Annotated in this window: 444 protein-coding genes, 1 tRNA gene and 3 other annotated features (2 of these 448 only partly in view); of the genes, 120 read left to right on the top strand and 325 right to left on the bottom strand. The window is 41.9% G+C overall.

Annotated elements, in window-relative coordinates; all coding sequences use genetic code 11:
• The 18 genes from IGI72_RS09145 to IGI72_RS09060 form a co-directional block, all read left to right on the top strand.
• On the top strand, positions 1–260 hold the end of the coding sequence (locus tag IGI72_RS09145) for a formate--tetrahydrofolate ligase (protein WP_438753906.1). Its footprint begins 1411 nt before the window's first position; the window shows 260 of its 1671 coding nt (coding positions 1412–1671); the start codon falls outside the window, past its left edge; its stop codon occupies positions 258–260.
• Between the two features lie 228 nt (positions 261–488).
• Positions 489–896 carry a hypothetical protein gene (locus IGI72_RS09140; RefSeq protein ID WP_074933801.1) on the top strand — a complete coding sequence of 136 codons (408 nt, stop codon included), beginning with the start codon at positions 489–491 and terminating at the stop codon, positions 894–896.
• Complete coding sequence (locus tag IGI72_RS09135; protein WP_438753904.1) at positions 889–1596, top strand: CBS domain-containing protein; 708 nt, start codon at positions 889–891, stop codon at positions 1594–1596. Before IGI72_RS09140 ends, IGI72_RS09135 begins: the two co-directional genes overlap by 8 nt.
• Positions 1593–2078: a signal peptidase II gene (gene lspA, locus IGI72_RS09130; RefSeq protein WP_005226122.1), complete on the top strand. Its 486-nt coding sequence runs from the start codon at positions 1593–1595 to the stop codon at positions 2076–2078. The genes IGI72_RS09135 and lspA overlap by 4 nt, the downstream gene beginning before the upstream one ends.
• Positions 2062–2970, top strand: coding sequence for an RluA family pseudouridine synthase (locus tag IGI72_RS09125; RefSeq protein WP_005226121.1), 909 nt, complete (start codon positions 2062–2064; stop codon positions 2968–2970). The genes lspA and IGI72_RS09125 overlap by 17 nt, the downstream gene beginning before the upstream one ends.
• A gap of 243 nt (positions 2971–3213) precedes the next feature.
• Positions 3214–3750, top strand: a complete 537-nt coding sequence (pyrR, locus tag IGI72_RS09120; protein ID WP_005231374.1) for a bifunctional pyr operon transcriptional regulator/uracil phosphoribosyltransferase PyrR — start codon at positions 3214–3216, stop codon at positions 3748–3750.
• A 19-nt stretch (positions 3751–3769) separates the two neighbouring features.
• The gene (locus IGI72_RS09115; protein ID WP_005226119.1) at positions 3770–5050 is read left to right on the top strand and encodes a solute carrier family 23 protein; all 1281 of its coding nucleotides are present in this window, start codon (positions 3770–3772) and stop codon (positions 5048–5050) included.
• A 47-nt stretch (positions 5051–5097) separates the two neighbouring features.
• Positions 5098–6024 (top strand): aspartate carbamoyltransferase catalytic subunit, encoded by a 927-nt coding sequence (locus IGI72_RS09110; protein ID WP_015509726.1) that lies wholly within the window; start codon positions 5098–5100, stop codon positions 6022–6024.
• Between the two features lie 36 nt (positions 6025–6060).
• Positions 6061–7344 (top strand): dihydroorotase, encoded by a 1284-nt coding sequence (locus IGI72_RS09105; protein WP_015509725.1) that lies wholly within the window; start codon positions 6061–6063, stop codon positions 7342–7344.
• A 1-nt stretch (position 7345) separates the two neighbouring features.
• Positions 7346–8425, top strand: a complete 1080-nt coding sequence (locus IGI72_RS09100) for a carbamoyl phosphate synthase small subunit (RefSeq protein WP_010748372.1) — start codon at positions 7346–7348, stop codon at positions 8423–8425.
• Position 8426: 1 nt separating this feature from the next.
• On the top strand, positions 8427–11612 hold the full coding sequence (gene carB / locus IGI72_RS09095) for a carbamoyl-phosphate synthase large subunit (protein WP_034868615.1): 3186 nt from the start codon (positions 8427–8429) through the stop codon (positions 11610–11612).
• A gap of 21 nt (positions 11613–11633) precedes the next feature.
• Positions 11634–12410 (top strand): dihydroorotate dehydrogenase electron transfer subunit, encoded by a 777-nt coding sequence (locus IGI72_RS09090; RefSeq protein WP_438753901.1) that lies wholly within the window; start codon positions 11634–11636, stop codon positions 12408–12410.
• Positions 12410–13333 (top strand): dihydroorotate dehydrogenase, encoded by a 924-nt coding sequence (locus tag IGI72_RS09085; RefSeq protein WP_005226113.1) that lies wholly within the window; start codon positions 12410–12412, stop codon positions 13331–13333. Before IGI72_RS09090 ends, IGI72_RS09085 begins: the two co-directional genes overlap by 1 nt.
• Positions 13333–14052, top strand: a complete 720-nt coding sequence (gene pyrF / locus IGI72_RS09080; RefSeq protein WP_005226112.1) for an orotidine-5'-phosphate decarboxylase — start codon at positions 13333–13335, stop codon at positions 14050–14052. Before IGI72_RS09085 ends, pyrF begins: the two co-directional genes overlap by 1 nt.
• A complete protein-coding gene (pyrE, locus tag IGI72_RS09075; protein WP_005226111.1) occupies positions 14049–14684 on the top strand; it encodes an orotate phosphoribosyltransferase in 636 nt (211 codons plus the stop codon). The genes pyrF and pyrE overlap by 4 nt, the downstream gene beginning before the upstream one ends.
• A 157-nt stretch (positions 14685–14841) precedes the next feature.
• The gene (locus tag IGI72_RS09070) at positions 14842–15519 is read left to right on the top strand and encodes a carbonic anhydrase family protein (protein ID WP_017144366.1); all 678 of its coding nucleotides are present in this window, start codon (positions 14842–14844) and stop codon (positions 15517–15519) included.
• Positions 15520–15827: 308 nt separating this feature from the next.
• Complete coding sequence (locus IGI72_RS09065) at positions 15828–16730, top strand: AraC family transcriptional regulator (RefSeq protein ID WP_005226109.1); 903 nt, start codon at positions 15828–15830, stop codon at positions 16728–16730.
• Between the two features lie 14 nt (positions 16731–16744).
• Complete coding sequence (locus IGI72_RS09060; protein ID WP_060791939.1) at positions 16745–17233, top strand: pyridoxamine 5'-phosphate oxidase family protein; 489 nt, start codon at positions 16745–16747, stop codon at positions 17231–17233.
• A gap of 251 nt (positions 17234–17484) precedes the next feature.
• Here IGI72_RS09060 and efbA read toward each other — a convergent pair whose 3' ends face one another.
• Together efbA and IGI72_RS09050 are read right to left on the bottom strand one after the other, a co-directional pair.
• A complete protein-coding gene (efbA, locus tag IGI72_RS09055; protein ID WP_438753898.1) occupies positions 17485–19185 on the bottom strand; it encodes a fibronectin-binding protein EfbA in 1701 nt (566 codons plus the stop codon).
• Positions 19186–19293: 108 nt separating this feature from the next.
• The gene (locus IGI72_RS09050; protein WP_016609320.1) at positions 19294–19692 is read right to left on the bottom strand and encodes a DUF1622 domain-containing protein; all 399 of its coding nucleotides are present in this window, start codon (positions 19690–19692) and stop codon (positions 19294–19296) included.
• A gap of 126 nt (positions 19693–19818) precedes the next feature.
• On the opposite strand from IGI72_RS09050, the gene IGI72_RS09045 reads away from it, so the two are divergent.
• The 24 genes from IGI72_RS09045 (at position 19819) to IGI72_RS08930 (ending at position 43331) form a co-directional block, all read left to right on the top strand.
• Entirely contained in the window at positions 19819–20397 is a 579-nt protein-coding gene (locus IGI72_RS09045) for a hypothetical protein (RefSeq protein ID WP_438753896.1), read from the top strand.
• A 374-nt stretch (positions 20398–20771) separates the two neighbouring features.
• Positions 20772–21824, top strand: a complete 1053-nt coding sequence (gene trpX / locus IGI72_RS09040) for a tryptophan ABC transporter substrate-binding protein (RefSeq protein WP_010748363.1) — start codon at positions 20772–20774, stop codon at positions 21822–21824.
• Between the two features lie 78 nt (positions 21825–21902).
• Complete coding sequence (locus IGI72_RS09035; protein WP_010748362.1) at positions 21903–22787, top strand: ABC transporter permease; 885 nt, start codon at positions 21903–21905, stop codon at positions 22785–22787.
• The gene (locus IGI72_RS09030; RefSeq protein ID WP_005226102.1) at positions 22787–23545 is read left to right on the top strand and encodes an ABC transporter ATP-binding protein; all 759 of its coding nucleotides are present in this window, start codon (positions 22787–22789) and stop codon (positions 23543–23545) included. The genes IGI72_RS09035 and IGI72_RS09030 overlap by 1 nt, the downstream gene beginning before the upstream one ends.
• A 413-nt stretch (positions 23546–23958) precedes the next feature.
• Entirely contained in the window at positions 23959–24828 is an 870-nt protein-coding gene (locus IGI72_RS09025; protein ID WP_438753894.1) for a shikimate dehydrogenase, read from the top strand.
• A 39-nt stretch (positions 24829–24867) separates the two neighbouring features.
• Positions 24868–25893, top strand: a complete 1026-nt coding sequence (aroF, locus tag IGI72_RS09020) for a 3-deoxy-7-phosphoheptulonate synthase (RefSeq protein WP_005226100.1) — start codon at positions 24868–24870, stop codon at positions 25891–25893.
• A gap of 36 nt (positions 25894–25929) precedes the next feature.
• Entirely contained in the window at positions 25930–26985 is a 1056-nt protein-coding gene (gene aroB / locus IGI72_RS09015; RefSeq protein WP_015509713.1) for a 3-dehydroquinate synthase, read from the top strand.
• Positions 26986–27004: 19 nt separating this feature from the next.
• Positions 27005–28171 carry a chorismate synthase gene (aroC, locus tag IGI72_RS09010; protein WP_005226098.1) on the top strand — a complete coding sequence of 389 codons (1167 nt, stop codon included), beginning with the start codon at positions 27005–27007 and terminating at the stop codon, positions 28169–28171.
• 44 nt (positions 28172–28215) lie between these two features.
• Entirely contained in the window at positions 28216–29298 is a 1083-nt protein-coding gene (locus tag IGI72_RS09005; RefSeq protein WP_368742216.1) for a prephenate dehydrogenase, read from the top strand.
• 9 nt (positions 29299–29307) lie between these two features.
• Complete coding sequence (gene aroA / locus IGI72_RS09000) at positions 29308–30597, top strand: 3-phosphoshikimate 1-carboxyvinyltransferase (RefSeq protein WP_213357113.1); 1290 nt, start codon at positions 29308–29310, stop codon at positions 30595–30597.
• Positions 30594–31100, top strand: coding sequence for a shikimate kinase (locus IGI72_RS08995; protein ID WP_005226095.1), 507 nt, complete (start codon positions 30594–30596; stop codon positions 31098–31100). Before aroA ends, IGI72_RS08995 begins: the two co-directional genes overlap by 4 nt.
• 1 nt (position 31101) lies before the next feature.
• Entirely contained in the window at positions 31102–31983 is an 882-nt protein-coding gene (gene pheA / locus IGI72_RS08990; protein ID WP_128431975.1) for a prephenate dehydratase, read from the top strand.
• Positions 31958–32428, top strand: a complete 471-nt coding sequence (locus tag IGI72_RS08985; protein WP_005226093.1) for a GNAT family N-acetyltransferase — start codon at positions 31958–31960, stop codon at positions 32426–32428. Before pheA ends, IGI72_RS08985 begins: the two co-directional genes overlap by 26 nt.
• A 117-nt stretch (positions 32429–32545) precedes the next feature.
• On the top strand, positions 32546–33820 hold the full coding sequence (locus tag IGI72_RS08980; protein ID WP_438753890.1) for an LCP family protein: 1275 nt from the start codon (positions 32546–32548) through the stop codon (positions 33818–33820).
• Positions 33821–33913: 93 nt separating this feature from the next.
• Positions 33914–34762 carry a DegV family protein gene (locus tag IGI72_RS08975; protein WP_005235946.1) on the top strand — a complete coding sequence of 283 codons (849 nt, stop codon included), beginning with the start codon at positions 33914–33916 and terminating at the stop codon, positions 34760–34762.
• A 176-nt stretch (positions 34763–34938) separates the two neighbouring features.
• Positions 34939–35490, top strand: coding sequence for a GNAT family N-acetyltransferase (locus IGI72_RS08970; protein WP_438753888.1), 552 nt, complete (start codon positions 34939–34941; stop codon positions 35488–35490).
• Complete coding sequence (locus tag IGI72_RS08965) at positions 35483–35740, top strand: TfoX/Sxy family DNA transformation protein (protein ID WP_074933839.1); 258 nt, start codon at positions 35483–35485, stop codon at positions 35738–35740. The genes IGI72_RS08970 and IGI72_RS08965 overlap by 8 nt, the downstream gene beginning before the upstream one ends.
• Positions 35741–36029: 289 nt before the next feature.
• Positions 36030–36509, top strand: a complete 480-nt coding sequence (locus IGI72_RS08960; RefSeq protein ID WP_005235941.1) for a DUF6530 family protein — start codon at positions 36030–36032, stop codon at positions 36507–36509.
• A gap of 18 nt (positions 36510–36527) precedes the next feature.
• The gene (locus tag IGI72_RS08955; protein ID WP_142964921.1) at positions 36528–38795 is read left to right on the top strand and encodes an AAA family ATPase; all 2268 of its coding nucleotides are present in this window, start codon (positions 36528–36530) and stop codon (positions 38793–38795) included.
• 137 nt (positions 38796–38932) lie between these two features.
• A complete protein-coding gene (locus IGI72_RS08950) occupies positions 38933–39571 on the top strand; it encodes a hypothetical protein (RefSeq protein ID WP_142964920.1) in 639 nt (212 codons plus the stop codon).
• Positions 39572–39658: 87 nt separating this feature from the next.
• Positions 39659–40327, top strand: coding sequence for a hypothetical protein (locus IGI72_RS08945; RefSeq protein ID WP_015509702.1), 669 nt, complete (start codon positions 39659–39661; stop codon positions 40325–40327).
• Between the two features lie 15 nt (positions 40328–40342).
• Entirely contained in the window at positions 40343–41191 is an 849-nt protein-coding gene (locus tag IGI72_RS08940; protein ID WP_142964919.1) for a sce7725 family protein, read from the top strand.
• A 120-nt stretch (positions 41192–41311) separates the two neighbouring features.
• Positions 41312–41464, top strand: coding sequence for a hypothetical protein (locus tag IGI72_RS08935; RefSeq protein ID WP_010748347.1), 153 nt, complete (start codon positions 41312–41314; stop codon positions 41462–41464).
• Positions 41465–42920: 1456 nt separating this feature from the next.
• Positions 42921–43331 carry a hypothetical protein gene (locus IGI72_RS08930; protein ID WP_438753884.1) on the top strand — a complete coding sequence of 137 codons (411 nt, stop codon included), beginning with the start codon at positions 42921–42923 and terminating at the stop codon, positions 43329–43331.
• Between the two features lie 159 nt (positions 43332–43490).
• Here the strand turns inward: IGI72_RS08930 and IGI72_RS08925 are convergent, their stop codons facing one another.
• Positions 43491–43877, bottom strand: a complete 387-nt coding sequence (locus IGI72_RS08925) for a hypothetical protein (RefSeq protein WP_005226080.1) — start codon at positions 43875–43877, stop codon at positions 43491–43493.
• A 213-nt stretch (positions 43878–44090) separates the two neighbouring features.
• Between IGI72_RS08925 and IGI72_RS08920 the strand changes: the two genes are divergently transcribed.
• From IGI72_RS08920 to IGI72_RS08905, 4 genes are all read left to right on the top strand, one after another.
• A complete protein-coding gene (locus IGI72_RS08920; protein WP_438753882.1) occupies positions 44091–44459 on the top strand; it encodes a hypothetical protein in 369 nt (122 codons plus the stop codon).
• 36 nt (positions 44460–44495) lie between these two features.
• The gene (locus IGI72_RS08915; protein ID WP_010748343.1) at positions 44496–44774 is read left to right on the top strand and encodes a hypothetical protein; all 279 of its coding nucleotides are present in this window, start codon (positions 44496–44498) and stop codon (positions 44772–44774) included.
• On the top strand, positions 44771–45058 hold the full coding sequence (locus tag IGI72_RS08910; protein ID WP_218213409.1) for a hypothetical protein: 288 nt from the start codon (positions 44771–44773) through the stop codon (positions 45056–45058). The genes IGI72_RS08915 and IGI72_RS08910 overlap by 4 nt, the downstream gene beginning before the upstream one ends.
• A gap of 95 nt (positions 45059–45153) precedes the next feature.
• Positions 45154–45507 (top strand): DUF2200 domain-containing protein, encoded by a 354-nt coding sequence (locus tag IGI72_RS08905; protein WP_015509694.1) that lies wholly within the window; start codon positions 45154–45156, stop codon positions 45505–45507.
• A gap of 314 nt (positions 45508–45821) precedes the next feature.
• Here IGI72_RS08905 and rsgA read toward each other — a convergent pair whose 3' ends face one another.
• Both rsgA and mgtE read right to left on the bottom strand, forming a co-directional pair.
• Positions 45822–46763 (bottom strand): ribosome small subunit-dependent GTPase A, encoded by a 942-nt coding sequence (gene rsgA, locus IGI72_RS08900; RefSeq protein WP_015509693.1) that lies wholly within the window; start codon positions 46761–46763, stop codon positions 45822–45824.
• Positions 46764–46915: 152 nt separating this feature from the next.
• The gene (gene mgtE, locus IGI72_RS08895) at positions 46916–48280 is read right to left on the bottom strand and encodes a magnesium transporter (protein WP_015509692.1); all 1365 of its coding nucleotides are present in this window, start codon (positions 48278–48280) and stop codon (positions 46916–46918) included.
• A 408-nt stretch (positions 48281–48688) separates the two neighbouring features.
• Here mgtE and IGI72_RS08890 point away from each other — a divergent pair, with 408 nt between their 5' ends.
• Complete coding sequence (locus IGI72_RS08890; protein WP_438753879.1) at positions 48689–49675, top strand: DNA/RNA non-specific endonuclease; 987 nt, start codon at positions 48689–48691, stop codon at positions 49673–49675.
• A gap of 34 nt (positions 49676–49709) precedes the next feature.
• On the opposite strand, the gene IGI72_RS08885 is transcribed toward IGI72_RS08890, so the two are convergent.
• Positions 49710–49988, bottom strand: a complete 279-nt coding sequence (locus tag IGI72_RS08885) for a LexA family protein (RefSeq protein ID WP_005226072.1) — start codon at positions 49986–49988, stop codon at positions 49710–49712.
• 340 nt (positions 49989–50328) lie between these two features.
• Here IGI72_RS08885 and IGI72_RS08880 point away from each other — a divergent pair, with 340 nt between their 5' ends.
• Positions 50329–50814 carry an AmiS/UreI family transporter gene (locus tag IGI72_RS08880; RefSeq protein ID WP_438753877.1) on the top strand — a complete coding sequence of 162 codons (486 nt, stop codon included), beginning with the start codon at positions 50329–50331 and terminating at the stop codon, positions 50812–50814.
• Between the two features lie 48 nt (positions 50815–50862).
• Here the strand turns inward: IGI72_RS08880 and IGI72_RS08875 are convergent, their stop codons facing one another.
• On the bottom strand, positions 50863–52101 hold the full coding sequence (locus IGI72_RS08875) for a glycosyltransferase (protein ID WP_438753875.1): 1239 nt from the start codon (positions 52099–52101) through the stop codon (positions 50863–50865).
• 162 nt (positions 52102–52263) lie between these two features.
• Here IGI72_RS08875 and IGI72_RS08870 point away from each other — a divergent pair, with 162 nt between their 5' ends.
• The 4 genes from IGI72_RS08870 (at position 52264) to IGI72_RS08855 (ending at position 54516) form a co-directional block, all read left to right on the top strand.
• The gene (locus IGI72_RS08870; RefSeq protein WP_016609349.1) at positions 52264–52656 is read left to right on the top strand and encodes a hypothetical protein; all 393 of its coding nucleotides are present in this window, start codon (positions 52264–52266) and stop codon (positions 52654–52656) included.
• 61 nt (positions 52657–52717) lie between these two features.
• The gene (locus IGI72_RS08865) at positions 52718–53257 is read left to right on the top strand and encodes a sigma-70 family RNA polymerase sigma factor (RefSeq protein ID WP_051095336.1); all 540 of its coding nucleotides are present in this window, start codon (positions 52718–52720) and stop codon (positions 53255–53257) included.
• On the top strand, positions 53247–54041 hold the full coding sequence (locus IGI72_RS08860; RefSeq protein WP_010748334.1) for a hypothetical protein: 795 nt from the start codon (positions 53247–53249) through the stop codon (positions 54039–54041). The genes IGI72_RS08865 and IGI72_RS08860 overlap by 11 nt, the downstream gene beginning before the upstream one ends.
• A gap of 307 nt (positions 54042–54348) precedes the next feature.
• Entirely contained in the window at positions 54349–54516 is a 168-nt protein-coding gene (locus IGI72_RS08855; protein WP_005235914.1) for a hypothetical protein, read from the top strand.
• 242 nt (positions 54517–54758) lie between these two features.
• Here the strand turns inward: IGI72_RS08855 and IGI72_RS08850 are convergent, their stop codons facing one another.
• Positions 54759–56084 (bottom strand): dihydrolipoyl dehydrogenase family protein, encoded by a 1326-nt coding sequence (locus IGI72_RS08850; RefSeq protein WP_438753872.1) that lies wholly within the window; start codon positions 56082–56084, stop codon positions 54759–54761.
• Between the two features lie 183 nt (positions 56085–56267).
• Here IGI72_RS08850 and IGI72_RS08845 point away from each other — a divergent pair, with 183 nt between their 5' ends.
• On the top strand, positions 56268–56456 hold the full coding sequence (locus IGI72_RS08845) for a hypothetical protein (protein WP_005226063.1): 189 nt from the start codon (positions 56268–56270) through the stop codon (positions 56454–56456).
• A gap of 62 nt (positions 56457–56518) precedes the next feature.
• On the opposite strand, the gene IGI72_RS08840 is transcribed toward IGI72_RS08845, so the two are convergent.
• The 3 genes from IGI72_RS08840 to IGI72_RS08830 all read right to left on the bottom strand — a co-directional run bounded on the left by IGI72_RS08840 (position 56519) and on the right by IGI72_RS08830 (position 59058).
• Positions 56519–57496 carry a Gfo/Idh/MocA family protein gene (locus IGI72_RS08840; RefSeq protein WP_438753870.1) on the bottom strand — a complete coding sequence of 326 codons (978 nt, stop codon included), beginning with the start codon at positions 57494–57496 and terminating at the stop codon, positions 56519–56521.
• 23 nt (positions 57497–57519) lie between these two features.
• A complete protein-coding gene (locus IGI72_RS08835; RefSeq protein WP_080542651.1) occupies positions 57520–57918 on the bottom strand; it encodes a heme-binding protein in 399 nt (132 codons plus the stop codon).
• Positions 57919–58032: 114 nt separating this feature from the next.
• Positions 58033–59058 carry a Gfo/Idh/MocA family oxidoreductase gene (locus IGI72_RS08830; protein ID WP_438753868.1) on the bottom strand — a complete coding sequence of 342 codons (1026 nt, stop codon included), beginning with the start codon at positions 59056–59058 and terminating at the stop codon, positions 58033–58035.
• A gap of 204 nt (positions 59059–59262) precedes the next feature.
• Between IGI72_RS08830 and IGI72_RS08825 the strand changes: the two genes are divergently transcribed.
• The 4 genes from IGI72_RS08825 (at position 59263) to IGI72_RS08810 (ending at position 62156) form a co-directional block, all read left to right on the top strand.
• Positions 59263–60156 carry a MurR/RpiR family transcriptional regulator gene (locus IGI72_RS08825; RefSeq protein ID WP_438753866.1) on the top strand — a complete coding sequence of 298 codons (894 nt, stop codon included), beginning with the start codon at positions 59263–59265 and terminating at the stop codon, positions 60154–60156.
• A complete protein-coding gene (locus IGI72_RS08820; RefSeq protein ID WP_438753864.1) occupies positions 60153–61106 on the top strand; it encodes a Gfo/Idh/MocA family protein in 954 nt (317 codons plus the stop codon). Before IGI72_RS08825 ends, IGI72_RS08820 begins: the two co-directional genes overlap by 4 nt.
• 171 nt (positions 61107–61277) lie before the next feature.
• A complete protein-coding gene (locus tag IGI72_RS08815; protein WP_005226057.1) occupies positions 61278–61502 on the top strand; it encodes a hypothetical protein in 225 nt (74 codons plus the stop codon).
• A gap of 177 nt (positions 61503–61679) precedes the next feature.
• Positions 61680–62156 carry a GNAT family N-acetyltransferase gene (locus IGI72_RS08810; protein ID WP_428215393.1) on the top strand — a complete coding sequence of 159 codons (477 nt, stop codon included), beginning with the start codon at positions 61680–61682 and terminating at the stop codon, positions 62154–62156.
• 71 nt (positions 62157–62227) lie between these two features.
• On the opposite strand, the gene IGI72_RS08805 is transcribed toward IGI72_RS08810, so the two are convergent.
• The 8 genes from IGI72_RS08805 to IGI72_RS08770 all read right to left on the bottom strand — a co-directional run bounded on the left by IGI72_RS08805 (position 62228) and on the right by IGI72_RS08770 (position 70584).
• Positions 62228–63271: an AI-2E family transporter gene (locus tag IGI72_RS08805; protein ID WP_428215394.1), complete on the bottom strand. Its 1044-nt coding sequence runs from the start codon at positions 63269–63271 to the stop codon at positions 62228–62230.
• A 172-nt stretch (positions 63272–63443) separates the two neighbouring features.
• Positions 63444–64301: a triphosphoribosyl-dephospho-CoA synthase gene (locus tag IGI72_RS08800; protein ID WP_005231353.1), complete on the bottom strand. Its 858-nt coding sequence runs from the start codon at positions 64299–64301 to the stop codon at positions 63444–63446.
• A 12-nt stretch (positions 64302–64313) separates the two neighbouring features.
• The gene (locus IGI72_RS08795) at positions 64314–65399 is read right to left on the bottom strand and encodes an acyltransferase family protein (protein ID WP_428215395.1); all 1086 of its coding nucleotides are present in this window, start codon (positions 65397–65399) and stop codon (positions 64314–64316) included.
• 24 nt (positions 65400–65423) lie between these two features.
• Positions 65424–66017, bottom strand: coding sequence for a malonate decarboxylase holo-ACP synthase (locus IGI72_RS08790; protein ID WP_016620112.1), 594 nt, complete (start codon positions 66015–66017; stop codon positions 65424–65426).
• Positions 66018–66020: 3 nt separating this feature from the next.
• The gene (gene mdcD / locus IGI72_RS08785) at positions 66021–67703 is read right to left on the bottom strand and encodes a biotin-independent malonate decarboxylase subunit beta (RefSeq protein WP_428215396.1); all 1683 of its coding nucleotides are present in this window, start codon (positions 67701–67703) and stop codon (positions 66021–66023) included.
• Positions 67693–67992: a malonate decarboxylase subunit delta gene (locus IGI72_RS08780; protein ID WP_005226050.1), complete on the bottom strand. Its 300-nt coding sequence runs from the start codon at positions 67990–67992 to the stop codon at positions 67693–67695. Before IGI72_RS08780 ends, mdcD begins: the two co-directional genes overlap by 11 nt.
• 25 nt (positions 67993–68017) lie before the next feature.
• The gene (mdcA, locus tag IGI72_RS08775) at positions 68018–69664 is read right to left on the bottom strand and encodes a malonate decarboxylase subunit alpha (protein ID WP_086295359.1); all 1647 of its coding nucleotides are present in this window, start codon (positions 69662–69664) and stop codon (positions 68018–68020) included.
• Positions 69665–69669: 5 nt separating this feature from the next.
• The gene (locus tag IGI72_RS08770) at positions 69670–70584 is read right to left on the bottom strand and encodes an ACP S-malonyltransferase (protein ID WP_005226048.1); all 915 of its coding nucleotides are present in this window, start codon (positions 70582–70584) and stop codon (positions 69670–69672) included.
• A 117-nt stretch (positions 70585–70701) separates the two neighbouring features.
• Between IGI72_RS08770 and IGI72_RS08765 the strand changes: the two genes are divergently transcribed.
• Complete coding sequence (locus IGI72_RS08765) at positions 70702–71556, top strand: LysR family transcriptional regulator (protein WP_010748320.1); 855 nt, start codon at positions 70702–70704, stop codon at positions 71554–71556.
• Positions 71557–71769: 213 nt separating this feature from the next.
• Here IGI72_RS08765 and IGI72_RS08760 read toward each other — a convergent pair whose 3' ends face one another.
• The 4 genes from IGI72_RS08760 to IGI72_RS08745 form a co-directional block, all read right to left on the bottom strand.
• A complete protein-coding gene (locus IGI72_RS08760) occupies positions 71770–72189 on the bottom strand; it encodes a cupin domain-containing protein (RefSeq protein WP_086338231.1) in 420 nt (139 codons plus the stop codon).
• Entirely contained in the window at positions 72190–72534 is a 345-nt protein-coding gene (locus IGI72_RS08755) for a carboxymuconolactone decarboxylase family protein (protein ID WP_005226045.1), read from the bottom strand.
• Entirely contained in the window at positions 72503–73069 is a 567-nt protein-coding gene (locus IGI72_RS08750; protein ID WP_005226044.1) for a flavodoxin, read from the bottom strand. Before IGI72_RS08750 ends, IGI72_RS08755 begins: the two co-directional genes overlap by 32 nt.
• 166 nt (positions 73070–73235) lie before the next feature.
• Positions 73236–74117: a LysR family transcriptional regulator gene (locus IGI72_RS08745; RefSeq protein WP_005226043.1), complete on the bottom strand. Its 882-nt coding sequence runs from the start codon at positions 74115–74117 to the stop codon at positions 73236–73238.
• A gap of 289 nt (positions 74118–74406) precedes the next feature.
• Here IGI72_RS08745 and IGI72_RS08740 point away from each other — a divergent pair, with 289 nt between their 5' ends.
• Positions 74407–74595, top strand: a complete 189-nt coding sequence (locus tag IGI72_RS08740; protein ID WP_428214396.1) for a hypothetical protein — start codon at positions 74407–74409, stop codon at positions 74593–74595.
• Positions 74596–74807: 212 nt separating this feature from the next.
• Here IGI72_RS08740 and IGI72_RS08735 read toward each other — a convergent pair whose 3' ends face one another.
• The 6 genes from IGI72_RS08735 to IGI72_RS08710 form a co-directional block, all read right to left on the bottom strand.
• Complete coding sequence (locus IGI72_RS08735) at positions 74808–75512, bottom strand: flavodoxin (RefSeq protein WP_428214397.1); 705 nt, start codon at positions 75510–75512, stop codon at positions 74808–74810.
• A 191-nt stretch (positions 75513–75703) separates the two neighbouring features.
• On the bottom strand, positions 75704–76645 hold the full coding sequence (locus IGI72_RS08730; protein ID WP_438753858.1) for an ABC transporter ATP-binding protein: 942 nt from the start codon (positions 76643–76645) through the stop codon (positions 75704–75706).
• Positions 76646–76747: 102 nt separating this feature from the next.
• On the bottom strand, positions 76748–78178 hold the full coding sequence (locus IGI72_RS08725) for an ATP-binding cassette domain-containing protein (protein ID WP_428214398.1): 1431 nt from the start codon (positions 78176–78178) through the stop codon (positions 76748–76750).
• Positions 78179–78184: 6 nt separating this feature from the next.
• Positions 78185–79081 carry an ABC transporter permease gene (locus tag IGI72_RS08720; RefSeq protein ID WP_060791898.1) on the bottom strand — a complete coding sequence of 299 codons (897 nt, stop codon included), beginning with the start codon at positions 79079–79081 and terminating at the stop codon, positions 78185–78187.
• 11 nt (positions 79082–79092) lie between these two features.
• Positions 79093–80022 (bottom strand): ABC transporter permease, encoded by a 930-nt coding sequence (locus IGI72_RS08715; RefSeq protein ID WP_015509667.1) that lies wholly within the window; start codon positions 80020–80022, stop codon positions 79093–79095.
• Positions 80023–80083: 61 nt separating this feature from the next.
• Positions 80084–81661: an ABC transporter substrate-binding protein gene (locus IGI72_RS08710; RefSeq protein WP_015509666.1), complete on the bottom strand. Its 1578-nt coding sequence runs from the start codon at positions 81659–81661 to the stop codon at positions 80084–80086.
• Between the two features lie 491 nt (positions 81662–82152).
• Between IGI72_RS08710 and IGI72_RS08705 the strand changes: the two genes are divergently transcribed.
• A complete protein-coding gene (locus tag IGI72_RS08705; RefSeq protein ID WP_428214399.1) occupies positions 82153–82665 on the top strand; it encodes a GNAT family N-acetyltransferase in 513 nt (170 codons plus the stop codon).
• An 84-nt stretch (positions 82666–82749) separates the two neighbouring features.
• Here the strand turns inward: IGI72_RS08705 and IGI72_RS08700 are convergent, their stop codons facing one another.
• The 3 genes from IGI72_RS08700 to IGI72_RS08690 all read right to left on the bottom strand — a co-directional run bounded on the left by IGI72_RS08700 (position 82750) and on the right by IGI72_RS08690 (position 86764).
• Entirely contained in the window at positions 82750–84792 is a 2043-nt protein-coding gene (locus IGI72_RS08700) for a glycosyl hydrolase 115 family protein (protein ID WP_428214622.1), read from the bottom strand.
• Between the two features lie 497 nt (positions 84793–85289).
• Entirely contained in the window at positions 85290–85541 is a 252-nt protein-coding gene (locus IGI72_RS08695) for a hypothetical protein (RefSeq protein ID WP_015509648.1), read from the bottom strand.
• Positions 85542–85813: 272 nt separating this feature from the next.
• Positions 85814–86764, bottom strand: coding sequence for a zinc-binding dehydrogenase (locus IGI72_RS08690; protein WP_428214400.1), 951 nt, complete (start codon positions 86762–86764; stop codon positions 85814–85816).
• A 484-nt stretch (positions 86765–87248) separates the two neighbouring features.
• Here IGI72_RS08690 and IGI72_RS08685 point away from each other — a divergent pair, with 484 nt between their 5' ends.
• Together IGI72_RS08685 and IGI72_RS08680 are read left to right on the top strand one after the other, a co-directional pair.
• Positions 87249–87590, top strand: a complete 342-nt coding sequence (locus tag IGI72_RS08685; RefSeq protein ID WP_438753854.1) for a helix-turn-helix domain-containing protein — start codon at positions 87249–87251, stop codon at positions 87588–87590.
• 427 nt (positions 87591–88017) lie between these two features.
• A complete protein-coding gene (locus tag IGI72_RS08680; protein ID WP_428214401.1) occupies positions 88018–89085 on the top strand; it encodes a type I restriction endonuclease in 1068 nt (355 codons plus the stop codon).
• A gap of 71 nt (positions 89086–89156) precedes the next feature.
• Here the strand turns inward: IGI72_RS08680 and lepA are convergent, their stop codons facing one another.
• Entirely contained in the window at positions 89157–90992 is a 1836-nt protein-coding gene (lepA, locus tag IGI72_RS08675) for a translation elongation factor 4 (RefSeq protein WP_428214402.1), read from the bottom strand.
• Between the two features lie 145 nt (positions 90993–91137).
• Here lepA and IGI72_RS08670 point away from each other — a divergent pair, with 145 nt between their 5' ends.
• The 4 genes from IGI72_RS08670 to IGI72_RS08655 all read left to right on the top strand — a co-directional run bounded on the left by IGI72_RS08670 (position 91138) and on the right by IGI72_RS08655 (position 94017).
• Positions 91138–92352 (top strand): GNAT family N-acetyltransferase, encoded by a 1215-nt coding sequence (locus IGI72_RS08670; protein WP_005226022.1) that lies wholly within the window; start codon positions 91138–91140, stop codon positions 92350–92352.
• A 51-nt stretch (positions 92353–92403) separates the two neighbouring features.
• Entirely contained in the window at positions 92404–92889 is a 486-nt protein-coding gene (locus tag IGI72_RS08665; RefSeq protein ID WP_010748216.1) for a nucleoside 2-deoxyribosyltransferase, read from the top strand.
• Positions 92890–93555, top strand: a complete 666-nt coding sequence (locus IGI72_RS08660) for a hypothetical protein (RefSeq protein WP_005226020.1) — start codon at positions 92890–92892, stop codon at positions 93553–93555.
• Positions 93556–93831: 276 nt separating this feature from the next.
• A complete protein-coding gene (locus tag IGI72_RS08655; protein ID WP_005226019.1) occupies positions 93832–94017 on the top strand; it encodes a hypothetical protein in 186 nt (61 codons plus the stop codon).
• Between the two features lie 61 nt (positions 94018–94078).
• Here the strand turns inward: IGI72_RS08655 and lepB are convergent, their stop codons facing one another.
• The 4 genes from lepB to clpB all read right to left on the bottom strand — a co-directional run bounded on the left by lepB (position 94079) and on the right by clpB (position 100076).
• Positions 94079–94648: a signal peptidase I gene (gene lepB, locus IGI72_RS08650; RefSeq protein ID WP_081117043.1), complete on the bottom strand. Its 570-nt coding sequence runs from the start codon at positions 94646–94648 to the stop codon at positions 94079–94081.
• 166 nt (positions 94649–94814) lie between these two features.
• Positions 94815–95768 (bottom strand): ABC transporter ATP-binding protein, encoded by a 954-nt coding sequence (locus IGI72_RS08645; RefSeq protein WP_005226017.1) that lies wholly within the window; start codon positions 95766–95768, stop codon positions 94815–94817.
• Complete coding sequence (locus tag IGI72_RS08640) at positions 95765–97306, bottom strand: ABC transporter permease/substrate-binding protein (protein WP_005226016.1); 1542 nt, start codon at positions 97304–97306, stop codon at positions 95765–95767. Before IGI72_RS08640 ends, IGI72_RS08645 begins: the two co-directional genes overlap by 4 nt.
• 166 nt (positions 97307–97472) lie before the next feature.
• On the bottom strand, positions 97473–100076 hold the full coding sequence (clpB, locus tag IGI72_RS08635) for an ATP-dependent chaperone ClpB (RefSeq protein WP_005226015.1): 2604 nt from the start codon (positions 100074–100076) through the stop codon (positions 97473–97475).
• Between the two features lie 309 nt (positions 100077–100385).
• On the opposite strand from clpB, the gene IGI72_RS08630 reads away from it, so the two are divergent.
• On the top strand, positions 100386–101912 hold the full coding sequence (locus IGI72_RS08630) for an ABC-F family ATP-binding cassette domain-containing protein (protein WP_010748209.1): 1527 nt from the start codon (positions 100386–100388) through the stop codon (positions 101910–101912).
• Between the two features lie 38 nt (positions 101913–101950).
• Here the strand turns inward: IGI72_RS08630 and IGI72_RS08625 are convergent, their stop codons facing one another.
• From IGI72_RS08625 to IGI72_RS08570, 12 genes are all read right to left on the bottom strand, one after another.
• The gene (locus IGI72_RS08625) at positions 101951–102982 is read right to left on the bottom strand and encodes a lysylphosphatidylglycerol synthase transmembrane domain-containing protein (RefSeq protein ID WP_074535939.1); all 1032 of its coding nucleotides are present in this window, start codon (positions 102980–102982) and stop codon (positions 101951–101953) included.
• A 27-nt stretch (positions 102983–103009) separates the two neighbouring features.
• On the bottom strand, positions 103010–103282 hold the full coding sequence (locus IGI72_RS08620; protein WP_010748207.1) for a DUF1294 domain-containing protein: 273 nt from the start codon (positions 103280–103282) through the stop codon (positions 103010–103012).
• Positions 103283–103315: 33 nt separating this feature from the next.
• The gene (locus IGI72_RS08615; protein WP_087627431.1) at positions 103316–104224 is read right to left on the bottom strand and encodes a diacylglycerol/lipid kinase family protein; all 909 of its coding nucleotides are present in this window, start codon (positions 104222–104224) and stop codon (positions 103316–103318) included.
• A gap of 99 nt (positions 104225–104323) precedes the next feature.
• Positions 104324–105556, bottom strand: a complete 1233-nt coding sequence (gene pepT, locus IGI72_RS08610) for a peptidase T (RefSeq protein WP_005226010.1) — start codon at positions 105554–105556, stop codon at positions 104324–104326.
• A gap of 11 nt (positions 105557–105567) precedes the next feature.
• Positions 105568–106686 carry a Nif3-like dinuclear metal center hexameric protein gene (locus IGI72_RS08605; RefSeq protein ID WP_428214403.1) on the bottom strand — a complete coding sequence of 373 codons (1119 nt, stop codon included), beginning with the start codon at positions 106684–106686 and terminating at the stop codon, positions 105568–105570.
• Complete coding sequence (locus IGI72_RS08600) at positions 106683–107378, bottom strand: tRNA (adenine(22)-N(1))-methyltransferase (protein WP_086295301.1); 696 nt, start codon at positions 107376–107378, stop codon at positions 106683–106685. Before IGI72_RS08600 ends, IGI72_RS08605 begins: the two co-directional genes overlap by 4 nt.
• A 95-nt stretch (positions 107379–107473) precedes the next feature.
• Positions 107474–107935, bottom strand: a complete 462-nt coding sequence (locus IGI72_RS08595) for a hypothetical protein (protein WP_010748202.1) — start codon at positions 107933–107935, stop codon at positions 107474–107476.
• 23 nt (positions 107936–107958) lie between these two features.
• Positions 107959–108888 carry a primosomal protein DnaI gene (gene dnaI, locus IGI72_RS08590; protein ID WP_005226006.1) on the bottom strand — a complete coding sequence of 310 codons (930 nt, stop codon included), beginning with the start codon at positions 108886–108888 and terminating at the stop codon, positions 107959–107961.
• Positions 108888–110264 carry a replication initiation and membrane attachment family protein gene (locus tag IGI72_RS08585; RefSeq protein WP_010748201.1) on the bottom strand — a complete coding sequence of 459 codons (1377 nt, stop codon included), beginning with the start codon at positions 110262–110264 and terminating at the stop codon, positions 108888–108890. The genes dnaI and IGI72_RS08585 overlap by 1 nt, the downstream gene beginning before the upstream one ends.
• Positions 110265–110277: 13 nt before the next feature.
• Positions 110278–110748, bottom strand: coding sequence for a transcriptional regulator NrdR (gene nrdR / locus IGI72_RS08580; RefSeq protein ID WP_005226004.1), 471 nt, complete (start codon positions 110746–110748; stop codon positions 110278–110280).
• A 203-nt stretch (positions 110749–110951) separates the two neighbouring features.
• A complete protein-coding gene (locus IGI72_RS08575) occupies positions 110952–111593 on the bottom strand; it encodes a FusB/FusC family EF-G-binding protein (protein WP_438753849.1) in 642 nt (213 codons plus the stop codon).
• 247 nt (positions 111594–111840) lie between these two features.
• Complete coding sequence (locus IGI72_RS08570; RefSeq protein ID WP_016609515.1) at positions 111841–112179, bottom strand: hypothetical protein; 339 nt, start codon at positions 112177–112179, stop codon at positions 111841–111843.
• 168 nt (positions 112180–112347) lie between these two features.
• Between IGI72_RS08570 and IGI72_RS08565 the strand changes: the two genes are divergently transcribed.
• Entirely contained in the window at positions 112348–113127 is a 780-nt protein-coding gene (locus tag IGI72_RS08565; RefSeq protein ID WP_428214405.1) for an ABC transporter ATP-binding protein, read from the top strand.
• 173 nt (positions 113128–113300) lie between these two features.
• Here the strand turns inward: IGI72_RS08565 and coaE are convergent, their stop codons facing one another.
• From coaE to IGI72_RS08430, 27 genes are all read right to left on the bottom strand, one after another.
• Complete coding sequence (coaE, locus tag IGI72_RS08560) at positions 113301–113894, bottom strand: dephospho-CoA kinase (protein ID WP_428214406.1); 594 nt, start codon at positions 113892–113894, stop codon at positions 113301–113303.
• The gene (mutM, locus tag IGI72_RS08555; RefSeq protein WP_225000800.1) at positions 113891–114733 is read right to left on the bottom strand and encodes a DNA-formamidopyrimidine glycosylase; all 843 of its coding nucleotides are present in this window, start codon (positions 114731–114733) and stop codon (positions 113891–113893) included. Before mutM ends, coaE begins: the two co-directional genes overlap by 4 nt.
• Before the next feature lie 15 nt (positions 114734–114748).
• Positions 114749–117394 carry a DNA polymerase I gene (gene polA, locus IGI72_RS08550; protein ID WP_438753846.1) on the bottom strand — a complete coding sequence of 882 codons (2646 nt, stop codon included), beginning with the start codon at positions 117392–117394 and terminating at the stop codon, positions 114749–114751.
• Positions 117395–117519: 125 nt separating this feature from the next.
• Positions 117520–118212, bottom strand: coding sequence for a Bax inhibitor-1/YccA family protein (locus tag IGI72_RS08545; RefSeq protein WP_005231333.1), 693 nt, complete (start codon positions 118210–118212; stop codon positions 117520–117522).
• The gene (locus IGI72_RS08540) at positions 118205–118678 is read right to left on the bottom strand and encodes a MaoC family dehydratase (protein ID WP_005225996.1); all 474 of its coding nucleotides are present in this window, start codon (positions 118676–118678) and stop codon (positions 118205–118207) included. Before IGI72_RS08540 ends, IGI72_RS08545 begins: the two co-directional genes overlap by 8 nt.
• Positions 118679–118819: 141 nt before the next feature.
• Positions 118820–120154, bottom strand: a complete 1335-nt coding sequence (gene murC / locus IGI72_RS08535) for a UDP-N-acetylmuramate--L-alanine ligase (RefSeq protein WP_005225995.1) — start codon at positions 120152–120154, stop codon at positions 118820–118822.
• Between the two features lie 114 nt (positions 120155–120268).
• Positions 120269–120733 (bottom strand): SprT family protein, encoded by a 465-nt coding sequence (locus IGI72_RS08530; protein WP_428214408.1) that lies wholly within the window; start codon positions 120731–120733, stop codon positions 120269–120271.
• The gene (locus tag IGI72_RS08525; protein WP_016609520.1) at positions 120730–122916 is read right to left on the bottom strand and encodes a Tex family protein; all 2187 of its coding nucleotides are present in this window, start codon (positions 122914–122916) and stop codon (positions 120730–120732) included. The genes IGI72_RS08530 and IGI72_RS08525 overlap by 4 nt, the downstream gene beginning before the upstream one ends.
• Positions 122917–123053: 137 nt before the next feature.
• Complete coding sequence (locus IGI72_RS08520; protein ID WP_438753844.1) at positions 123054–123788, bottom strand: metallophosphoesterase family protein; 735 nt, start codon at positions 123786–123788, stop codon at positions 123054–123056.
• Between the two features lie 165 nt (positions 123789–123953).
• Positions 123954–124325 carry a VOC family protein gene (locus IGI72_RS08515; RefSeq protein ID WP_428214410.1) on the bottom strand — a complete coding sequence of 124 codons (372 nt, stop codon included), beginning with the start codon at positions 124323–124325 and terminating at the stop codon, positions 123954–123956.
• 22 nt (positions 124326–124347) lie between these two features.
• Positions 124348–124761 (bottom strand): DUF1149 family protein, encoded by a 414-nt coding sequence (locus IGI72_RS08510; RefSeq protein WP_005225990.1) that lies wholly within the window; start codon positions 124759–124761, stop codon positions 124348–124350.
• A gap of 92 nt (positions 124762–124853) precedes the next feature.
• Entirely contained in the window at positions 124854–125906 is a 1053-nt protein-coding gene (locus tag IGI72_RS08505) for a SepM family pheromone-processing serine protease (protein WP_428214411.1), read from the bottom strand.
• Positions 125896–126390 (bottom strand): pantetheine-phosphate adenylyltransferase, encoded by a 495-nt coding sequence (coaD, locus tag IGI72_RS08500; RefSeq protein WP_005231326.1) that lies wholly within the window; start codon positions 126388–126390, stop codon positions 125896–125898. The genes IGI72_RS08505 and coaD overlap by 11 nt, the downstream gene beginning before the upstream one ends.
• Before the next feature lies 1 nt (position 126391).
• Positions 126392–126946 (bottom strand): 16S rRNA (guanine(966)-N(2))-methyltransferase RsmD, encoded by a 555-nt coding sequence (gene rsmD / locus IGI72_RS08495; protein WP_005225987.1) that lies wholly within the window; start codon positions 126944–126946, stop codon positions 126392–126394.
• A 100-nt stretch (positions 126947–127046) separates the two neighbouring features.
• On the bottom strand, positions 127047–127391 hold the full coding sequence (locus tag IGI72_RS08490; RefSeq protein ID WP_005225986.1) for a YlbG family protein: 345 nt from the start codon (positions 127389–127391) through the stop codon (positions 127047–127049).
• Positions 127378–127806: a YlbF family regulator gene (locus IGI72_RS08485; protein ID WP_438753841.1), complete on the bottom strand. Its 429-nt coding sequence runs from the start codon at positions 127804–127806 to the stop codon at positions 127378–127380. Before IGI72_RS08485 ends, IGI72_RS08490 begins: the two co-directional genes overlap by 14 nt.
• Entirely contained in the window at positions 127793–128923 is a 1131-nt protein-coding gene (locus IGI72_RS08480) for a CAP-associated domain-containing protein (RefSeq protein ID WP_015509623.1), read from the bottom strand. The genes IGI72_RS08485 and IGI72_RS08480 overlap by 14 nt, the downstream gene beginning before the upstream one ends.
• Positions 128924–128938: 15 nt before the next feature.
• Entirely contained in the window at positions 128939–132367 is a 3429-nt protein-coding gene (locus tag IGI72_RS08475) for a pyruvate carboxylase (protein WP_428214413.1), read from the bottom strand.
• 22 nt (positions 132368–132389) lie between these two features.
• Positions 132390–133553: an FtsW/RodA/SpoVE family cell cycle protein gene (locus tag IGI72_RS08470; protein WP_005225982.1), complete on the bottom strand. Its 1164-nt coding sequence runs from the start codon at positions 133551–133553 to the stop codon at positions 132390–132392.
• Positions 133554–133555: 2 nt separating this feature from the next.
• Positions 133556–133855 carry a YlaN family protein gene (locus tag IGI72_RS08465; RefSeq protein ID WP_010748186.1) on the bottom strand — a complete coding sequence of 100 codons (300 nt, stop codon included), beginning with the start codon at positions 133853–133855 and terminating at the stop codon, positions 133556–133558.
• 370 nt (positions 133856–134225) lie between these two features.
• On the bottom strand, positions 134226–135260 hold the full coding sequence (locus tag IGI72_RS08460) for a diacylglycerol kinase (RefSeq protein WP_010748185.1): 1035 nt from the start codon (positions 135258–135260) through the stop codon (positions 134226–134228).
• 10 nt (positions 135261–135270) lie between these two features.
• Positions 135271–136701, bottom strand: a complete 1431-nt coding sequence (gene gatB, locus IGI72_RS08455; RefSeq protein WP_438753839.1) for an Asp-tRNA(Asn)/Glu-tRNA(Gln) amidotransferase subunit GatB — start codon at positions 136699–136701, stop codon at positions 135271–135273.
• Positions 136698–138170 (bottom strand): Asp-tRNA(Asn)/Glu-tRNA(Gln) amidotransferase subunit GatA, encoded by a 1473-nt coding sequence (gene gatA, locus IGI72_RS08450; RefSeq protein WP_428214414.1) that lies wholly within the window; start codon positions 138168–138170, stop codon positions 136698–136700. Before gatA ends, gatB begins: the two co-directional genes overlap by 4 nt.
• Positions 138170–138475 (bottom strand): Asp-tRNA(Asn)/Glu-tRNA(Gln) amidotransferase subunit GatC, encoded by a 306-nt coding sequence (gatC, locus tag IGI72_RS08445; RefSeq protein WP_005225977.1) that lies wholly within the window; start codon positions 138473–138475, stop codon positions 138170–138172. Before gatC ends, gatA begins: the two co-directional genes overlap by 1 nt.
• Before the next feature lie 215 nt (positions 138476–138690).
• Positions 138691–140721 carry an NAD-dependent DNA ligase LigA gene (gene ligA, locus IGI72_RS08440; protein WP_438753837.1) on the bottom strand — a complete coding sequence of 677 codons (2031 nt, stop codon included), beginning with the start codon at positions 140719–140721 and terminating at the stop codon, positions 138691–138693.
• A gap of 13 nt (positions 140722–140734) precedes the next feature.
• Positions 140735–142978 (bottom strand): DNA helicase PcrA, encoded by a 2244-nt coding sequence (gene pcrA / locus IGI72_RS08435; protein WP_005225975.1) that lies wholly within the window; start codon positions 142976–142978, stop codon positions 140735–140737.
• A 211-nt stretch (positions 142979–143189) separates the two neighbouring features.
• A complete protein-coding gene (locus IGI72_RS08430) occupies positions 143190–144656 on the bottom strand; it encodes an alpha-amylase (protein ID WP_015509620.1) in 1467 nt (488 codons plus the stop codon).
• 205 nt (positions 144657–144861) lie between these two features.
• Between IGI72_RS08430 and IGI72_RS08425 the strand changes: the two genes are divergently transcribed.
• The 3 genes from IGI72_RS08425 to IGI72_RS08415 are packed head-to-tail and all read left to right on the top strand — an operon-like array spanning position 144862 to position 148470.
• Complete coding sequence (locus IGI72_RS08425) at positions 144862–145617, top strand: DeoR/GlpR family DNA-binding transcription regulator (RefSeq protein ID WP_005225973.1); 756 nt, start codon at positions 144862–144864, stop codon at positions 145615–145617.
• A complete protein-coding gene (gene pfkB, locus IGI72_RS08420) occupies positions 145614–146531 on the top strand; it encodes a 1-phosphofructokinase (RefSeq protein ID WP_428214417.1) in 918 nt (305 codons plus the stop codon). Before IGI72_RS08425 ends, pfkB begins: the two co-directional genes overlap by 4 nt.
• Positions 146532–146544: 13 nt before the next feature.
• On the top strand, positions 146545–148470 hold the full coding sequence (locus IGI72_RS08415; protein WP_010748178.1) for a PTS fructose transporter subunit IIABC: 1926 nt from the start codon (positions 146545–146547) through the stop codon (positions 148468–148470).
• A 42-nt stretch (positions 148471–148512) separates the two neighbouring features.
• Here IGI72_RS08415 and IGI72_RS08410 read toward each other — a convergent pair whose 3' ends face one another.
• Positions 148513–149844 (bottom strand): hypothetical protein, encoded by a 1332-nt coding sequence (locus tag IGI72_RS08410; RefSeq protein ID WP_438753834.1) that lies wholly within the window; start codon positions 149842–149844, stop codon positions 148513–148515.
• Positions 149845–149973: 129 nt separating this feature from the next.
• Between IGI72_RS08410 and IGI72_RS08405 the strand changes: the two genes are divergently transcribed.
• Complete coding sequence (locus IGI72_RS08405; protein WP_010748176.1) at positions 149974–150150, top strand: SPJ_0845 family protein; 177 nt, start codon at positions 149974–149976, stop codon at positions 150148–150150.
• A gap of 113 nt (positions 150151–150263) precedes the next feature.
• Here the strand turns inward: IGI72_RS08405 and IGI72_RS08400 are convergent, their stop codons facing one another.
• From IGI72_RS08400 to IGI72_RS08365, 8 genes are all read right to left on the bottom strand, one after another.
• Positions 150264–151145, bottom strand: coding sequence for a helix-turn-helix transcriptional regulator (locus IGI72_RS08400; protein WP_428214419.1), 882 nt, complete (start codon positions 151143–151145; stop codon positions 150264–150266).
• A gap of 171 nt (positions 151146–151316) precedes the next feature.
• A complete protein-coding gene (yihA, locus tag IGI72_RS08395) occupies positions 151317–151901 on the bottom strand; it encodes a ribosome biogenesis GTP-binding protein YihA/YsxC (protein WP_005225967.1) in 585 nt (194 codons plus the stop codon).
• Positions 151902–151971: 70 nt separating this feature from the next.
• Positions 151972–153216 (bottom strand): ATP-dependent Clp protease ATP-binding subunit ClpX, encoded by a 1245-nt coding sequence (clpX, locus tag IGI72_RS08390; protein ID WP_010748174.1) that lies wholly within the window; start codon positions 153214–153216, stop codon positions 151972–151974.
• A 226-nt stretch (positions 153217–153442) separates the two neighbouring features.
• Complete coding sequence (gene tig / locus IGI72_RS08385) at positions 153443–154726, bottom strand: trigger factor (protein ID WP_005225965.1); 1284 nt, start codon at positions 154724–154726, stop codon at positions 153443–153445.
• A 119-nt stretch (positions 154727–154845) separates the two neighbouring features.
• A complete protein-coding gene (locus IGI72_RS08380; protein WP_015509612.1) occupies positions 154846–155793 on the bottom strand; it encodes a hypothetical protein in 948 nt (315 codons plus the stop codon).
• 37 nt (positions 155794–155830) lie between these two features.
• Positions 155831–156661, bottom strand: coding sequence for an RDD family protein (locus IGI72_RS08375; protein WP_428214420.1), 831 nt, complete (start codon positions 156659–156661; stop codon positions 155831–155833).
• A gap of 2 nt (positions 156662–156663) precedes the next feature.
• Entirely contained in the window at positions 156664–157695 is a 1032-nt protein-coding gene (gene sppA / locus IGI72_RS08370; protein ID WP_005225962.1) for a signal peptide peptidase SppA, read from the bottom strand.
• 31 nt (positions 157696–157726) lie between these two features.
• Positions 157727–158017 (bottom strand): hypothetical protein, encoded by a 291-nt coding sequence (locus IGI72_RS08365; RefSeq protein ID WP_005225961.1) that lies wholly within the window; start codon positions 158015–158017, stop codon positions 157727–157729.
• Positions 158018–158462: 445 nt separating this feature from the next.
• Between IGI72_RS08365 and glmS the strand changes: the two genes are divergently transcribed.
• The gene (gene glmS, locus IGI72_RS08360) at positions 158463–160274 is read left to right on the top strand and encodes a glutamine--fructose-6-phosphate transaminase (isomerizing) (RefSeq protein WP_159160578.1); all 1812 of its coding nucleotides are present in this window, start codon (positions 158463–158465) and stop codon (positions 160272–160274) included.
• 291 nt (positions 160275–160565) lie between these two features.
• On the opposite strand, the gene glmM is transcribed toward glmS, so the two are convergent.
• From glmM to nifJ, 4 genes are all read right to left on the bottom strand, one after another.
• The gene (gene glmM, locus IGI72_RS08355) at positions 160566–161921 is read right to left on the bottom strand and encodes a phosphoglucosamine mutase (protein ID WP_005225959.1); all 1356 of its coding nucleotides are present in this window, start codon (positions 161919–161921) and stop codon (positions 160566–160568) included.
• Between the two features lie 39 nt (positions 161922–161960).
• Entirely contained in the window at positions 161961–163052 is a 1092-nt protein-coding gene (locus IGI72_RS08350; protein ID WP_005225958.1) for a CdaR family protein, read from the bottom strand.
• Positions 163049–163930, bottom strand: a complete 882-nt coding sequence (gene cdaA / locus IGI72_RS08345) for a diadenylate cyclase CdaA (protein ID WP_005235688.1) — start codon at positions 163928–163930, stop codon at positions 163049–163051. The genes IGI72_RS08350 and cdaA overlap by 4 nt, the downstream gene beginning before the upstream one ends.
• A gap of 268 nt (positions 163931–164198) precedes the next feature.
• Entirely contained in the window at positions 164199–167882 is a 3684-nt protein-coding gene (nifJ, locus tag IGI72_RS08340; RefSeq protein WP_428214422.1) for a pyruvate:ferredoxin (flavodoxin) oxidoreductase, read from the bottom strand.
• Positions 167883–168109: 227 nt separating this feature from the next.
• Between nifJ and IGI72_RS08335 the strand changes: the two genes are divergently transcribed.
• On the top strand, positions 168110–168625 hold the full coding sequence (locus tag IGI72_RS08335; protein ID WP_005225955.1) for a DsbA family protein: 516 nt from the start codon (positions 168110–168112) through the stop codon (positions 168623–168625).
• A gap of 87 nt (positions 168626–168712) precedes the next feature.
• Here the strand turns inward: IGI72_RS08335 and whiA are convergent, their stop codons facing one another.
• The 7 genes from whiA to uvrB form a co-directional block, all read right to left on the bottom strand.
• The gene (gene whiA / locus IGI72_RS08330) at positions 168713–169648 is read right to left on the bottom strand and encodes a DNA-binding protein WhiA (protein ID WP_005225954.1); all 936 of its coding nucleotides are present in this window, start codon (positions 169646–169648) and stop codon (positions 168713–168715) included.
• A gap of 18 nt (positions 169649–169666) precedes the next feature.
• Positions 169667–170668, bottom strand: coding sequence for a gluconeogenesis factor YvcK family protein (locus tag IGI72_RS08325; protein ID WP_010748165.1), 1002 nt, complete (start codon positions 170666–170668; stop codon positions 169667–169669).
• The gene (rapZ, locus tag IGI72_RS08320) at positions 170665–171555 is read right to left on the bottom strand and encodes an RNase adapter RapZ (RefSeq protein WP_005225952.1); all 891 of its coding nucleotides are present in this window, start codon (positions 171553–171555) and stop codon (positions 170665–170667) included. Before rapZ ends, IGI72_RS08325 begins: the two co-directional genes overlap by 4 nt.
• Positions 171556–171668: 113 nt before the next feature.
• Positions 171669–172379, bottom strand: a complete 711-nt coding sequence (locus tag IGI72_RS08315; RefSeq protein ID WP_005225951.1) for an amino acid racemase — start codon at positions 172377–172379, stop codon at positions 171669–171671.
• 3 nt (positions 172380–172382) lie between these two features.
• The gene (locus IGI72_RS08310; protein WP_016610145.1) at positions 172383–173636 is read right to left on the bottom strand and encodes a carboxylate--amine ligase; all 1254 of its coding nucleotides are present in this window, start codon (positions 173634–173636) and stop codon (positions 172383–172385) included.
• A gap of 308 nt (positions 173637–173944) precedes the next feature.
• Positions 173945–176761, bottom strand: a complete 2817-nt coding sequence (uvrA, locus tag IGI72_RS08305; RefSeq protein WP_428214423.1) for an excinuclease ABC subunit UvrA — start codon at positions 176759–176761, stop codon at positions 173945–173947.
• Positions 176762–176774: 13 nt separating this feature from the next.
• Positions 176775–178766: an excinuclease ABC subunit UvrB gene (gene uvrB / locus IGI72_RS08300; protein ID WP_010748162.1), complete on the bottom strand. Its 1992-nt coding sequence runs from the start codon at positions 178764–178766 to the stop codon at positions 176775–176777.
• Positions 178767–179036: 270 nt separating this feature from the next.
• On the opposite strand from uvrB, the gene IGI72_RS08295 reads away from it, so the two are divergent.
• On the top strand, positions 179037–181190 hold the full coding sequence (locus tag IGI72_RS08295; protein ID WP_010748161.1) for an amino acid ABC transporter substrate-binding protein/permease: 2154 nt from the start codon (positions 179037–179039) through the stop codon (positions 181188–181190).
• Between the two features lies 1 nt (position 181191).
• Positions 181192–181929, top strand: coding sequence for an amino acid ABC transporter ATP-binding protein (locus tag IGI72_RS08290; protein WP_005225946.1), 738 nt, complete (start codon positions 181192–181194; stop codon positions 181927–181929).
• Between the two features lie 48 nt (positions 181930–181977).
• Here the strand turns inward: IGI72_RS08290 and IGI72_RS08285 are convergent, their stop codons facing one another.
• Positions 181978–182217 (bottom strand): hypothetical protein, encoded by a 240-nt coding sequence (locus tag IGI72_RS08285; protein WP_428214425.1) that lies wholly within the window; start codon positions 182215–182217, stop codon positions 181978–181980.
• 388 nt (positions 182218–182605) lie between these two features.
• Here IGI72_RS08285 and IGI72_RS08280 point away from each other — a divergent pair, with 388 nt between their 5' ends.
• Together IGI72_RS08280 and IGI72_RS08275 are read left to right on the top strand one after the other, a co-directional pair.
• The gene (locus IGI72_RS08280; protein WP_347482757.1) at positions 182606–183145 is read left to right on the top strand and encodes a hypothetical protein; all 540 of its coding nucleotides are present in this window, start codon (positions 182606–182608) and stop codon (positions 183143–183145) included.
• A 105-nt stretch (positions 183146–183250) separates the two neighbouring features.
• Entirely contained in the window at positions 183251–184006 is a 756-nt protein-coding gene (locus tag IGI72_RS08275) for a Tat pathway signal sequence domain protein (protein ID WP_074934012.1), read from the top strand.
• 95 nt (positions 184007–184101) lie between these two features.
• Here IGI72_RS08275 and IGI72_RS08270 read toward each other — a convergent pair whose 3' ends face one another.
• From IGI72_RS08270 to IGI72_RS08220, 11 genes are all read right to left on the bottom strand, one after another.
• The gene (locus IGI72_RS08270; RefSeq protein WP_008382180.1) at positions 184102–184557 is read right to left on the bottom strand and encodes an S-ribosylhomocysteine lyase; all 456 of its coding nucleotides are present in this window, start codon (positions 184555–184557) and stop codon (positions 184102–184104) included.
• 12 nt (positions 184558–184569) lie between these two features.
• Entirely contained in the window at positions 184570–185214 is a 645-nt protein-coding gene (locus tag IGI72_RS08265; protein ID WP_074934014.1) for a class I SAM-dependent methyltransferase, read from the bottom strand.
• A gap of 2 nt (positions 185215–185216) precedes the next feature.
• The gene (locus IGI72_RS08260) at positions 185217–186362 is read right to left on the bottom strand and encodes a cystathionine gamma-synthase (protein ID WP_074934015.1); all 1146 of its coding nucleotides are present in this window, start codon (positions 186360–186362) and stop codon (positions 185217–185219) included.
• Entirely contained in the window at positions 186352–187317 is a 966-nt protein-coding gene (locus IGI72_RS08255) for a PLP-dependent cysteine synthase family protein (RefSeq protein WP_074536418.1), read from the bottom strand. The genes IGI72_RS08260 and IGI72_RS08255 overlap by 11 nt, the downstream gene beginning before the upstream one ends.
• A 409-nt stretch (positions 187318–187726) precedes the next feature.
• Positions 187727–188827: a glycerol dehydrogenase gene (locus IGI72_RS08250; protein WP_428214426.1), complete on the bottom strand. Its 1101-nt coding sequence runs from the start codon at positions 188825–188827 to the stop codon at positions 187727–187729.
• A gap of 187 nt (positions 188828–189014) precedes the next feature.
• A complete protein-coding gene (dnaJ, locus tag IGI72_RS08245) occupies positions 189015–190184 on the bottom strand; it encodes a molecular chaperone DnaJ (protein ID WP_005225937.1) in 1170 nt (389 codons plus the stop codon).
• Positions 190185–190310: 126 nt separating this feature from the next.
• Positions 190311–192140: a molecular chaperone DnaK gene (gene dnaK / locus IGI72_RS08240; RefSeq protein WP_142965225.1), complete on the bottom strand. Its 1830-nt coding sequence runs from the start codon at positions 192138–192140 to the stop codon at positions 190311–190313.
• 52 nt (positions 192141–192192) lie between these two features.
• Positions 192193–192780, bottom strand: a complete 588-nt coding sequence (grpE, locus tag IGI72_RS08235; RefSeq protein ID WP_005225935.1) for a nucleotide exchange factor GrpE — start codon at positions 192778–192780, stop codon at positions 192193–192195.
• Positions 192781–192818: 38 nt separating this feature from the next.
• Positions 192819–193862: a heat-inducible transcriptional repressor HrcA gene (hrcA, locus tag IGI72_RS08230; protein WP_087627396.1), complete on the bottom strand. Its 1044-nt coding sequence runs from the start codon at positions 193860–193862 to the stop codon at positions 192819–192821.
• A gap of 182 nt (positions 193863–194044) precedes the next feature.
• On the bottom strand, positions 194045–195235 hold the full coding sequence (gene hemW, locus IGI72_RS08225) for a radical SAM family heme chaperone HemW (protein WP_074536421.1): 1191 nt from the start codon (positions 195233–195235) through the stop codon (positions 194045–194047).
• A gap of 441 nt (positions 195236–195676) precedes the next feature.
• Positions 195677–196324: a hypothetical protein gene (locus tag IGI72_RS08220; protein ID WP_015509594.1), complete on the bottom strand. Its 648-nt coding sequence runs from the start codon at positions 196322–196324 to the stop codon at positions 195677–195679.
• A 117-nt stretch (positions 196325–196441) separates the two neighbouring features.
• Here IGI72_RS08220 and IGI72_RS08215 point away from each other — a divergent pair, with 117 nt between their 5' ends.
• Entirely contained in the window at positions 196442–197308 is an 867-nt protein-coding gene (locus IGI72_RS08215; RefSeq protein WP_050759602.1) for an aldo/keto reductase, read from the top strand.
• 136 nt (positions 197309–197444) lie between these two features.
• Here the strand turns inward: IGI72_RS08215 and iadA are convergent, their stop codons facing one another.
• The 4 genes from iadA to truB form a co-directional block, all read right to left on the bottom strand.
• Positions 197445–198629 (bottom strand): beta-aspartyl-peptidase, encoded by a 1185-nt coding sequence (gene iadA, locus IGI72_RS08210; protein ID WP_438753818.1) that lies wholly within the window; start codon positions 198627–198629, stop codon positions 197445–197447.
• A 30-nt stretch (positions 198630–198659) separates the two neighbouring features.
• Positions 198660–200351, bottom strand: a complete 1692-nt coding sequence (gene yfcC, locus IGI72_RS08205; protein ID WP_438755076.1) for a putative basic amino acid antiporter YfcC — start codon at positions 200349–200351, stop codon at positions 198660–198662.
• A 239-nt stretch (positions 200352–200590) separates the two neighbouring features.
• Entirely contained in the window at positions 200591–201544 is a 954-nt protein-coding gene (gene ribF, locus IGI72_RS08200) for a riboflavin biosynthesis protein RibF (RefSeq protein ID WP_428214431.1), read from the bottom strand.
• Positions 201545–201546: 2 nt separating this feature from the next.
• A complete protein-coding gene (truB, locus tag IGI72_RS08195; RefSeq protein WP_428214432.1) occupies positions 201547–202473 on the bottom strand; it encodes a tRNA pseudouridine(55) synthase TruB in 927 nt (308 codons plus the stop codon).
• A 122-nt stretch (positions 202474–202595) separates the two neighbouring features.
• Here truB and IGI72_RS08190 point away from each other — a divergent pair, with 122 nt between their 5' ends.
• Positions 202596–203174, top strand: coding sequence for a phosphatase PAP2 family protein (locus IGI72_RS08190; protein ID WP_428214433.1), 579 nt, complete (start codon positions 202596–202598; stop codon positions 203172–203174).
• Between the two features lie 51 nt (positions 203175–203225).
• Here the strand turns inward: IGI72_RS08190 and rbfA are convergent, their stop codons facing one another.
• The 12 genes from rbfA to IGI72_RS08130 form a co-directional block, all read right to left on the bottom strand.
• Positions 203226–203576: a 30S ribosome-binding factor RbfA gene (rbfA, locus tag IGI72_RS08185; RefSeq protein WP_005225925.1), complete on the bottom strand. Its 351-nt coding sequence runs from the start codon at positions 203574–203576 to the stop codon at positions 203226–203228.
• A 33-nt stretch (positions 203577–203609) separates the two neighbouring features.
• Complete coding sequence (gene infB, locus IGI72_RS08180) at positions 203610–206342, bottom strand: translation initiation factor IF-2 (RefSeq protein ID WP_005225924.1); 2733 nt, start codon at positions 206340–206342, stop codon at positions 203610–203612.
• A 12-nt stretch (positions 206343–206354) separates the two neighbouring features.
• Positions 206355–206657: a YlxQ-related RNA-binding protein gene (locus IGI72_RS08175; protein WP_015509584.1), complete on the bottom strand. Its 303-nt coding sequence runs from the start codon at positions 206655–206657 to the stop codon at positions 206355–206357.
• On the bottom strand, positions 206650–206946 hold the full coding sequence (gene rnpM / locus IGI72_RS08170) for an RNase P modulator RnpM (protein WP_005225922.1): 297 nt from the start codon (positions 206944–206946) through the stop codon (positions 206650–206652). Before rnpM ends, IGI72_RS08175 begins: the two co-directional genes overlap by 8 nt.
• Positions 206947–206962: 16 nt before the next feature.
• On the bottom strand, positions 206963–208177 hold the full coding sequence (gene nusA / locus IGI72_RS08165; protein WP_005225921.1) for a transcription termination factor NusA: 1215 nt from the start codon (positions 208175–208177) through the stop codon (positions 206963–206965).
• A 21-nt stretch (positions 208178–208198) separates the two neighbouring features.
• Positions 208199–208672, bottom strand: a complete 474-nt coding sequence (rimP, locus tag IGI72_RS08160; protein ID WP_005225920.1) for a ribosome maturation factor RimP — start codon at positions 208670–208672, stop codon at positions 208199–208201.
• Positions 208673–208879: 207 nt separating this feature from the next.
• On the bottom strand, positions 208880–209221 hold the full coding sequence (locus tag IGI72_RS08155; protein WP_225582180.1) for a DUF2752 domain-containing protein: 342 nt from the start codon (positions 209219–209221) through the stop codon (positions 208880–208882).
• Entirely contained in the window at positions 209218–209652 is a 435-nt protein-coding gene (locus tag IGI72_RS08150) for a DUF4234 domain-containing protein (protein ID WP_428214434.1), read from the bottom strand. Before IGI72_RS08150 ends, IGI72_RS08155 begins: the two co-directional genes overlap by 4 nt.
• Before the next feature lie 151 nt (positions 209653–209803).
• Positions 209804–211744 (bottom strand): threonine--tRNA ligase, encoded by a 1941-nt coding sequence (gene thrS, locus IGI72_RS08145; protein WP_438753812.1) that lies wholly within the window; start codon positions 211742–211744, stop codon positions 209804–209806.
• A 311-nt stretch (positions 211745–212055) separates the two neighbouring features.
• Complete coding sequence (locus IGI72_RS08140) at positions 212056–212232, bottom strand: 2-hydroxymuconate tautomerase (RefSeq protein ID WP_005225916.1); 177 nt, start codon at positions 212230–212232, stop codon at positions 212056–212058.
• Between the two features lie 88 nt (positions 212233–212320).
• Positions 212321–212818, bottom strand: coding sequence for an ASCH domain-containing protein (locus IGI72_RS08135; RefSeq protein ID WP_428214436.1), 498 nt, complete (start codon positions 212816–212818; stop codon positions 212321–212323).
• On the bottom strand, positions 212788–213660 hold the full coding sequence (locus tag IGI72_RS08130; RefSeq protein ID WP_428214437.1) for an aminoglycoside 6-adenylyltransferase: 873 nt from the start codon (positions 213658–213660) through the stop codon (positions 212788–212790). Before IGI72_RS08130 ends, IGI72_RS08135 begins: the two co-directional genes overlap by 31 nt.
• 140 nt (positions 213661–213800) lie before the next feature.
• Here IGI72_RS08130 and helD point away from each other — a divergent pair, with 140 nt between their 5' ends.
• On the top strand, positions 213801–216080 hold the full coding sequence (helD, locus tag IGI72_RS08125) for an RNA polymerase recycling motor HelD (RefSeq protein ID WP_438753810.1): 2280 nt from the start codon (positions 213801–213803) through the stop codon (positions 216078–216080).
• Between the two features lie 57 nt (positions 216081–216137).
• On the opposite strand, the gene IGI72_RS08120 is transcribed toward helD, so the two are convergent.
• The 24 genes from IGI72_RS08120 to fabT all read right to left on the bottom strand — a co-directional run bounded on the left by IGI72_RS08120 (position 216138) and on the right by fabT (position 234836).
• The gene (locus IGI72_RS08120) at positions 216138–216797 is read right to left on the bottom strand and encodes a hypothetical protein (protein ID WP_034857991.1); all 660 of its coding nucleotides are present in this window, start codon (positions 216795–216797) and stop codon (positions 216138–216140) included.
• A gap of 215 nt (positions 216798–217012) precedes the next feature.
• Positions 217013–217735 (bottom strand): YebC/PmpR family DNA-binding transcriptional regulator, encoded by a 723-nt coding sequence (locus IGI72_RS08115; RefSeq protein WP_005225911.1) that lies wholly within the window; start codon positions 217733–217735, stop codon positions 217013–217015.
• 79 nt (positions 217736–217814) lie between these two features.
• On the bottom strand, positions 217815–218981 hold the full coding sequence (locus tag IGI72_RS08110) for a nucleotidyltransferase (protein ID WP_074934715.1): 1167 nt from the start codon (positions 218979–218981) through the stop codon (positions 217815–217817).
• A 27-nt stretch (positions 218982–219008) separates the two neighbouring features.
• On the bottom strand, positions 219009–219737 hold the full coding sequence (locus tag IGI72_RS08105; RefSeq protein ID WP_195960741.1) for a class I SAM-dependent DNA methyltransferase: 729 nt from the start codon (positions 219735–219737) through the stop codon (positions 219009–219011).
• The gene (rsfS, locus tag IGI72_RS08100; RefSeq protein ID WP_034695537.1) at positions 219737–220078 is read right to left on the bottom strand and encodes a ribosome silencing factor; all 342 of its coding nucleotides are present in this window, start codon (positions 220076–220078) and stop codon (positions 219737–219739) included. The genes IGI72_RS08105 and rsfS overlap by 1 nt, the downstream gene beginning before the upstream one ends.
• Before the next feature lie 11 nt (positions 220079–220089).
• Positions 220090–220689 carry a bis(5'-nucleosyl)-tetraphosphatase (symmetrical) YqeK gene (gene yqeK / locus IGI72_RS08095; RefSeq protein WP_428214440.1) on the bottom strand — a complete coding sequence of 200 codons (600 nt, stop codon included), beginning with the start codon at positions 220687–220689 and terminating at the stop codon, positions 220090–220092.
• Complete coding sequence (locus tag IGI72_RS08090; protein ID WP_005225906.1) at positions 220679–221320, bottom strand: nicotinate-nucleotide adenylyltransferase; 642 nt, start codon at positions 221318–221320, stop codon at positions 220679–220681. Before IGI72_RS08090 ends, yqeK begins: the two co-directional genes overlap by 11 nt.
• Before the next feature lie 12 nt (positions 221321–221332).
• Positions 221333–221644: a ribosome assembly RNA-binding protein YhbY gene (gene yhbY / locus IGI72_RS08085; RefSeq protein WP_005225905.1), complete on the bottom strand. Its 312-nt coding sequence runs from the start codon at positions 221642–221644 to the stop codon at positions 221333–221335.
• Between the two features lie 15 nt (positions 221645–221659).
• Positions 221660–222778 carry a ribosome biogenesis GTPase YqeH gene (gene yqeH, locus IGI72_RS08080; RefSeq protein WP_428214441.1) on the bottom strand — a complete coding sequence of 373 codons (1119 nt, stop codon included), beginning with the start codon at positions 222776–222778 and terminating at the stop codon, positions 221660–221662.
• A 1-nt stretch (position 222779) separates the two neighbouring features.
• Complete coding sequence (locus tag IGI72_RS08075) at positions 222780–223304, bottom strand: YqeG family HAD IIIA-type phosphatase (protein ID WP_428214442.1); 525 nt, start codon at positions 223302–223304, stop codon at positions 222780–222782.
• A 359-nt stretch (positions 223305–223663) separates the two neighbouring features.
• Complete coding sequence (locus tag IGI72_RS08070) at positions 223664–224389, bottom strand: amino acid ABC transporter ATP-binding protein (RefSeq protein WP_005225901.1); 726 nt, start codon at positions 224387–224389, stop codon at positions 223664–223666.
• Between the two features lie 16 nt (positions 224390–224405).
• Positions 224406–225095 (bottom strand): amino acid ABC transporter permease, encoded by a 690-nt coding sequence (locus tag IGI72_RS08065; RefSeq protein WP_005225900.1) that lies wholly within the window; start codon positions 225093–225095, stop codon positions 224406–224408.
• A gap of 22 nt (positions 225096–225117) precedes the next feature.
• On the bottom strand, positions 225118–225963 hold the full coding sequence (locus IGI72_RS08060) for a transporter substrate-binding domain-containing protein (RefSeq protein ID WP_005225899.1): 846 nt from the start codon (positions 225961–225963) through the stop codon (positions 225118–225120).
• Positions 225964–226153: 190 nt separating this feature from the next.
• Positions 226154–226939, bottom strand: coding sequence for an acetyl-CoA carboxylase carboxyl transferase subunit alpha (locus IGI72_RS08055; protein WP_015509573.1), 786 nt, complete (start codon positions 226937–226939; stop codon positions 226154–226156).
• Entirely contained in the window at positions 226932–227801 is an 870-nt protein-coding gene (accD, locus tag IGI72_RS08050) for an acetyl-CoA carboxylase, carboxyltransferase subunit beta (RefSeq protein WP_005225897.1), read from the bottom strand. The genes IGI72_RS08055 and accD overlap by 8 nt, the downstream gene beginning before the upstream one ends.
• A gap of 12 nt (positions 227802–227813) precedes the next feature.
• Positions 227814–229178 (bottom strand): acetyl-CoA carboxylase biotin carboxylase subunit, encoded by a 1365-nt coding sequence (locus IGI72_RS08045; RefSeq protein ID WP_005225896.1) that lies wholly within the window; start codon positions 229176–229178, stop codon positions 227814–227816.
• Between the two features lie 7 nt (positions 229179–229185).
• On the bottom strand, positions 229186–229614 hold the full coding sequence (gene fabZ / locus IGI72_RS08040) for a 3-hydroxyacyl-ACP dehydratase FabZ (protein WP_005225895.1): 429 nt from the start codon (positions 229612–229614) through the stop codon (positions 229186–229188).
• Positions 229615–229618: 4 nt separating this feature from the next.
• Positions 229619–230101 carry an acetyl-CoA carboxylase biotin carboxyl carrier protein gene (gene accB, locus IGI72_RS08035; RefSeq protein WP_016610184.1) on the bottom strand — a complete coding sequence of 161 codons (483 nt, stop codon included), beginning with the start codon at positions 230099–230101 and terminating at the stop codon, positions 229619–229621.
• Complete coding sequence (fabF, locus tag IGI72_RS08030; RefSeq protein ID WP_016610185.1) at positions 230102–231340, bottom strand: beta-ketoacyl-ACP synthase II; 1239 nt, start codon at positions 231338–231340, stop codon at positions 230102–230104.
• 12 nt (positions 231341–231352) lie between these two features.
• The gene (gene fabG, locus IGI72_RS08025) at positions 231353–232090 is read right to left on the bottom strand and encodes a 3-oxoacyl-[acyl-carrier-protein] reductase (RefSeq protein ID WP_438753807.1); all 738 of its coding nucleotides are present in this window, start codon (positions 232088–232090) and stop codon (positions 231353–231355) included.
• 9 nt (positions 232091–232099) lie between these two features.
• Entirely contained in the window at positions 232100–233023 is a 924-nt protein-coding gene (gene fabD, locus IGI72_RS08020; RefSeq protein WP_005225891.1) for an ACP S-malonyltransferase, read from the bottom strand.
• A 123-nt stretch (positions 233024–233146) separates the two neighbouring features.
• On the bottom strand, positions 233147–233371 hold the full coding sequence (locus IGI72_RS08015; RefSeq protein WP_005225890.1) for an acyl carrier protein: 225 nt from the start codon (positions 233369–233371) through the stop codon (positions 233147–233149).
• A 52-nt stretch (positions 233372–233423) separates the two neighbouring features.
• Positions 233424–234386 (bottom strand): beta-ketoacyl-ACP synthase III, encoded by a 963-nt coding sequence (locus IGI72_RS08010; protein WP_005225889.1) that lies wholly within the window; start codon positions 234384–234386, stop codon positions 233424–233426.
• Positions 234387–234395: 9 nt separating this feature from the next.
• Positions 234396–234836: a fatty acid biosynthesis transcriptional regulator FabT gene (gene fabT / locus IGI72_RS08005; protein WP_008378199.1), complete on the bottom strand. Its 441-nt coding sequence runs from the start codon at positions 234834–234836 to the stop codon at positions 234396–234398.
• Positions 234837–235156: 320 nt separating this feature from the next.
• Between fabT and IGI72_RS08000 the strand changes: the two genes are divergently transcribed.
• A complete protein-coding gene (locus IGI72_RS08000) occupies positions 235157–236098 on the top strand; it encodes a GIY-YIG nuclease family protein (protein WP_438753806.1) in 942 nt (313 codons plus the stop codon).
• A gap of 68 nt (positions 236099–236166) precedes the next feature.
• On the opposite strand, the gene IGI72_RS07995 is transcribed toward IGI72_RS08000, so the two are convergent.
• The 26 genes from IGI72_RS07995 to IGI72_RS07870 all read right to left on the bottom strand — a co-directional run bounded on the left by IGI72_RS07995 (position 236167) and on the right by IGI72_RS07870 (position 258831).
• On the bottom strand, positions 236167–236397 hold the full coding sequence (locus IGI72_RS07995) for a YkuJ family protein (RefSeq protein ID WP_005225886.1): 231 nt from the start codon (positions 236395–236397) through the stop codon (positions 236167–236169).
• A gap of 83 nt (positions 236398–236480) precedes the next feature.
• Entirely contained in the window at positions 236481–237356 is an 876-nt protein-coding gene (locus IGI72_RS07990) for an NAD(P)-dependent oxidoreductase (protein ID WP_140964863.1), read from the bottom strand.
• A 159-nt stretch (positions 237357–237515) separates the two neighbouring features.
• Positions 237516–238700, bottom strand: a complete 1185-nt coding sequence (locus IGI72_RS07985) for a tyrosine-type recombinase/integrase (RefSeq protein ID WP_438753805.1) — start codon at positions 238698–238700, stop codon at positions 237516–237518.
• Positions 238693–238899, bottom strand: a complete 207-nt coding sequence (locus IGI72_RS07980; RefSeq protein WP_016620367.1) for a DUF3173 family protein — start codon at positions 238897–238899, stop codon at positions 238693–238695. The genes IGI72_RS07985 and IGI72_RS07980 overlap by 8 nt, the downstream gene beginning before the upstream one ends.
• Before the next feature lie 70 nt (positions 238900–238969).
• On the bottom strand, positions 238970–239338 hold the full coding sequence (locus IGI72_RS07975; RefSeq protein ID WP_016620368.1) for a hypothetical protein: 369 nt from the start codon (positions 239336–239338) through the stop codon (positions 238970–238972).
• A 43-nt stretch (positions 239339–239381) separates the two neighbouring features.
• Positions 239382–239963, bottom strand: a complete 582-nt coding sequence (locus IGI72_RS07970; RefSeq protein ID WP_438753803.1) for a hypothetical protein — start codon at positions 239961–239963, stop codon at positions 239382–239384.
• Between the two features lie 11 nt (positions 239964–239974).
• Complete coding sequence (locus IGI72_RS07965; protein WP_016620370.1) at positions 239975–241027, bottom strand: lysozyme family protein; 1053 nt, start codon at positions 241025–241027, stop codon at positions 239975–239977.
• Complete coding sequence (locus tag IGI72_RS07960) at positions 241028–243391, bottom strand: CD3337/EF1877 family mobilome membrane protein (protein ID WP_438753801.1); 2364 nt, start codon at positions 243389–243391, stop codon at positions 241028–241030.
• A gap of 11 nt (positions 243392–243402) precedes the next feature.
• Positions 243403–245925: an ATP-binding protein gene (locus IGI72_RS07955; RefSeq protein ID WP_438753799.1), complete on the bottom strand. Its 2523-nt coding sequence runs from the start codon at positions 245923–245925 to the stop codon at positions 243403–243405.
• 42 nt (positions 245926–245967) lie between these two features.
• Positions 245968–246366 (bottom strand): TcpE family conjugal transfer membrane protein, encoded by a 399-nt coding sequence (locus IGI72_RS07950; RefSeq protein WP_042890934.1) that lies wholly within the window; start codon positions 246364–246366, stop codon positions 245968–245970.
• Positions 246367–246379: 13 nt separating this feature from the next.
• On the bottom strand, positions 246380–246598 hold the full coding sequence (locus IGI72_RS07945) for a TcpD family membrane protein (RefSeq protein WP_016620374.1): 219 nt from the start codon (positions 246596–246598) through the stop codon (positions 246380–246382).
• Entirely contained in the window at positions 246598–247608 is a 1011-nt protein-coding gene (locus IGI72_RS07940) for a conjugal transfer protein (protein ID WP_438753794.1), read from the bottom strand. The genes IGI72_RS07945 and IGI72_RS07940 overlap by 1 nt, the downstream gene beginning before the upstream one ends.
• A gap of 10 nt (positions 247609–247618) precedes the next feature.
• Complete coding sequence (locus IGI72_RS07935) at positions 247619–248395, bottom strand: hypothetical protein (RefSeq protein WP_438753792.1); 777 nt, start codon at positions 248393–248395, stop codon at positions 247619–247621.
• Positions 248396–248563: 168 nt separating this feature from the next.
• On the bottom strand, positions 248564–248926 hold the full coding sequence (locus IGI72_RS07930) for a hypothetical protein (protein WP_016620378.1): 363 nt from the start codon (positions 248924–248926) through the stop codon (positions 248564–248566).
• Positions 248927–249108: 182 nt separating this feature from the next.
• On the bottom strand, positions 249109–249870 hold the full coding sequence (locus IGI72_RS07925) for a hypothetical protein (RefSeq protein WP_438753790.1): 762 nt from the start codon (positions 249868–249870) through the stop codon (positions 249109–249111).
• Entirely contained in the window at positions 249867–250721 is an 855-nt protein-coding gene (locus tag IGI72_RS07920; protein WP_438753788.1) for a hypothetical protein, read from the bottom strand. The genes IGI72_RS07925 and IGI72_RS07920 overlap by 4 nt, the downstream gene beginning before the upstream one ends.
• Complete coding sequence (locus IGI72_RS07915; RefSeq protein ID WP_438753785.1) at positions 250711–252183, bottom strand: ATPase, T2SS/T4P/T4SS family; 1473 nt, start codon at positions 252181–252183, stop codon at positions 250711–250713. Before IGI72_RS07915 ends, IGI72_RS07920 begins: the two co-directional genes overlap by 11 nt.
• Positions 252184–252187: 4 nt before the next feature.
• Positions 252188–252589 (bottom strand): hypothetical protein, encoded by a 402-nt coding sequence (locus IGI72_RS07910; protein ID WP_016620383.1) that lies wholly within the window; start codon positions 252587–252589, stop codon positions 252188–252190.
• Between the two features lie 64 nt (positions 252590–252653).
• Positions 252654–252815 carry a hypothetical protein gene (locus IGI72_RS07905; RefSeq protein WP_016620384.1) on the bottom strand — a complete coding sequence of 54 codons (162 nt, stop codon included), beginning with the start codon at positions 252813–252815 and terminating at the stop codon, positions 252654–252656.
• A gap of 27 nt (positions 252816–252842) precedes the next feature.
• Positions 252843–253151, bottom strand: coding sequence for a hypothetical protein (locus tag IGI72_RS07900; protein ID WP_016620385.1), 309 nt, complete (start codon positions 253149–253151; stop codon positions 252843–252845).
• A 57-nt stretch (positions 253152–253208) separates the two neighbouring features.
• A complete protein-coding gene (locus IGI72_RS07895) occupies positions 253209–253370 on the bottom strand; it encodes a hypothetical protein (RefSeq protein WP_438753781.1) in 162 nt (53 codons plus the stop codon).
• A 32-nt stretch (positions 253371–253402) separates the two neighbouring features.
• Positions 253403–253717, bottom strand: coding sequence for a hypothetical protein (locus tag IGI72_RS07890; protein ID WP_016620387.1), 315 nt, complete (start codon positions 253715–253717; stop codon positions 253403–253405).
• 4 nt (positions 253718–253721) lie between these two features.
• On the bottom strand, positions 253722–256316 hold the full coding sequence (locus tag IGI72_RS07885; RefSeq protein WP_438753779.1) for a hypothetical protein: 2595 nt from the start codon (positions 256314–256316) through the stop codon (positions 253722–253724).
• Positions 256317–256743: 427 nt separating this feature from the next.
• Positions 256744–257214, bottom strand: coding sequence for a hypothetical protein (locus IGI72_RS07880; RefSeq protein WP_438753776.1), 471 nt, complete (start codon positions 257212–257214; stop codon positions 256744–256746).
• Between the two features lie 147 nt (positions 257215–257361).
• Complete coding sequence (locus IGI72_RS07875) at positions 257362–257574, bottom strand: hypothetical protein (RefSeq protein WP_438753774.1); 213 nt, start codon at positions 257572–257574, stop codon at positions 257362–257364.
• 75 nt (positions 257575–257649) lie between these two features.
• Positions 257650–258831, bottom strand: coding sequence for a replication initiation factor domain-containing protein (locus IGI72_RS07870; protein WP_438753771.1), 1182 nt, complete (start codon positions 258829–258831; stop codon positions 257650–257652).
• Positions 258832–259338: 507 nt separating this feature from the next.
• Here IGI72_RS07870 and IGI72_RS07865 point away from each other — a divergent pair.
• Positions 259339–260238, top strand: coding sequence for a toll/interleukin-1 receptor domain-containing protein (locus IGI72_RS07865; RefSeq protein WP_270288204.1), 900 nt, complete (start codon positions 259339–259341; stop codon positions 260236–260238).
• A 77-nt stretch (positions 260239–260315) separates the two neighbouring features.
• Here IGI72_RS07865 and IGI72_RS07860 read toward each other — a convergent pair whose 3' ends face one another.
• The 10 genes from IGI72_RS07860 to IGI72_RS07815 all read right to left on the bottom strand — a co-directional run bounded on the left by IGI72_RS07860 (position 260316) and on the right by IGI72_RS07815 (position 265258).
• A complete protein-coding gene (locus IGI72_RS07860; RefSeq protein WP_438753768.1) occupies positions 260316–261665 on the bottom strand; it encodes an FtsK/SpoIIIE domain-containing protein in 1350 nt (449 codons plus the stop codon).
• Entirely contained in the window at positions 261646–262014 is a 369-nt protein-coding gene (locus tag IGI72_RS07855) for a hypothetical protein (protein WP_270288202.1), read from the bottom strand. The genes IGI72_RS07860 and IGI72_RS07855 overlap by 20 nt, the downstream gene beginning before the upstream one ends.
• Before the next feature lie 181 nt (positions 262015–262195).
• Positions 262196–262531 carry an antirestriction protein ArdA gene (locus IGI72_RS07850; RefSeq protein WP_270288201.1) on the bottom strand — a complete coding sequence of 112 codons (336 nt, stop codon included), beginning with the start codon at positions 262529–262531 and terminating at the stop codon, positions 262196–262198.
• Between the two features lie 113 nt (positions 262532–262644).
• On the bottom strand, positions 262645–263028 hold the full coding sequence (locus IGI72_RS07845) for a DUF961 family protein (RefSeq protein ID WP_438753766.1): 384 nt from the start codon (positions 263026–263028) through the stop codon (positions 262645–262647).
• A gap of 14 nt (positions 263029–263042) precedes the next feature.
• A complete protein-coding gene (locus IGI72_RS07840) occupies positions 263043–263354 on the bottom strand; it encodes a DUF961 family protein (RefSeq protein ID WP_270288199.1) in 312 nt (103 codons plus the stop codon).
• Between the two features lie 30 nt (positions 263355–263384).
• Positions 263385–263741, bottom strand: coding sequence for a HepT-like ribonuclease domain-containing protein (locus IGI72_RS07835; protein WP_438753762.1), 357 nt, complete (start codon positions 263739–263741; stop codon positions 263385–263387).
• On the bottom strand, positions 263710–264054 hold the full coding sequence (locus IGI72_RS07830) for a nucleotidyltransferase family protein (protein WP_270288198.1): 345 nt from the start codon (positions 264052–264054) through the stop codon (positions 263710–263712). The genes IGI72_RS07835 and IGI72_RS07830 overlap by 32 nt, the downstream gene beginning before the upstream one ends.
• Positions 264055–264072: 18 nt before the next feature.
• Entirely contained in the window at positions 264073–264243 is a 171-nt protein-coding gene (locus IGI72_RS07825; RefSeq protein WP_438753760.1) for a hypothetical protein, read from the bottom strand.
• Between the two features lies 1 nt (position 264244).
• Complete coding sequence (locus IGI72_RS07820; RefSeq protein WP_438753758.1) at positions 264245–264469, bottom strand: hypothetical protein; 225 nt, start codon at positions 264467–264469, stop codon at positions 264245–264247.
• Positions 264470–265042: 573 nt separating this feature from the next.
• Entirely contained in the window at positions 265043–265258 is a 216-nt protein-coding gene (locus IGI72_RS07815) for an XRE family transcriptional regulator (protein WP_438753756.1), read from the bottom strand.
• Positions 265259–265414: 156 nt separating this feature from the next.
• On the opposite strand from IGI72_RS07815, the gene IGI72_RS07810 reads away from it, so the two are divergent.
• On the top strand, positions 265415–265627 hold the full coding sequence (locus tag IGI72_RS07810; RefSeq protein ID WP_438753754.1) for a helix-turn-helix domain-containing protein: 213 nt from the start codon (positions 265415–265417) through the stop codon (positions 265625–265627).
• 211 nt (positions 265628–265838) lie between these two features.
• Here IGI72_RS07810 and IGI72_RS07805 read toward each other — a convergent pair whose 3' ends face one another.
• Together IGI72_RS07805 and IGI72_RS07800 are read right to left on the bottom strand one after the other, a co-directional pair.
• Positions 265839–268433, bottom strand: coding sequence for a DEAD/DEAH box helicase (locus IGI72_RS07805; RefSeq protein WP_438753751.1), 2595 nt, complete (start codon positions 268431–268433; stop codon positions 265839–265841).
• A gap of 1 nt (position 268434) precedes the next feature.
• Entirely contained in the window at positions 268435–269340 is a 906-nt protein-coding gene (locus tag IGI72_RS07800; protein ID WP_438753748.1) for a HamA C-terminal domain-containing protein, read from the bottom strand.
• A gap of 538 nt (positions 269341–269878) precedes the next feature.
• On the opposite strand from IGI72_RS07800, the gene IGI72_RS07795 reads away from it, so the two are divergent.
• A complete protein-coding gene (locus IGI72_RS07795; protein WP_438753746.1) occupies positions 269879–272617 on the top strand; it encodes an SIR2 family protein in 2739 nt (912 codons plus the stop codon).
• A gap of 337 nt (positions 272618–272954) precedes the next feature.
• On the opposite strand, the gene IGI72_RS07790 is transcribed toward IGI72_RS07795, so the two are convergent.
• The 5 genes from IGI72_RS07790 to IGI72_RS07770 all read right to left on the bottom strand — a co-directional run bounded on the left by IGI72_RS07790 (position 272955) and on the right by IGI72_RS07770 (position 277841).
• Positions 272955–274187 (bottom strand): glycosyltransferase family 4 protein, encoded by a 1233-nt coding sequence (locus IGI72_RS07790; protein ID WP_081116859.1) that lies wholly within the window; start codon positions 274185–274187, stop codon positions 272955–272957.
• Between the two features lie 31 nt (positions 274188–274218).
• Positions 274219–275229 (bottom strand): glycosyltransferase, encoded by a 1011-nt coding sequence (locus tag IGI72_RS07785; protein ID WP_015509568.1) that lies wholly within the window; start codon positions 275227–275229, stop codon positions 274219–274221.
• Positions 275230–275495: 266 nt separating this feature from the next.
• Positions 275496–277223, bottom strand: coding sequence for a phosphoenolpyruvate--protein phosphotransferase (ptsP, locus tag IGI72_RS07780; protein WP_005225882.1), 1728 nt, complete (start codon positions 277221–277223; stop codon positions 275496–275498).
• On the bottom strand, positions 277223–277489 hold the full coding sequence (locus tag IGI72_RS07775) for a phosphocarrier protein HPr (protein WP_003126335.1): 267 nt from the start codon (positions 277487–277489) through the stop codon (positions 277223–277225). Before IGI72_RS07775 ends, ptsP begins: the two co-directional genes overlap by 1 nt.
• A gap of 160 nt (positions 277490–277649) precedes the next feature.
• On the bottom strand, positions 277650–277841 hold the full coding sequence (locus IGI72_RS07770; protein ID WP_005225880.1) for a hypothetical protein: 192 nt from the start codon (positions 277839–277841) through the stop codon (positions 277650–277652).
• 270 nt (positions 277842–278111) lie between these two features.
• Between IGI72_RS07770 and IGI72_RS07765 the strand changes: the two genes are divergently transcribed.
• Both IGI72_RS07765 and IGI72_RS07760 read left to right on the top strand, forming a co-directional pair.
• Positions 278112–280376: an AAA family ATPase gene (locus IGI72_RS07765; protein ID WP_428214623.1), complete on the top strand. Its 2265-nt coding sequence runs from the start codon at positions 278112–278114 to the stop codon at positions 280374–280376.
• Between the two features lie 148 nt (positions 280377–280524).
• Positions 280525–280836, top strand: coding sequence for a DUF1827 family protein (locus tag IGI72_RS07760; protein ID WP_005225878.1), 312 nt, complete (start codon positions 280525–280527; stop codon positions 280834–280836).
• A 162-nt stretch (positions 280837–280998) separates the two neighbouring features.
• Here IGI72_RS07760 and IGI72_RS07755 read toward each other — a convergent pair whose 3' ends face one another.
• Complete coding sequence (locus IGI72_RS07755; RefSeq protein ID WP_438753743.1) at positions 280999–282441, bottom strand: helix-turn-helix domain-containing protein; 1443 nt, start codon at positions 282439–282441, stop codon at positions 280999–281001.
• A gap of 350 nt (positions 282442–282791) precedes the next feature.
• A complete protein-coding gene (locus IGI72_RS07750; protein WP_016610197.1) occupies positions 282792–283259 on the bottom strand; it encodes a hypothetical protein in 468 nt (155 codons plus the stop codon).
• A gap of 1026 nt (positions 283260–284285) precedes the next feature.
• On the opposite strand from IGI72_RS07750, the gene IGI72_RS07745 reads away from it, so the two are divergent.
• Positions 284286–284801 (top strand): hypothetical protein, encoded by a 516-nt coding sequence (locus IGI72_RS07745; RefSeq protein WP_428214447.1) that lies wholly within the window; start codon positions 284286–284288, stop codon positions 284799–284801.
• A gap of 20 nt (positions 284802–284821) precedes the next feature.
• Entirely contained in the window at positions 284822–285880 is a 1059-nt protein-coding gene (locus tag IGI72_RS07740) for a hypothetical protein (protein ID WP_428214448.1), read from the top strand.
• A gap of 112 nt (positions 285881–285992) precedes the next feature.
• Here IGI72_RS07740 and IGI72_RS07735 read toward each other — a convergent pair whose 3' ends face one another.
• From IGI72_RS07735 to IGI72_RS07700, 8 genes are all read right to left on the bottom strand, one after another.
• A complete protein-coding gene (locus IGI72_RS07735) occupies positions 285993–286763 on the bottom strand; it encodes a hypothetical protein (protein WP_428214449.1) in 771 nt (256 codons plus the stop codon).
• A 654-nt stretch (positions 286764–287417) separates the two neighbouring features.
• Positions 287418–288998: a peptide chain release factor 3 gene (locus IGI72_RS07730; protein WP_005225872.1), complete on the bottom strand. Its 1581-nt coding sequence runs from the start codon at positions 288996–288998 to the stop codon at positions 287418–287420.
• 191 nt (positions 288999–289189) lie between these two features.
• Positions 289190–290005: a MetQ/NlpA family ABC transporter substrate-binding protein gene (locus IGI72_RS07725; RefSeq protein ID WP_428214450.1), complete on the bottom strand. Its 816-nt coding sequence runs from the start codon at positions 290003–290005 to the stop codon at positions 289190–289192.
• A 5-nt stretch (positions 290006–290010) separates the two neighbouring features.
• Positions 290011–290679 (bottom strand): methionine ABC transporter permease, encoded by a 669-nt coding sequence (locus tag IGI72_RS07720; RefSeq protein WP_010748069.1) that lies wholly within the window; start codon positions 290677–290679, stop codon positions 290011–290013.
• Entirely contained in the window at positions 290666–291391 is a 726-nt protein-coding gene (locus tag IGI72_RS07715) for a methionine ABC transporter ATP-binding protein (protein WP_121261588.1), read from the bottom strand. The genes IGI72_RS07720 and IGI72_RS07715 overlap by 14 nt, the downstream gene beginning before the upstream one ends.
• An 11-nt stretch (positions 291392–291402) precedes the next feature.
• Entirely contained in the window at positions 291403–292419 is a 1017-nt protein-coding gene (locus IGI72_RS07710; protein WP_074934723.1) for a lipoate--protein ligase, read from the bottom strand.
• Between the two features lie 239 nt (positions 292420–292658).
• The gene (locus IGI72_RS07705; protein WP_005225867.1) at positions 292659–294035 is read right to left on the bottom strand and encodes a hemolysin family protein; all 1377 of its coding nucleotides are present in this window, start codon (positions 294033–294035) and stop codon (positions 292659–292661) included.
• A gap of 112 nt (positions 294036–294147) precedes the next feature.
• Positions 294148–295263: an AI-2E family transporter gene (locus tag IGI72_RS07700; protein WP_010748066.1), complete on the bottom strand. Its 1116-nt coding sequence runs from the start codon at positions 295261–295263 to the stop codon at positions 294148–294150.
• Between the two features lie 143 nt (positions 295264–295406).
• Here IGI72_RS07700 and IGI72_RS07695 point away from each other — a divergent pair, with 143 nt between their 5' ends.
• The gene (locus IGI72_RS07695; protein WP_016610225.1) at positions 295407–295841 is read left to right on the top strand and encodes a GNAT family N-acetyltransferase; all 435 of its coding nucleotides are present in this window, start codon (positions 295407–295409) and stop codon (positions 295839–295841) included.
• 67 nt (positions 295842–295908) lie between these two features.
• On the opposite strand, the gene IGI72_RS07690 is transcribed toward IGI72_RS07695, so the two are convergent.
• The 4 genes from IGI72_RS07690 to recX all read right to left on the bottom strand — a co-directional run bounded on the left by IGI72_RS07690 (position 295909) and on the right by recX (position 299597).
• Positions 295909–296871 (bottom strand): N-acetylmuramoyl-L-alanine amidase, encoded by a 963-nt coding sequence (locus IGI72_RS07690; RefSeq protein WP_142968362.1) that lies wholly within the window; start codon positions 296869–296871, stop codon positions 295909–295911.
• Between the two features lie 160 nt (positions 296872–297031).
• Positions 297032–297565 (bottom strand): nucleoside tri-diphosphate phosphatase, encoded by a 534-nt coding sequence (gene ntdP, locus IGI72_RS07685; protein WP_005225863.1) that lies wholly within the window; start codon positions 297563–297565, stop codon positions 297032–297034.
• Positions 297566–297658: 93 nt separating this feature from the next.
• Positions 297659–298810, bottom strand: a complete 1152-nt coding sequence (gene mutY / locus IGI72_RS07680) for an A/G-specific adenine glycosylase (RefSeq protein WP_428214453.1) — start codon at positions 298808–298810, stop codon at positions 297659–297661.
• A complete protein-coding gene (gene recX / locus IGI72_RS07675; protein ID WP_213357066.1) occupies positions 298803–299597 on the bottom strand; it encodes a recombination regulator RecX in 795 nt (264 codons plus the stop codon). Before recX ends, mutY begins: the two co-directional genes overlap by 8 nt.
• A 114-nt stretch (positions 299598–299711) precedes the next feature.
• On the opposite strand from recX, the gene rlmD reads away from it, so the two are divergent.
• On the top strand, positions 299712–301088 hold the full coding sequence (gene rlmD / locus IGI72_RS07670; RefSeq protein WP_081117300.1) for a 23S rRNA (uracil(1939)-C(5))-methyltransferase RlmD: 1377 nt from the start codon (positions 299712–299714) through the stop codon (positions 301086–301088).
• Between the two features lie 71 nt (positions 301089–301159).
• On the opposite strand, the gene IGI72_RS07665 is transcribed toward rlmD, so the two are convergent.
• The 4 genes from IGI72_RS07665 to IGI72_RS07650 are packed head-to-tail and all read right to left on the bottom strand — an operon-like array spanning position 301160 to position 304820.
• The gene (locus IGI72_RS07665) at positions 301160–301714 is read right to left on the bottom strand and encodes a hypothetical protein (RefSeq protein ID WP_428214455.1); all 555 of its coding nucleotides are present in this window, start codon (positions 301712–301714) and stop codon (positions 301160–301162) included.
• 16 nt (positions 301715–301730) lie between these two features.
• On the bottom strand, positions 301731–302936 hold the full coding sequence (locus IGI72_RS07660) for an ABC transporter permease (RefSeq protein WP_428214456.1): 1206 nt from the start codon (positions 302934–302936) through the stop codon (positions 301731–301733).
• On the bottom strand, positions 302933–303607 hold the full coding sequence (locus IGI72_RS07655; protein WP_086292217.1) for an ABC transporter ATP-binding protein: 675 nt from the start codon (positions 303605–303607) through the stop codon (positions 302933–302935). The genes IGI72_RS07660 and IGI72_RS07655 overlap by 4 nt, the downstream gene beginning before the upstream one ends.
• Positions 303591–304820 carry an efflux RND transporter periplasmic adaptor subunit gene (locus IGI72_RS07650; protein WP_428214457.1) on the bottom strand — a complete coding sequence of 410 codons (1230 nt, stop codon included), beginning with the start codon at positions 304818–304820 and terminating at the stop codon, positions 303591–303593. Before IGI72_RS07650 ends, IGI72_RS07655 begins: the two co-directional genes overlap by 17 nt.
• Before the next feature lie 244 nt (positions 304821–305064).
• On the opposite strand from IGI72_RS07650, the gene IGI72_RS07645 reads away from it, so the two are divergent.
• Both IGI72_RS07645 and IGI72_RS07640 read left to right on the top strand, forming a co-directional pair.
• A complete protein-coding gene (locus IGI72_RS07645; protein ID WP_428214458.1) occupies positions 305065–306210 on the top strand; it encodes a sensor histidine kinase in 1146 nt (381 codons plus the stop codon).
• An 18-nt stretch (positions 306211–306228) separates the two neighbouring features.
• The gene (locus tag IGI72_RS07640) at positions 306229–306906 is read left to right on the top strand and encodes a response regulator transcription factor (RefSeq protein WP_016610236.1); all 678 of its coding nucleotides are present in this window, start codon (positions 306229–306231) and stop codon (positions 306904–306906) included.
• Between the two features lie 274 nt (positions 306907–307180).
• On the opposite strand, the gene IGI72_RS07635 is transcribed toward IGI72_RS07640, so the two are convergent.
• The 7 genes from IGI72_RS07635 to IGI72_RS07605 all read right to left on the bottom strand — a co-directional run bounded on the left by IGI72_RS07635 (position 307181) and on the right by IGI72_RS07605 (position 316188).
• Positions 307181–308038 carry an IS3 family transposase gene (locus IGI72_RS07635; RefSeq protein ID WP_240457400.1) on the bottom strand — a complete coding sequence of 286 codons (858 nt, stop codon included), beginning with the start codon at positions 308036–308038 and terminating at the stop codon, positions 307181–307183.
• A 35-nt stretch (positions 308039–308073) separates the two neighbouring features.
• Positions 308074–308766: a transposase gene (locus IGI72_RS07630; protein ID WP_438753124.1), complete on the bottom strand. Its 693-nt coding sequence runs from the start codon at positions 308764–308766 to the stop codon at positions 308074–308076.
• Positions 308767–308879: 113 nt separating this feature from the next.
• Positions 308880–310952 (bottom strand): glycine--tRNA ligase subunit beta, encoded by a 2073-nt coding sequence (gene glyS, locus IGI72_RS07625; protein WP_428214460.1) that lies wholly within the window; start codon positions 310950–310952, stop codon positions 308880–308882.
• Between the two features lies 1 nt (position 310953).
• Positions 310954–311865 carry a glycine--tRNA ligase subunit alpha gene (gene glyQ, locus IGI72_RS07620; protein WP_005225852.1) on the bottom strand — a complete coding sequence of 304 codons (912 nt, stop codon included), beginning with the start codon at positions 311863–311865 and terminating at the stop codon, positions 310954–310956.
• A gap of 15 nt (positions 311866–311880) precedes the next feature.
• Positions 311881–312120 (bottom strand): hypothetical protein, encoded by a 240-nt coding sequence (locus tag IGI72_RS07615; protein ID WP_015509542.1) that lies wholly within the window; start codon positions 312118–312120, stop codon positions 311881–311883.
• A gap of 298 nt (positions 312121–312418) precedes the next feature.
• Entirely contained in the window at positions 312419–314176 is a 1758-nt protein-coding gene (locus IGI72_RS07610) for a glycoside hydrolase family 35 protein (protein ID WP_428214461.1), read from the bottom strand.
• Positions 314176–316188, bottom strand: coding sequence for a beta-galactosidase (locus IGI72_RS07605; RefSeq protein ID WP_438753731.1), 2013 nt, complete (start codon positions 316186–316188; stop codon positions 314176–314178). The genes IGI72_RS07610 and IGI72_RS07605 overlap by 1 nt, the downstream gene beginning before the upstream one ends.
• A gap of 121 nt (positions 316189–316309) precedes the next feature.
• On the opposite strand from IGI72_RS07605, the gene IGI72_RS07600 reads away from it, so the two are divergent.
• On the top strand, positions 316310–317116 hold the full coding sequence (locus IGI72_RS07600; protein WP_438753728.1) for an AraC family transcriptional regulator: 807 nt from the start codon (positions 316310–316312) through the stop codon (positions 317114–317116).
• Here IGI72_RS07600 and recO read toward each other — a convergent pair.
• The 9 genes from recO to IGI72_RS07555 form a co-directional block, all read right to left on the bottom strand.
• Positions 317110–317883, bottom strand: a complete 774-nt coding sequence (gene recO / locus IGI72_RS07595) for a DNA repair protein RecO (RefSeq protein ID WP_005225847.1) — start codon at positions 317881–317883, stop codon at positions 317110–317112. The two genes, IGI72_RS07600 and recO, sit on opposite strands and share 7 nt — an antisense overlap.
• A 93-nt stretch (positions 317884–317976) precedes the next feature.
• A complete protein-coding gene (era, locus tag IGI72_RS07590) occupies positions 317977–318876 on the bottom strand; it encodes a GTPase Era (RefSeq protein ID WP_005225846.1) in 900 nt (299 codons plus the stop codon).
• 34 nt (positions 318877–318910) lie between these two features.
• Positions 318911–319300 carry a diacylglycerol kinase family protein gene (locus IGI72_RS07585; protein ID WP_016610244.1) on the bottom strand — a complete coding sequence of 130 codons (390 nt, stop codon included), beginning with the start codon at positions 319298–319300 and terminating at the stop codon, positions 318911–318913.
• On the bottom strand, positions 319284–319760 hold the full coding sequence (gene ybeY / locus IGI72_RS07580; protein ID WP_005225844.1) for an rRNA maturation RNase YbeY: 477 nt from the start codon (positions 319758–319760) through the stop codon (positions 319284–319286). The genes IGI72_RS07585 and ybeY overlap by 17 nt, the downstream gene beginning before the upstream one ends.
• Positions 319760–321961: an HD family phosphohydrolase gene (locus IGI72_RS07575; RefSeq protein WP_438753725.1), complete on the bottom strand. Its 2202-nt coding sequence runs from the start codon at positions 321959–321961 to the stop codon at positions 319760–319762. The genes ybeY and IGI72_RS07575 overlap by 1 nt, the downstream gene beginning before the upstream one ends.
• A gap of 21 nt (positions 321962–321982) precedes the next feature.
• Entirely contained in the window at positions 321983–322957 is a 975-nt protein-coding gene (locus IGI72_RS07570) for a PhoH family protein (protein WP_005225842.1), read from the bottom strand.
• Between the two features lie 170 nt (positions 322958–323127).
• Positions 323128–323577 carry a GatB/YqeY domain-containing protein gene (locus IGI72_RS07565; protein WP_005225841.1) on the bottom strand — a complete coding sequence of 150 codons (450 nt, stop codon included), beginning with the start codon at positions 323575–323577 and terminating at the stop codon, positions 323128–323130.
• 33 nt (positions 323578–323610) lie between these two features.
• Positions 323611–323787, bottom strand: a complete 177-nt coding sequence (gene rpsU, locus IGI72_RS07560) for a 30S ribosomal protein S21 (RefSeq protein WP_002356740.1) — start codon at positions 323785–323787, stop codon at positions 323611–323613.
• 160 nt (positions 323788–323947) lie between these two features.
• Positions 323948–324379: a Fur family transcriptional regulator gene (locus IGI72_RS07555; RefSeq protein ID WP_005225833.1), complete on the bottom strand. Its 432-nt coding sequence runs from the start codon at positions 324377–324379 to the stop codon at positions 323948–323950.
• A 95-nt stretch (positions 324380–324474) separates the two neighbouring features.
• Between IGI72_RS07555 and IGI72_RS07550 the strand changes: the two genes are divergently transcribed.
• The gene (locus IGI72_RS07550) at positions 324475–325362 is read left to right on the top strand and encodes a pyruvate, water dikinase regulatory protein (protein ID WP_010748043.1); all 888 of its coding nucleotides are present in this window, start codon (positions 324475–324477) and stop codon (positions 325360–325362) included.
• A gap of 81 nt (positions 325363–325443) precedes the next feature.
• On the opposite strand, the gene thrB is transcribed toward IGI72_RS07550, so the two are convergent.
• The 6 genes from thrB to trxB all read right to left on the bottom strand — a co-directional run bounded on the left by thrB (position 325444) and on the right by trxB (position 332086).
• Positions 325444–326313, bottom strand: a complete 870-nt coding sequence (thrB, locus tag IGI72_RS07545) for a homoserine kinase (RefSeq protein ID WP_005225831.1) — start codon at positions 326311–326313, stop codon at positions 325444–325446.
• Positions 326310–327368 carry a threonine synthase gene (thrC, locus tag IGI72_RS07540; RefSeq protein ID WP_005225830.1) on the bottom strand — a complete coding sequence of 353 codons (1059 nt, stop codon included), beginning with the start codon at positions 327366–327368 and terminating at the stop codon, positions 326310–326312. The genes thrB and thrC overlap by 4 nt, the downstream gene beginning before the upstream one ends.
• A 2-nt stretch (positions 327369–327370) precedes the next feature.
• Positions 327371–328621 (bottom strand): homoserine dehydrogenase, encoded by a 1251-nt coding sequence (locus IGI72_RS07535; protein ID WP_438753723.1) that lies wholly within the window; start codon positions 328619–328621, stop codon positions 327371–327373.
• Between the two features lie 116 nt (positions 328622–328737).
• Positions 328738–329031 (bottom strand): ArsR/SmtB family transcription factor, encoded by a 294-nt coding sequence (locus tag IGI72_RS07530; protein ID WP_005225828.1) that lies wholly within the window; start codon positions 329029–329031, stop codon positions 328738–328740.
• Between the two features lie 247 nt (positions 329032–329278).
• On the bottom strand, positions 329279–331006 hold the full coding sequence (locus IGI72_RS07525; RefSeq protein WP_121261626.1) for a phospho-sugar mutase: 1728 nt from the start codon (positions 331004–331006) through the stop codon (positions 329279–329281).
• A 147-nt stretch (positions 331007–331153) separates the two neighbouring features.
• Entirely contained in the window at positions 331154–332086 is a 933-nt protein-coding gene (gene trxB, locus IGI72_RS07520) for a thioredoxin-disulfide reductase (RefSeq protein ID WP_015509534.1), read from the bottom strand.
• A gap of 185 nt (positions 332087–332271) precedes the next feature.
• On the opposite strand from trxB, the gene IGI72_RS07515 reads away from it, so the two are divergent.
• Both IGI72_RS07515 and IGI72_RS07510 read left to right on the top strand, forming a co-directional pair.
• The gene (locus IGI72_RS07515) at positions 332272–333657 is read left to right on the top strand and encodes an MATE family efflux transporter (RefSeq protein ID WP_010748039.1); all 1386 of its coding nucleotides are present in this window, start codon (positions 332272–332274) and stop codon (positions 333655–333657) included.
• Positions 333658–333809: 152 nt separating this feature from the next.
• The gene (locus IGI72_RS07510; RefSeq protein ID WP_438753719.1) at positions 333810–334280 is read left to right on the top strand and encodes a glutathione peroxidase; all 471 of its coding nucleotides are present in this window, start codon (positions 333810–333812) and stop codon (positions 334278–334280) included.
• Between the two features lie 236 nt (positions 334281–334516).
• On the opposite strand, the gene IGI72_RS07505 is transcribed toward IGI72_RS07510, so the two are convergent.
• Both IGI72_RS07505 and IGI72_RS07500 read right to left on the bottom strand, forming a co-directional pair.
• Positions 334517–335950 carry a 6-phospho-beta-glucosidase gene (locus IGI72_RS07505; RefSeq protein WP_008378424.1) on the bottom strand — a complete coding sequence of 478 codons (1434 nt, stop codon included), beginning with the start codon at positions 335948–335950 and terminating at the stop codon, positions 334517–334519.
• Positions 335951–335970: 20 nt separating this feature from the next.
• Positions 335971–337362, bottom strand: coding sequence for a 6-phospho-beta-glucosidase (locus tag IGI72_RS07500; protein ID WP_005225822.1), 1392 nt, complete (start codon positions 337360–337362; stop codon positions 335971–335973).
• Between the two features lie 260 nt (positions 337363–337622).
• Here IGI72_RS07500 and IGI72_RS07495 point away from each other — a divergent pair, with 260 nt between their 5' ends.
• Positions 337623–338543: a MurR/RpiR family transcriptional regulator gene (locus IGI72_RS07495; protein WP_194194622.1), complete on the top strand. Its 921-nt coding sequence runs from the start codon at positions 337623–337625 to the stop codon at positions 338541–338543.
• Positions 338544–338621: 78 nt separating this feature from the next.
• Here IGI72_RS07495 and IGI72_RS07490 read toward each other — a convergent pair whose 3' ends face one another.
• The 13 genes from IGI72_RS07490 to IGI72_RS07430 all read right to left on the bottom strand — a co-directional run bounded on the left by IGI72_RS07490 (position 338622) and on the right by IGI72_RS07430 (position 357085).
• The gene (locus IGI72_RS07490; RefSeq protein ID WP_081116556.1) at positions 338622–340541 is read right to left on the bottom strand and encodes a beta-glucoside-specific PTS transporter subunit IIABC; all 1920 of its coding nucleotides are present in this window, start codon (positions 340539–340541) and stop codon (positions 338622–338624) included.
• A gap of 200 nt (positions 340542–340741) precedes the next feature.
• Positions 340742–341584: a BglG family transcription antiterminator LicT gene (licT, locus tag IGI72_RS07485; RefSeq protein WP_005225819.1), complete on the bottom strand. Its 843-nt coding sequence runs from the start codon at positions 341582–341584 to the stop codon at positions 340742–340744.
• Positions 341585–342000: 416 nt separating this feature from the next.
• Positions 342001–343110: a LacI family DNA-binding transcriptional regulator gene (locus IGI72_RS07480; RefSeq protein ID WP_438753715.1), complete on the bottom strand. Its 1110-nt coding sequence runs from the start codon at positions 343108–343110 to the stop codon at positions 342001–342003.
• Between the two features lie 148 nt (positions 343111–343258).
• Entirely contained in the window at positions 343259–343993 is a 735-nt protein-coding gene (locus tag IGI72_RS07475) for a hypothetical protein (RefSeq protein WP_438753713.1), read from the bottom strand.
• Complete coding sequence (locus IGI72_RS07470) at positions 343990–346119, bottom strand: hydantoinase/oxoprolinase family protein (protein ID WP_074931560.1); 2130 nt, start codon at positions 346117–346119, stop codon at positions 343990–343992. Before IGI72_RS07470 ends, IGI72_RS07475 begins: the two co-directional genes overlap by 4 nt.
• A gap of 62 nt (positions 346120–346181) precedes the next feature.
• Positions 346182–347534 carry an SLC13 family permease gene (locus tag IGI72_RS07465; RefSeq protein WP_167822444.1) on the bottom strand — a complete coding sequence of 451 codons (1353 nt, stop codon included), beginning with the start codon at positions 347532–347534 and terminating at the stop codon, positions 346182–346184.
• Positions 347535–348207: 673 nt separating this feature from the next.
• On the bottom strand, positions 348208–349983 hold the full coding sequence (locus IGI72_RS07460; RefSeq protein ID WP_438753711.1) for an ABC transporter ATP-binding protein: 1776 nt from the start codon (positions 349981–349983) through the stop codon (positions 348208–348210).
• Entirely contained in the window at positions 349983–351731 is a 1749-nt protein-coding gene (locus tag IGI72_RS07455) for an ABC transporter ATP-binding protein (protein ID WP_438753709.1), read from the bottom strand. Before IGI72_RS07455 ends, IGI72_RS07460 begins: the two co-directional genes overlap by 1 nt.
• A 199-nt stretch (positions 351732–351930) precedes the next feature.
• A complete protein-coding gene (locus IGI72_RS07450; RefSeq protein ID WP_005235432.1) occupies positions 351931–352149 on the bottom strand; it encodes a YneF family protein in 219 nt (72 codons plus the stop codon).
• Positions 352150–352256: 107 nt separating this feature from the next.
• Positions 352257–353060 carry an ABC transporter permease gene (locus IGI72_RS07445; protein WP_438753707.1) on the bottom strand — a complete coding sequence of 268 codons (804 nt, stop codon included), beginning with the start codon at positions 353058–353060 and terminating at the stop codon, positions 352257–352259.
• A 2-nt stretch (positions 353061–353062) separates the two neighbouring features.
• Positions 353063–353971: an ABC transporter ATP-binding protein gene (locus tag IGI72_RS07440; protein WP_284591254.1), complete on the bottom strand. Its 909-nt coding sequence runs from the start codon at positions 353969–353971 to the stop codon at positions 353063–353065.
• Positions 353972–354211: 240 nt separating this feature from the next.
• On the bottom strand, positions 354212–355735 hold the full coding sequence (locus tag IGI72_RS07435; protein WP_438753704.1) for a helix-turn-helix domain-containing protein: 1524 nt from the start codon (positions 355733–355735) through the stop codon (positions 354212–354214).
• 297 nt (positions 355736–356032) lie between these two features.
• Positions 356033–357085: an LPXTG cell wall anchor domain-containing protein gene (locus tag IGI72_RS07430; RefSeq protein ID WP_438753702.1), complete on the bottom strand. Its 1053-nt coding sequence runs from the start codon at positions 357083–357085 to the stop codon at positions 356033–356035.
• 301 nt (positions 357086–357386) lie between these two features.
• Here IGI72_RS07430 and IGI72_RS07425 point away from each other — a divergent pair, with 301 nt between their 5' ends.
• Positions 357387–358514: a CdaR family transcriptional regulator gene (locus IGI72_RS07425; protein WP_087627343.1), complete on the top strand. Its 1128-nt coding sequence runs from the start codon at positions 357387–357389 to the stop codon at positions 358512–358514.
• Between the two features lie 319 nt (positions 358515–358833).
• Here IGI72_RS07425 and garR read toward each other — a convergent pair whose 3' ends face one another.
• The 11 genes from garR to IGI72_RS07370 form a co-directional block, all read right to left on the bottom strand.
• The gene (garR, locus tag IGI72_RS07420) at positions 358834–359718 is read right to left on the bottom strand and encodes a 2-hydroxy-3-oxopropionate reductase (RefSeq protein ID WP_438753699.1); all 885 of its coding nucleotides are present in this window, start codon (positions 359716–359718) and stop codon (positions 358834–358836) included.
• Positions 359719–359730: 12 nt separating this feature from the next.
• Positions 359731–360876 (bottom strand): glycerate kinase, encoded by a 1146-nt coding sequence (locus tag IGI72_RS07415; RefSeq protein WP_438753696.1) that lies wholly within the window; start codon positions 360874–360876, stop codon positions 359731–359733.
• A 32-nt stretch (positions 360877–360908) separates the two neighbouring features.
• On the bottom strand, positions 360909–361805 hold the full coding sequence (locus tag IGI72_RS07410; protein WP_086338337.1) for a dihydrodipicolinate synthase family protein: 897 nt from the start codon (positions 361803–361805) through the stop codon (positions 360909–360911).
• Positions 361806–361854: 49 nt separating this feature from the next.
• On the bottom strand, positions 361855–363183 hold the full coding sequence (locus IGI72_RS07405; RefSeq protein WP_175445283.1) for an enolase C-terminal domain-like protein: 1329 nt from the start codon (positions 363181–363183) through the stop codon (positions 361855–361857).
• Between the two features lie 120 nt (positions 363184–363303).
• The gene (locus tag IGI72_RS07400) at positions 363304–364614 is read right to left on the bottom strand and encodes an SLC13 family permease (protein WP_159160471.1); all 1311 of its coding nucleotides are present in this window, start codon (positions 364612–364614) and stop codon (positions 363304–363306) included.
• A gap of 109 nt (positions 364615–364723) precedes the next feature.
• Positions 364724–366076: an enolase C-terminal domain-like protein gene (locus tag IGI72_RS07395; protein ID WP_438753692.1), complete on the bottom strand. Its 1353-nt coding sequence runs from the start codon at positions 366074–366076 to the stop codon at positions 364724–364726.
• Between the two features lie 688 nt (positions 366077–366764).
• Positions 366765–368333 carry an Ig-like domain-containing protein gene (locus IGI72_RS07390; RefSeq protein WP_438753690.1) on the bottom strand — a complete coding sequence of 523 codons (1569 nt, stop codon included), beginning with the start codon at positions 368331–368333 and terminating at the stop codon, positions 366765–366767.
• A gap of 305 nt (positions 368334–368638) precedes the next feature.
• The gene (locus tag IGI72_RS07385) at positions 368639–370729 is read right to left on the bottom strand and encodes an ABC transporter permease (RefSeq protein ID WP_438753687.1); all 2091 of its coding nucleotides are present in this window, start codon (positions 370727–370729) and stop codon (positions 368639–368641) included.
• Entirely contained in the window at positions 370701–371477 is a 777-nt protein-coding gene (locus IGI72_RS07380; RefSeq protein ID WP_016610278.1) for an ABC transporter ATP-binding protein, read from the bottom strand. The genes IGI72_RS07385 and IGI72_RS07380 overlap by 29 nt, the downstream gene beginning before the upstream one ends.
• Before the next feature lie 89 nt (positions 371478–371566).
• On the bottom strand, positions 371567–372514 hold the full coding sequence (locus IGI72_RS07375; RefSeq protein WP_422700524.1) for a sensor histidine kinase: 948 nt from the start codon (positions 372512–372514) through the stop codon (positions 371567–371569).
• Complete coding sequence (locus IGI72_RS07370; RefSeq protein WP_005225805.1) at positions 372511–373206, bottom strand: response regulator transcription factor; 696 nt, start codon at positions 373204–373206, stop codon at positions 372511–372513. Before IGI72_RS07370 ends, IGI72_RS07375 begins: the two co-directional genes overlap by 4 nt.
• 162 nt (positions 373207–373368) lie before the next feature.
• On the opposite strand from IGI72_RS07370, the gene IGI72_RS07365 reads away from it, so the two are divergent.
• The gene (locus tag IGI72_RS07365; RefSeq protein ID WP_005225804.1) at positions 373369–373986 is read left to right on the top strand and encodes an FMN-dependent NADH-azoreductase; all 618 of its coding nucleotides are present in this window, start codon (positions 373369–373371) and stop codon (positions 373984–373986) included.
• 135 nt (positions 373987–374121) lie between these two features.
• Here IGI72_RS07365 and IGI72_RS07360 read toward each other — a convergent pair whose 3' ends face one another.
• The 4 genes from IGI72_RS07360 to tyrS form a co-directional block, all read right to left on the bottom strand.
• Positions 374122–374508, bottom strand: coding sequence for a cytidine deaminase family protein (locus IGI72_RS07360; protein WP_438753683.1), 387 nt, complete (start codon positions 374506–374508; stop codon positions 374122–374124).
• Between the two features lie 44 nt (positions 374509–374552).
• Positions 374553–375446, bottom strand: a complete 894-nt coding sequence (locus IGI72_RS07355) for a deoxyribonuclease IV (protein ID WP_005225802.1) — start codon at positions 375444–375446, stop codon at positions 374553–374555.
• Between the two features lie 88 nt (positions 375447–375534).
• The gene (locus tag IGI72_RS07350) at positions 375535–376446 is read right to left on the bottom strand and encodes an AEC family transporter (RefSeq protein WP_438753681.1); all 912 of its coding nucleotides are present in this window, start codon (positions 376444–376446) and stop codon (positions 375535–375537) included.
• Positions 376447–376515: 69 nt separating this feature from the next.
• The gene (gene tyrS / locus IGI72_RS07345; RefSeq protein WP_005225800.1) at positions 376516–377778 is read right to left on the bottom strand and encodes a tyrosine--tRNA ligase; all 1263 of its coding nucleotides are present in this window, start codon (positions 377776–377778) and stop codon (positions 376516–376518) included.
• 262 nt (positions 377779–378040) lie between these two features.
• Here tyrS and IGI72_RS07340 point away from each other — a divergent pair, with 262 nt between their 5' ends.
• The gene (locus tag IGI72_RS07340) at positions 378041–380485 is read left to right on the top strand and encodes a transglycosylase domain-containing protein (protein WP_034868505.1); all 2445 of its coding nucleotides are present in this window, start codon (positions 378041–378043) and stop codon (positions 380483–380485) included.
• 142 nt (positions 380486–380627) lie between these two features.
• On the opposite strand, the gene ccpA is transcribed toward IGI72_RS07340, so the two are convergent.
• A complete protein-coding gene (ccpA, locus tag IGI72_RS07335; protein WP_005225798.1) occupies positions 380628–381626 on the bottom strand; it encodes a catabolite control protein A in 999 nt (332 codons plus the stop codon).
• Positions 381627–381820: 194 nt separating this feature from the next.
• Between ccpA and IGI72_RS07330 the strand changes: the two genes are divergently transcribed.
• On the top strand, positions 381821–382921 hold the full coding sequence (locus IGI72_RS07330; protein ID WP_438753679.1) for a M24 family metallopeptidase: 1101 nt from the start codon (positions 381821–381823) through the stop codon (positions 382919–382921).
• A 54-nt stretch (positions 382922–382975) separates the two neighbouring features.
• On the top strand, positions 382976–383854 hold the full coding sequence (locus tag IGI72_RS07325; RefSeq protein WP_438753676.1) for an NAD-dependent epimerase/dehydratase family protein: 879 nt from the start codon (positions 382976–382978) through the stop codon (positions 383852–383854).
• Between the two features lie 83 nt (positions 383855–383937).
• Here the strand turns inward: IGI72_RS07325 and IGI72_RS07320 are convergent, their stop codons facing one another.
• The 6 genes from IGI72_RS07320 to hprK all read right to left on the bottom strand — a co-directional run bounded on the left by IGI72_RS07320 (position 383938) and on the right by hprK (position 389038).
• Positions 383938–384618: a YtxH domain-containing protein gene (locus IGI72_RS07320; RefSeq protein ID WP_087627328.1), complete on the bottom strand. Its 681-nt coding sequence runs from the start codon at positions 384616–384618 to the stop codon at positions 383938–383940.
• A gap of 14 nt (positions 384619–384632) precedes the next feature.
• On the bottom strand, positions 384633–385058 hold the full coding sequence (locus IGI72_RS07315) for a DUF948 domain-containing protein (protein ID WP_438753673.1): 426 nt from the start codon (positions 385056–385058) through the stop codon (positions 384633–384635).
• 160 nt (positions 385059–385218) lie between these two features.
• Positions 385219–386136: a UTP--glucose-1-phosphate uridylyltransferase GalU gene (gene galU / locus IGI72_RS07310; protein WP_005225793.1), complete on the bottom strand. Its 918-nt coding sequence runs from the start codon at positions 386134–386136 to the stop codon at positions 385219–385221.
• Positions 386137–386153: 17 nt separating this feature from the next.
• Complete coding sequence (locus IGI72_RS07305; protein ID WP_074931607.1) at positions 386154–387182, bottom strand: NAD(P)H-dependent glycerol-3-phosphate dehydrogenase; 1029 nt, start codon at positions 387180–387182, stop codon at positions 386154–386156.
• 75 nt (positions 387183–387257) lie between these two features.
• Entirely contained in the window at positions 387258–388088 is an 831-nt protein-coding gene (gene lgt / locus IGI72_RS07300; RefSeq protein WP_005225791.1) for a prolipoprotein diacylglyceryl transferase, read from the bottom strand.
• Positions 388089–388102: 14 nt separating this feature from the next.
• Positions 388103–389038 carry an HPr(Ser) kinase/phosphatase gene (gene hprK, locus IGI72_RS07295; RefSeq protein ID WP_005225790.1) on the bottom strand — a complete coding sequence of 312 codons (936 nt, stop codon included), beginning with the start codon at positions 389036–389038 and terminating at the stop codon, positions 388103–388105.
• Between the two features lie 157 nt (positions 389039–389195).
• On the opposite strand from hprK, the gene IGI72_RS07290 reads away from it, so the two are divergent.
• The gene (locus IGI72_RS07290) at positions 389196–390896 is read left to right on the top strand and encodes a M3 family oligoendopeptidase (RefSeq protein WP_438753670.1); all 1701 of its coding nucleotides are present in this window, start codon (positions 389196–389198) and stop codon (positions 390894–390896) included.
• 63 nt (positions 390897–390959) lie between these two features.
• Here IGI72_RS07290 and IGI72_RS07285 read toward each other — a convergent pair whose 3' ends face one another.
• The 37 genes from IGI72_RS07285 to rplU all read right to left on the bottom strand — a co-directional run bounded on the left by IGI72_RS07285 (position 390960) and on the right by rplU (position 423518).
• A complete protein-coding gene (locus tag IGI72_RS07285; RefSeq protein WP_005225788.1) occupies positions 390960–391319 on the bottom strand; it encodes a phage holin family protein in 360 nt (119 codons plus the stop codon).
• On the bottom strand, positions 391319–391627 hold the full coding sequence (locus tag IGI72_RS07280; protein ID WP_010748006.1) for a PspC domain-containing protein: 309 nt from the start codon (positions 391625–391627) through the stop codon (positions 391319–391321). The genes IGI72_RS07285 and IGI72_RS07280 overlap by 1 nt, the downstream gene beginning before the upstream one ends.
• Positions 391628–391676: 49 nt before the next feature.
• Positions 391677–393239, bottom strand: a complete 1563-nt coding sequence (gene liaX / locus IGI72_RS07275) for a daptomycin-sensing surface protein LiaX (protein ID WP_074931614.1) — start codon at positions 393237–393239, stop codon at positions 391677–391679.
• A 528-nt stretch (positions 393240–393767) separates the two neighbouring features.
• Positions 393768–394445 carry a phosphate signaling complex protein PhoU gene (gene phoU / locus IGI72_RS07270; protein ID WP_005225785.1) on the bottom strand — a complete coding sequence of 226 codons (678 nt, stop codon included), beginning with the start codon at positions 394443–394445 and terminating at the stop codon, positions 393768–393770.
• A gap of 11 nt (positions 394446–394456) precedes the next feature.
• Complete coding sequence (gene pstB / locus IGI72_RS07265; RefSeq protein ID WP_005235379.1) at positions 394457–395215, bottom strand: phosphate ABC transporter ATP-binding protein PstB; 759 nt, start codon at positions 395213–395215, stop codon at positions 394457–394459.
• A gap of 31 nt (positions 395216–395246) precedes the next feature.
• On the bottom strand, positions 395247–396053 hold the full coding sequence (pstB, locus tag IGI72_RS07260; protein WP_005225783.1) for a phosphate ABC transporter ATP-binding protein PstB: 807 nt from the start codon (positions 396051–396053) through the stop codon (positions 395247–395249).
• 13 nt (positions 396054–396066) lie between these two features.
• The gene (pstA, locus tag IGI72_RS07255) at positions 396067–396951 is read right to left on the bottom strand and encodes a phosphate ABC transporter permease PstA (protein WP_005225782.1); all 885 of its coding nucleotides are present in this window, start codon (positions 396949–396951) and stop codon (positions 396067–396069) included.
• Complete coding sequence (gene pstC / locus IGI72_RS07250; RefSeq protein ID WP_005225781.1) at positions 396951–397871, bottom strand: phosphate ABC transporter permease subunit PstC; 921 nt, start codon at positions 397869–397871, stop codon at positions 396951–396953. Before pstC ends, pstA begins: the two co-directional genes overlap by 1 nt.
• Before the next feature lie 97 nt (positions 397872–397968).
• Entirely contained in the window at positions 397969–398823 is an 855-nt protein-coding gene (locus tag IGI72_RS07245; RefSeq protein ID WP_034868500.1) for a phosphate ABC transporter substrate-binding protein PstS, read from the bottom strand.
• Between the two features lie 401 nt (positions 398824–399224).
• A complete protein-coding gene (locus IGI72_RS07240) occupies positions 399225–399956 on the bottom strand; it encodes an alpha/beta hydrolase (protein ID WP_205905082.1) in 732 nt (243 codons plus the stop codon).
• A 95-nt stretch (positions 399957–400051) separates the two neighbouring features.
• The gene (gene recN, locus IGI72_RS07235; protein ID WP_438753666.1) at positions 400052–401725 is read right to left on the bottom strand and encodes a DNA repair protein RecN; all 1674 of its coding nucleotides are present in this window, start codon (positions 401723–401725) and stop codon (positions 400052–400054) included.
• Between the two features lie 15 nt (positions 401726–401740).
• Entirely contained in the window at positions 401741–402190 is a 450-nt protein-coding gene (argR, locus tag IGI72_RS07230) for an arginine repressor (RefSeq protein WP_438753663.1), read from the bottom strand.
• A gap of 97 nt (positions 402191–402287) precedes the next feature.
• The gene (locus IGI72_RS07225) at positions 402288–403109 is read right to left on the bottom strand and encodes a TlyA family RNA methyltransferase (RefSeq protein ID WP_005225776.1); all 822 of its coding nucleotides are present in this window, start codon (positions 403107–403109) and stop codon (positions 402288–402290) included.
• Positions 403106–404002 (bottom strand): polyprenyl synthetase family protein, encoded by an 897-nt coding sequence (locus IGI72_RS07220; protein ID WP_159160461.1) that lies wholly within the window; start codon positions 404000–404002, stop codon positions 403106–403108. The genes IGI72_RS07225 and IGI72_RS07220 overlap by 4 nt, the downstream gene beginning before the upstream one ends.
• Positions 403999–404220, bottom strand: a complete 222-nt coding sequence (locus tag IGI72_RS07215; RefSeq protein WP_005225774.1) for an exodeoxyribonuclease VII small subunit — start codon at positions 404218–404220, stop codon at positions 403999–404001. The genes IGI72_RS07220 and IGI72_RS07215 overlap by 4 nt, the downstream gene beginning before the upstream one ends.
• Positions 404201–405553 (bottom strand): exodeoxyribonuclease VII large subunit, encoded by a 1353-nt coding sequence (xseA, locus tag IGI72_RS07210; protein WP_010747995.1) that lies wholly within the window; start codon positions 405551–405553, stop codon positions 404201–404203. The genes IGI72_RS07215 and xseA overlap by 20 nt, the downstream gene beginning before the upstream one ends.
• A complete protein-coding gene (locus tag IGI72_RS07205) occupies positions 405554–406405 on the bottom strand; it encodes a bifunctional methylenetetrahydrofolate dehydrogenase/methenyltetrahydrofolate cyclohydrolase (protein WP_438753659.1) in 852 nt (283 codons plus the stop codon).
• 293 nt (positions 406406–406698) lie between these two features.
• Positions 406699–407163, bottom strand: coding sequence for a transcription antitermination factor NusB (gene nusB / locus IGI72_RS07200; protein ID WP_438753656.1), 465 nt, complete (start codon positions 407161–407163; stop codon positions 406699–406701).
• On the bottom strand, positions 407156–407581 hold the full coding sequence (locus IGI72_RS07195; RefSeq protein ID WP_005225770.1) for an Asp23/Gls24 family envelope stress response protein: 426 nt from the start codon (positions 407579–407581) through the stop codon (positions 407156–407158). Before IGI72_RS07195 ends, nusB begins: the two co-directional genes overlap by 8 nt.
• Before the next feature lie 209 nt (positions 407582–407790).
• Positions 407791–408855, bottom strand: coding sequence for a M24 family metallopeptidase (locus tag IGI72_RS07190; RefSeq protein WP_005225769.1), 1065 nt, complete (start codon positions 408853–408855; stop codon positions 407791–407793).
• A 218-nt stretch (positions 408856–409073) separates the two neighbouring features.
• The gene (locus IGI72_RS07185; protein ID WP_438753654.1) at positions 409074–409313 is read right to left on the bottom strand and encodes a GlsB/YeaQ/YmgE family stress response membrane protein; all 240 of its coding nucleotides are present in this window, start codon (positions 409311–409313) and stop codon (positions 409074–409076) included.
• A 74-nt stretch (positions 409314–409387) separates the two neighbouring features.
• On the bottom strand, positions 409388–409753 hold the full coding sequence (locus IGI72_RS07180; protein ID WP_005225766.1) for a DUF956 family protein: 366 nt from the start codon (positions 409751–409753) through the stop codon (positions 409388–409390).
• A gap of 114 nt (positions 409754–409867) precedes the next feature.
• A complete protein-coding gene (locus IGI72_RS07175; RefSeq protein WP_005225765.1) occupies positions 409868–410779 on the bottom strand; it encodes a PTS system mannose/fructose/sorbose family transporter subunit IID in 912 nt (303 codons plus the stop codon).
• Positions 410780–410799: 20 nt separating this feature from the next.
• Entirely contained in the window at positions 410800–411603 is an 804-nt protein-coding gene (locus IGI72_RS07170) for a PTS mannose/fructose/sorbose transporter subunit IIC (protein WP_005225764.1), read from the bottom strand.
• Positions 411604–411633: 30 nt separating this feature from the next.
• Complete coding sequence (locus IGI72_RS07165) at positions 411634–412626, bottom strand: mannose/fructose/sorbose PTS transporter subunit IIA (RefSeq protein WP_005225763.1); 993 nt, start codon at positions 412624–412626, stop codon at positions 411634–411636.
• A 69-nt stretch (positions 412627–412695) separates the two neighbouring features.
• The gene (locus tag IGI72_RS07160) at positions 412696–413190 is read right to left on the bottom strand and encodes a PTS system mannose/fructose/N-acetylgalactosamine-transporter subunit IIB (protein ID WP_026008065.1); all 495 of its coding nucleotides are present in this window, start codon (positions 413188–413190) and stop codon (positions 412696–412698) included.
• A 229-nt stretch (positions 413191–413419) separates the two neighbouring features.
• The gene (locus tag IGI72_RS07155; protein ID WP_416136082.1) at positions 413420–416194 is read right to left on the bottom strand and encodes a sigma-54-dependent transcriptional regulator; all 2775 of its coding nucleotides are present in this window, start codon (positions 416192–416194) and stop codon (positions 413420–413422) included.
• Positions 416195–416424: 230 nt separating this feature from the next.
• The gene (locus tag IGI72_RS07150; protein ID WP_284591237.1) at positions 416425–416958 is read right to left on the bottom strand and encodes a GNAT family N-acetyltransferase; all 534 of its coding nucleotides are present in this window, start codon (positions 416956–416958) and stop codon (positions 416425–416427) included.
• A 96-nt stretch (positions 416959–417054) separates the two neighbouring features.
• Positions 417055–417963 carry a diacylglycerol/lipid kinase family protein gene (locus IGI72_RS07145; RefSeq protein WP_347482818.1) on the bottom strand — a complete coding sequence of 303 codons (909 nt, stop codon included), beginning with the start codon at positions 417961–417963 and terminating at the stop codon, positions 417055–417057.
• Between the two features lie 147 nt (positions 417964–418110).
• Positions 418111–418902 (bottom strand): phosphonate ABC transporter, permease protein PhnE, encoded by a 792-nt coding sequence (gene phnE / locus IGI72_RS07140; protein WP_010747988.1) that lies wholly within the window; start codon positions 418900–418902, stop codon positions 418111–418113.
• Positions 418899–419681, bottom strand: coding sequence for a phosphonate ABC transporter, permease protein PhnE (gene phnE, locus IGI72_RS07135; protein WP_005235330.1), 783 nt, complete (start codon positions 419679–419681; stop codon positions 418899–418901). The genes phnE (IGI72_RS07140) and phnE (IGI72_RS07135) overlap by 4 nt, the downstream gene beginning before the upstream one ends.
• Positions 419678–420466 carry a phosphonate ABC transporter ATP-binding protein gene (gene phnC / locus IGI72_RS07130; protein WP_016610305.1) on the bottom strand — a complete coding sequence of 263 codons (789 nt, stop codon included), beginning with the start codon at positions 420464–420466 and terminating at the stop codon, positions 419678–419680. The genes phnE (IGI72_RS07135) and phnC overlap by 4 nt, the downstream gene beginning before the upstream one ends.
• 95 nt (positions 420467–420561) lie before the next feature.
• A complete protein-coding gene (phnD, locus tag IGI72_RS07125; RefSeq protein WP_015509497.1) occupies positions 420562–421497 on the bottom strand; it encodes a phosphate/phosphite/phosphonate ABC transporter substrate-binding protein in 936 nt (311 codons plus the stop codon).
• 461 nt (positions 421498–421958) lie between these two features.
• Positions 421959–422423 carry a GNAT family N-acetyltransferase gene (locus IGI72_RS07120; RefSeq protein ID WP_081118057.1) on the bottom strand — a complete coding sequence of 155 codons (465 nt, stop codon included), beginning with the start codon at positions 422421–422423 and terminating at the stop codon, positions 421959–421961.
• A 109-nt stretch (positions 422424–422532) separates the two neighbouring features.
• Positions 422533–422826, bottom strand: a complete 294-nt coding sequence (rpmA, locus tag IGI72_RS07115; RefSeq protein WP_003126181.1) for a 50S ribosomal protein L27 — start codon at positions 422824–422826, stop codon at positions 422533–422535.
• A 12-nt stretch (positions 422827–422838) separates the two neighbouring features.
• Complete coding sequence (locus IGI72_RS07110) at positions 422839–423183, bottom strand: ribosomal-processing cysteine protease Prp (RefSeq protein ID WP_438753651.1); 345 nt, start codon at positions 423181–423183, stop codon at positions 422839–422841.
• A 26-nt stretch (positions 423184–423209) separates the two neighbouring features.
• Positions 423210–423518, bottom strand: coding sequence for a 50S ribosomal protein L21 (rplU, locus tag IGI72_RS07105; RefSeq protein WP_005225751.1), 309 nt, complete (start codon positions 423516–423518; stop codon positions 423210–423212).
• 19 nt (positions 423519–423537) lie between these two features.
• Positions 423538–423608: a sequence feature (ribosomal protein L21 leader region), on the bottom strand.
• Positions 423609–423777: 169 nt separating this feature from the next.
• Here rplU and IGI72_RS07100 point away from each other — a divergent pair.
• Positions 423778–424431, top strand: coding sequence for a uracil-DNA glycosylase (locus IGI72_RS07100; RefSeq protein WP_438753649.1), 654 nt, complete (start codon positions 423778–423780; stop codon positions 424429–424431).
• A 17-nt stretch (positions 424432–424448) separates the two neighbouring features.
• On the opposite strand, the gene leuD is transcribed toward IGI72_RS07100, so the two are convergent.
• The 4 genes from leuD to IGI72_RS07080 are packed head-to-tail and all read right to left on the bottom strand — an operon-like array spanning position 424449 to position 428980.
• Complete coding sequence (gene leuD, locus IGI72_RS07095; RefSeq protein ID WP_016612252.1) at positions 424449–425036, bottom strand: 3-isopropylmalate dehydratase small subunit; 588 nt, start codon at positions 425034–425036, stop codon at positions 424449–424451.
• The gene (gene leuC / locus IGI72_RS07090) at positions 425036–426418 is read right to left on the bottom strand and encodes a 3-isopropylmalate dehydratase large subunit (protein ID WP_128488992.1); all 1383 of its coding nucleotides are present in this window, start codon (positions 426416–426418) and stop codon (positions 425036–425038) included. Before leuC ends, leuD begins: the two co-directional genes overlap by 1 nt.
• Complete coding sequence (leuB, locus tag IGI72_RS07085) at positions 426399–427463, bottom strand: 3-isopropylmalate dehydrogenase (RefSeq protein ID WP_010747980.1); 1065 nt, start codon at positions 427461–427463, stop codon at positions 426399–426401. Before leuB ends, leuC begins: the two co-directional genes overlap by 20 nt.
• Positions 427460–428980 (bottom strand): 2-isopropylmalate synthase, encoded by a 1521-nt coding sequence (locus tag IGI72_RS07080; protein ID WP_142964446.1) that lies wholly within the window; start codon positions 428978–428980, stop codon positions 427460–427462. The genes leuB and IGI72_RS07080 overlap by 4 nt, the downstream gene beginning before the upstream one ends.
• Before the next feature lie 574 nt (positions 428981–429554).
• Here IGI72_RS07080 and IGI72_RS07075 point away from each other — a divergent pair.
• From IGI72_RS07075 to IGI72_RS07065, 3 genes are all read left to right on the top strand, one after another.
• Entirely contained in the window at positions 429555–430253 is a 699-nt protein-coding gene (locus IGI72_RS07075; protein ID WP_438753645.1) for an O-methyltransferase, read from the top strand.
• Between the two features lie 145 nt (positions 430254–430398).
• A tRNA-Arg gene (locus tag IGI72_RS07070) sits at positions 430399–430472 on the top strand.
• A gap of 127 nt (positions 430473–430599) precedes the next feature.
• On the top strand, positions 430600–430941 hold the full coding sequence (locus tag IGI72_RS07065) for a PhzF family phenazine biosynthesis protein (protein ID WP_438755071.1): 342 nt from the start codon (positions 430600–430602) through the stop codon (positions 430939–430941).
• Positions 430942–431089: 148 nt separating this feature from the next.
• On the opposite strand, the gene trpA is transcribed toward IGI72_RS07065, so the two are convergent.
• Genes trpA through trpE form a run of 7 tightly spaced genes read right to left on the bottom strand, consistent with a single transcriptional unit; the run spans position 431090 to position 437498 of the window.
• Positions 431090–431866, bottom strand: coding sequence for a tryptophan synthase subunit alpha (trpA, locus tag IGI72_RS07060; protein ID WP_438753643.1), 777 nt, complete (start codon positions 431864–431866; stop codon positions 431090–431092).
• Positions 431863–433056, bottom strand: a complete 1194-nt coding sequence (trpB, locus tag IGI72_RS07055) for a tryptophan synthase subunit beta (RefSeq protein ID WP_438753640.1) — start codon at positions 433054–433056, stop codon at positions 431863–431865. The genes trpA and trpB overlap by 4 nt, the downstream gene beginning before the upstream one ends.
• Positions 433053–433700, bottom strand: a complete 648-nt coding sequence (locus tag IGI72_RS07050; protein WP_354018405.1) for a phosphoribosylanthranilate isomerase — start codon at positions 433698–433700, stop codon at positions 433053–433055. Before IGI72_RS07050 ends, trpB begins: the two co-directional genes overlap by 4 nt.
• A complete protein-coding gene (gene trpC, locus IGI72_RS07045) occupies positions 433697–434455 on the bottom strand; it encodes an indole-3-glycerol phosphate synthase TrpC (RefSeq protein ID WP_438753638.1) in 759 nt (252 codons plus the stop codon). The genes IGI72_RS07050 and trpC overlap by 4 nt, the downstream gene beginning before the upstream one ends.
• Positions 434456–434481: 26 nt before the next feature.
• Positions 434482–435516 (bottom strand): anthranilate phosphoribosyltransferase, encoded by a 1035-nt coding sequence (gene trpD / locus IGI72_RS07040; protein WP_438753635.1) that lies wholly within the window; start codon positions 435514–435516, stop codon positions 434482–434484.
• Between the two features lie 16 nt (positions 435517–435532).
• Positions 435533–436111, bottom strand: coding sequence for an aminodeoxychorismate/anthranilate synthase component II (locus IGI72_RS07035; RefSeq protein ID WP_121261692.1), 579 nt, complete (start codon positions 436109–436111; stop codon positions 435533–435535).
• Positions 436092–437498 carry an anthranilate synthase component I gene (gene trpE / locus IGI72_RS07030; protein WP_438753632.1) on the bottom strand — a complete coding sequence of 469 codons (1407 nt, stop codon included), beginning with the start codon at positions 437496–437498 and terminating at the stop codon, positions 436092–436094. Before trpE ends, IGI72_RS07035 begins: the two co-directional genes overlap by 20 nt.
• A 58-nt stretch (positions 437499–437556) precedes the next feature.
• Positions 437557–437803: a binding site (T-box leader), on the bottom strand.
• Between the two features lie 66 nt (positions 437804–437869).
• Positions 437870–438082: a binding site (T-box leader), on the bottom strand.
• A gap of 863 nt (positions 438083–438945) precedes the next feature.
• On the opposite strand from trpE, the gene IGI72_RS07025 reads away from it, so the two are divergent.
• On the top strand, positions 438946–440397 hold the full coding sequence (locus IGI72_RS07025; protein WP_438753629.1) for a helix-turn-helix domain-containing protein: 1452 nt from the start codon (positions 438946–438948) through the stop codon (positions 440395–440397).
• Between the two features lie 16 nt (positions 440398–440413).
• Here IGI72_RS07025 and IGI72_RS07020 read toward each other — a convergent pair whose 3' ends face one another.
• The gene (locus IGI72_RS07020; RefSeq protein WP_438753627.1) at positions 440414–442978 is read right to left on the bottom strand and encodes an HAD-IC family P-type ATPase; all 2565 of its coding nucleotides are present in this window, start codon (positions 442976–442978) and stop codon (positions 440414–440416) included.
• A gap of 268 nt (positions 442979–443246) precedes the next feature.
• Between IGI72_RS07020 and IGI72_RS07015 the strand changes: the two genes are divergently transcribed.
• Positions 443247–443585, top strand: a complete 339-nt coding sequence (locus IGI72_RS07015) for a RidA family protein (protein ID WP_438753624.1) — start codon at positions 443247–443249, stop codon at positions 443583–443585.
• A gap of 74 nt (positions 443586–443659) precedes the next feature.
• On the opposite strand, the gene IGI72_RS07010 is transcribed toward IGI72_RS07015, so the two are convergent.
• Positions 443660–444811, bottom strand: coding sequence for a glycerate kinase family protein (locus IGI72_RS07010; RefSeq protein WP_218213058.1), 1152 nt, complete (start codon positions 444809–444811; stop codon positions 443660–443662).
• Positions 444812–444981: 170 nt separating this feature from the next.
• Here IGI72_RS07010 and IGI72_RS07005 point away from each other — a divergent pair, with 170 nt between their 5' ends.
• Genes IGI72_RS07005 through IGI72_RS06990 form a run of 4 tightly spaced genes read left to right on the top strand, consistent with a single transcriptional unit; the run spans position 444982 to position 448061 of the window.
• Positions 444982–446172, top strand: coding sequence for a helix-turn-helix domain-containing protein (locus IGI72_RS07005; RefSeq protein WP_438753622.1), 1191 nt, complete (start codon positions 444982–444984; stop codon positions 446170–446172).
• On the top strand, positions 446165–446392 hold the full coding sequence (locus IGI72_RS07000) for a PLDc N-terminal domain-containing protein (protein WP_087627297.1): 228 nt from the start codon (positions 446165–446167) through the stop codon (positions 446390–446392). The genes IGI72_RS07005 and IGI72_RS07000 overlap by 8 nt, the downstream gene beginning before the upstream one ends.
• Positions 446389–447300 carry an ABC transporter ATP-binding protein gene (locus IGI72_RS06995; protein WP_395997199.1) on the top strand — a complete coding sequence of 304 codons (912 nt, stop codon included), beginning with the start codon at positions 446389–446391 and terminating at the stop codon, positions 447298–447300. Before IGI72_RS07000 ends, IGI72_RS06995 begins: the two co-directional genes overlap by 4 nt.
• Positions 447297–448061: an ABC transporter permease subunit gene (locus tag IGI72_RS06990; RefSeq protein WP_438753618.1), complete on the top strand. Its 765-nt coding sequence runs from the start codon at positions 447297–447299 to the stop codon at positions 448059–448061. Before IGI72_RS06995 ends, IGI72_RS06990 begins: the two co-directional genes overlap by 4 nt.
• Before the next feature lie 101 nt (positions 448062–448162).
• On the opposite strand, the gene IGI72_RS06985 is transcribed toward IGI72_RS06990, so the two are convergent.
• The 4 genes from IGI72_RS06985 to IGI72_RS06970 form a co-directional block, all read right to left on the bottom strand.
• Positions 448163–448786 (bottom strand): YitT family protein, encoded by a 624-nt coding sequence (locus tag IGI72_RS06985; protein ID WP_005225724.1) that lies wholly within the window; start codon positions 448784–448786, stop codon positions 448163–448165.
• 164 nt (positions 448787–448950) lie between these two features.
• Positions 448951–449511, bottom strand: coding sequence for an NAD(P)H-binding protein (locus IGI72_RS06980; RefSeq protein ID WP_086295033.1), 561 nt, complete (start codon positions 449509–449511; stop codon positions 448951–448953).
• A 60-nt stretch (positions 449512–449571) separates the two neighbouring features.
• Entirely contained in the window at positions 449572–449979 is a 408-nt protein-coding gene (locus tag IGI72_RS06975) for a MerR family transcriptional regulator (protein WP_016610339.1), read from the bottom strand.
• Between the two features lie 75 nt (positions 449980–450054).
• A complete protein-coding gene (locus IGI72_RS06970; protein WP_395997197.1) occupies positions 450055–451035 on the bottom strand; it encodes an aldo/keto reductase in 981 nt (326 codons plus the stop codon).
• Between the two features lie 210 nt (positions 451036–451245).
• Here IGI72_RS06970 and IGI72_RS06965 point away from each other — a divergent pair, with 210 nt between their 5' ends.
• On the top strand, positions 451246–451611 hold the full coding sequence (locus tag IGI72_RS06965; RefSeq protein WP_438753614.1) for an HIT family protein: 366 nt from the start codon (positions 451246–451248) through the stop codon (positions 451609–451611).
• 65 nt (positions 451612–451676) lie between these two features.
• Here IGI72_RS06965 and IGI72_RS06960 read toward each other — a convergent pair whose 3' ends face one another.
• Genes IGI72_RS06960 through IGI72_RS06950 form a run of 3 tightly spaced genes read right to left on the bottom strand, consistent with a single transcriptional unit; the run spans position 451677 to position 455889 of the window.
• The gene (locus IGI72_RS06960) at positions 451677–452525 is read right to left on the bottom strand and encodes a PRD domain-containing protein (RefSeq protein WP_010747958.1); all 849 of its coding nucleotides are present in this window, start codon (positions 452523–452525) and stop codon (positions 451677–451679) included.
• 20 nt (positions 452526–452545) lie between these two features.
• On the bottom strand, positions 452546–454009 hold the full coding sequence (locus tag IGI72_RS06955; protein ID WP_015509472.1) for a glycoside hydrolase family 1 protein: 1464 nt from the start codon (positions 454007–454009) through the stop codon (positions 452546–452548).
• Positions 454010–454056: 47 nt separating this feature from the next.
• On the bottom strand, positions 454057–455889 hold the full coding sequence (locus IGI72_RS06950; protein ID WP_332282584.1) for a beta-glucoside-specific PTS transporter subunit IIABC: 1833 nt from the start codon (positions 455887–455889) through the stop codon (positions 454057–454059).
• 345 nt (positions 455890–456234) lie between these two features.
• Here IGI72_RS06950 and IGI72_RS06945 point away from each other — a divergent pair, with 345 nt between their 5' ends.
• From IGI72_RS06945 to IGI72_RS06925, 5 genes are all read left to right on the top strand, one after another.
• Positions 456235–457158 (top strand): dihydrodipicolinate synthase family protein, encoded by a 924-nt coding sequence (locus IGI72_RS06945; protein ID WP_438755069.1) that lies wholly within the window; start codon positions 456235–456237, stop codon positions 457156–457158.
• Positions 457148–457807, top strand: a complete 660-nt coding sequence (locus IGI72_RS06940) for an HD domain-containing protein (protein WP_194185273.1) — start codon at positions 457148–457150, stop codon at positions 457805–457807. Before IGI72_RS06945 ends, IGI72_RS06940 begins: the two co-directional genes overlap by 11 nt.
• A gap of 314 nt (positions 457808–458121) precedes the next feature.
• Entirely contained in the window at positions 458122–459186 is a 1065-nt protein-coding gene (locus IGI72_RS06935; protein WP_438753610.1) for an ABC transporter permease, read from the top strand.
• A gap of 11 nt (positions 459187–459197) precedes the next feature.
• Positions 459198–459914 carry an ABC transporter ATP-binding protein gene (locus IGI72_RS06930; protein ID WP_005225713.1) on the top strand — a complete coding sequence of 239 codons (717 nt, stop codon included), beginning with the start codon at positions 459198–459200 and terminating at the stop codon, positions 459912–459914.
• Positions 459911–461373, top strand: partial view of a phytoene desaturase family protein gene (locus IGI72_RS06925; protein ID WP_005235239.1) — the 5' portion only. The gene runs 25 nt beyond the window's last position; the window shows 1463 of its 1488 coding nt (coding positions 1–1463); the start codon lies at positions 459911–459913; its stop codon lies off the right edge, out of view. Before IGI72_RS06930 ends, IGI72_RS06925 begins: the two co-directional genes overlap by 4 nt.

Genomic DNA, 461373 nt, shown 5'->3' with positions numbered 1-461373 from the left:
TGCAAAGCTTCAAAGAACAAGGCTGGGATCAGCTGCCGATCTGTATGGCAAAAACCCAGTATTCCTTCAGTGATGATCCAAAGCGATTGGGCGCACCAGATGACTTTACAGTAACGATTCGCGAATTCGTGCCAAAAATAGGGGCTGGCTTTATCGTAGCCTTGACAGGTGCCGTGATGACGATGCCAGGATTACCGAAGAAACCTGCCGCCATCAATATGGACGTGACTTCTGATGGCCAAGCGATCGGTCTTTTCTAAAAGAGCTATCACAAACAAAGAAGGCATTCGCGGCATTTGAAACGGAAAAACGGAAAGAGATGATTTGAAAGGACGGGTGCAAGCGGCATTCGTCTTTTTCTCGTTCATTAGACGTGATGGAAGATAAAAGTAGGGTTTCTTGTTATAATAATCAAGGAAGCAAGCAAATGTCTATTTTCTTTCTTTTGATAATCAAGTATACTTAACCAATTGAGGTGATCTTTGTCAATGGAGCTACAACTAACTAGGAGGACTGGTTTTTATGGAATGGGCAGTCCCTTGGAGGTCATGCAAGGAAAAAAAAGAATCGCTGCCATCAATCATCAGCAAACGATTTTTTTGGGGCTAGCTGAGCAGACGCCGATTCGTGTGCGCATGTTTTTTTTAGAAAGTCAGCCTTTTCAGTTACCAAAAGGCCAATCAGCGCTCAAGCTGGAGGTCGTGATGAATCCTGCGCTTAAAAGAATATATATCGGCTTTTATTTAAGCCTTTTTCTCATGATGGGGGTATTGGGCTTATTATCCATCTCCCTTTACTCGTTGCTTTTTGTCGGTGTGTATTTAGTGGCATATTTTGTCTTTATTTTGATTTATTTAAAAAAAGCGTATCTTATCAAGGAGGTTCCTCATGGCTAGTGGTGCAGATCAATTTTTGAGCAGTTTCAATCGAATTGAAAAGCGGCTTCGTGACGAATTGGATAATCCGCGGAATATGGGTTTTTCTGAAATGGTTCGTCGCTTGTCAAAAAGCAAAAATATCAATGTCAGAAGAGCAGAAGATGATCTATTACAAATGGCTCAGCTGCGCAATGCCATCGTACATGAAAAAATCGGAGAAAACTTTGTCATTGCGGAACCGAATGAATGGGTTGTCAATCGCATCCAAGAAATTGAACGCTCCTTACTGGCACCTGAAAAAGTCATGCCGCGTTTTGCGAAACGAGTGACTGGTTTTGAAAAGCACCTGCCATTACCAGAGTTATTGAAAATCGTTGCCCAAAAGCGCTATTCACAATTTCCGATCTATGATAATGGTCGATTTTTGGGCTTGATCACCTTGCGGATGCTGGGATACTGGTTAGCGAAAGAAAGCCTCCATGGTGAAATTAAGTTGGCAGGCAGAACGGCAGATGAATTATTAGCAGGAGATGGGAAACGATCGAATTATTGTTTCGTGTCGGCTGAAACGACCATCGTAGAAGTGGAAGAATTGTATCAAAAAAATGCCCTGCTTGAGGCGGTTTTGATCACCAAGGATAAAAATCCGAATGGAAATCTCTTGGGCATCATCCGTCCACGAGATATTTTTAAAGAAGAAAGAGTGGAAAATTTATGATCGCGTTGTTTTTTTTGTTAAGTGCTGTTGTCATTGGCTTGGATCAATGGCTGAAAATTTGGATCGTTGCCAATTATCAACTGGGTGAAACACATTCTCTGATCGACAATGTGTTGTCCCTGACCTATCTTCAGAATACGGGCGCAGCTTGGAGTATTCTAGAAGGAAAAATCACCTTTTTTGCGATCATCACCGTTATCGCGGTTGCTGTTGTTGTTTACCTATTGTTTCGCTACCAAAAAAGCAGTCTATGGTTTCGTTTCGGACTGGCGTTTGTTCTAGGTGGGGCGATCGGTAATTTTATCGATCGGTTGCAGCATGGCTTTGTGGTCGATATGTTCCAGCTTGATTTTATCAATTTCCCAATTTTCAATATCGCTGATATGTCATTAGTGTTCGGGGTGATCTTGATTTTTATTTATGCACTGGTAGATGACGAAGCAAAAGGGAAACAAGGAGAATCAAATGGAAAAGCAAATTGAAGTAATCATTAAAGAAGAAAAAGGGCGGGTCGACAAAGTGTTGGCTGAACGCTTGCCAAATCATAGTCGGTCACAAATCCAGCAGTGGCTAAAAGAAGATGCGGTCACATTGAAGGGCGAAACGGTTCGGGCAAATTATAAGGTAAAAGCAGGTGATCACTTGATCATCCAAGTACCAGAACCTGAAGTTGTAGACTTACAACCAGAAAATATTCCTTTGACGATCGTCTATCAAGATGCTGATGTGGCAGTCATCAACAAACCGCAAGGGATGGTGGTTCATCCATCCGCTGGGCATCCAAATGGCACCTTGGTTAATGCGTTATTGTACCATATGGATGATTTATCCACGATCAATGATGTTGTTCGGCCAGGAATCGTTCATCGAATCGACAAAGATACGTCGGGTCTGTTAATGATCGCCAAAAATGATCAGGCACATGAGTCGTTAGCGAAACAATTGAAAGACAAAACATCGTTACGCAAGTACGTAGCATTGGTTCATGGTACGATCAGCCACGAAAAAGGCACCATCAATGCACCAATCGGTCGATCAAAAGTCAATCGCAAAATGCAAGCCGTGATCGAAAATGGCAAACCCGCTGTCACTCACTTCACCGTGTTGGAGCGCTTCGAGCAGTTCACCTTAGTAGAACTACAGCTGGAAACAGGAAGAACCCATCAAATAAGAGTCCACATGCAGTACATCGGTTTTCCGCTAGCTGGCGATCCGCTATATGGACCTAAACGCACGCTAAAAGGCAATGGGCAGTTTTTACATGCCAAGCTTCTAGGCTTCACCCACCCAACAACAGGCGAGTCGCTGGTCTTTGAAGCGCCATTACCAGAGCTGTTCGCCGACACGTTAAAAAAATTGCGAAAAAATGATTGATTTTTTTGTGTGAGAACTGTATAGTAATTGTAACAACTAAATAGCTCCTTTAAATGTAGTCCCGTGAGGCTAAGAAGGAATGAGTAAGCAGACGACTCCCGCGTTGGAGATTCGAACCCTTACTAGATGATAACGTGTACCCAAAATCCACAGAATGGGATTTTAGGCAACGATCGGAAAACATGACTCCTACCTCAAGCAGGTAGGAGTTTTTTTATGTTCAAAATTAGGAGGGAATAACATATGGCAGCGAAAGAAGTAGTAGATGCAGTAACAATGAAACGAGCGTTAACGCGGATCACCTATGAAATTATTGAAAGAAATCGCGGCATTGATAACTTGGTGCTGGTAGGGATCAAAACCCGCGGCATCTATATCGCGCAACGAATAGCAGAACGTTTAAAACAACTAGAAGGCGTAGAAGTACCTGTCGGTGAATTGGACATCACCTTGTACCGAGATGACAAAAAGACAGAAGATGATCCAGAGATCCATTCATCAGACATCCCGACTGCCATTGATGGCAAAGAAGTCATCTTGATCGATGATGTCTTGTTTACAGGACGAACGATTCGGGCAGCTTTGGATGCAATCATGGATATTGGTCGACCAAAAAGAATCTCACTCGCCGTTTTAGTTGACCGCGGTCATCGTGAACTGCCGATTCGGGCAGATTTTGTTGGAAAAAATATTCCAACTGCTTTAAGTGAAGAAATTATCGTGGAGATGGAAGAATCAGATGGTTCTGACCGGATCATGATCAATAAAGAAAACGACTAGGAAGAAGAGTGACAGCAACATGCAGAAGCAAGAATTTCGTAATCCAGACGCAGTTTTAGACATCAAAGATCGGCCCAAAGCACTGCCTTGGTTAGGCCTAAGCTTACAACATCTTTTCACGATGTTTGGGGCAACCGTTTTAGTTCCGATCCTCGTTGGGATCAACCCCAGCATCGCATTAGTTAGTTCAGGTATTGGAACATTGGTTTACTTGGTTACGACGAAAGGGAAGATTCCAGCGTATCTAGGCAGCAGCTTTGCGTTTATCGCAGCGATGCAGATGCTGATGAAATCTGACGGCTACCCAGCTATCGCACAAGGCGCCATCACGACTGGGTTGGTCTACGTGATCGTTTCGATGATCATTAAACGTGCAGGTGCTGCTTGGTTGGATAAGATCTTACCACCGATCATTGTCGGTCCTGTGATTATGGTGATTGGATTAGGGTTAGCCGCTAACGCAGCTCAGAATGCGATGTACAATGACTCAGTCTACGATTTCAAGTACATTCTGGTAGCGTTGGCTACCTTAGGATTAACGATTTTCTTCAATATGTTTCTGCGAGGGTTCTTAGGACTGATTCCGATCCTTCTGGGGATCGTGGGCGGATACTTGATCGCCTTAGCAGCGGGAATCGTCGATGTACAGCCCATCATTGACGCCAACTGGTTTGGCATGCCGAGCTTCGAGATTCCCTTCATTAACTATGAACCAAAACTGTATCTGAATGCGATCACGACGATGGCGCCGATCGCTTTTGTTACCATGACCGAACACATCGGTCATCTGATGGTCTTGAACAAATTAACCAAGCGGAACTTTTTTGAAGAGCCAGGCTTGAACCGAACACTTTTGGGCGATGGTTTTGCTCAAATCGCAGCCGGTCTCGTTGGGGGACCCCCAGTGACAAGTTACGGAGAAAACATCGGGGTTTTAGCCATTACACGCGTCCACAGCGTGTTCGTCATCGGTGGTGCGGCAATTCTAGCCATCGTACTAGGCTTCGTTGGAAAACTAAGCGCATTGATCTTAAGTATTCCTGGTCCAGTCATCTCAGGGATCAGCTTCCTGCTCTTTGGCGTCATCGCTGCCAGCGGGTTAAAAATTTTGATCGACAATAAAATCGATTTTGATCGTAAAAAGAATTTGATCATTGCGTCAGTGATCCTTGTGGTAGGAATCGGCGGGCTTGTCTTCACGGTCGGGACCTTCACCTTATCCGCAATGGCGTTAGCAACTGTCCTAGGAATCTTCTTGAATCTTATTTTACCTGACAGCTCTCGCAGCGAAGAAAAATAACTTGTGCCAACTCATCGTTTAAACAGAATCAAAGGAGGAATTCATTCATGATTATTCAATCCGAAAGAATCAGCTTAAAGCATCTTTTGACGGTCGAAGCATTGACAGACCGTGAAGTGATGGGACTCATCCGCAGAGGACAAGAATTCAAAAGAGGGGCGAAATGGATGCCCCAAAAAGAACAATATTTCGCAACAAATCTCTTTTTTGAGAACAGTACCAGAACCCACAAAAGCTTCGATGTTGCTGAGAAAAAACTAGGGATCGAAGTCATCGAATTTGAAGCCTCCACCAGCTCTGTTCAAAAAGGCGAGACCTTGTATGACACGGTCTTGACGATGTCGGCTTTAGGTGTAGACGTTGCGGTCATTCGCCATGGCGATGAAAACTACTACGACTCTTTGATCCAAAGCAAAACGATCCAGTGCAGTATCATCAATGGCGGGGACGGCAGCGGCCAACACCCAACGCAATGTTTGCTAGATCTGATGACAATCTATGAAGAGTTCGGGCACTTTGACGACTTGAAAGTCGCAATCGTAGGCGACATCACCCACTCACGGGTCGCAAAATCAAACATGCAAATGTTGAAGCGTCTCGGCGCGAAAGTCTTCTTCTCAGGTCCAAAGGAATGGTATGACGAAGAATTTGAAGTATACGGTCACTGGATGCCACTCGACGAATTGGTCGAAGAAGTCGATGTCATGATGATGCTTCGTGTCCAGCACGAGCGCCATGATGGAACGGAAAGCTTTTCAAAAGAAGAATACTTAAAAAATCACGGGTTGACCGTCGAACGCGCCGCAAGAATGAAAGAGCATGCGATCATTATGCACCCAGCACCAGTCAATCGCGATGTGGAGTTAGCTGATGCCTTAGTTGAAAGCTTACGCTCGCGAATCATCACCCAGATGTCCAATGGCGTCTTTGTTCGAATGGCAATTCTTGAAGCGGTGTTGAACGGTAAGGCCTAACAGGCAAAAAGGAATGAATTAGAGGAGGAAGTTTACATGAAAACGCTCATTAAAAACGGTAAAATCATCAAAAAAGACAATCACTGTGTTCCTGCAGCAATTTGGATCGAAGACGGAATCATTCGCGGGATCGGTACAGAATTTCCCGAAACAGATTTTGACGAAGTCATCGATGCCAAAGAGCAATTGATCACACCAGGTTTAGTGGATGTTCATGTACACTTCAGAGAACCGGGCTTTGAATACAAAGAAACAATCGAAACGGGCAGCATGGCAGCCGCTCGTGGCGGGTTTACGACAGTTTGCGCAATGCCAAACCTTGACCCAGTTCCTGATACACCAGAAAAATTAGCAGCTGTTTACGAAAAAATCAACGCAGATGCATCAATCAATGTCTTACAATACGCCCCGATCACCGAAAACTTGCGCAGCGAAACGTTGACGGATGCAGCTGGAATGAAAGCCGCGGGGGCATTTGCCTTAACAAATGACGGTGTCGGGGTTCAGACTGCTGGCACAATGTATTTGGCAATGAAGCAAGCCGCCGAAAATGACTTGGCATTGGTTGCCCATACAGAAGATGATTCCTTACTCTTTGGCGGCGTGATGCATGCTGGTAAAAAAGCGGAAGAACTTGGATTGCCAGGGATCTTGAGTGTAACAGAAGCATCTCAAATCGCTCGGGATGTGCTTTTAGCGGAAGCAACAGGAGCCCATTACCATGTCTGCCATGTCTCTACGAAAGAAAGTGTTCGAGTGATTCGAGATGCCAAAAAAGCTGGGATCCATGTGACAGCCGAAGTTTCTCCCCACCATTTGCTTCTCATCGATGAAGATATTCCTGCCGATGAAGGCTTTTGGAAAATGAACCCACCGTTACGTGGGCAAGAAGACCGTGAAGCGTTGATCGAAGGTCTGTTGGATGGCACGATCGATTGTATCGCAACGGATCATGCCCCACATGGCTATGAAGAAAAAATGCAAAGCTTTTTAAAAGCACCCTTTGGCATCGTCGGATCAGAATATGCCTTCCAATTGTTGTACACTCATTTTGTGAAAACAGGACGCTTTACCTTGCAGCAGCTAGTGGATTGGATGACCGTGAAACCAGCGTCGCTCTTTGGTCTAAGTGCTGGAACGATGATGGTCGGAGACAAAGCCGACCTGGCAATTTTTGACTTAGAATCAGCTTATAACGTGGATCCTAAGCAATTCCTATCAAAAGGAGTCAATACGCCTTTCGGTGGATGGACGTTATATGGGGATACGAGTTATACATTTGTAAATGGTAAAACAGTATGGCAAAAAGGTGGGCAATAATATGAAGCGTTGGCTTATTTTAGAAGATGGAACATACTTTGAAGGCGAAGGGTTTGGTGCCAGTGTCAATGTTTTTGGTGAGATCGTTTTTACCACAAGCATGACAGGGTATCAAGAAGCCATTACGGATCAAAGCTTTAACGGACAAATCATTACGTTTACGTATCCGATGGTTGGCAATTACGGCGTCAACCGAGACGATTACGAATCAATTTCACCGACTTGTAAAGGGGTTGTTGTGAAAGAACACGCGCGTCTAGCAAGCAATTGGCGGAAGCAGCTGACGTTAGACGAATTTTTAAAACGCAAAAATATTCCAGGGATCGCAGGAATCGATACACGAGCGCTGACGAGAAAGATTCGTCAACACGGGACCATGAAAGCGAGTATCGTTGATGCAGGCGATGTCTTTGATCATGCCTTTGATCAATTAAAAGCGGCGGTTTTACCAACCAATCAAGTGGCACAAGTTTCTACCTCAAAACCTTATCCAAGTCCTGGAACGGGTCGCAATATCGTAGTCATCGACTTCGGCTTAAAGCACAGTATTTTACGGGAGTTGTCACGCCGCAACTGCAATTTAACGATTTTGCCATACAATACGACAGCCCAAGAAATTTTAGACCTCGCACCAGATGGTGTAATGCTGACGAATGGACCAGGCGATCCCAAAAGCTTGCCAGAAGCAATTAAAATGATACAAGGGATTCAAGGCAAGGTACCAATCTTCGGGATTTGTTTAGGCCATCAGCTCTTCTCATTAGCGAATGGGGCAGATACCTATAAAATGAAATTCGGTCACCGCGGATTAAACCATCCGGTAAGAGAGATCGCCACTGGTCGGATCGATTTTACCTCACAAAACCATGGCTTTGCTGTGGATGAAGCATCCATCGATCCAGAAAAACTAATGGTGACCCACGTCGAAGTGAACGATGGCACGATCGAAGGGGTTCGTCATCGCCGTTACCCAGCATTCAGTGTCCAATACCACCCAGATGCGGCACCGGGCCCGCATGATGCAGTCCACTTATTTGACGAATTTTTAGAGATGATCGATGCATGGAAGGAGCAGAACTAATATGCCAAAACGTACAGATATCAAGAAAATCATGGTTATCGGTTCTGGACCGATTATTATAGGACAAGCGGCAGAGTTTGATTATGCCGGTACACAAGCTTGTTTAGCTTTACGAGAAGAAGGCTACGAAGTGGTGTTAGTCAATTCGAATCCCGCAACGATCATGACGGACAAAGAAATTGCTGACAAAGTCTACATTGAACCAATCACATTTGAGTTTGTCTCACGGATTTTACGTAAAGAACAGCCTGATGCAATTTTACCGACATTAGGCGGACAAACGGGCTTGAATATGGCGATGGAATTAGCCAACTCAGGTATTTTGGATGAATTAGGAATTGAGTTGCTAGGAACTAAATTAGCAGCAATCGACCAGGCAGAAGACAGAGATCTATTCAAACAATTAATGGAAGAATTGGATCAACCGATCCCAGAATCAGAAATCGTGTCAACGGTGGAAGCAGCAGTTGAATTTGCAAAAAAAATCGGCTTTCCAATCATTGTTCGTCCAGCATTTACGCTAGGAGGAACGGGCGGCGGCATGTGTAACAATGAAGAAGAACTTCGCCAAATCGCTGAAAACGGCTTGAAGCTCTCGCCAGTGACCCAATGCTTGATTGAACGGAGTATTGCTGGATATAAAGAGATTGAATATGAAGTGATGCGAGATTCTGCTGACAACGCGATCGTCGTTTGTAATATGGAAAACTTCGATCCAGTCGGTATCCACACCGGCGATTCCATCGTCTTTGCGCCGAGCCAAACTTTGTCAGACCATGAATACCAAATGTTACGGGATGCCTCATTAAAAATCATCCGCGCGTTAAAAATCGAAGGTGGCTGTAACGTTCAATTGGCGCTTGATCCTCATAGCTTCAACTACTATGTCATTGAAGTAAATCCACGGGTCTCACGTTCCTCTGCGTTAGCAAGTAAAGCTACAGGGTACCCGATTGCCAAACTGGCAGCGAAAATTGCCGTCGGTTTAACATTGGATGAAATGAAAAATCCAGTCACAGAAACGACGTATGCAGAATTTGAACCCGCCCTTGACTATGTCGTCGCAAAAATTCCTCGCTGGCCGTTTGACAAGTTTGAAACTGGGGAACGTCGATTAGGAACACAAATGAAAGCGACTGGTGAAGTGATGGCGATCGGTCGTAATATTGAAGAGTCATTATTAAAAGCCGTTCGTTCATTGGAGATCGGCACACACCATATCGAAATGAAAGAATTAGAAGCTCTTTCTGACAATGATCTGATGGAAAAAGTCATCAAGGCGCAAGATGATCGCCTATTCTACGTCATGGAAGCCATCCGAAGAGGGTACACCATCGAAGATTTGAACGAAATGACGAAAATCGACTTGTTCTTCTTGGATAAGATGCTTCACATCTTTGAGATCGAACAAGCATTAGCAAACGAACCACATTCCCTTGATGTGTTGAAAAAAGCCAAGCAAAACGGCTTTACGGATAAAAAGATTGCTGAGCTGTGGGAAACCACGGAAGCTGAGATCCGCACGCTGCGTCATGAGCAAAAGATTTTGCCCGTCTACAAAATGGTAGATACATGTGCCGCAGAATTTGAATCAGCAACACCTTATTTCTACAGTACCTATGAGTTTGAGAATGAAAGCAAGCGCAGTGAAAAAGAATCTGTTCTTGTCCTAGGTTCTGGACCGATCCGAATCGGACAAGGGGTGGAGTTCGACTATGCAACAGTGCACTCGGTGAAAGCGATCCAAGCTGCTGGCTATGAAGCGATCATCATGAACAGTAATCCTGAAACGGTTTCGACTGACTTTTCTATCTCCGACAAGCTGTACTTTGAACCATTGACCTTAGAGGATGTCTTACACGTCATCGATTTGGAACAACCCATTGGGGTCATCGTCCAATTTGGCGGGCAAACGGCGATCAACTTAGCAGAGCCTTTAGTAAAAGCTGGGGTCAAAATCTTAGGCACCAGCATTGAAGATCTTGATCGTGCTGAAAATCGTGATCTCTTTGAGCAAGCATTACAAGCGCTAGATATTCCGCAACCACCAGGGGATACAGCGACGAACGAACAAGAAGCGATCGCCATCGCTCAAGAAATCGGCTATCCTGTTTTAGTCCGCCCAAGTTATGTCTTAGGGGGACGTGCGATGGAAATCGTGGAAAACCAAGCCGATTTAGAAGATTATATGCGTCATGCAGTGAAAGCATCACCAGAACATCCTGTTTTGGTCGATCGTTACTTGGTCGGTAAAGAATGTGAAGTCGATGCTATCTGTGACGGCAAAACTGTTTTGATTCCTGGAATCATGGAACATATCGAGCGTGCAGGGGTCCATTCAGGAGATTCAATGGCGGTCTATCCACCGCAAAATCTTTCGGATGAACTAATTGCTACGATCGAAGAATATACCAAACGCTTGGCATTAGGTTTAAATTGTATCGGTATGATGAATATCCAATTTGTCATCCATGAGAACAAAGTGTATGTCATTGAAGTAAATCCTCGTGCTAGCCGAACCGTGCCATTTTTAAGCAAGGTAACAGAGATCCCAATGGCCCAAATTGCCACGAAGGCGATTCTCGGGGAAGAGATCACAGCATTAGGTTATCAAGACGGACTTGCGCCAACACCAAATGAAGTACACATCAAAGCACCTGTCTTCTCCTTTACAAAACTTTTAAAAGTCGATACTTACTTAGGCCCTGAAATGAAATCAACGGGTGAAGTAATGGGATCAGACAAAGATTTGGCAAAAGCACTTTATAAAGCTTTTGAGGCATCAGGTCTGCATATTCCTGAATTTGGAAAAGCACTTTTCACCGTTGCAGACGAAAGCAAAGAAGAGGCAGCAGCACTGGCAGCGCGTTTCGTAGAGGTCGGCTTCACCTTATTGGCTACCAATGGAACCGCCGATTACTTTGAAGAAAAAGGACTACAAGTGACTCGGGTTGCCAAGATTTCCGAACAGCAAGCAGAAGAAACGGTTGTTGATTTGATCCGTAAAGGAACGACCCAAGTAGTAGTCAATACCATGGACAAAGATCGCCAAAATGCAACGGAAGACGGATTTATCATCCGCCGTGAAGCGGTGGAACATGGTGTACCGACCTTTACTTCTCTTGATACAGCGGATGCGATTCTAAAAGTGATGGAATCCCGCAGTTTTTCAACGAAAGCAATTTAACGCAGATAAAGGAGTTTTTTGATGAAGCAAGAAATCATGACCATCAGCAAACAGCGTCAACTGGCACCGCGGATTTTTGAAATGACATTGACGGGTGAATTAGTCAATGAGATGAGGACCCCAGGGCAATTTCTACACCTGCGGGTTCTTCAAAATGCCTTTCTTCTTCGCCGACCGATCAGTATCAATCATATCGATGCTGAGAAAAAAGAATGCCGAATCATTTATCGGGTCGAAGGAGATGGCACAAGAATTTTTTCAGAAATGACTGTTGGTGATCCAATCGATGTGATGGGGCCGTTAGGAAATGGGTTTCGCTATCATCATTTAAACCAAGGGGACACTGCATTTATCGTAGGGGGCGGTATCGGTGTACCGCCGCTCTATGAATTATCGAAACGCCTGACGCAACAAGGCGTCCACGTCATTCACTTTTTGGGCTTTGCCAGCAAAGAAGTTATGTATTATGAAGAGGAATTTCGCGCACTGGGAGATACGAGGATCGCTACCGATGATGGCAGCGCGGGTTTACAAGGAAATGTTGGCAACCTGTTATTAGCTGCAGAGCAAACACCTGCGGCGGTCTTTGCTTGCGGAAATAACGGTCTTTTAAAAACCACCGCCCAGCTTTTCGAAGACCTTCCAGATGTTCAATTATCCATGGAGGCGCGAATGGCTTGCGGGATGGGTGCCTGTTATGCCTGTGTTTGCCATACGAAAGATGATGAACAAGGCACAAAAAGTGTCAAAGTTTGTGACGAAGGGCCTGTATTTCAGGCGAGAAAGGTGGTCATTTAATGTCGATCAATGTCGAGCTACCCGGATTGAGTCTAAAAAATCCGATCATGCCTGCCAGCGGCTGTTTTGGGTTTGGTGCAGAATATGATAAATATTATGACATCAGTCAATTAGGTGCGGTGATGATCAAAGCGACCACACCTGAACCACGTTTTGGCAATCCGACCCCAAGGGTAGCAGAAACGCCTAGCGGTATGTTAAATGCCATCGGGTTGCAAAATCCTGGGTTAGAAGCGGTCATGAATCAAATTTTACCCGACTTAGCTCAAAAACACCCCGATTTGCCAATCATCGCGAATGTTGCCGGTTCGACCGTCGAAGATTATGTTCTTGTGTGTCAGGAAATCAGTCAGGCAGAAAATGTCAAAGCGATCGAATTGAATATCTCTTGCCCGAACGTCAAGCATGGCGGCATCACGTTCGGAACCGATCCTGCGGTTGCTGGTGCATTGACTGAAGCGGTCAAAAAAGTCTCGCAAGTGCCGATCTATGTCAAACTTTCGCCGAATGTGACGGATATCGTCCCAATTGCACAAGCGATCGAAGCAGGCGGCGCCGACGGGTTTACGATGATCAATACACTTTTAGGCATGCGGATCGATCTAAAAACACGGAAACCAATTTTAGCTAACCAAACAGGGGGCTTGTCTGGTCCGTCAATCAAACCAGTGGCGATTCGCCTGATCAAACAAGTGGCGCAAGTTTCTCAATTACCAATTATTGGCATGGGGGGCGTGATGTCAGTGGATGATGTCCTTGAAATGTATCTGGCAGGTGCTAGTGCTGTTGCAGTCGGAACCGCAAACTTTACCGATCCTTACATTTGCCCAAAGTTGATTGAAGAATTGCCTATACGAATGGCAGAATTAGGAATCCCTTCTTTGGAACAGCTGATAAAAGAAGTGAGAGAGGAGCACATGTGATGAGTGAACGGCCAATTATTGCCTTAGATTTTCCTAACAAACAGGCTATTGAAACTTTTTTAGCGCAATTTCCTATAGAGGAAAAGTTGTTTGTGAAAGTGGGAATGGAGATTTTCTACCAAGAAGGACCAGCGATCGTTACTTGGTTAAAAGACTGTGGTCATGATATTTTTTTAGATTTAAAACTACATGATATTCCCAATACAGTAGGACGAGCAATGGAACGCTTAGCTTCTTTAGGTGTGGCTTTGACGAATGTTCATGCAGCCGGTGGGATCGAAATGATGACTGCTGCTAAAAAAGGCCTGCAGCAAGGAACCCCCGCAGGGCACAAAGTTCCTGATTTGATTGCAGTTACCCAATTGACCTCCACTAGTGAGGCACAAATGCATCATGATCAGCAGATCATGACGTCACTGCAAGAAAGTGTCATGCATTACGCCACTTGTGCCCAAAAAGCTGGGTTAGACGGTGTTGTTTGCTCCGCTCACGAAGCAAAGCAGATCAAACAAAGGACAACGGATGCCTTCATACGCTTGACGCCTGGTATCCGACCAGCTGGCAGTGAAGTTGGTGATCAAAAACGGATCATGACACCTGCACAAGCTCGTAAAGCAGGGGCTACCATGATCGTTGTGGGACGTCCAATCACCCAATCTAAGGCACCGTATGAAAGTTATCTGCAAATAAAACAAGAATGGAAGGAAGCTAGCCAATGAAAGAACAATCCAATCAAATCGCCAAAGATCTTTTAGACATCGAGGCGATTTTCTTACGACCGAATGAACCATTTACTTGGGCAAGCGGCATCAAAAGCCCTATTTACTGCGACAATCGAATTACTATGAGTTATCCACATGTACGTCGCGCCATTGCGAAAGGCTTAGCTGCAGTCATCAAAACGACTTACCCAGAAGCAGAAGTGATTGCAGGGACCGCAACAGCTGGGATTCCCCATGCTGCATGGGTCGCTGAATTGTTAGATTTGCCAATGGTTTATATTCGCAGCAAAGCAAAAGAACACGGTAAAGGCAATCAAATTGAAGGGCGTATTCAACCAAATCAAAAAATGGTCGTCATTGAAGATTTATTGTCAACAGGTGGCAGTGTCTTAGAGGCTTGTGAAGCAGCCAAAAGAGAAGGAGCCGATGTATTAGGCGTCGCTGCGATCTTTACTTACGAGCTGCCTCAAGTCCAAGAAAATTTTGATCAAGCAGGTTTATCCTATGTGACTTTGACAAACTATACAGCGTTGATCGAGTCGGCTTTAGAAACGGGTGCTATTCAAGAATCTGATGTTGCCCTGTTACAAGAGTGGCGTAAAGATCCTGCTGCTTGGTTGAGTGAATAAGGAATTGAAATAAGAAACGGATATGTGAGGGAATGACCAAGCATATTCGTTTTATTTTTACCTATTTTCTGATAGCATTGGGAGAAAGTTTTTTGATAGGAAGGGCTATACCTTGCTGTCAACTTGAATTAGGAGGCTGTTTTTTTTGAAAAGAAATATGGACGTTCCCTGGAGTTATTCCGGAGACAATGGACCTGAACATTGGCACACTTTGTGCGACTGGTATGCACAAGGTGCCGAATTTCCTTACCAATCCCCAATCGCTTTAGTCCACGATGAGACCGAAGAACCCATCGATCAGGACTTGGCTTTTCACTATAAACGAGAGCGGTTCACGGAAAAAGAATTCAAAAATACGATTCACTTCGTTCCTTATAACAAAGAAAGCTATGTCACATTTAAAGGGATCAACTACTATTTGACGGATATTCATTTTCACATGCCGTCTGAACACATTATCGATGACGAGCAGCAAGAGTTAGAGTTTCACCTCGTTCATATGAATGATGACGGTGAAAACTTGGTGGTGGGTATCTTATTCAAACTGACGGATAAACTCAACTGGATCTGCAATCAGCAAGACGACAGCATCTGGGACTTTGAGAACCACACCCAATGGTTTGATCCGAGCATGTTCTTGCCAGAACGCACCCACCATTTTCATTATGTTGGTTCCTTGACGACCCCACCAACGAAAGGGCCAATCAACTGGTTTGTCTTTGACTGGATTGGGGAGATGAGCCGTCGCTTCATTTTAGAATTCCGCGAAGAAGTATTAGAAAATAATAATCGCCCATTACAAGACCGCAAAGATCGGCCTATTTATTTCTATTGATTTATAAAAATGGTTCCTTTTACGTATTTTTTTTCGGACTTCTCTTCTGATTATCCTATAAAACCCGACGTAGTGGGAACCTTCTAGCAATACAATAGCTTAAAAACGAACGGAAAAAAAGACGAAAATTCTCGTCTTTTTTTATTTTCATAGCCATCGAGCACAAAGGCTATGCTAAACTAATTAATAAGCAGGTTCTAAGCATTCGTTTCATTGTGAAATAAAACACAATTAAATCAATTGAAAAAGAGCAGACACGGTAAAGCTTTTTTAGCGAATTATTTTATAGTAAAAGAAAGGAAATTCATATGCATGCATGGGAGGCAATCCAAAAATCAATCGATTATATTGAAGACAATCTTACCGAGCCATTAGAGATCGAAACGTTGGCGCAAGTTGCATCATTGTCCGTTTTTTATTATCAGCGCTTATTCACTCGTTTGGTTAAAATTTCTGTTAGGGAATATATAAAACTGCGTCGTTTGGCAAGAGGTGCGCTTTTATTGAAAAACCAAAAGAAGCGAGTCATTGATGTCGCTTTTGAAGTCGGCTTTAGCAGTCATGCCGTTTTTTCAAGAACGTTTAAAACGGTCTATAGAATTTCACCCTCGCTTTATCAGAAAAAGCCCATTGGCTTACAAAACTTTGATAAGCCAGATCTTTCATTAGGCTATATTGTGACGGAAGAGGGTATCCCATTGATCAGTGAAGGGGTTGTTTTAGAAATCCAGAAAAAAAGCAATCCGCATCCGCTGGTCTTCTATGGTGTCCTCGGTTACTACCCATTCAACTATGGGAAAATGCTAGGGCAACGAACAGGGATCGACCCGATTGAAGAAATTTGGCATGAATTTCTTCAAAAGATTGCCAATCAACCGGGAAAAGCCAACTACCAGATCGGTGTTTCGTTTCCAGGAGATGCGCCAGAAGGCTATTCGAGTTACTTTGTTGGCCAAGTAGGTGATGACTCACAGGGATCGACCTTCAGTGAATGGACGCTACCGGCTCGGGATTACGTTGTTTGCAGTTTTGATACGATTTCAGAGCAACTGATCATCAATATGGGGAAGGCGATGCGCTATACCCGTTTCTGGTTAAAGAAGAAGGGGTGGATTGCTGAGGATTTTTTCCCTGAGCTTTATCAAGAAAGAGAAAATCATGTCGTTCATGTTGAATTATGGATTCCTTTTAAAAAAAGAAGTGAGATGTAAGGAGGAACAGTACAATGACTCAGTTTGAAGAAGGAGTAAAACTACTTGAAGAAAAATTCGGACATTTTAAAGACAATGTAATCGCCCTTGCCACGACTGCTTGTAACGAGAATGACAAGGGAGAAACACAGCCAGTCGTCCGAGAAGTAGATGCTTTTTATGAAGACGGCGTTTTTTACGTGTCAACTCATGAGCAATCAAACAAAATGAAGCAAATCAGTAAGAATTCAGCAGTTGCGATTGCTGTCAGTGGTGAATGGTTTACTGCGATCGGTCAAGGAGAGAATTTAGGGTGGGTGCTAGACCCTAAAAATGCAGAATTAAGAAGCAAAATTCGCAAAGCCTTTGTCTGGTACGACGAAGTTAACAATGAGGATGATAAAGGCTGTTGTTTTCTAGCGATCCGTTTGACCAAAGGAACGTTGAATATCAATCACTGGGAAAAGCTGTATCATTTTGATTTTGAGAAGAAAGTCACTATGGAGGATGGCGGGATTTATTAGCCAGCAGAGCCTATTAGCCGCAGGTGATGTTCAATTGCCATTCTAGCGGATCTAGCAGATATGTTGATGGCTGAATTCTGAGAAGGCTTGCCTTTTGTGATACAAGCTAAGCAAAATTGTTGCTGAAAGAGCAGTAGATAGAACGAAAAAGCATAAAAACCGATGACAAGCACTGCGAAGAGGCACGCGCTTGTGATCGGTTTTTTGATTGATTACTTTATGATTTTTGATCCGAATAAACTTAGAAACAGCTAGGACTGTTTTAATCTCAAAATTCCCTCATCAGGTGTCACAAAAAGTGTTTTTTGATTCTCATAAATGACGAATCCAGGCTTGGCACCATTCGGTTTCCGAATATGTTTGACTTGCACGTAGTCCACTGGTACTTGGGCAGATTGACGATATTTTGAGAAATATGCGGCAAGCTCTGCAGCTTCCATTAAGGTTGTCTCACTAGGATCATCCGAACGAATGATGACATGAGAGCCAGGAATATTTTTGGTATGCAGCCAGATATCACTCTTACGAGCTGTTTTTAAGGTCAGTTGGTCATTTTGTAAATTGTTTTTTCCGACGAAAATTTCAGTTCCGTCTGAAGAAAGAAATCGTTCTGGTTGCGAAGGAGCAGCTTTTTTACGCTGTTTCGCCCGATTTTTGACATAGCCTTGTGCGATCAGTTCTTCCCGAATAACCGCCAGATCCATGGGAGAGGCGATTTCTAATTGGGCTAACACGGATTCGAGATACGCGATTTCTTCTTTCGTTTCGGCAATCTGCTGATGGATCAGTTTGACTGCATTTTTTAATTTCTGGTAACGTTGAAAATATTTCTGAGCATTTTGATTGGGAGAAAGAGCAGGATCGAGTTTGATCGTCAAAAGCCGATTCTCATCATAATAATTTTCCAAATCAACTGAAGCAGCACCACGGGGGACTTGATTCATAAAGGTCGTCAAAAGCTCACCTTTTTGACGGAATTCTTCGGCGTTTTCTGAATCGATCAACGTTTGTTGGCGTTTCTTTAACTTCAACTGGTTCCGTTTCAGTTCATTCTCAATTTTTTTCAGTAATTCGCCACCTTGTTGTTTGACCCGATCTCTTTCCGCCTTGTCGTGATAAAACGCATCTAAAAGCTCACTCAGACTCTGATAATGGGTGACAGTGGTGGTCGCATCGATCAATGATGGATAGGGAATTGGTGTAAAATATTCCTTTTTCTCTGACTGGAGATAACTTGGTACTAGCTCCTTGGTAAGCTCTGTAAAGAAAGCTTCCCACTGACGCAGTTTTTCATTGGGATTGGCATTGATTCGAGCGATCAATTCTTCTGCTGTATCGCGGCCTAAGCCTTGGAATCGTTGTTGAAGTTCTTTTGCCGTCAATGGATCAAGAGTAGATAATTCTTCAAAAATTTTGGTGCGAGAGGCTGTGAAAGGATTAAGCGTCGATTGCTTTGGTGGTGCAACATAGACAGCACCTGGCAATAAGGTACGATACGTATTTTGGGAATGACCAATGTGTTTGATCGTATCGACGATTTTTCCGCTCGTCTTATTCATTAATAAAATCGTACTGTGACGGCCCATTAGTTCGACGATCAAGACAAGGGCTTGCAAATCACCTAATTCATCTCGTCGCGTGAAATGAAAATGGATCACACGGTCATTGTCGATTTGTTCGATTGATTCTAAGATCGCCCCTTCTAAATATTTCCGTAGCATCATCAAGAAATTCGGTGGGGTTTCTGGATTGCTATAGGCGATCGTTGTGCATTGTACACGAGCATAGGTGGGGTGTGCGGATAGCAAAAGTTTGTGATTTTTCCCTTGGGAACGAATCACAAATACGACCTCATTTTCATAAGGTTGATGAATTTTGTTTACACGTCCACTGGCTAATTGATTTTGTAATTCTTTGACCATTAAATGGGTAAAGACACCATCAAAAGACATATTGTTTCCCTCTTTTCTTTTAAGGATAGTTTGACTGAGGGATTGATCCTTCCAATGTCAAATATTCCTATCTATTATACCGAAGAATCCAAAGAAAAGCCATGTCAGCTAGCTTTCCTTTTTCTTGGTAGGTTGGTGATCGGTGGTTTGCAGTGCACGCTCGATTTCCTTGTTCAAGAAATAAGAGATGACTGTTCGAATAATAACGACGGCAGCTAGACGCACGATGTCTTCGAAAGTAGGATGGATGATCGTCTCGATAATATCTGCTGCAATCAAGATCTCTAGACCTAATAAAACATAACTCCCTAAATAATTGCGGATAAAATTATTCTCTCTGGCTGCCACTAATCGATCCTTTTCTGTTAATTCGTAGCGCACAAAGTCAATGCCTGCGATCAATACACCCCAAACGATGACAAAAATGGAGAGAAAGTTCAAACAGACAACGATGAAATCGAAGATTGGATTGGCTCCAGTCATCAATGAATCAGCTAGATTATGCATAATGACTCCTTTACCGTTTTCTTTTATCTTACCGAATTATCGAAGAAATGTGAAGTTTCTTGACGTTCTAGGAGGGAATTGATAGTATGAATTAATAGTAGGATTTTTAAAAAAGGTGGGCAAATTATGGAACAAGTTAGGAACTTTGTTCATTACACGAAAGAAAAAATAATTGAAAGCTGGCAAGCTTTTTTAGATGATCTTTATCGAGATCAGAAAAAAACGATTTTCACGCTGATCGGGGGAATTCTTTTCGCACTGGTCTTCGCAGGTTTGATCGTCTTTTCTCAAAATCGTATCAATGCTTCTTTAGTGGATCGGATCGCTTTTGACAAGCTGCCGTCAGAAAAAGTACAGCCATTGCCTTATCTGACTGCAGACAAGACGATTCGTGAAACACGAGCGATCTCGGTGATGTTTAGTAAGCCCAACGGACCTCAACTCGATCAAGTATTTGATCTGATCCAAGCGCAAGAAGATGAGCTGAATCGGACATTTTTTTATTATCCAATCGTCTATGATGCGGCTTTTTTCTCCAATGAATACAGCGTTGATCCTGATAAAGTGACGTTTGTTTTTTATGAAGAAGGGGTTGAGAAAAATCGCTTTACCTTTGATTCATTTGAGCAGCCAACGACGGAATTCATCCCAGAATTGAATCGTTTACCGATGTGGACGATTCGTTCTTCTGCCAATGATCGATAAAAAAATCTGACAATTTGACAGAAAATTGTTGACGTTTTTTTATCAATAAGCTAAACTGAATTCAATCAAGAAAGAAAACAAGTTGAGAAGGAGGAACAATCATGAAACTATTTATTCCATTGCAAGTGAAATCATGGCAAAACTGGCATAGATAGTTGTATTGATGGGACCTCATTCCATAGATACAACTTTTTAGAGAACCTTCTAAAGTGCTGTATCTATGCTGGTAGTTGAATTTATCGCCGCATAGGACAAGCTTCTATGCGGCTTTTGCTTACTTGCAATTGCCGTCACATAGGCAGTTGCTTTTTTTGTTCTCAAAAACCATAAAATGAAAAACACGAAAAACGTAAGCAGAAAAAGGAGAATGAAAAATGAAAAACAAGGGATTAATTGCATCGGTTGCCGTTATTTTATTATTTTTAGGAGCGACATTTGTCTATCAGTTAGGAATGAGAAGTGGGACCAATCAAGCTAGTGAGACTTCGGAACCAGTAGAAAAAGCTGAAAAAACAGTCGGGATCCTACAATTTGTCAGTCATGAAGCACTGGATGCGATCACCGAGGGGATCAAAGAAGGCCTTAAAGAATCAGGCTATACCGAAGGGGACAACTTGACGATCGAATTCCAGAACGGTCAAGCGGATCAAAGCAAATTGGCAACGATGAGTCAGCAGCTGCTAAATAAAGATGCCGACGTTTTGGTTGGGGTAGCAACACCCGCAGCACAAGCGTTGGCGAATGTCACTCAGGATGTACCGATCGTTTTAGGAGCGGTCACTGATCCAGTTGGGGCAAATCTGGTGGCAGATATGGATCAACCCGGCGGTAATATCACTGGTGTTTCCGATAAAGCACCAGTTGCTGCACAAATCAAACTAGCAAAAGATTTGCTGCCAGAGGCAAAAACAGTCGGTATTTTGTATTCTTCGACCGAAGACAATTCGAAATACCAAGTGGCAGAAGCAGAAGCTGCTGCCGAAGAAAATGGCTTGACCAGCAAATCGTATGCCGTTCCTTCAAGTAATGAAATTGCGCAAATGGTGCAAGTGATGGCACGGGAAGTCGATTTTATCTATATTCCGTTAGACAATACGATCGCAAATGCTATGCAGACCGTAGTTCAAGAAGCCAATAAATCAAAAACACCAATCATTACTTCCGTAGACACGATGGTGGAACAAGGCGGTTTGGCAACGGTCGGACAAGATCAATTTACGATAGGCGTGGAAACTGGGAAGATGGTGGCAGCAATTCTTGATGGGACAGCAGAACCTGCGACAACACCGATCTATACATTCAGCGATGGCGAAACGATCATCAATGAAACTCAGGCGCAGTTATTGGGCATCACTATCCCAGAAAACCTCAAAGACGAGGCGAAACTGATTACAACGACGCCAGAAAGCGAAGCAAGTGACGAGTAACAACCAAGAACAGCGACCACCTGCGATCATCGAGAGGGTCTTGAAAGAGAAAACTTGTAAGAATATGGAGGAAGAATGATGATTGTTTCAGCAATAGGGCAAGGACTACTTTGGGGAATCCTGGGATTAGGGATTTTTATGACCTATCGAATTTTAAATTTCCCGGATATGACGACGGAAGGGTCCTTTCCGTTAGGCGGTGCTGTCTGTGTGACAGCGATCACCCATGGGGTGTCGCCCGTCTTAGCGACTTGTTTAGGAGTATTGGCTGGGATGTGTGCGGGCTGTGTGACAGGACTTCTTTATACAAAAGGCAAAATTCCCGTGATTTTAGCTGGAATCTTGGTGATGTCTTCATTGAACTCGGTCATGCTGTTTGTGATGCGCTCACCCAACCTCTCTTTATTAAACCAACCGAAAATTCAAGATTTTTTTACTAGAATGAATTTACCGAATTATTATGATACGGTGATCATTGGATTGATCATGGTCTTGTTGATCGGGGGCGTCTTGGTTTACTTTTTCCATACAAATTTGGGTCAAGCTTACATCGCTACAGGTGATAATGAGCATATGGCAAAATCGATGGGGATCAATACCGATCGAATGAAAATCATTGGATTGATCGTCTCCAATGGCGTGATCGCACTCTCAGGCGCATTGATTGCGCAAAATGACGGCTATGCCGACATAAGCAAAGGTATCGGTGTGATCGTTATCGGACTGGCATCAATCATCATTGGTGAAGTGTTATACGGGGAACTGACCTTGCTGGAACGTTTGATCGCTATTGTGATCGGCAGCATTATTTACCAATTATTGATCCTATTTGTGATCAAAGCTGGATTTGATACGACCTACTTGAAGATCTTCTCTGCAATCGTCTTGACGATCTGCTTGTTGATCCCTCAATTTAAACAAGCCTTGCATCTACGCACTGGTTTTGAAACGGAGGACGAATAATGTTAGCCTTAAAAAAAGCCTTTAAAGTTGTCGGCAACGGACCAAATGAGAAAAAAGTACTCTTGAATAAAATCGATCTTTCTTTAAAGCCAGGAGAATTTGTCACGGTCGTTGGAGGAAACGGCGCCGGCAAAAGCACGTTATTCAACTGCATCTCAGGCACCATGCCCTTGACGAGTGGGCAGGTGATGATCGATGATCAAAATGTGACTACACTTTCGGAAGAAAAACGCGCACGCTTTTTGGCGCGGGTTTTCCAAGATCCGAAAATGGGCACTGCTCCCCGTATGACAGTGGCAGAAAATCTGCTGTTAGCCCAAAAAAGAGGGCAAAAACGGTCACTTGGTCTTCGACAACTCCAAGGACAAAGGGAAATGTTCTTTGCACTTTGTAAAGAAATCGGCAACGGGTTGGAAAATCATTTGGATACGCCAACGGGCAGTTTATCTGGTGGTCAACGACAGGCACTAAGTTTATTGATGGCAACGATCCAAACTCCAAAACTGTTGTTGCTAGATGAACATACGGCTGCGTTAGATCCAAAGACCTCCAAACAGCTGATGCAAATCACTGCAAAACGCGTGGAAGAACAAAACCTGACCTGTCTAATGATCACCCATCGGATGGAAGATGCATTAAAATACGGAGACCGCTTGATCCTGCTCAGAAAAGGGGAGATCGTCAAAGATCTTTCAGCAGAGGAAAAAGCGCAATTAAGCTTACCTGAACTATTATTGTTCTTTGAGGATGACTTATAAACCCTTGATAGAACAGTGTTTTCAAAAAAAACAATCAAATAAATGAAAAAAATAAGAAAAAATCATTGACATCTTTCAAAGTTAAACCTATACTTAGGTCAATCTTACATCAGTTTGGAGCGAACGACTATGCAAAAATTATTGCTAACGAACCCCACACAACTGAATAAATATTACTTTAGCTATTTTAGATAGGTTTGTATTCATGAAGGCATGGGTACAAACGCTAAGTTTGTATCTATGATGGCTAGAGCATTTCGTAATGAATTCGCAGCCACGTAGATCGTAAAATCTATAGTGGCTATTTTTTATATTCACATATCGGCTCTGTCGTTATGTAATGTTTGAAGGTGTTCACTGTAGATTCTTAAATTTACGGTGGACATCTTTTTTTGTTGAAAGGAATGAACCAGATGAAACAAATGATAACCGGACACACACGGTTGGCGGCACTATTTGCCAAACCAGCCAAACACAGCATCTCTCCAGCGATGCACAATCTTTCTTTTGAAGAACAAGGGATCGACGCCGTGTATCTGGCCTTTGATGTTGAGCCGGATGATTTAGCCGCTAGTATCCAAACCATCCGTCAGTTGGACCTCTTAGGTGTCAATTTATCGATGCCTCATAAAATGGCGGCTGTAGCGCTGATGGATGAATGTTCACCAGCAGCCGAGTTGATCGGCGCAATCAATACGATCGTCAATCAAGAAGGTCGCTTGATTGGGCACAATACAGACGGCATCGGCTTTATGCGAGCTCTTGAGGACATTCAAGTATCCATCATTGGCGACACCATGACGATGATTGGAGCTGGTGGAGCGGCGACAGCGATCATTAGCCAAGCCGCACTAGACGGCGTCAAAACGATCCATGTCTTTAACCGCAAGGATGAGTTTTATCCAATCATCCAAGAAAAATTAACACAGATTGCACAAAAAACAGCTTGTGAAATTACCTTAACCGACTTAGAAGATCAGATGGCTTTAAAAACAGCCATCGATCAAAGCAGCTTATTGGTAAATGCCACGGGCGTGGGAATGAAACCAAATGATACCGTAAGTCCTCTGAAAGATAAAACACTCCTGCGGGAATCATTAGCTGTCTATGATGTCATCTATAATCCAAGAGAAACGCAGCTTTTGAAAGATGCGAAAGCAGTCGGCGCCAAAACTGCAAACGGCTTAAGCATGCTACTCTATCAAGGTGCAGCCGCATTTGAACTTTGGACTGGCAAAGCGATGCCTGTTGAAAAAGTCAAAGCACTCATCGAATCCATGTAAAAAATAAAAAACAGAAAAAAACGAAAGTAGGAAGAAAAAATGATCGTAATTATGAAACCAGGCGCTACGCCAGAACAAGTTGAAGTTGTTGTAACAAGAATCAAAAAAGAAGGCTTAGATGTTCAAGTCAACCAAGGAAAAGAACAGGTCGTTATCGGATTAAAAGGGGATACCCGCCGCATCCAAGATGTTGCTTTTCGCAGCTACGAGGGTGTCGAAGATGCCATTCGGATCTCAAACACCTACAAATTGACCTCTCGTGAGTTCCATCCGCAAGATACGGTTGTGGATGTAGATGGCGTGAAAATCGGTGACGGCAACTTTGTTACGATGGCTGGTCCATGTTCGATTGAAGGCTTAGACCAAATTCGTGAATGTGCCCGAATCGCTAAAGCTGGTGGTGCACAAATCTTACGTGGTGGTGCCTTCAAACCACGCACGTCGCCATACGCATTCCAAGGGCTGGAAGAAGAAGGGCTAAAATACATTCGTCAAGCAGCGGATGAAACGGGCATGAAAGTCATCACAGAAGTCATGGACGAAGGACATATCGATATGGTTGCGGAATACAGTGATATTTTGCAGATTGGTGCTCGGAACATGCAAAACTTCAAATTGCTAGCTGCCGTTGGGAAAACTGGGAAACCAATCGGCCTTAAACGAGGCATCTCTGGCACGATCGACGAATGGTTGAATGCAGCGGAATACATCGCCGTTCAAGATAAAAGTGAAGTGATTTTCATTGAACGTGGGATCCGAACTTACGAAACAGCAACCCGTAATACCTTTGATCTAAGTGCGGTACCAATCATCAAAAAACTGAGCCACTTCCCAATCATCGTTGATCCTAGTCATGGAACAGGTATCTGGGATCTCGTACCGCCTATGGCTAGAGCGGGTGTTGCTGCTGGCGCCGATGGGATGATCGTTGAGATCCATCCAGATCCAGCCAATGCTTGGTCTGATGGTCCTCAATCACTTAATGAAAAAACGTACATGAACATGATGAAAGAAGTCCATATCATGGAAAAAGCGATGAAAGAAATCAAAGCGTTGCAAGACTAAGCGTCAAGACAACCAATAAAAGAGGTGCAAAAATCAATGTTACACATTCATTTAGAAGAACATTCCTATGATATCCTCATCAAACGAGGGGCGTTTCAAAAAGTCGGAACCTGGGTGCAACAGTTGTGGGACAAACAGCGTATTGCCGTCATTACAGACAGCAACGTCGCACCCCTGTATGGCGGACAAATCGTCGATTCCTTAACCGCTGCAGGGTTTGAGGCAACACTGTTAGTCGTACCAGCTGGCGAAAAAAGCAAATCACTAGAGCAAGCAGCTAATTTATATGATGGTCTTGCCCAACTCGGAATGACCAGAAGCGATGGGATCATTGCCCTTGGTGGCGGTGTGATTGGTGATCTTGGAGGATTTGTTGCTTCTACTTATATGCGCGGTATTGATTTCTTGCAGATTCCAACGACGTTATTGGCACAGGTCGATTCAAGTATCGGCGGAAAAACAGCTGTAAATACTGGCAGTGCCAAGAATCTCGTCGGGACATTTGCACAACCAGCCGGTGTGATGATCGATCCAGATTTACTTACAAGTTTGCCCCTCAAACGCGTCCAAGAAGGCATTGCTGAAATCATCAAGTCAGCCGCTATTGCAGATCCTGAGCTTTGGCAAACGTTAGCAGGTTTGAAAGATGAAGTCGATCTTTTGGCACATGCTGAGAAAGTAATCACTGCTTCTTTAAAGGTAAAACAAAAAGTAGTAGAAGAAGATCCTTTTGATCATGGCAGTCGTCTGACACTGAACTTCGGTCATACGATCGGGCATGGCTTAGAAAGAACAGCCGCGTTTGACACCAGTCATGGCGAAGGGGTTGCAATGGGGATGATCATGATCACCCGTCATGCAGAAGCCATCGGATTAACACCAAAAGGTACGACCCAGCAGCTTACAGAAATGGTTGAGAAGTTTCATTTGCCGATCACACCAAGTGAAATAGATAAAGAGCAATTATACCAAGCAATTACTCATGATAAAAAAGCCCGCGGGCAACAATTGAAGATTATTCTATTAGAAGCGATCGGACAGGCGAAAATCGTGACGATCCCGACTGAAAAAATCAAAGACTACCTATTATAAGAAAGGAAGGTAACGGATCATGCGTTATATTACAGCAGGCGAATCACATGGACCAGAGTTGACCGCCATTATCGAAGGTTTACCGGCAGGATTGCCATTAACAGCAGAAGACATTAATTTTGAATTAGCGAGACGACAAACCGGCTATGGTCGCGGGGGACGGATGCTGATTGAAAAAGACCAAGTCCGTATCACTTCGGGTATCCGTCATGGAAAAACACTAGGCTCTCCTGTAACTTTAGTGGTTGAGAACAAAGATTGGAAAAACTGGACCAAGGTCATGGCGATCGAAGAGGTACCAGAAAAAGACCGCAAACTACGACGAGTGGCACGACCAAGACCTGGTCATGCTGACTTAGTCGGCGGCATGAAATACCATCATCAAGATTTACGAAACGTTTTGGAACGCTCATCTGCTCGTGAAACGACCATGCGGGTAGCCATCGGAGCAATTGCGAAGAAAATTTTAAAGGAGCTTGGCATCGATGTGGCAGGTCATGTAACAATGTTAGGCGGCATCAAAGCGGAAATTCCTGAAGGGTTGACCGTTAAAGAAATCGCAGAACGCTCTGAAGCTTCAGAAGTAAGGGTGTTAGATCCGTCAGTCGAAGAAGAAATCAAGCAGCTGATCGATCAAACGAAGAAAAATGGCGATACGATCGGCGGTGTAGTGGAAGTACTTGTTGGCGGCGTTCCTGCTGGTTTAGGCAGTTACGTGCAATGGGACAAAAAACTTGATGCGAAAATCGCCCAAGCCGTGGTCAGCATCAATGCCTTTAAAGGTGCTGAGTTCGGCGTTGGCTTTGAGGCTGGTGTTTTGCCAGGTTCCAAAGTCATGGATGAGATTTTATGGGACGAACAACGAGGCTATACCCGTCGCAGCAACAACCTTGGCGGGTTTGAAGGCGGCATGACGAACGGTGAACCAATCGTGGTTCGTGGTGTTATGAAGCCGATCCCGACCTTGTACAAGCCGTTGCAAAGTGTGGATATCGACAGCAAAGAACCGTATAAAGCAAGCGTCGAACGCTCAGATAGCACCGCTGTACCAGCAGCCAGTGTTGTTTGTGAGAGTGTGGTGGCGACAGTGGTGGCCAATGAACTATTAGAAAAGTTCCCAAGTGATTCATTCGCAGAATTGACTGCATCTGTTCAAGCGTATCGAGAATACTTGTTAACCTACTGATTAAAGAACCAGCAAAAATTCCAGTAGAAATGAGGATTCTTTTCATGAACCAAAATATCTTTGTCGCCGGTCTAGGATTGATCGGCGCTTCCTTAGCAAAATGTATCAAAAAGGCACATCCGCAAGTGCATTTGATGGGCTGGGATTGTCAGGAAACCAATGAGATCGCATTAGCAACAAGTTTAGTAGACGAAGTGCCCCCTTCATTTTCAGAAGGTGCTGTCCGTGCCGACGTGATTTTGTTGGCATTGCCGGTAGAGATCACCAAAAAATATCTTTCCGAACTGGGGACACTTTCATTAAAGCCTTCGGTGCTGGTAACAGACACCGGCAGTACCAAAGCGGAAATCACCCAATTCGCCGAGTCCTTTTCCTTTGATTTTATTGGGGGCCATCCGATGGCTGGCTCTCATAAATCAGGGATCACAGCAGCCGATGAGAACCTTTTCGAGAATGCTTACTATATCTTCACACCGACGAAAAGTCAGCGGATGGAAGAGCTGCAAGAGCTTTTTCGCGGCACCAGAGCCAAATATGTGGCGCTTGCGCCAAAAGAGCATGATCAAATCACAGGGATGTTGAGCCATTTGCCCCATATTATTGCTTCTGGATTAGTCAATCAGGCAGACGCTTTCAACCAAGCCCACCCCAGAGCGCAACAACTTGCAGCAGGCGGTTTTCGCGATATCACTCGCATCGCTTCTTCAGATCCTCGCATGTGGACCGATATCTTATTGAGTAATCGACAGGAACTACTGCAGCTGATCGATGAGTGGCAAAAACAAATGACGACCATGGCTCACTGGTTGCAGGAAAAAGACGAACGGGCGATCTTTCGGTTCTTTGAATCCGCGAAGGAAACACGGGATCAATTGCCGGTTCATCAAAATGGCGCGATTCCGGCATTCTATGATCTATTCATCGATGTACCGGATCATCCCGGTGTTGTCGCTGAAGTGACGGGGCTATTGAGCGAACATCAGCTCTCTTTGATCAACTTAAAAATTCTTGAAACTCGAGAAGACATCATTGGTGTTTTACAGATTTCATTCAAAACGCAAAATGATTTGCTGCAAGCAGAGCAGCTGATCCAAAACAAGACGACCTATTCGTGTCGAAAAAAATAGGAGGCTGGGATGAAACTAAAAAAAGCAACACATTTAAAAGGGACGATAGCGGTCCCTGCTGACAAATCGATCTCGCATCGCAGTATCATGTTCGGGGCGTTAGCTGAAGGAACAACGACTGTCCGAAATTTCTTACGTGGAGAAGACTGCTATAGCACCCTTCATGCATTTCAATCATTAGGGGTTCCGATCCATGATGACGGTCAGACGATCACGATTGAAGGACAGGGCTTCAATAGCCTTAAGCCTGCCCACGAACCAATCGATATCGGTAATTCTGGTACAACGATTCGTCTAATGATGGGGATTTTGGCTGGACAGCCATTTACAACTACCTTATTCGGTGATGACTCATTGAATAGACGACCAATGAATCGCGTGATGCTGCCATTAAGAGAAATGGGTGCCAATGTGAGAGGGCATGAACAGACGGAGTTCCCACCGATCACCATCAATGGCACGGCTTCATTACATCCCATCAATTATCAGATGCCCGTAGCAAGTGCTCAAGTAAAATCAGCGCTGATTTTTGCGGCACTACAAGCACAAGGTACATCTACGATCATTGAAAAAGAAACAAGCCGCAACCACACCGAAGAAATGATCCGTCAATTCGGTGGTGTCATCACAACACAAGGCAAAACGATCACTGTGACGGGACCTCAAACACTCCAAGGACAAGAAGTAGTTGTTCCCGGTGATATTTCCTCCGCTGCCTTTTTCTTAACAGCCGGCGCGATTATGCCAGAAAGTGAGATCGTTTTAAGAAATGTCGGGATCAACCCCACTCGTACAGGAATTCTTGACGTGCTAGAGGAGATGGGTGCTTCGATTGCTTTTTCTAATCAAGACGATCAGAATCAATCAGCTGACCTTACCGTTCAAAGTTCTACCTTGCAGGCAGTAACCATCGCTGGCGATATTATCCCACGCTTGATCGATGAATTGCCGATCATTGCGTTGTTAGCCACGCAGGCGCATGGCAAAACGGTGATCAAAGATGCGGAAGAACTAAAAGTAAAAGAAACCAACCGAATTGATGCAACTGCCGAAGAGTTGACAAAACTAGGAGCGGACATCACTCCCACCGAGGACGGGTTGATCATCAACGGTCCAACCCCTTTGCATGGCGGTCGAGTGTCAAGTCGGGGGGACCATCGCATCGGCATGATGCTGCAAATTGCCGCCTTATTGACAGATGAAGAGGTAGAATTAGAAAAAGCCGAAGCCGTAGCAGTTTCTTATCCTGATTTTTTTGAGGATGTCGCACGTTTGGCTAAAGGAGGAAACAGCGAGTGAAAAAAGTGATATTAATTGGCTTTATGGGTGCTGGAAAAACCACGATTGGTCGTCTTTTGGCTGAAGAAACGAAACAGTCTCATGTGGATTTTGATGACTTGATCGTTGCTGAGATCGGCATGACCATTCAAGACTTTTTCGATCAACACGGTGAGGAAGCCTTTCGCAAAATCGAAACGGATATTTTAGCTAAAACTTTGGCAAAGGAACAAATTATTTCCACTGGTGGGGGCATCGTATTAAAAGAAGAAAATCGTCAGCTTTTAAAAGAGATGCCGCTCGTCGTGTATTTAAAAACAGATCCCGAGGAACTGATCCATCGCTTAAAGGCGGATACTGGCAGCATTCGCCCCTTAGTCGTCTCAAAATCACCAGAAGAAATATTGGCTGTTTACCGTCCTCGGATCCCTCTTTATGAAGAAACTGCTTCATTGATCGTTGAAACGACGAACAAAACACCAGAAGAAATCGTACAGGAAATTTTGATCAAAGCAGGTGCATAAAATGAAGATTGGTTATTTAGGACCGAAAAGTTCCTTTACGCATTTAGCTGCGCAAGAAGCGTATCCAGAAAATGCCTGTATCCCTTATGGATCGATTCCACTTTGTATTCAAGCGCTAGCTAATGGCGTGATCGATCGTGCGGTCGTTCCGAACGAGAACTCATTAGAAGGGTCCGTTCATGCCACTATTGATACACTGTTTCGTCAAAATCAATTGAGCATCGAACAGGAAATTATTTTACCGATCAATCATCAATTGTTAGTTTCTCAGCAAACAGCAAAAGACTACCGTCCCATCACTAAGATAATTTCTCATCCGCAAGCCTTGGCTCAATGTGCCGACTTCATCGAAGCCCGATTTGCTGGAGCTACTGTTGAGGCGGTTGCTTCCACAACGACTGCAGCAGCGTACGTAGCAAAACATCCAGAAGAAGCAGTTGCGGCGATTGCTTCCAAAGAAGCCGCTTTGGCTTATCAGTTAACGATCAAAGAAACCAATATTCAAGATGTTGCCTTTAATCAAACCCGGTTTTGGGTTTTGACGAAGAAAGCAGCAAACACCCAATTACCAGAGCAGACCGTCGAGAAAGCAACGATTTTTGTGACGCTGCCAGCAAATCGCCCGGGAATCTTGCACAAAATCTTAGCAACCTTTGGCTGGCGAGAAATTGATTTAAGCAAAATTGAATCGCGACCGTCAAAAACCACCTTAGGGGAATACTTTTTCGTGATCGATCTAGTGATGGACAAACCGTGGCAACTGATTGTAAATGCCTTTGAAGAGATTCAGTTGTTGGGTGGACACGTCCATCTTCTCGGCGTGTACTCGGTAAATGTTGTTGAGGAAGTGACAAAAAATGACTCAAGTCAAAATAAAAATTAGCCAAGATGAAACACTTTTAGCAACGTTTCATAAAGAGATCCAAACGCAGCACCATCAATGGTACCCAACGATTTTTAAGCCCTTTGATCAGTCAAGATTTGAACAAGCAATCACACAGCAGCTGCAAGAGCCAAGCCACCACTTTTTTATCGCTTGGTTGGCGGAACAGCCTTGTGGCTTTGTGCATCTTCAAGAGGTCCGTTTGCCACAAAATGCGATGATGCATGAACGAAAGTGGCTGGAAATTGCAGCGATCGCTGTTGACCCTCGGTACCAAGGGATGCATATTGGAAAACAATTGTTGGCATTTGCTGAAAACGTTGCGCTGGAAAAAGGCTTCGATGATCTCTCACTAAACTTTTGGTCGGCAAATCAAGTGAAATCATTTTATGAGCAAGCAGGATTTGTGAGCACACGACAAGGAGCATCAAAGCATCTAAGGTAGAAAAATGAAGAAATTTCCTAGAAAAAGGTTAAAATTTCAGAAAATAGCTTTCTTTCTATAAGGTCTAGGGTATCCTTATAGACAGAGAGCTATTTTTTAGTTGGAGGATCAGAAGCAATGAGCAGGATGGAAAAAAATAAAAAACTGCATGAACGGCTAGAAAAGGAATCCAGTCAGGCAGCCAAAGAAAGTATCTTTGCCCGCCGAGAAGCCAAAAGAAGAAACCAGCGCGTCAGACCGAGTGATTCTACTTCGTCTGCTGATGAGCCAGTAAGAGACATTTTGTCTCAAAATACCGAGCATCCTAGGGCAAGCGACCCTCGTGCGGCTCAAAATTCCCGAAAACAGTCACAAGTAGGAATAAAAAAATCTGAGGGGCGAAAAAGCGCAATCCCCCCGCTATCTGCTCAGGGACCTGCGATGCATCAAGGCCAGGAACAAAGCAAACAAAAACCGCAAAAGCTTAAGAAGAGCAAGCAACCCAAACAAAAGAAAAAGCGGAAGCACCCAGTTCTACGTATTGTGGTCCGGGTACTATTGGTGCTTTTTGCCTATTCATTAATTGCGTTTCTTGTCGGTCAGCAAGTCGCAAGAAGTGACGCTGCTTTTGCTACGACTGATGAAGAGACCTTTAATGGTACGGCCGCTGCTAATGGTGCTCGTAATATATTGCTCATTGGTAGTGATAGTCGTGAAGGAGAAGCTGGGCGCGCAGACACTATTATGGTTTTGCAATTAGATGGTCCCAGTAAGCAACCGAAGCTGCTTTCTTTTATGCGGGATACTTTAGTTACGATTCCCGGTTATGGCGAAAACAAGATCAATGCGGCGTATGCCTTTGGTGGTGCTGATTTAGTCAGACAAACATTAGCTGAGAATTTCGGGCTAGAAACCAACTATTATGCAAAAGTTGACTTTCGTTCCTTCGAAAAAGTGATCGACACACTGTTTCCCTCAGGTGTTGCTATCAACGCGGAAAAAGATATGAGTAAAAATCTTGAAGTTGCCATCAAACAAGGGCAACAACAAATGAATGGGCTTGAGCTGTTGCAATACGCACGCTTTCGGATGGACGAAGAAGGTGACTTCGGTCGTGTAAGACGACAGCAGCAAGTAATGGATGCGATCTTTAGCGAAATGAAAAATCCTTTAGCTATTTTAAAATTGCCTTATGCAGCAGGAAAAGTCTTAGGCTATGCTTCCACCAACCTGCCAATGTCTTTCCTATTAAAAAATACCTTCTCGATTGCTCGAGGGGCGGGAGGAGTCGACAGCTTGACTGTCCCAGTCGCTGACTCTTGGCAATACGGTTCAAGTGCGAGTGCTGGAAGTGTGTTAGTCGTCAATCTTGAAACCAATCAACAAGCGATCAGGAATTTTCTTAATGAGTAAGCAGAATGAAAAGTTCTGAAAACCATTTGAAAGTAAGTAAATTTATGCTATATTATTAATGACGTTTGAAATTTGTTGAAACGAGGAAAAAGAATGAAATTAGCCGTTGTTACTGACAGTACAGCTTATCTGCCGGAACGGATCAAAAACCATGAAGATTTGTTTATCATACCGATTCCTGTTATTTTAGATGGAAAAGTCTACAATGAGGGTATCGACATTGAAGCTGATGAGTATTACGCTTTGCTGAAAAACAGCAAAGAATTCCCAACCACTTCTCAACCGGTATTAGGAGAAGTGTTAGCCTTATATGAGTCATTGAAAGATCGCGGTTACGACACGATCATTAGTATCCACTTATCAAGCGGGATCTCTGGATTTATCGGAACGCTGTATGGAATCACCGATGAAATCGAAGGTGTTCAAATCATTCCTTACGATTCGAAAATCACAAGTATGCCGATGGGTCACATGGTAGAAACCGCTCTTGATCTATCAAGTCAAGGCAAAACCGTCGAAGAGATCATTTCCCATCTGGACACTATCAGAGACAATACCTATGCCTATCTAATCGTGGACGACTTGAATAACTTGGTTCGCGGCGGTCGCTTAACCAATGGGGCAGCCTTGATTGGCGGATTATTAAAAATCAAACCGATCTTGACCTTTGATCAAGGAAAAATTGTGCTTTACGAGCGCATTCGTTCCAGTAAAAAAGCATTCAATCGCGCAGAAGATATCATTGGTCAACGTGAGCAAGAAATCGCATTGCCTGTTAAATTTTATGTAATCCACGCCAACAATTTAGAAGTAGCGAAAGAAGAAAAAGCGAAGCTACAAGCGAAATACCCAAATGCAGAAATTGAGATTGGTCACTTCGGACCAGTTATCGGCACGCATTTAGGAGAAAAAGCCATTGGGATCGCTATTTCAGCGCAATAATTTTTATTTTTTCTATGTTTATCACGCCATTATCTTTTCAAGACGGTGTATGTAAGAACCAGTTAGACGTTTGTCTAGCTGGTTCTTTTTTCTGCTTTTTTGAGATTCGCTTGTAAAAAATCACACAAACTCGTACAATAGGATCAAAATGAAGGACTGACAAAGGAGGAATTGCTATGAAGTGTTCCTTAAGAAGGTGGCAAATGAGCGATGCGCAAGATTTAGCCCATGCGTTAAATAATCAAACCATCCACGCCATCCACGATTATTTACGAGATGGGTTGCCATTCCCCTATACGGTCGCAGATGCACAAGCCTATATTCGATCTGTGGAGGAAGCAGAATTTGCCTTTGCGATCACTGTGGATGACCGAGCAGTCGGCAGTATCCGTGCTGTTCGCAAAGAAAATATCCATTATAGAACGGCTGAGATTGGCTACTCTATTGCACAAGAGTATTGGGGAAAAGGCTTGATGACGCAAGCCGTTCAGCAACTATGTGACTATGTATTTACTACATCAACTATCGTTCGTATTTCTGCTGAATCTTTTGCGAAGAATCATTCCTCTTGTCGTGTGTTGGAAAAGGCAGGTTTTACGTTAGAAGGCGTTTTGCGAAAGCATGCGGAGAAAAACCAACAGCTGTTCGACATGAAGCTCTATGCGTTGGTTCGTCAAGAGAAAGAGGGGCAAGATGACCACAATCAAAAAGGAGAAACCTATGAATGAACTGCAAAAATTACCAAATGTAGGTCAGGTTTTAGCGGATCACCTGGTTCGTATCGGCATCAATACTCCTGAACAACTACGCACAAAAACGGCCGAAGAGGTTTTTCTAGCTATCCGCCACCAATGTGATGCGGGCGCTTGCTTGCATATGCTCTACGGCATTGAAGGGGCGATCCAAGGCATTCCTAAAGCGCAGCTTACATATCAGAGAAAACAAGCGTTACGCCTTTTTTTCAATCAATTGAGTTAGTGAAGTAATGCGTCATAAAAAAGCACTTTTTAAGAGCGTTTGTTTTTAGATGCTTCTTATCAAGTGCTTTTTTACGGCTTGTTTCCTCATTCAGCGAAGACACATTGGTCACATTGGTATTGGTTCCTGAAATCGCCGCAGTCATGGACAGAATCGTTTGCCACTGAAAATCAACTAGACACCTGTCCCTAGCTACTAGAAAAGACCTTTTGCTTGTTCCAAACCAGCTTCCTCATTATACTTACTCTATCTAGTAAATTACTGATTTACTAAACAAGGAGTGAGAATAATGAAAATACCAGAAAACTTGAAACATAAGCCCGTCATTAAAGTGGAAGACTATGATACTGTTGACGGAAAAAATGCGTTACACACAGATGCAAAAGGACTTTCCCTCGGATTAGCACAATGGAATGATCGCGGAAAAGTCGATATCTCAGGCAAGGTTTGGCGCCATACAGGTGAAAAATGGTCTCGTCAGTCAGAAGAACTACCCCTCACTAGAATCTTAGATCTAGCAATCTTAGTGGCGCAATCTAGTTTGTATTTTCAAGAGGCCTATCGCCATGAAAAGTTTTACGATCCTGAAAATCCGTTGATCGAGATCATTGGCCTGCAAGGAAATCGTATGACCGTTGAAGTAGACACCGAAAATCCTAAAATCGATGAAGACATTCTGCTTTTTTATGATTCCTTGCAAAAAGATGGCGAGCTATACGGCGAACGCTTCAAAATCCTAAAGCGGCTTTTAGATGAGCTAGGTTATTAAGAAAAGGAGCAGATTGCCATGACACGAAATCAACCGTCTTTTGTCGTAACGAAAGGACGCGCTTTTAGCAAATTAGAACAAACCATGATTTGGAAAAAACCACAAAGTCATCAGACCAGTGCTGAAGAACTACGAATTGCTTCAGAGATCGCGTTGAATTGGGCGGATCCAGAGATGAAGATCTTCAATGTGTTGCTGGAAGGCGATGCTGGGTCGGGTAAGACCCAGTTGGCAAAGGCACTTTCTGCCGACCTGCAACTGCCCTACACCAAAATCACCTGCTTTGCGGATATGGATAAGTCAGATGTATTTGGTGCTTTATTACCAGTGATCAACACCGACCAAGAAGAGGACAAGGACTTGCTGGATGCGATTTATCAAAGTGATTGTTTTGAAGATGTCTTGGCATTGATCCAGCGGCATTTTTCCTTGACTCGTGAGCGGGCACGGGCGAAATTTGCGGAACTGATCGAACGGATTGAAACCAGTGATCAGCAACCGACGATTCAATACAAATTTTATCCCTCCGAAATCGTACGGGCGCTGGAAAAAGGCTATTTGCTTGAGATTCAAGAACCAACGGTCATTCGTGATGCTTCGGTACTAGTGGCACTAAACTCGGCCCTTGAACAAAACGGGATGCTAAATATCCCGACTGGCTTTGTTCGACGACACCCTGACTGTGTGGTGATCATCACAACGAATCGGAATTACCAAGGTAACCGCCCCTTGAACGAATCCTTGCGAGATCGGATGCAGCACGCTGAAAAAATGGATTTACCTGAGCTAACAGTTATGGTGCAGCGAGGCATTGCCAAAACCAATTATCCGGACAAAACGACTGCAGAGAAAATGGCTGAAATCATCCGCTTACTAGACGTGACCGCCAAAGCCAACGCTATCAAAGGGGTGGCGGGCATGCGTTCCTATTTTTATTGGTTAAATGCAGTCAAACAAGGACAAGATCCCTTTACAGCAATTGATAGCAAAGTGCTCTACAAAATCACTACCGATCCAAATGAGCTTTCTCTTTTACAACAGGCGCTAGAAGCTTCAGGGTTATTGGCGCAATTGCGGCTTTTGTTTTCTGGACAACCGCTAAATGCCTTTAAAGAACAAATCAAAGGACGCAGAATCAGCAGCGAAGAGGCTGACCAACGCAATGTAGTGGGAGAAGGCACACCCGTCTTAAAAAATGAGCAAGTCCTTGAGACCGCCAATCAAGAAACTGAGGCGGAAACGATGGAAACCAGTGATTCTGACAAACAAGAAGCGAAAAGCGCAGCAACTGAGGCGACGTTTTCAGAAGAACTAGAACGCAATAGTCATGATGGCCAAGCAAAAGCTGGGAGTGAGACACAAGAGGCAGCTCCTGCTTCTCATTCTTTGTCGATCGAAGCGTATGAAGCCCAGGAGAAAGAAAAGAAAACCACGGCATCAAAGGCAGCACGACAAGCATTGAAAGAATCGATCCATGCCAAAGAAGGGCTGATCGTTCATCGACCACCCGTCGATTTAGAAAAAGCGACTGAGGCCCAACAGCGTTTGCAGCCGTTGCTGCCGATCGTAGAGTCATTGATCAAGCAAACCCAAGAAGTATTGGAAAACGAACAAGCTTCGGCATACAGTAAAGGTAAGTACAGTGGTACACGCTTTGATGCCAGCAAGGTTGCGTATCAGGATTTCCGGACCTTTGACAAGAAGAATCCACCTCACGAACAGCCTTCCTTAGCTCTTGCTTTGCGCATCGATGAATCAGGTTCGATGATTCGAGAAGATCGGATATTGTATGCCCAACAGGCGGTCTTAGCGGTGAATGCTTTTGCCGAACGTTTATCTTTGCCATTGATGATCTATGGCGATACAGCGGACGTGACCGCTCGTGAAAAAACCTCGCTTTTTGCATACAAAGAATTTAATGAAGGCTTTGAATTTGTGCCAGAGAAACTCATGACAATGAAGCCTCGGCAAAATAACCGTGATGGAGCTGTCTTGCGCGTGCTAGCTGAAAAGCTCGCTCATCAGCCGGCAACCACTAAATTACTCTTGAATATCAGTGATGGCCAGCCAAAAGCTCTTCCTGATTATACAGGGGGAAAAGCCAAAGAAGATATTCAGCAGGTGATCGCTGACTATGAACGACAAGGGGTACTGTTTCTTGCAGCTGCTATTGGGCAAGACAAAGAGGTGATCAAAGCGATTTATGGGGAAGAACGCTTTATTGATCTTTCCAATCTAACAGAATTTCCGCAGCGTTTGTTGCAGCTACTAACAAGGTATCTGTAAACGTCGATAGCGAAAGGGAAAAGAGTGTGGACTGCATGCCGCACTCTTTTTTTGATCATAATTATATTATGTAAACAAGATGATATTTGTCTAAATTTGGAAAGTTCTGTAAAATAGACGCCAAAAGGAGAGATATCATGAACAAATGGCGGTACTTCTACTATCCTTGCCAATTCGGCTGGCACGCGGCTCTTCGTAGGCGCAGTTTGCTGATGAGTGGTGTATTGGCGATTCTTCTACTGATCATCGCCATCTTTGCAGAGCATTGGTTAGTGTTTTTTCATCAATGGCTACAATATGAAACAAATAGCAGTGAGAATCAGATGGATCTCACGTATGCCAGTTGGCTTTTCTTTTTGCAGTTGCTACGCTTCATACTAGGCGTTCTAACTATAGGCTTGATCGCCGCCTTTTTATGGCACTGCAATCACATGTATCGTTTTCATTTGATGGGGGAGGAGCAGCAATCTCTGAGTATTCGGTTGTTGTTAGGACAGTCTCCGTTGTTGATCACCTTTGAAGAACTTTTCTTTGTAGGCATTCAAAGCATTATTATTAGTTTGGTAGGGCTTGTCAGCGGTCTGTGGCTTAGTCAAAAAGCACTGCAGGATTTTTTCCATTTCTTTCATCTTCCCGCAGGCTTTACTTTTGAATTTCCCTTTAAAGGTCTATTAATCGCTCAACTTGGTGTGCTCTTGCTGCTTTTTTTGTTACGATTCCGCGGTACAAAGAGGACGGTTGAAGAGATTCTCGTTAACGGATGCCCGAATGGGTGAGGGGATGATAGGCTGCTTTTATTTCCCTCTTCCAAAATGCGAACATATGTTTTATAATAGGTGAAACAAGACAAAGGTCGTGAATTTGTGAAGACATCCTTAACTTTAGAAATGGAAGAGGCACTTTATTATTATTGTCGGGAAAACAGTGATATTGTGGTAGAAGAGGTAGTCATGCCAGATGATCACGGCATCGTGGATACTTTGAGTTGTCGCTTGACGACTGAAAATACCTTTGAATGGCGTTGCTACGAACTCAAAGTTAGTTTGGCAGATTTTCGCTCAAAAGCAAAACTATCCTTTATTGGGAATTATAATTATTTTGTCTTACCCAAGGCATTGTACGAGAAAGTCAAAGATCAGATTGGACCTACAATTGGTGTTCTGGTCTATCATGCATTTCTTGAAAAAGAAACGGGCAGCAAAGGGTATTTCAGTGTCGAAAAGAAGCCCCAACGGCAAGAGCTGCAGGTTCCAGAAAATGCCTTATTGTTTCGGTTGATTTCGGCACAAGCGCGAGAAGTCGGCAAAGCAAAACAGACTGCTCGAGGATTGCGGGTATTTTCAACAGAACGTTTGTACCAAGAACTGAAGAAACGTCAGCCTGAGTATGACTTGTTCGGTGGTGGAGTCAATTACTATGATCGATTTATTGAAGATACTCAGCTGCAAGCGATCGAAGCCTTGAAAGAAGAATTGGCCGCTACGAGAGCAGCCTATGAAGCACTGGAAAAACGTTTTTTATCAGGCGAGTAAGAAGGAGAGAAGAAGATGTACTTCCCGTATATTCGTGGAAAACAATTTGATTTATTGGCGTTGAAAGCACTGTTGGAACAAGATTGTTTGTCAGACGCGATCCAGCCGATCATTGAACCAGTCAAGCAATCAAAAACGTTTTGGACGACCATTGACCTGTTTCAAAGGAAGCAGCATCCTTTTTATCTGGTTCGCAATCCCCAGGCGGGGGCTTTTCTGACGGCAGAGGGATTAGCTGAGTTGCAAAATGTTGCTGCCCCTAAAGCAATGATCGTAGATCGGCCCATTGAAACAGTGGAAGAAAAGCCTGATCTTTGGATCATCCATCAAGCAGACCAAGCACTCGCTAGTGATTGGCGGGAAAATACACTGCCGGTACTGGTAAGCAAAGAGTTTCGTTTGTTAAATAAAATCAACGGCCCGAAACTACTGATGGAAGATCCGTTTACCCGTTTACCTAAAAATAGTTTTTATACAGAATGTCCAGACGAAGGATTTTCAAAAACCCATCATCTTTATCATAAATTGGGCTATGCGGGATTTAGTGATTTTTCTGTCGATAGCAAAATTTATTATGAGCACAGTTATCCCTCAAAACGGTTGGTTTTGCATTGGATCTATCCGACAGCAGAGCAAGACTTTCGAATCGTTCACTTATTTTCTGAGGAAGAATTACCAAGTCAGAAAGAAAAGTTTTTCGAAGTCATGGAAGCTTTGTTACAGCATGAGGAACAGTATCCTACGCAAACAGCTGGGCTGCAGCTATTAGTTGCTGCCTATCAGCAAAGGTCGTTTCCTGGTATGGGTGTTATTCGGAAAGCTGCCGTTATGAATCACTTGGAACTCGTCAGTCGTCTTATTTAGTCGCTATACGCATACGATTGTAGGCTCTAACAAAATACTGCCATTTATTGTACAAAACACCTTGATTGCACCCATTGTTTTCAGGATAGTGATAAAATCAGGGAAAAGGAGTTGGCGCTCGTGGGAACAAAAGATAGAGAATATTATCGAAATGAAGGAAAAGAATTTGAAAAAAACAAGAAAAACCTGCTTATTCGACGTTTAAATCAACTAATCGTTGTCTTGGTCATTTTGATCATTGTCTTTTCGGCGATCCTGTATTACATAGTTTGAAACTTTCCGTAGCTGTCATTGCTTTATTGGCAGCAACAAAACGAAACTTGTACTTAGATGACTGTGCACCCTTGATTAGGACTCGCTATGGGAATCTGATCCGTTTAGGTGAAAACTGAACGCAACGAAACGTTTCTTGTTTATCGTTGCTGGTTTGCCTGTGATCAAGATTCCCATTAGGCTATTAGTTAGCACAAATTTGCTGGGTTAAGTGCGAATCATTACTGATAAGATCGTGAACAACGATACTTGACTGATTCATTGAGTTTGGCCAGCAGCTTCAAACCAAAGCTTGAATTCAAAGATTCAAGAATCAACAAGATCAAATGCAGACAAAGGTACAGATATAATTTGTCAGTTGATTCTCTTATCAATTGTAGAACAAACAAAAACAAAAACTATCGCTCAAATGACCATTTTTTTGGATTATGCTGCCAATTAGGTGAATTTGAAGGAAATAATCCTAAATAAGAGGGAGGAGAGCCGTAAAATTATCCGCTAAATACGGTGTTCGAAAAATTTTATATTTTAGTTTACATAATATATATTATACAAAGTTGTATTCGAAAACGAGTTCGTGATATTTTAGACAGTTCAAGTCAATTTTGCATCATTTTACCTCCCTCCGAATGACTTTTATCAGGAAATTGTCACTAATTCATCTAAAATTCAACTAAAGCTAAGAACTTCTTATTTTACAAGTTTCTTCAGATTCTTTTTTATGATTTACTGATCAACAGATTGTTAACGGTCTTGTAGCAAGTTACTTGCGGATTCGTCTTTTTTATCTCAGCAAATACAGATTCAAACTATCAGCCTTGATTCACGAACCAATCGGTTTGATTGTATGCTATAATCATTTTGAAAATCTTTGAGCTTTTACCTAGAACTTTATTCATATAGCCAATCCGTTTCAAAATTCTGACACAAGTAGTTAGACGTTGCAAATACCAACAAATATCTACTACATGATTCGATAAAAAAGAACCCTAAAATCATGTAGATAACTTAGGGTATTTCGTTATTTAATATAATTGTAATGTTCATAGGTCACCATAAACGTCCATATTTTGCTAAAAAAGTCTGAATAAAGCGCCGTTGATCATTCCTTGGAATACTAGAACCATGGCAAGTAAAATCAAACCAGCAGCTATCCACAAGCTTATTTTTCCTTTTCGTCGACTGCTGAACGGGTTTTGCTTCAAATTGCCACTCGTCAGGATGAAATACATAATCATGCTGAATGATATGAGCAAAATAATTTCTATCCCTATACCTAACCATAATCGCTGATTGTTTATTATTGTCATTTTATCACCTCAACTCATTTTACCATTAATGAGGTGCAGACTACTGATTTGCCTGGTTTGCAGCTTTTTTTTTCCATTTGTGTAATTAACACCCGATAAAAGCAATTCCATCCGTATAAGCTGACAATTCTAAAAGGAGAATAAAAATGAAAATGAAGAAGCAATTAAAGCTAGTCTTTTTACCAAAAATCTGGGCGTCACTCCTCTACTTGCTTTTCGTGTTCACAGCCCTCTTCCTCTACTTATCAAAGTACTTGGACATTTCTTTCTTTACTTCGATGTATCCTGACTTTTATCTTCATATCTCCAATTTTTCGATTAGTTTGATTATTGGCTTACTGGGGTACTTTTGGCTTCTCGTAGGTGCGCCATTTAAAGCCGTCACACTATTGACCCTGCTCTTACTCATTGCCAATCTATTGAGCGAGACTATCTTTGGCTTCATGAACACCCCTGATCGAATCGATTTACTTTTTGGGATTGCAGGAACACTCGTCGCATATTTTACTTTGGCAATAATCAAAAGACACGGTTTAGTCAAGAATCAATCGGGTTGATTCAAACAGTCGTGACTTCTCCTTATATGATCCTTTTGCTACTTAGGTCCAACCCATTTTTTGGGAAAAGAAACATCTTGCTGCAGTGATTTAGTCGAAAAAAAGCACTCAATAAAGGGAGTGCTTTTTTTCGTTTCCATTGGCGATACTTTCGTATGGCTAGTCACTTGGTAGCCAATACAATGGACTTAGCTGTAGATTTTCCCAATACGGGTTGTGAAACCCTATCAAATAGTGCATAGCTAAATACCCGAAAATCATAAAGCCAAATGACAAAGTCACGATCCGTCCCCACCGTGGTATTTCTTTGATAAATAGACCTAGCATACCTATCAATAAGGGGAACGAATAATTAAACAGTAAATCACTTCTAATATTTTGGTTCCGAGGATCCTTCATTATTTTGTCATTTAAGCCCCAACTTATGCCGATGATCACAAACATAAGCGCCAGAATAGTCAATCGTTTGCGATCAAAAAGCCACTGTTCTTTATCTTTCCTACTTGCAAAGTAGATCGTAAGCAGGACCACAATTAATCCAGACATACTATTCTCCTTTTTCGCCAGCTATTTTCTAAAACGTTCATGATTCCTTCAGGATAAATTATAACATATATAGTATAAAAAAACGATACCCGCCACTATCCCCTTGTTTGATGCACTTTTTAGATGTTTCATAGAAGAATCAGAAATTTAAAAATCTGTTCGCTTTACAAAAGAGAACGTATGTTTGTATTATATAGATAAGAGGTGATTGCTATGGGTATGCTGCAACCATATGAAGATCGGAAAAAGCTAAAGTGGCAAGGATTCTTTTTATCTGAGCATACAACTGAAATTGAAGAAGAGCCGACACGCACGTTTGATTGTCCGCCTAAGCCGTCACTCACAACGGAAGAAATCAATCAATGCTTATTCGAAGCGATGAAAAAGAACGTAACTGTGGCGATCCAACGAGAAGAAATCAATGAAGAAGGCGGCTATCCCCCAGATATTGTCGGAAAAATCAGCGGATACGACACATTGGGCATTTATTTGACGGGAGAAACCATAGAAAAAATCCATTATGATGAGATTCGTCATGTTGCTTTTTATGAAGAGAAAAAATGGTTTGATCTCAACGAATGATCCGCTTTTTACTACTTACTAAAGGAGGAATACCTGATGCAAACACAAAAAGGCGCTGTCTCAAAAATAAGGATCGTCTCCTTTGCCCCCTCCCCTTTGGTCCGCTTTACACTCGGCACCACCAACTGTTTGATTGCGAAGCACAGTTTGAATTTTTTAGGGGATGTTGATGAGGGCATGTTTCTAACTGTGGGTGGCTATTGGAATAAGCGCCACCAATTCGTGGTGCAAAAGTATACGGTGTACGGCAAAACAAAAATCATGTTGGATATCGATGCCTATCGACAAAAAACAGTAAAGGCGGGTTCACTATGAGAGCAAGAGACCTCTTGACAGCACTGACAACGTCGTCGAGTGCTACAGATTACCAAGGAATTTATTTAACTTACAAAGAAAACCTGATTCCTTTTACGACGATCGCACAAGATAGTCATAACCAATTGATTTTATTTTTCGAACCCAAAAAGCCTGCTCTGACTCTGAAAGAATTATATACACAGCTAATGCTGCATAAGAATTTGGACTTGCTCTATTGGGATGGCGAGTCACGACAAAAGGTATTGGGGTTTCGTGAACAAGAAGAAAAAATCATCCTTTAGTCCCCTCGCCTATTTTGGCACACAACAAACGTTGAAAATCTCGGCAAAAAGAAAAAAATGAAGTATACTTTGTGTAAAGACTAAAGGAGTTTATCATGAAAAATCAAAAGATTACCCAAATGAGTTTTGCGAAAGTCTATCCTCTGTATATTGCCAAAGCAGAACGGAAAAATCGGACAAAAGAAGAAGTAGATCAGATTATTACCTGGCTGACTGGGTATGACCAAGAAACACTCCAACAGATGGCTGATGATGTTTCTTTTGAACGCTTTTTTAAGCAAGCCCCTCAGCTCAATCCTGCACGAAAACAGATTACTGGTGTGATTTGCGGGATTCGGGTAGAAGAGATCGAAGAGCCAATAGTTCAAGAAATTCGTTACCTAGATAAACTGATCGATGAATTGGCGAAAGGAAAAGCCATGACGAAAATTCTACGCTCTGCTGAATGAGGCGTTTTTTCGAGTTGCTATTTAAGAATCAACGCTTTATACTAGAAATACCTTGGCAGGGGCAAATCATTGCTCAAAACACAGTGGGACAACACCCCACTGTGTTTTTTTATCCTGCTTTTCTTGACGACAGCTTGTAACCAGGCAGGCGATCTTAGTTTAGTTCAACCACTTAGCATGTAGTGCCCTTTGAAATTGGCCGCCTTTTCATGAAAACACAAGAACATTGGCTGCGGCTCTCCTCTTCTTTACTCAACAAGGCGCTCTTGACACGTACAAAAAAGCACTCCTCTTATAGAAAGGAGTGCTAACTATTACTTTTTCATTTCTTTGATCTGTTCTTTTCGTTTCAAATACGCCAGCTCTTTTTCCATTTTGCGATAGCGAGCGAAGGCTGCTTCTGAAAGCTCACCGGCAGCAATAGCTGCTTTTACCGCACATTTCGGTTCTGTTTCATGCTGACAGTCTCTGAAGAAACAACCTTCAGCATATTGACTGATCGCTTCAAAGGATTGCTCGATCGAAGCTGACCGAACGGTACTGATGCCAACTTCCCGCATGCCAGGAGTATCGATGATCATTGCGCCAGAGGGCAGTGTGAACAACTGGCGACTCGTCGTCGTGTGTCGTCCTCGACTATCCTCTCGTATGTCATTGGTTTTTTGAACGGCTTGTTCCATGAGCTGATTTAATAAGCTGGACTTCCCGACGCCTGACGAACCGATAAATGCACTGATTTTTCCGTCTGAAAAGTAGGCTTCTGTCAGCAATTCGTTCGGTTCATAAATAGAAGTAGCGAATGCTTTCACACCAAAAGCATCGTTTAATGCTTGCAGCAGCTCTGCTTTTTCATCAGCTGTGACTTGATCGGCTTTGGTCAAGAGAATCACTGGGTTAGCGCCACTGTCCCAAGCGATCGTGACAAAGCGCTCTAACCGAGCGAAATTAAATTCTTCATTGGCACTAGTAGCAATAAAAACCGTGTCGATGTTCGCAGCGATCCCTTGTTCATCCGTCCGATTTCCGGCTACTTTTCGTTGTAAAAAACTCTTTCGTGGGAGCAAAGCATCAATCAAGAAATGATCTTGATCATACACCTGCCCTTGGACAAAATCACCAACAATAGGATAATCCTTTGGCGCTCGTGCCTGTTGACGAAATTTTCCTGAAACGGTTGCTAAACATTCTTCTCCTGTGGTCAGGCGGACTTTTGCGATATCCTTAGCCTGAAAGACCACGATTCCTTGTTTTTCCATGATTTCCCTCCAGTTAATTAGGAGGCCGCACTTAAAAAGAGAAACCTCCGAGTTGATGTTGCTTCATTTGATTTGTCATAGGACATTTCCCCTTTCTATGTTGTGCTCATCATGTGATGTCGCTTTATTATACCACTGGAACGGACAGTATGCTAAAGCAAATGACCCAAAAGAACATTTACTGAAACGAAGTAGATAAACAAGCCAGCAATATCTTTGATCGAGGTGATGATCGGTGCCGAACCGGCTGCTTGGTCGATGTTTAGTTTAATAAGTACAAACGGGACTAAAAAGCCAAGTGCTGCCGCTAAGGTCATAGCAAAAACTAATGAAATCCCAACAGCGACCCCTAACATCGGGATCCCTTGCCAAAGTGAAGCAGCGGTTCCAGAGATGATCCCGACGATCAATCCTAGACTCAAACCGATCCAAACTTCTTTAAAGAAATGTCTGGTGAAGGTTGAAAGATCAATATGCCCTAACGACATCCCCCGAACAAATACAGTAGAGGATTGTGTACCAACGTTTCCACCCATATCCATGATCAAAGGAATAAAAATCGCAACGGCTGCCACCGACTCTAACGTTTGTTCAAATTCATCAATGACGACCCCAGCTAAAAGTCCAGCCACTAAAGTGATCACTAAGAATGGCAAGCGGACTTTCCAGATTTGCCACAGGCTGCCATTGATCAAAACATTACTACGGTCTGCTTCGTTGGAGGCGACATCGACCAAACCAGCGGCATTAAACATGTCTTCCGTTGTTTCCAACTCGATGACATCGATCGCGTCATCGACGGTAATGATCCCAACGATTCTTGATTCCTTGTCTACGACTGGCAGCGCAATGATATCTAGTTCATTTAGCAAACGGGCTGCTTCTTCTTGGTCGGTGTCAGTGGTCACATAAATAACTTTTTGGGACATGATCTCACTGATGCGTTGATCCCCTTGTGCCATTAAGAGATCTTTCAGCGACAAAACACCTTCTAACGTTTTCGTTTGATCAGTAACATAAAGCGTATAGATTGTTTCTTTTTCTTTGGCTTGCATTCGCACTTTTTCCAATGCTTGATTGACTGTCATATCTTTTTTCAATGTAATGAATTCCGGTGTCATCAAGCGACCCGCAGTTTCAGCTTCATACCCTAGTAAGAGGTTTGTTGCAGCTCGTTCATCAGGCGCCAACGATTGTAAAAGTTTTTGTGTTACGGTCGCTGGCAACTCATCTAAAAGCCGTACACGAACATCTGGCGCCATCTCATTCACAAATTCGGTTGCTCGTTCATCGGTGAAAGAGCGTAATAAGTGTTGTTGGGTAGCTGGTGTCAAATCTTCAAACAGGATAAGGGCTTTGTCTTTCGGTAACAGTCGGAAAACGATCACTTTTTCATCCGCGGATAAGTTGCTGAATAATTGTAATAGCGGCAGCTCTTCCATTCCTGATACGAGTTCTTTTAACTTTTCAGAGTCTTTCTTATTTAAATAATGTAAGATGGTTTCTTGCTGGTTCATGGGATACACTCCTTCTCCTATAATTTTGGTCAAAGAAAGAAAGGCAATCGTTCAGAAAATTGTCCAGTTTTCTTTCGTTTGAACGTTGTCTGCTAGACAGCTGAAAGTTTGTTCCGCAGCTGGAGATGACTGTTATTAAAACAAGCATCAAAGGGATAGAGCAGCAACTTTATTCATTATATCACATAGTTTTTTTAAAATATGAAAAATATCACTCGCAGACGAAAAATTCTTTTAAAGGACGTCGCTTGTAAAGAAAATTGACTGAAGTTTGTCAAGAACAAAAGGCAAAAGAAGCTAGCAGACGCTGTAAAACATCCCCCGCAAATGGTATGATAAACTAGTTGTGATTTTTTTACTCACCGTTTATTCTAAACCTATATCAATGAAAAGAGAGGCAATAAAGAGATGGCAAAGAAAAAAACATTGATTGGATCGGTCACTGCGCTTCTCGCACTCGCAGCAGTTGGCTTTGGTTTCCTACAAAGCAATGACCTATTTCCAAAGCAGGAAACGCAACAATCAGAGGTAAGCACCCCTTCTGCTAAAGATATTCGCGCAGACGAATTGGCACAGCTAACCTACCAAGGCACCCAAACAATTGAAGTCAATCAAAACATCCCTGAGTTTTCAGAAGACGACCTTTCACTTGAAAATGGTGCCTGGGAAGCATACGGCGACCTTGACCACCTCAATCGAGCGACTTCGGCTGAAGCAATGTTGAATCAATCCTTAATGCCTACGGAAAAACGTGGCGATATCTCCAGCGTGAAACCGACAGGCTGGCGTAATAAACAGCTCCCCAATGGGAAATATTTATATAATCGGACGCATTTGATTGGGTTTGCTTTAGCTGGCGAAAATGCAAACTGGAAGAATTTGATCACGGGAACTAGTCAATTGAACAATCCAGAGATGTTGCGCTTAGAAATGGATATCAACTACTATCTCAAGCAAGACAAAAACCATTATGTTCGATATTCTGTCACTCCAATCTATCGTGATGACGAGCTGGTTGCCCGTGGGGTACAGATGCAAGCCCAATCTATTGGCGACGATACGATCCAATTCAACTATTATATCTTCAACATCCAAGATGGTGTCACGATCAACTATGCGGATGGCAGCAGCGAGATTTCAAACGAAGATATGACGCAACAGGAGAATGCGACAAGTAGTGAGAACAACACGACAACAGCCACTTCTCAAAACAGTGAAACAAAGGAGAAACAGAAAGAATATGTCGATCAACAAGGAAATGGTTTGATCAAAGGATCAAGAAGCGGCATCTATCATTTGCCAGGATCTAAATACTATGATGATACGACGAATCCGAAAGAATGGTTCAAAACGATCGCTGAAGCGGAAGCTGCTGGCTACCGTGCACCAAAATAAAAAAGCCTCTAGGCTTTTTTATTTTGGTGTTAAGCTATTCTTCATTGCCATGCGTTTGTTTTTCGTCTGCTAAAAGTGCTTGTCGCAACGCTTTGACATAGGCCTTCCCTTCGTCTGTAAAACGAACCGAACGTGACTTAAAGCGATAAGCTCGGTAAATTAGGCCTCTTTTTTCGAGACGCAACAAATGACGATAAACCAAAGAGGTCGTTTTTATTTCTTCATTGGCACAGATTTCTCGTATGGTAGGTGCGCAACCTTGAGCTTGCATATATTCATCAATGAAAAGTAAGATTCGATCTTTTCTAGGCATAAGTCCTCCTTTCCGCAAAACAGTCTTCACTGCTGCAAATTCGTAAAAACCGATAAACTGCTACCTGGTCTGCTTTTTGTCCGATCAATACACTGAAAATCTATTGATCTGTCTCTTTTCCCCTTCTTCCAACGAGTAAAAGTTCTTTTTATACGCTGAAATTTTCCCCTTAACGAGAAAAGCATCGGCTAGCAGCGCTCTTTGGTATTGATTTTATCAAATTTAGCAGCAAAAAATAGCAAATTTCAAAATTATTTTCCTTTTTATTGACATAAAAATAAATAGAGCTATTATTTTTTCTTAGAATTTGTTATTCTAAATTTAAGTAAAGGAGGATTTTATGTTAGGGATCGGTTTATTTTTTGTAGGAATTACTTTGATAATCAACGGCTGGGGCAGCTTACTTCACATTGACTACCGCTCACTTGCTTTGATCAATCTTTTTACAGGTACGTTATCTTTTATTATCAATCTAATCTATATGCTTCAAGGCGCTTATTATGAAGTAGGCACTGGCTTTCTCTTTGCCTTCACGTATTTGTTGGTAGGGATCATTTACCTTTTTGATTTAGATCTACGTATTTATGGGATTTTCGCACTATTCGTAGCCATCAATACCTTACCTTTTGCTTGGGTCTCTTGGCAATGGGAGCAAGATCCCCTCTTTGCATTGATTTGGTTAACATGGGGAGCGTTATGGTTTTGCGGCTTTTTGGATACGATCGTGAAGGTAAACTTTGGTCGTAAGATTCATTATTTTGCGATCGCTTGTGGTATCTTCACTACGTGGGTCCCAGGCTTGCTGATGCTAGTAGATCTCTATTAAAAAAGAGTGATTATCTCAATGATAATCGCTCTTTTTTAATAGGAAAATTTAGAAAAATTGTTTTTTTTCTAAAAAGTGTTCAATCTCCTGCATCGCTTTCTGAGGACCATTTGTCGGGAAATCCTTCTTAAACTGATAGGCTTGTTGGCAAATCTTCGGAGCTCCAACCTCAGTCAGGGCAGCTTCCAGCTTTTTCTCAGTTAATGGTTTTGTCAGTGCGATTGCATTGCCATACGCCACGCAGTACTGAATATTGCAGCATTGCTCATAGTGCATCCCAATTCCGATAAACGGCTTCCCAGATGCACAAGCTGTTTGAACAGTCCCTTCCCCACCATGGATAAAAGAAAAATCGATATGCTCATGCAATAAATGACTTGGTAGATATTCGGTCAAGAACAGATTCTCTGAGTCGTTGTGTTTCCCCTTGAGTAGATGTGTAACCGGAGCAATGATCGCTAGTTCCGAACGGTTTCGCAAGAAAGCTAAGATTTTTCGCACCATGCGCGGATTCCCCGAACTGCCCATCGCAAAATAAACGATTCGTTTTCTTTCCCGCCGCTTTTGTTGAATAAAAGTCAACACTTCGTCTGGTAAAGAAGACCCGAGCTTCGCAAAAATCGGCCCAACGATTTGATAATTTTCTGGCAGCTGCTCTTTCGTTAAAAATAAATCAGGAGTGGTGATGAGATTTAAATCAGCGTCCATCATTCGTAAGCTCGTTTCAGGCATAAAAAGTTTTTCTGTTTGAGCAGCGTGTTTGAATGCTCGGGGCATCCAGCGGGATTTTACCAATTGTTTTCTTATCCAATACCAAAGTGGTTTCCTTAGCGGTCCGAAGAAACGCAAACTAGAAGGGATAAATGCGCTATCTGATCGAAAAAAGGGATCGCTCATCGCATAGGGTTTTACGTAGACTAAGGGAATCTGTTTGCTGCGAGCAGATAGAAAGATCGTGACATTCGATCCAGTTACAATGACCTGAGGAGCAAGTTTATCGATCAGCTTTTGTTCGCTCAGAATACGCGCGGCAACCATCTCTTTGGTGAAGGGATTTTTGATTGAGCGTAGTTGATCTAATTTTATGATCTGTTCCTCTTGTTTTTCTGTCAGAGTCGGCGTCAGCAAATGGTACGTAAAGCCACTTTCAGTGATAAGTGAAGCAAAGGTTTTTGAAAAACCAAAGAACTCGCAGTGGTGATTTCCTTGCATTTGTTTAGCGACTTCGATCATCCTTGTCGTTTCAGCCAAGTTGAATACCGCAGGCGCAAAAAGAATCGTTGGCATGAAATCCTCCTTATGTATCGAGTCCATCCACTCGTTTCTTTCAAGTATACTAAAAGTAGGCACATGTAGGAGAAGTTTTTTTGCAGATCTTCTCGTTCATCTTTTTACATTATTTAATTAAAAATTTGCTATAATAAAGAAAACCTTTCAAGGAGTAAACCAATGCGAAAAAAAATATCTTCCTTGCGGCTTAGTACATTATCAAGCGGGCTCATTCTCTTTGCTTTCTTTTTCTTGATTCAACAATTTTGGGAAATGGTTGTTTCTGACTTTGCACTTTTGCCTTCGCTGGCATTCATCCAAATTCTCTTGATGATCCTTTCAACCTTTCTCATTAGCAAGCTTGTTAAAAAACGCTCGTGGCGGCAAGTGCTTTTTGGCAGCTACCTATTCATCATCGGCTCGCTATTTTCTTTCTGGCTAGCAAATAATCCATTGGAGCTGCAAGCAGTCATTCTTTATATGATAGGCGCTTTTTTTGGCGGCATTCTTTGGGAATATTTGGCCCAGCGCTTGGCAACAGATCTTCTGGCCAAAGAACATGAACCTCGTTAACAGAGGTTTTTTTCTTTTTCTGATAGAAAAGGCAAACATTCTTCGTATATAGTGTGAAGGGGTGAAAAAGGTGCAGGATGAAGAAATCATTGAACGAATCAAAAAGAAAGACTATGCCGGCTTAGAAGAACTGTTAGCTGTTTATGGTGATAGCATGCTGAGGACGATTCATAGTGTCCTCTCCCAACCGCATGAAGTGAGCGAGCGCCAAGATGTAGCGAACGAAGTTTTTTACGAGGTTTGGCAAAAGATTGCTGCGTACCAACCAGAAAGAAGCCGCTTGATTACTTGGCTGCTTTTGATCAGTCGTAGTCGTGCGATTGACCACAAGCGGAAATTGAACAAGCGCTCACTGGAAGAAAAACCTGTTGATGAGCAGGAACTAGCTATTGAAGAATCACCTTTGACAAAGGAAACCTTTTTGGGCTTTATTGAAGACCTTGAAGCCCTCGATCAAAGGATTTTTCTGCTCTACTATTTTTACCAAGAGTCACCCGAAACCATCGCAGAGCAGACGGACTTAAATGTCTCAGCGATCTACAATCGTCTTTCCCGTGGCCGCAAACGCTTAAAAGAAAGGATGACTATCGATGGATTTTAAACAGTTAGTCTTAAATGAAAACAATTCACTGACAAAAATATCTGAACAAGTAAAAGCAACAACTTTCGAGCTGTCCAAACAATATGTTTTCTTGCAAGATCTATTAGAGGAGCTTCAGACGCTTTTAGCAAAAGACGAAACGATTCTTGGCTATCTGCCTTTGACGCCAGATGGAAACCTCGCCTTCGCCAATCAAGGGCTTGGCGCCTATGCCTATGCAACAACCGAGAAAGCAAAAGCATACCGTGACATCTTTCATGATACCCGCGGCAATCGTTTGTTAGTTTTCACAGAAACCCGAATGCTTTTTCTGGTCATCATCGACTATTTAGAAAGTAACACCTATTTCAGTTACCCCTATGAGACCATCAAGGCGTTCACGATCAAGCCAAGAAAGCTGATGAAGCACGAATCACCAGAGGATAAAGAACAATTCCATTGGGGCTATTTCGACTTTCAGGCAGGGACGCACATTTTCTCAGAAGTACTGACGAAAAAAGACTACGAATTATTTACGTCCTATCACGAATCGATCCCTGCACTCAAGAAAATTCCGATTCAAAACAAAGTTTACCGAGCAGCGAAATATCAGTATTTCCTGAGTAATTGGCATTTCAGTTTTCGCTTGATGACCGCTTTCAACCTGCTTTTCCTGCTGCTGTTTGTATTAATGATTCTCGGATTTTTCTTACACATTGGTCCACTAAAAGGATTTTATTATAAGGATCTGTTGGACATTGGTATAGTCATTTCCCTTTTTTATAGTAAGAACATCTTGCCATAAAAAAGGATTGCTGCTCCTTCCTAGGCATTTCTTTTATATCAATTGAATAAAGCACCAGATTTTCTACAAAAGAGTACCCCTTGCAGGATTCAAGTCAAAATGAATGCTGCAAGAGGTATTTTTTGTCTCGGACTATTGGGATATTCCTAACCGTTCGTTTTTTCATTTCCTTTTGAAATTCTCAGATTTCTTGTGAACTTTTCAGAAGACTCCACTCATAATTTCATACATGCCTAATGGGATTATTTTTTCCTTCACGCTTGCTTTTTAGGAAGAAACGTTATGATGATTTTACTTGCTAGGAGGTGTGAAAAATCGAACTTATCGGACATTTGGTCTTTTGGATCCCGTTTTGTCTTTTTCTAGTGATTGGATCGTTTTTCATACAATGGCGGAAACGTTTCGTTTCAACCCTTATTGCAGCGATCCCGTTTCTCTTTTTTATGGTAAAAATATTCAATTATCGGCACTATGAGCCAGATTCTATTTTCATCATCTATTTGGTCGGGCTCTTCTTGTCGGCGATCTTACTGATTGCTGCTGTCCGCCGGCTGTCAAAAAAAGCCTAAACCTAGGGTTACTAGAAAACAAAGACATGGCTTAAATGAAACCCAGCCTAACTTTAAGGTTCATTTAAGGTTCACGGACTATAGTCAATACGGACATAATAATTTAGAGCCTGTGCTAGCGGAAACTAGTGCAGGCTTGTTTGATTATTTATAGAAAATAGGACAAATCGCTAGCAGGTGTTGGGTAGGCAAAAATCATTTGGGCCAGCGCTTCTTTCGATAGCTGATTCTCCAACACAAAAACGAAGTGGTTGATCAACTCATCGGCCAATGCAGAAACGATCGTGACCGCAACGATGGTATCAGATGTGTTATAAACCAATTTGATTTTTGCATCTTGATCATTGATTCGTCGATAGGTATACCAAGAAGAAAGATCCATCACCTCGCTATGATACTCTGAGGCATTATCGGCAATCTCTTGCTCACTGATCCCGATTCTTGCTAGTTTTTCCGCACCAAAAACCAGCGTAGGGATCAGCGGATAGCGGATGGGTGTTTTCTGGTCATCTATATGCTCGACAAGATAGGCGGCTTCAAAGCTGGCAACAGGCGTCAGTTTGGGCTGCTTTTTCGCTAGCACATCCCCAATTGCATAGATGTGTCTTTGACTAGTCTGCAAAAACTCATTTACTACGATCCCTTGTTTTGACGTTTCTACCCCTGCCTTTTCCAGTTGCAGCTGATCGCTATTGGGTCTGCGTCCCGTGGCACCAATCACTGCTTCTACGGTGAGAGACAATGCTTGTGTCTGGATCGTATAGTGGTTTTGTTCTTTCGTGATTCGCTGCGTGTTCTGATTAAAGTGGAACGAAACGCCTTGGTCCTGCATTGAACGAACCATTTCTGCGGTCAATTCAGCATCAAATCCTTTTAGCGGCTGGTCATTATGATGGATCACATGAACTTCAGCACCTGCTGCTTGAGCGATCATCGCCAATTCGAAGGTAATATACCCAGCACCTATGAAAGCAATCGTTGCTGGCATCTTTTCAAAGGAAAGAAAATCAGTACTGCTTTGTAAATGCTCCTTGCCGACGATGGGCAGTACGGCTGGACGCTGTCCTGTCGCAATAATTATTTTTTCTGCTTGAATCTCTTCTGCGTCCACGACGACCGTATGGGCATCACGAAAAGCGGCTTGTCCGTAGTAAGTAGTGATCCCTTCTGCTAGTAACCCTTGTTTGGTTGACTCTGGCACCCGATCGGTATACGAGCGCTTAAACGCCATCAGTGCCGGCCAATCAATGGCTACCTGTCCTTGAACACCATTGCCTTGCATACGTTTCGCCTCTGTTTTGACTTCCACGCCTCGCATCAGTAGTTTTTTCGGATCGCACCCGCGATTGGGGCAAGTGCCACCCCATAAATCGGCTTCAACGATCGCGACTGTCTTACCTTTGGCTTTTAACCCGTAGGCAGCAGCCGTTCCAGCTGGACCCGCTCCGATAATCAGTATATCCACCTTTTTCATCTGTCTCCTCCTTCTCCTAAAAAAATATTCCTGCGCTTGCTCTTCCCTTCAAGTATAGCGAATCACGGTCAGCCAACAAAATAATTCGCCTTTTGCGGCTCCTGCGAATGATCACAATCAGACCTTGAAGTTGCGTTTGATGTGGTATACTTTTCTTGTCAGTTTAACGACAAAGGAGAATGAATGACTGTGAGTTTTAAACGTTTTTTTCAGCTCTTTCTTTTTTATTTTCTCTCGATTCTGGTGGCATATGGCCTGATTGCATTTCTAGCAGTAGATAACTTTTGGCTGGTGGTCTGTTTGATGACGATTGTCGGCTACCTCACCTTGGGTATCCCACTAACCTTATTGAGTTTAAAGAAGAAAAAATAAGACAACAGACAAAGACACCAGCAACTTTTCTAAGAAGCTGGTGTCTTTCCTCATTGATGCGATTATCCTAATACGATCTGGGCATCTGCCAATGCTTTTTCCACGACTTCCGTCACCAGCTTGCTATGGGCAAGGCGTTCCTTGACAAAGGCGTGATCATTTTCGTGAATGGCTTGTGCAAAGCGGACAAATTCTTCAAACATACGATGTCCGTGAACGCTGCGATCCTGATGGCTTTTTGCCCCATGAACCGGTTCAACGTCATAACTGGCAAGCATATTCGTCGGCCCATTGACGATGATCGATCCTTTCGTCCCTTGGATCGTTGAACGAATCGTCGCTGTCGAATCTTTGGCGCCGATACAAACGACTTTTGTTTGTTCATAGTCTAAAAACAGCATGCCAGAAGTATCGATCCCCTGTTCGACATTAGCAAAATAGCGGACACTTTTTGGTTTTCCTAAAAGCCCGACGACAAAATGAATATTATAGATATTGATATCCATCAATGCCCCACCACCCATTTTCGGGTTAAATGCAGGTAAAACGGTTCCCTCTTTGAATAAATCATAACGAGAAGAATACTGCGAATAGTTGCATTCAATCACTTTCAGCTCTCCCAATGTTTCAAGCTGCGCTTTTATTCCTTGATAGTTGGCTAAGTACTGATTTGTGATGGCTTCGATCAAAAGCACCTTGTGGGCAGCAGCCAATTCTGCTAATTCTACTAATTCTCGTGTCTGCAACGTAAATGGCTTTTCACAAATGACGTGTTTGCCAGCGAGGATTGCTTCTTTGGCAAAGGAATAATGCAAATGATTGGGCAGTGCGACATACACGGTGTCAACGGATGGATCCGCCAAACATGCCCCTAACTCTGTGTAGACGGTTTGAATCTTGTATTGCTGTTTTAAGTGATTCATTTTTTCTAAATCATTTTCTGTCCCAAAAATAGCGGACAGTTCAAGTTGTGGGACATCCCCTGCCACCGTTAAAAAATCATGGACGATCATGCCTGCCCCTAAAATCGCTAAGTTCATCTTGCTTCCCCTTTTCTATCTTCTTAAATCATTTGTTTCAATACTTCGGTGATCACTTTATGATCCTCTAAATGAGCCAAACCAGACACACAGATAGCACCCGTGACTTTTCTGTCTTCGATAATTGGAAAACCACCACCACAAATTGCATAATGTTCGTCTTGTGCCCATTTAGCAAATTGTATATCTCTATCTTTTTGCGCATAGACGTACAGTGAACTATGCCCGCTTTCTAGTACCGTTCGTTCTTTTCTTTCAAGCCAAGGGCTCTCTTTTCGCCCTGCCATTAAAAATCGAATGATCGGCAAGCCCTGATGAACAACTTTGATCCCTACCGGCTTCGGGTAGTTCCTTTTAACGTACTGATCAATGGCAATAACCAACCGCAATGCGAGGTCATTGTCAAAATGAGCAAACTGCAGCTGCTGTTCTTCTTGCAGGATTTCTGAAGGTTCGATTCGGATCTACTCCTTTACGTTGAGTCAGTTGATGCCTTCAGGCGCTTTGCTTGTCAAAAGCCCCATAATCACCCTGCCTTATGACTCAGTAATCACTTGATTGATGCCTGTTTCTAGCATTTCGATTTGTAAAATCGTTTCTTCGTCTTTCACGATTTTCTCTTTGCCATGGATGATCGTTTCATAGACGCCCTCATACACACGGCTATAATCACCAATTTCAGAGTTGACTTTTTCTTCATGGTAGTTCCCGTTAGCATCCATATAAGTTAGTGTGCCATAGTGCTCTGGCAAATCGATCCCAAAATCGGCATGATCTGGGAGATAAAACTGTTTTAGATGCTCTTCTTGTCGATCCTTGGTTTGTTTCACAAAAACGCCGTTTTCGCCATAAACGACAAAACTAGGCCGCTCTTTTAATCGGAAGTAACTAGATTTGACTGAGACTTTCATTCGACCATAAAACAGATCCAAATCGAAGTAATCATTCATGCGATTTTTTCCAAGCAATTGCCGAACCTCATAATGGACATCGTCTGGTTGCCCAAAATAGGAGATCACTTGGTCCAGTGTATGACAAGCGTGTCCGTACAAGTAGCTAGTATTCAATGAAAATTCGGTCACTGACCGTGGAATCTCTGGACGAAAATAATCATAATGCATCTCTACTTCTAAGAGATCTCCGAGCACGCCGCTTTCGATCACTTTTTGCGTGGTCAAAAAATCGGAATCAAAGCGGCGATTTTGATAGCATTGCACAAACAAGCCTTTCTCCTGCGCCAGTGCGAACAATTCCTTTGCTTGTGCCGAAGTTTCCGTAAAAGGTTTTTCGATCAAGACATTTTTCCCATGGAGCAAGACATCCTTGCCTAATTCATAATGCAAATGACTGGGGGTCGTGACCACAACTAATTGAATTTCAGGATCACGGTAGATATCCTCTAAGTCAGAGGTGTAATGAACACCTTCTAGTGTTGGCCAGGTCAGCTTTCCGCTTGGTGAATAGATCGTCTTTACTTTGATCTTATCCTGCAGCTTGGTTGAAAAAGGCAGATGGTAGCGATTGGTGCTTTTTCCGTTTCCGAGATATGCGATAGTTAACATTGTGACGCCTCCTATGAATTGATAGCTTGATTATTGCTGATATCCTTCGAAATGAGAAGCCTTTTGCCAAAAACAGGTTCTTTTGACCAGACTTTTTCGCAAACTGCTGAGTGGTTCTGAACATTTTTACCAAATTGCCAAAAAGGTACAGTTTTTGCTTTTGGTTTTCTTTGTCCTGGGCTATGATTAGAAAGAAGTGGTTTGATGTTATTAGGAGATAAATTACGGCTTCAAGAAGGATTGACCAATACGGAGAAACGGATTGCCGATTATATTTTGCAAAATATCAATGATGTGCCTTCGTTGACGATTGAAGTCATCGCTAAGCATACATACACATCCCACTCTTCCGTCATTCGTCTAGCCAAAAAGATGGGGTATGAAGGATTTAAAAGTTTTCGCTTAGGTCTGGCTGAAATTGCCCATAATCAGATGTTCAACCCAACCTTTGTTGACGCGAATTTTCCCTTTTCGCCTAAGGATCAAACACCTGACATTTTGAAAAAAATGGCCGATCTAACGATCAACTCGATCCACAAAACCCATGCTCAGGTTGCCCCAGAAACGATGGAAGCAGTCGTGCAATCGTTGGAAGCTGCGCAACGGATTTTCTTATTTGCTCGCGGCGATTCTCAGATCCGGGCAAGAAGTTTTCAAAATAAGTTGGTCAAAATCAATAAGTATCTGATTCTAGCTGATGAATATGGGGATGATGCGTGGAATGCATCGAACGTCACGCAAAATGATTGTGCCGTGTTTATTACCTATCGGGGGAAAAATACGCAATACGAAAAAATCATGCAGCACTTTCGTGAAGTCGGCGTACCAGTGATCGTGATCTCTGGCAACGCCTATGCGAAAATCATCCCATTAGCGACCCATGCGATCATCGCTTCTCATGATGAACGTGATTTTCTCAAAGTCGGCACCTTTTCTTCACAGGTCGCCTTTGAGTATATTTTAGATTCACTGTTTGCATTGCTGTATGTCAAAGAATACCAAAAAAATATAGTCGAGTTAAGAAAAAAACAAACTGTTTTGGAATCAGGGATTCTCTCAGAATACCCGTCAACTGAAGAAAAGAGGGAAATGAAATGATCAATTGGGGAATTATTGGTGCCGGAAATATCGCCAATCGCTTTGCTGCAAGTTTAGAAAATTTTCAAGACGCCCAGCTTTATGGGGTTGCTTGTCGTACGATGGAAAAAGCGCAAGCGTTTCAAGCAAAATTTCCGTGTGATGCCGTCTTTGATGACTACCAAAACCTATTAGATGATCCAACTATCGATGTCGTTTATATTGCTTTGCCACATTTGTATCATTATGAATGGATCATCAAAGCCTTTCAAGCGAAAAAAGCTGTTTTATGTGAAAAACCAGCAACCTTGACTGCACAAGAAATGCGCGATGTACAAAAACAAGCTCAAGCACACGAAGTCTTCTTTATGGAAGCCATGAAGCCACGCTTCACCCCAGCGTATCGCAAACTAAAAGAACTTGTGGATGGTGGTCATATCGGTGAGCTAACAAGTGTCACCACTACTTTTCGCCGCCATTTACCAGTCGAAGGCAGTTCTTACCATTATCTGCCAAAACAAGGGGGTGCTTTACTGGATATGGGGATCTATAACTTAGCCTTTATCCAAGATTTTTCACCAGAAAATTTAACTGCCGAATTGATCGATTACAGCCTGTATGAAACTGGGGTTGATACTTACGTTGAAGCACGCTTTGTCAGTGAAGACTTTGTTGCAGTGATTGAGACTGGATTTGACCAAACAAAAGAGACGGTGGCGGAATTACAAGGAACAAAAGGGAAAATCACGATCCCCAACTTCCATCGCCCCGCTTCTTTTACCGTGACGATTGACCAAGAAGACACGGTCTATGATATTGGGTACGAGATCGATGATTTCCATTCGGAGATTCAAGCAGTTCATACCGCTCTTGCACAAGGACAACTCGAGAATCCCCTGATGTCCTTAACGGATAGTATTGCCTGTATCGCTTTAGCAGATGAACTAAGAAGCTTGCTAGATGCGGAATAAAAAGACAATTAAGATCATGCCCCATCGTTTTTGAATAGAACTGACCAGTGGCTACCACTCGGTCAGTTTTTTGTATCAAAAATTGAGCGCTTTCTTTGACGGTAGCGAAATGGTTATATTATATTTATTGAGTATATTTTTATACAAATAAAAAAAGAAAGGAAAACGCTTATGACTCCAGAAATTATAACGTATCTTATTTGTTTATTGACCTTCGCTTATCTAGCTGTGACGGTTTTTACTTTTGTAAAAAATCGTCGGACAGGTGACGGCTATCGCCTCCGTATTTTTTACGTGTTGGCAGCAGCACTCGTCTTTTTGCTTTCCGTTTATGCAATCGCTACCGGTCAAACCTATGACGACTTAGTGACATCGATAAATGATCTTTTTCAATAAAACAACGACGGCACGAACCCCTGCGGATCTCTTCGTTGGTGAACCTGTGGTTGAGGGAAGGATCAAAACAGAAACGAGCCAATGAAAGACTGCTAATCGATGGCTTTTCCATCAGGATCTGCTAAGCCGAATCAATGTCTTTCAATAAATGATGTCTGATTTTTTATGGAGGTGTGCATGCTCATTCAGCTTAAAGAAGCGAAGCTTTCCGATCTGCTTTCAATCTACTTGATACAAAAAGCGGCCTTCAAATCCCTCTTTCTCCGTTATCAAGACAAAGAAACTTCTCCCTATTTACAAAGTTTCGAGAAGCTAAACGCAAAGTTTTCTGCGTCGAATACCACTTATTATTTAATCATGACCGCTCAGAAAACCGTAGGCTTCCTAAAACTGACGGTTGAGCAGGAACATACGACGAAGCTATCTTCCATCGCCCTTCTTCCCTCCTACGAGAACCGCGGGATTGGTAGACAAGCAATGATCTTGATTGAAAGGAACGTACAAACAGATACGATTCGTTTGAATACGATCCTGCAAGAACCCAAACTGGTTCACTTTTATCACTCGTTAGGGTATTCCCCAACAGGCAGGTTTCAAAGCCCCTCTTCAGCAATCTGCTTTGTCTCCTTTACGAAAAAAATTGCTGCGAAATAAAAAAGCCATCTCGCCTTTCATCGGCAGAGATGGTTTTTTCTATCAATTGCCATCCTTTACAGCAATCATTTTTATTGGTCCTGCAAGGTGTCATCGGTTTTTTTACGCAATCGCGGAATCTCTTTCACATTCATTAAATCTAAAAAGAAAGTGAACAATGGGATCCCGATGATCAAGCCCCACAAGCCAAAGAGATGTTCGCTAAGATACAGGAGAATAAACGTGTAAAACATCGGGATCTCTGTTTTATTAGCCATCAAGCGGGGATTTAAGATATAGGATTCCAACGCATGAACAAACACTATGATTAATAAAATGTAGATCACGTCATTAAATCCGCCGATAGAATAGGCAATAAACGTCAATGGAATACACGAGATGATCACACCAGCTACAGGAATCAAGCTGAGAAAGAAAATCATCAACGCCAAACTCAACAGCTGCGGAAAGCCCATCACCGCTAAGGCGAAAACAGTGATCGCTGTATTGACTAAGGCGATCACCAACTGCGTCTCGATCACATTTCCGAAAGCCCGCGTAAACTTAGCTCCTAAATAGTAAACATCTTCAAAGAACCACGCCCCTCGCCCTTGCAAAAACAGCCGAGAAAACGCAACGGTCTTTTTGTTATCGATCATAAAGAAGAAGCTAAGCAGAAAGGAGATCAGCACAGTCAACGCCAACTCACCGAAATTATACAGATAATTGATCACGACTAGAACGCCGCTTTGTAATTTCTGGATGTATTCGCTGGTCTGCAATAAATTCAAGACATATTCGATCAATTCATTTTTGGAGTCTGTCCGTTGGTAGAAATCAGCAACGGAATTGACTAATTGGACGGATTGTTTGATGATGATGGGTACATAATTTGTTGCTACTAAATAAAGAATAAAAACAATCAAGCTGTAAGTCAGGATGCTCGTAAGCTTGATGGGCAGATGGCTTTTTCGATGGAGCAAAAGAACCAGCCGATAAATCAGATACGTAAAGATAAAGGTCAGCAAAAGAATGGTCATCAGACTGCGAAACAAAAAAAGAATGCCCGCAAGCATAAACAGGACAGTCCAGCGCCGCAACACAAGATTTTGAAGAAAAGCATTATAGTATTTCATCTGTAACTCCTTTATTCGTTGCAATGGAGCAACGAAGCATTTCAGTAGTGCCTAAGAATTATCTAATCATTAAACTATGCAAATAGCAAGAGATTTTATTTTTCTTAATCGAGCGAAAAAATGAAACAAAAAATCCTTAGAAGAATCGTTGCCTTTCTTCTAAGGAAAAGAGTTATTGGTAAACGGTCTTTCCTTCGTTTACGGGTAAAACCGAGTTGATGGACAATAAAAAGAAGCTGGCAGCCAACAGATCAGCACTGCCGCCTGGAGACACATTTTCTGACTGGCAGAAGGCTGCTAGTGCATGAAATGCTGGGTTCGGCAACGCTTGCTGATTGGCTTTTTGTGCGAGTTGCTGAACCAGTGCCAGTACCTCTTGATTGCTGCGGTATAAAATACACGTATCGTCCAGCGTAGCGATGATCGCCAACAGCATGTGGAGCCTTTTTTTGGTCTCATTGGAACAATCCCGAGAAAAATAATCTGCTAGAGCGATTTGAACATGAGGGAACCCAGCAGCAGCTTCCCCATACGCACCGAGATGTCCATATTTGGCTTGAACCGTTTTGCCATGACTTTCTGTTTGTTGAATCAGCGCGCGATCAGGAAATGCAGTGAGAAGCTGGATGTCAGAAAAGACTTCTGGTAAAAAAATCCGCTGTTTGCGACTAAGTTGGCTACTGACGGCGCTGATGAGCAAGCCTAATGCCCAGATGGCTCCTTTATGAGTGTTGATGCCACCAGTGGCTGCCAACATCGCCTGTTCTGCCTTCCGACCGATTGCAGCGATTGCTTCCCGCAACTCTTGAGACATGCTGCTTCCCCAAGACACCAAGGCCATTTCTTCAAAGTATGGCGTCAATGCTCGAGCTGATCGTAGAAAGAGTGCTTGATCCATATCGTGATGGGCACCTGAATCAATGGCATCCACTAACCCAGGTTTTGGGGACAATGTCACTTCTGCAATCAAGGCTTCTTCTACCAATTGGGCGAGTCGTCGACAATTTTCTTCTACAGCTAATGCAAACATCCAACTCCTCCTCTAGTTTTTGATTTGACCTTTGATCGTTACCCATAAAACATGCAAAACATAGCTTGTTAAAAAACCACAGCTGGCAGTTGCCAAATAAGCGACGATGATCATGATGCCCATTGGCAGTTGCAGCAACAAATCTTTGAAGCCTAGCAACAAGACTTGAAAGACAAAAACATTGGCAAGATAGGTTCGATACGCATAAGTAGACAGCCACTTAAACGTCCCTAACTGTGGGGCATTGTTTTTGATCATGGTTGATCCAAACATAAAGACTGCAAAAATCAATACTAAGCTATATAAGCTTTGCAATGTATTTAAATACGGTGCATGAGCGAAACTTAGATCACCTGCATAATGTAGCAGATGATTGGCAGATAATAGCCCTAATGCTAAGCCCACTGGCAAGAAAGCGTAGCGAATCTTGTATAGGAAGCGATAGACGGTTTCGTGATAAATCAAAGCGGCCTCGCCATAGATCCCGTAGATCACAAAGCTAAAGACAAACCGATCCAATAAATACCAGCTTTCATGATGCGGTCCTTCAAAAACTTGGCGATCATAAAACACATACCAAACGACATACAAAGCAGTTGCGACGATCAATACTGGCCAAACAGCTTTTTTCTTCGTCAACACTTTGTAGCCTAACCAGACAAAAAACGGCATCAACAATTGGATCTGCAGCATCATGATCGTATACCATAAGTGTGGCGCCGCATCCCCCGTCGCATATTTCAGTAAAAACGTTGCTGTGTCAGTATAAGGTTTTCCTTGTTGGACAGCGGGAAACAGCCATAAATAAGCCGTCGTCCAAAGCACATATGGCACGACAAGTTCAAAAAACTTTTCTTTCAAAAATTCTAGATAAGACAGATGTTGACTAGTCTTAACCATGTTATAAACAATAGCAAAAATAAACAGGGGTGCGGTAAATTTCACCAAGACATAAAAGGTACCGATGAATGCTGCAGTCTTTTCATCTTGGGTATTGGATAAGGCAAAAGTCAAAATCGTTTGCATCATTACTGCTGTCACGGCAAATACTTTTTGGAAATCACTGATGTTGATTTTTAAATCGTTGTTCTCAAACATGTTTTTCGCTCACTTTTCTAATAATTACCAAATCTCAGTGGTGAGTTTTGGCCCTTCGTCTGTTTTTACTAAGATTTTTTTTGATGGATGTTCCAAATACTCCTTTAAGGCAAACCCGCCTTGTTTTGTGATAACTTGAACATCGATCTGTTGAAAAAAGGCTGCCTGCTTTTCCAATAGTTCCAGTGGCAGCTTTTCTTTCGTGTCGGCATAAAGCAACAGATCTAAATCACTGGTCGGCTTGATTGCTGCCTGTTTTGCAGCCAATTCAAAACCCAAGCTGCCACCGATTCCCCAAGAATAGTGCTTCAATAAAAGCCGTGCTTGTTGATAGCTGCGGTAAACTGGATAATTGGCTACTTCATTGAATCGAAAGCTCTCACGAGTGATCAATTCCCAAGGATGGATCGTTCGTTTGATCATGTTGCAGGGTGCCTCAAAGGCAAACCGTTCTTGCCGCTTTTCCCCGCGCAACCCCACTGGTAAATAGCTGGGGTTACGGGGTTTCCCACGACGGACGGTCGCAAAAAGCTGTTCTTTTTCAGAAAACCATTTGGGAATATCAATCATATCAAGAACTTCTTTATCTAATTGAACGATATCGTGGGCACGGTTCATTCGTTACTCATTCCATTCTGCATTCATTTTTTCAAATACGTTATTCGTTTCCAGCCGGCCGCTCTTTTTAGCGATCGGATTGGTGTAGCGACTGGTCAACATCGTGTCATTCGTTTTACGCACATCATCAATCGCCTCATTGATCGCTTCAATTACAGTCGCTTTGCTTTCAGAGGTGACAGACTGATCCGTAATGGAGGATAAGAAAGTGAAGATTGCCCCAAGTTTCGTATAATTTTTGATATCATAAGCAATACTTGGTACTTTTTCCGCCGCGGCTTCAATCGCTGCAATCGACCGTTTGGTGACTCGACTTGCACTTTCTTTTGACATTGCTTGAACAGTGATCTTTTCACTATTTAATGCGATCAGACGACTTGATTGCAAGCCATGCGCTAAGAAAGCCCCAGAGATCGCATTACCAGCGATAAAACCGATCACTGGATGACCCGCTTGGCGTAGTTTGGCATAAGCTGCCGCACTATTTGCTAAAGCTGCATGAATACCAATCAATTCTTCATTATAGCCATACGCTTGGCTAGGGACATCGATGACCGCAACGATTGGCCGTTTGATTGCTTTCTCTTTGTCTTCGTGATAAACAGTTTCTAACAGATGGCCCATCTCGTACCCTTCGACTAAACCAACTTCTCCATTGCGTACCCGATACATCGGATTATTTGGGTTTGGCACGATCGCTGTAACAACGACTTCTTCAGTAAAAAGGTCAGATGCAGCTGCATAGACTGTTGCACTAGTTGAGGTTGGGAACTGCAGATTCGTCAATGCTGAAAACCAATGATAACCGATACTGTCAGCAGCAGCTTCTTGGCCTTCTGTTACAGTAATAGGTGCCACTTCAGTTGCTTTATGCGTTGCAAGAGCCTTATTGTATGCCTCGATAGTCAGCGGCTTTGATAGATCAAGTTCGTTTAAAAGAGAAAGATAAAAACCACTTTTTTCGCTGCGATGACTGTCTTTCTTTTCAACCATCGCCGCAATCACAGCTTCTTGGATCGATTCGACACTGTCAGCCACTAGTTCATCGATCATTTGTGCTTCCAAACGTTGTTTGGCGCCAATGGTATTCCAAATCAAATCTTTATCACTGGAATCAAATTCTCTCACGCCAGCTTCTTGTTCGATGACTTCAGGACCGTTCAAACCGATACGGGCTTTCTTCGTCGCTATCAAGTAGCTCATAAGTGCTGAGGTAATCGACATACCGCCAAAAGAACCCACCCGACCTGGCACTAAGCCAATCACTGGCACATACGATTTTATTGCAACGATCAAATTGCCGATTTCTGCGATCGACAATAAGCCGTAATTCGCTTCTTGGAGGCGTACCCCACCAGTATCAAGGATGATGATCGGTGTGATCGGATTGCCCTTTTGGTTTTCTTCCAACACATGCGTCAATGCAGCGATGATTTTAGCACCAGAAACTTCACCGATACCGCCACCTTGGAATTTTCCTTCCATAGCGATCACGACCACGTTTTCTCCAGAAATCGTTCCACGACACACAACGATCCCATCATCGCTTTGTGGCACGATGTCTTGAGCCACCAGATTGGGTGCGATCATTTGGTCGAATGGATCGATCAATTCACGACCGCTCTTGGCATCCAATAAGGCGTGCACCCGTTCTCGAGCATTTAATTCTACAAAACTATTCTTCATCTGCTAGTTCCTCCATTGCTTGGGTTAATCGTAGGTAAACCACACCGGGAGTGGCGCCAAAGTCGTTGATCACTATTTGTGCACTGATTGGATAGCGCTCAAAAAAACGCGTCAAGACATTTTGCCACACATCGCCAAAGCCGTCACTTCCTGTACAAACTGAAACGGTGGTTTCTTGTTTGTCTGTTGGAAAAAGCAGAATTTCCAAGTCACCAGAACCCACCACGCCAACATGGACTTTTTTGGTGACTGGTTTCGTTGTTTGATACGTATAAGCTAATTTTTCCATCTCTTCTTCTCTCCTCTTGCTCTTATTAAGACCACGTTCTGAATTTCATTGGCGGTTCGTACAACCCATCGGACCATTCGATCAAATCATCAACGGTTTGAGCTGCTAGCAATGATCGTTTGGCATCACTGCGTTTGATCCCTAAGTCTTCTGGTAATTTCACGATCCCCGCTTTGCGCAAGGCATCCAGAGAAGCTTTTGTGCTGGTCATTCCTAGTGGAGTTACACCGCCGATGGCTGCGATGGCTGCTTGTTTTTCCTCTTTTGAGTTTGCTTTATAAAGATAAGCGATGCCTTCTTCTGTCACGATATGCGTCGTATCTTCGCTATAGATCATAATTGGGGCATTGGCTAAACCAGCTTGCTTTTGGACAGCCAACGCATCTAACGTTTCTACAAAAACAGGTTTTTTATTGGACCCATACGTTTCAACCATTTGAACGACTAATTTTTGTCCTTTTGCTAAAGGATCTGTTTCATCCCGCAAGGATTGCCAAGCTGGAGTCGAATGCCGACGGCCCCCCGGATTATGCCCCATATTTGGTGCACCACCAAACCCAGATAAGCGGCCTTTCGTCACTGTAGAAGAATTTCCATGATAATCTAGTTGTAAGGTCGAACCGATAAACATATCGATGGCATATTGACCTGCAGTTTGTGATAATGCTCGATTGCTGCGCATCGTGCCGTCTTTTCCGACAAAGAATACATCGGGTCGAGCGGCAATATATTTTTCCATACCAACTTCCCCACCAAAACTGTGGATGCTTTCGACCCAACCAGATTCGATAGCTGGAATCATCGTTGGATGAGGATTCAAGACCCAGTTTTTCGCTACTTTTCCTTTGATTCCAAGCGTTTCTCCATAGGTTGGTAAAAGTAACTCGATCGCAGCGGTATTAAAACCGATCCCATGATTCAACGATTGTACTTCATGTTCTGCATAGATTCCTTTTAATGCCATCATCGCCATCAAAATTTGTAATTCCGTAATGTTCTGTGGATCTCTCGTAAAGAGGGCTTCTAATTGATACGGTTGGTCTGCTACCACGACGACATCGATCCAATCGCTGGGAATGTCGACCCGCGGCAAACGATCGACCACTTCATTAACTTGGACGATCACAATCCCATCTTTAAAGGCTGCTGCTTCGACGATCGTTGGCGTTTCTTCCGTATTGTAACCTGTATAAAGATTTCCTTGGCGATCGGCTTTGTCCGCCGCCACAAGGACCACATTCGGAATCAAGTCGATAAATAAGCGACCATATAATTCCAAATACGTATGAATGTCCCCTAATTTCATAGTTTTGTCTTCAATCATTTGGGCAACGCGCGTACTTTGTGCGCCTGCATAAGAAAAATCGATTTTCGCTGCAATGCCTTTTTCAAATATCGTCAAATGTTCTGGACGGGAGATACTCGACATGATCATATGCAAATTATTGACTTTTTGAGCATCGACTTGTTCTAAGCTTTTTGATAGGAAGCTTGCTTGTTTTTGATTGTCGCCTTCAAGGACCACTTTGTCTCCCGGACGGATCAACTGTTCTAAGACTTCAATGATCGCTTCCGTTGGGACATATTTTCCATCGAGAAGATGCTCGATTTTTTTCATGGTTTGGGCCTTCTTTTCACGTTTACTTGCCCAGTTTCTTGCAGGTTTTTCCATTCTATTCATCTCCATTTTTGATATAGGAATAAAGCATCATCCAAGCCATGTTGATCCAAATTGATCACACGGATCGCATTGTTTTCACCAAATTTTGCTTGGATCAGTTTTGTTAGGGTATTGCCAGGAGGAAATTCAAGAGCCAAATCAAGTCCTGCTTCGTAGGCAACATCCATGATCTTGTTCCACTGCACCGGATAAGCAATATTTTGCAGCAAATCTCGACGGATCTCTTCAGGGTTCATGGTCATCCGACCATCCGTATTTTTGAGGTAGGGACAGATAGGCACATCAAGGAATACCGTGTTCATAAATGGCGCAAACCGTTTCACGGGTTCTGCCATCAACACACAATGGGACGGGACAGGCACTGCTAAAAGTTTGGCGGTTTGCGCATGATAATCTTTCGCTTGAGCTAGCGTCTTGCGCAAGCCTTTGATATGACCAGAGATCGTATGCTGCATGGGGCAATTTTCATTTGATAAATAGACGGGAGCAGCAGGATCAAATGTTTTTGCCACGAGCGCTTCTGCTTCACTTCTCGTTACACCAACCAGTACCCCCATGGCATAATCAGTCGGATAGGCTTCTTTCATCAATGTCGCCCGATGATAGACCAAGCTAGCGGCATTTTCGAAACTCAAGCTTTCACAAGCTAACGCAGCGGAAAAAGCGCCAATCGAATGCCCCGCCACAAGCTGAGGTTGCACACCAGATGCTTTCATCTGGTCCGTGTAAAAAGCCGCTTTTACTAAAAGCGCCAACTGAATAGAGACGGTATCTTGTTTGAGATCCCCCGATACAGGGTGTAAATCAAAGCCTGTCGCCTGTTCTAGCCGATGGAAATAACTGGCAGGCACGTCCTCAAGCATCTTGCTGGTCTGACTGCCTTGTCCTGGGTATAAGAAACCTGTACTCATGAAACACCTCCTAAACAATTTCTCTTTCCTGTGTCATAATAACGGAAGTTTGTTATAATAAAAAATACCAGTTTCGTGAATATCCATAACCAAAAGGTATGGAAAGAGGAGTATCTGATGAACCTTGATCATTTACGCTACTTTAAAAAAGTAGCCGAATCGAAAAATATTACCCAATCTGCACAAGAATTATACATCTCACAACCTGCCTTGAGCCGTGCCATGAAACACCTAGAAAGTGAACTAGGCGTTCCTTTGTTCTATCATGCCGGTCGGCATATCGAGTTGACGATGTATGCTGAAGAATTTTATCCCTATGTCGTTGAGACGTTAGCACGTTTCGACGAAGGAATGAGTGCGATCCAAGCCTTAAATGGAGAAATGGTCCCTGCAGTGACGATTTACTCTGAAGTCGCTTCTGTTTCCTTGCCCAACTTGGTGGCGACATTCGTTGAAAAGCACCCTGAGATCCAACTTTCGATCAAGCAGCACGGCAGTAAGGAGACCAACAAAGAACAAGCATTCTACATTACCTCTGAGCCAAAGAACGGCTTGACCAATCTGCCAATATTCACGGAACCCATCTTACTGGCGATCCCCAAAAAGCATCCCTTGGCAGAAAAAAAAGACTTGCAAGTTGCCGATATCCAACACGTGCCTTTGCTGATGCTGGTTGAAAACAGCCCGCTGCGTAGAACCATCGACGAAGCTTTTGAAGCAAAAAAAATCAGTTTGGCTATCGGTTCAACGACGGACGATCCGGCGACGTTGCGCTCCCTCATCAATCAAGGACTAGGAATCACGTTCTTTCCTAAAATTACTTGGGGCTATGAAGATGAGGCACCTTTCGTTTTACGTGAACTAGCAGATTTCCCCTTATCAAGGACGATCTATTTAGCATCAAGCTTTACTAAAGGTCATCCCATGACAAAACTAATTGCAAAAACGTTGATTGAATTTTATCTTGGCTAAACAAAAAGAAGCGTCCATTCGCACGTTAGCTGTGCAAGTGGACGCTTCTTTTTTCTCTCCTATTTACAAAGGTTGAATCATCGGCTCGACCGTACATTCATTCACATTGATCACTTCGATCTCTTTTGACTCGCCACACTATTGGCTGCCCCAGTCAGGTGAGACCCCATAAGATTTGTTACATGCCTTCCAGTACGGCTGCCTTATCATCGCTTATGCATCAGGCAATTGATCGTATTCTTCATCACTAACTGCTTCTAACCATTCTGAAGCACCAGCAGTAATCGCGACATGGGCAAACCAACTATTTTTTGATGCACCATGCCAATGTTTGACCCCTTCCTTGATGACTACGACATCACCAACAGTAAGTTTTTGCGGTTTCTTGCCTGCTTCTTGGTACCAGCCTTCTCCTGAAGTCACCAACAACAATTGATACCCACCATCAATATGCCGATGCCAATTGTTGCGGCAACCTGGTTCAAAAGTCACATTGCCAACGTTGACTGGAATCGCTGGATCAGCTACTAAAGGATTCAAGTAACTCTGACCGCTAAAATATTGTGCATAGGCGTCATTTGTGTTCCCTAATGAAAAGATTCCAGCTTCTTTTGCTGCATCGAGTTCTGACATTTATTTTTCCTCCAATTCAGCTAGCTCTTCTTGATAAACCGTTTTGGCGATGTTAAAAGCAGACCAAGCTTTGGGCCAGCCAACATAGAAAGCCAGATGAGTGATTACTTCTGCAATTTCCTCTACAGTGATCCCGTTTTCCTTGCCAATCGTCAGATGGGCAGTCAATTGTTCAAAATTGCCACCCGAAATCAAGGCAGATATCGTTAATAAACTTCTTGTATGAGGAGCCAATTCTTCCTCACGTGACCAAACTTCACCAAATAACACATCATCATTTAATTGCGCAAATTTCGGCGCAAATGTCCCTAGATTATCTCTTCCTGCAGTTTGTTTCTTTACCATATCGATCGACTCCTTCTTCTATTGTGATAAAATGCTGGCTCACCCAATTTTGAATGGCAGTATCCGCCTTATTCACTCGTGACCCACGGATGGCTAATCCAGGATAAATGAGGGCTTCAGGACAAGTTTTTTTAAAGTCTTCTAGGCTATTGCCGAATCCTGAGCCTTCATGAGTACAAAAGGGAAAAATAATCTTCCCATCGAAATGATGGTCTTTTAAAAAACTCGCCACGATCATCGGATAGGTCCCCCACCAGTTGGGAAATCCAACAAATAGTATCCGTTCTTTAAAAAACGCAGACGGTACTGTTTGATAGCGGGGAAAATCATTAGCAGCTTTTTCTTTTTTTGCATGTTCGACCATCGCCCGATAACTTTCAGGATAAGGTTCCACAGGGTCAAGAGTATAAAGGGGGCATTGCAGCTGCTCTGACAGCTTCTCTGCTAGAATCTGCGTATTTCCTATGCCCAGTTTTTTGAGCTGTCCCTCAATCAGATTTTCACCAGCTCGTGAACAAACAAGTATTGCCGCCATTGTGTCACCTCCTACTCTTTGTTTCCTGATAGATTTAATGGTAAGCCAATCGAGTTGGATTGGCTAATGCTTTTTCACACAAGACCTTATGCTTACAAAGCATAGCTGGTTTCGATATACAAAAAAGAAGAGGATATCACCGCTTCTTTTGATGTTTACACTGAGATTATTGAAAGGAATCGCGAAATCGTCGAATAAACTCGATAACGACCGGCGACAGTACACGATTCTTTTTCCAAACCAATACACAGCTGGTCTCGATTTGTGGTACTAAAGGCAGAAACTTGATTGCCTCATTCCTTCGCTGACCAACAGCGCCACTAACAGTCAGTGCCGAACCAACATGGTTTTCTACTAAGGAAAAGACATTGAATATTAAATTGTAGGTACCCACGATCGGCAACTCTTCCACTGGTGTCTTCGACCATTGGCTGAACATTTGCTGTACTTCTGGACGCTTGGAGATCAATAAAGGCACACCTTTGATGTCTTCGGGTGTAATTTCTTCTTTATGCGCAAGAAAAGAATCAGCCGAAGTCAAAAAGCCCCATGTTTCTTTTCGTGGAAGAACGATTTTTTCATACTTCTCGATTTCAATCGGTTCGATCAAGATCGCTAGATCCAACAAGCCTTTCTCTAGACGATCGCTGATATCATCTCCGGTACCACTATGAATATGAAAGCGAACATCCGGATAATCATTGATAAATTCTTCCAACATCAAGGAAAGCGTATCGGAATTATCTGCTTCCACACAACCAATCGTGAAGTGACCGCTAAATAAATGTTTTTTACGATCTTCAAACGCTTGCATTGTCTGGTCTGTCAAACTCAAAATCTCTTCCGCACGGCTTTTAAAAAAACGCCCCGCTTCCGTTAAAACCATTTTACGATTATCACGAGTGAATAGTGCCGTCCCTAACTCGTCTTCTAATTCTTTTAATTGTCGACTCAATGTCGGTTGTGTGATGTGGAGCACTTCTGCAGCTTGAGAAATCGTCCCTTCCTCCGCAATCGTGTAGAAATATTTTAATAACCGAATTTCCACAAAATCTCCTCCTCATTTTTTTCTTTTGCATTCAAGGTGTTCGAAACAAAAGAGAACCTCCCTCTCTAGTCTCCTTTTCAAGTCTTATGATAACAAAGAATCACTGTTCCAGCGAATCTAGCTAAAAAAGCGTAGGAAATTGCAGAATTGTAAAAAGATTCGTCAACAACATGTAAAAACTGTTCGCTTAAACGAACAGTTTTGTCAGCTGCTTGCTTTTTACGGCTTTTGGCGTAGGATGTATGAGTATCTTGGTATGAGTCCTCATACAATGATTTGGAGGAATATGATGTTAAATTTATCAATTCTTTTATTTTGTGTAGCGATCGCTTTACTCGGACTTGGAGGATTCATCTTTAGAGTGCGTGCGTTGCTGAACAAACGTCCGTGGAATGGTCCTGTATTGCCATTGTCGGTTATTGGTGTGATTCTTTCCATCGTCTCTTTGGTCATGATCTACCTTTCTTATCCGAAATAACAGAATTGTAGTCAACCTAGAACGAATAAATCGGAAAAACTGACTATTCTCGGGAATAAGTAGGAGCTTTTGCTTCTAATCCATCAGCGCATCCCCAAATGATTCATAAATCAACTGCATTAGTTTACCATAATTATATTATGATTATTTCGGTTTGTGGTACATCATGAACATGTAGCCAATTGAGAAACGGCTACTAAACTTGAATTTTGCTAATATCCTAGTTCATCGAGCCAATTCAACAGATTCGGTTCAGCCTCTTCAACACTTCCCGCTCTTGCTGCAAAGCCTTCAAGAAAGTCATACGCTGGATACAACGTTTGAAGTTCGTTTTGACTATTGGTCAGTCCACTTCCCCCATGGGTTGCAAAAGGAATGATTTGTTTATCCGTAAGATCATAGGTTTCAAGAAATGTTAAAACGGCTCTTGGGGCACGGTTCCACCAAACGGGAAAGCCGATAAAGAGAACATCCACTTCAGTCATTTCGGCAACGTCAGTCATCAACGTTGGTCGGGCATCTTCTTCCACCTCTCTAGTCGCAAAAGCTGTATGTTCATCGTAAACGTTAGGGTAACCTACTTCTGTTTGAATCGAGAACAACGCACCGCCGGTCTGTTCAGCAATCATTTCTGCTATCACCTGGACATCTCCTACTAAGGTGTCATCGATTACATTAAAACTACTTCCAGAAACTGCTTCGACTGCTGGTTCATGCTCTAAATTTTCTGGTCTTGTGAAGTAGGCGATCAAAATATCGGCATCCCCATCAATCCCTGTTTCTCTCATTTGTTGCGTAATGGTGTCACTAGTACTTGTTTCTGTTGTACCAATGTCTGGCTCGTCATTCATTGAATCACTGCTGCATCCTGCTAGAAAAAGCATTGTCAGAAAAAGTCCTTTTGTCCATTTGTTCATTGAATTGCTCCTTTCTTTTCCCATCAAAATGGTAGTTCCAGTATAATTCTTGAAGTGGACTTTAAGGCAAGGCTCTTGAGCAAACCTTCCTCTATTTTTTACATCTTTCTCACAACTTCCTCACAAAAAAATTTCCTTCCCAGCATACTGAAAAAAGCCGTAAACAAAGCTTTGTTTTACGACTTTTTCATTTAGTTATCGATTTTTCTCAAATTAGCAGCGACAAAATGATTTGTTCCTACCTGAACCCAATCCGGGTCCGCTGTTTCTTCTGTTTTAAATGTGGTGAAATCAAAGACATTGTTTTCCTTACTGTAAAAGTCATCAGGCGCTGTTTTCTTGTTTCGAATGTCGGTTCTTAAAAATGCAGCAAGTAAGCGCCTTGTGTACGGATGGTAAGCATTTTTAAATATCTCATTGATTGGGGCACTCTCGACGATTTTTCCCCCATGCATCACGATCACATCATCGGCCATTTTACTAATGACACCCAAATCATGGGTAATAAATAAAATACTTGTATCCAGCTTGTCTTTTAACTCATTCATTAACTTAAGGATTTCTGCTTGGATGATCACATCGAGTGCGGTAGTCGGTTCATCGGCAATCAATAGCTTCGGATTGCAGGCTAATGCCATTGCGATCATTACCCGCTGACTCATTCCTCCAGATAACTGATGAGGATATTGCTTGGCTACTCGTTTAGGATCTGTGATCTTGACAGCTTCTAACAGCTCATATGCCCGTAAAGTCGCCGTCTTATTGTCGACGTGCTGATGAAGTTTCAAGGCTTCTGTCAGTTGTGCTTTGATTGGAAATACTGGATTCAAACTTGTCATAGGCTCTTGAAAGATCATTGAAATATCATTTCCACGAATTTTTAAAAGCTCTTTTTTGCTTAATTCGAGGATATTTTTTCCATCAAAACGGATCTGGCCTTCCGCTATATACTGATTTCGCTGAAAAAGTTGAAGGATCGACATGGCTGTTTGACTTTTGCCACTCCCACTTTCTCCAACGATTCCTAATGTTTTCCCTCTTTTTAATGAAAAAGTAACGCCTTTGACAGCTTTGACAGTGCCCCGTTTCGTATCAAAATACGTATGCAGATTATCAACTTCTAGTAAATCCATCTGGACCTCCTTTTGATTTTTCCCATTAAATCAATCGTATCATGCTTATGGTTCGATTGATTGACTCATCAACCATGTTTCAATTTCTATGTTCTAAAAAAACTATTTTCGCGTACACTTCACAAAATGATTCGGCTCGACTTCTACCCAATCTGGATCAGCATCCGTTTCTTTTGAATAGTTGAATGCCAAATCAGGATGGGTTTCATCAAGAGCCCATGGGCGATACTCTTCGTCTAGCGTTGGAATGGCATTTAATAATTGCCGTGTGTACGGATGGATCGGGTTAGAAAAAATCGTCTCAGCTGAAGCTAATTCTACAAGATGCCCAAAATACATCACACCGATCCGATCAGAAATAAATTTTACGACTCCAAGATCATGGGTGATAAACAAGTAAGTCAAATTGAGTTCTTCCCGCAAATCATGAAGCAAATTGATGATCTGTGACTGAATCGAAACATCTAACGCTGAAACAGCTTCATCGCAAACAATGAATTTGGGCTTTAAAGCTAAGGCACGAGCAATCCCGATTCGTTGTCGTTGTCCGCCAGAAAATTGATGCGGATAGCGATGAATAAATTCTTTCTTTAACCCGCATTTTTCCATGATATCAAGAATATAGGTTTCATAGTATGGGTCCTTTTTACTAGCAAAAAATTTGTGTATCAACAAACCTTCTCCAATAATATCACCCACTGTTAACCGTGGATCTAGTGAGGAGTAAGGGTCCTGAAAGATAATTTGCAGGTCTTTTCGTAAAACTCTTGATTCCTTTTGAGTCAAAGCAGCTAGATCGATGCCAGAATCAAGCTGCTCTTCATAGTATGAAAATTCTTTTTTGTTCATGACATCTTTTTTTAGTTGTGCGACTTGCTTATCAATAGCTGCTAAGTCATTTTGTTGTTCAGCGATCGTTTTTTCCAAATTTATGAGCTCTGATTGATCCACTGCCCCATTCATTGCTTGTTTTTGCTGATTAAATGTTAACGCTCGCTTACTAGCGGCGACTTTTGCTGCAGCTTCGTAACGAGACGAAAGAAGCTTACTGACCTTTTGTAGATCATCATGCAAAATCAAGCCTCCGACTAATCGTAGGGTATTGCCATATTCATTTTCAAAAGCGATTTTCTTTAGACGCAACCGTTCCGTTGTTACTTCTACATCAGCAGCTGAATCGGTAGCGAGTTTTGATTCGATCGACTGGAGCTCATTGACAGAATCAGTAAACTGTTTCATCTGTTGTGGCAGTTGTTGATAGACTTTTTTTACGTAACGAGGCATGAAATCTTCGATCGTCTCTCCATAGTAAAGGGTCGAGCCTCCGGTTTGTCGTTGGAGCTGAATAATCGTGCGTCCAAAGGTCGATTTTCCACAGCCACTTTCACCGACGATGCCTAATGTTTCTCCTTCATATATATCGATCGTAAGATCTTTATTTGCTTTCACATAGTCTTTTCCCACCCCAAAAAAGTTTTTCTTCTTCACAGGAAAATACTTTTGTAGATTCTTGACGCGCATGATCGTGTCCATAACTGCTTACCTCTCTCTCATCTTCGGATCGATGGCATCTCGGATTCCGTCACCGATCAAATTGAAGGATAAAATGGTCAACATGATCGCGATCCCTGGATAAATCGTCAGGTAGGGATGTGTTCGGATATAGCCTCGTCCAAAATTTAACATCGTTCCCCATTCCGCAACGGAAGCCTCCATACCTAAGCCAATAAATCCTAAGCCAACAGCAGATAAAATTGCTGTGGCAACGCCCATTGATGAATGCACAATGACTGGTGAAAGGATATTTGGCAAGATGTGTTTAAAAATCAGCAATCCATTATTTGCGCCCAGCGCTTTTCCAGCTTCAATAAATTGCTTCTCTTTGACCGCCATCACACTTGCCCGAATAATACGAGCAAAAATGGGGATATTCGCCAACCCGATCGCCAAGATCATGTTCGGCAGACTGGATCCCAAAGAAGCCACGATGGCGATTGCCAACAAAATGGAAGGGATGGATAGTAAAATGTCACAAAAACGCATAATCAGCGTATCGATCCACCCTCTGAAATAACCGGATAAGACACCTAAGATGCCACCAAAAAAGAGTGCCAGTAACACCGCACAAACGCCTACAGTCAGCGATATTCTCGTGCCGTAAATCAAACGAGACAATACGTCACGTCCCAAGTCATCTGTCCCAAACCAATGAGAACGACTTGGAAATTGCAATGCATTGGCTAGATTTTGCTCCCTCATACCATAGGGAGCTATAAAGTCTGCAAAAATCGCAGTAATCGTCAGTAACGTGATAAATAGTAACCCAAACATTGCTCGGCGATTTGCTTTTAAGGAAAGCCAAATCTCTTGTTTCGATCCTTCTGGTACGCCTGCAAGTGCTTGCGTTTTCGCTATGGCCTTTTTTCTAGAAAACATGAGTTCCTCCCTTAATCATATGAGGTTTTAATTCGCGGATCGATATATGCATAGAGAATATCGACACATAGATTAACCATCGTAAAAATAAATGCAATAAATAAAACGCCGCCTTGGACGATCATTGTGTCTCTTGTACGGATCGCATTCACCATCAATGTCCCGATCCCATTGATACTAAAAACAGTCTCGGTCAATACAGCCCCACCTAATAAAGCTCCAAACTGCAAACCAATGACTGTCACTACGGGAATCAAGGCATTTCTTAAGGCATGATGGAACGTCACCTTTGAACCATTTACTCCTTTGGCTTTTGCCGTACGAATATAATCTTGGTCTAAAACGTCCATCATACTCGACCTTGTGATCCGGGCGATCGTGCCAATTGATGAGGAAGCCAATGCAAATACTGGCATGATCATTTGCTGCCAAGTATCAAAACCAGATGCTGGCAACCAGCCCAGGGTAGAAGTAAAAAGAATAATTAAAAGGAGTGCCTGCCAAAAGGTTGGCATAGAAACCCCAACTAGTGAAAGAAACATCACGAAATTATCAACCTTGGAATAAGGTCTCGAAGCAGAGATCACTCCCAGTGGAATACCAATCAGCGAGGCAAATAACACACTCCATACTGATAATTTGATTGTGTTGGGCAAACGGACTAGGATTTCATCCATGACCACCCGGCCAGAAACATACGATCTCCCAAGATCAAATTCGACAACAACATTTTTTATATAATGAAAAAATTGTTCGATAAAACTACGGTCAAGCCCCATTTGCACACGCATGGCCTCATATTGTTCAGGAGTCGCTCCTTCCCCCAACACCATCGTTACAGGGTCTCCGGGTGATAGATACATAATCGTAAATACAATAAAAGAGACGCCTAGCAGGATAGGAAACAACCACAGAATTCGTTTTACAATATATTGGAACATCTATTCATCTCCTCAAAATAAAGAGCCATTGCGGCTCTTTATTTTATACTCTCAATCCAATTTAGTTTTTTGACACCGTATCTAAGAAGTAACTTCCAGTTGGATGATGTTCGAACCCTTGCACCCAGTTGCGGATACCTGAAACATTTTCTCTGGTTTGTAAGTAAACCCATGGCATCTCATCATTGATAATCTCTTGCGCCTCGTGATAATAGGCCAAGCGTTCCTCTTGGTCAGAAGTGCTACGAGCTGCATCAAGTAATTCATCTACCCGTTCATTATGATAGAACGTACGATTTCCAGCTTCGCCAAAGCTACTTGAATGGAACAGTGGATACAATCCATAGTCAGCATCTGTTGTGATCGTTGTCCAACCTAGTAAGAACATATCTGGTTCACCAGCTGCTGCAGCATCTAAAAATGCTCCCCACTCCATTTGGTTGACCTCAACAGTGATACCTAATTCTTCTAAAGCAGCGGAAACAACCTGCGAGACACGGATTCGTTCTTGATTGTTATCACCGACATACAACGAAAGGGAGAACCCGCCATCTGGATAACCAGCTTCTGCTAATAGTTCTTTTGCTAATTCAACGTCATAAGGAGTAGCTTCCAAGTTTTCATTATATCCAAAAACCAATTCATTGATCGGTCCACTCATTTGAGTCCCGATCCCCATATGAACCGTTTGGATAATCGATTCGACATCGATAGCATGGGCAATCGCGCGACGTACCCCTACTTCTTGCAATGGTGTATCATTTCGAACGTTGAAACCTAAGTATTCCGTTCCTAAATTTTCTGTCGCTAATAAAGTCAATTCATCGTTTTCTTCAACCTTTTCATTATCAGAAGGAGCGATGTCATAAACAATATCGACGGTTCCTGACTCTAGTTCAATCAAACGAACACTTGAATCTGTAATTGTCCGAAACTCAATTCTTTCCATTCCCGCTGGCTCATCCCAGTGATCGTCAAATCGATCTAACGTCACGTGACTACCAGTTGCCCATTCAACAAATTCAAAGGGACCCGTTCCCACAACGCTGCTGATACCATAATCTTCACCAGCTTCTTCCACAGCTTTCTCACTCAAAATTCCAACCGCAGGATGTGCTAAATGAGTCAAGAAAGGCCCGAAGGCACCATTTGTCCCGATATGGATCGTATGATCATCGATCACTTCGATCGTATCAGGATCGATCGAACCAATGATATGACTGATCGAAGGTGAGTCAACCGCCCGTCGAAGGGTGTAGGCAACATCAGAAGCTGTCATCGCTTCCCCATTATGAAAGACAACATCTTCTCGCAACTTGAATTCATAAAGGTTCTCTTCAATTTCTTCCCACTCTGTTGCTAACCCTGGCACTAACTCAAGATCGTTCGTCTGTTTGATCAGTGTTTCGTAAATCTGTCTTGCTACCCTGGTAGTTGCTTGGTCGTTCGTTTGATGGATATCTAATGTCACTGGATCCGCACCTGATGCGACCACTAATACATTAGGATCAGAACTAGCTCCCCCTGACACATTCCCTCCCGAACTATCTGTTGGGTCTTGGCCTCCACTACCACAAGCACCTAATACCATCAGACTTGTTAACAATACGAGAGCCCAGCTTGTTTTCCTTTTTTTCATGTTATCCTCCATTTCGTCCCCTGTAACTTAAGGATTTTTTTTTGCGCTCTTCTTCATACCAGCAAATATAGAAATTAGACGCATTGGTGTGTAACTTGGATCGAAAACACATACGCTCGTCCTGTTTTCTATCAACTAACTATAAAAAATTTGCTCATAATGAAGAAGCTTTTATCTGAATGATGAAAATTTTCAGATAATAACAAACTTTAGCTTGAAAATGTGATAGATTTGTGATGAACACCTAAGAAAATTGTCATTTTTTTAGAATAAAATGAAGAATTGCGATTTATTATCATTAATTTGACTTTTTCTTATAAGAACCCATTCAGTTAACAACTACTAATTCTTCTTTTTGTTTCATTTGATTGAAAGTGTGACAACGATTCTGTACTAGGAATTTTGAGTCTCTAAATTTTATTGTTCTCAAATATAAACGTCATATGTCATTATGTGATAAACTATTTTTGAATAAAGATGGGAGTGATTGAATGAACATTTTCTTCAGACCACCAAAAGAAGATGATATCGATCAAATCATGCAGATTGAAAATGCAGGATTTACAGCTGATGAAACAGCATCCAAAACATCGATGATGGATCGAATACATACAATAAGTGACAGTTTTATTGTTGCTATAAATGAAAAGGATTGTCCGATTGGCTACGTTGTAGGGCCCATTATTTCTAAACGTTATCTCTCTGACGATCTCTTTGAAAGTACTTGTCCTAATCAGCCTTTTGGTGGCTACCAAAGTATTCTGAGCTTAGCTGTCGCTCCTGATTATAGAAACTGTCAGATTGGTAGTAAACTACTGTCAGCCCTCGAAGAACAATGTCGTCTTCAAAACAGAAAAGGAATCACCTTAACTTGTTTAAAATCATTGATTCCATATTACAAAAAGCATGGCTATCAACTAGAAGGGCTGTCAGATTCCCAACATGCAAATGTTGCTTGGTATAATATGGTGCTGGAATTGGACGATTCGCCTAGTGAATTCTAATAAAAACTGCATACTAAATGAAACGCCATTCAAAAGTAAGATATTTAGTCTAACTTTTGAATGGCGTTTCATCTCAAATTAATATTATTTAGGAATTTTTCTAAAACTTACTCTGATTTTTCTTGCTAACTTTTCATCCGTCAACGCTTTTTTAGTATTTGAAAGCAACATAACTCTTGATTCAGTGGGATCCATAATATATTTTCTCTCCCACTGATCTTGATCTGGACCATCGCCAATGATGCGAATGTAAGACAACAGACTTTTGATCATCTCTTTTGTCAATGTTAGGTTGGTATAGCCATCATTTTCATAAAAATCATACCATGTATCACTAGGATTTTCCTTCAGTATTTGAATTAGTTGATGGATTTCTTCTAATGCATCGAAAACTTTTACAAATACAAAGACCATTTCTTCCCGATCAATCATCTGATAAGCGTCTAACAAATGGAGCAGTGCTTTTAATGTTTTACATTGAACGGCTACTGAGAGGTAAATATCATTAAAAAAGCGAGCATTTTGTGCATGTTTATCCTGAAGGGATAATGTAATCTGCTGGCATCTCAGCAATAGATTCTCCCAGGCTGCTATCTTTTCTCCTACCATAGAGAAAATTTCTGTGACTTGCTCCTTGTTTTTCCGATCACCCGTCAACCATTCTATCCTCGGAATTTTTGTTTCTTGCTTGAGCCAGGATTGAATAATTTTTCGAATCAAATAACAGGCAAACTCGTCCCCAGCGGTTTGATCCTCATGTGTTCCATAGCGAATAATCGCTTCAAAGTAAGCTTCATAGACAGCTTGGATCTCTTCTTGCTGATTTTGATAATATTGTGTTACATGCTCTGAAATTATCTCTTGATTGGTTCGTAACTGATAATCTGCTCGCCAGAAATTCGCTATTTCTTGTAAGAACAAAATATGCGGTTTTATGTTGCCTGTATTGACTAAGACAAACTTATCCATCTTGACTTCTCTAACCGCCATTAACTCTCTAGAAACAAATTCTGGGCTATTAGGCAAGATCGTCAAAAAATTAGATGCTTGTAAATCATGAAAGGCAACGTGATAATAGATTCCTCTTGATTGATTTGGTTTTGATGTGTTTGTTAACACTTCATCTCGTGGATCGTGATTTTCTTGTCTACGAGAAACCATTTTGCCATAACCATTATCCGCCCAAATCTCAATCACATCATCTGGAAGCTCAAGTAAGCCAAGATTAAATAATTCCGTCATCTCCCCATAAATGTTCATTGAGCATACTGCATGAGGATCGACTTCTTTAACCATATGATATTGCAGATGAACGATTTCGTTGATCACTGCTGCTTTTTCCGCTGCTGACCACTGTCGATCAAGATCTTCTACCCAAAAAGGACAATCCCCTTGTCCGCGAAAACCAAGTGTGTAGATAACCTTGGTACCTTTTTGCTCGTGTAGGGCTTTTTTCCATAATTCCTGAAACAATGCAAAATGTTCCTCGTATGAAGCCTTCAAACCAGGATACCTTCTAGCAAACATCTCAGCGCCTAGTGGCTCGGCATGATGATGTGTATAGATCAACCCCATCGCTTGCGCACTTTCTCGATGTCTATCACTGTTCTTATCTGTTCCAGGGATGATGACATTTCCGCCTAAACGTAACAATGTTTCATAAATACGTTCCCATACATATTCATTTGAACCATTATCTTCCCATTGATCCAGCAGCAACTCATCATTGACGAACCAGCCCCGATAGTCCGTTGCAAAATCAGGCAATGTTAAGTCAAAACCTGTCCATTCAATAAATGGCTTTTTTATTGGGGGAATCTCCATGAAATACCAAAAGGGTTGAACACCTAAAATTTTATGAGAGATTTCAAGAACCCCATACATTAATCCTAACTGTGTTTCAGCACACACTTTTACTTTATCAGGCGATACGAAAAGTATATGAAAAGCATCCGTTTCATTTTTTCCATCAAGTAAAACCAATTCAATTTCATTTGCCTTCCTCGTGTCTGTCACAACGGTTAAAATGTCACGCTGCAAGATCTTGCAAGCATGTCCAATCACTTCATTTTCCAGCTGTTTTGACGTGACAGAAGTATTTTTCGAAATGAAAAATGTTGTTTCCATGTAATCACCCGTTTCATCTGTATAGTTTATCATTTTATCTTCAATAAAGAACTTTCTACTATGTTGTAATAGACAATCGAATTGCTTATCAGCCATAAACCTCTCGTCACTATTTTCTGCAAAGATGTTTTTCAGATGGTCTAAACGTTTTGTTAACTGTTTACTATGGTACCGCTCATAAATTTAGAATAAGCGAAAAGCTTGTCTAAAAAAATAGAGAAAGTCGATGAAAAATACGAAAAAACAGACTTTCTTTGTTTTTGGATTTTTCCCCGTCCCCCTTTAACTAATGTTTTATCTTGTCGTTGTAGAACATGATCTTCCATGCCTATTCAGCTTGGGGTGGTTAATCATATGTACAGGAAATAAGCCCACACTCATCAGAGCATGGGCTTAGTGAGATCATTGTCAATTCTAAATCTTCAATTGAAATCTGGCTTTTATCAATTCAGATTTCAATTGCTGAATAATGGTGACAATTTCTTATTATTCTTCAATTACATATACTTCTCAACTTCATCAATTTCTTTTTGTAGTGCTTTTTCATCGTACTTTTCATACTTACCGGCTTCGTGTGCGATCTTTTTGATTTCATGAATCGCTTTTTTCTCAACGATCCATTTCTTCATACTATGTTTTTTGGCGTCTGCATCTAGTGTGTCTAATTCCGCTAAATTCTCATCTAACTTATCAAGAACCTCTGCAATCTTTACCAATGCTTTTGCTTCCTTTTCTTCATAGTTTGTCATAGATATCACTCCTTAAGTATTTGATATATTTATCTTACTGCTGTAATTAAATATTTTCAAATTAAATGTACTGTTTATCACAAAGTTTTATCTTATTCTCACTGAAGAAATAGAAAACATTAGATTCTTGCAATATCCTATTCATTTTACATTTATTTTTATCCTTAAAGATGTATCAAAAGAGAAATATCGATTATATAAAAAATGAATTAGTGAAACATCGAACATTCGGTGTATCGTTTGCAATAAAATCATTTAGTTTTGTTACTTTCTTATGGTTGCAGCAAGATTTTCCCGACACTTTTTCCAGATTCTAGATAATCATGGGCAGCTTTTCCGTCAGCTAATGAAAAAATGGTTGGTTGACTGATTTTCATTTGATCCTTGCTAAAGTAGCCAAACAATCGGGTGCTTCTTCTCTCCCGCTCTTGAAAACTTGTCAAGTAATCCCACAGATCTCCTGTCAAAATACTTTTTGATTTAGACAGCAAGGGAATAAAGTCGATCGCTGGCGGATTTCCGCCGGCCATGCCAAAAAAGACAACCTTCCCTCTATTTTTGAGCAAGTCGACACTTTCGGCTAATGTATGCCCAATGCCATCATAAACGGTATCAAAGAAAGAAGTGTAGGTATCTTGCCATTTTGTATTTCTTAAAAAGACTTGTTTTGCGCCTTGGTCTAAAGCCAGTTGTCGCTTTTCTTCCGTAGAAGTGACGCCATACACTTCTAGACCATCTGCGGTTAATAATTGCGATAAAATTTGTCCGACACCACCACTTATCCCATGGACGAAGACCTTACTACGATTCACATTATTGCCAAGATCATGAGCTAAAAAATCAGCTGTCAACCCTTGCAGACCAATACTGGCTGCTAATTTAGGTGGTATACCTGATGGAATACGGATGGCATTTTCCTCAGGAACAGCCACCAATTCTGCATTAGCAAAAGGAACATCCACAAAAAGAATCGTTTCCCCTAGCTGAAACTTGGAGACAGATGTTCCTTTTTGAATAATCCTCCCTACCCCTTCATAGCCATTAATAAGAGGGTCTCGGGATTCAATATGATAGCTACCCTTTCTCCGATAAATATCTGCATAATTCAACCCAATATACATCATCTCTACCAATAGCTCATTTTCATGAATGATGGGATCAGGCAGATCCCCATATGTTAAAACAGTTGAATCACCGAATTCATTAAAATGCAACGCCTTCATGCGCAAATCATCTCCGATCTTCAATCTATCAAAAGCCACGCATCAATCGATTGAAACTATCTACTAAACAACCAGTGTATGTCCCTTCGGTCATTTTAGATTTTCCTTTTATTCAAAAAAATCACCTTCTCTCGAAGGTACTTTCATTTTATTCCTCCTGTTGATATCCGTCAAAACAGATTATTTCTTCGGTTCGTCTAATACATTTAAAAATGAATAATGGTTATTTATATTATACGAATAAAAAATTTTAGATTTCCTCTCTCGAATAATCACTCTAAGATAATATTATGATAAACGAATTTATTTCGATAGATTTTTAACTTTATTAAATACATAAACCTATTTTTCACTTCACTTTATGTATTGGAGCCATATTTAAAGATATAATATAATTCATTTTATCACGTTTTGTGATTTTTTTGTTTTTATCTATGCAATCACATTTAGTGATAGTAATATAATATTTAAAGGAGTTATTTTTATGCAGACTGTAGGTGAGCGATTAGCTATTTTAAGAGAAAAAAGAAATCTTTCCCAGCCACAATTAGCAAAAGAGCTTAATGTAGCAACTAGCACTATAGGAATGTGGGAGATAGGAAAACGTGGACTTAAAGACGATGTAATACGACAATTGTCAAATTATTTTAATGTTTCTACTGATTATATTTTAAATGGGCACCAATCTAATTTTTCTGAACCAGACAATCAAGTGTCTTTTTTAACCAATAATATTACATCATCTATTGATGATCTGTCACAAGCCCAATTGATAGAAATATTAAATTATATTGAATTTGTTAAAAGGCGAGATTCAAGAAAATAAATTCTTATTAATACCTGGTACATGAAACGGGAAGAGAAAGTATCGAATTTCTGCGTTATTTATCTTCATTTGCATACCTAAATTAAAGTGAATAAATGTTTTTCTTTTTGATATGAATTGTACGTTTTTAAACAAACCGATCATCACTTTTTTACATTATTCAATATGTTCAAATAAGACAATGATCAACTAGTAGTTAATAAAGACTTCTTTCGAGTACTTTTCGTTATTGAATGATCGAATGATTTAAAATTGCTGATAATTTCTTTGTAATCTGTATATTTATAAACTAATGAAGATGCCCGGGTACTTGCTCTTCAATTAGTTAGAAACGTTTTCGAGCAGTAAAATGAAAACAACTACACTCTCCTATTAAATCTTATAGGATTGTAGCAGTTTTGAATTATTATTTTTTGGAGGGTTTAATTTGGAAATCGAAAAATTTAGAGATGATTTAAAAAATCTAGGTAAAAGAGTAACAAGTTTGAAAGACAATATTGCTACGGAAGAAGCTACAAAAACATCTCTTATTATGCCATTTTTTGCCGGTTTAGGTTATGATTTGTTCAACCCTACTGAGTTTGTTCCTGAATTCACAGCAGATGTCGGTATAAAAAAAGGAGAGAAAGTTGACTATGCAATAGTTCTAGATGGCAAACCAATGATTCTTGTTGAAGCTAAGTCTATTAATGAGCCACTAACTAAGCATGATTCACAACTTTTTAGATATTTTGGTACTACTGAATCAAAATTTGGCATTCTCACAAATGGAAAAGAGTATAAATTTTTTACAGACTTAGATGAGCCTAATAAAATGGACTTAACTCCTTTTTTAACAGTAGATATTACAAAAATTAAAGATTCCCAGTTCCCTGAATTAGCTAAATTCCATAAAGATAATTTTGATGTTGATAAAATTATCAGTAGTGCTTCTGAACTAAAATATTTGAACAACTTAAAAAGCTATTTAAACAAAGAATGGGAAAGTCCGAGTGATGGCTTCGTCAAATACCTTTTAGGAGAAATATATGATGGAATGAAAACCAAGCAAACAATTGACAAATTTCAACCTGTTATAAAAAAAGGGCTTAATCAATATATACAAGAAAAAGTGAACGATAAGTTAAATGCAGCATTAAAAACTTCTGCTTCTCCAGATGAGGTAATAGTTGAAGAAAATGATGAAGAAGTGATAATAAAAGATGGTGGAGATATTGTTACTACACCTGAAGAATTAGAATCTTACACAATAGTGAAAATTGTTTTAAAAGATCTTATCTCTTTGGATAGGCTTTTTTATAGAGATAACAAAAGTTACTTTAATATACTGCTGGATGATAACATCAGAAAATGGATTTTACGTGTGAGAATCGGTCAAAATTCGAGTAAAATCGAACTTAATAATGAAGAAAAAACCATTCATGATATAAAGTCACCCATTGATATATATAACTTTTCTAACGAGATTATTGAGGTTACAAAAAAATTTTTATAGAAGACTGTCATCGTTCCTGTAAAAAAAATTTAAAGAAAATGTCTAGCCAATTTTCGGCTAGACATTTTTCTTTATTTCTTCGGTTCGTCCTCATCCATCTTCAGAACTGCCATGAAGGCTTCTTGCGGTACTTCGACGGAGCCGATTTGTTTCATCCGCTTCTTCCCTTCTTTTTGTTTCTCTAGGAGTTTGCGTTTTCGAGAAACGTCACCGCCGTAACATTTCGCCAATACGTTTTTACGCAAGGCTTTGATGTCGGAACGCGCAACGATTTTTTGTCCGATGGCTGCTTGGATCGGTACTTCAAATTGTTGTCGTGGGATCAGTTTTTTCAGTTTTTCAACGATGGCTTTACCGCGTTCATAAGCAAAGTCACGGTGAACGATAAAGCTTAACGCATCGACTTTTTCAGTATTCAGCAAGATGTCCATCTTCACTAGCTTGCTAGTTCGGTAACCAGACATTTCATAATCCAGTGATGCGTACCCTTTGGTGCTGGATTTCAATTTATCAAAGAAATCAAAGACGATTTCCGATAGTGGGATCTCATAAACGACGTTCACTCGATAATCATCCAAGTAATCCATCGTGACAAAGTCTCCCCGTTTGCGCTGGGACAATTCCATTACAGCACCGACGTAATCATTAGGCACCATGATTTGTGCTTTGACGTAAGGCTCTTGCACGTTGTCGATCGTGACTGGTTCAGGAAATTCTGCTGGGTTATCAACGACGACCATTGAGCCATCTGTCTTGTTGACGTGATAGATTACGGAGGGTGCAGTCGTAATCAACTCAAGGTTAAATTCACGTTCTAGCCGTTCTTGCACGACATCCATGTGTAATAGGCCTAAGAAGCCGCAACGGAAACCAAATCCTAATGCTTGAGAGGTTTCTGGTTCAAATTGCAATGCTGCATCATTCAATTGTAATTTTTCCAATGCTTCTCGGAGGTCGTTGTAGCGTGAAGTATCGATTGGGTACAATCCGCAATAAACCATCGGATTCATTTGACGATAACCGGCTAAGGCTTCTTCTGCTGGATTGTTGGCTAACGTCACCGTATCCCCGACTTGCGTATCTTTAACGGTCTTGATGGCAGCAGTGATATACCCAACATCGCCCACCATCAACGCATCTCGTTGAATGGCTTTTGGTGAAAAGACACCAACTTCCGTAACATCAAAGGTCTTGCCATTGCTCATCATTTTGATTTTATCTCCAGGTTTGACCATCCCGTCCATGATGCGGACGTTTAAGACCACCCCACGATAGGAATCGTACACGGAGTCAAAGATCAACGCTTTTAGCGGTGATTCAATATCACCTGCGGGAGCTGGGACATACTCAACGATTTGTTCCAAAATGTCTTCGATCCCAATACCTGCTTTGGCACTTGCTAAAACAGCTTCACTGGCATCGATACCGATCACATCTTCGATCTCTGTTCGTACTCGCTCAGGATCGGCAGCTGGCAAGTCTATTTTATTAATGACTGGTAGGATCTCTAAATCATTGTCTAACGCCAAGTAGACGTTTGCCAATGTCTGTGCTTCGATCCCTTGAGCTGCATCAACGACGAGCACGGCGCCTTCACAAGCAGCCAAACTGCGGGAAACTTCATAGGTGAAATCGACGTGCCCTGGGGTGTCGATCAAATGGAAGATGTAGGTTTCGCCGTCTTTGGCAGTATAGTTAAGTTCCACGGCATTTAATTTGATTGTGATTCCTCGTTCACGTTCAAGATCCATGGAGTCTAATAGTTGGTTTTGCATTTCTCGTGACGTCACCGTATGGGTTTGTTCCAAAATACGGTCCGCCAGTGTTGATTTCCCATGGTCGATATGGGCGATAATGGAGAAATTACGAATCTTCTCCTGTCGTTTTTTCATTTCTTCTATGTTCATGGATACGTTCCTCATTTCTTTTAGTCAGCTTTTCTATTATACCAACGAAACGCCAATAGATAAAGTATTTTTCTTAACCGTTATTTAGACATATTCATTCAGGTTTTGCTATACTAGAGCTAGCAAATAAATTGGAGTTGAAAGAATGGACAATAATTTTCATCAAAATCTACATATTCGAGCGGTGGAAGAAAAAGACGTTGATCAGTTCAACGAACTGTTAAGCTATGTTTTTCAGATCACTGAATCGGATATTGAAGAAAGCGGCTATGAGAGCAAACGGGAAATGATCAAATCTAAGCGCCCGATCTTAGAGCTTTCCAAGGTCTTTGGCTGGTTCAATGAAGACAAGTTGATCTCGCAAATCGCCGTTTATCCTTGTGAAGTCAATATACACGGCAAATTGATCAAAATGGGCGGAGTGACCGGTGTTGGGACCTACCCTGAGTATGCCGGGCATGGCCTGATGAAAGACTTGATCAAGCTTGCCTTAGAAACGATGCGGGAAGATCAGCAATGGATCTCCTACCTTTACCCTTATAATGTGCCCTACTATCGTCGCAAAGGCTGGGAGATTATGTCCGACAAGCTGACCTTTAAAATTCGTGATACCCAGCTTCCGAAAACCAAAGAAGTCCCTGGGATCGTAGAGCGCAAAGAAGTGGATGACCCTGATGTCTTTACTGTCTACAACCAATTCTCCCGCGACAATCATGGTGCCTTGCAGCGGACCTCTTTTCACTGGGAAGAGTATTGGCGCTATGAAAATGAAGAAGAGCGCACCGCGGCTGTTTATTACAATGCCAGTGGTCATCCGACTGGTGTACTTTTTTATTGGGTAGCCGAAGAAGTCTTCCATGTAAAGGAAATGTTCTACTTGAATCAAGAAGCCCGCAATGGTCTTTGGAATTTTATCTCTGCTCATTTCTCAATGGTTTATTGGGTCAAAGGAGACATTTATTCAAATGAACCCCTGTCCTTCTACTTGGATGACAGCCAAATCAAAGAAACCATCGAGCCTTATTACATGGCGCGGATCGTCGATGTTGAACAGTTTTTGAAAAACTTCCCATTTGAAGCCTTCCAAACACCCTTTCACTTTGTTGTTTCCGACCCAGTTGCCGATTGGAACAACGGGATCTTCGGTGTCCAATACAATCACGGGGAAATCGTGGTTTCAAGAGAAGCCATCGGAAAAGCGGTCCAGCTGGATATTCAGACATTGTCTTGTCTATTGATGAATTACCGCCGCCCAGCTTACTTAGAGCGTGTGGAGCGGCTAAATACCGATTCAGAAACACTGGCATTACTGGAATCGATCATCCCTGATATGGAAGCCTATTTCAGCGATTATTTCTAAACAACGAATCAACAAAATGTACAACTATGAATGATTAAGGAGTGTTTTTGAATGAAACTATATTTTGCTGCTCCCCTGTTTGCTGCTAGTGACCTGCGCTACAACGCCGAACTTGTTGCGTCGATTCGTCAGCAGTATCCGCAGCTGGAGATTTATTTACCTCAAGAAAATGCCGCGATCAATGATAAATCCGCCTATGCGGATAGCAAAATGATCGCTTTGGCAGATACCGAAAAAGTGCTGGAAAGTGATTTAATGATCGCATTGCTGGATGGTTTGACCATCGATGCTGGGGTTGCCTCTGAGATCGGTGTCGCTTATGCTAAAGGCATTCCTGTTTTAGGGCTTTATACGGATAGTCGCCAACAAGGTGCCGACAATCAGCAAAAGCTGGCAGCATTACAAACCGTTGCGGAAAATCAGTTCCACTATGTCAATCTTTATACGGTGGGTTTGATCAAGCTAAACGGGGAAATTTACTCCTCTGAAGCAGCCCTTTTAGCTGGCTTAGCCGACTATCTTTCGGAGGACAACTAAATGGGGCAAAATTATCAGCGACTGCAAAAGGTATTCACTATTTTTGGTATTCTCGTGTTTTGTTTTTCTTTGTGGGAATTTTTCCGTGGGGTCTATCCGCAAACACAAGGATTGATTTTCCTCGCCCAAGCCTTGCTTGGGATTTTATTGATCTTCGTCCCAGAAATGAGTAAAAAGTTCTTGAAAATCCAGCTACCAAACGCCACCGTCTACTTTTATTGGTTTTTCTTGCTGATCTCTGTATTTATGGGGACGATCTTACATTTGATCGAAACCATTGCTTTCTGGGATAAAATTCTGCATGCGGTAAGTCCAATGGTCTTGACGGCTGTCGGCTATGGATTGATCTGTCTACTACTGAAAGAAGTCAAAGTTTCAAACGTCTCTCCCTGGTTATTCTTATTGATGGGCTTTGCTTTTGCTGGCTTGTGTGGTATCTTCTGGGAGTTTTGGGAGTTTATCTGCGATTCTGTTGGTGGAATGAACCTCCAACGTTATGCAACCTTAGATGGCACCCCGTTTATCGGTCGCGAAGCATTGATGGATACGATGGGTGATTTACTGACCAACACGATTGGTGCTGCCTTAATGGGCGTGATCGCGTATGTGCAAGGTCGAGGCAAACCTGATTACTTTGAAAGTTATCGGATTAAAAAATTATCATAAACGACCTTTAAAAGCTTGTTGAAACCAGCGTTTTTCAACAAGCTTTTTTCTTTTGTTCTTTTATTCATAAAGAAAAATTTATAAAAATACTTAAATAACACATCTTATTTTTATAGATTCGCTGTCTATCAAGGTTTGACCTTTCTTACACTTCCCTATAAAACGATTACAACCACAAAAAAATTCCCTCGTTTAATCATTTTTATTTCCCCAAAAAACCATGGTCTGTTATAATTACATTATTCATTTGACGTTGCGTCAGTAAAGGAGAGGCTTATGGTTCTAACAGTGTTTTTTATTTTATGCTGCTTGATTTTTTCATCGATCACCTATGCGTTCTCTAAAGATGCTCGAAAATTTGTCCAACCTTTATCAATCAAAATTATTTTTATTGCATCAGCTATTATTGCGGTTTGGACAATGTTCTTTTCAATGGTTGCATTTGTCGCTTGGGTCATCTAAAAAACATTCTTGTCAGTTGCGATCGTTTTCGCTGCACTGGCAAGAATGTTTTTTCTTTTGATTAAAATAGTTTGATTTGATTCAATGGCCAAAAGCGCAGCAGCACTTTCCCTTCCATTTGATCTTCCGTTACAACCCCGAAACTGCGACTGTCTCTAGAGATCAAACGATTGTCTCCCATCACAAAATAGCTGCCTTCAGGCACCGTTACTGAGAAATCTTCCGTAAACTGTTCCGCACCAGCGGCGATTTGCTGAAACATTTCGCGATAAGAATATTCGTCTTGTAATTGATCGTCTGCAAATTTCTCTTTAAACTCATCTAAATAGGGTTCTTCGTATACTTCTCCATTGATCGTTAGGACATCATCTTTCATCTCGATGGTATCACCGGGTAAACCAATCAACCGCTTGACAGCGATTTTACTTGGATCATCTGGTTCAACACATATCACGATGTCTTGTCGGTCATAGGAGGAGATTTTTGATGCAATCAAACGCTGTTTATCTGCCAACGTTGGGTCCATAGAATGGCCACTGACTTGAACTGGGGTCAGGACAAACAGACGGATGAGAACCACGGCGACGATAAAGAAAAGCAGTAACCAATTTTCTTTGAGGATTTTTACCATAGCTGCTCTTTCGCTCCTTTACTGCATCTTTTGTCATCGGCGAAAGCTTGTTCTGCCATTTTGACAAAAGATATCTTCCTCAATCTTACGTGGAATTTTTGCTTTGAGCAAGAGAAATCATCGATTTTAAAAAATTTATGATATTTCTCGTTGAGAAAAGAATCGTTTATGTTCGATCACGACTCAAGAAAGCAAACACATCTTTTCGACGTAGACTCCCTATCAGTTGGTGATTTTCTTCGATCACCAACGTCTCATGACTCGCAAATAAAGTATACAACTCATTTAATGGCGTAGATGCTGCAATTTTCGGGTCAGCTTGATTGATGTCATTGCTGAAAAAGTTCATCCGTATCAAATCTCCTGCTGTGACCAGTTTCGCTTCATCTTCCCCGGTTTCTTCAAAGAAGCTTTTCACAAAAGCGGTTTTTGGTTGTGAAACAATGACTTCTGGTGTATCGCATTGAACGATCTTCCCTTGATTCATCACAGCGATGCGCGTCCCTAATTTTACCGCTTCTTTCATGTTATGCGTGACAAAAATAATCGTTGTCCCAAGCTCTTGGTGCAGATCGAGGACTAGCTCCTGTAAGGAATTACGAGAAATTGGATCAAGGGCACTAAAGGGTTCGTCCATCAGAATGATTTCGGGATTGGCAGCTAATGCGCGCAAGATCCCGATCCGTTGCTGTTCTCCACCAGACAATTCTTTCGGCATTCGATGACGGTACTGCTCTGGGTCAAGTTTGACCTGTGTCAGCAAACGATCCACGGCTTCTGAGCGATCTTTTTTTGACCACCCTAACATCTCTGGGATCACTTCGATATTTTGTTTGACATCCATCGTCGGAAACAGAGCGATCTGTTGGAGAACATACCCCATTTGCCAACGCATCTTTTGAATATTGTATTCTTTGATGCGTTTTTCTTTGAAGTAAATATCACCATCTGTCGGTTCTGACAACGCGTTGATCATCTTCAAAGTCGTCGTTTTCCCACTCCCAGAAGGACCGACCAAAACAAAGATTTCTCCTTTATTGATACTCAGATCTAATTGATCGATCACTAGTTTTTGATCAAACTTTTTACTGACGTTTTTAAATTCAATAATTGGTGTCATTCTTGTCCCTCCTTAATTAATCCTTCGTCTATCAGGAAGGTACGTGCGACTTCTGCTGGATTTTTTCCTTCGACATTGACCTGATAATTCATTTCACTCATTTGTTCTTCGGTGATTTTCCCTGCCAACTTTTCCAATGCACGGACGACTTCTGGATGTTCCTCGGCAAAGGCTTCTTTCATCAAAGGCGCTCCTTGATAAGGTGGAAATAGTTCCTGATCGTCTTCTAGAATAACTAAGCCATATTGACGCAATTCACTGTCCGTGGAATAGGCATCCAGTAGATTGATATCACCATTATTGATGGCTTGGTAACGCAATGCTGGTTCCATACTTTGGACACTTGGAAAATCTAGCCCATAAAGTTCTTGGATCCCCGCATATCCGTCCGTCCGATCAATGAATTCGAGAGTGAAGCCAGCTTTGATTTGATTTTCGATTTTCTTCAAATCAGAGATCGTGGTTAGTCCATTTTCCTCAGCAAATTCTTTTTTGACAGCCAACGCATAGGTATTTTGATACGCCATCGGCTGAAGCAAGGTCATCTCAAACTGATCCTTCAATAGATTGACTGCTTCGGTATAGGTTTCGTCGGAGTCAAGGTTTTGACTCGCAAGCTCTTCTGGTACCTCAACTAAGCTCTCCAACACGGTACCAGTAAACTCTGGATATATATCAACTTGACCATTGTCCAATGCGCTGAATAAGAAAGAGGTTTTTCCAAAATTTGGCTCTAGTTCAACTTGGGCATCAGGGTCTTCTTGTTCAATCAATTCTTTGTACATGTTGATCAAGATATCAGGTTCAGACCCTAGTTTCCCTGCGATCGTAATGGTTTTGGGAGCAAAAAATCCGCTTTGTGAGAAGGAAACCCCACCAATCAGCAAGATGATTGCTGCCAACGTGATCAAGGTATAGCGCGGTTTTAAATGTTGCAGGTAACGGATCAGGGTACTGAAAACAATCGCCAACAAGGCAGACCCGATCGCACCAATCAACGTTAACTCAGGCGCATTTCGATCGATCCCTAACAAAATAAAGGAACCTAACCCGCCAGCGCCAATCAAAGCGGCTAAGGTCGCTGTTCCGATGATCAAGACCAGCGCCGTGCGAATCCCAGAAATTATGACAGGCAAAGCAATCGGCAACTCGACTTTGATCAATCGGCGCATCCGAGACATACCAAATGCCGCAGCAGCTTCTTCGATTGATGGATCGATCTCCGAAAGGCCAATATAGGTATTTTGAAAGATCGGCAATAACGCATAAATAACTAATGCGATCAATGCAGGTGGCGTTCCGATCCCCACGAATGGGATCAATAAACCTAACAGTGCCAGTGATGGAATCGTCTGTAACACACTCGTTATTTGTAGGCCGACTTCCGCTGCTCGTTTATGATTAACCAGCCAAATAGCTAAAGGAACAGCAATAACGATCGCCACGAGCAGCGCAATGATCGACAATGACAAATGTTCAAAGACAGCTGTCAGCAATTCCCCTTTTCGCTCATTCAACGTTTCAAAAAAAGTATTCATCTTTTCATTCCTCTCCTACTCCATAAGAACAGTATAATCGAAGTGCGAATTTCCTCCAAACAACAAGCAAGGGGAACTTTTTTGTCATATGTTGAGAGACAAAAAAAGATGGCTGCCAATGAAATGGCAACCATCTTTTTGCATTTATCCATTTGTTCTCTTTTTATTATTCGGTCATTGGCGTATTTTCAAAAACCAGCTGATCGTTCAATAGTTCGATCGTGACTTGGGTCTTTGGTAAGACTCTGCCAGCAACAATTTCTTTTGCCAATGGGGTTTCGACTTCTCTTGTGATAAACCGACGGAGAGGTCGCGCACCATACGCTGGCTCATAAGCATTTTCAGCGATCCAGCGTTTGGCTTCTTCAGTGATCGTCAACAGTATATCTTGGACTTCCAGTCGTTGTGAAAGCTGTGCGATGATCTTGTCGACGATGCCTGTCACATCGCTTAGACTAAGCGGTGTGAATAAAATCGTATCGTCGATTCGATTTAAGAATTCTGGTTTGAAATGGCCTCTCAAGAGATTACGGACAGTTTCTGCGACAGTTTCTGGGATCGTCCCTTCTGCGGTCACGCCATCTAGCAAGACTTGAGAGCCGATGTTGCTAGTCATGATCAAGACGGTATTTTTGAAATCAACGACGCGTCCTTTTGAGTCTGTCAAACGGCCATCATCAAGCACTTGCAATAAGATATTGAAGACATCTGGATGGGCTTTTTCGATCTCATCCAATAAGACGATCGTGTATGGATTGCGTCGAACGGCTTCGGTCAATTGTCCGCCTTCTTCAAATCCAACATAGCCTGGAGGGGCACCGACCAAACGAGACACCGAATGTTTTTCCATGTATTCGCTCATATCGATCCGAACCATATGCTCTTCAGAGTCAAAGAGGTTGACCGCTAGCGCTTTCGCTAATTCGGTCTTACCAACACCGGTCGGTCCTAAGAACAAGAAGGAACCTAATGGTCGATTTGGATCTTGCAGACCAGCTCGGGAACGAATGACTGCGTCACTGACGGCATCGACTGCCTCGTCTTGTCCAATCACTCGTTGATGCAAGGTCTCATTTAATTTCAACAGTTTTTCTCGTTCGCCCTCCACTAATTTCGCAACAGGGATTCCTGTCAAGCGGCCCACGACTAAGGCGATCTCATTTTCTGTCACTGACTCTTGAACCATCCGAATGCCTTCGTCTTGGTTTTTTTCTTCCAATTCAGCGAGTTCTTTTTCCAGTTGGGGAATCGTCCCATGACGAAGAACAGCTGCCCGTTCCAAATCATAGTTATTTTCAGCATCTTCCAACTCATGCTTGGCTTTATCGATCTCTGCCCGTTTATTGGAAACTGCATTGACTTCTTCTTTTTCCGTTTCCCACTGCATTTTCATGGTATTGACTTCTTCACGCAATTCCGCCAATTCTTCTTGTAAAATGCCTAAACGTTTTTTCGATGCATCATCAGATTCTTTTTTCAGTGCGGCTTCCTCGATCTCCAGTTGCATCAAACGTCGAGTGACCTGATCGAGCTCGGTAGGCATCGAATTCATTTCCACCCGAATCGTGGCACTTGCTTCGTCGATCAAATCGATGGCTTTGTCTGGTAAAAAGCGGTCCGTGATATACCGATCAGATAAGGTTGCAGCAGCAACAAGCGCATTGTCATGGATATTGACGCCATGATGGATCTCGAACCGTTCTTTCAAGCCACGTAAAATCGAAATCGTATCTTGAACGGTTGGTTCCTGTACCAGCACTTTTTGGAAACGACGTTCCAAGGCTTTGTCCTTTTCCATGTATTGACGGTATTCATCAAGGGTGGTTGCGCCAATCGTATGCAATTCTCCCCGTGCCAGCATTGGTTTTAGTAAGTTTCCAGCATCCATGCTGCCTTCCGTCTTACCAGCACCTACAATATTGTGGATCTCATCAATAAAGAGAATGATCCGTCCATCGGCTTTTTTCACTTCTTGTAAGACGGCTTTCAAACGCTCTTCAAATTCACCTCGGAACTTGGCACCTGCGATCAAGGCACCCATATCCAGAGAAAAGATCGTTTTGTCTTTTAGGTTTTCTGGGACGTCTTTTCGCACGATCCGTTGAGCCAATCCTTCAACAATGGCTGTTTTACCAACCCCCGGTTCACCAATCAAAACGGGATTGTTTTTTGTTTTCCGAGAAAGGATGCGAATCACGTCGCGAATTTCTTCGTCTCGTCCAATAATGGGGTCCATTTTTCCGCTGCGGACTTGTTGGACCAAGTCAACGCCGTATTTTTCTAATGCTTTATATTGTTCTTCTTGATTTTGTGAGGTCACACGATCCCCTCCTCTTAATGTTTCGATCGTTTGCTTGATTTCTTTCGCGGTGATTCCTTGTTTCTTTAAATACACCGTCAATGGATGATTTTTCAATTTCATCAACGCATAAAGGACGATTTCTGTGGAAAGATACTCGTCTTGAAATTCATTTTTTAATTGATCTGCCTCAGACAAAAGATGAAACAGATTTTGACTCATGGATTGACCATAACGAACATTTCCTCCTTCAACCGAAGGCAGTTCATCTAGTAGCTGGTCGACTTCCTTTTCAAATGCATCGACATCAAGGCCTGTATCCGTATAAAAATTGCGGCCGAATTGATTGGCTTGCAATAAAATCTTCCATAAATGCGGAATATCGATTTCTTGGTGGTGACGCGTCATGGCAATCTGCTGTGCTTCCGCGATGGCACTCTGTAATGTAGTCGTCATTTTTTCTGGGTTCATACTTTTCCCTCCCAAAATGGTAGTCAGAAAAATTAGTACACTGCAAGCAGCATCCTTTTTTCTACTCTTCTATTATACAATATTGGTCAGTAATGGTCAAAAGATTTCCCTCGAAGATCAAGATTTTTTTCAGTATTCTTTCATGAAAATTGACAGATAGGAAGCCGCAATGGTATGCTAGGTCCTGATTGGTCAGGAACAATCGATTTTCCTGATCCTTTTGATCGCTCTTTGGCGATAGTTATTCAGTAAGATTATCTACTTAGCTGTAACGTCTACTGTTTACAGCTTTTTTATATGGAGGAAACGATGTTAACATTAACGAATATTAGCCAACAATTTGGCGACAAATTGCTTTACGAAGATGTTTCCGTTCAAATCAACCGTGGGGAAAAAGTCGGGTTGATTGGACGGAACGGCGCTGGCAAAAGTACTTTAATCAAAATCATTACAGGAGAAATTCTCCCAGACGATGGCTTTGTTCAATTTCCGAAAAATTTGAAAATGGGCTATTTGGATCAATACGTCAATGTTGATGAAACGCAATCGATCCGTGATTTTTTGCGCTCTGCCTTTGCAGAAGACTTCGAAAAAGAACAACAGATCGCAGATCTTTATACTGCTTATGGCGAAAGTCTTGACGATAAGCTTTTAGAAAAAGCCGGCGAATTGCAAAATCAATTGGATCAAGGAAATTTCTACCAAATGGATACATTGATCGATGATTTAGCAGAAGGATTAGGTATTTCGGTTCTCGGCATGGATACCCCCCTTGCTTCCTTAAGTGGTGGTCAACGCTCAAAATTGATCTTAGCAAAAATGCTGCTAGAAAAACCCGACATGCTGATTTTAGATGAACCGACCAACCACTTAGATGATGAGCATATCAAATGGCTGGTTGAGTTTTTACAGGACTTTACTGGTACCTACTTAGTCGTTTCTCATGATCGTCAATTTTTGAATGAAATCACGACCCATATCATTGATATCGAATTTGGCAAGCTTTCTAAGTATACGGGGAATTTAGACAAAGCATTAAAGCTAAAAACGCTGCAAAATGAAAGTTATATGAAGCAATACGAAGCACAACAAGAGCATATCAAGAAAACCGAAAGCTATATCCGTAAATACAAAGCTGGTTCTCGTTCAACAATGGCAAAGAGTCGTGAAAAACAATTGGCAAAAATAGAACGTTTGACCCCACCCCAAGATGTCCCTAAACCGCATCTAGGATTTGATTTGGCACCGATCGTTACGACCTTGGCATTAGAGACGACCAATCTAGTGATCGGTTATGACCAAAAGCCTTTACTATCGCCAATCAACCTAACGATCCGCTATGGCGAAAAAATTGCGATTCGGGGATTTAATGGGATCGGTAAATCGACGTTGATCAAAACAATACTTGGTGTGATCCCTGCAATTGAAGGAACCGTTTCTTACCCACAGCATACAAAGTTTAATTACTTTTCTCAAGATCTTGACTGGGAGTATCCATTACAGACGCCTCTGCAATACCTCGAGGATCTTTTCCCAAAGGCAACCAACAAAGAATTGCGACGACAACTTTCTCGTGCGGGATTACCTAGCCAGCTTGCTCAAGAGGAATTGAAATTATTAAGTGGTGGCGAGCAGACAAAAGTGAAGTTAGCTGAAATGATGTTGATCAAAAGCAACTTTTTGATTCTTGATGAACCGACCAACCATATCGATCAAGACACGAAAAACAATTTGGAAGAAACCCTGGCAGCTTTTCCCGGAACCGTTCTAATCGTTTCCCATGAAGCTGAATTCTATGAATCCTTTGTTGATCGGATCATTGATTTGAAAGACTAAAAAAAACGCTTATCCTCTACTCGAAGATAAGCGTTTTTTTAACTTTCCACTTTTTCTTTTCTAAGCTCTGTCAGCTCTTGGCTAATGTCTTTGCGCTTTTCTTTCATTACATATGCAAAGCCAATAATGAAGGGCCAAATGAATGTCGCTAAGCGATACAGCAGCATAGAAGATGCTGCATCGACTGTGCCGACTAATGGACCAAAAAGCAGCATATAAATAAATTCAAAGGAACCGATCCCTGCCGGTGTTGGAATCACCCCGGACAAGACGACGGCAAAGCTGATGAAGGATAACGTCAACAAGAAATCGATCTCTGGGTGCTGCACGACAAGAATCACATAAGGGATCACGTACCAAGGCAGCATCTTCAAAAGATTCCAAAGGTAGATGCGTAAGAAAGCGGTCCGGTCGGTAATGATTGCATTGACCGTTTCTCGCAAAGAATAGATCTGGGTGTTACATTTGTCAACGATCCCTCTTAACGCTGCACTTTTGAATAGCTTATTGCTGACGATCACAAAAAAGACTTGAATGTTGATACTGACAGAAAGTGCCAATAAAGCGGCAATGATCAAAAAGACGAGTACGATCCCCGCCAATATCACCCAAATCATATTCGGCGCATTGTCATAGAATAACGAGAATTGAATGATCAACCCAGCGATCGCATAAGTCAATATGGCAAACTTATACATCACCATGTGTAAGGTGGTGACCCCAACCCCTTGTGACAACTGCAAACCATTTTTACGATAAAAATTCACCTCTGAGATCAAGGTGCCCGCGCCAAACGTCACGATCCGATAAAACCCACTGTAACAGACGGTTAGAAACCCCGCCTTGGTGGTGAATTCCGGTTGAAAAGTCACTGCGATCTCTTTAACTGTTCGTCCTTCAATCACTAGGTACAATGTGCCAAGCCCCATAACCAGTAAGACGACGAGAAAGCTGGTCTCTCTTAGCCCCGCTAAAATTTCCATCATCGAGTTACGGACAAAAAAATACATCACACCCAGAATGCCTACTAGTAAAAGTAAATTAAGGGCGAACTTCACTTTAGTTTTCATATTAACTCCTTGCTTGTTAAACCGAATTTATGCAAAAAAGACCATCAGCAGGATAGCAAAAACGGTGCCGAAAGCAAAAAAGAAATAAAACTTCTTCTTTCTTGTTTTGTGGCGAAACACGCGTTGCGCGATCAAACCGCCTAATCCGCCGCCAATCGCCCCCATAAAAAGGAGATTTGCTTCGGGAACCCGCCAACCTTGTTTTACTGCCTGATATTTATCATAACCCATCAGACAGAAAAGATAAAGATTGACTGCAATTAAATAAAACCACAATGGATTGTAAATCAGTGCATCCATCCATTTCCTCCATATGATTGATCGTAGGGACCATTATTTTGATTCTTGTGCTTCCTCAGGTACCAACATCGTCAACCCGTGCTTGATGACTTTCATCTCGATTGGCAGATCATCCGTTGGATCGCCGTCGGTCCGAGTATGAACCGTTTTTTCTTTCGCTTTGATCGAGACCTTTGCGGCAGTGAAGTATTCAACACTTGGTACTTTGGCAATTCTACCCCGAATAATTCTTGGCAAATACAAAATAAACCGTAAAATATTCAATTTTGGCAAAAGAATAACATGGAACAAGCCATCGTCAGGTTTTGCTTCTTCATCAAAGTTCTTAAACCCACCTGCTGAATTCGACATAACGATCGTCAGTAATTGACTTTTCCCCTGCCATTTCCGTTCGTCAGCAATGATTTCCAATTTGTATTGTTTCTTTTTGATCAACAGATGAATGAACCGTTTCATAAACGCCAACGGACCGTACTGTTGTTTTTCTTCTTGGGAAGTTGCGGCGGCGGTATCTGCTAAAAGACCAATGGTCATCGTCGAGATCATTACTTGATCATTGACCATCCCATAATCGATCGGACGTTCAACCCCTGTTAAAATATTCTCAAACGCTTCTTCTGGCTTGACTGGTATACCCAACATTCGAGCGAAGTTATTTACCGTTCCTCCAGGAATGATCCCGATCTTCAGTTCATCCAGCTTTTCTTTGAAGGTTTGCAGCCCATGATGGATCGTGCCATCTCCACCAATAATAACAATCGTATCGACCGCATGTTTCTTGGCTGCCTCTTTAACATCCTCAGGGTCAACATCGGGATTTGATGCTTGTAAAAACACTTGATGCTCATCGCCTTGTTCGTTCACATAGGCTTGGAATTTTTCTGCTGTTTCTTTTGCTTCACTTTTCCCCGCTGTATCGTTGTATAATACGAGAATTTTCATCCTATTCACATCCTAATAAAAGGCCGGGCCTTACGCAAGACCTGCGTGAAGAGTTCCCAGCCCTAAAGTTATTCTTTTCTTTCAATGAAGAAGCTGCTGCTATGCTTGCGCATTCAGTTCGGCGATTTTCACGATCACATCGGTCGCTTTCATCATTGATTGTAGTGAGACGAACTCATAACGTCCATGCATATTTTCTCCACCAGCAAAGATATTCGGGGTTGGAATCCCTAGATAGGAGATTTTCGAGCCATCCGTACCACCACGGACAGGTTCTGTCATCGGTGTGATTCCAACTGCTTTCATCGCATCTTTCGCTAAATCAATGATGCTCATATCTTTTTCGATGATTTCTTTCATGTTGTAGTATTGATCGTATAGATGAACGTGCACTCGTGGTTCATCAAAGCGGGCATTTAAGCTTTCTTGAACCGCTAATAATTGTGCTTTTCTTTCTTCGAAACGACTCCGGTCATGATCTCGAATAATGTATGCCATTTTCGCTTCTTCTACTGAACCACTAAGGCTCATCAAATGGAAGAACCCTTCTGTCCCTTCGGTTTTCTCAGGAACTTCATCAGCAGGTAGCGCATTTTGAAAATCGACTGCTAGTTGCAAGGCGTTGATCATGGTGTCTTTAGCTGTTCCAGGGTGGACATTTTTTCCTTGAATCGTAATTTCAGCTTGCGCCGCATTGAAGGTTTCGTATTGCAATTCTCCTACTGGACCGCCATCCATTGTATAGGCAAAATCAACATTGAAATCTTCAACATCGAATTTATCGGCACCAACACCAATTTCTTCATCAGGGCCAAAAGCGACTTTGATTTCCCCATGCTTGATCGTTGGGTTTTTCAGTAAAATTTCCATGGCTGTCATGATTTCTGCAATACCTGACTTATCATCAGAACCTAATAAAGTGGTACCATCGGTAGTGATCAAGGTTTCGCCAGCATAATTTTTTAAATTCGGAAAATCTTTTGTGTTTAATGTGTATTTTCCTTCTTTATCTAATTTAATGGTCGATTCGCCATCGTAATTTTCGATGATCTGTGGATCAACATTTTCTGCATTAAAATCGGCGGTATCCATATGGGCGATAAAACCGATGGAGCGCACGTCATGATCGACGTTACTTGGTAATGTTGCGATCACGAAACCATTGGATTCATTGTAATGAACATCGCTTAATCCTAATTCTTCAAGTTCTTTTTGCAGTTCTTTAGCAAACGCGACCTGTGTTTGGGTGGAAGGGGTTGTCGTGCTTGTTGCATCCGAGCGAGTTTCTGTTTTGACATATTTTAAAAAGCGAGGCAATAAATTTTCGTACATAAAAGATTCTCCTATCTATAGTCAAATGGATTTGTTGAAGTGGTGGAAGGAACAAAGGTCACAGCCCAGTTCTCTTCTGCTTTCCACTGATTGAATTTCTCAATAAACCGAGGAATACATTCCTTTTCGATGTTGTGCCCTGGATCGATCCCGATCAACCCATTGGCTTGCATGTCATGGGCGAAATGGTAACTGATATCGCCAGTGATGTACACATCCGCTTGATGGCGTAAGGCATCGGAATAAAACGATTGACCACTGCCGCCACAAATGGCGATTCGCTGAATTTTTTCAGGTGCATTAGGAAAACTGACAATACGTAAAGCAGTCAAACCAAACCGCTCTTTGACACGTGCGACAAACTGATCAATGGAAAGAGGCTCAGCGAGGTTGCCAACCCGTCCGATTCCATAGGTCTTCGGCAAATTGTCTAAGGCATACAGATCATAAGCTGGCTCTTCGTAAGGATGAGCAGCGATCATTGCCGAAAGGACCTTTTTCTCGATCGTTTCTGGAAAAATGACTTCGATTTTCGCTTCTTGCACCTGTTCTTCTTTTCCGATCTCACCGATGGCAGGATGCGCCGCTTGCTGTGGTGTAAAGCGACCGGTGCCAATCAATGAATAGCTGGTGTTTTGGTAATTGCCTTGCTGACCAGCACCAGCTTTTCCTAATGCCTTTCGCAATGCTGGTGCCGATTCAACAGGTGTAAATACAGCTAGTTTCTTCATTTTTACTTGATGGGTTTGCTTCAAGTACGTATCTGGTTCAACTTCTAGCAGTTCACAAAACCAATCGTTCAAACCGTCTTCAATAATATCCATATTGGTGTGGGCGGCGTAAACGGCGATATCATGCTTGACGAGATCCATCAACATCTTTTGTTGCGGATCATCGGTCAGCAAGCGGTTCAAAGGGCGAAAGATCGGTGGATGTTTCGCGATGATCAAGTCGATCTTTTTCTCGATGGCTTCGGTTACCACTTCTGGACGTACATCAAGGGTCATCATGACTCGCTCGAGGGGTTTGTTTAATGTACCAACATGCAGACCAACAGGATCGCCTTCTTCTGCCAACCATAACGGGCAGTATGCTTCAAAGCGTTTGATAAATTCTTGACCAGAAATCATGCCAGTACCTCCTTGATCCATTCGATTTGTTCTTTCAATTCATTCATTTTCTCAGCAGGTGGTTCTTTGGCTTTCTCTAACTCTTTGACCACTCGTTGACGCTGCTTCAATTCATGCTGCCATTTTTTATAAAAAACTGGATTTTTTTCTTTTAATAAAAAGGGACCAAAAAATAATTGCTGGGTCGTGTACGTCGCTTTTCCAGTTTCCGCAACGATGATTTCATAATTTTTGTCATTTTCTTCTAACAGCACTTCATGAGTGATCGTAAAATTGTGATCAACGAGCCATTCCCGCAAGGTCCTTTCGCCAACATTCGGTTGTAAGACCAAACGTTTGACCCCCGCTAAGCGATTTTTTCTGCTGCCTTCTTCTAAAATAGAGCGAATCAAAGTTCCCCCCATTCCAGCAACAACAACCGTGTCGATCTTATCTGCTGGCTGAATAGCGTCCAATCCGTCTGCTAAGCGCACCACGATCTTCTCTGTTAGCCCGTTTTTACGTACTTGTTTACTGGCAGAATCATAAGGTCCTTGAACGACTTCTCCAGCTACAGCATAAGTGATTTTGTTCTGCAGCATCAATGCCACAGGTAAATAAGCATGGTCGGAGCCGATGTCGGCGATACGTGCTTGGTCGGGAATTTGTTCGCCCACGCAAGCCAAACGATCCGATAATGCATGTTCGTTCATATTGTCACTCCTTCTTTCGTAGTATAACACGCTTTCCATAAATAGAAAAAAATGTGCGTCTTGACTGTGGTGCCATTGCCAAGGCGCACATTGCATTAATCGTTCACTAATTCAACCTTTTGAATCGAGTTACCGGGAATTTGCGGTGGGATCGACATCGTCATGATCGGGACGCCTTGCAGCGACACTTGGACTTTGTCTCCTTCAACTAACTCCTCGATCTCTCCTGAATAGGCCTCGATAGGGACATGGAGAATGACCCCATCATTTTGAAAACTTTGGACGACTTGATCCTCATCTTCAACTGCCGCTACGTCTTTCAAAAATAATTGAAAGGTATCATCTGAACCTGCTCGGGCATCTTCTTGAATAATACCAGTAAAAACCGTCGCTGTTTCGCTCTCTGAAGAACTATTGGCAACGGAACTAGCATTCTCACTTGATTCAGAAGGCGTGTTATCGCCACTTGATGCATTGTTGTTTTCGGGACTGCCACAAGCCGTTAACAGCAGCACTGCTGCTAAGGACAAGCCTAGAATCACTTGTTTTTTCATCATCTTCTTCCTCCAATAATGGTTTTTTAGGCATCATTTCGTCGATTTTTGCCCGTCATTTGGATCTCTTGTGTCAAGTAACGAATACGTTCCATAATACGTTTGGCTTTCAATGGTTCCGATTCGCCGCGTTGCGTTACTGAAAGATGCTGCTCCAACTCATGCATAGTAAAATTCGAGGTAAAGAACGTCGGGAGTTGCTCTTGCATTCGGTATTGTAGAATCACACCGAAGACTTCGTCACGAATCCAACTGCTCATCGCATCCGCACCGATATCGTCCATCATTAAGATTGGGGCTTTTTTCACTGCATTCAGCTTATCCCCCACCTGATCTTTGCCGATTGCTTGTTTCATCTCTACTGCAAATGTCGGGAAGTGAACCAATGTCGTCGTGTAGCCTGCCTCCGCTAAATCTCTGGCGATCGCGCCAAGCAGATAGGTTTTTCCGATCCCAAAACTCCCCACAAAGTAAAGTCCTTTATGAAACTCCTGTGGATTGGCTGTCAACTCACTAATAAAATCAACGGCAGCTGCGATGGCCTCCATTCGGCCAGGCGTTTGCTGATAATCTGCAAAACTTGCTTCTTGTATATCTTTAGGCATATCCATCGCTTTGATGCGGCTGCGGATCTCTTCTTGTTTCTGATATGCCAGTAGTTCTTTCGTTGGTACATAGGTGACGTCAATAAAATGAAAATTTAACGCTAAGCGCGGCTCATAGCCCGGTGCGATCATGGATGGATCATTGATGCGGAATTTCCGCTTTTCTTGGACGAACTCATATAGTTTCGCATAGCTTTTTTGAATATCTGCTTCGGTCAATACCTCTTCATTTTCGGCAATAAACGCTTTGACATCAGGATCTTGTAAAACCTCTGCCATCATTGCTGAAAACTGATCACGGTAATTGCGTTTATCCAATAGTTTTCCTAAGTTTTTCCCTACATCTTCCATTACTTGTCACCAGCTTTCTTATGCAAGTAGTTTTGCAGTTTTTTATCTAATTCTGCTTGTCGCTCTGGCGTTAAGGCTGTCTCTTCCACTGGTTTTTCAGCCCAAGAAGGCAGCTTTTCTTCGCGAATGATTTTTTTGCCGCTGGTTTGTGGTCGGCTGCGTTTTTCCTTGGCACTTCGAACAAGGCTCCGAACATGTTTGATGGCATCTTCTGCCGTACCAATTTTTAATTCTGACCACTGGGCGGCGATATTGTTCACATAATTCCCTGACAAAGCGGCATTGTTTTGGACCACCAAGACATAATGAACCAGAACATTGATCACACTATTTGGCAATGGTGACCGTTCGACAAGGCTCTTGATCAGCCATTGTTCTGAATCCGTCATGAAACTGTTTTTCTCCGCTTTGATCGCCTTGAGAAAAGCGATCGGTGCATTGTTCTCACTTTCTTGAATCAATAAGACATCATTTTCTGAAAAACCATTCTGTTTTAAGGTATTGAAGCGACGCAACTGACTTTCCGCTTGGGGATCTTCTCTTTTTGATGTTTTCGTGAATGTTTGTCGTGATTTCTTCATGATGGCTTGTTCCAGCTTCTTCTGGTCGACCTCGCCTGTTGTCAAAGAAACATTGTCCGCCATCAAATCCAACAATTCCAACACATCATAGCCATATAAAGAATGGTATAGAACTAACTTTTGTCGAAAACTTGGTGTGAAATTAGCGGCACGGATATACCGACGCTGCGCTTCATATAAAAGAAAGTCCCAATCCAACTGCTTTTCATCAAGCACCAAGTTCGCATTGGTTTCTTGAAAGGAATCACTGACTGCCTGTAACGTTTCTTCATGTGAAGCAAAACGTGCGGTATTTAACCCATAGGCGGCTGAGAAGGATTGGGTCACTTCCTGATAATCGGTCAAGGAACACTGCTTTGGTTGATACAGCTTGACCAGCTGATCAAATTTACGCTCCCCGACTCTTTCCAACAACAGATAGGCATACAATTCATCTTGAAAAAACGCTGCTGGATGGACCGGTTCTTGCAACCAATACAGATACGAGCTCCCGTTTTGAGCATCTGCTTTCTCATAAGACTTTAGCAAGCCGATGCCCTCTAAGTTTTGCTTGGCTTTTATGAAGCGAGGCATTCCCGCATTCATGGCATTCAAGATATCTAGATGCACGGTCGTCATCGACTCCTCGCCAGAAAAGCTTTGGGCTTGGACATCACTTGCGAGTGTCAAATACAACGCTAAAGCATCACTTTCAATAATTGGTTGATACAAATAAATGAGGGCGTCTTTCCCTTCCGTTGTAAGTGGACGGCTTTTGAACACTTTGTACGATTGATTCGGTAAACTATTGCCCACTTGTTGTCCCCCTCTATTCTTGTGGTTCTTTCGCTTTTTCGACGATGTCTTGTAGTTCTTTCAAGAAAACTGACATGTCTTTAAACTGGCGATAGACACTGGCAAAACGGATATAAGCGATCTCGTCTAAATCAACTAAATCCTCCATCACATACTCACCAATCTGTGTTGTAGAAATTTCATTTTCACCAAGAGCACGAACACGACTTTCCACATGATCGACGATCGTTTCCATTTGATCCATTGTCACTGGTCGTTTTTCAGCAGAACGAATCAAACCCCGTAGGATTTTTTCGCGATTGAATTCTTCACGGGCACCATTCTTCTTAATGACAAGTAGGGGTGCCTCTTCGATACGTTCAAATGTTGTAAAGCGATAGCCGCAATTTTCGCATTCACGACGGCGGCGAATCACACGTCCATCATCGGCTTGTCGACTATCAACTACCCTAGAATTGTTATGATGACATTTTGGACATTGCATAGTTCCACCTCATTTTCTCTCTTATGCGCTTACGTATTTACGTAAAGTCATCGGTTTCTATGATTAATTATAACATGAAATCCGTTGGTACAATAGCCAAAGTGGTTTATTCTGTTCATTTATTACAAAATTTAAATAATGTTATAACTACTGTTTTTTTGAATTTGAAAAAACGGCAGAAATCTTTCTGCCGTTTCATTTCGTTATTTATCTTTCATTTGCAGCAAAGAAACAAAGTCATGCAAATTTGCTGGCTGTTCCATCTGCTGATTGCACCGTTGGCTATCACGACAAATATAGTTCCCCCGTTTGGTATACGTTCCATCGCCATTGATTTTCGTCAGAGAAAGAAACATCGAGACATTCCCTTCATGCTGACACAAGGGACAGATTCCTTTCTTGACCTCGGTTGAGACATGACCGTGAAGTCCTGTAAACCCTTGTTCAGTGGCAATGATCATAAACTTGCTTTGACTACCGATATCATCCCAAGAAAGATAGGTGGTCTCTTTTAAATCAACGGAAGCAAAATCAGGTATTTTCAGTTTTTTTACTTTCCGAAACATTTTTTCAATTTGTTTTGTTGTCGGTACCTGAAAGGGTCGGACGTACTCTTTGAGCTCTGTTAATAGCTCATTGCTGCGACTGATCGTCATCCCCGGTTGAAAGAAAGCAGCTAAAATTTCTCGTGGTGCTGTTTCTTCTTCAGGAAAAAATTGTTCTATGGCGTCTTTTGTCATCGTTTCAACCGTTTTGATCGTTCGAGGATCATTGACCGATTGATACGTTCGTACTAATTGGTATACTTGATGTTTAATTGAATGAAATTGGTAAGGTTCGATCATAAAAAAGCCTTCTTTCTAATTTTCCGTTTCCTATTGCGGCTGTTCTACTTTCTTGACAGTCGTACACAATGCATAAATAAGCATTTGATGACCACCTCCCAATATCTTTGCTGCTTTCCATGCGATCTTAATGGATTATAATGAGAGGTTGAGAAATTGTCAACTGTGTAGGTGGTTGTCTTTCAACCTCTCTTGTCTCATTAACCCAAAAATGCCTCGTCTAGAAGACGAAGGCATCCATGTTTGTTTATAATTTATCTTCAATTCCTGTGTAATGCTTCAGCTGGTCTGCATCCCGTCGATCATTCGAAGAAATTTTATTTGCATCGGGATTTTCAGCTCGCAATAGTTCTTCGCTGCTGACATTTTCAGGGGTGGTTCGATCATTGCGGGCATCACGCTCATCATTTTGATCATCTAGTTCATTGACTCGTTTTTGATCGTGCTCTTTCTTGATTTGACCTTCTTGTGCTTGTTCTTTTCCAGAGTGGGCAAGTTCTTCATTGTTGGTCCACTCACCGATTTTTTCTTTGGCTTTGCCAACGATCACATCTTTTTCATCTTTAAAAGTACCCATAGTTATCATCCCTCCTGTATAGTTTCATCATAACAAGCATTCTGTTTTCTGACAAAAGATATGAATGCGATACCAAACAGTCAGCAAAATGTTTTTCTTTATGCTATAATATGAGCGATTATTTTCTGAATATTCATACAACTGGAGGTGAAGAACCTGTCTAAGGTTCGACAATAGATGACAATCCTCGATTTCCAACAGGTTTCTTTCGTTCGCGACAAGAACTATTTATTAAAAGCAATCAATTGGCAAGTGAAAAAAAATGAGCATTGGGCGATTTTAGGTCTGAATGGTGCTGGCAAAAGTTTATTACTCCAAATGATCACGGGAAGTTTATGGCCTTCTTCTGGTCAACGAACGGTCTTAGGTGAGCGTTACGGAAAAACGTCTGTGCCCGATCTTCAACGGCGCATTGGTTGGGTCAGTTCAGCGCTGCAAAGCAAGTTTTATGGTCGCGATCTTGCCGAAGAAATCGTTCTTTCGGGGCTTTATTCCAGTATTGGTCTTTATGAGTCCTACGAAGAAGAGCAGCTGATCCAAGCAGAAGAGCTTTTGGCTGACTTAGGTTTGTCGCATCTGATCCATCGTTCCTATCACGTCCTTTCTCAAGGGGAAAAACAATTTGTCATGATCGCACGTGCCATGATGGCACAACCAGAGATCCTCATTTTGGACGAACCTTGTACGGGCCTTGATTTATTTGCGCGAGAAGAACTGCTAAGCCGTCTGGAGGCTTTTTCACAGCTGCCGAATACGCCGACTCTTCTTTACGTTACCCATCATACAGAAGAGCTACTACCGATTTTCACTCATTTGCTGATGTTAAAAAACGGCGAAGTCCACGCCGCTGGTCAACGAGAGACGATTTTTACTGAGGAGGTTCTCACCTCTTTTTATGATCAGCCGATCGTTCTTCACCCCTTTTCCAGCAATCGCGTGATCGTGACCCCAAAATAAATCAGGGCTGGTACTTTGATATTTAACCATTCATACACGATCGTCTTACTTTCCAAACCAAACAGTTTCCGACGTGTTTCAGCGCCAGTTGTTTTTGGAAATGATAGGGCTAGGTTTGCTATTGAAAGACAAATAGCAGGTTCCCTTTTGCTGAAGGGAACCTGCTGTCTTATCTATTTGTTTAAGGATGCTAACCAATCATCGATCTGCTGATTGAGTTGGGCGATCGTTCCTTGATTATCAAAGACAATATCGGCCCGTTGTTTCTTTTTCTCAATGGAAAGCTGACTGTCGATTCGTTGTTGCGCGTCTTGCTCACTCAATTGATTACGTGCCATCAACCGCTCTTTTTGAAGCGCTTCTGGCACATAAATGACTGCGGTTTGATCCATGTATTGGTCGTAGTCGGCTTCATAAAGCAAAGGAATGTCAACGATCAACAAGGGCACCTGCTGCCTTTTTTCTTCGATCTGAGACAAAATCTCTTGTCGAATAAATGGCGACAGCGTCTGATTCAGCAAGCGACGTTTTTCTGGGTCATTAAATATCAGGGCACCGAGGGTTTGCCGATCCAGGTGTCCGTCATCGGTCAAAATTTGTGGACCAAAGGCTTGCGTCACCGCCTGCAAGCCCTCCGTATTCGGTTCAACGACTTCTCTGGCGATGATATCGGCATCAATAATCGGTAAGCCCATTGAGCGAAAATGCGCGACTGCGGTACTTTTCCCAGTAGCGATCCCGCCAGTGACCCCTAAGACAAAGCTCATTTGCTGGACCTCACATGCAATTTTTGGCACTGAGGACAAAAGTGCGTCCCCCGTTGGGCAACTTTGGTCTTGACGATTGGTGTCCCGCATCGCCCGCAAGGATTGCCCGTCTGGCCATAGACATTTAATGACATTTGGAATTTTCCTGCTTCGCCCAATGCATTGAGATAGGTCCGAATGGTGGTCCCCCCTGCTTCAACGGCGCGTTCCAAGACATCGATGATCGCTTGATGCAACACGTTGGCTTCTGCTGGGGTGAGCGAATCTGCTGGTTGTTCAGGATGGATCTTCGCTTGCCATAGCGCCTCATCTACATAAATATTGCCCAAACCAGTCACAAGTTTTTGATCTAACAAAAGGGGTTTGATGGCTTTTTTAGACCGCTTCAATCCTTGCTCAAATGCTTCTAATAAAAACAATTCAGGCTTAGGCTCAGGACCTAATTGCATGATGCCTTTATAGGCTGCGCTTTGGTCTTTATCCACTAAAGTCATACGACCAAATTTTCTTACATCATGGTAATTTAACTGACTGCCATCCGTAAAATGGAAAATGACATGTGTATGTTTATCGACAACCGGGTCTGACTCAAAATACTCGTACTTGCCTTCCATTCGTAGATGAGAGATCAGATCATAATCTGTCAATTTAAAAATCAAAAATTTTCCACGTCGTTCAAATTTTTCAAAACGTTGCCCTTTCAACAGTGCCGAAAAGATCGGCACTTCAGGACTTTCGATGATTCGCGGCCAAAGGATCTCGACCGATTCGATCGTTTTATTTAAAACAAGTTTTTCAAGTCCTTTGCGGACCGTTTCAACTTCTGGTAATTCAGGCACCTCTGTTCACCTCATTTATTTTGCATCGTACCATGTTTTGCCCCAATTGCTGTCTGTCAGTAAAGGGACATGCAATGCAACGGCTTGCTCCATCACTTCTTTCACTAAAGCGTCAAGACGAGGCAATTCAGATTCAGGTACTTCAAAGACTAGTTCATCGTGTACTTGCAGCAGCATCGTTGCTGCTAATTTTTCTTCTTTCAAACGTTTCGCCAAATCGATCATGGCAATCTTTAAGATATCCGCCGCACTGCCTTGGATCGGTGTATTGATGGCGGTTCTTTCCGCAAAAGTCCGAATATTGAAATTGCGCGAATTGATATCAGGTAGGTAACGACGGCGATGATACAAGGTTTCAACGTACCCTTTGTCCTTCGCCTCACGAACCACTTCCTCCATATACGTTTTCACACCAGGATATTTTTCAAAATACGTATCAATGTATTGTTGGGCGGCTTTTCTGGTGATTCCTAGATTCTGGGATAAGCCATAATCGGAAATACCATAAACGATACCGAAGTTGACCGCTTTGGCTTGACGACGCATATTTGGTGTCACATCTTCTGCTTTTTCGATACCAAAGACTCGCATCGCTGTGCTTGAGTGGATATCTTGACCTTCGATAAAGGCTTCTTTCAAATGGGTATCATCTGAAATATGTGCCAACACTCGTAATTCGATTTGAGAGTAGTCAGAAGAATAGATCACCCAATCAGCTTCTCGTGGCACAAAGGCTTCACGGATTTTTCGACCTTCTTCTAAACGAATCGGAATGTTTTGTAGGTTCGGATCGACAGAACTTAATCGACCAGTTTGGGTCAAGGTTTGTACATATCGTGTATGGACTTTGCCATCCCCTTGGATCACTTTTAATAAGCCTTCTACATAGGTTGATTGGATCTTAGCGATTTGACGATAAGTCAAAATGTCTTCAACGATCGGTGCTTGCTCTTTTAGTTGTTCTAACACATCGACGGCTGTCGAATAGCCAGTCTTGGTTTTTTTGATGACTGGTAAGCCCATTTTTTCAAATAAGATCACACCCAGTTGTTTCGGTGAGTTTAAGTTGAAGGTTTCACCAGCTTCGGCGTAGATTTTTTCTTCAATTTCATGCAACCGTTGCGCAAATTCGCCCTTCATCTGATGCAAGCGAGACGCATCAACTTTGATTCCAGTAATCTCCATATCAGCTAAAATCATTGATAAAGGCAATTCCATTTCTTCAAATAGCGCTGTTTGATTCTTCGCTGCCAATTCTTCCGTAAGCTTTGGTGTTAGGTTCGTAATCGCTGCTACTTTACGGGCTAAATGAGCAAAGAAGTCTTCCTCATCCGCTGGCAGACCTTTTTTCGCACCTTTTCCATAAATCGCTTCATCCGATTGGATCGCATCATAGCCATAGTGAGCGGCAACACCTGCGATGTCATTATTCGTATCATTCGTGTCTAAAAGATAAGCTGCCAATAAAACATCAAAAGCGATTCCTTTTGGTGCGGTCGTGTATCGGTTTAATGCCACGTACGTGCGTTTGGCATCATAGACGAACTTTCTACGCTCCTCGTCTTTTAACCAATTGGTAAAGACTGGACTTTCAAACAATTCTTCACGATTGCTGACATAAATTTTTTCTTGATTGCCCCAAGCAACACCGACGATGTCTTCCAAATGATAGTTATCCCCCATCATCTCGACATACAATGCTGTGTCTCCTTGGAACATATCTTCTGTTACTTCTTCAACGACCGAAAACAAAATGTCTTCCATCTCAACTGGTTCAGCTGTAATCTGCAACTTCTCTAAGAAGCTATTAAAATTCATTTCTTGGTAGAATGGCACCAATTTCTCTAAATCTTTGCCTTCATATTTCAGTTTGTCGACATCGACCTCAATAGGCGCATCCACATCGATGGTTGCTAATTGTTTTGAAAGAAAGGCGATCTCACGGTCATTGATCAGGTTTTCTTTCATCTTGCTTTTTTTCATTTCATCGATGTGTTCATAGATCCCCTCAACGGAGCCATATTCCTTCAATAGCTTGATGGCTGTCTTCTCACCAATTTTGGTGACACCAGGAATATTATCGGAAGCATCACCAGCTAGTCCTTTCATGTCGATGATTTGTAAGGGCGTTAGGCCGTCATATTTTTCAGCCACATGAGCGGGCGTATAACTTTCAATTTCGCTAACTCCTTTGACCGTAATGTCAACTTTCACGTGCTCCGTTGCCAGCTGGGTCAAATCGCGATCGCCAGATAAAACGACAACGTCAAATAGCTCCTTGTCGACTTTATTCGCCAATGTACCAATAATATCATCGGCTTCGTAATTATCTAATTCGTAATATTGAACACCTAACGCGTTGATCAATTCGCGAATGTAAGGCATTTGTTCTTTAAATTCCCCAGGGGTTTTTGAACGTCCGCCTTTATAGTCTTCATACATCGCTGTCCTGAAGGTGGTTTTTCCAGCATCAAAAGCCACTAAAACATGTGTTGGCTGTTCTTTTGCCATCACATTTTCAAACATAGTATGAAACGCATAGATGGCATTTGTGTGCAGCCCATTGGCATTTTTAAACCGTTCTAATGAATTATGCAACGCAAAAAACGCGCGAAAAGCCACACTATTTCCATCAACGAGTAGTAATTTATTTTTTGGCATTTGATTACTCCTTTTCTCAAAAAGTTCCTCTTTATTCTATCAAAGAACGGGCACAAAAGCGATGAATTGCTTTGTTTTCTCTCTCATTTTATACAAAAAAAAAGGCGAGTTTCCTCGCACTTTTTTTAGTTGTTTTTTCCAAAGATTCGCAATAACGCAAGGAATAAGTTGATAAAGTCCAAATACAGTTGTAATGCCATGAAAACGGCCACTCCTGTATTTGCGCCACCATTCGTTGCGAAGTATACATTGCGGATTTGCTGATTGTCATAGGCGGTGATCCCCATAAAGACAAAGACGGTCACGATCGATAAGAAAAAGTCAACCGGTTGACTGCGTAAAATAAATACATTCAAGAGCGTCGAGATGATGATCCCGAGCAACAGACCATAGCCGATACGACCAACCACACTTAGATCACGTTTAGTCATGATCCCAAATGCTGACATGACACCAAAAGTGACAGCTGCTGAAACAAATGCTCCCACGATCGATCCAAAGTCATAGATCATCAGTGTCACAGACAAGGTCAATCCATTCAAGAGCGAATAGACTAAAAAGCCAGCAACGGTCAAGGACGGATTTTTCTGCGCCTTCACCCCTAATACAATAACTAGAATGATCTGTAAGATCCAAAGACCAGTAAATCCTAGCGGAAAGTTGCTGATAAATTGTAGGGTTTGCGCTTGAAAGACTTCCCCAAATATATAGGCTGAGATCGCACTGATCGCAAGCCCAACGCCGAAGAATAAATACACTTTTGAATAAAAGCGATTTAAGCCTTGGGCTTGGACAGTTTCATTATTTAAATTATTCATCTTGTTGTTCCTCCTCATTTTCTGCTACTGCTTTTGGTGGCTGGACCATGACCACAGCATCTAAAATACGATGATCTTCTGTGTTGATCGCTTCAACCGAAATAGTTACCACGTCTTTCATTTTATCCACTTTGATCACTTCGAATTCAAAGGTCAACGTTTCATAATGATATACAGGTTCAATAAAGTTTACCGAAAAATTGACTACATGAGAGCCAGGACCAGGCAAATGTTTCGATACGGCACTGGTGATGATCCCCATCAACATAATGGATGGTACGATGGGACGCTGGTACTCAGTTTTTTGCGTGTAGTCATGTTGTATATACAAAGGATTGGCATCATTAGTCAGCCCTAAATATAACAACAGTTGATTGTCTTCGATCGATTCTGTTAAGGATAACGAATCGCCTTCCTCGATATCTTCAATACTTTTTCCTATTTTTCGCGGTTTCCCTATATTCAAAATTTAATTCCTCCAAAAAGAATAGTTTCATCTGAGTATATTCTATCAGATGCCGACAAAAGTGCAAGTTCGCGGTGCTGCTTTTGCAAAAACTTCAGATGTAAAAAACTCTTGCAGCAAACACGCCACAAGAGTCTTTGATTACAATACGTTACGAGTTGTATTGCTTAATAGTTTTTCATAGGCTGTTTCAAATTTTTGCACATCGCCTGCTCCCATGAAAATCACGACAGCATTTTGATGATCCAATAGCGGAGATACGTTCTCTTCTTTGATCACAGTTCCGCCTTTTTGGATTTTCTTGCCTAGATCTTCAATTTTAACATCTCCTCGTGATTCACGAGCAGATCCAAAAATGTCACATAGATAGACATGGTCTGCAAGATCCAATGCTTCCGCAAATTCATCCATCAAAGCGATCGTGCGGGTAAAGGTATGTGGCTGGAAGACAGCAATAATTTCTTTCTCTGGATATTTTTGACGAGCGCCATCGATCGTTGCTTTGATTTCTGCAGGATGGTGGGCGTAGTCGTCCACGATCGTCATATCCGCCACGATTTTTTCGCTAAAGCGGCGTTTCACTCCAGGAAATGAAATCATCTCAGCGGCAACTTCTTTCATATCCAATCCTTCTTTGTAAGCCACAGCGATCACACTTAATGCGTTGTTGATGTTGTGCTGACCAAACGCTGGCAAGACAAAATGGCCAATATTTTCACCATGGATAAAGACGTCGAACTCTGAACCTTGGGTGGTGCGTTCAATATTTTTTGCTTGGACATCGTCGTTATCGTTGACGCCGTAATAGTAGATTGGGACATCGGCTTCAAGTTTACGCAAGTATTCATCATCACCAAAAGCAAAGATGCCTTTTTTCACTTGACTTGCCATCGATTGAAAGGCTGAGAAGACATCCTCGATCGAGTGGAAGTAGTCTGGGTGATCAAAATCGATGTTGGTCATGATTGCATAATCCGGTGAATACGCTAAGAAATGACGACGGTATTCACAGGCTTCAAATGAAAAGAATTCCGCATCAGGTTCCCCATGACCAGTCCCATCGCCAATCAAGAAACTTGTTGGACGGATGCCGCTTAAGACATGAGAAAGCAATCCTGTCGTACTGGTTTTCCCGTGAGAACCGGTCACCGCAATACTCGTATAGGGCTGAATGAATTGGCCAATAAAGTCATGATAACGAGTAACTTCTAAACCAAGTTCTTTTGCCCGTACGATTTCTTCGTGGGTGTCAGGGAAAGCATTCCCTTGGATAATGACCATTTCTGGTTGAATGTTTGCTTTATCGAAAGGCAACAATTTGATCGCTGCTTTTTCTAGATCACGTTGAGTGAAGAAATATTCTTCCACATCAGAGCCTTGTACTTGGTAGCCTTTTTCGTGCAGAATCAAAGCCAATGAACTCATACCGGAACCTTTGATTCCAACAAAATGATGTATTTTGTTTTGATTTTCCATTATTATAATCCTCTTTTCTCAAATCCGCGTCGTAAAAAAACGCGTGTATTGACAAATATCAGGTTGTCACACGACCTACATTATCATACAAAATGAAAAAAATAGCAACGAGTTTTATTTTTCGACTTGACTTTTCTCATCATTTCCTATTTCTAGCAAACGTCCACGACATTTTCCACAAACATATTTTTTGATATCCACACGTCGCTGCCGCCGAATCTCGCAGCCGCAATTTTGGCATCGATAGCGATGTTTGGCTGTCCTTTTGGCAGGAGGTGCATAACGCAAGCCTCCCGTTCTTGCCAGCAATGCTTTAAAGGCAGGATCTTGGTGACGGTGACCAAGACCTGCTAAGTGCAAATGATAATGACACAATTCATGCTTGATAATGCCGATAAAAACCTCCATCCCGTGTTCTGTGAGCATGGTTGGATTGAAATCCAAGTGGTGATCACTTAGATGGTAGCGGCCACCGGTTGTTTTTAAGCGAGAATTAAACACCGCTCGATGCGTGAATGGTTTGTTGAAAACAGACAGCGACAGCTCTTCCACCAAATGATGCAGTTCTTGTTGGGTCATTTTGCATTTCCCGGATCGACCATCGTTAAACTGATACGGCCTTTTTTGACATCTACTTGCTCGATCCAAACGGTTACGACATCACCGACGGAAACAACGTCTTTCGGATGCTTTACAAACGAACGGCTCAGCTTCGACAAATGCACCAGTCCATCTTGTTTGACACCGATATCGACGAAAGCACCAAAGTCGATCACATTTCGAACCGTTCCCTTCAGTTCCATTCCCGGTTTTAGGTCCTCCATACTCAGCACATCTTTGCGCAATAATGGGGCTGGCATTTCATCACGCATATCGCGTCCAGGCTGCATTAACGCCTTTAGGATATCCGTGATGGTTTCTTTGCCGACTGACAATTTTGCGGAAAGCTCCGCTGGGCGTAGTTGGGCAAGTTTCGCTTTATTTTCTTCCATTTGCTCTTTCCCTAGCTCCGCTAAAGAAATACCTGCGATCGCCAAAATTTCTTTGGCAGTGTCATAACTTTCTGGATGGATCCCGGTATTGTCCAAAATGACTTTTCCGCCAGGTATCCGCATAAAGCCGATCGCCTGTTCATAAGCTTTTGGTCCTAAGCGAGGGACTTTTTTCAGTTGATTCCGCTGCGTAAATACACCATTTTCTTCTCGATAAGTCACGATATTTTGAGCAGTGGTTTTATTTAAACCAGCTACATGCTGCAAGAGTGCCGCACTTGCGGTATTGACGTCAACGCCAACTTGGTTGACAACAGTCTCAACAACAAAATCCAATTGTTCAGCGAGGCGTTTTTGCGAAACGTCATGCTGGTATTGTCCGACGCCCACGGATTGTGGATCAATTTTGACTAATTCTGCCAAGGGATCTTGCAGACGGCGACCAATACTGATGGCGCTGCGTTCTTCCACTTGCAGATCAGGGAATTCTTGACGAGCGATCGGACTGGCAGAATAAACAGAAGCGCCTGCCTCATTCACGATCACATAATATACTTCTTGATCGATCAATTTTAATTGTTCAGCGACGAATTGCTCTGATTCCCGACTCGCAGTCCCATTACCGATTGCGACCATCTCGACTTTATAGGTTTGTAATAAGCGACGAAACGCTGGTCCGGCAGCTTCTCGCTTATTCATAGGCGCTGGTTTATGAGGATAGATCACTTCGATCGCTAGTACTTTTCCAGTCTCATCAATGACAGCTAGTTTACAGCCTGTACGATACGCTGGATCAAAACCTAAAACGACTTTGCCCTTCAATGGCGGCTGCAGCAACAGATTGCGAAGATTTTCTCCAAAAATCGCAATTGCTTGTTCGTCAGCTTTTTCTGTCAATTCATTGCGGATCTCTCGTTCGATGGCTGGTGAAATAAACCGTTTCAGCGCATCAGCAGCTGCAGCTTCAACAAAACCGGCTGCGGGTGAATCCCTATTCGTGATCAATTTGCGACGTAGGTAATCCATGATTTTTTCTTCATCTGCCACAAGGGCGACCTTCAAGATGTCTTCTTGTTCCCCACGATTAGTGGCTAAAATTCGGTGGGATACCATCTTATTGATAGGATGCTGGAAATCGTAATACATTTCATAAACGCCTTTTTCATCTTTTTCAGCATTTTTGACTGTGCTTTGATACAGTCCTTTGTTTGTGTAATAGCTGCGGATCCAACTACGAAACTCTGCAGTATCACCAACGCCTTCTGCAATGATCTCGTGCGCGCCTGCTAAGGCATCTTCTACAGTAGGAACAGCATCACTGATAAATTCGGCCGCTTTTTCTTGAACGTCACCTGCTTTTGGGAAGCTTAACAGCCATTGAGCAAATGGTTCCAAGCCGTTCTCTTTGGCGATCGTCGCTTTGGTGCGTCGTTTTTGTTTATAAGGACGATACAGGTCTTCGACGGCCTGCATTTTTGTCGCAGCTAAAATCGCCTGTGATAGTTCAGGCGTTAGCTTTTCTTGTTCTTCTATCAAACGCAAAACCTCTTGCTTGCGTTTCTCTAAGTTTTCTAAGTACTGGTATCGCTCTTCAATTTCTCGAATCTGAACTTCGTCAAGTCCATTCGTCATTTCTTTACGGTAGCGGGCAATAAAGGGGACGGTATTTCCTTCTTGCAATAACTGCAACACCGTACTGATTTGTTTTTGGGTAAAAGCGGTTAATTCTTGTTTTACTAAATCAAGTACCTCTTGATTCATTTCTGCCATTTGTTCTCACCTTTCCTTTGTTGCTTTTGCTATTTTAACATAAAAAAGACAGCCATTGAGCGAACAAGATTGCACGAAAACAATGTTGCTTTCGCGACTCTTGTTATGGCTGCTTTTGTCTTTTATCAAAAAGACTTTTAAAAGTCTGGTTGCCAAGGAACTGCTAAATTTTGGTATTCGATGTCCTGAACGATCCCTTTATCATCAAAAATCACGCCATGCACCGATCCACCAAATACTGCCCCGCCATCGATGCCGATTTTGTCGTCTTGTTGCCATAGATCCGTCGTCTGCATATCTCCATGCAGCATGGGCGTGATGGTATGGCCAAAAACGATCGTTTTTCCTGTACGGTTTTTTCCTTTATGAAACGGCTCGCGAATCCAGATAAAATCATGGTCTGCGGTCTTACGCCAATCTTTTTTACTTAAATCCACGCCCGCATGAACAAAGAGATACTTTCCCCATTCGTAATAAAGCGGTCGCTCCATCAAAAACTCTATTAAGTCTCGATAGCTACTGCGGATCATTAAGGCGATTTCCGTCGGCGAATACTCCTCAGTAGCGCCTGTATGCAAAAGACTTTCAATCGTTTCTTTGCCGCCGTTGCGTACGTAAGCGGCAAACCAATCCTCAGGGGCATTTAGAAATTGCAGAAAATACTCCTCGTGATTGCCGCGTAAATAAATCGCTTGGTATTCTTCGACTAACTTTTTTCCCAGAAAAAAACACTCTTTTGACTTCGGCCCCCGATCATTTAAGTCACCAATCAAAAGCAGCTGATGGAGCTTAGGGTCATAATCGGTAAGAAGTTTTTTAAACAGATCGGCCATTCCATGAATATCACTGATTGCATATAGATAGTTTTGCATAGTCATTTCCTCCTTAAAGGCAATTGATTCTCTTGTTATCAATTTTAGACCTTTGCCTGTAAAATGTCTTGCAATAAAACGAAAAAACCAACCATTTGTCCTGAACAGTACGACAACATAAAGTCGGGTTCAAAAGGACGAATGATTGGTTACGATCGACAAAAGCTATTTTCCTGATACAGCAAAATAATTGCCATCCGGATCGGCAAAATTGAAAACCAGTTGTTCTTCCATCTGAATCAATTCACCCACTTCTGCTTCCATCTCTAAAAGCTTCTTATAAAGTATCGTAATATCTTCTGCAAAAAACATGATCGATGGGGAATTCAAAGCGACTTCAGGTGAATGTGTTTCGATAAACTCACGGTCATATAAGACAAAATGTGCCTCCGCCTCTTTTGATGGCGCGATTTCAACGACGGATGTTCCATCAACGGTTTGTTGTTCAATGATCACAAACCCTACTTCTTGCCAAAACTCAACTGCTTTGGTCACATCGTCGACGTATAGCATCACTTGCATTTGATTGGAAAACAATGGGCATCCCTCCTATTTCTCGTTATTCGTCTGCTTCCTTCGCTTCTTGCGCAGCGTTCGAATTGGTATTAAAGTTCAATTGTAAACCTGGTTTGTCGGTCACGATCTCTGTCACTTCATAAGTCAAGCGTTTGACGATATCAAACAAGGGCTCAACCAAGCGATCAGTTTCGGCTTTCGTCAAATCCTCTCCAGAATTGACTTTGCGATTCAAAATATGATTGACTTGTCCGACACGTCCTGACAAAACGTAATCAGGGAACACCAATTGGAATTCTAAGCGGGCACCAATAATACTGTTTTTTTCCATATATTCTTCATCTTTGACTTTTAACGGCGCAAAGCCGACATTCAATTTTGTTTCCATTTCTTTGTCTTTCGGTTTCATATCAAAATGATATGCTTCAACGATCGGTTGTTGTCTTTTTAATTCCACTAGATTCACACTCCTTACCTAAAAGTATAGCATAACCTTTTCTTTGAGCCTACTGTATTCTTTAGACAATAAAAAAAACGGCAAGTGCCGTTTTAATTTGCTTCTTTTAGTGTTGCTAGGTAGTCCAATGCATCTTGAACATTGGTGATCGGAACGATTTTCATGTCTGTGTCTAACTTCTTCGCTGCTGCCACTGCCTCTTCGTAATTCGTTTTAATGGAAGGATCTATTTCACGCTCTTCGTCAGTGATTTCATCGTCCGGAGCAAAAAAGATTTCTGCTCCACTTTCGCTGGCACTCGCTACTTTTTTGTCAATCCCACCGATTCGACCAACCGTCCCATCAGCTGAGATCGTTCCGGTTCCAGCAATATTATGGCCTTTACGCAAGTTATCTCCAGTTAGCTGTTCATAGATTTCAAGGGTGAACATCAACCCAGCTGAAGGCCCACCGATATTGCCAGAATCGATCACGATCTCTTCATCAGAAGTGATCTCTGTATGATCGACGAGTGAGATACCGATACCTGCTTTTTGATTGCTTTCCAGTTCAATTAATTTGCCTGTTGCTTCTTTTTCTTCACCATCTTGCAAGTAAGTTACGGTGATCTCATCACCAATGGTTTGACTTTGTACATAGTCGATAAAGTCTTGGCTACTTTTAAATTCTTTGCCATTGACAGCGGTGACGGTATCTCCAACGGATATTTTCCCCGCAAAACTGGAATTTGGATCGATCCCCATGACATAGACCCCTTTATAGGTCATTTCATAAGGCAAGTCTGCCAGCTTTAATGCTTGCTCAATCGCACTATTTTGCGAGGATTCCATATAATAGCGCTGGATGCGATTGTACTCCTCATCTGTCGCACCGCCTAAAAGTTCTTCCTCACTGATCAAGTCTTGAAATTCATTGAATTTTGTTCCAATCGCCGTAAACACGGTAGCCTGTCGAATCCCGACACTGGTTAAAGAAAAGGAGCCAGCTGAGGTGTCTTCTTTTTGATTGACGGTAATCAATTCTTTTAAATCGATCGTTGCACCAGGTTGCTCGATATAATAAGGAATCGGCAAAAAGGCACAGGCTGCGATGATCAGTGCTAAAACAAACAAGAGAACATATTTGATCGTTGATTTAAGATTCATTGGTATCACGCTTCTTTACTATAGCATCGTAGATATTTTGTGGTAAATATTCCGCAACATCGCCGTTAAAGGTTAAGATTTCTTTCAACAAACTGGAGCTGATGAAACTATGCTTTGCATCTGCTAAAAGAAAGACGGTCTCCAGGGAAGGTTCTAAGTGATGATTCATTTCCATGATGTCCCGCTCATACTCATAATCTTTCACACTGCGAATGCCTCTAAGCAGAAACTGTGCGCCTAGTTTTTTCGCGATCGTGACCGTCAGCTCCGTTTCTTGCGCCAGAATCTTGACGTTTGGAATATGAGCGAGGGCTTCTTCAATTAGATGAACTTTTTCTTCACTTGTAAAAAAACTTTTTTTATTGGTATTTGTAAAAACACCCACGATCAGTTCATCAAAAAGCGTTGCGCCTCGCTCAATCAGATCCACATGACCTGACGTCAGCGGATCAAAACTTCCTGGAAATAAAGCAATCTTTTTCATGTTATCCCTCATTTCTATAGATCGTCACCGCAGATATGCCATAGGTTTGGGCGCGCATCAAATGCAAAGAACCAATCTTTTCTGGCAAGACGATGGACTTATCTGTTTCGCAAACCACATAAGCAAACGGACGAATCAATTCATCCTTCAGCATAGCTTCTAGCTGTTGCAGGATCTCTTGCTTTGCGTAAGGTGGATCTAAAAATAGATAGTCAAAGCTTTGTCCCTCAGCTGCAAACTGGCGTAAGGCTTGATTGGCATCCATTTTTAGTACCGTGAACTTTTCTGGTTCTTTGGTTATTGCAATATTTTCACGGATCACTTTGATAGCTGGAAAACTACGGTCGACACAAACGGCATGCTCCGCACCACGAGAGACCGCTTCGATCGCTAAGCCCCCGCTCCCACTAAACAGATCCAGTACAACTCCTCCATCTAAATATTGCCCTAACATGTTAAAGATCGCCCCTTTTACTTTGTCTGTGGTGGGGCGAGTGTTATCTCCAGCAAGACTTTTTAATCTGCGGCCACCATATTCTCCGGCTACTACACGCATGCGTTTTTCCCTCCAAGATCTTCGTAAATACAAATATAGCACTGTTTCTATAAATAGCAATAAAAAAATGGCGGTGACTCAAGGCACCCCCACTTTTCTATTACACGTTTTCTGCCAATCGAATCATCGTATTTTTTTCTTCGATATCAAACCCTTCATCTTTCACTGGATAGGCTGCTGATGTACCAATTTTTTCAGCAAAATCCATTTCGACATCTGGTCGATAGGAAGCTTCAACTTGTCGAACAAAGTGAAACTGCTCGATTTTTGTTTTTTTGCTTTCGTATTCTTCTTCGTTCAAATACATGACCACGTATTTCATTTTGCGTGACACATAATGAACGAAGCCAAAACGACGCAAATTTTTTAGTTGACGTAGGCTGTAGACCCATACGATCAATCCTCGACGCTTCTGCATCGTAAAAGGCGTTTTATCCTCGTGCATGACAATTTCCTCCACAACTTGATTTTGATTGAAAAAAAGGACTTCCAGCATCCACTTTGACAGTTGGTGAAAAACACGTAGAAATCGCTACGGTCAGTTCATCCAGCAAACGCTGCAGCTGCGTTTCACTCCAGCGGTACTCGCTCACTTGCTCATTGAGATCCAGCTGTCGCTTAGCTGTGCGCATCGCACGCTTTTTCTCTTTGAAATCAGGGGCATATGCGCCGTACGCTTCAATTCTTTCAAAATCCAGCTTTTTTTCTAAAAACGTTCGCATCAATTCCTGAGCAACAGGATCTTGATGCATGGTTTGTTTCGCTATTTGATAGTTTCTACACGTTTCACTCGCTTTGATTGCCGTTACAAGTGAATCGATTTGATCTTCAATCTCAAAAAAGGATTCATCGTAAATCATCTGATGTACTATCCTCGGTCCCTTCTACATCTTCTTGCACTAAGACTACCATATTTGCTTCAGAAAAAGCAATTCCTATCTTTTCTGATTGTTCATGGGTCAAACGTTCAGTAAATCTTGGGTTACTGAACCAAGATAAAATAGTAAAGGTTGGATCATAGACAGGCGCTTCAAAAATCGAAGCAGAAGCCTCTAACTCCTTCGCTGCTAATAACTCCTGCCACTCATCGTTCGTCAAAACAAAATTACTCGTTTTTTCCGAAGAAAGAGCACGTTGATAGGAATGGATGCGTTGAGAGGTCAAATGATCCGATAGATTATTCGTCAAATCCGCTAAAAGTCCGACAGCATCTTGATGCGTCTGGGTATCTTGTACAAAGCTTTCCAAACCGATTTGATTACGAAGCTTATCAATAATGACAAAGGCTAACGTCTCTTTTTCAAGATCAGCTTGTGCTTGGTCAATCGTTTGCGAAACTTGAAACAGCGGTCGTTCTCCTTCTGTCAAGGGATAGGGCGCTAACTTAAGCAGGGTCGTCTGATCCAAATAAGTGATCGCCTGCAGTTGAGCCGTCTCTTGATCAAAGAATAAAACAGCAAATGTCCCATTATCAAACGCTACTAAGGGTCGGTAGTTCATATCTTCTTCCATCAATTCAAAACTGATGGTGCGATCATTTTGTGTCAAGGTAAAATTTGGATAAATCATGGTCAGCTCAGTCAAGTCAGTCAAGGTCATGCCCATTGCAAAGGGCGCTAGGGAAGATCCCCCGGCGCCGATCACTTTGATTGCCTGCACACTCTCACCATCAGTATTGATCTCAACATATTGCTGATCGTCTAATTGATTGTAGACCCGAATTTCAAACTCGTAGCCCGAGCGATACGTTTGAACTGGAAGCCCGTAGATTTCTTCAAAATCAGAAACAGGCTCCCCAATCAATTCAGCTAATCCTTGGGCTGCGATTGGTTCATAATTCATGGTCGTTGGTGCTTTGATTGGGTTCTCGATCGTCATTCTTGAATCTGAAGCGTTTTGCATGAATACTGGCTGCAAATACACGATTATCAGGGCTAGGACAAATAAGCCGCAAAATAATAATCCCCTTCGCTTCATCTGCTGATCGACTCCTTATTTTTCTTTGACTTCAATCAGAAGGTCTCCTGACTGGATTGGTTCCCCATCGGTTACGTAAACATGCTCAACTACACCAGAAAAGCGAGCTTCGACGGAAGTTTCCATCTTCATCGCTTCAGTGACCATCAGCGTCTGTCCACGTGCTACTCGGTCACCTTTTTTGACTAATACTTCTAAAACTGAACCACTCATGGAGGCACCGATTTGTTCTTTGTTCGTTGGCTCTGCTTTGCGTTTTGTTTGAACAGAACTGATGATCGAACTATCTTTCACAACGATTTCTCGTCGTTGACCGTTCAAGTTAAAGAAGAGGGTCCGATTGCCTTCGATATCTGGTTCACCGATTTCATCGAGACGAATGATCAAAATTTTGCCTTTTTCTAATTCGACATTGATCGTTTCGCCTAAACGCATACCATTAAAGAAGGTTGGTGTATCAAGGACTTTTACATCGGCAAACTGCTCATACGCTTTTCGATAATCAAGGAAGACTTGCGGATACATCAAGTAGCTCAAGACTTCTTCGTGTTTTGGTTCATAGCCGATTTTTTCAGCTAGTTCTTGTTTCACTTCAGCAAAATCAACTGGTTTGGCAAAGGCTCCTGGACGTTCCGTAAAGGCTGGGCGTCCTTTTAAGATAATGCGTTGCAATTCTTTCGGGAAACCACCGACTGGCTGACCTAACTCGCCTTGGAAGAAGGTGATCACTGATTCTGGGAAACTCAATGTATCGCCTTTTTCAAAAATATCTTTTTCTGACAAGCCATTTTGTACCATGAAGAGCGCCATATCGCCCACGACTTTCGAAGAAGGTGTCACTTTCACGATGTCTCCAAACATCATATTGACTTCATGATACATTTCTTTGATTTCATCCCATTTTTCGCCTAAACCAACGGCTTTGGCTTGTTGCTGGAGATTGGTATATTGTCCTCCTGGCATCTCATGCTTGTACACTTCCGTTTGAGGGGCGTTCAAGCCATTTTCAAAGGAATGATAGTACATGCGGACATCTTCCCAATAGTGATTCAATTGTTGGATATTATCCACATTGATCTCTGGGCAACGCTCGCCGTTTAAAAGAGCATAATACAAACTACTCATACTTGGCTGACTCGTTGCGCCACTGATAGCTGACATAGCGACATCCACGATATCAACGCCAGCTTTGGTAGCTGCTGAGTAAGTGATAATCCCATTCCCGCTGGTATCATGCGTGTGCAGATGGATCGGTACATCGATCGTATCTTTTAACTCACTGATCAAACGATAAGCCGCTTGCGGTTTTAATAATCCAGCCATATCCTTGATCGCAATAATATGGGCACCAAGATTTTGCAATTCTTTTGCCATATCTTTGTAATATTGTACCGAATATTTTTGGCGGGATGGATCATTGATATCCCCTGTATAACAAATCGTCGCTTCTGCAATTTTCCCCGTATCACGAACAGCTTGGATACTTTTCTCCATTTGTGGGACCCAGTTCAAACTATCAAAGATTCGGAATACATCGATTCCTTGTGCCGCAGATTCTTTGATGAATTCTTCCAAAACATTGTCTGGATAATTGGAATACCCGACAGCGTTGGAGCCTCTAAACAACATTTGTAAGAGTGTATTCGGCATTTTTTTCCTGAACATCCGCAATCTTTCCCATGGATCTTCTGTTAAGAAACGGTACGCAACGTCAAAGGTTGCCCCACCCCACATTTCACTTGAGAACAATTGTGATAGGCCAGCTTCCGTCATCGCGGCAATTTTCTTAAAGTCATGGGTTCTTACACGAGTTGCCAACAAACTTTGATGGGCATCTCGGAAGGTTGTATCCGTCAGTAAGACATTCTTTTGTTGACCGATCCATTCAACGACACCCTCGGCACCTTTCGTATCTAAAATATTTTTGGCGCTGACAAAATCAGGCGTTGCTTGGATGTGTTGTGGCATCCGTGGTTCATTGTAGAAAGGTTTCTTTTGTTTTTCGATTCCCGGGAATCCATTGATCGTGATTTCACCGATATACTTCATGGTTTTGTTTCCACGGTCACGAATCCGAGGGAAATTGAATAATTCCGGCGTATTGTCGATAAAGGTGGTTTTGGCTTCCCCTGAACGAAAGGCTGGATGAGAAACAACATTACGCATAAAGAGAATGTTTGTTTTTACACCACGTACTCGGAATTCTTTCAGACAGCGCATCATTTTTTGAATTGCTTGGTCGAACGAAGCAGCATGCGTACAGACTTTTACTAGTAGCGAGTCGAAATAAGGGGTTACCACTGCACCAGCATAAGCATTTCCGACATCTAAACGAACCCCAAACCCACCCGGAGAGCGGTAGGTATCGATCTTACCAGTATCTGGCATAAAATTATTCGCTGGATCTTCTGTCGTCACGCGACATTGGATCGCAACACCCTCAAAGCGAATGTCTTTTTGTTCAGGAATTCCGATTTCTTTATGCAAGTCTTTGCCTTGTGCAATCAAAATTTGTGTCGTCACGATGTCTAAATTAGTGATCATTTCAGTGATCGTATGTTCCACTTGGACCCGTGGGTTTACTTCGATAAAGTAGAATTTGTCGCCCTCTACTAAAAATTCCACGGTTCCAGCATTGATATACCCGACATGCTTCATTAGTTGAACGGCTGCTTGGCATATTTTTTCCCGTTGTTCATCAGTCATTGACACACAAGGTGCCACCTCGACTACTTTTTGGTGGCGGCGCTGAACCGAGCAATCACGTTCAAATAAGTGAACGACGTTTCCGTGCGTATCTCCTAAAATTTGGACTTCAATATGTTTTGGATTACTAATGTATTTTTCAACGTAGACTTCATCGCTACCAAATGCCGCTTTGGCTTCACTTTTGGCACGTTCGTAGCCGTCTCTTGCTTCTTTTTCATCATGAGCGACACGCATGCCTCGCCCACCGCCCCCAAGGGCTGCTTTGATCATGATTGGATAATCATGTTCGTTTGCAAAAGCTAAAACGTCATCGATCGATGCAACTGGACCGTCAGAGCCAGGAATTGATTGAATTCCGGCCTCGATCGCTGCTGCTTTTGCTTTGATCTTGTCGCCAAAAATATCTAAATGATGGGTGGATGGTCCGATGAAAATCAAACCTTCTTCTTCACAGCGTTGAGCAAATCCCAGATTTTCTGATAAAAAGCCGTATCCAGGATGGATTCCTTCGGCACCGGCTTTTTTCGCCGTGCGAATGATATCTTCAATGTCTAAATACGCATCGATCGGACGTTTGCCTTTCCCCACTAAATACGCTTCGTCTGCTTTAAAGCGATGGACGGAGTATTCATCCTCCGCAGCATAAATTCCGACAGTTTTGATCCCAAGTTCCGCACATGCGCGGAAGACACGGATCGCGATTTCTCCACGATTGGCAACAAGAATTTTCTTCATCTAATCCACTCCATTCAATTGATCAATAATTCAAATAAACCTGTTTCCTCTTTTCTTCGGCACTGATATTTAACACAAAACCGATACAAATCGATAGCATCAGCAAGCTTGATCCACCTTGACTTAGAAATGGGAAAGTGATTCCCGTCAATGGGATCAAACCAGTGATTCCACCTAAATTGATAAAAATCTGAGACATAAATAATGTCCCTATACCTATACACATCATGGAATTAAAGGGATCTCTTGAACGAATACCGACAAGAAAGATCCGTCCCACCATATAGAACAAAACACCTAAAATGATGATCGATGGAATCAGCCCTAATTCTTCCATAACGATCGAAAATATATAATCGGTGTGCGCTTCGTTTAAGAAGCCACGTTTTTGGATACTATTTCCAAGCCCGCGCCCGAACAGCCCACCGTTGAACATTGCGTAATACCCATTAACCATTTGATGACCTGTATTGTATTCATCAGCAAACGGGTTCAAAAAAGATGAAAAACGACTATAGACATAGTCGGGTAAAAGCTTACCACCGGTTAGATTCACAAACAAGACGATCAACATACTACCGATAATACCTGCCACACCTAATATTAAGGTATAAAGGTAATTCAATCCGCTAGACAATAACACGACAAATGCCAGCAACATAACGATTACAGCATTCCCTAAGTCGGGATAAAGTGCCATGATCCCGGTGTAGACAAAAACGATTCCGATTGGACGCCAAACCGTTTTCCAAAATTCTTGTTGGATACCTTTTTGACGATAAGATAGCGTCACCGATAAAAACCAAATCACAATAAACTTTAAATACTCTGCTGGTTGAATAGAAAAGCCAGCAATCGATAACCAACCGAGTGCCCCATTTCTTCTTGGGAAAAAAAAGGCAGCGATCAATAAAAACAAGATGACGATCATGGCGATCTGGACAAATTTTTTGTTCCGAAAAACATCCGTTTTCATTTTATACATGACAGTGATCGCTATTAGGCTCACCAACCAAAATAATGTTTGATTGATGACGTAAGAAGCAGCTGTGGTCGGTTGTGTGGCGGTCATCGCAACGTAAGATGTGGAACTATAAACCATCATCAAGCCCGTGACACACATAACAATATATGGTAATAAAATACTATAATCTAATAAATGTCTTTTCTTTACTTTCTCTGGCAAGTTTATGCCTCCTTGCCGATGTCAGGTGTCCGCTGGTCCTCGTAGACCTCGCTATACAATTGGTTCAAATCTTTTTCAAGATCCGCCATCAATTGCTGCCCTGTTTGATTATCAACGATCCCCAAGCGGATCGCAAATGCCACTTGTCGTGATAGACCATACATCTGGGTATCAACCACTTCTTCAAATGCTTTGCATTGTGCGATACATAAACTATTTTCTTGGTTTCGGATCAGCTTTTTGATTCGTTCTGCGTCATCTCTCAGCAGATCAAGCGCTTTTGTAGAATCGATTTGCTCCATTCCGGTCCCCCCATTTCTTCGTTTCACCATTATAGCATATTCTTATTCGCTTTTGCATCCATAGATTGGATAGAAATACGGAAATAACGAACTTTAATGAGCATATATTCGAAAAGTTCGCTTTTTGATGATTATCATTCGTGTTTTGGAAATTTTATTCGTTTTATTTATATGATCCGCGCCCGATCTCGTGAAACAAAGGCAGATCGTGAAACACTTTATAAAAAACGTCCTTTACTAAAATTTAAGAAAAGCTATTCTATCAAGTATTCGAAAAAAAATCGGTGCCTGCTTTTCCACAATTACGTTTTAAAAAAAGAACAGGTCCAAAAGTCCCTGTTCTTTCAACTCGCATGAAAAGAAAAATCGTTTACTTTGTTTCATCGCCGATCTTGCCATCCCCATTGATGTCCTCATCGGAAAGACGTTCGACTTCTTTAATAAAACCTTCGCTCATCTCTTGATAATTTTGCTCACCAACGACCGCATCGTCAGGGATTTGATCGACATTTGCAAAAAACTCAATATGATTGTGTAGGTTTTCAAAGCGCATAGGAGCATCTCCGCCGTATTCGCCATCAAGGTTGATCATTAAACGATTGACCTGTTCTGGTGCGTCTACTTCAAGAAAAGATGTTTTCGTATAAATCAGACGACGATCGTTGATGTGTTTTCCACCATTCATCATTAAAGCAACTAAGTGGACGATCTCAAAAATATTGGCCGTTTTGACAATGATCAACGAAAATTTCCCATCGTCAAGCTTTGCATCAGGCGCAATCTGTTCAAAGCCCCCCACTGAATTCGTCAGCCCTAAAAAGAACATCGACGCTCCGCCAATGTATTCTCCGTCTTCATACTTTAGATGCATTTTGATTGGTTTGACACGAGGGAGTAATTCCGCTCCTTTTGCTAGATAAGCTAAGTAGCCAAAAACACTTTTCAGTTCAGAAGGAACATCGTAGGTCAATTCCGTTAAGTGCCCACCAGCAGCAATGTTGATAAAATACGTGTTGGGTGTTTTTCCGACATCCATTTTCACTGTCTGCTGCTTCAAAATCACTTCCGCAGCTGCTTTGATATCCGTACGGGGAATCTTTAGCGCTCGTGCGTAGTCATTGGTCGTGCCTCCAGGAATGATCGCCATTTTTGGTCGCTTTTCTAAAGGAGCGATCCCATTGACGACTTCATTGATCGTGCCATCCCCACCGGCAGCTACCACCAAATCAAAACCAGCTTCGCCGGCTCTTCTTGCTTCATCACGAGCGGAAAATGGCGCAGCGGTCGTGGCAAATGCACTCGCCTCATAACCGCCAGTTTCCAAAACATCTAAAATATCTGCTAAGTTTTTTCGAATCAATTCTTTCCCAGATGTCGGGTTGTAGATTACTCTTGCTCTTTTCATCGCTTGCCTCTTATCGCTTTGCTAGTTCTTCTTGCAACAGCTTGTTCACAACGCCTGGATTCGCTTGTCCTTTGGTTGCTTTCATGATTTGACCAACTAAGAAACCGACTGCGCGGTCTTTTCCGTTTTTGAAGTCATCGACGGATTGTTGGTTATTATCTAATACTTCATTGATCATTGGTAGTAATTGCGCAGGATCTGATAATTGGATCAATCCTTTGGCTTTTACGACTTCTTCAGCGTAGCCGCCGTTTGTGATCAATTCTTTGAAGACTTTTTTCGCAATCTTCGAACTGATCGTGCCATCGGCAATCAAACGAATCATTCCCGCTAAATTGTCTGGGGTTAATTTCGTTTCTGGCAGTTCCAATTTCTCGCTGTTCAGATACGCTGAAACTTCACCCATCAACCAGTTAGAAGCTTGTTTAGGATCAGCACCAGCATCGATGGTTTTTTCAAAGAAATCGGACATTTCTTTTGATAAAGTCAAGACCATTGCATCATATTCTGGTAAGCCCAATTCAGAGATGTAACGGGCACGACGTTTTTGCGGCATTTCTGGCAAGCTTTGACGTACACGTTCGATCCATTCATCATCGATCACAAACCGTGGGATATCTGGTTCTGGGAAGTAACGATAATCAGAAGAACCTTCTTTGACACGCATCAATAAGGTTTTGCTGGTTGCTTCATCAAAACGTCGAGTTTCTTGTTGGATCTCGCCTCCAGAAAGCAATACTTTGGCTTGGCGTTTTTCTTCAAATGCCAACCCTTTTTTCACGAAGGACATAGAGTTTAAGTTTTTCAGTTCTGTTTTTGTTCCGAATTGTTCTTGGCCGTAAGGTCGCAACGAAATATTCGCATCACAACGCATGGAACCTTCTTCCATCTTCACATCGGATACTTCTGTAAACAAGATGATTGAACGCAACGCTTCTAGATACGCATATGCTTCTTCTGGTGAACGCATATCCGCTTCGGAAACGATCTCGATCAAAGGGGTTCCTTGACGATTTAGATCAACATAAGAATAACCGCCTTTGCCGTGCATGTTTTTCCCAGCATCTTCTTCCAAATGAACTCGCTCGATGCGAATCTTTTTCTTTTTGCCTTCCACTTCGATCTCGATCCACCCATCATGACCGATCGGTTGATCGAATTGCGAAATTTGATACGCTTTTGGATTGTCGGGATAGAAATAGTTTTTGCGGTCGAAATGCGTTTCTTTTGAGATTTCACAATTCAGCGCAAGCGCAGCTTTCATCCCAAATTCGATAGCCGCTTTGTTCATTACTGGTAAAACACCTGGATAGCCCCAGTCGATCACATTCGTGTTGCTATTTGGTTCAGCGCCAAAGTGAGCAGGTGCTGGAGAAAAAATCTTTGATTCTGTTTTTAATTCTACGTGGACTTCAAGCCCAATGACTGTTTCGAAGTTCATGCCTTATCCCCTCCTAAAATCACTGGTTTTTTCGTGTGGAAATCAGTTGCTTGTTCAAAGGCATAAGCCGCTTTATACATGGTTGCTTCATCAAAATGTTTCCCAATGATCTGCAAGCCGACTGGCAGTCCTTCAGAAAAACCTGCTGGGATCGACATCCCTGGCAGTCCTGCTAAGTTCACAGGAATGGTTAAAATATCATTCAAGTACATGGTGATCGGATCATTGATGTTTTCTCCAATACCAAATGCTACCGTTGGGGAAGCTGGGCCAATGATCAAGTCGTATTGGCTGAAGACCTTATCGAAATCTTGTTTGATCAACGTCCGTACTTGACCGGCTTTTTTGAAGTAGGCATCGTAGTAGCCAGCACTTAGTGAAAACGTACCTAACATGATCCGGCGTTTTACTTCTTCCCCGAATCCTTCACTGCGAGAATTGACATAGACATCTTCTAGATTGCTGACATTTTCTGAACGGAAACCATAACGAATACCGTCAAAACGTTGCAAATTAGAACTTGCTTCAGAAGAAGCGATGATATAGTAAACGGCTACCCCGTATTTTGAGTGTGGCAAGCTGACTTCTTCCACAGTCGCTCCTAACTCACGGAAAGTGTCCGCTGCTTTTAAGATTGCTTCTCGAACGCCTGCTTGGATCCCTTCACCTAAGTATTCTTTTGGCAAAGCGACTTTCATACCTTTGATATCACCCGTCAAACCTGCTGTAAAATCAGGAACAGCAGCGCCTGCTGACGTACTATCTCTCGCATCAAACCCACTGATGGCATTTAATGCAAAGGCATTGTCTTTCACACCACGCGTCATCGGACCAATTTGATCTAAAGATGATGCAAACGCGATCAGACCAAAACGAGAAACCCGTCCGTAGGTTGGCTTCATCCCGACGATTCCATTGAAAGCTGCTGGTTGACGAATCGAACCACCCGTATCGCTACCTAATGATAGGGGGACTTGTCCAGCTGCAACGGCAGCCGCCGAGCCACCTGATGAACCACCAGGTACTTTTGTTTCGTCCCAAGCGTTTTTCGTTTTCTTAAAGAACGATGTTTCGGTACTTGCGCCCATGGCAAATTCATCCATATTTAACTTACCAACTGGAATCATGTCTGCTTGATAAACTTTGTCCATAACGGTCGCATCGTAAATTGGATCAAAATTACCTAAGATTTTAGAAGCAGCTGTTGTCCGCAAATCTTTGGTAACGATGTTGTCTTTGATTCCGATTGGAATTCCCGCCAACACATTGCTTTCAGTGATGCCTTTTTGATCGATGGCTTGTGCCAATTCCTGCGCTTTTTCTTCATTCAACGCTAGAAACGCATCGACTTTCGGCTCTGTTTCTTTAATGCGAGCAAAGGTTTCGCTCGTTAAGTCTGTTGCAGTAATTTCCTTTGACACTAATAAGCTGTGTAATTCTTCTAAGCTTTTTTTATATAATTCAGTCATTAGGCACCCGCCTCCCCATTATCAATGATTGCAGGCACTTTGATAAAGCCTTCTTCGGATTCTGGAACATTTTTCATTAATTCATCACGGTCCCAGCCGCCGGTCGTTACATCTTCACGCATCACGTTAATCGTTTCTGCGACATTCGATGTGAATGGTACTCCTGTGGTGTCCACTTCTTCAAGTGTTTCAACCATATCAATAATTTTCCCTAGCTGAGAGGTAAACTCATGTAATTCATCGTCTGAGAATGAAAGTTTTGCTAGTTTGGCAACGTGTTTGACTTGTTCTTCGCTGATCGCCATAAAATCCTCCTCTTTCTCGTATCCGTAATCTACGTTTACGTTTTTCCAATGTATTGTATCATTTTTTTAACAAATCATGAAATAGAATTTGAAAATTATCAAATATAATTGTAAATAAAAGCAGAAATCATTTCTTTCCTCGTAGTGCAGGGAAGAAATGATTTCAATTAGACAAGAAAAAACAACTGCTTCTCGTCTGTGACAATGCTTAAAGGTTATTGATCTGCCGAATGACTGCCTTCGATCGCAGCCACCATTTGAGCTTCATCCCAAACGGTGACACCTAGGGATTGTGCTTTGGTCAGTTTGCTGCCTGCCTCTTCCCCAGCAACAACGATATCGGTCTTTTTCGATACACTCCCTGTTACCTTCCCACCGAGATTTTCAATTCGTTCCTTGGCTTCTTCACGAGTGAAGTGACTTAATTTTCCTGTTAAAACGACGGTTTTCTCTTTAAATGGTGATTCGACGTCTTCCAACTGTTCATTTCTAAGCCCCAAATAAGCAAAGTTGACACCCGCTCTTTCAAGTTCATCTAACAGGTCGTGAACTTCTTGATTGTCAAAATACGTGACGACACTTTCAGCAATCGTTGCGCCGATAGCTTCTAGCGAAATGATTTCTTCTTCCTTGGCTTTGCTGAGCGCCCGCAGATCACCGAAATGTTCTGCTAAAATCCGAGCCGCTTTCGCACCGACATGACGGATGCCTAGCCCAAAAATCAAACGTTCAACCGAATTTCCTTTACTTTGATGAATCGCCCGCAACAGGTTATTGGCTGATTTCTCTTTGATTTTATCAAGGGTCAACAATTGTTCTTCTGTTAAAAAGTACAAGTCGGCCACATCTTTAACTAAGGATTTATCGAACATTTGCTCTAAAACACGGGGCCCTAAACCGTCAATGTTCATAGCATTCCGTGAAACGAAATGGCTGAGTCCTTCTTTGATCTGTGCTGGACACTTTGGATTGATACAACGCAAGGCAACTTCTTCATCTAAATGGATCAGCTCACTCCCACATTCGGGACAATGTGTAGGCGATTCAAAGGGTTGACTTGCTTCTGTGCGTTTTTCTTCCAAGACTTTCGCAACCTCTGGAATAATGTCCCCCGCCTTATAGATGATGACCGAATCGCCAATGCGGATGTCTTTCATTTTAATGAAATCTACATTATGGAGACTGGCACGGCTGACCGTCGTTCCAGCAACACGAACAGGTGTCATAACAGCGGTCGGTGTCACAACACCCGTCCGTCCCACGGTCCATTCGATCGTTTCGATCACTGTTTCCGCTTCTTCCGGTGGAAACTTATATGCCGCCGCCCATCGGGGTGCTTTTACGGTAAAGCCTAGCGCATCTTGATCTTTGAAATTATTGACTTTGATGACTACGCCGTCAATCTCATAGGGAAGCTCACTGCGCTTGTCATGAAACTCTTCGATATATGCCCAAACCTCATCGATGGTGTGACACACTCTGCGTTCGTGATTTGTACGAAAGCCTAATTGATCCAGTTCATTCAATGCTGAAAATTGATCATCGGCTTCAATTGGTCCAAAGTCAGCTAGTGTGTACAAGAAGGTGCTTAAGTTTCTTTGGGCTGCGATCCGTGTGTCTAATTGTCGCAAGCTTCCAGCCGCTGCGTTTCTAGGATTGGCAAAAACTTCCGCCCCTTCTTCTTCTCGCTGTTGATTCAATTTCAAAAACGAAGCCTTTGGCATATAGCATTCGCCACGAACTTCCAACGAGATCGGTTCTTTTAATTTCAGTGGAATCGATTTGACGGTCTTTAGGTTTTCTGTAATGTTTTCACCTACCGTACCATCTCCTCGAGTTGCTCCACGAACAAAGCGCCCTTCTTCATATTTCAAGGAAATTGACAATCCATCGATCTTTAACTCGCAGACATAATCTACCGCTTTCCCCAGTGCTTTTTGAACACGGGCATCAAAAGCCACGATTCCTTCTTTGTCAAAGACATCGTTCAGGCTATACAGCGGAATATCATGCGTGACCTTTTCAAAGCCAGGTAAAATGATACCGCCTACTCGTTGGGTGGGTGAGTCTTCGGTTACTAGCTGCGGATAATTGGTTTCAATTTCAACCAGTTCTGCATATAGCTGATCATAGAGATAATCTTCCACGGAAGGCTGATCTTTTACATAGTATTCGTAAGCATACTTATTTAATTGTGTGCGCAGCTCTTCTGCTCGTGATTGGATTTCTTTTGAAGGGACATCCATCCTAATATCCTCCTTATTTTTCAACTTTTTCAATCGGCGCAAAGGCCGCCAACAATCGTTTGACGCCTTGTTGTGGGAACGCCACATCTAATTCAACATCTTGCGCGCTGCCAGTCGTCCGAACGACGGTACCGATTCCCCATTTTTTATGTTGAACTTTCTCGCCTACTTGCCAAGTATTACCAGCTGCAGAAGTCTGTTGTTTAGAAGCGACGGTCGTTTGACGCGGTTGTGTATAGCTCGGTTTGAACACTTTTGGTTGAAACGGTGCAGCAGCTTTCGGCTGTGAACGCTCGCCTAATGATTGCAGCAGATCTTGTTCGATCTCTTCGATAAACCGAGACGGACGATTGTATTGGGTCCGACCGTATAATGTTCTGGAAAAAGCGTTGGTCATAAAGAGCTCTTCCTCGGCACGAGTGATTCCCACGTAAGCAAGGCGCCGTTCTTCTTCGAGCTCGCTTTCTTCCATTAAGGCACGAGAAAGCGGGAAGATATTTTCTTCCAACCCGATCAAAAATACCACCGGAAACTCTAGTCCTTTTGCAGCATGCAAGGTCATCAAAGTCACTTGACTACTTTCTTCTTCATAACTATCGACGTCTGACAATAAAGCTAAGTCATTTAAGAAAACACTCAACTTCTCATCTGGTGCATCTGCATCGTCTTCATTTTGCGCCTCAAATCGTTTGTCGAATTCTTGGGTAACCGATAAAAATTCTTCCAAGTTTTCAAGTCTAGCTTGTGCTTCTAAATTATTCTGGTTGACTAACTCTTGACGATAACCCGTTTTTTCTAATATTTCTTTCGTCAGTTCGGTTACTGATAGGTAAGGAACCATCTGGGCGAAGCCATCCATCATCATCCCAAAGCTCCCTAATTCTTTGCCAGCCTTTCCAGAAATATTCGCTAACTCGACATTCATGGCTGCTTCTAACAATGACCATTCATGAAGATTCGCAAACGCTCGTAGTTTCTCGACGGATGTCGCACCGATCCCACGTTTTGGTACATTGATGATACGCTCTAAGCTGATGGAATCTCGCGGATTGGCGATCGCCGATAAATAGGCCAAAATATCACGGATTTCTTTGCGGTCATAGAATTTTCTGCCGCCGACCATCGTATAAGGAACGTTGGCCTTTAAAAGCATTTCTTCAATGATCCGTGACTGGGCATTGGTCCGATACAATATCGCAAAATCACCGAATTTACGGTTCTTTTCTGCAATTTGTTTTTGCATTTCACTGACGATAAATCGCGCTTCATCTCGTTCACTATCCCCGCGATAATAAGTGATCTTTTCCCCATCATGATTTTCTGTCCATAGATTTTTATCTGGACGGTTGCGGTTATTTTTGATTACTTGGTTTGCCGCATTTAAAATCGTTTGCGTTGAACGATAGTTTTGCTCTAACAAAATCGTTGCGGCATCTGGATAGTCCTTTTCAAAGTCTAAAATATTTTGCATGTTGGCACCACGCCAACCGTAAATACTTTGGTCCGCATCCCCAACAACACAAAGATTTCGAAAACGAGCGGCCAATAAATTGACCAGCGTGTATTGGGCGTGGTTGGTATCTTGGTATTCGTCGACATGGATATAGTGGAATTTCCGTTGATAAAATTGCAGCGCATCTTCATTGTCTTGGAAGAGGCGGATCGTATTCATGATTAAATCATCGAAGTCCATGCATTGATTGTTTCGCAGCTCTTTTTGATATTTTTCATAGCAACGACCTACGATCTGCTCAAATAGACTACCTTCCATGGCTTGGTAAGCTTCAGGTGTCAACAGCTCGTTCTTTGCATGAGAGATCGTTCCCAAAATAGAACGAGGATCATATTTTTTGGGATCGATATTCAATTCTTTTAATACCCGTTTCATCAGTGTATTTTGCTCAGAAGAGTCAATGATGGTAAAATTCTTCGAATAGCCGATACGATCAACATCCCTGCGCAAGATTCTGACACACATCGAGTGGAAGGTTGAAACCCAAACGTCTTCTCCACCTGATCCTAAAAGTTGACTGACCCGTTCCTTCATTTCACGTGCCGCTTTATTCGTAAATGTGATGGCTAAAATATTCCATGGATTTACATTTTTTTCTTCTATTAAATAGGCGATTCGGTGGGTTAGGACACGGGTCTTCCCGCTTCCTGCACCTGCCATCAGCAGCAACGGTCCTTCCGTATGCATAACGGCTTCTTTTTGCCGTGGGTTCATGCGTTCAAGTAATTCACTTTTGGATGACATGATTTTAAACATCCTTTCTTTCTCAATCTTCTCAATTATAGCATTATCCGGGAAAGTGGAAAACCGAACGCTTTGAAAACTTTTAATTAAAAGCGCTTTGATTTTTTCCCTTACGATTCATGCGATTTTTCAAGAGAAAGCAGGCTTGGTTTGTTTACATAATAAAAAGGCTGTAAACCTACCAGCCTTTTTATTCGTTTGAAGATTTTGGTTAACTAAAGTACTTCTCTACTAGTTTTTCATTTACATAAATCGAGACTTGCCCATCATTGACCGGGAAAACACCTTTTCCGGTATCATCTAAAACAACTTTCGCTTCATTGTTTCTCAATATATCCACGAATGTCTCTCCACCATGGATCGCACTGATAGTCATTTCTTTTTCCGCTCCTTGGGCATTGGTCATCACGACCGCTAATCCAGAAAGCTCATGTTCATAATCGCCAGTTAATACCCAGCCAATGCAATTAGGATCATCGAAATAATCGACTTGATTCCCGAATGCAAGCTTCTCCCGAAGTTTCAGCATATGGACCAGCGCATCCCCGACAGGGGCGATTTCTTGCGCGGGAATCCCAAATAAATCCCCCCAGAAAACTACTGGTACGCCAGCTTTACGTAAAAGGATCAATGAATAGGCATGGACTTTGAACCATCCGTCTATCCAAGATTGTAAACTTTGCCCAACCTGCGTGTCATGATTATCCACAAAAGTCACTGCGTAATCTTCGCGAGCGGCGGTCAACGTACCTGCAAAAATTTGGCTCATATCGTATTCGCCATTTGAGTGAGATGCTTCATATAAATTGTAGTGCAATGGCACATCAAATAAATAAATCAAATTTCCTGAAGAATCTAAATACTCTTCTAATTTTGGCAGATCCCCTGACCAATATTCTCCGACAACAAATAGTGGTTTGCCTTTTTCCTCGCGTCGGTTTAAGATCCAATCCGCGTAATAGTTGAACTCAATGTGTTTGACCGCATCTAGTCGATACCCGTCAACGCCGGTCAGTTCTTGGTACCATTGGCCCCATTTATTGAGTTGTTCCACTGTTTCGGGATTTTCCATGTCCAAATCACAACCCATTAAGTAGTCGTAATTGCCCATCTCATCATCCACTTGGTTTTCCCAGCCCTTGTCAGCGAAGTTAAAAATCCCGTGGTCTTTGTTGCGGTCATCATAATCGACACCAGAAAAATTATGCCACGTCCAAACGTAATCATTGTACGTCCCCTGACGTCCTGGGAATGTGAACTTGGTCCAAGCTTCGATTTCTTCCTCATCACTGATCGGTTCATTACGGTTTTCGGTATTGTATTTAACCGCTGGAACGACTTCTTTTTCATCGGCACCAATCAAGTGATTGAAAACGATGTCGGCATAAACCTCTATTCCTTGTTCTTGCAGTGCTTTGATGGCTTCTAGGTATTCATCCTTTGTCCCATATTTTGTTGGCACCGACCCCTTTTGATCGAATTCGCCTAGATCATAATAATCATAGACACCATACCCAACGTCTTCGGACCCAGCTGTCCCTTTATAGGCAGGCGGCAGCCAAATTGCGGTAAATCCATACTCTTTGATTTCTTTACTCATTTCTTTCAATTTGTTCCAGTGCTGGCTATCTGCCGGCAGGTCCCATTCGAACCCTTGTAAAATGACTTTGTTATTCATTTATTTATCCCCCCTTAGTTCAATTAAGCCAAATAATAGTAAAAATTGTCAAATATAAGGATAGCTATTAAATCAAAATGACGGTTATCATGACCGTTTATGACCGATTCCATTTATTCACGCTTTCATTTTGAATGTTTTTTACTGTTTATGATTGATTTTGAACGAATCATATGGTATCATGGCAGGTGAAGAGGTGATGAAAATGCTTACAGAGGAGCGTCATCAAGCGATTTTGGCACGATTGGAACAAGAAGAGATCGTCAAGGTCAGTGAACTGATTCAACTGTTAGATGCTTCAGAATCAACGATCCGTCGAGACCTGCAAGAGTTGGAAGACAAAGGATTTTTAGTCAGAATTCACGGTGGAGCCAAGAAAAGTCAGCAATTAGGCTTCGAACCAAACATGTCAGAAAAAACGGCGAAGTTTCAAACGGAAAAGCAAAAGATAGCAAGAGCAGCTGCCCAGACGATCAAAAATGGTGAAGTCATTTACTTAGATGCTGGAACAACGACCCTCGAAATGATTCCTTTCCTATCGGCTATCACAGGCCTTAAGGTGGTCACAAACTCCGTCAAACACGCTTCCCTATTGATCGATCACGGGATCGACACCATGATTTTAGGGGGAACCATTAAGATATCGACGAACGCTGTGTTAGGGATCAATGCTGGTGAACAACTGCGAAAACTACGCTTTAATCGTTGCTTTATGGGCATGAACGGGGCTCATTCTGAGGCTGGATTCACAACACCTGATCCTGAAGAAGCCCTGATCAAGCAGATCGCTTTAGAGCACAGCCAACAAGCCTATGTCTTGCTAGACCATTCCAAATTTCAGCAAACGACTTTTGCTCAAGTTGCCTTTATCGAAGGTGCGACGATCATCACCGATTATTGCCCAAAAAACTATTTAGCGAAATTCAGAGCAAAAACAACCATTATGGAGGTAATACAATGATTTACACAGTAACACTCAATCCATCGATCGACTTTATCGTCCATGTCGATCATTTGGAAATCGGCGCCCTTAATCGAATGAAACAAGACTTTAAACTACCTGGCGGCAAAGGAATCAATGTCTCACGGATTTTGAAACGCATCGACATCGCCTCGACTGCCCTTGGTTTCGTTGGCGGATTTACTGGTCGTTTTATTGAAGAGTGGCTGACCAAAGAGGAAATCAACAGCAACTTTACCCAAGTCGCTGCGGACACACGAATCAATATCAAACTAAAATCCGGCGAAGAAACAGAAATCAACGGTCTTGGTCCAGTCATTCGCCAGCAAGAAATTGCTGAATTGAAACACCAATTAGCCACTCTTTCTGCCGAAGACATCGTCATCCTATCAGGAAGTAAACCAGCTGGTCTTCCAACCGACTTTTATAAAGAATTGATCAAAATCGTTAAAGAAGCGGGTGCGGAATTTGTCATTGATACGACCGGCGCGGAACTTTTTGATGCTTTATCCGATCAGCCTTTGCTGATCAAACCAAATAATCATGAATTAGCCGAACTTTATGAAACTTCTTTTTCAACAATCGAAGATATTTTGCCTTATGGTCAAAGAATGCTAAAGGATGGCGCTAAAAATGTCATTGTCTCTCTAGGCGGCGATGGCGCCCTGCTCTTTACTGGCAATGAGATCTATCGATCCAATGTGTTGAAACGACCTTTGAAAAATTCAGTCGGCGCTGGAGATTCCATGATTGCTGGATTCATTGGGCGTTATGCAAAGACCAAAGATGTGGTTGAAGCATTCAAATGGGGAGTCGCTTGTGGCAGTGCCACTGCGTTTTCAGATGATTTAGCTGAGGCGTCATTTATCGAAGAATTACTACCGGAAGTCATAATTGAACAAGTGAATCTATAGGAGGATGGAAAAAATGAAAATCAATGAGTTGATGCTGAAAGATGCCATGATTATGGACTTACAAGCAACAGACAAAAAAGGTGCCATTGATGAAATGGTAGCAAAATTATATGCTGTCGGACGAATTTCAGATATCGAGGTCTACAAAGAAGGAATTCTTGCCCGAGAAGCTCAAACATCAACAGGGCTAGGTGACGGCATCGCAATGCCTCATGCCAAAAACAGTGCGGTCAAAGAAGCAACGGTCTTATTCGCAAAAAGTAATGCGGGTGTTGACTATGAGGCGTTAGATGGACAACCAACGTACCTCTTCTTTATGATCGCAGCACCAGAAGGAGCAAATGATACTCATTTACAAGCATTAGCAGCGCTATCTCGCTTGTTGATCGATCCAGACTTCGTTGCTAAATTAAAAACAGCGACGACTGCTGATCAAGTACAGCAACTTTTCTCAGAAGCTGAGGCACAGCAAGAAGCCGATGCTTTAGCAGAAGAAGCGGCAAACCAAGAAGCAGCACCCGCTAGCGAACGTCCCTATATCGTCGCAGTTACAGCTTGCCCGACAGGAATCGCCCATACCTACATGGCAGAAGATGCTTTGAAAAAGAAAGCCAAAGAGCTGGGTGTTGACATCAAAGTCGAAACAAATGGTTCAGAAGGAATCAAAAATCGTCTAACAGAAGCTGATATCGCCCGAGCTACTGGTGTAATCGTAGCTGCTGATAAAAAAGTAGAAATGGATCGCTTTGACGGCAAACATTTAGTAAACCGTCCTGTCAGTGATGGTATCCGTAAAACCGAGCAATTAATCAATGAAGCAATGAGCGGTACTGCTCCTGTTTTTCATGGTAGCGGCCAAGCTTCTGATAAAGAGGACGCTTCTGCTGATGGTTCAGTCGGTCAACGAATCTATAAAGATTTGATGAATGGTGTTTCTCATATGCTGCCATTTGTTATTGCCGGTGGAATCATGATCGCTATTTCCTTCATGGTGGACCAGTTCATGGGTGTCCCTCAAGATGCCTTGAGTCAATTAGGAAACTACAACCAAGCAGCTTCTTGGTTCAATCAAATCGGTAGCGCGGCATTTGGTTTTATGCTACCTGTCTTAGCTGGATTTATCGCTTCAAGTATAAGTGACCGACCTGGATTGATCGTCGGTTTTGCAGCAGGTGCGTTAGCAAATACAGGTGGTGCTGGTTTCTTAGGTGCCTTGATCGGCGGTTTCTTAGCTGGTTACGTCATCAAGTTCTTACGTTCATTATTCAAAGGCTTACCAAAATCATTAGAAGGAATCAAAACGATCCTCTTCTACCCTGTTTTCGGCCTATTGATCACTGGCTTCTTGATGTTACTGATCAACGTGCCAATGAAAGCTATCAACGACGGTTTGAACAGCTTCTTGACTGGCTTAAGTGGTACCAACGCAGCTTTACTTGGCGCTTTGTTAGCAGCGATGATGGCAGCCGATCTAGGCGGCCCAATCAACAAAGCCGCTTATGTTTTTGGTACTGCAACATTGGCAACGACCGTTGCTGAAGGTGGTAGCGTCGTGATGGCATCTGTAATGGCGGGCGGAATGGTTCCTCCATTAGCAATCTTTGTCGCAACGTTATTGTTCAAAAATAAATTTACAAAAGACCAAAAAGAAGCAGGTTTGACAAATATCGTCATGGGGCTGTCCTTCGTCACAGAAGGTGCGATTCCATTTGCAGCAGCAGATCCACTGCGAGCGATCCCAAGCTTTATCGTCGGTTCTGCCCTGACTGGTGCACTTGTCGGTGCCTTTGATATCCAATTGATGGCGCCACATGGTGGGATCTTCGTTGTCCTATTATTATCTAAACCAATTTTGTTCTTGCTATTCATCTTGATCGGTGCGATCGTTTCTGGCGTCGTATTCGGTTTGTTGAAAAAAGCGCCTGAGCAAACAGCTTAATTGAAAAGACCCACAAGATCCTCGTGATCTTGCGGGTCTTTTTCATTCTTGATTGGTAAAAAGCTGCTGCTCGACTAGCTTTTGGGTGTTCATAAAATACACTCGTAGTTTTTTCCCATCCTTCTTTAGATTGACCCATGTATATTTGCGCGTGCGGTGCAGATAGCCAAAATGAACATCAGGCATGGCCGCTTTCAAAGCATCTAGCGGTAAGTGCTTCAAAGCAGTCTCTGGCAAATAAAATTGCAGGCAAGCAGTATAGTCTTTAAAACGATCCTCTGAATATTCAATCTCAAGATGACTACGAATATAGAATGAATAAGCCTCTACCCCATCGTCTATCGTTAGTTCTGGCTTTAATACGATATAATCCATCATGCGCAACCGCTCTTGATCCACCCAAGGAAAATACGCTTGGGCATTCAGATACCCTTTCACTCGCCGCTCTTGATACTCTTCGTTCACGAGGTCGAAGCTTCTGGTGACAAAATGTGTCGCGCTGCGTTTTGTTGTTGGCTGCAGTCGATCATTTTGGTATTGAATGGTTTGGATCAAGTGATCGCCAAAGGCATATTCAATATATGGTTCTCTCAAAATACCCACCCCGTTATCCCAAGTCAATTGATCGATTCCAGTTTGATCGCGAAACAATCGCTGGTAGGATAGGTTCAATTCGTGATCCCACTGGAAAGGATCTCGATACAATTCCACCATCACAACCCCTTGGTCTCTTACCTGCACTTGCTCCACCTGCTGCGCATCAGTAATGATCACCTGAGGAATGATATGTGCGTAGAATGCCGAAAAGTACATGCGCCAGCAAGAAGTCAGTGTATAGCCATTGTAAAAGACGTCGTAACCAGAAAACTGATTGCAGTCGATGACGATTTCTTGTTCAAAATTTTTCCGCTTCGGTAACGCGTTGATTTCAGCAATCGATTGAAAATTTTGCCTTTTCTCGATTCCCTCGACGTTATGCATCAAGTACTCATCATATGAACGCAAATAGCCGAACAAGCCCTCTCTTTGCATCGTTTCATCGAAGTAACTTAAAATCACGGGTTTTTGCGTGGAAAATACGTCTTTCGTAAACAGGTGCCGTTGTAAAACAGCCTCTTGAATAATATGGATACTGGACTCATTTTGGCCGTCCGTCACAATCAATTCCGTATTGATTTTTTCAGGGGCGCTATGCAGTAGTTGACTGACCTCATCCAAATCATAAGGTTTCTTTGCTTGCTGATTGTAGTAGTATTCCGTCGGCTGATAGCTAAGACGAACCAAAGCGAACCAATTTTCAATCAACAAACGCAACTGTGCTGCTTCCATTTGGGTTGATTGTAGAAAGCCATAGATTTTTTCAGTTTTGATCATCGCTACCCCTCTTTTCTATCCCCTTTCTTTAATTATAGTAAAGGGGGAAACGATTGAACACTATTTCGCTTTTTTTTGATGAAATCTACCACCGTTCGTGGTAAACTTAAGGCGCTTGGAGGTGAACCTATGGGCTTAAAATTCCAACGAGAAGACTCGCTAGATAAAATGTTTGATGATTTTGCCTTTCTTCCCGATAACGACAAAGACAAGAAAAAGCAGGAAAACGATATTGAGCGTTTCTTGAAAAACGAATCTGATGAAAAGAAAAAAACACAACCTAAAGATAGTAAGAAAGCAGACTAATAAAAAAGGCAAAGGACGCGTCAGTCCCTTGCCTTTTTTTACTTGTCGAAATAGAAAATGAGCCACTGAAGCTACATAAGTTCAACGATCAGAATCATCATCTAAAGGTTTTCTTATAGCTCTTCATACAACATGCTTTGACGTAATCGCACCAAGCCAATGGTCAACAAGCAAAGAATAAAAAAGATGGTTGCTAAGATCGTCATCACGAAGATCACCACAAAAATCGGTGAGCTTGTAAAACGAATCATTGGTTCAAAGATAGTGGTTTTAATCAAGTCAGGGATCTCTGAGACTAAGAGCTGTTGAATCGCTTGGTTAAAATCTTCCGTGGTTGAATTTGCGGGTAAAACAGCCATAAAGCTCCCTACACCATAATTAGCAACCCCAATCCAAGCAATTGCGACATTTGCTAGAGCGAGCCAGCCAATGCCAAGATTACCAACAACGATCGAGCCGACAGCAAGATTGCCAATCCCAACTAAAAAGCCAAAACAGAGGTTCCCTATTGCAATGACACCGGTGCTGACTGTCCCAATTCCCAACATTCCGAAGGACAATAAGCCAATCGATAAAAAGCCTAAACTGACAACCCCCAAAGCAATAACCCCTTTGGCTTTGACACCAAGGCTAAACCAGCCGCTGGCAGTTGGTAACTCTTTCATTAGAACAAAAAACTCTCGAACGCTCGTCACTTGATTCAGTAATAAGAATAAATTAGGAATCAAAATGTGCATTAATGGAAGCCGCAGAACCGTCCGTTCACTTTTGTATTCATAATAGTAGGTTTCTTTCTTTTCTTTCAATAGGTCTTCCACTGGTGTGCCTAATAAATCGGCTAGACGGACCAATGTCTCGATGTCTGGCAACCCATTTCCTCGTTCCCATTTTGAAATGGCCTTATCAGAAACAAATAACCTCGCAGCTAATTCCTTCTGTGTTAAATTATGTCTTGATCGATACTCTTTTAATTTTTTACTTAATGATTCATGCATTCGACCACACCTCCTTGTTACAAGTTTAACAAATAACAAGAAGATTTTCGCTAAAATGGAGCAAATTCAGCACTCTACGCTGCGTAGAATAGCTTAAATCAGCTGATTTCCAATGTAAAATGAGAAAAACCGAAGCAAAGGACTTTCTTGCTTCGGTTTCCTAAATGATACTTATTTTATTGCTGCTTCAATCGCTTTCCAAGCTTCTTCTTTTCCTTGTTTGGTAATGGAAGAAAAGAGGATAAACGTATCTGCTGGATCAAAGGATAATGCTTTTTTGATCATGCTTTCATGCTTGTTCCATTTCCCACGAGGGATTTTGTCTGCTTTGGTGGCGACCACGATCACTGGAATCTCGTAGTATTTCAAAAACTCATACATTTGAATATCTTCTTGTGAGGGGGCATGACGCAAATCAACAAGAGATACGACTGCACGCAGTTGCTCTCTTTGTTCAAGATATGTCTCAATCATTTTCCCCCATTTCGCTCGCTCTGTTTTCGATACTTTTGCATAGCCGTAGCCGGGGACATCGACAAAATGCAGCGTATTTTCAATCAAATAAAAGTTCAGCGTTTGCGTCTTCCCAGGTTTTGATGAGGTACGGGCTAAATTTTTACGATTGATCAATGTATTGATGAAGGATGACTTTCCGACATTTGAGCGGCCTGCTAAGGCAATCTCCGGTAAAGGTGTAGCTGGATATTGTGCTGGAGAAACGGCACTGATGACGATTTCAGCATCATGTACTTTCATCGAATCGCTCCTTTCTATTTTTTTCAAAAAGAAAGCCGGATAGCAATGAAACTATCCGACTTGGTCTCGATTAGACTGCTTTTTTGGTCTCTTCATTGTAAATGATTTTTGGTTCACCAAGTCCTTTTGCCGCTTCTTCCGTGATGGTGACTTTTTGGATCGACTCATCAGAAGGGACATTGAACATGACATCCATCATGATATTCTCGATGATCGAACGCAACCCACGAGCACCGGTATTTCGCTCAATGGCTTGCGCAGCAATGGCACGCAAAGCCTCTGGCTCAAATTCCAGCTCGGTGTCATCTAATGCCATTAACTTTTGGTATTGTTTGACCAGCGCATTTTTTGGTTCAGTCAAAATATGCACTAAATCATCTACTGTTAATTTCTCTAGCGCAGCCATCACTGGCAAGCGGCCAATAAATTCAGGAATCAAACCGAATTTAAGCAAGTCTTCAGGAATGATTTGCTGCATCACGCTTTCGCCTTCTTCAAGGCGCTTATTGTTCGTGCCAAAACCAATTGTTTTTTCACCTAAACGGTTTTTAACGATGGTTTCGATTCCGTCAAACGCCCCACCAACGATAAAGAGAATATTGGTGGTATCAATTTGGATCATCTCTTGATGTGGATGTTTTCGTCCACCTTGTGGCGGTACACTAGCAGTCGTTCCTTCTAGGATCTTCAGCAATGCTTGCTGCACACCTTCACCGGATACGTCACGAGTAATCGATACATTTTCACTCTTACGGGCGATTTTATCGATCTCATCAATATAGATGATTCCTTTTTCTGCCATTTCTACGTTATAATCAGCAGCTTGTAACAGTTTCAAAAGAATGTTTTCCACATCTTCACCGACATAGCCGGCTTCTGTCAAACTGGTTGCATCAGCGATTGCAAAAGGCACGTTTAGTGAACGTGCTAACGTTTGTGCCAAAAATGTTTTCCCAGAACCTGTTGGTCCGATCAAGCAAATATTGCTTTTTTGTAATTCTACATCTTCTGCTGTCGTTTCTACATTGACCCGTTTGTAGTGATTGTAAACCGCCACAGCCAATGTCCGTTTCGCACGATCTTGTCCAATCACATATTCATTGAGAACATTCAGTAGTTCTTGCGGTTTCGGCACTTCGGTAAATTCACGAATTGCTTCTTCGTAAAACTCTTCATCAATGATTTCTTTACACAAATCGATGCATTCATTACAGATATAGACCCCAGGACCTGCAACGATCTTTTTCACCTCTTCTTGCGTTTTGCCACAAAAAGAACAACGAACAGCTTCATTACCGTTTGTATTATCGTACATACTGTTCACCCCTTGAAAATTTTCCAACCTATTTAAAGGAGTGGAATTTTGTTTACTAACTTTGCAGTCTTAAACAATCATATCATAACTTTTTTGAAAGAAAAAGTTCTTTTTACGTTGCCTAACGTTTTCTTATCATTTGTTAGTAATTGTTAAACTAGCCCCTCTTACTCCCAAGAAAAAACGGCAAACACCGCTAGATGTTCGCCGTTTTTAAGCATTTTGCTTACGCTTCTTTTGCAGTACCTGTGACAAGTTCAACTGCTTTCTTCATCGTGATATCATGTTTCAACATGTCTTCTGTTAAGACGCGTTTGATTTGATCCACTGGCATGTTGTAAGCTTCAGAAAGTTCTTTGATTTCGTTTTCGATATCTTCTTCTGTTGCTTCCAAACCTTCTGCTTTAGCGATTGCTTCAATAACAAGGTTTGTTTTCACGCGGGTTTCTGCTTCACCTTCAAATTGTGTGTGCAGATCTGCTTCAGTTGAACCAGTTAATTGATAATACATTTCTGGTGAGATTCCTTGACGTTGCATGTTGTTCAAGAATTCATCCATTGAACGGTGTACTTCATCATGAACCATTGAATGTGGTAATTCAACGATTTCTGCGTTTTCAACTGCTTGACGGATCGCAGCTTCATCTTTTGCATCTTCAGCTGCTTTTTCTTTTGTTTCAGTCAATTCAGCACGGTATTTTTCTTTTAATTCAGCTAATGATTCAACGCTGTCATCAACGTCTTTTGCGAATTCATCATCTAATTCAGGAAGTTCTTTTGCTTTTACTTCGTGAACAGTTACTTTGAAGACTGCTTCTTTACCAGCTAAATCTTCTGCTTGATAATCTTCTGGGAAAGTAACGGTAACGTCTTTGCTATCACCAGCTTTTGTTCCTACTAATTGTTCTTCAAAACCAGGGATGAATGAGTTTGAGCCAAGTTCAAGTGAGTAGTTTTCACCTTTGCCGCCTTCAAATGTTTCTTCCCCTAAGAAGCCTTCAAAGTCGATAACGACTGTGTCGCCATTTTCAGCTGCTTCGTCTTCTTTGATAACTAATTCAGCTTGCGCTTCTTGTTCACGTTTGATGCGTGCATCCACGTCTTCTTCTGTGACTTCACGGTCTTGTTTTTCAACTGTTAATTCTTTGTAATCACCAAGTTTTACTTCAGGTTTTACAGTAACTTCTGCTTTGATAACCCAATCTTGGCCTTTTTCCATGCTGTCAACGTCGATTTTTGGTTGCGCAACAGGATCGATCCCTGCTTCTTTTACAGCAGCTTCATAAGCTTCTGGAAGAACAGCGTTCAATGCATCTTCATACAACGCTTCTTCGCCGTACATACGGTTAAATACTTGGCGTGAAACTTTCCCTTTACGGAAGCCAGGTACGTTAAGATTGCCTTTCACTTTATTGAATGCAGTCGTCAAGCCTTTTTGGATTTCTGCTTGAGCGATCGTAAATGTCAAAACACCATCATTGGTGCCTGTTTTTTCCCATTTTGCAGTCATTTATTTCCCTCCGAATATTAATTGATTTACATATGAAATAGCTTCATGCATACCTTTAAATAGTACACTAACGTTGTTTAATTGTAAACATTTTACCATGAAAGTTGCGAATTTTTCTTTCAGCGAATGCTCAATCGTAGGATATTGCGTAGGTGTCGTTTGCGTTCTTCTATTTCATTCACTGCTTTTGGCTGTTCTTTTTCTTCAAATAACCCACGATAATCTTCAATGTAGCTTGCCACCCATGCTTTTGCCTCCTCTTTTGCAGGTAAAAATGGGTAGCTGATGGCTAAATGATCATTGATCTCTGCTGAGACGCTTTCTGCTAAAATCGGATCTTCTTGGGCGATCGTTTCGTCAATCTCTTTCTGGATCGCTTTAACAGCGGCATCTTCTTGCAAAAGTTTTAACTCTTTCGGAACGATTTGCTGCATATTCCCAAGGTAATCGATCAGTTCAAAAGGTTCGTCCACTTCAAGACGCACGAGCTCATCCACTAATTTGGGCAGTAAATATGGATTTTTGATGGAAGCTAACGTTTCATGCATCAGCGTGACAAATTGTGGTTTGGTAATGGCTTGGGTAAAAACGTGCCATTCTGTTGCACTCACCGGTTGATTGGCTTCATCTAATGCACGTAAATGCTTGCGTTTCCCATGAAAATCTTCCAGCCCTAAAATTTGCTGCACTTCTTCTACCTTTGCTAATTCACTTGCTAACTGTTCCTGATAGCGGCTTGCAATTTTTGTTTTTTTACCTAATGTAAGCCAGCGCCGAGCTTTTAAATACTGACCATCCAAGATCAGCAGATGACCAATTTGTAAATACCCGTCGGTTTCTTTTAAATAGTCATCCAAATAGTCTTCCGCCAGATCTAACGCTTTGGCAAAATCATTCAACTGCTGCAGACATTCAACCAGCCATTGATTGATCTCAAAACTGGCATTTTTTTGATAGAGTTCATTGTACAGGCGAAAAGCTTGCAAAAACTCCTTTGACTGGTAGGCTTTTTCTGCCGCCAGCCGAAGCCGTTCATTTGGTCCTGGGAAATCAATCGTCTCACCCATTCTCGATCCCTCCTTTACTACTTGCTTGATCTGCTACTTAGTTTTGTGCGCCAATCATTACGTGATTGGCATCCACTTGTTTATTGAAAGCTTTGATCAGATTAATGGTCACCACACTGGTTTCTGCAAAATAATCCGCAGCCTGCTGCTTATTTTTATTAAAGGCGATCGGTAAATAACCAAGATAAAAGAAAAGATTAAATTGTAATACGTAGCGTCCGCAAAGCTCGCGAATCAACACAGTTTGCCAGCTGAGTTCTTCCTCTACAAAAGAAACCACTCGAATGCCAAAAAGCATTTTTCCAATCGTTTGACCATGATTTAGCTTTGTCATTAGAACAAAATAGCCTAGATAGATTGCTAAGGCACAGATGTTGTAAAGGCCGAACCGCTGATTGGTTGCCGTTAAATTCGCTAGATTGTAGATACTACCGATCGTTATTTGGGTAATCGCTCGGATCACCAACACATCAACGAGATAAGCAAAGAAACGAATCCAAAACCCAGCAAAAAAGTAGCTAGGAAAATCATTGAAGAACCGTTTGTCTTCTGCCTGTTTTTCAGGTTCTTCATACCGTTGCCAGGCTTGTTGTTTTTCCTCGATCTCGCTTTGGGTATACTCTTCTTCTTTAAAAGACGTTAAGACTTGTTGGTAAAAATCATCGGGATGATTTACTTGTGCGTTCCTCATCGCTTTGTTGGCACTTACTGGTTCGGTTGTTTCTGAAACCTGCGCTTCAGTTGGCACATCCGTATGACCGGTTGACGGTGTCGAGGTTTCCCGCTGTTCCCTTTGATCGATTGACGTACTTGTGTGATTGTCATCCGTTGACGATGTGCCAGCGGAATACTTGTTTTTCTCTGTCATAGTCATTCACCTCCATAGTAATAAAGAGGTTTCGGAGCATCGCTGGTTCCAAGGCTTTCCATCAATTGGATCACTCGCTCTGTGTTTGATTCTTTTAATCCTTGCAGTTCGGCTAAACTTGAACCTAACCAAGTAGAAGCAAATCCAGTAGAGGAAACATCATAGCTGAAAATCTCGGCATCTTCCAAGCCTAGATCTGCTTGCATTGCTGCTAATGTATCTTCAGGAAAACCGATTTCATCCACTAAACCAACGGACACTGCTTGCTGCCCATCATAGATGCGGCCATCAGCGATCTTTCTAACGGCTTCTTCTGTCATGCCACGTCCTTCTGCTACGATTTTTACGAACCGACCATAGGCATTGTCGACATAGGTCTGCAAGACTTCCTTGTCGGCTTCTGTGGGTTCTCTCGTTGATGAACCTACATCTTTTAGTGCGCCACTTTTATACGTATTGTCTTCGATCCCTAGCTTTTCGAATAAGCCAGCATAGTTTAGCCCTGACATGATCACCCCGATTGAACCAGTAATGGTTTCATCCGTTGCAAAAATTTTATCAGCACCTGCCGAGATATAATAACCGCCACTGGCTGCCATGTTTTTCATACTGACATACATTGGAATCCCTAACTCTTTGATTTTTGCTAACTCACGAGCGATCTCCGCACTTTCATAGACGCCGCCTCCTGGGGTATTGACTTCCATCAAGATGCCCCCAATAGTTGGATCTTCTTGGATCATCCGTAGTTCTTCTAAAAATCGCTGATGATCATAAGATTCTGTTGTGAATAAGCCACCACTGGAGCTGCTGGCGATGGTTCCTTCTAAAGATAAGCGAACAATACGATTGTCTTGATCTCCGGCAACTAACGTTGTCTCTTCGATCGCATTACTTCCATAGAACAAAGCATTTAACCCTTGTAGCGTCTGAGTTTCCTCTTGCTCTGGACGATTTGTGATTACTGAAAAAACCCCCGAGCAGATAAATAACCCTGCTGCGATCGCCGCTGCGATCCATCTTCTTTTATTCATTTTCCCACCTAACTTTTCACCTTTCCCATTTTTAGTATAGGTTTTTGATGACGATCACTGCTTCTTCGTCTCCAACCGCATCAAATTTCTCGCTTTTTTCAGCTAAGACGTAGCCACCAAAAAATTCCTTTGTCAGTTCATCCTGGACTTCGAATGTTTGCGCGGTTTCCACGGTGACTGATCCAGGCAAAATTTCTTGCAAGCTGTCCCAGCCCGTATCCAACATGACCTTTGTTTCATCTGTGACATTAGGATCTTTTTCTATCGCAGCTACCATTTTCTTTAGCTCTGAAAAAGTCATACAATTTACAAATTCTGGCATTTCATTCCCTCACTTTCTTACTTTTTTATTGTAGCGAACTTAAAAAAAAAAGCATAGCTTTATGAGGAAATTTCTTGGGAATCTTATTCGACAAAGCTATGTCAGCTGTTTTGATTTCCTTTAAATAGGTTCAAATCAACCTTACCAATAACTATACCAATTATTTTTATATAACTTTGAGTTGACAGAAACAGGAATAAATATTATGATATTGCTTGTATTTCTATAAAATATCTCACAAGGAGGATAGATAGACCAATAAGGATAGCGCCTGATCTGGAAACAGATGACGAGGAAAGAGTTTATCGAAATATTCGGCGGATGACTCTAGGGACTGCACTCTACAGGCAAGAACAAATCTCATCGTAAGGTGATGACAAAGACTTGCTACGCAGATAGAAATACATAATGCCAAACTAAATTTTTTGAAAGTAGGATTATCATTATGTGTGGAATTGTAGGAATCGTAGGAAAATCAAATGCAGAACGAATTATTTTGAACGGATTGGAACGCTTAGAGTATCGCGGCTATGACTCAGCAGGTCTTTATGTCGCTGATCGGACTTCGGATCACTTAATTAAAGCCCAAGGAAGAATCAAAAACTTGGAAGAAAAAGTGACTTCTGAAGTAACAGGAACGATCGGTATCGGACATACCCGTTGGGCGACCCACGGCAAGCCATCAGAAATGAACGCTCATCCTCACACTTCAGCAAACCAAGCACTCGTGTTGGTTCATAACGGTGTGATCGAAAACTTTGAAGAGCTTCATCAAGAATATTTAAGCAACCACCAATTTGAAGGTCAAACAGATACGGAAATCGTTGTTCATTTGATTGAAGCATTGAAGGAGCAAGACAACAGCACGACCAAAGCAGCCTTTAAAAAAGCTTTGTCCTTGATTCGCGGCTCTTATGCCTTTGCCTTAGTAGAAAAAAATGATCCAGAAACCATTTATGTTGCCAAAAACAAAAGTCCTTTATTGATCGGTTTGGGAGATGGGTTCAATGTCATCTGCAGCGATGCCTTAGCAATGCTCGATCAAACGACTCACTTTGTTGAGATCGAAGATGGCGAAATGGTGACCGTAACAGCCGATGCGATCGAAATCGAAGATCCAAAAGGAAACCTTGTGTACCGTGAGTCTTATGAAGCACAACTAGATCTGACTGACATCGAAAAAGGAACATACCCTTACTACATGTTAAAAGAAATCGATGATCAACCAACTGTGATGCGCCGCTTGATCCAAGAATATCAAGGAGAATCTGGTGAAGTAGTGATCGATCCAGCGTTAAAAAGCGAACTTTTAGCTAGCGATCGGATCTACATCATTGCTTGTGGTACTAGCAATCATGCGGGCTGGGCAGCAAAAGCCATTTTAGAAAAACTAACACAGATCCCTGTTGAGGTTCATTTATCTAGTGAGTTTGGCTACAACATGCCATTGTTGTCAGCAAACCCCTTCTTCTTGTTCTTATCACAAAGTGGTGAAACGGCAGATAGCCGTCAAGTATTAGTGACGATCAACCAGTTAGGTCTTCCTAGTCTAACGATTACCAACGTTGCTGGTTCTACTCTTTCTCGAGAAGCGAACCATACCTTATTGCTTCATGCTGGTCCAGAAATCGCTGTTGCCTCTACAAAGGCGTATACTGCACAGATCGCAGTGATGACGTTATTAGCAAAAGCCATTGGTGATGAAAAAGCTGTTCCTGAAGCATTGGACTTTGATGTTTTCCATGAACTAAGCATCGTTGCTTCTGCAATGGAGGCTTTAGTGGATGAAAAAGCTGTTATCAGTCAATTTGCTGAGGATTTCCTTTCCGAAACCCGTAATGCGTTTTACATTGGACGTGGAAATGATTACTATGTATCGATGGAAGCGGCATTGAAATTAAAAGAAATTTCTTATATCCAAGCGGAAGGCTTTGCGGCTGGTGAATTAAAACACGGCACCATCGCGTTGATCGAAGAAGGTACACCAGTGATCGGTGTGATCACGGAAGAAGTGACCGGCTCTCATACGCGAGGCAATTTGAAAGAAGTCGAATCTCGTGGGGCTCATACCCTTGTGATCGTTAGCCAAGAATTAGCAAAAGCGACTGATCAAATCATTTTACCAAACGTTCACCCATTGGTAACCAGCTTAGTGGCAGTCGTTCCAACACAGCTGCTGGCTTACTTTGCCACTTTACAGCGCGGATTCGACGTTGATAAACCAAGAAACTTAGCAAAATCCGTTACCGTTGAATAAGTTTTTTAAAAGATTGAAACCGAATTGGTTATCTTCTGTATAATAAAAAGAACTCCTCGTTCGATGACTCGATCGTTCATAGGGGTTCTTTTTTTCTTGTCTACTGCACAACAAATCCGAAAAGACTTTTAAAAGCAACTATCCTTCGCAAGGCTTGCCCACTGCGTCTCCTCTGTTACGCGTTGCCGACAAAATCGTTGACAAGTTTCTCTAATTCGCAAGTTGGCTTCTTGCTGGTAAGTAGACAAAAAAGACGACCAAAGACATCCTTTGGTCGTCTTACTTCTTTAATTATTCCGCACCGATTTCTTCTCGAACGACCGCTGCGATTTTTTCTACATAGTAATCGACTTTTTCAATGGTTGGCGCTTCTGCCATCACCCGAAGCAATGGTTCTGTTCCTGAAGGGCGAACCAAGATACGGCCTTCGCCGTTCATTTCTGCTTCTGTCTCTTCCACGATTTTACGGATAGCTGGAACATCCATCGCGCCATTTTTATCTGTCACTCGAATGTTGACAAGTTTTTGTGGATAGATCGTTACCTCTCCTGCTAATTCCGACAGTTTCTTGCCCGTTTGTTTCATGATATTCAATAGTTGAATTCCTGATAACAAACCGTCACCTGTCGTATTGAAATCCAAGAAAATCATGTGACCTGATTGCTCGCCACCAAAATTATAATCGTTTTTACGCATTTCTTCGACGACATAACGGTCACCGACTTGTGTGATGACATCTTTCAGTCCAATTGCTTCCACTGCTTTATGGAACCCTAAATTGCTCATGACTGTTGTCACGATCGTTCCTTGGTTCAAGCGCTTTTGCTCCGCTAAATATTTCGCACAGATATACATGATTTTATCGCCATCAACGATGTTTCCTAGTTCATCTACTGCGATGACCCGATCACCATCTCCATCAAACGCAAGACCAGCATCCGCCCCTTTTTCAACGACAAATTCAGCTAACGCTTCAGGGTGAGTCGATCCCACACCATCATTAATGTTCAACCCGTCTGGAGACGTCCCCATTGTGAAGAATTCTGTTTCTAGATCGGCAAACAAACGATTGACACTTGTTGCTGTTGCGCCATTTGCAGCATCAACACATACCGTGATCCCTTCCAAATCATCAGGAATCGTTTGACGTAGAAATTGAGAGTATTTCAACAACCCTTCTGGAAACTCATCCACTGTTCCTAAGCCATCGGCAGAAGGACGTGGAAGTGTATCTTCCGGCGCATCAAGTAATGCTTCAATTTCAGCTTCTTGTTCATCGACTAATTTAAAGCCATCATTCCCGAAAAACTTGATGCCATTGTCTTGTGCAGGATTGTGAGAGGCAGAGATCATTACACCTGCACTCGCTTTTTGCACTTTCGTCAAGTACGCAACACCTGGTGTAGAAATAACACCCAATTGGAATACCTCGATCCCGACAGATAATAGTCCAGCGATCAATGCATTTTCTAGCATCTGTCCAGAAATCCGTGTGTCCCGTCCCACCAAAACGCGGGGACGGCGGTCACCAGTTTCATGTTGACTTAATACATAGCCGCCGTAACGACCTAATTTAAATGCTAATTCAGGTGTCAACTCCTTGTTTGCTTCTCCTCTAACACCATCAGTACCAAAATATTTTCCCATTTTAATAACCTCTCTTATTCATTCTCTACAGTCAAACGACTAAGAACTGCTTGTCGTCGTGCTGCTTGCGGAATTCTCTGTTTGTTCTTGCGTCGTGTCGACTGTCGAAGAATTGGCTTGAGAATTCGCACTGTTCGTTGCTTCATCGCCATCATTGTTTGATTGATTCTCAGTAGTTGTTTCTGCAACCGGAGTGATTTGGATCGTCACAACTGTTGGATTGATCGTTGTTCCCTCTGGTACTGGAATCGTTACTGTCCGTTCGGTCGTGGTTGTGATCTCACTAACATCCACTGGGACACCGATCTGCTGGGTCTCATCCAAAATACTTTGTGGTCCTGTTAGCACCGCACTGATACTACTCATCCGGTAGATGTAATGAGAGATCCCATCTGGTGTTGTCCCCTGTTGAGTGACAAACAATTCAATTTCTTTGCTTGGTGCTTCCATCATCAATGCCACATCGACCGAATCTGGCTCAGGAATGATCGCTAAAGGATTGTTTTCACTATCCCAAGCCTCGATCGTTCCATCCACCGTGATCGAATCGCCAGTAATATCATCTGGATTCACGATCGCTACCACTCGGTCGATTTCTGCCAGTGTCTTGTCGCCAGTAGTGATCTCTACTTCTTGCGGTTCAACACTCATTGAATCAACGCCGTAACCACTCGTTGCTCCATCAGTCGAGATGACTGGCTCAACGGTAAACGTTTGGGTGACTTTTTTCTCGATCGTCACAGTGACGGTTTTGGGTTCGATTTCGGCTGTCACACTTGAGCTAAGATTTTTCACTTCTAAAGGGACCTCATGGGTTCCTTCATCAAGTCCAGTCAAATCAGCAACTACTCGAAAGCTCCGCGTTTCCTCGCTACGTTCAGCATTCAATTGCACCCGATTTCGACTAGACAAAGTCACGTCTACTGTTGTTTCAAATCCTTGGATAAAGTATTCATCTGTGTCATAGGTGGTCTGAATCGGTACATTATCGATCTCTTCCTCATAAGGATTTGAAGTTCCTGCAAGGTTGACTTGCAGGCTTGATCCGCTGGCGATGAAAAACAGAACCAGACTAAAGAACAGCGCTAGTATACCATAAAATACGTTTTGACGACGTTCTTTCTTGATCATTTTCTTCCTCCTTTGTTGACCCCTTCAAAGAAAGATTGCAGCAAGTTGCGTTTACCAGGCTTTTCTTCTGGCACTAATTCGCGATTCAACACGTCGAGATACTCTTGTCGCGAAAGCTCAGTAAGCATCCGATTATTCAGGGTAATACTGACGTCTCCCGTCTCCTCTGAGACGATAATGGTCAACGCATCACTAACTTCTGAAATCCCGACAGCCGCTCGATGGCGCGTCCCAAATTCTTTGGGGATCAGCGGACTTTCTGACAGTGGTAAGTAGGCACTAGCAACAGCGATCTTATCATCTCTTAAGATGACTGCACCATCGTGTAGCGGTGTATTGGGAATAAAAATATTGATCAGTAATTCGCCCGTCACGTCCGCATCTAAAGGAATCCCCGTTTCAATATATTCTTCTAACCCCGTCGTCCGTTCGATCGTGATCAATGCACCAATTTTTCGTTTTGCCATATATTGAACAGCTTTGTCCAACGCTTGGACCAACACTTCATCCCGTCGTTTTTCATTCTTAGAAGTCTTGAAGAAAGAGCTACGGCCAAGATGCTCCAGCCCTCGTCGAATTTCTGGTTGGAAAATAACAATCGCGGCGATCACCCCATATGTGATGACTTGATCCATCAACCAAGATAGCGTCTTTAATCCTACGATACCTGCCAAAAACCTTAGAACAATGAATAGGCCGACGCCTTTAAACAACTGGATCGCTTTTGTTCCTCGCACAAGCTGGATCAGCTTATAAACCAAGTACCAAACAACGATCACATCTAAAACATTTACTAAAAATGACCAAGAAAATATATCAAATGAGAGCAATTCTCTCCAATAATCTAAATTAAAAAAATCCCTGAAATTTATCAACATAAACAGCCTTCCTTTATTCTTAAGACTTCAGATAATAGTATAACATAGGACCTCTTCAAAGATTTGAAAAAAAACAAATTTATGAAAAAGTTTTGAAAAAATAAACAGCTCTTTTACTTAGTTTACCATTATCCTGAAATCATTGTTTGTCAAAGGTCTTAGAAGATTTCATCTAAACGAGCTTCTTGCACTCATTTCTTAGGAAAAACAACAAATGACCCTGAAAAACGGGTCAAACCGTTTTTCAGGGCCATCCCTCAGCGAGCGATTACTCTTGCTGACGGCGCTTTGCGCGCGCTGCACGCCGTGCTGCTCTTTCAGCGAGCTGTTCTTCGCTTAACGGCTGTTTTTCTCTTCGTACACGCTCCGTTTTTACTGCCGTTGGTTGTTCTGCATCAGTACTTACCTTTTTTTCAAGCTTTGCTCGTATTTTTTCTTCTTGACCTGCTAAGCGGGCATAGTTGTAGAAACGAGTTTTCGCATCTGAAACGGTTTTTTCAAACAATGCTTGCGCCGCATTCGGATTGGCAGACTGCAAGGATGCAAATCGAACTTGTGTCTGCATAAAGGCAGGCATTTGATCAAATGCTGGCTTTTTGAAGTCGAGTGTCATTGGCTGTTTCCCTTTTTCTGCCAACAGCGGGTTATAGCGGTAGAGACTCCAATACCCCGATGCAACTGCATCTTGTGCTTCTTTCAAGGATTGACGCATTCCGCCTGCAAGACCGTGGGTGATGCATGGCGTATAGGCAATGATGATTGACGGTCCTGGGAACCGCTCGGCTTCTTCAAAGGCTTTGATCGTTTGCATTTGATTGGCACCAGATGCGATTTGTGCGACATAGACATGTCCGTAGGTCATCGCCATCATTCCTAAATCTTTTTTGGAAACAAACTTGCCACTCGCAGCGAATTTAGCAATGGCCGAAGTCGGTGTCGCTTTAGAGACTTGCCCCCCTGTATTAGAATAGACTTCATTATCTAACACGAGAATATTGACGTCTGCACCAGAAGCGAGGACATGATCGATACCGCCAAACCCAATATCATATGCCCAGCCGTCACCGCCTATCATCCATTGGCTTGGCTTAACAAACAAATCTTTCTCCTGCAAGATTTTGTTCAGCTGAGGTGTTGTGGCAGCTTCAGCTTCTAAGGCGGCGATCAATTTTGCTGCTCGCTGTTGCGTCCCAGCACTTTCTTCTCGATGAAGGTCCCAATCATCAATCAAAGCCTGCAATTCTTCTGATACATTGGCTTTCAACGACTTCAGCTGGGCCGCTAATTTCTCCCGTCGGGTTTGGTTGGCTAAGAACATGCCATAGCCATATTCGGCATTGTCTTCAAACAACGAGTTTGACCAAGCTGGCCCTTGTCCTAAGTGATTGGTTGTATAAGGAGATACTGGTGAGGTTCCACCCCAAATCGAAGAGCAGCCGGTCGCATTGGCGATCATCATGCGATCACCAAACATTTGGGTCAATAGTTTCACATAGGGGGTTTCCCCACAGCCCGCACAAGCACCAGAGAACTCCAACAAAGGTTTATTGAATTGAGAGCCCAAAACAGTTCCTGGTTTTGCTGGATTTTCTTTTTGACGTAAAGTCATCGCAAAAGCCCAATTTAAAGCTTGTTCTTTTTGTTCTTCGTAAGGACGCATCGTCAAAGCTTTCCCTTTGGCGGGACATGCTTCCACACAAAGGCCGCAACCTGTACAATCTTCAACGGAAACTTGAATTCGATATTTTTGCCCATTCGCGCCTCGCATCTCTCTGACTATAAAGCCTTCAGGTGCTTCGGTTAATTCATCTTCATCTGCCAAAAACGGACGGATCGCCGCATGAGGACAGACAAAAGCACACTCATTGCACATGGTACAGCGATCTGATAGCCACTCGGGCACTTCAACAGCGATGCCCCGCTTCTCAACCGCTGTTGTCCCGACAGGGATCACCCCTTCAGTCATTTGATTTCGTACGAGGGTACCCACGCTTAGTTGGTTGCCTTCTTGACGGTTGATGGGTTCCACGATTTCCCGCACAAATTGTGTTGTAGCAGTGGATGTCCTCTTCGGTACTTCGATCGTTGCCCACTTGCTTGGAACAGGGATTTCTTGTAATAATTCGATGGTGCGATCGATGGCTGCTTGGTTCTTTTCAACGATCGCCATCGATTTGTGCCGATAACTTTTCAGCGCCTCTTCTTTTAAAATCGGCAAGATTTCCTCGGTCGGAATGATGTTTGCCAAGTAAAAGAAGGCTGTTTCCATCGCGGTATTGATCCGCCCACCTAAGCCGACTTCCATTGCCAACTGCATGGCATTGATGGTATAAAAGCGAATCTCGTTTTCAGCAAGATAACGTTTCATTTTCTTCGGTAGATTTTTTAAGATTTGCTCTTGTGACCAGGTCGTATTTAATAAAAAGGTTCCGCCTTTTTTGAGTCCTTTCAGCAAATCATACGTATGCAAATACGCAGGCGTATGACACGCAACGAAATCCGCGTGTTCGATCAAATAGGTAGAACGAATGGGGGTATCCCCAAATCGCAGATGAGAAACCGTTAGACCACCAGATTTTTTCGAATCATAATGGAAATAGCCTTGTACATATTTTTCGGTATGGTCACCGATGATTTTGATTGCTGACTTATTTGCCCCGACGGTCCCGTCAGAGCCGAATCCCCACAATTTCGCTTGGAAGGTGGATGGATCAGTTAGATCTAGCGTGCCCTTTGATGGCAACGACAATTGCGTCACATCATCCGTGATCCCAATGGTGAAGCGTTTCTTTTGGCTCGCTTTTGGCTTGAGCAATTCGTCATAAACGGCAACGATTTGATCAGGCGTCACATCTTTTGACCCAAGACCATAGCGTCCACCAATGATCGTCGGCCGAATCGCTGCATCATACATGGCACTTTGCACATCCAAAAGCAAAGACTCGCCATTGGCACCAGGCTCTTTGCTGCGATCCAATACAGCGATACTTTTAACGGTAGCAGGCAGTTTTTCTAAGAAGACTTCTAGTGGGAATGGTCGATACAAATGGATCGACAAGACCCCCACCTTGCGGCCTGAAGCGCATAAATGATCCACCGTTTGCTGGATCGTTTGCGTCGAGGACCCCATCGAAACGATGACTTCTTCGGCGTCCGAAGCACCATAATAATCCACTAAATCATAGTTGGTTCCTCTTAAAGCATTGATTTTTTTCATGTAAAAACGAACGATCTCAGGCAATGTTTGATAATGCTGATTGATCGTTTCCCGCTGTTGAAAATGGATATCAGGATTTTGATTCGTTCCACTCGTCGTCGGGTGATTCGGGTTCATGGCTTTTTGTCGAAAGGCAGTCAATTTTTCATGATTGACCAACTGTGCCAATTCCTCATAATCTAAGACCTCTATTTTTTGAATCTCATGACTGGTTCGAAACCCATCAAAAAAATTTAAAAATGGGATATTGGCTTCGATAGCTGCTAAATGAGCGACTGGCGCTAAATCCATTACTTCTTGAACACTGCTTTCCGCTAACATAGCAAAGCCTGTTTGTCGGGTGGCCATTACATCGGTATGATCTCCAAAAATATTCAAAGCATTGGTGGTCACTGCTCGGCTGGCAACATGAAAGACGCCTGGCAGCATTTCCCCAGCAATCTTGTACATATTTGGTACCATTAATAAAAGTCCCTGGGATGCCGTATAGGTCGTCGTTAAGGCGCCCGTTTTTAATGAGCCGTGAACCACACCGGCCGCCCCTGCTTCAGATTGCATTTCAACCACTTTCACCGGCTGCCCAAAAAGATTATGCTTTCCTTGAGCAGACCACTGATCCACTAATTCAGCCATGGTTGAACTAGGGGTTATCGGATAGATCGCCGCAAGTTCCGTAAAGGCATAGGAAATATAGGCTGCTGCCGTATTGCCATCCATTGTTTTTCTTTTTCTCATCTATATAACTTCCTTTAATCATCATTTTGCACAATAAAACACAATTCATTATAGCTGAAAATCAAGGAATATAAAAGTACAGTCAGGGGATTTTTCTTAATTTCGTGAAACGAAATACATAGTATTTAGCTCATTCTCCTCCTCTTTTCACAGACTTAAATCAAAAGACCTGAGGCTTTTCTTTCAGTAGAAACTTCGGTAAACTATAAGAAAAAGGAGGAATCTTAATGGATATTTCAATCATCAAAGCACAGGAAACAAATGCGGTAACAGGGATACATATCGGAGACCCTTCCGCTAAACCGATCGTCGAATTTATGAATTTGCGCTGTCCTTATTGTCGGCAATGGTTTGAGGAATCGTTACCGATCTTAAGTGAAGCTGTCGCAGCTGGGAAACTACGCCGTGTCATCAAATTATTCGACAAAGAAAAAGAATCATTGCAACGAGGCAATGTGATGCACCGCTTTGTTTCCAGTACAGATCCTCAGGCAACGATCGCTGAGATCACAAAAATTTATCAAACACAAGATGAATGGGGGCATTTATCTTTACCTGAAGTGGCAGAATATGCGAAAAATACCTTAGGGCTATCTGAACAAAACCATCCTGCGATCGCAGGAGAAATTGTGGAAGAAGCGAAAAACGCCAACATTCAATTTGTGCCAACGATTATCTTAGATGGGCACATTTTTGATGAATCGATCTCTGCTGAGGAATTAACTGCATTGATCAATGAATAACCTCTAACAAAAAACAGGAGCTGATTTGACACTAAAATCCATGTCAAATGCAAGCTCCTGCTTTTTTGATTTCATTCACTACTTAGATTAACTGACTTGTTCACGCAAATGATCGGCAAATTCATTGATTTTGCGAATGCGATGATTGATTCCTGATTTCGAGATCGCTCCTGATGGAATCATTTCCCCTAGCTCTTTCAAGCTGACCTCGGGATGTTCCAAACGCAATTCGGCGATTTCTTGCAGCTTTTCAGGTAAAGCTTGCAAGCCAACTCGATCTTGAATAAATTCGATATTGTCGATCTGCTTCGAAGCAGCGTCGATCGTTTTGTTCATATTGGCGGTTTCGCAATTCACCAAACGGTTGACTGAGTTACGCATATCACGCACGATCCGCACGTCCTCGAATTTCAGCATGGAATTGGTGGCACCGATCAGTGTCAAAAAATCAGCGATTTTCTCAGCGCCTTTCAAGTAAGAGATATACCCATTTCTGCGTTCTAATGCACGGGCATTCAATCCATATGCGTTTAGCATATCGCAAATATCTTGGTTATGCTCCTCGTAGATGGAATAGATCTCTAAATGATAGCGGCTGGTTTCTGGATTGTTGATGGACCCAGATGCCATGAAAGCGCCTCGTAAATAGGAACGCATTTTTTGAGTATTGCCCATGATCTCATCAGAAACATGGCTTTGAAACATCAGCCCGTCCATGATATCTAAGTCCAAAAGCACGCGCTGTGTATCTTGCTTCAAACGAACGATGTAAACGTTGTTCTTTTTTAATTTCATTTTACGACGGACCAGCAATTCGCTGCGCACGTCGTAATGATCTTTTAGTAACGAATAGATGCGTCTGGCGATCGCCGCGTTTTCTGTTTGAACGTTTAAAACAAATTGTTGGTTGTTGATACTTAATGACCCATTCATCCGAATCAAAGCGGCCAATTCTGCCTTGGCATGTTCGCGATGAACTTCTAATGCGGTCAATTCTTTTTTTACTTCTGCTGCAAAGGACATAAAAAAATCCCTCCTTTCTTAGATTTTGGCCCCGTAAACGATACGTAGAAGTTCTTCAATCACTTTATCTCCGTCATGAAAAACTCCGCCATCTCTAAGCTCCAGAAAGTCAGCTGAAATGACACGGCTGGCTTCTTCTCGCAGTCCTTGGAAATCGTGTTTCACTTGTACAAGATATTCATCATAAATCTCTGGGTCCATATACCCTTCTGGAACTTTCTCGGTGTTGACTAACACCGTATCAATAAAGGGTTTGCCTAAATGCTTATGCAGGACCCGCACATGGTCGGCATCACTAAAGTGTTCAGTTTCACCTTTTTGGGTCATGATATTACAAATATAAACCGTTTCAGCTTGTGTTTCCAACATTGCTTGGCCGATCTCGCTAATCATGAGATTGGGCAAAATACTAGTAAAGAGACTACCAGGACCCAAGACGATCATATCTGCCTCCATAATTGAAGAAACAACTTTACGAGCTGCTTTCGGCTCATCATTATTTTCTTGATTACGAACAAAGACCCGATCGATCGTTTTGCGATCAACCGCGATCTTGGACTCTCCTACCGCTTCGGTGCCGTCTTTAAAAACAGCGTGCAACACCAATGGCAGATCTGACGAAGGATAAACTCGTCCATCGATATGCATGATTTTTGACAAAATTTGAATGGCTTCATAGGTACTGCTGCGCATTTCAGCAATCGCCGCAATTATCAAGTTCCCCAGGGCATGATTGGCTAAAAATTTGTCTTCGGCTTTAAAACGGTATTGAAAAATATCATTATACAGTTGCGGCATATCAGATAGAGCCGCCAAAACATTGCGCAGATCCCCCGGTGGCGAGATAGAGGAAACCAAATTGCGAATCTCTCCGCTGCTACCGCCATCATCAGCGACCGTAACGATCGCTGTGATGTCGACACCCTGATTCCGCAAGCTCTTCAGGATGACTGGTAACCCAGTTCCGCCACCTACCACAACGATCTTCGGCTTTCTGATTCGGTACGTTTTCATTTTCATGAACGATTCACCGTCTCTTTACGCTTATCTTTGTCGCGATGAGTAATATTGACGCGATAGTCTTCTGCCAAAACCGCACCGATGCGCTCAGATAATGCAACTGAACGGTGTTGGCCCCCAGTACAGCCGATAGCCACCGTCAAGCTGCTTTTGCCTTCCTTGACATAGCCTGGCATGATCGTTTGCAGCAGTGTACTAAATTGCTGATAGAATTCTTCCGTTTCTGGAAAAGACATGACGTACTCATACACGGGTTCATCTTTACCCGTTAAAGGACGCAACTCTGGAATATAATGTGGATTCGGTAAGAAACGAACATCCATCACAATATCAGCATCGATCGGCAAGCCATACTTGAAGCCAAACGAAAGTATTTCAATACGAAACCCTGTCTCATGAGAAGCACGAAATTCTTGATTGATTTTTTCTCTCAATTGCCGTGGGGTCAGCGTCGTTGTGTCGATAACAATACTGGCACGCGTCTTCAAATCGTTTAAGATCGCTCGCTCTTTGCGAATCCCTTCCGTAACTAAGCCATCCATCGCTAATGGATGTGCTCTTCTCGTTTCTTTGTATCTTGACACCAATTCATTGTCCGATGCATCTAAAAAGAGCATCCGTGTGTCAATAAAATTCGTGTTTTCAATATCGATCAGCATACTTTGGATTTCTTCAAAAAACGATCTTGAACGCAGATCGACAACTAAGGCAATTTTTGTCACTTTTCCTGATTCTTTGATCAGTTCCCAAAATTTAGGGATCAAGCTTGGGGGCATATTATCGATACAAAAGTACCCCATATCTTCAAAACTCTGGATCGCGACCGTTTTGCCGGCTCCGCTCATCCCAGTAATAATGACCAATTCTAAATGATCCACTTCAGTCATAGGTAAAACTCCTTTCTGAAACAACTCTATTATATCATGCCGGGCGTATCATTGGAACACTGGCATAAAAAAAGACGTTAGCTCAAAAAATGCCGCTAACGTCGCTATCAGCTTTAGATTGCTTGGCGATTTGCCAATGCTTTTTCGATCGTCCGATCAACTAAAATCGATTGGGCATCGACGACTGGATACGGATTATCAGTCACAAATTCATCCATCAAGGACAACTCGGTACATCCAAGCACTACGCTTTCACAGCCGATACGTTCGGTGACTTCTTCCAGTATCTCAAAGTAAAGTTCTTGATCCAAATGATCATTTTCTTTGATTCGATCATAGATCAATGTATTGACCTTTTTTTGGATCGTCGGCTCTGGAAGATAGACGTCAAGTCCGAACTTCCGCAATTCTTTTTCATAGATGCCAGCTTTGACACTGCCTTCTGTCCCAAGAAAGGCCACTTTTCCAGTGACGCCTTTTTCAAAAACGACTTTCGCAGCCTCACGAGGCATATGCAAAATCTCGATCTCAGTGGCAGCTTGCAGCTCATCAAAAAAATAATGGGCAGTGTTACAAGTCAACACAATAAAATTTGGCTTTAACAAATTTTGTTTTTCGATGTCGTCCATTAAATATGGAACAGGGTTTTCTAACGTGTTGTCTAAAATATATGCCGTCCGATCTGGGACTGTCGCATGATTGAATAAAACATAGTTCAAGTAATCTTGGTCTTTATGGGTCTGTGTCCGTCGGTTTAAAATGCGGACAAAACTTTCCGTCGCTAACGTTCCCATGCCGCCTAAAATACTAAAAAAATTCTCCATCTTCTAGCCTTCTTTCGTATGGAAATACGTTTTGAATCGTTTGTTGTACAGATGGAACATTCTCTTTAATAGAATCCAACGCTTTAGAGATAAGTCTTCTTTGTAAAAGACAGTCGTTCCCCAGCGATTCTCTGCTAATAATTTTTTTGCGCGTTCTTTCGCAGGATTTTCTTTTGCATAAGTCAAGAAAATGTTTTTTGGTACCCCTAGCCATAATTTCGCTTCAGGCGCGTCAGCTTTGCCATAAACCGTTTCTGTGTAAGGTTTTTCGAAGACTAAATCCTCTGTGATGAACTTCGCCAGATTCAATCCGCTTAAGGTAATAAAGAAACTGCTTCTTCCTTGACGCAAGTTGATTTCAAATAATTTATATTGACCGTCTCGCGCATCATATTTCAAGTCAAAATTGGCAAATCCAACATATTCGATCTCTTTTAAAAACTTACGAATCATTTGATAGATTTGATCATTTTCATCTGGAATGATCACGACATAATTCCCAACAGCTCCAGGCGTTGGATCCTCTAACAAAGGATGACCTAAGCCCATCACGCGAACTTCGTGATTCTCATCAACATAGGCATTTAAGACCCGCATGTTGCTGTCATCGCCAGGAATAAAATCTTGGACGATCATTTCATATTGATAACCCGCTTGATAAATGCGAGAAACGATTTCTTCAAATTCTGTTCGATTGTCAATAATGAAGGCTTTTTTGCGACCTTCAAAATCAACTGACAGCCACGCGACACTATTTGCTGGTTTCAAAGCCACAGGAAAATCAAAAGGCAGCTCTCCTTTGAACGTTCCTTCCGTCAACAGTTCAGGTGTTAAAATGAAGGTCTTAGGATAAGGCAAGCCATATTCCTCGCAAACTTCGTAAAAACTGACTTTATTGATCAACCGTTTTAATAAGGAATAGTCATTGGCAATAAAGGTATAATAAGGCTTCAATTCTTCTTTATGCTTCGCTAACAGTTCTGCATAGCCATCGCCGCAGGGAATCAATAAATATTTCATGGCAGGATCGTTGTAAGTATTTTTACCTAACTTGATCAACGTCTCAGTGAATCCTGGATCATGGTCAAAACCTTCCACTTGATTGATTGTAACAATTTTACTAAAGCGGGTTGGCGCAAGTTCCGCACCAGCATAAGCAACTGATTGAATGCCATATGCTTCGTGGAATGCTCTGGCCATACCATAAACATTCATATCGCTTCCTAATAATATGGGAAGAAAATTTTCCTGACTCATCAAAAATCACTCTCTCTTTTGAATACGAAAAACGACCTCTCTCGTTTCGTTTAATTACAATAGAATTATAATACCACAAAGAAAAAAGCAATCAAAGTATCTATCTTTGATTGCTTTCTCCCACTTTGAACGGATAGAACTTATAGGCAGTTTATTCAATGCGAATATACGTATACCTATTGCTATTCTATCAAATAAAATTTTGATTTCAAGCCCTTATCATGAAATTTGCAGATATTTCACGCTTCCTTAAACTTTAGCGAAACCTATTGACAGACAAGTAAAAAAGTGAGTGCTCTTTTCCTTGCTTAAAGGACTTTTTTCAAATAATGACCGGTGTAGCTTTCAGAAACCGCAGCAATTTCTTCTGGTGTACCAGTTGCAATGATCGTTCCACCGCCTTCGCCACCTTCTGGACCTAGATCAATCACATGGTCCGCTGATTTGATGACATCCAAGTTGTGTTCGATCACTAAAACGGTATTGCCAGCGTCGACAAATCGTTCCAAAACTTTCAACAAACGGGCAATATCATCCGTATGCAGACCAGTCGTTGGTTCATCTAAGATATAAAAACTCTTGCCATTGGAATTTTTGTGCAGTTCACTGGCAAGCTTCATCCGTTGCGCTTCCCCACCAGACAAAGTAGTCGCTGGTTGTCCCATCGTGACATAACCTAGACCGACATCGACGATCGTTTGCAATTTTCGATGGATTTTAGGAATATGTTGGAAAAATTCCACTGCATCTTCCACGGTCATATCTAAGATTTCCGAAATATTTTTTCCTTTGTAATGAACTTCTAACGTTTCTGAGTTATAACGTTTGCCATGACAAACCTCACAAGGTACGTAGACATCAGGTAAGAAGTGCATCTCGATCTTGATGATTCCGTCCCCTTTACATGCTTCACAACGTCCACCTTTTACATTAAAACTAAAGCGGCCTTTTTTATAACCACGGACTTTCGCCTCATTGGTTTTAGCAAATAAATCGCGAATGTCATCAAAGACACTGGTATACGTTGCTGGATTGCTTCGAGGCGTCCGACCGATAGGGCTTTGATCGATATCGATCAATTTCTCAATCGCTTCATAACCAGTAATGGTTTTAAAGCGACCAGGCTTGTTCGAATTCCGATTGATTTTTTGCGCCAAGGCTTTTTTCAAAATTTCGTTGACTAATGTCGATTTACCAGAGCCAGAGACCCCAGTAACGGCGACGAACTTTCCTAATGGAAAATCGACCGAAATGTTTTTCAAGTTATTCTCAGAAGCACCGGTCACACGAATCTTTTCACCATTGCCTTTGCGGCGTTCCGTTGGTGTCGGGATTTTTCGTTTTCCTGATAAGTACTGACCTGTTAAGGAAGACGCATTGGCTGCGACTTCATCAGGAGTGCCTGCAGCGACGATCTCGCCACCTGCGTGTCCTGCACCTGGACCGACATCGATCAAGTAGTCCGCTGCCCGCATCGTGTCTTCGTCATGCTCAACGACGATCAGGGTATTCCCAAGATCACGCATTTTCCGCAATGAATCTAGTAAGCGATCGTTATCCCGTTGGTGAAGACCGATCGATGGCTCATCAAGAATGTAAAGCACCCCAGACAAATTGGAGCCGATTTGTGTTGCCAAACGAATCCGTTGCGCTTCCCCACCAGAGAGTGTGCCTGATGCACGACTCAAGGTCAAATAGTCCAATCCGACATTTTTCAAGAAGCTTAAACGATCATCGACTTCTTTCACGATCGGACGTGCGATCATTTGCTCTTGTTCCGATAGTTTCAATTCTTCGACAAAGTTCAACGCATTGTTGATTGCCATCTCGCTCATTTCACCAATGTGTTTTCCGTTGACTTGCACGCACAGCGCTTGAGGGTTCAAACGATAGCCATGACAAGTTTTACAAGTCAATTCCGTCATATACAAACGCATTTGATCACGGGTGAAATCAGAGTTGGTTTCATGATAACGGCGCTTAATATTTGGTAAAATTCCTTCAAAAGCTACCTCAACATCACGCACGCCACCGAAATCATTCTCATAATGGAAATGGAAAATTTCGCCATTCGAACCATTCAAAATAATGTCTTTGTGTTCTTCTGGCAGCTCTTCAAAGGGTGTGTCCATATCGATATTGAACTCTTGACAGGCTTGTTCCAGCATTTGCGGATAGTACTGTGAACTGATTGGGTTCCAAGGTAATAGTGCGCCTTCACGCAACGTTTTGCTTTGATCGGGAATCACTAGGTCGACATCGACTTCTAGCTTCACACCAAGACCATCACAGTCTGGACAAGCACCAAAAGGCGCATTGAATGAAAAGAGCCGTGGTTCTAATTCACCAACTGTAAAGCCACAATACGGACAAGAATAATGTTCACTGAAAAGCATCTCTTCTTGACCAATCACATCGACTACCGCATAGCCATCAGCTAAACGTAATGCCGCTTCAAAGGAATCAAACAGACGAGAACGGATGCCTTCCTTTACAACGATTCGGTCAATGATGATGGCAATATCATGCTTTTTATTTTTTTCTAATTCAGGCGCTTCGGAGACATCATAGACTTCGCCATCCACCCGCATCCGAACATAACCTTCTCTTTGGATACGTTCGAAGACTTTTTTGTGCTGCCCTTTCTTTTGATAAACGATAGGTGCCAACAATTGGATCTTGGTGCGTTCTGGTAATGCCAAAACTTCATCCACCATCTGCTCAACCGACTGACTAGTAATCTCAATATGATCATTGGGACAGATTGGGTGACCGATTCTGGCGTAAAGAAGCCGCAGATAATCATTGATTTCAGTAACCGTCCCCACTGTTGATCGCGGGTTCTTGCTGGTGGTTTTTTGATCGATAGAAATCGCTGGACTAAGTCCATCAATGCTATCTACGTCGGGTTTATCCATTTGCCCTAAAAACTGACGGGCATACGCCGATAGACTTTCGACATATCGGCGCTGTCCTTCGGCATACAACGTATCAAATGCTAAGGAGCTTTTCCCTGAACCCGAAAGACCAGTTACAACAACGAGCTGGTCTCTGGGAATCGTCACATCGATATTTTTTAAATTATGGGCCCGTGCCCCATGGATCACGATTTTATCATTTGCCATATTGTTTCTCCTTCTAATCAGCAGCTTTTAGCTCAAGAATAGTATCTCTCAAGGTAGCAGCCGTTTCAAAATCCAGTGCTTTCGCAGCATCTTTCATTTCTTTTTCTAATTTCAACAACAAGGTTGCTTTTTCTTCACGACTCAGCTCTTCATAAGAAGTCGTGGTGTATTCGCCAGTTTCTTCCGCCACTTTCGTGATTGCGATCAGATCGCGAATCTCTTTGATGATGGTTTTCGGTACGATTCCATGTTCTTCGTTATAGGCTTCTTGAATACTTCGGCGTCGCGCTGTTTCGTCGATCGCTCGCTGCATCGAATCGGTCATTTTATCGGCGTACATGATTACTTTTCCTTCTGAGTTACGAGCTGCTCGTCCGATGGTTTGGACTAATGAACGCTCGCTGCGCAAGAAGCCTTCCTTATCGGCATCAAGGATCGCAACCAGGGAAACTTCTGGGACGTCTAACCCTTCTCGCAATAAGTTGATTCCGACCAGTACATCAAATTCACCGAGACGCAGGTCGCGAATGATCTCTGTTCGTTCCAATGTTTTGATGTCACTGTGCAGGTATTTGACTTTGATCCCTAATTCTTTAAAGTAATCCGTCAAATCTTCAGACATTTTTTTCGTCAAGGTCGTGACAAAGACCCGTTCATTTCGCTCGACTCGCTCATTGATTTCTCCTACGAGGTCGTCAATTTGACCCATAATCGGTCGTACTTCGATCACCGGATCTAACAGACCAGTCGGACGAATGATTTGCTGAATGACGGTATCGGTTTGATCGTATTCATATGGTCCAGGTGTTGCTGAAACATAGACGATTTGGTTGACATGCTTCTCAAATTCTTCCAAGCGTAGCGGACGGTTATCCAGTGCAGAAGGCAAACGGAAACCATAATCCACTAACATTTGTTTTCTAGCACGGTCACCATTATACATCCCACGAACTTGCGGCATGGTCACGTGGGATTCATCAATAACGATCAGAAAGTCATCAGGAAAGAAATCTAATAACGTATAAGGCGGTTCGCCTTCTTTTCGTCCATCCATGTGGCGAGAGTAGTTTTCGATCCCTGAGGTATACCCCATTTCTCGCATCATTTCAATATCATAGTTGGTTCGCTGCTCTAAACGCTGTGCTTCCAACAGCTTATTTTCTGCTCGCAAAACTTTCAGTCGTTCATCGAGTTCACTTTGGATCGAAGCAATCGCATGTTCCATATGGTCTTCATTGGTCACAAAGTGAGTTGCTGGAAAGATCGACACATGTTCGGTGTCACTCATGATCTCGCCCGTCAAGGCATCGACTTCACGAATCCGATCGATTTCATCGCCAAAAAACTCAATGCGTAACGCTCGCTCATCACGAGAAGCTGGGAAAATCTCCACAACATCGCCACGTACGCGAAAACGTCCCCGTTGAAAATCGATGTCGTTTCGTTCAAATTGGATCTCGATCAATTCTTTTAATAGTTGATCGCGAGACTTTTCCATCCCTACTCGTAAAGAAACAACCTGTCTGGCATACTCGATCGGCGAACCTAAACCGAAAATACAAGAGACAGAAGCTACAACGATCACATCGTTTCTCTCTAATAAAGAACTTGTGGCCGAGTGACGCAGCTTATCGATTTCATCGTTGACACTGGAGTCTTTCTCGATGTATGTATCACTGGAAGGAACATACGCTTCTGGTTGATAGTAATCATAGTAACTGACAAAGTACTCGACCGCATTATTTGGGAAAAAGTCCTTGAACTCGCCATATAATTGTCCAGCCAGTGTTTTATTATGGGCAATGATCAATGTCGGTTTATTGACTTCCTTGATTAGATTAGAAATCGTATAAGTCTTACCGGTCCCAGTGGCTCCCAACAAAATCTGTGCTTTTTTTCCACCGACCACCCCGTCAACCAATTGATGGATCGCTTCTGGTTGATCCCCAGCTGGTTGATATTTTGATACTAAGTCAAATTCATGGGAAGTTGTTCTTTCGATCATCTTCATTCCCCCTCGATTATTCTAAACGACAACAAAAAAAGAAAAACTCGCTGCCGCTTTTCCATAAATAAGTATATCATAGCGAACATACTTTCGCCATCATTTGCTTTGAAAGTTTCATGCGATTAAGCATAACTTAACATGTTTGATTTTCTAACATCTGATGTGAGGTTTAAGCAATTTTGTCATATTTTTAAAGAGAAAGACTTGTGTGTTGAAGAAAAAATCCATATAATCTATAAATACGTTATATCTAAAGGGGGAATTTTCTTGAAAAGAAAACACATGTCCTTCGCTTTAATCGCGCTGATTATCAGCATTTTTACGCTATCAGTAAAGTCAGCAAGTGCGGAGGAAACTACGTATAAGATAGGAACAGATTTAACATTTGCTCCTTTCGAATTCCAAAATGAAAATAATGAATACGTTGGGATCGATATAGATTTATTAAACGCGATCGCTGAAGATCAAGGTTTTGCAGTTGATTTACGTCCTTTAGGTTTTGACGCCTCCATTCAAGGCGTGCAATCAAATCAGTTAGATGGCATGATTGCTGGGATGAGCATCACTGATGAACGTAAAGAAACGTTTGATTTCTCAGATCCTTATTTTGATAGTGGGATTCAAATGGCGGTAGCTGCTGACAATGACAGCATTACTAGCTACGAAGATCTTGAGGGCGAAACGGTCGGTGCAAAGGTTGGTACCGAAAGTGCCCGCTTTTTAGAAGAAAATAAAGACCAATATGGCTACGACATCAAACTTTATGATGACGCTACTGGGTTGTATGGCGCTGTACGCAATGGTACTGTGGCAGCCGCTTTTGATGATTATCCAGTGCTTGGCTATGCCATCAACAACGGCGAACCGATGAAACTTGTCGGCGAACCTGAAAAAGGTGCTTCTTACGGATTCGCTGTCAGAAAAGGCCAAAATCAAGAACTACTTGAAAAATTCAATGCTGGTTTAGCCAACATGAAAGCTTCTGGCAAATACGACGAAATCGTCAATACTTACATCACAACGTCTGATTCAGATGCAGACACCAGTGAAATGGTGAAAGTCGAACCAAAGAAAGATGTTTACCGAATTGCCAGTGACTCCGCCTTCGCTCCATTTGAATTCCAAAATGAAGACAATGAGTATGTAGGGATCGATGTGGATTTAATGAATCGGGCGGCAGAATTGCAAGGGTTCAACATTGAATTCAATTTCATCGGTTTTTCAGGAGCTTTGCAAGCCTTGGATGGTAACCAAGCAGATGGGATGATCGCTGGGATGACGATCACTGATGAGCGTCGCCAATCCTACGACTTCTCAGACTCTTACTTTGAAAGCGGCATTCAGATCGCTGTTAAAGAAGGCAATGATTCCATCAATTCCTATGAAGATTTAGATGGAAAAACCGTTGGTGCGAAAGTGGGAACAGAAAGTGCAGACTTCTTGATCGCCAACGAAGAAAAATATGGCTATTCGATCAAATATTATGATGCAGCCGATCAATTATATGCAGCTGTTAACGGCGGACAAATCGATGCCATGATGGATGATTATCCAGTGATCGGTTATGCCATCAGCCAAGGTCAAAAACTAGTGACACCGATTGAAAAAGAATCTGGCGGTCAGTACGGTTTTGCGGTGAAAAAAGGCCAAAATCCTGAACTGATCCAAATGTTCAATGAAGCATTGAAAGAAATGAAACGGACTGGCGAGTACGATCAAATCATCAATAAATACATTGAAGATGGCTCTGCCACAGAAAAACGAGTGGATGAATCAACGATCACTGGTTTGATCAGCAACAACTATAACGTCTTATTAAAAGGTTTATGGAATACCCTTTTACTAGCATTGATTTCTTTTGCCTTAGCATTAGTGATCGGCATCATTTTTGGACTATTTAGTGTTGCTCCAATCAAAGCATTGCGGGTTTTTGCAGGGATCTATGTTGATATCATTCGTGGTATTCCTATGATGGTATTGGCTTTCTTCATCTTCTTCGGCCTTTCCGATGCCATTGGTATCACGATTCCCGACTTTGCAGCCGGGGTCATTACATTGACTTTAAATGCCAGTGCCTATATCGCTGAGATCGTCCGTGGCGGGATCAATGCGGTGCCAAAAGGTCAGATGGAAGCCTCTCGTAGTTTGGGGATGACCTACACTCGGACAATGCAGAAAATCATTTTACCGCAAGCGATCAAAATCATGATTCCATCTTTCGTTAACCAATTCGTTATCTCGTTGAAAGATACAACGATCATCTCGGTTATCGGAGTCGTAGAATTATTGCAAACTGGGAAAATCATCGTTGCTCGGACTACGCAAAGTACCTATGTTTACTTGATCATCGCGATTATTTACTTAGTCGTGATCACAGCTTTAACGAAACTTGCAAAAGTTTTAGAAAAGAAGGTGAAATAGCATGAAAGAAAAAATCTTAGTTGAAAATCTTGTAAAAAAATACGGCGATAATACCGTATTGAACAATATCAATGTTTCAATCGCTGAAGGAGAAGTCGTTTGTGTGATCGGTCCTTCAGGATCCGGGAAATCGACGTTCTTACGCTGTTTGAACCGCTTAGAAGAACCAACCAGCGGCGATATTATCGTTGACGGCGCACATCTGATGGATAAAAACACCAATATCAATGCTGTTCGTCAACATATCGGCATGGTGTTTCAGCATTTCAATCTCTTCCCTCACTTGTCGGTTTTAGAAAATATCATTTTAGCACCGATGGATCTAAAAAATGCTTCTCGGCAAGAAGCGGAAAAGAACGCAATTCGTTTATTAGAAACGGTCGGTTTGGCAGATAAAAAAGACATGTACCCTGACAATCTGTCTGGAGGACAAAAACAACGGGTGGCGATCGCTAGAGCTTTAGCAATGAATCCCGATGTGATGTTGTTCGATGAACCAACCTCCGCACTCGATCCAGAAATGGTTGGCGATGTACTCAATGTTATGAAGGATTTGGCAAAACAAGGAATGACCATGGTGATCGTTACTCACGAGATGGGGTTTGCCAAAGAAGTAGCAAACCGTGTGATGTTTATTGACGGCGGGAACTTCTTGGAAGACGGTACACCTGAGCAAATCTTTACCAATCCTAAGCATGAGCGTACCAAAGACTTCTTAGACAAAGTATTGAATATTTAAAAAAGCCTCTGCAACAGTCCGACGAAGGAACTGTTGCAGAGGTTTTCTTTATTGTTTGTTCCGTTTCGATTCATCTGCGATCCGCTTTTGATTTTCCCCCAAAAACACTTTTGTATCGATGGGGTTTGCTTTGTTCGCCCCGCCGATGCCAGTATCAACCATTTTCCCCCAGCCCTTCAACGGCTCTTTCCCCGCTGCACGAAGCTTGGCATTTTTTAACCGTAGTGCCTGTTTTTTTGCTTCTTTTTTCGCTTGATGTTTTGCTTGCCAGTCCCTTAAAATCTTCATTCCCTCTTCCTCTCTTTTCTATTAAAACAATGCCACATTCAAATGCTCGAAAACATTCCCAACGATCTGTTTGCGTCAAATGCCCTTTACCACTGAAGCCGTATTTTTTTATCTTGTAGTTGACTATAGTATATCACGTGAATTTCATAATCATCAGGAATAGAGACTAAATTTTATTAAAACTATGAAATGTAGTTTGAAATCGAGTAGTCAGATCAGGAGTGGCATGTTACACTTATTAAAGAACACTCCCTCCATAACTGTATAAGCTGTAAAAATACATTGATTCTTTTGTTTAAACATCGGTTAGAACCCTTCTTATAAAAAACCAACCTTAAAATAACAACAAAAGAAAAATGCAGAAAATTACTTTGGAGGCATACATCGTATGAAAACCATCTATTTCTTTCCCTTACTGATTTTCCTTTCCTTATCACTCACAGGCTGTACCCTGATTGACGAACTCCTGGATGAAACGCGACAAAGCAGTTCTTCATTAGAAACAGCGGTGACTTCTCAATCATTGCCAAAAGATTCGGAAGTTAGAAGCTCTTCCTCTACTGAAAAGCAAACAACGTCTACTACAATTGACATAAGCAGCTCTTCTGACAGCCTTGATCAACAGTCAGTAAGTACCGAAGAATCCACCTCTCACTTCTCCTATTGCGAGCAATTGCAGATTGGATTGCCACGACGTTGGAATAGAACCGTCACCAAAGATTTGCTCCACCAATTGCAAGAAGGAATGTCCTGCGATCAAGTATTAGAGATCATGGGTGGGCTGCCTTCTTGGCGACTAGCGATTCTAGGCGTGGAATCCAATGCCTGGATCAATCAAGAGGGCGAAGCGATCATCGTTACCCTTTCCAACCGAACCGTTACTGGCGTTACCTGGCATGATCAGTTTTCTGAATCAGAAATTGAGTAATCCATTAAGCGATCTCTCGTAACTAAGATTGGCAAAATGCGTGATGAAATTCAAACACCTCTATTATCATGAGTCGTCTAAAAAACTTAGGAGTTGAAGGATAAAATGAAACTGAATCGTCCTCAGAAAAAAATCCGGGAGCATCGCAGAAGAAGTCTTTTGCTTTGTTTGGGCATTAGTTGTTTTTTACTCGGAGCTGTCCTCTTCTACAGCGAAAATCAACCAGCAGCTGCCTACGAGCAGTTTTTAGAGATTGATTACTTAACTGCTTTACTGGAAGAAAGACCTTCCCCTGAATCCATCAGCGATCTTGGCCTCGATCTCATCAAACGTAGTGATCGGGTAAACCAAGAGCGCAGTGCCATTAACCGAAAGCGGCGCCGCGAAAATGTGATCGTCACGGAAGAGACTAGAAAAGTTTTTTCTCCCGATCAAGGAGCAATGGTTGATGAAGTAAGAAAAGTAACCACTCGTTTACCTGATTCAGCCATTGATTTGTTATCAACGATGGCTGACAGCAGCGCTCTCGAGACAAAAAGAGTTCCTTTAGGTTCAAGGGACAAACTGTCCAAAATCAGCTTTGATTTTGACTCCGATAACGCGGGAAATGAACATTTATCTAGAATCACATTGGTTGATGTCCCAGAATTTTTCGGTATTGATTTCTCACAATTCGGGAAAGAGGATGATATTGAGGAGATCAAAGAGACATTGATCGAACAGTATGGTTTAGATGCTCACATCAGAGACGTTAGCGCCATTCGGAGACTTTTCTTTGTTCATGAAGGATTTGAGTTTTACATTAGTCAAACCTATAATCCAAACGGAGTCGGCATCACTGTCCAAGCAGTAGAACCATAAACAAAAACTATCGAACCCCCGTCTCTTTGCGGGTTTAACAAAAAAGGCGTCTGCGAATCCAAACGCTGGCACCTTTTTTCTACTTCTATTTTTATTTAGGCAAAAACGGTCGACCAATTGTCACGTTCATCAAGAAATTCTTGCGCTAATTTTTGCGCACCCTCTAAGGTATGGTTCGCCGCCCAACCGCATTGCACTTCATTGCTGGCAGGTACTTCAGTTGCTTGCAAAACGTCCTTCATGGTTTTTTCTAGGACGGTCAAAATCTCTTCATAATCGTCGTGATTCAAGACAGTCAAATAAAAGCCGGTTTGGCAGCCCATTGGTGACCAGTCCACGATATAATCCGCATGATTACGAATCAATTCTGCCGTCAAATGTTCTAGCGAGTGCAGACTTGCCATATCCATATGCGCTTGGTTCGGCTGCTTCAAACGGACATCATATTTGATGATGGTATCATTCGTTCCTTGTTTTTTATCGGCAACCCGTACATAAGGTGCTTTGACTTTCGTATGATCCAAATTAAAGCTTTCAACATTCATTTTCATTGTACTTCTCTCCTACTCTTTTTGTGCTTCCACAAGCCAAACATACTCATTGATCTGCTTAAAACGACTGGTAAACCCATGCTGACGAAAGTATCGTTCGATATCCGCTATAACTGGATAGTACTCTCTTTGCAGATCAGCGGCTAGTCGCTGGTGACCAGCTTGCCGTGCTTCATCGATTCGTTCCATTTGGTGGGCTAGAGAAAGAAACATCGTATCCCCGAAAAGCACTTTCCCGCCTTTGGGCAGCATCGCAGCATATTTGCCGATTGCCCGTTGTTTTTCGTCCTCCGTAAGATGATGAAAAACATAGGTAGAAACGATCGTATCAATCACATCCGTGATCTCGGGAAAAACCTCCATATCACCATCTACAAAAATCACTTTAGAAAGACTGGGTTTTGACTTGGCGATTCGCCGCATCTCTGGCGATGGCTCGATTGCCAGCACGTTTTTTCCTTGATCAAGCAGAGCTTGTGTTAGATTTCCAGTTCCACTACCAAATTCTACCACAGACTGCCCTGCTTTTTCAGCAATTTCAGCGAGTAACTGTTCATATTTGAAAAAAACCGCTCGATACTCTTCATCCTTACCTGCAACTGTTTCATCGTACTCAGCTGCCCAGTCAGAAAAAATTGGAATAAACTCTCTCCCCATCACTAGCTACCTGCCTTTTCAAACGCTTGCTCTAAATCTGCCTGCAGATCCTCACCGTCTTCGATGCCGAGAGACAACCGAATCAAGCCATCTTTGATCCCAGATTGCTCACGAATTTCTTTAGGGATCGAGGCATGGGTCATCACGGCTGGCACTTCTACCAAGCTTTCCACGCCACCTAAGCTTTCTGCTAAAGTAAAAATCTTTAATGATTCAACAAATTCTGCTGTTTTCGATTCATCGTTTAGTTCAAAAGATATCATACCGCTATACCCAGACATCTGTGATTTGGCGATCTCATGTCCTTCATGGGCAATCAATCCTGGATAATACACGTTTGCGACAGCTGGATGTGCTTGTAAGTAGTGAGCAATTTTCATCGCGTTGTTTTGATGTGCTTCCATCCGCAAAGCAAGAGTTTTGATGCTTCGTTGAATCAACCAGCTATCATGAGGCCCCAATACACCACCAATGGCGTTTTGTAAAAAAGCAATTCTTTCGGCGATTTTTGGCTCTTTGGCAACCGCTAACCCAGCTACTACATCACTGTGTCCACCGAGATACTTGGTAGCACTGTGAATCACAATATCTGCGCCTAATTGTAGCGGCTTTTGAAAGTAAGGGGTCGCAAAGGTATTATCCACGATCGTCAAAATGTCCTGTTTTTTAGCTAGTTGGGCAACGATTGCGATGTCCGTGATCTTCAATAATGGATTAGTCGGCGTTTCCAGAAAGATCGCTTTGGTTTCTGGAAGGATGGCTGCTTCAACGGCAGCTAGCTCATTTGTTTTGACAAGTGTATAAGACAATCCGCTTTTTTCTAATACTTGATGGAGCAAACGAAACGTCCCGCCATATACATCATCCCCTAAAATGACATGGTCTCCAGTCTGAAACAGCGAGAAGACCGCATGGGTGGCTGCTAATCCAGAGGCAAAAGCAAACCCTTGGGCGCCTTCTTCCAGATCCGCAATCAATTCTTCTAAGGCAAATCGAGTTGGATTGCCTGAACGACTGTATTCATATTGCTTTGGCTGACCAAGAGCATTTTGCCGATAGGTTGATGTTTGGTAAATTGGCACACTAACAGCACCAGTCATTTCGTCTTCGCTGATACCGCCGTGGATTACTTTTGTATTAAAATGCATGGTTTACTCCTCCTATGAATGGGGTGATTGCTGATTCACCCGCATAAATCTGTTTTGATAGATAGCGATCGCCACCATCTGGAAAAACGGTAACGATCGAGCTTCCAGTTGGTAATTCGAGGCTTTCTTTTACTGCTGCTGCCATCGCCGCTCCACTTGAACTTCCAACAAGCAAACCATAGTTTCTTGCCAAGTAACGAGTAAAAGCAAAGCCTTCCGCATCACTGATCGTATAAATTTGATCAATAAGCAAATCGTCAAAAAATTGTGGAATGAACTCAACACCGATCCCTTCAATCTCATGTCCATGGGCAGGCCCGCCATTTAAGATCGATCCTTCTGGTTCAACGACAGCAAGTCGAGTGCTTGATTTTTGCTTCTTTAAGTATGTTGCGACACCCGCGAAGGTCCCCCCGCTGCCAGCTCCAGCAACAAAGCTGTCAATTTTTCCAGATAACTCCTGAAAGATCTCTGGGCCTAAGGTTGCTTGGTAGGCTGCAGGATTGTTTTGATTGTGAAATTGCATTGGCATATAACTATTTGGTAGCTGTTTTGCTATTTCCTTTGCTTTTTCAATCGCCCCTTGAATGCCTGCTTCAGTGGGCGTATGAACGATGGTCCCGCCCAACGCTTCAATCAGTTGCTGCTTTTCAAGGCTAAATTTTTCAGGAATGACAAAAATCATTTTTAAGCCATACTCGATTCCAGCTAAAGCTAAACCAATTCCAGTATTTCCCGCTGTCGGTTCGATAACGGTTGTCTCATGATCGATCACATGCTCGCGAAACGCTTCATCGATCAAATACTTTCCTAAGCGGTCCTTGATACTTCCACCAGGATTTAAATACTCAAGTTTCGCATAGATGGTACTTCCCTTTTTGCCGCCAAATGCTGCGGCATCAAATTCAAAGAATGGGGTGTGCCCAATCAATGCTTTTATATTATTAACGATCATCGCTCGACTCCTCGCTCAACTTTGTTTGGCACAACTCGTATGCTTCATGTACTCATTTTCATTTGCAATCATCAGCCGTCGCCAATGAAAGCGGTAAAAAACAGCAAACAAAAAGGGGTACTGACTATTACATCAGTACCCCAAAAAAATGTCGTCTTATCCGGATAGAAGTGAATCACTAAAGAAACTTCAGCGATCTTCTGCGACAAAGGAACTAATAATAGGCATGACAAATCGGTATGCTGCTTTTTGCACCATACAACAACAACAGGTAGTTTGTGTGTTGACGTTTGTCATGTCTTGTTCCCTCCTTTAATTTGCTTGTTATCAAAATAGCACGACTCTTTTTTATTGTCAAACGTTTTTTGAAATCACCGAGCACACATTGATGATCTTTAATAAAATAACATCATAGAGGATAGTAAGCACTCACATAGGCATCCACGGCTTTGATCGCTGCTGCAACATCTTCTGCAGAAACCGGAAATGGCATATTGTGGATCGTTTCCCCTTCGATGGTTGCTTGCTCGCCAATTTTTAATAGGTCTGCATCGCTGGCTTGCGCAAGATGCATGTCGGATAATGTCGTCGGTAATTCTAATGCCTGATACAATTCTATATATTGGTCGAGCTCTTCAGGATCTGCATTTTCCAGCATCAATTGAGTGAGTGTTCCGTAAGCAACCTTCTCACCATGGGTCAGATCATGAACGTCTCCTTCAAGGGCTGTCAAGCCATTATGAATCGCATGAGCTGCTGCCAGACCTGCACTTTCAAAGCCTAATCCACTAAGCAAAGTGTTGGCTTCCACGATTTGTTCAAAAGCTTCGGTAACGACTTGTTTTTTATTCGCTTGATAGGCTTTTAAGGCATTCTCAAAAAGGATCTCTTCGCATTTTTCAGCGATCGCCATGCTGGCAATTGGTTGCACCCCGCCGACCATATTTTTACTATGGCTTCGAGCAACAGCACGTGCCTCGACATAGGTTGCGAGTGCATCCGCAATACCAGCGGCTAGCAATTTGGCAGGCGCTTTGGCAATCACAGCGGTATCCACTAAGACAAGTTCAGGATTTTTGTTATAAAAACGATACTTTTCAAAACGACCTTCATCAGTATAAATAACAGAAAGTGCCGAAGTTGGTGCATCAGTGGAGGCAATCGTTGGCAAAACAGCAATCGGTATTTTCAATTCATCCGCAACAGCTTTCCCAGTATCGATGGCTTTCCCACCACCTAATGCGGCAATCACTTCGATTGATTCACTTTTGGCTTTAGAGACGATACGATCGATTTCATTTGCAGAAGCTTCTCCACCAAAAATTTCTTTTACCGGATCTAACTCGGCTGCTTTCAGGTTCTCAAATAGTTCTTCACCGGCAATTTTCCAAACAGTTTCATCGGTCAAAAGAAGCACTTTCTTTCCTAAATCTTTGATATGGGATAACCCATGCTTCAAGACCCCTTTTCCTTGAACGTATCGTGACGGACTCGCAAATATTCTTTCCATTGTATCTCCTCCTTTAATTGGTCTACTTTTATTGTGACACACTAAGCAAGCGATTTCAAAGGAAAAGAAAAAAAGATGGCCAAGAAGATTCGATTCTTGCCCATACTGCACATTTATAGCCATACAAACACTCATGCCCTTATAAAACGGATGGTTTTATAAGGGCATGAGTTGGATTTTTTCATGGTTATTTCTTTTTCCCACCAAAAGCATCTTTCATTTTATCAAAAAATCCTTCTGGTTGTTGTTCGTTCGTTTCATGGCCACTGGCTTTTGCATAAGCCCGCAATGCCTCTTTTTGTTCCTCATTTAAGTTCTTAGGTGTGATCAGCTTCACTTTGACCTGTTGATCGCCATTGCCGCCTCCCCGTAAGCGAGGGGCTCCCTTACCGCGTAAGCGGAAGTTTGTGCCTGTTTGCGTACCAGCTGGAATTTTTAATTTCACATTCCCATGAACCGTTGGTACATTGACTTCGTCGCCTAAAGCAGCTTGGACAAAGTTTAACGGCAGTTCGTAATAAATTTCCGACCCATCACGGTCAAAAATATCACTTTCTTCCACTCGGAAAACAACGTACAAATCACCATAAGGACCACCATTGGTGCCAGCTTCTCCTTGACCAGACAAGCGCATTTGTTGTCCATCTTCGACACCTGCAGGTACGTTGACTTTCACACTGTGTTTTTTCTTTTCATGGCCAGTACCATGACATGTTGTACATGGTTCTTTGATTTCTTTCCCAGTTCCATGACAAACATCACAGGTTTGACGGCTCATCACACGACCAAGCGGTGTTTGACGTTCAACATTGATGGTACCTGCACCATGACATTTATGACAGGTTTCTGGTGAAGTACCTGGTTTTGCCCCGTTCCCACCGCAGGTATGACAGGTTTCTTCACGATTGTATTGAACAGTTTTTTCCACTCCGAAAATCGCTTCTTCAAAGGAAAGATCAACCGCATATTGCAAGTCCGCTCCTTGTCGAGGTGCATTAGGATTGGCTGCTCTGCCGCCTCCACCACCGAAAAACGATTCGAAAATGTCTTCAAATCCACCAAAACCGCCACCGGAGAATCCGCCACTGTTAAAGCCGCCGAATCCACCGCCATAACCGCCTCCGTAGTTCGGATCGGTACCAGCATGACCATACTGGTCATAAGCAGCTCTTTTTTGGGAATCACTTAATATTTCATAGGCCTCAGAAATTTCTTTAAACTTTGCTTCTGCATCAGGTTCTTTATTGATGTCTGGATGATATTGTTTTGAAAGCTTACGATAAGCTTTTTTGATTTCGTCATCCGAAGCCCCTTTTTGTAGACCTAAGACCTCATAATAATCTCTTTTGTCTGCCATTGGCTTCCCTCCACTATATTCTTGCGTCTCTCGTATTTTAGCATATAATTCGCTCTAGAAAAATACGTTTCGCAAATTCATAAGAAAAAGCCAAAGCGGTGACTTTGGCTTTTTCACAAACAGCGATTATTTATCGTCACCGTCTACTTCTTCAAAGTCGGCGTCAACCACATCGTCTGCGCCGCCTTGTGCAGCTTCTGGATTTTCTTGTGCTTGTTGTTGTGCTGCTTGTTCGTATAACTTAACAGTTAAGTTTTGTACGATTTCATTCAAAGCATCACGTTTCGTTTTCATTTCTTCTAAGTTGTTTGCTTCAAGTGCAGCTTTCAACTCATCACGAGCATCTTCCGCTTTTTTGACTTCGTCTGCATCCACTTTGCCTTCAAGCTCTTTCAATGTTTTATCAACAGTGAACAACAAAGCATCGACGTCATTGCGTAGATCAACTTCTTCTTTGCGTTGTTTGTCGGCTTCAGCGTTTGCTTCAGCATCTTTTACCATGCGTTCGATTTCTTCATCTGATAAACCTGAAGATGATTTGATCGTGATTTTTTGTTCTTTTTGTGTACCTAAATCTTTTGCAGAAACATTGACGATCCCATTTTTATCGATATCAAATGTTACTTCGATTTGAGGGATGCCACGAGGTGCTGGTGGAATATCCGTCAATTGGAATCTACCTAATGTTTTGTTGTCAGCTGCCATTGGGCGTTCCCCTTGCAGGACATGGATATCAACGGCTGGTTGATTGTCTGCTGCAGTTGAGAAGACTTGTGATTTACTTGTAGGGATCGTTGTGTTACGATCGATCAGTTTTGTGAAGACGGCACCCATTGTTTCGATACCTAATGATAATGGTGTAACGTCTAGTAAGACGACATCTTTCACATCACCTGTGATCACGCCACCTTGGATCGCAGCACCCATCGCTACCACTTCATCTGGGTTTACTGATTTGTTTGGTTCTTTATTGGTTTCTTTACGAACAGCATCAACTACTGCTGGAATACGTGTTGAACCACCAACTAAGATGACTTCATCGATTTCTGATTGTGACAAGCCAGCATCTTTCAAAGCTTGGCGTACTGGAATTTTTGTCCGTTCGACTAGGTCTGCGGTCAATTCATCGAATTTCGCACGAGTCAAGGTCATTTCCAAGTGCAATGGACCAGCATCACCAGCTGTGATAAATGGCAAGCTGATTTGAGTACTTGTTACACCTGACAAGTCTTTTTTTGCTTTTTCAGCAGCATCTTTCAAACGTTGCAAGGCCATTTTATCTTTTCCAAGATCAATGCCGTTTTCTTTTTTGAATTCTGCTACCATGTGATCGATGATTTTGTTATCAAAGTCATCCCCACCTAGGTTGTTGTCCCCAGCAGTTGATAATACGTCAAAGACGCCATCCCCTAATTCAAGGATCGATACGTCAAAAGTACCGCCACCTAAGTCAAAGACTAGGATTTTTTCATCTTTATCTGTTTTATCTAACCCATAAGCTAAAGCTGCGGCAGTTGGTTCGTTGACGATCCGTTCTACTTCAAGACCGGCAATTTTACCAGCATCTTTGGTTGCTTGACGTTGTGCATCGTTGAAGTATGCAGGAACAGTAATGACTGCTTTTTCAACTTTCTCACCTAAATAGTCTTCAGCAAATCCTTTGATGTATTGAAGAACCATTGCGGAAACTTCTTGTGGTGTGTAAGATTTGCCTTCAACTTCTACTTTGTATCCAGCTTCACCCATATGGCGTTTAATAGAAGAAATCGTATTCGGGTTTGTTACTGCTTGGCGTTTTGCAACTTCCCCTACTTGGATCTCACCGTTTTTGAATGAGACAACAGAAGGTGTGGTACGGTTTCCTTCTGGATTCGTAATGATTTTTGCTTCGCCGCCTTCAAGGACAGCAACAGCTGAGTTTGTTGTTCCTAAGTCGATACCGATAATTTTACTCATAAGTAATACACTCCCTTTTTTAATTTAAACATCTACTTATAGATAGAAAGAACTATTGTGCAACGATGACCATGCTTGCACGCAAGACACGATCATGCAATTTATACCCTTTTTGCAAGACAGTAACGATTGTGTCTGCCGGTGTTTCATCAGAGGCAGGTACAGTCTGCACCGCTTGATGCAAGTTCGGATCGAACATTGCACCTTCAGCAGGAATCTCTTCGATTCCCTCTTCTTTTAAGGCTTGACGCAGACTTTCAAGAACCATTTCAACGCCTTTTTTCAAATTCGCAGCTTGGTCTTGATCGACATCTGCTGCCATCGCTCGTTCCAAATTGTCGATTGCTGGCAACAGTTTTTTGCCAAGATCTTGCGAGCGGTATTTTTGTAAAAGTTCCCGCTCGTTGCGGTTACGTGAAGTGATATTTGCGATCTCTGCACGAGCACGCAGGAATTGATCTTCCAATTCGTTATTCTTTTCTTGCAAAAGTTCCAATTCGCTTTTTTCCACTGCTTCTTCCTCTGGTTGAGGAGTCTGTGCTTCAGTTTCAGTTGATTCATTTGAAGATTCAGTTGTTTCTGCGGTTTCTTCAGCAGTTTTATCTAATTCTTCATCTAAACGCTCTTCTTTTTCCGTCACGTTTCAACCATCCCTTCTACGATTTGTTTCATTGCCGCTTATTCATTGGCAGCGTCTAATGCGCGATAATAATCGGCCAATTTTTTTGCTAACTCGCCTCGAAAAACTTCCATCAATCCAAACATCCGTGAATACGGCATACTTGATGGACCTAATAAAGCGATCGTTCCTTGTCCATGACCTTCGATTTCATAGCTGGCTTGGATCAAACTCATATTTTGTAACAAGTCGTTGCCAAGCTCAGAGCCGATTCTGATTTGAATCGCAGAATCTCTTGGCGCCAGCAGCTGTGTCAGCTGATCTGCGTTTTTCATAAATGAATACATCGATTTGAACTGACTAACATCTTGCGTCGGTTCAAAATCCAGAAGATTCATTCGCCCGCCGACGAAGATTTTTTCTTCAAAAATATGGCTCAGCATCGTATCAAAGAGATCAACGATTCCGTCAGTCGTTTGAAAATACTTATGCAGAATCATAGGAATCTCGGTTCTTAATCGATGGTAGACCGTCATTAAAGGTTCACCGATCAATTTGTCGTTGATGATCCTTACCATTTTTTCCAAATCTTCGCTGCTCATCGATTCAGGAAGAGCAAAGACTTGATTTTCGACATTTCCTTTATCCGTCACGATGATCGCGATGATCTGTCGTGCATTCAAAGGGACGATTCGAAAGCCCGTCAATTTCCTTTCCTTCATATCTGGTCCGAGAGACAACGCTGTATAGCTAGTCAAGTTGGACAAGATCGTGGCAGACTGCTGGATGATTTCATTGATTTCATGAAAATCTTTTCCAAAAGAATGACGAATGGTTTGAATTTCGTTTTGGTCAACTTCAGATGGCTTCAATAAGTGATCAACGTAATAGCGATACCCTTTTATTGATGGCACACGCCCTGAAGATGAATGTGTTTTTAGCAGAAGTCCAGCTTCTTCCAGCGCCTTCATCTCATTACGAATGGTGGCAGAGCTAGCTTCAACCCCATCTTCCATCAATCGCTTCGAGCCCGTGGGCTGACCAGTATTCGTATAGTTTTGGATGATGAGGTGTAAAATCATTTGTTGTCTAGGTGTCAACATTTTATCCACTCCTCCGTTAGCACTCATTCCTATTAAGTGCTAACACGATTATAAATATACCATATTTGCTAGGAATGTCAAGTATTTGCATCACTTTTTTAGCACTCTTTCTAAGAGAGTGCTAAAAAAAGAAATCAAAAAAGAAGCAGCGCGAAATGGCTACTTCTCTTCCTTGTTCTTTCTTATTTTTCTCCATCCAAGAGAAATGCTTCAAACACTTCGTTGCCAATGAACATCCCAGCTTTCGTTAAAAAGACACGATCACCTTGACTAGCCAACCAGCCTTTTTGAATCAACTGTTCGCTAGTTGAACCATAGATTTCCTGAAAAGACTTCCCGAATTTTTCTGCAAAGCGTATTTTTGAAATGCCAGCCTTTTTACGAAGGCCTAAAAACAGTTCCTCTTCCATTTGATTACTGGTTGTCAATTCTTCGGTTTCATGGATTGGCAATTGATTTTCCTGTAATGGTTTCAAATAATGCTGGATTGGACCTTTATTCTTGTAGCGGGTCTGTCCAAGATACCCGCTGGCGCCTGCCCCAAAGCCAAAATAATGTTCATTGTTCCAATACACTAGATTATGCAAGGACTCATACCCTGGTCGTGCAAAATTACTGATTTCATATTGATTCAAGCCAGCTTTTGTCATCGCGGCGATCGCCTCATCAAACATCTGCGTTTCAGCTTCTTGAGAAGGCAGCGCCATTCTCCCTTGGCGAACCCAGTTCATAAACATGGTTTTGTTTTCTAAAATCAAGGAATACATCGCATAGTGAGGCAACCCGAGATCAATCGCTCGCGTCAGTGTATCACGGAAGCTTTCTATGCTTTGTCCCGGAAGTGCATAAATCAAATCGATCGTCACATTCTGAAAATCATGTTTTTCCAGCAGCTGAATGGTTGAATAAACATCTTCAGCGGTATGCTTGCGGCCAATTTTTTTAAGCAAGCGATTATCAAAGGTTTGGACCCCCATCGACAAGCGAGTGACTTGATGGTTTTTCAAAACCAGCATTTTTTCTTCACTCAAATCACCAGGATTTGCTTCCACGGTAAACTCTTTGGTTGTGTGGGTCGGCAGCAATTCATGCACACCTGAAAGCAATCGATCCAGCTGGTTCGCCGAAAGCGACGTTGGCGTCCCGCCGCCGATATAAATTGTTTCCGCCTCATTGATAGGCTGACGCAAGAGGCTCAGCTCAATTTCTTTTAGTAACGCTTCAATGTACTCATCCACTGGCTGCCCTTCTAAAAACACTTTGTTGAAGTCACAGTAATAGCAGATATGTTCACAGAATGGTATATGTATATACGCAGAAATATTTTGCGCGCTTTTTGTAGATGGATCGTTTATTGTTTGACCTTCAGGCATTCCTAAGTGATTCTCCTCTACCTTCTTTTTACTCCCATCGCTGAGAGCATCGGCACTCATTGTAGCATAGTTCTTAGAATTCTCCTATCACTTGGACTATTTTGGGCAAGAAAAAACACCACTTCCAAGAAGTGATGTCTTCAAATAGTCATAGCAAAAATTAAGAGCACTACTCTTATTAAGTACGGTAAAATACCGCTTTTGTTCTTATCCCACCCAGAAAAAAATCTGTTTGTTACAAGAACTAACACTTCCCCCAAACTGTTAGCGCCACAATAGATAAGCTGTTGCTGACGGCTTACTTAACAAGAGCAGGACTCTTATTCTTGAAAGACAATTGCTTGTCTTATCTGACTTAAGTATACCTTTTTTAAAAAATTAAGTCCTATCATCTTTTTCACCAGTCTATGAAAACGATGAGAATTATCCCCTTGGCGACCGTTATAGAATGTGCAGCAAAATATCGATCAGATAGCGGATCAACCGATACGCAATAAATAAGAAGAAAATATTTCCCAGCAAGAATTGAAAAACATTGCCGATTGATCCCTTAAAGGAGCGAAAGCTGAAATAACGCGACCAACGATTGAACCCGTTTTGGCGATTTCGTTTCAAACGATACGCTTCATCATACTTCATTTCCAAGAGGTCATAGTAAAAAATCATCAAGGGTTGTTGCACAAAGAAAACTTTTTTATAGCCTGCCATCAACGTGTACTGTTTATTATTGGAAGGGAAATTGCGATTGCCGTTTTTCTTCACGCGCATCGTTGTTCCATCGTTCATTGGGAACGCATAATGATCCTCGAATTCTGTCAGTTGATGAATTTGCGGCACCTGATTTTCTTCTTCAAAAGCACGTACGACCTCACTCGCTTTCTGAGAAAGTGAAACCAGCCACGCCATCATCCCTAGCAAAATACCTAGCAAGATGATATTTAAAAGCAAACTTTCTTGTAACAAAAATAAATAACCTAAGATAATCAAAATTGCTACACCCAGGGCAATCATTCTTCTACGGAAATAACTGCGATACATCAATTCAAAAGAGCGCCGATAATAGGCAAAATCTTCTTTTACAAAATCCATTTTTTCCACATCTTTCTGCGTTTAGGTTGCTGATAATGTATCAAAGATCCTTTTGAAAGTCAATTTACCGAAAAAGTTTCAGCGTCTGATTTGTTTCAAACAAGAAAACGTTTTATAATGGAAGATGTAACAAAAAAAAGCGATGAAAGTAGGTTGAGATACGTGATATTACAAGAAACATTTACCTTGCAGAACAAACTGACGATTCCTAAGATTGGCCTTGGAACCTGGCAATCTTCTCCAGAAGATGCTTACAACGCCACAAAATTTGCCATTCAAAACGGTTATCGACATGTCGATACAGCGGCAGCTTACAAAAACGAAGAAGCGGTTGGGAAAGCTGTGCGCGATTCAGGCGTTGCCCGCGAAGAAATTTTTGTTACCACGAAAGTACCTGCTGAGTTGAAGACCTATCAAGAAGCGGTTGATAGCATTGATGCTTCTCTAAAAAAACTTGACTTAGGGTATATCGATTTGATTTTGATCCACGCTCCTCGTCCTTGGAAAATCATGGGAAACAATCCAGAAAACAAAGATTTTTATCTTGAAAACATCGATGTTTGGAAAGCACTAGAAGAAGCCTACTTAAGTGGGAAAGTAAAATCAATTGGTGTTTCCAACTTCGATCAAAAAGATTTACAGAATATTTTTGATCATTGCGATGTGAAACCGATGGTCAACCAGTTTGTTTACCATATTGGACGCACAAATGAAGAGTTATTGGCATTTTGTAAAGACCACGAAATTTTAGTGGAAGGCTATTCTCCAATCGCCACCGGTCGTTTGCTCGATAACGATGCAGTGAAGACGATTGCGGAAGCTTATGGAAAATCTATTCCACAACTTTCAATTCGCTACTTGCTACAAAAAGACATTCTGCCATTGCCAAAATCCGTTCATGAAGAATACATTTCTGACAATGCCAAAGTTGACTTTGAAATTTCTGAAGAAGACATGAAGAAATTGGATGCGTTGCAAGCTTAAGAATGCTTGCGTTTAATTGAAAAAAGCAGTCCGATCAAGTCCAGTAAATGCTGGTCATGGATCGGGCTGCTTATTTTGTTCTAAAACTCTGTTTAGAAAAACAACCGTTTCTTAGTTTGTCAAAGCTGGAATCTTCTTACGTTAGTTGCTCAAAGGTACCCCACACTTTCACTTCTTGTTTTTCTACCATCGTTCTGCCTTTCGCTAGAACCGTTTCTACTACTAATGTTTCTTTGTTCAGCAAGCAAATATCAGCATCCATCCCTGCTGCAAGCCGTCCCTTTTGATCAAGCTTCAATACTTTCGCTGGATTAGAAGTGATTGCTCGAATGGCGATCTCCAATGGAATCTGCTCTTTTTGGACTGCTTCTTTAATGCCTACCATCAAGGCTCGCGAACTACCGACACCCAGACCTATGAATTGATTGTTTTCATCAAAGTACGGGAGGCTGCCTTGCCCATCAGAGGTCATGGTAAATTGATCCAGCCCGATCCCTTCTGCTAACAAACGCTTCAATCCTTTACTGAAGCGAACCTCATCGTCTTCTTTTTCCCAGAAATCAGGATCCTCACTCGCTGTAAAATCAATCGTTCCACCCATTTTTGCAAAAGCAATACTTGCTTCGAAAAGCTCGCTGGTCCGATTGGCATGTGTCGGTAAAAATTGGCTGATTGGAATCTCTGTTTCTTCGATGGTTCGTAAAAGCAGCTCATATTTTCTCTTCCCTCCACCTAAGTGGACGTTTACGATGCCTGCTTTTCCAGAAAGCATCCCACCAACACGGGCATCCGCCACCGCGCGGGTAAATTCTTCGAAACTCGGTTGTGAAGAACGATGGTCAGAAACGGCAATTTCACCGATACCAATGATTTTGTCAATAGTCAAAAAATCTTGAATGATAGAATCGGTGACCGGAGTCAATGGCAATCGATAAGAACCGTCATACAAGTACGTCGTGATGCCTTCTGCCTCTAGTCCACGGGCCTTACTGATCAAGGCAGTCATATCTCTGCCTACTCCGTCAGTACCCAAACACCCAACCACTGTCGTTACCCCCGCTGAGGTCAGCTGAGACAATTTCACTTCTGGTGTCCGGTTCTGAAAGCCGCCTTCCCCGCCACCTCCTAAGATATGAAAGTGGCAGTCAATAAAGCCGGGAACAGCAAGTAACCCTGAGCCATCGATTTCTTCAAGAGGAACCCCTGAGAATCCTCCTTCGATCGAATCTTCAATAGCAATGATCTTGTCTTCGCTTAAAAGAATATCTTTTTTTCCTAAATAGTCAGGCGCATAAACCTCCGCTTGTCGTATCACCTTCATGAGTGCTTCCTCCTCGTATCTGATTGCTTCTTATTGCAAGCCGATCGCGACTGCAATAAAGATGAAGATCGTTCCTAATACAAATAAGAACCCTTGCATTTTGATCTGGAATTTCGCCCATTTCACCCATTCGATTCTTGCGACACCTAGCACACCGATCAGACTTGCCGATACTGGAGTGAAGGCATCCATGAAGCCTGAGCCTAATTGATAAGCCAATACAGCGATCTGTCTGGAAACACCTAAAAGATCAGCTAATGGCGCCATGATCGGCATGGTCAATGCAGCCTGACCTGAATTGGAGGTCACGATCAAATTGAAGAAGCTTTGGAAAATGTACATGAACCATGCCCCAATAAATGCTGGAACATTGCTTAACAAACCACCGATGCTGTGCAAAATCGTATTCAAGGCTGACGGCACGTTGGCATCAGAACCGCCGAGAACCAGAAGAATCCCTTTGGCCATCCCTACAACGATTGCAGTTCCCGCTAATTCTGAGGCCCCTGATTGAAAGGCACTCGCCACATCATTCAAGCCCATATTTTCTAATTTGAAAAGAACCGCTATGATTCCTGCCCCTAAGCCCATAACAAAGAATTGAGAAGCGATCTCGGGAATATAATAGCCTTTTTGTGTCACACCCCATACGATCCAGATCAAGACCGCCAGCATTTCAACCAAGATCAATTTATGACCTAATAAAAATGGTTTTTGCTCACTGGAGGTTTTTTCAAGATGATTTCGAAAATACGCATCTGATTGATACGTGAGCGATTTCTCAGGATTCTTGCGAATTCTTTCGGCATAGATCATGAGGTATCCTGCGGATAATGCGGTAACCACGACCCACATGATGATTCGGAACGTTGCGCCTGAAAGAACGGGAATACCTGCGATCCCTTGAGCCACTGCCACACTAAATGGACTCATCCACGAGGTGGCATTCCCAATCTGGGAGGCGACATAGGTGACAGTGACCGCCACGATCGAGTCATACCCTAATGCGATCACGAAAGGCACCATGACCATCGAAAACGGAATGACTTCTTCTGCCATTCCAAAAGTAGCACCACCAAATGAAAAAGCAAAGAACAACAGCGGCAATGCCAAACGTTCTAATCCACGGGTTTTGCTGATAAATGCAAAGATCCCCGCATCAATCGCTCCGGTTTGCATGATAATACCAAATGCACCACCGACCACTAAAATCAGTGCTGCGATCCCAACTGCTGATCCATATTTATCGCCAGAAACCAACCCTTCAAAAACAAAATTTAAAAAGCCGAAACCGCCAAAGTCATCGGTTCCCCAAACCTTGGCTATTTTATGCAGTTTTTCTGAAGTATCATAAATCTTTTCGCCATAAAGGCTGTAAAGGGTGTCATCCGTTAGCCCGACCTCATCTAATTGACTCTGGGACAACTCTTTAGGCCCTTCAGCTAGAACAGCTGCTAAAGCCTCAGGATCGACATCTAATTCTTCCAGCTCTTGTGGATCGTCTTCCAATTGATTCAACTGTTGATAGACGTATTCGTTATCTAACGGGTAGGCATAACGAAACGAATCTTGCATCAAGACCGTTCTGGTACTTATGTCCCCATTTGCATCGGTATACTCGATTTCTTGTGTACTAAATTTCCCAGCAGGAACTAAGAAAGTCAGCAACCATGCCAACAGCACAACCCCAAAAATGATGACATACGTATGCGGCGTTTTCATTTTGGTTAAATCTTTCTTTTCTTTCCCCTTTTTCGCTTTTTTTCCAATTGTCACTTTTTCTCTCCCTTTCCCTTTGCAGCGTACTGCATAAATTATCATTTTAGCCTATTTTTTAGTATATCGAAAAAACGTTTTTTCCTCATGGGGAAAGCATTAGAATTCAAATAAACTACGTTATAAAAAGAGAGAAAAAGAAAAAGTGAAAAGAAGCCAGAAACGCTTCTTTTCACTACGAATGACTAGTTTTCTTCAGAAAGCCCATCAAAATAAGCTTCAGTGTCTCGTTCATCCTGCTTTAATTGCTCGATCAACGCTTGTGCGCCATTGAAAGCGACTTGATCACGTAAGAAATGATGCCAACGGATCGCCACGGTTTCACCATAGATATCTTGGTGAAAATCGAGAATATAAATCTCTACTGTTAACTGGCGACCTTGACCAAACGTATCATTGTGACCAATCGATCCCATCGATGGATACCACTTGTCACCAACTTTGATTTCCGTCACATAGACGCCTTCTTTTGGCAACCGAACGGTGCTCTTCACTTTGATATTTGCGGTTGGAAACCCAAGTTCTCGTCCTCTAGCATCACCGTGAACGACGGTTCCTTCAAATTCATAAATATACCCTAACAAGCGATTGACTTGCGTCATATCACCATTTTGTAGTGCAGAGCGAATGCGTGTGGAGCTGACCTTTTCCTCATGAAACGATTCTTGCGCGACAGTCACGACTTTAAAACGTCCTTCTGCATAGGTTGGCAAAAGCGCCATGTTGGCTATCTCTTTCTTGCCATAGGTATAGTCAAAACCTGCAACAACAACTTTTGCATGCAGTCCGATCATGTATTCATCTACAAATACTTGCGGTGCCAAATTTGCAAAAGCAGAAGTAAATTCAATGATATAAAGAATATCTACCCCAAGTTGTTCCATGTGCGCTTCTTTTTGCGGCAAACTGGTCAGGTATTGCATTTTTTCAGGATCAACCTTTTGAAAAACGATCGAGGGATGCTGATTAAAGGTCATCAACGCCAATTTTAACCCTTTCTCCTCTGCAATCTTGCGTCCTGTTTCAATGACTTTTTGATGACCTAAATGCACGCCATCGAAAAAGCCTAAAACTAAGACGATCTCCTCCTCAGGAATCGCTGCGTGATCATAAGGGTGTCTTATTTCAATGATTTCCATATTCATTCTCCTATTTCTGTACGGATGACTTTTACCGGTTTCATCATATCCTGGTATTTGTCATGAGCTTTATAGATACTGATCAATTGTTCTCGATAAAAAATCGCCACTAATTCCTCTGGGCGCTTTGGTAATCCAAACGCGCTGAAGGGCAAACGCATGCCATTTTTTACTTTCTGCCAGAGGTCTGCATCGATCGTCACTTGAAGAAATTCTGATACCCCGTATTCTAAAGGTAGTAGTAGTTCCGAAACACGTTGTTCATCGACTGCCTTTTGCACCTCTGCAATCGTGTAGGATTGTTCTTTTGAAAAACCACCGCTTTTTAGGCGAGTCAAATCAGACATATGCGCGGGTACACCCAGCAATTTCCCTGTGTCGACCGCTAATGTGCGAACATAGGTCCCTTTTCCACAAGCAACTTCAAAACGCCAGCTTTGCGTATTGTCCTCATGAATAATCGGCTCTGAAATTCGTTCAAAGGAATAAATTTCTGCTTTGCGCTGTGGCCGCTCGACAGTTTCATTGTTACGAGCATATTCGTAAAGTCGTTTGCCATTGACTTTGACCGCCGAATACATCGGCGGGATCTGGGTAATCGTCCCCGTCAACTGTTTCATTGCCTGATCGATCTCTTCCTTCGTAAAAGGACGAGTTAGTGCTTGTTGTTGAACGATATCCCCCGACCGATCTTCTGTAGTGGTACTGAAGCCCAAAGTGATTTCCCCGGTGTAGACTTTTCCAGAATCAACCAAGTATTCGACGATCTTCGTTCCTTTTCCGATACAAATGGGCAAGACACCATCCACGTCAGGATCTAGTGTGCCGCTGTGTCCGATTTTTTTTGTCTTTAATATTTTTCGTAATTTAAACACGCAGTCGTGACTTGTTTGTCCACGCTCTTTCCATAATGGTAAAATCCCGTCCATCGTATTCCTCCATTTCACTTCAACTTGCTTATTATAACATATAAAAAAAATTCATTGCACGACAAAATCCTTTTCGCTCTTTCTCATTACATGATAAACTAAGCATATAAGGAGGTCCTAAAATGGTTGTTTTAACGATAGGGTCATTTATTGGATTTGCCATTTTTTTGATCATGATTCAGCTCGGCACGATGCAGCGTTGGGAAGAAGCGTTTGCTTTGCAGATCATCCAAAGCCGTACGCCCTCTTTGACGCGCATGATGCACTTTTTTACCAATTTAGGAAAAGCCTTTCCGACAGTTGCGATCGCTTTACTGTTGTTTGCCTTTCCATCATCGCGGGCGGATCTTGCACCAAAAACAGCAGTCGGTATCTTCATAGTATCAGCAGCTGCTTACTTGATCAAACGAATCGTCCGACGAGATCGTCCTATTGATCATCGTTTAGTTGAAGAAAAAGATCACAGCTTTCCTAGTGCTCATGCTGCCACATCCGCTGCCATGTATGGAACGATCGCCTTGAATCTTGGACAATTGGTTCCCTCAGCTGTCATCCCGATGACCTTACTGGCAATTTTGCTTAGCTTTATGATTGGCTTTAGCAGAGTCTACTTAGGGATCCATTTTTTAACAGATGTGATCGGTGGTTGGCTCTTAGGGGCAGGTGTTGCTGGACTGGTTACTTTACTGATGAATTCCTGATGCTTTTTCCAAATAAAAAAGAACAGCTTCGACTGGAAGCTGTTCTTTTTTTTATTCTTCTGAGTGCAATGCGCGAATCATTTCATCAATTTTATTCCCGTATTGTACAGATTCATCCAACTCGAATTGGATTTCTGGAACTTTGTAGAGCGTTAGCGCTTGGCCTAGTTCACGACGAACCAACCCAGTTGCTTTTTCCAGTCCTGCTTGGGCTTTTTGCTTATCTGAAGCCAAGTCCGTCAAGGTGCTGTAAAAGATCGTTGCTTGCTGCAAATCTCCAGTTACTCGTACATCTGTGATCGTCACATCTTGCACGCGAGGATCACGAACTTTTTTACGAAGAATTTGATTGACTTCTTTTAAGATTTCTTGCGCCACTCGGCGATCTCGATAGTTAGCCATTCAAAAAGCCTCCTTGTATAGTTGTCATTTCGTTTATTTTGTTGGTACTTCTTCCATGACATAGCCTTCGATCACATCATCGACTTTTACGTCGTTGAATTTCTCGATCATCGCGCCACATTCAAATCCTAGCTTCACTTCTTTGACATCGTCTTTGAAGCGTTTCAAGCTGGCAAGTTTGCCTTCATAGATGACGATACCGTCACGAATCACCCGTACACCACTGTCACGGCGAATGCTGCCTTCCGTCACATAGCAACCAGCGATCGTACCAACTTTAGAAACTTTGTAGGTTTCACGAACGATCATTTGACCGGTGATTTTTTCTTCAAATTCAGGATCAAGCATCCCTTTCATCGCTGTTTCGATTTCTTCGATCGCTTTGTAGATAATGCGATGCAAACGAATATCGACTTCTTCTGCTTCCGCTTGCTGTTTGGCTTGCGGTGTAGGGCGGACGTTGAATCCGATGATGATGGCATTACTTGCTGCTGCTAGCGTTACGTCACTTTCATTAATGGCACCAACGGCTGAATGGACGATGTTTACTCGCACACCTTCAACATCGATTTTCTTCAATGACGCAGCTAACGCTTCGGCTGAACCTTGTACGTCTGCTTTGATGATGACGTTCACTTCTTTCAGTTCGCCTTCTTTTAGACTTTCAAACAAGTTATCCAATGTCACACGACTGCTTGATGCACGTTGTTCCATCAAGGCACGTTTTGCACGTTCTTCACCTGCTGCCCGAGCCGTTTTTTCATCTTCAAAGGTAACGAAACGGTCACCTGCTTGAGGGACATCGTTCAATCCTGTGATTTCGACTGGCGTTGCAGGTCCAGCTGCTTTATCACGACGACCTAAATCATTCGTCATCACGCGGACACGACCGAAAGTGTTCCCCACAACGATTGGATCACCAACATGAAGAGTTCCTTGTTGTACCAATAGTGTTGCTACAGGACCTTTGCCTTTATCAAGGCGCGCTTCAATAACGGTACCGATCGCCCGTTGGGTAGGATCAGCTTTCAAATCTTCGACTTCTGCTACTAAGAGGATCATTTCAAGCAATTCTTCAATGTTTTGCCCAAATTTCGCTGAGATTTCAACGAAGATCGTATCCCCACCCCAAGCTTCTGGGATCAACTCATGTTCACTTAATTCTTGCATCACATGTTGAGGGTTAGCACCTGGTTTATCGATTTTGTTAACTGCAACGATGATTGGCACTTTTGCTGCTTTCGCATGGTTGATCGCTTCTACCGTTTGCGGCATGACACCATCATCAGCTGCGACAACTAAAATCGTAATATCAGTGATACTTGCTCCCCGTGCACGCATACTGGTGAACGCCGCGTGTCCAGGAGTATCTAAGAAAGTGATTGGTTTGCCATTGATGTCGATTTGGTAAGCCCCAATATGCTGCGTGATTCCTCCAGCTTCACCACTTGTTACGCGTGAATGACGTAACGTATCAAGCAATGTTGTTTTCCCGTGGTCAACGTGACCCATGATGGTAACAACAGGTGGTCGTGATACTAAATTCTCTTCAATTTGTTCTTCTGCTTCGAAGAATTTATCGATGTCTGCGATATCCACTTGAACTTTTTCTTGTGGTTCGATTCCGTAATCGGTAGCAAGCAGTTCAATCGTATCTTTATCTAAAGGTTGGTTTTGATTGACCATAACCCCCATCATAAAGAGCTTCTTGATGATCTCTGCTGGTTCACGGTAGATTTTTTTCGCGATATCCGCTACGTTCATGCCTTCTGTATATTCCAATACTTCTGGCAGTTCACGGAATTTACGTGCTGGAACTGGCGGTTTCTTTTCCGTCTGCTGACGGCCTTTTTTCCCTTTTTTGTTAAATTTATTGCGATTGTTGTTGTTGAAATTGTTATTGCGTCCACCGTAATTTGACTTGCCGCGGTTTTGATTTCCTCCACGGGAATCATTCGAGCCTTGCGTACGGTTGTTGTTGCGGTCTGCCCCTTGCGTATTTCCTGCAGATTGAGCGGCTGGACGGTTTTGTTGCCCTTGATTGTTCGGACGATTTTGTTGTCCTTGGTTGTTTGGACGGTTTTGCTGTCCTTGGTTATTCGGACGATTTTGTTGCCCTTGGTTGTTTGGACGGTTTTGTTGTCCTTGATTGTTCGGACGATTTTGTTGTCCTTGGTTGTTTGGGCGATTTTGTTGCCCTTGGTTATTCGGACGGTTTTGCTGTCCTTGATTGTTCGGACGATTTTGTTGTCCTTGGTTGTTTGGGCGATTTTGTTGCCCTTGATTATTCGGACGGTTTTGTTGTCCTTGGTTTGTTGGGCGGTTTTGTTGCCCTTGATTGTTACGATTCTCTTGGTTATTCACTCGATTATGACTTCCTTGGTTATTTGGTCTGTTACTTCCTTGACTGTTCGTGCGCTCTACTTGTCCTTGACCAGCAGGACGGTTATTGCTTTGCGTAGTTCGCTGTTGACTTTGATTGTTATGACGGTTTTGGAAGTTAGGATTATTTCTTTGCGTTTTAAATTTCTTTTGTTCTTGTTTTTCCGGCTGGTTGGCTGGTTTCTGATTTGCGGGATTTGAGTTTGCAGATGTTTTACCATTTGGATTGCCGCCTAATGACTGCTGCAATTTCTGCGCCTCTCCATCTGAGATCGCGCCCATATGATTTTTGACATCAAAGCCTAAAGATTGTGCTTTTTCAACAACCTCTTTGCTCGATTTGTTCCATTCTTTTGCAAGTTCATAAATTCTTTTTTTCCCCATGCAATCACCTTCCTAACCTAATATTAATTCCTGCACCTTCCTTGCAAATCCTTGATCTAAGATGCCAATGACCATTCTTGGTTTCCCAATGGCCGCACTGATTTCATCAGCAGAAAATGCATCTAGGAGCGGAATTTCGTAATAAGAACTTTTGTCCTTAATTTTCTTTTGTGTATTTTTACCAGCATCACTGGCGACAATGACCAAAGCAGCTTTCTCATTGCGAATTTCTTTTAAGGTCATTTCTTCACCAGTCACTAATTTCCCAGCACGCATGGCTAGTCCTAACATATTTAATGCTTTGGTTTTATTCATTTGCAAATAACTCTTTTCGCGCTTTTTGGTGCGTTACATAGTCCAATAGTTCTTGGTAAAATTCATCTGTTAATTTCGTTTCCAGCACCCGATCCAAGATCCGCTTATCCCATGCTTTCTGGGCTTCAGCCGGTTCGATCGCTATATAAGCTCCTCGACCGGGCATTTTTCCTGTTGGATCGATGGAAACAACGCCTTCTTTTGAACGAGTGATACGAAGCATTTCTTTCTTAGGCAACATTTCGCCTGAAATCACTGATTTTCGTAAAGGAATTTTTCGTTTTTTCATCACGATCTCACCTCAACTATTTTTCGTCAAACTCAACATTTTCATAATCATCCGCAGTCATGTCTGATGAAAGGATCGCTTCATCAACTGTTTCCGCAGATTCTGTTACTTCTGTGCTACTTTCATCAGCAGCTTCTGAAGCAGTTGCATCATACTCATCGATATAGTCGCCTTCATCCAGCTTCGCATAAAACTCTTCCATGTCTGTTTCTGATTTGATATCGATTTTGAAGCCAGTCAATTTGGCTGCTAGACGAGCATTTTGTCCGCGTTTACCGATCGCCAATGATAATTGGTAATCAGGAACGACAACAGTACATGCCTTCGGATTATCAACGTCGAAAATAACGTCGCTGACTTCTGCTGGATTCAACGCATTGGCGATAAAGATCGCTGGATCTTCATTCCATTCCACGATGTCCATGTTCTCGCCTTTTAATTCATTGACGATCGCTTGAACCCGTTGACCTTTAGGACCAACACAAGTGCCGACTGGATCGACGTTGGCATCAAAGGAACGAACAGCAACTTTGGCACGATCCCCTGCTTCACGAGCAATACTTACGATCTCTACAGTACCATCATATACTTCTGGCACTTCTTGTTCAAATAATCGGCGTAGCAAATCTGGATGGCTACGGCTAACGAATACTTGAGGGCCTTTCGAAGTATTTTCAACACGAGAAACGAATACTTTGATCCGATCATGGGGTTGATAAAACTCATTTGGCATTTGGTCTTGTTTTGAAAGCACGGCTTCAATTTTGCCTAAGTTTACATAGATATAACGATTGTCTTGGCGTTCAACGATTCCTTGCAGAATGTCTTTTTCGTACGCACTAAATTCGTTATAGATAATGTTTCTTTCTGCTTCACGGACCCGTTGCAAAATGACTTGTTTTGCCGTTTGCGCCGCAATACGACCAAAGTCTTTAGGCGTTACTTCAAAACGGATTTTGTCGCCGATTTCATAAGCGGGATTGATTGTCATCGCTTCTTTTAATGAAACCTCTAGTTGCGAGTCCATGACTTCTTCTGTCACTTCTTTGACTGCATAGACGTGGATGTTGCCTTTTTTCTGATCAAATTCAACTTCCACATTTTGTGCTTGCCCGTAATGACGTTTGTAGGCTGAAACCAATGCCGCTTCCAAGGCATCGATGACAATCTCTTTTGAAATGCCTTTCTCTGCTTCTAATGCATCCAATGCATTCAACATTTCTTTACTCATGATTCTTTCATTCCTCCGTGTTTAAAATTGAATGGCTAAACGAGCTTTGGCAATATTTTTCCGGTCGATCGTTCGTTCTTTTTCTCTGGTTTTAATTCGGGTCTTAATAACTAGCTGATTTTCGTCGAATGACTGTAAAAAGCCTTCGAACTGTTTTTCTCCATCAATCGGTTGATATAAAGAAACATGAATGTACTCGCCGACTGCCCGTTGATAATCTGCTTCTTTCTTCAATGGACGCTCGGCGCCAGGGGAAGAAACTTCCAAGAAATAGGCCTGTGGAATAGGATCAGGTTCGCATTGGTCTAATTGTTCACTAAGTTGTTCACTGACAAAGGCACATTCCTCGATATCGATTCCGCCTTCTTTATCGATGAACACACGAAGAAACCAATTTTTCCCTTCCTTCACGAATTCTACTTCAACTAATTCAAATTTTTGCGCATCCAGAATAGGGGTCACTATATCTGTAACAGTTTCCACTACCGTACTCACAACATCGCCTCCTTTATTTCTCAACGAAACGAACTTCATTCCATTAAAAAGAGTGAGCGAAAAAACCGCTCACTCACTCTAAGTATCATTACATTGTAAATATAACACAATTTTCATAAAGATTCAACTACTGTCGCATGTTCCCTTCGCTTTCAGAAAAAAACAAAGCATTTTCTTAAAGATTTTTAATGCTTGGGTGAATGGCTGTTAGTGAATCACTTGACCAATCCGGCGTAGTAGTTGTGGGAAAATGCTCTCTGGATCAAAGTCCATTGGCGCGTCATGTGGGAAATGAAGCCAGAGCCGACCACCATAAACCACTAATACCAAAAGTGTCAAGGTCAGCCACAGGTTGTGACTGTGGTAAAGTTTGCTGATTTTCGGATTTTTTTTGAACAAAACGATTCCGAATACGATCGGCACTAACCAAAACAAGGGATGAAAATGCAGCGCACCTTCAAGATCACCCTGAAATAAGTGCAAGTAGGCGCGCGTCATGCCACAACCTGGACAAGGAAACCCCGTTAACCATTTAAACGGACAAATCAATAATCGACCCAATCATCTGAATCAGACGAATCGTTTGATGTAGCAGATGACATCATGGCATTTTGATCAGCAGCTTCCCACATTTGATTCATATCACCTTGTAAAATCGCCATGTTGATGAAATCAAAAGCAAAAAGGCTCAAGACGACAAAAAGGATTTTGTTGTCACTCAGACGAGGCATATTCGCTCGTTGTTGTGCACTCATAAAGATATCCGCAATTCGATACCACCAATAAATTTGGTACAATCCGCAAGTAAGGATCGATAATAAGATCGATGTTTCTGGCGAAAGACGATTATCCCCGCTGTATTCTGCCAGCTCTTTGGTTGTTTGGTACATCCAAAAGAATGTATAAATGCCACAAGTAATAAATGTTAATAAAATGACCGATACAACCGATTTCTTTCTAACTCCGTAATTATAATTCATCACAAACTCCTTTTCTTTTTTTCATTTTTGCCACTTATCAATTATACTACAATATAATCACTATAACAAAACGTATTTATTTATTTTTATAGATTTAGACAAAAAAGCACCGTCTTAAAGAAGGTGCTTTTTCGCTTCATCCATCATAAAACTATTTGCGACTATAGTTTTTCACTTCTGCAGCCATTACATCAACAAACAGATTCAATTCTTCGACTTGGGTCTCTTTGCTGCCGTAGCGACGGATATTGACTGTCGCGTCATTGACTTCTTGATCCCCAACAACGATTTGGTAAGGAATTTTTTGGGTTTGTGATGCGCGGATCTTATACCCCATTTTTTCGTTGCGGTCATCCACTTCTACCCGCAGTCCTTGTGCCTGCAAGCGTTCTTTGATTTCGTAAGCATAGTCACTGTGAGCTTCGACTGAAACTGGAATGATCGATGCTTGGATCGGCGCCAACCAAGTTGGGAATGCGCCTTTATAGACTTCCGTTAGATAAGCCACAAAGCGTTCCATCGTTGAAACGATGCCGCGGTGGATCACCACTGGACGGTGGTTGTTTTCACCATCTTCACCAACATACGTTAGGTCAAACCGTTCAGGCAACAAGAAATCTAATTGGATCGTTGACAAGGTTTCCTCCATGCCTAAAGCTGTTTTCACTTGGACATCTAGTTTTGGTCCATAGAAAGCTGCTTCGCCTTCTGCTTCAAAATAATCCAATTCTAATTCATCCATAGCGGCTTTTAGCATCGTTTGCGCATTTTCCCACATTGCATCGTCATCAAAATATTTGTCTTTGTTTTGTGGATCACGATAACTTAGACGGAAACGATAATCGGTGATATTAAAGTCTTCATAAACACCGATCATTAAATCAAGTGTCCGTTTGAATTCTTCTTTGATTTGATCCGGACGGACGAATGTATGCCCATCGTTTAAAGTCATTTCCCGAACCCGTTGCAATCCAGATAATGCCCCTGATTTTTCATAGCGGTGCATCATGCCTAATTCAGCGATCCGAATCGGTAGCTCACGATACGAATGAATGTCATTTTTATAAACCATCATATGATGCGGACAGTTCATTGGTCGCAATACTAACATTTCCCCATCACCCATATCCATTGGCGGGAACATGTCTTCATGGTAATGATCCCAGTGCCCTGAGGTTTTGTATAGATCCACGTTTGCCATGATTGGTGTATACACATGTTGGTACCCTAAGCTGATTTCTTTGTCCACGATATACCGTTCGATCGTACGTCGGATCGTAGCTCCTTTTGGAAGCCAGAAAGGCAAACCAGCGCCGACTTCAGGTGATAACATGAACAATTCTAATTCTTTTCCTAATTTGCGATGATCGCGTTCTTTTGCTTCTTCCCGTAAACGGATAAATTCCTTCAAGTCTTTTTTATCGAAAAAGGCTGTTCCGTATACCCGTTGCATCATCTGGTTGTCAGAGCTTCCACGCCAGTAAGCACCTGCCACTGATAACAATTTGTACACTTGGATACGACCAGTTGATGGGACGTGAGGACCGCGGCAAAGATCGACAAATTCACCTTGCTGATAGGCAGTAATCGTTTCATCAGCTGGTAATTCAGTAATCAACTCTACTTTGTATGGATCTTCGGCAAAATGGGTCAACGCTTCTTCTTTTGTTAACACGCGGCGTTCGATTGGCAGATTTTCTTTGATGATCTTCATCATCTCTGCTTCGATTGCTGGTAGATCTTCTGCAGTTACTGGGTTTTCCCCATTGTCTGTGTCATAGTAAAAACCAGAATCAATTGCAGGTCCTACCCCAAAATGGATCGATGGATAGAGTCTGCGCATGGCTTGAGCCATTAAATGAGCTGTCGAATGACGAAGTAAGCCTAAGGCGTCTTCATGATCGGGTGTCACGATCTCAATCGTTGCATCTTCTTCGATCGGACGTGAAAGATCGATCAGTTGTCCATTGACTTTTCCAGCTAAGGCTTTCTTTGCAAGACTTTTCGAGATACTTTCAGCAATCTCTTTGGTTGTTACCCCAACAGCAAATTCTTTTTTTGCGCCATCAGGAAATGTAATAAATAATGACATATGAATGTCCTCCTTTGATGATTTCAATCAATAAAAAAAGTCCTAGTATCGGTTACGATACTAGGACGATCACTCGTGGTTCCACCTATTCTTCAAAAACAGAAAAAGTCTGTTTTCCTCTTCATGAGATAACGGTTCAACCGCCTCCGTTTCAACAGAGGTCTAAAAAAAGTGGTCATCCTTTGGTTTTCTTCTAGGAAATTTTCAGCCAAGATTTCCCTCTCTTATCGAAGACTCTCAAATTCAGGTGTCTTTTTTATTGATCGATTATGGCTCAATTAAACCACTCTCTTGATAAAAAAGCAAGAGAATTATTTCCAATCGCCATTCACAGCATAGGTTCCTTGCTTCATTTCATTGATGATAACATGGATATGCTCTTTAGGGGCGCCTGTATTTTTATGGACCGCCTCAGTGATTTCTTTCATCATATTCGTCAGTTGCTCTTGCGAACGTCCTTCAACTAGTTCGACATGGATAAATGGCATACGATTTCCTCCTTTGTTTGCTTTTGATTATACACCTTTTTCAAAAAGACAAAAACTATTACCTTGGTTTCCATAGAAAACCATGACTTTATTCTTCCTGATAAACGACACAAAACTTTTCGCAAACACACAGCATTTGATCGTGAAAAGACAACCCCGCTGAGGCATAAGCTCGTCGAAAAAAAGCTTCATGAACACGGCGCCAATAAGCCAAAGTGCGATCTCCTTCCCCTTCTAAAAAGGCAAAGTCTGCTGTCACCTCATCAAAAGGCACGATCGACACTGACTCTAAGTAAAGAACAGCTTTTGGTACATCCGACCCATTTAAAAGGACACTATAGGTTCCTGATTGCGGCAATGCTTCTTGCTCGATTTCATAGAGCGCAGCGGCAGATGTCGTTGCCGTCTTTTTGCCAGCTAAAACCAGTGCTGCCAGTTCATCGGCCATTTGTGGAGTATCACCAAAGGACCAAGCATCTTCATAGGTCAAAGGAGATTGATTTCTTGGATTTTCTTTTAAAAACCGCTGCCAAAACGCCTGAATCTGACTGTCTTTTATTTTTGATTCTCTGGTTCCATCTGCCAATTTTTTTCACTCCAATACTTCGTATATGCTTGGACATTCTCAGCTTCTTGCCAATCATAGGCCAACCCTAATTTCTCGCTGATGTTCTTTGCTTGCTTATCAAAACGTTTTTGCATCTTCAAGAGGGACTGACCGCAGGCAGTGATCGTTGAAAAATCAAGCAATGAGGTCAATTCCCGCCACTCCTTTTCCGTTAGAAACGACTGTAGGTATTTATGATTTTTCCCAGTACTCACCTGAAATTGCTGAGCTTGGGCAACAAACAAATCTTCAATCCATAACAATTCTTGCCAACAAATAGTGTATAAATGATCCGCAGCATAAATCAGCTGCTTTCGAAGCAGCCCTTTGACGACATACGTGCTTACCCACCAAAATTCGTTGCAGTGTTCCTGAAAAGCGGCTTGGGTCGGGCGCTTGATCCAGTAATGCGAATGATTTGCTTGATTAGCAAAACTTAGTAATTGGTCTGGATCAAGCAGCGGCTGCAAGCCTGGTTCGTTAGCCAGACGATCGACCAGTGCAAGAGGACATAGCATGAGATCGATTCTTACTCCGTCTAAAAAATGCATCAAGTACGTAAAACACCCGCCCAAACTTGGCGGATAGATGGTGCTAGCTTCCGGTGTTTGCCTGATCATGATCGGTCCAAAGGCTTCTAACCATGAAGGATCATCGACCAAGGGCTGAATATCATCCATTACGTAAACCACATCAAAGTCTTGCAAAAAATCTTTTGGCGCCTGTGGATCGGTCCGTGAACCAGATAAACCGATGGCACGTGCCCCAACACGTTGCCCCACAGACAGGATCAATTGGTGCAATTCTGCTTCTTCCCTCACCGTCTCCACCTCTTTTTCGTTTCGTTTTTGAACACCTAAGCTCTTTTTATAAATATTAGCATAGTTTCTTTTTTTCCACGACATTCGCAGGGAAAATATGCTATAATTTTATGTCGCAATTTTTTTAAGGAGGATCCTTCGTGAACGAACGTCAAAAAGAACAACAACATGTCAATGAAACCATTGCTCTGATCCACAGAGAACAAGCGATCCTTTCGCAGCAAAAACAAGAGTTAGCCGCTAAAATGGATGATCAATTAAAAGAAATCGCCGATAAGAAAATTCGCGGGGGCGACAGTGAAGCCTTTTATGAATCAGTTATCGAGTACCAGCAGCATGAACAAGAATTGCTGATAAAATACCAAACCGCAGAATCACAAGAAAAACGCGTCAAAACCTTAACAACGATGGCGGGCAATCCGTATTTTGCTCGAATCGATTTCAAAGAAGAACAAGAAACCGAGACCCTCTATTTGGGGATCGCTTCATTGCGAGACAAAGATGAAGAAACGATCGTCATTGACTGGCGCGCACCGATCGCCAATCTTTATTATGAAGGAGAGCTTGGTGAAACCTTCTACGAAACAGACACTGATCGGTTTACGGTAGAATTGCTTTTGAAACGCCAATTTAAAATTCAAAATGGGGAAATCTTGTCGATGGTCGATACTTCGGAGATCATCAATGACGAATTTTTGTTGGAAATATTGGATGAAGCCTCTTCTTCTCAAATGCGTAACATCGTTTCGACGATCCAAAAAGCACAGAATCAAATCATTCGTGATACCACCAATAAATTCTTACTGATCGAAGGAATTGCTGGAAGTGGGAAAACCTCTGCTTTGTTGCAACGGGTCGCCTTTTTACTTTATCGGAATCGCAAATGGTTGGACGAAAAACAAGTCTTGCTTTTTTCACCCAATCATTTGTTTTCTGACTATATTTCCATGGTCCTGCCTTCTTTAGGTGAAAGTGAAGTGCCCACAAGAACCTTCCACCACTTTATCCAATTGATTCTGACTGGCTATGAAGTGACGAAAGAAACCCAACAAGAAGAAACCTTTTTAAGTGGCGACGATGATGCCATTGAAAAAATCAAAAGTAGTCTTTTCTTGGTGGAAAAAATCAACCGTTATGTCCGTTCGATTGCACCGATCGGTCCCTTGTTCCGTGATCTAAAAATCCAAGGGCAAACCTATTTGACAAAAGAACAGATTCGCCGCTGGTATCAAGAAACCAATAACGAACTGCCGATTTACCAAAGAACCCAACTGCTTCAAACGAAATTATTAAAAAAAATCGGCGGCTTGGAAAAAGATGAAGCCAAAAAAGACTGGGTCAAAGAAGCGACCGAAGAACAATTGCAACAAGTATTTGCCAATGATCCTCATCAAGAATACAGCGAAGAAAACGAACGCCGTTTGCGGAAGAAACTTAGACAGCAGATCGTCCGCAAGAAGTTCCGTTCCTTGACGCGGGGAGTGAAAAACTTTCAGTTTATCAACCAAGCCAAGCAATACTTACACTTTTTACAATCGGTTGAGTCTGCTGCAGTCAAAGAAACTGGCATCGAGGCTGCGGCTTGGCAGCAAAGTATTGCCGATATTCGACAAGGCATGCGCCAAAGACAGATCAAACAAGAAGACGCAGTTTTGTTTTTCTTACTGATCAAACAGCTTTATCCTGTTCATGTCGAAGAAAAAGCTCGGTTTATCTTTATCGATGAAATGCAGGATTTTCCACCAGCACAAGTGGCTCTACTGCGTCAGCTTTATCCAAAGGCTGGCATCACCCTATGCGGCGATTTGAATCAAAAAGTGTATGGCAATGAAACGATCGTCGGGGCATTAGCAGAATTATTCCCCCACGAAAGTGTGAAACGTTATCAATTGAAAACCAGCTATCGTTCGACTAAGGAAATCACAGATTTCGCCAATCAATTTTTAGTTGGCAGTGATCAAGTGGAATTGACGGCTCGTAAAGGGGCGGTACCAACAATTGTTAAAGGAACTGCAACTGAAAATCTGGCTTTCCTAGAAACCAGTATTCGTGACGCAGCTGAGAATCAGCGTTGGCGCACCGCGATCATTTGTAAAACCGCAAAGGATTGCCAGCAGTTATATGCCCAGCTGGCAGAAACAATGCAGGAACAAGTGCAGCTGATCACCTCTGAAGAAGACTTCATGAAACGCAATGTGATGATCTTCCCGGCCTTTTTAGCAAAAGGGCTAGAGTTTGACCAAGTATTTGTCTGGACACCAGGTGCCACTTTCGTGACTGAACAAGACCAATTGATTTTTTATACAATGGCGACACGGGCGATGCATCAGTTGACCGTCCTCACCCAAGAGGAATTGCCGCTTCTGGCAAAAGCTGATCCTACCACTTATCAGTTCCAAGAAGCATCAACGATCGGATAACAAAAAACATCACTTTCGGCGAGTTCCCAAAGGAAACAAGCCGATCGTGATGTTTTTTTAGCCTTTTAACTCGCCAATAAATAACCGGGTTTCTGGATAGCGCATCCCTACGATGGTTAAAATCATTTGCAGCTCAGAAACGTGTTCGGGATCTTCTGGAACGAATAATTTTGTATGTCGTCCAATACTGCCGTTATCGATCAAGCGATGGGTACGATTCCACTCACTAAATTCTTCAATCGTCGTAAAGCGACTAAGAGGAAAGCCAGCGCCATCTAGAATTTCTGTCAATCGAAAAAGTACATAGGAACTGTCGATGACAAATTCTTTTTTATGAGGCAAAGCACGCGTTCGTTTATAATCAATAATTGCTTTTTCTGGTCGGTGCTCTAAAAGCCAATCCAACAGCAAGAAGAACCCTTCCATTCGATACTCATCGATAAAGAGCCGTTCAGAGTATTCCGACATGCGAAAGACTAAAGGAATCAAGAATCGCTCTTTATATATTAATAAGGGTGCGCGATCAACGACGACATTTAAATAACGATTCAAATAAGAAGAGCCGCGATAATCACCTAGACGATACCCTTCCACCCCATACTTTTGATATTTCCGACAAAGAGCCGAGCAGTCAGAAATCGATACAGACACTTCTGCTAGCTTTTCAAAACCACTTAAGATTCGATTAAATGGCTCTAAAACGATTTTTTCTTCCATGTCTGCCCCCCTAACGATTTGTTTGCTTATGTAGTAAATCATAACACATAAAATGTATAGAAACCAACTGAAAAGATGATCAACACAGAAGAATTTTCAGTAAATGAGCAACGCTACCGCTTCATTATTTCTCTTGCATAAGCGACAAAGCCTCTACATAAAAAAACATACTAAAAAAATGGCAGCCAGATTGTCTCTAGGCTGCCAAGTGACACTTATTCTTCCGCGTCTGCCACATTGTGATAGACGTTTTGTACGTCTTCAAGATCTTCTAACACATCGATCATTTTTTCGAATTTTTCTAGATCGTCTCCCGTCAAGGTTACTTCATTTTGAGGAATCATTTGCATTTCTGCAATTGAGAATTCAGTGATTCCTTTTTCTTTCAAGGCTTCTTGAATGGCATGGAAGTCACTTGGTTCACCGTGAACGATGATTTGTCCATCTTCTTCAACAACATCACGAACATCGATCTCTTTGTCCATCAAGTATTCTAAGATTTCATCCGCATCGTCACCGGCAAAGCCAAAGAGTGCCGTGTTATCAAACATATAAGCAACGGCCCCTGAAACACCCATATTCCCGCCGTTTTTACCAAAAGCGGCCCGAACATCGGCTGCGGTACGGTTGACGTTATTTGTCAACGTATCGACGATCACCATTGATCCATTTGGTCCAAATCCTTCGTATCGAAGTTCTGAGTATTGTTCATCGCCAGAACCTTTGGCTTTTTCAATCGCACGGTCAATAATGTGTTTTGGCACATTGTAGGTTTTCGCACGTTCGATAACAAAGCGTAATTTTTGGTTCGCGTGAGGATCAGGATCACCCGATTTTGCTGCTGCGTAGATTTCGATTCCAAATTTTGCATAAACTCGGCTATTGTTTGCATCTTTAGCAGTTTTTTTCGCTACGATATTTGCCCATTTACGACCCATGATTTCACTTCGCTTTCTTGTTTTTAAAAATCCTTATTCATTATACTTGTCAAATGGCGTTCTGTGAAGTAATTTTCACTTATTTATCAATAAAAAGCGGAATTCTTCGAAAATTTTGTTCTGTGATTTGAGGATTCCCTTGCTGATAGATCTGGTCGATCCGCAATGACAAGCCATAGCGCTGTGCTTCTTGCTTACCAAATTTAGCGATCAGCGGCAGGGTCAGCTCTTTTTTGATCTCTTTTAAATAGTGCTGCCCTTGCTTCGTATACCCTAAGACTCGAATAAAGGAATGTTCTTGAGCTTCCTTCATTTCAGCTTTTGTCACTTGGAACAATACATAACAAGCAAGACGCTGCAGCCGCGTTTGGGTATAACGTTTCGTCTTTAACAACTTGATAAAATCTGCAAAAGAATCCGCCGCCGTCACATATTGTTTTAGTCGATATTCTAATCCTTCTTCCATCTGGTAAATAGCAGCTAATTTTTCGATTGGGGCAGAGATGATCTGGTATTGAAGATACGGCCAAAAGGCTTCCCAATCGACTGTTGCTTGTGAAAGAAAGTTTTGTGTTGCTTCAGGAACAAAATCCGCAACAGCTGCACCTTGTTTGATTGCTTGGCGAATGGCTGTTGCACTGGCGATCGTGGGATGATCGAATTGTTCTGAATGATAAGACGCCGCAACGCGTTGGATGGGGACCAAGCGCATTGGTTTTTCATAATGCAGCACTTCCCGTGCATACGCCATACCCAACAGATGATTGGGCTGGTCTTTTTCTGCATGGTACTCAGGATATAGCTCACTGAGGACCGCACTCATTTTTTGACTATAGGTAGCATTTTGCCTAGCTAAGCGTTGAAATGCGTCATCGATCATTAGTTGATTTTCTTTTTCAAAGTGAGCAAACTTGGCATAGTCGAAGGGGTGTTTCGTATCTGTGCCAAAGCATAACAACTCACATTGCAGATCCTGCAGAATCCTGATCGCTCCCGATGCAAAAAAATCAGCAGAGTGGACGGCCCAAGCGGGGGGCAATTCGACGATCAAGTCTACCCCATGTTGTAGTGCTGCTTGAGCTCGCTGCCATTTATCGATGATTGCTGGTTCGCCACGCTGTAAAAAATTTCCACTCATCACCGCAACTACGACATCAGCATTCGTTACTTGCCGTGCTTTTTCCACATGGTATTGGTGTCCATGGTGAAAAGGATTGTATTCTACGACTAGTCCGCAAGCCTTCATCGACATCCCTCCTGTTTTACATAACGGTTACTTATGGCAGACAAAAAACCAGCGACGGCTTTTTTCATTTGGCTTCGTATCGATAAAATCAGCATAGCATTCAACATTAGCAAAACCAGCATTTTCTAACATTCTTAAATAGCTTTTAAGAGGATAGGTTCTTTCTTGATGAAGCTCATCTAAGCGTTCAAACAACCCATTCTCTTGTGCAACAAAAAAGGTCAAGAAGTGTTCAATGCTATGGTCTTTTTCGCCTTGATAGCTTTCCCAAAGAAAGGCAAATTCATCGGTTTGGTAATGATAGCTATAATCAGGAAAGACTTCATCGATTTGATATAAGGAATGCACATCAAATAAAAAGACGCCATCTTCTTCTAAACAACTGTAAACACCATCAAACACTTGCTGCACACTCTGCTCGTCTTCCATGTAGCAAAGGGAGTCAGAATAGCAGGTAATTGCTTGATAGGTGCCAACATCTACGAGATCCAGCATGTCACCCGCAACAAATTGCACAGCCGCCTCTTCTTTTTCAGCCCGTTGACTAGCGATCATCAGCATCTCTTCTGAAAGATCTAACCCAGTCACGTCAAAACCAGCCTTGGCAAACTCAACGGCTAACGCACCAGTTCCACAAGCCAATTCTAACAGCTGTTTTCTTTTTCCTAAATGACGACAAGAAAAATCCAGCCACTTTTTATAGAGACTGGAATCCATTACTTCGTCATAGACAAATGCGAAGGTTTCGTAAGCCATTACGCCACGACCCATTCATTAAGATCCACAAGCGGCGCATCAGACCATAATTTTTCTAGGTTGTAAAAAGCACGTTCTGAGGCACTGAATACGTGAACGATCACGTCACCTAAGTCGATCAAGACCCATTTTCCACCATCTTTTCCTTCGACACGACGAACAGATACTTGATTTTCTTCTTCTTTATCGATGACTTCATCAATGATCGCATTGATTTGACGTTCGCTATTTCCTGAACAGATCACAAAGTAATCTGCTAGCAAAGAGATTTCCCGCACATCTAATGCCATAATATCTTCGGCATGTTTTGAATCGGCGGCTTTTACAGCAATTTCTAATATTTTCTGACTATCTATGGTAATTCCCTCCTATATTTGGCTACCCAAAAATTGTAGGTTTCGATCGTTTTTGGGTAGATAACTGCTTCTGTTTCAATCAAATGAAGCAAGGTATGTTTCGTTTCGTAAGCAACAGCGGCATCTAAGTCAATCATTGCGATCTCTCTGGCTTCAACGACTCCAGGAAACGTACGTCCGGGTTCGATATAATCTGCCACATAGATGATTTTATCTAACAGGCTCATCTTAGCAGCTCCGGTGGTGTGCAAACGGATCGCTTGTAAGATTTCTTCGTCATCGATTTCTAATTCTCGTTGAACGAAATCAGCACCGACAAGTCCATGCCAGATGGCATTGTTCCAGTTCAAGAGATCCAAGTCGAATCCGTCTCTACGAATGACTAATTGAAATTCTTCATCGCTGCGTTCTTTCGCATAATCATGCGTCAAGGCGGCGATGCTGGCTTTGATCGGTGAAGCACCATATTTTTCCGCAAGGGCAACGGCCGTTTTTTCGACACCTAACACATGCTCAAAGCGCTTTTGACTCATCTGCATTTGGACCTTTTGCATCAAAAGTTCCCGTTCTGCTTGTGTGTAGTGTTCACTCTTCATCCAAGTACAACCCCTTTTCTTGAATATAGTGTAACACATTATCTGGCAATAAGTAGCGAACCGAACAACCTTGTTGCACTTTTTTACGAATTGTTGTTGAGCTGACATCCATTAGCGGGATATCGATCCAAATAATCGGGTATGGGCTATCGATCGGCACTTCTGGACGACGAACCCCCACAAAAGTCACCAATTCCATCAGCTCATCGATTTGATGCCATTTTGGTAAATAGTTCACCATATCCCCGCCAATGATAAAATAATAATTGGTATCTGGATTCTTAGCTGTCAATTCCCGCATCGTATCAACCGTATAACTCTTACCTTTTCGTTCCAACTCAATGGTCTCTACAGCAAATCGCGGATTATCGGCGATCGCCAACTCCAACATCGCCAAGCGGTGCTCAGCTGGGATCGTCTTTTTCTCATCAACATGAGGCGGTAAATACTCAGGCATGAAATAAACTTTATCCAGCCCTAATGCTTGCCCTACTTGCTCACCCATGACCAGATGTGCGTAGTGTACTGGATTAAAATTCCCACCAAGAATGCCCACTTGCTTTTTCGGTACAAGTTCTTGTGTTTGTGTCTCTAAAACCGTTTGTACCTTTCCAAATGTTTGTCCTTGCATGCCTTCTCCCTCCTAAATTGAACGAACTTTGCTTGAAATCGTTTGGTATTTTTCTTTGCTTGACGGTTTGAATAAAACGATCACTCGTCCGATGATCTGTACCACTTCACAGCCGACTTTCTCACGGATCGTTTCAGCTGCTTCGTCAGCAACCTCATCGGTATTTTGGAGCAATGAGACTTTGATCAATTCTCGTTTTTCTAGCGCTTCTTCAATTTGCGCCATCATCGCGTCATTCAAGCCGCCTTTGCCGATTTGAAAAATCGGGTTTAAATGGTGCGCTTCACTTCGTAAAAATCTTTTTTGTTTTCCTCGTAAGTCCATATTCTTCCTTCTTCCTTATACTAATGCTTTACGTCTAAGCACATCGACACCCTTTGGCGCCCACCCAGCGATGACACACGGTTTGGTGATCGTGATCCAGCCAAGTCCAGCAAAAACGATATCGGTTTTTTCTTTGATTGAAAATTCGAAACGGACGAGTTCAGGAAAATCCGCCACTTCATCTGCTCGCGGCGGCTGCAGCAGCCCACCAACATGTTTCTCATAAAACTCATCGGCTTTCGTTAATTTGGTCCGATGGATCGCCACATCATTTGCTACATAAGCAATAAATGAACTGCGTTCTCCTTGAATGAAATCAAATCGGGCAAGTCCTCCTAAGAACAAAGTTTGTTCTGGATTCAACTGATACACCTTTGGTTTGATCTCTTTGGCTGGTGCCACGATTTTTAGATCTTTTTTACCTAAATAATGCGCCATTTGATGACGATGAATGATTCCTGGTGTGTCGATCAAGAAGTGTCCGTCATCCAATGGAATCTCGATTTTATCCAATGTGGTTCCTGGGAAACGCGAAGTCGTGATCAATTCGTTGATCCCCGCTGTTTGTTTGATGATTTGATTGATCAATGTTGATTTTCCAACATTCGTCACACCCACCACATAGACATCGCGTCCTTCACGATACGTTTCGATCGCTTGCAGTAAAACTTCCGTTTCACCTGGCTTCTTGGCACTCGTCAATAATACATCCACTGGTCTTAAACCAGCTTCATGAGCACGTTCCTTCATCCATTGGGTCATCTTCGATTTTTTCAAAGATTTTGGTAAAATATCCACCTTGTTGCCCACTAATAAAACAGGATTATTGCCGACAAAGCGGTGCAGTCCTGGGATCAATGAACCATTAAAATCGAAAATATCAACGACATTAACGATCAAGGCTTCTTTTTCCCCGATTTCATTCAGTAGACGCAGAAAATCATCGTCGGTAAGGGAAACATCTTGGATCTCATTGTAATGGCGCAAACGGAAGCAGCGTTGACAATAGACTTCTCCTGATTCAAGTCCTTTTTCTAATGCGGATTGCGGGGTGTAGCCCAATTCATTGGGGTTCGTTGTCTGAATCACTGCCCCGCAGCCGATACAGTGAATTTCTTCGATTCCTTCTGTCATATTAAATTCCTCCACGCCATTTTAACTCTGGGTTGTGCTTCAATAAATAGTTCATGATTTTTCTTTCTGCGGCTCGATTAAATTGGGTTTTCCAAGAATCCGTTGGGATCACTGGTTTCACTAAAATACTGCGAACACCGGCACGATTGGCACCTCGTACATCCGTCATGATTTGATCGCCGATCATCACGACCTCTTCTTTTTTCAAGCCTAATTGTTGATAGCCTTGTTTGATCCCTCTTGAAAAGGGTTTTAATGCGCGGTGTACGTACTTTAAACCAAAGGGCGCAACTGCCCGTGCCACTCGTTCACTATTGTTGTTGGAAACGACAACTACCGGTATCCCAGCATTTTCCATTTCCAGTAGCCAGTTTTTTAGTTCTTCGGTTCCGTCAGGATTGTTCCAAGCAATCAAGGTATTATCAAGATCGGTCAAAATCCCTTTGATCCCCTGTGCCTTTAGTTGGCTAGGGGTGATTTTATAAATCGCATCGACCATCCAAGTCGGTTTATAATTTGAAAACATAAAATCTCCTTTGCTGCATGATTTCTTCACGTATTAAAAATCGGCGACTAGTCATCGATCCAAATTGTCGATCCTTAAAAAGAAACAGTCCGATCTGCCTACAATCACGCAGATGGTTTCTATCAAGATCAGACCTCTTCAACCTGTAATTATACAATAGAATCTTTTTGAATACTAGCAAGTGCGCCAGTTTCTGCAGGTTTCTTGTAAAAGAACTGAAAAAGGAACCTGCCAAGACAACCGTTTGTCCTATCACTTCTTTAAAGTAGTCTTTTTTCCGTCAAAAAAGCATCCTTTTACTGAAAGGATGCTTAGGAAAGGTCCAAATTTATCACTAACAACTGCGAACTTCTCGCAGTTTACAATACTTTACTCAAAAAATCAATGGTTCGTGGATTTTTCGGATGATCAAAGATCTGTTCTGGCGTTCCTTCCTCCATAATGATTCCCTGATCCATAAATAAAATCCGATCCGCGACTTCTTTCGCAAAGCCCATTTCATGAGTGACGATGACCATCGTCATTCCTTGCTGAGCCAAACGCTGCATGACGGACAATACTTCGCCAACCATTTCTGGGTCTAACGCTGAAGTCGGTTCATCAAAGAGCATCACGTCTGGTTCCATCGCCAAGGCACGTGCGATAGCGATTCGTTGCATTTGTCCACCAGAAAGACTTTGAGGATAGGCTTTTGCTTTGTCTGGTAAGCCAACATCATTTAGTAGTTGTTTTGCCAACTGATCAGCCGCCGATTTTGCTACCTTCTTGACTTTCGTCGGGGACAAAGTAATGTTTTCTAAAACCGTCATATTCGGAAAAAGATTAAAATTTTGAAATACCATACCCATTTTTTCACGCATCTTATACAAATCATTCTTTGGATCGGTAATATCGGTTCCTTCAAAAAAGATTTTTCCGCTTGTCGGTACTTCTAATAGGTTCAAACAGCGTAAAAACGTGCTTTTTCCTGACCCAGATGGCCCAATCACCACTACGACTTCTCCTTGATCGATCGTCGTTGTGATCCCTTTTAGCACTTGATTGCTGCCAAAGGTTTTGTGTAAATCTTGAATATCTAACATCATAGCTTGTCTTCTCCTTTTAACGACGATAGCCTTTGCCTAGTTTCTTTTCCCATAAACTCAATAGTCGCGAAGTCGTAAACGTCAAGATGAAGTAAATGACCGCCGCCACATAGAAAGGCGTTAATGGTTGGAAAGAACTGGTGACAACGATCTGCGCACTGTTCATCAGCTCGTAGATGCCGATCGTTGAAAGCAAAGAGGAATCCTTAATCAAAACGATAAATTCATTGCCTAGTGGCGGCAAAATGTTGCGTAGTGCTTGTGGCAATACGACATAACGCATCGTTTGAAAAGGCCGCAACCCTAAAGAACCAGCCGCTTCTGTTTGACCGTAATCAACGGCATTGATTCCCCCTCGGACGATCTCAGCAACATATGCCCCAGAATTAAGCGAGAGCGCAATGATCCCAGGAAATAGCCGCCCAAAATCAAGACTCAACACGCCGATCGAGACCGTCGGCAAGGCAAACATTCCTTGCAAAAGACCAAAAGCGATCAATATCTGCACCAGCATCGGTGTGCCGCGGATGACTTCAATATACGCATTAGCAAACCAGCGCAAAGGCGTCACTTTTGATAATTTCATTAGGGCGAAAATCACCCCTAGAATCGTTCCAAAGATCACGGTGATGATAGAGATCACGATGGTGATCACCACACCAGAAAGAAAATAAGGGTAATATATCGCTAAAAAGGATAAATCCATAATTGTGTCTACTCCGTTCTATCTATTGCGCCGCATTTTCGTTGGCTAGATCTGTGTTCTTTTGTACATACTCATCGATTGTACCATCTTCAATCAATTCTTTCAAAATACTGTTTAGTTCTTCTTGTAATTCGGTACTCCCTTTAGGTAAAGCAATTGCATAAGAATCGCCTTCAGATGCTTCTAATGCTACATCAGTGATCACGAGGTCATCATTTTGTGCAACATACGATTCAGCAACCGCACTTTCAAGGACCAAACCGTCGATCGAGCCTTGTTTCAATTCATTGACTAGATTCGGAACTTTGGCGATGGAAACCAATTGCGAATCAGCTAATTGATCTTGAACGATCATTTCTTGGATCGAGCCTTTTTGAGCGCCTACTTTTTTGCCAGACAAGCTTTCGATTGAATCAAATGCCGATTCATTGTTTTTATTAACAACTAATTTTTGTTCTGGTGTAAAATAGTTATCGGTGAAATCAAAAGTCTGTTTACGTTCGTCAGTTGCTGAGATGCCTGAAACAGCGATATCGGCTTTCCCTTGTTGCAAAGCAGTCAAAACAGCATTGAAATCAAGGTCCAAAATATTCACTTCGACACCAAGACGATCAGCGATCTCATTGACCATATCGATATCTGCGCCCACGATCGTATCTTTGCCATCGATCAAGGCATGAAATTCAAACGGGGCAAAGTCAGCAGAAGTTGCCACATTTAACACACCAGCTGCTTTGATGGCTTCCAATTGATTATCCGCCGAACCGCTGGCACTAGAACTTCCAGTACTCGATGAGCCGCCATTCCCACAAGCTCCTAAAACCAAAATCCCCGTCAATACAACAAGTGCTCCAAATAATTTTTTCATTAAAAACGCTCCTCTTCAAAACAAATATTTATGCAATATAATCTTCTTATATTCAGAATGTATACATAATAGCACAGAATAATTAAATTTTAAACTAAAAACTTCGCCATTTGTACGATTTATTCAATAACACTTTTAATAAAAAAATACTAGGATACCCATCCTCTAATCAGAGTGGATATCCTAGTTTTTAAAATCGGCGAAAACGTTGATACCTTGCCTCAAGCAATTCATCTGTTTGCAAGGTAGAAAGTTCGGCAAGTTTCTTTGAAATTGCCGCTTTCATCTGTTCCATCAATTGCTCTTTCGGTAAAAAGGCCTCTTCATGGGTTTCAGCAATCACTTTTTCAATAACACCGAGTTCATATAGTTCTTGAGCTGTGATCTTCATCAAGCCAGCAGCTTCTTTGGCACGGCTGCCATCTTTCCATAGGATCGAAGCAAAGCCTTCGGGAGATAAAATGGCATAGATCGAATGTTCCATCATCCAAACCTCATCGCCTAATGCCAGTGCTAAGGCACCGCCGCTGCCGCCTTCACCAATGATGATTGCCAAGATCGGCACCGTTAAATCGGACATTTCCATCAAGTTACGGGCAATCGCTTCGCCTTCTCCGCGCTCTTCCGCGCCAATACCGCAAAACGCCCCTGCTGTATTGATCAATGTGACCACAGGTCGCTGAAATTTTTCTGCTTGCTTCATTAAGCGTAACGCTTTGCGATAGCCTTCAGGATGTGGCGAGCCAAAGTTTCTGCGTAAATTTTCAGGCAGATTACGGCCTTTTTGAATACCGATCACGGTCACTGGCTTGCCATCTAAACAAGCAATGCCGCCAACAACGGCTTCATCTTCGCCAAACAGACGGTCTCCATGAAACTCTTCAAACTCAGAAAAAATGCCGTCAAAGTAATCCAGTGCCGTCAAACGGTCTTTGCTGCGAGCGAGTTCAACGATTTCGTGGGCTGCTCTAGTCATTACGATCCCATCCTTTCCGCGTATGCAAAGAAATCAAATGATGGATTTTCTCCCGCAAGTTCGTCCGCGGAACGATTTGATCGACAAAGCCATGATCTAACAGAAACTCTGCCTTTTGAAAGTCTTCAGGTAGTTCCTGACGAATGGTTTGTTCAATCACACGTCGTCCAGCAAAACCGATCAAGGCTTGCGGTTCTGCCAGGATGATATCCCCTTCCATCGCAAAACTAGCGGTGACGCCACCGGTTGTCGGGTCCGTTAAAACCGTTAGATAAAACAAGCCAGCTTTACTGTGGCGTTTTACCGCGGCAGAGATTTTTGCCATTTGCATCAGTGACAAAATTCCTTCTTGCATCCGTGCACCACCTGAAGCGGTAAAAAGAACAACTGGTAGCTGTTTTTCGATCGCACGTTCAAACAAACGGGTAATCTTCTCCCCCACGACCGTTCCCATACTGCCCATGATGAAATTCGCATCCATGATTCCGATCGCTAACGGCAATCCTTGAACTTTTGCTTCTCCTGTGAGGACAGCCTCATGCAACCCAGTTTTTTCTTGCATTTGGGCGACTTTATCCAAATATCCAGGAAAATCAAGAGGATCTTTTGTGGTTACATCTGTGTCCCATTCTTCAAAACTTTTCTCATCAATCGTGATAGCGATCCGTTCCCAGGCACTGATTCGGAAATTATACCCGCAGTGAGGACAGACTTTCTCTGCCCCCATCTCCTTCGTATAAAGCGTTCGTTTGCAACTAGGACATTTCGCCCAAAGATTATCTGGTACGACTGGTTCGTTCGTTGGCAGCTGACCTCGATTAGGATTGATGCGAATGTAGTTTTTCTTCTTAAATAAAGCCACTCATCTTCCCTCCTATTGTTCAGGTGTCCAATTTGGCAGAAATTCCTCTTGTAAAAAGGCGGTTGTATAGTCTCCCGCAATCACTTTCGGGTGACTGATCAAGTCCATTTGGAATTCTGCATTTGTAATGACACCATCGGTCACTAATTCGGCTAACGCCCGCTGCATCTTCATCAACGCTTCGAAACGGTTCTCGCCGTGAACGATCACTTTAGCGATCATAGAATCATAATAAGGTGGAATCGTGTAGCCAGAATACATGGCACTGTCTACACGAACGCCTAGGCCGCCACTTGGTAAAAACAAATTGTTGATCTTGCCTGGTGACGGTGCAAAATTGAAGGCTGGATTTTCTGCATTGATCCGACATTCGATCGCCGCGCCCGTCATCTTGATGTCTGCTTGCGTCAAGCCTAGCGGTTCGCCACTAGCGACTTCAAGTTGTTTTTTGACTAGATCAATGTTTGTCACCATTTCGGTGATCGGGTGTTCCACTTGAATTCGAGTGTTCATTTCCATGAAATAAAACTCCCCAGTGTCCGCCATTAAAAACTCGATCGTGCCAGCATTACGATACCCTACCGCTTGTGCGGCACGTACCGCTGCTTCTCCTAGTTCTGCTCGCTTGCTTTCAGAAATCACCACAGAAGGGGATTCTTCCAACACTTTTTGGTTGTTGCGTTGTAGCGAGCAATCGCGTTCACCAAGGTGGATAATATTACCAAAAGAATCACCTAACACTTGCACTTCTATGTGTCGAGCAGGATAAATGATTTTTTCAATGTACATTTCATCGTTGCCAAATGCCGCTTTCGCTTCTTGCTGCGCCGAAGCAAAATGATGAGGCAATGCTTCTTTATCTGCGACTTTCCGTATCCCTTTACCGCCACCGCCGGCCGCAGCTTTGAGCATGACTGGGTAACCAATCTCTTCAGCGATTGTTAAAGCTTCTTCCACATCAGAAATCGCGCCTTTGCTTCCGGGAATGACCGGTACTTCTGCTTCGATCATCAAGCGTCTTGCATTGATTTTGTTTCCCATTGCATCGATAGTCTCACTCTTTGGCCCAATAAAGACGATATTGCATTCCTCGCACATCGCAGCAAAGCGGCTATTCTCTGAAAGGAAGCCAAATCCAGGATGGATCGCCTCAGCCTTTGTGACGATCGCAGCGCTTAGGATCTGCTGTACATTCAAATAAGAGTCGGCTGCTTTGGCAGGTCCGATACAAATCGCTTCATCGGCAAGCTCTGTATGCAACGCTTCTTTATCTGCTTCTGAATAAACGGCGACCGTTTGAATACCTAATTCGCGACAAGCGCGAATGATACGTACGGCGATTTCGCCACGGTTTGCGATCAATACTTTAGAAAACATGTCTCACCTATCCAATCATGAAAGTCAATTCTGCTTCCGCCACTTTTTTCCCATCAACATAGGCAATTCCTTTGCCGATGCCAGCTGCAGATTTCACTTTGATTATTTCTACTTCTAAGATCAAGGTATCGCCTGGTGTTACTTTTTTTCTGAATTTCGCTTTGTCTAAACCGCCAAAATAGGCAGTTTTCCCACGAAAATCTTCCAATGATAGCAATGCCACAGCACCTGCTTGCGCCATTGCTTCCACGATCAATACTCCGGGCATCACTGGTTCATGGGGAAAATGACCTTGGAAAAACGGCTCATTGATAGTAACGTTTTTCTTCGCAACGACCCGTTTGCCTTCTTCTAACTCCTCTACCCGATCCACTAAAAGCATCGGATAACGATGAGGGATGATTTCTTTGATTTCTTGAATCGTTAATGCGCTCATTGCTTTACCCTTCTTTCACACGGAATAATGGTTGATTGTATTCAACGATTTGTTCGCTTTCAACTAAGACTTCAACTAATTCGCCATCGACGTCACTGACGATTTCATTCATGACTTTCATCGCTTCAACGATACAGAGAATATCACCTTTTTTCACGTGATCGCCGATTTGTTTGAAGTTGTCTTTATCAGGACTTGGTTTCAAATAAACGACACCCACTAATGGAGAGACAACTTCTTTGCCCTCTAAGACAGGTTTTGCCGTTTCTACTGTGTCCGGTGTTGCTGAGACAGCAGGCGTTGGTGCAACAGGAGTTGGCGCAGCATTCGCTGCAGGAGCAGATGCAGGTGCAGAGGATGCACTTTGTAGCCCACTTGTCGTATTTTTATTAAAATAAAGTTCAAATGTCTCTTTTTTTAATTGAAGCTCAGTTAACGTCGATTGATCGAATTGGCTGAGCAGCTCTTTTACCTCATGTGTTTCCAATTACGCTTCCTCCCAACGTTTCAGCAAGATCACTGCATTATGACCGCCAAACCCAAGTGAATTACTCATGGCATAGGTCAATTCTGCTGGTTGGCTTTGATTGATAACAACGTTCAAGTCGATCTCAGGATCTTGTTCTGTCACGTTGATGGTTGGTGGAATAAATTGATGTTGTAATGCTAATAGTGAAGCAATGGCTTCGATTCCACCAGCCGCCCCAAGCAAATGACCAGTCATTGACTTTGTACTGCTAACATATGGTTTTTTATAGTCTTCGCCCAATCCGTATTGGATCGATGTCGCTTCTGCACTGTCATTGGCAGGCGTGCTTGTACCGTGGGCATTGATGTAGCCAACTTCAGCCGGGGTGATCGCTGCTTCTTGCATCGCCAATTTCATTGCTTTTCCAGCACCTGATCCATCTGGATTTGGCGCAGTCATATGGTAGGCATCACAGTTCGCACCATACCCTACGACTTCACCTAAAATCGTTGCCCCACGTTTTTGCGCATGCGCCAATGATTCTAAAATGAAGACACCAGCGCCTTCACCCATGACAAACCCACTACGATTTTTATCAAACGGAACGGATGCTTTGTCAGGATCTGATTCAGTGGTTAACGCCGTCAGAGACGCAAAACCAGCGATACCGATTTCACAGATCGTCGCTTCTGAACCACCAGCGATCATGACATCTGCGTAGCCATGCTTGATGTTCCGAAAAGCTTCACCGATTGAATGGGTACCAGAAGCACAGGCGGAAACAGTCGTCGTACAAATGCCTTTCGCACCTACCCGTAATGCAATGTTGCCGGCAACCATATTTACGATCGACATCGGTACGAACATTGGTGATACCCGATTTGCTCCTTTGTCATGCATCCGAATCACTTGGTCTTGAATCGTTGGCAAGCCGCCGATCCCTGAACCAACCATCACGCCAAAACGATCCACATCAATGGTTTCTGTATCTAACTTCGCCATTTCCATCGCTTCTAACGCCGCATAAATTCCATAAATGGAAAAAAGATCCATCCGCTTCGTATCTTTTTTAACGAAGTACTTTTCTAACGGAAAATCTTTGACTTCAGCGGCAACTGAGATCCCTGTTGCTTCTGCGTCAAATTTTGTAATCGGGCCGATGCCGTTGGTCCCGTTTTGTAAACTTGCTAAAAATGTTTCGGGGTCATTTCCGATTGGAGAAGTGACGCCGTATCCTGTAACTACTACTCGATTCATCTATTCTTCCTCCTACCCTTGCATTGCCATCCCGCCGTCTACACTGATCACCTGACCAGTGATGTAGGGGCTTTTTGCTAAAAAGACTGCTGTTCGCGCAACATCCTGTGTGGAACCAAAACGCTGTAACGGAATATTTGCCAATGATTGTTCTTTGACTTTATCCGACAGCACTTCAGTCATCTCTGTTTCGATAAATCCTGGGGCGATCGCATTGCAGGTGATCCCCCGAGCGGCACCTTCACGAGCGGCAGATTTCGTAAAACCGATCACGCCAGCTTTACTTGCTGCATAGTTGGCTTGCCCAATATTTCCCGTCAAGCCGACCACACTCGTCAAATTGATGATGCGGCCTTCTCGCAGCTTCATCATTTTTTTCAACGCGTGCTGCGTCATATTGAAGGTACCAGTCAAATTGATTTTGATCACTGAATCAAAATCTTCGGGTTTCATTCTCAACAATAATTTGTCATTCGTGATCCCGGCATTATTGACTAAAATGTGGATCGGTCCGACTGCCGCTTCTGCTTCTAAAAGCATGGCTGCCGCTTGATCAAAATCAGAAATGTCCCCATTGATCGCTACACATTTCACGCCGTAGCTGGTGATGCGATCGATCAGTGACTGGGGAATTTCTTTTCGTCCATTTAAAACGATATTCGCTCCTTCTTTGGCAAAGGCTTCCGCGATGGTAAAACCGATCCCTCGCGAGCTACCAGTTACAAAGACGTTTCTATTTTGCAGATCCATAAATTCCTCCTAGTTGAATCGGGCTAGTGTATCTGCCAACGTTTGGCTATCTTCTACACGCGCAGTCTGGATTTCTTTGTCTATTTTCTTCATAAAACCGCTCAATACTTTTCCTGGTCCGATCTCGATGACTTGTTGGATGCCAAGCTGCTTCAGTGTCGCAATGCTTTCGTAAAAACGCACTGGCGATTTCACTTGCAGCGTCAACAGTTCCTTGATTTGGTCTTGCTGCATTGGCTGCGCGGTCGTATTGCTGATGACAGGTACTTGTAACTCATCAAAGGTGATTTGAGCTAATTCCTGTGCTAATTGCTGCGATGCGGGTTCCAACAAAGCAGTATGGAAAGGACCGCTGACATTTAAAGGAATCACCCGTTTGGTTCCAGCAGCTTGTAACAATTCCACCGCTTTATCCACTGCCGGCGCTTCACCGCCAATGACGATCTGCTGCGGCGTATTGTAATTCGCTGGTGTCACGATCCCCACTTGACTTGCTTCTTTACAGATTTCTTCAATCGTTTCAGCGGGTGTGTTCATCACAGCGACCATTTTCCCAACACCTGCTGGCGCCGCACTTGCCATATACCGACCGCGCTTTTGCACCAATGCGACTGCTGTCTGGAAATCAAGTGCACCACTAGCGACTAGGGCTGTATATTCGCCTAAACTCAAGCCAGCAACAGCATCTGCTTTGATTCCTTGCGCATCCAAAAGTCGCCAAAAAGCCGTACTTACCGTTAAGATGGCAGGCTGCGTATATTCCGTCTGGTTTAAACGTTCGTTTTCAGTAAAGCATAGCTCGGCCATATCATATCCTAGAATGGTGCTGGCTTGTTCAAACGTCTCACGAACGATGGCTTCTTGGTGATAGAGCTCTTCTCCCATTTGGGGGTACTGTGCGCCTTGACCGCTAAATAAAAAGGCTGTCTTCATCTTGCACTCCTTCATTACTTTGATCGTTGTCGTTGGAGAACATGGCTTCTTGCAGTTCGTCTATGAATCAGCAAAAACACGTTCTTAAAAAGGAAAGGCTAGGCTGTCTGCCTAGCCTTTGTTTTATGCTTGTTGTTTTTCTACATATTTAACTAGATCTTCAACGGTTGTGATACCATCTTCTGTTTCGATCTTCACATCGAATTCATCTTCGATCTCGTTAATGATTTGGAAAAGATCCAAGCTGTCTGCTTCTAAATCTTCTTGGATGTTTGTGTTCAATTTGATTTCTTCTTTTTCTTTTCCTAATTCTTCTGCTACGATTTCTTGAATTTTTTCGAATACCATGTGTATATTCCTCCAATGTGTTTTTCAATAGTAATTTTGTTTCGTGAACAAGTTATAAGGTGGCTAACATAGTTCCCCATGTCAATCCGCCGCCAAAACCTGAGAACACCACTTTTTGACCACTGCCAAGTGACAGTGTACCTCGTTTGATTTCTTCATCTAGCAATAACGGAATCGAGGCTGCCGAAGTATTGCCATAATCTTGCATATTTTGCAAAAATTTCTCACGGGGCTGCTTCAGCTTGCGAGCAACTTTGTCTAAAATACGTGAATTTGCTTGGTGAAGCAAAAAATAATCGATTGCTTCATCTTGTGTCAGATCATTGATCGAGGCGACCACATCACGCGTCGCAAAATCAAAGATTTCTCGTCCAATCATTTGCATACAAGCACTATACGCCGGAGCGTTTTGTGAAAAAGGATTCTCATTCGTTCGAAAACCAGATGTTAAGGACATGCCTCGCGTCCCATCTGCTTTTAAAGACTCTTTGAGCAAATGCTGCTCTGAAGATGCTTCCAGCAATAGACCGCCGGCACCATCTCCGAATAAAACAGCCGTCGAACGGTCGTTCCAATCCAAGACTTTTGAAAGTACTTCTCCACCGATGACCAATCCTTTTTTAGCGCCCGTTCGAATCAGTTTTTCAGCCATAGACAATGCATACACGAAACCAGCACATGCTGCACTGATATCAAAAGCAAAGGCATTGACTGCCCCAATCGCCCCTTGGACTTGGCAAGCAACCGCCGGTGTATTGAAATCCGGTGTGATCGTCGCTACCAAGATGAAATCTAGACTTTCTGCTGAAAGCTGAGCATCTTGCAAGAGCGTTTGAGCGACGCGAATACAAAGGTCTGAAGTGTTTTCGCCAACAGCGACTCTTCTTCGTTTGATTCCCGTGCGAGAATGGATCCATTCATCTGAAGTATCCATCAAATTTGATAGATCATCATTTGTTACGATTTTTTCTGGAACATAACTTGCAGTCGCGGTAATTTTTCCAAACATATTCATCCATTATTCTCACTTATAATCTTGTAAAAAGTCATGCAGATTTTTCAGTGCTTTCAACAGTGCCTGTTCCTCTTCAGGAGACATCTGACTCAAGACACCCTTCACCATCTCACGATGAAAATGCTGATGAACACGATAAAGGAGTTTTCCTTTTTTCGTCAAACCTAGTTTGACGACTCGCCGATCATCTTCACTGCGAATCCGTTCTACATATTCTTTTTTCACCAAACGATTGATCGCGATGGTCAAAGTCCCAACAGTGATCGAAAGCTCTTTGGCAACTTCAGTCGTGGTCTTTTTTTTGTACATCCCGATGGCTTCGATGGTATGCATTTCGGTAATTGAAAGGTCTTTGAATTGAGATTTTTTCAATTCAGATTCTTCAATCACTAAGATGTCATTAAAGACGCTGACTAAGTAGTCATTAACTGTTTCTAAATTGGGTTCCATAACCTTCACCATCCGAATACTTTGATAATCAAATCATTTGATAGTCAAACTATATCGGAAGTTATTGAGAAATGCAAGAATTTTTTCGAACTTTTTTTATTTTTAAGCGCATTTTTATTTAAGAATTGATTTTCTAAGATTTTAAAAGCTGCGAGTTGACAAAATAATCCGTTTCCGTTATAGAGAAATTTCCTTTGAATGTCAAAGTTTATCATTTTGTTGCCTCCACTCTATTTCTAATTTTTTCTTGTCGATAGCCAACAAACGTTGCTCTCTTACGCTTCATCTGCTACTCTTTGAAGGAAGGAGAGGAACGATCGATGAATCCGAACAAAGAGTTTCTAAAAAACAAAGCAAATGCACTGCCTGAAAAGCCTGGTGTTTATTTAATGAAAGATCAGCACAACGAAGTCTTGTATGTAGGAAAAGCCAAATCATTGAAACAGCGTGTCGTTTCTTACTTCCGAAAAAATCAGCAGCATGCCAATAAGGTGCTTCGACTTGTTTATAATGTCGTTGATTTTGAAACGATCGAAACAGATACAGAATTGGATGCACTATTACTTGAATGTCGTTTGATCCAAGCTTTTCATCCTATCTATAACCGACAAATGAACCATTCAGCCAACTATTGCTTTGTTGACTTGACGAATCATACCTTCACGATCACTCAAACACCACAAATTGGCAGTTATGGTCCCTTTCGGCAAACAAAAAAATTGCCAGCATTGTTTCAAGTATTGTCAGAAACCTTTCAATTGCCGACTGTCAACGAACTGACGCTATTGACCTTGCGTAAGCAACTCCCTCAAATGGATGCGTATCCCTTGGAACAGAAGTGGCGAGAAATCGGCTGTTTTTTTGCAGGAAAGAAGACCGACTGTTTTTCACTCCTTAAAAAACGCTTAGCATATCTGATTGATCACCTATTGTTTGAACAAGCTAGTGTACTGCAGCCCCAGATCCATTTAGCACAAAGCTTTTACCAAGAAATCGTGAGGGTCAATCAGTTTATTCAAGAACCAGAAGTGATTTTTTCTATTCTCCTTGACTTAGAGGAGCCAGGATCACAGACGACTCAAATCAAATACTATCAAGTTAGCTTTGGCAAGTTGATCCAAACAAAAGTTCTTTCTCCCGAGGAAACATTCCAGCCACTCCCGCCAGCAAGCGCTGCGCTTCCTTTAGCCCCGGAAGATCTCGATCCATTAGGGATCATCCTTAATCACTTGTATCGCCAAGAAAAAGCAGCAGATAAATAAAAAACAGCAAGCCCAAGTAGGCTTGCTGTTTAGAAATGAGAAAGCGACGACGAACGTCCCACTCATTCTTATTGGATCAAATCATAGATTTCCATGGCTACAATATCAACGTTATCAAATTGATAAGATTGACTTGATTCTGCTTCCGTTAATTCAAACGTTTCTGTCGAATTGTCATAAGTAACGGTACATTTTTCGACGCCTTCTTTTTCAAAACGACGTACTTGAACTTCATTGTCTTGCGCTTCGACCATCGCTTCTAAACGTTTGATGATAGCGACTAATTGCGAACTTTTCATTCGTAAGCCTCCTTTTTCTGTCCGTTATATTGTATCAAAACATCCTCTATCTTGCATTGATTTTTCGTATTTTTTTTGTCATTTTAAGATTTTTTTCCATCTTGCCACCAAAGTTTAATCAGCGCCTGCGTTCCGTCATTTTCGAAGCCTTTTTCAGCCAACTGATCATACAATTTTTTAGCTAAAGTGGTGCTTGGCAAATCCAATCCCATCTTCTTAGCCTCATCCAAAGCGATCCCCAAATCTTTGATGAAATGTTTGACAAAAAAGCCTGGTGAATAATCCTCTTTTAGGATACGAGGACTATAATTCGTCATGGACCAATTGGCTGCCCCACCACCAGAAAGCGTGTCAATCACTCGTGGTAAATCAAGACCCGCTTGGTTCGCATAGACCAGCATTTCTGTCATCCCCGTCATGGTTCCGGCAATCATGATCTGATTGGCCATTTTCGTATGCTGACCCTTCCCTGCCCCTCCTTGAAGTTGAAACGTCTTTCCTAATACTTCAAAAAGTGGTTTTACTTGTTGGTAAGCTTCTTCATCGCCACCAACCATAATCGTTAGCGTGGCGTTTCTCGCACCAAGATCACCACCAGAAACTGGCGCATCGATACTCGCTGCTCCTTTTTCCTTCGCTGTCTGGTAGATTCGTTCTGCCAAATCAGGTGTACTGGTGGTAAAATCCACCAATGTTTTGCCCGTCACAGCCGTTTGAAAAATCCCTTGAGGCCCATAGTAAACCTCTTCAACATCGGATGGATAACCAACCATTGTAAAGATGATTTCACTTTCTGATGCAACTTCTGTTGGGGTGTCACACCAAATTGCTCCATTCGCAACGAGTTCATCTGTTTTTGCTTTCGTCCGATTGTAAACATTCACTGTATGTCCTGCAGCTAAGAGATGACCAACCATCGCTTGACCCATGACACCAGTACCGATAAATCCTAATTTCATGCAGATCCCTCCAAAATAAAAAAGTTCATGTCTTTAGTATACGCTAAAAACATGAACAAGGGAAACAAATCCACTGCTATCAACGGTTACAGCCCCTTTATTTTCTCGTGAGAACATTCGTGAGAACATTTCCCAATATTTTGCTTCTATTATAGTACGTTATTCTCTACCGCTGATCGTATTTAAACGATCAACAATATCAAAATTCTCTGTCGGATACAAATGAGAATATATATCTAATGTCATTTCAATCTTGGCATGACCTAATCTTTCTTGAACCATTTTAGGATTCTCTTTCATATGAATAAGTAAACTAGCATGTGAGTGCCGCAAATCATGCAACGTAGCTCTAGGAAGACCAAACTTCTCTTGCAAGCGTTTGAACTTGACTCCCATCCAAGCTCCATCAATGAATACATCGTCATGGCTAAACACTAATTTTATGTCACCAGAACGATGTTGATAAAATCTCCAATTTTTTAATAATAAAATCGTCCTGTTATCAATAAATAATGTTCTTTCACTACTTTTCGATTTTGGAGTAGATAGATATTGTTCCGACTTTTTTTTGGATCGATTACCAACTGTATATAGCACCTTTATTTTTCCTTCTTCTAAATCAACATTTTCCCACAATAATGCAGCGCTCTCCCCAAATCTTAAGCCAGTGAAAAACAAAAAGCGATAAAATAAATAGTGAAAAAAATCATAGTATTCAGTTTGCGATAGATTTTCTTGTAACATAATTTTATTCTCGAGATTAGTTGTAAAAATACTTTTCTCAAAAAATTTGAAATCATCCAACGTCCAAAAATTGATCTTTTTCTTTTCAACCCTTATTCTTCCTAATGCACGAAATGGATTTTCTTCAACAAACCCAAAGATTTTTGCTCTATCCCATATACCAGCCATTAAAGAGCACAACAAATTAATATATGATCCGCACACACCACTTGATAAAAGTTTATTTTGAAATATCTGCACATCCAAAACACTAATATCACGCATATTCTTGTTTTCAAAATCTTTAAAATCTTTCAGCAAACAGTATTTTCTTGGATTAAATGTGTTCGGCTTAACTCTCGATTTATACCAATCCAAATATATCTGATCCCTAAAATCCTTAAAAGTCATATTTTCTTTACTATCTGAATCAGAGACCACTTGATCTTTAGCTTGTGTCTGATTCAACATAAAAACCATATACGCACGATATGCCTCTGCCTCTGTCTTAAAACCTCTTTTCGTTTTAGTAAGTCTTTTTCCAGTAATTGGATCCTTCCCTAGATTAGCTTTGAAATAAAATCCATTTGAATCCTTATAAACATTTTGCTTTTTACCCATTTTGAGATACCTCACCCGTCTCAAGTTCGTAACCCAAAATTTCCTCAATCGCCCACTTCGGAACTCTCCCTCTCCCTTTACTTAAATAGAAAGGGCAGCCCCTTTTTACTAACATTAACTTTGCTTCACGAATTATTTCTCTTGCTTGATATTCACGATATCCTTTCTTCATCAAATCTTGTTTTGTACATGTTTCCATTATAAGACACTCCTCCTAAAAAAAATACCAGCAAGGATTAATTTCCTCACTGGTACTCACTTCATTTATTTTATTCAACAAATTTTCCACTACGATAAACTTCCTCATAGTTGCCTTCTTTCAAGATATTTGATAATTGGCTTATAGAGCCATTCCTATCTAGTTCTTTCAACTGGTAAGAATATAGAAAATCCATTCTGTTCGGCTCACCATTATATGGAATAAAAGCATGTGCCATATAAACATCTAATAATTCACTATAGTATACTTTAAAGCTATAGTCATCTTCCGAGTATTCATATTCGTCCTGTCGCTCTTTTTCCATTATTGCATCAATAACCTCTCGAACATCATTGTTCGGTTTATTACCACACCCAACCAAAACTACAATAAAGATCATCAAAACCAGAACAACCCTTATTTTAATTCTCTCCTTCATAATTTTCTCCTTTTTTTTGAAGATATTATACGCTTATTTTAGTTTACACATAAATCAATTCAAATTTCAAGCCTATAATAACCCATTTCCCTTCTAATTCTAATTCTGTTGTCACTAAAAGCCTTTGTTCTAAACCATCGACTACTAAATCTAAAATATTTACAACTGTCGCTCGCCTTTCATCTTCTTCGCTATGAAATGATCGATAAGTCATTTCTGATATATTTCCCGAATATACTTCTTCATCTTCCGAAAAAAGATGATCACTATGGAGAGATTCTGATAAGACATTTCTCAACACCTGATTTCTCTCCTCAATTGACCATTCACCATAATATGCATCGATCATCTTCCGATTAGTTTCTAAAAAAGACAACGTATGATTTATTTCGCCATCTTCGTCAGCTCTATTTTTTTCTATAAAAACTGTATCATCTGTTTGATTTATAGAATCTTCTGAGTCAGAGATTGATTGAGGCGGACTTGGTCGAAAATCAAAAAATTTTCTCGATTCTTCCTTTTCCTCAACACCACGCCCTGGTTCAAGATTTTCATTAGAAAAAATTAAAGCTGTAACCCCTCCTACAATTAAGACAAAAACAATAATTAAGCTTATTTTTTTCACACAACCCCTCCTCACTTCAAGCCCAACACTTCCGCTGGGTCTAGTAGACTAGCATTTGATAAATCTCTTGACGTAGAAATTTCAAAATGAAGGTGCGGTCCCGTACTTCTACCAGTACTTCCAACCAAAGCTATAACTTCTCCTTGCTTCACTCGGTCACCCACTTTTACATTATTCGAGACATTATGAGCATATAGACTACAATATCCATTGCCATGTTCGATTCGAACATAGTTGCCCCATGAATCATGCCAACCTGAAAAGATCACTTCACCATCCGCAATTGCTCTGATTGCTGTGCCCTGTGGGTGAGCAAAATCAAGTCCTCTATGAAATTCGGGTCCCGCTCCAATATTGCGCATACCAAACCAAGAACTTATATTTGGTGGATCAATAGGAAGAATAAAACCATCGACGCCACCAGTAATTATAAATTGTTGGACAAGACCAACATAATGGAAGTTACCACCATTCTGGTATTGATACGTTCGTCCATCTGCAATAGATACAGCATTGATATACACATTTTTCACACCCGTCGTGTTTCCCAAAGATGGTGCCACCACACTTCTCGAATATCGCTCCGCTAAGTCAGTTGTATGACGTTTGCCGTTATTAGCGATAAATGAAATGTAAGACAGTCCAAAGTTATAGCTTTGCACAGCTGACCATTCATCTACTTCGTTTTCTCGAGCCATCGATAAAGCTTGCGAATAATACTTCACTCCTTGCGCAATAGACTCTCGTTCGTTTAACGTATTGACAGGCAAACCTAACGATTCACTTGCTTGAAATAAGTCTGGATACCTACCGCCGCTTTCAACCATCATCATTGCTAGTAAAATTGGTACTTGATCCAAAACATCATGTTCTTTTGCTACTAGCTCGACTTCACTTTTCCATCGTAAAACAGCTTCACTTAAACCGACATTACTATAAGATCCATCGAAGAAAATATCTTCACTTTTATTTTGTGATTGATCATATCCTCCTGCAACAAGAATTAAAAACGAGCTAACAAAAAACAATGGCAATAATGCTGAAACCATCCATTTTTTTATCATTTACTCACCTCGAACTTCTGCTAATAATGCATCGAATGCAGTTTTTTCATCCACTGACATTTTATTCGTTTCTAGTTCTTGCTTTTTAATTTCTGCACCAAAATCTGTATTAACAATCATATTCTGACTATCTGTAAAACTGTGTGATTCTACGATATGTGGCATAACCGCTTCTTCCGACTGATAAATCGAATTAGCTTGTACTAAGGTTTCATTTTCCAACTGTGCAAAGAACTCATTTGTTTGCTGATCTAGGTGTTCTAGGTATATATCAGGCGCATCATAATCGATTTCATTCGCACTCAAGACATTTTCGACACTTTGGTATCCAGTGACTTGATCAGTCTCTAATTCTCCTGTTATCTCCAAATCGGTAGCTTCCAGCCCATTGACCTTTGCTTGTTCCACTTTCCCTGTTTCTGCTGTTTCAATTTCTACCGTATCAATCTTGTGCGCTTCATCGTTTGTCGTTTGAACATCAGTAGATTCCAGCTCATTGATTTCTGCTTGCTCCACATTCTCTGTTTCTGCTGTTTCAATTTCTACAGTATCAATCTTGTTTGCTTCATCGTTTGTTGTTTGAACATCAGCAGCTTCCAACTCATTGATTTCTGCTTTTTCTACGTTCTCCGTCTCTGCCGTCTCAATTTCTACAGTATCAATCTTGTCTCCATTCTCACTCGTTTCCTGAACATCAGTAGCTTCTAACTCATTGATTTCCGCTTGCACATCATCAACATCCAAGTCCATATCATCCAATTCAACAGACTCTTCTGTTGCCCCTACATACTGACTTCCATTATCAAACACATTTTCTGATTGTTGGTTATTCGCTTGTTCTTCCCCATCAATAACACCTTTTGCACGATCAACCGTATCAAAGTAATCATCTACTGCAAATTGTGTCTGATCGTCTTTTTCCTGCTGTTTGAATGCTTGTCGATCGGCATAAATATCATAAGCATTTTCTCGCATAGAATTTGCCGCATTCTTACCTGCATTCGGTATAACTTCTCCTAAAGGAACGCCGACTGTTACCAAGCCTGCCACATCTGCACCAAGCTTTGCTGTATCCTTAGCTTTTTTCTTGAATGGTGCACTGGCTTTATTCCATAAGCCGCCATCAACACTTGAAATCATTCCACCAGAAATCATTTTAAAAATTTTATCTCGATTTTTCCAAACAACAACAATAGTTACAGTAATTGCAATCACTTGTAATAAGTAATTGGCAACGCCATCAGCTGGAATTACACCACGAATGACATTTATTACAGAAACTAACATCATAAAGGATATTCCCAACAATACTCGAATTGCGAATAAGCCTATCAAAGATTGTAAAGACTTCAAAAAAGCTCCTCTAAAACGGGGAATCATACTGATAAACATTGCTAGTCCGATGAAAGCAGACACAATTAACGCCATAATCCCTGTCAATAAATTTAGCACTTGCAAGATTAAAATAGGTGTTCCTAAAACGATAGTCGTAATTGGTGATAAAAAACCAACCACAAACTTCCAACCAGCTTTGTCAGTCGTCATAAAGACATTCTCGTCCGCTCTTTCCTTTACAACTTTTTCAATCTCTGCATCTTTTTCTGGAGTCCATTCTCCCGAGAACATCAAAGAAGAAATAGCACTTGCGTCATAAGCAGAAATAACTTCACTTCGGCTTGCGACACCAAAATTCATTAGCAAAAACGGCTCCTCAATCGCTAATTCAAATAACGTATTTTGTGCATGAGTCACAGGTGTTGTGGCATTCGTTGATTGAGCATTGCTTGTTGTACGAATTAAGTTTCCTTGAACCTCTTCTGTTAAAGAGTTAAAATCACGAATAATTGTAGTTGCACTATTATTCCAAACCATACTTATAATCACCACAGCCGAAAAAGCAAAAAACTGCTTAGCGGCTTGCTGGGGCGATTTCATAATGTACAAATACAAGCAATACAACGCCATCGCTACAATAATAGTAAGTCCAAAGTCACGATACAAGGAATCATACATTGATTTTGAATAAGTCGTAAAAACAGAAACATAATCATTAATTACATTAGCATTACCAAACAAATCTATCCCCGTTCGAAACATAGAAAAAATGATTTTGTTCAAGTCAAAAAATAAGTTTGCACCACCATTTAGCCAGTTTGCAATATCTAAACTTTGAAACCACCTTTTCCGTTCGACCATGTAACTCTGATAAGAATCTAAGTTATATTGCTCTGCTTTGTCAGTGACACTTGTTTCTTGATCGGGATTAATCGGTGTCGGAGTAGCATCAGCACTAACCGTTGTCAACAAGATAAAAAACATCAAAAATAACCCTAGCCATTTAAATACTTTTCTTTTATTTTTCACACAAACCCTCCTTAGGCAAATTGTTTTTCAGCCTGACTGGATGCGGTTTTCTTCACTGTCTGCAGAGCATGATGCCATTCAGGAAACAAATTATGAACACTTAATTTTGCTGTTCTACCATAGATATCTCTGAATAAACACTGTCCTTTTTTCATATTTTCAACTAACGTCATATTTCGCTCATTTACTTCGATCCCGATATGACTCAAAATATCACTTCGCTCAGATTGCCAATCAAAGGCAAACATCGTACCAAAACTATTTGTATCTTGATCATCTCCAACGTCTTTGACTGATTGAGTAGAATAGACAAGGATATTACAAAACGACCGTCCGACGCGCTGCATGGCTTTCAACACTTCACGTCCGCCTTTGGCTTTAGCTAATATCCAAGCTTCATCAAAGAATTCGATCGTATATTGTTCTTCATTTTGATTTCCAAACTTTTCACAGAACTTGCCTAAAGGCAACATCAAACAAGTAGATTTCTTATTCGCTTCTGAGTAATCTTTAACTGGCACGTGCGGTTCAGGGAGATTTAATCCTGCAATCCCAAGAACTGTACATTTATGATCTAAATCCAATCCTTTGGAATCGCCATCACTAAAGCCAAGCTGTAAGACACTGTTTTGGATTTTAGACAACAATAATTTTGCCGCACGTTTGATTACTTGATCTTCGTAGGCAAATAAGCGACGAATGACAGTGAGTAATCCGACTTGTTCTCCCAATTCTCGCTCCTCAATCGCTTTATCCAGTTCCTCATTTATCGCAGTTTCCACTTCTTCACGATTATCTAAATTATAGATAGATTGGATCATAGCTTGTGCGGTGTCTTTAGCTTCCACTCCATGGAGGAAAACAATCGGATCTAGGACACCATGTTTTTCTTTTTTAGAGGCATCTAAAGTCACGTAATTAATAGAGTTCAAATATGTCACAAAACTCGGGAATTTTTGTTGAATAACTGGATCATTGGCAGTTCGTTTAAACTGCTTGGCAACTTGATTCTTCGGATCGATATACAATACTTTTGCATCTAATAAAGACGAATAAAAGAACAATAAACCTGTCAGGTATGATTTCCCTTTCCCAGTCTCACCTGTGATTGCGACGTGTGGACTATCCGTAATTGCTCCTTCTTGACCTTGATTGGCAACCAACATATTGTAAAAAACACTGTTTCTTGAAGAATGAATACTATCCTTCAAGGTTTCTGACTCAAGAAACGGATCAATTCGACCAAGGTACCACCCTGATCGGGTGCCAGCTCGATTCGTCACTGCAAACAAGGTTTCCGCCAAACCATACCCATTAGTTACTTGCATCCAATCAGACATTGATTCGATTGACGCACCAAACAAACAGCGATAGAACAATTGTGCTTGTTTCGCACTCGGGCGTACTACATTGATCTTCAAAGTCTTCATCGCATTCATTAATGCATCGCCTCGCCGCTTGTTTTGTTCACGACTTTTTCCAGTTATAACGAAGCACCCTAGCCATCGCAAAATCGGCTCATTGTTTTCTAGTTCATTTGCTAGCGATTCTGTTGCCTGAAAATTTGCTTTTATCCGTGAACTGATTGACTCTCCTGCTTGACGAGCTTCCTTTGCTTCCGTCTTATGACGATTTTTTTGAATCATAACCTTAGAAGAAAAACCTGTTACTCCTTTTGGATCAGGATAATGCGCTTTAATACGAAATCGGCAAGGAAAATCCATTTGTTGAGCAATCTGATACAAATGATTATAGGCAATATCGTTTTCTTCAAAATCCGCTATTGGTAGATACGAAACTACACTCTTGCCAACATCCGATTCTAAATGAATAAAACCTACATCTTTCCCAGCATCAACAATCGCCTGAGAAATTCGCTCCTTAGAGTAATCTTCTTGATTTTTTTCATGCGGCAAACCACCGATAAAATTCAACCGATTCAAGTAAATCAGTTCATCTTCTGTCAGACGACTTGCTTTTCTACTTCGTAAAGAGCGATATAGCTCCTCCTCAACTGGTTTGATTTTTGCTAATTCATCGTCAGCCGTTAATACTTTTTTCCCCAACAGCGACAGTATCTGATCACTTACATCTTCGGCAACTCGTTTCATCGATTCAATCGGATTTTCGTTCGAATACATATCTTTAAGACGAACACCCAGTATAAAATCTGGTTCAGTGATTTCCCCGAGCTCATTTTTTAAAGTAACTACCGTTCGCCCCATATACTCTAGCCCTAACGAATGGTGCTCAGGTGCTAAATCCTTAGAAAACTCTTTGAATCGTTCCGCTAGCTGTTTATCCTTGGGGTACATATCTAATTCAAATTCACCATACTTCGGCAATGTCTTCCGAAACATCGTTGCCCAACGTTTTTTGTATTTTTCTAATTCTTCTAAATTATTCGGATTCGTTTCTTCAGCGGTTATCCGATAATACGCCCAAATATAGCCATCTTTATCGAACAATAGATTCTCTTTGATTGATTCGATAGGAATTTTTGCTAACTTGACCATTTCTTTTACTGCCTTCATTTGTTCCTCCTTTGCAAAAAAGAAAGAGCCATTAGACTCTTTCTAGACTCTTTCTTCTTCTCTCACTTTTTCAAACATAATTTTGGAAACATCTTGAACAATCTCTTCTTCGCAATAACGTATTTTCAATCCCTTGAAAATAATCAAATATAGACTCAAATCCCTTAGATATGGGAAAATCTTTTGACCATCTGGGTTTAATCCCAAGAGCTTTCCCGAAACCCAGTACGGAAAGAAAATATAGATCGCAAATTTCGACCCACCTAGAATTTGATTGACCCCATCAATTAATCCGCTAAATAATAGGTAAGTGATTCCTAGAAACACACCCCATAATACGAGACGGTTTAATTGCAGTGGCATTGGTAAGGAGAATTGTCCAAATGTACGTACTCGAATTGGATCATCAAATATTTTTTTGTAGTTATAACAAACCTTCACTTGCTTCCTCCTCTTATCTGAAGAATAAGTTGCTCACCGCTTCAAACGCTTGAGAAACAACTCGTGGATTGTTTACTACAAAAGCCGTTGCGCCCGCCGCAAGTAGAAAGATCACAAATTTACTCCATTTTTGTTCAAACAGGTATTTCAATGCAAAACCGACCATAACGATCCATACGGCATTAATTCCTTCTCTTTGTACCCAATCTAAAAGTGCTGATAATGTTGGCATTAGTTCATTCCTCCTAAAGTATGTGTAAGTTTTTCAACAAAAAAACGATCCCCATCGTTTGAGATCGTTAGTGTCATATGTTCTTTATGTGTGATTTTTGTATTAACCAATTGGAACTCTACCACCGATTGAACGATTGTCTCCTCACTGTCTTCGAATTGATATATTTTATTTTCAGATTGAACATAGTCAAACTGTCCATCGAGCGAGATTGGTTCTTTCATCATATATGCGATATCTTCAACGCTACTAGAAGAGTAATTCGTAAAGAATTGTTCAAGAAACTCTTCCAGTCCTTCTACTTCTACTAAAGACACTTGATTTCGTTCCGATAAGCTACTTTCAACCGTTGAGACAATCCCTCGATTTTCTGGTGCTAAGGTGAAATAAGGAAATTCCGTAATTGCAAACACGCCATTTTCTTCCACAAAGGGAATATTTATCAAGTGCTCAAATGTTTGAGGATTCTTCCCTTCGATTTCACTAGTCGTATAGCGTACAAAATAGCGAGCCACAAACCCTTCATCCGCATGATTAAGTTCATACAAACGGAAATCTTTTAATCGACGATTCGTGTCATTTCCGACCATGTGATCACTCGTAGTTTCAAAATAGTGTGCTAATAACGCTTCACGTTCCACTCGTGCATCATAGTCTTCTGCATCAAAGTTCATAAAAATCGGTAGGAACTCAGAAAAATAGGCATCTGCCTTCTTTTCATCTACCGAAAATGCCGTTAAGGTTGAGAGCTGTTTCGCCAATGTCGTAACCTCTTCTTCCAACTTCACGTTTTGACTAGAAACGTTTGTCGCTTTGATAAACGCAGAAACCCCACTAAATCCTAAGAGCACAATCACGCCCCACACAACATAACGAGTGCGTTTAGCAATCGTTCGTTTTCCAGCAGGGATTGCCGTTTGTTTTTGACGATCTTTAAACAATTTCTTGTCGTTGACAACTGCTGTACTAGGAGCAGATTGGCTCGTGTTGCTTGATACCTTTAATCCCATCTCACCCCTCCTATTCTGGTAATTCACTTAAATTTTCAAGTATGTTACCTTCTTCTGGCAAACTGAAAATATCCACAGGTTCAATTTTTTCCAACCGAATACTTTTCAACTCACTCGCTAAAATCTTCTCATCGTCAACTATTAGATAATTGCCTTCGATCGGAAAATATTTTTTGAGTGCGCTATTTCGTGTCTCGTTTTGTTCGCCCGACTGAAATTCACAACTGATTTGCACACCGTCAACTTTTGTAAAAATCATTTCATAATCATAGACCGATAATACAGGTTCTTCGCTTTGGTCAACAACTTCATCCATAATTTCTTTTGGTGGGAAGATTGGTTGATTATATGGCGCATCTTTACTATCGACCACTGTTGGTTTAAACAACCAAGGAAACAGCTTAGCCACTAGTCCTTTTGAGGATCTCACGTTGGAACTCATTTCTGGAAATTGAGTTGCTTCTGTATTGAACTGGCGATTAATTTCCGTATAAATTCTTGCGCCATCAATTTCTTCTCCTGCTTCTAACAGTTGCTTTTGTAATTCATCTAACAACTGTATTTCGCTTGCACTTGGATCAATATAAACTTCCTGAAACTCATACTCTTTTAACTCTTCCATGTCTTGCACAAAGACTGTTAATTTGGTAATTCCGCTAAGCTTCTTTTGTAACTCAACGAGTGACTGTTGTGCCTCATACGCACCATACGTCCCTCGTAAAAAACGATACTTTCGATAAAGTTTCTTCTCTACCTCTCGAAATTGAAATGAATATTTTTTATTCAAACACTTTTTCCTCCTACATTTTTATTTGACGATTACTAAACCATTGTTGCCAACGATCTTGAATTACTTCCCAATTGCTCATCACTATTGGAGTGATTAGGATTACTATTGCAAACGCAAGTACAAAGAGCCACAAACGCCCTGTTTGGTTTTCTTGATTCACCTATATCACCTCACCTGTGAGATTGCCTGACCACCGGTTGCCATATACACAGTAGGCATCGGCAAAAAGACAACTTCATAACTACCAATAATTTCATAAGAAACTGTATCGCCAAAACTTACTTTTTCACCTACTTGTGGACTCTTGACACTATATCGACCTTGAAAATACTCTTTTGAGTACGTTTCAATTTCTTCCATTGCTTCTTGCGTTAAACCGCCACGCCGCTCAATACGATAATTGACTTGTTGTCGAAACGTATTCACATCCTGTATTTGATAACAAAAAATCGCTACACTTAGAATAAAACACGTAAGGATCAATCCAAGTAAATAGCGAAAGATTTCACTGACTGGTTGTTCTAACATTTTAGATCACCCCTCCCGATTGAAAATATGTGATACAGCCAATAAAACTAAAATCATCAACAAAACACCTGTACTACGAAAAAAATAAAAACTCACACCCATCACAACAAGAAATAATACAAATACCAATAAAACTCGCCACAATGGATACTCCTCAGATTCTTGATTCACGTAAATCCCCCTCAAAAATAAAATCCGACTTGCCCAATTTGATAGATAAACAAAGCAAGTGCAAAACCGACAATCAGTACCACAATACTAGTCATCATTTTCGTAAATAATAATTGGAATCGTTTGACTTTCAACGAAATAATTTGATCAATTCCTTGCATCATTTCTTGACTTGCTAGTTGTCCGAGCCGATCAATCACTTGTAAGTTAATCGCTCCTTGTTCCAGATCATAGAGTGTTGACATAAACAAAATACTCATCTCACTTCCAGAGACAGCTTTTGCATAATCTTCATAAGGCTTTATGCTGTTTGGAAAATCAGAAATATCTTTCATTAATGCCATCAATAATTTCTGATCGACTTCGTAGGATAAACGAGGAACAACACGGCTAAAAATTTTATACAGATTAATCCCAGATTCTGCTTGTTTTAAGAGAGGAATCAATAGTCGAGCAAATTTTGCAAATTGCATTTGTCGTTCAAAGCGAAATTGCATGTACACTCGTTTGACCGTTTGTAGTTGGTTTCTATATAGTATCAAGCCTAGCACTAACCCAACAGGCGCTAACCGCAAATCTATAAAGTAACCTAGAGGCAAACATAACCCCGTCAGTAATATAATCCGTTGGATATTTTTCTTTTGCCACTTCGATATCGCACGGGTGCTATTATGCATTTCTCTTAATTGTTGCACGATGTCATTAGGCAATAACCGAACAAAAAAAGAAGGTTTTACATCGATTGAAATTTGCTTCTCTATACTTAGACTCATTTTGTTCGAACACCTACTTCCATCACAGAATCATCAAAATAATTTTTCAAAAATCGGTTAATGATTAGAAAGTAAATTGGTACATAGATTCCAGTAGTGACATAGCCAATAATGCTTCTTGCAAAGCCATCAATATACATTTCAAAACTGTTTCCCATGACATAAGACGATAGGTGAAACATACCAATCAAACCAATAATCATCGTTGACATCAGCTTCACACCTCGCAAATAGTCATCTTTTGCCGCAAAAAATAACTTGCGCTTTTGAAGCATATCGTTGTGGTGTTTGGTCAAATCTTGCATGGACGATACATTATGCTTGCCTTCATGAATTGTCGTTTCCAATTGTTCCAGATATTGGCAAAACAAGACATCTTCGTCGTATTTTTCATTCAGCTTTGCCATTGTCTCAATCACTAATTCCATATCTGCACCAATCATTAACGAGGCAACTAATTCTGCCATATCGGTTTGAAGTTCACCACGCATACGTGGCAAGATATGCTCAATCGATCGTATTACTGTTTTACTTGGATCTGCCATAACTTGCGTCATCGTGTTCATAAAATGATTGCGAGCAGATAAAGCTTCTGTTTCATAACGTCTTTGTACAATCTTAGGCAAGATTTTACGATACCCATACCAAGCACCAAAAGCCATTCCAATTAACACAACCCACCAAAGATATGTTAATAATCCCAGCATGACTCCTATCACTAGAGCTGGCATAGCAATCAGTCGCATCACTTCTTTTCGCTGCATTCCATTTCCATACGCCGCACTTAGCGCATAAAGTTCCTCTAAATCTAAGTAGTTCTTTTTCTGTGTTTCAATCTGACTAATTTTCATAACGCTTCACCACATCTTTGATAACCGCTGTTAACTCCGCAGATTTTTGAATCTCTTCATCCTGCATTTCTGGAAATTCAAACGACAAGAATTTTTCTGCCATTCGTTCCTGAAATTTTTCCGATAAAACACCTGTCGTTACATAAAAATGCCCATGAGCAAATGTTTGTTTAAAAATAGACCGTGACCCATCAGGAGAAAACTCAACGATCTCAGACAAATAACGAACGACTTTGAATATGTTCTTTTCTTTGTCTACTGTTAATCGAAGCGTTTTAATATGAATGCCAAAATCAAAATAACTCAACACGTCTTCGGTTACCGCATCCTCATTAATGGCATATTTTGAATTACACATATTAACTAACCGCCTAGGAATCGACCATGCATCTGTCGCATGAATTGTTGTGACAATTTTATGATCTGTCAACGCCGCCTGAATCATCTCATAGGCTTCTGCTCCTCGAGTCTCAGAAACATTCACATATTTGGGATAAAACCGCAAACTCGCTTTCACCAAATCCTCAATTGATTTTTCTTGTGAAGTAACCCACGCGAAAACATCATGTTCAGGTAAAAGCTCCTTTATATGCGTTTCTTGAACATCCTCGATCACAATCTGTCGTGTTTCCTTTGGAATAAATGAGAGAAGTAATTTTAGCAGCTCTGTTTTACCTGAACCTGTTTCTCCTGCAATTGTCATACACACGCCTGCTTTCATAACCACTTTAAAGAAGTCAAGAACAAACTCAGGGGCAAAGTCAATAAAATGTTCTTCTGTTAAAGCTAATCTTGGTCTTACAACCCTTAATGAAGTTGTTGTTCCATTCGGGCTTAAGCTTTTATCAACGGCACTTAAACGTAAGTGATTAAACACTCCATCCAGAATCGGTCTTGACGGATTAAATGCTTTGCCTTCTGAATTTGCAAAACGATTAATGATCCGCAATACTGCTCCTTCAGGATCATTTAGTTCCAAATCCTCTTTTGAAAAAATTTTGTACGAATCACTGCCTTGAACAGTCAAAAATGTACCATTCCAGCCAATATCAGTAACAGTATCATCTAAGAGAATCTTTTCAATGAATCCAGTACCTACAATTTCTTGTGCAACATATTCCGCAATTTCTTTGCCATGCATGCTTAACCGCTGTTCTTTTTTTACTATTTCCAACAATTCATTTCTCGCATCCTTATTAACAGCCGCATCTAAAATAAGTTTTGTATGGTGCTTGACTAAATCCTCACGTATACTTATCAATTGCTCGTCAGAAATCCTTCGCTTAAAATCTTTCTTGCTTACTGTTTCATCTTTTTTTGGCAAAAAGCCATTCGCCTGAACATCAATCACTTTACTCGTGATTGCATCTTGAACAGGCTCCATCTTCTTAACAATTTTTTTCACTGTCGTAGACTTTTCATTAACATTATCTTTCCCAGCTTCAGTAACTTTTAATGCCAACTTATTAGCCCTCCTCCTTGTCGTTTGTTGACGTGCTTAATATACAAGTCGCCTGTTCAACAGAGTGTCCATCATTTACGTACACACGAATCGCTTTGATTCCTTTCTCATTCGTTGACATCAAATAATCAAAATCAATTGTTATGGTACGATTACGATAAGTACCTTGTTTTTTTATTGATTGTTCAAACTCTTTCTCAAAATTTTCCTTGTCTAAATAAAATTCTCCCTGTTTTACTCGTGCAGAATCATCTCGATTCGCAAGAGCTGTTGCTCGTAACGTTTCCGTTAAAGTAAGGGACTCAACATCTGTTTGATAGTTGCCTAAAACAAAGATAACGAGACCTGCAACAACCAAAAAGATAAGAGACATCAAAGCAACTTTTCTAGGTATTCCTGATAACATTTGCCACCTCCTATATAACAAGCAAAAGGCAAGGGGTATCCCTTACCTTTGCCTTTTCCACTGTTTAGTTAGGCACTGTAATTCCGTTGATATAGTTCTGCATTTGTCCAAAAACACTATCCATCAATTCTGGAAAGAACAGCAGAGCTGCACCAATGACTAGTGAACACAATGCAATCACGCCCAAGGTTGCCCAAAAGCGATCTGTATTCAATTCTAAATTCATTCAAATTCCACCTTTTTCTAGTTATTTTTATTGTGCATTTTCAGGTCGTTCGGCTGTTTCTTTTCTTAACAACGCTTCTTTTTCATTGATCAACGGATAGACTTCCTGATCGAAAATCCGCCGTACTCGTCGATCAATGACAGACGCTGCTAGTGGTTCCGTCACCGACTCCAACTCTTTGTTTCTTCGATTGCGGCTAAATGCTTTCAATTCATCTAACTTTTGATCAATCCATTCAAATGGTACATTTTCAGCTTCCATTTTTTTGACAAACGATTCTGAGCAAGTTGAAAACAACTCTTGCCAAATTTCTTCATAAATACTTTCAATATTCATGGTAGTTCCTCCATTTCCCTAAGAACAAAAAAAGGAAGATCGCTCTTCCTTATGTCCTTAGTTAGGCACTGTAATTCCGTTGATATAGTCCTGCATTTGTCCAAACACACTATCCATCAATTCTGGAAAGAACAACAACGCTGCACCAATGATTAGCGAACACAATGCGATCACGCCCAAGGTTGCCCAAAAGCGGTCTGTATTTAGTTCTAGGTTCATCTATCCTCACCTCCCCTCGATAAAAAATAATTCTACTTAGAGAACAACAACTGCCGCAGTGATTTGAAGAAAGTCGCAAACACAGTGATTAATCCTGTTAGAAAAACCACTACCGATTGAACAAGATCGTTTTCTAGAGCAATTTGTTTGAATGACAGATTTTGAGAAAAATCGCCAGACATCAAATTTTGAGAAAGTCCGTCCATAAAGGAAAAAGGAATCTTAAATAAATGACGAGCCAGCAATATGCCTAAACTAACAAGAAACAAAAAACGAACGAAGCGCCAAAAAGCAGCACGACTTCGAGCAAACTCGCCGTAAATGGAATAAGCATGTGTACCATACACAAAATCATCCCCCCTTCAACCAAGCGATTTCGTCATCCGACCATCCATCTGGTGCGTCGGTTTCTGGAAAGACTGGTGTTAACAACAACTCGTCTAACTCTTTTGTGTCGCTATCCATTGTTGCGTACATATACGCAAAGACATCGACAGTTTTTGTCATTTCTAATTGGATATGATTCTTCCCTACGATATCGGATTCAATTGTTACATTGTAACTTCCGAGTTCAAGCCAAATCGGCAAATAGAAGTTACGACCACCATCAAGTAATTCATGATTGGCTCTAGTCACCTGATTCTCTGTGAAGAGATTTCCTGTTATTCTCTCAACACGTATTTCTGGAAATTCATAAATGAAGGAACTATCCGCTCGACTATCTCCTGAACGAGTTAGCGCCCATGTTTGATCAAGAGGAATAGTTACTTCATTTCCTCTTGCGGCAAAAACTTCGTGTATTTGACTATCAACTAACTCTTGCGGTACGTTTACTCGAAGATCAAAAGCTTCCAAGGAGTCGTGAACTTGACTAGAAAAGTGTGGCGCTAAGTCAATCGCGAAACCATAGCCTGTTTTAGAACGGATAGTTGGATCAAAACCAAAACGAATGGTCTCATTGAATTCTTGAACTGCTTCTTCGTTACGCAAGCGTAGTGTACGAGCCACCGCTTCATAATCTACTGCATCATTAACTACATCCTGATTGGTCAAGACCTTTTCAGTAGCTGTATAACCGTGAGTCGCTACATCTTTGGTGTCCGTGACAAATTTGTTCTTGTCAGGATTATCCACTACCTTGATTGTCACCAGATAATCAATTTTTTCTGCTTTTTCAGCTGCATCCGTTGGTAGCAATAGCTCCAAAACATCGGCTTCATCTTTCACAGTCAGTTCTTGTTCATACACCACACGATTTGTTGCTTCTTCGATAATTTCGATAACATAACGCAGTTTCGACAAATCCTCTTCGTATTCTGCTTCTTTTGTTAAAACTAATCGCGTTGGTAGTCCACCATCCTTTTCTGCTTTAGAAGTATCAATTTGAATGGATTCGACATTTACTTCCAGCAATGGAATATGATACGGAATCACAAAGTATAGATCACGACCATTTACTACACCTGAGTGAGTAACAGTTGATTTGTACCGATTGCCCTCGTCATCTTCTAAATCATTGAATGGCTCATATGAGTACGACTCCCCATCGAATTTCTGTTCGACTACTTTTCGGAGCAATTCTTCACTGTATTTGTCAATATGATCAACAATAATCTCTCTTCGAAATAATTGTGTTGTCACCTCTTCTGACACTTTCGGTTTATCATCCACGCTTACACGAACGATATTACGAAAAATCACATGATCGGACTCAATAAGTTTTTCCAACTCTTTTGCATCCTTTGCCTTCACTTCAACTTCGATCCGATAATCCGTATCATAGAAGCGTGCTGTTTTTAGCACAGCTGGTTTCGCAACAAAATGAATTTTGTCCTTTGTCGAATAATCGTCAAAATATAATGAGACATCTCTGTCTTCTTGATCAAGGATTCGATAGTTCACAACTTCAAGACCAGCTGGCAAATCATCTCTGATTTCATACGAGCGATAGTAAAATTCATCTAATTCATCAGGTACTTTATGAATTAAGAGATACGTAAAGGAATCATGAATTGATTCAAGAACTGAGCTGGTTTTCAAACCATCATCCGATTGGATATATTTTTCAGGTTCAATCGTGGCAGTACGAGCAAGTTTTTTACCAGTAAATCCAAAGAACTCACCGCCTCTTTCATGAATATTCGGTTCTCCTATTGACAAGTGACTAGGTAAATTCTTGAGATTCCAATCAAATTCGACAAAACTTGTGTCTTTGTACAAAAACGTGAATTGCGCCCACAAGTCGCTAGGATCAGCATTTACACGAAACGGATCATAAACAGTTAAAGAACCATCACTCTCTTTTTTGACACTAATATTACTGTCTTCTGTTACGTAAATCGTTCCTAAATGAGGGACAGTATTTTTGTCGAAAGTCACTCCTTGATGAAAATCGATATCCGTAATAGTCATATATCCGCTCAGCTTCACAGGTTGTCCTGTTTGAGCATCGATAAATTCCCATCGCTGTTTAACGTAACGATAACTTTGTTGGATATGAGCGATTGCACCAGTCGTATAAAAAATATAACCATAGTTATTCGCTCCTTTCTCCCAATCAGTAACCGTGATTTTTAGATCAATTACCCGACCATTGTTCATTCCAACGTTATGATAGATTACGCCAAGATTTCCTTTTCCACTATCATTTGTAGGCAAGTGTCCCAAAATACCTGTAGCACCACCATAGCTATATGACCAACTATCCCAGCGACCCCCGAACGTGGAAACTGTCGTTACCCCATCGATCCATCGTGCAATAAAGGAATAATCGCCACTGATTTCTGTTTCATCATTCACAATTTCACCATATTCAGAACTTCCTAAATTACCGACTCCCCATGTATTTACATTTCTAGAAGCATCAGCAGTTGTAGTTTTAACAAGCAACAGAACAAGTAACAATCCTATCGAAGCAAAAAAATGCACACTTACTTTTTTAAACAATGTTTTCACATCCTCTCTTTCTTTTTTATGAAAATAGCTTAGGCGGCGAACGTATACTCATCCAAAAACTTCCTTTTGTCATTTATTTTTTACCCACTCTACACAGCGTAACAATTGATTTCTTGTCATGTGTCGACCATACATTTTGATATTTGATCCTTGACTTTGTTTAGGAAAAAAAGTGATTTTATAAAAGTCGTAATAATACACATTTTTCTTCGCACAGCCTTCAATAATCAATGACGTGATTCTCGAAAGCTGTTTTTCATAGCAAACGGGCGTGTAGGGTTTAAACTTCATGTTCTTGTTGCCAGTCTTTTTTTGTAGCTCACAGAATTTCTCGTACTCCTCTTTTGAAGGACTAGATACATAACACATAAAGCCTTTTTCTTTTAAATGATCCACTAGACGAATTGATTTCATAAATTCACCTTGCTTGTAGTCCAATATAAAAAGACCCAAAATCTCGTTCAAAACGCAATATGAGCGCTTGTAACAACCATTCTTGGGTCTTTTTAGACGTAGTAATATTCAGTTCATCGTATCCCGTTGCTGGGTTCGTGCGTTCATCAAATTTTTTTATCGCAATATATTTCTCACGATCCATAATAAACGTACGATCTTCTGCTTCAAATTTTGTTTCTTTCATTAAAGTGTGATTTTTGATTTCGTTTAAGTAAAAGTCAATAAAGTCAGTCTTTGACACTTCTCGTTGATTAGCATCAAATAAATCAGTACGATTGACACCAAATCGATGAACATTCTCGAACAAGAATGCACGATCAGGCTTCTTTCGATTGTCATTCACATAATTATACCAATCTTGTTCAGCAATTTTTTCTTCTTCCGTGAGTAAAAAAATCGATCTTGAACAATTTTGGTCATAATCAGGAATCATTTTTCTTAATACCTCGCCGATTGAGTCCATATAGCAGTCAACGTATTCCCGAAACTCCAAATTAAACACCTACTCGTTCTTTTTGTCTTCAAATTTCTCAACAGAGAAATCATCAAAAATTCTCGACACAGATTTCACCTCATTACATTAAAAATCGCTCAGTATACTTTGCATCAAGTCCCCACTTATCACTCCTCTTGCATACATGCCATACAAATGATTTTTAGCATAAACATAAGGTTCCATCGGGAAGAAAGGATTCCCATCAAAAATTCTTTTCAATTCACGCAAGCCATCTCTTGCCTGTAGCGATAACTCATATTTTTCTGGATTGCAGAATACTTCATTTAACCGATCCATGCATTTCCTCCTGCTTATTATTATTCGTACTCCATCTCGGCATAAATCACAATCTTCACGTTTTTTCTATTTTCATCAAAGAATCATATCCTCAATTCTTGTTGTTTGTGCTTCAATCATGTGTAAATGCTTGTCACTAAGTTCAGCTTCATCGATAATTTCTTGCACCTCATCTGTTTCTTCAATCTCATCTACTTCCATCAACATCTTCACTGTCGGGGCTACAGATCGTTTAAACCAGTTCTTCGAACGTTCATATAAAGCATCGTTGGGTTCTGTTACTAACTTTACTTTTTCAACACCACCCAAAAAATACGCCCACTTTTTATTTACAGACCAATATTTTCTTGAAACACCAGCTTTTCTATCTACAAAACATAGATAATCACTAAGAATACCAAGCAAAAATTCTGTTAAATCTCCTGTTTTCGTATATCCATGAATGGCTTGTTCCGCCCGTTCATCTTTAAAACGCAATTCATAGCGATTTTTAATCGGAACATCTTCCACAGCAACACCTAATTTTTTCGCTTGTTCAAAATTCTTTTGATAAAATGCCATATAAAGCTCACTTTTCTTAGACCCTAGATAGATCGTAACGCCTTCTCTTTTCTTTTTGGAGATTGATCCAGAACCATTAAAATCAAATCGTTCAAAACGTGAAATTAGCTCTTGCCGATTAATTTTATTTAATAAAGCAGGAATACTTAAATATTCTTTATAGTCATTGATTGCTAAATCAACTCGAGTAAATTTCGCTTTGTAGTCAAAACAAACGTGAAAAAAATCAAACCAAGTACGACTTTGCGCTTTCAGAAATGCTTCAAATTGTCGACAACCTTTCCCCGACAACTGAATCATCGTCCCTCGAGAATCACCTTTTTCAGAGTACAACACCATCAAATAATCCAACTGATAACCACCAACATAGCCATAGAGGTGACTAGTTATTTGCGCAAAAAACTCTTTTTTGATTTTCAAAACGTCATTAAAAATAATGTCAACATTGTGCGTCTGAAACGTTATCCGAATATAGTCAATAATACTCTCCAATGGCTCATGACGATTTTGTTCTGCAATATAATCATAGATTTCATTCATTTTGTTTTCTGACAATAAAGAAACACCTCTTTCGAGGTTCCCTATAGATTTTCGAGACAAACCAAACTTTTTAGCAAAATCATTTTGAGTCATTCTTAGCTTTTTTCTTGATGCTTGAATACTTTCACCAATTATTTTTAAATCAATAGTTTCCATCCTCGCTCCTTTCTATAGATTACTTCCCATTTTCGACATTTTTTTTAAACGCTATGGGAAGTAGAAAAAAAGCTTTATATCAATGCTCAATCACTACATTTTGTAATTATTGCATCTTCATTACCCCCCTGTTAGAATGCGGGGGTTATAAGGGCACACGGCGGTGCACAGCACCACCTATGCCCAGAAAAAGCCTATCAGCGCCTTACTGCTAACGCAGCGGCGCCTGCTAAGGCTGCACAGCAGCCTTGCCACGCCTTTTTTCTTTAATTAGATTAGCAATAATATTCTATTGTTCAATGGCAAAGTTCTTTTATCTACCTTAAGAATTTTTAATATAAAAATTTCCTGTTTAACATTCATTTTAAACAACTTAACAAACTTAAAATAACAAGAGAAAATTACAGCGCCCGTATATAAAAATTTTAATCTTTCAAAAATGTATAACTTGATATAAAATAAAAATAAAAATATTTTACTCAGACTTTTTAGGAGGGTATTTATCTAATGATGCCAACAAATCAATATACTCAAACTTATTTCAACTTAATAATTGATAGTCGTAGTGAAGCATGGGAATATGGTGTCCATACTATTGATAGAGATAGGTTTCTCGAATCAACTTATGGTAACAAATATGAAAGTGTTGATCCATCTCTCCACGGTAAAATCCTTGAAGAACTTATACAATATCCTTGCCTTTTCTTATACGAAGAACAAACAGTAAGACGAGAAAATATTTCTTCCATGGGATATATCGGTATCATAACTTCTTACAACATTAATTCTTCATCCATAACTATAAATTACGTAACAAAAGACGAATTATCGATGGAAGATATTTTAACTATTAAGGATAGTCTTCAGATAAATAGAAAAGGATTTGGTTTAAATAGAAGTCATTGGTCAGTAAAGGATGGAAATATTTTCAATATAATTGAAAGTTACAGGCCATTATTACAGAATAAATCAATAGCTACTAAACCAAGAGTCTTTTTCTCCTATAGTTGGGATAAAGCTGAAACAAAAGAAAAAGTAGATAAACTTGAAAGTACACTATCCAACCATGGGATAGAAGTAATTTATGACAAAAATAGCTTAAGACCGGGTCATAGTTTAAATTATTTCATGGAATGTATTCAACGTGATAAATTTGATAAAATTTATATTTTTTGTGATAGTTCCTATATAGATAAGGCGAACAATAGAACTGGTGGCGTTGGTAAAGAAGTATCTCTATTAAGTGATTATGTCTATAATCATCCAACTCAAACAAAAGTAATTCCTATATTTATTGAAGAAAATGTTAGTTCACCATTTTTCTTAACTGATACCTATCGTCTCAATCTACATCATAATAACTGGAATAATGATGTAGATAAAATTTTAGAAGATATATTTTACTAGTTACATGCTATTTTTTAATTATAAATTCCCCTCATCCCAATTTCATCTAATTGAAATTGGGATTTTATAATTTATCTTCATATTTTTAATTCAATCATACATTCAAGCTTCTTAAACTCATCCAAAAAATTGTACGTCTTAGGTACAAACGGTGAATAGAATTCTCTAACAACACCACTTCCATCATCAATATATCCACGGCCTTTAATTGGCTTGTTAAAGAACGCCTTGTTTTTACTTTCTTCACCATATACCATATAGTACCCTTGAACTGAAAGTTTACCTAAAGTGACACGGCACATCATATTGTCACGTACCCCACTTGGAAAATCACTACTATCAGGTTTCTGTGTACCCAAAATCAAAAAAATCCCAGCTTGTCTGGCTTTCATAACTAATTGTTGAACAGCAATATTGACACGCTCTAAATTTTTATAGTCACGGCCAAGCATCCCATAAAAAGCTTTCCACTCATCGAAAATAATAAATTCTGGAGGCATTCCATAAAAGGCATAGTTTCTACCAGATTCATACTTTTCTAAAGATTTCATATATTTGAACCTCTGCTCCATCCGCTTGATAGCATCTTCTAGACATCTAATCATAGTTTCTCCTTGCCCAAAGAAAATCTTACCTTTAAAAACTGGTAAATCAGATAAATCAGATAAATCCGCTGATTTAGGATCACAAATATATACAGTACCAACGGATAAAATTGCTTTAATCAATGAGTACATGAAATAGGTCTTACCGCCGCCTGTTCCACCAGCGATTAGCATATGTGGTAATTCATCATATTCCCATTTCACTCCGTTCATGAGTGTAATTGACCCATTTCGAGCTATTACTTGATCAATCGAAATCCTCTTTGAAATGACGTCTGTCATAAATGAATAAGTAACAAATCCAAAATCCATTTGCTCTGCAACCAAATCGGCCATAAACATTTCTTCTAATCGTTTGCCTAACTGCAAAAATCGATCATGATGTTGTCCCCCGTCAAGCGGCAGCGTGACATCAGTAGTATGCTTGCCTTTTTTTACATATACTTTAGGAAATTTTTCCTTAGGTTTTTTCCCAGATTGGCGTGATTCTTTTTTAATTACAAAACCACTTAGTTTTAACATCTTAGCGATCATGTCATAGTATTTGACTTTTAAAAAGTAGCCACCTTTCAATCTTGACCACACCATGAACAAATAGACAACAAAACAAGCGGCTAACAATAAGATTGTTATCACTAGAAACGGTATGATCAATTGTTGCGCTTTTTGAAAATCAGACACGACTGGTTTCAATAAAATAAAACCAATAAAACCGATTCCAATAAAAAACGGACTAAGCAAGAATAAAAAATGAAGCCACCAATCATAAAGGTGGATTTTCTTTATTCGCCGTCCGCGATACTTAAATATTTCTTTCAGCATAATTTGAATCCAACATTTTGGCTTTTTCTTCTAAATCTGAAACACAACTTCCATAAATATCGTTTAATTTTGATTGAAATTCCTTCTCTACATAGTTTTTAAGCGTCTCTTCTTGTGTACCATCGTCCGTGAACGCACAATCATACCACTTATCTACAATCGTTTGAGTTCCTTCATCATGTAAATTAGTTAACCTTCGCAGCCTATTATAAAAGAAACATTGGAATTTATCAGTCTCTTCCTCTAATATTTGCTTTTTCCTTTGGTAAAAATTCTCACGAAAATTATTTTCTTTTTCGACAGCTTTTTCGGCCAATCTATACAACCATTTTCTTAAAATTGGATTCAATTCATTGTCCTCCTGTCCTTATTTTAACTAAATTTGTTACTTATAGAACGCGCCATCATCTGTATATATGATCATAACGTTGACTCTTTCATCTCTACCCAAAGCCTCATAATCAATATAATTTTCCACAAATGAAGAAATTACTGAAGCATCCCCTTCAACAATATGCATACCATAATCTTTATCGTTTTTTCACCTCTGGCAAAAATGTCGCATCTTTCCAATTTTCAATAAAATCCTCTCGACTCTCAAAAAGATTAAAAATCAAATCTTCCGTATTTTTGACAAACTCTTTCGGTATTTTTGCTAATTCTTCTGCCCATCGATTAAGTTTATGAATCGAATCATATTCTCCAATAGAAAATGGTCCTTCATAGTCAGTTATCACATATTCATCACCTTCGCTTATTTCAAGTTTTTGGAATATGCTTTCAATTTTAACTGATAAATCAAACCAACTGCTTTTCATATTTCCCTGTCTATTAGTTTTTAAGCTTTCAACAAAAATTTTTATCAATTATTTCACCTCAATTAGTTTTATCAAACCTTTTATTCAGAGATTCTATATATCGTTGTAAATGAAAAAAGCGTACAGTTAAAGTTGTACGCTTTTAAATTAAATGTATGCTATTAGGATTTGAGTTCTTGTTTTTGCTGCTCTGGCTTTCTAGAATCTACTTTTTTATGAACCTTTTCGATTCCATCAGCAATGATTTTCAAATAGTTATTTGTTCTATTTCCTTGTCTAAAGGAATAATATTCAATTCTGGGATTAATCAATTTCACTCGATCTCCGAATTCAAATTCTATCCGCTCATATGAAACATCAATACTAACGATTTCTTCCGATAGTTGACGGCGAGATTGAACAACATACCTAACTTGTGTAGAAATGAGTTCTCCATCATCATTTTCCCTCTTCTTATCTTCCTTCATACGTAAAAATTGCAGCTCTCCAAATGTTTCATCAATATTCAGACAAATACCTTGATTTAATTCATTAATTTTCGCCATAAATGCTTTCTCCTTTATTTAACTTTTTCGATCCCTTGGGCTTTAATCATCCATCCTGCAACAGCACCATCAGTTCCAGCAGCTTGAGAAAACGGTTCACATCTGACATCTCGCAATTGTACTTCATCACCAAAACTTAAATCAGACGTATTCACACGATTCGGAATGATTATTTCTATTGTTTCCTTCTGTTTAACAGACATTAGTGCATGATAATACCCAACAGGCTGACGACGACCATTCACATATTCAGCGAATTCTTCTTTTCTACCAACATATTCTAACCGTCCAAATGTTTCTTTTGGTTCACAAATAGCAAACTCCATAAATTTAATACCTCGTCTTTCTCCAAATAATTAATTTACTTGTCCTTCAATCAAGATATACCTGACATACTCTTCTAACGGTTTCAAATCGTTTTGTACAAAATACCAGATCTCTTTTAAATCTATTGTATTATATGCATGTACTAAATCATTTCTGAATAAACGATAAAGATCCCAAGATATATCTGCATACTTTTCTTTTAGCTCGCCACTCAAGTTATGACGAATTATTTCACCAACTTGAGTAAGACTAAATGCTACTGATTTTTGATAGTCACTATCATTTTCAAACGAAAAAAAACTGTTACCAAATTTAGTAACAGTTTCTCTAATCTCACCTATAATTATTATTATATTAGTTAACGAAAACTTTTCTTTCTGATCCATAAATCACCTTCATGTCTTCTTGAATATTTTCCAAAAAGAAAGGATTTCTTTTACGATTGCTACGATTATCCAATGAAGATTTTAAGATAACATCAATTTCCTTCTCTAATAAATTTTCCAACTGATTCTTAAATGCCATCTTATCTAATAAAGAAATGATCTTAGAATTTTCTGTATCTACAACAAAATCAATGTCACTTGCCTCAGTTGCTTCATTTCGTGAATAAGATCCAAAAATATAGGCTTCATTGATTCTGTATGCCTCACAAATAGGTTTAATGACTGATTGTATTTCTTCAATAGAATAAATCATATAATCATCGTTCCTTTCTTATCTGAGTTTATTTAAGACACTTTCACAAATACTAATTTCATTCTCAATATCTACTTTACACGATATTGAACTATTTGAAAACTCCCTTAATAAACCTTTCAATTCTTGTAATCTTGATTCAACTAAATCTTTTAGATACGCAACTTCTGATTTTTTTAAATCGTCCATACTAATCCCCTGCCAATACAATTACATCAAAATCATCTAATATATCTAACAAGTAATCCATCAAATCCTTAAGCTCATTTATGCTATATGCATTCCTCAAATAATAAAATAAATTAACTTCCGAATGATTTTTAGCAAAACATATTCGTTTATCTTTCCAACCAATTAAACAACCAACTATCTTAATTAAACGAGCAGTCCTTCGAACTAGTTCAACTTTTGACATCTGTTAATCCACTCCTGTTTCCTTTTTTCTGCTGCTAAGAATTGTAAAGAAATAGCCTCCTGTCAAATTATATTTCTGATTGTTCATTCCGCTGGTCATGACATGCTAATGCTATTATCAGATAAATTCATGGCACTAACACGCTCTGAACGGAAATATAGATACACTTATCTCAAAGCTCTTTATCAGTCAAGCACTCACTAGTCTTGTTACCAAGTCCTAGCAATCCATCTAGTGCTATCAGCACTCCCTCTGACCGTGTCAGGCGAGCGTCTTATGGATTTTATAAATGGTTTCCACTACCAACCAAAGCGTTTTTCCCTTATAATGAAATCAACCACGATTTGCAAAGGGGAGACTCTTTGTATGGGACCTACAACCTTTCCAGCCTCTAACCTCTTTCGAGTAAGTCCGCTGGATAGATTGCAGGTTCCTATTTATTTTTCAATGGACAATTAAGGCTAAGTGCCTTAGCGAAACAACCTAAAATCCGACACATTAAGTTGCTTCTCTAAAACGCTATCCTTTTAAAACAATTTACTAAAATTCAGTTTCGTTTTCGAAACCTAGGTTTTAAAAAAAATTATCTATTTTTTCCTTTAATATTTCCGATAATCCTTTCGCTTCTCCCAATGAGAAATCTCTTCCATTTGTTCTATTAATCTTGAGATTAAAGGTTGAGCGATTCATATCCATTTCATCTGCAACATCTGTTTGAGTCCGGCCTTGCTTCTCGATTAAACTTTTCAAATTATTGTATGGATTCTTGAATTGTTGTGCTGTGACCATATCCCACCTCCGTGTTTCGTTTTCGAAACTTTATAGTTATATATTATCATAGCAGTTTACCGTGTCAACAAAAAAATTATAAAAAAACACACTTGTTGCGTTTTCGCAACAAGAAAGATATAATATCAGATAGAACATAGAGGGGAGGAGCTTAAATTGATTGGGGATAAGTTGAAACAATTAAGAATTGAACGACACTTGACGTTAGAGGAATTAGCAAAGCAGCTCAATGAAAAGTATCCAGATACAGCTAAATTCAATAAAGGAAAACTATCTAAGTGGGAGAATAACAAGGAAGAACCAAAATTATCATCTGCTAGAATTCTTGCTGACTTCTACAATCTGAAAATCGATGACTTTTTTTCATAAAACGATGATAAAAAAAACAATTCATCTTAAATTTTTTAAATTGCTAATAAGATTCTAAAGAAATATAACGTCAACAAAGAAAGCATATCGAGTGATATGCTGCCCTCTTTGACAATGAGTTAGTTTTTCATTCATACGACTTAAGCTAAAACAAAGAGTAATTATCCGAACTGTTCTTACTCTTTGTTTTATTTTAATTAGTCGTTTTGATTTACCATTCTAGTATTTCAGATAACTCAACAAATTCCATTCTATATTTAGAAGCATCAATTTCATTTTTTATTTTTTTGTCATTAAATTCAATAACTTCTCCATTGTAATCGTACTTAAAACAGTCTTCATGATTATTTTTTAAAAAAGTCGCAATATGTCTAGGAAAACCGAAGTTTTGGATTTCAAGTATTAAACTATTTGTTGTACCATATTCTAGATAATCCGACCAATTGTTTTTCGGAGTCATCTCTTTTGCACTCATTAAAAGAATGTAGTTATTTACATAACTTTTAATTTTAAAACGAATGGTGTTTTCGATATCAGACATAAGGTTATTTATTAATATATTAATATGATTTGGATTATTCTTTTCAAATCTCACATATTCATTTTGGCTTAATTGAAAATTTCTGCTTATCCCTTTGTTATCATAATACTCTATCGTTTGTTTAATAATATAATTTAACGGTTTCGAATTAACCCAATGGTGCATCAAAACTGCATAATATTCCAATTTAGTCGTACTATCTTTGTTGACTAATGGTTTTTTCCCACCGCTCTCATCATCTTTCCAATGATAGCGATCATACAATATTTCTAAGAGCTTTAAACATGATTTATAATCAGTTTGACTCGGCAATTCTTGAAGATCATCAGAATTGAAAATTTCATTTTGAACATCAACTCTTATTGTTGTGCTTTGAGCTAATATTTCTTCTGGTATTTTTATTTTACTATCTATTTCTTTAAGAGTTTCTCTTCCATCTGGATTTTTTTCTAAAAAAACATTCCTTAATAAAGAATCACTTTTTAATGAATTATGATAAGTTAAGATATTCCCATAATTCTCAATAGATTTTCTTTTTTCGAAGTCTTTACCTGTTCTTAATTTCTCTGTAGTATAAGGCTTTTGGGCAAGAAAATTTTGAATATTTTTATACAGATTTTGATCATTTTCACGCATTATCGCTGGTTTAAGGCTTTCAATTTTTTTAGTTTGTAGAACTTCGATATCCCTTGAGTTTTTCCAATAACCATCTTTATCTATTATATGACAACAAAATATATTTCCACTTAAGTCCTGAGCTAACCTTCCTGCTCGTCCGGCAAGATTCCAAAAGTCTATACTATTCATTTTTCGTATACCAATTTTAGAACTAATAATAAAAATATTTTTTGCTGGTAGGTTTACTCCTTCTAATAATGTCGATGTACAAAACAAATATTTTATATGTCCTTCCTTAAAAAGACGCTCAACTCGTTCTCTAATTTGTTGTGGCATTCCGCCAAAATGAAATGCAACACCTTTTTTCAAGCAATCAATAAGAAAATATTGTTCGTGAATCGAAGATCTTATGTCGGTTATTAAGTCTGAAATCTCACTATTCTCTATATCTTCTAATGACTCAGAAAAATAACGAGCATGGTTAATGGTATAATTTATAGTATTACAATAAACTATATTTTGATTTGATTCACCTAGCCTTAATAAAACTTCTCGTAGGTTCTCTATTTCTCTTTCTTGTTCATCTATTTTTCTAGAGAATTGTAATCCTTTAAGAGTAATTGACTTACCAAAGTCAGAAAACATTATTGACTTCTCATTTAAGCAATCAATAAAAAATCGATTTTGAGTAACAGGAGATTCAGTAATCGCAGTACTCTCTTCTGTACTATTATTAAATAATTGCAAAAAAACCTCTACATTAGGAATATTAGGGGAAGCAAAATACATTTTTACACTTTTTCTTTTAGCCTGCGTGAGCGCATGATATAGAAGAGGCGTTCTTGAATCATCATTTAATAGTTTGTGTGCTTCATCAACAAAAAGGTAATTTATTGTTGGGTTATCACTGTCTGAAAAATAAGATATCAATCTCTCAGCTGTGAAAACAAAAATATATTTCATTTCTTCACTCTTATACAGTAAAGGAACCTTTGGATGAGAAATTATTTTATAATTTTTGTTTTTCATTTCGGTTTTCAATTTTAGTGAAACTTGATTTATTAAAGCTCTTGTTGGAACTAATATCGCTATATTGTCTGAGGCATTTCTTTCGCTAATTATATATTTCATAAAAGCCTCAAATACAAAGGATTTACCAAAGGATGTTGATCCAGAAAAACTATAATGATTACTATTCTTTAATTTCTCAAATATTTTATATTGAGAATCAGTGAAGATTTTATCTGATTCAGGAGCTTGTTGCATAACCTCTTTTATTATTTTTTCTCTTTGAATTTCCTCTTCATCAAATTCCAGGTTATTTTCAGATACTTCTAAAGAAGGAAAATTACCTAACTTTGTCAATACGCTCGTAGAAAAAAGTTTAAAGTAATCTTCGTTTTTATATTTACAATTTTCATGAAGTAAACTGATTATTTTTAATGATAAATTTCTAGCATTTTCATCTCCTGATCGAGACAAAATATCCGCAAATCTAAGAGAATCCCTATATTCTTTTTCGGTTAAATTTTCTCCATCCTCATTTCTAAAAACAGCTTCTCCATAGACCTTTTCAGACTTATGAATAAGTCTTTTTAAATAAGAATCATTGAGAGCTTTGTTTGCCATCTCTTCAATAAAATTCATATTAGGTAATCAACTCCTTAATCATCATTTTCCTAGAATCATCTAGCTTGGAGAAAGGAAGAACATAAATATAAAATGAATGCCCATGTAAATCATAGGTATCGATATATTTTTCAATATTTTCCTTTCTACTTTCAACCTCAGCCTTGACAGTAGTATTGATATAATCTCTAAACTGATCATTAGTTAGTGTTTTTCTTTGTTGGTCATAATTCATTTCGTATCCCACAAAGATACCAAAAGCATCGTCCACAACTGGAGCATCTTCTTCACTGGTAGGATAAATTAATTTTTCAAGAAAATCTTTTTCTTCTGCAAGAGTTACTTCTTTTTCTAAATTACTAGTTAATAAACCTTTCTCAAAAGATATACCACTTTTTTCATTTCCTTTATCGTTTATACCCTCTTTAAAGTTCTTAATAGAGATAAAAGCTTCTCTAAGACCTGTTGTAAGATCTAAGTTCAGCTTGGATTCACCAAATAGAAGCTGATAATTTCCATTAGGTAATCTCAAATAATGAAGGCCATCAGCTCCATGAACATACATTTCACTAGAGGTTTTCAATTCTAATTTAGATAAAATTTTTGGGGCATTTAAATGTCCCTCAAGAAAACAAAAAAGAAGAAACTCTCCAAGTTCTCCTGTATTTCTTTTCCATTCAATGAATTTGTTTCGAGCTTTCTTAGCCAAAACAGCAGGTCTATCTCGATATTTAACTCTAATTTCTCTAGATAAGGCAAAATTACAAATAGAACCTAACAGAAATTCACAAGCATTTGTATAATTGAATTCATTCGCGTTAATTAGAAATGTGAAAATCTCTAATTTATTGGCTACAGGAATTTCAACTGTGTGAACGTGGTTAGTTACCTTGGTAATATCATTAGATTCATTGCTAACATCCATATTTTCAACTCCTATTTAAGATATAATTTAATTAAAATAATTATACCATTCAGGAAAGAAATAACATGGTATTTTTTGAAAATTAAATCCTTTTGCGAAAAAATACAATTACAATTATACACTAATGGGAACTATTGTTCTATTTTTATCTTAAGATTATATAAAAAAAATTTTCAATTATAGTGGGAAATTATAAAAAAGAGCGTAACCGAAGATATAGCCGATGTGATATTGTTTTAATTACGAAACAATTTGACAACAAAATGCCAAATATTTATTTCTGTACAAAACAGATATCACGAGACCATTGATATTAAATTTTTTTTCGAATGATTAATTTGTGATTTTTTTCACGTTAAGAATAAACTAATATCAAAATGTCACCTTTAAAAACTTCCTTATTTTTGAAACAAGCTTACCATATCAATCATTTTTAACCGCAAAAAATTTTGAACTTAAATAGAAATATGGTGCAAAAAAAAATGACATGCTATAATTTAGATAGTATCACTTAACCTTGATTAGATTGGAGTAAAAAATGAATAATGCCACAAAAATTGCTATAAATCATATTAACGATGCCGTAAAAAATGACTCTTTAATCGTTTTTGTAGGTGCTGGTGTATCATCTAACTCTGGTCTACCTAGCTGGAATGATTTAATTGACGAATTAAAAAAAGAAATATTAATTGATTCTAACGAGAGTGATTATTTGAGGATTGCTCAGTATTATTTTGATACCGTTGGACAGTATAAATATTATCAGAAGATAAATAGTATTTTTAAAGACTATATAAATGCTGCCCCTAATGAAATTCATGATCAAATACTTAGACTTAAACCTAGGCATCTAATTACTACAAATTACGATACTTTATTAGAACGTAAGATGAACTCAGGTATTGTAAAGTATGAAGTGATTACACAAGATTCAGATATTCCATACTCTAGATCAGATCATTACCTCATAAAGATGCATGGTAGTTTAGAAAATAAAAATTTTGTATTAAAAGAAGAAGACTATCTTGATTATGAAAATAATTTTTACATGATATCAACATTAATCAAATCATTAATAATGAATAATACCGTTTTATTCATTGGATACTCTTTAAATGATTCAACATTTAATTCAATTTTTAGATTAATTCAAAAAGGATTTAGCGGCCATGCCAGAAAAGCATTTTTCTTTACGCCTCTTCCTTCAAATACAACTGTAGTTGAATACTATAAAAACAAAGGTATTCAAGTAATTAATGGAAATGACACAGGCGAAGATTTAGGGAAAAATACAGCAGATTTTTTGTATAAAATTCAAAATGACCCTAACAGAATTTCTCTTACTTCTGATGAACTTTGGGACAATATAAGCTTTCTAAATAACTTATATTTTGTAGAATCACATGATGTAGCTTCTTTCGCAAAACTTGGAAAAAACGTTACTCTCAATCCAGATAATACTTGTAACTGGCGAAATAAGAATGAGAACGTTATAAAAGTATCTACTAATAAAAAGTTCATTGAATTCTTGAACTCAAAAACTTCGTTACAATCCTTTTTAGATTATGAAAGGGATAATGATCAAACTATTTCTCAAAATCCAGTCTTATCCCCAGCCTATGAGCTATTTTTACAAAAAAATTATTCCGATGCCAAAGTAAAATTTAGAGAAATTGCTAATATGTCTTTTGAGAAAAAAGATTACTGGAATTATTTAGTTTCAGAATTTAATGTTATGCATATAAGATTCGGTTTTCAAAAAGAGATTCCTTTACCTCAGTCATCAACTGGCTATGAGAAATTAAATAAAGTAATTGACTCTCTGATTTTGAATGGAGATGACAAAACAAAACAGCTATGTACTTACTTTAGAGACGAAGTTTTAAGCTTTCGATTTATTTATCGAAAATTATTTAAGTTTGATGAATTTTTAGATAAATTTAGAAATGAAAGAAGTAATTATAGAAATGGCGGTTCTTCCTCTAACAATAATTTATGGAGCTTACAATATAATTTTCAATCTCTAATAAATTTTGTTGAATCAAACTGTATAACCATTCAGCATCATAAAGAGTTTTTACAAATTGTTAATCGGTATTTTGAATGTCTTCTTATTGCTTATGATAATTCCAATTATCAGCCAAATGAAAATGCTTTTTTTGGCGAAACATCATCAATAATAAAAGAGCTAACGCTAGAAAATATAAAAAATATAATCCCCTATTTAAATAAAAAAAATGTAGCAACATTATTGGACAACTATACCTTATCTAAAATAAAGATATCTATCGATGCTAAAAATTACATTATAAAAGAAATCTCATCACTTTTACGGGTAATGAAAGAGCAGTATACTTATTATGTCTCTGAACAAATGATAACCTACATAAATTTTCTATCATTTGTAGATGATATCGATCCTTCAAAAATAGTATCATTATTGGAAAATTTCACTATAAGTAAAAATAATTCTGATGAAACAAAAAAATTACTTATTATTCTTATCAATGAATTCGACTCCCTTGAAGAAAATAATTATAATAAATTATTTCTAATAATCACCCGACAACTGAGTGACATAATCACTTTAAACGTTAATGGCATCCATAGAAATAACTTCTACTTATACTCGTATATTTTAAAACGAATTATAAAGAATAATAAAGAGTTAAATATATCGGATAAAAATTTAGAAGATACTCTTTATTTAATCAACAATATCGAGAATAGATTATTAGAAATCGAACACTTTGGTAAGTTATTAGTTAATTTTTACGATTTATTTGACAATGACTTAAAAGGTATAGTCAAGAAAATACTAAGAAAATATGAGAAAAAAGATGAAATAGATCTAAATGTGCATTTTATTATAGAAATAATTCTTGCTGACGTTTATAAGTTCAAAACTAAAAAAACATATGTTTTACAAAGTATAAAAACTACCTTAGAACAAACAGACAATCTTACCATAGAAGTTTTTCCTAACCCCAAAGAAACAGCAATATCAAATTTATACTCATTGATTCAAAAAAAATATTTTACTATAGACCAAGTTAAAAGTGTTTTAAATTTCGAAAGCATCAAAGGAATTTTTCCAGAAGTAGATTGGACATTATTTAAAGTCTATGATGACAACACAATAGACAAACTATTAAAACATAGGACCTTTAAAGAAGTGCGTGAAGTTTTTGGGAAATCAAAGAAGGAAAGACAGATTCTGGATAGCTGGATAATAAAACAAGCAATGTCAGAGAAAGTTACTTTTCAGAAAAAATAAATTAATCAAAAAGCCAGAATGAAACATTTACTAAGTTTAGTTACTAAATTTTTAATCTGCATTATGTTTCACTCAATGATTGTTCCAAACATCATTGATTAACATATAATGAGGTACTATCTCTACAAAAAAAATACAAAGAGTACTATCATTTCAGATAATATTCTTTGTATTTTTTTAATAATAGGCGTGAGAACATTTTGAGAACCAAACTGATATTTTCTTTATTTTTGTACAAAACAGATTTTATAGAAATGTTGATATTAAAGGTTTTTCATAATAAATCACCTAAAAATAATATTTACGCTAAAAACATGAACTTGCGAAAATTTTCTGTTTAATCGATCGTTCGGCGAAAGGCCTTTAATTTTACTTTGAATTTTTCTAGCGTCTGCTCGGTTTCTTTTTCGATGCGTTCTGTTTCATAATAAGCGACCATGTCATGGTAGAAAGATAGCATCGACTCACCGAAGCGCAATGCCGAGATCTCGTACATTTTTCTAGCAAGAACTTCGGGATCAGCAGGAATCTTTCGTTCATAATAATCAATAAATGCTTTTGCGAAATCCCGATCACTCTCATAGGTGACGCCTAAAGACGGATCATCGATCAAGGTGTTTAAGTAGTCATTGCCTTCAACGACTAACGGTGTTCCAGCAGCCATTGCTTCCGTGTAAGTCAGTCCTTGTGTTTCTGATGTGGAGGCACTGACGAAGTAATCCGCAGCATGGTAATAGATCGCCACTTTATCATTTGCCACTTCACCGACAAATTGAACATGGTCAGATAAAGCCATATCCACCACTTTTTCTTCTAATTTTTCTTTATGCGGACCTTTCCCAACGATCACTAATTGCGCATCAGGAATCTTCGTTAAAATTTCTGGCATGCCGTCGATGATTGCTTGGATATTCTTTTCATAAGAAATACGACTGAGGGAAAGCAGCATGGGTTGATTCTCAGTGATGTCCAATTTCTCCCGCAATTCTTTTTTCATGTCAGTTGTAATATCCGGTCGGCGAAACTTCTCAACTTCGATCCCTGTGGGGATGATCCGCATTGGTGAAACCACACCATACCCTCTCAGCGTATCGATGACCCGTTCACTTGGACAAACAACACCTGTCGAGTGGTTGGCAAATAGCCGTGAAAGATATTTCACGTGAGATGGTCGTAAGACTTTCCCGTTTGCGATGTAGTGCAAGTAATCTTCATACATTGTATGGTAGGTATGGATCACAGGAATTTGCAATTTACGCCCCACCATTTTCCCCAACATCCCAGAACCAAACTCTGTATGGGTATGGATCAATTCCAATTCTAATTCTTTGGCGATCAAATAGGCATACAACATGCCGCGAACCACGATTCGCCGATCTTTGAAGGACACAAACGGGACACTTGGCATGCGAATGATATCTTCTTCGTCCAGATCAGCATTTGGATCGGTCGTTGTAAAGATATACACTTTATGGCCTTTTTTCTCAAGCTCTTCTTTCAATGTCTTGATCGATGTCGCCACACCACTTACCTGGGGGAAGTAGGTGTCTGTAAAAAATCCGATTTTCAAAACGGTACCTCCAAACTTTACATTAGTTTCTTCATTCCGTATTCATCACTTTTGTATAAACCTCTTGTAATTTAAACCCAATTTCATCAATACTCTTTTGCTTTGCTGTTTCATAACCCGCTTCACTCAACGGTGGCAACGTGCCCTCCACGATTCCTTTGATTTTCTCAATAAATCCTTCATTGGTTTTTTCCATGTATGCATTGTGCCCATTACTTAGCCACCCTTTATAAACAGGAATATCCCGAACGAGCACATTTTGGCGGCTGGCTAACGCCTCAAGGACTACGATCCCTTCTGTTTCTTCATAAGAAGGAAAGAAGAATAAATCGGCAGCGGAATATGCGCCTTCGATAATGTCTCCTTTGATATAACCTGGAAACAACACATTTTCTGGATGGTCTTCATTGACGAGGTCGCGGATCTGTTTAGGAATCGTCATCATTGGTGTATGACCAAACCAGATAAACGTATACTCAGGCAACTGTCTAGCTATCTCTACAAAATCAAGAATGCCTTTTCGTTCAAAAAATAAACCGACGGATATAATGACTTTTTGATCTGGTAAGAGATTGAAATACTCGCGAAAGGCTTTTTCTTTCTCTTGATCCGGCTGATATTTGTCAAGATCGATGCCGTTTGAGATCGCTTCGATCGGTACTTGGATACCATACCCTTCCAAAAGTTCTTTCGAATAAGGAGTCGGGGTGATCAACTGATCGGCTCTAGAATAAAGATTGATCAAATATTTTTTATATAATGGCGAAAGCTGGTTTGAGCCGATAAATGAATTCCGAAAATCCTCTTCTGTAGAATGGGCATGGTAAATCACTTTTTTCCCTTGTCTTTTGGCTTTGTTGACCATGTGCATACTATTGATCCCATACGTGTTGATATGAAGGATATCATAGTTCTCATCATTTTTATCAAGAGTAAAAGGAATCCCGACAGATGTCAGTGCTCGTTGCTGATGGGCCAACGCTCGACCGATACCTGATTTAGCTAATAATTTTTCTCCTTCAAAATAAAGAAGTACTTTCAAAGATGATTCCTCCTTGGAAATGCTTATATCTGATATTAGTATACCATAGGCAATCGGAGACATACTCCTACCATGGTCCTAGATTTTGTTCCCCATTTAATCATGATACGTGAAAAACTTACGGAATCATAGCTTTATACAAAGATATGACAAAATTGTTCGTTTTCTGAAAAAACGAGCAGGCTATTGCAAGTCAAATCGAACAAGAAGGCTTCTTATAACAAAAAAAAAGGCAACAAGCTAAATTGCTTGTTGCCTAGAAATGATTAGTTTACATACTGTTCGATTAGCTCAACAACTTCTTCCATTGTATCGCAATCTTCTAAAGCACGTTTTGCTAATTCTTGCATGTCAGTCGTTGACAAGCGTTTCATTAAGCTACGTGTTTTCAGAACAGATGTTGCACTCATTGAGAACTCATCTAAGCCCATACCTACAAGAAGCGGCACAGCAGTTTGATCGCCCGCCATTTCTCCACACATACCAGCCCATTTGCCTTCAGCATGCGCTGAATCGATCACGTTTTTGATCAAACGTAAAATTGATGGGTTGTATGGTTGGTACAAGTAAGACACGCGCTCGTTCATGCGGTCTGCAGCCATGGTGTATTGGATCAAGTCATTGGTACCAATACTGAAGAAGTCAACTTCCTTCGCAAACTTGTCTGCTAAGACAGCTGCTGCTGGAATTTCGATCATGATTCCGACTTGGATCTCGTTAGAAACCTCAACGCCTTCGTCAATCAATTTTTGACGCTCTTCTTCATACATTTTCTTCGCAGTACGGAACTCTTTCAATGTTGCAACCATTGGGAACATAATACGTAAGTTTCCGTGAGCAGAAGCACGTAACAACGCACGAAGTTGGGTACGGAACATGTCATCCCCAAGTTCAGATAAGCTGATACGCAATGCACGATAGCCTAAGAAAGGATTCATTTCATGAGGCAATTTTAGGTAAGGAAGTTCTTTATCGCCACCGATATCCATTGTACGGACAACCACTGGTTTGCCAGCCATTCCTTCTAAAACTGCTTTGTATGCTTTGTATTGGTCTTCTTCTGTTGGGAAATCAGGAGAATCCATGTACAAGAATTCAGTACGGTATAAACCGACTGCTTCTGCACCATTGTTGTGGACACCTTCTAAATCTTTTGGCGTTCCAATGTTCGCAGCTAATTCAAAGTGCTTACCATCAGCGGTAACTGTTTCAGCATCTTTCAATTTTTCCCATTCTGCTTTTTGTTCTGCGTAGGCTTTCCCAGCTTCAACAAATTCAGCTGCTTGGTCATCTGTCGGGTTGACGATAACGTCACCGATAATACCGTTAACAGCTAAGATGTCGCCCGCTTTCACTTTTGCAGTGATCTCCATTGTTCCAACGATTGCTGGGATTTCAAGAGAACGTGCCATGATAGCGGAATGAGAAGTACGTCCACCGATATCTGTTACAAAAGCTTTTACAAAGTTGCGGTCTAATTGTGCAGTATCACTTGGTGTCAAGTCATGCGCAACAACGACTACTTCTTCGTTGATCATTGAAGGATTAGGCAAAGTCACATTCAGCAAATGCGCCAAGATACGTTTTGCGACATCTTTAATGTCAGCTGCCCGTTCTTGCATGTAAGCATTGTCATCCATTGCTTCAAACATACCAATATACATGTCAGTAACTTCTTTCAACGCAGCTTCTGCATTGACTTTGTTATCTGTCACGTTTTGTTTGATTTGACCAATCATCTCAGGATCTGAAAGAACCATTAAATGAGCATCAAATACTTGTGCTTCTGCTTCACCTAAAGTTTGCGCTGCTTTGTCACGGATTTGTTGTAATTCCGCTGTTGACTTCGCTAACGCATCATCTAAGCGTGCTTCCTCTGCTGCAGTATCTTCAACTGATACTTTTGAAAAAGATAAATCAGGTTGTACTAACAGGTAGGCTTTCGCAACGGCTACACCATCACTAGCAGCAATTCCTTTTAGCATCTCAACCATTATTCAGACAAACCTTCTTTTTTCATTGTTTCTACGATTGCAGCGATTGCATCTGCTTCGTCAGCACCTTCAGCAGTGATAGTTACATCAGAACCTTGGCCAACGCCTAATGACATTACGCCCATGATTGATTTAAGGTTTACTGATTTACCTTTGTACTCTAAGTTGATATCAGAGTTGAATTTGCTTGCTGTTTGAACCAATAATGTAGCTGGACGTGCGTGAATCCCTGTCTCAGCAACTACGTGAAAATCTTTCTTTTCCATATTGATCAATCTCCTTTATGATACGTTTTTTTGTGTGAAGGCAAAATTTCCATGCATGCAATGACACCCGAAAAAAATCGCCCTTTCAACTGTTAAGATTACCATTTTTTTCCTCGATAGACAACCGTTTTCTCTTAAATAAACGATTGAAATAAATGTCCTATTTATTTTCTTGCACATAACGGTAGATGATCTTCCCATTTAAGCCCGCTTCTCCGACAAAAGAAGACCGATCTTCCAACTGGAGCCAGACATCTCTAAACGCCAGGAATTCTGGCTGTTGGACAATCAATTCTTGGATCTCTCCATTGCGCAAACGCGTTATTTCTGAAGCAAAATCTCTGTTCTCCATTCTCAATTCTCACCTCTTTCTTTCTATTATAATGGAATTACTTTTTATTTAAAAGACGCTTCTGCTAATGAAAGAGCGGCAAAAATTTTTACGAGTAAAATTCTTGCAGTCTGACAAAAAGTTAGTATAATAGAATTATGGTCAGTAAAGGTCAATAACACATTACCTCGAAGATGACCGTTTCTATGCACACAGCCCCTTTTCTTTTACAAGTGTAAAAAAGCGCCGTAAAATAAGGGTGTTGGAACAAATATGAAAGGTCGTGAATCTATGCTTTGTCAAAATTGCGGCAAAAATGAAGCGTCTATTCATTTATATGCCAGTGTCAATGGTCAAAGAAAACAACTCGATTATTGTCAAAGTTGTTACCAAAAATTAAAAGCTCAATCTGGGAATGCTGCAGCTGCAATGGCGCAAGATCCTTTTGGATTCGGCAATATTGATGATCTATTTCGTCAAATGTCTCGCCAGATGCAGCAAGGAAATACCCCTTATGAACAAACCCCTCCGACGCAAACCGGCGGTAACGGTTTTGTCGGCGGTCAGCCTCCACGCAATAACCAAGCAGCTGCAGGTCTGTTAGGAGAATACGGTATCAATATTACCCAAATGGCTCGTGATGGCGAAGTCGATCCAGTCGTAGGTCGTGATTCAGAGATCAAACGAGTGATTGAGATCCTTAATCGTCGAACAAAAAATAACCCTGTGCTTATTGGTGAACCTGGGGTTGGGAAAACTGCCGTCGTTGAAGGGTTAGCCCAAAAAATTGTTGATGGTGATGTACCACAAAAACTGATGGATAAAGAAGTCATTCGTTTGGACGTTGCGTCTCTTGTTCAAGGCACAGGTATTCGTGGACAATTTGAAGAACGCATCCAAAAATTGATTGAAGAAATCAAGCAAGCAGAAAACGTGATTTTGTTTATTGATGAAGTCCATGAAATCGTTGGCGCTGGTGCAGCTGGCGACGGAAATATGGATGCTGGAAACATCTTAAAACCAGCTCTTGCTCGTGGAGAACTACAAATGGTCGGAGCAACGACGTTAAATGAATACCGCATCATCGAAAAAGATGCTGCTTTAGAACGCCGTTTACAACCAGTACGTGTGGATGAACCTTCTGTGGAAGAAACGATCCGCATCTTAAAAGGTTTGCAACCACGTTATGAAGATTATCATCATGTGAAATATACTGATGAAGCGATCGCAGCTGCCGCTACCCTTTCTAACCGATACATCCAAGACCGATTCTTGCCTGATAAAGCAATCGATCTACTAGATGAAACAGGTTCTAAGAAAAACTTGACGATCCAAATCGTTGATCCAAAAACGATCGAAAAGAAATTACAAGAAGCAGAAGAACAAAAACAAGCTGCCTCTCGAGAAGAAGATTTCGAAAAAGCTGCTTACTATCGCGATCAAATCAATAAATTGCAAAAAATGAAGGAACGCCAAATCAGCGAAGAAGAAACGCCAGTCATTACCGAAAAAGACATGGAACAAATCGTTGAAGAACGGACGAATATTCCAGTTGGTGAATTGAAAGAAAAAGAACAAACGCAATTGAAAAATCTTGCGGATGACTTGAAAGCTAAAGTTATCGGACAAGATGAAGCGATCGATAAAGTAGCCAAAGCGATCCGCAGAAATCGGGTCGGTTTAGGCAAACAAAATCGTCCGATCGGCTCTTTCCTATTCGTCGGGCCAACCGGTGTCGGGAAAACCGAATTAGCAAAACAATTAGCCTATGAGATGTTTGGTTCTGAAGAATCGATGATTCGTTTCGATATGTCAGAATACATGGAAAAACACAGTGTATCCAAACTGATTGGCTCTCCTCCTGGTTACGTTGGCTACGAAGAAGCGGGTCAATTGACTGAAAAAGTTCGTCGGAATCCATATAGCCTGATTTTATTAGACGAAGTGGAAAAAGCCCATCCTGATGTATTGCATATGTTCTTGCAAATTCTCGATGATGGTCGTTTGACGGATGCCCAAGGACGTACAGTCAGCTTTAAAGATACCTTGATCATCATGACAAGTAATGCTGGAACTGGCAAAGTTGAAGCCAACGTCGGCTTTGGCGCAGCGCGTGAAGGCATCACTCGTTCCGTGTTAAATCAATTGAACAATTACTTTACGCCAGAATTTCTCAATCGCTTTGACGGGATCATCGAATTCAAGGCACTAAGCAAGGAAAACTTGTTATCGATCGTGTCCCTTATGCTGCATGATGTCAATCAAACACTTAGTCATCAAAAATTGCATATCGATGTTCCACAAGACGTGCAAGAAAAACTGGTCGATCTAGGTTACAGCGCAACGATGGGTGCTCGCCCATTGCGCAGGACCATCCAAGATCAAATCGAAGACGGGATTGCTGAATATTATCTTGAGCATCCTCAAGTCCGTCAGTTAAAAGCACAATTGGAGGATTCCGATAAAATCGTTGTAACTTCAGCTGAATCCTCTGCACTTCCTGAAGAAACACCTTCTGCTGAAGACGAAAAACCATCGGAAACAGATGAGCAATAACGTGTCAAAACGGTGACCAATCCGTTCGTTTTGCCAGACAACCATGTTTTGCCAAAAAATTGGGTAATTCCGAGTTGTCTGGCTTTTCTTTTGAAAAAAAACGACCTATAATGTTATTAATAAATACATAGAATGTGAGGTGAGTCTGGTGAAATTAATCAACGTTACAAACAGCCATTCTCGACTAGTATTGAATCAACTTGAAAATACCGACGCAGAACTTGTAAAGGTTTACACTGCCGGAGACACGACCGTGATCTTTACCTCAGCGCCGAACCACAATGAAATTTTGCTGATCAATAAAAAACGGAATATTCGCCCGACGGAAGTAGAAGAAATCAAAAATTACTTCTTGAAAAAATTACCTGATGGCTCCTATGATCCTGCTACGATCTCTGTGATCCAAATGCCCGAAGTGGTAGAAATCTCCATCAAAAAAACGTTGTCTTCCTCACGTTAGCTTTGCCTAATCACGTGTTTAAAAAATATCTATAAAAGGTGACTGTCGCAGCCCTCTTTTATAGATATCTTTTTTTGTCTTCTCTCCTCCTTCTTTCGCCTAGTACTTCGACCAACGCTACCTGATAGTCAAGCAAAAAAAGAGAGCGTTACGCTCTCTTTTTCAAGTATATTTATTAGAAATCATCGACTGGATCATCACATGTAGATTGTGCCAATCCTTGGTACTATGAACATTGCCAAAAAATGTAAATTTCTGTGACTCATTATGGATCAGCACGCCATCAGAAACCAGTATGTCTGAGTCTCCTAAGTTCGAACTAAAGTGAATCACATTTTCATTGTAAATTTTCAATAGTTTGTTCTTAATGACCGGAATATATTCTGGGTGGTTCAAAAGAGAAATACCAATGCGAATCGGTTCCTCTTTTTGGATAGGTAAATAAGATGCTGTAATCTGAGCGATTTTCCTTAAGAAAAGGGCTTCTTTTTCTATTACAAACGAATGGCGCTGCAAGACGGTCGCAATCAGCTCCTCCACCTCTAATACGCGTTCGTTCGTAGAGGACAAATCTTCAGTAGACACAAAACTATCCAAAAAGAGATGAAGACAGCCCCATGTATTCATCACTAATTCATAGGTAAGAAACGCTTCGATCGCTTTGGAAAGATCATACTTTTGCGACAAGACAGCCACAACATCGGCAGAAAATTCGACCAATGGATTCCCCGAGAGGTTTCGCAGCTGTTTCCCCAAAAGAAGTTTCTCTTGATCCGAGATCGTTTCAGGTATGAAGAGAAAAACCCAGAAATGATAAAAAATCTGTTCTTTCTCGATATCTTGCTGACTTCTGATCGGCAGCAGCTTGATCACTTGTTTTTCCCCATTGAGTTGCTTGATTTGCTCATAAATAGCGATGGAAGCTTCGTCTAATTCATTGACGATATAGCCCCTCAACACCGCATTTTCAATGATTGAAAACATAATGTCGTGCTTCACTTTTGTAGTTTTCAACGGCTCATATTCTTTCGCAGCTAATTCAACGCTTGCACGGGTGCGCTGATTGATGTAAACATTACAAGCCATGATCTCAACTAAATAGTGGTACATCCGCACACAAGGCTCTGCCCCTGTCAGATCAATGGAATCTGTATTGTTATTGATAGTAATCGGGACATTTTGGATAACCAGCATTTTTTTCAGATAGCTGATCAATTTATAACAATAAGAAATACTAAAAATCAATTCTTCTGAGATGTCCACCATACGGGTCTTTCTTTTTCTTAACAAATAGGATAATAGACGATAATAAGGAGATTCTAAGAAATACTTCTTCTTTAGATTCACAAAAATATGCAGGCTTTGTTCTTCGTTTAATTCTCGTGACAAATAAACGGTTCTCTTTTTCAACAAAAAAATAGACTCGTCAAAGGTCGTAAACTCTCTCATATCTTCGGCGATTTCATTGATCAATATTTTCACCTGATACAAAGATTTGTTTATCGTTTCACATATTTTATCAAGAGACAGCTGCTTCTCCAAAATGATATTTCTAATAATAGTTAATTTATCTACCTGTTTTTTGGTTAAATAAAACCTATACAACTTTTCTATATACTCCAAAATTTTTTACCCGCCTTATTTAAAAAGTATCCTAGTTTCCAATTATAGTAAAATAAACTTAAATTTGAGCCTCTTTTTTCATTAAACGGACAATTTTAATAAAAACTTCAGAAAAATCCCCGCTTCTTTAAAACAGAACGGGTGAGAAAAACTTGTGAAACGATTCTTACCTTTTGTAACAAAAAAGTGTTGGAAACCATTAAAAAGATCCTGGGAATTAGCGGTTTCCATAGACTTAGAAAAAATTCGTATTCTTTCATTGATTGGTAAGTAACTTGGAGAATAAAATCATTTTCTAGCTGGACAAACTTCTTTGAGGAATCAAGTTCATTTCAAAGAGCTTGTAATAAAATATCTTCTCTTTTTAGCCAGCAATCTTTGTATTCATAAATGTTGATAATCGACAATTCATCGCTCATCTCATTAATTGCCCGCATAATTTCTTCATCATCCGAATCAACATTGCCAATGACATGCAAATCATAATGAATACCCGATTTATCCACGCACTCAACGATATAACTGATGACATCTCCCCAAAAATGTTCCAATCGATGCGTGCCTCCTGCTTTTTCTAGCCTTGAACGTTCAGCGATACACAAAACGTTTTTCGAAGAGTATTGCAAGATGTTGATTTCCCCTAGTGATTCTGCTAAGTAGTCAAGAACCGATTGCCGATCATCCTCTTGATCCACAATTAAATTTCTCTCTAAAATCGTGTTCGTCTTGTTGCTGAAAAAGCGCACAGTCAACATGGTAGCATTCTTTTGTCCACTGAAATTTATTCTGGTTTGCAGCATTTTGATTCACTCCTTAAAAGAACTTTGATCCTCTGCTATTAAGGATATAGTAAGAACCAGCTGATTTTTATCGTCTTTTTTTCAAAAAAACTACAAATAAAATAATCATTGTCACTCTTTTTCTTTCTACTAACTAAAAGACCTGACGATTAGAAACGAGGGCAACTTCATAAAATTAAGAAAGACAAAAAAACTCTTTCAAAGCTTTCTTCAAAGAGTCTGATTGTATATTCCTAAAAAATTATGCTTCCTATTAAAATCTAGGGTTCATGAGATAGCCATCCCACACAGTTAGTTTTTTTGAGATTTCTTTATAATGAAACAAACATGAACGTTTATTAACACAGGAGTAACCTTGATGTCTCTGTCGCGTGAAGCTAGAAGAATTGTAGGTGCAGATTACTAATTGAATGAAAACGTTAATTGATATTTTTTCATAAGTAACTTTGATATACCTATCCAATAGGAACGCATAAATAGAATCATACTTTTCAATCCCCACCCTACGCAACTGTTCATACGCGTAAAGCTACTGCCAAAATAGTTTCTTAAAAATGATAGAAAGTTGATTTCTATTGAATTGCAGGTGTTCACTGAAGAAATATCAGACATGAATTTTCAGAACTACTTTTGCTGATACTACTGACCCAAAAAAATTCTCAGAGACTACGAATAATATTATATTTCTTTTTAGGTCCAATCCTAGTTGGAACGACAATTCTTTCAACTCTGAGAAGACTTTGACTTAAAATAAAAGCCAAAATATAACCTGCAACAAATTTACTTTCATAGTGATTATTACCGAATTGATAATTCATAGACAGAAAGATCGGTCGACTTGATAATCAACATCATTTGACCACTAGAATATTTTATTAAATTATTTTATAAAAAAATCAGATTAATAAAATACTTTCTACTTTTTCATTAAAAATAGCGAAAAAACGGATAATAACATAATACACCATCATTGTATACTTTATTTAAGCAGTAAATCATCTGCAAAAATTAAAGTGAGGTTTTATTATGAAAAAAGTTATTTTGGGTACTACATTCATTGCATCTTTGTTGTTAGCTGGGGGAGTCAACGCGTCTGCTGTGACAGGTGTCCCTGACTCGAAAACGATTCCGATTGAACTTGCCTATGAAGAAACAGCAACATTCGAGTTTAATGACGACATCGAATTGGAAGAATCTGTACAGATTACTAAAGATTTATTAACCGACGGAACTGTGGAAGGAACTATCTTAAATGTAGGTGGTACTTTGACCAATTTAACTGCTTCTACAGCAATCGTTACTTTTGTTGTAGAAGCACCTGTTGGTTTTAATGGAATCCAAATAGACTCCTATAATCTAGACGATTTGACTGCTGCACCCGTTGAAACTGCTTCCACTCCTGAAGGAACAAACATAACATTTACGATCAATCGAGAATTTGCACAAAAATTTGCTGAATTAGAAGAAGGTGATGAGAAACCTGTAATTACAATAAGAGCACAAGAAGGTAATCCTGATAACGGTGACAATCTATCACTATAAATTTTAAAAGGAATAATTTCATGAATCATACATTCAAACACAGAAATTCTTTTCTAAGGATTTCTGTGTTGCTTCTCTTACTGACACTGATCAGCAATACAAACATCCGTAATGCAAATGCCGATGAGACGACGAACTCACTGAAACTTACTCTGAGAGAAACAGAATACAAAACTTCTGATAATACCTTGAGTATTTCTCCTGAGATGGAGACGACGTATATTGTTGAAATTACACTAGAAAATGTTGGATCTGGTGACTCATCCATTGTTGTCACGCCCTACACCTCTACTGCTCTCTCACGAGAATCGGCTATCATCTATAGCGATGACTTGACTTTACTGCTAGATGATAAGTATAACTTTTCAAATTATGCATTGATCGAATCAGAAGCATTAGATGATGATGATCAAATTGAGATTCTCCCAAATGAATCCGTTCTTGTGACCGTTACAATCACTCTTCCAGAGGAGCCTGCACGTGAAGGAACCGTGATGGGGGCAATCAATTTTAGTCAGATCATGGGTCTTGAAACAGCAGAAGATTCAGTTGGTATCAAATCTGTGTATGAGTCACTTATTTTTATCAACTTATTTTTTAGTGAAGTGGAAGAGCTCAAAGACGTCGTTTATGAAGACTTCTCCTTTGTTGCTCTTCAGGACACGGTAAATCTACAATTTTATGCCCTCAACTATAATCCTATTTTAGGCAACTTGAACAATGCACTCTACGAACTAATAAACCCAAATGGAGAAACAATTGCCTCTGGAAAGTTAGCAGATTCCGTTCTTTTAACGCCGTTAACCAAATCAAGAATGCAGATTCCTTTAATAGACAATAGTGAACTTATTGAAGGCGAATACCGTTTGACAATAGAAACAACTAGAAAAGCGATCACCACTACTTTTTCTTATGAGAAAGAAGACTTGGATAACTTCAAAAAAGAGAACCGTCCAACGAACACTGCCGAGGTTCAGACAAATAATCAAATCCTTATCTGGATCATCTTTGTTCTTGTTGCAGCGTTGGCAGCTGCAGTCTTTTACATTTTAAAATCAAAAAGAAAAAGAGAGGGCTAGTTCCTCTCTTTTGTGCTGTTTCTGCTTATTCCACTGCTCATCAATTATTGATAGCTTCCTTTTTAAAGTAATGTTGAGTATCTCCTCGCCGAAGTGGGACAAGAAAAACCGCTCATATCAAATAAGCGGTTTTTCCTGATATATGCCTAAATATTTTTTCTTCAACGATCATTTCTTTTGAAAAAAAAGGTGCTGTCTCGTACTGGCTTTTCTTCCCTAAAAAAAACTCAGCACTAGCCTCATCCTCGACATCACTGATCGAATCTTCTAGTTTGGTAGAATCATTATCAAGGGTGTCTTCTTCCAAGTTTGCTTGCTCGTCGTAATTAGATTCTGCTTCTTCCTTTTGGCTCTCGGATTCATCTTCGATGCCATCGTCTTCTTGTTTTCCATCGTCTTGGTCTTCATCTGTCAGATTTTCATCCGGAATCTCTTCTTTTTCCTCATCCGTCTGATTCATTTTTATCTCTTTCGTAAAGGTCTCTGAATCATCAATTGCTGTAAAAGTGACTGATAGGTAGTACTCAGAGTTAGAATCAAGATATTCCTTTATGTTCAATGTTGCATCTACATTAAGAATCATTGATGCTTCATCAGCATCCTCGATATGAATGATCATCTCTTCCGATCCGTTCACGCTGTTTAGTTCTGCTGAAAATGCTTCCCCGACAGCCGTGATCGTTACGTCAAAAGCACCTTCACTGCCGTTGCTATCGACGGTCAGCTGAAGATCTTGTGTGGTTTTTAACAAATAATAGTGTTCATCCTTAAAGTCAATCGTGTTTAAATCAAAAATCAAAGTTTCGGAAACGTCATCAGCCATAGCCTCTACTGTTGGAAAGAAAAACATCACCGAAAAAATGAATAACAAACTTTTTAGCACTACCTGGTCCCCTTTCTTCTTTCAGAAATCACTTTTATTTAACAAATAATCATTCGCTTTAGCAAAATCGATAGATAGATAACTAGTAGACTAGCAATGAGACTAATTCATTTTAGAGTTATAAAGCCATGGTTCATCAACTGAAAACTTAAACCATCTGTTAGAAGTGCTTCAAATGAAGTTTCAAGGGCTATAAACAAATCCTACACAGATATCTTCACTAGTAGCATCTGACAAAAAGAACATGTCCCTCGATCAAATGATTAAACGACCTCTATCACTGGCAATCTATTCTCTGCTTTCCCCCTACTTTCAAACAAGGAGAAAATTTCCTGAACCATCAAATGTGCCTATGATATTTTTCTATTCATTTCAAGTGTATTTCCTTGTGGTCACCTTTAATACTACGCTCTTTTTCCAACTCATTTTATCTTCTTTTAAAAGAATGGTTATAAATTAGGATAATTGTCTGATCATTGGACGATTGCCCCCAATCACGCAACCTTCCTTCTGTATCAAAAGCACGTTTTCAGCAAAAAAAGCCCCTTCTTATCCATTTGGATAAGAAAGGACTTTCTACGATCGTTCAATTAAAAAAGATCAGCCTTACGTACAAAGTTGCGCATACCTAGACAGTCTCGCGGGAAACGACTCTTACATCAAACTCTTCAACTCGACATCTGGGTACTTGTCAGCGAACCAGCGCATCGCAAATTGGTTCTCAAACAAGAACAATGGCTGGTCGAAACGGTCTTTCGCTAAAATGTTACGACTGGAGCTCATACGCTCATCCAAGTCTTTCGGATCGATCCAGCGAGCGATCTTGTGGCCCATAGGGGTCATAATGACTTCGGCATTGTACTCATTCATCATGCGGTATTGGAAAACTTCAAATTGCAGTTGCCCGACAGCACCGATGATATACTCATCACTAAGATACGTCTTGTACAACTGGATAGCCCCTTCTTGGACCAACTGATAGATTCCTTTGTGGAAAGATTTTTGCTTCATCACATTTTTTGCAGTGACTTTCATAAAGAGTTCCGGAGTAAATGATGGTAGCTCTTCGTAAGCAACTTTTAGTTTTCCTTCATAGATCGTATCGCCAATTTGATAATTCCCCGTGTCATAGACACCAATGATATCTCCAGCGACTGCTTCTTCAATATTTTCTCGGGTATCTGCCATAAATTGTGTCACATTGCTGAGTTTCATTTTTTTGCCAGTACGCTCAAGTGTCACGTCCATGCCTCGTTCAAAGGTTCCTGAACAAATACGGACAAAGGCGATCCGGTCACGATGGGCAGGGTTCATATTTGCTTGGATCTTGAACACAAACCCGGACATTTCTGGTTCATAAGGACTGACTTCATCACCAGCCAAAGTTTTGTGACCGTAAGGCGCTGGTGCAAAGGACAAGAAGGTTTCCAAAAAGGTCTGCACGCCGAAATTCGTAAGGGCGGAACCAAAGAACACGGGTGTTTGATCGCCTCGTGCGATTTTTTCTGTATCAAAGGCATCGCCAGCTTCTTGCAACAATTCCACTTCTTCTAAAACTTGTTGGAACAGCCCATCTTCGGCAAATGGATGATCTGCAGGAAATTGACCATTTTCATCTAGGGCAACTAAACGTTCCCCACCGTGATTGTCTGGACGATAAAATTCGACCCGTTGGTTATGGATATCATACAGTCCTTCCAAGCCTTTCCCCATGCCGATCGGCCAATTCATTGGAAATGATTCGATCTCTAAAAGATCTTCTAGTTCTTCTAATAATTCTAATGGTTCGCGGCCATCACGGTCGAGTTTATTGATAAAGGTAAAAATCGGAATACCGCGTTTTTTAACGACCTGGAAGAGTTTTTTCGTTTGCGCTTCGATCCCTTTTGCGCTATCGATCACCATGACGGCACTATCCACCGCCATCAAGGTACGGTAGGTATCTTCAGAAAAGTCCTCATGCCCAGGGGTATCTAAAATATTGACCCGTTTGCCTTGGTAATCAAACTGCATAACAGAACTGGTAACGGAGATCCCCCGTTGTTTTTCAATTTCCATCCAGTCGGACTTTGCGAAATTCCCAGTCTTTTTCCCTTTGACCGTACCAGCTTGGCGAATCGCGCCACCGAATAATAATAATTGTTCTGTAATGGTTGTTTTCCCCGCATCCGGGTGGGAAATAATCGCAAAGGTACGGCGACTATCTACTTGTTGTTTTAATTTTGGATTATCCATTGATTTTATTGCTCCATTTCTTGTATTTACAATGCGAACAGTGTCCATTTTAGACTGTCGCTAGTTTTCTGACCAAATCAGTATATCATGGATAAGGGTGATAAAAAAGCAAAAAAAGACAAGAACCCCCTTCGACTACTCTCTTTTACAGAGTTAGGCAAAGGGCGTTCTTTCCATTTGATAGAAATAAATTAAAATGCTGGCAATAAGGTATCGCTATGGTCGTTTTCTAAAAATTCGCGAACTTTATCGCTAGTCATGGCACGGCGCAAGACGGCGATTTTTTCAGAATCTTGATTGTCTTCTCGAGCAACCAATGAGATAGCAAAGCGATCATCGATCGTTTTTTCTAAGAAAAGGGCATCGGCTGGTTTCAAACCGATTTTCGCAATATAGGTTGGGTAGTTGTATACCAAGGATACATTCGGCTCATCATAGGCTTCCGCAAGATTCAGTAAATCAACAGATAACCATTCAAAATTTTTCGGATTTTCGGTAACGTCTTTAAGTGTTCCATTGACACCAACGCCTTCTTTAAGAGTGATCAATCCTTCTTCTGCTAAAATCGCTAACGCTCGACCTTCATTGGACACATCATTCGGCAATGCGACTTTCGTTCCTTCTGGAATATCATTGATATCCGTATACTCTTTGGAATAAAAACCGACTTTTGCGTTGTAGATTTTATCTAACGCCACTAGGTTTGCATCTTTTTCTTCATTATACATTTGCATATATGGTTCATGTTGCGCAAAGTTGGCATCGACCTCGTCATTATTCAGCAGCTCATTGTACTGGATATTGTCATTGACTTGGACCAACTGGATTTCCCAGCCATCTTCCACTGCTTCCGCTGCAACTTTTACGACATCGGTCATTGGCGTCGTTTGCGAAGCGACCTTGATGATTTTCTCTTCGCTCACCTCATCCGAACCCGTACCGCAAGCCCCCAATACACCTAATGCCAATACACTCAATCCTAAAACAAATCCTTTTTTCACTTTCATTCCTCCTATTTTCGTTTATCAAGTTTTCTTGCTGCTTGATTGCCAATCCCTTGCAGGATAAAGACCAAAAGAATCATGATGATAATTGCAAAATACATGACGCCATATTCATAGCGTTGATAGCCATAGCGGATCGCAAAATCGCCGATACCACCACCGCCGACGATCCCCATCACCGTCGAATAAGAAACCATACTGACTGCTGTCGTCGTTAAAGATAAAATCAAGCCGCTTCTAGCTTCCACTAGTAAAAACGACCAAACGTATTGCCATTGACTGACGCCAAGGGATTTCGCCAAATAAGAAACTTCTTCTGGGACATCCAGCAGTACTTGCTCCGTCAAGCGAGCAAAAATACTCATAGCAACGATACTCAAAGGGAAACTGGCGGGAATCGGTCCAAATGAGCTGCCTAAAAGCATTCGCGTCAGTGGAATCAAGGCTACGACAAATAATAGAAACGGAAACGAGCGGATGATCGTCACAACGAGATTCAAACCCTCATAAAGAAATGAGATTTTTTTTCCACGACTGCGGCTAAGGAAGAGCCAGACACCTAGCGGTAGTCCTAAGACAATGGCTGCGAGCATCGAAATCCCCATCATGATCGCTGTTTCTTTCAAAGACTGAAGTAATTCAGGCAGATAATACAAAATACTCTCACTGATCGTCATGCAGCAAACTCCTCTCCACTTTGTCCACATAAGAGCTTTCTTTGCGGACAATTGGCTGCGGATGATTGACAAATTCCGCCGCAAAGACGGCATCTTCCAATACAAACACACGTTGACAAATTTGTCTGACTGCGGTTAGCTCATGACTAACGAAAATGACTGCTGGCTGAAACGTCTGTTGAACTTTTTGCAGTAAAGCAAGTACATCGGCTTTCGTATCTTCATCCAGCGCACTAGTGGGTTCGTCACACAGCAGGATTTTCGGCTCACGGATCAACGCCCGTGCGATAGCTACTCGTTGTTTCTCCCCACCGCTCAACTTGGCCGGATAGATATCGGCTTTGTCTTCCATCCCAACAAATGAAAGCATCTCCAACACCTTCTTTGATGATTTCCCCATTAACTTCAAGGGCAAATAGACATTTTCAAAAACGGTTCGATTGTGTAGCAGATTGTAATTTTGAAAAATCATGCCGATTTCCTGCTGCGCATGTAGCAGTTGCTTTTTGTTTAAGGGATCGATTCGTTTCCCATCAAAGAGCAGCTCCCCACTGTCAGGTGTCTCAATTAAGTTCAAAAGCCGAAGCAACGTTGATTTCCCCGAGCCGCTTTTGCCGACGACCCCAACAATTTCCCCCGGCTGAACAGCAAAAGAGAGACCATCTAGGACGCTTCGATCGTAACGCTTTGTGATGTTGATCGCTTCTAGCATCTTTTTTCCTCCTAATCAAACAGCAACGCAAGAAATTCAGCGTTAGTCATCTGATGGATAAATTGCTCGATGGCAATATCCTTTAGCAAGCGGCTAATGGTGTTTTGTTCAAAATCAATACCTCGTAGCATCGCTTCAAGTTCACTGATCTCTTTTTGTCCAAAAAAATCACCGGTAATTTGAATCGCTGCAATCTTGCCTTTGTTGACAGTAAAATCGACTTCAACGATCCCAACCTGCGCAAACCGCTTTCTTTTTTGCCATTCAAAAGCAGGCGCTTCATTAAAAATCCACTCATTGTTCGCGTAACGTTCTTCAAACAACGTTTGGATCGCTTGGCGATCCGCATCCGTCAAGACGATCTCTTGCTCACTGATTTCATCAATCGATTCTACTTCATAGATTCGGCAAAGGAGTGTGTCTCGAAATGCCTTGGTATCCATTGATTGGTATTGTTCTGCCAAATACGGTTTAATATTCGTCACACTTTTCCGTACGGATTTCGTTGCTTTAGAGGCAATTTTTTCTTGGGCAACGTGTAGGACTTTTGTTAATTCTTCTAGATCCACATCATACATCAATGTGCCATGAGAATACGTTCGACCTTTTTTTGTATACATCGCATTGCCAGAAAACTTTTTCCCATCAATGAACAGATCATTGCGGCCATGTACTTCTACCTCCTTGGCTCCCATTGCCGCTAAGCCTTTCATGATCGGTTGTGTTGCACTTTGGTAGTCACCAAAACTCGTGGCATCTTTTTTGGTGACAAAACTAAAGCTCATGTTGCCTAGATCGTCATAAACTGCTCCACCGCCAGATGTCCTGCGAGTCAACACGATATTGCGACTCCTTAAATAGTCAAAATCAATCTCTTGATACGCATTTTGATTTCTGCCGATTATAACACATGGTTTTTGTATGTATAACAGAAGACAAGGTTCTGAAACATCTACGTTATTCATTAAATACTCTTCAGTTGCCAAATTGTAACGGATATCATCACTAAGCATACGGTAAAATTTCATTTCAAGCCCCTCGTTCTCATTAGATTTCTATGGATATTCTCGCTTTTCTTACGGAAAATTGCAATCAAACTGCTTAACGATAAGATACACATGTTTTTTTATCTGTTTTTAAACTGTATTATTGATTAGATTTATCGTAACCGTTTCTTACAAACAAATCAAGGGGAATAAGTAAAAAAAAGGAACAAAAAAGACCAAAGCAGTTGCCTTGGACTTTCTCATTTCATTCATGCGGAACTTTAACGGCGAGGCTCATCTTCCTCAAAATCTTTGCGGAAATAGCGGCGTTCTTCTTCTGGTTCCACTTCGCCTTCTTCTGGATCATGGAAGATTACACGGATCTTCAAGACACGTGATCCTTCCATTTCTTCAGAAATCAATTTCACGTTATCCACTTCAAAGGAAAGTTTCTCTCCTTCGTCTGGAATCATTCCTAAAGCAGTGATCAAGTAGCCTGCCATCGTATCGACGTCGCTCATATGCAAGCTCATATTGAAAGCTTCATTGAAATCATCGATCAGCATCCGACCTTGGATCACGTATTCTTTATCAGAGATTTTTTCATAAAGCTCTTCGACCTCATCGGATTCATCATCGATCTCACCGACGATTTCTTCAAGCAAGTCTTCTAACGTAACTAACCCAACGACTCCGCCGTATTCATCAAGCAAGATCGCCATTTGGTTTTGGGTTTTCTTTAATTCATAAAGCAAATCATCGATAAAGACTGTTTCTGGCACAAACAGTGGTTCTTGCAAGATCTGCTTGATGTCCATTGTTTCAAAGCCGTATTTGTAGGCACATTTCAAAAGGTTTTTGGTATGCAAAATCCCAACGACTTTGTCTTTATCTTCATTATATACAGGAATACGAGAATAATTTTCTGCTAAAATTTCAGTCAAAATTTCTTCTACTGAGTCATTGATATCCACCATAAAGGCAGAGGTTCGAGGAACCATGACTTCACGGGCGACTTTCGTATCTAATGAAAAGATCCCTTGCAGCATCTCTAATTCATCTTCTTCGAAGACTCCTTCTGTTTCCAACATATACCGCATTTCATCACGGGTCATCTTTGTGTCTTCATCGTCAAATTCCATTGGAGTGATCCGCGCCAATAAGCTTGTTGAAGCAGATAAGAACCAGACAAAGGGCTTTGCAATAATCCCGATCGTTCGAATCACACCAGAAGTGAACTGGGCAACTTCTTCTGATTTGTTCATGGCGATACGTTTTGGATACAACTCACCGAAAACGATCGACACATAGGTCAAGATCGCTAAAACGATAATGTTCGCTAAGCTTTTAGCCGCCGTTCCTCCACCTAATAAAGGTGCCAGACGGGTCGACAAGGTATCTGCCAGAGATGCCCCAGATAAGATATTCACCAAGGTAATCCCAACTTGGATCGTTGACAAGAAATTTGTTGGATTATCAATGATTTTCAATAATTTTTGTGATTTGACATTTCCTTCTTCCGCTTTTTGCTCCACACGGTTTTTGTTGACTGAGACGACTGCGATCTCAGAGGCCGCTAGAAAAGCGTTGATCAATGTCAAAACGATCAATAATAAAATTTGCGCTAGAAGCGACTGACTCTCGGGGTCAGCATTCATAATAGCATTCTCTCCTTATTTTTTCATATTCTAAAAAAAATCGTGGGCTTAGCCCACGATAAAATCCTATCACAAAGTTTTTTTCTTTGCAATAAAAAACACCAGTCATTGATTACTCGATCAGCCGTTCTTGATTTTTCTTGATTTTGTCATCTTTGATCAGACGAACAATAAAGACCACGATCGTCCGACAAATTGCGTAAAACGGTACTCCTAAGAAAATTCCCAGCAAACCTGCCAGATTTCCAGCGACCAATAAAACCAAGATGATCGTTAATGGATGGATCGCTAATGATTTTCCGATCACATTCGGGTAGATAACATTTCCATCTAATTGTTGGACGACTAGTACCACGACACAGCACAGCAATGCGCGGAACGGTTCATCAAACACCGTCACTAAGACTGCTGGAATCAAGCCAAGATACGGACCTAAATAAGGAATCAAGTTTGTGACCCCTGCGATCACCCCAAAAAGAAAGGCATAGTTGACGCCGATCATCCAGTACCCAATAAACGTGAAGGTAGCGACAAAAATACATTCGATCGCTTGCCCACTGATGTAATTGGATAGAGTCTTGTTTAAGTCACCTAGCAACCCAACAATCTGGTCTCTTCTTCTTTCTGGAAAGACAGTTTTTAGATTAGGAACTAGCTTTTCTCCATCCTTCAACATGTAGAAAAGGATGAATGGGACTGTAACGATGATCATCGTCGCGGAAGCAATCGTACTGACGATCGATCCTAAGCTAGTGGATAACCCACTAAGAAACTGCTGCAGCAAAGAACCATAAGAAAGATTTAGGTTTTCTAACTGCTGCGCGATATCGATTTGTTTGAAAAATGGATCATCTGCGATCCTTGAGATCCAGCTTTCCATATTTTTGGCAAATGTTGGAATATTTTCCGCCAATGAAGTAATCTGACTCACCAGATTAGGAATAACGCTGACGAAAATCAAGATGATTGCTGCTACTAATAACAATAGAACCAATATGACAGCAAACAGTCGTTTTATTTTTGTCGTTTTCATCAAAAATAGGACGATTGGATTTAGCAAATAATACAGAAAGCCAGCAATCAATACTGGTGCAAATAAAGTAGAAAAAAACGTGCCGATCGGTGCAAATAGAAAATTGACTTTACTTAACACAAACACGAGTGTCACTAAAACCAATGCTTCCAATGACCAAAAGAACAGTTTTGATTGTTTGAATTTGTCGAACAAAAGATTCCCTCCCTTTTTTATAACATTATAGTTGATTTTGTAAAAAAAAGCTTGCGACTTTAGCCGCAAAAAAAAGAAATTTGTAAAAAAAGTGGTATACTAATAAAAATAACGGAGAAATCATAGCTGAGGTGAGTTTTTTTATGCATATCGCACAAACAAAAGATACGCTAAGTGAGATCTATTTGGCGTCATTGAAAATACGAAATCAAGTGTTCGTGAAAGAGCAAGGGGTTCCATTAGCATTAGAAGTAGATGAAAATGAGGCATTGGCTGTTCATTTCGTCTTATATGACGATGACAATGAAGCAGTCGCAACCTTACGTTTTTTACCGATCTCTGATCATGAGGTGAAATTACAGCGAATGGCGGTGCCAGCTGCTCATCGAGGATCAGGCTACGGCAGGCAGTTGATCGAGGGAGCGGAAGCTTTCATTCAAAAACAAGGAATCAAAAAAGTCACGTTAGGGGCACAGTTAACTGCCAAAGAATTTTACTTGAAGTTAGGCTATCAGCCTGAAGGCGATGTTTTTTTAGACGCGGATATGCCCCATATCAAAATGAGCAAAACCTTTTAACGAGCAGTGATTACTTCAAACAGCGACCACAAAACAGATCCTTTCTCTGTTTTGTGGTCGCTGCTTTTTATTCCTCTGCTTCAACGATCTCTTCAATCGCTGTCAGCAACGCTTGCGCCACCCTTTGATCATAGCCTTCACTTGTAATCACTGCCAGATCAGTGTCACTGTTCAAATAGCCTAACTCCAACAAAACTGCTGGAATATATTGCTCTCGTAAAACATAATAGTTACCAAAACGAGTGCCGTTGGAACTCAATGCCACTGAACTACTCAAACTGGAAGTGATCGTTTCTGCCATCTCTTTTGCCCCAGTATAGTAATAGTAAGTTGTCAGTCCTTGAATGCTATTTGGTAGCTCTGAATTATCGTAATGAATGCTGATAAATAGATCTGGTTCCTCCGAGAGTGAAGCTGCAGTAATTTCAGACAGCGCTAAATAGCGATCTTCGGTGCGTGTATAACTAACTTGAATTCCCGCTTGGGTCAGTACTTCGCCAATCGTTTGGACGGTGGCTAACGTCAAATCTTTTTCCATGATCGTTTGATCCGTTGACAGTGCCCCAGAATCTTCGCCGCCGTGCCCCGCATCAAGAACGACTTTAAAGTCTGACAATTTTTTCGGCGTCTCCGAAAGTGGAACTTCTTGGATGGATGCAGAATGCTTTTCAATGTAACCCGTTATTCCATCGTCTGTTTGGATTTCAACCATCTCTTCTGTTTGACTAAGTACGGTTGCCCAACTTCCGCGGTGGATCTTCCCGATGACGGTTTCTTGACTTGTTGTCTGATAAATCGATACATAATCGTTCTCACTTTCAATCGCTGCATCGTATTCTGAGGGATCCACGTAAATTTGGACCATGCTTGCCGTTTGTGCGACCTCTTCTGCTTGAGCGTCCGACTCGGTTTGAGCCGTGCTTTCTTGGGTCTCTTCTTGAACAAAATGATCATTTCTCAACACAGCAAAACCTGCCGCAAAAAGTAGAATCATGGTAGTACCGATAACAAGCTTCCCTTTTTTCTTCATTTGCTTCCCCCACTTTTTTCTTGGTCTTTCTATCATGGGACTAGCAGCTTAAACAGAACTTAAAGGCAACTGCTAGAAGCAACCCTCTCACAGCACAAAAAAACTTCAACCGAAATGGTTGAAGTTTCTCGGGAAAAATGAGCGATCCGACCCATTTCACTTATTTTTGAGACAACTGCTTGTAGCGATCATACCAAATGTCCACATACCCTTGCGAAAAGGGTCCTTTGCCATTATTGATCCAATCTACTAAAATTTTGACATTTTCTTTCAAGATAAAATCAATGTCTTGCGGATATTGCATAATCTTACTGTGCAATTCATACTCATCCACATCTAGTAAACGTTTCTCGCCATCAGGAAATACTTTGATATCAAGGTCATAATCGATATATTTCAATGCCTCTTCATCAAGTAAATACGGTGAAGCAAGATTACAATAATAGGAAACCCCCTTTTCTCGAATCATTGCAATAACATTAAACCAGTATTTTTTATGAAAATATACAATTGCTGGTTCACGGGTAACCCAGCGTCTTCCATCTGATTCGGTCACTAATGTATGATCGTTGACCCCTATCACTGAGAATTCACTGGTCTTTAAGACCATCGTATCCCGCCACGTTCGATGCAAATTGCCGTCATGTTTGTAGCTTTGAATGCTGACAAACTCTCCTTCTTTTGGAACTCGCATAGCAACCCTTCCCTCAGCAAGAAAACTTGCGTTTTGTTTGGGTGTTCATTACACCGACATCGTTAATATTATAGCAATAAAAGAAAGCTTTGCCTAGAAATCTTTATCGAGTTTCTGATATTTCTTTAATTGATCCACCAATTTCTGCTGGGGTTTTGGGAAAACATAGTTTTGAAAGGATTCTTTTGCTGCCCATTCGCTGTCTTGTAACGTGAGCTCTCCACGTTTTCTGCCGTAAAATAAAAGGACGTGCCATTTCAAATGACTAAAGATATGAGTGATTTCGCCAAAATGTCGTTTTTGCCAAACGACAGGCAGATCAGGAAAAATCTCGAGCGCATCATCTTCGGCAATCAAATCCAACTGCAGCTGCTCCTCTTTTGCCCATGTTCGCTGCAGAGCCTCGTACTGTTCTTTCGTCACTTCCACCAAAGGAAAATGCCACATAGAAGCCAATAAGCCTGTTTCAGGTCGCTGCACGAGTATAAACGAGCCTTGATCTTCGATGGCGCCTGCGATGTAATAGACATCTTTTGGCTTTGCTTTTTTCGATTTCACTGGAAAGTCTGTTTGTCGATTCTCCGCATAAGCAAGACAATACTGACTGATGGGACACTCTTCACATTTCGGTGTGGTGGGTGTACAGATTCGTGAGCCAAGATCCATCAAGGCTTGATTAAACTCACCAGGTTCATCGGGGGAAATGATCGTTCTCATCGCCTCGTCGAATGGTCTTCGGCTGCTGGCTTTCGCAATATCTGCTTCGATACAAAATAACCGACTGACGACCCGCATCACATTTCCATCGATTGCCGGTTCTGGCAAGCCAAAAGCAATACTGCCAATCGCTCCAGCTGTGTAGGGACCAATTCCTTTTAATGAGCGAATCTCTTCAATTGATTGGGGCATTTCTCCGTCGAATTCGGCAACGATTTGCTGGGCGGCAGCCTTAAGGTTACGGGCACGAGAGTAATAACCTAAACCTTCCCAAACCTTTAAAAGCTTTTGTTCTTCGGCTGCCGCCAAGTCTTGGATCGTCGGGAATTGTTCCATAAAACGATAGAAATAGCCAATCACTGTTTCCACTCGTGTTTGTTGAAGCATGATCTCTGAGATCCAGATTGCATACGGATCGTTGGTCGCCCGCCAAGGCAGATTGCGTTTTTCTTTATGATACCAAGTTAAAAATGTTTCTTGGAACGTCTTGATTTTTTCTTCATCCCAAGTTTCCCATTGCTTACTCATCCACTACTTCCTCATCTAAGAATCGTTGTATATCATCGATGGCAAACCCTTTTTGATAAAGGCCTTGCTTGATTTTCATTTTTCGTTTCATCAACGGTAACCGCTGATGCCGCCGCATAAGTCGGGCCCCTTCTCTTTGGAGCGCTTCATTTTCTTGGTCCTCATCTTTTTCCATCGGTAATTCATCCAAAATCATCTGAATGACTCCTTGATGAAAACCTTTTTGCATCAAATGCATTTTTATCTTTTGGATCATTTCTTTATGGCTTTTGTTGTGAAAACGACGCATCGCTTTTTCAGCCGTATGATAACCGACTTCAAACTGCATTTCCTCGGTATACAAAGGCAATACTTCCTGAATCACGGAATCTTTTAATCCTTTTTTTCTCAATTGCTGACTGATGACCACGGGTCCTTTATCACTCATGCGGACTTGGGTGCGAATGTAGCTTTCTCCGTAGTTTTTGTCATCGATCAAATTCAACTCTTTCAGACGTTCAACGACTAAGTCTCGGTCTTGTTTTTCGATTTCTTTGTCTTTCAAATAGGTACGGACTTCCATTTCAGAACGCAGCTGATAGCTGATATAGTTCATGGCTTGCTGCAATCCTAAATCAAACCCCGCACTTTTTTTGATTTCTTTTAATTCTTCTTCACTCAGTTCCTTGCCTTTTAATAGCCGAAAACGGACCAAAAGATCTTCTGAGACCCGCAGCGTTTCACCTTCTGATGTCGCCACTTCATAAAATGGTCCTTTTCCTTTATTGATACGAATAATTGTATTCATCTTCTTCACCTCGCGAACGTACATTCTATTTTACCACAACTACGATGAAATTCCTTCTAATCAAGCTGAAAAAATGTGGTAAAATGAACTGACTATTTTATTTAAGGAGTTCACATGGCAAATACACAAGTCCAGCTTGGACAAAAACTACAACTAACGATCAAACGCTTGGGGATCAACGGAGAAGGCATTGGGTATTACAAAAAGTTGATCATCTTTGTTCCCCGTGTTCTACCGGGGGAACAGGTCATTGCCGAAGTCACCAAAGCATCTCCCCGCTTTGCTGAAGCTAAGATGACCAAAATCATCAAGCCAAGCAGCGATCGCATCCAACCACCCTGCAAGTTTTACGACCGGTGCGGCGGCTGCCAATTGCAGCACTTAGTCTACGACAAACAATTAGACTTCAAAAAAGACCTATTGAAACAAGCACTTGAAAAATTTAAGCCAAAAGGCTACCAACAGTTTGAACTAAGGGATACTTTAGGCATGGATGTTCCTTGGCATTACCGCAACAAAGCACAATTTCAATTGCGTTACAACAGTCAAACCAAACGAATCGAAGCGGGTTTATACGAAATGGAGTCTCATCGCTTAGTCGCCATTGATGATTGCCTCGTACAAGAACAAGATACGCAAAAAGTGATCAACGGCATCGTCCAATTGTTGAATAAATACCAGATCCCGATTTACGATGAACGCAAGAACAGCGGGATTCTACGGACATTGATGGTTCGTATCGGGATCGCGACTGGCGAAGTTCAAGTCGTGTTTATTACCAACTCTGTCAAACTGCCGCAAAAAAATGCGCTGATTCGCGAAATCAATCAGCGCTTGCCGCAAGTCGTTTCCATCATGCAAAATGTGCAAAACAAAAAAACGTCCGTCGTCATGGGAGAGGAAACGATTCATCTTTGGGGCAAAGAAGCGATTGAAGAACGGTTGAATGAACTGACCTTCGACTTGTCCGCCCGCGCATTCTTCCAGCTGAATCCACAGCAAACCAGCATCTTGTATCAAGAAGGGTTAAAAGCCCTTGACTTGAGCAAAAATGAAACAGTCGTTGATGCCTATTGCGGTGTGGGAACGATTGGGTTGAGCGTGGCTCCTTATGCCAAAGAAGTCCGCGGCATGGACATTATTCCTCAAGCAATTGAAAATGCCCAAGAAAATGCACGCCGCATTGGTGCCCAAAATACCCATTATGAAACGGGAACTGCTGAGGAGCTCTTACCAAAATGGTTCAATGAAGGCTTCAAACCTGATAGCATCATTGTTGATCCGCCAAGGACAGGCTTGGATGAACGATTATTGCAAGCTTTGCTGAAACAACCACCGAAGAAGATGGTCTATATATCTTGTAATGTTTCTACTTTAGCAAGAGACTTGGTCCAATTAGCCAAAGTGTTTCACGTAGAATATCTGCAATCAGTAGATATGTTTCCACAAACCGCCCGCTGCGAAGTAGTGGTAAAATTGACTCGCAAATAATCATTCGCCTGACAAATCATCTTGTGATTTGTCAGGCGAATATTGTTTTCGTTGTCTTTTAAGCATAACGATTAATTGATTTGTAAGACGAGGACTTTCGTGGCAATAAAGGTGTCCCCTACTCGCTGCCCATAAAGACTTACCGATCGTTCAAGCTGCAGATCCGCACGTGACCCCTCCACGATTCGAGAATTATGCGATTGTACATCATATAGAATTACTTTTATCTCAGTCTCGCTAGTAATCGTAAAGGATAATCTTTCCTCAGATGCGATCGCCATATCAAAGACTTCGCCGTCTTCCCCTGTTCCTTGAGAAATGTTCGTCAATTCCATCTCAAAACGATCACCATCAATAAGAATGAGTGTGCCTGTTTCATCTGCTTGTGCCAATTCCTCATTCGCTCGCTCTGCATCAGTCTGAGTCACTTGTTGCGCTTTTGTCTGATCGGTTTGATCGTGATTATTTTGGGTCTCGTCTCCACTTTGACTTGTTTGCGTTTGCGGCGTATTGATTTGGTTGTTGATCGGTACGTTGTCGTTGTTTGTCTGTGGGTCATTCGCAGCAACACCACAACCACTAAGTAATGCCACAAACAAGATAATTGCTGTTTGTTTTTTTATCATAAAAAACACCTTCCTTTTATTCATAGCGTAATGCTTCGATCGGTTTTAATTTCGACGCTTTATAAGCGGGTAAGTAACCAAAAATAGTACCGATCAGCATTGAAAATGACACACTGATCAAAATGGATAACAATGAGATTGTCATCGGATACTCTAACAGACGCAAGGCGATCAGACTGATCAACAGACCGACGATGATGCCAATCAGCCCGCCGATCACCGATAAAACGATTGCTTCTGTCAAAAATTGCTGCAAAATCACTTTACGTTTGGCACCCAATGCTTTCTTCAAACCGATCTCTCTGGTACGCTCTGTCACACTGACCAGCATCGTATTCATTACACCGATCCCACCGACGAGTAAGGAAATGCTAGCAATCCCCCCCAGTAAAATCATATTCGATCGATTGATATCATCGGTCATTTTCTGCACTTCATCATAGTTGCGGATGGAAAAAACAAAATCTGAAGGCGGAATACTCTTGGTCAATTCATGGCTGGCTTGAACGACTGCTGATTCTAAGACGTCCGCATTCGTTGCCTGAAACAGCACTGTTGGCCTTTGGTTGAGCTTTCCTTCGACGAAACTTTGGCTGCCTCGAGGGATGAAGACATATTTCCCTGACAGTTGCTCCGTGTCAGAAACAGCTACGCCAACGATGCGAAAGGGCGTCCCATTGATTTCGATCAGTTGATTGATAGGATCACGATAGGAGAAAAAAATTTCCGCCAAATCTTTCGTAATCACCGCAACTTGCTTTTGTGTCTGCAATTCGGTTTCAGTCATTGCTCTGCCAGCAAGGATCGTATGGGGCAAAATTTCAAAGAACCCGCCATCCATGCCTAGCACTGTCGTATCGGTTTGCTGGTCTCTTTGGAAAACTGTCAGATTGGCTTCATAGAACAAGCTAACGTTCTTGGCGTGATCAATGGTCAGCAACTTTTGCAGCTCTCCTTCTGATAGTTGCGGGGCATAATCAGGCAAACGATCATTTCTGCCGCTTTCGCCCGCTAAAAAAGCACTTCTGGCGTCATATTCAATCCGCATCGCGTTAGTATCACCACCAATCAGCTGCTTTTTCATGTTCTCAGTATTTCCGTTGATGATACTCACAATGGAAATGATGGAGGCAATCCCGACAATGATTCCTAGCATCGTCAACAAGGAACGCAAACGATGCTGGTAGATTGCGTGAATGGCTAAGCGAATATTTTCGGTCATCTTGTGCCCTCCTCAACAACTTCACCATCTTTAATGACGATTTGCCGCTTTGCATAGTCCGCGACTTCTTGTTCGTGGGTAATCAAAACCACTGTTTTTCCTAGATGATTCAGCTTAGTAAATAGCGCCATGATCTCATGACTATTAGCGGTATCTAAAGAACCTGTCGGCTCATCTGCTAAAATCACATTTGCTTCTCCTGCTAATGCCCGAGCGATCGCTACTCGTTGTTTTTGCCCCCCTGACAACTGATTGATCCTAAAATCGATCCGATCCCTCAATCCGACACTTTCTAAGGCGTGAATTGCTCGAGTCGTTCGTTCTTCCTGATTGACACCAGCATACAAGAGCGGTAAGGCAGCATTTTGTAAAACGGATAGTTTGGGCAACAGTTCAAAATTTTGAAACACGAAGCCGATTTTTTGATTGCGGATTTCGGACAGTTCATCTTCACTCATTTGACTGGTATTTTTACCATCAAGTAGATAGCTGCCCGTTGTTGGCGTGTCTAAACAGCCAATAATATTCATCAAGGTCGACTTGCCTGATCCTGATCGGCCCATGATGGAAACAAACTCGCCAGCATTGATTGTTAAGTTGATTTTTTTCAAAACGTGAATCTCACTAGTGCCCTGTGGGAACGTTTTGCAGACATCAATCAGTTGGATCATTTGGTCTCACATCCATTCCTTCTTGGATCCGAACTGTTGGGAAGACGAGCGCCACTTGCATATCCAGTTCACTTTCTAACAGATACATGGCATCATCCGTTTCATCTTCCATGATTTCCACGGATAGTTTACTGATTTTATGGTCCTCAACGACGTAGATGAAGGGCCTATCTTCTTCATAAAACACGAAAGATTTGGGCAGCTTGATCGCGGTTTGCTCTTCCTCAATGCGTTCTACAAAACAATGGATGCCAATACTAGGTGGCTCTTCACTTTCATCCAAAACGACCTCAAAACTAAATTGCGACAAATTGGGGTTTGCGCCTTGTTCTTCAACCACTACCGAAGGCTCTTTCATATCACCAACTCGGGTGATCTTTCCAGTCCATCGCTGACTGCCGCCATTACGGTCTCTAAGTTCAACCTTTTGACCAGGCTCAAGTTGATTGCGGCGAAATTCATCCACAGTCCCTTTTAAAAAGAGCCGACTGGTATCAACGATCGTCATAAAAGGATTCTCTGGGGCCGCTTCACTTGCGCTTCGATTCATTTGTCGCTCGTCCACGTCTTTAACGATTCCATCAATTTCGGCTTCCACGACGTCTGAGCCATGTTGCTCTTTGACTGAACGTAGTTCTAATTCTGCCCGTTCCAGCTCTAATTCGGCATCGCCAATGCTGCTTTCCAAGTTTTGCGCTTCTAGCAGTAATTGACTTTGCTGCATTTCCAAATCGGTTTTACGATCTTCCAGCCCTTCTTTGTCCTCTTCTTCCGCACTGGCAATTTTTTGTTTCGTCTCCTCCAGCTGATTCGTGACCTTATTGTATTGTTCCCATTTTTGATTCGTTTGCCGTCTTGCTTGTTCCACAGCTCTCGAGCGATTTGCCGTCGCCTGTTCTGCTTCTTTAATGGCCAAAGCCCCCTCAGGGTTAGAGTAAACAAAAAGAGCTTGCCCTGCTTTGACTTGATCCCCTGCCTCTACTTTTTTCTCAACAACTGATCCTCTTGAGCTATCCACCTTGACTTCAACCGTTCTTGCTGGTTCAACGACTCCTACTAAGTAAAAATCTGCTCTCGGTTGCAGATCTTGCAAAGTTATTTGAGTGATGGAAGGTTCTTCACGACGAGCAATCCCCCAGGCACTCGTCCAGCCTAAACTGCCGATGATCAGTAAACTACTGATGATCATGAAACTCTTTTTTGATTTGTTCATATGCTTTCTCAAACATCTCACCTTCCTGATTGGTTAATCGAATGACCACCTTTATTTAACCATTGAATCAATTTACGTTTTGAACGTTTCTCTTAATATCCGCTGAAGATTTCTTAAGAAAATAGAATTTTTCCATTCTTTTTTTATTAATATGAAGAATTCTTAAGAAGAATTAGCTATTCGCTCTTACTCCTCTTTGCTATAATCAAGAAAGAATCAAGAACGAGTTAGAAAGGACTGTTTCATGCGTAGTAAATATTCTTCATTTGTCTTTTTTCTGGTTGGCTTCTTCTTATTGGTAGGAGCCTTATGGCTATTAAAGGAAACGAGACTCATTCAAATGGTGCTGGATAATTTTTTTTCAAACCTCGTTTTACAGGAAGTTGTGGAATCAAGTGATGGCGAAGGCGGGATGATCCTTGGTACATTTGTCGACTGGCGCCCTGTTAAACAATTGTTCTTGGCATTCTCCCTCTTTCTCGTTTTTGCCGTTACCTTGATTTGCTATTTTATCTATCGTTATGTTTCAAGGAAAAAAATTGCAAGGATCGCCGAAGGAATTCAGCTCTTTTTCTCTCAATCGGAAGCAAGTTCGACGGGCAGCCTAGCGATCGATCATGAATTATTAAAAATAAAAGATTCGATGAACCGCAATGAGGCTCTTTTAAAGGAAGAAACACAGCGCACCAAGGACTTGATCACCTATTTGGCGCATGACTTAAAGACTCCCTTAGCTTCAGTGATCGGCTATCTCAACCTATTGTTGGATACGAAAAACTTGACCAATGAACAAATGACGCAATCCTTGACGATTGCTTTAGAAAAGTCTGAGCGTTTGGAAACGCTGATGAATGAATTTTTCGACATCACCCGTTTTAATCTGCAAGACATCCAATTGTATCAACGGGAACTTGATTTCGTCTTCTTACTGAAGCAAATCCAAGAAGAATTCTATCCGCTGCTGAAAGAAAAAGAACAAACCATCTGCTACTCTGGACCAGAGAGCTTGAAATTAAAAGCCGATAGTGAACAGTTGGCGCGAGTGTTAAACAATCTGTTAAAAAATGCCATTGCCTATGCGCCTGATCAAACCACGATCACAATGCAGCTAACCATGGACGAACAAGCAGCAACTTTTATCCTAGCGAATCAAAGTGAGCCGATCGAACAAGAACAAATGGAGGCATTATTTGAAAAATTTTATCGTCTGGATCAAGCTCGTTCAACCAAGACAGGTGGAGCAGGTCTCGGATTGGCGATCGCCAAAGAAATTATTTTGGCCCATCAGGGAACGATCCGAGCTGCTAGCAAGAACAATGAGATTCAAATGATCGTCACATTGCCTTTAGCGACAAATCAACATGAAAAAACTAGAAAGTCAGTTAACTGAAAAGGAAGGTCAATACGAGTGGAAAAGATACTTTTAGTTGAAGATGAAAAAGAAATTTCAGATTTGATTGCCTTTTATTTACGAAACGAAAATTTTTCTGTCATCACTTGTGCAGATGGGAATGAAGCTCAGGTACAGATCGAGCAAAACAGCTTTTCTTTGGCGATTCTTGATGTCATGCTGCCAGATATCACAGGCTTTGACCTGTGTAAAATCATCCGCAAAAAGCATCATTACCCAATTATTATGTTGACAGCTAAATCCGAGGAGATCGATAAGATCACTGGTTTGACAATTGGTGCCGATGATTACATCACCAAGCCCTTTCGTCCGTTGGAAGTGATCGCTCGGGTGAAAGCTCAGATACGCCGCTCGACTCAATACAACGGCTCAGATCAAAACAAATTGATCGTGAGGGAGTTGGAATTAGATGTCAATAAGCGAAAATGTTTCTTGCAAGAAGAAGAACTTTCCCTGACGCCGATCGAATTTTCCATTTTAAAATTATTGATGGAGCGAAAAGGCCAAGTGGTAAGCTCTGAGGAAATGTTTCAAGAGGTTTGGGGCGAAAAATATTACACGTCTTCCAATAATACCATCATGGTCCACGTTCGAAACCTTCGGGAAAAAATGCACGATACCCATAAGAAGTCCTCTTATATCAAAACCGTTTGGGGGATCGGCTATAAAATTTAACACCAAAAACCGTCCTTTCATTGTACGAAAAGGACGGTTTTCTTGGGACTGAACACAAGTAAATCGAGAAACATAGAAAAAAGCCAGAACTGATTCTGCTGGGCTCCCCGTCAAGTGGACAATGAAATAGAATAAAATTATTTTGACGACTGTCTACCGAAATTCGGTAGGCAGTTTTTATGTTTTTTACTTTGTTTAACCTCAACTTTGCTCGACTGGCCTCCTTCTTGGTTAAGCGGATTTATTCTATTCGCTTGTCCAAGAGGGGGAGTGATTAAGCTGCCATTAATAATTCTTGATGAACTTGGATCGGTGTTTTGCTCTTCAAACATCGTTGATAGCGACCATTGTTGTAATAGTTCATGTATTTCTCGATCATTTCAACGAGACTTTCTCTACTGATAAACTTTCGCCGATAATATTTTTCTCGCTTAAGCATTCCCCAGAAGCCTTCCATTGGACCATTATCGGTACAACGGGCGACACGAGACATACTCTGCTTCATTTTCGCTTTCTTTAGCTTTGTGCAAAAAACTTTACTTGTATATTGAAATCCGCGATCGCTATGAAATAGCGGATGAGCGGTTGGCTCGGCGGCGACTGCTTGATCGAAGGTATCAAAGACTAATTTATTGTCATTTTTGTCGCTGATGACAAATGAAACAATGCGACGATCGGCGAGATCGAGAATAGCGCTCAAATAGATTTTCTTCACTTCGGCCCCTTCATAATACTTGAATTCACTCACATCTGTTAGCCATTTTTGATTCGGTTGATCCGCATAGAACTTTCGATTCAAATAATTTTTCGCAATATGATACGGAGTCTTGGATGCCTTAGTGATACTATTGCCTGAATGCTTGATGGTTGATTGGATTTGAAGTTTGCGACAGATTCGAAGAATACGCTTGTCATTCACTTGAAAGCCATAATCATTCACGAGATCTTCACAGATTCTGCGATATCCTTTATCGTTGTCTGCTTCATAAATATAACGAACAAGGTCTGCCAACTGTTCATTCAATACCACTTCAGGCAGTTTGGGATTTTTTAACCAACGATAATAGGCCGATCTTGTGACATGGAGCAGGGTACACATGGTGTTAATTGGATAGCTTTTTGTCTCGTGCAGCTCTTTGATCGATTGGTATTCAAACGTATGACGAACTAATTCAAATCCCGCCTCCTTTCTAACTCGCTGACTTTTTTTAACAGGTCATTTTCCATTTCAAGCAACTTGATCCGTCGTTCTTGTTGAGCCAGTTTATCGCGCATTTCTTCTTCGGGTGTTCTGGCAGGTTTACTTCCCGCTCGTTGCCCTCGACGGTCTTCTAAGCCTTTTTCTCCCATCTCGTCGTATTTCAACACCCAGTTCCGAACTTTTTGGTAAGAGACTTGGTACTGAATTGCGGTTTTCCCATAGTCTCGACCGTTGATAATACAGTCATGCACAATTTTAATTCGTTCATTCAATGTTGTTTTTCTGGATTTACTCATTCTACTTCCACCACTTTCTGATTTGAAGTTTCTATGAGTATTATATATCTTTAACCAGTCTTCTAATTGTTTTTTGTTACGAAGCCCGTATTTCTTGGCGACAGCTCTTAAGCTACCATGTGTTCCAGCTAAATAATCATGGACCGCATTCAGTTTCAACTCTGTTGAGTATGATTGATTCCTTTTTGTAGGGAGTAAACCTGTGGGTCCTTCATTCTCATAAAGAGTGATCCACCTTTCTATCGTACTGAAACTTACTTGTGCTTCTTTGGCCAGGCTGTTTATGCTAGCTTCATTTTTTAAAGCTCTTTCTACAAAAGCTAGCCGTTCTTCTGAACTTAATTTCATTTTTCCTCTAGACATACAAACTCCCCCTATATAAGCCACTTTATATTTCAGTGTCCTATATAGGGGGAGCATATCATTCTTTCAGTTCCAGCTTTTTTTATTTAGAAACGTGCAACTGCAAGCTTCTTTTATTTCGTAATCAAAGCATCTAAACTAGCCACTGCCAGACTCATCTTCGCGATTTTATCCAACAAGGCAAAACGGTTGCGACGAATCTGTTCATCTTCCACCATGACCATTGTTTGATCAAAATAAGCTTCGATCAATGGGCGCAGTGCCACTAAGCTTTGGTAGTTTTCTTCCATCGTTTGATGTGGGAACTTGTCCTCTACTGTTAAGACCGCGTCATACAAGGCAGTTTCAGAGTCGTTTTCAAACAAGGCAGGATCAATTGCTGCTTGATCCAATTCGGCTTTTTTCGCTAAATTGATCACCCGTGTCAAAGCTTCCATCGATGGTTTGAAGTCGTTGTCCTGCAGATGTTCTCTTAACATTTGAGCCGTTTCAAACAACGTACTGATGTCTGCTTGACGTGCGCCTAAGACAGCTTCGATGACATCATGACGCGTATTTTTGCTGAGTAAGAATTGACGCAGACGACCTTTCACAAAATCGGTCACTTGTTCTTGACCAGCGGCAAGTTGAATCCCAAAAACTTCTGGTTGAGCATTAATGGCTTCCCGAATTTCTTCTTGCAACTGAGCAAATGGGAAGTACCAGCGCTTTTCAGCTAAGATGCGGATAATCCCGTAGGTTTGACGGCGTAAAGCATAAGGATCGTTTGAACCGCTTGGAACCATATCAACAGCGAAGAAAGCAAGTAAGCTGTCTAATTTATCCGCAATCGCTAAAACAGCCCCGATTTTTGATTGTGGCAGCTCGCCTTCTGCTGAGATCGGCATGTAGTGTTCACGAATCGCTTGGGCAACTGCTGGTTTCTCTCCTTGGATCAGGGCATATTTTTCCCCCATGATCCCTTGCAACTCAGGGAATTCCCCTACCATATTGGTCACTAAATCAAATTTATAGATTTGAGCTGCCCGTTGAAGGTCGGTCAGTTCTTCTTGTGTTAAACCAACGGTCTTCCCGATGATTTGCGCTGCTAGTCCGACACGTTGCATTTTTTCATATAAGCTGCCGATTTTTTCGTGGAAGGTGACTTGCTTAAGTTTTTCTACGCAATGGTCAATGGTCAGCTTTTTGTCTTCATTGTAGAAAAACTCAGCATCTTCTAGACGAGCGGTCAGGACTTTTTGGTTTCCTTTGATAACATTATCGATCTTCACAGCATCCCCGTTGCGGGCAGAGATGAAGTGCGGCAGCAATTCTCCGTCAAGGGTGCGGACATCGAAGTAACGTTGATGTTCTTTCATAGAAGTAACTAATACTTCTTCAGGGACAGAAAGATATTTTTCTTCAAAGTCCCCTACAAAGGCTGTTGGGTATTCAACTAGATTTGTCACTTCTTCTAGTAAGTCTTCATCTAAATCGATCCGCCAGTTGTTTTCTTGAGCGATCGCATTGATTTGTGCGGTGATCATTTGTTGACGTTCGCTTGGATCAGCGATGACAAATTGATGCTTCATTTTTTCCAAATAGTCGTCCGCATGATCAAACGTGACCGCCTCACCTAAGAAACGATGACCTTTTGACTCGCGACCGGTAACAATATCAAGGATTTGGAAAGGAATGACTTGCTCACCAAAGAGTGCTACGATCCAATGAATTGGTCGGATATATTCAAAATCGTAGTCTGCCCAGTGCATCGTTACTGGGAACGTCAAACTCGTGATTACTTCCTGCAATCCTTTCAATACCTCAACGGTTGGTTGACCTTGAGTATGTTTCGTTACATAGACATACTCAACACCTTTTAATTCACGGAAGGTGATGTCATCGGTTGTCAATCCTTGTCCACGAACAAATCCTTGAGCTGCTTTCGACCAATTGCCTGCATCATCTAACGCGATTTTTTTCGCTGGTCCTTTGACCTCTTCTTGCGTATCCGCTTGTTTTTCAGGAATACCGGTGACATAGACAGCCAAGCGGCGAGGTGTGGAATAGGCTTCGATCGTTGTATAAGGCAACGCATGAGCATCTAAGAAAGCTGCCGTTTTTTCTTGTAATTGTTTCATACTTGGGCTTACGACATGCGCAGGTAATTCCTCTAAGCCGATTTCTAATAATAGGTTTTGTGCCATCTTATTTTCCCTCCTCAATCAGTTTTTGCGCCACTTCTGGATCAAGCAATGGATAACCGAGGTTTTCCCGTTCTGCTACAAATAGTTTTGCTACTTGACGTGCCATGTTACGGATACGTGCGAGGTACCCAGCACGTTCAGTGACGGAGACTGCACCACGTGCATCCAACAAATTGAAGGTATGGCTGCATTTTAAGATATAGTCGTAAGCTGGATGAACTAAGCGTTCATCGATACAGCGTTTTGCTTCTTTTTCAAAACGATCGAAGTTCCCTAAAAGCAAGTCTTGGTCACTGACTTCAAAGGAATATTTTGAATGTTCATACTCAGGTTGGCGGAAAATCTCACCATATTTGACACCTGCAGACCATTCAAGATCGTAGACACTTTCAACTTCTTGAATATAAGATGCTAGACGTTCTAAGCCGTAAGTGATCTCTGATGTCACTGGCTTACATGCTAAGCCGCCGACTTGTTGGAAGTAAGTAAACTGAGTGATCTCCATCCCGTCTAACCACACTTCCCAACCAAGACCTGCACAACCCATCGAAGGATTTTCCCAGTTATCTTCGACAAAACGAATATCATGTTCTAATGGATCGATCCCTAAAAGACGCAGGCTTTCTAAATAAAGCTCTTGGATATTTTCAGGAGAAGGCTTCATCACGACTTGGAACTGGTGGTGCTGATACAAACGATTTGGGTTTTCCCCGTAGCGGCCATCAGCTGGACGGCGAGAAGGTTCTACGTAAGCGGCATTCCATGGTTCTGGACCGATTGCACGTAAAAATGTGTATGGGCTCATGGTTCCAGCCCCTTTTTCTGTATCATAGGCCTGCATCAGCATACAGCCGTTTTCGGACCAGAATTTTTGCAGGGTCAAAATCATCTCTTGCACAGTTAGTTTACTCATCTTTTTCTTCCTTTCTTATAACGCATTGACGACAGGATAAAATTCGACAACTGATCCAGGGATCAATTTCACTTCGACCACGACATCTGCTTCTAAAACATCCGATAAGTCGTAAAGCATTTGGTCTGGACTCGTTGTAAATTCATGTAAAAGCTGTTCATCCTTTAAAAGGCGAACTTGCAGTGGAATACTTGCTAATACTTTGAGCTTTTTTTCGGTAAACGCACTTGCTGGAATCGTCATATCAAATAACATAAAAACCCTCCTTTGTTTTTGACTATTCTTGGTGTGAAACATAAAAAAGTCCCTATATCTATACAAAGTGTATAGATATAGGGACGATAAATTCGCGGTTCCACCCTACTTCCGACAAGTCGGCAGCTTCATTGATCATGCTCACGGACGCCTGCGAAATAAGGTTCCAACTTGGCTTTCACTCTCCCAAGTTCGCTTCATGGAATGGTCTTCTTTCTTTCTTCCGATCATAGCACGGATTCGATTACCCTTATGATAGTAGTTGAAGCTAGGGTTTGTCAATGATTAATTTGAACTTTTATGCTTCTGGACCTAAATCCGCCTGATCATGAAAGACGATCTCATCAGCGATTTTCCCATCACTTTCAAAAACGATGATCTCATTCATTCCGATTTTTAAAAACGGTGCTGGGACGTACAAGCGCTGCTGCGGTCCTTTTTCCCAAAAACGGCCGATCGTATGACCATTGACTTGGACAAACCCTTTACCCCAGCCTGGCAATTCGATAAAAGTATCTGCACATTCATCAAAAGCACATTCAAAGCGTGAGAAACTTGGTTGTCCTTTTTGCCATTTTCCTTGGAAATCAATGGCATGCAAATTATCCATCGGTAAGGGATAGATTTCCCAGTTGCTTTGGAAGGCGCCATTGATGATCACACCGTCTTTGATGCCTTTGTGCTGATGGTTCATTTTTACGGAATAATTGACCCGCCCCATATTCTCCACCAAGATCCCCAACTCGTTTTCTGATTCTGATAAATCGAAACTGTAGGTTTGACCGATTTCTTGATCGTAATCGATGCGCAAAAGTTCCTGGTTGATAAACGTATGGGCACGATCCATCGTATTGATCAGACGGTAGTCGGCAATCTTCCGAGCAGGCCCAATCAGTGAGCGATAATAGATATAACCTGTCGCTTGATTGCAGGCTTCCATCGATAACGGGTAATTACTTATAATCGGTTGACTGATCGTGTCGATCGTCGAAAACAAGGAGACTCGTTCTTTCACTGAGAATGTTCCATAAGCTTTTCGCTCAATTTCCATACTCAATGGAAACTCAGGAATTTCCGCATAGTCAGCGATCACCTTTTTGAAGGCTTGGTATTTGGCAGTAGGTTCTCCCCATTCTGTCAACAAGGCATCGTAATCATAGCTAGTGACATCCGGCGCTAAGCGTTCATAATAGTTTGACCCGTTCATAAAGCCAAAGTTGGTCCCGCCATGAAACATATAGATATTGACAGAACCTAATGCTAAACAATCCTGCAATTCCTTTACTGCATCTTGTGTTGAGGTCGTATGGTGCTGGTCGTCACCCCAGGCATCAAACCAGCCGATCCAAAATTCCATGACCATCAGTGGCCGTTTTTCTCCGTGAAATCTTCGAAGTTTTTCAAAGTTTTCCTTGATGTTGGAGCCGCAGTTGATCGTAGGCAATGCCAAGTCTTTGATACTGCCGTTTTCTAGCATATCGTGCCAAGGTCCGTCGGAGGTCACTAACGGCGTTTCTACACCATGCTGCCGCATCGCAGCCACCATTTTCCGCAAATACTCTTTATCATTGGCATAGCTGCCGTATTCATTTTCTACTTGCATCATTATAATCGGACCGCCTTGGGTGATCTGCAGATCCCGCACTTGTGGAAACAAATGGGCGAAATAACGAGTGATTTTTTCCATAAATGGGGGATAATCAAACCGAAGCTTCATCATAGGATCTTGCAATAGCCAATAAGGCAGTCCCCCAAATTCCCACTCCGCACAAATATAAGGTGCTGGTCGCAAAATGACATAAAGCCCTACTTCTTGTGCCGTTTGGATAAATCGCCGCAAATCAAGGATCCCATCAAATTGATAGACACCTTCCTGTGCTTCATGAAGATTCCAAGGAACATAGGTTTCGACGGTATTACAGCCCATCAAACGTAGTTTCTCTAAGCGATCTTGCCAATATTCAGGAACGACACGAAAATAATGGATCGCTCCAGAGATCACTTTAAAAGGCTTGTTGTCTAAATAAAAGTCATCTTCAATAGCAAAAGTTCGCATCAGTTACGCCCCTCTTTGACGATATAGGTGGTGTATTGCGTCAGCATCATTTCTGAAGAAAGAACCTTACCCGTCAGAAGATCCGTTTTTCCAACAAACATTTCTGGCAGCGGTTGTGCTTCTTCGTGGAAATTGATGATGACGAAAAATTTCGCCTCTTCATTTTCACGACAGGCAATTTCTAGTTTTGTTGCCTCCTCGATCACTGGGGTAATATCGGTCTCTTTGACGATCGTTTTGAAAAGCTGATCTTGCAGCTGATCTTCCAACTGTCCACCAAAGTAATAGACGGTTCCATCGCCAAATGTATTTTTGGTCACTGCCGGCATTCCTGCATAGAAATTGCTCGTGTAATGCGCTAGCGCTTCGGCGTTTTCTAAATGGATCAAATCGCTGACTAAATTACTTCTTCCTGTAAGTTCTTCATTAACTAACGAAACCCCGTTTGATTGTTCTGGCGCTAATGCATCGATTTCTTCCACCCAGATGCCAGCTAACTCCCGCAAGGGGCCAGGGTAACCGCCTAAGTGAACATTGTCTGATTGATCAACGATGCCACTCATATACGTTGTAAGTAAAGCACCACCTTGCTTAACGAAATCAGTTAGCCGCTCTTGCATCCCTTCTTTGATCATGTACAGAACCGGAGCTGCGACTAGCTTGTATTTTGATAAGTCAGCATCCACGGGAACCAAATCGACCGCAATATTTTGTTCGTAAAAATAGCGATAGTAGCGATGGATCTGTTCCACATATTTCAGATCAACGGTTGGACCACTCGTATATTCTAAAGCCCAATAATTGTCCCAATCGAAAATCACAGCAACCTGTGCTTGGGTTTGCGTGCCAATGATGTCTGAAAGCTGCGCTAATTCAGCCCCAAGAGCTGCTGTTTCTCGGAAAACCCGCGTGTCTTCATGACCGACATGTTCGATGACCGCACCATGGAATTTCTCACAAGCACCAATGGAACGTCGCAATTGGAAGTATTGGATCGTATCTGCCCCATGAGCAATCGTTTGATAGCTTTGCGCCCGCATCTGTCCTGGTTTTTTTAATGAATTATAAGGCTGCCAGTTTTGTTGGGAAGGTGTTTGTTCCATCAGCATAAAGGGTTGCTGTTTTAACCCGCGCATCAAATCATGGGTCATGGCTACTAAGCTCCATGGCGTATTGTACGATGGATAATTATCCCACGAAACAAGGTCCATTTCCTTTGCCCACTTGAAATAATCCAGTCCTTTAAAGGTTCCCATCAAATTCGTTGTAATCGGTGTTGTGGGATCGATTTTCCGAATAGCGTCCCGCTCCATCATGTAGTTTTTTAAAAGACTATCCGAGTTGAACCGCCGGTAGTCAATAGAAATTCCTGCAAATGCCGTCTTGTCATAGCCGATTCCTTCTGACAGCGCATTTGGCAACACGATTTCATCCCATTCATACACGGTATGACCCCAAAATTCCATATTCCAGGCTTTATTCAGTGCTTCGATCGTATGATATTTATCCTTTAACCAGACACGAAACGCTTTTTCACAGTTGTCGCAATAACATTCGCCGCCGTATTCATTATTGATGTGCCAACAAGTCACTTGTGGATTTTCGCCGTAACGTTCGGCTAATTTCGTTGCCAAGCGTTCTGCGTATTTTTGATAAACCAAACTGTTGGGACAGGCATTGTGCCGTTGCCCAAACTTATGATGGCGTCCATCATAATCGGTGCGAGCGACTTCTGGATACTTCTTAAACATCCAAGCTGGCAAAGCAGCTGTGGAAGTGGCTAAGACGATGTCGAAACCTTCCGTACTTAATTTTTCGATGATTTGATCCAATTCCTCAAAATCATAACAATTTTCAGAGGGTTGGATCTTTGCCCATGAAAAAACATTGACGGTCGCGCTATTGATACTTGCTTTTTTAAAGATCCGAATGTCTTCTTCCCAAATCTCTTTCGGCCACTGATTTGGATTATAATCGCCGCCAAATAGAATTCTATCAAAAAATTTTGTCATGTAAGTGAACGCTCCTTTAAAATAAAATGATTTCTACTCTCTTATTGTAAGGCTTTTCATTCTGTTGTAGTATAATACATGAAACACTATTTTATAACTTTTCGAAACACGGAGGTACACTATGCCTATCTACTTTTATCAAACCAATCAGCAGCTGCCTTTATCTCTGGAAAGCATCGGCAACGATTGGGCGCAAGATGACGTCGCTCGTCCTGATGGCTATCCCTACTTCCATTGGCTGCAAACCGAGCAAGGGGAAGGCCGAATCACATTTGGTCAGGAATCGTTTATCTTACGTCCGAATGAAGGCATTTTGATTTTTCCTTTTACGCCCCATCGCTATTATCCATTGACTAACTGGAAAACATCCTTCGCCACATTCCTAGGCCCTTTGGCAGCTGAGGTGTTAAAGCAGTACACGAATCAGCCCTATATATTAGCTGAAGAGTCAGAAACCTTTTCTTATGTCACCTGGATCAATCAACGGATCAAAGAAGACCAACAAATCAGTTGGGACCCGCTGCGGGCTTCTAGCGAATGTTACCGCTTTTTATTGGCGATCATGCAAGAACGCTCAGGGAATCCAACAGAAAAACACCCGCTGTTCCAACAATATCTGGTTCCCGTTATACAAGAAATCGAAACGAATTACGATCAGGCGATCACGATCAAAGAACTAGCAGGGCTCGTCTATGTGTCACCACAGTATCTCTCACGTTTGTTCCAACGTTTTTTGGGGCAATCTACTGCACAATATTTATTGAACTACCGCATGACCCGAGCCAAAGAGCTTTTGGTGGCACAGCCAGATCTGCCCATTCAACAAGCTGCCTTCGCAGTGGGGTTTCAAGATGCAAGTCACTTTACAGCATTATTCAAAAAAAGAGTCGGCTTAACTCCATTAAAGTTTCGCCAACTCTATCATTGATTTTTCGGTTTTAAGACGTCTTGCCATTGCCCCATCTGATCGATAAACTTCTTACTTTTTAAATGAATGCCCACATATTCATCATATAATAAATCAATCACTCGTCGGATCGCGGCTTTCGTTTCTGGCTTTAATTTGATTGAAGCAATCTGCTCGTAGGATATTTGCGAAAATAAGCGAATAAAATGGATCGCCCGAGAATCAGCATGATAACGACGTTCGTCCATCCCCCAGTGCTGTTCACATAAAATACCGCTATATTTTGAGGAATAGTCAAACCGACCGTCGGTTTTTCCGCAGATCGCACAATGGGTCCAATTCGGGGTGATCCCGAAACGGTGCAAAATCTGGATCTCAAAGATATTGGTGATGATCTCTGCGTCGTTTTCTTGGTCCATTAATTGCAAGGCCTCATGTAAAAATTGGTATAGATGTGGGTCATAGACCCGATCATCAATAGCAGAATCAGCCAAATTCAATAAGTAGGTTGCATAACCAGCAATAAAAATATCACTTTGGATCGTACGAAAAGGATGGATGTCTTTGGCATTGTTTAAAAAGGACAAGCCTTCCGTTTTGATGGTTCCCATGTAGGTGGCTTCAGTATAGGAGAGCAGCGCTGGTGCCAAGGGGTTGTTTTTCCGATGGGCACCCTTGACATAAAACATTTGCTTCCCAGCAGATTCCGTAAAGATTTTGACTAGCTTGTCTTTTTCTTTATGGTCTTTTGAAAAAAGTAAGATTCCTTTTGTTTCAACAAGATTCATCGTCGCACCCCATTTCTTTAAAAAAACTGATCCAGTTCGCTAACTGCATCAGTTTTTCTTCATTAAAACAGATCATGTTTGATCTGCATGTCATCAATACTCATCTTTGCGATAGCCATAATCTGTTAAGAATGTTTGCTTGTCGCGCCAATCTTTTTGCACTTTTACCCATAATTCCAAGAAGACTTTGTCATCTAACAAGTGTTCAATGTCTAAACGAGCTTTCGTACCGATCTGTTTCAGCATTTTTCCGCCTTTGCCGATGATAATGCCTTTTTGACTGTCACGTTCGACAATGATCGTCGCTTGAATATGCACCTTGTCATTGTGGTCTCGTTTCATGGAGTCAACCACGACCGCTACTGAGTGAGGTACTTCATCTCTGGTCAGTAGCAAGACTTTTTCCCGCACCAATTCAGAAACGATAAAGTATTCTGGATGATCCGTGATTTGATCCTCTGGGAAGTACTGAGGCCCTTCTGGCATTTCATCGATCAGTAGCTTCATTAACGTTTCGAAATTATTGCCTTCTGTTGCGGAAATCGGTACGATCTCAGCAAAGTCCATTTGTGAGGAGTAGTCTTCAATAATTGCCAATAAGGCATCTGGATGGACTTTATCAATTTTATTGATCACGAGGAAAACCGGTGTCTGACTTTGGCGCAATCGTTCGATAATAAAATCATCGCCCTTGCCACGTTTTTGGTCCGCACTGATCATAAATAGCGTCACGTCAACTTCTCGCAGTGCACTATAGGCGGTTTCAACCATAAAATCGCCTAAACGGTGTTTGGGTTTGTGGATCCCTGGTGTATCGATAAAGATCAGCTGTGCGTCATCCGTTGTGTAGACCCCTTGGATTTTGTTACGGGTCGTTTGCGCTTTGTCACTCATGATCGCGATTTTTTGTCCTACGACTCGATTTAGTAGTGTTGATTTCCCAACATTTGGCCGCCCGACGATCGCAACGAAGCCTGATTTGTGTGTTGTCATTGTTGTTCCCCTTTATCTTGTGTTTTGGTGCGCATCAGAAGAGCTGCAGCAATTTTGGCAAGAAGATGATCGCTGCGACGACTAACGCAAAAACTGCAGTCATCAGCACGGCACCAGCAGCCATATCTTTGATTTTTTTTCCGATAGGATGGAAATGGAAATCTGTAAACATATCTACGACGTTTTCAAAGACGGTGTTGATGATCTCAACGATCCAGACTAAGAAAACAGCTAGCAGCAACCAGAGCCATTCCATTTGACTCAAACGGAAAATAAAGCCTGCAATGATCGCAACGATTCCTAGTGCAACATGTTTACGCATATTGCGTTCCTCTTTAAAGACGGTTTTTATACCAGTGAAAGCAAATTCGATCGACGAAATAAATTGTTTGTTTTTCCCAATATTCTTATCTTTTGAGTCCATAGGCATCCAGTATTTCCTTTTGCAATCCAAACATTTCCTTTTCATCTTCAGGTGTCATATGATCATAGCCATTGATATGCAAGAAACCATGTAACGCCAAGAAACCCAGCTCCCGATCATAGGTGTGTCCGTATTCAGCAGCTTGTTCTTTCGCTCGTTCAATGGAGATCATAATATCTCCAAGATCACGCGGCAGCTCTTCAAGGGCTTCGTCAAAAATGATCGACAGCTCTTCGTCTGTTTCTTCTTCAAAGGCAAAACTAATGACATCTGTTGGCATATCTTTGCCGCGGTACTCCCGATTGATTTCTTGGATCGCCGCATTGTCCATAAATGTGACGGACATTTCTGTATCCTCTGGAAGTTCTAAATGTCCTGCAGCAAATTGCAACAGTCCTTCGATCTCTTTGATCTTGGTTTCCCCCACTGAATTTGTCTCATCTAAAAAGGTAATCTCCATTAGCGCTCTCTTCTTTCTTGTTCTTCTTTCATTTTCTCTGCTTCCGACTTCATTTTTGGATATTTGATCCGTGAATGGAAGGTACTGCAAAGTCCGTTGACCAGTGATTTTTCAATCATTCGGATTTCTTTCAAAGTCAGGCCTGTTTCATCCAGTTGACCGTCTAAGATCCGATCATTGATGAGATTTGCAACAAATTCTTGAATCTTTTGATTTGTTGGATTTTCCATCGCTCGAACAGCTGCTTCACAACTATCCGCGATACTCACAATGCCAGCTTCTCGTGTTTGCGGTTTTGGACCAGGATAACGGAAATCTTCTTCCGTTACCTCGGGATTACGCTCTTTGGCTTTCACGTAGAAATACCGCATCAAGGTCGTGCCATGGTGTTGACGACAAATGTCGATCACCATGCGGGGCATTTTGGCTTCTTCGAGAATTTCCGCCCCATCGATCACGTGACCGAAGATAATTTGTTTGCTGTCTTCAGGCAACAAGAAATTATGCGGGTTTTCGGCACCAGCAGGTAAATTTTCTACGAAGAAATTGGCATGTTTGACCTTGCCGATATCATGGTAATAACAAGCCACACGAGTCAGTAAGCTTTGCCCGCCGATTTCGGCAACGGCATTGGCACTAAGATTGGCAACCATCATACTGTGATGATATGTTCCTGGCGCTTCTTCCAGCAACTGTTTTAATAATGGATGATTCGGGTTACTCAATTCATTTAACACGATCATACTCTCATCCGTCACCAACAATTCGATGTAAGGATGTAGTCCCATCGTTAGCAAATAGCTTAAGAGAGAGCCTGCTAAACCACAAATGATCGTGGTCCAAGTGTTCCCGCGAGCAAAATCCATTCCTTGGAAAATCACCAGCACAAAACTCAGTAAGAGCGGAAAGACGATCACCCACGCTACTGCCGTTTTCCCTTGACTAGCGATGCGGGCGCGCTTGATCATCGTTCCCATCAAGCCCGAGAACAAATAGGTGACTAAGACGGTCGTCAACAAGTTGGTTCCGCTAGAATCAAAGTAAATAAAGAGTGCACTGATTACTTGGAAAATCGCAGACAAAATCCCCAAACGACGGCTGGAGAAAATACTCAGGATCAACGGTGTAAACGCAGCTGGGAAAAACAGCGGGATAAAGGTCACTAATTCAGATTGGAAAAGTTGGAAAAACTTCATGATCAAAATACTGAATGCCATTGCCAAAATATAAAACGTGACCGCATTCATCCGTTTTTCCACGTCTTTCGTCTGTTTCGTGTAATAAAACACCATCAGCATCTGTAAGACTGTTGCTAACACTAAAGCGATCAATGGAAAAACAGAAAAGGTCTGATTAGTCATTCCTAAAAGCTGCAGCTTCTCTAGGGCATTGGCATCGATCTGCGAGCCCTCACGGACAATGATCTCTCCTTGATAAATCATCACTGGAGGAACAGCATCCATGGCGGTTTGCCGTGCTTCTTCTGTCCGTTTTTCATTTGGGATATCGTTCACGACGATTCCTTGATTGACTAAGAAACGTAAGACAGAAGCCATATCTGAGCTAACATCTAAGAACTGGATCTTATCTTCCGCCTCAGAACGGAACGTACTTAATTCCGTTTGGCGGATCTGTTTCGCCATTTGTTCATCTATTAATTGTAGCGCATAGGTACGCACTGTATTTAATTCATCATCACTTAATGAGAACATCGTCGTCAAAAAATTATTGGTAAATGACTGATAAAAATCTAGTTCATCATCACTCATTTTTTCAAATTCTTGTTTTAAGGCTGCGATATATTCATCTGTACTAGGTTTAGGGATATTTTCATCCTCATCGGCTTCAGCCACTTTTTTTTCATGAGCTTCATCCACTGATTTTTTGACTGAAGCAACTAAGTCAAATAAATGATCGATACGATCATGCTGCGTTTGCGCCAGTGTATCCTGATACGTGTACTCTGGTGGTACAGCTTCGGCAGCCAGTTTACGTTTTTGTTCCGTCGCAGCGGTATTTTCGATCGTTTTATTGGCACGGATATTTTCTTCCGCCACTTGACCTTCGCTATAATCGACATTGTTTTGTTTGACGCTGGTGTACATGATACCAATCGAAAAAAGAAAGAAAAGGAACATCAAAACTGGTAGATAGAATTTCCCAAGTCTTTCTCTAAATTTCCGTAGTGGTTGAATGATCATAGTTCTCCTCCTAAAAGACGATCAGCGCTTGTCTTTAAGATCTGCTTCTTCATATGCGCGAATGATCTCGGCAACAACTGGATGCCGCACGACATCTCCTGCTTCAAAATTAGCAAAAGCAATTTTAGGGATCTCTTGTAACGTCCGTTCGGCGTGGATCAAGCCGCTTAAAGTCCCTTTTGGCAAATCGATCTGGCTGGTATCGCCATTGACGATCATTTTAGAGTTGAATCCTAAACGGGTCAAAAACATTTTCATTTGAGCGATCGTCGTATTTTGCGCTTCATCTAAAATGACAAAGGCATCTTCTAGCGTACGTCCACGCATATATGCCAATGGTGCGATCTCAATGACGCCTCGTTCCATGAGACGGTTCGTATGATCCATCCCAAAAATTTGATACAACGCATCATAAACGGGGCGTAAGTAAGGATCAACTTTTTCTTTCAAGTCTCCTGGTAGGAATCCAAGATTTTCTCCTGCTTCAACGGCGGGACGTGTCAAAATGATTTTTTGCACTTGGCCTTTCTTTAGAGCTGCAATTGCCATTACGACTGCTAAGAAGGTCTTTCCGGTTCCAGCGGGGCCGACACCAAACACTACATCATGTTTACGGACGGCTTCGATATATTTTTTTTGCCCAGCATTTTTCGCTCGGATCGGTTTGCCGTTACGGTCTTTGATGATCTCTTCTTCATACATATCTTTGAAATAATCAAGACTGCCCTTATTCACCATATTCAACGCAGTGATCACATCAGGGGTACTGATATTGATGCCTCGTTTGATCAACTCTTGCAAAGCCCGAATCACGGATTGTGCCTTTTCAGCGGCTTCAGTTTCTCCTACGATTTGGATCAGCTCACCACGAGTGTGAATGACCGTTCCTGTGGAGTCTTCAATAATTTTGATGTTCTTATCGTGGGCACCTAATAATAAACGAACGTCATCGTTTTCACTAAGTGTTATCTCGATCGTTATTGTTTTGTCTGTCAAATATGTTACAGCTCCTTTTTTGGCGTTCTTATTAATAATAACATAAGATGGAAAAAAGAAAAATTACTTATCAAGCACAACAGTCGTTTCCCCTTGTCCTTATGCTTTTTTTAAGTTTTCGAAATCAGAAAAAAAGCCGCAAGCATGTCATCCATACTTACGGCGTGAGCTTACATTTGATCCAATAATTCTTTAACGATCGCATTGACTTGATTACCGTCTGCTTTGCCTTTAACTTGTGGCATTACAGCACCCATCACTTTTCCAAATTCTTTGGAAGAAGAAGCACCAGTCTTTTCAATCGCTCCAGCGACGATTTGGCGGATTTCCGCTTCATCGAGTTGTGCTGGCAAATATTTTTCAACAACTGCAATTTCAACTTTGACTTTCTCTGCTAGATCATTTCGGTCAGCTTTCTCAAACTCATTTAAAGAATCACGACGCTGTTTCATCTCACGAGACAAAACGGTCAACTCTTCTTCTTCATTCAAGTCAGAACCTTTTTTGATCTGCTCATTTTGAATTGATGCTTTCAACATGCGGATCACCTGCAAGGTTTCCTTGTCTTTGGCTTTCATCGCTGTCTTCATGTCATCATTCAGTGTACTTAGTAGTGTCACACTACCAGCTCCAATTCTCAAAACAGTAGAAAATTAGAATTTTTTGCGTTTTCTAGCTGCTTCAGATTTTTTCTTACGCTTTACGCTAGGTTTTTCGTAAAACTCACGTTTACGAGATTCCTGTAAAGTACCCGCTTTTGACACGGAACGTTTGAAGCGACGAAGAGCATCGTCAAGTGATTCGTTTTTGCGAACGACTGTTTTTGACATGTAAATTCCCTCCCTCCGAGCTTAAAAAGTAACCGTAGTTGTTATTGAAATAAAATCCCAAAAAACACGACTGTCCTTTAAAAATTATAGCTAACCCCTGAAAAAGTGTCAAGGCATTCTGTTAAAAAAGTCTTCGATCCCATCAAGTTTGTTTGGGTTTTCATTGACATTCTTCACAACGGCCCAAAATCTCGAAGCGATGTCCCTCGATCAAGCAGCCAGGAAGCTGTTCTTGGAAGAAGTCCATCGGGCAAATATGCAGTTCTTTTGTTTTGCCACAAACCGTGCAAATAAAGTGATGGTGATGATGGTCCTCTAATTCTGCACAGCAGTTATAGCGAAACTTCATCTCCCCGTTCAGCTCTGTTTCTTCTAAAATACCGATCTCAGAAAAATCATGCAGATTACGGTAGATCGTATCATAGCTCAAGCCAGGATACTTTTCTGACATGTATTCATGAATTTCCTTGGCTGGCAAATAGCGATTGCGCTTCACTAAATAGGTGATGATCGCTTCTCTTTTTTTGGTATATTTAAAGCCATTTTCTTTCAATGTAGTCATGGCATGCTCAATAAGTGTTTGATTTTTCATCGTAGGCCCTCCTGATAAATCAAAATCATTCCGATTCTATCGATCTTAAGTATGGTATAATGAAATCAATAAAAAAGCAAGAGAGGATTTTTCTTATGAAGCCAACTGAACCTGAACAACCAGACTTGCAAGAAAAATTGCAAACCAGTGCCGCAGTGACGATGTTCGTGTTGTCGGACTCTGCCGGCGAAACGGCATCGAAGCTTGCACAAGCGACAATGGCCCAATACCCCAGCGTCGAATTTAACCTTTTTAGACGCACGTTTATCCACACAAAAGAGCATTTGATCAAAGCTTTGTCTGATGCAAAAAAACACAACGCCATTATTCTTCATACCTTGATCAAAGAAGAACTTGTGGATTTGACGAATCATTTTTGTGAAGAAGCTGACCTTTACCATTTCGACGTATTGACCCCTCCAGTAAGTGAAGTAGAACGACGAACTGGCGTAGCACCTTCACGAGAGCCAGGGGCTTTGCACCACTTAAACGAAAATTATTTCAAGCGCATCAAAGCCATGGAATTTGCGGTTATGTACGATGATGGGAAAGACCCTCGTGGCTTCTTGGAAGCAGATGTCGTGTTACTAGGGGTTTCTCGGACGTCAAAAACGCCTTTGAGTCTATTTCTAGCAAACAAAAATTTAAAAGTTGCTAACCTGCCTTTAGTACCGCAAGCCCACATCCCAAAACAGCTCTGGGAAATCGATCCGAAAAAAATCGTCGGGCTAACAAACGATCCGAATGTGTTAAACAGTATTCGCAAAGAACGGATGCGCTCCTACGGCTTGAACCCAGATTCTGCGTATTCCGATATAGAAAAAATCAAAGCGGAGCTGACGTTTGCCAATGATCTGTATGAAAAACTAGGCTGTGTCGTGATCAATGTCGCTTCTCTTTCCATCGAAGAAACCGCCTCTATGATTTTAAATGCATTAAACTTAGAAGATCATAGCTATTACACGTCAGAAACGAAAGACTAACATCGATGAAGCAATGAAAAATGGTGAGCAGAAAATCTTCTGCTCACCGTTTTTGGTCTGTGGCTCATTTATTATTCTCTTTTAGAACACTTGCAGCCCTTCACGATCGATTTGTAATTGTTCGATATACGCATTGCTCTCCAAGGCATGCAAAAGTTTTGAGATTCGTTCTGCCCGTTCCTCTGGGACGATCGCTAAGACCGTAGGACCTGCGCCGCTTAAGAAACAGCCATAGCCGCCTTCTTCTTCGCAGATTTGGCGAATGGTCGACAAGTGCGGCACAAGCTTTTCCCTATAGGCTTCATGAAAACGATCCTGTTGCATCAATTTTCCTGCAAGAGGCAGATTGCCATTGATGACCGCTGCGATCATCACGTTGGCGATCGCACTGGCTTCGACAGCTTGCTCGTGCGAAAGGGTCTGCGGCAAGACTTGACGACTTGCTTCAGTCAACAGTTCTTCATGAGGAATATAGGCAATGATCTCGCACTCTGGAAAATGATGCTTGACTAAATACGTATGCTTGTGCTGATGGTCGTAAGCAGCAACCGCAAAATCTCCATAAATCGCTGGTCCAACGTTGTCAGGATGCCCTTCGATGGCAGTTGCGATCTCAAGCTTTTGTGCTGCACTCAGATTCATGTGGGCCATGCGGTTGGCTAGTTCAATCCCGGCGACGATCACCGAGGAACTGCTGCCTAAGCCTCTTGCCAAAGGAATGTCCGAACTCATTCGGATTTTCAAAGGCTTCATGTTTGGTGCTAATTTCAATGCCACACGCAAAAGCAAGTTGGTTTCATCCGTTGGGATCTCTGAACCTAGCTCATGGATGATTTCCCACGTATCGTTTTCTTTTAAAACTTCAATGAACAAATACTTTGACAGGGCAATCCCGCAGGAATCAAAACCAGGCCCTAAGTTCGCACTGGTTGCAGGAACGCGGATCTTCATAGATTGGCAACTCCTTCACGAAGATGCTGACGCATTTCTTCTAAATCACTCATCTTATTGATGGTTACTTCTGTCGCTTTGATAGCTGTATCAGGATCCTTCAGACCATTTCCAGTAAAGACGGCAACGACAGTCTCACCTGGTTTGATTTTCCCTGCTTTCACGTGCTGGATGACACCAGCCAGCGAGGCAGCTGAGCCTGGTTCAATAAACACACCATCTTGCGCAGCAATTTTACGGTAAGCATTCAAAATTTCCTCATCGGTTACTGCATCGATGTGTCCATTTGATTCATCACGAGCAGCTTCTGCCAACTGCCAGCTGGCTGGATTGCCGATCCGAATCGCTGTAGCGATCGTTTCTGGTTGTTCGATGACTTCCCCACGCACGATCGCAGCAGCACCTTCAGCTTCAAACCCATGCATTCTTGGCAACGCGGTGCCTTTTTTCTCATGCCATTCTTTGAACCCTTTCCAATATGCCGAGATATTCCCTGCATTACCGACAGGAATCGCAAGAACATCTGGTGCTTGTCCTAATTGTTCGCATACTTCAAAGGCCGCTGTTTTTTGTCCTTCTAAACGATAAGGATTGACTGAGTTTACTAGCGCCACGGCTTCGGTTTCTGCAATATCTCGTACTGCTTTTAACGCTTCATCAAAGTTTCCTGGGATCGAAATGATGTCGGCTCCATAAACGATTGCTTGCGCCAATTTTCCCATAGCGATCTTGCCATCTGGAATAACAACATAGGCTTTGATCCCCGCTCTGGTCGCATAAGCTGCTGCTGCCGCACTGGTATTTCCTGTCGATGCACAGACGATTGCTTTGGCACCTTCTTCCACCGCTTTTGCCACCGCCATGACCATCCCTCGGTCTTTAAAAGAGCCTGTCGGATTCAGCCCTTCGTATTTTCCATACAATTGAATCCCTAATTCCTTGGAAAGGCTTGGTAAGGGAATCAACGGCGTGTTGCCTTCAGCCAGCGACAATGCTGGTGTATTTTCGTTGACTGGCAGATATTCCTTGTATTGATGCAATAATCCTTGATACATGTTTATTCCTCCATCACTTTCATTATTTGTATGTCTTGTGCATCGGTATAAGTTGCGAGTTTTTCTGTTAGCTCTTTTTCGCTCATTGGATTGGTGATTCCAGCTATTCGTTGGTCTGCTTCGTTGAACACCGTTTGCTCAAACGCAAACCATTCTGGAAGAGCGTTCCCTTTGATCTCTTGACTTGAAAAAGACACATAATGCCGGCTAGGAACTTCTTCTACAGATGCTAATGCTGTTTCTTTTTCAAAAGTTAGAAAAGGTTCAACGATCCCAAAGCTTTTATTTTTTGCTAAAACGGTCAAATCCGCTACCACGCTGGTGGCCGTCGGTCGTGATCCTGCTCCTGGTCCATAAACCATTGATTGATCGATGCCTTCACTCTCGATAAAAATGCCATTAAACTCGTTTTGGATCGTCGCTAACGCATGGTTTTTCGGCACTAATACAGGTCCAACTGACACAGTAAGGGAACCGTCAACTGTCTTTTGCGCTGCACCGATCAACTTCACTTCATAACCAAAGGCTTGTGCCTGCTTAATATCTGCCACAGCTAAGCCGCGGATGCCTTTTGTTGCCACATCAGCAACATGGATCGTTTTCCCAAAAGCAAATTTGGTCAGGATCACCATTTTATAGGCCGCATCGATACCGTCAACATCATTAGTAGGATCTGATTCGGCAAAACCTTTTGCTTGGGCTTGTGACAAAGCATCTTCATAGGTCATGCCATCTTCCGTCATTTTTGTCAGCATATAATTGGACGTCCCATTGACGATACCAAAAATCCCTGTGATGGTATCAGGCAGATAGTGGGTGCTCAATGTACGCAAGATCGGAATGCCACCACCCACGCTGGCTTCATAATAAAGAGACACCCCGGCTTTTTCAGCGATTGCCAGCAGTTCAGGTCCATGGGTGGCAATCAAGTCTTTATTTGCCGTCACAACGTGCTTCTTATTTTCTAAAGCAGCTGAAATAAACGCTTTTGCCGGATCAATCTTCCCGATCAATTCCACAATTACGTCGATGGTCTCATCTTCAAACAACTCATTTGCCTCATTCGTCAACGCAAACCCGTACTTAGCCGCTAACGCAGACTTATCCTCGTAAGGCGAAGCTAATGCTTTCGTGATTTGCACACTGACTCCTGTGCGTGCCAGAATGGCTTCTTTTTGCTCTGCCAACACTTGGCATACCCCGCTGCCGACAACACCCATTCCTAATAATCCAATGTTCAATTGCTTACCCATAATGCCCCCTAACTGAAAACGTTATTAAAAACCGTTCATCTAATTTTAATATTTCCACTAGCATACCAAAAACAATAAGAAAAAACTAGGACTTTTGAGAAATTCTCGCCCTAGTTTTAACGGTGATGGATATGTTCGAATGTTTTTTGCAAAATATCCACAACATGTTTGTCATCAAGACTATAAAGGATGGTTTTTCCTTGTCTTTCCGACTTTACGATCCGATTATCTTTCAAAAGTTTCAGCTGATGAGAAACTGCTGATTGTTCCATATGTACTTGTTCTGCAATCGAAGTGACATTGCGCTCTCCTTCTTGAAGAGACAACAAAATTTTTAGTCTAGTGGGATCACTAAGCATTTTAAAAATCTGTGTTACTTGCTGAATTTCTTCTAGTTTCGGCGTAGTCATCGCGCCACATCCTCTCTTATTTCCTTTTGCATTTTAGCCCTTGATAGACAGCTTGTCAATCAATGCTCGACGATCAAGGAGAAGAAACGAGCTAAAAGACAAGAATAGATCCAAGCGTCAGAAAATTCCCTTTAGAAGCTTCGGTCCCTCAACACCTGTTTGCTGAGGGAAGCGAACGCTTCTTTTTCTACCACTCGGATCATTCAGTCAATTGCAATTTTTTTGATTATGAAGACATCAGATGACTTTATTCACCTGTGATTTCTTCGATCGCTGCTTGCAGATCAGCAATTTTTTGTTCTGCTGCTTCTGCCGTTTCGCCTTTTACACCAATATAAAACTTGATTTTAGGTTCGGTCCCAGAAGGACGAACAGCAATCCAGCTTTCATCTTCCAAGGTGTATTTCAAAACATCAGAAGGCGGTGTGGTCATTTTTTGTTGGTGACCATCTAAGCCCACACGAGTCAACAATTTAAAGTCTTCTGTTTGCACGACAGGGGTTCCTGCGAAGACGGAAGGTGCTTTTTCACGGAAAGTCTTCATCAAGGCAGCAATCTTAGTTGCCCCTTCCATGCCGCTCATCGTTACAGAAATCGTTTTTTCTGCATAGTAGCCGTACTCTTCAAAAATATCTTGCAGACCATCATACAATGTTTTGTCTGATTGTTTGTAAAAAGCAGCCACTTCTGCTAATAAAACGAGCGCTTGGATCGCGTCCTTGTCCCGTACGAATGGTTTAACTAAGTAGCCATAGCTTTCTTCAAAGCCAAACATGAAAGTTTGAGAATGGTCTGTTTCAAATTGTTGGATTTTTTCGGCAATAAATTTAAAGCCAGTTAAAACATTGATCATATCAACATCGTAGGATTTAGCGATCGCTGTTGGCAATTCACTAGAAACGATCGATTTTAAGACTGCTGCATTTTCTGGCAATGTTCCAGCTGTTTTATGGGCTTCTAGAATGTAACGGATCATCAATGCACCTAACTGGTTACCTGTCAAGACTTGGTAGTTGCCATCTGGCATTCTTACTGCAGCCCCTAAGCGATCGGCATCTGGATCTGTTGCGATCAATAGATCAGCACCTTCTTTTTCTCCTAAAGCAATCGCATATTCAAAGGCAGAGTGCTCTTCTGGATTCGGTGATTTTACTGTACTGAAGTTTGGATCAGCAACCGCTTGTGAGGGTTCAATAATGAATTGTTGGAAACCAGCTTGTTTCAACGCTTTCTCGCCAAGCATCCGCCCTGTTCCGTGAAGTGGTGTATAGACAAGTTTCAAATCTTTGCCCACCGTATCGATCAATTCTTGATCGATCGTGACCTCTTTGATTTCTTTCAGATAGGCAGTATCGATTTCTTCGCCAATAATAGAGATCAAGCCGCTGTTTTTGGCTTCTTCTTCACTTAATACAGGGATCTCCAACGGATTTTCAATTTCCCGAACAAATTTTGTCAATGCATCCGCATCTGCTGGTGGCATTTGCCCACCATCTTCCCCATATACTTTGTAGCCATTGTATTCGGCTGGATTGTGAGAAGCAGTGATCATGATTCCAGTAAAGGTTTTTAAGTAACGCACAGCAAAAGATAATTCTGGCGTCGGACGTAAGCTTTCAAAGACAAAGGCTGGAATATCATGTTTTGCCAATGTTTTTGCTGCTTCCATCGCGAACTCAGGTGAAAAATGACGGGAATCATAGGCAATCGCTACGCCACGACGTCTTGTTTCGGGATCTTGTGTATCCATAAAGCGAGCCAAGCCTTCCGTTGCTTGACGAATCGTATAAATGTTCATCCGATTGATACCAGGTCCTAAAATCCCTCGCATGCCAGCAGTCCCAAATTCCAAAGGCATATAAAAAGCGTCTTCTAACATCGCAGGATCTGCTTCTAATGCGGTCAATTGTTCTTTTAATTGTGGATCTAAGTGTTCACTGTTTTTCCATTGATTAAATGTTTGTTCCCATGCCATAAAATAACCTCTCCTTTATCCGTTAAAATGCTCTAAAATTAGTATAACACTACTTACAGATTTCTCAAAGAATAACCAAACGAAAAATAAAAAAAGCTGCTATCAAAAGTGATTGACACTTTAAAAATAACAGCTAATTCCATTAGATTATTTTGTTAATTGAGCATCCTTTTGTGTTTCAATAAAATCAAACACTTGTTGACCAGCAATACTGCCATCGCCGACTGCCGTTGTGATTTGACGCAAGCCTTTTTCACGAACATCGCCAATCGCGTAAACACCAGGAATTGAAGTTTCCATCTGATCATTTGTTAAGATCCAGCCAGCATCATTCGTGATACCGCTAGCTTTGAATGGTTCTGTCAACGGATCTAAACCAACATAGATAAAGACACCGCCAGCAGCTTCTTCTGTCACTTCATCCGTTTTTACGTTTCTGATTTGCACGCCAGTTACGACCATCTCATTGCCTTTGATTTCTTCCACAACAGAATCCCAAATAAAAGAGATTTTCTCGTTGGCAAATGCGCGGTCTTGGATGATTTTTTGTGCTCGTAATTCATCACGACGGTGAACGATCGTTACTTCAGAAGCAAATTGCGTTAAGTAGATCGCTTCTTCGACTGCTGAGTCGCCTCCACCAACAACGATCAAGCGTTTGTTACGGAAAAAGGCACCGTCACAAACCGCACAGTATGAAACTCCGCGTCCTGCGAATTCTTCTTCGCCTTTGACGCCTAACTTTCTATGTACACATCCTGTGGCAATGATGACTGTTTTCCCTTGATAGGTTTTGTCTTCGGTGGCAACTTCTTTGAACTCACCTTGATCCGTGATGCTTTGAACGATCCCATAGGCATTTTCAACACCAAATTTAATGGCACCTTCATACATTTTAAATGCTAATTCAGGGCCTAAGATTGATTCGAAGCCAGGATAGTTTTCAACCTCAGCCGTATTGTTCATTTGTCCGCCAGGTGCTCCTCGTTCAATCATTAGTACTGATAAATTCGATCTTGACGCATAAAGCGCTGCTGTCATCCCCGCAGGGCCTGCGCCGATGATAATTACATCATACATATATTTCCCTCCAATTTGGACTACCCATACTTTACTTTCAAAAGCAAATTCTTTCAACTCATCTGCTTACAAAAAATAATAAGATATTCCTGCTTTTACTTTTGAAAATTACATTGACTTTCTTTTCAATTTTTGTAAAATTTTCACGATACGTCTATTATATAGAAAATAAGGAGTCCTTACAATTGAATAAGAAAAAACTTTTAGGAAAATCAGACCGTGAACTGATTTTTCTCAGCTGGCCGATTTTTGTTGAGCTATTTTTGCGGGTCGTTATTGGGAATGTCAACGTTTGGATGATTTCTCATTATTCCGAGCCAGCAGTAGCGGCCGTCAGTGCTGCCAATCAACTATTGAATTTAACGGTCTTTATTTACGGTTTCATCACCGTGGGTACTCAGATCATTATCGCACAATTGATTGGTGCGAAAAAACGCGACCAGATACCGAAAGTCATCAATACCGCTCTTTTTGGGTCATTGTTCATCGGGATTTTGATCAGCTTGATGTTTCTTTTCGGCTCAACCTACCTTTTGCGATTCATGGGCTTAGATGCTGAATTAGTTGCTTTAGGTCATGGATACTTACAAGTGTATGGCGGAAGTCTGTTCCTTTCATCGATCACGGCGGTCATAATTGCTGTCATGCGTAGTCACAGTTTCACAAAACCAGCGTTATTGGTACCGATGTTTGCTAGCATCCTAGCCGTCATTGGCAATTACTTTGTCTTATACAGCCCCTTTGGTTTACCGAATTTCGGTGTGACTGGATTGGCATTTTCTAGCGTCTTTGGTAATTCGATCGGTTTACTAATTGCCGCCATGTTGCTGAAGAAACATGTGAATTTTTCTGTTTTATCTGCCCGTTTCTCGAATGTCTCTTGGGGCGTGATGAAAAACATTTTGACTTACGGATTGCCTTCTTCTGGCGAGTCTCTTTCCTATCAAGGAGCGCAAGTCGTGGTGACGATGATCGTGGCTCAACTTGGCGCAAGTGTCTTGATTGCAAAATCTTACGTAACAGCTATCACCCAATTTGTTTATTTGATCGCCTCCGCATTAAGTCAAGGAAACCAAATCATGATTGGCCGCAATGTCGGTGCGGGTGAATTCGATCGTGCGCATCAGCGAGGCATGCGCACGATGGTGATCGGGATCATCGCCTCGGTAACGATCTGCTTATTGACCTATCTATTTATTGAACCGATCATGGGGATCTTTACTTCCAATACCGAAGTAATCGAGATTGCTAAAGGTGTCTTTTTAGTAGAGATCGTCTTAGAAACAGCGCGTGCAGTCAATATGATCCTAGTTGGTTCATTAAATGCAAGTGGTGACGTGAAGTTCCCATTGATCTGCAGCCTAATTGTTCTATGGGTCATCAGCTTACCGTTTTCCTACTCACTGGCCATCGTCTTTAAATTTGGCTTGATCGGTGTTTGGATCGCTTATGCCATTGACGAAGCATTGCGCAGCGTCTTAATGATCTATCGCTGGCATTCTGGGGTATGGAAAACTAAATCTGTCGTTCATCCACAAGAAGCAGAACCAGAAGTCTTACCAGAAGCATAATAAGAGTCCAGCGGTCCCAACGGCCGCTGGATTTTTTGTTTTTTATAAGAAATAAAATGCGCCAAGAAGTTTGCTTGGTTTTTTTGAAGACTTTGCTCTATACTTATCTCAGAAACTATCGACTATGATTTACATTAAAAGGAGCGTTTGCTATGTCAATCTATGACTACCAAGCAACATTAGAAAACGGCGAAACTTATTCGCTAGCAAACTACGAAGGTCAACCGCTGGTGATCGTCAATACAGCTACAAAGTGCGGGTTGAGCCCGCAGTTCAAAGAATTACAAAGTCTTTATGAAACCTATAAAGACCAAGGGTTGGTCGTTCTAGGGTTTCCTTCTGACCAGTTCAAACAAGAAGTCGGCTCAGCCGAAGAAGCCGCAGCCGCTTGCCGAACCACCTATGGTGTTGATTTTCCGATGCACAAGTTAACGGTGATCAATGGCAAAGACGCAGATCCCTTGTTTCGCTATTTGGAAGCAGAAGCACCGGGTACATTAGGCAAAGCCATTAAATGGAATTTCACGAAATTCTTGGTGGACCGCCAAGGTAAAGTCGTGGAGCGTTTTTCTCCACAAACCAATCCTCAAAAAATGATTCCAGAAATTGAAAAAGTTCTTTAAAAAATGGATAAAGGCGACCTTAAGGACAAAACATGTCATGCTTAAGGTCGCCTTTTTTTGTAATTGCTGCAACGCAAGCCTTTTACAGCACTCTCATTGTCGGTTATCAATAATCTCTGAACAGCCATTTCTACTTATTACAAATCATTCGTTTCAATAGTTTTTAAAAAGACTTTAAAAAAACTGCAGTCGATCTACTTAGATTTCTCTAAGGGATCAACTGCAGCTTCTTATAATTAGTTATTCGATAAATCTTCACCGTTTGAAGCAATCACTTGTTTGTACCAATCAAATGATTTTTTCTTTGTTCGTTTCAAGGTGCCGTTTCCTTCATTGTCACGGTCCACATAAATGAAACCATAGCGTTTTTTCATTTCACCTGTTCCAGCTGAAACTAAATCGATACAACCCCAAGTCGTGTAACCCAATAAGTCGACACCATCTTGTTCAACCGCATCTTTCATTGCTTGAATATGTTCTGCCAAGTATTGGATCCGGTAGTCATCTTCCACATAGCCATCTGCATCTGGTGTATCCACAGCTCCTAAGCCGTTTTCAACGATAAACAATGGTTTTTGGTAGCGATCATAAATGTCATTCATTGTGATGCGCAAACCAAGTGGATCAATCTGCCACCCCCACTCACTTGCTTCCAAGTATGGGTTTTTCACAGAGGCAAAAATATTGCCAGCCGTTTGTTCTAATAATTCAGCGTCTGTGGTTGATACGCGGGAAGAATAGTAAGAGAAGGAAATAAAGTCTACGGTGTGAGCTTTCAACAGCTCAAGGTCGCCTTCTTCCATTTTGATTTCGATCCCATTGCGTTCCATTTCTTTCAGCGCATATTGTGGATATTCCCCACGTGATTGAACATCAATAAAGAAATAGTTTTCGCGATCTGCTTTGCGTGATTCCCAGACATCTTCTGGTTTGCTTGTATATGGATAGTATGCGCCAGCAGCTAACATACAGCCTACTTTGTTCTCAGGATCGACTTCATGAGCGATTTTCGTTGCGATCGCAGAGGCCAATAGCTCATGGTGAGCCGCTTGGTATTTCACTTGCTCAACGTTATCGCCTTCTTCAAAGTAAAGACCTGCTCCCATAAATGGCGCATGGAGAATCATGTTGATTTCGTTGAAGGTCAACCAGTATTTTACTAATCCTTTGTAACGGTTGAAAATCACGTTACACAAGTTTTCATAGAATCCGACCAATTCACGAGAACGCCATGCCCCGTATTTTTCAACTAAATGCATTGGGCAATCAAAGTGAGTGATCGTTACTAATGGTTCGATCCCATATTTGTGGCATTCTTTGAAAAGATCTTCATAGAACTTCAAGCCGTCTTCATTTGGTTCTGTTTCATCCCCTTTAGGGAAAATCCGACTCCAAGCGATCGACAAACGGTAGGTTTTAAAGCCCATTTCGCCAAATAGCGCGATGTCTTCTTTGTAGCGATGATACATATCGATCGCTTCTTTTGCTGGGTAGAAATGTTCGTCATCAAAATCGAACATTTTCATTTGACCAGTAATGACTGGAAAACGATCTTTGCCGATCGGTACCACGTCAACGTTTGCCAAGCCGCGTCCGCCTTCTTGGTAGCCTCCTTCACATTGATTGGCAGCTGTTGCGCCGCCCCATAAAAAGTCTTTTCTAAATGCCATGTTTCTTTCCTACTTTCTCTTTATTTAACTAGTTCGCGATCAAGTTCGCGGGCTACTTCATCTTGTACTTCTACGCCTTCTTTTTCAAGACGTGCGATCGTTTCCTTAAATTTAGGCAAGTGATCTTTGTGGGCAATAAACAGTTCGTCCATGACACGTTTTGCCGTATCACCTGATGGAACCAATGGGTTGATGGTGAAGGCTTGTAATGCGATATTGTAATCCCCCGTCACAGCTGCTTCGATCGTTAATAATTCCATTGCTTTCATTACCTGTAACCAACCTTTTTCAGCTGTCGGTAACTCACCAAAGGCAACATTTCTAGCCCCTTGTCCGCCAACGTAAGCTGTTACTTCGACTACGCAATCGGCAGGAAGATCTGGAACGGCGCCTTCATTTTTGGTTGAAACGACGATTTGGGTATTTTTATTAGCATAAATGGAAGCAATCGTTTCACACGCTGCATCTGAGTAGTAAGCACCACCACGTTTTTGCAGCTGTTCTGGTTTATGATCCAATTCAGGATCTTTGTACAACTCAAACAATTCGGCTTCGGTTTGTTTCACTTGCTGTGCGCGTGTACCGACAGTCTTGTACTCTTCGATCGCATGATTCAACATTTCTTCTTGACGATAGTAATAACGGTGATACCCGCAAGGAATCATCTTCATTTGTTCCAGCTGTTCTTTGTAAAATGGTACATCAAAGATATTCTTCGGTAAGCCATTGTCTTCTTCATACATTTTATCAATAATGTCCATCGTAACATCATTGCCGTGTGAGTCGGTAACTTTGTGCCAGTGGAAGTGGTTCAATCCTGCAAATTTGTAAATCAGTTCGTCAGGTTCTTTGCCAAGCAACGCAGGTTCAACCATCGTTGCCATGACAGGCACGTTACACAACCCGATGACTTTGTCCCATTTTCCGTAACGCACGATTGCTTCAGTCACCATACCGCTTGGATTCGCAAAGTTGATCAACCAGGCATCGGGACACAAGCGTTTCATGTCTTCAACGATTTCAAGAATGATTGGAACCGTACGAAACGCTTTGAACATACCACCAGGGCCGTTGGTTTCTTGACCAATCATGCCGTAATAGGCAGGAATTCGTTCATCTTTGATACGGGCATTCAGCAATCCTACTCGGAATTGAGTCGTAACGAAATCAGCATCTTTTAACGCTTCTTCTCGATCCAATGTCATGTGGATTTTTACATCGTAGGGTGACGCATCCCACATCCGTTGTGCCATCGCACCAACGATTGCTAATTTTTCTTTTCCTGCTTCGATATCTACTAGCCAAATCTCACGAATCGGCAATTCTTCATAGCGTTTGATAAAGCCTTCCATTAACTCCGGGGTATAGCTGCTGCCGCCACCAATGGTTGCAATTTTAATTCCTTTTGTCATTGTATTGCTCCTTTGCTATTTTATTTACATTCTTATTATCATTCATAAAAACATTTGATTCAATGTAAATAGCATATTTAGAAAAAGCGTTTGCAAATCTCGCTTCTTCTTGCAGATGTTTTGTAAAAAAGATTTACAAAGAGCATCAAATAAGGAATAATTAGGATGTAAACGATTCGCTAGGTACTGAATAAAAACGAATTTTTGTAAAAACCATTTACAAATAATCATAAAAAAATGTAAAAAGGAGCATATATACCATGTTGTTACAAGAAAAAATGCGCCAAACCAAACTAGCACCCGCCGAACGATCGTTGATTGATTATTTATTAGCCAATCCGACCGCGATGGCGGATCAAACCATCAAGGAATTATCTGAAAAAACCTATGTTCATCCTTCTACTTTTATTCGGATCGCAAAAAAATTAGGCTTCAATGGTTGGCTCGACTTAAAAACGGCTTTTGTGGAAGAGCAAACATATATGAGCAGCCATTTTACCGATGTGGATGCGAACTTTCCCTTCTCTTCCCATGACGGGATTATGACCATTGCCAAAAAGTTGGCAAAGCTTGAACAAACAACGATCGAAGATACGCTTTCCTTGATACATCATGATGAATTACAAAAAGCGAAACAATCGTTGCTCAATGCCAACCATATCAGGATTTTCGCCAGCAATGCCAACACCTTGATTTCTCAAGACTTTGTTTTGAAGATGCGGCGTTTAGGAAAAAGTATCCACGTCTGCGATACCTTCGGCGAAAGTGCCTATGAGGCATCCAACTGTACCTCCGATACGACCGCAATCTTGATTTCTTACACAGGTGAAAACAAAATGGTTAAAGAAATCGGTAAGATTCTCGCCGAACGGCAGGTCTCCATCATTGGGATGACTAGTATTGGCGAGAATGCGTTAGCGAAATTAAGCGATTGTGTCTTAAATATCACAACAAGAGAAAGGCTTTATTCAAAGATCGCGAATTTTACGATCAATACCTCAGTTTGCTACTTGCTAGATTTGTTGTATGCAGTCGTCTTTTCGGAGCACTATGAGAAAAATCTGCAGCATTTGATCGATATTGGGATGGCGTATGATAAGCGCCCCACTTCATCAACGATAATCGCTGAACCAACCTATGATAAAAACCTTCATTATAAAGACTCACTGTTTCCCAATTAAATGACTGTCAAAAAGCGATCGAGCCTTCACGACCGATCGCTTTTATCCTTATATAGCTGTTTTGCAAGTAAACATTTCCTAAACTAAAGCCGTGATCAAGTCATCGGAACAACCAACTTCTCGTTTGTCAGACTCGATGATATCCAAATAATCCGCTGAGTTGGTCACTAGCACTGGGGTCTCAATATTGAATCCTGCTTTGATCAATGCATCTTTATCAAAGCTGATCAATTTTTGCCCACGAGTGACTTTATCGCCTTGCTTCACATGCGCTTCAAAGAACTCACCATTCAATTGAACAGTATCCAAACCAATATGGATCAAAAGTTCTAAACCATTCTCAGAAATCAACCCGATGGCATGTTTGGTTGGGAACAATGTCATCACAGTACCATCAAAAGGAGCCACAACTTCGCCTTTTGAAGGATGGATCAGGATGCCTTTTCCTAGCACTCCTTGAGCAAAGGCTTCATCTTTGGCACTGCTTAGTGGCGCGATCGTTCCTTCCACTGGAGAAGTGATCACTTCTTTTCGAACAGTCATCGCTGGTTGTCCTTCTGCGATTTCTTCTTCCACTGCATCATCTTTCCAGAAAGCCATGGTCAAACCAAAGCCAATCGCTGCAGCGATCAAGATTCCGAAGACAGAGAACCACATGCCACTAGCGTCGCCTTCTGGAGTGATGTAGTTGAAAATGCCAAAGACCCCTAACCCACCAGAGGTGTAGCTCGTTGTTCCATTGATCATCAAGAAGGCACCTGCGACCGCACCACCAATCATTGAGTAGAAGAACGGCATTTTTTTCGGTAACGTGATTCCATAAATCGCTGGCTCCGTTACACCGAAAAGCCCTGAGATAATAGCTGGTGGACATAGTGCTTTCAGTTTTTTATCTTTCAGTTTAAAGTACATCGCCATCACTACGGCTGTTTGAGCAAAACTGGCACCAAACGTAGCTACCAAAATCTGACTGTAGCCTAGTTGTGTCACTTGCATAATGTGTAGCGGAACAACTGACCAGTGAAGACCGAAAATAACCAATACTTGCCAGAAGAAACCTAGCAACAAGCCATAGGCAGCTGGTGAGAAGTCCATCAGCGCTTCAAATCCTGAGCTCAAAAGATCCGTCAACATACTGATCACAGGTCCAATCACCAAAAAACCAATTGGCAATGCAATCAAGAGAACTAAGAACGGTACTAAGAACGTTTGGACAACAGAAGGAATGATTTTTTTTGCAAATTTTTGAACTTGTGCAGCAAAGGCAATGATAAAGATGACCGGCACCACACTGCTAGTATACGTTGCGCCAACCCACGGAATCCCTAAGAACGTTTCGTACGCTGGCAAGCCTAACAAGCTATATGGTGCAGCAGCTCCCTCGCCAGCCCCTGCAAGAAATGCGGCTTGCAAAGCAGATCCTTGAATCGTTGGGTAACAAAGCGCTGATCCGATCACGATTCCCACCATTGGATTTAAGCGAAACTTTTTCGCTGACGTATACCCTAAAATCACTGGCATAAACATGAAGATCGAATCGCCGATCGCATTGAACATAACGTAGGTACCTGTCGTCGTTGTAAAATCGATCAAGCCTGTTGTACCAATAAAAAGCAACAGTGCGTTTAGTCCTTTGATCATCCCCGCCGCACACAAAGCCCCTAAGAAGGGTTGGAAGCAGCCGCTCAAAATATCGATCAAACGATCAAACAAGTTGCCACCTGAAGCTGTTTCTTCAGCATCACCACTGATTCCTGCAACATCGATCACTTCTGCATAGACATCTGGCACATGGTTTCCGATAACCACCTGGTATTGACCACCACTCTTCATGACCGTCACGACCCCATCCATGTTCTTTAAGACTTCATCATTTGCGACGCCTTCATCCTTTAATTTAAAACGCAGGCGTGTGATACAATGCGTCAAGCTATTGATGTTCTCTTTCCCACCAACATTTGCTACGATTTTTTCTGCTAATTCACGATATTTTCCCATTTTTGATTCCTCCAATTTTTTTGTATTGAAGGTTTAGCCAACTGAATGTCACTATCCAAAATGTTTTCTTTTTTTGATTTCTTGCTGCATGGTCAGATGCCTTGAAGCTGACGTTTGATAAGAATCATTGCGAAGAAATTCTTCTTTTTCGACACCTTCTCATGAATCAAGAAATCCTTCTCCTTTCTTGTTTTTTTCAATCAACGATTCTTTTGCACAAGTCTGGCAATATGAATCGTTAAATACAAACTTTCGTCACTGGACATTTGATACTGATACTGATTTTCTAATAGCTCAGCGATTTTTTGTACGCATTGATACGCATTTCGATACTTCACTTTGACCATAGCCAAAAGATCTTCATCGGTTTCATCCACATGAGTAGTATGGTTTTGCATTCTTGAGACAAAAAATTTCAAATGCGTAGTGAAGCGATAAAAATAAACGGACTCTTCATCAAAGGTTGTTTTGAAAAAATATTTAACAATGTTAATAATGTCTTGCATCGTTTGGGTTAGTTCAGCAATATTGCCTTGGTCACCATTCTCAGTTTGCGCATTGACGAGATGCAGAGCAATAAAGCCAGCTTCGTCATCTGGCAGCTGAATCCCGTAATGTTCTTTGATTTTCTCTACTGTTTTGCAGCCTATTTGGTACTCATCGGGGAAAAAACGCTTGATATCCCACAATAAGACATTTTTGACCGTCATTCCTTTTTTCGATCGTTCAATGGCACAGTGCATGTGATCCGTCAACGAGATGTAAATGGAATCATTGATTGGGGATGACAATTCTCGCCGAGCATACTCAATGATCTCATTGGATAATTCAAGATATTCCAATGGTAAGTCAGCAAGCAGCTCTTGAAATTGAGATAAGATCGTCTGATTTTCTAAGCGATACACTTTATCGACCGTTTCTGAAGAAATTTCATCTCCCACTTTTTTCTTAAATGCAATCCCCCGCCCCATAACAATAATCTCGTTTTGACTTTGATCGGTAGTGATCACAACATTATTGTTTAACACTTTACTGATTTTCATGTCCTACCCCCACTTACTTTATCATTGCGGATATGGTTCATTGCTTGTCTTTATTGCTGAGCCAACAGTCAACACAGAAAAAACCTCATGAAAGCAGCGCAAATACCGCAGCTTCATCAGGTTTAGCTTGTTAAAAATCAACAATCACTATCCATTAGAACCAGTTTTATTATCTTTATCATAGCAAAGTTGGAAAGCGCTGTCAATCTTTGTTCGTTATTTTTACCGACACCTAATACGAATCTATTGATCGTTTCTTAAATACACAAGCGATCAATTTTTATTCGTTCTTATCTTAGATAAAGACAAAACCCTTAGCGAACGACAAAAAAAACGCTCCCCAAAGACTTGACTGATCAGTCTAATCTTTGGGGAGTCGGCTATGGTGTCATTTGTTTCTTGTTTTAAAAAAAAAACTAATCATCTTGTTTACGATAATTTTTTTTGATGTAGGGCTGGTTTTCTTGGTTCATACGGATAACGATCTTATCAAAACTATTGTCACTCACTTGTGTCGAACCATTCATTTTGATTTTTGGCTGTACTTCGATCACCTTTGGTTTATACTGCATTTTCCCTTTTGAGATCCGCTTGACTAAGAGTTCAGCAGCTTGCGAACCAATCTCATACGACGGTTTTTCAATCACAGACATTTCATGATGATAAAGTTTGTTCCAGCCTAAATCATCATAGCCCCCGATCGCAACATCTTCTGGAATCCGTAAGCCCAAGCTATAGATCACATGGATCAACGCAAACATCAACTCACTGTTTTCAGCTAGTATTGCTAAACGATAGCCTTGATTTTTTTTCAACAATTCGTTTAGTGATTCCTTACACGCGTCAAATGCCGCTTGTGTTTCTTCGATCTCAAATGCTAGTTGTTCAGGATTTCTAACTGCGATTTTAGAACTTTCCAGAAAAAGAGCGAGCTTTTTCTTCCGACTAGGCGTTGTGAGCGGTGGTGTAAAGTAAGCGACTCGATCAAAGCCTTCGGAATAAATACGTTGAATCATCTCGGCCGTCGCTTTTTCATTATCAACGATGACTGTATCAATCATCACTTCTTCGATCGTGCAATCAGCCAGCACGATCTTGACCTTTTGCTCAGTCAAACTTTTCACGAATGCTTCGTCCTGATTCGACGACAGAATCAGCCCTTCCACTTGACGGTCGATCAACGCTTGAATTTGATTCTGCTGAGAAATATTTTTGTGATCGGTTTCAACAAGAATCACCTGAAAAGATTTTCGTATACAATAATCATTGACGCCTCGAACTAAAGCTGCTACTTCCGGGATCATGATATTGCTGACAACGATGCCGATCAATCCCGTTTTATTGTTTTTCAACCCCTGTGCTAGCGCATTTGGACGGTATTCAAGCTCTTCGATCACTTCTTCGATGCGCTTTTTTGTCTCTGCTGACATAAATTCATATTTGCCATTCAAATATCTAGAAACGGTGGTTTTTGAAACATTTGCTTTTTCTGACACCATCTTAATGGTGATTTTCTCATTTGCCATTCAATCCACGCCTTGCTTTTTGCTGTTGGTCAATTATATCATGGAACCCTTGAAAAATGAACAAGGACCGATTTCGTTCGACATGGACTGTCCTATCTCAATAGTGACGGATCGTAAAGAAGCCGCTAAGTGAGCGATTTTCAAAGAACTAGCCCATTGCTTCAATGTGGCGCATTTCTTGCTGCACGACTTCATATATACTTTTTGAAAAGTCGACTTCCAACGGATAAGAAAGCAAAATATCTAACATTTGAGGCACAAAGTCTGTCTCACACAGTTCTTTTGCAAAGGCCATCGCCGCAATTTCCGAAGCACAACCAACCGTTGAACGATGCTCGTAGAAAAAAAAGCGCCACAGTGGAATCGTTTTGGTGATATGGTACATCGTTGCCCCATGTTGCTCTTCTAAATAGTGAAAAATTTCATGGGCGATCAAGACTCCTCGGATAACTTCTGGTTTAGGCAATATTTGCGAAGATCGAGTCAGCTCGGTGTAAGCAGCAATGGGTTCAGTGATCAATTCAATGGAGCGCTCCATGATAAACTGCGCAAAGACCATACGAAACTTCGTCGGTTTTCCAGATCTTTCCGTAATCGTTAAACCAAGCTTATTCGCCAAATACCAGGCACGATCTGGCTTTTCCTGTTTTTTTAAATCAAACTGGTCGAGCATTTTTTGCGCCCATGTTCTCCCACATAAAATGGCTTCTTCAATGATTTCGTTTTTTTTCTCTTCACTCACTTTATTACGCAGCATCTCGCGGGTAAACTCAAATACTCCCCAACTGAATTCGTTGATGGGCATGAGCTGTTCATACCACGTTTCTAATAATGCCAGATCAACCGTATGTTGCTGTTTTAAGAAAAACCTCTGCTTGATCATAGGGAATTCGCCGCCAGAACCATCACTTCTTCATTTGGATCTAAAGTCGACATTTCGATATCGATCAACAACATCAATGCCTCCAAATCGTTTACTGAAAAATCCATCACCCGTGGTCCGGCACAAATATAGAAATCTGGACGCAAAATCACTTCTGTCTGATAGATCGCCAAGTCATCCCACAGTTGTTCGACTGCTTGCACATAATTCTCCGCGGTAGTTTTGATGACCTTCCCTGAAGCTCGTTGTACTTTAATAAAGCCTTTTTTATCAAGGATTCGAATTGCCGGATTGTCTCCTGAAGAAACACGGGTTCCAAACACATAAAAATGCGAGCTTTTCTCTAAAAGATCAATTTCGTTGGTAGGTAGCCCCAAATCGCCTGCTGCTAATTCTTGGGCTTCCTCGACGGTCGCCTCTGCTAAAAGATCCGTCGTCTTGACTTCGGTGGAACCAGTCGCAATGGCTGTGACTTTAGACGTTTGAGGATCGATTTCGATAAAGACTTCCACACTTTCTGGGGTAGCCCCACTCTCAATGGCTTTATTGATAGCCTCTGTTTTGATTGATCGCAAGTCTTCTTTCGAAGGGGAAGGAATGATCCGTTCAACGACATCTCGCACCATCGCTAGGGCGACGCCAATTGAGGAAATCACCTCAGCATTCTCCGGAATCGAATATTTTACGCCCATTTTTTCTGACAAGTAGATAATTAATGACGAAGCGCCGCCACCCACTCCTACTAATGAAATTTGGCTTTTTTCTAATTTGTATTTTTCTGCTAAAGCCAAAATGACTGGCTCTAATTTTGCATAAGAACGCTCCATGATTTGTGTCGCGATATCTTCGATCGTCGTGCCACAATAATCCGCTAATACGCCCATCGCTTTTCGAGCCGCTTCGATATTCCCATAAGAAAAATGTTCCGGTTTGATCAAGCCCAACACATTCGCTGCACACGAATTGGTGATAGTTACCCGCTCACCATTATCAAATTTAATTGCAACATAATCCGCAGGATCTCCTTCTTTCGGACTAAAGAATTCCACCTTTCCTCCTGTCCAATTGGTTGGATCAGAGTAGACTGCGTAGTCCAGCCCGGCAATATGAGCAGAACGAGGTCCTACATCTACCACTCCATTAGCAGTTGCACGAATCATGGAACCCCCTGCACAGCCCGTGATCCGAACATCCAAACTGGAAATGTATGTTTCATGTCCGCCAACGACAGAATAGTCGATCGCTGGCCGTCCGTTTTTAATGACACCGATATTGGTGGTTGTGCCGCCTACTTCAAAATACACACCATTTGATGCTCGTAAATACATCAGTGAACCCATTACTGAAGCTGCTGGACCCGAGAGCATAGTCAGAACTGGTCGCTTTTTCATCTCAGCAATCTCCATAACCCCACCATCGCCGCGCATGATCATTAAAGGTACATCTACTCCCGACTCCTTCACAGAGACTTCCGTTGAATTTGCGACAGATAACATTTTAGGTAAAATACTTGCATTGATAGTGGCCGTTCGTGTTCTTCTGGTCAATCCATATAGTTTCGTAATATCCGAAGCAACGGTACAAGGAATTCCTTTTTCTGTACAAACTTCCATCACTAGATTCTCAGCATCATTATTATCTACTCCAAAAGCCATACTAGCGACGATCACTTCTGATCCTTGCCTCACTAGATCATCGATCATCTCTTCCACACTCGCTTTATTCATTCCTTTGAGTTTTGAGAAGGCATTGATGATCTTAATGGATCGCTGATTCCCTAGGACGATATCGGCAATTTTTAATTGACGCTTTGCCAGAAACCCTTCGAAACCACCACGAGCCATACCGAAAACACCAATGTCAGCCACATCCCCTTCAATCAAAGCGTTCGTGGCTTGGGTGGTTGAATGAGCAACAAAAATCACACTTTTTGGGTCAATATCATTTTCTTTCATACAATTTTGAAAACTCTCGACAACGCCAGCAGCTACCCCCCGTTCATGATCATGGGTGGTCTTCACGCTGGATTTTCCTATGATCTCGTGAGTCAGATTATCGATAGCGACAGCTTTTGTATGGGTACCGCCTACATCGATCCCCATTCTAACTTTTCTTAATTCACTCATTTCCACTTTCCTCCTACATCCATAGTTGCATGATTTATTGATCAGCTACGTTCTTTCATCGACTAGTTATTCAATCCGAACAAAATGAGCGCAATGATACACAGGATCGCACTAGAAAGCCACCCAGCTGGTATCGAAAACTTCATGAAATCTTTAGAACCAACTTTATGATGTCCTAGCCCCCATGCTACCCATGACTGAGTAATATCCAAATGCTGAGGAGCGATCGTGACCACAGCGAAAAGTGGAAAAATGAATGCCAGATCCCAATTTGTGGCAGCTAAGATCACTGCCGCTACTGCGCCTCCTGATCCAACTAAGTTCAAAGGACCACGGAAGAAACCAAGGGGTGCTAAGATGGCAAATAAGATCGCAAGAGCCACGGTACTATGAGGAACTAGACCGCCAACGATTGGTTCAAAGAAAGGAACCGCGAGACTTGCAGCTGAATTAAACATAGCCAGTACTAATAAGAAACCTACTAGGGGCGCAACATCGACAGCACCATCTGCAAATTGTTTAGCTAACATACGGCAAATATTTACGAAGCCACCTTTTAATTTTCCGCAAGTCAGTAAGGCGTACAAAGCTGCCAGAATAAATGCAGGAATAATAGGAAACTCAGCAAACACAACGAGTAAGACCGGTGCGATCACAGCCACCCAAGAATACCAAGGAGCATCGCCTGAAGTTGCACCAGGTGTGGAAGCCCACGCTTTGACTTTTGATGATTTCGCACGACTTAAAGCAATATTGGCAAAAATCAATGTCACAAGTAAGGAAACGACTAGTGCGATCATGCCGAATGTGAAATAGTCGGAAAACCCATATTCCATCATGGATTGACTTCCTTCAGGTTGTAATGCTGCTAAAATACCTTGGTATTGCACAAAATTTGTTACATTGGCAAAAATTCCCGCCATGATGGAACCCATAAAAGCGAATAAAGCAATCGCTGTTGGAATACCCAACGCTTGCAAAATCGGCATAACGATCACTGCGATAGAGATTACAGGACCAATGCCCGTCATGGAAGTGAAACATAAGGCAGTAACAGTACATAAAAGGGTCATGGTGATCCGTGGTTTATCTCCACCAAGTTCAACAACCTTCCGAATCAGCGTTGCTGCGATCCCTGTATCCATCAAAATCCGACCAAAGAAGGAACCGAAGAAAATATTGACCAGAATCGAACTAGCAAAACCGGCGGGTCCTGTTTGATAAATGTTCGTGATCGTATCGACAAAATTCAAAGCTGTTAAATCCGGACTCAACGCATTGCCAATAAAAGCTAAAACGGTCCAAAGTGTTGCCATAACGAAGAAACCTACCATCAGGTTGAACCCTTTGACGCAGTACCAAACCATTCCTAAGAAAGAAACGATCATTAAAATACCAATTATAATTTCTACCATAAATTTTCCCTCATCTTTCCATTTGAACTATTTTTTGTTCATAGATCGTGTTGCAAGTTTCTACGTTTGCTACTTTCCCTATTCTCGCTGAATGCTACCTTTGTCATGAAAAAAACGGCTAAACTTGTGACCATTCCCCACGTTTGCTTTCCTCCTCTTTTTTGTTAACCGTTTTAGTTAACCGGTTAACAAAGAATTTAAAAAAATAAAACAACGAATGATTTCTCGTGTTTATCCACTCGACTATCTTTGAGCTCTCAATACATTCCTTTTCGCCCCCTTCTCGATGGGACTGCCTTTATTCCAATCACCCTCCACAATCCTCTCTCGTTGGTTGGGTACTTCGTAAAAATAGGCTCAGGATACTTGCCTTTTGCTTAGAGCAGCTTCCCTCATATATCTAATCTATAATTTGATCCTCCTATTTGCGCAACTTTTCACATATAGCTCCTCTGCCACTCGCTTGACTGTGCGTGATTCCTAATCTTAACCGAAAGGTCTCGCGACCGTTTGATCCGTTTGTATGTCTAGGAGCTAGTTGCTTTAATGTCTACATGATAGCAAAGGGTGAAAACGCTGTCAATCACAAATAGAAATTTTTTCCTCCATTTGTTCAATTTATACAAAATAGACCTTAAAATACCTAGGTGGTATTTTAAGGTCTATTGGTCGTTTAAACTTCACTTGCCTGCAAACGGTACATATCGGCATACAACCCTTTTTGAGCCAAAAGTTCATCATGGGTGCCTCGTTCGACGATCGAGCCTTTATCAAGCACCAAAATCAACTCGGCATCGCGGATGGTAGACAATCGATGGGCGATCGCGATCGTGGTTCGCCCTTGACGCATATTTGCCAACCCTTCTTGGATCAGTCCTTCTGTTTCAGTATCGATATTGGCAGTCGCCTCATCCAAGACCAGCACTTTCGGATCGGTCACCATGGTGCGGGCAAAGGAAATCAATTGTCGCTGCCCACTTGAATAGCTGGCGCCCCGTTCAATCACTTTGGCGTGGTATTTACCAGGTAATTTTTGAATAAAGGCATCTGCTTGAACAAATTTTGCTGCTGCTTCGATCTGTTCCTCACGAATGTCCTGATTCAATAAGCGGATATTGTCAGCGATGTCCCCATAAAACATGAAGGCGTCTTGCAATACGAGTCCGACTTTTTTCCGAAGCTCTTCCATCGTGAAGTCGCGAATATCTTGATCATCGATCAAAATTTGCCCTTCCCCGAATTCGTAAAAACGCATCAACACATTGATGATCGAGCTCTTGCCACTTCCTGTGTGACCGACTAAAGCCACGGTCTCACCTGGATAGGCGATGAAAGAAATATGATTCAATACGTTGTTTTTTCCATCATAGGAAAAACTGACATCGCGAAATTCGATTTTTCCTTTGGTGATGGTTTGACTAGCATCGGGGTTTTGCTGGGGCGTGTATTCTTCGTTATCCATAATCTTTAGAATACGGCTGCCGGCGACCATCCCATCAGTAAAGACGCTGAGAAAATCCATCATCTGTGTCATGGGATTAAAAAATCCTTGAATATAGGTCGTAAAGGCGAAAATCAACCCGACTTCGATGGGCGATTCTAAGGTATCAAACCCAAAGACCGTCAACGACAAGGCGATCGCTAAGGCATATAACAAACTAATGATTGGTGATAATAGCAGCGCATTCGTGCGGATCATAGCGTATCTAGTTTTCAAATAATCATCGTTGGTCGCTTCGAATTCTTCATTCAGCCGCGCCTCTTGACGGAATTGCTGAATGATTTGCATACCAGAAATCGATTCATTCAATTTCGTATTCAGCTGACTCAGTTTTTCCCGCATTTGACGATAGATACGAGAGCTGAATTTTTGATAATACCAGATGACTACCATTAGGATCGGCAGAAAAATCAAGTTCAGTAAGGCAATTTTGACGTTGATGCGGAACATGGCGGCAAAAGAAGAAACCACCGCAAAAATTCCTGTCAATACCATCAAGAAGACATACCAAAATTCATACAACGTTTCTGTGTCGTTGCTGACCCGTGAAACGATCGAACCCGCTGGCGTCTGATCGAAATAGCGCATCCCAAGACTATGCAATTTTCCAAATAATTTTGCTCGAATATACTGATAGGTTTTTAAAGAACCCATCGAATAAAGGAACCATTGGAAAAACCAAATCACAGCTTTTACCAACACCCCAAAGAAATACAATGCAGCAAAGAAATAAATGACTTGCTGGGTCGCCGTTTGATTGGTCAAATAATTATCCATAAAGGTTTGAATGATCAAAGGCAACAGGATATTGACGATCGATAGCACAAAAGCAAAAAAGATCGCTGCATAGAAGGTTTTTCGAAATGGCTTGGCAAAAAGAAACATTCGTTTGATGATGTTTTTTTGCTCTTTAAAGGGAATCGATTTACTCCATTCTGATTCTTGCATTAGGCTTCACTCCCTTCGATTTTGGCTTCTAGTTGCTGTTTGTCCCACATTTTTTTATACCAGCCATTTGCAGCCAATAATTGTTCATGGGTCCCGCGTTCACTGATTTTCCCATTGTCGATCACGAGAATTTCTTCTGCGTGCTTGACACTGCTTAGGCGGTGGGCAGCAATGATCGTTGTTTTATTCTGACGGAACGTCCGCAACTGTTGTAAAATAGCTTCTTCCGTTTTGGCATCTACTGCTGAAAGGGCGTCATCTAAAATCAATAATTCTGGATCAGTGATCAAAGCACGGGCAATGGATAACCGCTGTTTTTGTCCGCCAGAAAGAGAAACACCACGTTCCCCCACCATCGTTTCGTACCCTTCAGGAAACTGACTGATATCCTCGTGGATCACTGCCAATCCAGCAGCTGCTTCCACTTCTGCTTGAGAAGCCCGTGGTTGCGCAAAGCGGATATTGTCTCGAATCGTCATGGAAAATAAGAAATGATCTTGCGGAACATAACCGATCGACCCCAAAAGAGCATTCAAGGAGTATTGCTTGCTGTCGATGCCTTCGAAGGTGATCGCCCCGTCAAATGAATCATACTCTCGCAACAAGAGCTTCATCAAAGAGGTTTTTCCAGCACCGGTTTTCCCGACGACACCTAGTGTCTGACCTGCTGGTAAAGTAAAGTGGATGTCTTGCAGAGCAAAATCATCTCCTTGATAGTGAAAATCATTGATTTGAACGTTTACCGTTCCTTGGGCTGGGGCATCGACCGCATCTTTGGCTTCAATGATATGGGTCTTGGCCGCCAACAATTCGGCAACCCGATCATAACTAGCATTGCCTCGTTCCAGCACATTAAACAGACGTCCGATGGCAAACATCGGCCAAACTAACATACCGATATAACTGATGAAGGATACCAATTGACCGATCGAGATGGTACCGTCCATAACATAATTGCCGCCAACGATGATCGTCAGCACATAGGAGATTCCGATGATGATCGTAATAAACGGATCAAACAAGGCATCCAGAAAATTGACTTTGCGGTTTTTGATGATGGCATGGTCGATTTTGGTTTGAAAATCAGCGATGTCCTCTTTTTCCTGTCCAAAGGTTTTTATGACTTTCATCCCAGTAATACTTTCTTGGGCTTTGTCGTTGATAGAAGAAAATGCTTCTTGCGAGTCACGAAACGCATCATGCAATTTGCTGCCAAGAACCCGTGCCATGACTGCTAAGAAAGGAAGCGGCAATAGAGCAATGATCGTTAACCGCCAGTCGATAAAGAGAACCATCGCAATGATGGTTGCCCCTCCCGAGATGAAGGAATCGGCAAAGGTCAAGATCCCCGCCCCTGCCACATTTTGGATGGCATTCAAGTCATTGGTGGCATGGGCCATCAAATCACCTGTCCGATGCTTTTGATAAAACAACTGATCCATCCTTGTAAAATGTGCAAATAGCTGTCTGCGTAACGTTTTTTCTAGCCGAGCGGCACTGCCCCAGATATGCGTTCGCCAGACAAAACGAAACACGTATTGAGCGATGGCTGAAGCAATCAAGATCATGACCCAAAAAAAGATCGTCTGCATCGAGATCTCTTTTTCCGCAATCTCATCGATGATGATCCCGATAACTTTCGGAGGTGCCAACTGTACCAAGGCGACCAAGACTAAAGAGCCTACGCCTAACAAATAATGTTTCTTTTCTTGTTTAAAAAACCAACCTAACTTCCTAAATATTGACATAACACTCTCCATTTCTTTATGACCTGTTGCCTAAATTTTGCGATTTTTCCGAATATTCATTGGATTCAGATTCGATTGCTTCCCCGCTATTTACAGAACGTAAACAGAAAAAGCAGCTTGGGGACATTTTTGATTCGTTGCTGCGTTTTACCGCAATAAAAAGCGAGCTGATAAAATCAGCCCGCTTTTTAGAAAAAACCTACTTTTGGTTTTTCATTTGCTGCATCATCTGACGAATTTTTTTCTCAGAAGGTTTTTGACCCATTGACATCATCATCGAGCGAAGCATATCCTCATTAACGGGAGGATTTTTCTTTAGATAATCTTGCATATATTTACGCGCCAAAAAGAAGCCGCCGACAGCGCCTAGTAATGCTGCAACAACAGCGATCACGATTACGATTCCTACACTAACCATTCGAAAACTCTCCTTTCTCTTGTACTCTCAATGAATCATTTTACTAGAAAAAAACACAAAAAGAAAGAGTGAAAGCTGGATTTATCCAAAAACTTTCACTCGTTTCCTCAACTTAATGCGACATCTCTTTTGTTGAATAACCAATTTGTTAAAAGGTAGATTAAAACACTGTAAACAAGGATCCCGATCGCCATTTCCCAATAGCCCAATCCCGGATCAAAGGCAGTCATCTGCATGTCAGGACTATTTAATACACTCGGTATTTGCTCTTTAATATTCATAAAATTAAATGGATTCCACTTCAGCCATGGGTATTTTTCTTGCGCAAAAAGCATGATCGAGTTGATGATGCTGCTTCCAAACAACATACCCAAGCCTAAGCCTACCGCCAAGCTTTGGGAGCGAATGACGGCTGAGATAAAGATGGTCAATGCAATATAAAAGACAATCAATAGCAAGTTGGTTCCCGCAAAAACAAGGGCAACGAGAATCGCCGCTAGCCCGCTGTAGCCAGTAGCAGCAAAAGGTGATTCAGCTGCTAAAAATAAATTGGCAGCTGCTAAACTACTGATGAGTAAAACAGCAGTCCCTAACAGCGCAAATAAAAACGTGTTGATGGCTTTTGCTGCTAAGATTTGGCTTCTGGAAAAAGGCCGAATCAATAAGAACTTGATCGTTCCACGACTGAACTCTTCTGCTACTGAAGAAGCCGCCACAATCACTACAAATAAGTTTAAGAACGACGTCATATCGCTTAAAGAAGCAAATAAATCATTGGCCCCAATTTCTGGACTACCTAAGCGTACAACATAGGTCAAGCCAAACGTCATTAAAACCAATAAAAGCAGCATGATCCAAGTAGAACGCTTTTTGGTTAATTTGATCCATTCATTTTTTATCAATGTCAGCATGCTTACAAACCTCCTTCTTCGGTCCAAGCCAAGAATGTATCTTCTAAAGAAGATTGCTTTGTCCGTAGTTCTTTTAAGCCGATACCCGCCGTCACGATCGCTGCAGCGATTTCAGAACGCTGATCTGTTTGCAACGTGACTTGCAATTCGTCTTCAACGTGCAAGACCTCGACGTCAAAGGAAGCTTTTAACAGTGCTTCTGTTTGCGAGTTATCATCGGTTTTGATGATCAACACATTTTTCTCTGCTTTCAACTCTGCCATTGCTACTTGATGGGTGACTTTTCCTTTTTGTACCACGATCAAATGATCGGCAATTTGCTCGATGTCGCTTAACTGATGACTGGAAACTAAAACAGAGACCCCTTTTGCTCGCAAAGAAAGAATCATTTCCCGAAACTCCCGCATGCCTTTAGGATCCAGACCATTCATCGGCTCATCTAAAACTAATAGATCTGGTTGATGGACCAGCGCCTGGGCAACACCTAAACGCTGACGCATCCCTAAAGAATAAGTTTTGACTTTTTGATGGATATGTCCTTCTAAATGCACCTGACGGATCAGGGCTTCTAGCTCAGAGGCTGTGCCTTTTTTCTTCGCCATACGTTGATACTGCATCAAATTCTCATAACCGGTCATATAATTATAAAACTCAGGATTCTCAACGATCGCTCCGACTGAGGCAATCGCTGTTTTAAAAGAAGAATCCAATAAATTTCCCATAATGGCAATCGATCCTGTGTTGTGCTTCATCAAGCCAACGATCATTCGGATGATCGTCGTCTTCCCAGCCCCATTGGGCCCTAATAAACCAACGACTTGTCCTTGGTCCACCACAAAGGAAACATCATCAATGATTCGTTTGGTTCCAATCAATTTGGAAACATTTTGCAGTGCTAATACTTCTGTCAAAGTTACCCCTTCTTCCTAACACCATTTCTGCAACGATTTTAAATAAAAAACGTTATGATAATATGTATACCATGCCATCTCTGTAAAAAAAAGTCAAGAAGCGAAAAAGGAACATCGATGCTCCTGTTTTTGCTTCTTGACAACTTCGTTTATCACTGATGCTTTTCACGTTTGCCCTATTGCTGCTGGTCAAACGCTTGGCAAAATTATAAGTTCTATTGGCTCGATCTTATAGCTGGCTCACTCCGTTTGGGTGAATGCCAGTTGGGCGAACGCTGCCTTGTTCTTGGCACTTCTGATCTGTTTGATCACTTGCTTGAGCTGTTTCCACTCCTTTGCGCTTGGGTGACCATTCCAATAAAAGAGGTAAGGCTGTTCTTCCTCGGAAAATTCCTGATGGATCGGATAATCGCTGATCACCAAATCTGGTTTTTGAGACAGCGAATAATGGGCCATCGCTCGATGCGTGGCATTCATCAAGCGGTTCTTGATCCAAAGCTCTTGCGTTTTTCCGTATTTCGAATGGATCGAGAACGTGACCGGCTGTTCATATTTGATAAAAATAACTCTCAGTAACATACAGTATTGGAAAATCAAGCGATCATTCATTTGCAGTAATCTACGCAACTCTGGTAAAGAAACAGTCGCTTCCAAAAAAAACCGTTTCATGGTTGGATAAAGCACTGGAAAAGCGGCTTGCAGCTCTTGCTCGTCGGTTGTTTTGCCAAAACTATCGCTTTTTTGTCGCGTACCAAAACAGCCAGAGGCGGAATGGATCATGACCAGATTAACCAGTAAATAGTTTTTTTCGGCTTCTGTAAACGTCAACCGAAAATACACGGCTAGTTTTTCAACGAGCTGCGCTTCTTGCTGGTACTTTGGCTGAGTCAGCCACGAGATGTTAGCAGCATCGAGATCCTCCTCAAGATAGGTGTTCATTACCCCAAACATATAATACAAGAAGCTGCGTTCAACCTCCGAAATTTCAGAAAACGGCAGATGATTCCTGTTAAACAATGGGTTCAAAAAGACCTGATCAAACTGTTTTTTTTCAATTAATGGGTGCTCAAAGGTAAGTATTTCGTTTGGTAAAAACGAAAGCGGATGCTTTTGATGGATTCTTTGCACGGAGATAGCGAATAAATGAAGAAATTTATCGATATCGATTTTTCTCATATAAGAAGCATGGGTTTCAAACAACGCTTCAGCCTGCTCTTTCTCCTTGATCGATGCCAAGACTTGTGAGTCCTTCTCATCAAAAATTTGCCAATAGGTAAGATGATAAAAATAGCGGATCGCATATTCATCACCTGCCAAAGGATCACCTTTTTTTAAACTATAGGACAAATGATAGTTCGCCAAAACATGATTTAACTCCTGCAATTTTCGTTGAATCGTGCGGGGACTGCTAAAGGTTTTGTGGCTGAGTTGTTCAAGGGAATGATAATCCCCCTGAAAGAGTGCATCCAGCAAGATAAACCCAACAGTTCCCTGCAACAATACACTATAGGCTTGGCTCAATAGAAATCGTGGAGAAAAAGCAATCGACACTTCTTTTTCCAGCCGATCATAGGTCAAAGTAAACTGAGGATAGCGTGCACGAAACACCTCTACTTGCTGAACGATCGACTGCATTTTGTTGGTTTTCCTATCGAAAACACCTGAGAGCTCTTTAATTGTATAGTCTTTCTTGTTCGTTTCGTAACAATAACTTAGAAACGCATAAATTTGTTTTTCTGTCGTATCCAAAAGTGCCTGTAACATGAAATTTCCCTCGCTCGTATAATCAGCAAACGCTGTTTTTATCCTAAATTTGTCATCTTACAAAATTGTAAGCTGGCAGTGTTTGGTGATCGTACCACCGTGCGCTCTTTTCTGTCAAATCACTTTTAACAAATTTTCCTTTCGTTATCTGTATATTTTCATAAAAAAAGTCTGACGTTTCAAAACGATCGTCAGACTTTTTGTTAAAAACGGTAAAACAAAACGTGAGTGTGCTTTCTGGGGAAGAAAATTCCAATCGTGGGGTATCAATTCTCTCATTATCCTCGGCTTTTTTCTTTACTGTCTCTCATCAGAAAATAACTTTCGATTCAGCCAAAAAAGGAAGACAGTAAGGATAACCACGCCTAGACCAAAGAGTAAATAGCGAATACTCGTATTTTTGCTGCCGGTTTTCGGTAGTAAGGCTCCATTGACCTCCTTAGCACTGCTTGTCTCCGTACGTTGTTCCTGTTCCATTTTCACTGAAGACGATGCTTTAGCGAGTTGTTTGCCTGCGGGATCATCGGAGGAAACACTCCGCTTGCTTGACTGACTTTGGTTCGGCGCTAATTTGTTTGGTTTCGTTTCTGAATCTGAAAGATTCTCAGATGCCGCTTCACTAACGGTCGTTGTTCCTGTTGTTGCGGTGGTTTCTCGACTCCTTGTTATCTGAGTCGATTCACTCTCACTAACTGGTTGGGTGTTGAAGTTTTCTGACTCACTTGCATTGTGACTACTTTCGATACTTTGAGAATCCTGACTTGTGTTTTCCGTAGTAGAAGTCCTTGGATCCGTCGATTGAGAGTCGCTAAATTTCGGTTCGATACTACTAAAGGAAGAGCTTGTTTCTTCAGACACCTTAGAGCTTGCGCTTATCTCAGAGTTCGTGGTCTCACTAGAGCTCGGGGGTGTGATTACCTGCCATTGACTAGGCTTCAAGTTTTCAGTAATCGTTGTTTCACCGTCATAAATCACAACTAAATCTACTTTATCCACACTTTTGATCTCATCGATGGCCATCTCAGCATAGATCCTTAAGTAGTTTTCAACACCTGAAAACCAATCGACATTTGTTAGATACGTTTCACCAATCACCTTTTCACTGTGTCCATTGCCATCCCAACCATAAGTTAAACGGATACAAACGTTTTGTGAAGTCAGCGTTTTGTTCGGCCGTACCGGGATCGTAATGACTTTCAAGGCTTCATCATAGATCACACGGTTCGTTTGAACAGAAAACGATAAATTCCCTCCGGCTCGTTCTTTTGCTGAAGTATGATCGAAACCAAACACCAGCAGCAATAATCCCGCTAACAGCAAAATCAACACAATTCCAACCAGTTTTCTCATTTCCTCACTTCCTAAATGAATATTTCAAGATAACTTGATAAGGAAATTATAATAAATTCTCAGAGAAAACATGCGCCGAAAAAAAGGAAAGACCCAATAAAATGGCATCTTTAATTTCGAGTATTATATATAGAAAAGATATTTACCACCCTCTTCCGCATTTGAAACTCTCTCGAACTTTTACCACCGCCAATAAATCAGTTTAATATTTATCATTTAAATATATATTATATATAATATATGACCATTTTTGTGCTAAAATTCAAGTATAAGCAAATCAACCTTTAGGAGTACGTGATCGATGGAATTAGAGCCAAAAGTAGCAAAATTGATTGTTAAAAGCTTAAAAGATATCATCAACCATGAAATCAATCTTTTTGATACCTCGGGTACGATCATAGCTAGTACAGATACCGTGCGGATTGGTACCAGTCATGAAGGCGCGCGTTTAGCAGCCAAAAATCAACAGACATTAACGATTGAACATGACAATCAATTTAAAGGAGCAAAAAAAGGAATCAATATCCCGGTCCTTTTTAATCAATCCGTTGTAGCAATTATTGGAATTACTGGCGAGCGTACAAAGGTAGAGCCTTTGGGGAATATTATCAAAAAAATGACGGAGATTTTGATCCGAGAAAACTGGATTCAATTGACAAATTTCCATCAACGGCAAAACTACCACAGTCTAGCTACAATGCTGATCGCTCCTCAAAGAGATGATAGCTTGGCGGCTTATTTAGCCTCGCTCTTGGACATTGATTTGGAACGACCTCGCATCCTCGTGATAGGGAAATTCCTTTTTACTAGAGAAAAAAATAATCTGAATTATGAAAAACTGCTCCATACCATCCAATCGCATTTGCACATTTTTCCAGGTAGTTTCTTCTCGCTGATCAATCAAGAAATTTGCCTGTTTTTCGAAAAGCAGGAAGAAGCTTCGCTGATCCCCCTACTGATGCAAATGCAAAAGGATATTTCTAAGCGTTTTGATCGTCAAATGTCCTTTGGGATCGGCGGTTTAGCAGAAACCATCGATGAGTATTGGTCTAGTTATGAAAAGGCGCAAAAAACCGTCAATTGGTTGATCAATCAAAAAAGTGCGACCATCTCTTCTTATCAAGAAATGGATTATGGGTTGCTCTTTGTCGGGATTTCTGCAGAAGATAATAAACAATTGCAAAAGAAAGTGCTTGGCAGTCTGACAGTTGAGGAGATTGAGCAGTTCCAATTGATCTTTGAAACGTATAAACGCTACAATGGTAGTATTATGAAGTGTGCCGAGGCACTTTTTTTACACAAGAATACTTTTCAAAACAAACTGAATCGCATCACAGAAAAGACGGGCTACAATCCACGTAATTTGAGTGATTTTACCGTGTTGTCGGCTGCTTTTATGAGTTATCGCTTGTCTAATCTAGAGAGATGATTTGTTGAACAAGCAAATGCTTCAGCGTAACAAACTTCGCATTTAAAATCGATGGTATCATTTGTTGTTCAAGTCATCTGTTTCCAACCAGCGTGATCATCCATCAACAGCCTAACTCATAGCACCAGCAACGTTTCCCTGTTTTCTGCCTTCCAGTTGACGCAAAATTGTTTTTACACTGTATTTTTGAGTTTCAATACACATAACAAAAAGAGCGCTCCTGTGAGAAGAAACGCTCTTTTATTATGTCCTTTAGTTGTGAACAGCTCGTGCTCTCTTTTCAATGAAAAGGAAAACAAATGACCTCGATTCGTTACTGTTAACCTTGCAATTTTAAATCATTGATCGTTTCATAATAGTTTGCGATTGCAGAATGATCCCTTTTTTCTAATCCGTACGCTTTCAGTGATTGCATAATCTCCATTGCAGATGCTGTAAATGGTGTAGAAACATTACTATCATGTGAGGTGTCTAATGCATTTTGCAAGTCCTTGATATGCAATTCGATACGGAAACCAGGATCGAAGTTACCAGAAAAAATCTTTTCTGATTTTTGATCCATGACTGTGCTTCCTGCCAAACCTGTCCGAATGGCTTGATAAACTGCTTCAGGAGAAACACCTGCTTTTTTGGCTAGACAATAAGCTTCAGAAATAGCTGCGATGTTGATCGCTACAATCATTTGATTGGCTAGTTTCGTAATATTTCCAGCCCCTACTTCACCGACTCGTGTCACAGAAGAAGCCATCGTATTCAATAAAGCTTCATATTTCTCAAAAACTGCTTTTTCTCCGCCAACCATTACCGCGATCGTTCCATCAATGGCTTTTGGTTCTCCACCAGAGACAGGCGCATCAATAAAATGGACTCCTTGTTCTTTCAAACGAGCTGCAAAGTCTTGGCTGGCTTTTGGTGCGATTGAACTCATATCAATGACTGTTTTACCAGCTGACAAGCCTTCAGCGATCCCTCCAGGATTGAATAGCGCCGCTTCTACGTTTGGAGAATTCGGTAGCATCGTAATGATCACTTCTGCTGCTTCTGCCACCTTGGCGCCTGACTCTGCTGCATGTGCACCAGCTGAAACAACTTCATCGATTGCGGATTGGTTAAAATCATACACAATAACCTCATAGCCATTCTTTACTATATTTTTCACCATTGGTTTTCCCATGATTCCTAAACCGACAAATCCTACTTTCATCAATATTATCTCCTACTTTCGTTGATTTAATAAATATGCTCGGATCGCGGTTTCTCCAGCGATCACCACATTTTCCTCTACTTGTGTCATTGCTTCTTGCAAACTCATTGGTCGATGGATAATTGGCAAAATAAGGTCAATTCCAGCGGCATAAGCTGCCGAAACCTCTTTCTCCCGACTACCGACCACAGCAATCACCGGTTTATGGTGCTTTTTTGCTAGCTCGGCAATTCCCACAGGAACTTTGCCATTCAGCGATTGCTGGTCAAGCTTGCCTTCGCCAGTTATGACGAGAGAAGCTTGGGCAATTTTCTTTTCAATTTCTACTAAATCTAAGATCGTTTCAATACCGTTGCACGTTTTGGCTTGGCAAAACACTTGCAATGCAGCCCCTAGACCGCCTGCTGCCCCTGCACCTGGTGCGTCAGCAATATCAATCTGCATCTCTTTTTTGATCACAGAGGCATAATGTTTCATCCACTGATCATAGGTTTTCGTTTGGTCAATCGGAATGCCTTTTTGAGGACCATAGATAGCAATGGCACCTTTTTCACCGACTAACGGATTCGTTACATCCGATAAAATATTGATTTTTACATCTTTTAATCGTGGATCGATCTTAGAAATATCTATCGAAGCAAGCTTTGCTAATCCAGCTAATCCTCTCGGGATGTCCTTTCCTTGATCGTCGTAAAAGGAGACCCCTAATGCTTTTGCCATTCCAGTCCCGCCATCACTTGTTGCACTGCCGCCTATGCCAAGGTAGATCTCTTTTGCACCTTCATCGAGGGCAGCCAAAAGCAACTCCCCTACCCCGTAAGTCGAAGCATTTAAGGCATTCTCAGCATTTTGCTCGATCAAAGTAATCCCACTTGCTTCTGCCATTTCTAATACGACGATTTGATTAGGTAAAACACCATATTGCGCCTTCACAGGATTTCCCAATGGATTTTGAACAGTTATCCTTTTTCGTTTTCCTGCCAAGGCATCAACTAAAGCTTCGACTGTGCCTTCTCCACCATCGGCGACTGAAAATTTATCGATAGGACTATGAGGCAAAACCCGACGAATCCCTTTTTCTAACCACATTGAGATATCTTTACTGGAGGCACTTCCTTTGAAAGAATCTGCTGCAATCACAATTCGCTGTTCTTCCATGAATCCACCCCCTTTTCTATAGTTAGGCTTGATTATAAGAAACCCGCCTTCTTCATTTCATCAATCATCTTGTCTAACACAACGCCCTTACTTGCTTCCGTCGGCAAGATCGAAGGTCCCACATTCAAGCCCATCAAGTTTGCCATATCTTTGGTAGCTGAAGGGAAACTTGCTGCATCTTGCGATAAACGGATCGGGTTCAGGGTAAATTGGTTCTTTAGCGCGCCTTGGAAATCACCAGATACGTACTGGTCATAAATACCGCAAACCAATTCAGGATAAATATTTGCCGTTGAACAGACACCGCCGACTGCTCCCACACAGAGTGAAGGATAAACAATGGTATCTTTTCCTGCAATCACTCGAAAGCCAACATCAGCATTCCGTCGAACCAATTCGCTTAGGAAGGTCAAATCTCCGCTCGAATCTTTGATCCCTACGATATTCTCAACGGTATGCGCCAGCTTTTCGATCAATGGTTGACTCAACGAATACCCAGCTCTTGCTGGATTGTTATACAAAAGCACCATCGTATCGGAAACCGCGTCTGCGATTGCTTTAAAATGATTGTACAGTGCTTCTTCTGTGGGTTTGATGAACATTGGGTGTAAAACGGAAATACCAGCGATCGGCAATTTTGCTGCCCGTTTGGCAAGTGCCACCGCATGTTTCGTACGTATTGGACCCATCCCAAAGAAAACAGGTACTTTTCCAGCGGCTTCATCTAAAATGATTTCTGTTGCTGCAAGCATTTCATCATGTTCGAACATATAAAACTCACTATTACTGCCAAAAGCCAAAATGCCATGAACACCATGATCGATCACATGCCGTACGATCTTTCGCAACTTAGTTTCGCAAATCATTTCTTCTTCATTCACTGGCGTGAGTAAAGGAACAATGATCCCTTTAATCTTTTCTTTTTCCATTATGGTCAATCCTCTCACTCAAAGCTTCGATTAATTTGTATTCGCTCGATTACTCTCTGACTAAAGCTGGTTTTTTATTGTCAAATGTCCAGCCAGGAATCAAGTACTGCATGGCAATCGCATCATTGCGCGCCCCTAAGCCTTCTTTTAAATATAGTTGATGCGCCGCATCTAGCTTTTCTCGGTCAAGTTCCAGCCCAAGGCCATGGGAATTTCTTGGAATGGTAATTTCACCGTTTTTGATTTGATGCGGATTTTTGGTCAAGCCTTCGCCATCTTGCCAAATCCAGTGGGTATCTGCGGCATTTACTTCCCCAGGTGCTGCCGCTGCAGTATGAGCGACCATCGCCAAAGAAATATCAAAATGATTATTGGAATGCACACCCCAAGTCAAATCTAGGTCATGACATAACTGCGCCACCCGTACACTGCCTTGCATCGTCCAAAAATGCGGATCTGCCAGCGGAATCGTCACACTATCTAAGCGAATCGCTGCTTTCATTTCTCGCCAATCCGTTGCTACCATATTCGTCGCCGTCGGCAATCCTGTTTTTCGGCGGAATTCTGCCATCGTTTCTCTACCAGAGAAGCGACCTTCTGCACCACAAGGATCTTCTACATACGCTAATACGCCGTGAAGGTCTTTGCAAAGCGCAATTGCATCATCTAGTAACCATCCGCCATTCGGATCAAGGGTAATCCGAGCATTGGGAAATTCTTTTTTCAACGCTTTGACGGTTTGTACTTCTTCTTGCCCTGATAACACGCCGCCTTTTAATTTAAAGTCCTCAAAACCATAGCGCTCATAGGCAGCTTTCGCTAACTTGACGATTGCTTCTGGGGTCATCGCTTCTTCACGACGTAGTGCTCCCCATGAATCATCGAGCGTATTGTCAGAAGCATAAGGCAAGTCTGTTTTGTTGCGATCTGCTACATAAAACAGATAACCTAAAAACTTCACTGATTCGCGCACTTGTCCTTCACCTAACAAAGCGGCAACGGGCACCTGCATGTGCTGTCCTAGTAAATCCAACAATGGCGCTTCAACAGCAGTCATAACATGAACCGTCGTTCGTAAATCAAATGTTTGGTTCCCGCGCCCACCAGCATCCAACTGCGCATAACGTTCGTGAATCTCTTTTACGATGTTTTTGTATTCGCCCAAAGTCCGACCCACAACTAATTCACGACAGTCTTCCAATGTCTGACGAATTTTCTCACCACCTGGCACTTCTCCTAAACCCGTATTACCCGTGTCATCAGTTAAAATAACGATATTTCTAGTAAAGAAAGGGCCATGGGCTCCACTTAGATTTAATAGCATACTGTCATGTCCTGCTACAGGGACAACTTCCATTTTTACGATTTTTGGAATCATCAAAATCTCTCCTAGTCAAATTGATAGTTTTTAATATACTGTTTCCCCAAGAAAGAATACAGAGTATCGAGTGCAGACTTTTCGTCGAAAAACAGTGAATTTCTGTGCTAAAGAACATTTTTAAATAAAGATCCCCAATAAGATCCCTACTAGCGTCCATGCCAAGCTGATTCCCCAGAATTTAAAGAAGGAATAACGCAAGAATTTTCGTACATTGGTTTCCCCTAAATCACAAGCCATGATGATTTGTGGTTGGGCAATCAGTGAAGCAAACGCACCAATATTAAAGAATAATGTCAAGGCAACAATATCTGGAGCAACGCCATATTCTCCTGCTAAAGCTGCAATGATCGGAATGAGCGCAAAAAACCAAGTATCGTTGGTAAACAACAGCATCAATGGCGTGCTGAAGATAGCGATCGCAATATGAACATAGGGACCAACAGCTGCGGGAATAATATTCACGAGAACTTGAACCATCGCATCCATCATGCCCGTTCCTTGCAAGATCCCCACGACAACCCCAGAAAGCAAAACGATGGGCGCAATCGGATATGTTTTTGAAGCATATTTACTGATCAATTGATTTTGATCTTTGAAGTCTGGATAGTTCACGCACAAAGCAATGATCAAACCAGCTGCGAAAATATAGTAAGAAGGCAGGTTTGAAAACGACAAAGCGATCACTAAGAGGATGGTCAAGATCAGATTGAACCAAAATAGCTTGGGACGAGCAAGCGGTCCATAGTTTTGCTCTTTCGCTAATGAATCAGCGATCCCTTCAAATTTTTCTCCATTTGCCATATGCTTTTTGTGGACACCTAGACCTAAGAAATAACCAAGGATCATCGTTCCGATAAAGACAGTGATCCAAACAGGTAGCAAGGTGGTAAATAAGGTCATCGGTGCATTGGGTACATCCGGAAGCAGACTTGCAGCCCGTAAGATCCGTGCGTTCCATGGTGTGATCGATCCTAACATGATACCGACTGAGCAAAGAAAAACGAGTATCACCGGATCGATTTTCAACTTCTTAAATAGCGGCAAAAACAACGGGATCGCAATTAGATAGGTCGACATGACACTTCCATCTAATGTGGTGATCACCGAAATAAACACAGTCAAGCTGCAGAGAATCGGTGCTTTGATTTTTACTTTTTTCAAAAACTTGAATACCATAATATCGAAGACTGCTGCATCAGATATCAGAGAAAAATAAGGTAATGAAAACATGATCATCAAAAAGATGTCTCGTGTCATATCAAGACCGTCAGCGATATATCCTTCCGTCGCTGTCCAGCTTGCCCCGCTTAAGAAAGAAAATCCGACAGGTATCAATGCAAAACAGACAAGTATATTAATTTTATTTCTTAGTAATAAACCCGTGATCAATGTCATCATGACAAAGCCAAGAATAGCTAAATAGCTCATTTTTTATATCCCTCCGAATAATAGATCAGTCAAAGAGGAATATAGCTGAAACTTCAAGCAAAAATTTCAGCTATATCTCTGACATCAAGTAGTCCTTCAATAAATACCTTTAGCGCACAAAGCAAGGTTTTTTTGAGTCAAACTGCCAATCTTCAATAAAGTATTGCATCGCAATTGAATCATCACGATCACGGTATTTGGGGTCCATTGACTGGTACAATTGATGTGCTTCCAGTAATTTCTCCATATTGATTTCAATACCTAGGCCAGGTTTATCGGTGATTTTGATCACGCCATCTTGAATCAAGACAGTGTCATCGCAAAGTTCTTGTCCATCCTGCCAAATCCAGTGTGTATCGATTGGTGTAATATTTCCTGGTGCAGCTGCGGCACACTGTGCGAACGTTGCCAACGTAATATCAAAATGGTTATTTGAGTGAGAACCCCAAGTCAATCCCCAGTCATTCAAGATTTGGGCCATGCGAACACTTCCGTTTAATGTCCAGAAATGCGGATCAGCCAGAACGATATCTACTGCTTTTGAATTTAATGCATGATAAAATTGTCGCCAGTTGGTCGCAATCATATTTGTTGCCACTTGATGTCTCGTGGCTGTTTTGAATTCATTCATGATCTCACGACTTGAAAAACCTGCTTCAGGACCACATGGATCCTCCACATAAGAAATCGTGTCTAATTTGTCTTTGCAAAGCTCGATTGCCTCTGCTAACGACCAAGCGCCATTAGGATCAATATTGATTCGCGCTTCTGGAAACGCCTCATGTAAAGCAACTACCGCTTCCATTTCCTCTGTTCCCTTCAGTACGCCACCTTTGACTTTGAAATTTTTGAACCCATAGCGTGCCTCAAGTGCTTTTGCTTGCTGCACCATTCCCTCTGGTGTTAATGTTTCCTGTCTTCTAATGCGCTCCCACTCATCTTTTGGCTCTTCTTCTATGCGATAAGGCAGATCGGTTTTCCCTGCATCGGCGATATAAAACAAATACCCCAACACTTCAACTTCATTACGCTGCTGACCATCACCTAATAACGCACACATCGGTTTATTTAGAAACTTACCAAGCAGATCCAGCATCGCACATTCAACCGCTGCCTCCGCTTGGACGACAAATTTCAGATTTTTTAAATCCAACCCTTGAAGTCCTTCCCCATCATTTCCTTTCATCGCCGCTGCATTTTTGCGAATCGTTGTAATCACATTACGATAATTGGCAATTTCTTGACCCACGACAAATGGAATGTAACTCTCCAGCATTTTGGTGATGTCTTCACCGCCATAGATCTCACCAATGCCTCTATTCCCAGTTTCGTCTTCTAATACAACAATATTCCTCGTAAAATAAGGTGCATGACACCCGCTTAAGGTAAGGGTCGGACTGTCATAACCAGCAACCGGAAACACCTGCATCTTTGTCACTTTTGGAGAACCATTTTTACTCATATTCATTCCACCTTCTCTATTATTTTTGGTTTGTTCAGTTTGAAGAAAAAACATGCTTCGTAATCAAAACGCTTTACGTTTTTATAAATTGCTTCCTGTGCACACCACTGAACCCTTCTTCGCTCACCCTTGTTAACAAAATCACAATCCATTGGTCAGTAAATGTTTTTGAAGAATGCTGCTCATTTTTCGAGAAATCGAAACAAAAATCAGTTTCTAGAAAGAAGGGTCCGAAACACTAACTAGACTAAGGGAACTTCTGATAGTTCTCGCACATTTCCAGTCAGATGTCGAAAAAGCGTCAGCGTATGGAAGCGATTTATGATCATTAACTTGCTCTAAGAATACAAATATTCTTCGCGAATAAAAAGAGTATGTGAGATAGTTATCCGCATCGTTTCTGCTTGATAAATGTTACAGAAACCATTTTAAGAATTCCAAAACAGCCAAATTTTTTCTGTAATCGACGGGCTACAAGCGTAAAAACGGTAGGTCAACCCATCGAGAAAATAGCAAAAAAAAAACCGATAATGCCCTTGATGACCTCTTTCAGCAAAAAAAACTAAATTTTACTGAATCAGTCGATCAAAACACATGAACGGTTTTGTCGCTACTTTTTATTCTGTTTTCTGCTAACCCAAGTCCCCATTGGATAATTATGTTTGTTTTTGCCCGTTGTAGACTTTTGTTATCTGTTGAAGGGACTTTTCCCCATTGATTTTTTTAGCGTCACATAGGTAACGATAGACAGTATGACTATTCCTAAGAAAATCAACCGATCATTCAAGACTTCATCCGTCTGCGGGAGAAGCTTCTGCTGATTATGGTTGGCACCATCACTTCTTGCCGAGCTGGAAGAGTGACTTGACCCACTATTATTTAGCAAACCTTCCAGTGTATTGCTTGTACTGCTTTCACTACTTGGTTGCGTGCTACTGCTGGTGCTACTTTCACTACTTGGTTCCGTGCTACTGCTGGTGCTACTTTCACTACTTGGTTCCGTACTACTACTCGTACTGCTTTCGCTACTTGGTTCCGTACTACTACTCGTACTGCTTTCACTACTTGGTTCCGTACTACTACTCGTACTGCTTTCGCTACTTGGTTCCGTACTACTACTCGTACTGCTCTCACTACTTGGTTCCGTACTACTACTTGTGCTGCTTTCGCTACTTGGTTCCGTGCTGCTACTTGTGCTGCTCTCACTACTTGGTTCCGTGCTGCTACTTGTACTACTTTCACTACTTGGTTCCGTGCTGCTACTTGTACTACTTTCGCTACTTGGTTCCGTGCTGCTGGACTCTCCTGGTTCACCGGTTCCGCCACCACCGCCACCATAGCGTGGCGTATAGCCAGTAATACTGCTTGTTCTTGGCACATCATTGACCAAAGCATCAAGGATGCCCCGATTGGTATATTGTTCCAATGAACCATCCGTTTCTGTTTTGTAGGTAATGTAGATCCGTTCCTCTGTATCCCGCAAAGGAATTTCAAAGGAGCCGTCACTATTTAAAACGATCGGTACTTGCTCGACATACGTTGGGTTGGAAACGCTGGGTCCATAGACCACTCGAGCACTCGTACTGACTAGTGTCTGATGAGGACCTAAAAAGTCAATAAACGTTCCATCTTTGATCGTCACTTGGTCCGTGTCAAACGAGTTGATATACACTCGCCAATCAATGATCCGTTTGGGTTGTTGCGTACCTAAATACAGTCCTTGTTTGGTGAGTAAGGCACCCTCCCCTGAATCATCCACTGCTTGAATAAAAATAGGCACCGATTGCATCCCATTTGCCGTTTCAAAGTTGATGTTGTTGATCTGGTTTTCTATCACGTCATCACTGAACTTTGTCCAAAAATAAAAGTCCCCATGTACATTGGTATTTTGTTCGACAAATTCCGTGAAAACAAAGGTCAGCAGATTGCCAACTTGGGTAACATTGACCACTAAGTTGTTATTTTCATCGTATAAAGCATACGTATTATTAACGCCTTCAATCTCAGCTGGCAAGGTGACGGTCGCTTTGTCACCTGCTTTTAAATCACCTAAGTCCTCCAAACTCCAGGTCATATCTATTTTAAAGGAATCATCCTTTTCAATACTTGTGATGACCTCGTTGTGGCTATTTACGATCGATACATTTGTGATCAGCTTGGCACCCACATCGGTTTCCCCATAAACAACCCGCATACCAGCAAAAACAGAAATCAACAGCAGCAAGACAGCAAATGCTTTTCCTAAACGTTTGATCATTGGTTTCCTCCCTTAAGTGAGCGCTTAGCTAAATCCATCGGTCACAGCAATTACTGTACTCGACATGAATATTTTCATTAACAGTTGTCTTTTCGTTTCACGGTGAGAAAAATAGACTTCCAGTTGCCACATTCTTGCCGCGTATCCGCGACTGCCTAATAGAATCAGTGTTACCTAATTTTATCGGCTTTTCGGTGATTTACACAATTAAAACGCTTCATTGGTGAAAGAAAAATAACAATGCAGCAAGCAAAAAACCAAATCCCAATCTGTGTTGATTGAAAGGGATTTGGCTAAAAAATAAATCACTCTGTCGGATCGGCGATTCGATCAATTTGCTGGAAGTACCGGTACTGACAAACAAAGTAAAAAACGATTTGGAAAATCAAAAAGAGACTAACGATCACGCCATAGTATTGCCAAACAGGCAATTCTACTAAAATACGCAAAGCGGTCATTGCCACCGCAAAATGGATCATTGCCACGACTGTTGGCAAGAAGTACATCACTTGTAGCTGGCGTCTCAGAACGTTGTGACGCTCCTTGGGCGACACACCTAAAATATGCAAGGAACGATGATACGCACCATCTTTATCTAAATCTGCAAATAAACGGAAATAGATAATCGAAGCGGAGAAAATAAAGAAAACCGAACCTAGTAATACCGTGATCATTAAGATGATGCCATTTCCTTGACGATTTTCTTGGAAAACTTGGTATTTCGAGGTATAAGACGTACGCATCGGAATGTCTTTTGCCGCTTCTGACCACTCTTCATCTGTATAGTCACCTTTGGCTTCAAACTCCCGACTGAGTTCTTCGTATTGCTGATCGATCAAGGCATTTTCTTTATCTAACTTTCCATTGAAATCAGATACCAATTCAGGTGTTTCAGCCCATTCTGGATAGTCTAACCAAATAAAACCAGATTCCATATCATCGTTAGATTCTTGTAAGAGAGCTTGCCATTCCTCAAAGGTCTTATCTGTCACAACTGACAAACCAAAGTGATTCAGAGAAAGCATTGAGGGGCTGTGGACAATCGTAACATCCTTTTTTATACCGGTTTCTGAACCCAATTCAAGTGGATAGATACTTGTGCGTTCGTTCTCAGGGACTTCTAGAAGCTGTTTTCGACGTGAATAATTAGCACTAAGTGTCATTATTTGATTATCTGCAACGGAATCAGCTTCCTCACCGATTTGTTTCATCATTTTCTGATAGTCGCTTTCTCGCATAATTGAAAAGCCATTCGTCGTATAAAATGAATCATTCATAACTGCAGATTCATCAAGATTCGCATAGGCCCATAGTAAGGAAACACTATCCGTTACAGGTGAGTACCCTTTTTCTTCTATGGCAGTTTTAATTTCATTCATTTTCCCCTCAGAATGATCGAGGTCTTCTGGCCCAGACCACGGAAACACATAGGCTACACTGATTCCTTGGATTGAAGAAAAAGAAGAACTGCCGATCGCCAGCATCACGGAAATCCCAACGAATGCCACGGAGGTACTAATAGCGATCAAACTATACATCGCCGCATTGTCTCGCATGCGAAAGATCCATTCGCTGATAGTCAGCATCCGAGTCCCTCGTAAGAAGGTTGGGCGTTTCTTTAATCGTTTCAATAGAAATACGCTGAACTGATGGAATGACAAGATCGTGCCTGTAACAGTCAACAAGACTCCTAGCATAAGTGGCAGCATTGAGTAGGTTTGGTAGCTAAAATAAAAGACCGATCCATAGCCAACTAGTAACAGCACAATTCCTGAAAATGCCAATGCCCAATGACTTTTTGGCTCAGGACGTGGTTTTTCATTTTCCTTGATCAATGAGATGATCTGTTCTCCTTGCAAGGCGCGAGTACTGAAAAAGGAGATCAAAAGAAAAATGAAGACATAGATCCCAAAGGTCAATCCTAAAGCTTCCAGAGGAACCATAAATTTCAGTCCTTCTGTTAAGTACATGACATTTTGCGCAATCAGCAGCAACAATTTCGTCACTAAAATCCCCAACCCAATACCGGTCACTGTGGCGCCGGTTCCTAAAAGGGCATTTTCGACAAACAAAATCTTTCGCAGATCTTTTTCTTCGATCCCCAAAATCAAGTAGATCGCCAGATCACGTTTGCGTCGTTTCAAAAAGACCACAAATGTATACCATAAAAACAACAGCGACAGTAAGGCGATCACCACGAGTGCGACGGATAGACCAACCTTAGCTAAGCTTGAAAGTGTATCGCTATTAGATAAGTTTTCTTCCAATTGCGGATGAAAGAGCAAAAGACTAAAGATATAAAACACCATCGCCGCAAAGGCGCTGCTGACGAAGTATGCTGCATAGGTTCGAAAATTCCCCCGCAGATTACGAATGATCAACTGTCTGAAATTCATGACGGCGACCTCCTAAATGTGCTAGGACTTCAAGAATTTTTTGATAAAATTGCTGTTGATCAGCACCACGATAGACTTCGTTATACAGCTTTCCGTCTTTGATGAAAACGACCCGATCAGAAAAGCTGGCGGAATACGGATCATGGGTGACCATCATAGTGGTGACTTTTCGCTGTTTGTTCATCTGACTTAGTATTTCCATGACATCTCGTGCTGCCTTGGAATCAAGATTACCCGTCGGTTCGTCTGCTAAAAGCAATTCTGGTTGATGGATCAAAGCTCTAGCAATCGCAACTCGCTGCTGCTCTCCACCGGAAAGCTGATAGATGCGTTTGTCTTTTTTCTCATAGATCCCAAGTTCACGTAATAGCTGCTCCGAACGTTCTTTCATCTCAGGAACTGCCACCCGATCCAATGTCAGTGGTAAAATCACATTCTCAAGCACGCTCAATGGCGAAAGCAAATTGTAGTTTTGAAAAACAAAGCCTAGTTGCCGACGACGAAACTCCGCGAGTTTTTGCTTAGATAATTCTAGTGGCTGCTCTCCCTTGAGGATCACCGAACCTGAAGTGGGTTTATCCAATGTTGCCACCAAATTCAGCATGGTGGTCTTGCCACTGCCAGATGGACCCATAATGCTGATAAATTCTCCTTCTGGCACTTTGAGATCGATTTGTTGTAAAACCTCAACAGACACTTCCCCTGTATAGGTTTTCGATACATTTTTCAATTCTAGTAAAGCCATCATCTTCACTCCTTTGCTACCAGTTTAGCAGGCGACACCGCAATCAGTTATCGATTTCATGATAGAAAGCTTACAAAATTGTAAGAAAGCCTTCACCTCCGAAATGTTAAGGTAACCGTCGTGCCTTGATTCTCCTTAGAGGCAAGCGATACATCGATATCTAATTGCGTACTGATCGTTTCAACTAAATAAAGACCGATCCCAGTTGCCTCTCCTGTTTGCCGCCCATTCTGACCTGTATAAAAGGGGCGGAAAACCCGCGGGAGATCCGCTGCTGCAATCCCGCAGCCTTCATCTGCGATCGTTAAGCTTCTAGAAAAAGGATCGATCTCAAAATAGACTTTACTGTCTGGCTTTGAGTACTTGATGGCGTTGCTGATGAGTTGAAAGAGCAAAATACCTAGCCATTTTTTGTCTGTTGTCACCGTGATATCTGCTTCACTCATCAGCTTCGGATAGACTTCACTGCGAATAAAATTTCGCTTCTGGTCACCGATACTGTGTTTTAACAATTCCAACAATGAGGCTGATTCGATAACGAAGTCCTCCGTGAAATCTTCCAAGCGCACAAAATTCAGCGCAGTCGCCAAGCCACTTTTTAAGCGATCTGTTTCAGCCAAAAGATCATAGCTATCGACTTCTTCACTTTCAGCCATTAGCGCCAAAACTGAGACAGGTGTTTTCATTTGATGAACCCAGATATTCATGAAACGAATATGATTTTGATGGTGCTGATCTAATTCTGTCAGCCGCTCTTGCTCTTGCTGTTCATGGGCATCGAACTGCTTGCGCCATTGCTTGGAAAGGTAGCCATTGCTTCGGTGTGTCGCTCTTCCATGCTTGATATACTGATAAAACGCAGTATTGGAAAGGTAATCTACCAAATAAACAAGAACAATGAACAGCCCGAATAGAAGCAGACCATAACCAATTACGAGGTAATTTCGATAGCCATCCAACCAAATCACTAAAACGAACAATGAAATGGCTACGAACGTAACGAGTAGTTTAGGTAAATGAACACTTGCATATGCTTTCATTCTTCCGTACCTATCACTGATAAAGCGTAGCCCTTTCCGCGAATCGTTTGGATCGGATCATTGATGCCCATTGCCGCCAGTTTTTTTCGCAAACGGCCGACATTGACAGAAAGCGTATTGTCATCAACGAAGCGCTCATCATCCCATAATAGATTTAAGATCCGTTCCCGTTTGACCATCTCTGGGTGTGCCGACATTAACAGGGTCAATAATTCTCCTTCTCGAACAGTCAGCCATTCACTGGCTTCACGATAGACCATCTTCAATGCTTCGGGATAGTAGATCAATTCGCCAGCTTTCAAACTTCTCGCCCGATCAGACTGTGCATAATCCCCGTAGACTCTACGAATGTGGCTTTTTACTTTTGCCAGCAGCAAATCATAAGAAAAAGGTTTGACTAGATAATCATCAGCACCATATTCTAGAGCCATCACTTGATCCATATTGCCGTCACGGGCGGAGATGAAGAGAATTGGAACCAACGAGCGTTCCCTGATTTTTTGGCACCAATAAAACCCATCATAATAAGGAAGATTGACATCCAACAAAACCAAATCAGGTTGGATCATCAAGAATTCATCTAAAACCGCAGCGAAATTTTCTGGAACAAAGGTTTGATACGCATAGCGGGATAATTGATTTTCCATCATTTTGACTAACGATTTGTCATCTTCGACCACGAATATTTTCATAGAAATCCTCCTGTTTTCTCTAAAGTTTACCAAATCTGTGTGAAAAAAACTGCAAAATTCCAGCTTTTTTAAAAAAAGTGTACTTATTTATTGTAAGCAAAATTATTTTATAGTATACTACATTTTGTGATTAAAACTTACTTAAAGTAAAGGTGGAAAAAAATGAAAAATATTTTAGTTGTTAAAGCCAATAACCGTCCTGATGGAGTATCTGCAAAAATGTTTGATACGTTCGTTGAAAATCTTGATACCAACAATGTGGACGTTGTAACCTTTGATGTGTACGCACAACCAATGCCTTATATCGGTCAAACGTTATTTGAAGCATTTGGCAAACTTTCACAAGAACAAGAATTAAACCAAGAAGAACAAGAATTGATGACTGTCCGTCAAGACGTGATGAACAAATTCGCAGCAGCGGATACCATCGTTTTCGCTTTCCCAATGTGGAACTTAACGATTCCTGCTGCCTTGCACACATTCATCGACTACATCTTCCAAGCTGGCTTTACTTTCTCTTATAACGAAGATGGTTCAATGAACCAATTATTGAAAGACAAAGAAATCGTTCTATTGAATGCCCGTGGTGGTGTTTACTCAGGCGAAATGAGCGCAATGGAAAACGCTGTAACCTTTATGGAAAAAGTTTTCGGTGGTATGTTCGGCATGAACATCACAGAAGAAGTAATCATTGAAGGCCACAATGCAGATCCTTCTAAAACAGCAGAAATCATTGCTGAAGGTTTAGAACGCGTAGCAGCTGCTGCGAAAAAATTCTAATCATTGCTATCGATCAACTCCTCAACAAAGCGCTATTGCTTGTTGAGGAGTTTTTTTATCCAAAAGCGTAGCTCGTCCATGGGATCGATAAAATAAAGAAGCCCCTTAGAACACAGCGGTCTAAGGGGCTTCTTTTTATTTTGATGCTTTCCAATCAACAGGCAACAGCTCTTCTAGCGTCATGATTTTTCCTGCTGAGATCATGACTTGCGTGTTATGGTTGGCAGGATCCAGCTGGCTGATGAATTCACGGCAACGACCACAAGGTGGGATCGGCTCACCTACCGAATTGATTGCAACCATCTGTAACACCCGCTGCTGACCATCAGTGATCATTTGCGCAGCCGCAGCCTGTTCAGCGCAAAAACCCATAGAACAGCTGGTATCGATACAGATCCCTGTATAAATCTGTCCATCTGCAGTAGCCAGAGCTGCCGCAACACTCCCTGCTTCTGCAAATTGAGAGAGCTGTCTGAATCCCAGTTTTTGCTTCGCGGCATCGATCAGCAACTGAAAGTCCATTTTTCTTCCTCCAATAATAAGCTGCTCATGGTTAAATGAACCGTTTAAGCACCCGCCATGATTTTCGTCAATAGCTCAGGATCAAAGGTCTTTTCCCGCAGCATCGCGATTTCATAGCCATAAGGGGCTTTTTTATTCTTTTTGTCTTCGCCGACATAGGGTGTTTCCAAAATTTTCGGTAACGCTGATAATTGCTCATGATGAACGATCTTATTCAAGGCTTCAAAGCCGATTGTGCCAAAACCAATATTCGCATGTCGGTCTTTGTGGCTGCCCTGTGGATTTTTTGAATCATTGACATGGATGACCTTCAAGCGATCCAACCCGATGATTTTGTCAAACTCGTTTAACACGCCGTCAAAATCTTCTTTGACATTGTAGCCAGCATCGTTCGTGTGACAAGTATCTAGTGTAACGGATAATTTTTCATTTAAGGTGACACCATCGATAATTGCTGCCAATTCTTCAAAGCTGCGACCAATCTCGGTGCCTTTACCTGCCATTGTTTCTAATGCGATCTGGGCAGTTTGATTTTTTTCAAGGACCTCGTTCAAGCCTTTAATGATCTGCTTGATCCCAGCTTCTGGTCCTGCACCGACATGGGCACCGGGGTGCAATGTGATTTGAGTTGCACCTAAAGCTTGGGCTCGTTGGATTTCTTCTTGCAAGAACGAAACAGCAAAGCCAAAGTTTTCTGGTTTGATGGTATTGCCTAAATTAATGATGTAAGGGGCATGGACGACGATATTCGAAATTCCTTTTTCCGTCATAAAATCTTGTCCAGCTGCGATCTGCATTTCTTCGATCGGTTTGCGCCGCGTGTTTTGCGGAGCTCCGGTATAGATCATAAACGTAGTAGCTTGATAGCTAGCTGCCTCTTCTGCTGCTCCTAAAAGCATTTTTTTGCCGCTCATTGAAACGTGTGAACCAATCAACATTTTTCTTTTCCTCCTAAATCTAGTCTTCTCTATTATCGATAAAAGCGCCTTGTAAAGCGATTATTTTGCTCATTGCCGTATTTTTTTATCAAGCGAGTCCAAATAACATCAGAACACCCGTCATTAGCGGCATACTTATCAAAAAGCTAATGGAAGAAACGAACCCCACCGCTTCTTCCTCCATTCCAGCAATCACGGAATTAATGACACCGAATAAAGGAATTGGAGCAAACACTAACAAACAAAGAACTGGCTTTAATAAAACTGGGATTGGTAAAACATAGAAAGCTGCGAACAGCACGAATGCCAGTCCGTACCGCAAGCTTAAAATTTTGATCACTGTTTGGGTGGTGTGGTTCGGTAAGCGGAAATCCAAAAATAAGCCAATCATAAACATGGACAAAAACGTATTTGCGATCCCGATTGGTTGGACAAGCGCCAATGCCGCTTCGGGAATCCTCCAATCCGCACTGCGGATAATCAGCATCACTAGATAAATAGTAAACGTTGGCGAACGCAGGAGATTCAAAAAGATTTTCCCTGGTTCAAACGTCGTCCGCTTTCCAATCAAGAATTCGATGAAAATTGTCGTTCCCCCTGCCAACATGATACTGTTCCCCATATCAAACAGCGAAATCAGCGGAATCCCTAAAGGATAAAAGCTTTGGGCAAAAGGAATCGCAAAATTGCCGATATTAAAGCCTGAACCGCAGTACATCGCAAACTGCTGCAGCGTGTTCGATTCTTTTTTGGTCAAGAAAAATGCGAAGAGGATCTGAACGATCGTAATGATCAACGCGATCACAATCAAACTAAGCGCACTGACTTGTACTTGCATTGAAGCTAAATTCAAAATGATTGCTGCCGGTAACGTCACATTCAAAATAATTTTGGATAAGATCGAGCCATCCGCTTTTGAAAGGACATTTAGCCGCTTAAGAAAATACCCTAAGAAGATCATGGCAAATAAACCGGCGGCATTCAACACTATATTTCCCATTCCAACAAAAACCCTTCCTCTACAAAAATTTGAAAAAAGCGAACCAACAAGGCGGTTCGCTTTTTGCGATTAAAATGTTAATAAGAAATATTTTTTCTTGCCACGACGAATCACGACGTATTTTCCACCGATCCGATCACTTGCTTGGAGCTCGTACGTTAGGTCTTGGACGCGTTCCCCATTGATGTAGATGGCACCATTTTGAACGTCTTCTCTTGCTTGACGTTTTGATGGTTCGATTTTAGCAGTCGTCAACACTTCAACGATGTTCAAAGAATCATCTGCTGTTACCTGATGGCTTGGCACCCCTTTGAAGCCTTGTTCGATCTCTTCAGCGTTCAATTCTTTGATATTGCCACTGAATAAACTTGCTGAGATGCGTAAGGCTTGTTCATAAGCCTCTGCCCCATGAACCAAAGTAGTGACTTCTTTTGCCAAAGCTTTTTGTGCTGCTCGAGATTCTGGTGCAGCGTTAAATTCTGCTTCGATCGCAGCGATTTCTTCTAATGATAAGAAGGTGAAATATTTCAAGAATTTGACTGCATCACGATCATCCGTATTGATCCAGAATTGGTAGAACTCGTAAGGCGTCGTTTTCTTGGCATCTAGCCAAACCGCATTGCCTTCTGTTTTCCCAAATTTCGTTCCATCTGCTTTTGTGATCAATGGCATAGTCAAACCGAACCCTTGGACTTCACGCTCACGACGTAATAATTCGATCCCAGAGGTGATATTCCCCCATTGATCGCTACCGCCTAATTGCAACAAGCAACCGTGGTTGTCGTAAAGATTCAAAAAGTCATAGGCTTGTAATAGCTGGTATGCAAATTCCGTGTAGGAGATCCCAGTTTCGATCCGACGTTTGACACTTTCTTTGCTCATCATGTAATTGATGGTAAAGTTTTTCCCAGTGTCGCGCAAGAAATCAATCAGTTTCAATTCCCCTAGCCACTCATAGTTATTGGCAATGATGGCAGGATTTTCTTGGTCATCAAAATCAATGAAGCGAGATAATTGGCTCTTGATACTTTGTGACCATTCTAAAACGGTATCTAGTGTGTTTAATTGACGTTCTTGATCTTTAAAGGATGGGTCACCGATCATTCCTGTACCACCGCCTACTAATGCGATCGGCACATGTCCGTTTTGTTGGAAACGGCGCAACATCAAAATAGGCAATAAATGACCAATATGCAGGCTATCTGCGGTAGGATCAAAGCCGATATATAGTTTCACAGACTCTTCATTTAATTGTTTGGTCAAGGCTGCTTCGTCTGTGGTCTGATGAACTAATCCGCGTTGCTTTAGCTCTTCAAAAAAGTCTGTACTCATTCTTTCTCCTCCTAATAATTGCTTCATTGTTCATCTTAACTGAAAAAGAGGTCAATGAAAAGTCTTTCTCTCAAAGTCCTTTACCAAAAAAGAAACTTTTAGGCAAATCCGTTCATTTTCCTTTATTATCGCTGGTTCAATACAAACACCAACTGGCATTTTCTCCCACACTTCTTTCGATAACAGATAGGGTGCTACCCAAGCGCCTTGTTTTTTGCTATAATTACACGGAATCTATTCTAATTTATTGAGGTGACTCTTTTTGTCCCAGAAAACGAAAAATCAAAAGAATACAGAAAACAAAAATAGAGGCTGGTTCTATTTCAACATCAGTCTTAGGGTTTTACATGCCTTGTTCTTAGTTGCTATTTCTTTGCTGGTTCTAGGCGGTTCTTTAGCCTTAGGGATCGGTGCCGGCTACTTTGCTTTTCTTGTGGAAGATACCGCAGCTCCTTCTAAAGATGAGTTACAAAAAGAATTGACCGACATCACAGAGACTTCTCAACTCGCATACGCTGATGGCAGCAAAATCGCAACGATTCGCTCGGATCTAATGCGAACGTCGGTTAATTCCGATCAAATTTCAGATTATTTGAAAAAAGCGATCATCGCAACAGAGGATGAATATTTTAATATTCATAATGGGGTCGTACCCAAAGCAGTCGTGCGGGCATTATTATCAGAAGCGACAGGCTTTGGCGGCAGCGGGGGTTCCACTTTGACCCAGCAGCTGGTAAAACAACAAATCCTTTCCAGTGAAACGACCTTTAAACGCAAAGCCAATGAGATTTTATTAGCCATGGAAGTGGAGAAATTTTTCGATAAAGATGAGATCGTCACCATGTATTTAAACATCTCCCCTTTTGGTCGAAACAATAAAGGGCAAAATATCGCAGGTGTGCAAGAAGCGGCGCAAGGAATTTTTGGCGTCAACGCAGCTGACCTGTCTTTACCGCAAGCAGCCTTTATTGCGGGTCTGCCACAAAGCCCGATCGTCTACAGCCCTTATACAAATACGGGTGAGATCAAGGAAAACTTGACCGCTGGCTTAGAACGGAAAGACTTCGTGCTCTTCAGTATGTATCGTAACCACGATATCACGAAAGAAGAATACGAAGAGGCGCTTAATTATGACTTGAAGCAAGACTTCAAAAAACAAGAAGCCATTGAACAAACGGATCAAAGCTTCCTTTATTACACTGTGTTAAATGAAGCAAAAGACATTATTGCCAAACAGCTGGCAGATGAAGATGATGTCAGTGACGAAGAATACGCCAAAGAGGAAACCTATCAAAAATACTTCGAATTGGCGCAGCAAAAACTTGTTAATGGCGGCTATACCGTCACATCAACGATCGATAAAGATATTTATAATGCGATGCAAGATGCCGTCGACAAATACGGCTATATGCTAGACAACTGGGGTGACTCCACCATCGAAGTCGGCAATGTCATGATGGACAACGCCACTGGGAAAGTACTAGGCTTTATTGGCGGTCGTAACTATGCTGACAATCAATTCAACCATGCCTTTGATGCCAAACGCCAAGCAGGTTCAAGTATCAAACCCATGCTGGTTTACGGGCCGGCGATCGAAAGTGGCTTAATGGGCTCTGAATCGATGGTTTCTGACTATGCCGCAAAATGGCGGACAGGAGAAAACGCCGGTGAGCCGATCGTCAATGCCACAAACCGTGGAACCAATACCTTCATGTCGATTCGTGAATCATTGGAGGTTTCCAGTAATATCGCAGCGACAAATATTTTCCAAGATCTTTGGGAAAAAGAAGGCGATCATTTTTATGCCTACACAAATTATTTAAGCAAAATGGGCTATCCCGAAGATAATAGCTGGGCGTATGAATCAGCGCCATTAGGGGTTACAGATGTCACAGTCTTGAATCAAACGAATGGCTTCCAAACATTTGCCAATAATGGTGTTTATCAGCAAGGCTATATCATCGAATCAATCAAAGACAATGAAGGCGAAGTGCTTTACCAGCATGAAGCCAAACCTGTCCAAGTCTTTTCAGAAGCGACGGCTTCCATCATGACTGACATGATGCGTAGTGTCATCGATGAGCAAAAAACCAGTTCCTTTAAATCGGTTATCAGCGGATTGGATTGGAACCTCGGAAATGCCGATTGGGTCGGAAAAACTGGTTCCACCAACAACTGGTCGGACTCTTGGCTAGTCGTCTCCACCCCATCGATCACCATCAGCAGCTGGTCAGGTCGAGATGACAATAAAGGGACCGATAGCGCTGCAGGAACTCGGACAGCCAACTATATGGCTTACTTGATCAATCGTATTTATCAAACAAACCAAGAAGTCTTTGGTGTGAATCAGAAGTTTGAACTTTCTAGTGATGTCAAAAAAGCTCAAGTTTCCAAGTTTACTGGTACCCAACCAGGAGGAACCGTGCGAGTCGATAATCGAACCTATACCAATCCAAGCAGTACCGTTACTTCGTATTGGGCCACTGGCGGACCAGATACGGTCGATTTCAAATTTGGACTCGGTGGTTCAGATGCAAACTACGCTGACTATTGGAGAAAAGCATCTTCTAGCCGTTCAACAAATCGTTCGTCGAATACATCATCGAATAACGCATCCAACAATGTTACACCTACGGCAAATGATGAGGATGACGATGAGGAACAGCAAGACAATAATCAACAAAATACCAACAATAATGATGACTGATCAGCCTTGTGCTGATCAGTTTTTTTATGCAAAAAAAGTGTGAGGAGAAAATCCATAGATTTTCTCCCCACACGAACGATCATTGAAGCAAAAAGTGGAACAACAAGGCGTTGTTCCACTGATCGTTTGATCAAATCGCTGCTTATTTCGTAGAGCTTTTTTCTGAAATACCGTAAGGCAAGACGATCGTTTTTTGTTCTACATCTTCTTTGTTCATCATTTTTGTCAATAGACGCATCGCAACGGCACCCATATCATACAATGGTTGCGTCACACTTGATAAGCGTGGACGAGCTGCTTCAGCCAATAATGAATTGTTGCTGGTGATGATCTCGAAATCTTCAGGAACTTTAACACCTTTGTCTAACAAACCATCTAAGACACCGATGGCTAACTCATCGTCTGTGACATAAGCTGCTGTTGCACCACTGTTGATGATGCGATCAACTAAGGCTAAGCCTTCTTTAAAGCTGTATGGTGATTCAAAGATCAACCCTTCAGAATATTCAAGGTTGTTTTCTTTCAAGGCTTCTTTATAGCCTTTCAAGCGGTTTTGGCCATTGATTGGATCGATCAAAGCACCGCTGACAAAAGCGATTTTTTGATTGTTTTTCGCCAATAATGAAACAGCATCTTTGGCAGCTGCTGTGTAATCGATATTGACACTTCCTACTTGTTCATCAGGATCGATCGAACCAGCTAAAACAACTGGTGTTTTTGAGCGAGAGAATTCTCCGCGAATCTCATCCGTGATGCGATGACCCATGAAGATAACGCCGTCCACTTGTTTTGCTAACAAGTTGTTCAAAACGTTGACTTCTTTCATCGTATCGCCATCAGAGTTGGCTAAGATGATATTGTATTTATACATGGTCGCTACATCATCGATCCCACGAGCAAGTGATGAGAAGAACATATTGCTGACATCAGGAATGATGACACCAACAGTCGTGGTCTTTTTACTTGCTAACCCTCGAGCAACTGCGTTTGGACGATAATCCAAGCGGTCGATCACTTCCAGCACTTTCTTACGAGTTGCTGGTTTTACATTTGGATTTCCGTTGACTACCCGTGAAACAGTTGCCATCGATACATTCGCTTCCCGTGCAACATCATAAATCGTAATTGTTTGTTTTTCCATGATATATCTCCCTTATTCTATTTTCAGAAAATCTTATTTACATTTCTTTGTTAGGATAGCAAATTTTTTCCATATTTGCAACCGTTTTAATTTTGTTTTCATGAAAACTTAGCAATTTCCTACTTTCCCCGCCCCTATTCTCTTCTAAAGCATGATAAAATAGAAAAAGAATACTTGAAAGAAGGTTTTTTCAAATGAATGATAAAAAAATCAATGAGTTAAATGGCTGGTTGAAAACCAATGGCGCAGATGTTGCCTATATTTCTAATCCAGCAACGATCGCTTATTTTTCAGGTTTTAAAAGTGAACCTCATGAACGGGTCCTTGCTTTGTTTGTCGCACCTGGAAAAGATCCCTTTCTTTTCACACCAGCTCTGGAAGTAGAAGAAGCAAAAAATAGTGGCTGGCCCTTTGACATTATCGGTTATCTCGATAGCGAAGACCCTTGGGCGAAAATCTGTCAGGAATTGACCTCTCGTTACCAAGTTTCTTCCTTGGCACTAGAAAAAAATGACCTTTCCGTCGAGCGCTATGAAGCATTGAAACGGTTTTTGCCACAGACCGATTTTTCTTTAGATGTGACTCCGGTCATTCAAAAAATGCAGTTAACCAAAACGGCTGCTGAAATTGACACCTTGCTAGAAGCTGGCAACTGGGCAGACGTTGCTTTTGAGATTGGATTTGCTGCCATCAAAGAAGGCGTCAGCGAAATGGCAATCGTTGCGGAAATTGAGTACGAGTTGAAAAAGCGTGGGGTTTCCCATATGTCCTTCGATACGACGGTGTTGGCTGGTGCCAATGCAGCAAGTCCTCATGGCGTACCTGGTGACCGCAAAGTGAGTGCCAATGAACTTGTCTTGTTTGACCTAGGGGTCGTTTGGAAAGGATATTGCAGTGATGCAACCAGAACGGTTGCCTATAAAGAACCGACTGCATTACAAAGAAAAATTTATGACATCGTTCTTGAAGCAGAACTAGCAGCGCAAGCAGCGGTCAAACCTGGGATTACCGCTGGAGAATTAGACAAGATTGCTCGTGATGTGATTACTGGCTATGGCTACGGCGACTACTTCAACCATCGTCTAGGTCACGGCATCGGGACCACGGTTCATGAGTTCCCCTCTTTGATCACTGGCAATGATTTAGTGATCCAAGAAGGCATGTGCTTCTCTATCGAACCGGGCATTTATTTACCAGATCAGGTCGGTGTCCGCATTGAAGACTGTGTGTATGTAACAGCAGATGGCTGTGTACCTTTTACCAAAACAGCAAAAGAATTATTGATCTTATCTTGATTTTCCTAATGAAACGGCGCAACATGTTGGCATTACATGAAAAGGAGTGTTCTTATGAGTAAAAAAGTGTTGGTTTTAGGCGGCACGCGTTTTTTCGGTAAATATTTGGTCCAATCACTAATTGATCAAGGATTGGACGTGACGATCGCTACCCGAGGGAACACGAAAGATTCCTTTGGCGATCAAGTCAACAGAATCATCTTCGATCGCACCGACGAAGAAAGTATCAAAACGGCATTAACAAAAGAAACCTATGAGGTCGTTTACGACAATATTGCTTATACTTCCAATGACATTGAGATTCTCCTGCGTCATGTCACACCGAAGCGCTACATCGTTACTAGCTCAATGTCTGCGTACCATGAATTACACTTCGATTTGATTGAAGCGGATTTTGACCCTGCTAAAGAACCCTTCAGACTGGTTGGCTCTGAGGAGGTCGATTATGCACAAGGCAAGCGAACCGTGGAAGAGATCCTGACCCAAAAATACAGTCAAATCCCGTCCGTTTTTGTCCGCTTTCCTTATGTGATCGGTGCAGATGATTACACAAAACGTTTTACCTTTTACATTGACCATCTGATAAAGCAAAAGCCAATGGCTGTCGATAATCTAACGCATCAAATGGGCTTTGTGGATGCCCAAGAGGCTGGTAAATTTTTAGCGTTTCTAGGTACTAGCTCGTTCACAGGACCCATCAATGGTGCGTCAAAAGGTACAGTTTCCTTAGAAGAAGTGCTGCAATACGTAACGAAAAAAACTGGTCTTTCCCCGCTCTTTTCAGAAACAGGCGATCAAGGCCCTTATAATGGTACACCTGCTTATTCGATCAATGTTGGTCTCGCTGAGGAAATTGGCTTTCCATTCAGTCACCTGCAGGATTGGCTCTATCAACTTTGCGATTGGGAAATCACCCAAGCATCAAACGAATAACTACCAAAATCACAAAAAACGTTCGCCGATTTAACTGGCGAACGTTTTTATCTTTTGAAGTAATCAAATTTTTGTATCCTTACTTATGCTTCAGGATTGTTTTTTTCTAATGTATCTTTTAATTCTTCTTTCGCATCTTCTAGGTCAGCTTTAGCATCTTTTGCTTCTGCTTTCGCTGTTTTTTTGGCATCATCTGCTGCTTTTCCAGCTTCTTTTTTCAAATCAGCTGCGGCTGCTTGACCGTCTTTTTTGGCTTCTTCAACGACAGGTTTTGCTTCTTGTGCTCCTTCTTTGACGGTTTGTTTCATATCCGCTGCAGAAGATTTTGCATCAATGATGATATCTTGCACCGTGTCATCAGCGTCTACTTTGGCATCTTTCGCTGATTCTTTGACCTCGTTCGCTGATTTTTTGAAGCGTTCTGATAGATCACCTGCTTGTTTCTTTAACTCTTCAACGGTTTCTTCTGATGAACCAGCTGCTGTTTCTTTTAAGTCATCGACTTTCGCTGTTAAAGAACCGGTGAAGTCAGATGCTTGCTCGCTTAGTTTTGCCGCTTTGTCTTTAGCGATATCGACAAGATCCGTACTTCTTTCTTTGGCTAAATCACCATAATCAGATGCTTTATCTAATAAATCGTCTGCTTGTTTTGCTAATTTATTTCTTAATGTTTTACCAGATTCTGGCGCCAACAAAAGTGCTGCTGCTGCTGCCGCTGTTCCTCCGATGATTGCTCCTAATAAAAATCCGCCTTTTTTACTCATTGAAAGTCCTCCTTTTATTTTTGGTTATTTTTGTCTTTGAAAAATTTCATGGCTGTTTGACCGACTTTTCCAGCTACCGTTGCTTTGGCAGTGGTCCGGCCAAGACTACCCACGCGCGTAATTAAATTTTTTCCAGAAACATTTAGTTCTGAAACACTGGTACTTAGATCTGCAACTGCTGTGAACAAAGGATCGATGGTTGCGACTTTTCCGTTCACATCTTGTAAAAGCTCATTCGTTTTTACCAAAAGACCTTCAACCTCTTTTGAAAGAATATCAACGTCTTTGGTAATGACACGGATGGTTGTGTTTGCCTCTTCGACCGTTTTGTCTACTTTGGTCATTGTCTTGCTGACTTGCATCAACAAACGAACGACGAAAATGACCAATACGACAAATGCAATCGCAGCAATCAATGTAGCTAGTTCTCCTCCTGACATAGAATGGCTCCTTTCCCCATTTACTTATATTAAGAATAGCATTTCACTGCACTTTCTACAAATAAAAGACTGCATTTTTAAGAAAATTATCCGCTTTCAACAGAAAATAATAAAAAAACAAAGCAATTTCATCAGAAATCGCCTTGTTTAGGAGTTTTTGTTATTTTTTTGACGCTTTCGGTGCTTCTTTGACTTCTTTTTGAGCCGGAGCTAGTTCTTTTCCTAACTCGATCAAATACTCTTTCAAGCTGTCTTTGACTTCAGGGTGCACTAGACCATACTCGATACTTGTTTTTAAGAAACCGAATTTGTCTCCAACATCGTAACGCTTGCCGGTAAATTGATGAGCAAAGACGCGTTGGGTTTTATTTAATGTGTCGATGGCATCCGTCAATTGGATCTCGCCACCAGCACCTGGTTCTTGATTGGCTAAAATATCAAAAATTTCAGGGGTCAGCAAGTAGCGGCCAATAATTGCTAAATCACTTGGCGCATTTTCTGGCGCTGGTTTTTCAACAAAGTTTTTGACATTGAACAAGCCTTTTTCAACTTCCATACCAGGATCAATGATCCCGTATTTTGATGTATCTTCATGAGGAACATCCATGACAGCGATCGTTGATGCATGCGTTTTTTCATAATTATCGATCAGCTGTTTCGTCAATGGTACTTGATCTTCCATCAAGTCATCACCTAGCATAACTACAAACGGTTCATTTCCGACAAATGCCCGAGCCTGTAATACGGCATGACCTAATCCTTTTGGATGAGATTGGCGAATGAAGTGAAGATTTACGTCAGTTGTTTCTTCCACTAATTTCAAAAGCTCCGTCTTGCCTTTTTCTTTTAGATTCATCTCTAATTCTAAATTGGCATCGAAATGGTCTTCGATTGGACGCTTTGCTTTCCCTGTTACGATCAAAATATCTTCGATCCCCGATTGTAAAGCTTCTTCCACGATAAACTGAATCGTTGGTTTGTCAACGATCGGCAACATTTCCTTTGCCATTGCTTTTGTAGCTGGTAAAAATCGGGTACCCAGACCGGCTGCTGGGATAACTGCTTTTTTGACATTCATGTGACTCGCTCCTTTAATCATAATGATTGATCTACCGAAAATTCGTTTTCTTCTTTGCCGTCTCGCAGCATAATATCTTTCGCTGCTTGCTTGATGTCTTTGCCTTCATACAAGACCGAATAAATCGTTTCTGTGATTGGCATTTCCACCGACAAAGCTTCTGCTAATTCGCGGGCAGCTTTTGTGGTTGAAACTCCTTCAACGATCATCCCCATATTGTCTAATACTTCATCTAAGCTATGGCCTTTTCCTAATAGGTTTCCTGCACGCCAATTCCGTGAATGGACACTGGTACAAGTGACGATCAAATCGCCAACCCCACTCAATCCGATAAAGGTTAAAGGATTGGCACCCATTGCCACACCAAGACGACTGATTTCTGCTAACCCACGGGTCATGATCGCTGCCTTCGCATCATCCCCAAAGCCAAGTCCTGCGATAGCACCGGCACCAATGGCGATGATGTTTTTCAAAGCGGCGCCAGTTTCGACACCGATCACATCGTTATTCGTGTAGATTCTAAAGTAATCATTCATAAATAGCTCTTGTACATACTTAGCAGCCGCTTCATTTTCTGAAGCTGCCGTGATCGTGGTGATATCATGGACAGCGACTTCTTCCGCATGAGATGGTCCTGACAAGACAACGATTTCTTGCCGTTTATCAGCTGGGATCTCTTCGGCAAGTACTTCTGAGATTCGTTTATGACTGCCTTGTTCTAACCCTTTTGAGGCATGGATAATGACTGGCTTGCCGGTTGTCTTTTCAGCGAACTCTTGTGCCACGGCACGAATCGCTTTGGTTGGTACGACAAACAAAACGGCATCGGCATCTTGGATCGCCTCTTCTAAATCTTTACAGCCTAAGATATTTTCAGGTAATTTCAGATCTGGCAAATAATGCCGATTCGTATGATACGTATTGATTTCATCGATTTGGGCGGGATTGTTCCCCCAAATAGTCACTTCATGTCCATTTTCAGACAAGACTTGTGCCAAAGCAGTCCCCCATGATCCGGGACCTAAGACGGCGATTTTCTGTTTCACTATGGAAACCTCCTCTATCCTTTTCGCAAATTCATGCACTTCATCATTTTACCATAATTTCGATAAAATAACTGCTTAGATAATCGTTTGGTTCTTACCAAAGCTGCGGTTGTAATCCTTTAACGCTTGTTTTTTTCTGCGCCAGATCAGTAAAGCGATCGCTCCGAAGAATAATAAAGCGGAAAGTGCCTGTGACACACGGATTCCACCAAATAAGTATAAACTATCGGTACGCATTCCTTCAATAAAGAAGCGCCCGAATCCATACCAAATCAAGTAGCTCAAGAAGACTTCGCCTTCTTTTAATAACCCAGTTTTCTTACGCAAGAAGATCAATACGATAAATCCAATCACGTTCCATACCGATTCATAAAGAAAGGTCGGCTGCCGATACGCTTCATCGATATACATATTATCGATAATAAATTTCGGTATATACAAACTTTCTAAGAAGGAGCGGCTGACTTCAGCGCCAAATGCTTCATGGTTCATAAAGTTGCCCCAACGTCCGATGCCTTGTGCCAATAAGACACTTGGTGCGGCGATGTCTAAGAAGGTCCAGGGAGAAATAAAATTTCGTTGGCAGAAAAAGTATAGCCAGATCCCCCCGGCGATCAGTGCGCCGTAGATGGCGATTCCACCAGAGCGAATATTGAAAATTTGACTTGGGTCATCAATGTAGTATTGCAAGTCAAACAGAATATAATAAAGCCGCGCACCAATGATCGCTACTGGCAATCCAATCAACATAAAATCAGTCACATCATCTGGCTTGAGCCCAACACGAACCGCCTCTCTCGTGCTTAACCACATAGCAATGATCACGCCTGATACGATAATGATCGCATACCAATAAATCGGCAAACCAAATAGTTCAAATGCGACTCGATTTACTAAACCTAACATCTATCTTATCCTCTCTAGTTTCCAGAATTTTCTTCGATCAATTGCGTCAATCGATTTTCAAAGGTCTTCGTTGCATCGTAGCCCATCGTTTTCGCTCGGAAATTCATGGCAGCGACTTCGATAATGATCGCAACATTTCGACCAGTTTTTACCGGGATCTTGATTTGTGGTACATCGACGCCACCAATTTCAACCGTCGTATCATCGGTTCCTAGTCGATCATACTTTTTGTCTTTCGCCCAAGCTTCTAAATACACCGCTACTTGAACCTGCATATACCCTCGTACGGCACTGGCACCAAAAAGATTCATGACATCGATGATCCCGATTCCGCGGATCTCGATCAAGTGCTGCAAGATTTTCGGCGGTTCCCCTACCAAAGTCAATTCATCTTGCTTATACACATCCACGCGATCGTCAGCGATCAACCGATGCCCACGTTTGATCAACTCTAAGGCTGTTTCGCTTTTCCCAATTCCGCTATCGCCTTGAATCAAAACACCTAGCCCATAGACATCCACTAATACCCCATGGACACTGGTTCTTGTGGCTAAGCGCCCATCGAGAAAACTAGAAAGCTCTCCTTGCAGACGTGAGGTTGAGATGGGCGAACGCAAAATTGTGATCTCATGTTCTTTGCAGGCTTGAATCATTTCTGCTGGTACTTCCAAGCCGCGAGAAACGATAAACCCTGGGGTATCCTCGGCACACATTTTGCGCATCACCATCAAGCGTTCTTCTGGCATCATCCGTTCCGCAAAGGTGATCTCTTTGCTGCCGAATAATTGCAGACGATCATGGGAATAGTAATTAAAATAACCCGTCAATTCCAAACCAGGTCGGGAAATATCGCCGGTAATGATTTCTCTTTCTAAACTGTTTTCAGTTCCTTCAACTATCTCTAAATTTAAAGCCTCCGCCAGCTCGCTGACTTTGACGGTTTCTGCCATAGGTTTTCCCTCTTTTCTCAATGATTCTTGCCGCTGTTTCTTGTAAACGACACTCTGGTTCTATTTTATCATTCTATCAGTAAAGTTACTACCTTCGCCAATAGAAGTCCTCATTCTTTTTCGTTTGTGTTATTATTTTACTAAGGAGGGATTTTTAATGAAATTTTCAGCATACAAGTATCAACGCCCTGATTTTCCAGTTTATCAAGAAACATTCAAAAAATCATTAGCAAACCTTCAGTCAGCCGATACCTTCTCGGAGGCGAAGCAAGCCCTTGATGCTTTGAACGAACTAAGAGGAACGATCGATACCGCAATGAACTTGGCTTCGATCCGCTATTCGATCGATACCAACGATGCCTTTTATGAAGCAGAAGACACTTTTTGGAATGAATACCAGCCTCATTTTGAAGCTCTGGATTTTCAATTCTATCAAGCACTCCTGGCTTCACCTGTCTTAGATGAATTAAAAGCCGAATATCCAGAAACACTTTTTTTATTTGCCGAAAGCCGTGTGAAGCTTTTTGATGAGGCCTTGATCGAATTATTTCAAAAAGAAAACCAATTGGCTTCTGATTACAGCAAATTAGTCGCTTCTGCCCAAATCGACTTCCAAGGAGAAACCTATACCCTCGCACAACTGCGACCATTTACCGAAAACAAAGATCGCAGTGTTCGAAAAGAAGCGTTTGAAAAACAAACGGCTTTCTTCACGGAAAATGAAGACCGTTTTGATCAAATTTATGATGAGATGGTCAAGGTTCGTACCGAGATCGCCCACAAGCTCGGCTTTAAAAATTATGTTGCCTTTGCGGATACCCAAATGAATCGTTGGGACTATGATCGTTCAATGATCGAGACCTATCGTCGGGAAATTTTAGAAAAAGTCGTCCCAATTACCCAAAAACTGTACCAAAGACAGGCGCAGCGTAATCAATTGACTCAGGCAACCTTTACCGACCTGCCGCTTGTTTATCCTAGTGGTAACGCAGAGCCTAAAGGAACTCCTGAAGAACTAGTAGAAAAAGCCCGTGTGATGTATCAGGAACTATCCCCTGAAACTGGCGAATTTTTTGATTTTATGGTCGAGCATGACCTACTTGATCTACTAAGCAAAAAAGGCAAACAATCTGGCGGCTATTGTACGTTTATCCAAGACTATCAATCGCCATTTATCTTTGCCAACTTTAACGGCACTTCTGGCGATGTCGATGTTTTGACCCACGAAGCTGGCCACGCGTTTCAAGCCTTTCGCTCTCGTTGGATCAAAGAACCGGAAATTCTCTTTCCCAATTATGAGTCTTGCGAGATCCATTCAATGTCGATGGAGTTTATCGCCTGGCCATGGATGGATGCTTTTTTTGAAGAAGAAACAGAAAAATACAAATTTGCGCATCTTGCTAGTAGCCTGCAATTTTTGCCTTATGGCGTTTTAGTGGATCACTTCCAACAAGACGTTTATGAGCATCCTGAGTGGTCACCAGCACAGCGCAAAGCCCGTTGGCGGGAATTAGAGCGCCAGTATTGCCCAGAACGGGATTATTCAGAATATCCTGACCTTGATCGTGGCTTGTATTGGTTTAGACAAGGGCATATTTTTGAATCACCTTTCTATTATATCGATTATACATTGGCGCAAGTGTGTGCGTTCCAATTTTGGTATCGATTCATCGTGGCAAAAGACGAAACCGCTTGGCAAGATTATTTGGCCATCTGCGAAGTCGGCGGCACGAAAACATTCCTTGAGATCCTGTCTCTTGCTCATTTGCGTTCACCTTTTGAAAAAGGGGCGCTTGATGAGACGTTACAGGCAGTAGATACGTACCTTGCTGCTATCAAAGAAGAACAGTTAAACTAAAAAAAGACGTTTCCGTTTCTCCACTAGCTTCATAGCTAGTGGGAGAAAACGTGAAACGTCTTTTTAACGTGAATATTTTTCGATATGGTGTTCAGTCACGATCATATTGATCACTGACATGATCAGTGCCACTAATAGCGCTGCCCCAAACGAGGAGAAGCCGAAGTTGGCTGACCCAACAAAATACGAAGTCAAATTCAGCATGAGCGCATTGATCACAAAAGTGAAGAAACCAAGCGTCAGTAAAGTCAATGGAAATGAAATGACGATCAGAATTGGTTTAATCAAAGCATTCAGGATCGACAGTACGAAACTGGCGATCACTGCAGTCATAATGCTTTGAACATGGATCATATTTGGTAATAGAACCGCCAATGTGACAAACGTCAGTGTATTCATGATAAGCCGTTGAAAATAAGACACTAGAAGTCACTCCAGTCCTCATCCTCCACCTTTTCCGCTTCTTTACGGGGACGATTTGCTTCATTGTATTTGTTTTGCTTGTAGTAGTGATTGTCGTGGCCATATCCTGAGGTACTCTTGCGACCAGAAGGAATCAAGACCGCCATGATGATATATAAAGTGATTCCAGGAAACGCAGCAGTCACTAAAGATAGAAAGACATAGATCACGCGAACGATGGTTGGATCAATTCGCAAGTATTCTGCCAGCCCCCCTAGAGTACCTGTAATGACAACGTTATTGGCTGATTTTGTTAATTTTTTGTTCATTTATCTACACCTTCCTTCTTTTCTTTAATGAGTGTAAACCCAGCGATTCTTATTTGTCTGTATCTTTGATAAAGACATTTCCTGTTGTTGTGGATAGATCAATTTGAGCGACTTTATCGGCAACCCGACGGAATTGCAATAGTTGGTTTAGGCGTTCTTTTTTCTCACGCACAACTTCCATCTCGCTTAAACGATTGTTGATGCTACCTAAACTTGTTTTTGCGATCCCTTCAAAACCGATTCCTGTCGGTAATGCTACTTTGACATTCCCATTTACAGAGCTGGCGTTTAATTTTTGAACCGTTTCTTCTTTGTAGGTCACACGGATGTTGCCGTTAACTAAAGAAATACCGGTATTTTGTGGCGTTGCTGTCAACGTAACGTCGCCGTTCACCGTTTCAATAATGGCATCTAAAATCTCACCCTCTTGAACAGTGATCGTTCCATTCACGCCTTCAATCTCTAACATCGATGCGTTTACTTTGCGGAAATCGATATTGCCGTTTGTTGATTTTGTATAGACATCTTTCGCATCCAATTCATTGAATGTAACATTGCCGTTCAGCAATTTCACTGCCACATGATCATAGGTACGTTTTGGCAAGTAGAAAACGAGATCGGCACGAATGCGTTTGTTGGGAATTTGGAAAGAGATGCGTTCATCATCGACATTGATTTGGCTTCTTGCTTCAAAAGCATCGAAAGGCTCCGCCGCATCCATTTTACCATATAGTTTGATTTTGGCATCTACTTTGACACCTGGTTCATCCCATAATTGGAAGGAAACATTGCCGTTTGCCAATTTCACATCGATCAATGTCGCTGCCGTTTCGTCATAACTGAATGTGTGCTCAAATTTTGTCGCTGCAACACCAGGAACTTTCAAGTTGATGTCTTTCCATTCCATGTTGTCATTGACTGACTCTGTCACTGCCCGAACTGTTTTCTTCAAGAAGTGTCCGAAGTGTGTGCTGGCATCGACCATTTTTTCACTTACTTGGTTAAAGGTGTCAGTCGCTTGCTCTTTCCAATCCTCTGGAATATCTAATTTTTGAGAAATTTTTTCTTTTGTTTGAGACCATTGGTCTTTGCGAATATTTTTTAATTTTGCTTCCAATTCTGCTTTTTCTTCAGATAAACCATCTAAGGTTTCTTCCAAGGCAGTAATGGTCGCTTCTGTTTCGTGACGCGTAGCCAATTCATCTTCTGACAATTGATCCAACTCTTCTTTGGTGTTCAATTGCATCAGTGTTTCTTGTGCTTCTTTTAATTCTTCTTTGACGCCAAGAATTTCAGCATTGATTTCGTCCAACTCAGCAGATGCTTGGTTGGCTTCCGTTGCTAAACCATCGAGAATCTTTTCAAGATTTTCTTTGTCTTGCGCTTCGTTTTGACGAAGTTTTTCTTCGCCGTCAAACGTGAACATCTCATCGTCGTTTTCAGTATCATCAAATGGGCTTGTCGCATTCTTATCCGCGGTTACCTCAGCAGCAGCTTTGTTAATTTGTTTTTCGTCTTTGGCTTTTGCCATACCTTCTAGTAAATCCAAGGCTTCTTCTGTAGAAAGCACACCTTTTTTTACTAGATCCAATATACGTTCTCTTTCGTTCATGGAAATTGCCTCCTTCAGCAAATGTGTGATTGCAAGTTTAGCTTACGAACCTATTATGCCTTGTTTTTGCAAAAGTGTCATAGGTCTTAAGTACCAAGTTTTTCTCAATCTGCAGATTGGCAAGCAAAACCGACACTTTTTCTTCATTACACTAGGCTCAAAACGATCTTCCTATTATTAACAGTACCACGAAAAACCAATAGAAACAAAAGTTTCAGCTAGTAGAACTCTTAAGGAATAGGCCTGCTAGAGTAAATGAGTGATTGCTCCTTTCACCGCAGGTCGGCGACGAAAAGCATAGACGGCTCAACTAGTAAATTTCAGGGACGATAGAATCGATTTCCATTGGCCATCTTTATGGAGGAGCCATTTTCTATTTTGCCTATCCTATTCACGTCATCGATTGAAGCGATTCTTTCAAATCAAAAAGACCGCCGAGAGAAGTTACTCCTTAAAGGACAACTGCTTTCGACGGTCCATCCCATCTCTTTTAAAAGAGATACATGATCAAGAACCCAAGCTGGTTTCTTAAATCATTTCCGTACGGTTTGTATTCAATTCACTGATTTTCCCAGTAGCAAGATACACGATCCATTCACAAATATTCGTTACGTAGTCACCGATTCGTTCCAAGTATTGAGCAACGGATAAATAATCGGTCCCACTGACAACTGTTTCTGGATTTTCTTTCATACTCTCGATCGTTTTGTAATAAATGTCTTTGTAATATTCATTGACCCGATCGTCCATTTGAGCGATCATGCGAGCATCATCTTGATCGGTTTTTACATACGCCACTAAGACATTATCAACCATTTTTTTGACGTAATCCGACATATCTGAGATTTCTTTTTCGATTTCGGCGATCCGCGTTTCGCCTTTGACCCGAATTGTTGACTTCGCGATGGATACCGCATGGTCCCCCATCCGCTCCAAGTCAGAGCTGGCTTTCATTACAGTAATGATCATTCGTAGATCGGTCGTTACTGGTTGTTGCAAAGCAATCATCTCAAAGCTCTTTTTTTCTAAACGAACTTCCATATTGTTGATCGCCAAATCATTTTCAATTACTTCCTGCGCAATTTCTTTGTCATGTCTGACATATGCTCGCACAGATTTATGAATGGCACTGCTGACTAGCATCCCCATTTCATAAAATTGATTGTGTAAATTTAATAATTCTTCTTCAAATTGTGTACGCAACATCCCTTTTCCTCCTAACCAAATCTTCCTGAGATATAATCTTCTGTTTCTTTTTTGCTTGGACTTAGGAACACTTTTTTCGTGTCATTGAACTCGATCAAGTTGCCGTCCAAAAAGAACGCGGTTTTATCTGAGATTCTTGAAGCTTGTGACATGTTGTGGGTCACGATGATCATGGTATAGCGTTCTTTCAGTGCTAGAAGGGTATTCTCGATTTTCCCTGATGAAATGGGGTCTAACGCACTGGTTGGTTCATCCAGCAAAATGATTTCTGGATCGACAGCCAATACCCGAGCGATACAAACCCGCTGCTGTTGTCCACCTGATAAAGAAAGCGCACTTTGGTGAAGTTTGTCTTTGACATCTTCCCAGACAGAAGCTGCTTTCAGGCTTTCTTCTACCGTCTTATCAAGAATCGCCTTGTCCGTGACTCCTTTTAATTTTAACCCATAAATCACATTTTCGTAAATTGAAAAGGGAAAAGGATTCGGTTGTTGAAAAACCATCCCGATTTCTTTGCGCAAATCAACGATGTCTTGCTTTGGACTATAAATGTCTTTCCCTTTATAGACAACACTTCCTGTAATTGTCACACCAGGGATCAAATCATTCATTCGATTAAGAGAACGCAAGTAGGTCGATTTCCCACATCCTGAAGGTCCGATCATTGCAGTGATCTCGCCTTTTTTGATGGAAAGGTCGATTCCTTTTAATGCTTCTTTTTTTCCGTAGTATAAATGCAGATCTTTCGATGTAATAATTTCTTCTGCCATTGTTTTGCCTCCGTTTACTGATCGAATCGGCTCAGCCAAAATGACCGGATACGTAATCTTCTGTTGCTTTAATTTTTGGACGAGTAAATATCTTACGGGTCTCATCGTACTCGATCGCATTTCCTAAGTAGAAAAAGGCAGTATAATCGCTGATCCGAGCAGCTTGCTGCATATTATGGGTCACGATGATGATTGAATAGTCGTTTTTCAAGTTGATAAGAGTTTCTTCCACTGTCCCTGTTGAGATTGGATCAAGGGCACTAGCTGGTTCATCTAGAAGCAAAATATCTGGTTTCATCGCAATTGCTCGAGCGATACACAGACGTTGCTGCTGTCCACCGGACAATGCCAAAGCACTTTTGTCTAAGCTGTCCTTTACTTGATCCCAAAGTGCGGCTTGTTTCAAGCTGGTTTCGACTGCTTCATCCAATTTCTTTTTGTTTCTTTCTCCATGACGTCGCAAAGCAAAGGCGATGTTGTCATAGATCGATTTACTGAAAGGGTTTGGTCGTTGGAAAACCATGCCGATACGCTTGCGCATTTCGAAGACATCGACTTCTTTTGTATTGACGTCGACTCCTTTATACATGATGTTTCCTGTGACTCTCGTGTTTGCGATCCCATCATTCATTCGATTCAAAGAACGCAGATACGTTGATTTACCGCAACCGGAAGGTCCGATCAATGCGGTGATTTTATTTTTTTCAAATTGTAGATCAATGCCTTTGATGGCTTCATTTGATCCATACCATACATGCAAGTCAGTGGTATAAAGCGCCACATCTTCTGGTTTATCGAAGGTAATGATATTTCGATCGTCCCAATTGTAATCGTTCATACTGTCATTCTCCTTATGCTGACGTCATTTTCTTGTACAACCGTTTGCCAGCTGCACGGGCGCCAAAGTTAAATAGCAAGACGGCAATGATCAATACCGCCGAAGCCCCGGCTGAAACTTGAGCGCCATCAGGCATCGTACCTTCTGTATTGATTTTCCAAATATGGACTGCCAGCGTCTCCGCTTGTCGGAAAAGACCGATCGGGCTGGAAACACTCAATGGATTCCAGTTTGTAAAATCAAGGGCCGGTGCACTTTGTCCTGCAGTGTAGATCAGCGCTGCCGCTTCACCAAAAATTCGACCAGAACTTAGAATGACCCCAGTCAAAATTCCTGGTGTTGCTTCTGGAACAATGATGCGTGTGACAGTTTCCCAACGGGATAAGCCTAAAGACAAGCCCGCTTCACGCTGCGTATAATGAATCGCTTGTAGAGATTCTTCCACATTTCTAGTCAATAGTGGCAAATTGAAGAAAGTCAATGCCAAGGCACCTGAAATGATCGAAAAGCCATAACCAAACTGGATAACAAAGACCAAGAAACCAAAAAGACCGACAACCACAGAAGGCAGTGAACTCAAGATTTCGATCGATGTCCGAATGATATCCGTCAACCAGTTTTTCTTCGCATATTCTGATAAGTAGATCCCCGCTCCTAAAGAAATCGGAAAACTAATGATCATTGTCACTAAAAGCAAGTATAGGGAATTGAACAATTGGATGCCGATCCCGCCACCTTCTTGATACGCTTTTGAAGAAGAAGTCAGAAACTCCCAATTGATATGGGGAATACCACGTACCAAAATGTACAATAGTAAGGAAGCCAAAATCAAAACAATGACTCCAGCAACAGCATACAAGACGCCGGTAGCAATTTTATCTGAACGTTTTGCATTCATTATTTCAATGCTCCTTTCTTCCCAATAAAACGAATGACAATGTTAAATAGTAAGGACATCAATAAGAGAATCAAGGCTAATGACCATAGAACGTTGTTTTGGACTGTTCCCATGATCGTATTCCCAATACCCATGGTTAAGATCGATGTCAATGTTGATGCAGGTGTCACTAAGCTCGTCGGCATCAATGCCGCATTACCGATAACCATTTGGATCGCCAATGCTTCCCCAAATGCGCGAGCCATTCCGAAAACAACCGCCGTTAAAATCCCAGGGACAGCTGCTCGTAAAACAACTTTATAGATCGTTTGCCAGCGTGTTGCACCTAAAGCTAAGGATGCCTCACGGTAGTGCCGAGGGACTGCCCGTAACGCATCGACAGTCATCGTAGTCACTGTCGGCAAAATCATGATAAATAGGACAAAGGTCCCCGCCAAGATCCCAAACCCTGTACCGCCAAAAACAGAACGGACTGCTGGTACAATGACAGACAAACCGATAAAACCATAAACTACAGAAGGAATACCGACTAATAGTTCGATGACGGGCTGCAAAATCTTCTCTCCGTTACGAGGGGAGATCTCCACCATAAAGACTGCTGCACCGATCGCAAATGGTGTTGCGACGATCGCTGATAGGAAGGTTACGAAGAACGAACCAAGGATCATCGGTAAAGCACCTACTAATGGTTGGCCATCAGGACCAACAGCACTTGGATTCCATTGCGTACCAAACAAAAAGTCGAAAACATTGACTTTGTCTACAAAGAATGTCGCTAATCCACGGCTAGCAACGAAATAAAAAATGGAGATCACAACCAATACAATCAACGCAATACATAGAAAGCTAACCAGCTTTCCTCTTTGTTCCATTCTTGCGCGCTTGGATTTTTTTGTTAACACTTCTTTTACATTTTCCACGAGGGTTCCTCCTCAAAAATCAAACTAAACTCATAACCATTAGTTTATCGGTTCAACATCAATTTCTGTTAAAGCTTGTGTAAATTTTGTGTAAAGATTACTCGACGATGTTGCCTTCCCAATCTCTTTCCACCTGCATGATGGAAATTGGAATATAACCCAGATCCCCGACGATATGCTCTTGTACTTCATCAGAAAGCATATATTCGAGAAATTCAGCGGTCAATCCCGTTGGTTCTCCTTTTGTATACATATGCTCGTAAGCCCAAACTTTCCAATCATTGGTCGTTACATTTTCAATCGTTGGTTGAACCCCATCGATCGAAAGGACGTTGACTTCATCTGTCACATAAGAAAATGCAACATAACTGATGGCCCCTGGTGTATCTGAAACGATCGAACGGACCATCCCACTAGAATCTTGCTCTTGGGAAGGAATCGCTGTTTCGCCATCCATGATCCATTTTTCAAACGTACTTCTCGTGCCGCTTCCAGTCGCCCGATTCAACAAAACGATGGGCAGATCATTTCCGCCAACGTCACGCCAATTTGTAATATTTCCTAAGAAGATATTTTTTAAGTCCTCTGTTGAAATATCCGTGATCCCAACGCCTTTGTTGACGATCGGTGTGATACCCACCGTTGCCACTCGGTGGTCAACGAGTGCATCCGCATCGATCCCTGGCTTTTCTTCTGCAAACAAATCAGAATTCCCAATATCGACTGCGCCTGCTTGGACTTGACTTAACCCAGTGCCGCTCCCGCCTCCTTGGACATTGATAAATCGCCCAGGATTTGAGTTTTGAAATTCTTCCGCAACGGTTTCTACGAGTGGCTGCAAGGCAGAAGACCCGACTGCTGTGATCGATTCTCCTCGATCTGCCCAGCTTGCACATCCTGAGAGTAAAATAACCAATCCGATGATAGGACTTAGAAGTTTTAATTTTTTCATCATAACGCTCCTTGTACTTTCGAAAGTCATTGATTGTAAAAATCAATTATTTTCATTTTACCATTAGTTGAAATCAATGAAAATTATTATTTGCTTTTTTTTCTTAAGCTGAGTCTGTCCCTTTATTTAAAACGCTTTTTTTCTTTTACAAAATAACTATTTTGTAAATAAAATGACAAGATTTCTTAATTAAATTACGTGCATCCAGAAGGTATGCTGTGCTATACTGTGAGAGGAAACGTATTTTAAAAAGAACATAATTATTAATCTTGCTTCCCCAATCAAGTACAATATGTTGTTATGTTCAGCGTTTTCACGATTTCATCAACATTTCCCCAAAATGTCTGTTGAATCGAAACGGCAGAAAGAAGCATTCCTATGCATCTTCTGCCGCCTTTTTTTTATTCTAATTCACTTAACCATGCCGCCATCTGCTCAATGATGGCTTCTTGCTGTGCTTCATTTGGTAGATCCGCTGCTGCTTCTCCTTTTTGTAACCCATAGGTACCAAAGCCAGCATGATTGCCGCCTTCGATCGTTTGGAACGTCGTAGTTTCTGGAAGGAGGCTGCGGGCAGCCTGCCAATTTTCTTGATTCACTACTTGGTCTTGACTGCCTGAGAGTGACAACACAGCAATCGATTGATCAGCTAAGGATCCTTTTTCATCTGGGTAACTAGCAAAGAAAAAGACGCCTTTTAACTCGTTGTCGTTTTCAGCCAACTGATTCGCTGCAAAACGGCTTGCCATGACGCCACCTAATGAATGACCGCCAATGACATAGGAGCTATGGGGAATTTCTTTCAAGACCTCTTCTGCACGATTGCCTGCTAAAACAGCCATGTTAAAGGGCATTTTAACGATCGCGACAGGATAGCCTTTTTCCGCTAAACCTGCTGCCCATACACTATAGCTTTCGGCATCGACAAGCGCACCAGGATAGAAAATAACCAAAGGCTTTTCTTCATCTCCAGCAAAATAGAGGACATTTCCCTCATCATCTGCCTCTTTCGCAGCTGTAACTGCAGCATCCACTGCTGGGTAATGCAGTTGTTGCCAACCGACCCAACCGGCAATAGTTAAAATAACAACGGTGATCAATACACCAATCAAGACTTTTGTTCTTTTTCTCATCATGTCCTCCTGCAAAAAAGAAGATCAGGAAAGGATGGCAGACGAAAGTTGCGGGTCCATCATCTCCTGAATCTTTCTATAAGTGTTTCCAATTTTTATCGGTGAGCCAGCGCCAATAGTTCTCGTGCATGTTCGATCGTTAAATCGGTGATTTCTGCACCTGAGAGCATACGGGCGATCTCAGCCACTCGTTCTTCTTCTGATAATTTACGGACATGGGTTTCTGTCCGACCTTCTTGTATTGCTTTTTCGATAAAATATTGATTGTCCGCCACAGCCGCTACTTGCGGCAAGTGGGTGATACACAAGACTTGCGAATTCGCAGCGATCTTGGCGATTTTTTCGGCGATCGCCTGAGCTACTCGGCCACTGACCCCAGTATCCACCTCATCAAAGACAATACTAGTGATTCCTTGCTTGCGGGAGAAAATCGATTTAAGCGCTAATAAGATCCGAGAAAGCTCTCCTCCAGAAGCAACTCGCACTAACGGTTTCATGCCTTCACCGGGGTTGGTGGTCAAATAAAACTCCACGGTATCAAAGCCGCTGCTGCTTAATTGTTTTGAGCCAGATGCAAACCGTACTTCAAATAGCGCGTGCTCCATATACAGCTCTTTTAACTCTTGAACGATTTCTTTTTCTAAACGATGAGCCAGTTCACGTCGTTTGACGTGCAAGGCTTCCGCCAGCTGCCAAACTGCTTCAGCTTTTTGGGCAAGCTCTTCTTCTAATTGCTCCAACTGACCTTCTGTATAGGCAGACTCGCTGATTTCTTTACTGATCTCATCATAATAAGCAAGAATCACAGGAATTGACTCCCCGTATTTGCGCTTCAATTGACGAATCGTTTCCAGCCGTGAAATGACTTCTTCCAGTCGGCCTTCATCTAATTCAAGGTTGTCGACTTGCCGCGAAATATCAGTGGCTGCATCTTGCAACAAGTAATACGCACTTTGGATCGCTTCACTGATTTTTTCATACGCAGGATCAAGATGGGCGATCGACTGGATCTCTGATAATGCCACACTGACTCCATCTAGGCTATTAACTTCTTCGGCGGATAGAGCGCCATAGCTTTGCCCTAGAGCATCCACGATTTTTTGATAATTGGTCAGTTTTTCTCGTTCATCGATCAGCTGCTCTTCTTCATTTTCCATCAATTCCGCTTGGGCGATCTCTTCTTGTTGAAAACGCAGCATGTCCATTCGCTGCACATAGAGCTGTTCATTTTCTTGAATGGTCCGCACATGTTTTTCTAAGGAGCGATAGGCTTGATAGGCTTGACGGTAACTTGCAAGTTCCGCTTTAAAGGCATCATCTCCAAAACCATCCATCAACGCCAAATGTTTTTCTGGCTGCAGCAGCTCTTGATGCTCATTTTGTCCTTGGATATCAACTAAAAACAAGCCGATTTGGCGCAAAACCGACAAGGTAACAGTTCGACCATTAACACGACAAATAGTTTTACCCGATTGAGAGATATCCCGTTGTACGATCAGAACTTCCTCTTCATCAATACCCAGATCTGCGGTCAGCTCTTTGAACTCCAGCTGATTCGGCCATTCAAAAATCCCTTCCAAACGGCATTTTTCTGCGCCTTGACGCAAATAGTCACTGGATCCTCTGCCACCTGCTAGTAAGCCCATCGCATCGATAATGATTGATTTCCCAGCACCTGTTTCACCTGTTAGAGCCGTCATCCCCTCATGAAAAGACAGGTGCAAGTTGGAGATAATCGCAAAATTTTGGATCGACAATTCTAAAAGCATCCCTTGCCTCCTCTTTTATACGTAACGTTGGAAATCCTTGAATAGGTTCTCGGTATCTGCTTCTGTTCTGGTGATCATCAAGATGTTGTCATCATCGTTTAGCGTGCCAAATAATTCTTTGGCATAACGCTTATCAATCAAATTCGCCAAAGCCGAAGCATTGCCAGGCAGTGTGCGCAGGATCACAAATTTGTCCATTCGATCGACAGAAACAAACGCCGTTTTTAGGATTTTATCTAGTTTACCACTCACGTCTTCTGTTGTCTCTTGTGGAATACTATAGCGATAGCCGCCTTTTTGGGAAGGAACTTTCACTAACTTCAATTCCTTGATATCCCTTGATATGGTTGCTTGTGTGACTGAGACGCCGCGATCTTTTAACAACTCGACAAAATCTTCTTGTTTCTGAATATCTTGTTCACTTAACAATCGTGTAATCAAGCGATGCCGTTCTTTTTTTCTCATCTCTTGTTCCTCCTGAATGAATTCCTACTAATTTTATCCTATTTTGCGCAAGAAAGAAAGAGAGCCGACAAGTAAAATGTCCACTCTCTTCCATTCTTTATTTTGGTTGATGAAAGGTCTCATGTGCTGATGCAACAACTTTCGGGATGTCGATCCCTGCTGCGGTGCCTTCTTGCAGGCTTTTCTTTAAATGTACGATAAACTCGATGTTCCCTTCGCCACCAGTGATTGGTGAAAAACTTAGGTTTAATACATCGAATTTTGTTTTCTTAGCGAATGCCAGTACTTCCTCCAACACTCGTTCATGGGTTTTGGGGTCACGAACGATCCCATTTTTTCCGACCGCTTCTTTGCCCGCTTCAAATTGTGGTTTGATCAGCGCCATCACTTCGCCATCCGCTACCAAAATATCATAAAGGGGAGGTAAGATCAGTTTAAGTGAAATAAAAGAAACATCGATCGTAGCAGCTTCAGGAAGACCATCCAGGAAGTCTGTTGGTTTTGCATAACGGAAGTTGACCCGTTCCATTACAATCACTCGCTCATCTTGCCGCAGCTTCCATGCCAACTGATTGTAACCGACATCCAGTGCATAGCTTTTTTTGGCGCCATTTTGCAACGCCGCATCAGTAAAGCCACCGGTGGAAGCGCCGATATCTAACATGATTTTATCGGTTACGTCAAAATCAAAAACTTTGAGTGCTTTTTCTAACTTGAGACCACCACGAGAAACATAAGGCAGCTTCTTCCCTTTGATCTGCAGCAGTGTATCTGCGGCAATTTTTTCTCCAGGCTTATCTAAGCGCTCATTGTTTTTTTCTTTGTACACCAATCCAGCCATCACTCCTCGTTTGGCTTGCTCGCGGGTCTCAAAGAGGCCTTGCTGGACAGCTAAAACATCTACTCGTTCTTTCTTCATGCGTTCCCTCGAATCTCAAATCGTTCCACAAATGCCAATAAAACATCCTGCGTAAATTGACCGTATTGGCTTAATTGTGCCAGAATTTCTTTGGCTTTGCCCAATTCTTCAGTCAAGGCTTGCTGCGCGCCTGCTAAGCCAAGTAAAGCAGGATAGGTACTTTTCGCCAACTCGTCATCTCGGCGGACAACTTTGCCTAGCTCTTCGGTGGTACTAGTGGCATCTAACAGATCGTCGCGAATTTGAAAGGCTAACCCAATATGCTGGGCAAAGCGATCCAATTCATGCAGAACCTCTTCCGTCTGGTCGGCTAAGACACCACCAGCAATCACCGCAAAGCGGATCAATTCTCCAGTCTTTCGTTCATGGATTGACATGAGCTCCTCAAGACGAAGCGCTTGGTTCTCCCCTTGAATATCAGCTGCTTGGCCGGCAACCATCCCTTGCGTGCCCGCTGCTTTACTCAACTGCTGCAGCAGCAAGACTTTTTGATTGGCTTCGATTTCCGCCATAGCGACTAATTGAAACGCAGCCGTCAAAAGACCATCTCCAGCTAAAATCGCTAAAGCTTCACCAAAAACCTTATGGTTGGTGGGTTTGCCTCGACGCAGATCATCGTTGTCCATTGCTGGCAGATCATCATGGATCAGCGAATACGTATGCACCATTTCTAGGGCTGCTGCACACTGGTACACCGCGGTATTGACGGGTTTGTGAAAAGCGGCGACTGTTGCTGCCAATAAAAGCGGGCGAATGCGTTTGCCGCCAGCTTGGATCGAATACTGCATGCTTTCAAATAGTCGTTGATCAGAAGTGTGTTCTTTGACAAAACGTTCCATAACTTCTTCGATCAATGGGGCGTGTTCTTTCGTAAATTCCTTCAAAGCACTCATTGGCTTTCCTCTTCAAAGGGGACTTCTTCATTGGATTCAGTCATCATTTTTGTTAAGGATTTTTCCGCTTTACTCAAGGTGTCCTTGCATTGCTTGCTCAAAACCATGCCTTTTTGAAAAGCATCTAGCGCTTCTTCCAATGGAACATCGCCTTGTTCCAAACGGGTTACGATTTGTTCTAATTCTTGTAATGATTCTTCAAATGTTGGATTTGCCATGATTAACTCCTTCTGTACTAATAACTTCGACCAGTGCTTGGCCATCTTGGTAATGGATCGTCAGCTGATCTTCTGGCTCGATCGCATCAATCGATTTGATCACCTGCTCATTTTTCGTGGTATAGCTGTAGCCGCGTCCCATGATTTTTAGTGGGCTTAACAAATCAAGGGATTGGACTGCATTTGCAAATTGATTTTCTTTTGCCGCATAAATATCTTTCATGGCTTTCGTTAAGCGTTGAGAAAGATAGCTGACCTCTTGATTGCTGGCTTGTAATCGCGCTTTTGGTTGTTGCTGGGCCAACCGTGAAATCAATTGCTGTGCCTGGCGATCCTTGTCATAAAGCAAGGTTTGCAAGCCTTGCTGCATCCGCTGCTGCAACTGATCGAGTTTGATGGACTGTGCCTCATACAAGCGCTCTGGTTGTCGAAAAACATACGATCCAATCACTCGCTGATAGCGTTCTTGTTTGTACTGGATCTGGTGCATAAATGCTTGCTCTAATCGGGCTTGTCTTTCTTCGATCCGCAAAATCTCCTCCGACAGCACTGGCACCGCTAATTCGGCAGCGGCGGTCGGAGTTGCCGCCCGTACATCCGCCACTAAATCGGCAATCGTCGTATCGGTTTCATGCCCCACTGAAGAAATAATGGGGGTTTTTGCATCAAAAATGGCTCTTGCCACTCGTTCTTCATTGAAAGGCCAGAGGTCCTCGATCGATCCACCCCCACGTCCGATGATCATAGTATCAAAGGTCCCATCGGCTTCGACTCGTTGGATATTTTTCACCACATCATCCGCAGCTTTATTGCCTTGTACCACGGTTGGATACAAAACGATCTGAGCAATGGGGTAACGCCGCTGTGTCGTCGTGATGATATCTCTGATCACCGCCCCACTAGGACTGGTCAAAACTGCGATGCGTTTCGGGTATTTCGGCAAGGACTGCTTCGGTGCAGAAAATAAACCTTCTGCTGCCAATTTCTGCTTTAATTGTTCATAGGCTTGATAAAGAGCGCCGACACCGTCTGGTTCCATATGATCGATCACCATCTGGTAATTTCCGCTTGCCTCATACAGAGTGATACGCCCAACCGCCATGACTTTCATGCCCTCTTCTGGTTGAAAGCGCAACTTGTCAAAAGCGCCTTTGAACATGACGGTCGAAATTTTTGCACCATCATCCTTTAAACTAAAGTATTGGTGATTGGGGCGACGACGAAAATTGGAGATCTCCCCCGTCAAATAAACCCGCTCTAGATACGGATCGACGTCAAACTTACGCTTGATATATTTTGTTAATGCGGTTACCGTTAAATATTCTTGCGCCATTTAGTTTTTCATTGTCTCCTTTGCTGCCTCGATCGTTTGGGCCATCAACATCGTGATCGTCATTGGACCTACACCTCTAGGTACCGGTGTGATATAGCTAACGATCGGTTCGACTTCATCAAATTTCACATCGCCGATCAACTTGCCATTGGCATCACGATTCATCCCAACATCAATCACCACAGCCCCTTCTTTTACGAAGTCTTTTGTGACAAAATGACCGCGGCCGATCGCCACGACTAAAATGTCCGCTTGTTTTGCCAACTCGGGCAGATTTTTGGTTTTTGAATGAGCAATAGTCACGGTGGCATTTGCCCCCAAGAGCAAGTGCGCCATTGGTTTTCCGACAATGTTGCTGCGACCGATCACTAAGGCATTTTTCCCTTCCAATTCGATCCCATACGCAGCAAACATTTTCATGATGCCATAAGGGGTACAAGGAATTCGGTCAGGTACACCTGCGAATAATTTTCCTAAATTGATTGGATGAAAGCCGTCGACATCTTTTTCCGGTTTGATGGCTAACAGTACTTTTTCTTCATTGATATGTTTTGGCAAAGGAAGTTGAACCAAAATTCCATGAAAGGCATCATCGTTATTGAACTGTTCGATTTCTGCTAATAATTCTACCTCAGTAATGGATTCAGGGTAGCGGGCAACACGGGAATTGATGCCGATTTTCGCCGCAGCTAGTTCTTTATTTTTCACATAAGTCTGACTTGCTTTGTCTTCTCCAACAAGCAAAACAACTAATCCCGGTGTCACACCCTGCTCTTTTAGTGTTGCTGTCTCTGAAAGAAACGCTGCTTGCATTTTTTCAGCCAATTCTTTTCCATTGATTAATGTACCCATTCTGACAACTCCTCCAACCTGATTATACGGACTTATTTTGTAAAAAGAAACGCACCAATCGTTTGTCGATATGCTTCTTCATGTTTTCTATCATAGCATTTTCTGAAAAGAAAAACACCGTCTAAGGCTCCCTTTTTTCGGAAAAAACGAGGGTAAACCGACAAAGTGCGTGCAAAAAAACCGAACGATCAAGCAGGACCGTCAAAACAAGGCGGTTGCTCATAAATCGTTCGGTTTCTGACTCGATCGAAAAAAAGCTGATCTCTTTTGATCGATCGTGTTAGGGCTGAAAATTACTCACTTACTTGGTTGGTTTTTGTTTCTAGCTCTTGATTGACTGTCGATAAAATACCGTTGACAAACTTTCTGGACTGATCATCACTAAAAGTTTTCGCTAACTCGATCGCTTCATTCAAAGCCACACGATTCGGCACATTATCCACATAGATCATTTCATACAAAGCAATTCGTAAAATCGTCACGTCCATTTTTGATAAACGCTGGATTTTCCAACCAGCTTTTAAATGATTTTGAATGACTTCATCCAAGGCTTCTTTGTAATGACAGACACCTTCCACTAATTGATCTAAATAAACAGGCACAAAATGCTCTTGTTCTTCATCGATCAATTCATGGTGTTCCAACTCGATGGCATGCATGATGGCATCTTGTTTCGTTAAATCTTTATTAAAGTCTAGTGGAAATAAAGCTTGTAACGCCATTTTCCGTATTTCATGCCGTGATAATTCTTTACTCATTTTCTTCCTCATCGTTTCCAAATAATTCTTCGATGTCTGGTAAATCTACTTTTTCTGGCACGACTGCCACAACATGAACATTTACTTCAGCCAGTTGTACATCTGTCATAAATAAGACTTGCTGTTTGACCCGTTCTTGGATCTCCATTGCCACTTTAGGCACTGACATCCCATAAGTGATATAGCAATAGATGTCCACTTTGATCCCTGTTTCATCGATCGTTAAGTAGACCCCTTTGCCATGAGCTGCGCGACCTAATAATTCAGTGACACTGTTTGCCAGTGTTCCTCGCATCCCATAGACACCTTCCACTTTAGAAGCAGCGATCCCAATAATGATCTCGATCACTTCTGGTGCGATGACGATCTCGCCTAATTCAGGACTTGCATTTAATACAAGGTTTTTATCTTCATTCATACGTTTTTGCCTCCATTCTAAACAGCTGTACCGTATTGTTTGTAAAAAAACCGCTCGTTTTTTCCGTTTGAAGCAAACCAACGCTTGATTCAATCAATAACATCCATGGCACAGTGTTTCTTCTCGCTCTAAGTTTATCATTTTCTGCACTGAGAATCTATAATAACCCACTATTCTCAATGAATTTTCTGAAAAACAAGGTCGATGAATCAGAGAATGATCAATTCTTTCGGTGAATGTGTCAACACTTTATTACCAGTTTCGGTGATCAAAAGATCATCTTCGATACGAACGCCGCCAATTCCTGGAAGATAGATCCCTGGTTCATCTGTAATGACGTTTCCGACAACAAATGCTTTATCAGCGCGGAAGGATACATTTGGTCCTTCGTGGATCTCTAAACCAATCCCATGACCTGTTGAATGACCAAAGGCATCTCCGTAGCCAAAGGAAGCAATGTGATCCCGAGCGATCGCATCTAGTTCAATTCCGGTCATTCCAGGTTTTGCTGCGGCCAAGACTTTTTCTTGCGCTTCAAGTACGATTTGATAGATTTCCTTCAATTTATCGCCAGGATCTCCTACTGCAAAGGTTCTAGTCATATCAGACACATAGCCTTGATAGTAACAGCCAAAGTCTAACGTGATCAGATCGCCTTGTTCGATCACTTTTTCACTGGCAACCCCATGGGGCATTGCTGAACGCAGACCACTAGCAACGATCGTTTCAAAAGATACGCTTGTGGCACCTAATGAACGCATAAAGAAATCTAACTGATTCGCCACTTCGATTTCTGTCATTCCTGGGCGGACCATTTTCAAAATATGTTCGAATCCTTGATCAGCGATATGGCAGGCTTGTTGGATCAATGCGATCTCTTCCTCATCTTTGACTTCCCGCAAAGCCTCGATCATACCCGATACAGGGGCAAGGGATGATTCCTCGATCAAGTCTTCTAAGACGGAGTATTCGGCAAAGCTGACGAAACTTTCTTCAAAAGCTAAGACATTGATTTCTTCCTTTTGGCAGATGGTTGCAACTTCTTCAAAAATCGGTCCGCTATTTTTTACGATCTCAAATCCTTGAGCTTGGGCAGCTGCTTGCTCTGTATATCGGAAATCTGTTACAAAAAAAGCTTTGTCCAACGTAATGACTGCTAAACCAGTTGTCCCAGTAAAGTTTGTCAAGTAACGCAAATTGTATGGGCTGGTGATCAAGAACCCATCAATCGAATCTTTTCTCATTGCTTCACGTAATTTTTCAACTCTTAACATGTATCGTTCCCTACTTTCTTGTTCTATACGATAGTATTATAACAAACTTCCAGAAAAAGCGGAAAGCTAGCGAAAAGTTTTCTAAAAAATCAAGCAATATGAATAAACGATAGAGTACTTTAAAAAGATTGCCGTGTGATCTTTCGTTGTTCTCTTCTAAATGATGGCTTCCGTGCACAAAAAAAAGCAATTCAATCAATGAATTGCTTTTTTGATAATTATCTTTTACGTCCCAAAAAGAACGATACGACTGCCACGAAAATGACCGCGCCGATAATCGCAGGCACGATAGCCATTCCTGCTACTTGCGGTCCCCAAGTGCCAAAAAGGCCTTGACCAATCGATGCGCCTACAAGTCCCGCAACGATATCAAAAATACAACCGCGTTTTTCGCCTGCAATGGCACCACCGATTGAACCGATGATCGCTCCTACGATCAATGTCCATAAAAAGTGCATACTAACCCCTCCTAAACTTTCTTATAAAAAGGGTACCATATTGAGAATCAATTGGAAAAATATATGCTCTCTTGTTATTTTCTGCGAGTGAAGGCTCGTTTCAATACATCAAAAAAGCCTAATGAATGCACCATATGGTCTGGATCGACATATTCACGAATCGCTCGCAAGACTTTTTTTGGTTCTTTTGAGGAGAAGGTATACGTGCCATTCTTTTTGGTGCGGATCGCATAACGTGGTATCCAACGGCCTTTGAACATGACCGAAGCGATCACATAGTCGACATCTTCCCATGGGATCTGAATAAACTTGCGTTTGTCACGGTCATTGTAAAACTCAAAGGCTTTATCGCCGATCATGATTTTGCCGTACTCATTGATCCCTAAAAAAGACGTAGCATCGATCGTCAAATCCACTTTTGTATTAAGAGATTGTACCATTTGCGCTTACTCCATTCTATATCGTCTTATTATCTTATTATACGTGTTTGCAGCAGGTTTGGCGAATAAATAAAAAGGTACTTGGGTTGCCCCAAGCACCTTTCATTGAAAAGATTATAACAATCCGATCAAGTGTCCACCGATACCGACTAAGAATAGACCGATAATAATGATGATTGGAGAAACTTTTTTCTTCAATAACCACATACATAATAAAGTAAGCAATAGTGCAGCTAGACCAGGAATCAATTGATCCAAGTTGTTTTGCAATGTTGTTACTTTTGTATCAGTCAACGCACGGCCTTCAGCAACTTGTTGGAAGGCTTGTTGCAAACCAGCAGAGCCAGAAGGCAAGTTCGCCCAATCGACATAAGCACCTTCATCAAGCGGTACGCTTGAGACAACTGGCGCAAATGAGATCGATACCCAACGCTGAACGAGTGACCCTAATACGAACATCCCTAAAATTGAAGCACCTTTTGTTACATCTTGCAACAATCCGCCTGAAAGGTCATCAGTGATTTTTGAACCAGCACGATAGCCGAATTCTTGTGTGTACCACATAAATGCCCAACGGATGATGTTCCATGCAACGAAGAAGATGATTGGACCTAAGATGTTTCCAGCTAAAGCAAGAGAAGCACCTAGAGCACCTAACATCGGACGTACAGTAAACCAGAACACAGGGTCACCGACACCGGCTAAAGGACCCATCATCCCAACTTTTACCCCTTGGATCGCTACATCATCGACAGGCGCGCCATTGGCACGTTCTTCTTCTAAGGCTAATGTTACCCCTAAGATTGGCGATGCGATATATGGGTGAGTGTTAAAGAATTCTAAGTGACGCTTCAATGCAGCGGCACGGTCTTCTTTTGTTTTGTATAATTTTTTGATTGCTGGAATCATTGAGAATGCCCAACCACCATTTTGCATACGTTCATAGTTCCATGAACCTTGAATGAAGGTAGAGCGCCATGCTACGGCTAAACGATCTTTTTTATTTAATTGAATTTTTTCTGCCATTTTTTTCTCCTCCTTCGATTCTAATAGTCATTCAAGATATCGCCTAGAGGGTCGCCAGTGTTGCTGCCGCCGCCTCCATTTGATGATCCGCCCATTTTAGTTAGGTTCAAGTAGATCAATGCGATTGCTACTGCCAAAGCACCGATAGCGATCAATGTCAATTGAGAAATAGCTGCGATAACGAAACCGATAATGAAGAATGGCCATACTTCACGAGTTGCCATCATGTTGATAACCATTGCATAACCAACGGCAACAACCATACCACCACCGATAGCCATACCATCAGTTAACCATGCAGGCATTGATTCTAAGAAGTTTTGAACAGTTGCAGCAGGAATTGCCAACAATGCAGCTGCAGGAATCGCAATACGAACCCCTTGCATACATACAGCGATCACATGCCACATTTCGATTTTACGAATGTTGCCTTCTTCAGCAGCAGCATCCATAAAGTGAACGATTGGCACAGCCAATGTACGAACGATCATTGTCAAGAACAAACCAGCAACAGCTAGAGGGATCGCAACGGCAATCGCTGTATCAACACCAGCAGTTCCTTGTCCACCTAAAACTAAAATAATTGCAGATGCAACAGACGCCAATGCAGCATCAGGTGCAACAGCGGCACCGATATTTGCCCATCCAAGTGCGATCATTTGTAATGATCCGCCCAAAATGATACATGCTTCCAAATTACCGGTCACTAAACCGATCAAAGTACACGCGACTAGCGGTTGATGGAATTGGAATTCATCCAAGATTCCTTCCATACCAGCTAAAAAGGCAACGAGTACTACTAATACCATAGATATAATAGTCATGATAGACCTCCTATTTAGTTGAATACGTTTCTATTTATTCGCCAATTCATTTTTGGCTTTGCGTAAGATTTCGTCCATGTTGTCTCGAGAGTCATTTGGCACTTTACGCACATCGAATTTGATGCCGCGTCCTTTTAGATCTTCAAATGTCTTCACATCGTCCGTACCCATCGACAATACTTTACTTACAACAACTTTCCCAACAGAGTGAGCCATTGAACCAACGTTCACCTCAGTGATGTCAACGCCACCTTCAACTGCACGCAACACATCTTGTGGGTTTTCAAATAATAGTAAAGCTTTCGTATTCCCGAAACGAGGGTCTTTAGAAACTTCGATCATTTTATCCACTGGAATGACGTTCGCTTTTACTCCTGGAGGAGCTGCTTGTTCGATCAGTTTTTTACGCAAATCATCTTTTGCAACTGCATCAGAAACAACGATGATCCGAGATGGATTGACTGATTTTGTCCAAGCTGTAGCGACTTGACCATGTAGCAAACGAGAATCCACACGCGCAAGCACGATTTTGATTTTGCCATCGCCTAGAACAGTTCCCGGAGGAAGTGATCCTTTAGGTTGATCGTCTTGCACAGCTTTTGGTGCTGTCGCTTCTTCTGGTTCAAGCTCTTCTGGTTTGACCTTAACCCCTTCTTTAGCTGTTTCAACGATGTGCGCAGCGATTTCATGCGCAGTGTTCATTGAAAAACGTGAAGCATAGGCTTCGATCACCATTGGTAAATTCATACCAGCAACGATTGCCCATTTGTCTTTGTGATCTTCAAACAAGCTGTTTGCTTGGTTGAAAGGAGTACCACCCCAAAGATCAACTAAGAATAATACTTCTTCTTGATCGTCAAATGTAGCAATTGCTTCTTGCATTTTTGCCTTGATGTCATCTGGACCTTCACTTGGCATCAATGTAACAGCTTTAACATTTTCTTGTTCGCCGAAGATCATTGAACCAGATTGCAAAATGCCGTTAGCAAATTCTCCATGACTTGCTAGGATAATTCCTACCATCTTTTTACCTCCTATATCAAAATTGAAAAATGTGACACGAATACGAAAGAAAAAACAACATCGAAAAAATTAAGGGTGACTACCTTCTTTTTCCAAAATATCCTTCAAAAAGATTTTACGATCAGCTGGAACTTTGCGTATCTCTACTTCTATGCCTTGGTTTTGCAAATAAAGCAGCGAAGCAAGATCTTGATCATTGACTGACACGAAATTAGTGATCATCCGTTTTCCCATTGAAAAGCTCATGCCGCCGATATTGACGGAACGAATGTCAATGCCTCCTTTGACCAGAGTCACGACATCTTGAGGGTTGGTAAATAATAACATGACTTTTTGCGTATTAAATAATGTGTTATGCGCCACCTCAAGCATTTTTGCTACTGTCACCACATTGGATTTGATTCCTGGTGGAGCAGCTTCTTTCAAGAGAAACTTCCGTAATTGGTCATTTGCGACCTCATCACTGACCACGATGATTCGATTGATACCAGTCATTTTCGACCAAGCTGTGGCGACCTGACCATGAATCAACCGATCGTCGATTCGGGCAAGACGTATATCCATTCCCATTGTGCAAGCCTCCTACATCCATCGATCCGCTTTTCATATTGAGGATCTGTTCTTTTTTCAATCACCTCCTGTATCCACTTATATAGAAGCAAGAAGCATGCCAAGTTTTTTCGATACACTATTCTTGAAAAAACCTTAAGAATCAGCATTCGTACAATACACTAAAAAAGATACACTAAAAAATACTGTATCTTTTTTAGTGTATCTGTATTATTTGCAGGATTTAAAAATACATTTCTTTTTCGTGATGGTTTTTGATCAGCTCCAGCAGGTAATACTCTTCTGTCTTCGGCACTTCGATATTCATCAAGCGCGAAAATGATTGGACATGCACATGCAATTGGCCGTAAAGAGGATTCTCCTCCATCGCTGCTAAATCAATTTCAGAAACAGTCAATGGTTGACGCAATAAGATCCGCTCCAGCATACCTGCGCCATGCATCACAAAATTGATCTGAAAGCCTTGCTGCGCCCCTACCAAATCCAAATCGTGAATGATCTCTTCGCCAAATTTCCACAACGGCTCTACCACTTTTTTCGCATTGATATAGGTAAAGTTTTCCTCTAAATACCGAACACAGATTTCCTTTGCCTGCCGATCATCTAGCTGCACTTCATCTTCAAAACTCAAATCGTTTTCCAATAAGATATCATCCAACAAAAGATCAACATCTTGGTCGATAAAACGTTCTAATGAAATAAACGGTGCATCGATATGCGGATCAATGATCCCCGTTGCGGCAATCAGCCGGTAGCGCTGTTGAATCTGATCCAAGTCCGTTCTCAGATCCGCCACCGATAAGGTCACTACGTCAACATTTTGATTTTGGCGTTTTGACAATGAGCTTTGGATCAATTCTTTGATGCGCTGCGCTGTCCCTTTTCCCGAAGCGCAGACCGCTAGAATCGCTTTAGGGTGGTGGTTTTGTGACACTGGTTCTTCCACAGTGACCGCTCCGTATCCGCGGAACTTCCGTAATGAATCATAGAGCTGATCGAGGTCCGTGCCGATCACTGATGCTTTACGGACCGTCTCAAGGACGATGGAGGTAGTCACCATATCGACTGTTCGAACAGCCACACCCGTTTCTCGCTGGATTTCATTATTAAAGGTCGCTAAGGACCCCATATCGACTAAGAGGATCACCCCACTGCCGTCATTGACTGCTCGTACACTATCCACGATTTTTTTCAACGCCACAGCCGGTGGCATATCTAATGGCATGTCCACCGCTGTCACTTGATCGACTTCCAACAGCTGCTTGACTACTTGTACCATACTACTAGCCGTACTGTTGCCGTGAGCTGCCACAACGACACCAATTTTCCCAGAGGAATGTGTCGTACGCAGTGAAACCAATAGAACTGCCAAGTAATAGGATTCACTTTCAGGAATCGCCACGTGAAAGCTGTCGCCGATGAAGTCGCGGACTTCTTTGGCAACTTCGAACTCTTGGGGGTAATCCGCCACCATTTGACGAATGTTGTCGTTGGTTTGCCGTTCTTCTCCCAAATGGATCTTTTTCAAAAAAGAACTGATATGCAAACTCATCGCGTAAATAAAGTTTTGCTGGAAATCGTAATTTAACCGTTTCCGAACCATCTCATAAATTTGATTTGTTACACTGATCACTTTCTGATCGACAAATTCACTTAGTTTATTGACAGAATTAAAAGAGAAGCCGTGATCTTTATAAAAAGATTTCAAATGAACATTGATATCGGTTGAAATAAAATGATTGATTGCTTCTTGATCCAAACCATCTGCTTTTAATAAGGCTGCTTTATCCCCGATGATGTCGTAGAGATTGTAAGGCAATTCATAGGAATCTGATTGAATATTGTTTAAGTTTTGATTCGGTTGAATGCTGATCTTCGGTTCAAGGATTTTAGAAAGCTCCGCCAGCTCATTGCGGCGATTCCCCAAAACGATCAATCCCGAACGAATCCCTTCTGGCAAATCGATCAAATCGATCTCAATCTCATCTTGTTGCATATGATTCAAAAAGCCCCGAGCACAGACGAGCTGGACATTGGATTTCAATTGACCGATATTCCCAAAACTGACACTGCCGATCAACGCTTTGACTACATCTTCTGTCAAGGTGATCGTCCGCTGAATACGGGACGCCTCTTGCCCGACTAACACCCGAACGAGATCGACTTTTTCTGATGCGGGTCGTTTCTCAAAGAAGGGCAGTTGAATATTGATAGGAATGCGTCGGGTAAAGGTATCTAATAGCGTTGAGTTGGGGTCTTCGGTAGTGGCTCCAACGATTCGGACATTCGCTTGATGATTTTTGCCCGTTTCCCCTAAACGACTAAACGTTCCATGGTCCATAAAGTAAAAAATCATTTCTTGCCCTTCTGGCGGTAATCGATGGATCTCATCGAGAAACAACATACTCTCATCCGCTTGATCAATAATACCGATCTTCTCTTGATCGGCACCCGTAAAGGCCCCCCGTACATAACCAAACAAATGGCTCATCAAAAGCTCTGGGTTATTTGCATAGTCTGCACAGTTAAAGACGATCAATTCTTTGTCATCGGCAATTACTTGATTGCTTTTGGCAAACTGAAACATTGCATGGGCAAAGTAGGTTTTCCCAGAACCAGTAGGCCCTGTGATCAAGCAGTTTAGCCCTTTTGGCGGATACAAGATCGCTGCTTTCGCCTGCTCAACGGCATTTTTCATACTTCCGTTGGCACCGATGATCGTCGCAAAAATATCTCGGTCAGAGGGTTTTCCTTGTACCCGTTGAGGGAAGGCTTTTTCTCTTTGCGGGCGACTTTCTTTGTAGCTTGGCACATACTTTTCCCTACTGCTGGGATCGACCCCTGCCGCCCAGTAGCGAACAGGCCGCGAGTCGCTTTTTTCGACGCGCCCTTCTTTGACAAGCTTATTTAAATCCTTACTGGCATTACTGCGCTGAATGGCTAAATGATCGGCAACTTCTGAAGTAGACAACCCTTTCTTTTCCCCTAAGCCGCTCATCGTATTTTCGACGATATATTGATAAATCCGTTCGATTCGCTTGCCCAACAGCTTCGCCTCCTTGTTTTTTCCACTTGAATACTTTACTCATTTTTCTATAAAAAAGCAACTTTTTTTCCGTACAGAAAAAGCAAAATACTTTGTTCGAAAGAGCAATAGAACGTCCTATCACATGCTACTCTCAGCATAAAGCATTTTGCCAAAAAAAGATATTCAAAAGTCAGGATGCGTTAGGCTTTTTCATTGGGAATGAACGCTGGTACCTTCTCAGGAAACCATTGCAGTTCTTTTTGCATCCAAATCACATCGTGCCATTGATTGAACTTATAGCCGACATGCGCAAAATCAGCAACTTTCCGATACCCCAGCTTCTCATGAAAAGCCTCGCTTTGTTGATTGCCTCCTGTAATGCATGCAGTCAGATTGACCACGTTTTGCGCTTTTAATTTTTCTTCAAGCGCTTGATAAAGAGCGGTGCCGAGCCCTTTTGCTTTGGCATCCGGTGCTAAATAAACGGTTACTTCAACGGTCCAATCGTACGCAGCCCGTTCTTTATAGGCTGACGCATAGGCATAACCGACGATTTCACCAGCCTCTTCTGCAACGAGATACGGATAACGTTTCAAGGTCTTGGCGATGCGTTCCGCGAATTCTTGAACCGATGGCACCTCCGTTTCAAAGGTAATCGGTGTCTTTTCTACATAATAAGCATAGATTGCTGTCAAGGCTTGGGCATCTGCAATCGTGGCAGAACGTATCGTCATAGAATCCCTTCTTTCAGTAAATTTTTTCCCAGTATACTCTTTCTGAACAAAAAAAACAATCCGCTTTTGACGGATCGTTTCCTAGTGATAAATGATTTAGCGGGCTTTTTCAGCTCCGCAATACACGGTAAGATGCTGTGGCAGTACCGCTACTGTGATTGGCAATTCAGGTCCCGGATCACCATCGACATTTGTTTCGATCGTTGCCCCATCCGTCAAACGAATCGCAGCTTTATCAAAGGTTTGATAGCCAAGAACATCATTTGATTCTGTCACCCCTTTGAGAAGCTCTGGGACACTTTTGACGGTCTCCCAAAGATTCGTATCCTTCAAGTAGATCAGATGTAATTTGCCGTCATCGGTACTCGCTTTAGGCAAAAGAGATTCGAAACCGCCGATCGTATTGGATGACCCAACGATCATCGTACTGCTCTCCACAGCGATCGTCGTTTTTTCGCCATTATTTTCGGCGGTCACTTCAAACGGATGACTTTCATTTTTCCGCACTTCCCGCAGACCAGAAACAAAATAGGCCATTTTTCCCAGCTTGGTTTTTTCTTCGACCTCTACGTTGTTGATCGCTGCTGGAATCATACCGATCGCCACCACATTGGTAAAATAGGCTTGATTGACCTGACCAATATCGATTTTGCGAGTGTGATCCACTGCAAATGATTCGATGGCTTCCTTAGGATCTAGTGGAATCGCTAATGCTCTGGCTAAATCATTTACTGTTCCCAGCGGGAAGAAACCAAAATTTGGTCGTTTGTCATGAGGGGCTAAGCCATTGACCGCTTCATTGACGGTACCATCACCGCCCATTGCAAAGACACTGTCAAATTCTGCTGCCGCTTCAGAGGCAAAACGTGTGGCATCTCCTTCTTTTTCGGTATGCTTGACCACGACTTCTGAAAAAGCTTCCCGCAGCTTTTCTTCTGCCAGCTGCTCATATTCTTGGGCCTGTTCCCCACCAGAGCTTGGATTGACGATCAATAATGCTTTCATAAAACAGCCTCCTTGTTTGGGTTCATTTTCTATGAATCCAGTATAACAAGTTTCACGAAACCTGTCTTAAACGACCTCCGCCTATCCCCTACAAAAAAAGCACAGCCTAATCAGACTGTGTTTTTTTCGAGTACTCACTTCATTTTATTAAACCAATCGTTTACGCAAACGCCCAGAAATAAAATCAATGATCGTGACCGTCACCACGATTCCTAATAAAATGATCCCTACACGGCTCCATGAACGCGCATTGATGGCAAAGATCATCGGTGTACCGATCCCACCTGCCCCTACGATCCCTAAGATCGAAGCTGAACGGACAGCCAGTTCAAATCGATACAAGGTAAAAGAAAGAAATTCCGGGATCAGTTGCGGCAATGTCGCAAAGCCTAATACATCCCAGCGGCTTCCTCCCGCACTAATGACGGATTCCGAGGGACCATGGTCCATGTTTTCGATCGCTTCGCTGTAAAGCTTTGCTAGCATCCCAATGGAATGGACACTGACCGCCAAGACACCAGCAAAGGAGCCCGGACCTACCGTTTTGATAAACATGATGGCTAAGACGATTTCTGGAAACGTTCGAATCGCCGTCAGCACGATTTTCCCAAATCCCGATAACCAGCGAGGGCTGTTTTTGCTGCGCGCCGCCCAAAAGGCAAAAGGAATACTTAAAATCGATGACAAAAAGGTTCCAACAAAGGCAATCGCGACGGTTTCGATCATCAGACTGATCAAATCTTCGCCATCACCGGTATAAACATAGCCCCAATCAGGATGGATCAGGCCATAAAAGATCGAGCCGACAATTTGACCGACATTTTCTTTAACACCAGCAAAAGGTACGCCAGCAAAAGCCCAGATATAAAGGAGGATAACGACTACAGCGATCAGCCAATTCCGTATTTTTTTCTTTTTCGGTTCTGCTGGCAACATCATAATAATCGCTCCCTTAATCTATTACTAATGGTATCAATCACCAAAACAACTGCAAAAATCACTAAGACGATGATCGACGTCTGGTCATATCGAAATTGGCTTAAAGATCGTTGTAAGAAAACACCGATTCCGCCTGCGCCGATATACCCAAGAATCGTCGATGCCCGCACATTGATCTCAAAGGCATAAAGCAAGTAACTAAGAAAATGACTCATGACTTGCGGTACGACTGCATAGCGGATGATATCAAACTTCGATCCTCCAGAAGCCGTGATCGCTTCGATCGGACCTTCATCAATCGTTTCAATCGATTCATAAAACAATTTGGTGATCATCCCAAAAGAAAACACAGAGATGGAGATCACCCCTGCAACGGGACCAATTCCGACAATGGCGACAAATAAAGCCGCCAGCATCAAATCAGGTACCGTCCGAATGATATTCAAAACAAAACGGAAACAACCACTGATCCAATGATTGGTCATGATATTTCGTGCTGCTAAAAGTGAAAACGGAAAGGCCGCCAGTGCACCAAAGGTTGTGCCGATGATCGCCATTTGGATCGTTTGCAAAATCGGCTCAACAATGATTTTGGCATATGCCCAATCAGGATGAGCCATCTTTTGTAAGATGACATTCATTTGACTGCTATTGCTAAAGAACCGTGCCAAATCAACACCTGAAATAGAGCCGCTAACGAACAATACCACTAAAAAAATGACGAGCCAAAGAACATTTTTCCATAGTCCGCTGCGTTTCGGCAACGTATTTGTCGTCATTGTCCCGCCCCTTCCTGCTCTTCCATGATCTCGCTGCCATAAATCTGTTTCAATCGCTGATCGGTCGCTTCACTGACAGGGCCATCAAAAACCAAGCCTCCGTCTCGCAACCCGATGATCCGCGTGCCGTATTCTCTTGCCAATTGGACAGAATGTAAATTGACTACGATGGTGATCCCCAGATCTTGATTGATCCGTTTTAAGTCATTCATGACTTTTTCAGTGGTTAACGGATCCAATGAAGCAACCGGTTCATCCGCTAAAATAATCTTCGGCTCTTGCGTCAACGCCCGGGCAATCGAAACCCGCTGCTGCTGACCGCCAGACAATTCATCGGCTCGGGTATAGACTTTTTCTGCTAAATTGACCCGCTGCAGTGATTGATACGCCAACTCTTTGTCCGCTTGCGGAAACAGACCCAGCAGCATTTTGATCGTGGGATGATAAGCCACCCGCCCCGTTAAGACGTTTCGCAAGACACTCGAACGTTTCACCAAATTGAAGCTTTGGAAAATCATGCCAATGTCTCGACGAATCAAGCGCAGCTCTCTTCCTTTTGCTTTTGTGATCGACTTGTTATCGATTAAAATCTCGCCGCTTGTGATCTCGTGCAGTCGATTGATGGAGCGCAGCATCGTCGATTTACCTGCACCGGATAAGCCCACTACGATGACAAATTCCCCTTTTTTGATATCGATGTTCAAGTCCTTCAACCCCAACACCCCATTTGGGTATTGCTTGGTCACATTCTGAAATGAAATAATCGTTTCGTTCTCTAGAGCCATGATTCTCCTACTTTCTTTCCATTAGGTAAAAATTGCTGTCCATTCGAAAAGGGTACCTCAACTACCGGTACCCTCCCGATCTATTCATCTATTAATTATTGTCCGACTTGTTCCGCATACTCTCTTACGATGTCGAAATTGCTGTCTTGTGAAACAACGTATCCTTCATGAGAGTAAATATCAGAGATGATTTGTTTTCCTTCTTCATCTTTTCCGATCGCGATAAAGGCATCTTGGATTTTTTTGTCCCACTCTTCACTCATATCGCTGCGAACACTGATCGTATCGTTCGGAATCGGTTCGGTAAAGTACATTGGTTCTACCTCATCCATGATTTCTGGGTAATCATTTTTGACCGTGTTACGGGCATCTTCAAAAACGAACGCCGCATCAACGTCGCCATTCAAGACTGATAAGACCGCTTGGTCATGGCCTTTGACTTGAACAGTCGTCACATCCGTATTGATATCGATGCCTGCTTTTTTCATTTCTGCTACTGGCCAAACATAACCGGCAGAAGAAGTAACATCTTGCGTGGCAATCGTTTTGCCTTTTAAATCTTCCAACTCTTTGATGTCGCTGCCGCTTTTTACGACGATCATTGAACGATAGCTATCAACCAATTCATCCGTTGATTCGCCACCAGGCTGCTTGATGCCATAACGCTGTGCTTGCAATAACACCTTTACATTGCTTTGCTCATTTGCTAAAACATAGGCATTCGGCGGTAAAAAGCCGACATCTACTTGTTTCGAAGCCATTGCTTCGACGATTGTATTGTAGTCAGTGGAAACACTCACTGTAACTGGAATCCCCAATTCATCACTTAACAATTGCTCAAGTGGTTTTGCTTTTGCTTCTAATGTTTCTGCTGCTTGTGATGGGACAAATTGAACGGTCAACTTTTCTGGTACATATCCTGCGTCCTCAGCCGCCGAGTCAGTACTTGCTCCACCTGAGCCACATGCCGCCAGCGTAACTGCTGCCACCAAACCTAAACCAAACATTGCCGTTTTCTTCCAAACTTTCATCACTTTTTCTCCTTTTCATTAAAAAAATCGAACTCATGGAATTCCGAACTTTCCTTTTTGATTATAAAAAACCACCGAATTAAAAACAATCTTTTTCGAATTACGAACGTTTTCTTTTTTGATAATGTTCGTGTTTTGACCGAAATCATTCGTGAGCACATTCTCAATAATCAACGTTTTTCGAAAGTTTCTTTCCATTTGTTCTACTTCCTCAGAGTATCAAATGAATATAAGGTTTGTGTTGTCAACGTGTAAAGATTCTGTTAACAGCAAAAGGAACTTTGTGAACAACAAAGCATGGACATACTCGTCATTCTTACCCCAAGTGCACAAAATTTCTTGAAACGTCTAACCAGAAGATGACCGCACACTTTTTTTTAACGAAACAACACAAAAAAAGCACAGGATTCCCTTGAGAACCTCTGCTTTTGACCTCACTCTCTTACTGTAAAAAGAGTCATTTACCCTTGATCCGTTGGCAGCTGCAACAAGAGTACATGCTCGTTCTCAATCATTTCACCCGTCAAAACAAAGCCATTGCGTTCGTAAAGCTTCGTTGCGATCTCGTTGCCATCCACAGCGGAGATCCTTAATTCTTGCGCTTGGATATGGGTTTTGAACCAATCTAACCCAGCAAGAAACGCCTGAGTGCCTAACCCTTGATTTTGGAATTTTTCTGCGATCATAAACCGCTCGATCCACCACGAAGCTTTTGGATAATCCTCATCCGCCTCGTAAAAACTAAATAGGATAAAGCCGACCATTTCCTCACCATTGTATAGGGCAAATGCCTGACGAGGTTCCTCATAGATCGCCTCTAACATTGAGTACCAATTGGGCGCAACAAAGTCTTCTTGCTCCTTCGTTGTCTTCAAATTCATGCACGCACGATAGTTTTCCTTCGTGATTTCTTTTAATTGAATCATTGCTTCTCTCCTTATCTAAGCCATTACAAATAACTATTTCGTTAAAACGGTTTCATTGGTGTATAAAAAAACACCCAGGTTACTTTTACGTAATCTGGATGTCATTTTCTTATGCTTCTTGCGCTACTGGATAAACAGATACTTGTTTTTTGTCGCGGCCTTTACGTTCGAAACGAACAACGCCATCAACTTTTGCAAACAATGTATCATCTCCACCGATACCTACGTTTACCCCTGGGTAAATTTTAGTACCGCGTTGGCGATAAAGGATTGATCCGCCTGAAACGGTTTGACCGTCAGCACGTTTCGCACCTAAACGTTTTGATTGAGAGTCACGTCCGTTAGAAGTAGAACCCCCACCTTTTTTGTGAGCGAAGAATTGCAAATTCATTTTCATCAACATGAGATGCACCTCCTAGTTTTCTTTAGTAGTTTTGATTTGGATATAATCGTTGTACTCTTCTTGAACTGATTGCAAGCCGATCAACAAATTTTCTAAAAGAATTTGTGCGATATTCGACTGCTCTTGGGTTAAACGAGAAGGCAGTGTGACTAATAAGTACCCACTATTTTCGTTATCTGCTTCAACTTTTGGCGCAACGCCAGCCAAAGCATCGATCCCATTGACTGCACTGATCGCTAAAGCGGATGCTGCAGCACAGACGATGTCTTTGCCGTATTCTCCTGCTTGTGCGTGTCCAGCTAGTTCAAAAGAAACAATCCGACCAGAGTCATTTCGTTTGAATGTCCCTTTGATCATATTCGTTACCCTGCTTTTCGTAAGAATTAAGCGTTGATCGCGTCAATAACAACTTTTGTGTAAGGTTGACGGTGACCTTGTTTACGGTGTGAATGTTTTTTAGGTTTGTATTTGAAAGTTACGACTTTCTTTTGTTTGCCGTGTTTTTCAACAGTCCCTTCAACAGTTGCTCCTGCAACGATTGGGGCACCAACTTTTGTTGATTCGCCACCTACTAAGATAACTTCATCAAAAGTAACCTTTTGTCCAGCTTCAACGTCCAATTTTTCAACGTAGATTGCTTGACCCACTTCAACTTTTACTTGTTTCCCACCAGTTTTGATAATTGCGTACATGCTCTACAGCACCTCCTTATAATATACTTAGACTCGCCATCCCAAGTGACTTTCGTACTTACTACTTGTTCTGTGCGGTTGTAGCTGTGGAGTCCACAATTACAACAGATTAACTTTATCAAAATGTTTTCCTAAAGTCAATCACTAATTAAGGAAAAGACAGAATTCTTTTGCTACTAGTCATTTCCTTTTGTGCATTTTTTATTTTCTATTACTATAGAAGAAAGAGCACAAGTGAAACAGAATTGGAGGAGTTTTCATGCAATACCCCAAAGAATTAGCCACTGCCGTTCAACAGGCGTCCTGCAGTTATCCGTTGGAAGGATTTGTTCCCGGTCAAGGACCGCTGCAGCCCAAATTGATGATCGTTGGGGAAGCCCCTGGACGAACCGAAATCGAGAATTTTATTCCTTTTAGCGGACAAGCAGGAAAAGAATTGATGAAATCGTTGGCTTTAGCCGGTTTGACCCGTGAGGATGTCTACATCACCAGCGCTGTTCGCAGTCGCCCATACTCCGTCAAAGAACGGATCAACAAGCGCAACGGTGCCCATGAGATCGTCCATCCCAATCGGACACCTACCAAAAAAGAAGTCTTGCTACACGCACCGCTGCTTGACTACGAGTTGTCCGTTGTAGATCCGCCTGTCATTGCAACTGTTGGCAATATCGGACTGCAGCGATTATTAGGCAACGCCTATTATATCAAAGATCACCATGGCGAAGTGATCCGTTCCAAAATACAAGAAAGCAATCCAACAAAAGATGGCTATCAATGGTCGGAAAAAGAATATTTGATCGTGCCGATGTATCATCCCGCTGCGATCTTTTACAATCGAACGTTGACTCCGCAAATCGAAGCCGATTGGCGAGGGTTAAGAAACATCCTCTCACAAATACCAGCCGACGAATAACGACCAGTCCCCTAGCCCTACTGCCAATACGCTGGAATCGTCTGCTCATAGGCGGTGATTTTCGCCTCTTCCTGCAACGTGATACTGATCTCATCGAGACCGTGGATCAATTTGTGTTTCCAGGTAGCATCGATTGCAAAGAAATGCTCCTCCCCAGCAACGATCACACATTGCCTTGGCAAGTCAATGCTGATTTTTTCTGAAGCAGGCAGCGAAGCGATCCTTTGGCGAACAGTCAAAGGCAGCTCGATGGGCAGCAGCCCGTTTTTGGTGGCATTCATATAGAAAATATCACCGAAGCTGCCAGCAATCACGGCTTTAAAGCCGTAATCCAACAGCGCCCATGCCGCGTGCTCTCGAGAAGAGCCAGAACCAAAATTATCACCAGTGACGAGGACTTGAGCGGTCTGATATGCTGGATCATTCAAGATAAATGCTGGATTAGGCTTGCGTTGCGGCAAATAGCGCCAATCGTCAAATAAAAATTCGCCAAAACCCGTTTTTTCAACGCGCTTCAAATAATTTTTCGGTAGGATTTGATCGGTATCGATATTGTCATTCATCAAAGGCAGCGTCGTACCTTCAAATTGCGTAAAAGCTTCCATTAACCAACACCTCCAACCACTTCTCGTACATCGACAAAGCGCCCATGAATCGCAGCTGCTGCCGCCATCGCTGGACTACAGAGGTGCGTCCGCGCGTTTTTCCCTTGCCGTCCAACAAAATTGCGGTTTGATGTGGAGGCACAGTGGACGCCTTCTGGTACTTTATCAGGATTCATTCCTAAGCACATGGAACAGCCAGGCTCCCGCCATTCAAAACCAGCGTCAATAAAGACTTTGTCTAAACCGATCGCTTCCGCTGCTTTACGAACAGGGCGTGAACCAGGAACGATAATACCAGTGACCCCTTCTTTGATGGTCTGACCTTTCAAAATCGCCGCTGCCTCTTGCAGATCAGACAAACGACCATTGGTACACGATCCAATAAAAATGTATTCAATGGGGATATCAGCAGCTGTCTGTCCAGGTTGCAGCGCCATATATTCATAGGCTTGCTGATCATTGTGATCCCGCACTTCAGGAAACGCTTCGCTGACTGGCACCCCCATTTCTGGATTGGTTCCCCAAGTGATATAGGGTTCTAAGGTTGTTGCGTCTAGGGTGATCAGGGCATCATAGTTAGCATCTTCATCGGTATAAAGGCTTTGCCAATCAGCCACCGCACTGGCAAACGCTTGTGGCGCAAAGCGTCGATCCTTCACATAAGCAAAGGTCGTTTCATCAGGGGCGATCAAGCCCATTTTCGCCCCACCTTCGATCGACATATTGCAAATGGTCATGCGTTCTTCCATCGTCAGGCTACGGATCGTTTCGCCAAAGAATTCTACGGCATAGCCACCACCAAAATCAGTGCCATGGGTCGCGATCAATGCCAAAATAATATCTTTGGCGTACACTCCCGGCTGCAGGTGACCGGTAATCTCAACTCCCATGCGTTTCGGTTTTGTCTGCCAAATCGTCTGTGTCGCAAAGACATGCTCTACTTCACTCGTACCGATCCCAAACGCGATCGCACCGAAAGCACCATGGGTGGCAGTGTGGGAATCCCCGCAAACGATCGTTTTCCCTGGTTGGGTCAAGCCAACTTCTGGGCCAACCATGTGGACGATTCCTTGGTTGGCAGAGCCATTGTCACACAATTCGATCCCAAAATCTCGACAGTTTTTACGTAACGTGTCCATTTGCTTTTTTGCAACCAGATCAGTGATGGTAAAAATATCTTTGGTAGGCACGTTGTGATCCATCGTTGCGAAGGTTTTTTCGGGACAACGGACGGTCCGTCCCGCTTGCCGTAATCCTTCGAAGGCTTGCGGTGTCGTCACTTCATGGATCATATGCAGATCGACATAAAGCAGCTGCGCTTGCCCTTCTTCTCCTGTGATGACATGCCGATCCCATAGTTTATCAAACAGCGTTTTCCCCATAATTGCTCACTCCTAACTGTGCAATAACCGCTTCTGTAAAGGCAGTTGTCGTTGCTGTACCACCTAGATCACGGGTCAAGATCCCCGCATTCATTACCTCGTAACAAGCACTTTCGATGGTATCCGCCAGCTCTTCCTCTTGAAAGGACTCTCTTAGCATCATGACGACAGATAAAATCATGGAAACCGGATTGGCGCAATTTTGCCCAGCGATATCAGGTGCAGAGCCATGAATCGGTTCATATAAAGAAACCCCTTCTGCGCCATGACTTGCGCTGGGCAGCACCCCTAATGACCCTGGCAAAACCGAGGCTTCATCACTTAAAATGTCGCCAAAGAGATTTTCTGTCACGATTACATCAAAGTCTTTGGGATTTTGGATGATTTTCATAGCGGCGGAATCAACATATTGATGAGTCAACTGACAATCTGGGAATTCCTGTGCCGTTTCTTCCGCTAATCGGCGCCAAAGTCGGCTAGTCGCCAACACATTTGCTTTATCGACAGAGAGAACCCGCTTCTTCCGCGTGCGGGCGATCTCAAAAGCTTTACGCAAAATCCGTCGAATCTCTGCTTGATGATAATGATTGATGTCGTAGGCTTCTTCAGGTTTTTCTGCTTTTTCGCCAAAATAAATACCGCCAGTCAACTCACGAACGATGACAAAATCTGTCCCCCGAAGGATCGCTTCTTTAATGGGAGACAAAGCAATCACCGCATCAACTACTTTGATGGGTCGAATATTGGCGTATAGCCCTAACGCTTGACGCAAATTCAAAAGTCCTTTCTCGGGTGTTATCGGTGCGTTTTCCCAAACTGGATCACCAATGGCTCCTAAAAGGATCGCATCCGCCTGCTGGCAAGCTTGTAGTGTTTCTTGCGGCAAGGGCTCTCCAGTAAGTGCTAGCGCCGCACCACCAAATGGCCGCTGGTCAAAATGAAAGCGTTGGAGATGGTCTGGACAAGCCGCTTTCAATACCGCAAGCGCACTGGCCATAATTTCTGGTCCGATGCCATCTCCTGCTAAAACCACGATCTTTTTCAAACAAGGACACCTCGATTCTTTAGAGCTGCGCTAGCCTGTACATAGGCTTTGGCTGACGCCTGCAAGACATCAAAGTCTAAGCCGATCCCGCTGATTTTTTCATTGGTTTCCTGGCATTCAATAACCACGTGCACTTCCGCTTGCGCATCTTCCCCACTGGTCAAGGCAGTGATCTCATAGTTCAACAACTTCGGCTGCTGCTGGAAAATCTGATCGATCGAGTTGTAGATAGCTTGGATACTGCCGGCACCGATAGCTGATGCCACTTGTTTTTCCTCGTCCTTGATGATAGAAACCACCGCTCCTTGATGGCCATTGGACACGTATTGCAGCTGAACGGCGTCCAACTCGCAGCCATCTTCTTGGCTGCGGCCCTGGTCAGCCACCAAAGCCAGCAAATCTTGTTCGGTCACTTGCTTTTTCTTATCTGCCAACTCTTTGAAGCGTTTAAACAATTCATTGGTTTCTTCTTGGTCAAACTGGTACCCCAGCTGCTGCATTTTATCGACAAACGCATGGCGGCCAGAAAGTTTGCCAAGAGGCAGTGAGTTGGTTTGTACGCCTACCAGTTGCGGGGTAATGATTTCGTAAGTTTCAGGATTTTTCAAGACGCCATCTTGATGAATCCCAGATTCATGAGCATAGGCATTGCCGCCGACGATCGCTTTGTTTTTCGGTACCGTGATCCCAGACAAACGTGCCACCAGATCGCTGGTGCGTTTTGTTTCGTTTAACTTGATGTTGGAGGTAGCCTGATAGAAATCATTGCGAATATGCAACGCCAGCGCCACTTCTTCTAGTGCGGTATTGCCCGCTCGTTCGCCGATCCCGTTGATCGTTCCTTCCACCCGATCAGCACCATTTTCGATAGCTGCCAGCGCATTGGCTGTCGCCATTCCCAAGTCATCATGACAATGGGAAGAAAAAATGATCGGCTGCTCACTCTTGATATTGGCGATCAAATAGGCAAAAAGCGCACCATATTCCGTAGGATTGGTAAACCCTACTGTATCGGGCACATTGATGATCGTCGCGCCGGCATCAATCGCTGTTTGAACCGCCTCAAGCAAGAAGGCCTTATCGGTGCGGGTGGCATCTTCTGGCGAGAATTGAACTTTTTCAAAGCGTTCACGGGCATAAGCCACATGTTCTTTGATGGAAGCGAGTACTTCTGCTTTCGTCATATTCAGCTTGTACTGGCGATGCACCTCACTCGTTGCTAAAAAGACATGGATCTGGGGATCGATGGCTTGATGAAGAGCTTCATAGGCACGATCAATGTCTTTTTTCTGACAACGGGCAAGTCCTGCAACAGTCATTTTCGTCACCGCCCCAGCAATCGCTTGGACTGCTTGAAAGTCTCCTTCTGATGCAATCGGAAAGCCTGCTTCGATCGTATCGATCCCCCATTTTTCTAATTGCAGCGCCAGTTGAACCTTCTCTTTTGTATTGAAGTTGACTCCCGGCGTCTGTTCACCGTCTCTCAATGTGGTGTCAAAAAACTGGATTTTTCTCATCACTATTTCCTCCTTGGCAGTGGTAGGGGCACGCTTGGCGCGACCTCATTCAAACAAATTGAAAAAATGGTATAAAAAAAGCACTCCATAAAGGGTTTCCTTCATGCAATGCGAATAGGACTCTTCAAATGATGCCTTAAAAAGGCGGGTCATAGAAAAAGAGTCCTTACGATAATAATAATAAAAATGCAGCTGTTTGTTTCAATCGTTTATCCATCGTCGTCACCTATCACTTTTTTTATCTTGTTATGAAGATACCAAACAGCAGGTTCCTCTGTCAACACTTTTCCCTGAATTTTCTGAATATTTCGATAAAAAGTTCGTTTTCGCCCTGATGATGGGTTGCTTTTCTTCCTTGATGAAAATTTAAGCAGAACCTGACGAGATCTTCACAGGATTTTAACCAAACCTCCACATAACACCGTTATGATAGTAATATCCCAAAAATATTTTTCACCCCTTTATCCTGCCAGTCGTATGACTGGTTTTTTTGTTGTTCCAAAGACTCGAAAAGATTGAACTTAAGGTGAGTTATTCGTATAATAAGGGGCAGCGATAAATGAGGAGGATGAAGATGCGCAACGAAATGATGCATCGTCCAGTAGTCAAACCAGAACTAGTGGCGTTTATGCGTGAAAAACAAAAACAATTACCCGGCGAACTTGGTGAAATCGAGCAAGCCGCTCATGAAAAAGAAGTGCCAATTATCCCACATGAAACTGTGGTCTTTTTGCAGTTTTTATTGGGACAGCTTCAGCCAAAAGATATCCTTGAGATCGGCACAGCGATCGGTTTTTCTTCAAGCTTGATGGCGCAATGTGTGAAAGAGGGGCATGTCACAACGATCGATCGCTTTGACGTCATGATCCGCAAAGCCAAAGAAACCTATGCTCGCTTAGGAAATGAAGACAAAATCACGCTTTTAGAAGGACAAGCGGCAGATGTCCTGCCTACATTGAGTGGGCCTTATGATTTTATCTTCATGGACAGTGCCAAATCGAAATACATTGAATTTTTGCCAGAATGTCTACGTCTGTTACGCAAAGGTGGCGTGTTGATGGTGGATGACGTGTTCCAAGCTGGAACGATTCTACAACCCATCGAAGACATCCCTCGCAACCAGCGAGCGATCCATCGTAAGTTGAATCTTTTCTTGGATACCGTGATGAACCATCCTCAGCTGACCTCCACCCTCGTCCCTTTAGGAGATGGCGTGATTCTCATTACGAAAGAAGCAGATAGCGTAATCCTTGAGGAACCTGAGAAAGGTTGAGGGCAGCTGCGCTTCCTTTTTTCAAAGAAAAAATAAGAAAAGGGCGAAAAGAGATTGACATTGCTGCGCCCTTTTTCTATAATGTTATTTGTTGCTGATTGATTTCAACAGCTTAGGCGAAGTGAGCATTCGCTGAAAATTATTTGTTCCAGTAGCTCAGCCGGATAGAGCATTCGCCTTCTAAGCGAACGGTCGGGGGTTCGAATCCCTCCTGGAACGTTATTTAACCGTCGAGAACCCTTGTTCTTGGCGGTTTTTGTTTGTTCTTGTGCCAAATGTGTGCCAAATTGATTTAGATTTTTGCCATAGCAATTTGGTGAATAATCAATAGCCTGTTCCCTTCCTCATCAAAAGCAATCAAACGATCGCTTCCCATCCGCTTCAATCTTCAGCAAATTTCTTTCATTGGCATCATCGTTTCCGTATTTATTCTTATTGTCAGCTGTTTGACATCAATGAAGAATCTGCCACAGGTACTTCCAATGCCGCTTTGGCTTGCTTCTTGCATCAAAAGTGTTCCCTTGAAAAAGAAGTGTATCGCTTTGAACAAGGCAGCAATTTAGGTGAACCTTCTGAAATCTTTGTCAAACTAGCTACGTCCTCGCGAAAGGAAATCCATCGTGTTTACGTTGGGGGCAGAGGGCATTTTTGCGAGACAGTCACCATCGACACCGATACACTGGCATAATCAAAATAATTTAGGCTGATCTTCCATCAGCCTTTTTTCCTCTTCACACAGCGTGCTCTTTTTCCATAGCAGCCCATCAGTATCTCGAATACTAGTTTTCTCATAAAAAAAAGAACCCAACTTGGGTTCTTTCCTTCACCTTGATTTTCTATGAAATACCGACAAGTTCTGCTAACAGCTCACTGACTTTAGGCAGTGGCTCGTTTTGTAAGGCTGCTACGATTTTTGAACCGATCACTACCCCATCGCACACTCGGGCAAAGCGCTGCACGTCCGCGTGGGTCGAGACCCCGAAACCAGCTAGTACAGGAATCGGACTTTTTTCCGAAATGGCTTGCAAATGCTGATCCAGCTGTTCGTTGTATTGGCGATCTTCTCCAGTGACACCGTTCACTGTCACAGCATAGACGAATCCTTCCGCTTCTTCGATCAGCGTCTGAATTCTGTCTGGAGGACTGGTCAAAGAGACCAGTGTGAGCAGCGCGAGATCCGCCGCATCAAACGTAGGCGTTACTAGCGATCGATGTTCAAAAGGTAAATCTGGAATAATCACCCCTTTCACATTTGTCGTTTTTAACTCATTTGCTAACTGTTCAATCCCATAATGAAAGAATGAATTGGCATACCCCATCAATACCAGTGGAACCTCAGAATGGATCGTTTGCAGCGCAGCAATGATCTTTTTTAAAGTGGTGCCATTGGCTAATGCCTGCATTCCAGCTGCTTGGATGACCGCTCCATCTGCGACTGGGTCTGAAAAGGGCACGCCGATTTCAATGGCGGCTGCGCCATGTGTCGTCAACAGTTCGATTTCTGCTGGCAGGCGTTCCAGTCCGTTGGCACCCGCCATGATATAAGGTACAAACAAAGGCTTGCCTTGTTTTTGGCGCTCTTTTAGTTTCATCGTCAATGTTTTGCTGGTCATTTCGCTGCTCCTTTCCGATCTTTGATTTGTTGAACATCTTTGTCCCCTCGCCCAGACAAACAGATCACTAAGCGTTCTTCTGCTGTCATCGTTGGCGCTAACTTTAAAGCATAGGCAACGGCATGAGCACTTTCCAAAGCGGGAATAATGCCTTCGATTTGAGACAAGAGATAAAAGGCGTCAACAGCTTCTTCATCAGTGACCGCGAAATACTCCGCACGTGCAATTTCCTTCAAGTAAGAATGCTCGGGACCGACCCCTGGATAATCCAAACCAGCTGAAATCGAATAGGGTTCAATCACTTGCCCATCATCGTCTTGCAGCAAATGCATTTTGGTACCATGTAAAATACCGATACTGCCTTTCGTTAAAGTCGCCGCATGCTCGGTAGTATCCACGCCTTTTCCAGCTGCTTCAACGCCAATCAAACGAACGGTTTGATCGTTGATGAAAGGGTAAAACATTCCCATCGCATTGCTGCCGCCGCCAACACACGAAACGACTGTCGTTGGCAGTTGTCCTTCTTTTTCTAATAGTTGCCGCCGTGTCTCACTGCCAATCACACTTTGAAAATCTCGAACGATCTCTGGAAAAGGATGCGGACCGAGTACCGAACCCATCACGTAATGAGTGTCCTCGACGGTTGCGACCCAGTAGCGCAGCGCTTCATTGACAGCATCTTTCAATGTCTGATTGCCTGATGTGACTGAAACCACTTTTGCTCCCAACAATTCCATTCGAAAGACGTTTAGTGCTTGCCGCTGAACATCTACCGCGCCCATAAAAATCGTGCATTCCATACCGAACAACGCGGCCGCAGTTGCTGTGGCGACGCCATGCTGCCCAGCACCGGTCTCTGCTACCACTTTCTTTTTCCCCATCCGTTTTGCTAATAAGACTTGGCCAAGTGCATTATTGATTTTATGGGCACCCGTATGATTCAAATCTTCTCGCTTCAGATAAATTTTGGCACCGCCTAAGTGTTGTGACAAGCGCTGGGCATGATAAAGGGGGGTCTCTCTTCCTACATACTCTTGTAAATATTCCTGTAATTCAGCTTGAAAACTTGCGTCCGTTTGTGCTTCACGATAGACAGTTTCCAATTGCTTGACTGCATACATCAATGTCTCTGGCACAAACTGTCCGCCAAAAGAACCATAAAATCCTGTTTTTGTGGGATACTGAGTCATCTTTTTTTCTCCTTTACTAAATGAATAAATTGTTCGATTTTCCGACTGTCTTTCTTGCCCTGGGTTTCAACGCCTGAAGAAACATCGACAGCATAAGGCCCAAAAAGTTGGATCGCCTCTTCTACATTTTCCGCGTGCAACCCGCCAGCAATAAAAAATCGCTCAGACAACGGCAACGGTTCTCTCGCCGCTTTTTGCCAATCAAAGGACTGGCCGTTGCCGCCAGCATAAGGGTGATCTCTTACTGGAGCGTCCAATAGACCAAAATCTGCATCGCAGCTCAGGAAATCTTGCTTTAAAGTTTCTGCTTCTCCATCAAAGGCTTGGATCACTGCGATCTTTTGATGAGCAAAAACGCCCTTCTGAATGGCTGTTTGCAAAGATGGCAGAACCTTTCCATGGAGCTGAATCGCTGTCAGTTGGGCGGCTTGAATTGCCGCTTGCACTTCTTCAACACTTGGAGAAACGAAAACCCCGACTTTCCCTACATTTTCGGGTACTTGCTCCGTTATCTTGCGGACTTGGGTCGGATCGATTCTCCGACGGCTTTCAGCAAAAACAAAGCCAAGGTAATCTGCTCCTGCATTGATGGCAGTTTCGACATGCAGGCGTTCGGTGAGTCCGCAAATTTTCACTTTGGTCATCGGCGGCTCACCTGCAAATCTGCCGCTGTTTCAGCAATTCGATTGCTTCTCATCAACGTTTCTCCAACGAGGACTCCATGATAAAACGGTGCAAGCTGCAGCACATCTGCGGCAGTTCGAATACCAGATTCACTGATATAAACCGCCTCTGATGGCTGAGGTGCTAAAGCAACACTGACATCCAAGGAAACGTCAAAAGTTTTTAGGTCACGATTGTTGACGCCGATGATTTTGGCACCTAATGCTTGGGCTTGTTGAAATTCAGCCGCATTATGAGTCTCAACGAGTACTTCCAACCCTAGTGCTTCGGCTTCTTGATACAGCGCGACGAAACGGGCTGGCTCTAACGCAGCCACGATCAATAAAACGATACTGGCACCTGCATTCTTGGCGCGAATCAATTGTTTTTTGTCGATAATGAAGTCTTTGCATAGTATAGGCACCGAAACAGCCTTACTGACTGCTTCAAGATCTGCCAGCGAGCCTTTGAAAAACTGCTGGTCGGTCAAAACGGAAATTCCGCTGACACCCCCGGCTTCATAAGCTTGCGCTTGCGTGACTGGGTCGATCGCTTGGTTAATGTCTCCTTTTGAGGGTGAAGCACGCTTGATTTCAGCAATGAGGTGCATCTTTTGTGGTCGGTCCTTGACTTGCTGATAAAATGATGGGCGTTTCGCTACGACCTTTTCGGTTTCTTGTGGCATCGCGGCAACTTCTTTAACTTTTTTCTGGATGATCGTTTCTAAAAAATCCATGATTCTCCTCCTTACAGCTTTCGTAGTTATTGGCTATTTGACTGGCGGATCAACTCCTGCAGTTTGTCATAGGCGGCACCCGAAGCGATACACGCCCGTGCCATCGCAAACCCTTCTGCTAGCGTGGTGGCTTTGCCGTTAGCGTAAAAGCCTAACCCTGCATTTAAGACCACCGTTTCTAGATAAACGGAGGGTTGATTTTTCAACACCGCAGTTAAGATCGCCGCATTTTGAGCGGCATCCCCGCCGACGATCGCCTCGATCGGCGCTGGCGTAAAGCCGTACGCTTGTGGATCCAAAGAAAAATTGGCTACCTCTCCTCCTTTATAAAAGCTGATCGCAGTTTCACCTGCCAAATTGGCTTCATCCATTCCGTTGCATCCATGGATCACCATTGCTCTTTGCCGACCAAGACTGCCTAACGCCTGAGCGGTGTCGGCCAAGCTCTCGCCTGCGTAAGTCCCAATCAGTTGCGTAGTCAACGGAACAGGATTGATCAAGGGGCCTAATAGATTAAAAATCGTTGGCGTTGCTAATTCTTGCCGTATCTTCATCACTGCTTTCATGCCGGGATGCAACGAGGGAGCGAAGAGAAACGCGATGCCGACAGTCGTTAATAGCTCAGCGATTTTTTCTGGTGATGCTTGGATCGATACCCCCAAGCAGGCTAAGACATCGGCACTGCCTGAACGACTAGAGATACTGCGATTGCCGTGTTTTGCCATCGTGATTCCCCCAGCTGCTAACACGAAAGCAGCCGTAGTGGAGACATTAAAACTATTGGAGTGGTCGCCGCCAGTACCGCAATTGTCCATGGCGTCTCTTCCTTCATAAGGAATGGTCACGGCATGCTCTAACATGATTTCCGCTAAAGCGGTCAATTCGGCGGCTGTAATGCCGTTAATCTTCATCGCAACTAACGCTGCCCCCAATTGACTTTCTGAAAACATCCCGCTTAAAATTCCTTGAGCAAAGTGGCGCATCTCCTGATAACTTAAATGACTGCCATTAAAAAGCTGCTGGGTGATTTGCTGCGGCTGCTGTATTTTGACTGCTTCCATAAATGTTCCTCCTTTTTCATTTGCTGCTTTTTGCTGATTTCTCTGAAATGAGTTCAAGAAACCGTTGGATAAAAAACGCCCCTTCGTTTGTCCCCATTGATTCAGGGTGGAATTGGAGTCCTACGATCGGCTTTTGTCGATGCTGGATCGCCATGATGATCCCTTTTGTTTCAGCCAATACCTCAAATTGTGCAGGAAGGGTCGCTGGCTCAATGACCAGCGAATGATAGCGCATGACAGTCATGTCTCCTAGGTAGGTTTCGAATACGCCTTTTTTCTGATACGTCAGGCTCGATTGCTTGCCGTGCATAATGGCTGGTGCTTGGACCACTTTGGCACCAAACGCTTCTCCAATGGCTTGATGACCTAAGCAGATCCCTAAAAGCGGCTTGCTATCATGGTGTGCTTTGATCAAAGGAATCATGAATCCTGCCTCTGCGGGACGTCCTGGTCCTGGAGAAAAAATGATGGCATCTGCTTCTTCAGCAACAAGGAAAAGGTCTGGATCATCATTTCGCAAGACGACTGTTTCTTCTGGACAGAGCTGGAGAAGATTGTAAGTAAACGAATCATAGTTATCGACGAGTAAGATCATTGGCTGACACCTCCAATAGTGCTTTGGCTTTGTGTAAGGTTTCGTGGTATTCAGATGAGGGATCAGAATCATAAACGACACCCGCCCCTGCCTGGACATAAGCGATCGCGTCTTTCAAAACCATTGTCCGAATCCCGATGGCAAAATCCGCTTGATCGTTTCGAGAAAAATACCCAACGGCTCCCGCATAGACCCCTCTTCGAACAGCTTCCCATTGATAGATGCGAGTCATGGCACGAATCTTTGGTGCCCCGCTGACCGTGCCTGCTGGCAGGGTTGCTTTCAAGGCATCCATTGCCGTCACACCTGCTCTGCGCTTGGCAGCCACAACCGAAACGATATGCATGACATAGCGGTATTTCTCAATCACCATGTATAAAGGAACATGAACCGTGCCATGTTCAGCGATTTGGCCCAAATCATTGCGCCCCAGATCGATCAGCATTTGGTGCTCTGCACGTTCTTTTTCATCTGCTAATAGTTCCGCCGCCAAAGCTTCGTCTTCTGCTTTGGTTGCCCCTCGTTTGCGGGTACCAGCGATTGGATTTGTGGTGATCGTTGTTCCTTGAACCCGAATCAAGCTTTCAGGTGAACTGCCGATCACTTTGAATCCGTGATCGAAATCAAGATAATAGAGGTAGGCAGACGGATTCGTCACTCGCAGTTTTCGGTAATAGTCAAAAGGATCTTGTGTAAATGCTGCTTGCAGACGTTGGGAAGGAACCACTTGAAACATATCCCCTGCCGTAATTCGGGCTTTTGCCTCACGAACGATCGTTTCATAGGCATGTTGAGTAACATTACTTGTAAAATGCAGCTTTTCATTCGATAACCCACGGGTCTCAGCTGCGACTGGTGTCCTTAATTGCTGCTGCACCGCTTGGAGTACCTGCTCCATCTCGGCAGTCCCCCTTTGGCTGTAGCAATTTTCAAGGATGATGGTCAAGGTTTCCCTTTGATGGTCCAGAACGAGAAAGGTTTCAAAAAGCCAAAAGGCCATATCAGGCACCTGCAATTCATCTGCGGGCAGTTGTCCAATATCTTCATAGCAAGCTGCGATATCATAGCCCGCATACCCGATCGCCCCACTTTGCAACGGCAGATCCGATAATGCGGTGGTTTCTTTTTTGACTACATACCGTTCCATTTCTTTTAAAGGGTCCTGACAGGGATACTTGTTGACCGTTTTTTCCAAATGATCCTCTACTTGAAAAACACCATCCTTAAAGGTCAGTTTCTGAACAGGATCAAAAGTGAGGATCGAATAGCGTCCCGTATCTTCTTCTCTGGGAATACTTTCCAGTAAACATTTATGCGCCCCTTGAATCCGTAAAAACACTGAGACAGGTGTCAAACAATCGCTGTTGATTCGTTCCATTCGATACATAAGCTGCTCCTTTCTTTGTAAACAAAAAGCCCTCAAGCAAACATCATAAAAACGTCTGCTTGAGGGCGAATGACCGCGGTACCACCTCAATTGAAAGTTGCCTAAAGAAACAACTTCTTCTCTATCAACCGTCTAACAACGGTCTTCCTCTATAACGGGAGTTCCCGCATTTTCCTACTGCCAAAAAAAGGTTCAAAAAATGATCGGCTAAGGCCATTTCCTTGATTTCTTGGTATCGGACTCTCATCACCGCCGACTTTCTGTAACCAAAAAAGACTCAAGTACTTCTCTTAGTTTGATTTTACGTTTATTTTTTTATTGGTTGAAGGGCAAGAAAAACAAAAAAGCCCTCATGCAAACAAACTCGTCTGCATGAGGGCGATTACTCACGGTGCCACCTCAATTGGTTCTCTAGATCATCTATCAACGATCGTTCTCTGTAACGGGAGATCCCGAAAAAAGCCTACTGAATTCAGCCTTTCGACACAAAAGTCCATTTCTGAAGCGTCAATCTGCTGATTTACACCACCATCAGCTCTCTGCAAGACGAACGTCCCCATACTTCTCTTTTGTTTGGTCTTTACTAGTTATTGGTAGCTATATTACGTGGCTTTTGCTGATCTGTCAACAGAAAAAAGCGAATTTTATTTTTTTGACTCCTTTTGACAATACAAGAAAACAACCTACAATGGGTTGCCTTAACCAAAATAAAAAGACATTCTTTAGGATAAAAATCTCCTTCACTTCTTTCAGCGTACTTAATTATAGCTGCTACTCCATTTAAATAATATTTGTTTTTTTAATAACCCTTACGTGAAGATCAAAGAGTGAAAGCTTTGCTATAATTTTGCCAAAAAATCGACATTTATCCAAAATTTTCATAACATCATGAAAAAACAGAATTGTTATTTGAAATATTCTTCTATATGATTGAACCGAATGTAAGAAAGGGTGATTAAATGCACATAGACAAATTATATTTTTCCACCTTTATTTATAAAATGAGCTGCTTAGAATTTACTTACTCTCTCATTCAATCCAATGAGAAAAAAGTCGAATTATCTGAGGAAGAACAAGCAGAAATTGAATGGATCATCAATTCTGCGCTCCATCGAAAACTCTATGCCTCTCGCAAAAAGAGTCTTTTTTCCTCAAAAATAAAATTGTCGAAAGAAAGTTATTCTATGTATTTGCGAATGAAGAAATACGAACACATGATAGACCTCTAACCGTTAGAACACATAAAACAAACGCATTCCTTTAGACAGTTACTCAGAAGGTTGCCGATCCCAGCTTTTTTAATAAAAAAAACATCATCCAGTGAATTGGAAATAGCAAAACTTGCCTTTTTCGTATAAAATCAAAAAGAACACGAAAGAGTTGTCTTTCATCAAAACAGTCAATGTGACTCTTTTGACCTTCAAGACTCGGAAAGGAAGTTTTTGTCATGGATGGGATGATGAAAAAAATCATTACGGAGAAGGATTTATTACGTCAGATCCTTCTCTTGGAACAACTGGCGAATCACAAAATGATCACTGCCAAGCAACTAGCAAAATTGATCGATACGACGGAGCGAACCGTTTTTTCCGATCTAACCTATATTCGCCAACAATTGCCTGATGGTTGGCAGATCGAAGCTGCCAGTAGTGGCTTTGCTCTGACCCATGATGGGCCATTGTTGATGAGTCAGCTCTGGGAAACGTTTTTCCCTCAATCGATCGGTGTTTCTTTGATGAAAGCATTGCTTTTTTCCAGCGAACTCCGTACGCAAGATATTCTTAACCAAACAGGGACATCCTATGAGACCTTGCGACGACATGTGACAAAATTAAACAAAAGTCTCACTGATTTTTCGTTGCGGATTCGGATCACCAATCGCATGATCCGCTTTGAAGGAAGTGAGATCAACATCCGTGTTTTTTTTCATCGCCTGTTACTGCCATACACCCATAACAATTACTTTTTTGAGGAATATACGATTCATGAGTCCCACTATTATCATTTCTTGGATCGCTTAGCAAAAGCCAAGCTGCAGATCGAAGTGGAACAAATCTATGGTACCTGCTGGTTTTTTATCAATACGATTCGCATCAAAGCCAATTGCCGTATCGATTCCTTTGAATTTCAGGGGGACGATCCCCTTTATAGCCTTTTCCAACAGCCATTAAGCCAGCTGTATCAAAAAGAAGGCGTTTATTTAGAACGCAGCGAACACTTCTTTAACTTCTACTGCTTCTTAGAAAGTTGGAACTACAATAACGACTGGTCCGCAACGATCCAAGCAACCCTTGAATCCTACCAAACCATTTATCAGAAAACGACCCATTTTGTTGGAAAACTAGACCGCTTGTTGCAGTTGTCTTTAGCTAGTGATACACAACTGATTGAGAATCTACTGTTGCTTTTGATCAAATCGCAAGAGTCAGCCAAGCTCTCAGAATTGTTCGGGCTCGAATTTCACGAGATCCAACGGTTAAATCAACCCTATTCTCTACCGATCGAAGCGACGATCCATGACTTTTTAGAAGAGCAAACAGCCAGTCAATCGGAAATGAGTTTTCCATTATGGTCAACCACCACCTTACTGATCCAACAAGCGATTTTACAAATCAATCCCATTCGCGCAAAAGGGTATTTTGTTTTCCAAGGTGAACCTGCCTGGAAAGCTTATCTCCTGCAAGAATTGAATGACTTCCTCGGTGCCCGCATCCTTTTATCGGCGATCGAGCCTGGTCAACTAGAAGCGTTGGCGAAAATCGAGGTTGATTTTATTCTCTCAAATTTCCCTTTAGAGGAAGTATCTGTTCCAGTTTTTTACTTATCGATGGTACCAACGAAAAATGAGCTCAATCAAGTGACTGAGCTCATCCAAACCTATTATTTAAGCTATCGCTAGAATCATCAAGCTGCCGCTACTGCTTCACTGGAGCGGCTTTTTGCCGTCCTTGCAGCTTATTCGTAATAAATTTCTCACCCTCAACGACTGCGAAAAGGAGTGCGCCGTTAGCAGCGATACTCAACTGCTGCATCAAGGTCAAAGAACCGATCCCTAAAAGATGGTGTCCTAGAGGGGTTAGGAAAATAGCTGCCTGTAATACGATCAGCAGTGAAAGAGAAACGAATAGCGCTCGGTTGGCAAACAGTTGGCGATTCAAGGCTGGCTTGACCAGCTCCCGACAGTTCAACAAGTAGACCGCTTGGGCAAAGACGATATTTTGCAGCAGCATGCTTTGCTGAAGGACCGTTCCCTCAAATTGAACCGCTAAGACGTAAGAAGGAATCATGATCAACAGCGAGACGTAGAAGATGCGGAACAAGCTGTACCAAGACAAGATGCCTTCTTTGATTGGCCGTGGTGGTCGATTCATGACATCCGCACTTGCCTTTTCAAAACCGAGTGCGTAAGAAAGCGTGATCGTTGTCACCATATTTACCCATAAAATTTGGACAGGTGTCAGTGGCAGTGGTCGGTTCAACAAGAGTGCCGCAATAACGATCAATCCTTGGGCAACCGCAGTTGGTAAGAAGAAGTTGATGGTTTTCTTCAAATTATCGTAGATTCGACGACCCACTCGGACGGCATTGGCGATCGTATGAAAATTATCGTCTGCCAAAACCATATCGGCTGCTTGCTTGGTTACTTCACTGCCTTTGATCCCCATAGCGATCCCAATATCGGCTTTTTTCAGCGCTGGTGCATCGTTTACGCCATCACCGGTCATTCCGACGATCTCGTCATTCGCCTGCAAAGCACTAACGATCCGTAATTTATGCTCAGGGGTCGTTCGAGCAAAGATGTCTGTCTTTTGGACTGCTTGCTGCAATTCTTCCTCCGACAGCAGATCGATTTCTAACCCTTCCAACACGTGATTCGTGTGCTTCAAACCAATTTGCTTGCCGATGGCTTGAGCAGTCTTGCCATGGTCTCCTGTGATCATTTTGACTTGGATGCCCGCTTGCAAGCACTCTTTTACCGCTTTGATGGCACTGTCTTTCGGAGGATCAATGATACCAGCGATCCCGACAAAGGTTAAATTGGTTAGCCCTTCGTGGGACAAGGACTCCTGTGCCGACAGCGTCAGATGCGCAAAGCCGATCAGCCGCTGCCCTTTCGCTGCTAATTTTGCACTTTCATCTAACCACCATTGCTTTTGATTTGAAGTCAGTTGGCTTTTCTCAAGCAACACTTCGGGCGCACCTTTGACAAAAACTACCGAGGCATTCGGCTCTTCTTGATTTTGATGGCGTGTTGCCATGTACTTGTAAGAGGAACTAAAAGGAATCTTATCGACTGTTTTACGCAATGGTTGCTGCGCTGATTCTGCGTATTGTAACAAGGCTTTTTCGGTTGGGTTCCCAACGAGATCCGCAGCCTTTTGTCCTTCATCTTGCTTCAAGTCTTGACAATTTGCCATGATATCAAGCACCGTTGCTTTATCCACGTTTGACTCAACTAAAACATCGACGACCGTCATTTCATTTTTGGTCAAGGTTCCTGTTTTGTCTGAACAAATCACCGTCATGGCACCTAGTGTCTCCACTGATGGCATCGTTTTGATGATTGCTTGCTCCTCAGACATTTCCTTGACACCCATCGATAAAATCATGGTCAGCACGGCTGGCAAGCCCTCAGGAATCATCGCTACCACTAAGGCGATACCTGATGAGAACAAGAGATCAAGATCAAAGCCGTAGCGGAAGGTAGTAAAGAAGATCAAGAAAACCACTAATCCGATAATGCCTTTAAAGATTTGGTGATTCAATTGCTTCATTTTTTTGATCAACGGGGTTTCTTGCGCTTTCACAGACTGAATTGCTTGATTGATCTGGCCGATTTGTGTATCGTCGCCTGTTTCAACGACGATCCCGCTGGCAGTTCCGCTTTCTACATGGGTACCAGAAAACGCCATGTTCCGCTGGTCACCAATTGTACTTTCTTGAGTAATAGGCTCGGTCATTTTTTGAACAGGCTCAGATTCGCCAGTTAAAATCGACTCTTCAATCACAAGATCATGGGTTTCGATCAAGCGCATATCTGCTGGTACAACATCTCCTGGTCCTAAAACGACTAAATCTCCATTTACTAAGGAAGAAACAGCAACTTTCTTTTTGCGGCCGTGAACATAAATCGTTGCTTCTTGCCCCATGAACTGCTTCAATCCATCCAGTGATTCTTGGGCTTTGCGCTCTTGCCAGTAGCCGACGAATCCATTGATGACGACGACCGCCATAATAATGCCGCTTTCGATATAATCACCAGAAATCCCTTTTAAGACGGCTGCGACGATCAAGACCAACATCAGTAAGTCGGTAAAGTGCTTGCCGACTTTCTTCCATGTGGGTATCTGCGCTGCCTCAGTAATTTTATTTTCACCTTGCTTTGCTAAGCGCTGGTTGCGTTCTTCGGAGGAAAGGCCCTGCCGTGTTGTTTGCAATGTGTGTAATAGTTCTTCTGTTGTGTTTTTGTACCAATTCATATTTTTTTCCTCCTTGTTTATTTATTTGATCTGAACATAGTATAAGACATTGAAACCATAAAATTCTGGCGATAATTTCAGCGGGGCCTGAAAAAAATGAGTGCTTTTCTTAAAGGGGAAGAGCGGCTTGGTCGCGTGGCTTCACACAACCAACTGAAAACGTCCGTTGATTGTTTTTGCAGGTGGAATCAAGTAAACTAGGACACACCCAATCAATTTCTATCTGTCCCATCATCCAAAGGCAAGATAGACGAAAGGAGCCAAAGAAATGGCAATCTATACCGATACAAAAATCGCTCAAGGACCTTTTCTTTTCATTTCTGGTCAAACGCCGTCGCAAGACGGAGCCACACCTGAGGCCCCGCAAGAGCAAACAACCATCGTTTTGAAAAAGATCGAACAGCTTCTATCAGCCAATCAACTGTCCTGGTCATCGGTGGTCAAAATGACCGTCTTTTTAACAGATGCTGCCTACTTAGCTGCTGTCCGTACGGTGTTTACAACTATTTTGGCAGAAAACAAACCAGCCATGAGTCTCGTCATCGTTGCCGGCTTGGTTGCCCCAGAATTTAAAGTAGAGATTGATGCACAAGCTACCTTGGCTTAAGCACAGAGAAAAACACCAAAAAAACTTCGTACAAAAGGCAGTAGCCAATACGAAGTTTTTTTGGTGTTATCTTCTTATTCAGTCCTATTTGAAGCGTCTGATTCAGTCTTTTTTTGCCACTGTTCCACAAAACCAGCGATGGCTTGAGCAGTCTGTTGAGCATTCACTAAGGTTCGCTTTTTCTCCATCGCTTCTGTCAACGAAATCGGACCTTGCTGGATACAAAAGACGGCAGATAGTAGTTGCGGCAGTTTTCCTAGATCGTCGCTTCGGGAGCCGCAGATGGCAACAACCGGGACCTGATGTTTGTGGGCGAGCAACGCGACGCCATAGGGTACTTTTCCCCCAGCGGTTTGCCCATCGATGCGTCCTTCACCCGTGATCAACAAATCTGCTTCTTTGATTTTTTCCTCAAATCCAACCAATGAAGCGATCGTCGCAAATCCAGGAACCAATTGACCACCTGCCAAACGAACAGCACCACCAAGCCCACCTGCCGCACCAGCACCAGGGACTTCCAGATCGATCCCCGTGGTCCGCTTGATGTGCTCAGCCAAGCGCTTTGCCTGCTGATCCAACTGCTGGATCGTTTCTTGGGATGCCCCTTTTTGCGGACCAAAAACCTGCGCAAATCCCTGATTGCCAAAATAGGGATTCGTTACATCGGCCAATGCAAACAGGTCAATTTGTGCAAGCAGAGGGTTCAACTGGCTGAGCGCCAGAGATTCTGCTTGCAGCAAAGGATTGTTTTCCATCCGCTCGTTTCTTTGAATGGTTGCTCCTAGCGCAAGTAAAAAGCCTACGCCCCCATCAGAAGTGCCGCTACCGCCAAGGGTCAGGTAAATTTTTTTCACACCTTGCCTGCAAGCTGCTAAGACCATTTGGCCTAAACCAAAAGAAGAGCTATTGCGGGTGGTCTCGTCACTAGGTTCCACGAGTTGCAACCCAATCACTTCTGCAGATTCAATCAGGGCAATTTTTTCTTCCTTGATTTTGGTGACCAACATACGGGCTTGCAACTTACCGCCTAATGGAGCGGTAACTGAAACCGTTTCGTAATTGCCTCCCAGCGCAGCAATGACTGCTGCCATTGACCCTTCTCCCCCATCAGCGATTGGGATACTGCGTGTTTCCCACTGGTCTGAAAACCCGCTTAAGACCGCTTGATTTAGTTCTGCGGAAGTGGCACTTCCTTTGAAGGAATCGATCGCTGCTACAACTTTCATTTTTCTACCTCTCATTTACGATCATCTCTTTCCCAAAGATTGGAATACTTCGCCTTATAATCAACTTTTAGTTAATTAAATCAACCAAAAATTAACTAGCAATCCATTGTAAGTCATCTCTTATCCTCTTATGATAGAAGTATACCAAACAAACCTATCGGAGGTGCACTATGGACTTACCCATTGGCGAGGAAATCGCTCGGAGAAGAAAACAACGAGGTATTACCCAGCAAGAATTAGCAGTGTTTATGAATGTGTCCAAAGCATCCGTTTCGAAATGGGAAACGGGACAGTCTTATCCAGATATCACCTCGCTGCCCTTATTAGCCGCGTATTTTGATTGGAGCGTCGATGAATTATTGATTTTGGACTCGCAGCTATCCGCTAAAGAGATCCAACGCATCTATCAATTACTAAAAGACGCCTTTCAAACAAAAACACCAAGCGAAGTCCTCGCGCTGGCACAAAGTTTTACCAAACGGTATTACTCTTGTTACCCGTTCTTGTTACAGATGGGCTCCTTTTACTTAAATCATTGGGATCTTTTGCCAGATGTCCCTGTAGCAGATAGCTCAGAAGGACACCCCTCTGAAGAAGCCTTAACGGAAGCGAAAAAAACTACCTATTTGAAAGAAGCAGAAATCCTTTACCAACGGATCATTGCGCATGGTGACAATGCGTTGGCACAACAAGCGCAACAAATCGAAGCCTATTGTCTGTTGATGAGAAACAAGCCCGATGAGGTCTTGGCGATCCTTGGCACGAAAACGCCGACTTTATTACCTAGCGAACCACTGATTGCTGCCGCATTTCAGCAAAAAAATCAGTTGCAACAAGCTGAGATCGTGACGCAAAGTGCGATTTACCAATACTTGATTCTTTTTATGAGCTTACTGACAAATTATTTGGCAATGCTCACACAAGACGAGGAGCAACTGGAAAAAACCTTTGCACGTGGACTGGCACTCAGCGAGAGCTTCCAACTGGCCCAGCTGCATCCTATTTCTTTACTGAACTTTTTAGCCGCTGGAATGGTTTCTTTTGCCGCTTTAGGAAAAGAAAGCTTATTGCTGCAAGCATTAACGCTGTATGTCAAAACATTAGCAGACACGCCTGAGGAAATCGTTTTGAAAGGAGACGATTATTTCAACAGCATCGATGAGTGGATCAGCGAATTAGAATTAGGCAGTCAGATCCCGCGGAACTCAGGTAGTGTCAAAAAACAATTTCTTGCAGTAGCACAGCTGACACCTTTGTTTGAACCTTATCTGAAGCAACCACTATTTGAAGAATTATTTCAGCAGCTGCAAAAACTGTCCGAACAAGAAAATGAGCCACAAAGGAGGGCTTCACATGAATAGTGTTTCACTAAATATACCAGAAAATATATCTGATTATTTGCCCGTACTGATCCCCTTGATTGTTTTGCAATTGGTCCTGATCATCTTGGCGGTTCGCGATATTTTAAAACAAGAACAGTTTAAATTCGGCTCCCGTATTCTTTGGCTTTTCATCGCCTGTTTTGTTAGCCTGATCGGTCCTATCCTTTATTTTGCTTTCGGAAAAGAGGACCAACAATGAAGATGATCGAGATCAACCATTTATCCAAGCGTTTTGGGCGCAAACAAGTGCTGCAAGACCTAACCTTTTCGGTTCCAAAGGGCAGCGTTGTGGGGTTTGTCGGGGAAAACGGCGCTGGCAAAACAACGACCATGAAGGCGATTTTAGGATTGCTCCCCATTGATGAAGGCGAAATCATCGTTTGCGGCGAGCCGGTGCAATTCGGCTCAGCCAAGACCAATCGCTGGATCGGCTATTTACCAGATGTACCGCAGTTTTACTCGTTTATGACAGCTGTAGAATATTTGACTTTTTGCGGAAAGATCCAGCCCAATCAAGAACCTTTTCAGCCTCAGCGGGTGATGGAAGTTTTAGCGTTGGTAGGCCTGGAAGCTTCGAAACAAAAAATCGCTGGCTTTTCTCGAGGCATGAAGCAGCGTCTTGGATTAGCTCAAGCATTGATCAACCGACCAGCTATCTTGATTTGTGATGAGCCGACCTCTGCACTTGATCCTTTAGGTCGCAAGGCCTTTCTTGATGTATTGGCTAAAATCAAAGAAGAAACGACAGTTCTTTTTTCATCCCATATTCTCGCAGATGTCGAGCAGCTGTCAGATTACATTGCGATTTTGCACAAAGGCCAGATCCAGGCGTTTGAACCGATGGATTCCTTAAAAAAACGTTATCGAAAAACCGCCTTTGGGATTGTCTTTACCAACGAAGGTGACCATTCGAAATTTGCCAATCTGTTAGCATCCCACGGCATTGCGGCAGAAAGAAAGAACAATCAATTACTGATCGACGAAACTGCCGACACGAATGTTGGAAAGCAGTTGCTGCGATTGCTCAATGAACAACAGATAGTACCTGAATCCTTTCAACGGATCGAACCGACTTTAGAAGCGATTTATTTGGAGGTGATCAAATGAAGGTGTTTCTTGTTTTCTTAAAAAAAGAATTTCTCGGTGGTCTTCGCAGCAAAAAACTGCTGATTTGTTTGATTCTGTTTGCGCTGATTGGTATGCTCTCTCCCTTTACCGCGAAAATCATGCCCGATTTGATGGCCAGTATGATGCCAGAATCGATTGAGGTCACGATTGCTGATCCGACTGCGATCGATGCATGGCTGCAGTTTTACAGCAATATTGGAACGATTGGTCTGCTGGTATTTGTGGTTCTTTTTACCGATACGCTCTCTGCCGAAATAGCCCAAGGGACCTTTATTCAGCTGATTACGAAAGGATTACCGAAAACGACGATCGTCTGTGCCAAAGCTGGCTATTTAACGATTCTGTGGTCTTTGAGTTACCTCCTAAGTGCCAGTGTCAGTGCTTTTTATACGATGATTTATTTCGATGATTCCAGCGCTGCTCAAGTCCCTAGCGCATTGTTCAGCTATTGGCTGTTTGGTTTATTAGCGATCAGCATGCTGCTGCTAGGTTCCAGCTTTGCTAAAAGTATCTATCAAGGACTGTTGTTTATTGGCGCTTGTTATCTGATCGGACTGTTAGGTAGTTTGTGGAGCCAATTAACAAATTGGAACCCTTATTCTCTTTCTAGCCAATTTCCTAACTACTTAACTAACCAAATCAAACTAGGAGAACTGATGCCAGCGCTGCTGCTGAGTTGCTTATTGATCATCAGCTGCCTAGCGGGGGCTATTGCTGTTTTGAGAAAAAGAAACTATTAAAAAACCATCGGTGCAAATGTTGTACTGACTCCTGTAGGTAGACGTTTTGTCTAACTCTTGGGGGTCACTACCTGTTGCACCGATGGTTTGCTTCTGCTAGTTTATTCTAGTTCTGCTGTTTCTTGAACGTTCACTGCTTTTTTTGCCTGTGTTTTTTGCTCGATCCGCATAAAGCAGCGCATGAAAAAGGCAATCAAATAGATAGAGAAAGCGGAAATGAGGGCTTCTTGCCAAGAAAAAATCAGGAGATTCAACAAGATGATGATCAGATTGGTTAAGAAGACACCACTAGACTTTCGAATGCCATAGTATTTTTCCAAAATCAGCGGCGGAATCGTGACCCCACCATTGGAAGCACCGATTTTGTAAAGTGAAAAAATACCGAAGCTAAAGAAAAAACTACCTAAAATCAAGGAAACGGAATAAAAACGCAAGAGCATGATCTCTGGTAAAAGCGCCAGAAGAACGGGAAATGCCAGACTGCCGATAACCGTATTGACAAAGACCTCTCGCTTTAAAAGCAAAAATGCCAACGCCAGCATCAATAAATTAATCCCCCAGACAACGATATGACGATTGATCGACCAGCCGGTTTCGATCAAGTAGCCGATCGACCCGACACCAGCAGAAGCAATACTGTGAGGCAAAAGGAAAAAGTTTAATGCGATGCAGATCCACAGCACCCCAAGCAATAAAGCAAGATTTTTTTTGATAAGTGATTCCATCAACGTTCTCCTTTCAATCTGGCAACTAATTTTATGGATAAAAGCTTCTGTCTATTCTATCAAAAAAAGCTCAAAAGAAAGAACCATTTTTTTCATGAAAACATGAAAAAAATGATTCTAAACTTCAAGAAAGCATGTTGGTTTTCATCACAGATGCACAGGCTTTAGGCTGTATAGCAGTGATACATCGCAAGCATTTCTTCTGCGACTGCTTCTTGCCATCCCCCTGGCTGTAACATGCATTCTTCCATTGATGGCAAATGAACAAAGCGAACAGCCAACTCTGAGCCTACAATCAATTGGTAGGACATCAAGCGATTTTTTTGCTGCAAGAGCAGCTGATGCTTTTCAGGGGCAAGAAAAGGCGCTGTTAAGTCTGCCAATTGCTTCAATGCCTCCGATGTACAAAGTCTTTTTTCGGGTGCGACACTGATCAATTGGTTGACCTCTGCTAATTTCATTGCCTCGATCACCCGCAGCGTCGCTCGAGGATCATGGATATCCGTCAAAAAAACCGACTGGCAGCCTTGCAATGCCCGAACGAGTCGTCCTAAATCGAGAAAGTCACCATCAATGATCGTCTCACGCGCAGCATCGATCTCATGCAAACGCTCCGTTGCACGGCGGGCATAGAGTACGAGTGGTCGATTGGTTCTTTCCAAAAGTTTTTGCCGTGATCGCTGACCGATCGTGCCAGCAGCACCTAAAATCGCAAGTCGTTTCATAAGCTCCCTTTCATTTTTGAAAAATTCAAGCCTCGTTCTTTGAGTAGAAAAAATGGCTTGTCATAAAGTCTGGTTGACGAGATTGGCTTTGCGTTGACGCAGTCGTTCTTCAGTCGGCAGAACATGCTCGTCGTAATGTTCCAATTTGTATTCTAAACGTTCAACAGCTTCCGTCATATCTGAGATTTTCTCCCGCAAAACTGCAATTTGTTCGGCTAACAGCTGCTTGCGCTCAGGAACCGTCCCACGCCCTTCTTCAAATAAAGCCAGGTAATGACTCAGGCCATCAATCGATAGTCCAGCGTTGCGCATTTGCCTAGTAAAGGTGATCCATTTTAAGTCGTCATCATCAAATTCACGAACACCGTTTTTATTGCGTTTGACCGCCGGGATCAGCCCAATTTTTTCATAGTAACGGATGGTATCAGCTGAGACACCGCTCAGTTCACTGACTTTTTTGATATTCACGGCTTCACTTCCTTGTTTTGTATTTTTTCCTAGATCGTTTTGTATGCTACGAGCTAGAAGCCCTTTTGTTACTCGTTATTCCGCTCCTACCACTGCATGAGGCAAGTAAGGCTCTTCCAAATACGCAATCTCTTCGGCAGTCAGCTTTAGATCAAGGGCAGGGAATGCATCTAATAAATGGCTTTCTTTTGTTGCGCCGATAATTGGTGCGACCACTTGTTCTTTTTGTAATAACCATGCCAAGGCGATTTGCGCCCGTTTGCTTTGGTGTTTGTCAGCGATCTGTGCGACCCGCGCCACGATCTCTCGGTCTTGTTCCATCGTTTTGTCGTACTTTTGATTGGCGGTTTTATCCGTTAAGTACCGTTTGGTCTCTGCACCCCAATCTCTTGTTAACCGTCCGGCAGCCAATGGGCTATATGGCGTCACGGCAATTTTTTGATCGGCACACAAGGGCATCATTTCTCGCTCTTCTTCTCGATAAAGCAAGTTCAAATGATTTTGCATCGAAACAAATTTGGTCCAGCCATTTTTTTCAGCGACTGCTTGTGCTTTGGCAAATTGCCAAGCGTACATCGCAGATGCGCCGATATAGCGTACTTTTCCAGAAACTACCAAATCATGTAATGCCTTCATGGTTTCTTCAATTGGCGTGTGGTAATCCCAACGATGGATGATATACAAATCAATGTAGTCCATTTGCAGGCGTTTTAAGCTTTGTTCGACTTGATAAAAAATCGCTTTTCGGGATAAGCCTCCACTGTTAGGTCGCTGTTTCATTTTTGAATACAGTTTTGTGGCAACCACGATCTCATCTCGTGGTGCAAAATCGTTCAATGCTCGACCGACGATTTCTTCGCTCGCTCCATAAGAATAGACATTTGCCGTATCAAAAAAGTTGATGCCCAGATCCAAGGCTTTTTTGATGACTTCACGACTGTCGTCTTCTTCTAACACCCACTCATGAAACCCGCTGTTGGGATCGCCAAATCCCATTGTCCCTAAACACAAAGGTGACACATCAAGTCCTGTATTGCCAAATTTTACATAGTCCATTTGTACGTCCTCCTGTTTTTTTAAGTTACACTAAGCATACAGGTTGAAGTGCACTCTAAGTCAAGCGAATCTATAAACTTTTTTTTATTTTACTGTCAATTGACTCAAAAGGACATGCTTTTTGTCGTGCGTTTCATTTCAAATCAGCTTTTGGTACACTAAAGATAAGTATTGATACGCTATCTAGCCGAGAAAAAGGAGCGAAAGATTTTGACTTGTATTTTTTGTACTGCCTCAAAACATGCGATCATTGAAAACGAACGCTTTTATGCGATCGCTGATAAGTACCCCGTCACCCCTGGACACTTGCTATTGATCCCCAAAGCGCATCGCAGGGATTATTTTGCTCTCACCCAAGAGGAATTACAAGACTTGCAGGCTTTGTTGCAGGAAGGCAAAGCTTATTTATTGGAAACCTATCGACCAGACGGCTTCAACATCGGCTTCAATTGCGGGGAGGCTGCTGGACAGACGGTCTTTCATTGCCATTGTCATTTGATCCCACGCTACCAAGGCGACGTGGAGCAGCCAAAGGGCGGCGTTCGAGGCGTGATTCCTCACAAACAAGCCTACTAAACACAAATAAGCCGTTTCTCCAGCAAAGGGAAACGGCTTGTTTATGTTTGTTAAAATGAGGACGCTTAGGAATTGATCGCTGAATGATTCATCAATCGATTGATATGAACGCCTAGATAGACGATTTCATTGACAGGGATCTTCGTTTGGTATTCTTTATCGATATAGGCTTTGACTTTTGTCGCGATCTCCATAGCATTCGGATAAAGAGCCCACATTTGACGGTATAGTCCTTCATCTTCTTCTTGCAGCAGCCCATCCAAAAAGAATCGGTCAACGAAGAAACGCACGTGGGTGATAAAGCGATTGTAATGGATCGAATTGGTGTTGACGTCTTGCTGGATCGAGTAGCGCACCATATTGACGATCAACCCGATCAATTTGGCCTTTTTCAACCCATCTTGATTTTCCTCGGTGTTCGACTGGGCATTGATCAAATGAAACGCGATATTGGAGGCTTCTTCTTCTGGCAGCTCAATTTGATACTTCTCTTTCAACAAACGTAGTGCCTGTTCGGCGGCTCGAAATTCCTCTGTATAGTAATTCTTGATTTCCCAATAGAGCCGATTCGTCACACTCAAGCCTTTTTGCTGACGTTCTACAGCAAAGTGCAAGTGATCCGATAAGGTGAGGTAAATCGTTGAATTTAGCGGATATGGCAGCATTTTTTGCGCCAGCTGGACGATTTCTTTGGTCATTTCAAAATAGTACAACGGAATCTCATCCACTAAATCGGCAAACTGACCTGATTTTTTTTCATCGATTGGCAGAAAAACTTGATCGATCTGGGTATCGGCTATGCTGTCGCCGACTTTCTTTCCATAGCCGATGCCTTTCCCAAGTGCAATCATTTCTTGTCCTTCCTTATCAACAAGTACGACACTTGAATTTAAGACTTTCTTGATGTAAATCATGCACTCTCGCTCCTCACTGTTTATTCTGCCAAACTTGCGCCATTGGTGGCGATCACTTCTTTGTACCAGTCGAAGGAATCTTTTTTCAAACGGTCATAACTGCCGTTTCCTTCATCATCGGCATCCACATAAATGAAGCCATAGCGTTTCGTCACTTGTGACGTACCCGCACTGACCAGATCGATCGGTGCCCAAGAAGTATAACCAATCAAATCGACCCCTTCATCGATGGCTTCCTTCATTTGTTTGAAGTGTGCCTTGAAATAATCGACCCGATACGGATCATGCACTTGGCCGTCTTCAAGGACATCCACGGCGCCCATACCATTTTCAACGATCATTAATGGCACTTGATACCGATCATACAATGAAAGCAAGGAGATTTTCAAGCCTTTAGGATCGATCTGCCAGCCCCATTCAGTTGATGGCAGCTTGGGATTTTTTACCCCTAAAACCGTATTGCCCGGTGTCCGTTCGGCATTTGGATCACCTGATTCGGCCATAGACATATAATAACTAAAGGAAAGAAAATCAACGGTGTGATCTTTCAAGATTTGGCGGTCTTCTGGTGCCATTTCAATCTTGATCCCGCGTTTTTCCAGATCTTTTTCAATCATTCGCGGATAAGCCCCTTTGACTTGAACGTCCGCATAAAAATCATTTTCCAAGTTTTTCTTTAAGGTCAATTCAACATCCAATGGGTCACAAGTCAATGGATACGTCATTAGTTTCGTTAACATACAGCCAACTTTATTGTTTGGGTTTTTCTCATGAGCGATTTTGGTCACTAATGAGCTGGCAACAAATTGGTGATGGAGCGCTTGATACACCTCTTGCTCTTCTTTGCCTGCTTCTGATTGTTCTGGAATGATGCCTGCTGTTGTAAAGGGATGACGATGGATACTGTCGATTTCGTTAAAGGTCAGCCAATATTCCACATACTCCCCAAATTCTTCGAAACAGACGGTTGCAAAGCGGACAAAGTCATCGATTACTTTACGTTCCACCCAGCCATTGTACTTCAAGCTAAGGGCTAGCGGCATTTCATAGTGAGACAACGTTACGATCGGTTTGATCCCCAAGCGCTGCATTTCTTGAAAGACATTGCGGTAAAAAGCGATCCCTTCTTGATTGGGTGTCGTTTCTTCCCCGGTTGGGAACAAACGGGTCCACGCAATCGACAATCGCAACACTTTAAAGCCCATCTCCGCAAACAAAGCCAAATCTTCTGGATAGCGGTGATAGAAATCGATTCCTCGCCGTTTTGGATAGATGGTATCTGTTGGATCTGCCATCGCTTCTTTGACGGCTTCTACGGTCACGCTCATGTGCGCCGCATAATCTTTGTTATCGACATGAGGTTTGTAGGTCGCCACATCCGCCACCGACAAGCCTTTGCCGCCAAGATTCCAACCTCCTTCTACTTGATTTGCGGCGATAGCGCCACCCCATAAGAAGTCCTTTGGAAAAGTTGTTTCAGTCATTTTTTCAATCCCCTTTTTACATTGTTTTTGTTGCATTGCTCATTTGTTTAGACGAGCGGTGCGATCGATAGGACACCTTGGCCGCTTTGCTCATCGGTTGATTCGATCGTTTTTACCGTAAAGTTTTCTTGATTGGTGACCACACAGATCACGATTGGATCAAAACCAGCTGCTTTGATGGCATCTAGATCGAATTGGATCAGCGGTTGCCCTTGTTTCACTTGATCCCCCGCTTTTACGTAAGGGGTAAAGTGTTTGCCTTCTAATTGGACGGTATCCAACCCGATATGAAAGAGCAGTTCTGCGCCATTACGGGTTTTTAACCCGATCGCATGGTTGGTTTCAAACAACATCGTGATCTCGCCATCTTCTGGTGCGATCAATTCGCCAGACGTCGGGATGATCCCGAACCCTTCTCCGATCATACCGCTTGAAAAGACTTCATCGTTGACTTCAGATAAAGCTACCACTTGCCCATCTACTGGTTTGCTCAATACTTCGGCTTTGGGATCGGCAACAGTCGTCTTATTTTCTACCACTTTGTCTTTGAATAAGAAAAGGACAAGGACAAAAGAAACAGCAAAGGATACCCCTAAAGTGACCAATGCCCACACAAGATTCATCGGGTTGGCTTCATCCACGAACATAGTGATACTTGCTAGACCAGGGCCAACTAATGCGAAGGCCTTGATGGCAAACAAACCAGCCACCGCTCCACCAACTAGGCTGGAAGCCATCACGCCGTAAAGCACTCGTTTATGCAGGATCGTCACCCCATACAAAGCAGGTTCGGTGATGCCAAAAAGGGCGGAGATGCCTGCAGAAACAGCGGTTGAACGAAGTTTTTGGTCTTTGGTCCGAACACTCACCGCAAAACAAGCACCAGCTTCTGCAATGTTATGTGCCAATGAGGCAGGCAAGTATAACAGCTCTGCCCCCATCTCACTCATGGACGAAACAGCATAGGGAATCATGGCTTTGTGCATACCAGTAACCACCATCAATGGTAAAACAGCGGCTAAAATCCCTGTTGCCACCCAACCTAAATGGGCATACAGCCAAATGATCGCTGCTGAAAAAATCGTTCCGACTTCAAAGCCTAATGGGCCTAAAATCAATAAAGCAACTGGAACCGTAATAACTAAGCTCATCATCGGAACAAAGAAGATACGGATCGGTTTTGGTGAGATTCGTGTAAACAGCTTTTCAATTTGAGCGTAAAATAAAACCGTTAAAATTGCTGGAAATACTTGTGACGCATAGGCGATATTTTGTAAACCGAAGCCCATGAACGCTGCGCCATCTGTCAATAGTGTCGTTAGTTCAGGCAAAATCAAGGCACCGACAGCGGAAACCGCCACCAATTGGTTGACCTTTAATTTATTTGCCGTGGTGATCGCCACTAAAATCGGTAAGAAATACAATGGTGCGCCACCGATCAGATTCAAAATTTGATACGTCTGGCTCGTATTGTCCATCAATCCAGTGACAGAAGCAAGTAACAGTAAGGATTTCAAGACGCCCCCACCAGCGACCGCTGGAATCAACGGTTGAAAAATCGAGATAATAAAATCAAGCAGGACCGCACCCCACGATTGTTTTTGTTTCGTTTCACTTCCTCCATCCGCTGTTAGCTCATGACCTAACACGTTCATAACCTCATCATACACTTCGACGACATCATTGCCGATGATGACTTGGCATTGGACATTTTGTCGCACCCCAATCACGCCATCGACTTTTTCCAAGGCATCTTTTTGTACGAGGCTATTGTCTTTTAAGGTAAAGCGCAAGCGTGTGGAGCAATGTTCCAAATGTGCGATATTTTCTTTTCCGCCAATCAACTCAACGATGGCAGTTGCCGTTTCTTTTACATTCATAATTTTCTTCTCCTTTAATTAGTTTTCCTTTGTTGGCCAAACAAAGAAAAAAGCAGGCAGCACCTACAAAAACATTGAACGGAATCCAACGATCCCTTCCATGTTTTTTATAGGTCCTGCCTGCATTACCAGTCACATGCCTGTTTTATTACTTGCATAATACCATGCTTTATTTGAAAACGCAACCACCGTTTGAAAAATATTTTGCTAAGCCTTTTGCTGAAACGAGAAGTTTGCTACACTTAGTGGATAATCAGTTGTTTCGTCTTCCTTGGCTTGCACCAGAAGCAAGAAGAACATCGCTGGCTAAACGTATCACAAGAAAGGATGAATCGGATGAATCGGATGACTTCATTGAATCACTCATTGCATGTTGCCGTCCCAACAGCATTTGATCATGCAGAAAGACTTGACACGAAAAGGACGATCGCTCATATCTTGCAACTGCAAAAGCAAGGGATCAAATCGGTTTTGGTGTGCGGCTCCACCGGTGAACAGCACTCATTGACCTTAACAGAAAAAAAACAGCTTCTACATGCCTTAGCGCAAGAAACCAGCTGGGCAGCCGATTTCGAAGTCCTCTTCGGTTTAGCTGGCATCGTATTTCATGAAACGCTCGCGTTGGCAGAAGCAATCAACAAAAATCCCCGAATCGATGGTGTGGTTTTAGGCTTTCCCCCTTATCTTTGCCTGACCCAAAAGGAAGCTGTGCTCTATGCTCAGGGATTGATCCATACTTGCGAAAAACCAGTTATTTTATACAACAATCCCCGCCGCACGGGCTTTGATTTATCTGCAGAAAGCCTCTTGACCTTGATCGCTGACCCTCGGGTGATCGGCTTAAAAGAAGCTGGCAGGAAGGAGCGAGTGCCTCAACTAAAAACAAAGACGGCTGCCGATTTTCGCTTTTATGCTGGTGGTGAAGCGGACTTGGCGGAAAAGGTCGCACTAGGGTTTAACGGGCTGTCATCAATGGCAGGAAACCTTTGTCCCAAGGAGATCCAGGTGATTTGGCAGGGCTTATTGAAAGGTGATGCAACGATTTCTACGTCGAATGAATGGCAGAATATGGAACAAGCAGCTGCTGGCGATCCAAACAATACCATCAGTTACCTTCCGTGGCTCAAGCAGCAAATCACCATTGATGGACAGCCCTTTGGCTTTTGTCGTCAGCCGCTAGGTCTAGAAACAATTGATCGGTTTGGCACTGGCTCAATTCCCCCTCATCTAGCACATGAAAGGCAGGAGAACCAGACAAATGAAGATTGATGCACCGATTGATCCACAACTAAAGCACTATATTGAAAGCTCCATCATCCCGCAATACAACCAATTGGATAGCAGTCACTCCCCAGCGCACGTCCACCAAGTGATCCAAAATAGTTTTGAAATTGCTGAAACATTGCCCGTTGACCTGAATATCGTCTATACGGTAGCTGCCTACCATGATATCGGCTTGCTCTATGGCCGCAAAAACCACGAAAGCAATTCCCGCAAGATCGTTGAACAAGATGCTGTGTTGCCACGCTTTTTCTCTCCTCCAGTCATTTCAATGATCGGCGAAGCTGTAGAAGATCATCGCGCCTCGCTGCCCTATGAGCCTCGCTCGCTTTATGGCAAAATTATTTCCGAAGCCGATCGCGACTTAAATTTTGAGCGAATCCTCAAGCGTACCTTGCTTTTTGCTTATGAGAAAAAGCAGCTGACAGATTTAGAACAATTGCATCATGAAGCGTATCAGTACATTTCAAAGAAATACGGTCCTCAAAGTGAGCTGAAGGTTTGGTTGGATTATCGCAAAAACCAAGACGGTTTGGCGATCATCTATCAAAAATTAGCACAACCTGAAAGCTTCCGTCACTCCTTTGAAAAAATCGTGCCGTTAGTTATCGCTACAAGCAAAGAAACTGACGATTGACACTTTGATCCAGCACCAGACTTCAAATAGGAACCCTCTGATTCAGCGCCGCAGTTGTGTCTGCACTGAATCAGAGGGCTTTTACTGTTATTCTAAACGTTCTTTCTCCACTAAAATCCCCCGCCCCTTCGCTGCTCCTACGCGCCTATTCAAATCAAAGGGCAGCAAGTGGTTTTCTTCAATCAACAGACGTCCCTTCTAAATAACCTTCCTTTTTTCACCGAATTTACTCTTTGTAAGCAAGATAGTTTGCTGAAAATAAAAAAAATGGTATTTTTATTTTATCAAGTGATAAAATATTAGGAGGAATCGTTATGTTTTTGGCAATCAATGAAATACGCCATTCCAAATTGCGTTACGCCCTAGTCACAGGGGTCATGTTTTTAATCGCCTATTTGGTCTTTTTTTTAACTGGGTTAGCTTATGGGTTGGCTCAAGATAATCGGATGGCGGTCGACAAATGGGAGGCAGATCAAATTTTGTTGACCGAAGAAGCAAATGATAATTTAAACATGTCGATGCTTCCTCGCAGTCTTTATGATGAAGTCGATGCACCAGAAAAAGCAGTTTTGGCGCAAACCGCTGGAGTTGTGACCAAAGAAGACAACGGTGAAAAAGTCGATGTCACCTTTTTCGGCATTAATCCAGATCAATTTTTAGCACCCAATATTACCGATGGCGAGATGTTTGCTTCAGATGATGAAGCGGTCGCCGACAGCAGTATTGAGGAAGAATACGGGATTTCCATTGGTGACACCATCAAATTAGCAGGCAGTGACAAAAAATTGAAAATCGTCGGTTTTACAGATAACGCCCGCTTCAGTGTCGCTCCGGTCCTCTACACCTCGATCGGTGCTTATCAAGAAATTCGTTTTGAAAAAGAAGATGATTCTGAAAATGCCCGTATCAACGCGATCGTGACTCGTGGCAAAATCAAAGAAGTGCCAGATGATTTGGTCGCTACGGATATCAGCAAATTTATTAATGAATTACCTGGTTACAACGCACAAGTGCTGACCTTTGGCTTTATGATCGGGTTCTTGATCGTGATCGCTGCCATCGTTATCGGTATTTTTATCTATGTGCTAACGATGCAAAAATCAGAAATTTTTGGTGTCATGAAAGCTCAAGGGATCTCTAGCCGCTACATTGCTTTTTCGGTGATCGCCCAAACGTTCTTATTGGCAACCTCGGGTGTTTTGATCGGTGGTTTGGCAACGATCGGTACCGCCCTCGTGTTACCTGCGGCAGTGCCATTCCAAATCAATCTATTATTCTTTGCTAGTATCAGTGTCATGATGATTCTGATCGCGATGCTAGGTGCTTTCTTCTCGGTGCGAACGATTGTAAAAATCGACCCATTGAAAGCAATCGGATAGGAGGAAAAAACATGAGTGCCATTGAATTCAAACAAGTCAAAAAATCATTTAAAGATGGGGACGCGACAATTGAAGCCTTGAAAGAAACCAACTTTTCGGTAGAAAAAGGCGAATTTGTCGCCATCATCGGTCCTTCTGGCTCTGGGAAAAGTACCTTTCTAACGATCGCCGGTGGTCTGCAAGCCCCCTCTGAAGGCGAAGTGTTTATCAATGACGAACCCTTCAGTAAACAAAAAGAAAAGCAACGGGCAAAAACTCGTTTCAAAAAGATCGGCTTTATTTTACAAGCTTCCAACCTTGTCCCTTTTTTGACGGTCAAAAAGCAACTCCAATTAGTGGATAAGGTCAGCAAAGAAACCCAAGAGCAATCAGCAACTGAATTGTTTGAACAACTTGGGATCGAAAAGCTGCAGAACAAATACCCCGATGAACTTTCTGGTGGTGAAAGACAGCGTGTGGCTATTGCCCGAGCGCTCTATCATGATCCCACCATCATATTGGCAGATGAACCAACGGCGAGTCTTGATTCAAAAAAAGCCGTCGAAGTCGTCAAAATCTTAGCAAAAGAAACCAAAGAAAAACAAAAAGCCACCATTATGGTGACCCATGATACCCGTTTAACAGATTATTGTGATCGGGTTCTCGTCATGAAAGATGGCGTTTTAGAAGAAAAAGAACACACGAAAAAAGAAGCCGAATCAGATGATTCGCAGAAGGAGCAAGCATGAAAAAAATTATTGTTGTCGGTGCGGGCGTGTCAGGATTAGCTGCTGCTGTCCGTTTGCAAAAACTTGGCTATGACGTCACCCTCTACGAAAAAGAAGGTCAACCTGGGGGCAAAATGAATCAGATCAAGGAAAACGGCTTTACCTTTGATGTGGGCCCCACCATCGTGATGATGCCTGAAATTTATCGTGAAGTGTTTGAATTTGCTGGCGTTGATCCGAATGACTATATTCCTATGGAGAAAGTCGATCCGATGCTGCAGCTGTATTTTGCCCAAGACGAACCGCTGACCTTCTCAAATGACTTAGTAGAATTGACCAAAACGCTAGAAGCGATCTCAGAAGAAGATGCTCAAGGCTATTTTGCCTTTTTAGCAGATATTTACAAACGCTATGTGATCGCCAAAGAGTCCTTCATCACCAAGTCGTTTCGGACATGGCGAGATTTTTACAATCCCAAATCATTATGGGCAGGGTTAAAGCTGCGAACGTTTAGTGACGCCTACTCTTCCATTTCTAAATTTGTCAAAGATGATCGCCTGCGTAAATCATTGGCGTTTCAAACCTTGTATATCGGTGTCTCCCCTTACCAAGGGCCGTCCCTTTATACGATCATCCCTATGATCGAGTTGATGTATGGGGTCTATTTCATCAAAGGCGGCATGTATACGTTAGCCACTGGTATGGCACGTTTGTTCCAAGAATTAGGCGGTACGATCCATTACAATACGCCGATCGATGAATTATTGATCGAAAACAAGCAAACCAAAGGCGTTCGTGTCAATGGAGAAACGATCACCGCAGATGCCGTGATTTGTGCGGCTGATTTTCCTTATGCCATGGAAAGCTTGATTCCTGATGAATCAAAACGTGGCAAATACACCAATCAAAAAATCGCTTCGATGGATTATTCTTGTTCTTGTTTCTTGCTTTATTTAGGACTGGACAAAAAATATGAGGATAGCGCACTCCACAGCATTTATTTTGCCAATGATTTCAAACGCAATGTAGATGATCTTTTCGAGGCTGGCAAGCTGCCAGAAGATCCTTCCTTCTACTTGTATCGTCCAACCCTGAAAGATGCTTCCTTAGCACCTGATGGTCAAGAAGGTCTTTATGTTTTAGTCCCAGTACCTGAATTATCTAAATTTGATCAATGGACGGATGAAACGATCCAAAGCTACCGCCAGCAGATCATTGGATTATTAAAAGAAAAAACGATCTTTACAGATATCGATGAACACATCGTGTATGAAAAAATGTATACGCCAGATACGTTCAATGATCGGTTCAATGCCTATAACGGTGCGACATTTGGCTTGAAACCGACCTTAGCCCAAAGCAATTACTATCGTCCCCATAATAAATTTGATTATGCAGAAGGCCTATACTTCTGCGGCAGCAGTACGCATCCAGGAGCGGGTGTGCCAATCGTGATGCAAAGTGCCAAGTTAGCTGTGGA

This window comes from Enterococcus sp. DIV1059_2, assembly GCF_051713685.1.
Classification (GTDB): domain Bacteria; phylum Bacillota; class Bacilli; order Lactobacillales; family Enterococcaceae; genus Enterococcus_D; species Enterococcus_D casseliflavus.
This window is presented reverse-complemented; position numbering and strand designations above follow the sequence as displayed.

Excerpts from the sequence above, each read along its gene's own strand:
- IGI72_RS08465 (WP_010748186.1), bottom strand. The coding sequence starts at position 133,855 with ATGGAGCAAATCGATTCTACAAAAGCGCTTGATCTGCTGAGAGATGAC.
- cdaA (WP_005235688.1), bottom strand. The coding sequence starts at position 163,930 with ATGTTGATAAATTTCAGGGATTTTTTTAATTTAGATTATTGGAGAGAA.
- IGI72_RS07495 (WP_194194622.1), top strand. The coding sequence starts at position 337,623 with ATGTTGTTACAAGAAAAAATGCGCCAAACCAAACTAGCACCCGCCGAA.
- recO (WP_005225847.1), bottom strand. The coding sequence starts at position 317,883 with ATGAATCTTGTTGAAACAAAAGGAATCTTACTTTTTTCAAAAGACCAT.
- IGI72_RS07665 (WP_428214455.1), bottom strand. The coding sequence starts at position 301,714 with ATGATAAAAAAACAAACAGCAATTATCTTGTTTGTGGCATTACTTAGT.
- IGI72_RS07415 (WP_438753696.1), bottom strand. The coding sequence starts at position 360,876 with ATGGAAGAACAGCGAATTGTGATTGCAGCAGATTCTTTCAAAGGAAGT.
- mgtE (WP_015509692.1), bottom strand. The coding sequence starts at position 48,280 with ATGAACCAGCAAGAAACCATCTTACATTATTTAAATAAGAAAGACTCT.
- trpB (WP_438753640.1), bottom strand. The coding sequence starts at position 433,056 with ATGACTCAGTATCCCACAAAAACAGGATTTTATGGTTCTTTTGGCGGA.
- IGI72_RS07175 (WP_005225765.1), bottom strand. The coding sequence starts at position 410,779 with ATGGCAGAAAAAATTCAATTAAATAAAAAAGATCGTTTAGCCGTAGCA.
- IGI72_RS07290 (WP_438753670.1), top strand. The coding sequence starts at position 389,196 with ATGAAATTTTCAGCATACAAGTATCAACGCCCTGATTTTCCAGTTTAT.
- hrcA (WP_087627396.1), bottom strand. The coding sequence starts at position 193,862 with ATGTTGACACCTAGACAACAAATGATTTTACACCTCATCATCCAAAAC.
- IGI72_RS07370 (WP_005225805.1), bottom strand. The coding sequence starts at position 373,206 with ATGAAAATATTCGTGGTCGAAGATGACAAATCGTTAGTCAAAATGATG.
- IGI72_RS08090 (WP_005225906.1), bottom strand. The coding sequence starts at position 221,320 with ATGCAAGGACAAACATTTGGAAAGGTACAAACGGTTTTAGAGACACAA.
- IGI72_RS08645 (WP_005226017.1), bottom strand. The coding sequence starts at position 95,768 with ATGACACCAATTATTGAATTTAAAAACGTCAGTAAAAAGTTTGATCAA.
- IGI72_RS07825 (WP_438753760.1), bottom strand. The coding sequence starts at position 264,243 with ATGGACGATTTAAAAAAATCAGAAGTTGCGTATCTAAAAGATTTAGTT.
- IGI72_RS07490 (WP_081116556.1), bottom strand. The coding sequence starts at position 340,541 with ATGGGAAAATATCGTGAATTAGCAGAAAAAATCGTAGCAAATGTTGGT.
- glmM (WP_005225959.1), bottom strand. The coding sequence starts at position 161,921 with ATGGGAAAATATTTTGGTACTGATGGTGTTAGAGGAGAAGCAAACAAG.
- IGI72_RS07840 (WP_270288199.1), bottom strand. The coding sequence starts at position 263,354 with ATGGAGTTTGCTATTTGTGAACCAAAAGAAACATTTGGACGGTTAGAA.
- rsmD (WP_005225987.1), bottom strand. The coding sequence starts at position 126,946 with ATGCGTGTAGTAGCCGGAGAATATGGTGGCCGCAGATTAAAAAGTCTT.
- IGI72_RS07410 (WP_086338337.1), bottom strand. The coding sequence starts at position 361,805 with ATGGAAAAAGAAAAGATTAAAGGGATCATTGTTCCTTTACTCACGCCA.
- IGI72_RS07740 (WP_428214448.1), top strand. The coding sequence starts at position 284,822 with ATGAATCATACATTCAAACACAGAAATTCTTTTCTAAGGATTTCTGTG.
- IGI72_RS08655 (WP_005226019.1), top strand. The coding sequence starts at position 93,832 with ATGGTTCTAACAGTGTTTTTTATTTTATGCTGCTTGATTTTTTCATCG.
- IGI72_RS07000 (WP_087627297.1), top strand. The coding sequence starts at position 446,165 with ATGAATAGTGTTTCACTAAATATACCAGAAAATATATCTGATTATTTG.
- IGI72_RS08665 (WP_010748216.1), top strand. The coding sequence starts at position 92,404 with ATGAAACTATATTTTGCTGCTCCCCTGTTTGCTGCTAGTGACCTGCGC.
- pheA (WP_128431975.1), top strand. The coding sequence starts at position 31,102 with ATGAAGATTGGTTATTTAGGACCGAAAAGTTCCTTTACGCATTTAGCT.
- IGI72_RS07730 (WP_005225872.1), bottom strand. The coding sequence starts at position 288,998 with ATGGATAATCCAAAATTAAAACAACAAGTAGATAGTCGCCGTACCTTT.
- IGI72_RS07425 (WP_087627343.1), top strand. The coding sequence starts at position 357,387 with ATGGAATTAGAGCCAAAAGTAGCAAAATTGATTGTTAAAAGCTTAAAA.
- IGI72_RS07705 (WP_005225867.1), bottom strand. The coding sequence starts at position 294,035 with ATGAATGCTGACCCCGAGAGTCAGTCGCTTCTAGCGCAAATTTTATTA.
- IGI72_RS07770 (WP_005225880.1), bottom strand. The coding sequence starts at position 277,841 with ATGGAGAACAGAGATTTTGCTTCAGAAATAACGCGTTTGCGCAATGGA.
- IGI72_RS07100 (WP_438753649.1), top strand. The coding sequence starts at position 423,778 with ATGCAATACCCCAAAGAATTAGCCACTGCCGTTCAACAGGCGTCCTGC.
- IGI72_RS07280 (WP_010748006.1), bottom strand. The coding sequence starts at position 391,627 with ATGAACAAAAAATTAACAAAATCAGCCAATAACGTTGTCATTACAGGT.
- IGI72_RS08115 (WP_005225911.1), bottom strand. The coding sequence starts at position 217,735 with ATGGGTCGTAAATGGGCAAATATCGTAGCGAAAAAAACTGCTAAAGAT.
- IGI72_RS08070 (WP_005225901.1), bottom strand. The coding sequence starts at position 224,389 with ATGATGTTAGATATTCAAGATTTACACAAAACCTTTGGCAGCAATCAA.
- IGI72_RS08780 (WP_005226050.1), bottom strand. The coding sequence starts at position 67,992 with ATGGAAAAATTAGCTTATACGTATCAAACAACGAAACCAGTCACCAAA.
- IGI72_RS07460 (WP_438753711.1), bottom strand. The coding sequence starts at position 349,983 with ATGCAAGAATCAGAATGGAGTAAATCGATTCCCTTTAAAGAGCAAAAA.
- IGI72_RS07005 (WP_438753622.1), top strand. The coding sequence starts at position 444,982 with ATGGACTTACCCATTGGCGAGGAAATCGCTCGGAGAAGAAAACAACGA.
- efbA (WP_438753898.1), bottom strand. The coding sequence starts at position 19,185 with ATGTCTTTTGATGGTGTCTTTACCCATTTAATGGTCAAAGAATTACAA.
- IGI72_RS08410 (WP_438753834.1), bottom strand. The coding sequence starts at position 149,844 with ATGATCAAAACTGAAAAAATCTATGGCTTTCTACAATCAACCCAAATG.
- IGI72_RS07355 (WP_005225802.1), bottom strand. The coding sequence starts at position 375,446 with ATGTTGATTGGTTCACACGTTTCAATGAGCGGCAAAAAAATGCTTTTA.
- IGI72_RS08425 (WP_005225973.1), top strand. The coding sequence starts at position 144,862 with ATGCTTACAGAGGAGCGTCATCAAGCGATTTTGGCACGATTGGAACAA.
- IGI72_RS08735 (WP_428214397.1), bottom strand. The coding sequence starts at position 75,512 with ATGAACAAATGGACAAAAGGACTTTTTCTGACAATGCTTTTTCTAGCA.
- lepA (WP_428214402.1), bottom strand. The coding sequence starts at position 90,992 with ATGAACATAGAAGAAATGAAAAAACGACAGGAGAAGATTCGTAATTTC.
- liaX (WP_074931614.1), bottom strand. The coding sequence starts at position 393,239 with ATGAACGAAAGAGAACGTATATTGGATCTAGTAAAAAAAGGTGTGCTT.
- IGI72_RS07395 (WP_438753692.1), bottom strand. The coding sequence starts at position 366,076 with ATGAGTAAAAATGGTTCTCCAAAAGTGACAAAGATGCAGGTGTTTCCG.
- leuD (WP_016612252.1), bottom strand. The coding sequence starts at position 425,036 with ATGGAAGCTTTTACGCAATTTGAAGGTACGACGCTGCCTTTGATGAAT.
- IGI72_RS08260 (WP_074934015.1), bottom strand. The coding sequence starts at position 186,362 with ATGCATTTTAATACAAAAGTAATCCACGGCGGTATCAGCGAAGACGAA.
- IGI72_RS07080 (WP_142964446.1), bottom strand. The coding sequence starts at position 428,980 with ATGAGAAAAATCCAGTTTTTTGACACCACATTGAGAGACGGTGAACAG.
- lspA (WP_005226122.1), top strand. The coding sequence starts at position 1,593 with ATGATCGCGTTGTTTTTTTTGTTAAGTGCTGTTGTCATTGGCTTGGAT.
- IGI72_RS08970 (WP_438753888.1), top strand. The coding sequence starts at position 34,939 with ATGAAGTGTTCCTTAAGAAGGTGGCAAATGAGCGATGCGCAAGATTTA.
- IGI72_RS09090 (WP_438753901.1), top strand. The coding sequence starts at position 11,634 with ATGAAGCAAGAAATCATGACCATCAGCAAACAGCGTCAACTGGCACCG.
- IGI72_RS06940 (WP_194185273.1), top strand. The coding sequence starts at position 457,148 with ATGAAGATTGATGCACCGATTGATCCACAACTAAAGCACTATATTGAA.
- murC (WP_005225995.1), bottom strand. The coding sequence starts at position 120,154 with ATGGAAAATCAAAACAAAATACATCATTTTGTTGGAATCAAAGGTTCC.
- IGI72_RS07390 (WP_438753690.1), bottom strand. The coding sequence starts at position 368,333 with ATGATCAAACGTTTAGGAAAAGCATTTGCTGTCTTGCTGCTGTTGATT.
- ybeY (WP_005225844.1), bottom strand. The coding sequence starts at position 319,760 with ATGGAGATTACCTTTTTAGATGAGACAAATTCAGTGGGGGAAACCAAG.
- IGI72_RS08335 (WP_005225955.1), top strand. The coding sequence starts at position 168,110 with ATGGATATTTCAATCATCAAAGCACAGGAAACAAATGCGGTAACAGGG.
- truB (WP_428214432.1), bottom strand. The coding sequence starts at position 202,473 with ATGGACGGGATTTTACCATTATGGAAAGAGCGTGGACAAACAAGTCAC.
- IGI72_RS07160 (WP_026008065.1), bottom strand. The coding sequence starts at position 413,190 with ATGGATATACGTCTTGCCCGAATCGACGATCGGTTGATTCATGGTCAG.
- trpE (WP_438753632.1), bottom strand. The coding sequence starts at position 437,498 with ATGTATCGAATGGAACGAATCAACAGCGATTGTTTGACACCTGTCTCA.
- rbfA (WP_005225925.1), bottom strand. The coding sequence starts at position 203,576 with ATGGCTAACTATCGAGATCGCCGAGTGGCGCAAGAAATCTTAAAAGAA.
- IGI72_RS07645 (WP_428214458.1), top strand. The coding sequence starts at position 305,065 with ATGCGTAGTAAATATTCTTCATTTGTCTTTTTTCTGGTTGGCTTCTTC.
- IGI72_RS07020 (WP_438753627.1), bottom strand. The coding sequence starts at position 442,978 with ATGAATTGGTACAAAAACACAACAGAAGAACTATTACACACATTGCAA.
- IGI72_RS07880 (WP_438753776.1), bottom strand. The coding sequence starts at position 257,214 with ATGATTCCTGATTATGACCAAAATTGTTCAAGATCGATTTTTTTACTC.
- IGI72_RS08400 (WP_428214419.1), bottom strand. The coding sequence starts at position 151,145 with ATGCATGAATCATTAAGTAAAAAATTAAAAGAGTATCGATCAAGACAT.
- nusA (WP_005225921.1), bottom strand. The coding sequence starts at position 208,177 with ATGAGTAAAGAAATGTTGAATGCATTGGATGCATTAGAAGCAGAGAAA.
- IGI72_RS08475 (WP_428214413.1), bottom strand. The coding sequence starts at position 132,367 with ATGAAGAAAATTCTTGTTGCCAATCGTGGAGAAATCGCGATCCGTGTC.
- xseA (WP_010747995.1), bottom strand. The coding sequence starts at position 405,553 with ATGGCGCAAGAATATTTAACGGTAACCGCATTAACAAAATATATCAAG.
- ligA (WP_438753837.1), bottom strand. The coding sequence starts at position 140,721 with ATGGATGTCCCTTCAAAAGAAATCCAATCACGAGCAGAAGAGCTGCGC.
- fabD (WP_005225891.1), bottom strand. The coding sequence starts at position 233,023 with ATGAAGACAGCCTTTTTATTTAGCGGTCAAGGCGCACAGTACCCCCAA.
- IGI72_RS08485 (WP_438753841.1), bottom strand. The coding sequence starts at position 127,806 with ATGATTTACGATGAATCCTTTTTTGAGATTGAAGATCAAATCGATTCA.
- glyQ (WP_005225852.1), bottom strand. The coding sequence starts at position 311,865 with ATGAGTAAACTAACTGTGCAAGAGATGATTTTGACCCTGCAAAAATTC.
- IGI72_RS07795 (WP_438753746.1), top strand. The coding sequence starts at position 269,879 with ATGAATAATGCCACAAAAATTGCTATAAATCATATTAACGATGCCGTA.
- IGI72_RS08825 (WP_438753866.1), top strand. The coding sequence starts at position 59,263 with ATGTTATTAGGAGATAAATTACGGCTTCAAGAAGGATTGACCAATACG.
- IGI72_RS08880 (WP_438753877.1), top strand. The coding sequence starts at position 50,329 with ATGTTAGGGATCGGTTTATTTTTTGTAGGAATTACTTTGATAATCAAC.
- IGI72_RS07025 (WP_438753629.1), top strand. The coding sequence starts at position 438,946 with ATGGATGGGATGATGAAAAAAATCATTACGGAGAAGGATTTATTACGT.
- IGI72_RS08925 (WP_005226080.1), bottom strand. The coding sequence starts at position 43,877 with ATGTCTGGATTAATTGTGGTCCTGCTTACGATCTACTTTGCAAGTAGG.
- sppA (WP_005225962.1), bottom strand. The coding sequence starts at position 157,695 with ATGAATAAAAGAAGATGGATCGCAGCGGCGATCGCAGCAGGGTTATTT.
- IGI72_RS08315 (WP_005225951.1), bottom strand. The coding sequence starts at position 172,379 with ATGGAGAATTTTTTTAGTATTTTAGGCGGCATGGGAACGTTAGCGACG.
- whiA (WP_005225954.1), bottom strand. The coding sequence starts at position 169,648 with ATGTCCTTTGCAGCAGAAGTAAAAAAAGAATTGACCGCATTAGAAGTT.
- fabF (WP_016610185.1), bottom strand. The coding sequence starts at position 231,340 with ATGAATCGAGTAGTAGTTACAGGATACGGCGTCACTTCTCCAATCGGA.
- rpmA (WP_003126181.1), bottom strand. The coding sequence starts at position 422,826 with ATGTTGATGAAAATGAATTTGCAATTCTTCGCTCACAAAAAAGGTGGG.
- IGI72_RS08790 (WP_016620112.1), bottom strand. The coding sequence starts at position 66,017 with ATGAACCGTGCCCACGATATCGTTCAATTAGATAAAGAAGTTCTTGAT.
- IGI72_RS07350 (WP_438753681.1), bottom strand. The coding sequence starts at position 376,446 with ATGGGAAATATAGTGTTGAATGCCGCCGGTTTATTTGCCATGATCTTC.
- IGI72_RS07985 (WP_438753805.1), bottom strand. The coding sequence starts at position 238,700 with ATGGGTAAAAAGCAAAATGTTTATAAGGATTCAAATGGATTTTATTTC.
- uvrB (WP_010748162.1), bottom strand. The coding sequence starts at position 178,766 with ATGATCGAAAGAACAACTTCCCATGAATTTGACTTAGTATCAAAATAT.
- IGI72_RS07975 (WP_016620368.1), bottom strand. The coding sequence starts at position 239,338 with ATGAAGGAGAGAATTAAAATAAGGGTTGTTCTGGTTTTGATGATCTTT.
- clpX (WP_010748174.1), bottom strand. The coding sequence starts at position 153,216 with ATGTACGATAATACAAACGGTAATGAAGCTGTTCGTTGTTCTTTTTGT.
- pyrF (WP_005226112.1), top strand. The coding sequence starts at position 13,333 with ATGAGTGAACGGCCAATTATTGCCTTAGATTTTCCTAACAAACAGGCT.
- IGI72_RS07120 (WP_081118057.1), bottom strand. The coding sequence starts at position 422,423 with ATGATTCAATTAAAAGAAATCACGAAGGAAAACTATCGTGCGTGCATG.
- IGI72_RS07930 (WP_016620378.1), bottom strand. The coding sequence starts at position 248,926 with ATGTTAGAACAACCAGTCAGTGAAATCTTTCGCTATTTACTTGGATTG.
- IGI72_RS08685 (WP_438753854.1), top strand. The coding sequence starts at position 87,249 with ATGCAGACTGTAGGTGAGCGATTAGCTATTTTAAGAGAAAAAAGAAAT.
- rpsU (WP_002356740.1), bottom strand. The coding sequence starts at position 323,787 with ATGTCAAAAACAGTCGTTCGCAAAAACGAATCACTTGACGATGCTCTT.
- IGI72_RS07830 (WP_270288198.1), bottom strand. The coding sequence starts at position 264,054 with ATGATTTATTCTATTGAAGAAATACAATCAGTCATTAAACCTATTTGT.
- IGI72_RS07190 (WP_005225769.1), bottom strand. The coding sequence starts at position 408,855 with ATGTTAAGAGTTGAAAAATTACGTGAAGCAATGAGAAAAGATTCGATT.
- IGI72_RS08615 (WP_087627431.1), bottom strand. The coding sequence starts at position 104,224 with ATGAAAATTCTCGTATTATACAACGATACAGCGGGGAAAAGTGAAGCA.
- IGI72_RS06930 (WP_005225713.1), top strand. The coding sequence starts at position 459,198 with ATGAGTGCCATTGAATTCAAACAAGTCAAAAAATCATTTAAAGATGGG.
- IGI72_RS08755 (WP_005226045.1), bottom strand. The coding sequence starts at position 72,534 with ATGGTAAAGAAACAAACTGCAGGAAGAGATAATCTAGGGACATTTGCG.
- glmS (WP_159160578.1), top strand. The coding sequence starts at position 158,463 with ATGTGTGGAATTGTAGGAATCGTAGGAAAATCAAATGCAGAACGAATT.
- IGI72_RS06970 (WP_395997197.1), bottom strand. The coding sequence starts at position 451,035 with ATGGACTATGTAAAATTTGGCAATACAGGACTTGATGTGTCACCTTTG.
- IGI72_RS08940 (WP_142964919.1), top strand. The coding sequence starts at position 40,343 with ATGTACTTCCCGTATATTCGTGGAAAACAATTTGATTTATTGGCGTTG.
- clpB (WP_005226015.1), bottom strand. The coding sequence starts at position 100,076 with ATGAACCCAGAAAAAATGACGACTACATTACAGAGTGCCATCGCGGAA.
- IGI72_RS08830 (WP_438753868.1), bottom strand. The coding sequence starts at position 59,058 with ATGTTAACTATCGCATATCTCGGAAACGGAAAAAGCACCAATCGCTAC.
- IGI72_RS08920 (WP_438753882.1), top strand. The coding sequence starts at position 44,091 with ATGGGTATGCTGCAACCATATGAAGATCGGAAAAAGCTAAAGTGGCAA.
- IGI72_RS08715 (WP_015509667.1), bottom strand. The coding sequence starts at position 80,022 with ATGTTCCAATATATTGTAAAACGAATTCTGTGGTTGTTTCCTATCCTG.
- IGI72_RS07550 (WP_010748043.1), top strand. The coding sequence starts at position 324,475 with ATGAAGCCAACTGAACCTGAACAACCAGACTTGCAAGAAAAATTGCAA.
- IGI72_RS07630 (WP_438753124.1), bottom strand. The coding sequence starts at position 308,766 with ATGTCTAGAGGAAAAATGAAATTAAGTTCAGAAGAACGGCTAGCTTTT.
- IGI72_RS09025 (WP_438753894.1), top strand. The coding sequence starts at position 23,959 with ATGAAACAAATGATAACCGGACACACACGGTTGGCGGCACTATTTGCC.
- IGI72_RS09045 (WP_438753896.1), top strand. The coding sequence starts at position 19,819 with ATGGAACAAGTTAGGAACTTTGTTCATTACACGAAAGAAAAAATAATT.
- coaD (WP_005231326.1), bottom strand. The coding sequence starts at position 126,390 with ATGAAAAAGATTGCTTTATTTCCAGGAAGTTTTGATCCGCTGACGTCA.
- IGI72_RS07910 (WP_016620383.1), bottom strand. The coding sequence starts at position 252,589 with ATGTTATCAGGAATACCTAGAAAAGTTGCTTTGATGTCTCTTATCTTT.
- IGI72_RS07465 (WP_167822444.1), bottom strand. The coding sequence starts at position 347,534 with ATGGTAGAAATTATAATTGGTATTTTAATGATCGTTTCTTTCTTAGGA.
- nifJ (WP_428214422.1), bottom strand. The coding sequence starts at position 167,882 with ATGAGAAAAAGAAAAACAATGGATGGCAATACGGCAGCAGCCTATATT.
- IGI72_RS07505 (WP_008378424.1), bottom strand. The coding sequence starts at position 335,950 with ATGGCATTTAGAAAAGACTTTTTATGGGGCGGCGCAACAGCTGCCAAT.
- IGI72_RS07380 (WP_016610278.1), bottom strand. The coding sequence starts at position 371,477 with ATGATGGCTTTACTAGAATTGAAAAATGTATCGAAAACCTATACAGGG.
- IGI72_RS07325 (WP_438753676.1), top strand. The coding sequence starts at position 382,976 with ATGAGTAAAAAAGTGTTGGTTTTAGGCGGCACGCGTTTTTTCGGTAAA.
- IGI72_RS07690 (WP_142968362.1), bottom strand. The coding sequence starts at position 296,871 with ATGAAGAAAAAAGGGAAGCTTGTTATCGGTACTACCATGATTCTACTT.
- IGI72_RS08820 (WP_438753864.1), top strand. The coding sequence starts at position 60,153 with ATGATCAATTGGGGAATTATTGGTGCCGGAAATATCGCCAATCGCTTT.
- rlmD (WP_081117300.1), top strand. The coding sequence starts at position 299,712 with ATGGCAAATACACAAGTCCAGCTTGGACAAAAACTACAACTAACGATC.
- dnaK (WP_142965225.1), bottom strand. The coding sequence starts at position 192,140 with ATGAGTAAAATTATCGGTATCGACTTAGGAACAACAAACTCAGCTGTT.
- IGI72_RS08075 (WP_428214442.1), bottom strand. The coding sequence starts at position 223,304 with ATGTTTTCAAATTATAAACCGACTTGGATGGTCGATGCGATTTATAAA.
- IGI72_RS09070 (WP_017144366.1), top strand. The coding sequence starts at position 14,842 with ATGGACGTTCCCTGGAGTTATTCCGGAGACAATGGACCTGAACATTGG.
- IGI72_RS07360 (WP_438753683.1), bottom strand. The coding sequence starts at position 374,508 with ATGGACTTTCAGTTGCTGATCGATGCCGCGAAGCAAAAACTGGGATTC.
- pyrE (WP_005226111.1), top strand. The coding sequence starts at position 14,049 with ATGAAAGAACAATCCAATCAAATCGCCAAAGATCTTTTAGACATCGAG.
- IGI72_RS07450 (WP_005235432.1), bottom strand. The coding sequence starts at position 352,149 with ATGGTTAGTGTAGGAATCGTAATCGTGATCGCTGTTGTTGCAGCATTA.
- IGI72_RS08375 (WP_428214420.1), bottom strand. The coding sequence starts at position 156,661 with ATGACAGAGAAAAACAAGTATTCCGCTGGCACATCGTCAACGGATGAC.
- IGI72_RS08845 (WP_005226063.1), top strand. The coding sequence starts at position 56,268 with ATGACTGTGAGTTTTAAACGTTTTTTTCAGCTCTTTCTTTTTTATTTT.
- IGI72_RS09115 (WP_005226119.1), top strand. The coding sequence starts at position 3,770 with ATGCAGAAGCAAGAATTTCGTAATCCAGACGCAGTTTTAGACATCAAA.
- IGI72_RS08965 (WP_074933839.1), top strand. The coding sequence starts at position 35,483 with ATGAATGAACTGCAAAAATTACCAAATGTAGGTCAGGTTTTAGCGGAT.
- IGI72_RS07445 (WP_438753707.1), bottom strand. The coding sequence starts at position 353,060 with ATGCTGACATTGATAAAAAATGAATGGATCAAATTAACCAAAAAGCGT.
- IGI72_RS08810 (WP_428215393.1), top strand. The coding sequence starts at position 61,680 with ATGCTCATTCAGCTTAAAGAAGCGAAGCTTTCCGATCTGCTTTCAATC.
- IGI72_RS07430 (WP_438753702.1), bottom strand. The coding sequence starts at position 357,085 with ATGAGAAAACTGGTTGGAATTGTGTTGATTTTGCTGTTAGCGGGATTA.
- IGI72_RS08950 (WP_142964920.1), top strand. The coding sequence starts at position 38,933 with ATGAACAAATGGCGGTACTTCTACTATCCTTGCCAATTCGGCTGGCAC.
- IGI72_RS08265 (WP_074934014.1), bottom strand. The coding sequence starts at position 185,214 with ATGGGGAGAGAGTTTATTCCAATTTTTTCTGACTGGGCAGCTGAGTAC.
- IGI72_RS08600 (WP_086295301.1), bottom strand. The coding sequence starts at position 107,378 with ATGAACGAACATGCATTATCGGATCGTTTGGCTTGCGTGGGCGAACAA.
- IGI72_RS07725 (WP_428214450.1), bottom strand. The coding sequence starts at position 290,005 with ATGAAAGTGAAAAAAGGATTTGTTTTAGGATTGAGTGTATTGGCATTA.
- mdcD (WP_428215396.1), bottom strand. The coding sequence starts at position 67,703 with ATGAAGAATAGTTTTGTAGAATTAAATGCTCGAGAACGGGTGCACGCC.
- IGI72_RS08565 (WP_428214405.1), top strand. The coding sequence starts at position 112,348 with ATGACAATCCTCGATTTCCAACAGGTTTCTTTCGTTCGCGACAAGAAC.
- IGI72_RS08710 (WP_015509666.1), bottom strand. The coding sequence starts at position 81,661 with ATGAAAAAAAGGAAAACAAGCTGGGCTCTCGTATTGTTAACAAGTCTG.
- IGI72_RS07995 (WP_005225886.1), bottom strand. The coding sequence starts at position 236,397 with ATGAAAAGTTCGCAATTAGTCGCTATCATCAAACGTTTAGAAGCGATG.
- polA (WP_438753846.1), bottom strand. The coding sequence starts at position 117,394 with ATGCCAAAAAATAAATTACTACTCGTTGATGGAAATAGTGTGGCTTTT.
- IGI72_RS09035 (WP_010748362.1), top strand. The coding sequence starts at position 21,903 with ATGATTGTTTCAGCAATAGGGCAAGGACTACTTTGGGGAATCCTGGGA.
- IGI72_RS07010 (WP_218213058.1), bottom strand. The coding sequence starts at position 444,811 with ATGAAAGTTGTAGCAGCGATCGATTCCTTCAAAGGAAGTGCCACTTCC.
- IGI72_RS07820 (WP_438753758.1), bottom strand. The coding sequence starts at position 264,469 with ATGTCAAAAGTTGAACTAGTTCGAAGGACTGCTCGTTTAATTAAGATA.
- IGI72_RS07315 (WP_438753673.1), bottom strand. The coding sequence starts at position 385,058 with ATGTCAGGAGGAGAACTAGCTACATTGATTGCTGCGATTGCATTTGTC.
- IGI72_RS08175 (WP_015509584.1), bottom strand. The coding sequence starts at position 206,657 with ATGAATAAAACCAAAGCATTAAATATGTTAGGACTAGCCATGCGTGCT.
- IGI72_RS07945 (WP_016620374.1), bottom strand. The coding sequence starts at position 246,598 with ATGCCAACATTATCAGCACTTTTAGATTGGGTACAAAGAGAAGGAATT.
- IGI72_RS06995 (WP_395997199.1), top strand. The coding sequence starts at position 446,389 with ATGAAGATGATCGAGATCAACCATTTATCCAAGCGTTTTGGGCGCAAA.
- phnC (WP_016610305.1), bottom strand. The coding sequence starts at position 420,466 with ATGGCTCTAGAGAACGAAACGATTATTTCATTTCAGAATGTGACCAAG.
- IGI72_RS07805 (WP_438753751.1), bottom strand. The coding sequence starts at position 268,433 with ATGAATTTTATTGAAGAGATGGCAAACAAAGCTCTCAATGATTCTTAT.
- IGI72_RS08000 (WP_438753806.1), top strand. The coding sequence starts at position 235,157 with ATGAATCCGAACAAAGAGTTTCTAAAAAACAAAGCAAATGCACTGCCT.
- phnE (WP_010747988.1), bottom strand. The coding sequence starts at position 418,902 with ATGATGTTGCCAGCAGAACCGAAAAAGAAAAAAATACGGAATTGGCTG.
- thrS (WP_438753812.1), bottom strand. The coding sequence starts at position 211,744 with ATGTCATTATTTATTACATTTCCTGATGGCGCAAAAAAAGAATTTGCT.
- IGI72_RS08890 (WP_438753879.1), top strand. The coding sequence starts at position 48,689 with ATGGCAAAGAAAAAAACATTGATTGGATCGGTCACTGCGCTTCTCGCA.
- IGI72_RS08660 (WP_005226020.1), top strand. The coding sequence starts at position 92,890 with ATGGGGCAAAATTATCAGCGACTGCAAAAGGTATTCACTATTTTTGGT.
- IGI72_RS07965 (WP_016620370.1), bottom strand. The coding sequence starts at position 241,027 with ATGATAAAAAAATGGATGGTTTCAGCATTATTGCCATTGTTTTTTGTT.
- IGI72_RS08065 (WP_005225900.1), bottom strand. The coding sequence starts at position 225,095 with ATGGATTTATCCTTTTTAGCGATATATTACCCTTATTTTCTTTCTGGT.
- IGI72_RS07980 (WP_016620367.1), bottom strand. The coding sequence starts at position 238,899 with ATGGAAACATGTACAAAACAAGATTTGATGAAGAAAGGATATCGTGAA.
- IGI72_RS07110 (WP_438753651.1), bottom strand. The coding sequence starts at position 423,183 with ATGATCAAAGGGACATTCAAACGAAATGACTCTGGTCGGATTGTTTCT.
- IGI72_RS07575 (WP_438753725.1), bottom strand. The coding sequence starts at position 321,961 with ATGATCATTCAACCACTACGGAAATTTAGAGAAAGACTTGGGAAATTC.
- IGI72_RS08415 (WP_010748178.1), top strand. The coding sequence starts at position 146,545 with ATGAAAATCAATGAGTTGATGCTGAAAGATGCCATGATTATGGACTTA.
- glyS (WP_428214460.1), bottom strand. The coding sequence starts at position 310,952 with ATGGCACAAAACCTATTATTAGAAATCGGCTTAGAGGAATTACCTGCG.
- IGI72_RS07875 (WP_438753774.1), bottom strand. The coding sequence starts at position 257,574 with ATGGATCGGTTAAATGAAGTATTCTGCAATCCAGAAAAATATGAGTTA.
- IGI72_RS09005 (WP_368742216.1), top strand. The coding sequence starts at position 28,216 with ATGAACCAAAATATCTTTGTCGCCGGTCTAGGATTGATCGGCGCTTCC.
- IGI72_RS08545 (WP_005231333.1), bottom strand. The coding sequence starts at position 118,212 with ATGAATAATTTAAATAATGAAACTGTCCAAGCCCAAGGCTTAAATCGC.
- IGI72_RS09135 (WP_438753904.1), top strand. The coding sequence starts at position 889 with ATGGCTAGTGGTGCAGATCAATTTTTGAGCAGTTTCAATCGAATTGAA.
- IGI72_RS08525 (WP_016609520.1), bottom strand. The coding sequence starts at position 122,916 with ATGGCAGAAATGAATCAAGAGGTACTTGATTTAGTAAAACAAGAATTA.
- IGI72_RS08280 (WP_347482757.1), top strand. The coding sequence starts at position 182,606 with ATGAAAACCATCTATTTCTTTCCCTTACTGATTTTCCTTTCCTTATCA.
- IGI72_RS07800 (WP_438753748.1), bottom strand. The coding sequence starts at position 269,340 with ATGGATGTTAGCAATGAATCTAATGATATTACCAAGGTAACTAACCAC.
- IGI72_RS07765 (WP_428214623.1), top strand. The coding sequence starts at position 278,112 with ATGCTTTGTCAAAATTGCGGCAAAAATGAAGCGTCTATTCATTTATAT.
- IGI72_RS07710 (WP_074934723.1), bottom strand. The coding sequence starts at position 292,419 with ATGAAATTTTACCGTATGCTTAGTGATGATATCCGTTACAATTTGGCA.
- pfkB (WP_428214417.1), top strand. The coding sequence starts at position 145,614 with ATGATTTACACAGTAACACTCAATCCATCGATCGACTTTATCGTCCAT.
- hprK (WP_005225790.1), bottom strand. The coding sequence starts at position 389,038 with ATGGCAGAAACCGTCAAAGTCAGCGAGCTGGCGGAGGCTTTAAATTTA.
- IGI72_RS08570 (WP_016609515.1), bottom strand. The coding sequence starts at position 112,179 with ATGATAACTATGGGTACTTTTAAAGATGAAAAAGATGTGATCGTTGGC.
- IGI72_RS08840 (WP_438753870.1), bottom strand. The coding sequence starts at position 57,496 with ATGAACTTAGCGATTTTAGGGGCAGGCATGATCGTCCATGATTTTTTA.
- ptsP (WP_005225882.1), bottom strand. The coding sequence starts at position 277,223 with ATGGTTGAGATGCTAAAAGGAATTGCTGCTAGTGATGGTGTAGCCGTT.
- gatA (WP_428214414.1), bottom strand. The coding sequence starts at position 138,170 with ATGACTGAATTATATAAAAAAAGCTTAGAAGAATTACACAGCTTATTA.
- IGI72_RS08705 (WP_428214399.1), top strand. The coding sequence starts at position 82,153 with ATGAACATTTTCTTCAGACCACCAAAAGAAGATGATATCGATCAAATC.
- IGI72_RS07400 (WP_159160471.1), bottom strand. The coding sequence starts at position 364,614 with ATGAGCTATTTAGCTATTCTTGGCTTTGTCATGATGACATTGATCACG.
- IGI72_RS08405 (WP_010748176.1), top strand. The coding sequence starts at position 149,974 with ATGGGCTTAAAATTCCAACGAGAAGACTCGCTAGATAAAATGTTTGAT.
- IGI72_RS09105 (WP_015509725.1), top strand. The coding sequence starts at position 6,061 with ATGAAAACGCTCATTAAAAACGGTAAAATCATCAAAAAAGACAATCAC.
- IGI72_RS09140 (WP_074933801.1), top strand. The coding sequence starts at position 489 with ATGGAGCTACAACTAACTAGGAGGACTGGTTTTTATGGAATGGGCAGT.
- IGI72_RS08695 (WP_015509648.1), bottom strand. The coding sequence starts at position 85,541 with ATGACAAACTATGAAGAAAAGGAAGCAAAAGCATTGGTAAAGATTGCA.
- IGI72_RS07660 (WP_428214456.1), bottom strand. The coding sequence starts at position 302,936 with ATGACCGAAAATATTCGCTTAGCCATTCACGCAATCTACCAGCATCGT.
- IGI72_RS08490 (WP_005225986.1), bottom strand. The coding sequence starts at position 127,391 with ATGCACGAGGATAAAACGCCTTTTACGATGCAGAAGCGTCGAGGATTG.
- gatB (WP_438753839.1), bottom strand. The coding sequence starts at position 136,701 with ATGAACTTCGAAACAGTCATTGGGCTTGAAGTCCACGTAGAATTAAAA.
- IGI72_RS07195 (WP_005225770.1), bottom strand. The coding sequence starts at position 407,581 with ATGAATGAAGATAAAAACCTTGTATTAAATGCAAGTCCTGAATTAGGC.
- thrC (WP_005225830.1), bottom strand. The coding sequence starts at position 327,368 with ATGTATCAAGGATTATTGCATCAATACAAGGAATATCTGCCAGTCAAC.
- argR (WP_438753663.1), bottom strand. The coding sequence starts at position 402,190 with ATGAGAAAAAAAGAACGGCATCGCTTGATTACACGATTGTTAAGTGAA.
- IGI72_RS07530 (WP_005225828.1), bottom strand. The coding sequence starts at position 329,031 with ATGACTACGCCGAAACTAGAAGAAATTCAGCAAGTAACACAGATTTTT.
- recN (WP_438753666.1), bottom strand. The coding sequence starts at position 401,725 with ATGCTTTTAGAATTGTCGATCCAAAATTTTGCGATTATCTCCAACTTG.
- IGI72_RS08930 (WP_438753884.1), top strand. The coding sequence starts at position 42,921 with ATGAAAATGAAGAAGCAATTAAAGCTAGTCTTTTTACCAAAAATCTGG.
- IGI72_RS07050 (WP_354018405.1), bottom strand. The coding sequence starts at position 433,700 with ATGACCAAAGTGAAAATTTGCGGACTCACCGAACGCCTGCATGTCGAA.
- trpC (WP_438753638.1), bottom strand. The coding sequence starts at position 434,455 with ATGGATTTTTTAGAAACGATCATCCAGAAAAAAGTTAAAGAAGTTGCC.
- IGI72_RS07240 (WP_205905082.1), bottom strand. The coding sequence starts at position 399,956 with ATGAGAAAAAGAACAAAAGTCTTGATTGGTGTATTGATCACCGTTGTT.
- IGI72_RS08380 (WP_015509612.1), bottom strand. The coding sequence starts at position 155,793 with ATGGGTGAGACGATTGATTTCCCAGGACCAAATGAACGGCTTCGGCTG.
- IGI72_RS07330 (WP_438753679.1), top strand. The coding sequence starts at position 381,821 with ATGAATGATAAAAAAATCAATGAGTTAAATGGCTGGTTGAAAACCAAT.
- nusB (WP_438753656.1), bottom strand. The coding sequence starts at position 407,163 with ATGAGTAAAGAATTATCACGGCATGAAATACGGAAAATGGCGTTACAA.
- pyrR (WP_005231374.1), top strand. The coding sequence starts at position 3,214 with ATGGCAGCGAAAGAAGTAGTAGATGCAGTAACAATGAAACGAGCGTTA.
- IGI72_RS08350 (WP_005225958.1), bottom strand. The coding sequence starts at position 163,052 with ATGATCAAGAAAGAACGTCGTCAAAACGTATTTTATGGTATACTAGCG.
- IGI72_RS07015 (WP_438753624.1), top strand. The coding sequence starts at position 443,247 with ATGGCAATCTATACCGATACAAAAATCGCTCAAGGACCTTTTCTTTTC.
- mdcA (WP_086295359.1), bottom strand. The coding sequence starts at position 69,664 with ATGGAAAAACCTGCAAGAAACTGGGCAAGTAAACGTGAAAAGAAGGCC.
- IGI72_RS08275 (WP_074934012.1), top strand. The coding sequence starts at position 183,251 with ATGAAACTGAATCGTCCTCAGAAAAAAATCCGGGAGCATCGCAGAAGA.
- gatC (WP_005225977.1), bottom strand. The coding sequence starts at position 138,475 with ATGGCGATCAGCGAAGAACAAGTCAAACACGTTGCCAAACTAGCAAAA.
- IGI72_RS07525 (WP_121261626.1), bottom strand. The coding sequence starts at position 331,006 with ATGGCATGGGAACAAACATTTAATCAATGGAAAAACAGTGAACACTTA.
- garR (WP_438753699.1), bottom strand. The coding sequence starts at position 359,718 with ATGAAAGTAGGATTTGTCGGTTTAGGAATCATGGGAAAACCAATGGTG.
- IGI72_RS06950 (WP_332282584.1), bottom strand. The coding sequence starts at position 455,889 with ATGAATGTAAAAGAAACGGCAACTGCCATCGTTGAGTTGATTGGCGGA.
- IGI72_RS08625 (WP_074535939.1), bottom strand. The coding sequence starts at position 102,982 with ATGAAAACTAAAGTGAAGTTCGCCCTTAATTTACTTTTACTAGTAGGC.
- IGI72_RS08805 (WP_428215394.1), bottom strand. The coding sequence starts at position 63,271 with ATGAAATACTATAATGCTTTTCTTCAAAATCTTGTGTTGCGGCGCTGG.
- IGI72_RS09110 (WP_015509726.1), top strand. The coding sequence starts at position 5,098 with ATGATTATTCAATCCGAAAGAATCAGCTTAAAGCATCTTTTGACGGTC.
- aroC (WP_005226098.1), top strand. The coding sequence starts at position 27,005 with ATGCGTTATATTACAGCAGGCGAATCACATGGACCAGAGTTGACCGCC.
- IGI72_RS07745 (WP_428214447.1), top strand. The coding sequence starts at position 284,286 with ATGAAAAAAGTTATTTTGGGTACTACATTCATTGCATCTTTGTTGTTA.
- IGI72_RS08700 (WP_428214622.1), bottom strand. The coding sequence starts at position 84,792 with ATGGAAACAACATTTTTCATTTCGAAAAATACTTCTGTCACGTCAAAA.
- IGI72_RS07895 (WP_438753781.1), bottom strand. The coding sequence starts at position 253,370 with ATGAACCTAGAACTAAATACAGACCGCTTTTGGGCAACCTTGGGCGTG.
- IGI72_RS08885 (WP_005226072.1), bottom strand. The coding sequence starts at position 49,988 with ATGCCTAGAAAAGATCGAATCTTACTTTTCATTGATGAATATATGCAA.
- IGI72_RS07715 (WP_121261588.1), bottom strand. The coding sequence starts at position 291,391 with ATGCTAGAAGCGATCAACATCACAAAGCGTTACGATCGAAGCGTCCTA.
- tig (WP_005225965.1), bottom strand. The coding sequence starts at position 154,726 with ATGACTGCAAAATGGGAAAAAACAGGCACCAATGATGGTGTTTTGACA.
- IGI72_RS08215 (WP_050759602.1), top strand. The coding sequence starts at position 196,442 with ATGGAAGATGTAACAAAAAAAAGCGATGAAAGTAGGTTGAGATACGTG.
- dnaJ (WP_005225937.1), bottom strand. The coding sequence starts at position 190,184 with ATGGCAGACAAAAGAGATTATTATGAGGTCTTAGGTCTACAAAAAGGG.
- pstB (WP_005225783.1), bottom strand. The coding sequence starts at position 396,053 with ATGAACGATTACAATTGGGACGATCGAAATATCATTACCTTCGATAAA.
- IGI72_RS08480 (WP_015509623.1), bottom strand. The coding sequence starts at position 128,923 with ATGAAGCGAAGGGGATTATTATTTTGCGGCTTATTTGTCCTAGCCCTG.
- IGI72_RS08045 (WP_005225896.1), bottom strand. The coding sequence starts at position 229,178 with ATGTTTTCTAAAGTATTGATCGCAAACCGTGGCGAAATCGCCGTACGT.
- carB (WP_034868615.1), top strand. The coding sequence starts at position 8,427 with ATGCCAAAACGTACAGATATCAAGAAAATCATGGTTATCGGTTCTGGA.
- IGI72_RS08430 (WP_015509620.1), bottom strand. The coding sequence starts at position 144,656 with ATGAATAACAAAGTCATTTTACAAGGGTTCGAATGGGACCTGCCGGCA.
- rplU (WP_005225751.1), bottom strand. The coding sequence starts at position 423,518 with ATGTACGCAATTATCAAAACTGGTGGGAAACAAGTAAAAGTTGAAGTG.
- IGI72_RS08910 (WP_218213409.1), top strand. The coding sequence starts at position 44,771 with ATGAGAGCAAGAGACCTCTTGACAGCACTGACAACGTCGTCGAGTGCT.
- IGI72_RS08905 (WP_015509694.1), top strand. The coding sequence starts at position 45,154 with ATGAAAAATCAAAAGATTACCCAAATGAGTTTTGCGAAAGTCTATCCT.
- IGI72_RS08120 (WP_034857991.1), bottom strand. The coding sequence starts at position 216,797 with ATGGAAGAAAAAATCGTTTTAGAGCCATTTAATCGAATCTTAAGTGGT.
- trpX (WP_010748363.1), top strand. The coding sequence starts at position 20,772 with ATGAAAAACAAGGGATTAATTGCATCGGTTGCCGTTATTTTATTATTT.
- IGI72_RS08010 (WP_005225889.1), bottom strand. The coding sequence starts at position 234,386 with ATGAATATGTTTGGAAAAATTACCGCGACTGCAAGTTATGTTCCAGAA.
- rapZ (WP_005225952.1), bottom strand. The coding sequence starts at position 171,555 with ATGACTGAAGTGGATCATTTAGAATTGGTCATTATTACTGGGATGAGC.
- IGI72_RS07320 (WP_087627328.1), bottom strand. The coding sequence starts at position 384,618 with ATGAGTAAAAAAGGCGGATTTTTATTAGGAGCAATCATCGGAGGAACA.
- mutY (WP_428214453.1), bottom strand. The coding sequence starts at position 298,810 with ATGAGTAAGCAATGGGAAACTTGGGATGAAGAAAAAATCAAGACGTTC.
- infB (WP_005225924.1), bottom strand. The coding sequence starts at position 206,342 with ATGGGGAAAAAAAGAATTTATGAACTTGCAAAAGAATGGAACAAATCG.
- fabZ (WP_005225895.1), bottom strand. The coding sequence starts at position 229,614 with ATGAGCGCATTAACGATTCAAGAAATCAAAGAAATCATCCCTCATCGT.
- IGI72_RS07695 (WP_016610225.1), top strand. The coding sequence starts at position 295,407 with ATGCATATCGCACAAACAAAAGATACGCTAAGTGAGATCTATTTGGCG.
- yfcC (WP_438755076.1), bottom strand. The coding sequence starts at position 200,351 with ATGAAAACGCCGCATACGTATGTCATCATTTTTGGGGTTGTGCTGTTG.
- leuC (WP_128488992.1), bottom strand. The coding sequence starts at position 426,418 with ATGGGGAAAACGCTGTTTGATAAACTATGGGATCGGCATGTCATCACA.
- dnaI (WP_005226006.1), bottom strand. The coding sequence starts at position 108,888 with ATGGAAGATGTAGGGAAAAACTTAGGAAAACTATTGGATAAACGCAAT.
- iadA (WP_438753818.1), bottom strand. The coding sequence starts at position 198,629 with ATGAAGGTGATACGACAAGCGGAGGTTTATGCGCCTGACTATTTAGGA.
- IGI72_RS08055 (WP_015509573.1), bottom strand. The coding sequence starts at position 226,939 with ATGACTAGAGCAGCCCACGAAATCGTTGAACTCGCTCGCAGCAAAGAC.
- IGI72_RS08770 (WP_005226048.1), bottom strand. The coding sequence starts at position 70,584 with ATGAGTACAGGTTTCTTATACCCAGGACAAGGCAGTCAGACCAGCAAG.
- IGI72_RS07405 (WP_175445283.1), bottom strand. The coding sequence starts at position 363,183 with ATGATTCCAAAAATCGTAAAAATGGAAGTTGTCCCTGTAGCAGGACAT.
- IGI72_RS08310 (WP_016610145.1), bottom strand. The coding sequence starts at position 173,636 with ATGAGTCAGGAAAATTTTCTTCCCATATTATTAGGAAGCGATATGAAT.
- yqeK (WP_428214440.1), bottom strand. The coding sequence starts at position 220,689 with ATGAAGAGTGAACACTACACACAAGCAGAACGGGAACTTTTGATGCAA.
- IGI72_RS09030 (WP_005226102.1), top strand. The coding sequence starts at position 22,787 with ATGTTAGCCTTAAAAAAAGCCTTTAAAGTTGTCGGCAACGGACCAAAT.
- tyrS (WP_005225800.1), bottom strand. The coding sequence starts at position 377,778 with ATGAGTACAGACTTTTTTGAAGAGCTAAAGCAACGCGGATTAGTTCAT.
- IGI72_RS08015 (WP_005225890.1), bottom strand. The coding sequence starts at position 233,371 with ATGGTATTCGAAAAAATTCAAGAAATCGTAGCAGAAGAATTAGGAAAA.
- IGI72_RS08150 (WP_428214434.1), bottom strand. The coding sequence starts at position 209,652 with ATGAATTATAATTACGGAGTTAGAAAGAAATCGGTTGTATCGGTCATT.
- IGI72_RS07865 (WP_270288204.1), top strand. The coding sequence starts at position 259,339 with ATGATGCCAACAAATCAATATACTCAAACTTATTTCAACTTAATAATT.
- IGI72_RS08505 (WP_428214411.1), bottom strand. The coding sequence starts at position 125,906 with ATGAATCTTAAATCAACGATCAAATATGTTCTCTTGTTTGTTTTAGCA.
- IGI72_RS08285 (WP_428214425.1), bottom strand. The coding sequence starts at position 182,217 with ATGAAGATTTTAAGGGACTGGCAAGCAAAACATCAAGCGAAAAAAGAA.
- IGI72_RS07600 (WP_438753728.1), top strand. The coding sequence starts at position 316,310 with ATGCCTATCTACTTTTATCAAACCAATCAGCAGCTGCCTTTATCTCTG.
- fabT (WP_008378199.1), bottom strand. The coding sequence starts at position 234,836 with ATGGAACCCAATTTAGAAACAGTTAATGACTACTTAGTCAGCGTCTTT.
- IGI72_RS07435 (WP_438753704.1), bottom strand. The coding sequence starts at position 355,735 with ATGTTACAGGCACTTTTGGATACGACAGAAAAACAAATTTATGCGTTT.
- IGI72_RS08875 (WP_438753875.1), bottom strand. The coding sequence starts at position 52,101 with ATGCCAACGATTCTTTTTGCGCCTGCGGTATTCAACTTGGCTGAAACG.
- IGI72_RS07610 (WP_428214461.1), bottom strand. The coding sequence starts at position 314,176 with ATGCGAACTTTTGCTATTGAAGATGACTTTTATTTAGACAACAAGCCT.
- ntdP (WP_005225863.1), bottom strand. The coding sequence starts at position 297,565 with ATGCGAGTTCCAAAAGAAGGAGAGTTTGTCAGCATTCAAAGCTACAAA.
- IGI72_RS08690 (WP_428214400.1), bottom strand. The coding sequence starts at position 86,764 with ATGAAGGCGTTGCATTTTAATGAATTCGGTGATTCAACTGTTTTAACA.
- IGI72_RS07365 (WP_005225804.1), top strand. The coding sequence starts at position 373,369 with ATGAAAAATATTTTAGTTGTTAAAGCCAATAACCGTCCTGATGGAGTA.
- trxB (WP_015509534.1), bottom strand. The coding sequence starts at position 332,086 with ATGTATGATGTAATTATCATCGGCGCAGGCCCTGCGGGGATGACAGCA.
- IGI72_RS07940 (WP_438753794.1), bottom strand. The coding sequence starts at position 247,608 with ATGGGATTAAAGGTATCAAGCAACACGAGCCAATCTGCTCCTAGTACA.
- IGI72_RS09125 (WP_005226121.1), top strand. The coding sequence starts at position 2,062 with ATGGAAAAGCAAATTGAAGTAATCATTAAAGAAGAAAAAGGGCGGGTC.
- nrdR (WP_005226004.1), bottom strand. The coding sequence starts at position 110,748 with ATGCAATGTCCAAAATGTCATCATAACAATTCTAGGGTAGTTGATAGT.
- IGI72_RS08765 (WP_010748320.1), top strand. The coding sequence starts at position 70,702 with ATGAACCTTGATCATTTACGCTACTTTAAAAAAGTAGCCGAATCGAAA.
- rnpM (WP_005225922.1), bottom strand. The coding sequence starts at position 206,946 with ATGAAAAAACGAAAAATTCCTTTACGAAAATCAGTGATTTCAGGCGAA.
- IGI72_RS09050 (WP_016609320.1), bottom strand. The coding sequence starts at position 19,692 with ATGCATAATCTAGCTGATTCATTGATGACTGGAGCCAATCCAATCTTC.
- ribF (WP_428214431.1), bottom strand. The coding sequence starts at position 201,544 with ATGGAAATCATTGAAATAAGACACCCTTATGATCACGCAGCGATTCCT.
- IGI72_RS07955 (WP_438753799.1), bottom strand. The coding sequence starts at position 245,925 with ATGAAGGCAGTAAAAGAAATGGTCAAGTTAGCAAAAATTCCTATCGAA.
- IGI72_RS08630 (WP_010748209.1), top strand. The coding sequence starts at position 100,386 with ATGTTAACATTAACGAATATTAGCCAACAATTTGGCGACAAATTGCTT.
- IGI72_RS07385 (WP_438753687.1), bottom strand. The coding sequence starts at position 370,729 with ATGAATTTCAGACAGTTGATCATTCGTAATCTGCGGGGGAATTTTCGA.
- IGI72_RS08915 (WP_010748343.1), top strand. The coding sequence starts at position 44,496 with ATGCAAACACAAAAAGGCGCTGTCTCAAAAATAAGGATCGTCTCCTTT.
- IGI72_RS08975 (WP_005235946.1), top strand. The coding sequence starts at position 33,914 with ATGAAATTAGCCGTTGTTACTGACAGTACAGCTTATCTGCCGGAACGG.
- IGI72_RS07180 (WP_005225766.1), bottom strand. The coding sequence starts at position 409,753 with ATGGTACAATCTCTTAATACAAAAGTGGATTTGACGATCGATGCTACG.
- IGI72_RS07150 (WP_284591237.1), bottom strand. The coding sequence starts at position 416,958 with ATGACGATACGTTCTGCCACGATTGCAGATGCCCAAGCCTTGACAGCA.
- IGI72_RS06935 (WP_438753610.1), top strand. The coding sequence starts at position 458,122 with ATGTTTTTGGCAATCAATGAAATACGCCATTCCAAATTGCGTTACGCC.
- pepT (WP_005226010.1), bottom strand. The coding sequence starts at position 105,556 with ATGTACGAAAATTTATTGCCTCGCTTTTTAAAATATGTCAAAACAGAA.
- IGI72_RS08325 (WP_010748165.1), bottom strand. The coding sequence starts at position 170,668 with ATGAAAATGAAAACGTACCGAATCAGAAAGCCGAAGATCGTTGTGGTA.
- aroB (WP_015509713.1), top strand. The coding sequence starts at position 25,930 with ATGTTACACATTCATTTAGAAGAACATTCCTATGATATCCTCATCAAA.
- IGI72_RS07870 (WP_438753771.1), bottom strand. The coding sequence starts at position 258,831 with ATGGAAACTATTGATTTAAAAATAATTGGTGAAAGTATTCAAGCATCA.
- phnD (WP_015509497.1), bottom strand. The coding sequence starts at position 421,497 with ATGAAAGTTTGGAAGAAAACGGCAATGTTTGGTTTAGGTTTGGTGGCA.
- IGI72_RS07815 (WP_438753756.1), bottom strand. The coding sequence starts at position 265,258 with ATGGTCACAGCACAACAATTCAAGAATCCATACAATAATTTGAAAAGT.
- IGI72_RS07500 (WP_005225822.1), bottom strand. The coding sequence starts at position 337,362 with ATGACAAAAGGAATTAAAATTGCAACCATTGGTGGCGGCAGCAGCTAT.
- IGI72_RS07510 (WP_438753719.1), top strand. The coding sequence starts at position 333,810 with ATGTCAATCTATGACTACCAAGCAACATTAGAAAACGGCGAAACTTAT.
- IGI72_RS07585 (WP_016610244.1), bottom strand. The coding sequence starts at position 319,300 with ATGGACTCAAAAGATAAGAATATTGGGAAAAACAAACAATTTATTTCG.
- lgt (WP_005225791.1), bottom strand. The coding sequence starts at position 388,088 with ATGTTAGGTTTAGTAAATCGAGTCGCATTTGAACTATTTGGTTTGCCG.
- IGI72_RS08800 (WP_005231353.1), bottom strand. The coding sequence starts at position 64,301 with ATGTTTGCATTAGCTGTAGAAGAAAATTGTCGACGACTCGCCCAATTG.
- IGI72_RS07480 (WP_438753715.1), bottom strand. The coding sequence starts at position 343,110 with ATGGCAAATGAGAAAATCACCATTAAGATGGTGTCAGAAAAAGCAAAT.
- IGI72_RS07205 (WP_438753659.1), bottom strand. The coding sequence starts at position 406,405 with ATGGGTACATTAATCAATGGAAAAGAATTGGCTGAAAAAATGCAAGCA.
- licT (WP_005225819.1), bottom strand. The coding sequence starts at position 341,584 with ATGAAAATCAGTAAAGTGTTAAACAATAATGTTGTGATCACTACCGAT.
- IGI72_RS08270 (WP_008382180.1), bottom strand. The coding sequence starts at position 184,557 with ATGAAAATGAATGTTGAAAGCTTTAATTTGGATCATACGAAAGTCAAA.
- phoU (WP_005225785.1), bottom strand. The coding sequence starts at position 394,445 with ATGTTGCGTACACAATTTGAAGAAGAATTATTAAATTTACACAATCAA.
- IGI72_RS07990 (WP_140964863.1), bottom strand. The coding sequence starts at position 237,356 with ATGAAATTAGGATTTATCGGTACTGGTGTCATGGGTCAAGCGATGGTT.
- IGI72_RS08105 (WP_195960741.1), bottom strand. The coding sequence starts at position 219,737 with ATGGCTTACGAAACCTTCGCATTTGTCTATGACGAAGTAATGGATTCC.
- era (WP_005225846.1), bottom strand. The coding sequence starts at position 318,876 with ATGACAACACACAAATCAGGCTTCGTTGCGATCGTCGGGCGGCCAAAT.
- IGI72_RS07375 (WP_422700524.1), bottom strand. The coding sequence starts at position 372,514 with ATGAAAGCATATGCAAGTGTTCATTTACCTAAACTACTCGTTACGTTC.
- IGI72_RS08250 (WP_428214426.1), bottom strand. The coding sequence starts at position 188,827 with ATGGAAAGAATATTTGCGAGTCCGTCACGATACGTTCAAGGAAAAGGG.
- IGI72_RS07170 (WP_005225764.1), bottom strand. The coding sequence starts at position 411,603 with ATGACTATTATATCTATGGTATTAGTAGTACTCGTTGCCTTTTTAGCT.
- IGI72_RS08595 (WP_010748202.1), bottom strand. The coding sequence starts at position 107,935 with ATGATGAAAAAACAAGTGATTCTAGGCTTGTCCTTAGCAGCAGTGCTG.
- IGI72_RS06985 (WP_005225724.1), bottom strand. The coding sequence starts at position 448,786 with ATGGAATCACTTATCAAAAAAAATCTTGCTTTATTGCTTGGGGTGCTG.
- fabG (WP_438753807.1), bottom strand. The coding sequence starts at position 232,090 with ATGGATCTGCAAAATAGAAACGTCTTTGTAACTGGTAGCTCGCGAGGG.
- IGI72_RS08140 (WP_005225916.1), bottom strand. The coding sequence starts at position 212,232 with ATGCCATTTATCCATGTCGAACTAGTTGAAGGACGTTCGCAAGAGCAA.
- IGI72_RS07920 (WP_438753788.1), bottom strand. The coding sequence starts at position 250,721 with ATGAAAATTAGTCAGATTGAAACACAGAAAAAGAACTACTTAGATTTA.
- IGI72_RS07720 (WP_010748069.1), bottom strand. The coding sequence starts at position 290,679 with ATGACGATCAGTGAGAGTATTTTGTATTATCTGCCTGAATTACTTCAG.
- IGI72_RS08520 (WP_438753844.1), bottom strand. The coding sequence starts at position 123,788 with ATGCAAAACTATCTATATGCAATCAGTGATATTCATGGAATGGCCGAT.
- rsgA (WP_015509693.1), bottom strand. The coding sequence starts at position 46,763 with ATGGAAAAACAAGGAATCGTGGTCTTTCAGGCTAAGGATATCGCAAAA.
- IGI72_RS07475 (WP_438753713.1), bottom strand. The coding sequence starts at position 343,993 with ATGATCAAGCAGAGGTTTTTCTTAAAACAGCAACATACGGTTGATCTG.
- IGI72_RS08720 (WP_060791898.1), bottom strand. The coding sequence starts at position 79,081 with ATGTTTTCTAGAAAAAAGGCCATAGCGAAAACGCAAGCACTTGCAGGC.
- IGI72_RS08575 (WP_438753849.1), bottom strand. The coding sequence starts at position 111,593 with ATGATCGAACCTTACCAATTTCATTCAATTAAACATCAAGTATACCAA.
- IGI72_RS07185 (WP_438753654.1), bottom strand. The coding sequence starts at position 409,313 with ATGCACTTTTTATGGACATTGATCGTAGGAGCGATCATCGGTTCAATC.
- IGI72_RS08985 (WP_005226093.1), top strand. The coding sequence starts at position 31,958 with ATGACTCAAGTCAAAATAAAAATTAGCCAAGATGAAACACTTTTAGCA.
- IGI72_RS07900 (WP_016620385.1), bottom strand. The coding sequence starts at position 253,151 with ATGAATATTGAAAGTATTTATGAAGAAATTTGGCAAGAGTTGTTTTCA.
- yqeH (WP_428214441.1), bottom strand. The coding sequence starts at position 222,778 with ATGACAGAAGGAATCGAAGAAATTCACTGTATCGGCTGCGGGGCAGTG.
- IGI72_RS09060 (WP_060791939.1), top strand. The coding sequence starts at position 16,745 with ATGACTCAGTTTGAAGAAGGAGTAAAACTACTTGAAGAAAAATTCGGA.
- IGI72_RS08190 (WP_428214433.1), top strand. The coding sequence starts at position 202,596 with ATGGTTGTTTTAACGATAGGGTCATTTATTGGATTTGCCATTTTTTTG.
- trpD (WP_438753635.1), bottom strand. The coding sequence starts at position 435,516 with ATGGAAGCAGTCAAAATACAGCAGCCGCAGCAAATCACCCAGCAGCTT.
- IGI72_RS07905 (WP_016620384.1), bottom strand. The coding sequence starts at position 252,815 with ATGAATTTAGAATTGAATACAGATCGCTTTTGGGCAACCTTGGGCGTG.
- IGI72_RS07155 (WP_416136082.1), bottom strand. The coding sequence starts at position 416,194 with ATGAGCGGCTTAGGGGAAAAGAAAGGGTTGTCTACTTCAGAAGTTGCC.
- IGI72_RS08860 (WP_010748334.1), top strand. The coding sequence starts at position 53,247 with ATGGATTTTAAACAGTTAGTCTTAAATGAAAACAATTCACTGACAAAA.
- IGI72_RS07605 (WP_438753731.1), bottom strand. The coding sequence starts at position 316,188 with ATGACAAAATTTTTTGATAGAATTCTATTTGGCGGCGATTATAATCCA.
- uvrA (WP_428214423.1), bottom strand. The coding sequence starts at position 176,761 with ATGGCAAATGATAAAATCGTGATCCATGGGGCACGGGCCCATAATTTA.
- IGI72_RS06960 (WP_010747958.1), bottom strand. The coding sequence starts at position 452,525 with ATGATTTACATCAAGAAAGTCTTAAATTCAAGTGTCGTACTTGTTGAT.
- IGI72_RS07615 (WP_015509542.1), bottom strand. The coding sequence starts at position 312,120 with ATGTTATTTGATATGACGATTCCAGCAAGTGCGTTTACCGAAAAAAAG.
- lepB (WP_081117043.1), bottom strand. The coding sequence starts at position 94,648 with ATGGTAAAAATCCTCAAAGAAAATTGGTTACTGCTTTTCTTTATCGTC.
- ccpA (WP_005225798.1), bottom strand. The coding sequence starts at position 381,626 with ATGGAAAAACAAACAATTACGATTTATGATGTTGCACGGGAAGCGAAT.
- pstB (WP_005235379.1), bottom strand. The coding sequence starts at position 395,215 with ATGGCAGAAGAAATTATTACATCGAAAGATCTGCATTTATACTACGGA.
- IGI72_RS07655 (WP_086292217.1), bottom strand. The coding sequence starts at position 303,607 with ATGATCCAACTGATTGATGTCTGCAAAACGTTCCCACAGGGCACTAGT.
- IGI72_RS07775 (WP_003126335.1), bottom strand. The coding sequence starts at position 277,489 with ATGGAAAAGAAAGATTTTCACGTAGTTGCTGAGACAGGGATTCACGCA.
- IGI72_RS07145 (WP_347482818.1), bottom strand. The coding sequence starts at position 417,963 with ATGAAAGCATTATTGATCGTCAATCCAAGCTCTGGTGGGGAACAGGCC.
- IGI72_RS07750 (WP_016610197.1), bottom strand. The coding sequence starts at position 283,259 with ATGCTGCAAACCAGAATAAATTTCAGTGGACAAAAGAATGCTACCATG.
- IGI72_RS07035 (WP_121261692.1), bottom strand. The coding sequence starts at position 436,111 with ATGATCTTACTCGTCGATAACTATGATTCGTTTACTTACAATCTTCTC.
- IGI72_RS08870 (WP_016609349.1), top strand. The coding sequence starts at position 52,264 with ATGCGAAAAAAAATATCTTCCTTGCGGCTTAGTACATTATCAAGCGGG.
- IGI72_RS07845 (WP_438753766.1), bottom strand. The coding sequence starts at position 263,028 with ATGGCGAAAATTAATGAATTAAATCAAGGTATTTGTCTGAATATTGAT.
- IGI72_RS09085 (WP_005226113.1), top strand. The coding sequence starts at position 12,410 with ATGTCGATCAATGTCGAGCTACCCGGATTGAGTCTAAAAAATCCGATC.
- IGI72_RS08255 (WP_074536418.1), bottom strand. The coding sequence starts at position 187,317 with ATGATCGTTAATAATATAAAAGCATTGATTGGGCACACCCCATTCTTT.
- IGI72_RS07555 (WP_005225833.1), bottom strand. The coding sequence starts at position 324,379 with ATGAAAAATCAAACACTTATTGAGCATGCCATGACTACATTGAAAGAA.
- IGI72_RS08850 (WP_438753872.1), bottom strand. The coding sequence starts at position 56,084 with ATGAAAAAGGTGGATATACTGATTATCGGAGCGGGTCCAGCTGGAACG.
- IGI72_RS06945 (WP_438755069.1), top strand. The coding sequence starts at position 456,235 with ATGACTTCATTGAATCACTCATTGCATGTTGCCGTCCCAACAGCATTT.
- IGI72_RS08530 (WP_428214408.1), bottom strand. The coding sequence starts at position 120,733 with ATGACCCAACAAGAACTGCATCATTTGGTGGAAGAGCTGTCGCTGTCT.
- hemW (WP_074536421.1), bottom strand. The coding sequence starts at position 195,235 with ATGCCTGAAGGTCAAACAATAAACGATCCATCTACAAAAAGCGCGCAA.
- IGI72_RS07835 (WP_438753762.1), bottom strand. The coding sequence starts at position 263,741 with ATGGATCAGAAAGAAAAGTTTTCGTTAACTAATATAATAATAATTATA.
- IGI72_RS08740 (WP_428214396.1), top strand. The coding sequence starts at position 74,407 with ATGTTAAATTTATCAATTCTTTTATTTTGTGTAGCGATCGCTTTACTC.
- IGI72_RS06980 (WP_086295033.1), bottom strand. The coding sequence starts at position 449,511 with ATGAAACGACTTGCGATTTTAGGTGCTGCTGGCACGATCGGTCAGCGA.
- IGI72_RS07470 (WP_074931560.1), bottom strand. The coding sequence starts at position 346,119 with ATGAGTGAATTAAGAAAAGTTAGAATGGGGATCGATGTAGGCGGTACC.
- IGI72_RS07220 (WP_159160461.1), bottom strand. The coding sequence starts at position 404,002 with ATGAGTGCTTTGAAGGAATTTACGAAAGAACACGCCCCATTGATCGAA.
- IGI72_RS07075 (WP_438753645.1), top strand. The coding sequence starts at position 429,555 with ATGCGCAACGAAATGATGCATCGTCCAGTAGTCAAACCAGAACTAGTG.
- IGI72_RS08960 (WP_005235941.1), top strand. The coding sequence starts at position 36,030 with ATGAAAATACCAGAAAACTTGAAACATAAGCCCGTCATTAAAGTGGAA.
- IGI72_RS06955 (WP_015509472.1), bottom strand. The coding sequence starts at position 454,009 with ATGACTGAAACAACTTTTCCAAAGGACTTCTTATGGGGTGGCGCTATC.
- IGI72_RS08670 (WP_005226022.1), top strand. The coding sequence starts at position 91,138 with ATGGACAATAATTTTCATCAAAATCTACATATTCGAGCGGTGGAAGAA.
- IGI72_RS08110 (WP_074934715.1), bottom strand. The coding sequence starts at position 218,981 with ATGAAGGCTTGCGGACTAGTCGTAGAATACAATCCTTTTCACCATGGA.
- thrB (WP_005225831.1), bottom strand. The coding sequence starts at position 326,313 with ATGAAGATCCGCGTTCCTGCAACCAGTGCGAACTTAGGGCCTGGTTTT.
- recX (WP_213357066.1), bottom strand. The coding sequence starts at position 299,597 with ATGAATACAATTATTCGTATCAATAAAGGAAAAGGACCATTTTATGAA.
- trpA (WP_438753643.1), bottom strand. The coding sequence starts at position 431,866 with ATGACCAGCAAAACATTGACGATGAAACTAAAAGAGCGCCAAAAACAA.
- pcrA (WP_005225975.1), bottom strand. The coding sequence starts at position 142,978 with ATGTCATCCAAAAGTGAATTACTTGAACGCATGAACCCACGGCAAAAA.
- IGI72_RS07535 (WP_438753723.1), bottom strand. The coding sequence starts at position 328,621 with ATGGGTAAGCAATTGAACATTGGATTATTAGGAATGGGTGTTGTCGGC.
- IGI72_RS08725 (WP_428214398.1), bottom strand. The coding sequence starts at position 78,178 with ATGGACACGATCATGCGCGTCAAGAATCTACAAAAGTATTTTCCTGTG.
- IGI72_RS06990 (WP_438753618.1), top strand. The coding sequence starts at position 447,297 with ATGAAGGTGTTTCTTGTTTTCTTAAAAAAAGAATTTCTCGGTGGTCTT.
- galU (WP_005225793.1), bottom strand. The coding sequence starts at position 386,136 with ATGAATGTCAAAAAAGCAGTTATCCCAGCAGCCGGTCTGGGTACCCGA.
- IGI72_RS09100 (WP_010748372.1), top strand. The coding sequence starts at position 7,346 with ATGAAGCGTTGGCTTATTTTAGAAGATGGAACATACTTTGAAGGCGAA.
- IGI72_RS08605 (WP_428214403.1), bottom strand. The coding sequence starts at position 106,686 with ATGATTTCTGGTCAAGAATTTATCAAACGCTTTGAAGCATACTGCCCG.
- IGI72_RS08980 (WP_438753890.1), top strand. The coding sequence starts at position 32,546 with ATGAGCAGGATGGAAAAAAATAAAAAACTGCATGAACGGCTAGAAAAG.
- IGI72_RS08750 (WP_005226044.1), bottom strand. The coding sequence starts at position 73,069 with ATGGCGGCAATACTTGTTTGTTCACGAGCTGGTGAAAATCTGATTGAG.
- phnE (WP_005235330.1), bottom strand. The coding sequence starts at position 419,681 with ATGACGACAAATACGTTGCCGAAACGCAGCGGACTATGGAAAAATGTT.
- IGI72_RS08620 (WP_010748207.1), bottom strand. The coding sequence starts at position 103,282 with ATGGATGCACTGATTTACAATCCATTGTGGTTTTATTTAATTGCAGTC.
- IGI72_RS07455 (WP_438753709.1), bottom strand. The coding sequence starts at position 351,731 with ATGTCAATATTTAGGAAGTTAGGTTGGTTTTTTAAACAAGAAAAGAAA.
- IGI72_RS08640 (WP_005226016.1), bottom strand. The coding sequence starts at position 97,306 with ATGAATACTTTTTTTGAAACGTTGAATGAGCGAAAAGGGGAATTGCTG.
- IGI72_RS08365 (WP_005225961.1), bottom strand. The coding sequence starts at position 158,017 with ATGCCAGAATTTGTAAATTGTATGACTTTTTCAGAGCTAAAGAAAATG.
- IGI72_RS08460 (WP_010748185.1), bottom strand. The coding sequence starts at position 135,260 with ATGAAAAGAGCAAGAGTAATCTACAACCCGACATCTGGGAAAGAATTG.
- coaE (WP_428214406.1), bottom strand. The coding sequence starts at position 113,894 with ATGAGCTTTGTCTTAGGGGTCACTGGCGGGATCGCTACTGGGAAAAGT.
- IGI72_RS07925 (WP_438753790.1), bottom strand. The coding sequence starts at position 249,870 with ATGAGTCTAAGTATAGAGAAGCAAATTTCAATCGATGTAAAACCTTCT.
- IGI72_RS08795 (WP_428215395.1), bottom strand. The coding sequence starts at position 65,399 with ATGTTTGAGAACAACGATTTAAAAATCAACATCAGTGATTTCCAAAAA.
- aroF (WP_005226100.1), top strand. The coding sequence starts at position 24,868 with ATGATCGTAATTATGAAACCAGGCGCTACGCCAGAACAAGTTGAAGTT.
- IGI72_RS08060 (WP_005225899.1), bottom strand. The coding sequence starts at position 225,963 with ATGAAAAAATTATTTGGAGCACTTGTTGTATTGACGGGGATTTTGGTT.
- yihA (WP_005225967.1), bottom strand. The coding sequence starts at position 151,901 with ATGAAAGTACATGATGCTGAAATCGTCATCAGTGCCGTTTCTCCAGCA.
- yhbY (WP_005225905.1), bottom strand. The coding sequence starts at position 221,644 with ATGGACTTACGAGGAAAACAAAAAAGATTTTTACGAAGTGAAGCGCAC.
- IGI72_RS08955 (WP_142964921.1), top strand. The coding sequence starts at position 36,528 with ATGACACGAAATCAACCGTCTTTTGTCGTAACGAAAGGACGCGCTTTT.
- IGI72_RS07215 (WP_005225774.1), bottom strand. The coding sequence starts at position 404,220 with ATGGCAAATCCAACATTTGAAGAATCATTACAAGAATTAGAACAAATC.
- IGI72_RS07650 (WP_428214457.1), bottom strand. The coding sequence starts at position 304,820 with ATGAACAAATCAAAAAAGAGTTTCATGATCATCAGTAGTTTACTGATC.
- IGI72_RS08220 (WP_015509594.1), bottom strand. The coding sequence starts at position 196,324 with ATGGATTTTGTAAAAGAAGATTTTGCCTATTATCGGCGCTCTTTTGAA.
- aroA (WP_213357113.1), top strand. The coding sequence starts at position 29,308 with ATGAAACTAAAAAAAGCAACACATTTAAAAGGGACGATAGCGGTCCCT.
- IGI72_RS07245 (WP_034868500.1), bottom strand. The coding sequence starts at position 398,823 with ATGAAAAAATTAAAACTTCTAAGTCCTATCATCGGATTGGTTATTTTA.
- IGI72_RS08730 (WP_438753858.1), bottom strand. The coding sequence starts at position 76,645 with ATGGATTTACTAGAAGTTGATAATCTGCATACGTATTTTGATACGAAA.
- IGI72_RS08290 (WP_005225946.1), top strand. The coding sequence starts at position 181,192 with ATGAAAGAAAAAATCTTAGTTGAAAATCTTGTAAAAAAATACGGCGAT.
- pstA (WP_005225782.1), bottom strand. The coding sequence starts at position 396,951 with ATGAATGCAAAACGTTCAGATAAAATTGCTACCGGCGTCTTGTATGCT.
- IGI72_RS07860 (WP_438753768.1), bottom strand. The coding sequence starts at position 261,665 with ATGCTGAAAGAAATATTTAAGTATCGCGGACGGCGAATAAAGAAAATC.
- IGI72_RS07225 (WP_005225776.1), bottom strand. The coding sequence starts at position 403,109 with ATGAAGAAAGAACGAGTAGATGTTTTAGCTGTCCAGCAAGGCCTCTTT.
- IGI72_RS08760 (WP_086338231.1), bottom strand. The coding sequence starts at position 72,189 with ATGTCAGAACTCGATGCAGCAAAAGAAGCTGGAATCTTTTCATTAGGG.
- IGI72_RS08815 (WP_005226057.1), top strand. The coding sequence starts at position 61,278 with ATGACTCCAGAAATTATAACGTATCTTATTTGTTTATTGACCTTCGCT.
- IGI72_RS09065 (WP_005226109.1), top strand. The coding sequence starts at position 15,828 with ATGCATGCATGGGAGGCAATCCAAAAATCAATCGATTATATTGAAGAC.
- IGI72_RS07165 (WP_005225763.1), bottom strand. The coding sequence starts at position 412,626 with ATGGTAGGAATTATCCTAGCAAGTCATGGAGAATTTGCTAACGGCATT.